432 protein-coding genes, 12 tRNA genes, 3 other RNA genes, 1 pseudogene and 1 riboswitch (2 of these 449 running past the window's edge) are annotated in these 459541 nt (G+C 57.4%); of the genes and pseudogenes, 238 read left to right on the top strand and 210 right to left on the bottom strand.

Annotation, left to right across the window (positions count from 1 at the left end; all coding sequences use genetic code 11):
• On the top strand, nt 1-1371 hold the 3' portion of the coding sequence (locus MCM46_09695; protein ID MCG3112079.1) for a DUF4105 domain-containing protein. Its footprint begins 534 nt before the window's first position; 1371 of the gene's 1905 nt are visible here — the last part of the coding sequence; the start codon falls outside the window, past its left edge; its stop codon occupies nt 1369-1371.
• 20 nt (nt 1372-1391) lie between these two features.
• Here the strand turns inward: MCM46_09695 and MCM46_09690 are convergent, their stop codons facing one another.
• The 3 genes from MCM46_09690 to MCM46_09680 all read right to left on the bottom strand — a co-directional run bounded on the left by MCM46_09690 (nt 1392) and on the right by MCM46_09680 (nt 4786).
• Nucleotides 1392-2009, bottom strand: a complete 618-nt coding sequence (locus tag MCM46_09690; GenBank protein ID MCG3112078.1) for a porin family protein — start codon at nt 2007-2009, stop codon at nt 1392-1394.
• Nucleotides 2010-2146: 137 nt separating this feature from the next.
• On the bottom strand, nt 2147-2746 hold the full coding sequence (locus tag MCM46_09685; protein ID MCG3112077.1) for a porin family protein: 600 nt from the start codon (nt 2744-2746) through the stop codon (nt 2147-2149).
• A gap of 156 nt (nt 2747-2902) precedes the next feature.
• The gene (locus MCM46_09680; protein ID MCG3112076.1) at nt 2903-4786 is read right to left on the bottom strand and encodes a cytochrome ubiquinol oxidase subunit I; all 1884 of its coding nucleotides are present in this window, start codon (nt 4784-4786) and stop codon (nt 2903-2905) included.
• 223 nt (nt 4787-5009) lie between these two features.
• Here MCM46_09680 and MCM46_09675 point away from each other — a divergent pair, with 223 nt between their 5' ends.
• The 3 genes from MCM46_09675 (at nt 5010) to MCM46_09665 (ending at nt 7193) form a co-directional block, all read left to right on the top strand.
• Entirely contained in the window at nt 5010-5498 is a 489-nt protein-coding gene (locus MCM46_09675) for an SRPBCC family protein (protein MCG3112075.1), read from the top strand.
• A gap of 122 nt (nt 5499-5620) precedes the next feature.
• Nucleotides 5621-6241: a hypothetical protein gene (locus MCM46_09670; GenBank protein MCG3112074.1), complete on the top strand. Its 621-nt coding sequence runs from the start codon at nt 5621-5623 to the stop codon at nt 6239-6241.
• A 31-nt stretch (nt 6242-6272) separates the two neighbouring features.
• On the top strand, nt 6273-7193 hold the full coding sequence (locus MCM46_09665) for a hypothetical protein (GenBank protein MCG3112073.1): 921 nt from the start codon (nt 6273-6275) through the stop codon (nt 7191-7193).
• Here the strand turns inward: MCM46_09665 and MCM46_09660 are convergent.
• The gene (locus MCM46_09660) at nt 7190-8596 is read right to left on the bottom strand and encodes an SLBB domain-containing protein (GenBank protein MCG3112072.1); all 1407 of its coding nucleotides are present in this window, start codon (nt 8594-8596) and stop codon (nt 7190-7192) included. The genes MCM46_09665 and MCM46_09660 overlap by 4 nt on opposite strands.
• Nucleotides 8597-9038: 442 nt before the next feature.
• On the opposite strand from MCM46_09660, the gene MCM46_09655 reads away from it, so the two are divergent.
• Nucleotides 9039-9809 (top strand): carbonic anhydrase family protein, encoded by a 771-nt coding sequence (locus tag MCM46_09655; GenBank protein MCG3112071.1) that lies wholly within the window; start codon nt 9039-9041, stop codon nt 9807-9809.
• Between the two features lie 160 nt (nt 9810-9969).
• Here the strand turns inward: MCM46_09655 and MCM46_09650 are convergent, their stop codons facing one another.
• From MCM46_09650 to MCM46_09630, 5 genes are all read right to left on the bottom strand, one after another.
• Nucleotides 9970-10590 carry a precorrin-8X methylmutase gene (locus MCM46_09650; protein ID MCG3112070.1) on the bottom strand — a complete coding sequence of 207 codons (621 nt, stop codon included), beginning with the start codon at nt 10588-10590 and terminating at the stop codon, nt 9970-9972.
• Between the two features lie 52 nt (nt 10591-10642).
• Entirely contained in the window at nt 10643-10969 is a 327-nt protein-coding gene (locus MCM46_09645) for a cupin domain-containing protein (protein ID MCG3112069.1), read from the bottom strand.
• Nucleotides 10970-11031: 62 nt separating this feature from the next.
• Nucleotides 11032-11838 (bottom strand): hypothetical protein, encoded by an 807-nt coding sequence (locus MCM46_09640; GenBank protein MCG3112068.1) that lies wholly within the window; start codon nt 11836-11838, stop codon nt 11032-11034.
• 66 nt (nt 11839-11904) lie between these two features.
• On the bottom strand, nt 11905-12381 hold the full coding sequence (locus MCM46_09635) for a nuclear transport factor 2 family protein (GenBank protein ID MCG3112067.1): 477 nt from the start codon (nt 12379-12381) through the stop codon (nt 11905-11907).
• Nucleotides 12382-13977, bottom strand: coding sequence for a glycerol-3-phosphate dehydrogenase/oxidase (locus MCM46_09630; GenBank protein MCG3112066.1), 1596 nt, complete (start codon nt 13975-13977; stop codon nt 12382-12384).
• A gap of 119 nt (nt 13978-14096) precedes the next feature.
• On the opposite strand from MCM46_09630, the gene MCM46_09625 reads away from it, so the two are divergent.
• The 4 genes from MCM46_09625 (at nt 14097) to MCM46_09610 (ending at nt 17596) form a co-directional block, all read left to right on the top strand.
• Nucleotides 14097-14420: a rhodanese gene (locus MCM46_09625; GenBank protein ID MCG3112065.1), complete on the top strand. Its 324-nt coding sequence runs from the start codon at nt 14097-14099 to the stop codon at nt 14418-14420.
• Between the two features lie 123 nt (nt 14421-14543).
• On the top strand, nt 14544-14921 hold the full coding sequence (locus MCM46_09620) for a hypothetical protein (GenBank protein ID MCG3112064.1): 378 nt from the start codon (nt 14544-14546) through the stop codon (nt 14919-14921).
• Nucleotides 14922-15041: 120 nt separating this feature from the next.
• A complete protein-coding gene (acs, locus tag MCM46_09615; protein ID MCG3112063.1) occupies nt 15042-16994 on the top strand; it encodes an acetate--CoA ligase in 1953 nt (650 codons plus the stop codon).
• Nucleotides 16995-17113: 119 nt separating this feature from the next.
• The gene (locus MCM46_09610; GenBank protein MCG3112062.1) at nt 17114-17596 is read left to right on the top strand and encodes a Slp family lipoprotein; all 483 of its coding nucleotides are present in this window, start codon (nt 17114-17116) and stop codon (nt 17594-17596) included.
• Nucleotides 17597-17614: 18 nt separating this feature from the next.
• Here the strand turns inward: MCM46_09610 and MCM46_09605 are convergent, their stop codons facing one another.
• The 6 genes from MCM46_09605 to MCM46_09580 form a co-directional block, all read right to left on the bottom strand.
• Complete coding sequence (locus tag MCM46_09605) at nt 17615-18049, bottom strand: archease (GenBank protein ID MCG3112061.1); 435 nt, start codon at nt 18047-18049, stop codon at nt 17615-17617.
• Nucleotides 18050-18056: 7 nt separating this feature from the next.
• Nucleotides 18057-18986, bottom strand: coding sequence for a GTP-binding protein (locus tag MCM46_09600; protein MCG3112060.1), 930 nt, complete (start codon nt 18984-18986; stop codon nt 18057-18059).
• 2 nt (nt 18987-18988) lie between these two features.
• The gene (locus MCM46_09595; GenBank protein ID MCG3112059.1) at nt 18989-20446 is read right to left on the bottom strand and encodes an RtcB family protein; all 1458 of its coding nucleotides are present in this window, start codon (nt 20444-20446) and stop codon (nt 18989-18991) included.
• A gap of 124 nt (nt 20447-20570) precedes the next feature.
• Entirely contained in the window at nt 20571-20999 is a 429-nt protein-coding gene (locus MCM46_09590) for an archease (protein ID MCG3112058.1), read from the bottom strand.
• Between the two features lie 38 nt (nt 21000-21037).
• Entirely contained in the window at nt 21038-21562 is a 525-nt protein-coding gene (locus MCM46_09585) for a class I SAM-dependent methyltransferase (protein ID MCG3112057.1), read from the bottom strand.
• A 34-nt stretch (nt 21563-21596) separates the two neighbouring features.
• Nucleotides 21597-22922 (bottom strand): ChaN family lipoprotein, encoded by a 1326-nt coding sequence (locus MCM46_09580; GenBank protein ID MCG3112056.1) that lies wholly within the window; start codon nt 22920-22922, stop codon nt 21597-21599.
• Between the two features lie 458 nt (nt 22923-23380).
• On the opposite strand from MCM46_09580, the gene MCM46_09575 reads away from it, so the two are divergent.
• Genes MCM46_09575 through MCM46_09565 form a run of 3 tightly spaced genes read left to right on the top strand, consistent with a single transcriptional unit; the run spans nt 23381 to nt 25697 of the window.
• Nucleotides 23381-23722 (top strand): cupin domain-containing protein, encoded by a 342-nt coding sequence (locus MCM46_09575; GenBank protein ID MCG3112055.1) that lies wholly within the window; start codon nt 23381-23383, stop codon nt 23720-23722.
• Between the two features lies 1 nt (nt 23723).
• Nucleotides 23724-24248: a methylated-DNA--[protein]-cysteine S-methyltransferase gene (locus MCM46_09570; GenBank protein MCG3112054.1), complete on the top strand. Its 525-nt coding sequence runs from the start codon at nt 23724-23726 to the stop codon at nt 24246-24248.
• Between the two features lie 51 nt (nt 24249-24299).
• A complete protein-coding gene (locus tag MCM46_09565) occupies nt 24300-25697 on the top strand; it encodes an ATP-binding protein (protein ID MCG3112053.1) in 1398 nt (465 codons plus the stop codon).
• Between the two features lie 13 nt (nt 25698-25710).
• Here MCM46_09565 and MCM46_09560 read toward each other — a convergent pair whose 3' ends face one another.
• From MCM46_09560 to smpB, 6 genes are all read right to left on the bottom strand, one after another.
• Complete coding sequence (locus MCM46_09560; GenBank protein ID MCG3112052.1) at nt 25711-26280, bottom strand: deoxynucleoside kinase; 570 nt, start codon at nt 26278-26280, stop codon at nt 25711-25713.
• A gap of 71 nt (nt 26281-26351) precedes the next feature.
• Nucleotides 26352-27389: a hypothetical protein gene (locus MCM46_09555; GenBank protein ID MCG3112051.1), complete on the bottom strand. Its 1038-nt coding sequence runs from the start codon at nt 27387-27389 to the stop codon at nt 26352-26354.
• Nucleotides 27386-28417, bottom strand: a complete 1032-nt coding sequence (locus MCM46_09550) for an adenylosuccinate synthetase (GenBank protein MCG3112050.1) — start codon at nt 28415-28417, stop codon at nt 27386-27388. The genes MCM46_09555 and MCM46_09550 overlap by 4 nt, the downstream gene beginning before the upstream one ends.
• Before the next feature lie 16 nt (nt 28418-28433).
• Nucleotides 28434-30056, bottom strand: a complete 1623-nt coding sequence (locus MCM46_09545; GenBank protein ID MCG3112049.1) for a DUF429 domain-containing protein — start codon at nt 30054-30056, stop codon at nt 28434-28436.
• A 266-nt stretch (nt 30057-30322) separates the two neighbouring features.
• Nucleotides 30323-30669, bottom strand: a transfer-messenger RNA (tmRNA) gene (gene ssrA / locus MCM46_09540).
• A gap of 164 nt (nt 30670-30833) precedes the next feature.
• Nucleotides 30834-31313, bottom strand: a complete 480-nt coding sequence (gene smpB, locus MCM46_09535; protein ID MCG3112048.1) for an SsrA-binding protein SmpB — start codon at nt 31311-31313, stop codon at nt 30834-30836.
• 79 nt (nt 31314-31392) lie between these two features.
• Between smpB and MCM46_09530 the strand changes: the two genes are divergently transcribed.
• Nucleotides 31393-31908 carry a DUF721 domain-containing protein gene (locus MCM46_09530; GenBank protein MCG3112047.1) on the top strand — a complete coding sequence of 172 codons (516 nt, stop codon included), beginning with the start codon at nt 31393-31395 and terminating at the stop codon, nt 31906-31908.
• On the opposite strand, the gene MCM46_09525 is transcribed toward MCM46_09530, so the two are convergent.
• The 5 genes from MCM46_09525 to dnaA form a co-directional block, all read right to left on the bottom strand.
• Entirely contained in the window at nt 31862-32752 is an 891-nt protein-coding gene (locus MCM46_09525; GenBank protein ID MCG3112046.1) for a tetratricopeptide repeat protein, read from the bottom strand. The genes MCM46_09530 and MCM46_09525 overlap by 47 nt on opposite strands.
• Nucleotides 32749-35217: a DNA gyrase subunit A gene (gyrA, locus tag MCM46_09520; GenBank protein MCG3112045.1), complete on the bottom strand. Its 2469-nt coding sequence runs from the start codon at nt 35215-35217 to the stop codon at nt 32749-32751. The genes MCM46_09525 and gyrA overlap by 4 nt, the downstream gene beginning before the upstream one ends.
• A 114-nt stretch (nt 35218-35331) precedes the next feature.
• Nucleotides 35332-37749 carry a DNA topoisomerase (ATP-hydrolyzing) subunit B gene (gyrB, locus tag MCM46_09515; GenBank protein MCG3112044.1) on the bottom strand — a complete coding sequence of 806 codons (2418 nt, stop codon included), beginning with the start codon at nt 37747-37749 and terminating at the stop codon, nt 35332-35334.
• A 55-nt stretch (nt 37750-37804) separates the two neighbouring features.
• Nucleotides 37805-38929: a DNA polymerase III subunit beta gene (dnaN, locus tag MCM46_09510; protein MCG3112043.1), complete on the bottom strand. Its 1125-nt coding sequence runs from the start codon at nt 38927-38929 to the stop codon at nt 37805-37807.
• A gap of 2 nt (nt 38930-38931) precedes the next feature.
• Complete coding sequence (gene dnaA, locus MCM46_09505; protein ID MCG3112042.1) at nt 38932-40239, bottom strand: chromosomal replication initiator protein DnaA; 1308 nt, start codon at nt 40237-40239, stop codon at nt 38932-38934.
• Between the two features lie 381 nt (nt 40240-40620).
• Here dnaA and rpmH point away from each other — a divergent pair, with 381 nt between their 5' ends.
• From rpmH to mnmA, 11 genes are all read left to right on the top strand, one after another.
• Nucleotides 40621-40761 (top strand): 50S ribosomal protein L34, encoded by a 141-nt coding sequence (gene rpmH, locus MCM46_09500; protein MCG3112041.1) that lies wholly within the window; start codon nt 40621-40623, stop codon nt 40759-40761.
• On the top strand, nt 40700-41086 hold the full coding sequence (gene rnpA / locus MCM46_09495; GenBank protein MCG3112040.1) for a ribonuclease P protein component: 387 nt from the start codon (nt 40700-40702) through the stop codon (nt 41084-41086). Before rpmH ends, rnpA begins: the two co-directional genes overlap by 62 nt.
• Nucleotides 41087-41296, top strand: a complete 210-nt coding sequence (gene yidD / locus MCM46_09490; GenBank protein ID MCG3112039.1) for a membrane protein insertion efficiency factor YidD — start codon at nt 41087-41089, stop codon at nt 41294-41296.
• A gap of 97 nt (nt 41297-41393) precedes the next feature.
• Complete coding sequence (gene yidC, locus MCM46_09485) at nt 41394-42947, top strand: membrane protein insertase YidC (GenBank protein ID MCG3112038.1); 1554 nt, start codon at nt 41394-41396, stop codon at nt 42945-42947.
• Nucleotides 42948-42958: 11 nt separating this feature from the next.
• Nucleotides 42959-44344, top strand: coding sequence for a tRNA uridine-5-carboxymethylaminomethyl(34) synthesis GTPase MnmE (gene mnmE / locus MCM46_09480; GenBank protein ID MCG3112037.1), 1386 nt, complete (start codon nt 42959-42961; stop codon nt 44342-44344).
• 36 nt (nt 44345-44380) lie between these two features.
• Complete coding sequence (gene mnmG / locus MCM46_09475; protein ID MCG3112036.1) at nt 44381-46312, top strand: tRNA uridine-5-carboxymethylaminomethyl(34) synthesis enzyme MnmG; 1932 nt, start codon at nt 44381-44383, stop codon at nt 46310-46312.
• A 119-nt stretch (nt 46313-46431) separates the two neighbouring features.
• Entirely contained in the window at nt 46432-46962 is a 531-nt protein-coding gene (rsmG, locus tag MCM46_09470; GenBank protein MCG3112035.1) for a 16S rRNA (guanine(527)-N(7))-methyltransferase RsmG, read from the top strand.
• 80 nt (nt 46963-47042) lie between these two features.
• A complete protein-coding gene (locus tag MCM46_09465) occupies nt 47043-47810 on the top strand; it encodes an AAA family ATPase (GenBank protein ID MCG3112034.1) in 768 nt (255 codons plus the stop codon).
• Nucleotides 47797-48657 (top strand): ParB/RepB/Spo0J family partition protein, encoded by an 861-nt coding sequence (locus MCM46_09460; protein ID MCG3112033.1) that lies wholly within the window; start codon nt 47797-47799, stop codon nt 48655-48657. The genes MCM46_09465 and MCM46_09460 overlap by 14 nt, the downstream gene beginning before the upstream one ends.
• Before the next feature lie 60 nt (nt 48658-48717).
• Entirely contained in the window at nt 48718-49137 is a 420-nt protein-coding gene (locus MCM46_09455) for a polymer-forming cytoskeletal protein (protein ID MCG3112032.1), read from the top strand.
• Between the two features lies 1 nt (nt 49138).
• Nucleotides 49139-50242, top strand: a complete 1104-nt coding sequence (mnmA, locus tag MCM46_09450; GenBank protein ID MCG3112031.1) for a tRNA 2-thiouridine(34) synthase MnmA — start codon at nt 49139-49141, stop codon at nt 50240-50242.
• A gap of 119 nt (nt 50243-50361) precedes the next feature.
• Here mnmA and MCM46_09445 read toward each other — a convergent pair whose 3' ends face one another.
• From MCM46_09445 to MCM46_09430, 4 genes are all read right to left on the bottom strand, one after another.
• Complete coding sequence (locus tag MCM46_09445) at nt 50362-50793, bottom strand: polymer-forming cytoskeletal protein (protein MCG3112030.1); 432 nt, start codon at nt 50791-50793, stop codon at nt 50362-50364.
• Between the two features lie 115 nt (nt 50794-50908).
• Entirely contained in the window at nt 50909-54052 is a 3144-nt protein-coding gene (locus MCM46_09440) for an Ig-like domain repeat protein (protein ID MCG3112029.1), read from the bottom strand.
• Between the two features lie 141 nt (nt 54053-54193).
• A complete protein-coding gene (locus MCM46_09435) occupies nt 54194-55873 on the bottom strand; it encodes a hypothetical protein (protein ID MCG3112028.1) in 1680 nt (559 codons plus the stop codon).
• Nucleotides 55874-56052: 179 nt separating this feature from the next.
• Nucleotides 56053-57309: a DEAD/DEAH box helicase gene (locus MCM46_09430; protein ID MCG3112027.1), complete on the bottom strand. Its 1257-nt coding sequence runs from the start codon at nt 57307-57309 to the stop codon at nt 56053-56055.
• A gap of 93 nt (nt 57310-57402) precedes the next feature.
• On the opposite strand from MCM46_09430, the gene MCM46_09425 reads away from it, so the two are divergent.
• Both MCM46_09425 and MCM46_09420 read left to right on the top strand, forming a co-directional pair.
• Complete coding sequence (locus tag MCM46_09425) at nt 57403-59655, top strand: hypothetical protein (protein ID MCG3112026.1); 2253 nt, start codon at nt 57403-57405, stop codon at nt 59653-59655.
• A 99-nt stretch (nt 59656-59754) separates the two neighbouring features.
• Nucleotides 59755-60948, top strand: a complete 1194-nt coding sequence (locus MCM46_09420) for a PQQ-dependent sugar dehydrogenase (protein ID MCG3112025.1) — start codon at nt 59755-59757, stop codon at nt 60946-60948.
• Nucleotides 60949-60958: 10 nt separating this feature from the next.
• Here the strand turns inward: MCM46_09420 and MCM46_09415 are convergent, their stop codons facing one another.
• The 5 genes from MCM46_09415 to MCM46_09395 all read right to left on the bottom strand — a co-directional run bounded on the left by MCM46_09415 (nt 60959) and on the right by MCM46_09395 (nt 66582).
• Nucleotides 60959-61267, bottom strand: coding sequence for a P-II family nitrogen regulator (locus MCM46_09415; GenBank protein MCG3112024.1), 309 nt, complete (start codon nt 61265-61267; stop codon nt 60959-60961).
• 19 nt (nt 61268-61286) lie between these two features.
• Complete coding sequence (locus MCM46_09410) at nt 61287-64475, bottom strand: FAD-dependent oxidoreductase (GenBank protein ID MCG3112023.1); 3189 nt, start codon at nt 64473-64475, stop codon at nt 61287-61289.
• A gap of 8 nt (nt 64476-64483) precedes the next feature.
• Nucleotides 64484-64816 (bottom strand): P-II family nitrogen regulator, encoded by a 333-nt coding sequence (locus tag MCM46_09405; GenBank protein ID MCG3112022.1) that lies wholly within the window; start codon nt 64814-64816, stop codon nt 64484-64486.
• A gap of 16 nt (nt 64817-64832) precedes the next feature.
• Complete coding sequence (locus tag MCM46_09400; GenBank protein ID MCG3112021.1) at nt 64833-65936, bottom strand: molybdopterin-dependent oxidoreductase; 1104 nt, start codon at nt 65934-65936, stop codon at nt 64833-64835.
• A gap of 232 nt (nt 65937-66168) precedes the next feature.
• The gene (locus MCM46_09395; GenBank protein MCG3112020.1) at nt 66169-66582 is read right to left on the bottom strand and encodes a hypothetical protein; all 414 of its coding nucleotides are present in this window, start codon (nt 66580-66582) and stop codon (nt 66169-66171) included.
• Nucleotides 66583-66646: 64 nt separating this feature from the next.
• On the opposite strand from MCM46_09395, the gene MCM46_09390 reads away from it, so the two are divergent.
• Both MCM46_09390 and MCM46_09385 read left to right on the top strand, forming a co-directional pair.
• Nucleotides 66647-68542, top strand: coding sequence for a YCF48-related protein (locus MCM46_09390; protein MCG3112019.1), 1896 nt, complete (start codon nt 66647-66649; stop codon nt 68540-68542).
• Between the two features lie 11 nt (nt 68543-68553).
• Nucleotides 68554-69267 carry a hypothetical protein gene (locus tag MCM46_09385; protein ID MCG3112018.1) on the top strand — a complete coding sequence of 238 codons (714 nt, stop codon included), beginning with the start codon at nt 68554-68556 and terminating at the stop codon, nt 69265-69267.
• A 111-nt stretch (nt 69268-69378) separates the two neighbouring features.
• Here MCM46_09385 and pyrF read toward each other — a convergent pair whose 3' ends face one another.
• From pyrF to MCM46_09360, 5 genes are all read right to left on the bottom strand, one after another.
• Nucleotides 69379-70140: an orotidine-5'-phosphate decarboxylase gene (pyrF, locus tag MCM46_09380; GenBank protein MCG3112017.1), complete on the bottom strand. Its 762-nt coding sequence runs from the start codon at nt 70138-70140 to the stop codon at nt 69379-69381.
• Between the two features lie 169 nt (nt 70141-70309).
• Nucleotides 70310-71023, bottom strand: a complete 714-nt coding sequence (locus MCM46_09375) for a hypothetical protein (GenBank protein MCG3112016.1) — start codon at nt 71021-71023, stop codon at nt 70310-70312.
• 60 nt (nt 71024-71083) lie between these two features.
• A complete protein-coding gene (locus tag MCM46_09370; GenBank protein ID MCG3112015.1) occupies nt 71084-72601 on the bottom strand; it encodes a caspase family protein in 1518 nt (505 codons plus the stop codon).
• Nucleotides 72602-73206: 605 nt separating this feature from the next.
• Nucleotides 73207-73467, bottom strand: coding sequence for a type II toxin-antitoxin system Phd/YefM family antitoxin (locus tag MCM46_09365; GenBank protein MCG3112014.1), 261 nt, complete (start codon nt 73465-73467; stop codon nt 73207-73209).
• Between the two features lie 166 nt (nt 73468-73633).
• Nucleotides 73634-75622, bottom strand: a complete 1989-nt coding sequence (locus tag MCM46_09360) for a S8 family serine peptidase (protein MCG3112013.1) — start codon at nt 75620-75622, stop codon at nt 73634-73636.
• Nucleotides 75623-75850: 228 nt separating this feature from the next.
• On the opposite strand from MCM46_09360, the gene MCM46_09355 reads away from it, so the two are divergent.
• Nucleotides 75851-76351, top strand: a complete 501-nt coding sequence (locus MCM46_09355; protein ID MCG3112012.1) for a heavy-metal-associated domain-containing protein — start codon at nt 75851-75853, stop codon at nt 76349-76351.
• Nucleotides 76352-76413: 62 nt separating this feature from the next.
• On the opposite strand, the gene MCM46_09350 is transcribed toward MCM46_09355, so the two are convergent.
• The 3 genes from MCM46_09350 to MCM46_09340 form a co-directional block, all read right to left on the bottom strand.
• Complete coding sequence (locus tag MCM46_09350) at nt 76414-77118, bottom strand: class I SAM-dependent methyltransferase (GenBank protein ID MCG3112011.1); 705 nt, start codon at nt 77116-77118, stop codon at nt 76414-76416.
• 3 nt (nt 77119-77121) lie between these two features.
• Nucleotides 77122-77688, bottom strand: a complete 567-nt coding sequence (gene pyrE, locus MCM46_09345; GenBank protein MCG3112010.1) for an orotate phosphoribosyltransferase — start codon at nt 77686-77688, stop codon at nt 77122-77124.
• A gap of 157 nt (nt 77689-77845) precedes the next feature.
• Nucleotides 77846-78331, bottom strand: a complete 486-nt coding sequence (locus MCM46_09340) for a DUF2231 domain-containing protein (GenBank protein ID MCG3112009.1) — start codon at nt 78329-78331, stop codon at nt 77846-77848.
• Nucleotides 78332-78477: 146 nt separating this feature from the next.
• On the opposite strand from MCM46_09340, the gene MCM46_09335 reads away from it, so the two are divergent.
• The 3 genes from MCM46_09335 (at nt 78478) to MCM46_09325 (ending at nt 81827) form a co-directional block, all read left to right on the top strand.
• Complete coding sequence (locus MCM46_09335) at nt 78478-80703, top strand: radical SAM protein (protein ID MCG3112008.1); 2226 nt, start codon at nt 78478-78480, stop codon at nt 80701-80703.
• Between the two features lie 114 nt (nt 80704-80817).
• Nucleotides 80818-81252, top strand: a complete 435-nt coding sequence (locus tag MCM46_09330) for a hemerythrin domain-containing protein (GenBank protein ID MCG3112007.1) — start codon at nt 80818-80820, stop codon at nt 81250-81252.
• A gap of 146 nt (nt 81253-81398) precedes the next feature.
• The gene (locus MCM46_09325; GenBank protein MCG3112006.1) at nt 81399-81827 is read left to right on the top strand and encodes a hemerythrin domain-containing protein; all 429 of its coding nucleotides are present in this window, start codon (nt 81399-81401) and stop codon (nt 81825-81827) included.
• 56 nt (nt 81828-81883) lie between these two features.
• Here MCM46_09325 and MCM46_09320 read toward each other — a convergent pair whose 3' ends face one another.
• The gene (locus MCM46_09320) at nt 81884-82252 is read right to left on the bottom strand and encodes a Spx/MgsR family RNA polymerase-binding regulatory protein (GenBank protein ID MCG3112005.1); all 369 of its coding nucleotides are present in this window, start codon (nt 82250-82252) and stop codon (nt 81884-81886) included.
• A 110-nt stretch (nt 82253-82362) separates the two neighbouring features.
• Here MCM46_09320 and MCM46_09315 point away from each other — a divergent pair, with 110 nt between their 5' ends.
• The 6 genes from MCM46_09315 to MCM46_09290 all read left to right on the top strand — a co-directional run bounded on the left by MCM46_09315 (nt 82363) and on the right by MCM46_09290 (nt 88636).
• Complete coding sequence (locus MCM46_09315; GenBank protein MCG3112004.1) at nt 82363-82911, top strand: C40 family peptidase; 549 nt, start codon at nt 82363-82365, stop codon at nt 82909-82911.
• Nucleotides 82901-83374 carry an EVE domain-containing protein gene (locus MCM46_09310; protein ID MCG3112003.1) on the top strand — a complete coding sequence of 158 codons (474 nt, stop codon included), beginning with the start codon at nt 82901-82903 and terminating at the stop codon, nt 83372-83374. The genes MCM46_09315 and MCM46_09310 overlap by 11 nt, the downstream gene beginning before the upstream one ends.
• A gap of 209 nt (nt 83375-83583) precedes the next feature.
• Nucleotides 83584-84375: a response regulator gene (locus MCM46_09305; GenBank protein ID MCG3112002.1), complete on the top strand. Its 792-nt coding sequence runs from the start codon at nt 83584-83586 to the stop codon at nt 84373-84375.
• Nucleotides 84376-84522: 147 nt separating this feature from the next.
• Nucleotides 84523-87120: an ERAP1-like C-terminal domain-containing protein gene (locus MCM46_09300; GenBank protein MCG3112001.1), complete on the top strand. Its 2598-nt coding sequence runs from the start codon at nt 84523-84525 to the stop codon at nt 87118-87120.
• 303 nt (nt 87121-87423) lie between these two features.
• Nucleotides 87424-87963 carry a hypothetical protein gene (locus MCM46_09295; GenBank protein MCG3112000.1) on the top strand — a complete coding sequence of 180 codons (540 nt, stop codon included), beginning with the start codon at nt 87424-87426 and terminating at the stop codon, nt 87961-87963.
• Between the two features lie 259 nt (nt 87964-88222).
• The gene (locus MCM46_09290) at nt 88223-88636 is read left to right on the top strand and encodes a hypothetical protein (protein MCG3111999.1); all 414 of its coding nucleotides are present in this window, start codon (nt 88223-88225) and stop codon (nt 88634-88636) included.
• A 43-nt stretch (nt 88637-88679) separates the two neighbouring features.
• Here the strand turns inward: MCM46_09290 and MCM46_09285 are convergent, their stop codons facing one another.
• Nucleotides 88680-90230: an ATP-dependent DNA ligase gene (locus tag MCM46_09285; protein ID MCG3111998.1), complete on the bottom strand. Its 1551-nt coding sequence runs from the start codon at nt 90228-90230 to the stop codon at nt 88680-88682.
• Nucleotides 90231-90355: 125 nt separating this feature from the next.
• Here MCM46_09285 and MCM46_09280 point away from each other — a divergent pair, with 125 nt between their 5' ends.
• The gene (locus tag MCM46_09280; GenBank protein ID MCG3111997.1) at nt 90356-91702 is read left to right on the top strand and encodes an erythromycin esterase family protein; all 1347 of its coding nucleotides are present in this window, start codon (nt 90356-90358) and stop codon (nt 91700-91702) included.
• 43 nt (nt 91703-91745) lie between these two features.
• Here MCM46_09280 and MCM46_09275 read toward each other — a convergent pair whose 3' ends face one another.
• The gene (locus tag MCM46_09275) at nt 91746-93416 is read right to left on the bottom strand and encodes an AarF/UbiB family protein (GenBank protein MCG3111996.1); all 1671 of its coding nucleotides are present in this window, start codon (nt 93414-93416) and stop codon (nt 91746-91748) included.
• Between the two features lie 218 nt (nt 93417-93634).
• Between MCM46_09275 and MCM46_09270 the strand changes: the two genes are divergently transcribed.
• Entirely contained in the window at nt 93635-94129 is a 495-nt protein-coding gene (locus MCM46_09270; protein MCG3111995.1) for a hypothetical protein, read from the top strand.
• A gap of 531 nt (nt 94130-94660) precedes the next feature.
• A complete protein-coding gene (locus MCM46_09265; protein MCG3111994.1) occupies nt 94661-94954 on the top strand; it encodes a hypothetical protein in 294 nt (97 codons plus the stop codon).
• Nucleotides 94955-95098: 144 nt separating this feature from the next.
• On the opposite strand, the gene MCM46_09260 is transcribed toward MCM46_09265, so the two are convergent.
• A complete protein-coding gene (locus tag MCM46_09260; protein MCG3111993.1) occupies nt 95099-95599 on the bottom strand; it encodes a response regulator in 501 nt (166 codons plus the stop codon).
• 389 nt (nt 95600-95988) lie between these two features.
• On the opposite strand from MCM46_09260, the gene MCM46_09255 reads away from it, so the two are divergent.
• Both MCM46_09255 and MCM46_09250 read left to right on the top strand, forming a co-directional pair.
• Complete coding sequence (locus MCM46_09255) at nt 95989-97737, top strand: diguanylate cyclase (GenBank protein ID MCG3111992.1); 1749 nt, start codon at nt 95989-95991, stop codon at nt 97735-97737.
• Nucleotides 97738-98004: 267 nt separating this feature from the next.
• Nucleotides 98005-99837, top strand: coding sequence for a diguanylate cyclase (locus tag MCM46_09250; protein ID MCG3111991.1), 1833 nt, complete (start codon nt 98005-98007; stop codon nt 99835-99837).
• A gap of 31 nt (nt 99838-99868) precedes the next feature.
• Here MCM46_09250 and MCM46_09245 read toward each other — a convergent pair whose 3' ends face one another.
• The 7 genes from MCM46_09245 to MCM46_09215 form a co-directional block, all read right to left on the bottom strand.
• A complete protein-coding gene (locus tag MCM46_09245; GenBank protein ID MCG3111990.1) occupies nt 99869-100837 on the bottom strand; it encodes a hypothetical protein in 969 nt (322 codons plus the stop codon).
• 101 nt (nt 100838-100938) lie between these two features.
• Complete coding sequence (locus tag MCM46_09240) at nt 100939-101385, bottom strand: hypothetical protein (protein ID MCG3111989.1); 447 nt, start codon at nt 101383-101385, stop codon at nt 100939-100941.
• A gap of 27 nt (nt 101386-101412) precedes the next feature.
• Nucleotides 101413-102510: a M4 family metallopeptidase gene (locus tag MCM46_09235; protein MCG3111988.1), complete on the bottom strand. Its 1098-nt coding sequence runs from the start codon at nt 102508-102510 to the stop codon at nt 101413-101415.
• A 178-nt stretch (nt 102511-102688) separates the two neighbouring features.
• Nucleotides 102689-102931 (bottom strand): type II toxin-antitoxin system HicA family toxin, encoded by a 243-nt coding sequence (locus MCM46_09230; protein ID MCG3111987.1) that lies wholly within the window; start codon nt 102929-102931, stop codon nt 102689-102691.
• On the bottom strand, nt 102928-103137 hold the full coding sequence (locus MCM46_09225; protein ID MCG3111986.1) for a 2-oxoisovalerate dehydrogenase: 210 nt from the start codon (nt 103135-103137) through the stop codon (nt 102928-102930). Before MCM46_09225 ends, MCM46_09230 begins: the two co-directional genes overlap by 4 nt.
• A gap of 108 nt (nt 103138-103245) precedes the next feature.
• Nucleotides 103246-104232 (bottom strand): peptidoglycan-binding protein, encoded by a 987-nt coding sequence (locus tag MCM46_09220; GenBank protein ID MCG3111985.1) that lies wholly within the window; start codon nt 104230-104232, stop codon nt 103246-103248.
• A 21-nt stretch (nt 104233-104253) separates the two neighbouring features.
• Nucleotides 104254-106494, bottom strand: a complete 2241-nt coding sequence (locus MCM46_09215) for a S8 family peptidase (protein ID MCG3111984.1) — start codon at nt 106492-106494, stop codon at nt 104254-104256.
• Between the two features lie 346 nt (nt 106495-106840).
• Between MCM46_09215 and MCM46_09210 the strand changes: the two genes are divergently transcribed.
• The 19 genes from MCM46_09210 to MCM46_09120 all read left to right on the top strand — a co-directional run bounded on the left by MCM46_09210 (nt 106841) and on the right by MCM46_09120 (nt 126682).
• Nucleotides 106841-107143, top strand: coding sequence for a hypothetical protein (locus MCM46_09210; protein ID MCG3111983.1), 303 nt, complete (start codon nt 106841-106843; stop codon nt 107141-107143).
• Between the two features lie 2 nt (nt 107144-107145).
• Nucleotides 107146-107364 (top strand): hypothetical protein, encoded by a 219-nt coding sequence (locus MCM46_09205; GenBank protein ID MCG3111982.1) that lies wholly within the window; start codon nt 107146-107148, stop codon nt 107362-107364.
• Between the two features lie 67 nt (nt 107365-107431).
• A complete protein-coding gene (locus tag MCM46_09200; protein MCG3111981.1) occupies nt 107432-109309 on the top strand; it encodes a phage tail sheath subtilisin-like domain-containing protein in 1878 nt (625 codons plus the stop codon).
• Nucleotides 109310-109332: 23 nt separating this feature from the next.
• Entirely contained in the window at nt 109333-109833 is a 501-nt protein-coding gene (locus tag MCM46_09195; protein MCG3111980.1) for a phage tail protein, read from the top strand.
• 9 nt (nt 109834-109842) lie between these two features.
• A complete protein-coding gene (locus tag MCM46_09190) occupies nt 109843-110754 on the top strand; it encodes a hypothetical protein (protein ID MCG3111979.1) in 912 nt (303 codons plus the stop codon).
• A complete protein-coding gene (locus tag MCM46_09185) occupies nt 110751-111653 on the top strand; it encodes a hypothetical protein (protein ID MCG3111978.1) in 903 nt (300 codons plus the stop codon). The genes MCM46_09190 and MCM46_09185 overlap by 4 nt, the downstream gene beginning before the upstream one ends.
• 7 nt (nt 111654-111660) lie before the next feature.
• Complete coding sequence (locus MCM46_09180) at nt 111661-112479, top strand: DUF4255 domain-containing protein (protein ID MCG3111977.1); 819 nt, start codon at nt 111661-111663, stop codon at nt 112477-112479.
• Nucleotides 112476-114698 carry an ATP-binding protein gene (locus MCM46_09175; GenBank protein ID MCG3111976.1) on the top strand — a complete coding sequence of 741 codons (2223 nt, stop codon included), beginning with the start codon at nt 112476-112478 and terminating at the stop codon, nt 114696-114698. The genes MCM46_09180 and MCM46_09175 overlap by 4 nt, the downstream gene beginning before the upstream one ends.
• Nucleotides 114695-114946, top strand: a complete 252-nt coding sequence (locus MCM46_09170; protein ID MCG3111975.1) for a hypothetical protein — start codon at nt 114695-114697, stop codon at nt 114944-114946. The genes MCM46_09175 and MCM46_09170 overlap by 4 nt, the downstream gene beginning before the upstream one ends.
• Nucleotides 114947-114955: 9 nt before the next feature.
• The gene (locus tag MCM46_09165; protein ID MCG3111974.1) at nt 114956-115615 is read left to right on the top strand and encodes a hypothetical protein; all 660 of its coding nucleotides are present in this window, start codon (nt 114956-114958) and stop codon (nt 115613-115615) included.
• A gap of 52 nt (nt 115616-115667) precedes the next feature.
• Complete coding sequence (locus MCM46_09160; GenBank protein ID MCG3111973.1) at nt 115668-115952, top strand: hypothetical protein; 285 nt, start codon at nt 115668-115670, stop codon at nt 115950-115952.
• Nucleotides 115952-117157, top strand: a complete 1206-nt coding sequence (locus MCM46_09155; GenBank protein ID MCG3111972.1) for a hypothetical protein — start codon at nt 115952-115954, stop codon at nt 117155-117157. The genes MCM46_09160 and MCM46_09155 overlap by 1 nt, the downstream gene beginning before the upstream one ends.
• Nucleotides 117158-117241: 84 nt before the next feature.
• Nucleotides 117242-119050, top strand: coding sequence for a putative baseplate assembly protein (locus MCM46_09150; protein MCG3111971.1), 1809 nt, complete (start codon nt 117242-117244; stop codon nt 119048-119050).
• Complete coding sequence (locus MCM46_09145; GenBank protein MCG3111970.1) at nt 119047-120963, top strand: hypothetical protein; 1917 nt, start codon at nt 119047-119049, stop codon at nt 120961-120963. Before MCM46_09150 ends, MCM46_09145 begins: the two co-directional genes overlap by 4 nt.
• Nucleotides 120964-121041: 78 nt before the next feature.
• Nucleotides 121042-123885 (top strand): Ig domain-containing protein, encoded by a 2844-nt coding sequence (locus MCM46_09140; protein MCG3111969.1) that lies wholly within the window; start codon nt 121042-121044, stop codon nt 123883-123885.
• Nucleotides 123886-123941: 56 nt separating this feature from the next.
• Nucleotides 123942-124469 (top strand): hypothetical protein, encoded by a 528-nt coding sequence (locus tag MCM46_09135; protein ID MCG3111968.1) that lies wholly within the window; start codon nt 123942-123944, stop codon nt 124467-124469.
• A complete protein-coding gene (locus MCM46_09130; GenBank protein MCG3111967.1) occupies nt 124470-125372 on the top strand; it encodes a GPW/gp25 family protein in 903 nt (300 codons plus the stop codon).
• A gap of 77 nt (nt 125373-125449) precedes the next feature.
• On the top strand, nt 125450-126103 hold the full coding sequence (locus MCM46_09125) for a phage baseplate assembly protein V (GenBank protein MCG3111966.1): 654 nt from the start codon (nt 125450-125452) through the stop codon (nt 126101-126103).
• 3 nt (nt 126104-126106) lie between these two features.
• Entirely contained in the window at nt 126107-126682 is a 576-nt protein-coding gene (locus MCM46_09120; GenBank protein ID MCG3111965.1) for a hypothetical protein, read from the top strand.
• Nucleotides 126683-126784: 102 nt separating this feature from the next.
• On the opposite strand, the gene MCM46_09115 is transcribed toward MCM46_09120, so the two are convergent.
• The 6 genes from MCM46_09115 to MCM46_09090 all read right to left on the bottom strand — a co-directional run bounded on the left by MCM46_09115 (nt 126785) and on the right by MCM46_09090 (nt 133329).
• On the bottom strand, nt 126785-128197 hold the full coding sequence (locus tag MCM46_09115) for a sigma-54 dependent transcriptional regulator (protein MCG3111964.1): 1413 nt from the start codon (nt 128195-128197) through the stop codon (nt 126785-126787).
• A gap of 350 nt (nt 128198-128547) precedes the next feature.
• Nucleotides 128548-129489, bottom strand: a complete 942-nt coding sequence (locus MCM46_09110; GenBank protein MCG3111963.1) for a formylglycine-generating enzyme family protein — start codon at nt 129487-129489, stop codon at nt 128548-128550.
• A gap of 145 nt (nt 129490-129634) precedes the next feature.
• Complete coding sequence (locus MCM46_09105) at nt 129635-130663, bottom strand: LPP20 family lipoprotein (protein ID MCG3111962.1); 1029 nt, start codon at nt 130661-130663, stop codon at nt 129635-129637.
• Nucleotides 130664-130682: 19 nt separating this feature from the next.
• A complete protein-coding gene (locus MCM46_09100) occupies nt 130683-132071 on the bottom strand; it encodes a hypothetical protein (protein ID MCG3111961.1) in 1389 nt (462 codons plus the stop codon).
• Nucleotides 132072-132084: 13 nt separating this feature from the next.
• Complete coding sequence (locus MCM46_09095; protein ID MCG3111960.1) at nt 132085-132690, bottom strand: penicillin-binding protein activator LpoB; 606 nt, start codon at nt 132688-132690, stop codon at nt 132085-132087.
• Between the two features lie 72 nt (nt 132691-132762).
• A complete protein-coding gene (locus tag MCM46_09090; GenBank protein ID MCG3111959.1) occupies nt 132763-133329 on the bottom strand; it encodes an LPP20 family lipoprotein in 567 nt (188 codons plus the stop codon).
• Between the two features lie 535 nt (nt 133330-133864).
• On the opposite strand from MCM46_09090, the gene rho reads away from it, so the two are divergent.
• From rho to MCM46_08955, 27 genes are all read left to right on the top strand, one after another.
• Nucleotides 133865-135112 carry a transcription termination factor Rho gene (rho, locus tag MCM46_09085; GenBank protein MCG3111958.1) on the top strand — a complete coding sequence of 416 codons (1248 nt, stop codon included), beginning with the start codon at nt 133865-133867 and terminating at the stop codon, nt 135110-135112.
• Between the two features lie 81 nt (nt 135113-135193).
• Nucleotides 135194-135394: a 50S ribosomal protein L31 gene (rpmE, locus tag MCM46_09080; GenBank protein ID MCG3111957.1), complete on the top strand. Its 201-nt coding sequence runs from the start codon at nt 135194-135196 to the stop codon at nt 135392-135394.
• A gap of 137 nt (nt 135395-135531) precedes the next feature.
• Nucleotides 135532-136599: a peptide chain release factor 1 gene (gene prfA, locus MCM46_09075; protein ID MCG3111956.1), complete on the top strand. Its 1068-nt coding sequence runs from the start codon at nt 135532-135534 to the stop codon at nt 136597-136599.
• A gap of 64 nt (nt 136600-136663) precedes the next feature.
• The gene (gene prmC, locus MCM46_09070; GenBank protein MCG3111955.1) at nt 136664-137533 is read left to right on the top strand and encodes a peptide chain release factor N(5)-glutamine methyltransferase; all 870 of its coding nucleotides are present in this window, start codon (nt 136664-136666) and stop codon (nt 137531-137533) included.
• The gene (gene murA / locus MCM46_09065; GenBank protein ID MCG3111954.1) at nt 137526-138782 is read left to right on the top strand and encodes a UDP-N-acetylglucosamine 1-carboxyvinyltransferase; all 1257 of its coding nucleotides are present in this window, start codon (nt 137526-137528) and stop codon (nt 138780-138782) included. Before prmC ends, murA begins: the two co-directional genes overlap by 8 nt.
• Nucleotides 138783-139466, top strand: coding sequence for an ATP phosphoribosyltransferase (gene hisG / locus MCM46_09060; GenBank protein ID MCG3111953.1), 684 nt, complete (start codon nt 138783-138785; stop codon nt 139464-139466). It begins immediately after the preceding gene.
• A 24-nt stretch (nt 139467-139490) separates the two neighbouring features.
• A complete protein-coding gene (gene hisD / locus MCM46_09055) occupies nt 139491-140786 on the top strand; it encodes a histidinol dehydrogenase (protein ID MCG3111952.1) in 1296 nt (431 codons plus the stop codon).
• On the top strand, nt 140779-141363 hold the full coding sequence (gene hisB / locus MCM46_09050; GenBank protein MCG3111951.1) for an imidazoleglycerol-phosphate dehydratase HisB: 585 nt from the start codon (nt 140779-140781) through the stop codon (nt 141361-141363). Before hisD ends, hisB begins: the two co-directional genes overlap by 8 nt.
• 11 nt (nt 141364-141374) lie before the next feature.
• Nucleotides 141375-141983: an imidazole glycerol phosphate synthase subunit HisH gene (gene hisH, locus MCM46_09045; GenBank protein ID MCG3111950.1), complete on the top strand. Its 609-nt coding sequence runs from the start codon at nt 141375-141377 to the stop codon at nt 141981-141983.
• Nucleotides 141984-142091: 108 nt separating this feature from the next.
• Entirely contained in the window at nt 142092-142820 is a 729-nt protein-coding gene (hisA, locus tag MCM46_09040; protein ID MCG3111949.1) for a 1-(5-phosphoribosyl)-5-[(5-phosphoribosylamino)methylideneamino]imidazole-4-carboxamide isomerase, read from the top strand.
• Nucleotides 142820-143581: an imidazole glycerol phosphate synthase subunit HisF gene (gene hisF, locus MCM46_09035; GenBank protein ID MCG3111948.1), complete on the top strand. Its 762-nt coding sequence runs from the start codon at nt 142820-142822 to the stop codon at nt 143579-143581. Before hisA ends, hisF begins: the two co-directional genes overlap by 1 nt.
• Nucleotides 143578-144264 carry a bifunctional phosphoribosyl-AMP cyclohydrolase/phosphoribosyl-ATP diphosphatase HisIE gene (gene hisIE / locus MCM46_09030; GenBank protein ID MCG3111947.1) on the top strand — a complete coding sequence of 229 codons (687 nt, stop codon included), beginning with the start codon at nt 143578-143580 and terminating at the stop codon, nt 144262-144264. Before hisF ends, hisIE begins: the two co-directional genes overlap by 4 nt.
• 14 nt (nt 144265-144278) lie before the next feature.
• Nucleotides 144279-144647 (top strand): histidine triad nucleotide-binding protein, encoded by a 369-nt coding sequence (locus tag MCM46_09025; GenBank protein MCG3111946.1) that lies wholly within the window; start codon nt 144279-144281, stop codon nt 144645-144647.
• Between the two features lie 128 nt (nt 144648-144775).
• A complete protein-coding gene (locus MCM46_09020) occupies nt 144776-145231 on the top strand; it encodes a GatB/YqeY domain-containing protein (protein MCG3111945.1) in 456 nt (151 codons plus the stop codon).
• Nucleotides 145232-145290: 59 nt separating this feature from the next.
• Nucleotides 145291-147075, top strand: a complete 1785-nt coding sequence (dnaG, locus tag MCM46_09015; GenBank protein MCG3111944.1) for a DNA primase — start codon at nt 145291-145293, stop codon at nt 147073-147075.
• Nucleotides 147076-147130: 55 nt separating this feature from the next.
• Nucleotides 147131-148924 (top strand): RNA polymerase sigma factor RpoD, encoded by a 1794-nt coding sequence (gene rpoD, locus MCM46_09010; protein MCG3111943.1) that lies wholly within the window; start codon nt 147131-147133, stop codon nt 148922-148924.
• An 86-nt stretch (nt 148925-149010) separates the two neighbouring features.
• Nucleotides 149011-149086, top strand: a tRNA-Ile gene (locus tag MCM46_09005).
• A gap of 32 nt (nt 149087-149118) precedes the next feature.
• Nucleotides 149119-149838: a C4-type zinc ribbon domain-containing protein gene (locus MCM46_09000; GenBank protein ID MCG3111942.1), complete on the top strand. Its 720-nt coding sequence runs from the start codon at nt 149119-149121 to the stop codon at nt 149836-149838.
• A gap of 3 nt (nt 149839-149841) precedes the next feature.
• Entirely contained in the window at nt 149842-150261 is a 420-nt protein-coding gene (locus MCM46_08995; GenBank protein ID MCG3111941.1) for a ribonuclease HI family protein, read from the top strand.
• A gap of 11 nt (nt 150262-150272) precedes the next feature.
• An RNA gene (gene rnpB, locus MCM46_08990) (RNase P RNA component class A) lies at nt 150273-150695 on the top strand.
• Nucleotides 150696-150865: 170 nt separating this feature from the next.
• Nucleotides 150866-151429: a YkgJ family cysteine cluster protein gene (locus MCM46_08985; GenBank protein MCG3111940.1), complete on the top strand. Its 564-nt coding sequence runs from the start codon at nt 150866-150868 to the stop codon at nt 151427-151429.
• Entirely contained in the window at nt 151426-152313 is an 888-nt protein-coding gene (locus MCM46_08980; GenBank protein MCG3111939.1) for a phosphatidylglycerol lysyltransferase domain-containing protein, read from the top strand. The genes MCM46_08985 and MCM46_08980 overlap by 4 nt, the downstream gene beginning before the upstream one ends.
• 14 nt (nt 152314-152327) lie before the next feature.
• Nucleotides 152328-153551 (top strand): MFS transporter, encoded by a 1224-nt coding sequence (locus tag MCM46_08975; protein ID MCG3111938.1) that lies wholly within the window; start codon nt 152328-152330, stop codon nt 153549-153551.
• A gap of 473 nt (nt 153552-154024) precedes the next feature.
• Nucleotides 154025-154111 (top strand) — tRNA-Leu (locus tag MCM46_08970).
• Between the two features lie 212 nt (nt 154112-154323).
• Nucleotides 154324-155631 (top strand): ATP-binding protein, encoded by a 1308-nt coding sequence (locus MCM46_08965; GenBank protein MCG3111937.1) that lies wholly within the window; start codon nt 154324-154326, stop codon nt 155629-155631.
• Between the two features lie 53 nt (nt 155632-155684).
• Complete coding sequence (locus MCM46_08960) at nt 155685-156146, top strand: hypothetical protein (protein ID MCG3111936.1); 462 nt, start codon at nt 155685-155687, stop codon at nt 156144-156146.
• Between the two features lie 246 nt (nt 156147-156392).
• Nucleotides 156393-157070, top strand: coding sequence for a hypothetical protein (locus MCM46_08955; GenBank protein ID MCG3111935.1), 678 nt, complete (start codon nt 156393-156395; stop codon nt 157068-157070).
• Nucleotides 157071-157305: 235 nt separating this feature from the next.
• Here the strand turns inward: MCM46_08955 and MCM46_08950 are convergent, their stop codons facing one another.
• The 4 genes from MCM46_08950 to MCM46_08935 all read right to left on the bottom strand — a co-directional run bounded on the left by MCM46_08950 (nt 157306) and on the right by MCM46_08935 (nt 159143).
• Nucleotides 157306-157968: a hypothetical protein gene (locus MCM46_08950; GenBank protein MCG3111934.1), complete on the bottom strand. Its 663-nt coding sequence runs from the start codon at nt 157966-157968 to the stop codon at nt 157306-157308.
• Nucleotides 157965-158123 (bottom strand): hypothetical protein, encoded by a 159-nt coding sequence (locus MCM46_08945; protein MCG3111933.1) that lies wholly within the window; start codon nt 158121-158123, stop codon nt 157965-157967. The genes MCM46_08950 and MCM46_08945 overlap by 4 nt, the downstream gene beginning before the upstream one ends.
• A 5-nt stretch (nt 158124-158128) precedes the next feature.
• A complete protein-coding gene (locus tag MCM46_08940) occupies nt 158129-158395 on the bottom strand; it encodes a hypothetical protein (GenBank protein MCG3111932.1) in 267 nt (88 codons plus the stop codon).
• A gap of 142 nt (nt 158396-158537) precedes the next feature.
• A complete protein-coding gene (locus MCM46_08935) occupies nt 158538-159143 on the bottom strand; it encodes a hypothetical protein (protein MCG3111931.1) in 606 nt (201 codons plus the stop codon).
• Between the two features lie 457 nt (nt 159144-159600).
• Here MCM46_08935 and MCM46_08930 point away from each other — a divergent pair, with 457 nt between their 5' ends.
• The 4 genes from MCM46_08930 (at nt 159601) to MCM46_08915 (ending at nt 162322) form a co-directional block, all read left to right on the top strand.
• Complete coding sequence (locus MCM46_08930; protein ID MCG3111930.1) at nt 159601-160170, top strand: hypothetical protein; 570 nt, start codon at nt 159601-159603, stop codon at nt 160168-160170.
• A 244-nt stretch (nt 160171-160414) separates the two neighbouring features.
• The gene (locus tag MCM46_08925; protein MCG3111929.1) at nt 160415-160915 is read left to right on the top strand and encodes a hypothetical protein; all 501 of its coding nucleotides are present in this window, start codon (nt 160415-160417) and stop codon (nt 160913-160915) included.
• 101 nt (nt 160916-161016) lie between these two features.
• Nucleotides 161017-161253: a hypothetical protein gene (locus MCM46_08920; protein ID MCG3111928.1), complete on the top strand. Its 237-nt coding sequence runs from the start codon at nt 161017-161019 to the stop codon at nt 161251-161253.
• A 643-nt stretch (nt 161254-161896) separates the two neighbouring features.
• Complete coding sequence (locus MCM46_08915; GenBank protein ID MCG3111927.1) at nt 161897-162322, top strand: FKBP-type peptidyl-prolyl cis-trans isomerase; 426 nt, start codon at nt 161897-161899, stop codon at nt 162320-162322.
• Here MCM46_08915 and MCM46_08910 read toward each other — a convergent pair.
• Nucleotides 162315-162863: an MOSC domain-containing protein gene (locus tag MCM46_08910; protein MCG3111926.1), complete on the bottom strand. Its 549-nt coding sequence runs from the start codon at nt 162861-162863 to the stop codon at nt 162315-162317. The two genes, MCM46_08915 and MCM46_08910, sit on opposite strands and share 8 nt — an antisense overlap.
• Before the next feature lie 78 nt (nt 162864-162941).
• The gene (locus tag MCM46_08905; protein MCG3111925.1) at nt 162942-164186 is read right to left on the bottom strand and encodes a PAS domain-containing sensor histidine kinase; all 1245 of its coding nucleotides are present in this window, start codon (nt 164184-164186) and stop codon (nt 162942-162944) included.
• Nucleotides 164187-164369: 183 nt separating this feature from the next.
• Here MCM46_08905 and MCM46_08900 point away from each other — a divergent pair, with 183 nt between their 5' ends.
• From MCM46_08900 to MCM46_08875, 6 genes are all read left to right on the top strand, one after another.
• Nucleotides 164370-164732, top strand: a complete 363-nt coding sequence (locus MCM46_08900; protein ID MCG3111924.1) for a PDZ domain-containing protein — start codon at nt 164370-164372, stop codon at nt 164730-164732.
• Between the two features lies 1 nt (nt 164733).
• Nucleotides 164734-164982 carry a hypothetical protein gene (locus MCM46_08895; protein MCG3111923.1) on the top strand — a complete coding sequence of 83 codons (249 nt, stop codon included), beginning with the start codon at nt 164734-164736 and terminating at the stop codon, nt 164980-164982.
• Nucleotides 164983-165004: 22 nt separating this feature from the next.
• Entirely contained in the window at nt 165005-165148 is a 144-nt protein-coding gene (locus MCM46_08890; GenBank protein ID MCG3111922.1) for a hypothetical protein, read from the top strand.
• A gap of 57 nt (nt 165149-165205) precedes the next feature.
• A complete protein-coding gene (locus MCM46_08885; protein MCG3111921.1) occupies nt 165206-167704 on the top strand; it encodes a DNA internalization-related competence protein ComEC/Rec2 in 2499 nt (832 codons plus the stop codon).
• A 142-nt stretch (nt 167705-167846) separates the two neighbouring features.
• Nucleotides 167847-168224: an FHA domain-containing protein gene (locus MCM46_08880; GenBank protein MCG3111920.1), complete on the top strand. Its 378-nt coding sequence runs from the start codon at nt 167847-167849 to the stop codon at nt 168222-168224.
• Nucleotides 168225-168423: 199 nt separating this feature from the next.
• Nucleotides 168424-171672 carry a YCF48-related protein gene (locus MCM46_08875; GenBank protein MCG3111919.1) on the top strand — a complete coding sequence of 1083 codons (3249 nt, stop codon included), beginning with the start codon at nt 168424-168426 and terminating at the stop codon, nt 171670-171672.
• Nucleotides 171673-171675: 3 nt separating this feature from the next.
• On the opposite strand, the gene MCM46_08870 is transcribed toward MCM46_08875, so the two are convergent.
• From MCM46_08870 to MCM46_08835, 8 genes are read right to left on the bottom strand one after another with little or no spacing between them, the layout of a single operon-like run.
• The gene (locus MCM46_08870; protein ID MCG3111918.1) at nt 171676-173346 is read right to left on the bottom strand and encodes an FAD-binding protein; all 1671 of its coding nucleotides are present in this window, start codon (nt 173344-173346) and stop codon (nt 171676-171678) included.
• Nucleotides 173347-173385: 39 nt separating this feature from the next.
• Nucleotides 173386-174834 (bottom strand): aminomethyl-transferring glycine dehydrogenase subunit GcvPB, encoded by a 1449-nt coding sequence (gene gcvPB, locus MCM46_08865; GenBank protein ID MCG3111917.1) that lies wholly within the window; start codon nt 174832-174834, stop codon nt 173386-173388.
• Nucleotides 174835-174855: 21 nt separating this feature from the next.
• The gene (locus MCM46_08860; GenBank protein ID MCG3111916.1) at nt 174856-175380 is read right to left on the bottom strand and encodes an NUDIX hydrolase; all 525 of its coding nucleotides are present in this window, start codon (nt 175378-175380) and stop codon (nt 174856-174858) included.
• 16 nt (nt 175381-175396) lie between these two features.
• Nucleotides 175397-176335: a M28 family peptidase gene (locus MCM46_08855; protein MCG3111915.1), complete on the bottom strand. Its 939-nt coding sequence runs from the start codon at nt 176333-176335 to the stop codon at nt 175397-175399.
• A 5-nt stretch (nt 176336-176340) separates the two neighbouring features.
• Nucleotides 176341-177684 carry an aminomethyl-transferring glycine dehydrogenase subunit GcvPA gene (gene gcvPA / locus MCM46_08850; protein MCG3111914.1) on the bottom strand — a complete coding sequence of 448 codons (1344 nt, stop codon included), beginning with the start codon at nt 177682-177684 and terminating at the stop codon, nt 176341-176343.
• Between the two features lie 18 nt (nt 177685-177702).
• Nucleotides 177703-178797 carry a glycine cleavage system aminomethyltransferase GcvT gene (gcvT, locus tag MCM46_08845; GenBank protein ID MCG3111913.1) on the bottom strand — a complete coding sequence of 365 codons (1095 nt, stop codon included), beginning with the start codon at nt 178795-178797 and terminating at the stop codon, nt 177703-177705.
• Between the two features lie 34 nt (nt 178798-178831).
• Nucleotides 178832-179548 (bottom strand): ABC transporter ATP-binding protein, encoded by a 717-nt coding sequence (locus MCM46_08840; protein MCG3111912.1) that lies wholly within the window; start codon nt 179546-179548, stop codon nt 178832-178834.
• A gap of 19 nt (nt 179549-179567) precedes the next feature.
• The gene (locus MCM46_08835; protein MCG3111911.1) at nt 179568-180380 is read right to left on the bottom strand and encodes an ABC transporter ATP-binding protein; all 813 of its coding nucleotides are present in this window, start codon (nt 180378-180380) and stop codon (nt 179568-179570) included.
• Between the two features lie 480 nt (nt 180381-180860).
• Between MCM46_08835 and MCM46_08830 the strand changes: the two genes are divergently transcribed.
• The 11 genes from MCM46_08830 to ureG all read left to right on the top strand — a co-directional run bounded on the left by MCM46_08830 (nt 180861) and on the right by ureG (nt 192950).
• On the top strand, nt 180861-181991 hold the full coding sequence (locus MCM46_08830) for a hypothetical protein (GenBank protein MCG3111910.1): 1131 nt from the start codon (nt 180861-180863) through the stop codon (nt 181989-181991).
• 116 nt (nt 181992-182107) lie between these two features.
• Nucleotides 182108-182926: an urease accessory protein UreD gene (locus MCM46_08825; GenBank protein ID MCG3111909.1), complete on the top strand. Its 819-nt coding sequence runs from the start codon at nt 182108-182110 to the stop codon at nt 182924-182926.
• Between the two features lie 90 nt (nt 182927-183016).
• Complete coding sequence (gene urtA / locus MCM46_08820; protein MCG3111908.1) at nt 183017-184411, top strand: urea ABC transporter substrate-binding protein; 1395 nt, start codon at nt 183017-183019, stop codon at nt 184409-184411.
• Between the two features lie 67 nt (nt 184412-184478).
• Nucleotides 184479-186161 (top strand): urea ABC transporter permease subunit UrtB, encoded by a 1683-nt coding sequence (urtB, locus tag MCM46_08815; protein ID MCG3111907.1) that lies wholly within the window; start codon nt 184479-184481, stop codon nt 186159-186161.
• Entirely contained in the window at nt 186161-188131 is a 1971-nt protein-coding gene (gene urtC, locus MCM46_08810) for an urea ABC transporter permease subunit UrtC (GenBank protein MCG3111906.1), read from the top strand. Before urtB ends, urtC begins: the two co-directional genes overlap by 1 nt.
• A complete protein-coding gene (gene urtE, locus MCM46_08805) occupies nt 188124-188813 on the top strand; it encodes an urea ABC transporter ATP-binding subunit UrtE (GenBank protein MCG3111905.1) in 690 nt (229 codons plus the stop codon). Before urtC ends, urtE begins: the two co-directional genes overlap by 8 nt.
• A 52-nt stretch (nt 188814-188865) precedes the next feature.
• Nucleotides 188866-189168 (top strand): urease subunit gamma, encoded by a 303-nt coding sequence (locus MCM46_08800; protein ID MCG3111904.1) that lies wholly within the window; start codon nt 188866-188868, stop codon nt 189166-189168.
• Between the two features lie 83 nt (nt 189169-189251).
• Nucleotides 189252-189623: an urease subunit beta gene (gene ureB / locus MCM46_08795; GenBank protein MCG3111903.1), complete on the top strand. Its 372-nt coding sequence runs from the start codon at nt 189252-189254 to the stop codon at nt 189621-189623.
• Nucleotides 189624-189669: 46 nt separating this feature from the next.
• The gene (ureC, locus tag MCM46_08790) at nt 189670-191388 is read left to right on the top strand and encodes an urease subunit alpha (protein MCG3111902.1); all 1719 of its coding nucleotides are present in this window, start codon (nt 189670-189672) and stop codon (nt 191386-191388) included.
• Nucleotides 191389-191438: 50 nt separating this feature from the next.
• Complete coding sequence (locus MCM46_08785; protein ID MCG3111901.1) at nt 191439-192140, top strand: hypothetical protein; 702 nt, start codon at nt 191439-191441, stop codon at nt 192138-192140.
• Nucleotides 192141-192260: 120 nt separating this feature from the next.
• Nucleotides 192261-192950, top strand: coding sequence for an urease accessory protein UreG (gene ureG / locus MCM46_08780; GenBank protein MCG3111900.1), 690 nt, complete (start codon nt 192261-192263; stop codon nt 192948-192950).
• 123 nt (nt 192951-193073) lie between these two features.
• On the opposite strand, the gene MCM46_08775 is transcribed toward ureG, so the two are convergent.
• Nucleotides 193074-195767, bottom strand: a complete 2694-nt coding sequence (locus tag MCM46_08775; protein MCG3111899.1) for a hypothetical protein — start codon at nt 195765-195767, stop codon at nt 193074-193076.
• A 152-nt stretch (nt 195768-195919) separates the two neighbouring features.
• Nucleotides 195920-196015, bottom strand: a riboswitch (cyclic di-GMP riboswitch).
• A 110-nt stretch (nt 196016-196125) separates the two neighbouring features.
• Here MCM46_08775 and MCM46_08770 point away from each other — a divergent pair.
• Nucleotides 196126-196581 (top strand): LEA type 2 family protein, encoded by a 456-nt coding sequence (locus MCM46_08770; GenBank protein MCG3111898.1) that lies wholly within the window; start codon nt 196126-196128, stop codon nt 196579-196581.
• Between the two features lie 11 nt (nt 196582-196592).
• Here MCM46_08770 and MCM46_08765 read toward each other — a convergent pair whose 3' ends face one another.
• The 9 genes from MCM46_08765 to MCM46_08725 form a co-directional block, all read right to left on the bottom strand.
• Nucleotides 196593-197744 carry an HRDC domain-containing protein gene (locus MCM46_08765; GenBank protein ID MCG3111897.1) on the bottom strand — a complete coding sequence of 384 codons (1152 nt, stop codon included), beginning with the start codon at nt 197742-197744 and terminating at the stop codon, nt 196593-196595.
• Between the two features lie 23 nt (nt 197745-197767).
• On the bottom strand, nt 197768-198274 hold the full coding sequence (locus MCM46_08760) for a TlpA family protein disulfide reductase (protein MCG3111896.1): 507 nt from the start codon (nt 198272-198274) through the stop codon (nt 197768-197770).
• 76 nt (nt 198275-198350) lie between these two features.
• On the bottom strand, nt 198351-199481 hold the full coding sequence (locus MCM46_08755; protein ID MCG3111895.1) for a hypothetical protein: 1131 nt from the start codon (nt 199479-199481) through the stop codon (nt 198351-198353).
• A 13-nt stretch (nt 199482-199494) separates the two neighbouring features.
• Nucleotides 199495-200397, bottom strand: a complete 903-nt coding sequence (locus MCM46_08750) for a branched-chain amino acid ABC transporter permease (GenBank protein ID MCG3111894.1) — start codon at nt 200395-200397, stop codon at nt 199495-199497.
• Nucleotide 200398: 1 nt separating this feature from the next.
• Nucleotides 200399-201232: a sterol desaturase family protein gene (locus MCM46_08745; protein MCG3111893.1), complete on the bottom strand. Its 834-nt coding sequence runs from the start codon at nt 201230-201232 to the stop codon at nt 200399-200401.
• A gap of 61 nt (nt 201233-201293) precedes the next feature.
• Nucleotides 201294-201701, bottom strand: a complete 408-nt coding sequence (locus MCM46_08740) for a HEPN domain-containing protein (protein ID MCG3111892.1) — start codon at nt 201699-201701, stop codon at nt 201294-201296.
• Nucleotides 201691-201966: a nucleotidyltransferase domain-containing protein gene (locus MCM46_08735; GenBank protein ID MCG3111891.1), complete on the bottom strand. Its 276-nt coding sequence runs from the start codon at nt 201964-201966 to the stop codon at nt 201691-201693. Before MCM46_08735 ends, MCM46_08740 begins: the two co-directional genes overlap by 11 nt.
• Before the next feature lie 57 nt (nt 201967-202023).
• A complete protein-coding gene (locus MCM46_08730; protein ID MCG3111890.1) occupies nt 202024-203166 on the bottom strand; it encodes a branched-chain amino acid ABC transporter substrate-binding protein in 1143 nt (380 codons plus the stop codon).
• On the bottom strand, nt 203142-205445 hold the full coding sequence (locus MCM46_08725) for a PBP1A family penicillin-binding protein (protein ID MCG3111889.1): 2304 nt from the start codon (nt 205443-205445) through the stop codon (nt 203142-203144). Before MCM46_08725 ends, MCM46_08730 begins: the two co-directional genes overlap by 25 nt.
• A gap of 104 nt (nt 205446-205549) precedes the next feature.
• Here MCM46_08725 and MCM46_08720 point away from each other — a divergent pair, with 104 nt between their 5' ends.
• Together MCM46_08720 and hemW are read left to right on the top strand one after the other, a co-directional pair.
• Entirely contained in the window at nt 205550-206260 is a 711-nt protein-coding gene (locus MCM46_08720) for a TIGR04282 family arsenosugar biosynthesis glycosyltransferase (GenBank protein ID MCG3111888.1), read from the top strand.
• Nucleotides 206257-207378, top strand: a complete 1122-nt coding sequence (hemW, locus tag MCM46_08715; protein ID MCG3111887.1) for a radical SAM family heme chaperone HemW — start codon at nt 206257-206259, stop codon at nt 207376-207378. Before MCM46_08720 ends, hemW begins: the two co-directional genes overlap by 4 nt.
• 21 nt (nt 207379-207399) lie before the next feature.
• Here the strand turns inward: hemW and MCM46_08710 are convergent, their stop codons facing one another.
• Together MCM46_08710 and MCM46_08705 are read right to left on the bottom strand one after the other, a co-directional pair.
• Nucleotides 207400-208605, bottom strand: coding sequence for a geranylgeranyl reductase family protein (locus MCM46_08710; GenBank protein ID MCG3111886.1), 1206 nt, complete (start codon nt 208603-208605; stop codon nt 207400-207402).
• A gap of 27 nt (nt 208606-208632) precedes the next feature.
• Nucleotides 208633-210090, bottom strand: coding sequence for a hypothetical protein (locus MCM46_08705; GenBank protein ID MCG3111885.1), 1458 nt, complete (start codon nt 210088-210090; stop codon nt 208633-208635).
• A gap of 746 nt (nt 210091-210836) precedes the next feature.
• Between MCM46_08705 and rimO the strand changes: the two genes are divergently transcribed.
• Nucleotides 210837-212276 (top strand): 30S ribosomal protein S12 methylthiotransferase RimO, encoded by a 1440-nt coding sequence (gene rimO, locus MCM46_08700; GenBank protein ID MCG3111884.1) that lies wholly within the window; start codon nt 210837-210839, stop codon nt 212274-212276.
• A 7-nt stretch (nt 212277-212283) separates the two neighbouring features.
• On the top strand, nt 212284-213525 hold the full coding sequence (locus tag MCM46_08695) for an anion transporter (GenBank protein ID MCG3111883.1): 1242 nt from the start codon (nt 212284-212286) through the stop codon (nt 213523-213525).
• A gap of 57 nt (nt 213526-213582) precedes the next feature.
• Here MCM46_08695 and MCM46_08690 read toward each other — a convergent pair whose 3' ends face one another.
• On the bottom strand, nt 213583-214011 hold the full coding sequence (locus MCM46_08690) for a peptidylprolyl isomerase (GenBank protein MCG3111882.1): 429 nt from the start codon (nt 214009-214011) through the stop codon (nt 213583-213585).
• Between the two features lie 371 nt (nt 214012-214382).
• On the opposite strand from MCM46_08690, the gene MCM46_08685 reads away from it, so the two are divergent.
• A complete protein-coding gene (locus tag MCM46_08685) occupies nt 214383-214997 on the top strand; it encodes a PilZ domain-containing protein (protein ID MCG3111881.1) in 615 nt (204 codons plus the stop codon).
• Between the two features lie 48 nt (nt 214998-215045).
• Here MCM46_08685 and MCM46_08680 read toward each other — a convergent pair.
• Nucleotides 215046-215687, bottom strand: a pseudogene (locus MCM46_08680) (M20/M25/M40 family metallo-hydrolase).
• 581 nt (nt 215688-216268) lie between these two features.
• Between MCM46_08680 and MCM46_08675 the strand changes: the two are divergent.
• The gene (locus MCM46_08675; GenBank protein MCG3111880.1) at nt 216269-217126 is read left to right on the top strand and encodes a metal-dependent hydrolase; all 858 of its coding nucleotides are present in this window, start codon (nt 216269-216271) and stop codon (nt 217124-217126) included.
• Nucleotides 217127-217168: 42 nt separating this feature from the next.
• On the opposite strand, the gene MCM46_08670 is transcribed toward MCM46_08675, so the two are convergent.
• The 6 genes from MCM46_08670 to smc form a co-directional block, all read right to left on the bottom strand.
• Entirely contained in the window at nt 217169-217648 is a 480-nt protein-coding gene (locus MCM46_08670; GenBank protein MCG3111879.1) for a DUF456 domain-containing protein, read from the bottom strand.
• 45 nt (nt 217649-217693) lie between these two features.
• Nucleotides 217694-218131 carry an RsbRD N-terminal domain-containing protein gene (locus tag MCM46_08665; protein MCG3111878.1) on the bottom strand — a complete coding sequence of 146 codons (438 nt, stop codon included), beginning with the start codon at nt 218129-218131 and terminating at the stop codon, nt 217694-217696.
• Entirely contained in the window at nt 218101-218496 is a 396-nt protein-coding gene (locus tag MCM46_08660; GenBank protein MCG3111877.1) for a hypothetical protein, read from the bottom strand. Before MCM46_08660 ends, MCM46_08665 begins: the two co-directional genes overlap by 31 nt.
• A 370-nt stretch (nt 218497-218866) precedes the next feature.
• The gene (locus MCM46_08655) at nt 218867-219262 is read right to left on the bottom strand and encodes a hypothetical protein (GenBank protein MCG3111876.1); all 396 of its coding nucleotides are present in this window, start codon (nt 219260-219262) and stop codon (nt 218867-218869) included.
• 278 nt (nt 219263-219540) lie between these two features.
• The gene (locus MCM46_08650) at nt 219541-219969 is read right to left on the bottom strand and encodes an ester cyclase (GenBank protein ID MCG3111875.1); all 429 of its coding nucleotides are present in this window, start codon (nt 219967-219969) and stop codon (nt 219541-219543) included.
• A 45-nt stretch (nt 219970-220014) separates the two neighbouring features.
• Nucleotides 220015-223620: a chromosome segregation protein SMC gene (smc, locus tag MCM46_08645; GenBank protein ID MCG3111874.1), complete on the bottom strand. Its 3606-nt coding sequence runs from the start codon at nt 223618-223620 to the stop codon at nt 220015-220017.
• A 465-nt stretch (nt 223621-224085) separates the two neighbouring features.
• Between smc and MCM46_08640 the strand changes: the two genes are divergently transcribed.
• A complete protein-coding gene (locus MCM46_08640; protein MCG3111873.1) occupies nt 224086-224679 on the top strand; it encodes a gamma-glutamyl-gamma-aminobutyrate hydrolase family protein in 594 nt (197 codons plus the stop codon).
• 19 nt (nt 224680-224698) lie between these two features.
• On the top strand, nt 224699-225364 hold the full coding sequence (locus MCM46_08635) for an HAD family phosphatase (GenBank protein MCG3111872.1): 666 nt from the start codon (nt 224699-224701) through the stop codon (nt 225362-225364).
• A gap of 180 nt (nt 225365-225544) precedes the next feature.
• On the opposite strand, the gene MCM46_08630 is transcribed toward MCM46_08635, so the two are convergent.
• Both MCM46_08630 and rnr read right to left on the bottom strand, forming a co-directional pair.
• Nucleotides 225545-227497 carry an ATP-binding protein gene (locus MCM46_08630; protein ID MCG3111871.1) on the bottom strand — a complete coding sequence of 651 codons (1953 nt, stop codon included), beginning with the start codon at nt 227495-227497 and terminating at the stop codon, nt 225545-225547.
• Nucleotides 227498-227675: 178 nt separating this feature from the next.
• Nucleotides 227676-229823 (bottom strand): ribonuclease R, encoded by a 2148-nt coding sequence (gene rnr / locus MCM46_08625; protein MCG3111870.1) that lies wholly within the window; start codon nt 229821-229823, stop codon nt 227676-227678.
• Nucleotides 229824-230137: 314 nt separating this feature from the next.
• On the opposite strand from rnr, the gene MCM46_08620 reads away from it, so the two are divergent.
• Both MCM46_08620 and MCM46_08615 read left to right on the top strand, forming a co-directional pair.
• The gene (locus tag MCM46_08620; protein MCG3111869.1) at nt 230138-231094 is read left to right on the top strand and encodes a diguanylate cyclase; all 957 of its coding nucleotides are present in this window, start codon (nt 230138-230140) and stop codon (nt 231092-231094) included.
• A gap of 88 nt (nt 231095-231182) precedes the next feature.
• Nucleotides 231183-231632, top strand: a complete 450-nt coding sequence (locus MCM46_08615; GenBank protein ID MCG3111868.1) for a CBS domain-containing protein — start codon at nt 231183-231185, stop codon at nt 231630-231632.
• Nucleotides 231633-231661: 29 nt separating this feature from the next.
• Here the strand turns inward: MCM46_08615 and gpmI are convergent, their stop codons facing one another.
• Together gpmI and MCM46_08605 are read right to left on the bottom strand one after the other, a co-directional pair.
• Nucleotides 231662-233218, bottom strand: coding sequence for a 2,3-bisphosphoglycerate-independent phosphoglycerate mutase (gene gpmI, locus MCM46_08610; protein MCG3111867.1), 1557 nt, complete (start codon nt 233216-233218; stop codon nt 231662-231664).
• Entirely contained in the window at nt 233219-234586 is a 1368-nt protein-coding gene (locus MCM46_08605) for a tetratricopeptide repeat protein (protein MCG3111866.1), read from the bottom strand.
• A 72-nt stretch (nt 234587-234658) separates the two neighbouring features.
• Between MCM46_08605 and MCM46_08600 the strand changes: the two genes are divergently transcribed.
• Entirely contained in the window at nt 234659-235015 is a 357-nt protein-coding gene (locus MCM46_08600; GenBank protein MCG3111865.1) for a hypothetical protein, read from the top strand.
• 58 nt (nt 235016-235073) lie between these two features.
• Here MCM46_08600 and nadD read toward each other — a convergent pair whose 3' ends face one another.
• The 7 genes from nadD to MCM46_08565 all read right to left on the bottom strand — a co-directional run bounded on the left by nadD (nt 235074) and on the right by MCM46_08565 (nt 240748).
• Nucleotides 235074-235748 carry a nicotinate-nucleotide adenylyltransferase gene (nadD, locus tag MCM46_08595; protein ID MCG3111864.1) on the bottom strand — a complete coding sequence of 225 codons (675 nt, stop codon included), beginning with the start codon at nt 235746-235748 and terminating at the stop codon, nt 235074-235076.
• Between the two features lie 90 nt (nt 235749-235838).
• Nucleotides 235839-237110: a glutamate-5-semialdehyde dehydrogenase gene (locus tag MCM46_08590; protein MCG3111863.1), complete on the bottom strand. Its 1272-nt coding sequence runs from the start codon at nt 237108-237110 to the stop codon at nt 235839-235841.
• Complete coding sequence (gene proB / locus MCM46_08585) at nt 237100-238236, bottom strand: glutamate 5-kinase (GenBank protein ID MCG3111862.1); 1137 nt, start codon at nt 238234-238236, stop codon at nt 237100-237102. Before proB ends, MCM46_08590 begins: the two co-directional genes overlap by 11 nt.
• Before the next feature lie 13 nt (nt 238237-238249).
• Nucleotides 238250-239311, bottom strand: a complete 1062-nt coding sequence (gene obgE, locus MCM46_08580; protein MCG3111861.1) for a GTPase ObgE — start codon at nt 239309-239311, stop codon at nt 238250-238252.
• Between the two features lie 73 nt (nt 239312-239384).
• Nucleotides 239385-239642, bottom strand: a complete 258-nt coding sequence (gene rpmA / locus MCM46_08575) for a 50S ribosomal protein L27 (protein MCG3111860.1) — start codon at nt 239640-239642, stop codon at nt 239385-239387.
• Between the two features lie 127 nt (nt 239643-239769).
• Nucleotides 239770-240081: a 50S ribosomal protein L21 gene (rplU, locus tag MCM46_08570; protein MCG3111859.1), complete on the bottom strand. Its 312-nt coding sequence runs from the start codon at nt 240079-240081 to the stop codon at nt 239770-239772.
• 250 nt (nt 240082-240331) lie between these two features.
• Nucleotides 240332-240748 carry a response regulator transcription factor gene (locus MCM46_08565; GenBank protein MCG3111858.1) on the bottom strand — a complete coding sequence of 139 codons (417 nt, stop codon included), beginning with the start codon at nt 240746-240748 and terminating at the stop codon, nt 240332-240334.
• Between the two features lie 329 nt (nt 240749-241077).
• Here MCM46_08565 and MCM46_08560 point away from each other — a divergent pair, with 329 nt between their 5' ends.
• The 10 genes from MCM46_08560 (at nt 241078) to MCM46_08515 (ending at nt 251471) form a co-directional block, all read left to right on the top strand.
• Nucleotides 241078-241809, top strand: a complete 732-nt coding sequence (locus MCM46_08560) for a GNAT family N-acetyltransferase (GenBank protein ID MCG3111857.1) — start codon at nt 241078-241080, stop codon at nt 241807-241809.
• Nucleotides 241810-243007: 1198 nt separating this feature from the next.
• Nucleotides 243008-243430, top strand: a complete 423-nt coding sequence (locus tag MCM46_08555) for a CBS domain-containing protein (protein MCG3111856.1) — start codon at nt 243008-243010, stop codon at nt 243428-243430.
• Between the two features lie 24 nt (nt 243431-243454).
• Complete coding sequence (locus MCM46_08550) at nt 243455-244732, top strand: ABC transporter substrate-binding protein (GenBank protein MCG3111855.1); 1278 nt, start codon at nt 243455-243457, stop codon at nt 244730-244732.
• Nucleotides 244733-244734: 2 nt separating this feature from the next.
• Nucleotides 244735-245619, top strand: coding sequence for a nitrate ABC transporter permease (gene ntrB / locus MCM46_08545; protein ID MCG3111854.1), 885 nt, complete (start codon nt 244735-244737; stop codon nt 245617-245619).
• Nucleotides 245606-246511, top strand: a complete 906-nt coding sequence (locus MCM46_08540) for a nitrate ABC transporter ATP-binding protein (GenBank protein MCG3111853.1) — start codon at nt 245606-245608, stop codon at nt 246509-246511. The genes ntrB and MCM46_08540 overlap by 14 nt, the downstream gene beginning before the upstream one ends.
• A 37-nt stretch (nt 246512-246548) precedes the next feature.
• Nucleotides 246549-247868 carry an ABC transporter substrate-binding protein gene (locus MCM46_08535; protein MCG3111852.1) on the top strand — a complete coding sequence of 440 codons (1320 nt, stop codon included), beginning with the start codon at nt 246549-246551 and terminating at the stop codon, nt 247866-247868.
• Nucleotides 247869-247953: 85 nt separating this feature from the next.
• Nucleotides 247954-248394 (top strand): cyanase, encoded by a 441-nt coding sequence (gene cynS / locus MCM46_08530; protein MCG3111851.1) that lies wholly within the window; start codon nt 247954-247956, stop codon nt 248392-248394.
• A 247-nt stretch (nt 248395-248641) separates the two neighbouring features.
• Nucleotides 248642-249901, top strand: a complete 1260-nt coding sequence (locus MCM46_08525; protein ID MCG3111850.1) for an alginate export family protein — start codon at nt 248642-248644, stop codon at nt 249899-249901.
• Between the two features lie 108 nt (nt 249902-250009).
• Nucleotides 250010-250690 carry a hypothetical protein gene (locus MCM46_08520; GenBank protein ID MCG3111849.1) on the top strand — a complete coding sequence of 227 codons (681 nt, stop codon included), beginning with the start codon at nt 250010-250012 and terminating at the stop codon, nt 250688-250690.
• Between the two features lie 16 nt (nt 250691-250706).
• Nucleotides 250707-251471, top strand: a complete 765-nt coding sequence (locus tag MCM46_08515) for a hypothetical protein (protein MCG3111848.1) — start codon at nt 250707-250709, stop codon at nt 251469-251471.
• A 32-nt stretch (nt 251472-251503) separates the two neighbouring features.
• Here MCM46_08515 and MCM46_08510 read toward each other — a convergent pair whose 3' ends face one another.
• Entirely contained in the window at nt 251504-253180 is a 1677-nt protein-coding gene (locus MCM46_08510; GenBank protein ID MCG3111847.1) for a hypothetical protein, read from the bottom strand.
• A 145-nt stretch (nt 253181-253325) separates the two neighbouring features.
• On the opposite strand from MCM46_08510, the gene MCM46_08505 reads away from it, so the two are divergent.
• Both MCM46_08505 and MCM46_08500 read left to right on the top strand, forming a co-directional pair.
• The gene (locus MCM46_08505) at nt 253326-253631 is read left to right on the top strand and encodes a non-heme iron oxygenase ferredoxin subunit (protein ID MCG3111846.1); all 306 of its coding nucleotides are present in this window, start codon (nt 253326-253328) and stop codon (nt 253629-253631) included.
• Nucleotides 253632-253653: 22 nt separating this feature from the next.
• Nucleotides 253654-254280, top strand: a complete 627-nt coding sequence (locus MCM46_08500) for a hypothetical protein (protein MCG3111845.1) — start codon at nt 253654-253656, stop codon at nt 254278-254280.
• A 50-nt stretch (nt 254281-254330) separates the two neighbouring features.
• Here the strand turns inward: MCM46_08500 and MCM46_08495 are convergent, their stop codons facing one another.
• From MCM46_08495 to MCM46_08485, 3 genes are all read right to left on the bottom strand, one after another.
• Nucleotides 254331-255359: a zinc-binding dehydrogenase gene (locus tag MCM46_08495; protein MCG3111844.1), complete on the bottom strand. Its 1029-nt coding sequence runs from the start codon at nt 255357-255359 to the stop codon at nt 254331-254333.
• A gap of 134 nt (nt 255360-255493) precedes the next feature.
• The gene (locus tag MCM46_08490; GenBank protein MCG3111843.1) at nt 255494-256483 is read right to left on the bottom strand and encodes an aminoglycoside phosphotransferase family protein; all 990 of its coding nucleotides are present in this window, start codon (nt 256481-256483) and stop codon (nt 255494-255496) included.
• Nucleotides 256480-257211 carry an SDR family NAD(P)-dependent oxidoreductase gene (locus MCM46_08485; protein MCG3111842.1) on the bottom strand — a complete coding sequence of 244 codons (732 nt, stop codon included), beginning with the start codon at nt 257209-257211 and terminating at the stop codon, nt 256480-256482. Before MCM46_08485 ends, MCM46_08490 begins: the two co-directional genes overlap by 4 nt.
• Nucleotides 257212-257375: 164 nt before the next feature.
• On the opposite strand from MCM46_08485, the gene MCM46_08480 reads away from it, so the two are divergent.
• Genes MCM46_08480 through MCM46_08465 form a run of 4 tightly spaced genes read left to right on the top strand, consistent with a single transcriptional unit; the run spans nt 257376 to nt 260006 of the window.
• Nucleotides 257376-258233 (top strand): methyltransferase domain-containing protein, encoded by an 858-nt coding sequence (locus tag MCM46_08480; protein MCG3111841.1) that lies wholly within the window; start codon nt 257376-257378, stop codon nt 258231-258233.
• Nucleotides 258234-258262: 29 nt separating this feature from the next.
• On the top strand, nt 258263-258688 hold the full coding sequence (locus tag MCM46_08475) for a GNAT family N-acetyltransferase (protein MCG3111840.1): 426 nt from the start codon (nt 258263-258265) through the stop codon (nt 258686-258688).
• The gene (locus MCM46_08470) at nt 258685-259122 is read left to right on the top strand and encodes a DUF5069 domain-containing protein (GenBank protein MCG3111839.1); all 438 of its coding nucleotides are present in this window, start codon (nt 258685-258687) and stop codon (nt 259120-259122) included. Before MCM46_08475 ends, MCM46_08470 begins: the two co-directional genes overlap by 4 nt.
• Nucleotides 259119-260006 carry an EamA family transporter gene (locus MCM46_08465; GenBank protein ID MCG3111838.1) on the top strand — a complete coding sequence of 296 codons (888 nt, stop codon included), beginning with the start codon at nt 259119-259121 and terminating at the stop codon, nt 260004-260006. The genes MCM46_08470 and MCM46_08465 overlap by 4 nt, the downstream gene beginning before the upstream one ends.
• Here MCM46_08465 and trxA read toward each other — a convergent pair.
• Nucleotides 260003-260860, bottom strand: coding sequence for a thioredoxin (gene trxA, locus MCM46_08460; protein MCG3111837.1), 858 nt, complete (start codon nt 260858-260860; stop codon nt 260003-260005). The genes MCM46_08465 and trxA overlap by 4 nt on opposite strands.
• 73 nt (nt 260861-260933) lie before the next feature.
• Nucleotides 260934-261764, bottom strand: a complete 831-nt coding sequence (locus MCM46_08455; protein ID MCG3111836.1) for a kinase/pyrophosphorylase — start codon at nt 261762-261764, stop codon at nt 260934-260936.
• Between the two features lie 305 nt (nt 261765-262069).
• On the opposite strand from MCM46_08455, the gene glgP reads away from it, so the two are divergent.
• Both glgP and MCM46_08445 read left to right on the top strand, forming a co-directional pair.
• The gene (gene glgP / locus MCM46_08450) at nt 262070-264211 is read left to right on the top strand and encodes an alpha-glucan family phosphorylase (GenBank protein MCG3111835.1); all 2142 of its coding nucleotides are present in this window, start codon (nt 262070-262072) and stop codon (nt 264209-264211) included.
• Between the two features lie 26 nt (nt 264212-264237).
• A complete protein-coding gene (locus MCM46_08445) occupies nt 264238-264783 on the top strand; it encodes an NUDIX hydrolase (GenBank protein MCG3111834.1) in 546 nt (181 codons plus the stop codon).
• Nucleotides 264784-264788: 5 nt separating this feature from the next.
• Here the strand turns inward: MCM46_08445 and MCM46_08440 are convergent, their stop codons facing one another.
• From MCM46_08440 to metH, 7 genes are all read right to left on the bottom strand, one after another.
• The gene (locus tag MCM46_08440; protein MCG3111833.1) at nt 264789-265157 is read right to left on the bottom strand and encodes a response regulator; all 369 of its coding nucleotides are present in this window, start codon (nt 265155-265157) and stop codon (nt 264789-264791) included.
• Entirely contained in the window at nt 265157-265396 is a 240-nt protein-coding gene (locus MCM46_08435; protein MCG3111832.1) for a response regulator transcription factor, read from the bottom strand. The genes MCM46_08440 and MCM46_08435 overlap by 1 nt, the downstream gene beginning before the upstream one ends.
• Nucleotides 265397-265604: 208 nt before the next feature.
• Entirely contained in the window at nt 265605-266237 is a 633-nt protein-coding gene (locus MCM46_08430; protein ID MCG3111831.1) for a response regulator transcription factor, read from the bottom strand.
• Nucleotides 266234-271684 carry a PAS domain S-box protein gene (locus tag MCM46_08425; protein MCG3111830.1) on the bottom strand — a complete coding sequence of 1817 codons (5451 nt, stop codon included), beginning with the start codon at nt 271682-271684 and terminating at the stop codon, nt 266234-266236. Before MCM46_08425 ends, MCM46_08430 begins: the two co-directional genes overlap by 4 nt.
• Nucleotides 271685-271882: 198 nt before the next feature.
• Nucleotides 271883-272467, bottom strand: a complete 585-nt coding sequence (locus MCM46_08420) for a DnaJ domain-containing protein (protein ID MCG3111829.1) — start codon at nt 272465-272467, stop codon at nt 271883-271885.
• A gap of 24 nt (nt 272468-272491) precedes the next feature.
• A complete protein-coding gene (locus tag MCM46_08415) occupies nt 272492-272803 on the bottom strand; it encodes a pyrimidine/purine nucleoside phosphorylase (protein MCG3111828.1) in 312 nt (103 codons plus the stop codon).
• 88 nt (nt 272804-272891) lie between these two features.
• Nucleotides 272892-276347, bottom strand: coding sequence for a methionine synthase (gene metH / locus MCM46_08410; GenBank protein MCG3111827.1), 3456 nt, complete (start codon nt 276345-276347; stop codon nt 272892-272894).
• Between the two features lie 175 nt (nt 276348-276522).
• Here metH and serS point away from each other — a divergent pair, with 175 nt between their 5' ends.
• The 17 genes from serS to MCM46_08325 all read left to right on the top strand — a co-directional run bounded on the left by serS (nt 276523) and on the right by MCM46_08325 (nt 292229).
• Nucleotides 276523-277806, top strand: coding sequence for a serine--tRNA ligase (serS, locus tag MCM46_08405; GenBank protein MCG3111826.1), 1284 nt, complete (start codon nt 276523-276525; stop codon nt 277804-277806).
• Nucleotides 277807-277948: 142 nt separating this feature from the next.
• Nucleotides 277949-278034 (top strand) — tRNA-Ser (locus tag MCM46_08400).
• Between the two features lie 178 nt (nt 278035-278212).
• Nucleotides 278213-278306: transfer RNA gene (locus MCM46_08395), tRNA-Ser, on the top strand.
• Nucleotides 278307-278353: 47 nt separating this feature from the next.
• Nucleotides 278354-278890 carry a DUF2155 domain-containing protein gene (locus MCM46_08390; GenBank protein MCG3111825.1) on the top strand — a complete coding sequence of 179 codons (537 nt, stop codon included), beginning with the start codon at nt 278354-278356 and terminating at the stop codon, nt 278888-278890.
• A 12-nt stretch (nt 278891-278902) separates the two neighbouring features.
• Nucleotides 278903-278979 (top strand) — tRNA-Arg (locus MCM46_08385).
• 306 nt (nt 278980-279285) lie between these two features.
• Nucleotides 279286-280053 (top strand): ATP-binding protein, encoded by a 768-nt coding sequence (locus tag MCM46_08380; protein MCG3111824.1) that lies wholly within the window; start codon nt 279286-279288, stop codon nt 280051-280053.
• A gap of 11 nt (nt 280054-280064) precedes the next feature.
• A complete protein-coding gene (locus MCM46_08375; protein ID MCG3111823.1) occupies nt 280065-280502 on the top strand; it encodes a response regulator in 438 nt (145 codons plus the stop codon).
• Nucleotides 280503-280544: 42 nt separating this feature from the next.
• On the top strand, nt 280545-282569 hold the full coding sequence (locus MCM46_08370; protein MCG3111822.1) for a diguanylate cyclase: 2025 nt from the start codon (nt 280545-280547) through the stop codon (nt 282567-282569).
• 287 nt (nt 282570-282856) lie between these two features.
• Entirely contained in the window at nt 282857-284851 is a 1995-nt protein-coding gene (locus MCM46_08365) for a TonB-dependent receptor (GenBank protein ID MCG3111821.1), read from the top strand.
• A gap of 15 nt (nt 284852-284866) precedes the next feature.
• A complete protein-coding gene (locus tag MCM46_08360) occupies nt 284867-285757 on the top strand; it encodes a hypothetical protein (GenBank protein MCG3111820.1) in 891 nt (296 codons plus the stop codon).
• On the top strand, nt 285754-287238 hold the full coding sequence (locus tag MCM46_08355) for an ATP-binding protein (protein MCG3111819.1): 1485 nt from the start codon (nt 285754-285756) through the stop codon (nt 287236-287238). The genes MCM46_08360 and MCM46_08355 overlap by 4 nt, the downstream gene beginning before the upstream one ends.
• 265 nt (nt 287239-287503) lie before the next feature.
• Nucleotides 287504-287701 (top strand): 30S ribosomal protein S21, encoded by a 198-nt coding sequence (rpsU, locus tag MCM46_08350; protein ID MCG3111818.1) that lies wholly within the window; start codon nt 287504-287506, stop codon nt 287699-287701.
• 222 nt (nt 287702-287923) lie between these two features.
• Nucleotides 287924-288121 (top strand): hypothetical protein, encoded by a 198-nt coding sequence (locus MCM46_08345; GenBank protein MCG3111817.1) that lies wholly within the window; start codon nt 287924-287926, stop codon nt 288119-288121.
• Entirely contained in the window at nt 288118-288753 is a 636-nt protein-coding gene (locus tag MCM46_08340) for a radical SAM protein (GenBank protein MCG3111816.1), read from the top strand. Before MCM46_08345 ends, MCM46_08340 begins: the two co-directional genes overlap by 4 nt.
• A gap of 13 nt (nt 288754-288766) precedes the next feature.
• Nucleotides 288767-290284, top strand: a complete 1518-nt coding sequence (locus MCM46_08335; protein ID MCG3111815.1) for a leucyl aminopeptidase — start codon at nt 288767-288769, stop codon at nt 290282-290284.
• A gap of 79 nt (nt 290285-290363) precedes the next feature.
• Nucleotides 290364-291470 carry a beta-N-acetylhexosaminidase gene (gene nagZ / locus MCM46_08330; protein ID MCG3111814.1) on the top strand — a complete coding sequence of 369 codons (1107 nt, stop codon included), beginning with the start codon at nt 290364-290366 and terminating at the stop codon, nt 291468-291470.
• 114 nt (nt 291471-291584) lie between these two features.
• Nucleotides 291585-292229, top strand: coding sequence for a DedA family protein (locus tag MCM46_08325; GenBank protein MCG3111813.1), 645 nt, complete (start codon nt 291585-291587; stop codon nt 292227-292229).
• Nucleotides 292230-292239: 10 nt separating this feature from the next.
• Here MCM46_08325 and MCM46_08320 read toward each other — a convergent pair whose 3' ends face one another.
• Nucleotides 292240-293013, bottom strand: coding sequence for a TerC family protein (locus MCM46_08320; protein ID MCG3111812.1), 774 nt, complete (start codon nt 293011-293013; stop codon nt 292240-292242).
• A gap of 154 nt (nt 293014-293167) precedes the next feature.
• On the opposite strand from MCM46_08320, the gene MCM46_08315 reads away from it, so the two are divergent.
• From MCM46_08315 to MCM46_08280, 8 genes are all read left to right on the top strand, one after another.
• Entirely contained in the window at nt 293168-293902 is a 735-nt protein-coding gene (locus MCM46_08315) for an SDR family oxidoreductase (protein MCG3111811.1), read from the top strand.
• Nucleotides 293903-293978: 76 nt separating this feature from the next.
• Nucleotides 293979-294596, top strand: coding sequence for a DUF502 domain-containing protein (locus MCM46_08310; GenBank protein MCG3111810.1), 618 nt, complete (start codon nt 293979-293981; stop codon nt 294594-294596).
• A 68-nt stretch (nt 294597-294664) separates the two neighbouring features.
• The gene (locus MCM46_08305; protein MCG3111809.1) at nt 294665-297109 is read left to right on the top strand and encodes a heavy metal translocating P-type ATPase; all 2445 of its coding nucleotides are present in this window, start codon (nt 294665-294667) and stop codon (nt 297107-297109) included.
• Nucleotides 297110-297219: 110 nt separating this feature from the next.
• Nucleotides 297220-298059, top strand: a complete 840-nt coding sequence (locus MCM46_08300; protein MCG3111808.1) for a hypothetical protein — start codon at nt 297220-297222, stop codon at nt 298057-298059.
• Between the two features lie 58 nt (nt 298060-298117).
• A complete protein-coding gene (locus tag MCM46_08295) occupies nt 298118-299005 on the top strand; it encodes a TraB/GumN family protein (GenBank protein MCG3111807.1) in 888 nt (295 codons plus the stop codon).
• On the top strand, nt 298989-299843 hold the full coding sequence (locus MCM46_08290; GenBank protein MCG3111806.1) for a S1/P1 nuclease: 855 nt from the start codon (nt 298989-298991) through the stop codon (nt 299841-299843). Before MCM46_08295 ends, MCM46_08290 begins: the two co-directional genes overlap by 17 nt.
• A gap of 23 nt (nt 299844-299866) precedes the next feature.
• Nucleotides 299867-300229 carry a hypothetical protein gene (locus MCM46_08285; protein ID MCG3111805.1) on the top strand — a complete coding sequence of 121 codons (363 nt, stop codon included), beginning with the start codon at nt 299867-299869 and terminating at the stop codon, nt 300227-300229.
• A 250-nt stretch (nt 300230-300479) separates the two neighbouring features.
• The gene (locus tag MCM46_08280; GenBank protein MCG3111804.1) at nt 300480-300917 is read left to right on the top strand and encodes a c-type cytochrome; all 438 of its coding nucleotides are present in this window, start codon (nt 300480-300482) and stop codon (nt 300915-300917) included.
• Between the two features lie 4 nt (nt 300918-300921).
• On the opposite strand, the gene MCM46_08275 is transcribed toward MCM46_08280, so the two are convergent.
• Both MCM46_08275 and MCM46_08270 read right to left on the bottom strand, forming a co-directional pair.
• A complete protein-coding gene (locus MCM46_08275; protein ID MCG3111803.1) occupies nt 300922-301971 on the bottom strand; it encodes a rod shape-determining protein in 1050 nt (349 codons plus the stop codon).
• A gap of 141 nt (nt 301972-302112) precedes the next feature.
• Entirely contained in the window at nt 302113-303108 is a 996-nt protein-coding gene (locus MCM46_08270) for an NAD-dependent epimerase/dehydratase family protein (GenBank protein MCG3111802.1), read from the bottom strand.
• 205 nt (nt 303109-303313) lie between these two features.
• On the opposite strand from MCM46_08270, the gene MCM46_08265 reads away from it, so the two are divergent.
• The 4 genes from MCM46_08265 to ettA all read left to right on the top strand — a co-directional run bounded on the left by MCM46_08265 (nt 303314) and on the right by ettA (nt 307627).
• The gene (locus tag MCM46_08265) at nt 303314-303751 is read left to right on the top strand and encodes a VOC family protein (protein MCG3111801.1); all 438 of its coding nucleotides are present in this window, start codon (nt 303314-303316) and stop codon (nt 303749-303751) included.
• A gap of 66 nt (nt 303752-303817) precedes the next feature.
• Nucleotides 303818-304306, top strand: a complete 489-nt coding sequence (locus tag MCM46_08260) for a DUF485 domain-containing protein (GenBank protein MCG3111800.1) — start codon at nt 303818-303820, stop codon at nt 304304-304306.
• Nucleotides 304307-304309: 3 nt separating this feature from the next.
• Nucleotides 304310-305872, top strand: coding sequence for a sodium/solute symporter (locus MCM46_08255; GenBank protein ID MCG3111799.1), 1563 nt, complete (start codon nt 304310-304312; stop codon nt 305870-305872).
• 75 nt (nt 305873-305947) lie between these two features.
• Entirely contained in the window at nt 305948-307627 is a 1680-nt protein-coding gene (gene ettA / locus MCM46_08250) for an energy-dependent translational throttle protein EttA (protein ID MCG3111798.1), read from the top strand.
• A gap of 105 nt (nt 307628-307732) precedes the next feature.
• Here the strand turns inward: ettA and MCM46_08245 are convergent, their stop codons facing one another.
• The gene (locus MCM46_08245; protein MCG3111797.1) at nt 307733-308122 is read right to left on the bottom strand and encodes a DUF6496 domain-containing protein; all 390 of its coding nucleotides are present in this window, start codon (nt 308120-308122) and stop codon (nt 307733-307735) included.
• Between the two features lie 178 nt (nt 308123-308300).
• Between MCM46_08245 and MCM46_08240 the strand changes: the two genes are divergently transcribed.
• Complete coding sequence (locus MCM46_08240; protein ID MCG3111796.1) at nt 308301-309134, top strand: hypothetical protein; 834 nt, start codon at nt 308301-308303, stop codon at nt 309132-309134.
• A 23-nt stretch (nt 309135-309157) separates the two neighbouring features.
• Here MCM46_08240 and MCM46_08235 read toward each other — a convergent pair whose 3' ends face one another.
• From MCM46_08235 to MCM46_08205, 7 genes are all read right to left on the bottom strand, one after another.
• Nucleotides 309158-309913, bottom strand: a complete 756-nt coding sequence (locus tag MCM46_08235; protein ID MCG3111795.1) for a heme-binding protein — start codon at nt 309911-309913, stop codon at nt 309158-309160.
• A gap of 220 nt (nt 309914-310133) precedes the next feature.
• Nucleotides 310134-310880 (bottom strand): gamma-glutamyl-gamma-aminobutyrate hydrolase family protein, encoded by a 747-nt coding sequence (locus tag MCM46_08230; protein ID MCG3111794.1) that lies wholly within the window; start codon nt 310878-310880, stop codon nt 310134-310136.
• On the bottom strand, nt 310877-312394 hold the full coding sequence (locus MCM46_08225; GenBank protein MCG3111793.1) for an ABC transporter substrate-binding protein: 1518 nt from the start codon (nt 312392-312394) through the stop codon (nt 310877-310879). Before MCM46_08225 ends, MCM46_08230 begins: the two co-directional genes overlap by 4 nt.
• A 62-nt stretch (nt 312395-312456) precedes the next feature.
• Nucleotides 312457-313710, bottom strand: a complete 1254-nt coding sequence (gene clpX, locus MCM46_08220) for an ATP-dependent Clp protease ATP-binding subunit ClpX (GenBank protein ID MCG3111792.1) — start codon at nt 313708-313710, stop codon at nt 312457-312459.
• Nucleotides 313711-313764: 54 nt separating this feature from the next.
• Nucleotides 313765-314355, bottom strand: a complete 591-nt coding sequence (gene clpP / locus MCM46_08215) for an ATP-dependent Clp endopeptidase proteolytic subunit ClpP (GenBank protein MCG3111791.1) — start codon at nt 314353-314355, stop codon at nt 313765-313767.
• Nucleotides 314356-314458: 103 nt separating this feature from the next.
• Nucleotides 314459-315730 carry a trigger factor gene (tig, locus tag MCM46_08210; protein MCG3111790.1) on the bottom strand — a complete coding sequence of 424 codons (1272 nt, stop codon included), beginning with the start codon at nt 315728-315730 and terminating at the stop codon, nt 314459-314461.
• Between the two features lie 217 nt (nt 315731-315947).
• Nucleotides 315948-316031, bottom strand: a tRNA-Leu gene (locus MCM46_08205).
• Between the two features lie 223 nt (nt 316032-316254).
• Here MCM46_08205 and MCM46_08200 point away from each other — a divergent pair.
• Nucleotides 316255-317400, top strand: coding sequence for a threonine ammonia-lyase (locus MCM46_08200; protein ID MCG3111789.1), 1146 nt, complete (start codon nt 316255-316257; stop codon nt 317398-317400).
• 20 nt (nt 317401-317420) lie between these two features.
• Here the strand turns inward: MCM46_08200 and MCM46_08195 are convergent, their stop codons facing one another.
• Complete coding sequence (locus tag MCM46_08195; protein ID MCG3111788.1) at nt 317421-318629, bottom strand: ATP-grasp domain-containing protein; 1209 nt, start codon at nt 318627-318629, stop codon at nt 317421-317423.
• A 318-nt stretch (nt 318630-318947) separates the two neighbouring features.
• Here MCM46_08195 and MCM46_08190 point away from each other — a divergent pair, with 318 nt between their 5' ends.
• The gene (locus MCM46_08190; GenBank protein ID MCG3111787.1) at nt 318948-319250 is read left to right on the top strand and encodes a hypothetical protein; all 303 of its coding nucleotides are present in this window, start codon (nt 318948-318950) and stop codon (nt 319248-319250) included.
• Nucleotides 319251-319313: 63 nt separating this feature from the next.
• Here MCM46_08190 and MCM46_08185 read toward each other — a convergent pair whose 3' ends face one another.
• Nucleotides 319314-319985: a response regulator transcription factor gene (locus MCM46_08185; GenBank protein MCG3111786.1), complete on the bottom strand. Its 672-nt coding sequence runs from the start codon at nt 319983-319985 to the stop codon at nt 319314-319316.
• Nucleotides 319982-321019, bottom strand: coding sequence for a histidine kinase (locus tag MCM46_08180; GenBank protein ID MCG3111785.1), 1038 nt, complete (start codon nt 321017-321019; stop codon nt 319982-319984). Before MCM46_08180 ends, MCM46_08185 begins: the two co-directional genes overlap by 4 nt.
• A gap of 187 nt (nt 321020-321206) precedes the next feature.
• Between MCM46_08180 and MCM46_08175 the strand changes: the two genes are divergently transcribed.
• On the top strand, nt 321207-323252 hold the full coding sequence (locus MCM46_08175) for a sodium-translocating pyrophosphatase (GenBank protein MCG3111784.1): 2046 nt from the start codon (nt 321207-321209) through the stop codon (nt 323250-323252).
• 71 nt (nt 323253-323323) lie between these two features.
• Here the strand turns inward: MCM46_08175 and nrdR are convergent, their stop codons facing one another.
• The 8 genes from nrdR to MCM46_08135 form a co-directional block, all read right to left on the bottom strand.
• Entirely contained in the window at nt 323324-323821 is a 498-nt protein-coding gene (gene nrdR / locus MCM46_08170; protein ID MCG3111783.1) for a transcriptional regulator NrdR, read from the bottom strand.
• 41 nt (nt 323822-323862) lie between these two features.
• Nucleotides 323863-325107 carry a serine hydroxymethyltransferase gene (locus MCM46_08165; GenBank protein MCG3111782.1) on the bottom strand — a complete coding sequence of 415 codons (1245 nt, stop codon included), beginning with the start codon at nt 325105-325107 and terminating at the stop codon, nt 323863-323865.
• Between the two features lie 57 nt (nt 325108-325164).
• Nucleotides 325165-325614, bottom strand: a complete 450-nt coding sequence (rpiB, locus tag MCM46_08160; GenBank protein MCG3111781.1) for a ribose 5-phosphate isomerase B — start codon at nt 325612-325614, stop codon at nt 325165-325167.
• A 137-nt stretch (nt 325615-325751) separates the two neighbouring features.
• A complete protein-coding gene (locus MCM46_08155) occupies nt 325752-326405 on the bottom strand; it encodes an NAD-binding protein (GenBank protein MCG3111780.1) in 654 nt (217 codons plus the stop codon).
• A 3-nt stretch (nt 326406-326408) separates the two neighbouring features.
• A complete protein-coding gene (locus MCM46_08150; GenBank protein ID MCG3111779.1) occupies nt 326409-326813 on the bottom strand; it encodes an NAD-binding protein in 405 nt (134 codons plus the stop codon).
• A gap of 114 nt (nt 326814-326927) precedes the next feature.
• Entirely contained in the window at nt 326928-327506 is a 579-nt protein-coding gene (locus tag MCM46_08145) for a universal stress protein (protein MCG3111778.1), read from the bottom strand.
• On the bottom strand, nt 327503-327748 hold the full coding sequence (locus MCM46_08140; protein MCG3111777.1) for a hypothetical protein: 246 nt from the start codon (nt 327746-327748) through the stop codon (nt 327503-327505). The genes MCM46_08145 and MCM46_08140 overlap by 4 nt, the downstream gene beginning before the upstream one ends.
• Nucleotides 327735-329303 carry an APC family permease gene (locus tag MCM46_08135; GenBank protein ID MCG3111776.1) on the bottom strand — a complete coding sequence of 523 codons (1569 nt, stop codon included), beginning with the start codon at nt 329301-329303 and terminating at the stop codon, nt 327735-327737. Before MCM46_08135 ends, MCM46_08140 begins: the two co-directional genes overlap by 14 nt.
• A 375-nt stretch (nt 329304-329678) precedes the next feature.
• Between MCM46_08135 and MCM46_08130 the strand changes: the two genes are divergently transcribed.
• Complete coding sequence (locus MCM46_08130; protein MCG3111775.1) at nt 329679-329927, top strand: DUF2892 domain-containing protein; 249 nt, start codon at nt 329679-329681, stop codon at nt 329925-329927.
• Nucleotides 329928-329976: 49 nt separating this feature from the next.
• Nucleotides 329977-330858 carry a complex I NDUFA9 subunit family protein gene (locus tag MCM46_08125; protein MCG3111774.1) on the top strand — a complete coding sequence of 294 codons (882 nt, stop codon included), beginning with the start codon at nt 329977-329979 and terminating at the stop codon, nt 330856-330858.
• A gap of 21 nt (nt 330859-330879) precedes the next feature.
• Here MCM46_08125 and MCM46_08120 read toward each other — a convergent pair whose 3' ends face one another.
• From MCM46_08120 to MCM46_08105, 4 genes are all read right to left on the bottom strand, one after another.
• Complete coding sequence (locus MCM46_08120; GenBank protein MCG3111773.1) at nt 330880-333108, bottom strand: VTT domain-containing protein; 2229 nt, start codon at nt 333106-333108, stop codon at nt 330880-330882.
• Nucleotides 333050-333889, bottom strand: a complete 840-nt coding sequence (locus MCM46_08115) for an endonuclease/exonuclease/phosphatase family protein (GenBank protein ID MCG3111772.1) — start codon at nt 333887-333889, stop codon at nt 333050-333052. The genes MCM46_08120 and MCM46_08115 overlap by 59 nt, the downstream gene beginning before the upstream one ends.
• Nucleotides 333890-334036: 147 nt before the next feature.
• Nucleotides 334037-334825 carry a 3',5'-cyclic-nucleotide phosphodiesterase gene (locus tag MCM46_08110; GenBank protein MCG3111771.1) on the bottom strand — a complete coding sequence of 263 codons (789 nt, stop codon included), beginning with the start codon at nt 334823-334825 and terminating at the stop codon, nt 334037-334039.
• A 61-nt stretch (nt 334826-334886) separates the two neighbouring features.
• Nucleotides 334887-335909, bottom strand: coding sequence for a cyclic nucleotide-binding domain-containing protein (locus tag MCM46_08105; protein ID MCG3111770.1), 1023 nt, complete (start codon nt 335907-335909; stop codon nt 334887-334889).
• A 286-nt stretch (nt 335910-336195) separates the two neighbouring features.
• Between MCM46_08105 and hutH the strand changes: the two genes are divergently transcribed.
• Nucleotides 336196-337695, top strand: coding sequence for a histidine ammonia-lyase (gene hutH, locus MCM46_08100; protein MCG3111769.1), 1500 nt, complete (start codon nt 336196-336198; stop codon nt 337693-337695).
• 145 nt (nt 337696-337840) lie between these two features.
• On the opposite strand, the gene MCM46_08095 is transcribed toward hutH, so the two are convergent.
• The 4 genes from MCM46_08095 to MCM46_08080 all read right to left on the bottom strand — a co-directional run bounded on the left by MCM46_08095 (nt 337841) and on the right by MCM46_08080 (nt 340534).
• The gene (locus tag MCM46_08095) at nt 337841-338176 is read right to left on the bottom strand and encodes a chaperone modulator CbpM (protein MCG3111768.1); all 336 of its coding nucleotides are present in this window, start codon (nt 338174-338176) and stop codon (nt 337841-337843) included.
• Entirely contained in the window at nt 338176-339207 is a 1032-nt protein-coding gene (locus MCM46_08090) for a J domain-containing protein (GenBank protein ID MCG3111767.1), read from the bottom strand. The genes MCM46_08095 and MCM46_08090 overlap by 1 nt, the downstream gene beginning before the upstream one ends.
• Before the next feature lie 64 nt (nt 339208-339271).
• A complete protein-coding gene (locus tag MCM46_08085; protein MCG3111766.1) occupies nt 339272-339736 on the bottom strand; it encodes a hypothetical protein in 465 nt (154 codons plus the stop codon).
• Between the two features lie 120 nt (nt 339737-339856).
• A complete protein-coding gene (locus tag MCM46_08080; protein MCG3111765.1) occupies nt 339857-340534 on the bottom strand; it encodes a hypothetical protein in 678 nt (225 codons plus the stop codon).
• Between the two features lie 152 nt (nt 340535-340686).
• Between MCM46_08080 and MCM46_08075 the strand changes: the two genes are divergently transcribed.
• The 5 genes from MCM46_08075 (at nt 340687) to MCM46_08055 (ending at nt 347748) form a co-directional block, all read left to right on the top strand.
• Entirely contained in the window at nt 340687-341169 is a 483-nt protein-coding gene (locus MCM46_08075) for an adenosine-specific kinase (GenBank protein MCG3111764.1), read from the top strand.
• A 65-nt stretch (nt 341170-341234) separates the two neighbouring features.
• Nucleotides 341235-342566, top strand: a complete 1332-nt coding sequence (locus tag MCM46_08070) for a nicotinate phosphoribosyltransferase (GenBank protein MCG3111763.1) — start codon at nt 341235-341237, stop codon at nt 342564-342566.
• A 102-nt stretch (nt 342567-342668) separates the two neighbouring features.
• Complete coding sequence (locus tag MCM46_08065; protein ID MCG3111762.1) at nt 342669-344426, top strand: hypothetical protein; 1758 nt, start codon at nt 342669-342671, stop codon at nt 344424-344426.
• A 256-nt stretch (nt 344427-344682) separates the two neighbouring features.
• Nucleotides 344683-345732, top strand: a complete 1050-nt coding sequence (locus tag MCM46_08060; GenBank protein ID MCG3111761.1) for an SDR family oxidoreductase — start codon at nt 344683-344685, stop codon at nt 345730-345732.
• 213 nt (nt 345733-345945) lie between these two features.
• A complete protein-coding gene (locus tag MCM46_08055; GenBank protein ID MCG3111760.1) occupies nt 345946-347748 on the top strand; it encodes an ABC transporter ATP-binding protein/permease in 1803 nt (600 codons plus the stop codon).
• On the opposite strand, the gene MCM46_08050 is transcribed toward MCM46_08055, so the two are convergent.
• Nucleotides 347732-348712 (bottom strand): glycosyl hydrolase, encoded by a 981-nt coding sequence (locus MCM46_08050; GenBank protein ID MCG3111759.1) that lies wholly within the window; start codon nt 348710-348712, stop codon nt 347732-347734. The two genes, MCM46_08055 and MCM46_08050, sit on opposite strands and share 17 nt — an antisense overlap.
• Nucleotides 348713-349203: 491 nt before the next feature.
• On the opposite strand from MCM46_08050, the gene MCM46_08045 reads away from it, so the two are divergent.
• The 15 genes from MCM46_08045 to MCM46_07975 all read left to right on the top strand — a co-directional run bounded on the left by MCM46_08045 (nt 349204) and on the right by MCM46_07975 (nt 364857).
• A complete protein-coding gene (locus tag MCM46_08045; protein ID MCG3111758.1) occupies nt 349204-350322 on the top strand; it encodes an NAD-dependent epimerase/dehydratase family protein in 1119 nt (372 codons plus the stop codon).
• Nucleotides 350319-351437, top strand: coding sequence for an NAD-dependent epimerase/dehydratase family protein (locus MCM46_08040; protein ID MCG3111757.1), 1119 nt, complete (start codon nt 350319-350321; stop codon nt 351435-351437). The genes MCM46_08045 and MCM46_08040 overlap by 4 nt, the downstream gene beginning before the upstream one ends.
• Nucleotides 351332-352747 (top strand): TIGR04295 family B12-binding domain-containing radical SAM protein, encoded by a 1416-nt coding sequence (locus tag MCM46_08035; protein ID MCG3111756.1) that lies wholly within the window; start codon nt 351332-351334, stop codon nt 352745-352747. Before MCM46_08040 ends, MCM46_08035 begins: the two co-directional genes overlap by 106 nt.
• 26 nt (nt 352748-352773) lie before the next feature.
• Nucleotides 352774-353910 carry a glycosyltransferase family 4 protein gene (locus tag MCM46_08030; GenBank protein ID MCG3111755.1) on the top strand — a complete coding sequence of 379 codons (1137 nt, stop codon included), beginning with the start codon at nt 352774-352776 and terminating at the stop codon, nt 353908-353910.
• Nucleotides 353880-354992, top strand: a complete 1113-nt coding sequence (locus MCM46_08025; protein ID MCG3111754.1) for a glycosyltransferase — start codon at nt 353880-353882, stop codon at nt 354990-354992. The genes MCM46_08030 and MCM46_08025 overlap by 31 nt, the downstream gene beginning before the upstream one ends.
• Nucleotides 354989-356092 carry a glycosyltransferase gene (locus MCM46_08020; protein MCG3111753.1) on the top strand — a complete coding sequence of 368 codons (1104 nt, stop codon included), beginning with the start codon at nt 354989-354991 and terminating at the stop codon, nt 356090-356092. Before MCM46_08025 ends, MCM46_08020 begins: the two co-directional genes overlap by 4 nt.
• On the top strand, nt 356089-357213 hold the full coding sequence (locus MCM46_08015) for a glycosyltransferase (protein ID MCG3111752.1): 1125 nt from the start codon (nt 356089-356091) through the stop codon (nt 357211-357213). Before MCM46_08020 ends, MCM46_08015 begins: the two co-directional genes overlap by 4 nt.
• A complete protein-coding gene (locus MCM46_08010) occupies nt 357210-358559 on the top strand; it encodes an inositol-3-phosphate synthase (GenBank protein ID MCG3111751.1) in 1350 nt (449 codons plus the stop codon). Before MCM46_08015 ends, MCM46_08010 begins: the two co-directional genes overlap by 4 nt.
• 49 nt (nt 358560-358608) lie before the next feature.
• Nucleotides 358609-359130, top strand: a complete 522-nt coding sequence (locus MCM46_08005; GenBank protein ID MCG3111750.1) for a dual specificity protein phosphatase family protein — start codon at nt 358609-358611, stop codon at nt 359128-359130.
• Nucleotides 359131-359150: 20 nt separating this feature from the next.
• Nucleotides 359151-360404: a divalent metal cation transporter gene (locus MCM46_08000; protein ID MCG3111749.1), complete on the top strand. Its 1254-nt coding sequence runs from the start codon at nt 359151-359153 to the stop codon at nt 360402-360404.
• A 29-nt stretch (nt 360405-360433) separates the two neighbouring features.
• Nucleotides 360434-361525: a glycosyltransferase gene (locus tag MCM46_07995; protein MCG3111748.1), complete on the top strand. Its 1092-nt coding sequence runs from the start codon at nt 360434-360436 to the stop codon at nt 361523-361525.
• A 17-nt stretch (nt 361526-361542) separates the two neighbouring features.
• Nucleotides 361543-362346 carry a hypothetical protein gene (locus MCM46_07990; GenBank protein MCG3111747.1) on the top strand — a complete coding sequence of 268 codons (804 nt, stop codon included), beginning with the start codon at nt 361543-361545 and terminating at the stop codon, nt 362344-362346.
• 43 nt (nt 362347-362389) lie between these two features.
• Nucleotides 362390-363145 (top strand): TIGR04290 family methyltransferase, encoded by a 756-nt coding sequence (locus tag MCM46_07985; protein MCG3111746.1) that lies wholly within the window; start codon nt 362390-362392, stop codon nt 363143-363145.
• Between the two features lie 300 nt (nt 363146-363445).
• On the top strand, nt 363446-364228 hold the full coding sequence (locus tag MCM46_07980; protein ID MCG3111745.1) for a hypothetical protein: 783 nt from the start codon (nt 363446-363448) through the stop codon (nt 364226-364228).
• Nucleotides 364229-364257: 29 nt separating this feature from the next.
• Nucleotides 364258-364857 carry a hypothetical protein gene (locus MCM46_07975; protein ID MCG3111744.1) on the top strand — a complete coding sequence of 200 codons (600 nt, stop codon included), beginning with the start codon at nt 364258-364260 and terminating at the stop codon, nt 364855-364857.
• Between the two features lie 122 nt (nt 364858-364979).
• Here MCM46_07975 and MCM46_07970 read toward each other — a convergent pair whose 3' ends face one another.
• On the bottom strand, nt 364980-365486 hold the full coding sequence (locus MCM46_07970) for a hypothetical protein (GenBank protein ID MCG3111743.1): 507 nt from the start codon (nt 365484-365486) through the stop codon (nt 364980-364982).
• A gap of 342 nt (nt 365487-365828) precedes the next feature.
• Between MCM46_07970 and MCM46_07965 the strand changes: the two genes are divergently transcribed.
• On the top strand, nt 365829-368360 hold the full coding sequence (locus tag MCM46_07965) for a PAS domain S-box protein (protein MCG3111742.1): 2532 nt from the start codon (nt 365829-365831) through the stop codon (nt 368358-368360).
• A gap of 140 nt (nt 368361-368500) precedes the next feature.
• The gene (locus tag MCM46_07960; GenBank protein MCG3111741.1) at nt 368501-368731 is read left to right on the top strand and encodes a hypothetical protein; all 231 of its coding nucleotides are present in this window, start codon (nt 368501-368503) and stop codon (nt 368729-368731) included.
• 60 nt (nt 368732-368791) lie between these two features.
• Here the strand turns inward: MCM46_07960 and MCM46_07955 are convergent, their stop codons facing one another.
• Together MCM46_07955 and MCM46_07950 are read right to left on the bottom strand one after the other, a co-directional pair.
• Nucleotides 368792-371221: a tetratricopeptide repeat protein gene (locus tag MCM46_07955; protein ID MCG3111740.1), complete on the bottom strand. Its 2430-nt coding sequence runs from the start codon at nt 371219-371221 to the stop codon at nt 368792-368794.
• Between the two features lie 497 nt (nt 371222-371718).
• The gene (locus MCM46_07950; GenBank protein MCG3111739.1) at nt 371719-372081 is read right to left on the bottom strand and encodes a heavy-metal-associated domain-containing protein; all 363 of its coding nucleotides are present in this window, start codon (nt 372079-372081) and stop codon (nt 371719-371721) included.
• Between the two features lie 508 nt (nt 372082-372589).
• Here MCM46_07950 and MCM46_07945 point away from each other — a divergent pair.
• Together MCM46_07945 and MCM46_07940 are read left to right on the top strand one after the other, a co-directional pair.
• A complete protein-coding gene (locus tag MCM46_07945) occupies nt 372590-373309 on the top strand; it encodes a thioredoxin domain-containing protein (protein ID MCG3111738.1) in 720 nt (239 codons plus the stop codon).
• Complete coding sequence (locus MCM46_07940) at nt 373299-373757, top strand: vitamin K epoxide reductase family protein (GenBank protein MCG3111737.1); 459 nt, start codon at nt 373299-373301, stop codon at nt 373755-373757. The genes MCM46_07945 and MCM46_07940 overlap by 11 nt, the downstream gene beginning before the upstream one ends.
• Nucleotides 373758-374453: 696 nt before the next feature.
• Here the strand turns inward: MCM46_07940 and MCM46_07935 are convergent.
• The 3 genes from MCM46_07935 to MCM46_07925 all read right to left on the bottom strand — a co-directional run bounded on the left by MCM46_07935 (nt 374454) and on the right by MCM46_07925 (nt 376180).
• On the bottom strand, nt 374454-375725 hold the full coding sequence (locus MCM46_07935; protein ID MCG3111736.1) for an ankyrin repeat domain-containing protein: 1272 nt from the start codon (nt 375723-375725) through the stop codon (nt 374454-374456).
• Nucleotides 375726-375892: 167 nt separating this feature from the next.
• Nucleotides 375893-375968 (bottom strand) — tRNA-Lys (locus MCM46_07930).
• Nucleotides 375969-376103: 135 nt separating this feature from the next.
• Nucleotides 376104-376180, bottom strand: a tRNA-Arg gene (locus tag MCM46_07925).
• Nucleotides 376181-376377: 197 nt separating this feature from the next.
• On the opposite strand from MCM46_07925, the gene MCM46_07920 reads away from it, so the two are divergent.
• Nucleotides 376378-376713 (top strand): cupredoxin domain-containing protein, encoded by a 336-nt coding sequence (locus MCM46_07920; GenBank protein MCG3111735.1) that lies wholly within the window; start codon nt 376378-376380, stop codon nt 376711-376713.
• A 6-nt stretch (nt 376714-376719) separates the two neighbouring features.
• Here the strand turns inward: MCM46_07920 and MCM46_07915 are convergent.
• The 5 genes from MCM46_07915 to MCM46_07895 form a co-directional block, all read right to left on the bottom strand.
• Nucleotides 376720-376796, bottom strand: a tRNA-Arg gene (locus tag MCM46_07915).
• A 96-nt stretch (nt 376797-376892) separates the two neighbouring features.
• Nucleotides 376893-377468 (bottom strand): DsrE/DsrF/DrsH-like family protein, encoded by a 576-nt coding sequence (locus tag MCM46_07910; GenBank protein ID MCG3111734.1) that lies wholly within the window; start codon nt 377466-377468, stop codon nt 376893-376895.
• 10 nt (nt 377469-377478) lie between these two features.
• A complete protein-coding gene (locus MCM46_07905; protein MCG3111733.1) occupies nt 377479-377721 on the bottom strand; it encodes a sulfurtransferase TusA family protein in 243 nt (80 codons plus the stop codon).
• 26 nt (nt 377722-377747) lie between these two features.
• Entirely contained in the window at nt 377748-378047 is a 300-nt protein-coding gene (locus MCM46_07900) for a hypothetical protein (GenBank protein MCG3111732.1), read from the bottom strand.
• Between the two features lie 100 nt (nt 378048-378147).
• A tRNA-His gene (locus tag MCM46_07895) sits at nt 378148-378222 on the bottom strand.
• A 117-nt stretch (nt 378223-378339) separates the two neighbouring features.
• Between MCM46_07895 and MCM46_07890 the strand changes: the two genes are divergently transcribed.
• From MCM46_07890 to MCM46_07870, 5 genes are all read left to right on the top strand, one after another.
• Entirely contained in the window at nt 378340-379863 is a 1524-nt protein-coding gene (locus MCM46_07890; protein ID MCG3111731.1) for an HD domain-containing protein, read from the top strand.
• Nucleotides 379864-379962: 99 nt separating this feature from the next.
• A complete protein-coding gene (gene ileS, locus MCM46_07885) occupies nt 379963-382851 on the top strand; it encodes an isoleucine--tRNA ligase (protein MCG3111730.1) in 2889 nt (962 codons plus the stop codon).
• On the top strand, nt 382832-383350 hold the full coding sequence (lspA, locus tag MCM46_07880) for a signal peptidase II (GenBank protein MCG3111729.1): 519 nt from the start codon (nt 382832-382834) through the stop codon (nt 383348-383350). The genes ileS and lspA overlap by 20 nt, the downstream gene beginning before the upstream one ends.
• Nucleotides 383351-383502: 152 nt before the next feature.
• The gene (locus MCM46_07875) at nt 383503-384417 is read left to right on the top strand and encodes a tetratricopeptide repeat protein (protein MCG3111728.1); all 915 of its coding nucleotides are present in this window, start codon (nt 383503-383505) and stop codon (nt 384415-384417) included.
• A gap of 43 nt (nt 384418-384460) precedes the next feature.
• The gene (locus MCM46_07870) at nt 384461-385465 is read left to right on the top strand and encodes an RluA family pseudouridine synthase (GenBank protein MCG3111727.1); all 1005 of its coding nucleotides are present in this window, start codon (nt 384461-384463) and stop codon (nt 385463-385465) included.
• Here MCM46_07870 and MCM46_07865 read toward each other — a convergent pair.
• Nucleotides 385413-385811: a hypothetical protein gene (locus MCM46_07865; GenBank protein MCG3111726.1), complete on the bottom strand. Its 399-nt coding sequence runs from the start codon at nt 385809-385811 to the stop codon at nt 385413-385415. The two genes, MCM46_07870 and MCM46_07865, sit on opposite strands and share 53 nt — an antisense overlap.
• A 372-nt stretch (nt 385812-386183) precedes the next feature.
• On the opposite strand from MCM46_07865, the gene MCM46_07860 reads away from it, so the two are divergent.
• The 3 genes from MCM46_07860 to MCM46_07850 all read left to right on the top strand — a co-directional run bounded on the left by MCM46_07860 (nt 386184) and on the right by MCM46_07850 (nt 388589).
• Nucleotides 386184-386867, top strand: a complete 684-nt coding sequence (locus tag MCM46_07860; GenBank protein MCG3111725.1) for an XRE family transcriptional regulator — start codon at nt 386184-386186, stop codon at nt 386865-386867.
• Between the two features lie 217 nt (nt 386868-387084).
• On the top strand, nt 387085-387366 hold the full coding sequence (locus tag MCM46_07855; protein ID MCG3111724.1) for a helix-turn-helix domain-containing protein: 282 nt from the start codon (nt 387085-387087) through the stop codon (nt 387364-387366).
• A 308-nt stretch (nt 387367-387674) separates the two neighbouring features.
• Complete coding sequence (locus MCM46_07850) at nt 387675-388589, top strand: branched-chain amino acid transaminase (protein ID MCG3111723.1); 915 nt, start codon at nt 387675-387677, stop codon at nt 388587-388589.
• Nucleotides 388590-388604: 15 nt separating this feature from the next.
• Here the strand turns inward: MCM46_07850 and MCM46_07845 are convergent, their stop codons facing one another.
• A complete protein-coding gene (locus tag MCM46_07845) occupies nt 388605-388985 on the bottom strand; it encodes a CoA-binding protein (GenBank protein ID MCG3111722.1) in 381 nt (126 codons plus the stop codon).
• A gap of 79 nt (nt 388986-389064) precedes the next feature.
• Between MCM46_07845 and MCM46_07840 the strand changes: the two genes are divergently transcribed.
• A complete protein-coding gene (locus tag MCM46_07840) occupies nt 389065-391407 on the top strand; it encodes a tetratricopeptide repeat protein (protein MCG3111721.1) in 2343 nt (780 codons plus the stop codon).
• Between the two features lie 189 nt (nt 391408-391596).
• Complete coding sequence (locus tag MCM46_07835; GenBank protein MCG3111720.1) at nt 391597-392325, top strand: lytic transglycosylase domain-containing protein; 729 nt, start codon at nt 391597-391599, stop codon at nt 392323-392325.
• A 3-nt stretch (nt 392326-392328) separates the two neighbouring features.
• Here MCM46_07835 and MCM46_07830 read toward each other — a convergent pair whose 3' ends face one another.
• Nucleotides 392329-392505 carry a (2Fe-2S)-binding protein gene (locus MCM46_07830; protein MCG3111719.1) on the bottom strand — a complete coding sequence of 59 codons (177 nt, stop codon included), beginning with the start codon at nt 392503-392505 and terminating at the stop codon, nt 392329-392331.
• A 149-nt stretch (nt 392506-392654) separates the two neighbouring features.
• Nucleotides 392655-393314 (bottom strand): endonuclease III, encoded by a 660-nt coding sequence (locus MCM46_07825; GenBank protein ID MCG3111718.1) that lies wholly within the window; start codon nt 393312-393314, stop codon nt 392655-392657.
• A gap of 144 nt (nt 393315-393458) precedes the next feature.
• On the opposite strand from MCM46_07825, the gene MCM46_07820 reads away from it, so the two are divergent.
• The gene (locus MCM46_07820) at nt 393459-394427 is read left to right on the top strand and encodes a polyprenyl synthetase family protein (protein ID MCG3111717.1); all 969 of its coding nucleotides are present in this window, start codon (nt 393459-393461) and stop codon (nt 394425-394427) included.
• A 39-nt stretch (nt 394428-394466) separates the two neighbouring features.
• Nucleotides 394467-395171 (top strand): TIGR04283 family arsenosugar biosynthesis glycosyltransferase, encoded by a 705-nt coding sequence (locus MCM46_07815; GenBank protein MCG3111716.1) that lies wholly within the window; start codon nt 394467-394469, stop codon nt 395169-395171.
• Between the two features lie 52 nt (nt 395172-395223).
• Here MCM46_07815 and MCM46_07810 read toward each other — a convergent pair whose 3' ends face one another.
• The 6 genes from MCM46_07810 to MCM46_07785 form a co-directional block, all read right to left on the bottom strand.
• A complete protein-coding gene (locus MCM46_07810) occupies nt 395224-395703 on the bottom strand; it encodes a YbaK/EbsC family protein (protein ID MCG3111715.1) in 480 nt (159 codons plus the stop codon).
• A gap of 95 nt (nt 395704-395798) precedes the next feature.
• Nucleotides 395799-397565 carry an ABC transporter ATP-binding protein/permease gene (locus MCM46_07805; protein MCG3111714.1) on the bottom strand — a complete coding sequence of 589 codons (1767 nt, stop codon included), beginning with the start codon at nt 397563-397565 and terminating at the stop codon, nt 395799-395801.
• Nucleotides 397566-397617: 52 nt separating this feature from the next.
• Nucleotides 397618-398019, bottom strand: coding sequence for a hypothetical protein (locus MCM46_07800; protein MCG3111713.1), 402 nt, complete (start codon nt 398017-398019; stop codon nt 397618-397620).
• An 80-nt stretch (nt 398020-398099) separates the two neighbouring features.
• A complete protein-coding gene (locus tag MCM46_07795) occupies nt 398100-398846 on the bottom strand; it encodes a ComF family protein (GenBank protein MCG3111712.1) in 747 nt (248 codons plus the stop codon).
• Nucleotides 398830-399423, bottom strand: coding sequence for a VanZ family protein (locus MCM46_07790; GenBank protein ID MCG3111711.1), 594 nt, complete (start codon nt 399421-399423; stop codon nt 398830-398832). The genes MCM46_07795 and MCM46_07790 overlap by 17 nt, the downstream gene beginning before the upstream one ends.
• Nucleotides 399420-400034 carry a hypothetical protein gene (locus MCM46_07785; GenBank protein MCG3111710.1) on the bottom strand — a complete coding sequence of 205 codons (615 nt, stop codon included), beginning with the start codon at nt 400032-400034 and terminating at the stop codon, nt 399420-399422. The genes MCM46_07790 and MCM46_07785 overlap by 4 nt, the downstream gene beginning before the upstream one ends.
• A 257-nt stretch (nt 400035-400291) precedes the next feature.
• Here MCM46_07785 and tadA point away from each other — a divergent pair, with 257 nt between their 5' ends.
• The 15 genes from tadA to MCM46_07710 all read left to right on the top strand — a co-directional run bounded on the left by tadA (nt 400292) and on the right by MCM46_07710 (nt 409517).
• Complete coding sequence (gene tadA, locus MCM46_07780; protein MCG3111709.1) at nt 400292-400735, top strand: tRNA adenosine(34) deaminase TadA; 444 nt, start codon at nt 400292-400294, stop codon at nt 400733-400735.
• Between the two features lie 71 nt (nt 400736-400806).
• Nucleotides 400807-400898 (top strand) — tRNA-Ser (locus tag MCM46_07775).
• 93 nt (nt 400899-400991) lie between these two features.
• Nucleotides 400992-401084, top strand: a tRNA-Ser gene (locus MCM46_07770).
• Nucleotides 401085-401115: 31 nt separating this feature from the next.
• Nucleotides 401116-401215: signal recognition particle sRNA small type (gene ffs / locus MCM46_07765), an RNA gene on the top strand.
• 100 nt (nt 401216-401315) lie between these two features.
• Nucleotides 401316-402959 (top strand): DNA polymerase III subunit gamma/tau, encoded by a 1644-nt coding sequence (gene dnaX / locus MCM46_07760; GenBank protein MCG3111708.1) that lies wholly within the window; start codon nt 401316-401318, stop codon nt 402957-402959.
• Between the two features lie 12 nt (nt 402960-402971).
• A complete protein-coding gene (locus MCM46_07755) occupies nt 402972-403292 on the top strand; it encodes a YbaB/EbfC family nucleoid-associated protein (protein ID MCG3111707.1) in 321 nt (106 codons plus the stop codon).
• 131 nt (nt 403293-403423) lie between these two features.
• Nucleotides 403424-403981: a recombination mediator RecR gene (gene recR, locus MCM46_07750; protein ID MCG3111706.1), complete on the top strand. Its 558-nt coding sequence runs from the start codon at nt 403424-403426 to the stop codon at nt 403979-403981.
• A 189-nt stretch (nt 403982-404170) separates the two neighbouring features.
• The gene (locus MCM46_07745; GenBank protein ID MCG3111705.1) at nt 404171-404797 is read left to right on the top strand and encodes a carbon monoxide dehydrogenase; all 627 of its coding nucleotides are present in this window, start codon (nt 404171-404173) and stop codon (nt 404795-404797) included.
• Between the two features lie 38 nt (nt 404798-404835).
• Complete coding sequence (locus MCM46_07740; GenBank protein MCG3111704.1) at nt 404836-406035, top strand: ferredoxin oxidoreductase; 1200 nt, start codon at nt 404836-404838, stop codon at nt 406033-406035.
• On the top strand, nt 406028-406918 hold the full coding sequence (locus MCM46_07735) for a thiamine pyrophosphate-dependent enzyme (protein ID MCG3111703.1): 891 nt from the start codon (nt 406028-406030) through the stop codon (nt 406916-406918). The genes MCM46_07740 and MCM46_07735 overlap by 8 nt, the downstream gene beginning before the upstream one ends.
• 10 nt (nt 406919-406928) lie before the next feature.
• Nucleotides 406929-407615 (top strand): 2-oxoacid:acceptor oxidoreductase family protein, encoded by a 687-nt coding sequence (locus MCM46_07730; GenBank protein MCG3111702.1) that lies wholly within the window; start codon nt 406929-406931, stop codon nt 407613-407615.
• 23 nt (nt 407616-407638) lie between these two features.
• Complete coding sequence (locus MCM46_07725) at nt 407639-407851, top strand: pyruvate ferredoxin oxidoreductase (GenBank protein ID MCG3111701.1); 213 nt, start codon at nt 407639-407641, stop codon at nt 407849-407851.
• Between the two features lie 105 nt (nt 407852-407956).
• Nucleotides 407957-408217, top strand: coding sequence for a hypothetical protein (locus MCM46_07720; protein ID MCG3111700.1), 261 nt, complete (start codon nt 407957-407959; stop codon nt 408215-408217).
• A 130-nt stretch (nt 408218-408347) separates the two neighbouring features.
• Entirely contained in the window at nt 408348-408839 is a 492-nt protein-coding gene (locus MCM46_07715; GenBank protein MCG3111699.1) for a roadblock/LC7 domain-containing protein, read from the top strand.
• Between the two features lie 90 nt (nt 408840-408929).
• On the top strand, nt 408930-409517 hold the full coding sequence (locus MCM46_07710) for a GTPase domain-containing protein (protein MCG3111698.1): 588 nt from the start codon (nt 408930-408932) through the stop codon (nt 409515-409517).
• Here MCM46_07710 and meaB read toward each other — a convergent pair.
• The 20 genes from meaB to MCM46_07610 form a co-directional block, all read right to left on the bottom strand.
• Nucleotides 409514-410419 carry a methylmalonyl Co-A mutase-associated GTPase MeaB gene (gene meaB, locus MCM46_07705; GenBank protein MCG3111697.1) on the bottom strand — a complete coding sequence of 302 codons (906 nt, stop codon included), beginning with the start codon at nt 410417-410419 and terminating at the stop codon, nt 409514-409516. The genes MCM46_07710 and meaB overlap by 4 nt on opposite strands.
• A gap of 40 nt (nt 410420-410459) precedes the next feature.
• Entirely contained in the window at nt 410460-411602 is a 1143-nt protein-coding gene (locus MCM46_07700) for an acyl-CoA dehydrogenase family protein (protein ID MCG3111696.1), read from the bottom strand.
• 7 nt (nt 411603-411609) lie between these two features.
• Complete coding sequence (locus tag MCM46_07695; protein MCG3111695.1) at nt 411610-412173, bottom strand: hypothetical protein; 564 nt, start codon at nt 412171-412173, stop codon at nt 411610-411612.
• Nucleotides 412174-412178: 5 nt separating this feature from the next.
• Nucleotides 412179-412667, bottom strand: a complete 489-nt coding sequence (locus MCM46_07690; protein ID MCG3111694.1) for a Zn-ribbon domain-containing OB-fold protein — start codon at nt 412665-412667, stop codon at nt 412179-412181.
• A 110-nt stretch (nt 412668-412777) separates the two neighbouring features.
• On the bottom strand, nt 412778-412972 hold the full coding sequence (locus tag MCM46_07685) for a hypothetical protein (GenBank protein MCG3111693.1): 195 nt from the start codon (nt 412970-412972) through the stop codon (nt 412778-412780).
• Between the two features lie 113 nt (nt 412973-413085).
• Nucleotides 413086-413325: a putative addiction module antidote protein gene (locus MCM46_07680; protein MCG3111692.1), complete on the bottom strand. Its 240-nt coding sequence runs from the start codon at nt 413323-413325 to the stop codon at nt 413086-413088.
• Nucleotides 413326-413394: 69 nt separating this feature from the next.
• The gene (locus MCM46_07675) at nt 413395-413685 is read right to left on the bottom strand and encodes a type II toxin-antitoxin system RelE/ParE family toxin (GenBank protein ID MCG3111691.1); all 291 of its coding nucleotides are present in this window, start codon (nt 413683-413685) and stop codon (nt 413395-413397) included.
• Nucleotides 413686-413931: 246 nt separating this feature from the next.
• Complete coding sequence (locus MCM46_07670; protein ID MCG3111690.1) at nt 413932-414528, bottom strand: DUF2306 domain-containing protein; 597 nt, start codon at nt 414526-414528, stop codon at nt 413932-413934.
• A gap of 124 nt (nt 414529-414652) precedes the next feature.
• Entirely contained in the window at nt 414653-415327 is a 675-nt protein-coding gene (locus MCM46_07665) for a hypothetical protein (protein MCG3111689.1), read from the bottom strand.
• Between the two features lie 379 nt (nt 415328-415706).
• Nucleotides 415707-416057 (bottom strand): hypothetical protein, encoded by a 351-nt coding sequence (locus MCM46_07660; protein MCG3111688.1) that lies wholly within the window; start codon nt 416055-416057, stop codon nt 415707-415709.
• A 539-nt stretch (nt 416058-416596) separates the two neighbouring features.
• Nucleotides 416597-416944, bottom strand: a complete 348-nt coding sequence (locus MCM46_07655) for a hypothetical protein (GenBank protein MCG3111687.1) — start codon at nt 416942-416944, stop codon at nt 416597-416599.
• Between the two features lie 98 nt (nt 416945-417042).
• Nucleotides 417043-417549 carry a hypothetical protein gene (locus tag MCM46_07650; GenBank protein MCG3111686.1) on the bottom strand — a complete coding sequence of 169 codons (507 nt, stop codon included), beginning with the start codon at nt 417547-417549 and terminating at the stop codon, nt 417043-417045.
• Between the two features lie 285 nt (nt 417550-417834).
• Nucleotides 417835-418230, bottom strand: a complete 396-nt coding sequence (locus MCM46_07645) for a GNAT family N-acetyltransferase (protein ID MCG3111685.1) — start codon at nt 418228-418230, stop codon at nt 417835-417837.
• Nucleotides 418227-418994, bottom strand: coding sequence for a methyltransferase domain-containing protein (locus MCM46_07640; protein MCG3111684.1), 768 nt, complete (start codon nt 418992-418994; stop codon nt 418227-418229). The genes MCM46_07645 and MCM46_07640 overlap by 4 nt, the downstream gene beginning before the upstream one ends.
• 10 nt (nt 418995-419004) lie before the next feature.
• On the bottom strand, nt 419005-419889 hold the full coding sequence (locus MCM46_07635; protein ID MCG3111683.1) for an NmrA family NAD(P)-binding protein: 885 nt from the start codon (nt 419887-419889) through the stop codon (nt 419005-419007).
• A gap of 84 nt (nt 419890-419973) precedes the next feature.
• Entirely contained in the window at nt 419974-420792 is an 819-nt protein-coding gene (locus MCM46_07630) for an arsenite methyltransferase (GenBank protein ID MCG3111682.1), read from the bottom strand.
• 17 nt (nt 420793-420809) lie between these two features.
• Nucleotides 420810-421109, bottom strand: coding sequence for a metalloregulator ArsR/SmtB family transcription factor (locus tag MCM46_07625; protein ID MCG3111681.1), 300 nt, complete (start codon nt 421107-421109; stop codon nt 420810-420812).
• Between the two features lie 91 nt (nt 421110-421200).
• Nucleotides 421201-422016, bottom strand: a complete 816-nt coding sequence (locus MCM46_07620) for an SDR family oxidoreductase (protein MCG3111680.1) — start codon at nt 422014-422016, stop codon at nt 421201-421203.
• A gap of 135 nt (nt 422017-422151) precedes the next feature.
• Nucleotides 422152-423327, bottom strand: coding sequence for a formate-dependent phosphoribosylglycinamide formyltransferase (gene purT / locus MCM46_07615; GenBank protein MCG3111679.1), 1176 nt, complete (start codon nt 423325-423327; stop codon nt 422152-422154).
• 111 nt (nt 423328-423438) lie between these two features.
• The gene (locus MCM46_07610; GenBank protein ID MCG3111678.1) at nt 423439-424395 is read right to left on the bottom strand and encodes a DUF523 and DUF1722 domain-containing protein; all 957 of its coding nucleotides are present in this window, start codon (nt 424393-424395) and stop codon (nt 423439-423441) included.
• A gap of 197 nt (nt 424396-424592) precedes the next feature.
• Here MCM46_07610 and MCM46_07605 point away from each other — a divergent pair, with 197 nt between their 5' ends.
• A complete protein-coding gene (locus MCM46_07605; GenBank protein MCG3111677.1) occupies nt 424593-424976 on the top strand; it encodes a hypothetical protein in 384 nt (127 codons plus the stop codon).
• A 66-nt stretch (nt 424977-425042) separates the two neighbouring features.
• Here MCM46_07605 and MCM46_07600 read toward each other — a convergent pair whose 3' ends face one another.
• From MCM46_07600 to MCM46_07555, 10 genes are all read right to left on the bottom strand, one after another.
• Nucleotides 425043-426704, bottom strand: coding sequence for a hypothetical protein (locus MCM46_07600; GenBank protein ID MCG3111676.1), 1662 nt, complete (start codon nt 426702-426704; stop codon nt 425043-425045).
• Between the two features lie 115 nt (nt 426705-426819).
• Nucleotides 426820-427920 (bottom strand): AI-2E family transporter, encoded by a 1101-nt coding sequence (locus MCM46_07595; protein ID MCG3111675.1) that lies wholly within the window; start codon nt 427918-427920, stop codon nt 426820-426822.
• Nucleotides 427921-428246: 326 nt separating this feature from the next.
• Nucleotides 428247-429530, bottom strand: a complete 1284-nt coding sequence (locus MCM46_07590) for a hypothetical protein (protein ID MCG3111674.1) — start codon at nt 429528-429530, stop codon at nt 428247-428249.
• Between the two features lie 129 nt (nt 429531-429659).
• On the bottom strand, nt 429660-430316 hold the full coding sequence (gene phoU, locus MCM46_07585) for a phosphate signaling complex protein PhoU (protein ID MCG3111673.1): 657 nt from the start codon (nt 430314-430316) through the stop codon (nt 429660-429662).
• 9 nt (nt 430317-430325) lie between these two features.
• Complete coding sequence (locus tag MCM46_07580) at nt 430326-430613, bottom strand: DUF1232 domain-containing protein (GenBank protein MCG3111672.1); 288 nt, start codon at nt 430611-430613, stop codon at nt 430326-430328.
• Between the two features lie 49 nt (nt 430614-430662).
• Complete coding sequence (pstB, locus tag MCM46_07575; GenBank protein MCG3111671.1) at nt 430663-431418, bottom strand: phosphate ABC transporter ATP-binding protein PstB; 756 nt, start codon at nt 431416-431418, stop codon at nt 430663-430665.
• A gap of 2 nt (nt 431419-431420) precedes the next feature.
• Nucleotides 431421-432350, bottom strand: coding sequence for a phosphate ABC transporter permease PstA (pstA, locus tag MCM46_07570; GenBank protein ID MCG3111670.1), 930 nt, complete (start codon nt 432348-432350; stop codon nt 431421-431423).
• Entirely contained in the window at nt 432347-433183 is an 837-nt protein-coding gene (gene pstC / locus MCM46_07565) for a phosphate ABC transporter permease subunit PstC (GenBank protein MCG3111669.1), read from the bottom strand. The genes pstA and pstC overlap by 4 nt, the downstream gene beginning before the upstream one ends.
• 62 nt (nt 433184-433245) lie before the next feature.
• Nucleotides 433246-434244 (bottom strand): PstS family phosphate ABC transporter substrate-binding protein, encoded by a 999-nt coding sequence (locus MCM46_07560; GenBank protein ID MCG3111668.1) that lies wholly within the window; start codon nt 434242-434244, stop codon nt 433246-433248.
• Between the two features lie 159 nt (nt 434245-434403).
• Nucleotides 434404-435612, bottom strand: coding sequence for a putative porin (locus MCM46_07555; protein MCG3111667.1), 1209 nt, complete (start codon nt 435610-435612; stop codon nt 434404-434406).
• Between the two features lie 320 nt (nt 435613-435932).
• Between MCM46_07555 and MCM46_07550 the strand changes: the two genes are divergently transcribed.
• The 5 genes from MCM46_07550 (at nt 435933) to MCM46_07530 (ending at nt 440331) form a co-directional block, all read left to right on the top strand.
• Complete coding sequence (locus tag MCM46_07550) at nt 435933-436394, top strand: Rrf2 family transcriptional regulator (GenBank protein MCG3111666.1); 462 nt, start codon at nt 435933-435935, stop codon at nt 436392-436394.
• 92 nt (nt 436395-436486) lie between these two features.
• Nucleotides 436487-437503 carry a sulfate ABC transporter substrate-binding protein gene (locus MCM46_07545; GenBank protein ID MCG3111665.1) on the top strand — a complete coding sequence of 339 codons (1017 nt, stop codon included), beginning with the start codon at nt 436487-436489 and terminating at the stop codon, nt 437501-437503.
• Nucleotides 437504-437516: 13 nt separating this feature from the next.
• Nucleotides 437517-438347 (top strand): sulfate ABC transporter permease subunit CysT, encoded by an 831-nt coding sequence (gene cysT, locus MCM46_07540; protein ID MCG3111664.1) that lies wholly within the window; start codon nt 437517-437519, stop codon nt 438345-438347.
• A 15-nt stretch (nt 438348-438362) separates the two neighbouring features.
• Nucleotides 438363-439238 (top strand): sulfate ABC transporter permease subunit CysW, encoded by an 876-nt coding sequence (gene cysW / locus MCM46_07535; GenBank protein ID MCG3111663.1) that lies wholly within the window; start codon nt 438363-438365, stop codon nt 439236-439238.
• Nucleotides 439239-439266: 28 nt separating this feature from the next.
• Nucleotides 439267-440331 (top strand): sulfate/molybdate ABC transporter ATP-binding protein, encoded by a 1065-nt coding sequence (locus tag MCM46_07530; protein ID MCG3111662.1) that lies wholly within the window; start codon nt 439267-439269, stop codon nt 440329-440331.
• A 15-nt stretch (nt 440332-440346) separates the two neighbouring features.
• On the opposite strand, the gene MCM46_07525 is transcribed toward MCM46_07530, so the two are convergent.
• The 9 genes from MCM46_07525 to MCM46_07485 all read right to left on the bottom strand — a co-directional run bounded on the left by MCM46_07525 (nt 440347) and on the right by MCM46_07485 (nt 452189).
• Nucleotides 440347-441141 (bottom strand): undecaprenyl-diphosphate phosphatase, encoded by a 795-nt coding sequence (locus MCM46_07525; GenBank protein ID MCG3111661.1) that lies wholly within the window; start codon nt 441139-441141, stop codon nt 440347-440349.
• Between the two features lie 108 nt (nt 441142-441249).
• A complete protein-coding gene (locus tag MCM46_07520) occupies nt 441250-442233 on the bottom strand; it encodes a hypothetical protein (GenBank protein MCG3111660.1) in 984 nt (327 codons plus the stop codon).
• Nucleotides 442234-442456: 223 nt separating this feature from the next.
• Nucleotides 442457-443287, bottom strand: coding sequence for a hypothetical protein (locus MCM46_07515; protein ID MCG3111659.1), 831 nt, complete (start codon nt 443285-443287; stop codon nt 442457-442459).
• A 74-nt stretch (nt 443288-443361) separates the two neighbouring features.
• Nucleotides 443362-446568, bottom strand: coding sequence for a CusA/CzcA family heavy metal efflux RND transporter (locus MCM46_07510; protein ID MCG3111658.1), 3207 nt, complete (start codon nt 446566-446568; stop codon nt 443362-443364).
• A gap of 11 nt (nt 446569-446579) precedes the next feature.
• Nucleotides 446580-448124 carry an efflux RND transporter periplasmic adaptor subunit gene (locus MCM46_07505; GenBank protein ID MCG3111657.1) on the bottom strand — a complete coding sequence of 515 codons (1545 nt, stop codon included), beginning with the start codon at nt 448122-448124 and terminating at the stop codon, nt 446580-446582.
• On the bottom strand, nt 448121-449509 hold the full coding sequence (locus tag MCM46_07500) for a TolC family protein (GenBank protein ID MCG3111656.1): 1389 nt from the start codon (nt 449507-449509) through the stop codon (nt 448121-448123). The genes MCM46_07505 and MCM46_07500 overlap by 4 nt, the downstream gene beginning before the upstream one ends.
• 153 nt (nt 449510-449662) lie before the next feature.
• Nucleotides 449663-449998 (bottom strand): hypothetical protein, encoded by a 336-nt coding sequence (locus MCM46_07495; GenBank protein ID MCG3111655.1) that lies wholly within the window; start codon nt 449996-449998, stop codon nt 449663-449665.
• Between the two features lie 69 nt (nt 449999-450067).
• Entirely contained in the window at nt 450068-451516 is a 1449-nt protein-coding gene (gene phoR / locus MCM46_07490) for a phosphate regulon sensor histidine kinase PhoR (protein ID MCG3111654.1), read from the bottom strand.
• The gene (locus tag MCM46_07485; GenBank protein MCG3111653.1) at nt 451506-452189 is read right to left on the bottom strand and encodes a response regulator transcription factor; all 684 of its coding nucleotides are present in this window, start codon (nt 452187-452189) and stop codon (nt 451506-451508) included. The genes phoR and MCM46_07485 overlap by 11 nt, the downstream gene beginning before the upstream one ends.
• 270 nt (nt 452190-452459) lie before the next feature.
• Between MCM46_07485 and MCM46_07480 the strand changes: the two genes are divergently transcribed.
• The 4 genes from MCM46_07480 (at nt 452460) to MCM46_07465 (ending at nt 457982) form a co-directional block, all read left to right on the top strand.
• The gene (locus MCM46_07480) at nt 452460-453833 is read left to right on the top strand and encodes a dienelactone hydrolase family protein (GenBank protein ID MCG3111652.1); all 1374 of its coding nucleotides are present in this window, start codon (nt 452460-452462) and stop codon (nt 453831-453833) included.
• 119 nt (nt 453834-453952) lie between these two features.
• On the top strand, nt 453953-455095 hold the full coding sequence (locus MCM46_07475) for an SRPBCC family protein (protein MCG3111651.1): 1143 nt from the start codon (nt 453953-453955) through the stop codon (nt 455093-455095).
• A gap of 351 nt (nt 455096-455446) precedes the next feature.
• Nucleotides 455447-456961 (top strand): PAS domain S-box protein, encoded by a 1515-nt coding sequence (locus MCM46_07470; GenBank protein ID MCG3111650.1) that lies wholly within the window; start codon nt 455447-455449, stop codon nt 456959-456961.
• Between the two features lie 13 nt (nt 456962-456974).
• Nucleotides 456975-457982 carry a 2-hydroxyacid dehydrogenase gene (locus tag MCM46_07465; GenBank protein MCG3111649.1) on the top strand — a complete coding sequence of 336 codons (1008 nt, stop codon included), beginning with the start codon at nt 456975-456977 and terminating at the stop codon, nt 457980-457982.
• Between the two features lie 3 nt (nt 457983-457985).
• Here MCM46_07465 and MCM46_07460 read toward each other — a convergent pair whose 3' ends face one another.
• Nucleotides 457986-459541, bottom strand: partial view of an EAL domain-containing protein gene (locus MCM46_07460; GenBank protein MCG3111648.1) — the 3' portion only. The gene runs 1081 nt beyond the window's last position; the window shows 1556 of its 2637 coding nt (coding positions 1082-2637); the start codon falls outside the window, past its right edge; its stop codon occupies nt 457986-457988.

Here is a 459541-nt window from a genome sequence, read left to right as displayed (position 1 = left end):
TACGCCGCCACCGTGACGACCGATAACGGTGTTCTCTTTGCGGTGCTTGGAATTACCGGGGGCTTCAAGGGAAATTTTTCGACGATTCCCTATTACCTCCAGGTCCGGAAATACAGCGATATGGAAAACCGAGACATTTGGGAATATCGGTTGAACCTCACCGAGGAGCAGATCCGGCGAATGCTGATGCACGCCTGGGAGCTCGGCAATACCGCCTTCACTTATTACTTCTTCAAGCAGAACTGCTCCTATCAACTGCTTCCCCTGCTGGAGGTCGCCGATCCCGATCTTCACCTGACCGACTCCTTCTGGTTCTGGACGATTCCCGCCGATACCGTTCGCCTGATCGCATCGGTGCCGGGGCTCGTCGGCGAGATCACCTACCGCCCCGCGCGCGGAACCCAGATCCGTCAAAAAAGAGACCATCTTTCATCCGAGGAGCGTCAGCTTTTGACAGAGATCGATCGAGATACCTCGGCAGCGATCGAATCCGAGCCGTTCAATACCCTCCCGATCGACCGGCAGGCATTTCTTCTCGACATCGCTTACGATTACACTCGTTATCAGACGGCGAAGGAAGAGACCGGTCCCGAAGCGATCAAGAAAAAGCAGCGATTATTGCTCGCCCGCCGAAGCGGGCTGCGGGTGCAGAGTCCGGCGGTCCGATTCGAGCCGACGACGGTCCCCCCCGAGCAGGGGCATGAGACGGCGCGCCTCGGCCTCGGCCTCGGCTGGCGGGAGGGAGAACCGTTCGAAGAGCTGTCGATTCGGCCGGCCTACCAAGATCTGCTCGATGATGAAACCGGTTACACACCCGGGGCGCAGATCGAGCTGATGAACGCGCGGCTTCGCCATTACAATCACCAAGACAAGACCGTGCTCCACTCCCTCTCTTTAGCCAACATCATCTCCCTCTTCCCGCTCGATCCCCTCTTTAAGAAACCTTCCTGGAAGGTGAGCGTGGGCCTGGAGACTTTGACGGGGGGGCCTTGCCGCAACTGCCGCTATTTTGCTTTGAACGCCGGCACCGGGAGCGCCCTGGAAGCGCATCTCCTTCAGCGAGAGCTGATTTATTTCTTTATCGAAGTGGATGGAAATTATGGGGGATTCTTCGACCCGAATTACCGGGCCGGCATCGGCGGAACGATCGGAGTGTTGGCCGACCTTGCGTCTCGGTGGAAAGCACACCTCTTTGCAACGTATCTATCCTATCCTCTCGGCGATCGCTCCCACGATTTGAAGATGTCGCTCCAGCAGCGGGTGACCCTGCAAAAAGACTTGGCACTACGCGTGGAGCTCAACCGCCGGCAGGAATTCGATCGACGCGACTTCCTGAATGAGGCGCTTGTCACGGTTCATTTTTATTTTTAGAAGGGAGAGTCCGCACCGGATTAGAAATGATATTTTATACCGGCATTTACGGTGGTCATTGCCCCTTTCACATCCTCAATTAATTCGAAGTCGAGGTAATCGAGTTCGTCATACTCCACAAACCGTTGCGTTATCCCGAACACGACGCTGAATTGCGGCCGAGGATATATCTCTATTCCGATCCCGATGTCGAACCCGTCCCCGGTCAATTCAAGGTCGTCTCGACGGCCGGAGCCGTCTCTGACCCCATCAATGACGAGCGCATATGATCCAATCCCCGCCCGAACAAAGGCTTCCGCCGGCATGCCCGCAAAAGAAAAGGTCAATGGAAAGTAACGGAGATTAATCGCCAAAAACGCAATTCCCGCGTCTTCATCCTCCACCATATGCCCGGAAGCCCCGAATTCAACCTCAAGGGCAAGAGGAATGGGAAAGCGATAACCCAGGTTGAGACGGAATCCGGAACCGGGATCAACCTCGGCAAAGTCGCCGCTGAGGTCTTGCTCAGGGACGTTCACGATCAGATCCGCCCCGATATACACCCCGTCTTCAGGATGAGTGGGATCGTCGGCATCGGCTTGCGTTGCATTCAATGTGAAAAGGACTGCCATGATCATTGCAATTAGGATTCTTGGCATTTGTCTCCCTCCAGTTTATGACCTACATCCCTTATAGAATTGAAAACCCGATAGAAGGGATTGTCCTTCTTAAGCTAAAGGACAAACCGATATAACATAGACTGTTGATACCGATTCGGCGCTTTAATCATTAAGGATCAAAAGTGGGTAGTAAAAGCGACATCCAACGAAGTAGTATCTCCCGAGATCTTCGGATCTAAATCCTCTGTAATCCCTTGAACCTCGACTTCATCATAGTCAACGAATCGCCGATTGATTGCTGCGCCGATTGAGAATGAATCAGAAAGATAATAATCGACCCCTAACCCAAATTCAAAACCGTATCCAGACAAATCAAGGTCCCCGATAATCGGATCCTCGATTGCGAATGAAAAGAAGCCAACCCCCGCTCGAAAGAACGGCCGCACGGGTCGATCGGTGATAAAAGTCTGCTTGAATCCGAAGAGAATCGCGCCATATCCGGCATCGGACACGGGTGTATCGTCAAAGACAGAGGCATCATGGCGGCTGACGTTCAAGTCTACTTGAAGTGCAAAAGAATCGGTAATACCGACACCGAGGACGAGGCCGAATCCGGGTCCGTGATCGGTCTCGGGACCGTTCGTCCCATCAAAGTCCCCGTCAATCATGTTATAAAGAACCTTGCCTCCAAGATAAAAACCTTCTCTTGCGGCAGCGTGATTTTCTGACGCGATCAACACTACAAATAAAACACTTAAGAACAGTCCCTTTTTCATCTCCCCCCTACTCAAGCGTGCTTACCCTATAAGCTGAATCCGGCTTTGGTATCATACCGGGAAGGGAATGTCAATGGAAAATAAGCGCGGGTAGGAACGGAGGTAGACGTTGCTCCGTATCAATCGAAGAGAGGTTTTTATCTTGGAGAAGGGGCTTTAAGACGGCAGCGATTCGTTCGTCTCGGGGAGCTCGCCCGAGCCTTCGATCGCCTTGGAGGGAAGCGCAAGCTTCCGGCCGCTGCCGGCCCAGAAGATCAACACGGCGAGAAACCAGAAAATCGCCACGTTGAGGATGACCATCCCGACCGCGTAGGTGAGGCCGGGGGTCGCGGCCCAGGGGGTGGCATCGTGCATGATCTCGGTGATGTGCCAATCGAGGCGGACCGACGACCGGATGTACCCCATCAGCGCCATCGTCATGGTGATGAAGACGGCCAGGGAAAAAAGCGCGATGGCTCCGCCGACCGGAAGTTTTCCCCATTGGATGGGGCCGAGCGACCGGGACCGCCGGAGCATCAGCCAATTCAGGAGATACCCCCCTCCCAGCGCGATCATCGCCGCCATAAACTGCGGAAAGGCAAACCGAACACGGACATTGGCCGGAACGTAAAAGCCGGAGACCCCGAAGTAGATCACCATCAGCTCCGCCCCCCCGAAGAGGGTGATCAGGGCGGCGTTTCCCCATTTTCTCCAAGCGACTGTGATCTCCTTGTTGCATCTTTTGAAGATGATCATGCAAAGGCCGAAGGCAAGGATCATCGTGTTGATGGCGGTGTTCTTCGCCGCCATCGTCCCGTAATAGCCGACGATCGGGTGCTGCGCCCCTCCCATCTGTTTTACCTCGCTCTGGCTCGCCGGAAGGGTGTGCGGGGTCGTCCAGATGATGAACGAGACGGTCAAGATGATCAGCAGATACTTGACCAGATAGTTATACCGCTCCGAGCCGTTCATCCGGGAAGTTCCCTGCCAAAGGTAATAGGTCACCGTCATGAAAATCAGGCCGATCAGCATCGCCTGAATCACGAACGGCCAGCTCATCTGCCCTCCCATCAACGTGACCCCCATCCGCTGCCGGTAGATGAAAATCATTTTGGCGAACCAGTAGCCGGCAAAGGGGAGAAGAAAGAGGTTCACGATGGCGATCATGATGTTCACATGCCCCATCCAATCGAAGTGGGCGCGCCGCGCGGGGTCGCGCGTGGTGAGCATCTTGTAGGCGGCATACGCCGCGATCACCGCCCCGCTGAACATGATGCTCGCCAGGATCCGATGGACGTTCAGCGGATTCCAGAGGGCGGTGTGCATGATCCGCCAGACATTGCCGAGGTAGCGTCCTTCGGAATCGATTCCGGCCGGGGACATCATAAACGCCATCCAAGCGTTGGCCAGGCAGACGATCACCACGCCGTTGGTGACGGTGAGGGCCCCGATGCTCAGGTGGAGCCACTTCCGATCGCCGCGCCGCCAGCGCTCCCAGGTCAGCGTGTAGCCGTAAAGAAGAATGCTCTCCAGAATAAAACAAAGGGCATAGAGATAGACGACGGGCCGAAAGAGTTGGGCCATATATTGAAAAAATGAATTGTAGAGAAAAAGAAAGGCACCAAGCAGAGCGACCCCGAAGAAGATCGTGATCGGATAGAACGGCATTCCGATCTCCATGATCTCCCGGGCCAGGCTGTCCTGTTTCTCCGACTGCTCCCGATGGCCCCGGCGACGGAGGTGACTGAAGAGCTCGATCATCCAGGCGATCATTGGGACGCCGAGGATAAAGCTCCCCATAAAGAAGTGCTGCTGAATGAAAAACCAGAGGAGCGATCGGCCGTCGATCCCGCCGGTCCGGCCGTAGCTCTCCGGATAAGACATCTTGGGCGCAGGGGGACCGGAGACGGGCCCTCCCCCTTGGTAATAGATGTCTTTTGAAACTTCTCCCGAGATTGCTTCAGAAGGGACCGGCTCCTCTGCAAAAGCCGGCTGAAAGAGGCAGAGGGTGAGAAGAAAAAAAGAGATAAAAAAAGGGGGTGCGAGGAAATTCCTTTTCATGACAAGCCTTTGCTTTTACGAATGAACGGATCATACCGGCCCCGGGGGGCAGGTGTCAAGCTTTTATTCAGGAAGAAGGCTCGCTTCTCGCTGACGGATGATCCAACTGGATTAATCCTTTCGGGAGGGTAGACATCCCCCCTTTCAAGGAGATATTTTTGTTTGGGGAGTCTTGTAGGTCTACCGGAGCCGTTTATCGAGGAATTAAATGTAAGGAGGTCCCATGAGGAGAAAAATAGAAGGAATCAAAGTGGAAAAGAGTGTTCTTATTCGGAAGCGCCCCGAAGTCCTTTATCATTTTTGGAGAAATTTCGGGAACCTGCCGGAGATCATGAATCATCTCAAATCGGTGAAGGTTCTCGATTCACGGCGCTCTCACTGGGTCGCCAAGGCCCCGGCCGGAACAACGGTGGAATGGGATGCCGAAATCATCAAAGATTTGCAGAACGAGCTGATCTCCTGGAAATCGCTCGAAGGGGCCGACGTCGACAACACCGGATCGGTCCATTTCGATCGGGTGCCGGAGGGAACCCAGGTCCGGGTGATGATTCAGTACAACCCGCCCGGCGGGAAGGTCGGCGCGGCCTTTGCGAAGCTCTTCGGGGAGGAGCCTTCTCAACAGGTCGAAGATGATCTCAACCGGTTCAAAGCATTTATGGAAGGAACGGAAACCCCTCCGGCGGAGGAAGCCCTTGAGCCGAAGGTGGCGTAACCGACGGAAATCATCTTTGACCTCACCCAAGGGGGCGCTCTTCGCCCCCTTTTTTATTCCTTGACTCCCTCTGCCGAGACCGTTATTCTCCACCCCAAACCGATAGGAGCAACCCTGCGCCGATGGACCGATCGATCCAATTTACCCCGGCCGAACGAAGCCTCATCCAAGAGACCCATTTCTTCCAGACAAAAGCCATCATCTCGCGGAAGGTCAAGCAGGTTTTGGAGCAGCTTCATGTCGCCCTCAAAGAAGAGTTGTTTACCGTTTCCCTCCTCGCGCCGGAGGGGGTCGATACGACCATCGGCCAGTTCGTAAAAGGGGAACACCTGCACGATTTTCCGTATCAATATCTCGACTTGCCAAAGTACTTTTCTCAGGATGAGAAGTTCACCTTCCGCTCTCTTTTCTGGTGGGGTCACCATTTTGTCTTCGCCCTGATCCTGGAGGGACCCCATCTCGACCGGTACAAGCGGAACCTTCTGAACTCCTATGACCGGCTTGCCGATCAAGGGCTTTATATTCTCATGGCCCCGACCCTCTGGGAGTGGGAAAAGCGGCCCGAGCTGCTCCTGGAGATCCGCAAAGACAATCGGGAGGGGGTTGAAGCGGCCCTGGCGACCCGGCCCTTTTTGAAGATCCATCGATTCATCCCTTTCGAAAGCCCGATATTTGAAAAAGGGGGACTCGTCGCGGAGGGGACAAAGACGTTTCGACTGATGAGCGACATTGTGACTAAATGAACGACCAACCATCACCGATGAGACGTTGATCATGCCGACTTCTTCCTCTTGGCTCACCTTAGCACCGATGAACACCATCCGCTCCCACTGCGGCGCCGCGGCGATGGGTGGAAAGCTCTACGTCTTCGGCGGCGGCGGGCCGGAGTTCAAGAGCCTTCAGACGGTCGAGATCTACGATCCCAAAACGGACCGGTGGACCTTCGGGCCGGAGATGCCGACGCTACGTTCAGGGGTGGTCGCCGTCAATTTGAATGACCAGGCCTACGTCATGGGGGGGGGATTTCGGCGTCCGGACGGCACCTTCAACTTCCTCACCGTCGTCGAGATCTTCGATCCGAAAACCGGCGCCTGGTCGAGAGGGCCCGACCTGCTGCAGCGGCATGATGCGCCGGCGGCGACCGCCTTCAACGATACGATCTATCTCTTCGGCGGGCACCATCCGGAGGCGACCGGCGGGCCGATGACCGATCCGGCGTTTGCATTCTCCGAGCGGCTCGATCGGAAAGAAGGGCCGTGGCGGGAGATCGCTCCGATGCCGACGCCCCGCTTCTCGCTGGGGGCAGTGCCATTTTCAGGAAAGGTTCTTGCGATGGGCGGGGCGGGGTTCCGGGAAGGGGTCTTTCACAATTACGATCTGATCGAGCAGTACGATCCGGCCGAAAATCGGTGGTCGTCCGATTCGCAATTTCACCTGCCGTGGCGCGGAGCGGGGGTCGGGAGCTGTCTCGTTGATGAGACGATTTATCTCTTCGGGGGGCACAGCGGCGATCGAGTCCAGGACCGGGCGGCGGTGCTTAATCCTAAGACAAGAAAATGGATCGAAATGCCGCCGATGCCCGACGCGCGTGTGGCGATGGCAACGGTCTTTTTGGATGGAAGAATCTACCTGATCGGGGGACGGGGGCCGGACGGAAGAACGCCGACCAACCGGGTCACCGCCCTGTCGCTCTAGATGGCCGGCTCGATGATGTACCGCCCCTCCGCAAAGCTTCGATCAAAATAGTGCTCATCGTAAGTGAAGGTGTGGGTCGCCTCGTCGAAATCTTTGATCTTCGGCAGGGGGAGATGGCGATCCTTCAGACAGCCATACTCCAGGTGCTCGACGACATCGTCCGGGAAATTGTAGAAGATACTGCTAATGTCGATCCCCGTTTCGGTCACCAGATAGCAGCGGCCGGAGCCTTTGGTGTGAAGGCAGTCTTCCAAAATCGCGAAGACATCCTGCTCCGTCCCTTTTCCCTCCTCGATCAGCCCCAGCCGGTGAGCGATCCGGCCCGTTCCGGTTTTGCACGAGGCGCACTGCCCGCACGATTCGATCGCCAGGAAACGGGCGAAGTTGAGGCCGGCTTTCAGGATGCAGGCGGTGTCGTCGTAGACGATGAAGCCGCCGGAGCCGATGCCGGAAGGGATCTTCCGCATCGATGCGAAATCGAGCGGGGTATCGAGTTTATCGGCCGGGATCACGGCGTTGGTCGGGCCGGAGAAGACCGCCCGGATATGGCGGTCAAGCTTCGCCCCCCCGCCGTAGACCTCGATTAACGTTCGCAGCGAAGTCCCCATCGGCAGCTCATACATCCCAGGGCGATTGACATCGCCGGTGAGGGTGAAGATCATCGTCCCGGCGGTATCGGCCGTCCCGATCGATTTGAACCAGTCGGCCCCCCGCAGAATAATATAGGGGACGGTCGAGAGGGTTTCGACATTGTTGACGGCGGTCGGCTGACCGAAGAGACCATATTCAACCGGGATCATCCCCTTGGCGCGGGGCCAGGCCGGTTTTCCTTCAAGCACTTCCAACTGGGCCCGGTCTTCTCCCAGAAGATAAGAATCGGGACCGAAGCCGAGTTCAAGAGGGAGGTTCCGCCCCGTCCCCATGACGTTGTCATTGATGTAGCCGGCGTCGGCGCATTCCTTCAGCGCCCGCTGGAGAATGGCGATCTCTTTTTTGAAAATTTCTTTGATACAGATAATCGCCTTGTAGGTGCCGATGGCATACGACGCGATCATCATTCCTTCGATCAGCGAGTAAGGATTCTTTTGAATGAGGTAGCGATCTTTGTAGGTGCCCGGCTCCCCTTCCGAGCCGTTGCAGACGAGGTATTTCGTGGGGATCATGCCGAGGATGTCGGCTTGTTTCTTGTAAACCCCTTCCCATTTGATGCCGGCCGGGAAGCCGGCGCCGCCGCGGCCCCGAAGGCTCGACCGTTTGATCTCGTCGATCACCTGCATCTGCGTCATCCCCAGCGCCTTTTTAAGGGCCTGGAAGCCGCCGCGGGCGAGATAATCGTCGAGCGTTTTGAGCGGTTCATCGTGTTGAAGAAGGATCCTCTGCTCCATCGTTTTCTGATCGGACATGATTCAATTCCCCCAACGAGTTCACCGAATTATAGCCAAACGAAATCGGAAAGGCAACCGGTTTGTGAGCGCGGAAGAAGATCCGATCGGCAGACCAGACGCCCGGCGACAGGAGCTGTTTTTTCTATTCCCTTTGGACATTTCTCTTGACGGAAATGATTTCTGCTTGACATGGAGAGGGAGATTCTGATACCAAAATCGATACCCCTGTCCACAGAAGGGAAGGGGCAAGCGCTCTTTCCCGCTGCCGGGCAGTTGTTATCCTGAAGAGAAACGACTCAAGCGGCGTGTGGAAGCCGGCCCGCTCCTCTTCGATGAGAGGAGCGGACGATCCTTAATAGAAGGTGCATCTACGCAGAGACCCCGCTTGAGACAGGATTTTACTTCCGCCTTGGGCGGAAAAACCGATCCATCCAACAGCGCCATCGAAAGGGAGGTCAGAATGAACAGAACAGCTCGAGTACTCGCCACATGGACCTTTGCTTTATCGCTCTTTGCCCCGATCACCCACGCGGTCGCCGCAGGAGGTCACGGGCCCCACTGGGATTATGACGGGAAAGAGGGGCCGGAGCACTGGGGAGAGCTCGATCCGAAATTTCAGACGTGTAAATCGGGAAAGAACCAATCCCCTATCGATATCACCTCCGGCAAGCCGGAGAAGCTCGGTCCGATTGAATTCAAATATCATCCCTTCCCTCTGACCATTGTCAACAACGGCCACACCATCCAGGTGAACGCGCCGAAGGGGAGCTCCATCACCGTGGGGGGAAAGAAATACGATCTGCTTCAATTCCACTTCCACAGCCCGAGCGAGCACAAAAAGAGCGGTAAAGCCGGCGACATGGAGGTCCACCTCGTTCACAAGAACGACGCGGGAGAGCTGGCGGTCGTTGGGGTCTTTATGAATGCCGGAAAGGAGAATGCGCTGGTCAAAACACTGTGGGAGCATCTCCCCGCCGAGGCCGGCAAAGAGAAGACGGTCGGTCAAGTCGTCATCAACCCGTTTGACTTCCTCCCCGCCAAGAAGACCTTCTCGAACTATCCCGGCTCGTTGACCACCCCCCCTTGTTCCGAAGGGGTCAACTGGATGGTCATGAACGACTCGATCGAGGTCTCGAAGGACCAGGTGGAGAAATTCACCGCGATCTTCCCGATGACGGCCAGACCGGTTCAGCCGCTGCACGAAAGATCGATCAAAGTCGCCGCCGAATAATCTACCCCTTCGGCCGCTGCAAACCGAGAGAAAAATGCGGAGGGCGAACCGTCCGGTTCGCCCTCCGTTGTTTCTCGAACCTCCCTGTCAACAATGCGCTTGGATTTTATCCAACAATCTGCAACAAGAAAAGCGTGGGTCTCTGTAGACGGAAACCGGCCTACGAATGTGTGGCAAGAAGGGAGAGGGCATTGATGATCGCCGCGGCCACGGCGCTTCCCCCTTTTCTCCCCCGACAGGTGATGAAGGGGGTGGAGAGGGAGAGAAGCTCCTCTTTCGCCTCGGCGGCCCCGATAAAGCCGACCGGGACCCCGATAATCAGCGACGGCTTCGCTTTTCCTTCTTTTACGAGGCGGATCAGATGCAGAAGCGCGGCGGGGGCGTTTCCAATCGCGTAGATCGATCCATCGCTCGTTTCTGCCGCCTTCTCCATTGCGACGGCGGTGCGGGGGAGGTTGACCTCTTTTGACTTTAAAATCACATCATCGTCGGAGATAAAGCACCAAACGGTCCCGCCATATTTTCTTAAGCGGTCTTTGGCGATCCCGACATCGACCGTCGGGGTATCGGCGACGATATCGGCGCCGAAACGGATCGCCGCCACCCCCGCTTCGACCGCCGCGGGGTGGAAGACCATCTCGCGGGCAAAATCAAAATCGGCCGTGGCATGGATGACCTGCCGGACCACCGACCACTGGCCGGGATGGAACGAATGCGAGCCGACCTCCTGATCAACGATTTTTAAGCCAGCCTCTTCAACCGCCTGCGGATCTTGCAGCATGGTCTGCTCCCCATTTTGGTTTGAAATCAGCTTTTACTTCCATTTATTATTTCTAATGATGATGCGGCTTCGGCGCCATTAAGACCAAGACCACCAGCCGCTCGGAAGAGCGGTTGGTGACGCCGTGATCGACGCCGGCCGGTGCCAGGACCGCCGAGTGGGCCTTTACCGTCTGCTCTTCCGTTCCGACACGGAAAGATCCCTCTCCTTCTAACACATAATAAACTTTATCCTCTCCTTCGTGGGCATGCGGCTTCTGCGCCTGACCCGGCTCAAAACAATAGAGATCGCAGAAGAGGTTCTTCGTGTCAAAGAGGTTGATCTTCTTCATCTTCTCCGGGGAGAAGCTCTTCATCTTTTCAATAGTCGTGATCTGCATTCACTTCCTCCGCTCCGTCGAATTTTGTTCTTTCCTTCTTTTCCAGCCCCCTGGCATCCTCTTTAGAGAAATCCGACATCGACGAGAAGGAAAAAACGGGAGAAGATCTCGCCGATAATCACCATCATCATCGCGATGTAAAGAAGACCGGTCGCCGACATCGTAGCGCGCTCTTTCACCGTTTGCAAGATCATCGGGGCAATAATCATCGGGCCTCCAATGCCGATCAGCAAACGGATCCAGAGGTAGAGCCCCTCAAACGTATTCAAGAGAAGCGCGTTCCAAAGCCGCTCCGACTCGGAGGTCAGCAGCAGATTCAACAGCGCCAGTCCCCCCTCCACAAAGACGAACCACATAAAGAGCTTCGCCAGGTTTCGAAGGGGAACGATCGAAAGCGACGGGCGCGTCAGATAGCTGTGGCCCAACAACATCGCCAAAACCCCCGCCCCCAGAAGAAGACTGGAGACCAGAAAATAGAGAGAAAGGGAGAGGGCGCGAATCGGTCCCGCCGACGCGGGGAGATAGTAGCCGACGCTCGCGAGGATGGCGACCACCCCCACGCCGGTCGCCCCCCAGAGAAGGGGCCGGCTGTGGTGCGGATGGCGAAACCAGAGACGAAGGTTGTAGATGAAAAGAAGAAGGGCGAAGAGGGAGTAACATAAAAGGATCACGCCGCTCCATTCCAATTCCGCGGAAAATGAAACCGGGAAGAGAAAAAGTCCCAGGAGAAGGGTGAGAAGAAAAACCAGTCCGTTCGTCCTGAAGAACCCAAGCCCAACGGCTTCAAGAGAGGGAAGCGAGAGGAGAAAAGCCCCCCCCACTGCCATCTGTCCGAAGACCAAAAATGCGATTTCCTGAATTCTTCCCATGGTTCCAATAAAAATGCGAAGCGGACTGCTCGATGGCCGCTTTATATTTCTAGGCCATCGGCCGGTTTAAGGGGTCTCTTCGGGCGGGGTTTCTTCGTCGATCATCGGCAGCTCTTCTTCCCCTTCCCCCTCTTCCTCCTCGTGTTCTTCCTCCAGAGAGAGAAGGGGAGAGCCATGATGATGAATCAACAGCCATCGCCCGTCGCGCCGCTCGAAGAGATTGGTGGAGAGGACCCTCCCCTCGACCCATCTTCCCTGATCCTGCGTGGAGATCATCTCAAGACAGACGACCCAGGCCCAATCCGATTTGACAACAATGTCGATCAGGTTGACGGAAAATTTAATCTGATAGGTATGGTTGAAGATCAGCACCCAACTGTCGCGAACTTCCGCCCAACCGCTGCGCACTTCCCACCCGGGATGAATGCATTTGACGTAATCTTCCTTGATCCAGAGGGCGTCCATCTCCTGGATATCGAGTTTTTCAAAGGCCTGGTAGAAGGTCTCATTCGCTTTTCGGACCGCCTCGATGTCGCTCTCCACTTACTCCACCTCCCGCTGGTAGTCGTCGATCTCGCTTTGTATTTGCTCCCGGTTCCAACCGAGTATTTGTCCCATCTGTTCCGCGATCTGAATAATCATGTTTGAATCCCGCTTGTAGGGGCCGAGCGCCAGTGCCGTCCGCCGCCGCATGAAATCGGAGAGATGCTTCGCCATCTCCACCCGGACCGCATAGACCGCCTCCGCCAGGAAGGGATATCCTAGTGGGGTGAGCGGTTTGAGCAATCCTTTTTCTTGTTTTCCCAAAGCAAGGACCGCATGGAACTTCGTTCCATAGGCCCCGATTAGATACCGGATTCCCTCGTTGCTGAGGTGATACTGCTCCCGGGCAGGCGGCGCTTCTTCCTTCAGATACTCGATCAGGGATGGCATCTCCCCGCCATAGAGTGAAGGATCGCTGGGAGGCCGTGGATGGGCCTTCAGGTCGGGCGCCTTCTTTACGACGGCATCAACGGCCTTTTCAGCGGTCGATCGAAAGAGGGTGAACTTTCCGCCGGCCAGGATCAACATCCCTCCCGGCGTCCATTCGATCCTTCCTTCACGAGAGACATCGGAGGCGCTCCCCGCCGGATCATAAATCAACGGCCGGACCCCCGCGTACCGCCCAATGACCGCTTCCGTCCCCAGCCTCTCCTTGGGAAAGAGCCGCGCGGTTTCCCGAAGGAGCCAGGCGACCTCTTCGTCTTCGGCCCGAATGTGATCGAGGTCTCCGGCAAAATCAGTGTCGGTGGTGCCGATGAGACTTTTTCCCTTCCAAGGAATGACGAAGAAGATCCGCCGGTCCTTCTCGCTCGATACCACGACGGCGTGACTTCGCGTCAGGCTCGGAAAAACCAGGTGGATCCCCTTGGTCTGCCGAATCCGGCGGGGTGCTTCCCCCTCCATCCGACAAATCGCGTCGACCCAGGGACCGGCCGCGTTCACGACGATGCGGGCGTAAATATCGTAATTCGCGCCGGTCAGGACCTCCTTCACCCGAACGCCGCAGACGCGCTCTTTCTCCCGGATGAGACCGGTGACGGCGACATAATTAAAAATCGACGCCCCCCACTCCCGCGCAGAGAGCAGGACAGTCAGGCAGAGCCGGGCATCATCCATTCGGCAGTCGTAAAAACGGGCGGCGCCGACCAGCCCTTCCGATTGCAGGCCGGGCTCCTCCGCCAGCGCTTCCGCTGGAGTGAACATCCGGTGGGGTCCGATTCTCTTCGATCCGGCGAGGAGGTCGTACAGGATCATCCCGGCCCGGATCTTCCATTTCCCTCTCCCATCACCGCGATAAACCGGAAAGAGAAAGGGGAGGGGCCGGACAAGGTGCGGGGCAAGCCGGGAGAGAACATAGCGTTCATGCACCGCCTCGTGAACGAGGCGAAGCGCTCCCTGTTCAAGATACCGGATGCCGCCATGGATCAGGTGAGAAGTTCGGCTGGAGGTTCCCCCCGCGAAGTCCCCCTTTTCAAAAAGGGCGACCGACAACCCGCGTAAGGCCGCCTCCCGGGCCATCCCCGCCCCCTGGATACCGCCTCCGATAACAACCAGATCAACGGGGGCCGTCTGTAGCCGGTCCAAACCCGATGCCATCGCCTATTTATATCCTACTTTCCGTGAGAGGTCAAATTGCGGTTGACGATCAAAACAAAGTGAGTTTATGATGAAGATTCCAGAGGAACCGTGTCATTCCGAAAGAAAAGGAGCCGCTCGTGACCTATCAGATTTCACCCCAGGATCTCAAAAAAAAGAAGGACCAGGGAGAGCCGTTTCTCCTGTTGGATGTGCGGGAGCAGGTCGAGTTTGACTTCGCACGGATCCCCGATTCGGTGTTGATCCCACTCAGCCAGCTTCCGTCGCGAATCGGCGAGCTCGACCCCGAGCAGGAGATCGTCACCGTCTGCCACCATGGCGTCCGCAGCCTCACCGCGCTCGGAATTTTGGTTAAAAACGGCTTCACGAATGTGAAGAATTTGACCGGCGGGATCGACGCTTACTCCGTGACGGCCGACCCGAGTATTCCGCGGTACCGCTAGGGCTCCATGTCATTCAACTCCAACCGGGCCTCCTCTGCCACCAACCCCCACCCCTTGACAGATAAATCTCCTTTTCTCGATGATGAAATGAAGGATGCATTCATTCATCCTGAAGGAGGTCCCATGGCACAGAAGACAAAAACTAAAAAGACAGCGGCCCCAAAAAAGGCGACCGCAACACAGACACGGAAAAAAACCGAGGGGAAGCCGGAGGAGATGATTCGCCTCTTGAAAGAGGTCGATGATCATCTCTCTTCCTTAGGAGAATTATACAACGAATATAAAAAAGCGTTCGAGCAGGTGACGCACAGGCTGGATCAGTGGGAAGAGCGGTTCGGCCGATTCAACACCCTCGCCTCCCGGCTGGCGGAGCTGGAATCGGAAATCCACGATCTGACGCGCGGCTATTTAGAGCGGATCGAGGCGCTGGAGAGAAGACAGGCAAATATCGAAGCACTGGAAAGGAGACTCGCGCGAACGACAGAGCAAGAGGCGGCTTAGCGGGAATCCCTTCTCCGCATTTTGTTCATTGACATTTTCTTCGTTCTTTCATTACAATTCGGCATCTGGTACGGTTCGTTTTCGTGAATACTCATCAATGATTTACGCGGGGAGGAAGGGATGGCCCGAGAGAAAGAGATCACCTCCGTTCTAAACGAGCGTCGTCTTTTTAAGCCGAAGAAAGAATTCAGCAAAGCGGCCCATCTTTCGAGCTTGGAAGCTTACAAGGGCCTCTACCGGAAGGCCGAGAAAAATCCGGAGGCCTTCTGGGCGGGGCTGGCCAAGGAGCTCTCCTGGTTCAAGCCGTGGAAAAAGGTCTTGGAGTGGAAGCCCCCCTTCGCCAAGTGGTTTGTCGGCGGCAAGATCAATATCGCCTATAATTGCCTCGACCGTCACCTGGAGGGCTGGCGGAAAAACAAGGCGGCGATCATCTGGGAAGGAGAGCCGGGCGACTCGCGCGTCTTGACCTATCAAGATCTCCATCGGGAGGTTTGCAAGTTCGCCAATGTCCTGAAAGGACAAGGGGTCGTCAAAGGAGATCGCGTGGCGATCTACATGCCGATGATCCCGGAGCTGGCGATCGCCATGCTCGCCTGCGCCCGGATCGGCGCCACCCATTCGATTATTTTCGGCGGCTTTTCGTCCACCGCCTTGCGGGACCGGATCAACGATGCCGAAGCCCGGTTGGTCGTGACGGCCGACGGCGGCTACCGAAAAGGGGAGGTCGTCACCTTGAAAGAAAAGGTCGACGAGGCGCTGAAGGAAACCCCGGGCGTCCAACGGGTCGTTGTCGTCCGGCGGACCAACACCCCGGTCGAGATGCAGGCCGATCGCGATTTTTGGTGGCATGATTTGATGAAAACCGCCTCCGATCAATGCAGCGCCGAGGCGCTCGACTCGGAGCATCCCCTCTTCATTCTCTACACCAGCGGGACGACCGGCAAGCCGAAGGGGATCGTCCATACGACGGCCGGTTATCTTTTGGGGACGACGGTCACCGCCCGATGGATTTTCGACCTCAAAGAGACCGACACTTACTGGTGCACCGCCGACATCGGCTGGGTCACCGGCCACTCGTATGTGATTTACGGCATTCTCTCCAACGGCGTCACGACCGTGATGTACGAGGGGACGCCGACCTATCCGAAGCCCGACCGGATCTGGGAGATCATCGACAAATACAAAGTGAATATCCTCTATACCGCGCCGACCGCCATCCGCGCCCTGATCAAAATGGGGGAGGAGTGGCCGAAGCGGCACGACCTCTCAAGCCTCCGGCTCCTGGGGACGGTCGGGGAGCCGATCAATCCGGAGGCCTGGATGTGGTATCACCAGGTGATCGGCAAGGGGCGATCTCCCATCGTCGATACTTGGTGGCAAACCGAAACCGGCGCTATCATGATCACCCCGCTTCCCGGGGCGATCCCGACGAAACCCGGCTCCGCCACCCTCCCCTTCCCCGGAATCGCCGCGGACGTCGTCAATCGGGAGGGAGAGTCGGTTCCGGCCAACGTCGGGGGCTACCTTGTGATCAAGCGCCCCTGGCCGTCGATGCTTCGAACCGTTTGGAAAGATCCGGACCGCTACAAAAAGCAGTACTGGTCCGATATCCCGGGGGTCTACTTTACCGGCGACGGCGCGCGGCGCGACAAAGACGGCTACTTCTGGGTAATGGGACGGGTCGACGATGTGATCAACGTCGCCGGACATCGCTTGGGAACGATGGAGATCGAATCGGCGTTGGTTTCCCATTCCACCGTCGCCGAGGCGGCGGTCGTCGGCCGGCCCGACGAGCTGAAGGGGACGGCGATCTCCGCCTTCGTCACCCTGGAGATCGGAAACGCCCCGAGCGACCAGCTCAAAGAGGCGCTGCGCGCCCATGTGGTGAAGGAGATCGGCGCGATCGCCCGGCCGGACGACATCCGGTTTACCGAGAATCTTCCCAAGACCCGGAGCGGCAAAATCATGCGGCGGCTCCTCCGGGATATCGCCGCGGGACGGGAAACCCTCGGCGATACGACCACCCTGGAAGACTATACGGTCCTGGCCAAGCTGCGGCAGGAGGAGGAATAAAAGAGGGTCCTCCTGATCCGCTGGGAAATACTGAAGAAAATACGGCAATCACGCGACATTAATTTCTTGACTTTTATACCAACCTTGGTAAAATCTTCGATACCTTTATGGACTATCCCATGAAACAGAAGTGGCCGATCTTTTTAGCCCTCCTCCTCTTTATGTCGACCTCGGCCTGCAACGCCGTCCTCTCCGAGCAGGTTCGGTCGACGGCCAACGAGGAAACCCTCTTCGAAGAGATTTTTGAAGATCCGAAGCAACACGTCGGGAAGATTATTATCCTCGGCGGGGAGGTTCTTCGTCTTCAATATAAAGGACAGCAAACGGAGGTGGAGTTCGCAGAAATTCCCCTCTACCGGACCGGCAAGCCGGCTTTGGGCTTCGATCCGGGAGAGCACTTTTTCGTGATCTTCCCGTACCGGGTCGATGAGACCCTTCTTAAAAAGGGAAAGGTCATCACGGTTGCAGGCCGGGTCATCGGGACCCACAACGTCCGCGGCTTCGACTACCCCCTCTTCGCATACGAAGAAGCCTACGTCTGGGACAAGCTCCGGCAAGATCGTTTCCCTTCGTACGGCGCTTTCCTCGGACAATCGTCCTAACCCTCACTTTTATCCTCATCAGATATCGAGAACGACCGTCGCCTTCCATCCGTTCGCATCGGAGGCCACTTCGAACTTGTGCATCGTGACTGCTTTGACATCGACCCGGAGTTGATGCCGGGAGACGTCGATCGGCTCCCCCCGACCGGTTCCGGTCAAATGATAGTTCCCATCCGCTTTCTGACGAATCGAAAGGTCAAACGATTTAAAGAGGAGCAGATCGACATCCTTCCAGTAGATCAACTCCTGAAGGAAATTAAAAAGAAGCATGTCGATTGCTTTGTTCGTCAGATCAAACGTACGGGATTCCTTCTTTCGAATCGTCCGAAGATCATGCAATTGAGCGGCGGTCACCGCCTGACCCGCCGAGGAGAAAAGCGCCTCCAGCGTCTTGCCGCGCGCCTCAAAGGCGATGTCGGCCACGGTCAACCCCTCAATGAAACGATACGGCATCTGATTCTCAGGATCGGTCTGATGAATGATCAGGGGGAATTGCGCAAGCGGCGATCTGCGCTTCGATCACCGGTTGAAGGGAGAGAACCTTTTCTCCAATGAAGATGATGCCGAGCGCATCCTCCTCCGGAAAAGAGATCAGCTCCGATCGGCCCGCGACGAAGTTAAAAAGAAAGACCCCCTCGGGAAATCGGACAAATCCTTTCGCGCGATAAATCTGCGGCGGAAATTGACCCATCATCTCCTCGAAACAATCCCGCTCAAGGGTTTGATCCGTGCGGAGTTGAAAGGACTCCATTGACGGATGATGCCCCTCCTTATTTCTCTCATGCACCTCTTTCCGGTTGTCTCTCCGGAGCGGCCTTCCAAAGATGAGGGCCGGATCGATCTCACAGCGTGTCGTCTCCAAAATGAGAGCGGCGGGGTTGATCGCCCGGATCATCTCTCGGGCCTTGCGGCGCTGTTCGTCGGTGACCAGATCAATCTTGTTGAGAAGGAGAAGATCGGCCATCTCGATCTGAATCCGGCCGGTGTGGCCGATGGAAGGAAATCGGACCGTCGCATCGGCATCGACCACGGTGACGACAGCATCGATCGGGAAATCGAGGAGGTTTTCTTGGATATCGCCGATCAGGGCATCGGGCTCCGCCAATCCGGTCGTCTCGACGATAATCTCATCCGGCCCGACCGTCTCGACGATCTCTTTCACCGCCGCCTCGAAATCGCCCAGCAGTGAACAGCAGACGCATCCCCCTTCCAGCTCGGCAATCTTGATATTTTTCCCGGCCACCACGCGGGCATCGACCGCCAGTGCGCCGAACTCGTTCATGATAATCGCAAGGCGCTGGTCCGACAGCGCGACCAACCGTCGCAGCAATGTCGTTTTGCCGCTCCCGAGATAACCGGTAAGGATGACGATGGGTGTTTTAGTCGCCACAGCTACCCTTTGACATTTCCGATCGGGGCGAACTTCACCACCCGTCTTGAGATTCCGGCACGCTCGCACGCGTCGACCACTTCGTCGATATCTTTGTAGGTCGGTCCGGCTTCTTCGGCCAGACCGGCGAAGGAAGCGGAACGGACATAGATTCCCCGGGCGCGAAGCTCCTTCTGCAGCCGGTCGCCGCGGAACTGCTTGCGCGCCTGCGTCCGGCTCATCGTCCGGCCGGAGCCGTGGGCGGTGCTTCCGAAGGTCTCCTTCATCGCCCCCTCGGTTCCGATCAAGAGATAACTGCCGGTCTCCATGCTCCCGCCGATGATCACCGGCTGGCCGTACGGTTGATACCGCTCCGGCAGCGCCTCGTGTCCCGGGCCGAAGGCGCGGGTCGCCCCTTTCCGATGAACCAGAAGCTCGCGCGATTTCCCGTCGATCCGGTGGCGCTCCAGCTTGGCGGTATTGTGGGCCACATCATAGATCATCCGCATCCCGAGCGCTTCGGCGCTTTTCCCGAAGATCCGCGCGAAACACTCCCGAATCCGATGGAGAATCGTCTGCCGGTTGGCGAACGACATGTTGAGGCCGCACTTCATCGCCGAGAAATAATCCCGGCCCTCCGGAGAGCGGAACGGCGCGCAGGCAAGCTCCCGGTCGAGGATCTTGATTCCATACTTCGACTCCATCACCTCCAAGAAAACCTGAAGATAATCGGTCGCCACCTGGTGGCCGAAGCCGCGCGACCCGCAGTGGAACATCACCACCACCTGATTCGGGAAGAGTCCCATCGCCTCGGCAATTTTCCGATCGAATATGTTCCCTTCCCGGACCACCTGGACCTCCAGGTAGTGGTTCCCGGAGCCGAGCGTTCCGATCTGGCTCAGGCCGCGGTCGATCGCCTTCTGGCTGACCTTCTCCGGATTCGCCCCCTCGATGCACCCGCTCTCCTCGGTGAGCGCGAGATCCTCCGGCCACGCATAACCGTTCTTCAGACACCACTGAGCCCCTTCGGCAATGACCTCTTTAAACTCGTTCGGCGTCAGCTTCACGAAACCTTTACTTCCGACCCCCGCCGGAACGCGGGTGTAGAGGAGATCGACCAGCTCCGTCAACTTCGGCCCCACCTCTGCCTCGGTCAGGTCGGTTCGGACCAGACGCATCCCGCAATTGATGTCGAACCCGATCCCCCCCGGGCTGATCACCCCCTTCTCGGCATCCATCGCCGCGACACCGCCGATCGGAAAGCCGTAGCCGGAGTGGCCGTCGGGCATACAGTAGGCGGCGCGGACCAGGCCGGGGAGGGTTGCCACATTGGTGATCTGCTCGATCACCGCATCATCCATCTCCCGGATTAGTTTTTCCGTTCCAACGATCCGGGCCGGTACCCGCATCCCTTCTTTATAGGAGGGATCGATCTCCCAGATCGTCTTGCTGACCTGTTTGACTTTATCTCCGAAAACCATCGCTTTGCTCCCGTCCGAACGGCATCCGCTCTTTAAAAAAGCTTCTCTTTATATTTTAGTCAAAGGAGGCAATGAATTGAAGGGGATCGATGCGGTCGATCGTTGAGCCGTCCAAGGAGAGGCCTCAACGGTCGAATAGGATATTCACCTGCCAGGCCTCGCCCCGGCGGACGATCTGAAATGGATTCGATCTGATCGCCGCCACCTCGTTCCGGACCGGGTGGCGGGTCGGATCGATCAGCTCTCCCATGGCGACCCCTTGTATCCGATGCCGGGGGCCGCGTTCGATTTTCACCTCGAAGAAGCTGAAGTAAAGATCCTCCCGATCTCTGAGCTGAATCAATTCCGAGAGCCAATGGAAGAGAAGCCGGTCGATGCTGTCGGCCGAGAGAAGCAGTTCTTTCCCGATCTCCGGGCGGACCTCCTCGGTATCGACCATTGTCTCAAAGAGTCCCTTCGCCGTCGCCCGGAAGAGCCCTTCGAGCGAGTCGCCCCGCGCCGCCAGCGACATCTCTCCGGTGGCGATCTCCTCCGATACTTGAAACTCTTCCAAAGAGATGCCTCGCTTCTACCGACGCCGAACGGATGCCGTTAACCCGGCCGTTCGGCGATCAGTTGGACCATCCAGCGATCCCCTTTGAATCCCTCGAAATAGAAGAGAATCCGAAAATCGAGAAAGAGCCGGAGCAGTTCATTGTGCCCCCAGCAAAACTCCTTCCGCCCCGGCTTGCCGAACCGCTCGTGCTGATCGATCAAGAAAGTCTCATAGACGAGATGCCCCCCCGGGCGAACGGCCCGCTTCATCTCGGGAAGGAGGTTCCGGTCGAGATAGTAGAAGCAGCCCACCAGAGCGTATCCCTCGCCGGGAATCGGGGTCGGCTGCTCCAGATCGACAGCGCGCGCGGTGAACGAGAGGCCGCGCCGGGCCGCTTCGGCGTTGCAGAAGGCCACCGCCTCCGGGTCGCGATCGAGCCCCACGACCTCGAACCCCTGCGAGGCGAGATAAAAGGCGTTTCGGCCGAAGCCGCACGCCACCTCCAATGCTTTCCCTTTTTGGAAGCGTGCAAGGTGTTCGGTCAACAACGCGGACGGTTCTTGGGAGTGATGTTTTTCCATCGATCGATTCGATTTCGTCGGATGTGCGGAACAGTCAGGGGTGCCGGGACGATTTCATCTCGGCCTCGGTCTCGATCATCTTCCCGTCGCGGAGGAGTTTCAGTTTGACCCGATCGCCTGGCGACTTCCGGCCGACGGCGTAGGTGAGATCAAACGGCTCACGCATCTCTTCCCCGTCGAAGGAGACGACGATGTCGCCCTGTTGGATCCCGGCCGCCTCCGCGGTGGAGTTCGGGGAAACATCGGTAATGCGCACCCCGGATTGAAACGGCTCGATCATGACCCCGAGTCGAACTTTTTTCGTTTCGACCTCTTTATAGCCGACCCCCCAGATGAAATCGGCCAGATGCAATGGGAAATCGGGGAGCTTGAGCTCCACCTGGAAGCGCTTCGCCTCCGGGACATCCTGCGTGTTCGGGATGACGATCTGATACGGCTCCGGCAGGCGCCGGAAGGCCCGCCGCGGGATGCCGAAGCCGTAGCCGACGTGGAAGCCCCCCGCAAAGACGACCATCTTTTTATCGGCTCCTTCGGGAGAGGTGAGATACCGAGCGATGCTCTCCGCCATCGTCTCGTCCCAAAGGAGCATCGTGTCGTAGAAAGAGGAGAACCCCCCGCCGTCCTGCCGGCCCATCGGACCATGTCCTTTGAAAATAGCCTGCAACGCCTGGCGGTGATACCGATCGGTCCGATCGATCTGGGGAAGCGCTTTTTGCTCTTCGGGAGAGAGGGCATCGATCCCCTTCATTCCGACTTTCGCCTCCCAATCCTGGGGCGCGTTCAAGGCAACAAGCGGGATTTTATTCTCTTTGATGAAGTTGAGCAGCTCCTGATAATAGCCCATCTCCATCCCCCAATTCTCGATCCAGAGCTTGCGGAAGTCTTTGTCGCTGAGGTTCCCCTCCAGCCACTGGTCGAGCTGGGGCTGGGCGGGCCGCCGGAACATCTCCATTCCGACCGCCACCTTCCCGGGGAATCGCTCGTTCATCGCCTGGAGGATTTCGCGCTGCACCCGATGGTCTTCGAGGTTGTCGTGGACCTCCCCGACGTAAATGATCCGCGCCGGCGTCAGAAAATCGATCAGCCGCTCCTTCGAGACGGCGACGCCGGTGGGAACATGGACGATCTTTCCCTCCTCGATCTCGTCGAGGTGGATATAAGGCGACTCCGCGGCGAGAGACTCCTCCGCAGGGGCGGCTGTCGGGGCGTCGGCGACGGGGGTTGGAGCGGGTCGCGTCGAATGGGGATTTGAAGCGGCCTTCGATTGTTCTTTGGAACGGCCCGGCCCGGCGCAGCCGAGCGCGAGCGATAGGAAGACCACGGTCAAAGAGAAGAGCTGAAGCTGTCGGGAGGGTCGCATGGGTTCATTCTACCGGGAAGGGGAGGGAGGTGTCAAACGGAGAAATTGGCCTGTAGGAGCGACCCGTTGGGTCGCTCAGAAGATCAGTTTGGCACCACCCATTTATCGAAGATTTATTGAAGAGATTTTTGACACCGTTGCTCGAAAACATTATAGTAAAGGCGCTCGCATGGAGAAGTTCAGATGGATACTGCGTATCTGGCCGCGAAAGGTCATCTCATCATTCCCTACCGGATCTGTAAGAAGTATAGCCTTAAATCCGGCACAAGAATCTGCTTTTTTGAACAAGGCGGCGAGATCATTATTCGCCCTATAACGCGGCGATATATTCTGTCAATCTGCGGAATGCTAAAGGGCAGACTTTCAGTAACTGCTGAACTCCTAAAAGATCGGGCATCCGATCGAGTGCGACTCGATCGGAAATTTAAGAATCTGAATAGACGGAAATAGGCTCTCTCATGTCTCACCCTTCTTATCACGAAGCCCTTCCCAAAGGGGTGGAGGTCCTCCGCTGGCCGCACAAACATCCGCTGCCGGAGTCGGAGATCGTCGCCTTCTTCGAAAGCCGCGATCTCGCTCCCAGCCGATGGTCGAACGGACCGGGCGAGGTTTACTCCGTCCACACCCACAACTATCAGAAGACCCTCTTCTGCGTGAAGGGGAGCATCATCTTTTCCCTTCCCGACCTGAACCAGGATATCGCGCTCCGCCCCGGCGACCGTCTGACCCTTCCCCCTGGCACTCGTCACGGAGCGATCGTCGGACCGGACGGGGTCACTTGTATTGAGTCAGGGGATTGAGATGAACCTCTATACCGATATTGATTCGCCGCTGGGGCCGATCCTGTTGGTCTCGGACGGCGCTGTACTCACCGGCTTCTATTTCGTCGGTCAGAAGTATGCCCCGGACGCAACCCCTTGGAAGCGAGATCCGGGACTCCCACTGTTTCGCGACGCCGAGGCCCAGATCGCCGCCTACACCTCGGGAAAACTGAAAACGTTTAATCTGCCGATCCGGTTCAAAGGAACCCCCTTTCAACTCCGGGTCTGGCAGGCAATCGCGGCGATTCCGTTCGGCGCGACGCAAAGCTACTCGGTGCTGGCAGCCCGGATCGGCGCGCCATCGAGCATGCGCGCCGTCGGCGCGGCGACAGGACGCAATCCGATTTCGCTGATCGTCCCCTGCCATCGGGTCGTCGGCCGCGACGGGGCCCTCACCGGATACGCCGGCGGCCTCGATCGGAAACGGGCGCTGCTGGATTTTGAATCGGGTCTTGATAAGGCCCTGTTCCGTCCGATCCGGCACCAGACGACCGCCAGCCTATAGCGGCGATCAGCATTAAGGCGGTAACAAAGTCTAAACCAAAGGAAATTATCGATGCCTAAAAATCTCAGTTTAAATGAGATCCGGTCTCTTTTGGATTCTGGTGATTTTAATAAATTTATTGGAACTGTAGAGGATGCACAACTGGAATGTAAAGACGCACCCTATCAGATTGGACAAGATCATCAGAAACAAGAGTTTGCCAAGGATATATCCGGACTTGCGAACGCCGATGGAGGTTTTGTTCTCTTAGGGGTTAAGACAGAGCGGCATCCTACGCACCTTGGAGATGAAATTACAACGGTCAATCCTTTTATACAGAGCTTAGTGAACCAAGACCAATACCATAAAATCCTCCAGTCTTGGATCTATCCACCTTTGCAGCAGGTTGATATTCGCTGGTTTCCCTCCGGTGCCGATAAAGAGAAGGGAGTCGTTGCTATTCATGTTCCCTCTCAAGCCTCCACCAGACGCCCTTTCTTGATAACCCGAACCATTGATAGCAGGGGCAAGCAAATCGAAATCGTATTTGGTTATGTCGAACGCAGGCGAGACAATATACCGCCGACGTCAGTTCAAGAACTACATTCCTTAATAAGGGATGGTCTCCGGTTTGACTCCCTAGACAAGAAATATAACGAAATTCAAGAAACACTACAGCAGCTTATGGCGGGCCAGTCTCAGAAAGCAAATATTACTCTTCAACAGAATATACAAGAATTATTAGACGATCGAAGAAATGAAGCACTGATTGCAGTAGACCTCCAGACGCAACCAATTTTCATCCTTGCGGCAACACCTATCGAAGCAGTCGATATACCAACGCTCTTTCAGGCAAGTGATGCGGAGATTGTGCGTTTACTTAAAAATCCGCCGGAACTGAGACCAAGCGGATTCGATTTGACTATCGGTGAGACACCAAAGATCGTAAGGGGTCAACTTAGACGAGCGGTAAATCCTAAATATCGAATTCTTGATCTGTGGCGAAATGGAACGCTCATCTTTGCCACCCGAGGAGATGAGGAATTCTTAAGCTGGGGAAGGCCTCGCGGTGCGCTTCGTATTAATCCTCTTGTCCTGGCTGAATCTACATATTTATTTGCTGAACTGAACAGGCAGGTTTCAGCAAACGCTCAGCCGCATCCCCAAAGCATTGAATATCGACTGGAGTTACTTAACATGACACGAGATGGGATGCCTTGTGGGCTTATCCCAGGTCCGATAGGCACATTTGGGTGGGAATTCGGAACGGATATCCGCAACGCTCCGGATTCTCAAGTGACCATTACGAAAAGGAGCACCGACTTAGACCCAGGTATTGTGGCATTTGACCTTATCTCAGAATTGTACGGGTGGTTTGGACTAGAGCAGGATAAAATCCCCTACACTGAACGAAAAAACGGTCGTTTAGTAATTAGCCCTGATCAAATCCGTAGGGCTGGAGCAGGATAACGCAACTGAGTTGTTAACTTATATGTAACTGCTTGATGACTGTATCAACGTAGGTGGGATTAACAGAACTGTCCAGGTCCGGGGCATCAAGAATAATGATCTTCCCCTTATATTCTTTGAGAAAGTAATTGTCGAGGGCTGTCTTTACCGCTTCAAGATAGCTTCGCGTCATAATTTTCTCATAATCCCTTCCGCGTTGTGCTATCCGCTTTGCTAAAAAATCCACTGGCGCCCTAAGATAAATTAGTATATCGGGAATAGGAAGCCGTTTCTTCAAAACATTATATGTGTTTTCGAACAGTTCCCAATCCGCGGGATCTTTTAGGGTAAGGGTTGAAAATATATAATCTCTGTCCATAGCAAAGTCACTCACGACTGTCCCATTGAATAGTCCAGCCCGCTTCTCTCGAAGAATTTGATGGTAGTGCAGCAGAACAAAAGCAATCTCGGTTTCAACTGCATAAGATTCAGGCGCCACATAGAACTCTTTGATGAAAGGATGACGACCGCTCTCTTCAATGAGCGGGCTAGCTAAAATGGCATCCGCTAAATGTTTTGCAAGAGTTGTCTTACCTGAACCCATACAACCTTCAATGGATAGAAATCTATAAGTATTTAGTTTTTCTATGTCTCTAATCATTATGTTTTATTAAGTTACTTCGGACTTTCAGTAGTTGAGGTGTTATCCCGGAGTGGTGGAGAGGATTGCTGGCTTTTTGCTGGTGGAGAAGTTGGCGATGCAACTTGGGTATTAGGCTGAACTGCTGCGGATGAGTTCGTTCGTGCCGCCCCTGCTGCTCCTTCCAGAATTCCAACCGACTTACTTAACGTAACAATGTCATTCTTTAAATTTGAATAAGCATTAAAGAAAAGTCCAGCCATGGCGACAAGTAGGGCAAGGGCACCAATTGAAATTATAATCTCGAACCGACGAACAGTCTCTTTGACCCTCCTGACAGTTTGTTCTAATTCGAACACGGAGCTGCGAACACTCTCTCCAGGCGGCAAGTAATTTTGAAGCGATCTATCTGGACTATTCTTCGTAAAGACTTTGCAAGGAAGGTCGTTTAGCCCGGTAACTGTGATCATACCACGGGGTATTCGCTGAAACATCTCGTTAGTTAATTCCTCATCCTTTTTACCGCTAAAGAAATTTTCGCCAAAAGGGGTAGTTTTCTCAAAATCAATCGTAACGATGGGTTCAAAAAACCTAATAGTTTTTGCCTCATCTGTAAAATTATGAATAGGACAGCCAAGATGCCCTCTAAAGCCGGGCTCCACTTGAGGACCAGTTCCTAAAAGTAGCCCTCGGTAAACTTGTTTAACTCGTAAATTAAATCTCGCAATCATATAGGCTGGTATATTCACATATTCCATAAACCGAATATAGATTAATCCATTTGGAGGTATCTCAATTTCTAATTTACCTTCGTCTAAAATTCCCGATACTCTTTTTTTCCCCTCGGTATAGATTAGATACTCTCCCCCCGCATGAAGCGTATATGATGCAGGCTCGACATAATTGAGATCGAAAGGATGAATCAAATTCACTTTCTCTCGATAAAATATTATTCGATCTGAAAGTAAAAGCCCCGTGGATTTTGGATCTGGATCTACCCAAAAATCCTTCTCTGATACGGTTGGCGCTGGTTGTTTATAACTATCTGGAAGTATATTTCTTGGTTGACTCATAGTGTTAGATCTATAATCTCTTCGTTGGCCGGGCCCGTACCAATAAAACTCACATGTGTCTTAGTCTCTCTCTCCACGAATGCGATAAACTTTTGACTTTCTATGCATAGGTTATCAAGTTCTGTCTTTGATTTGTTTGTATATGATAGGTAATCTGCTCCATGCAGTGCAATTTGGGTCGGCCGATTAACTCTTGCCGCTCTTTTTACTTGTTCTATGTCAAAAAGTCCCACTCGCCGGAGTTTTTTAGTGGTTGTCGTATACTCCTTGATTTCCGTAGGGTAACCGCTTCTTCTCTGAATTTCTTCCCATGTGACCTCCTTGGCCAGAGGTCCTGAATTACCTGCCACGCGGATTGGATAGGTCCGAACTGCCATTATAATATCGGTAACGAGCCGGGGACTAACACCTACTTCACTTAGAAACCCGCTTGCAGTAGTATCGCGACTGGTCGCATAAGGATAATGCGATGAGTGGTACACCGACAGGCCAAAACCCTGTGTACCTTCAATGATAACCTTCCCATCCCTATCTAGCGCGCCGTTCACCTCTTCTGAAACATCTGTTAGGAAACCCTGTAATTCTAGACTGTCCTTCGCCAGCTTAAAATCAGGTTTTCTGAGCGCACGGTTCGCAACGCCGCTTCCGGTTCCGGACAAAGTTGATCCCAGCCGATCTCTCAGAGAGAGTGACCGTTCTTCTTCGCTTTGGAGAGAGGAGATGATCCCTGCGTTTCGATCGACCCCCACCCTTTGAGGATCAATCCCCGCAATTTTTATTTCGGTCAGTAGAATCTCAGGATTGATGAGTGAACCTGCAGCAAGGAGAAGACGGGTTCGTTGATTGATAAACCCGGCTGGCAGGCTTCGAAGCTCGTATCGCTGTCCGCGATAATCGACGGTATGGCCTGAGTTGGGTCCACCACAACGGACTACAATGTCTACATTGTCCCGCAGGGCAAGGTAGGAAACGATCTTCCCCTTGCCTTCGGAACCGAATTGTCCGCCAACTACAACCGTAAGAGGCATGGATTCCTGAACAGAGCTACTGGGATAAAGATCGGTCTAGTTTTGGGATGATCAAGTATTCTTCAGAATCATTTCCAAGCGCCTCGTAGTCTCCTGAGAGGTAGAAGTAGCCGACAACGGCCGATGTAATCGCATCCAACTCATCATGGCTTGCTTCCTTCGAAAGAAAATCCCCTTCGATGCCGAAAGCGCTCAATCCCAACCCTAGATCGCCTAAGCTTAATTTCTTTCTTGGGATCCTCATGATATCCTGGGCTGCCCCCGGATAGCTCTCAATAACATTGTAACCGAGCTTTCTGAATTTTTCAGCAAGACGTATCCCGCGTTCAGTGAGACCCTGCATGCTAGGTAATAGACATGGAAAGACTCTGACTCCTCTTCTCCAGAGTGTCCGCTCGCACTCCCTCAAAATACCTTTTTCTCGGCACTTGCACGAGTCTTTTGTGCAACAACGTCCCGTCGGCAAACTCAGGGGAGAATCAATCGAGATGATATCGGGGTGATAGCGAACTGTCTCGGTAATAATCTGTTCATCTGTTCTAACCAGCTTCGTGTCCGCAGTATTACCATCAAGCAAGGCCCAACCCGTCGGGCGGATTTCGGACGCTCGCAGGTCAATTCCAATCGCTCTGGGCATAAGATTCTTACTACCAGATATCTTCTTCAAAAGATCATTAACGGTGATTAGCGGCTTCTCTATTTTTTTAAATTTTAGAAGGGTCTTTACACGGTCAACCACGATCTGAACACGCGAGCCATTGACCCTTTTTACTTGAATATAGACTTTCTTTGGACGCTGCAAACGCGGTTGGAAGGGTTGGCTACTCGCACCATTTAAAAGACGGGCTGCCAACTGCTTATAGCTAAACCGTAATAGTGTCTGCAAACTCGTAATGTCCGCCGCATTGTAGCGAATGAGGTGTTCTAGCGCTTGGATCTCGCCTCTGACATAACGTGCCCAGAGCACGGTCGCACCAAGACCATCAATTGAAGAAATCTTCTTACTGCGTTGCAGTCCTAGTGTTTCTTCAATTTGTTTTAACCCTCCTGCATATCCTAACCGCTTAAGTATGTAACGAAGATCTAAGTGAATTGGAGGGAGTCTTAGCGACGGAAATTTCGTTTTCAGAAAGGGAAGGTCAAAAAGAGTTCCGTTAAAAGTGACCACAATAGAATAGCGACTCAATATGTCCGAAATCTGATCGAGATTGTGTCCGGACAGGAACACCCGCATCTTATTGGATTCACCGCCATACAAACCCAAAAGCGTAATCTCATCATAGTAGTGGGACAGACCAGTGGTTTCGATATCCAGAAACACTGTTCGTGACTCAAAATGCGGAAACAGCCTCCACCATTCTTCACGCGGAAGGTGGTCTCTGAAAAATTCCGCATCTTCTTTTTTCAGGGCTTCTTCTGATTGCGCGATGAGGTCATACGTCGTGTTTGGAAGGCGAAAAGAAAATTCCATTTGTCTGGAGAGATTAAGATATTGTTGCCAGGAGGTGATCCCGTCTTTCCAGAGAGACTTTTCTTTTATGGGACCAATCCCAGGAACATGGACAAATGTTCGGGGGAGGATAGAATCGAGGGTAGGGAGTGCTCCCTTGGAATGAATTATTTCTTTCTCAACAGCCAAGTTCCCTCTGAGCCAAATTGACTGGAACAGGCTTAATCCAACCGGGTGTTTGTTAAGGGAAGAATAGCGGGATTTTGGCCTTTCTGTCAAACAAAAAATATAACTGTTGGTGATATTATCGGGACACTTTAAACGAGGATCTGAAGGAAGTCAATGACGTCACCACCCACCGATCAGACTGGCCGGAGTTCCGTGATTGAGTCGGGAGGAGGAGCGGGCGGGGCTTCCTAAAAAAGGAAAAGCCCAGTTACCCGGGCTCTTCAAATTGGTGGAGGCGGCGGGAATTGAACCCGCGTCCGAAGATATTCAGAAAAAGAACACTACATGCTTAGTCTCTATTTTGGAGTTCGCGTCCAAGGTCGCCCAGAGACAGGCTCCCTCTTCCGCTAGCCTCGAAAGATCTCACCCAACTCCCCAAGGCGAAGAGTCAGGCCAGCCTGCTATCTGGCATCTTCCCCCCGCACAGGCGACGGAAAGTCGATGTCACTGCGTTTAGGCAGCGAGAGCTAATTGTTCATTAGCAATTATGTTTTTCCCATTTGTTTAACGAGCCCAATGGGACCTCGGCATGCGTTCCTTAACCTCTTTATCCCCGTCGAATCCGATCGCCCCCTATTGTATGTGGGGGCCCGTGCGGTTCCCGCTTCGCGGGAATCCTCCGATGCCCCCACGCCCCGAACGCTTGCACCGGCAAAGCCGGATGCTCGCTTGTTCTATAAATGCTCGGACAGGCCAAGCCTGCTGCTGGTATTTCCGATGACCTCATACACGAAATCATCAGAACTTGTCTTGTTTCTTTCCCCGGACGGCTTTTTCGATTTCACGCTGGGCCGACTTTTTTGATTCGGTTTCGCGCTTGTCGTACAACTTCTTTCCGACCGCCAACCCGATCTCTACTTTGGCCCAACCCCGTTTAAAATAGATCTTCAGCGGCACCAATGTGTATCCCTTCTGCTGGGCCTTCCCGAGGAGCCGTTCGATTTCTCGCCTTTGAAGGAGGAGCTTTCGCGTCCGCGTCGGGTCGTGGTTGGAAATGTTGCCGTGGCTGTAGGGGCTGATGTGGCAATTATATAGCAAGACCTCCCCATTTTCAACCCGGGCGAAGCTGTCTTTCAAGTTGATTCGTCCCTCGCGAAGCGACTTGACCTCGGTCCCGGCGAGGACAATTCCCGCCTCCAGCGTCTCCTCGATAAAATAATCGTGGAAGGCCTTCCGGTTGCTGACCACCAATGAATCGTTCTCTTTTTCGACCGCCATGATCTATTCCGCTCGAACGGGCCCGCGGGCCGATCCTTTCACGTTGACTTCACCTGGGCGCTATTATAACATCGATCCCATGTCGAAGGGATTCTCTCCAACATCGATTTCGCCGATCCTCAAGGGAATCATCAAAGATTTCGGCTTGGAGAAGGGGATTTCCGGCGCATTGTTGCAGATCCGTTGGAGGGAGATCGTCGGCCCCCAAATCGCCTCCCATACCTATCCCGCGGAGATCCGCTTCGACACCCTTCATCTCACGGTCGACAGCGCCGTCTGGATGCATCAGCTCTCTTTTTTAAAGAAAGAGATCATCGAAAAATGCAACCGGCTCTTGGAGAAAGCGTCCATCCGGAAGATTCAGCTTCGGACCGGCCCGCTTCCTCCCCCCCTCGAATCACCCCAAGAGGCCCCTGCTCTGGAAGGAGAGTGCACGGCCGAAGAGGCGGCCTTCATCGAGCAGCAGATCGTATCGATTCCGGATATGGAATTGAAAGAGGCGGTCCGCCGCGCGCTTCGGCGGCATCTTCTCCATAGGCAGGGCGAAATTAAGGGGTCGGCGCGGGCGAGCTCGCCGGATCGGGCGCCGCGCTGATCGGCTCCGCCGCGGTCGTTCCGGCGTTTTTCGGCAACCCCTTCTCGAGCTGCCGGATTTTCGCTTCGAGGAGCTCCTTGTTCGGATAGCGCCCTTCCAACTGGCGATAAAGCTGAAGGGCCTCTTCGGCCCGGTTTCCCTCTTCCAAACAGTTCGCCGTCCGAAACTTCGCGAACGGGCTCATGTCGCTATCGGAATAATCGGCGATAAGACGCCGATAAAATCCGATCGCCTCTTTGCATCTCCCCTCGATAAAGTAGCTGCTTCCCTGGCGATAGAGCGCCGCCGGCGCCCAACGGCTTTTCGGATCGCGCTTGATCAGAAGATCCCATTCGGTCCGGGCCTGCTCGACATTTCCCTGCGCGAAATAAAGCTCGCCGATCTTGAACTGGCTCTCCAAAATCTGATCGGAGTCGTCGCTGAGCTCCATCACCTTCTCGTGCTCGGAGATCGCCTCACGGAGTTTGCCATATTTCTTTTCATAGACTTCGGCGAGGTAGCGGCGGGCGGAGAGGGCATGTGTATTTTTCGGTGTGGAAGCGGCGAGGCGGATCGTCTTTTGGAATGCATCGACCGCCTTCTGAGAATCGTTTAGATAGAGGTGGTAGAGGACGCCGCTCCAAAAAACGGCCTCCGGAATGAATTTGCTTCGGGGGTATTCCTCCGAAATCTTTTCATACTCCCGGACCGCGCCGAGATAATCATCGGCCCGCCATTTCTGCTCGGCCGATTCAAGATACCGCTTGGGAATCCGCTCGGCGCTCGACCAGACACTCCAGACGGTCAGGAAGAGGGCGGCGAGAGCGACCGCCCCCCATAAAACGGCTTTGAATTTCCATCTCACGCGTCATCCCCGGCATCCGCCGATTCTTCGCGTTCCCCCTTTTCCGCCAAGCGGGCCACCCCGCAGACCCGCTCTTCCCCTTCAAGATCGATGAGGCGGACCCCCTGTGTGTTACGGCCGATGACCCGGATGTCTCCCGCTCTAAGACGAAGAATCTTTCCGATTGTCGTGACGAGCATGACCTCTTCTTCGTCTTTCACCTGCAGGGCGGCGATGACGCAGCCGTTGCGGGGACTGGTCTGGATGGTGATGATGCCATGGCCGCCGCGCCCTTGCGTCCGATACTCCGAGAGCTCCGTCCGTTTGCCGTAGCCCTTTTCCGTAATGGTCATGATGCTTGCCTGGGCATTCGGAGCGAGGACCTCGGCGCTGATCACCTCGTCTCCTTCCTCTAGACGAATTCCCCAGACGCCGGTGGCCACCCGGCCGACGGCGCGCGCCTCCTCCTCGTGAAAGCGGATCGAGAGTCCGTGTTTAGTCCCAAGCAGGATCTCGTGATTCCCAGAGGTCAACCGGGCCGCCATCAGCCGATCCCCCTCCTCCAAATTGATCGCCCGGATTCCCCCGGCGCGCGGGTTGCTGTAGGCCGAGAGGGCCGTCTTCTTGATCAATCCCTTCCGCGTCGACATGACGACGAACTTTCCCTCCTGGAATTGATCGACCGAGAGGATCGCGGTGATCTGCTCCGTCTGCGCGATCTGCAACAGATTGACGATCGCCTTTCCCTTCGTCGCGCGGCCCGCTTCGGGGATCTGGTGGACCTTCAACCAGTAAACCCGGCCGGCGTCGGTGAAGAAGAGGAGGTAGTCATGCGTCGAGGCGGCGAAGAGATGTTCGACGAAGTCCTCTTCTTTGAGGCCGGCGCCGATTTTTCCCTTCCCGCCGCGCCGCTGGCTTCGGTAGACCGAGGAGGGGGTCCGCTTGATGTAGCCGGTGTGGGTGACGGTGATGACCATCTCCTCCGGCGCGATCAGATCTTCGATGTGAATTTCGCCCGCCTCGGGGAGGATCTCGGTCCGCCGGTCGTCGGCATACTTCTCTCGAATCTCGGTCAGCTCATCCTGAATCGCTTTTCGGATGAGGGCGTCGCTCGCCAAGAGCGCTTTGAGCTGCTCGATCTTCTGGAGGACCTCCCGATATTCCGCGATGAGTTTGTCGCGCTCCAGCCCGGTCAGCCGCTGCAGCCGCATGTCGAGGATCGCTTGCGCCTGGAGCTCGGAGAGGCCGAACCGCCGCATCAGGCCGCTCTTCGCTTCGTCCGGAGAAGGGGAGCTGCGGATCAGGGCGATGACTTCATCCAGGTGGTCGAGGGCGATCTTGAGCCCTTCCAAAATGTGGGCGCGCGCCTCCGCCTCTCGCAATTCGAAACGGGTCCGGCGAATAATCACTTCCCGCCGGAAGTCGAGGAAGTACTGGAGCATTTGCTTGAGGTTCAAGACCTGCGGCTGGTTGTTCACCAGCGACAACATGATCACCCCGAAGCTCGACTGCATCTGCGTATGCTTATAGAGCTGATTGAGGATGATCGAGGCGATCTCACCTCGTTTCAACTCGATGACGATCCGCATCCCGTCGCGGTCCGACTCGTCGCGCAGGTCGGAGATCCCTTCGATTTTTCGATCCCGGATCAGCTCGGCGATTTTTTCGATCAGCCGCGCTTTGTTGACCTGATAGGGGAGCTCGGTGACGACGATCGTCTCTCTCTCGGTTTTCTCGCTCACCTCGATGACGGCGCGGGCACGAAGCTGAATGGAGCCGCGGCCGGTCAGATAGGCGTCTTGAATCCCCTTGGTGCCATAGATAAAGCCGGCGGTCGGGAAGTCGGGTCCCTTGATCGTCTGCATCAGCGTTTCGATCGAGAGGGCCGGGTCGTTGAGGAGCTGGGTTAGCCCGTCGATCAACTCGCCGAGATTGTGCGGCGGAATGTTGGTGGCCATTCCGACGGCGATGCCCGAGGAGCCGTTCATCAGAAGCTGCGGGATCCGGGTCGGGAGGACGGTCGGCTCCACGACCGATTCGTCGAAGTTCGGGACGAAGTCGACCGTTTCCATGTCGATGTCGGCGAGCATCTCCTCGGCGAGCTTGGTGAGGCGCGCCTCGGTGTAGCGGTAGGCCGCCGGGGGGTCGCCGTCGATCGAGCCGAAGTTCCCCTGGCCGTCGACCATGAGATAGCGCATATTGAACTCTTGCGCCATCCGGACCATCGCATCGTAGACCGCCGCATCGCCGTGAGGGTGGTATTTCTTGATCACCTCGCCGACGACGCCGGCCGATTTGGAATAACGCCGGTTGGAGAGAAGCCCCTCGCGGAACATCGCGTAGAGGATCCGCCGATGGACCGGCTTGAGACCGTCCCGGACGTCGGGAAGGGCGCGGCCGACGATCACGCTCATGGCGTAATTGATGTAGGCCGACTTCATCTCGGTCTCGAGATTGACGGTGTTTCTCTGTTCATCTACTGGCATTGCAACTCCTTGATCAAAAACAGGGGGTAGGGGGGGGATAGGGGGTAGTAAAAAAAGGTCGTTCTGCTTATTTTTCCAAAACTATACCCTACCCCCTATGCCCTACCCCTGTACTTAAATATCGAGGTTCTTTACTTCGGACGCGTGCTGCTGGATGAAGTTCCGGCGCGGTTCGACTTCATCGCCCATCAGGACCGAGAAAACCCGCTCCGCTTCCACCGTGTCTTCAAGCTGAACCTGCAGGAGGATGCGGCTTTCGGGGTTCATCGTCGTCTCCCAGAGCTGGTCGGGGTTCATCTCCCCCAGCCCCTTGTAGCGCTGGATGGAGAGCCCTTTCTTCCCCCGCTCCAGGACATGCTGGATGATCCCGGCGGCGGTCGGATACTCCTTCTCCCCGTCGGAGTCGGTCACCCGATAGGGGGGCTTTCCAAGTCCCAACCGCAACGGCGAGAGATTCTTCAGCTCCCGGAATTCCGGCGATCCGATGAGCGCCTCGTCGATTTTGACCAAATGGGGGGCGCCGTTCTTCTGGATCTGGATCTCGACCCGGTGCGACACATGTTCTTCATCCTGGCCGATCGAGGAGTGAATGACATAGGTCGGATAATACTTGGTCCAGTAACCCTTGGCGGTTTCCAGCAGCGCGTCAAGGCGCTTGCGGTCCCGAAGAAGTTCCGGTTGGAGCTCCTCATGCTGCGTCAAAGCGCGGACGACCTCGGCATCGATCTGCTTGCGCGCGAAGTGATCGATAATCGCTTCATAAGAGGCAAGCTTTTTGAGCAGCCCCTTCACCTTCGCCCCGGAGGCCCACTCCTTCGATCCTTCTTGATAGATCTGGACCTCATCGCCCGCCATTCCGATCAAATACTCGCGGAGCGCCGCTTCGTCCTTGAGGTAACGCTCGGTCTTCCCCCGCTTCACCTTGAAAAGCGGCGGCTGGGCGATGTAGATATACCCCTTCTCGATCATCTGGACCATCTGGCGATAGAAGAAGGTGAGGAGGAGGGTCCGGATGTGCGCCCCGTCGACATCGGCGTCGGTCATGATGATGACCCGATGGTAGCGGGCCTTGGCGATATCGAAATCATCGATTCCGATGCCGGTTCCCAGAGCGGTAATCAACAGCCGGATCTCCTCCGAGGAGATCATCTTATCGAACCGCGCCCGTTCGACGTTGAGGATCTTTCCCTTCAACGGAAGGATCGCCTGGAAACGGCGATCGCGCCCCTGTTTGGCCGAGCCGCCCGCTGAGTCTCCCTCCACCAGGTAGATCTCGCTGAGGGCGGGATCTTTCTGGGAGCAGTCGGCGAGTTTTCCCGGAAGGGAGCCGCCGTCGAGCGCGTTTTTTCTCCGGATCAGCTCCTTCGCCTTCCGTGCCGCCTCGCGGGCCCGCGCGGCGTTCAGCGCTTTGTCGATGATCTTTTTTGCGACGGGCGGGTTCTCTTCAAAGTACTCCCCGAGCGCCTCGTTGACCGCCCCTTCGACGATCCCCTTCACCTCGGAGTTCCCGAGTTTCGTCTTCGTCTGTCCCTCGAACTGCGGGTTCGGCAGCTTCACCGAGATGACGGCGGTCAATCCCTCCCGGACATCATCGCCGCTGACGGTCTCCCCGTTCTTCAACTGGTTATTGGCCGAGCCGTAGCTGTTCACCGTTCGAGTCAACGCCGATTTGAAGCCGACCAGATGGGTTCCCCCTTCTTTCGTATTGATGTTATTGGCGAAGGAGAAGAGATTTTCCGAATAGCTGTCGTTGTACTGGACCGCCAGCTCAAGCATGATGCCGTTCTTCTCCTTCTCGACGAAGATCGGCTTATGCAGCGGGGTCTTGCTTTCGTTGAGCATCTCGACGAACGAGAGGATTCCCCCCTTGTAGCAGAACTCCTGTTTCTTCTCGGTCCGCTCATCTTCCAGCGAGATCAGCAGCCCCTTGTTGAGAAAGGCGAGTTCCCGAAGCCGCGTCGTCAGAACATCATAGGAGTACTCTGTCTGCTCGAAGATCTGCCCGTCGGGCTTGAAGGTGATCTGGGTGCCGCGCTTTTTGGTTTTGCCGGTGGTCTTCAAAGGGGCCTGCGGCTTCCCCCGCTCGTAGCGCTGTTGGAAGACCGATCCGTCCTGCTTGATCTCCAGCTCCAGCCACTCTGAAAGTGCATTGACGACGGAGACCCCGACGCCGTGCAACCCGCCGGAGACCTTATAGGTCTCATTGTCGAACTTGCTCCCCGCGTGCAGGACGGTAAGGGCCACTTCGGCGGCGGAGACCTTTTTGTCGGGATGCATGTTGGTCGGAATCCCGCGACCGTTGTCGATCACGGTGACCGAATTGTCGATGTGGATGATCACTTCGATCTCGGTGCAGTAGCCGGCCATCGCCTCGTCGACCGAGTTGTCGACCACTTCATAGACCAGGTGGTGCAGCCCGTCGGGCCCGGTGCTTCCGATGTACATCGCCGGACGCTTCCGAACCGCTTCGAGGCCCTCGAGGATTTTGATCTTCCCCGCATCATATTGTGACTGCTTGATTTCTTCTGCCATACTCTCTTTCTATTCCTCAGAAACCTGTTTATCTTAATCCGTCCGGAGTGGACGATTACACGCGCATCGGCATCACCACCGCCAGGAACCCTTTCCCTTCCTCTTTGATCAGGCAGGGGGAGAGAGAATCTTTGAATTCCAGCGTCGCCTCTTCCCCCTCCAACACCGACAAGGCATCGAGGAGATACCGCGCATTAAATCCGGTGCTGAAACCCTCGCCCGCAAAGGAGGCGGCAACCTCTTCGTTCGCCTCTCCCATCTCCGGGTTGTTAGAGTTGAGGAGGATCCGGCCGCTCTCGAGGGTAAACTTCACCGCATTGGTCTTCTCCCGGGCGAGAAGAGAGACCCGGCGAAGTCCCCCTTCGAGCCCCCCCCGGCTGACCGAGACCTTCTTGTCGTTTCCGGTCGGAATGACCTGCCGGTAATTCGGGTAGTTCCCTTCCATCAGGCGGGAGGTCAAGACGAAGGCGCCGCGTCGAAAGACCAACTGGTTCTTCCCGATCGCCAACTCCGGCGCTCCATCGTCTCCCCCTTCATCGAGCGCTTTCTTGATCTCCAAGATCGCCTTTTTCGGGACGATAATGTTCTGTTCGGGGAGAGAACCGGCGTCGATGGTGATCGGCGCCTCCGCCAAAGAGAGCCGGTGCCCGTCGGTGGCGACGAAGCGGATCAACTTTTTCTTCCCCCCCGCCTCCTGCAGCTGAACCAAGACGCCGTTGAGGATATACCGGGCGTCGTTCTCCCCGGAGGCATACAAGGTCCGTCGAATCAGGTCGGACAAGGCAGCCGCATCGATCGGGAGCTTGCTCTCCGCGTCCGAAGCCGGCGGGGTCGGAAATTCCTCCGGCGGGAGTCCCACGATCCGGAAATGGCTCTTCCCCGATTGAATGGTGACCCAGTTGTTCGCCTCACCGGTAATTTCCACCTTTCCCTCCGGAAACTCGCGGATGATCTCGAAGAGCTTCCGCGCCGAAAAAGTGAGGCGTCCCGGCTCCAGAATCTCTGCGGGGTAGGCCCCCTGGATCCCGATTTCCAGATCGGTCGCGAAGAGAGCGATCTTCTCACGTTGTGCTTCCATGAGGATATGAGAGAGGATCGGCATCGTATTGCGTTTTTCGACCACCCCTTGCACGCGTTGGATCCCGGTGAGCAGCTCTTTTCGCTCGATCTTGATCTTCATTCTCACTCCTCCTTCAAATTTTGGGTCAAGCTGTCGAGTGTGGTTTTCAAATTGAAGTCTTCTCCCATCCCTTTTTCAATCTGTTTGCAGGCATGGATCACGGTGGAGTGGTCCTTTCCTCCAAAGTGTTTGCCGATCTCCGGAAAAGAGAGGCTGGTCAGCTCCCTGCAAAGAAACATGCAGATTTGCCTGGGAAACACCAGGTTTTTGGTTCGCTTCTTCGATTTGAGCTCGACCAGTTTGATCTGGAACCGTTCCGCCACGGCCCGCTGGATATCCTCGATCGTGACAACCCTTTTCTTTTCCTGGATGGTGTCGCGCAAGACACGCTTGGCCATTTCAACAGTGATCTCCTGCCCCGTCAGCGAGCTGAACGCGCCGAGCCGAATCAGCGCCCCCTCCAATTCTCGAATGTTTGTTTTGATATGGGTCGCAAGGAGGAGCGCGACATCATTCGGCAGGGGGATTCCCTCCACCTCCGCCTTCCGCCGGAGAATCACGATCTTCGTCTCCAGATCGGGGGGCTGGATATCGGCGATCAATCCCATTTCAAACCGAGAACGGAGACGCTCTTCGATGTCGGACATCTCTTTGGCCGAGCGATCGCTCGAGATAACCACCTGCTTATTTGCCTCATAAAGTGTATTGAATGTGTGGAAAAACTCCTCCTGGGTCCGCTCCTTCCCGGAGATAAACTGGATGTCGTCGATCAGGAGGGCGTCGACATTCCGGTACTTGTTTCGAAACTCAATCATCTTGTCATATCGGATCGAGTTGATCACATCGTTCGTAAACTGTTCTGAGGAAAGATAGGCGATACGGAGATGAGGGTCGCGCGTGGAGATGAAATTACCGATGGCGCTCAGAAGATGGGTCTTGCCAAGTCCAACCCCGCCGTAGAGAAAGAGCGGATTGTATGAGGTGCCCGGCCGTTCCGCGACCTTTCGGGAAGCGGCATGGGCGAACTGATTACTCGATCCGACGACGAACGAATCAAAAGTGTAACGCGGGTTGAGGTTTCCTTTTCGTCTCTCGCGTTCAGGAGATCCGGCGGCCTCTCCCTTCTCATCGACCACGAAATGAATACGTAGCCCCTCCTCCGCTAATTCCTTTTCGAGTGCCTCCTGCATCTGGGGGTAGTAATGTTCCTTAATCCACTCCCCGAAGAAACGATTCGGCACAGCAACATGGACATCCTTTCCGGAAATTGAAACCAAGGAGGTCGGTTTCAGCCATGTCTCAAAGCTCTGCCTGTTAATGTGAGGCTCCAGCTGAACAAGGAGTTGCTTCCAGATCTGGTCCAACTGCATCCGACTTTCCTGGAGTTACACACAATCTTATCAACAGTTGTTAATAGTTTGTTTACGAGGTAAATCAGTATCTTGGAAATTACCCTGTGAAGAACCTAACTGCCGAGGAACAGATTCCGACAAAAATGCTGTTCTAATATATCAAATCGCCTAAAATGAATCAAGAGATTAATCGGATGAACCAGCCTGTCCACAACGGTATCCCCGGCTTTTCTTCTTTTAAAAAAAGGGCCTTGTCCTCTTATCAAGGATTTCCCTCCACTTACTACTACTTCTCTCTTTATTTTTCGGTTCCAAAACTTAAAACGAGTTTAGTCTTGACAATAACACCGAAATTTAGGAAGATATACATTTTCGTATTCACAATGTGAAGGAGAATTTATGTCGGTCACCTACCGCCAGCCGAGCAAACTGAGAAGAAGTCGCACACACGGTTTTTTGAAGAGGATGTCGACTGCCAATGGTAGAAGAGTTATTAAAAATCGGCGTGCTAAAGGACGGAAGCGCCTTACAAACGCCTAGCGTCAAGTTAAAGCGCCTGACCCGGAAAGAAGAGGTTCAAAGAGTCTTTGCAGAAGGGAGAAAGTTTATCTCTCCCTCCTTTGTTATTTTTTCTTTGGAAGATCCGTTTCCCGATCTACTCTATGCTATCCATGTTCGTAAGAAGCTCGGATCGGCGGTGGAGCGCAATCGTATCAAACGAGTCTATCGTGAGGCCCTCCGGCGCCAAAAAGTTTCACTCCGCGGTCACAAATTAGTTGTGATTCCCAGGGTCGGATCGAAACTCCTTAATTTAAATCAGGTAGCCGACCAAATCAAAGCTTTTTTTCTGAAACCCCCAGAATAAATGGCCTTAATCTATATTTTTATTGTTCGTTTCTATCAAAGCATTATATCCCCTTTGCTTCCGCCTGCATGTCGGTTTTACCCGACCTGTTCGTCCTATTCCATTGAGGCGGTCAAGCGTCATGGGTTTTTCCGTGGGATCATCCTGACCATTAAACGCCTTATTCGGTGCCACCCCTTCTGCTCGGGCGGTTACGATCCGGTAAAATAATTTTTTTAATTTAGAGGAATTCAGATAAGTGATGGAAAAACGTCTTATTGTTTTTTTAATTTTATCTCTCGCGATCATTTTTGCTTATCCGTTCTTCATGGAACGGATGGTCGGCCCCGCTCCGGAGACTCCTGAGGTAACGCAAGCACCGACGGAAGCGACACCAAAAAGCACCCCATCTTCCCCACCGCAAGAAAGTGTTTCGGTTGGGGGGCCTGTTGTGGAGGAAAAGAACGCAAAAGTAAAAGTGATCGAGAGCGATCTCTACCGTATCGTCCTGTCGAACATCGGGGGGACGATTAAAGAATGGCAACTTAAAAAGTACACCAAAAAATCGGAGACGGGAGAAGCGGTTCCGATCGAGCTCCTTCAAGACGATGTGAAAACCTTTCCCTTGACCGTTTTCACCCAAGAGGAGCCGAATGGATCGAAGCAGCTATACAGCCTCGATGAAAAGACTGTCCAACTCAGCCCGGAGAAGCCGATGGAGGTGGTGACCCTCACTACGGTCGGCCCGGATGGCCGGAAAATCACGAAAGAGCTAACTTTCCACAATGATCACTATTTGGTCGACACCCGGATTGCGACAGAAGGCTATCCAGAAGGCTACAAGATCTCGCTCGGAACGAACTTCGGAATCAATAATTGGGCGGTGGAGTTTGGCGGGAGCATCGGCGCGGCGACCTACGTCAATAGTGAATTGATCAAGGATGCGGAGTCGGATGTAAACGGGACGGTGGCTCACGAAGGGGAGGTTTTATGGACGGGGCTGCAGGATAAATACTTCATCAGTGCCTTGATTCCAAAGGAAGTCGGGCAGACGAGCGCGGTCACAGTGGAAAAGGAAGGGGCGCAGCAGATTCGGGTCGACCTGAAGATTCCGGCAGAGCAGGCCGGTCAAAAACAATTTGGGATCTATGCCGGTCCGAAAGAATACGATCGACTGGCGCAGATCGGCGCCGGTCTACAAGAAAGCATCGACTTTGGCTGGTTTATGATGGGGAGCTGGGCCCCCGTTCGTTTTGTGGCAAAGCCGATCTATTTTATCCTTCGATTCTTCTACCAATTCACCCACAACTACGGGGTGGCCATTATTCTCGTTACAGTCCTCGTGAAGGTCCTCTTCTTCCCCATCACCCGAAAGAGTCTTGCGTCGATGAAAGATATGGCGGCGATCCAGCCAAAAGTAGCGGCCCTTCGGAAGAAGTATGCGGGCGATCGTGAAAAGATGAATCGGGAGCTGATGAACCTTTACAAAGAGCACCAGATCAACCCCTTCGGCGGTTGTCTGCCGATGTTGGCACAAATACCTGTTTTTATTGCCTTATTTAATGTCCTTTATACAACGATTGACCTGCGGCAAGCCCCATTCATGTTCTGGATTCAAGACCTTTCCGATAAAGACCCCTTTTACGTATTGCCTGTGATTATGGGGATCAGCATGTTTTTCCAGCAATGGACGCAGCCGACAACAATGGACCCGATGCAGGCAAAGATCATGCTCTTCCTCCCTGTGATTTACACCTTCTTCTTCCTCAATTTCCCGTCGGGCTTGGTCCTCTATTGGCTCGTCAATAACATCCTGACGATCGGACAGCAATACCTTATGAACCGGGAAGGGCTGGCGATTCCCAAAGCGGGAACGACGTAACAGGAAGACGAATGCGACGGCAAGCGGGGCAGGACGATACCATCTGCGCTATTTCTACCGCGATCGGATTGGCGGGCATTGGTGTCGTGCGGGTGAGCGGCACCAAAGCATTCCAAGTCGTCCAGTCTCTTTTCAAGGGTTCCGGCGAGCTCGCGAAAGTTCAAAGCCACACCGCGCACTACGGTCACGTCATCGATCCAAACAGTCTGGAAATTGTCGACGAAGCTCTCTTCTTGGTCATGAAAGCGCCGCGGACCTATACCGGCGAAGATGTTGTCGAAATCCAGACCCACGGCAGTCCGCTCATCCTTGAAAAAATACTCTCCCTTCTTGTGATGCAGGGTGCAAGGCTGGCCGCCCCTGGAGAATTTACACGCAGGGCATTCTTATTAGGAAGAATTGACCTTGTCCAAGCGGAAGCGGTGATGGAGGTGATCACTGCGGAGAATTGGGACCATCATGGATGGGCGCTCAACCAGTTAAAGGGGAGTTTATCCCGTCAAGTTGAGCTCTTACGAGAACATTTGCTCCAGATTCTCGCTCATATCGAGGCTTCGATTGATTTTTCGGAAGAGGGAATCCGCTTCTGGACCGATTCGGAGATGAGCAAGCAGATCGGGTCTGTTTCAGAAGAGGTGGAGCGCCTCTTGGCAGGGTATACAGAGGGCCGGAAAATCAGGGAGGGATTGACCGCCGTCATCATTGGGCGGCCCAACGTCGGAAAATCGAGCCTGATGAATCTTCTCCTGGAGGAAGATCGGGCGATTGTGACCCCTCTCCCCGGCACGACAAGGGATATTCTTCAGGAGACCGTTCACATCGAAGGCCTTCCCCTTCGAATCACTGATACCGCCGGCTACCGAGCGACAGAGGATCCGATCGAAGCAGAGGGGGTGCGTCGCGGAGAAGAAGCGGTGGAGAAGGCCGATCTAATTCTCTGGATGCTCGATTCGAGCGAACCGCTCCAAATAGAAGACGATGTCTTAGCGCGACGTCTGAAAGGGAAGCGAAAAATCATTCTCCTGAACAAATCCGACTTACCTGCGCGTCTCGATCACTCTCGGATAAGAACGGAGCATCCACAGGAGGTGATCCTCCCGTTTTCGACGGTGACGGGTTCCGGGCTCGGCGATTTAAAAAGAGAGATCAAGCAGCTTCTTCGGAAACAACCTGAGAAAGAGCAACCGCTGGTCGCCCTCCTTCGGCATCGCACCGCCCTGGAGGCGGCGTCCAAAAGTCTTCATCGGGCCATAAAAGCGGTCGAAGAGAACGCTTCATGGGAATTTCTCGCTGCCGACCTGAGAGAAGGAGCCGATTCCTTGGGAGAAGTTATCGGCGAAACGACAACCGATGAAATTCTCGATCAGATCTTCAACAACTTTTGTATCGGCAAGTAAAAAAGTGTTCCACGTGGAACATGAATCGGAGAGGGGATGAACAAAGCGGCGTGTGATGTGATTGTTGTCGGCGCAGGCCATGCCGGCTGCGAAGCGGCGCTTGCTGCTGCTCGAATGGGGGCAAAGACCGTTCTCTTTACGCTGAAGCTCGACAATATCGGACAAATGTCGTGTAATCCCGCGATTGGCGGTATTGCAAAAGGTCACTTGGTTCGTGAGATTGATGCTTTGGGGGGAGAGATGGGCCGGGTGATCGATCAGGCCGGCATTCAATTTAGAATGCTCAATATGCGGAAGGGGCCTGCAGTCCGTGCCCTCCGGGCGCAAGCAGATCGGGACGTCTACCGATCCGTGATGACCGATGTTCTCCTCAAACAGTCCCATCTGACGGTGATTGAAGGGATGGTCGACGAGGTTCTGGTAGAAAACGGCCGTGCGGTGGGGGTTGCGCTTCAAGACGGGACTCGATTTCATAGCGGTGCGGTTATTTTAACGACAGGGACCTTTCTTCGAGGATTGATCCACATCGGCCTGCGTCGATTTTCAGCGGGACGGATCGGTGAAGCACCGGCCGAAAAAGCCTCGCAGAGCCTGATTAATCTCGGCTTCACCTTAGGAAGGCTGAAGACCGGAACCCCTCCCAGGCTCGACGGAAACACCATTGATTATACTCAGCTTCAGCCGCAATATGGAGATCAGCCCCCCCTTCCGTTTTCATATGTCACCGACCGGCTGGAGGTCGACCAGCTTCCCTGCCATCTCACCTATACCGGTGAGAAGACGCACGATGTGATCCGGGCCCACCTGACCGAATCGCCTCTTTACTCCGGGGTGATTACCGGGATCGGGCCGCGTTACTGTCCCTCCATCGAAGATAAGATCGTGAAGTTCTCCGACCATCCGCGCCACCAAGTATTTCTGGAGCCGGAAGGGAGAAAGACAAATGTCATCTACCCTAACGGAGTTTCAACCAGCCTCCCGGAAGAGGTTCAACTGGAATTTATTAGAACCATTCCCGGTCTTGAGAACGTAAAAATGCTCCGACCCGGTTATGCGATCGAGTATGATTATGTTCCGCCGATTCAACTTCATCCAACTTTGGAGACGAAGCCTGTCGCCGGACTCTACCATGCCGGGCAGATCAACGGGACCTCCGGATATGAAGAAGCAGCTGCACAAGGAATCATGGCGGGGATCAATGCCGTTCTAAAACTGCGGGATCAGCCCCCGCTGATCCTCGACCGATCCGATGCATATATCGGTGTTTTAATTGATGATTTAGCCACTCTGGGGACCGAGGAACCATACCGGATGTTCACCTCTCGTGCAGAGTATCGCCTTTTGCTTCGGCACGATAATGCAGATTTACGCTTAATGGAAAAAGGTTATCAGATTGGCCTTCTTCCCGAGCGGCAATATCATGCCTACCTTTCGAAGCGGGAGCGAATCGGACGGGAAAGGGCCTGGCTTGAATCGACATCGATCCGGACGATCCCCCGTTCCGCCGAGATCTTGGCGAATGCCGGCATTCAGGGGATTCTTCCTTCAATGAGCCTCGCGCAACTGATGAAGCGGCCGGAGATCGACTACAACAGCCTCGTCTCCTGGTTCAACCTGGAGAATCAAACCGATCCTTCGATCGCAGACGAGATCGAGATCCAGATCAAATATGACGGGTATATTCAACGCGAACTTGCCCACGTCGCCCGCTTCAAGCAGATGGAGGGAAAGCGAATCCCGGAGACATTTAGTTATGATGCGGTCAGCGGCCTCTCAAGAGAAGTCCTTGAGAAGTTGAAAAAGATCCAGCCCCGCTCTCTCGGCCAAGCCTCTCGAATCTCCGGCGTCACGCCGGCGGCAATCTCGATTCTGATGCTGGCGCTCGAACGTCGAAGGCGAAAAGAGCTCTCCGATCGGCACGATGGGGACGAATCGATTGCCCCGAATGTGATGGAGAGCGGACACTGAATGAAGAACAGAGAAACCTTCTCGCCCGCGGCGCCGGAGAGCTTGGAATCGTACTTTCGTCGGAACAGGTCGACCGTCTCCTCCTTTACCTCTCTGAGCTGATCCGCTGGAACCGTTCGATCAATCTCACCGGCCTTCGAAGCGACCGGGAGATCCTCATCAAACACTTTTTGGATTCGCTCACCCCGCTGACCCTGCTGCAGCCGAGGAAGGGGGAGCGCTGGATCGATGTGGGGACCGGCGCCGGTTTTCCGGGCCTGGTCCTGAAGATTGCGCGCCCCGAGCTGGAGATGACCCTCCTGGAAGCGACCGGAAAGAAGGCCGCCTTCCTCCACCATTTCATCGGCCTGCTCCGATTGGAAGGGGTTTCCGTCCTTCAGGATCGTCTGGAGCATCTGCGCGGGCCGATGTGGGAGGAGCGGTACGATCTCCTGCTGACGCGCGCGGTTTCTCCCGCCGTCATCCTCCAAAACGGGGTCGGATTGGTCCGGCGTGAAGGAAGAATCCTTTTCTTCCAGGGACCGCCCGATGCGTCGCGGTGGGAGAAAGGGTTGAAGGGAAATCGGCGGCTGGTTTTGGAGGGGATCCACCCGGTTGCCCTCCCCTTCACGGACGAACCCCGGTCGCTGGTTCTCCTCAAAGTGGTCTGATGGTTTATCGACTAATGCTTTTTTTCCAAAACGGAATATGCTAGGATAACGCATTTCAGCAAGCGCTAGGTCATGAATTGATGGGAAAAGTCATCGCAATCGCCAATCAGAAGGGGGGGGTCGGAAAGACGACCACGTCGATCAATCTTGCCGCCTCACTCGCGGTCGCCGAAAAGAAGGTGTTGCTGATCGACCTCGATCCCCAGGGAAACGCCACCAGCGGCATCGGGATCTCCCGGGAGGGACTCTCCGGAAGCGTATACGATCTTCTGATCGGACGGAAGGGGCTCTCGGAGTTGGTCGTTCCGCTACAAGTTCCTTGGTTGAGTGTCGTTCCGGCGCATATCGATCTGGTCGGCGCCGAGATCGAACTCGTCGGCATGGACGGCCGGGAGCAGGTCCTGAAAGATCGGTTGAAAGGATCCATCGAACTCTATGACTATGTCTTGATCGACTGTCCCCCGTCGCTCGGACTGCTGACGCTCAACGCACTCACCGCCGCCGACTCTCTCCTCATCCCGATGCAGTGCGAATATTACGCAATGGAGGGATTAGCGCAGCTGATGAACACCTTCGAGCTGGTCCGCCGATCGCTCAACCCGTCACTCCAAGTGGAAGGGGTTTTGTTGACGATGTTCGACGGCCGGAATAATCTCAACAACCAGGTTCAGGCGGAGATCCGATCGCATTTCGGAGACCGGGTGTTCCAGAGCACCATCCCGCGCAACATCACCCTCGCCGAGGCGCCGAGCCACGGCAAGCCGGCGGTTTTTTACGATGCGGTCTCGAAGGGGGCGCAGGCCTACCTCGCCCTGGCCAAGGAGGTCTTGGAGCATGCAGCAGCGTAAGGCGTTAGGAAAAGGTCTCGGACTGACCGCCCTGGTCCCGCCGGCGGAGCCGCCGAAGGGAGATATTCGGGAGATCGAGATCGGGAAGATCATCCCGAACCGATATCAGCCGAGGCAGTATTTCGATCCGGAAGCGCTCGCCTCGCTCGCCGCCTCGCTCAAGAGCCACGGGCTGATTCAGCCGATCACCGTCCGGAAGGAGGAAAACGGGCGGTTCGAGCTGATCGCGGGGGAGCGCCGATGGCGCGCGGCGCAACTCGCCGGCTTGGCGGCCATCCCGGCGATCGTGAAGCCGGTCCAGGATCAGGAGCTGATGGAATGGGCGCTCCTCGAGAATGTCCAGCGGGAAGATCTCAACCCGATCGAGAAGGCGCAAGCCTATCAAAGGCTGATCTCCGAATTCTCCCTGACGCAGGAGGCGATCGCCGCCCGGATGGGGATCGACCGGTCGAGCGTGGCGAATTTCCTCCGCTTACTCCTTCTCCCGGAGTCGTTGTGGGGATCGATTGCCGACGGCGTCTTGACGATGGGACATGCCAAGGCGCTTCTCTCTTTGGAGCGGAAAGAAGACCAGCTTCGCATCGCCGGGGAGATCAAGGCGAAGGGCTGGTCGGTCCGTCAGGTCGAAGCGCTGGTTCAAAAGATGAAACGAGAGGCGCGCCCGGAGCCGTCGAAGGCCCCGCGGAGCGCCGCGCCGGAAGCGGCGGAATTGGAAAGCCGTCTCCGTCTCGCGCTGGGGACAAAGGTTCGTCTGGTGCAGCAGGGAAAAGGGGGAGAGATCCGGATCGAGTATTACTCCTTTGAAGATCTCGACCGGATTCTCGAGAAGCTGACCGGCACGAATTAAGATGAATAACCGTGAGGAGATCCCGAAACGTGATCTCCTCCAGGCCATGTAGGGGGGATCATGTTGCGAAGGGATGAAAAGGAAAAGGGAGCTCAGTCGGATGAGATCATTGCGTTCCTGGGAAAGGGGACTGAATTTAAGGGAATCATCACCTATAGCGGCACCGTCCGGATCGACGGCAAGGTCGAGGGGGAAATCGTCACCCAAGGCAAGCTGGTCGTCGGCGAGACGGCGGTGATCAATGCGGAGATCTCCGCCGGCACGGTGATCTGCGGCGGAAAAATTTCCGGAAATATCCGGGCCTCGGACCGGATCCACCTCCTCTCCAAGGCGGTGATGACCGGCTCCGTGAACACCCCCAATCTGATCATCGAAGAGGGGGTCAGCTTCAACGGCAAGTGCCAGATGGGGCAGGAAGAGGCCGCACCGGCTGAGATCCGGCCGCTGCAGGCGGTCGGCCACGATTCGAACGGGAGTTAGGTTGAACGGCACGCCAAAGGGAAGACGGGTGGTGGTCGGGATGAGCGGCGGGATCGATTCCGCCGTCACCGCCGCCCTGCTGAAAGAGGCCGGGTATGAGGTCATCGGCGTTACCCTGACCCTCTGGAAGGATGAGGGGGAAGACGAAAAGCGCTGGCAGGACCGCTCCTGTTGCAAAGTCGGGCTGGCCCGCCATGTGGCGAAGCTTCTCTCGATCCCGCATCATGTCCTCGACATCCAGGAAGAATTCCGCTCTGAAATCATCGACGATTTCTGCGACGCCTATCTCGTCGGCCAGACGCCGAACCCGTGTGTCCGCTGTAACGAACGGATGAAGTTCGGCCGTCTTCTCACGGTGGCGCGCGACCTGGGGGCCGACCTTCTTGCCACCGGCCATTATGCCCGGATCCGGCATCGACCCGAACGGGGCCGCTATTCCCTGCTGAAGGGGGCCGATCTTCAGAAGGATCAGAGCTACTTCCTCTATCGTCTCAATCAGGAACAACTTGCTGCAACCCTTTTCCCCCTGGGAGAAATGCACAAGGAAGCGGTCTGCAAGAAGGCAGCGGCGCTGGGCCTTCCGTATGAAGAGGTCTTGGAGAGCCAGGAAGTCTGTTTCGTCACGCAAAAAGACTATCGGGCGTTTCTCTCGGAATATCGTCCCGAATCGCAGGCCCCCGGAAAGATCGTCACCGAGTCGGGGGAGGTGGTCGGAGAACATGCCGGCGTCGCCTTCTACACGATCGGCCAGCGCCGGGGTCTCGGCGTCGCAGCGGGGGAGCGGATTTATGTCACGCAGCTCAATCCGGCGCGGCGCGAAGTGGTGGTCGGGTCGGAGGAGTCGCTTTTGAAGAAAGAGGTGCTGGCCGATCGTCTTGTCTGGGGAGGAGAGGGTTGTCCGGAAGTCCCCCTTCGGGTTCAGGCGAAGATCCGCTATCGGTCTCCGGCCGGGGAGGCGACGCTGGTTCCGTTTTCAGAGGGCCGGGTCCGGATTCGGTTCGATGCGCCGCAGCGCGGGGTCACCCCGGGGCAATCGGTCGTCTTCTATCGGGGGGAGGAAGTGATCGGCGGCGGGATGATCCTGGAGGCCGGGCCGGAATCGTGATGCTCCGCTCGCGTCGGGTCGCATCATCGATCTCGGCGGCGAGATAAAAAGAGGAAGATAAAACCATTGCGGCCCTGCTCACTTTCTGATGAGCAGGGCCGCAGTGCATTCAGTGATGATTAGCGAACGGCCATCTCCTCCGTTTTCATCAGCTCCGCTTCATACATCTCTTGGGAGCGATGGTTGCTGGTCATCTTACAGCTTCCATTGAATTGGGCGCCGTCTTCGATGAGGAGCGACGGCGTCATCAGATCTCCGGTGAAGACGGAGGTCCGGAGCAGCTGGATCTTCTGATGGGCGACAATCTTCCCGGTCACCTTTCCCCCGACCACCACGGTGTCTCCCTCGACATCGGAGGTGATCACAGCCCCTTCTCCAAAAATGATGCTTCCCTTTACCGTAATTTTCCCTTCAACTTTTCCGTCGATTCGTCCCGATCCTTCAAAGTTGACGTTCCCCTTGATCTCGACGTTCTTCCCCATATAGATGATGATATCTTCAACCCCTCGCTTGCCGTTCTCTTCTTTTCCATTTCCGAACACCGATCCCATATCGATCCCCTCCTGCGCTGATGATGAACCGTACTTCGGAAAGTATAACCGATGATCGAGATTTGTCTAGGGCGACAAGAGATATTTCGCGGCGCCGGTATTCGGGATGTTGAGATCAGGGCTCGGAGAGGGTGACCTCCCAGCGGACGGTTCCGGTATTCCCGGCGGTATCGGTCGCGGAGAGAACCAGGGTGTTCGCGCCGGGAGAGAGAACGACCGGAAATTTAAACGCGCCTCCTTTCACCGGAACGGGATTTCCGTTGAGGGCGACGGAGCGAAGCGGAGCGGCATCGGTGACGGTTCCCGAGAGAATAATCACCGAAGTGGAAATCGGCGCGCCCGGCGGCGGAGCGTCGATCGTGATCTTCGGGGGACGGGTATCGAGGATCACTTTTCGTGAAAGCGTTTTGGCGTTGCCGGCCGCATCGGTCGCGGTGACCTGGAGGGCATTCTCCCCTTCTTTCAGCCCGACGACCGTTTTGAACCGGCCCTCCTTCAGCGGAACGGAGACATGATCGACTGTGAGCGAAACGGCCGAGCCCCCCCGGTCCGACGCGGTCCCCGTCAACGGAAGGGTCGGCTCGTCGGTATAACGGCCTTCGGCAGGCTGCACGAGCTGAAGATCGGGCGGCACCGTATCCCGGATGACCGTCAGGCTTGCCGAAGCGTGATTGCCGGCCCGATCAGTGGCGATAAAATCAAACCGGTTTTCCCCTTCCATGTTTAAAGGAAAAGGGGTGGCGAAGTCCCCTGTCTCGCTCGGCACAATTCGGGTTCCGTTAATCATGACCCAAGAGATCGAAGAGGTCGGATCGACCACCCGGCCGACGAGGTCGACCGTTTTGGCCGCGATCCGCTGGCCCGGTCTGGGAGAGGTAATCTTCAATTCAGGCGCCGTCGGGTCAAGCAAGATCGTCCGCTGCGCCTCGACCTTGTTTCCCGCCGCATCGGTCGCCGAGAAACGGAGGGTGTTCTCGCCGTCCTGAAGCGGTATCTCGGTGGAGAACCGGTTCTCCTGAAGGGGGATGGGCCGGCCGTTGAGGGAGAAGGTCGTGATCGGCCCGGCATCGACGATCTGCCCGGTGACAGTCGCCGGGGTGGTCGGAACACTCGATCCGGGAAGGGGCTGGATGACCTCGATGACCGGCGGCGCCGTGTCCCTGACCACGGAAAAAAGGGGGTAGACGGTCTGATGGCCCGCCTCGTCGACGGCCGTGATTTCAATCGGGTTCTCCCCCTCTGTCGGCAGGGGAACCTCCACGGAAAAGCGACCTCCCTTTTCGGGGGCCAACGGAATTGCCGCTCCATTGATTTGGAGCGAGACGACCCCGGTCGCAAAATCCCGCACCCTCCCGGAGAGGGTGACCGTCGGCTGCCGGCTGAACGACCCCGGCGGGGGGACCATCTCGCTGAATTCGGGACCGACGGTATCCCGAACCAGGTTGATCTCTTTGATCGCGACATTTCCCGCCTCATCGGCCGCTTCGATCTTTAAGGGATTTACCCCTTCGTTGAGGAGCGGAAAAGGAACCATAAATTCCCCCCCGGTCAAGAGGGAGATCTCGATTTCATTCACCCGGAGGGAGCGGACCGACGTCGTTGCATCGATCACTTTGCCGGCTAAGCGGGCCGCCGTCGCTTTGATCGGCCGGTCCCCCTCGGCTGCGGCGACGGTCAGTTCGGGGGGGGTCGTGTCGATGGTAAACTGGCGCGTCAGCTCGGTCTTGTTCCCGGCCCGGTCTTCGATCGAGGCGATCAGAAGATATTTTCGATCGGCCATCGCAAAGGTCTTCGTCGCCAGGCCCTCCTGCGGCCTGAAGACCGCCGAGAGATCGACCCGGTTTAGGACGACCGTCAAGCGGTCGGGCCGAACCTGCGAAAGGGAATCGCTGAAGGAAAAGGTCAGGGGGACCGCTTTCACGGCGAGTGCGGCCCCTTCCGGAACGGAATCCAAAGAAAGGGTCGGCGGGGTTTTGTCGATCCAGATCGAGGCCGCGATTTTCGTCTCGTTCCCGGCGCGATCGACGGCGGTCCCTTGCGCCGCCTGATTCTCCCCCTCCGTGGTGATCCGCATCGGGGGGGTTGTCGAGGCAAGGCCGGAAAGGGGATCGGCGGCCTCGAAACCGACGGTCACGTCGGTTCGATGCCAGCCGAATTCGTTCGGCGGTGGAGAGAGATGCGCCTTGATCTGCGGGGGGCTCCCGTCGATCTGAAGGGTCCGCTGCTGCACCGCTTCCTGATTTCCGGCCCGGTCGACCGCATAATAAAAGAGGTTGAACTTTCCGTCCGCTTGAAGGGGAGCCGAGAGGGTGCGCCGCTCGGAGAAGAGAAGGTCGGCATCGGGCCGGATGACGACCTCCGGATGGGAATCGATCCGATAACGAAGCTCGGTCAGCCCCGAGCCGCCGTCCGGGTCGGATGCTTCGAGGCGGGAAGCCGGATACCAGCCTGCGCCGCCGGGCGGGTCCGACGGGAGCAGACGGGTTTCGGGCGGGGTTGCATCGAGATGGAAGGTCACCCTCGCCTCGGCGCGGTTTTCCGCGAAATCGCCGATCGATGCCACAAAAGTATACGCATCGTCCGGAAGACGATCGGGGGTATAGGTCCCCTCCGTCTCCCCCAGCTCAAACAGAGACGCAATATCTTTTCCATTCAGAACGGCCCGAAGGCTCTTGCGATCAACGCCGGCGGTAGCGTCTTCATATTTGAGGATAAACGTCGGCCGGGGATCGTTGATGAGAAGCCGCGGCTTCGGCGCGATGATCGACAGCTGGGGCGTGATCCGATCGGTTCCTTCGATCCGCAGCGTCATCTCCCCCCCCGGTTTCCCCTTGAGCTTCACCTGGAGGATATTCTTTTCTTTGAGTGTGACCGGTTTTTTAAAGGAGGTTTCTCTTTGGCTAAACCGAGAGGAGCCGACGATCTGGACCCCGTTCAGCAAAATCTCCGAGGCACCGACCTTTTCATTCGGGGCATCTTTCAGTCCATTGCTTGAGATCCTCAGCAAGTAGGACGCTTCCGGATCGATCACGGTAAATTCGCTCTCAACCAGGATCGGCTCCCCTTCCTCGCGAGAAAAGGTCTTTTCGAACGCGGTAAACGTCCCTGCCCCTTCCGAGGGGGCCGGCCGGAAAAGAAGCCAGAAAAGAAGAACAGGGAACAAAAGAGAGATCGGTGCGGGAAAGGAAGCGATGAGGAATCGGCGTTTCGAAGCGGGAAAGCCTCTCTCCCTGGTATCGGGGGATTCGGCCTCTGTCATTCCAGAAGCCCTTTCACCTTATAAAACATAGAGATATCCTTCAATCACAGAAACGAGCTAAAAGGCTATCATAGCCTTTCTCTAAGGTCAATTGAAAAGGCCGCCGTAGAGAATTCGATCGGTTGAGCCCCCGACAATCGATCAGCGGGGATTCTTCTGAAAGGCGGGCCACTCTGACGGCGTCTCGAAGAGGAGACGAAAAAGGGTGTGGACCCGGCCGGTGTGGGCGCGATAATCGCGCATCAATTGATCTTGCGCAAACGTGGTCGCTTCATCCCGGTAGCCGAGCCGAAGGGCGCAGGCCCGGACCCCCCTTGGATCGATCGGCAGAAGGTGGGTTTGCGAATCGTTCACGACCTGAAGCTTGTTCTCCGCATCCCTTAAGAAGAGATAAGCCTCCTTCAGGTGACAGGCGTTCTCCTTGGAGAGAAATTCGGATCGCGATAACTTCTCGATCGCTTTCAGGGTGTTTCGCTCCCGGATCGCGGGGTGTTTCGCTCCGAAGTAAATCTGCAACGCCTGTATGATAAATTCGATCTCGCGAATCCCTCCCCGGCCGAGCTTGACATGGTTTTCGGTCTGTTTCGAGAGGTCGATCTTTTCGTCGATCCGCGCTTTCAACGCGCCGACCTCCTGCAATCCGGGGAGGCCGAACGGTTTGCCGTAGAGAAAGGGGATCACCCTTTTCAGAAATTCCCGGCCGAGGGAACGATCCCCCCCCGCCGGCCAGGCCTTCAGCAGGGAGAGCCGCTCCCAGGTCTCGCCGCGGGTGGCGTAGTAGCGCCGGTAGCCCTGGAGCGGCTGGACGATCAGCCCCTTTTCCCCTTCGGGGCGAAGCCGTAGATCGACGCGATAGACGTAGCCCTGGCCGGTCGCCGTGTTCAACGCCGCCGTGACCTGCTGGGCGAGCCGCCGGAAGTAGTCGGCGTTCGCGATCCGGCTTGCCGCCTCTCCTCGAACACCGGAGGTCCGGCCGGCGCGGGTCGCGTAAAGATAGAGAAGATCGACGTCGGAGCTGAAGTTCAGCTCGCCGCCGCCCAGCTTTCCCATGGCGATGATGGTGAATCCGATCCGGACCCGCCTCCCCGAGCGGTCCCGGTAGGAAGGAATCCCATACCGCTCGCGCAAGCCCCGGTCGCAAATCTCATACGCCTTCTGGATCAGAACCTCGGCCAGCTCGGAGAGCTCCGTCAGAGTCTCCTCTACGGAAGCCTCCCGCAAGAGGTCGCGCACACCGATCCGGAGGATCTCCTTTCGTTTGAAGGCGCGAAGGAGATCGAGCCGATCTTCCTTTGTTTTAAGGAGCCGCAGCGCCTGCGAGAAGTCCCGCGCGATCTCCCGCCGGCTCCGCCGCCCCTTCAGCACCGCCGGGTCGAAAACCCAATAAAAATATTCCGGATTCCGAATCAGAATTTCGGCCAGAAACGCGCTTCCGCCGAAAATCGTGGCGGCTCTCGATACGGTGGCGGGATCGTCCCGGAGATACGAAAAGAGTTGGGCCTTGCTGATGGCGGCCCGGGTGAATCGCTCGAAGTCGTTCAGCCCCCGATCGGGCTCGGCTGTTTGACCCAGGGCGCTTAAGAAATCCTCCAGAATTTCGGCGAAGAACTGACGTACCCGCGGTTCTTCTGCAATCAGCTGAAGGTTGGTATCGGCCCGCTTGATCTCTGCGAATCCATAGGGGCTGAGCAGAGAAGCGACCTCCTCTCCGCTCAGCTGGGGGGCGAGGAGAAGATCCTTCAGCTGCAACGGCGATTTCGTGGAGGGGGGAGGCTCCTTCCGATGCGGATCGGACTCATTTTTTGGATCGAAAGGGGACACCGTATCTCATTATTTTGCGAAATTCTGTTACAGCGAACGGAATGCATCACCGGCGCGCGTCCATTATACCCCAGAACCGGAAACGATTGTACTCCTGGGGCGCTATCTTAAGCAGATTTTGGATCATCCGAATGGACCATTCTTTCTTATGGAAGATAAACAGGCACTGAGCGGCTCTTTCACTTCTTTTTTTTGGCCTTTTGAGGGATGTGCTTTTTCTTTTTCCTGCCTGCTTCCCAGTCTTTTATTTCTTTGATCAACTCTTCCAGCGTCTGTTCTGTAGGGTATTTGAGGGTATGGGCATACTCTGTTTTCCCGACTTGGATGACTTCGATTTCTTTTTCTAAAAATTGTTGAATTTCCTCAAGGCGGGGTTTCTCCTCCCGGCTACAAAAGGAAAGCGCCTCCCCTTTTTTAAAGCCGCGCCCGGTTCGGCCCACCCGATGCACATAGTTCTCAGCCAACTCCGGCAAATCATAATTCACCACGTAATGCACATCGGGGATATCAATACCGCGCGCGGTGATGTCGGTGGCGATGAGAATGCGGCATTCCCCTGCTTTAAACCGGTTCATGACATCCGAACGCGCCTGCTGGTCTTTTTCGCCGTGAATGGTAAAGGTCTCGATTCCCACGCGTGCCATGGCCTTCGCCACCCGTTCGGCCCGCACCCGTGTCCGGACAAAAACGATGATTCTGCTTTCGGGATGATCCGCGATAAAGCGCTCCAGAAAAAACCGCTTGTCATCCATCTCGACAAACAGGACGTAGTGCGCCACGTTTTTAGAAACGAGGTTTTCCGGAGAAATTTGAATACGGATCGCGCTGTTTTTCACCTGGGAATAGGCCAGTTTTTTTATTACCTTGTTGATGGTGGCGGAGAAAAAAAGGGTTTGGTGTCTTCGGGTGAGTTTCTTTTTAATGGATTGAATATCGCCGATAAAACCCAAATCGAGCATCAAATCGGCCTCATCGAGCACCAGGATCTCGACCGCATTGAGCTGGATATAACCTTGACTGATAAGGTCAAACATTCGGCCGGGCGTCGCGATTAAGATGTCGATGCCGTCCTGAAGTTTTTGAATCTGCGGGTCTTGCGCGACCCCGCCGTACACCGCGTAGGCTTTGACCTTGGTCTGCTTGGCCAGACTCGTGAACACCCCGCAAATCTGTAAAGCCAGTTCATGCGTCGGCACGAGAACAATGCATCGAATCCCGGTGGAACGTTTACTCCTTTTTTCGCTGTCGATTTTGTGCACGATGGGAATGGCAAAAGCGGCGGTTTTGCCTGTCCCGGTCTGCGCGATGGCGAGCACGTCTTCCCCGCTTAGAATCGACGGAATCGCTTTATATTGGATGTCGGTCGTTCGAACAAAACCGAGCTGGTCCAGGTTTTTTTTGATCGCTTCCGAAATCTGAAATTTTTCAAACTTCATAAAATCTCACCGAGCCGAATTATACCCCTCCTTTCTCCTCTCTGCAATTCGTTTTGCAGGCCTGATTTGATGGGGTCTGTCCGATCCTGTATAATGAGCCCGGTCGACGATGCGCGTGAGGAGCGATTGGGCTTCAAAGAATTAGAAAAAAAACTACAGGCGCTTTCCGCGCCGAGAGAGACGGTTCAAGACTTTCTCTCCCGGATGGATCGGGATTATTTCTCCCTCTATTCCGCCACGGAGATCGCCGATCATATCGGAATGGCCTCCCGTCTTGACCGCGATCGTCCCGCCGCCTTGAAAATCGCTTCCGGAGGAGACCGGGACTTTGAGATCACCGTCGTCGCGTTCGATTATTTCTCGGAGTTCTCGATCCTCTGCGGCCTGCTCGCGTCGTTCGGTCTCGATATTCAGGCGGGAAACGTCCATACTTTTTCGGATGAAGAGGCCCCGCCGGAAAGAAGCGGGTTTGGGCGCCCAAAGCGGCCGGCTGCCCGAAAGATCGTCGATGTTTTTCAGACCGCCCTGATTCCGGGAGAGGCGTTCGATGCCGAACGGAGGGAGCGGCTCGAAGAAGCGCTCGTCGCGCTCGTCCGTCTTCTCGACCAAGACAAGTTCAACGAGGCGAGGGATCAGGTCAATCGCCATCTGATCGCTTATCTCTCTAAAGCGAAGGTTCCGGAGGGGGGGCTTCTGCAGCCGCTGAAGGTCCGGTTCGACAACCGGAGCTCGGGACGGTGGACGATTCTCGATATTCAGGGTAAGGATACCCCCGGCTTTCTCTACGCCTTCTCCAACGCCCTCTCGCTGCGCGGCATCTATATTCATAAGGTCCAGATCAAAAATGCCGGGGCCGAGATCCAAGACCGGTTCTACATCTCCGACCGACGGGGAAAGAAGATCGCCGGAGAGCGGGAGAAAAAAGCGCTTCGGATCTCGGCCGCCCTCATCAAGCAGTTCACTCATTTCCTGGTCCGCTCTCCCGATCCGACGAAGGCGATCGCCCACTTCGATCAACTGCTCGACAAGATCATCGAAGAAGAAAAGTCGAGTTCCATGATCTCCTTTCTGAAGAAGGGGGAAACGCTTCATCTCCTCGCCCGCCTCTTCGGCACCTCCGATTTCTTGTGGGAAGATTTTCTCCGGATCCAGTTCGAGAACCTCCTCCCCCTCCTCGATCAGTACAAAGGAAAGAAGCTTCGGATCGGGAAAGAGGCGCTTCGCCGGGGCCTGCGCCGGGAGCTTCGGAAAGGAACCGGCCTGGAAGAGCAAAAACGGATCTTGAATGAATACAAAGACCGGGAGCTCTTCCGGATCGATATCAAGCATCTTCTCGAGCCTTCCCTGACGTTGACCGATTTCTCTCAGGCGCTGACCGATCTCGCGGAGGTGGTCATTGAAGAGACCGATCTTCTCTGCCGGGCCGATCTGGTGAAGCGATACGGCGCGCCCCGCCTTGAAAACCGACGCCCCGCTTCCTTCGCCATCTGCGGACTGGGAAAACTCGGCGGGGCCGAGCTGGGGTATGCCTCCGATATCGAGCTCCTCTTTGTCTACGAAGGAGCCGGCCAGACCGATGGCCGGGAGCCGATCGATAACCGATTCTTCTTTGAGAAGCTGGCGCAACAGATTACCCATTTCATTACGGCAAAGCAGGAGGGGATCTTTCATATCGATACGCGGTTGCGGCCGCATGGAAACGCCGGGGTTTTGGCGAACCCGCTCTCTCAGCTGACCGCCTATTACGCGCCGGCCGGCGAGGCCGCCCCCTTCGAGCGCCAGGCGCTGATCAAATTAAGGTCGGTCGCCGGCGACGAAGCATTGGGCAGGAAGGTCGAGGCCCATCGCGACCGGTTCGTCTACGGGGGGACGCCGTGGGATTTAAAGACCGCGCTGGCGTTAAGAGAGCGTCAGCGGAACGAACTGGTTCCGGAGGGGAAGATCAACGTGAAGTACAGCGCCGGGGGGCTCCTCGACATCGAGTATGCCGTCCAATATCTCCAGATCGTGCACGGCCATCGGCATCCGGCCCTGCGGACCCCGCATACCCTCGCGGCGCTCGAAGGGCTCCGCCGGCTGAAGATCCTTCCGAAAGAAATCTGGATCGATTTTCAGGCCGGATATCTTTTTCTGAGGAGCCTGATCGACGCGCTCCGGATAGTCCGGGGTCACGCGAAGGATCTGATTCTTCCCGACGTTCGGACCGAGGAGTTCACCTTCCTGGCGCGGAGAATGGGGTATGGACAGCGGGATTGGGAGCGGGGAAGAAAAGAGCTTGAAGAAGAGATCCAACATCACATGCGCAGGGTCCAGGTCGATTTTGTCCGGCTGTTCGAGGGGAAGTAGAAGCCGTTCCGATTCGGGTTGGCCTCGGCGCCGCGCTCTATTGACAACGCCCCCTCGCCTCCCCTACGCTGGAGATCACACACCGGGAGGGTCTTGCTCATGATCTCTTTAGGAAGGGGCTTCTCTTTTTTGATCTTCGGTCTTTGGCTCGTCTTCCCCGCCTCCTGCAATTCCTCTTCTTCTAAAAGTACCTCGTCTACGATCGGAGGAGGGACCTCCGGCGCGCCGGCGATTCGGCTCGAATCGATCGCGACCGGGCTCAGCGAGCCGATCGGGCTCTTTCACGCCGGCGACGGGAGCGGGCGGCTCTTTATTATCGAGCAGGCGGGGACGATTCGAATTTTGCAAAACGGAACGGTCGGCCAGACCCCCTTTCTCGATATTCGAGATCGCGTCAGCGCGGGGGGGGAAAGAGGGCTGCTCGGGTTGGCCTTTCACCCCAAGTTTGAAGAGAACGGCCGCTTCTTCGTCAATTACACCTCCCCCACCGGGGGACTGCACACGGTGATCTCCGAGTTCAAGGTCGGGGGAGGGGCGGCTGATCCGGGGAGCGAGCGGATTCTCCTCACGATTCCCCAGCCGTTTGGCAACCACAATGGAGGGAATATCGTCTTCGGCCCCGACGGGTTTCTTTATATCGGAATGGGGGACGGCGGATCGGGAAACGATCCGCAGGGGAATGGCCAGAATCTCGGCACCCTCCTCGGAAAGATGCTCCGGATCGATGTCGATCAAAAGGCCGGTGGAAAGGAGTATGCGATTCCCCCCGACAATCCTTTCCTCGGAACGGCCGGCGCCGCGCCGGAGAACTGGGCCTACGGCCTTCGGAATCCCTGGCGTTTCTCCTTCGATTCTCAAACCGGTCTCCTCTATGCCGGCGACGTCGGCCAGAGCGCGCGCGAGGAGATACATGTCATCCGAAAAGGGGGGAACAACGGCTGGAATCCGATGGAGGGGACGATCTGCACGCCGGGGGTGAATCCCGACTGCGATAAAAGCGGCTACGATCTTCCGATCATCGATTATCCCCGCTCGGAAGGGACCACGGTCGTCGGCGGATATGTCTATCGCGGAAGCGCGATCCCCAACCTGCCGGGGGCCTACCTCTACGGCGATTTCGGAAGCGGCCGGCTCTGGATGCTTCGATACGATGGAAGCGTGGTCTCCGACCAGCGGCTGCTGCTGGAAACCGGAAAGAGCATCAGCTCCTTCGGCGAAGATGAGCAGCGGGAACTTTATCTGACCGACTATGGCGGGGAAATTTTCAGGATCGTTTCCGGACAGGCGACTTGATTGGTTTGAGTCAGGTGGACGGATGTATCGAGCGGGCCTCGGCCAAGGTGGAGACAAAAATCTTCCCGTCGCCCGGATTTCCGGTCCGGGCCGCGATTTTAATCGTATCGACGACCCGATCGACCTCCTCCGCTTCCACCACGAGCATCAGCCAAACTTTGGGAAGCTCTTCATAACGAACGGGGCCGACCTGAATGCCGCGCTGCCGTCCCCGGCCGAAAACCGCCTGTCGCGTCAGGGAGATGAAGCCGGCCTTCTCCAGCCCGGCGATCACCTCCCCTTCTTTCTCCGGACGGACCATCGCTTGAACCATCTTCATCGAAAGACTCCTTCCTCTTTTATCGTGCTTCGATCAAATCGGGAATCATCGTGATCGCATCCGACAATTCGGGCGCCAAGGGGCCGATCTCTTTTTCGAGAAGTGATGCGACCTGGTCGGCGCCGAGCCGCAGGACGGTCTCCTGAAACGATTCGCCCGCAAGACGATCGGTCGCGACGATTCCGAGCAGCGCGTCGACGGTCGGCACGACCATCTCTTCGGTAATCCCTTTTCGGACCATCGCCCCCAAGCGAACCCCCCCCTCGACCTGGCCGCCGAGGAAGAGCTGATAAGAAAACCGCCGCAGCTCGCCGACCGGCGTCATCGTTCCGGCGAGGCCGATGTCGGCGACCTGATGTTTGGCGCAGCTGTTGGGGCAGCCGGAGAGGTGAATCGAGATCGATTGAAAGAGGGCCGCCTTCTCCGGCGCTTCCGGACGGAAGCGCAATAGATCGCGCGCCGCCCCCTGCGAATTGGTCACGGCGAGGGTGCAGAACTCGGTGCCGGGACAGGCCAGCAGCGCGGGGCCGCTCTCTTTTCCTTTGAGCGACAAGCCGGCCGCTTTCAAGGCCTGAACGGCCCGGCCGATCTTCCGGACCGGAATCCAGTGGAAGGCGAGATTTTGGTCTTTCGTGAAGTGGACGATCCCGTTTCCATGCCGCCGCGCAATCCGGCTGACGGCTCGGAGCTGCTCCGCGCGCAGCTCGCCGAGCGGAACGGCGACGGTCAGACGGAGATAGCCCGGCTGCCGCTGCGGCGCGATGCCGGGAGAGGCCGGGATCGAAACCGGATTGAGGCGGTTTCCGATTCGCTTCCAGAGAGGGGGTCGCCGTCCCGGGTCGGCCAAAGAAGGGAGGGGGACCTCCCGGTTCTCGGGAAGATTCTGTTTCTCCAGGAAGACCTTCTCGAACATCTCGATAAATTTCTCCCGGCCCCACTGCTCGATCAGATATTTCAGCCGCGACTTCGCTTTGTTTCGGTTGCCGAACTTGGTGTGAATCGCGAAGATCGCCTGACAGGCGGTCAGCGCATCGGGCGGGGAGAGAAACTCCTTCAGCTTGAATCCGAGCATCGGATGGGCCCCCAAGCTTCCTCCAACCCAGAGCTCGAAACCGAGATGCCGATCCCCTCCCTCGGTTCTACGCTCGACCGCGACGAACCCGATGTCGTTGATCGCGGCATCGGAGGCGCACGCCCGGCATCCGGCAAAATAGACATTCAGGCGGTTCGGCATCGTCGGGTTGATCAGGTCCGACCGCTTCACGAAATAATCGGTGATCCGCTGCGCCCAGGGCTGGACATCGAAGAGGCCGTCGGACGCCACCCCCCCGTGCGGGCAGGCCATGACGTTCCGCAACGTGTGGCCGCAGGCGGAGCGGGTCGAAAGACCGATCGTCTCCAGTTTCTCGAAGATCTCCAACGAATCTTCCACGCGGATCCAATGCAGCTCCATGCTCTGGCGGACGGTGAGGTGTCCCCATCCCCGGCCGTGGACCTCGGCGAGGTCGGCCAGTCCCATCAGCTGCGTATGCGTGACCGTCCCTCCCGGGATGCGGATCCGGAGCATGAAGTAGCCGGGATGTTTCTGGCTGCAGATGCCGTAGGTCTTCAGACGGTAGTAGTCTTCAGGCGCCAACGCGCGGGTCCCCTCCTCCCGCAGCCGGTCAAAATCGATCCCCAACCCCTCTTGTTTGATCTTCTCCAGGTCGAGCGTCTTGAGCGCCCCCGGTCCTGTTTTTGTGGGGGACTTCTCCGCAACGATCGCCGTTGCAGGCGTCTTGGCCGGCGCCTTTGTCGCTTCGCCGAGAAGATCTTCCACCAATTGACTGCAACTTCCGCAGCCGGTCGTCGCCTGTGTGCAGGCGGCCACTTCGTCACGTGTCTTCAGCCCCTTCTCCCGGATGGCGGCGAGGATCGTCCCCTTGGTGACGCTGTTGCAGTTGCAGACCAGGTCGGTCTCCCGCAGCGCCGCCACGCCGCTCGCGGCCCCCGCTCCCCCTTCGACCGAGACATTTCCGAGGAGCGACGATTTGATCTCGCCGATGTCTTCCCCCTTCTGGATCAGGTTAAAGAGCCGGGGACTGTCTTTGTTGTCGCCGAGGAGGATCATCCCCGCCAGCCGGTTCTGGCGGATCACACATTTTTTGTAGATCGCCTTTTCCGTGTCGACGAAGATCAGCTCCTCCGCCCCCCGTCCTCCGATAAAATCGCCGGCGGAGGTGAGATGAATCCCGGCGACCTTCAGGGTCGTGGCACAGAGGGTCCCGCCATAACGCCGCTGATCTTTCCCGGTCAAAACATCGGCGAGGACCTCCCCCTGTTCTTTCAACGGCGCGATCAGCCCATAGGTTTTCTCCCGATGCTCGATGACATCCCCGACGGCGAAGATCCCGGGGAGGCTCGTCTCCATTCGATCGTCGACGAGAATTCCCCTATTCGTCCTCAATCCGATCTGCCGGGCGAGGGTCAGGTTCGGCCGGATGCCGGTGCAGATCAGCGCCATCCCGGCGGGGAGATCCTCTCCGGAGGTGAGGCGAACGCCGGCGACCTGCTCTTCTCCAAGAATCGCCTCCGCGGTGGTTTTGAGCAGGACCCGGATGCCCATCCGTTCGAGCTCCCTTTTCAAGAGAGAGGCCCCGGCCGGGTCGAGCTGCTGCTCCATCAGCCGGTCGCCGAGATGGGCGACGGTGACCGACACCCCGTAGTTGATCAGCCCCCGCGCCGCCTCCAAGCCGAGCAGCCCCCCGCCGATCACGACGGCGCGCCGGCTCGACCGGGCCGCGGCGACGATCCGCTCCGTCTCTTCCAGCGTTCGAAAAAGAATGACCCCCTTCTTCTCCCGGCCCGGAATCGGCGGGACGAAAGGGACCCCGCCGACGGCGAGGATGAGCGCGTCGTAAGGGGTGGCGCCGCCGTCCGCATTCGTCACATACTTGGCCGCCGGGTCGACGGCGGAGATCGCAAGGCCGAGTTGGGCATGAATCCCCCGCTCGGCATACCAGTTTCGCGGCCGGGTGAAGATCCGCTCCGCCTCGGTTTTTCCGGCGAGGAGATCGGAGAGGAGAATCCGATTGTAGTGGGTCTGCGGCTCATCGCCGAAGAGGGTGATCGAAAGGGGGGTGCCGGTTTTCAGGAGCGCCTCCACCGCGGCGATCCCCGCCATCCCGTTTCCGATCACCACCACCCGCAGTTTAGATTGATTTGTCATCGATTCCTTCACTCCGACACCGACTCCGTCTCTTTTGTCCCTGTCCGGATGGTGTAGCTCTCCGAGACCTTCTGGACGAAGATCTTCCCGTCGCCCGGGTGCCCCGTCTCGGCCCCCTGCTCGATGGCGGCGATCGCCCGGGGATACTCCTCCTCGCTGACGATGAGCAGGAGCATCGACTTGGAGAGGATGTCGTAATGAACCGGCCCCACCTGGATTCCCCGTTGCTTCCCGCGCCCGAGCACCGGCATCTTCGTGACGGCAAAAAGTCCGGCCGCCTCCAGACGGCCCAGGACCGCCTCTTCCCGCTCGGGGCGGATGATCGCGCGAATCAGCTTCATTTTCTTTCACTCTCCATCAGATCGCCTCTCCCCCCCGCTCGTCGGTGCTGATCCGGATGGCGTCGTCGATGTCGACGATGAAGATCTTGCCGTCGCCGTAGGCCCCCTTTCCGGTCCGGTTCGCTTTCATTAAGGCGGCGATCACCGCCGGAACGCGGCCGGCGTCGATCATGATCGAGAAATATTGTTTCGGCATAAACTTGATTGCGACCGGCTCCCCTTTTTCCGACTGAAATCGAAGGCCCCGCTGGCGGCTCCGGCCGAGGACCGTCGCGGTCGTATACGAATAGATGCCGGCCGCTTCCAGCGCCTGGCGGGTCGCCAGCTGCTTGCCGGGGCGAACCAGGGCGACGACCTCTTTTAATGTCGCCTGCCGCGGCGGCTGTTTCTTTTTGGGGACCGAATCGACCTGGCCGTGCACCGGGGGTTCCGGAGTCGAGATCGCAGCCGGGGGGGTGGAGAGTGGCGCGATCTCGCTCCGTACCGGAGGGGGATCTCCGGATTTTCCCGCCGGGGGGACAATCTGAAATTGCCCTCGCCATTTGTCGTTCAATTGGCCGGTCGGGCTCTGGGCGAGAAGCCGCTTGATTCCGACCGGATCGTGCCGGAAGGCATGGATCGTATGGACCCACTTGACACTCTTATAACCTTGAAGAAAGGGAACGACCAATCGGAGCGGCCCGCCGTGGACCTCGGGGAGGGGCGACCCGTTTAATCCATATGCCAGCAGAACGCGCGGATCGCGGGCTTCATCGCGTGAGAGCCCTTCGAAGAAGACCCGGTCGCGGGAGTAAAAAGCGAAGTAGCCGTCGGGGTGGGTGTCGATCTTGAAGGAGTCGAGCAGATCGACGAGGCGGATTCCCTCCCACTCGACCTCCTCGACCCAGTTGAAGATCTGGCAGATGAACGGCACCTTCAGCTTCACGCGGGGAAGCTCGTGCAGCATCGGCCAGGAGACCAGCCGGGGATGCTGCTCGAGCCCGGCGAGATCGAGCGTCACCTCCTCCAGCGCGAGGGAAGGGGGGATCGGATAGAGGGAGAGGATCGGAAGCGGCATTGCATCAAAATCGATCCGGAAAAATTTGTCGGCAAATTTCGGTGGAAGGATTCCTTCCCGCATGAAAAACCCCTTTAAAAACGGAAAGGCGCCTGGAGAGATTCATCCAGGCGCCCTTGCCCGCAGACGTCGTTATCGTTGAACGAATATAGAGCAACAACCATGCCGGGGGGAGGGACCGGTCGGATCGATTGATTTTTCGTGTGATTTAGGTCGGCTTGGAATCGAATGGAAAGAAACAGCGGCCGGCCGGCCGACATTTTTGTATCGCTTCCGACGAGAAGGGCCGGTCGGTCTACTTCAATGATTGGATCTGCTGGCGCAACTGCTTGGCGCGGAAGGAGGCCTTGCGGGAGGCGTCGAGGGCGGGATCGGTTTTCTCCGCCTCCCCCAGCCGGACCGCTTCTTTCGCCTTATTCAGGGTTGCCTTGATCGAGGCGAGGAGCGTTTCTTTTTTTTCTTTGATCTTCGGAGAGGGGCTCGACTCCACCTCCTGGATCAACGCTTCGCTCCGCCGGATCATCTCCTGGCCGTAACTGACGATCTCATGGTGGTGCCCTTCGCTGCCGTGGGTGATCATATCGAGAGAGAGGCGATAAATCTCGTTGGTGAGCTGGCGGACCGACCGAAGCGATTCCTCCTCGGCCCGCGCGGGAATGTCGATCAGAAGCAAAATCAATAGAATGGGAATTAGAAGGCGGCTTTGCATTTCTCTCCCGAATGTTGTAAATAAATAACACGAAAAAAGAAGGAGGGTCAAGATTCTGTACCGGATGATCAAGAAAAGTCTATTCTTTTACACGGTTTTGGCCGGTTTTCTCCTCCCGATTTTCGCCGGGACGGTCGCGGCGGCGGAGGGGGGGTGGTCGGTTCAGCAGGGGGAGGTGACGTCGAACGGCCTCTGGGCGGTCCATTTCGTCTCGGCGAGCGAGGGATGGGCCGGGGGGGGAGATGGAACGATCCTCCACACCGCCGACGGCGGCGCGAGCTGGCGGGCGCAATACAAAGAGAAAGGGGAGCGGTTCTTCTCGCTTCATTTTTCCGATCGACGCCACGGCTGGGCGATCAGCTGGACCGGCAAGATCCTCCATACGGCCGACGGCGGCGGAAGCTGGGAGGAGCAGCGGAATCCGGAACAGGTCTGGCTCTGGGATGTTTACTTCACCGATCGATCAAACGGCTGGATCGTCGGCGACAAAGGGGTGATTCTCCATACCGCGGACGGCGGCCGGCGTTGGGAGGTTCAAAAAAGCGGGCAGACCGGTCCGATTCTGGAGGTCTTCTTCATCGATCCGCAACGGGGATGGGCTGCCGGGTGGAACGGGATGATCCTTCAGACGCAGGACGGGGGCGAAAAGTGGACGGCGCAGAGGAGCGGGACGACCGCCGCGCTGGAGGCGATCTTCTTCATCGATCCGCTCCGGGGCTGGGCGGTCGGCCGGGAGGGAACGATCCTCCGGACGACCGACGGCGGCAAACGCTGGCAGCCGCAGCAAAGCGGTACGGAACATCTTCTCATCGGCGTGCAATTCGCCTCTCCGCAAATCGGCTGGGCCGCCGGCGGATCGGGAACGATGCTGAAAACCGAAAACGGCGGGGCGACCTGGGAGAAGGTCGACGCCGCGGTGAACAAAACGTTCGAAGGGCTCTCGTTCGGCGACGACCGCCACGGGTGGGCGGTCGGATGGGGGGGGGTGATCGTCCATACGCGCGACGGCGGCAAACGCTGGGAGACGCAGAACAACGGCTTCACCGACCGTTTCTTTCGGGTCCACTTCGTCGATGAGCGGCACGGTTGGATTACCGGGGAGACCGGCACCATCCTCCACAGCAACGACGGCGGCCGGAGCTGGATGCCTCAAGAGAGCGGCACGGAGGAGTGGGTCCTGTCGGTCCATTTCACCTCGCCGCGAGAGGGATGGGCGGTCGGCGGCAATGGGCTTCTCCTCCACACGGTCGATGGGGGAAAACGCTGGGAGCGCCGGCAGAAGTTGACCGAGGCGAGCCTCGAAGGGATTTTTTTTCTGACCCCCAAGATCGGATGGGTCGTCGGCGAGACGGGGTTGATCTTTCGGACGGATGACGGCGGAAAGCGGTGGGACTTTCAACTCAGCGATACCACCGCCGGTCTCTCCGACATCGTTTTCCTCAACGAGCGGAAAGGGTGGATCGTCGGCACCGGGGGGACCCTGCTTCAGACGGAAGACGGCGGCGTGACATGGACCCCGTTCCGGCTTCCGACGAAGGCAACCTTCACGCGAATCCTCTTTCGTCCGCCGAACCGGGGGTGGGTGGTCGGGTCGGAGGGGACCCTCTTGATGACCGAGGACGGCGGAAAGAGCTGGGCGCCGATCGACACCGGAACGAAGATGCCGTTTTGGGACCTCTCGATGCAGGGGCAGGAGGGATGGATGGTCGGCGATCTCGGAACGATCCTCTATACGAAAGATGGCGGAAAGTCGTGGGCGGAGCGCGACAGCGGGGTGACGCAGCGGCTGAACAGCATCTACTTTACCTCTCCCGCCCGGGGGTGGGCCGTCGGCAAGGGGGGGCTGATTCTCCAATACGGCGGTCCGGCGACCCCGCCGATGCAACAGGCGCCGGCCCAAGCTCCCTCCCGGACGAGCGATCGAACTTCCGAACCGATACCGAGTAAGCGACCCCACTAACCGAGGATGGCATGGACCCGGCTCCCGATCGTCGAACCGAATGGTTTGTTCCCCAGTTCGGTCCTCTAAAGTTCAGGCTTTGGATCGGACTGCTCTTTCTCCCCTATACCGGAATGGTCCTCGCTTTTACGGTCATCGGCGGGATGCTGGCCGAGACGGTTTTCTGGGATCGGGTCGCTGCGATCGTCCTCGTGTACTTCCTCGGCCTCGGCATCGCGGCGCATGCGGTCGATGCGATCGGGAGCAAAGGGCCGAAGCCGTGGGGGGAGCATTTCTCCAAGCGCCAGCTCTGGACGCTTGCCGTCGGCGCCCTCATTCTCGCCTACGGCATTGCCATCTACTACGCTGTTCTCGAGACGCCGCAATTGTTGGTGATCGCCGTCATCGAAGGTTTTTTCCTCTTCGCCTACAATCTGGAGCTCTTTGACGGAAAATTTCACACGGACGGCTGGTTCGCCTTTTCCTGGGGGGTCTTGCCGGTCCTCGCCGGTTACGTCGTTCAGACCAACCAACTCTCCCCTCCCGCCCTGATCGTGGCCGGCGCGATGGGGCTCTTGAGCCTGGTGGAGATCAACGCCTCCCGCCCTTACAAAGAGCTCAAGCGATCGGGCCGCCTCGATCCGCACCTGCATCAGGTCCGCTACGAAGCGATTCTTAAATGTGTGAGCCTGGGGGTGATGTTGCTGGCCGCCGGGATGGTGACTTGGCGGCTGGGCGGCGGATAAATAAAACGAGTGATTCAGAAGGAAGAAGGAGAGAATTCAAAAGCGGTTCCTCCGTTGGGGAGCGCGTTTCGGCGGACCCTCTGCGCGGGATGGGAGGAGTGATTGAAATCTTTAAAGGGCGGTCATTTCTCTTCGCGCGACGGCGATCTCTTCGGCGATCTTCTCGGCCCTGCTCGCTGCTTCGGCGGGGTCTTTTGCAGTGGAAATCGGTCTGCCGACCACAATATAATCCGCTCCATTTCTAATTGCATTTCCCGGAGTCACGATTCTTTTTTGATCGTCTTTCTTGATCTCGGCCCATACAGGGCGGATGCCCGGCGTGACAACAATAAAATCCCGGCCCATTTTTTCTTTGACTGCTCCGGCTTCATGTCCGGAGCAAACGACCCCGTCGCAACCGGCCTTTTTTGCGATTTGAGCCAACTCCAATACTCTTTGTTGGGGTGTGATATTGGAACTTTCTTGGTTCACGCTCGTCAACACCGTCACGCCGAGGATCTTCGTTCCTTTTGTCTTGAATTTTTTAACCGCCTCTCCCACAAGGGCTTCGCCTTCGTACGTGTGGACGGTGATAAATTCGACCCCTCTCGTTTTAGACGTGATGACGGAAGCCATGCCGCCGACTTGCTGCGGGATATCTTCGACCGACCGGCTCGAATATTTGATGTCCAAAAAAAACTTGGCGGAGACCCCTTCGATCCCTTCTATTTTGGCCAAGACATTCAGGCCCTCGCTTAAAAGCAGCGTCCACCCGATCTTAAATAAACCGATCTTATCTTTTAAGGCTTCTATAAAGGGACGCGCTTCTTCGAAGGAGGGGTAGTCCAGCGCGAAAATAATTCTTTGGTGGGGCAGGAGCGTGCTCTCTTTCAACCTAAACTCGCATAAGCCGGATTCAGTTTTAGGGCCATATTATATAGACGCGTTCTATCAAGTCAATATGTATTTAGAAGATGCGCAGAGGGATAGCTCGAGTTTTTATAGAGGCTCTGGCGGCAAGAAAGAGATTGCAACAATTCTATTTTCTTTTACGCGTCATCCTCTATCGTTCTTCTACAATATTGAGGCTCGGAACCGGTGAGGGGTCCGCTTTTTCGGAGTTCCGCCAAAGCCATCCGCAGGCGGTGACCACCAGGAGGTCGAGGACGATGTAGAGAACGGTGACCCCCGCGGGCGGGTTCGCCGAGCTGATGGAAAGATACGGCACCTCCGGCAACCAATACCAGTTGCCGATGGCGGTGCCGACCCACTCCAACAGGATCGTGTAGACGGCGCAGGCTGAGAGAAGCAGCGGGTTCTCCGATTTCAGGAAGAGGACGAACGCCACCCCCCACCAGAGCATCCCCCACGTGTCGTTGAAGAAGAGAAAGCTGGCGGCGGCGTAAACCGTTCCCAAAAGGAGGACGGTCCGGGTGATGGCGGCGGCGTGTTTTTGGAGGCTTTGCTCGCGGGCGGTCACCACCGCCAACGCGTAGAAGACGGCATGGCCCGGCGGGACGTAGAGCGGGATGAGGGTGTGTTTGTAGTCGTAGAGGCCCCACCCGATCGAAAGGACCACCTCGCCGGTCGTGGCGATGGCGATGGTGGTGAGGATCTGGCGCGGATCGAGCTCGGCCCATCGCACGAAGAACCAGAGGAAGGTTGCCGTCGCCAGGCCCAGGCCGACCTGCGCGACCACGCCGGGGCGTTCGAGCAGGAGCACCGCCGTCATGAAGGCGAGGGCAGTTGAGACGAGAAGGAGCCAGCGGGATTTCATGGATGTCGCCATAAGGCTTCAGGGCAGAATATCAAACCAAGTAACAATTTTAGTTGAAAGTTACGCCTTTTGCTGGTGAGGTGAAGTCTTTTGATCATTCGTGGATACTTTCGCCTGCGAATCTTCTTTTTTTGGAATTAACCCTTCTAGGTAAGCCTTAATAGTATCCTGGCTCCGGTCAAGTACCTCCTGCCAGAGTAACTTCGGTTGCGACACCACATCTTTCCAAGGGAAACTTTGGTACTTCCACTGAACGTCGGACAGTTGGGGAGACCTTTCGGACCACCCTATTTGTATAAATTGTACGATAGCAGAAAGGACCATTACTTCCGTTAATGAGTGAACTATCCCAATATATAAAGAAAAAGCTTTGAGAGCGGGGTGCTTTTTTGCTTCAAAAACGACTTCTGCAACTTCAAACGGAAGCGTCTGCGTAGATTCAAGGCGACCGGGACGAGAGCGAGTTTGGAGCACATAATCTTCGTCTCCTAAGTTGGATGCCAGATGGGTGCTCAAAATACCTGCTCCCCAAACCTTAAATGGTTCTTTCGGTACTCTTTCACGATACTGTTCTTGAATGACTCTCACAAAATACTTCTTGGCCCATCCTTGTTCTGCGGCAAAATTGGCTACAGCCCGTATGCGAGGAAGGGTTACGAGTTTGCCATCTTGAGATATCCGCTTTTCATAAAAATGTGAAACGAGCGGGTCACTAATTGGTTCAGAGGCAAGATCTTGACCTGCTTGCTCGATAGCACGACACGCTTCCTCCAATGAGACATAAGCATTGTCAAGGCGAGCGACTTCTGCTGAGATCACATCTACAACCGTATCTTGAGGTGTTGCCACCGTCGAAGATTTGGAGCGTTCCGTTACGATCTTCCGCATTTCTTCAGTGACTGCAGCGAAGATCTCTAATCCAGTTCCTTGGGTGACGAAAAAGGGGGTTTGATCAGGGTTATTAACAAAAGCATCGGCGAGCACAGCCTGAATATCTCGATACAGTACGGTCCCACTCTGCTTATCGAGTGCTGCATCGATCCACTTGGCTGTGAACGCGCTAGCATTGACACTAGCATAGGATGACTGGTCCTGTCTGCTAGAGGCCATGCAAATGAATGAACTAAGACGACTTGTCCGCAAAGCTTTTTCAAAGCCTGCACTAGCATCTTTAATGTAGGGTGAACCGGATTGGCATGCATCAATAACTTTGACAGCTACGATGGGTTTGACACTACGCAGTAAGTCGTCGAGTTCCTCGTTGCTAATTGACGTTGTAGCGGGACGATTCGGGTCAAAGTCAGAACAGCAGAACAATGCATCAGCATGATAAACACCGTGACCAGAAAAATATATTAAGGCTTCACCAATTTCAGCACCCGATTGGTACTTAGCGAAAAAGCCTCGGAGTGCTTCTTTTAGCGGACCAGAACTGGTTTGTGCTGTTAAGCAACAAATGTCATCATATTTATTCGTCGCCGTAAGCAATCGGCGCATTTGCTCCACATCTGCTGCGCAGGCCGGAAGAGGCGCAGCCACCTTGTACTGGGACACACCAATTAGAATCGCGATATTCATTGCTACTTAACATTCAGAATGAGTTAATAGATACCGACGAGATGTTATCGAATGCCATAATGATAGTCAACCAGAAAAGGAACCGAGGTTGGCACTCTAGCCCTGGAATTCCGGGGACACCATACTTAATTCAGGATTATTTAATACTACCGGGCTATTTACCACCTGCTTTTAAAGGAAACCGTTCTGGATGTTCGATCATCTCGGGAGAGGGATACAAATTCTAAATTTCCCCGAAAATAGGCGTGTCCGGGATTTCCCGGCTTTAATGGGAAATGGCGAACCGGCATCGTGGTGACACTATGTTTATTTTTCTCTGCTTAAGATTCGGAAGGTCTCTTCGTAAATTCGCTCTCGAGGACCGATCGCAATGATGTCCACCACCTTTTTATCCGAAATCCTGTAAATAATCCTGAAGCGACTCACTCGAAAACTTCTTAATCCCTCCAACGGCTCTTTCAGCGCCTTTCCGGAAAGAGGATCGGACAGGATCGTCTGTAGGGATCTCCGGATCTTTTTTTTAAGATGCGGATGCATTCCCCGAATCAATTTGACGACATCATTCGGAATTCGAAGCTGATACAAGAGACGCCCGCCGCAAACGATTATCCGACCAATTCATCCAGAGTATAGATCTTGGCCCTTTTTTCCTTTAATGCCCGAAGCCCTTTCTTGATCTCATCCATCAGGGCCGAGTCGGAACGGACCGCCATTGTCTCTTTCCAACTCTCATATTCGTCCGCGCTGACCAGCACGGCGGCCGCGCGGCCGTTCTTGGTGATGACGATCTCCTCGTCGGTGGCGCTGATTTTTTCGATCAGGCCGCTCAACTTCATCTTCGCCTCCGAGAGCGACAAGGTTTTCATAAAGATGATCTCCAATTTAGGTTGACTAGAATTAAGACCACATTAACACGGTCTGTCCCCCTTGTCAAAACGCCGCTATGCCTCATGAATTAAGATGAAGATCAGCAGACATGAAGAAGGAATCAACAAATGTCATTCTTGCCGTGGGACGGCACACTTCACCCCATCAAAGCGTCATTTCAAGCGTAAAGCTCCGGATCTTCCCGGTGTCCAGACGGGCCTTGTCTTCCACAACGAGCGTCCAGGTGCCCTTCGGGCTTTTTCCTTTCAGCGCAACCAGGCCGGGCGCATTGATCTCATCATAGGTCTTCTTGAGGTTGTCGGTTGCGCCCCCCTCCCGGTTGTGAAGCCGGATGGCGGAGACGCCGGTCGCCGTCGGCGGTTTGATGCTGACGATCAGATCGCCGATGTAAGTGTGCTCGATGTCGACCGTCACTTTGATCTTTTTCAGCGATCCGGTGTCGGCGACCGGCAGGTCGAGCCGGGCGGTCTGCAGATCCCGGATCGGGACGTCGCGCACCACCGTCCGGATGGCGACCGTGTCGGGCTGCGCCGGCATCGCCAGCTCCACCGCCTTTTTGGCGTTGACCCGCCCGTAGCCGTAGAGATGGCTGTGGCCGTTGGCGTCGTACTTCCCGCCGGAAGTGTCGATCCGATCACACGAGCGCTTGATCACATCCTTCACCTCATCCCAGCGGAGATTCGGGTTGCGCGCCAGGATCAGCGCGGCCACGCCGGCCACCCCCGGACAAGAGCTGGAGGTCCCGCCGAAGTCGTCGGTATAATGGCCCGCGGCGTCGCCGAGACTGGTGCTGCCATGATTGTAGCCGAGGGGGCCGGAGCGGTCGGTCGTCCAGATGCCGGGGGTGAGCGACGGGAAGACATTGCTGCTCGGAAAGGCGCACCAGACGGTGGGACCGAAATCGCTGTAAGGGGCTTTCTTTCCCTTGTCGTTGCAGGCGGCGACGGCGATTACTTTTTCGTAGCTGGCGTAGCCGTCGTTGTTGACGCTCTCGTTGCCGTTGCCGGCGGCGAAGCAGATCACGCACCCCTTTCCGTTTCGGCCGTTCTTGATTGCGAAATCCATCGCCAGGCGGGTGCTGTCGGGGAGCGGCACGACCTGATGGTGGTCCGGATCGTTCGGATTGGTGAAATCGCCGTCGGGCGGCCCCCAGCTGCACGAGATCACATCGGCGCTGTTCTGCGCCGCCCAGACGAAGGCGTCGGCCTCCGCCTGCGAGCCGAGATTGGAGGCGAAGCGGATCGGCATCAGCCGCGCCCTTGGCGCGACCCCCGAGGCGCCGAAGTTTCCATCGGCGCACGCCACCCCGGCGCAGGCGGTCCCGTGATTGTCGCCATTGCCCGGCCGCGGGTCGTTCGTCTTGCGGGTCACGTCGCGGGGGGCGACGATCTTGGCCGAGGAGCGGAACTCCTGATGATCGAGATCGACGCCGTCATCGATGACGGCGATGATCGTTCCGGTCCCGTCGCTCAACGGCCAGGCCGCTTCGACGTGGGCGTGTTGGTCGATCGTCTGGCCGCCGACGCTCGTCTTCTTCAAGTGCCACTGCGGCGCAAAGGCGGCGCGCTGGCGCGCCTCGCGGATCAATTCGGGATGGCAGAATTGGACGGATGATTCTTGTAACAGCGCCTCGGCGATGTCGAAGATCTTCAGTCCGGTCCCTTCGGGGGCGGCGACGAAATAGGCGTTGCGGGCATATTCGAGGACCCGCTTGATCTCCAGGCGGTGTTTTTTAATGATCTTCCGGCAGGCGGTGGCGCTTTCGTCGCCGTCGAACTTGACGAAGAAGTTTTCGGTATAAATGACCGGCCGGCCCGCCTTCGGATCGACGAGGACCCGCCCGGCAAATTCGATTTGCGGCTCGCGCTTCAACACCGCGCGGGCCCGGTCGCGCAGGCTCTTGGCGCGGCGCGTCGGCTTCGCGCGAAGAACATCGACCCCCGCCTCGCGAAAGCGGGCCGCCAGGTCGAAGTTGCCGAGAAGGGCGCGGGCCTCCGGTGAAACCGGTGCCACCTCGAAGGGCCGGGCGGCGAGCACCGGGGCGCGGTTGGTCGTGCGGACCACGAGATGCTCGTTGCTGGTCGTGAGAGAATATCGTTTGCCGGTCTTGCCACCATATCGGAACGAGTACATCGATCGACCTCCTTGTCGTCTGGGTTGTCTTTTGATTGCGCGGCGCGTATCCTCTATACTAAACCGATCAGGCCTCCAAATTCAAAAAGTAGGCGTTGGTAGTGACCCAATTCGATTCCTTTTAGGTGTCATTCCCGCGGAGGCGGGAATCCAGTGACCTAAATCTCTGGATCCCCGCTTTCGCGGGGATGACGTACTGTCGTATTCCTCTCCGTTGCAGGTGTCGAGATGGCGTCCGAGAAAAATCCCCTTTCCAAATTCCCCCAAGAGGTTCGAAGCGGCATACAACCGTCCTCTCCGGTCTATACCCGCTTGCCCGACCGCTACGCCGTCCACGGCCCCCGGCCGCCTTCCAAAGACGCCCTCCTCTCGATGGGCGAAGGAGAAGACCGCGTCGAGATATTCCGGGGTGAAGCGGAGCAGCAGAAAAATGCCCCCGGCCAGGTCGGGCCGGTCTATACCCTGCCACCGGGCGGCGCGCCCGCCGTTCCGACGGGGCGCGTCTTCATCCGCTTCAAAGAAGGAGCGCCGGTCGAAGATCGTCTCCAGGCAATCGAGCAGGCCGGTTACGAGGTCGTGCAGCGCCTAGAATACGCGCCACACGCGGCCTGGCTGCGGGCGCGTTCGGGAGAGATCGCCGACGCCCTGACCCGCATCCCTGCCTTGGAGCAGATCGCCGATGTTGAAAACGTCGAGCCGCAGATGTTGATGCAACGGGCCAACCGCTAGATATTATCGGAATACATTAAGGAGGGTCAACTAGAAAGAGGTGTTCGGATGAGTGAAGGGGTTTATCGTTTCTTCTTTGCGGTGACGAGTGCCGATCCCTGCATTGTCAACGATTCAACTTGAATCTCTTCGAAGCCTTCCCGCCGCATCGCTTTGGTCAGCTCCTCGATCCATCGCGTTTTTCGGATGACGACCGGCAGCTCATAGAGGGTCTCTTTCCACTCCGGCCAGCGCCAGCCGCCGATCGGGGGGAGGAGTTTGAAGTAGGCTTCGAAGGTCCATTGCAGGAAGCGATTCGTTGGGTAGGTGAAGTCATGAAAAACGAGGACGCCGCCGGGGGCGATCATTCGGGAGAGATTTGAAATCAGAAGATCGAGGTCGGCGTATTTGGGAAGGTATGATGTCACGCAGGCGTCGAACCGATCGTCGGAGACGAACGCTTCGGCGGGGCTATGGACGAAGGTGACATCGGCGCGGTTCGCTTCGGCTTTCTTCCGGGCGATGTCGAGATAACCCTTCGTCAGATCGACCCCGACGATCTGCGCGTTTGGAAATTTTTGGGCGATGGCGAAGCTGAGGATGCCGGTGCCGCAGGCGAGATCGAGGATCTTTCGGGAGGAGGGAGGGATTTTGGAGATGATTTTTTTCTTCCAGAGCCGGTCGATCCGGAAGGTCGTATGATCGACCACCTGATCGTAACTCGCCCCGGTCTTTTCGAAGAACTGTTCCGCCCAGGCGCGCTTTTCTTCCAGGCTCGGCGTGGCCAACGGTTAGCCCTTTAAGAGATCTTCCACGGTGTAGAGCGCTTCCACCTCAAAACCGAGACGCTCCAGATGCTCGCGTCCCCCCTCTTTCCGGTCGACCAGCGCGATCACCTTCACCACGTCGCATCCGGCCTCTTGAAGAATCCGGATCGTCCGCTCGGTCGCCCGCCCGCTGGTGAGGACGTCGTCGACCACGACCACTTTGGTCTCCCGGCCGACCCTTCCCTCGATGAAACCCTGGTTCCCGTACCCTTTCGACTCTTTCCGGATGATGAAGGCCGAGATGGGGGCGCCGCTTTCATAGCTGAGGACCGCGACGGCGGTGGCGATCGGATCGGCGCCGAGGGTCATCCCGCCGATGGCGTCGATCTCCAGATCGGCGATCCGGTCGAGAATCATCAGCCCGACCCAGGTCGCCCCTTCGGCGTCGAGCGTCACCTTCTTGCAATCGATATAGAAGTGACTCTTCCTTCCGGAGGAGAGGACGAACGTCGGCTCGGCGCTGTAGACGAAAGAGTCCCGAAGTTTTTTAAGAAGTTGCTGCCGTAAGGCGGCCCGTTCACGGTCATTCATTGTTTTCCATCATACAGACAAGCCGGTCTGAAAGCAACTTGCTTTTGGGATCGGAGGGGATCTAAAAGGAGGGAGGCGGGGATTTTCACAGAGGGAACAAAGAACCGTCCGAAAGCAACCGGCCGGAGAAGGACCGCTCCTTCCCGGCCGGTTGACCTCACGCCACCCTTCGGAATCGCTCTTCGCCGGTGCGTCCCTTTTCTTCCACGCCGACGCCATGTTTATAGACCAGCTCTCCTCCCAGCCATCCCTGCAAGCCGATCAAGAGAACGCCGACCAGATTCAAGATCACCACCCCCCAGGGCTGCTGATTCGCCGCGATGACTCCCCAATCACGAAGGAGAAGGTTGGCGAAATAAAGAATCGCCAGGGTGACTCCGATTCCCATATGGTATGTCGCGATCTGGCGGGCCTCGGTCTTGGGCGGCAGGGTGAGGTAGTCGAGAAAACCGGGGATGGCGGCGGCGACATTCCCGACCAATCCCCCCAGCATCGTCCAGTAGGCCATTCGAAACCAAAAGGGATCGCCGATCGACAAATAAACCAGGTCGAAAACGAACGAAATGATGTAAAGGCCGATCGGAAAGACGACCAGCATCGGGTGAATCGGATGGCCCATGATTTTTGCGCGAGCCGGCTGCATAAGCGCCTCCTGAACAAAGGGTTACTCTTTATAACGTAGCATCTGCGGCGGCGTAGCTTCAATGACCCGAAGAGGGGATGCGGCTACTCCTTTGGGATGATTCGCCCGATTTGACATCGTTCCGCTACGGTGACAGAATAGCCGAAATGATTTCCTCTAAAAATGTCCTCTCCAACCGAAACCGCCGACTTCTCCTCCTGACCCCCCCCTTTACCCAGCTGAACACCCCCTACCCGGCGACCGCCTATTTAACCGGGTTTCTCCGGTCGCGGGGGTATCCCGTCTTTCAGGCCGACCTCGGCATCGAGACGATCCTCGCCCTCTTTTCCCGGGCGGGGCTGACCCGCCTCTTCGAGGAGATCCGAGCAGTGGAAGAGCCTCACCCCGCGGTTGTCCGGAGCCTTCTTTTGAAAGAGCGTTATCTCGATACGATCGAGCCGGTCATTCAATTCCTTCAGGGAAATCAGCCCTCGCTGGCGACGCAGATTTGCAAGCGGCGGTTTCTTCCGGAGGGGCCCCGGTTCGCCGCGCTGGAGGAAGATCAATGGGCCTTCGGAAGCCTTGGAATCACCGACCGGGCGAAGCACCTCGCAAGCCTCTACCTCGACGATTTGGCCGATCTGATCCAGGGAACGGTGGCGCCCCACTTCGGCCTCAGCCGGTATGCAGAGCGGATCGCCACCTCGGCCGCCTCGTACGACCCGATCCACCAAGCGCTCAACGCGCCACCGGGACTGATCGATCAGATGCTCGAAGAGGTCCTCCTGCCCCATCTGGAGGAAGACCGGCCCGACCTCGTCGGGATCACGATCCCCTTTCCCGGAAATCTCTACGGCGCGCTTCGGGCGGCGGCCGCCGTCCGGAAATGGAATCCGCGGGTGAAGATCGCCCTCGGCGGCGGCTACGTCAATACCGAGCTGCGCGATCTGGCCGAGCCGCGCCTCTTCGACACGGTCGATTATGTCGCGCTCGACGCCGGCGAGCGTCCCCTCCTCTCTCTTCTGGAGTTTTTAGATCGCCGCCGGACGCCGGAGCGGCTCTGCCGGACGTTTCTTCGGATCGACGGGAAGGTCCGTTTTTTCAACGGCGCCCCGGAGGGGGATCTCCCCTTTGAGGAGATCGGCACCCCGACCTATGACGGCCTCCCGCTTCGCCGGTATATCTCGCTCGTCGAAATGCTCAACCCGATGCACCGCCTCTGGTCGGACGGACGCTGGAACAAGTTGACGGTGGCCCACGGCTGCTACTGGCGGAAGTGCTCTTTCTGCGATATCGGCCTCGACTACATCCGCCGCTACGAGCCGGCCCCGGCGACGCTGTTGGCCGATCGAATCGATGCCCTTCTAAAAGAAACCGGCGAGAGCGGGTTTCATTTTGTCGATGAAGCGGCCCCGCCGTCGCGCCTCGCCGATCTGGCGCTGGCGCTGCTCGATCGGGGACGGTCGATCTCCTGGTGGGGAAACATCCGGTTCGAAGAGGCCTTCACCCCCGATCTCTGCCGGCTGCTCGCCGCCTCCGGCTGCATCGCCGTGACCGGCGGGATGGAGGTCGCCTCCGACCGCCTCCTCGCCTTGATGGAAAAGGGGATCACCGTCGCTCAGGTGGCCCGCGTCGCCCATGCCTTCACCGAGGCCGGAATCCTCGTCCATGCTTATTTGATGTACGGCTTTCCGACCGAGACCGCCAAGGAGACGGTCGAGAGCCTGGAACGGGTGCGGCAGCTTTTTGCGGCGGGGGTCATTCAGTCGGCCTTCTGGCATCGGTTTACCGCCACGCGCCACAGCCCGGTGGGACTGAATCCGGACGCGTACGGCATCACGATCGCCGGACCGGCGCCCGGGCCTTTCGCCAACAATGATTTGATCCATCTCGATCCGGCCGGCTGCGATCCCGCCCCCTTCGGTCCGGGGCTGGCAAAGGCGATCTACAATTATATGCACGGCGTCGGATTGGAGACCGGTGTCCGGCGCTGGTTCGACTTTCCCACACCGAAGCCGAACGTTCCCGCCGATCTGATCGCGCAGGCGCTCGCCTCCCCTCCGTCCACCCGAGAAGATCTGGAGCGGCGGCTGGTTTGGCTCGGGGGGACACCGCTCTTCCGGCCGCTCCGGACCCAGAAAAGGGCCGGGCAGGTTTCCCTGATCTTTCCCGGATGGGAAGAAGACGCGGAGATTCGGCTTGATCCGCCGGTTGCCGGATGGTGCCGTGATCTCCTCGATCAATCCCGGCCCCGCGGAAGAAAGGGAGCCCCCTTCATCCGGCTTTCGGAGGCGGGGGAGCGGTATCCCGCTTCAGCTGGCCAATCCTTCTCAAAATTTCTGCAAAGCCGTCCCTGGCGGACCCTCCGCGCCGCCGGGCTCCTTCTCATTTAAGATCAGTTCTCCTTCTTCCGGATCATTAGACCCACCTCTTTAGGGTGATTGTTCCGGCCGGTTTCTTTTCATACGATGAAGGGATGATCCGGAATTGCATGAGGAGAAGAGATAATGAAGGCGACGGAACTGCTTCAGGAAGATCACGAGAAGATGCGAAACCTGCTTGAGAGGCTCCGATCGGCGCGGGACAAAGAAGAGCTTCTCCCGAAGGTGGAGAAGGAACTCAGGATTCACGCTCAGTTGGAGGAAGCGCTTTTCTACCCGGCCGTCAGGGAGGTGGACGGCGCCTGGGTTGATTCGGCGCTGGACGCGCACCAGCAGGTCGATGAATTGCTGGAGGATTTGATCGATGCCGTCGAAGAAGAAGAGGAATTTGAACAGAAGCTGAACGAATTGGAAGAGCATCTCAATGCGCATATCGACGAAGAAGAGGTCAGAATATTTCCCCAGATGGAAGAGCGATTGGAAGAGCAACTGAACGAACTCGGCTCCCAAATCGGCCAAATGCGGAGCGATCTCGAAGAGGAGTGGAGAGAAGCGGCCTGAGCGGGAAAATGATTATCGCCAGTCGCTTCTAGGGGAAAACCGCCTCGCTCTTTTGAATGGATCCTCGTCTCCAATCGGGTGATTGTTTTCCCTGTGCCCCTTTTCGTACGATGAGAACGGGCTTCAGAAATGAAAGGAGAGATCTTATGAAAGCAACGGAACTGCTCATCGAAGATCACAAAACCGTGAAAGACTTAATTCAGGAATTGAAATCCGCTAAAGACAAGGGAGATCTTCTCGTCAGGCTCGAGAATGAGATCCAATTGCATACCCAATCGGAGGAGCAGATTTTTTATCCTGCGATGAGGGAGTATGATAACGAACTGGTGGAGCACTCCATCGAGGAGCACCAGCAGGTCGATCAAATATTGACCGATCTGGTCGGCCTGACCGGGAAAGATTTCAAGAAGAAACTTTCCGAGCTGGAGAAGGCCCTCGATGATCATATCGAAGAAGAGGAGGGAAAGCTCTTTCCCGAGGCGGAGGAAAATCTCGGGGATCAGCTGAATCAACTCGGGGAGCAGATTGAGAATTTAAAGAGAGATCTCAGCGCCGGCGGAAGAATGGCCGCTTAAATCGGCTGAGAAATCGATAAAACGGCCGGAATCGCGCCGCGCGGTTCGGCCGTTTTTCATTTAACCGACGCGGAGGACCAGACGGCATCGAACTCCCCCCCGTCGAAGCCGACGGTGACCCGCTTTCCGTCGGTGACGATCGGCCGCTTGATCAATCTTCCATTCGACGCCAACATCCGGACGATCTCCCCCTCGGAAAACTGCTTAACCTTTTCCTTCATGTTCATTTCCCTGTATAATACCCCGCTCCGGTTGAGAAAATCGGTGTACGGACGCCCGCTCTTTTTGATCAGGTCGGCCAATTCTTTCGCCGACGGAGGATCGGTGGTGAGATCGATCTCCTTTAAGAGATGCCCCTGCGCCGTGAGATGTTTTTTGGCCTTGATACAGGTGCTGCATTTGGCGTAGTGATAAAAGGTCAGCATGATTCTCTCCTTCTGATCGGGGATGAGGAAGAGGACTATACCATAACGTTCCGGCAAAACCAAAGCGATTTGCTTGACTTCTGTTTTGAATCCGAGTTATTTTTACCTTCATGCGGTGGGGACTCTTCGGAATTCTTTTTTTCTTCATGCTGACCGGCTGCGCCGGGGTTCAAAAAGCAGATCGGGTCGATCCGGTAATCAGCCGGAAAGTCCCCGCGCGCCAACGGGTGGTGAAGACCGCCCATCATTTTCTGGGAACACCGTATCGCTTCGGCGGCGCGACCCCGGCGGAGGGGTTTGATTGCAGCGGGTATGTCGCCTATGTCTTCTCCCGGTCGGTCGGCCTGAGCCTTCCGCGCGTCACCGGCGCGCAAATTAAAAAAGGCCGGCCGGTCCCCGGCGGCCAGCTCCTGCCGGCCGATCTGGTCTTCTTCAGAATCAGCAGATGGCAGCCGCTTCATGTCGGGATTTATATAGGCGGGAACAAATTCATTCATGCTCCCAGCCGAGGCGGAGAGGTGAGGGTGGAGCGCCTCGATCATCCCTACTGGAAGCCGCGTTATCGGACGGCGCGCCGCCTCCTTCCCCCCTTTCCTGAAAAGGCGCAGGCGCGCCCGGCGACCTACTCCTTCGTGGATGGAGTATTCAGTGGCCCCTGAAAAACAATATTGGTTGATGAAGTCGGAGCCGAACACCTACTCCATCGATGATTTGAAGTGCGATCGGACGACCTACTGGTCGGGGGTTCGGAATTATCAGGCGCGAAATTTCATGCGGGATAAGATGCGGGTCGGCGACGGCGTCTTCTTCTATCACAGCAATGTCGAACCGGTCGGCATCGCCGGAATCGCCGAAGTCATTAAGACCGGTTATCCCGATCATACCGCCTGGGATCCGAAAAATAAATATTACGACCCCCAAAGTCTGTCGAGTCAGCCGGTTTGGTTCATGGTCGATCTTCGATTTAAAAAAGCATGCCGGGAGGTGATTACCCTAAAAAGGTTGAAGGAGATCCCGGCGTTGAAATCGATGATGGTTCTTCGAAAAGGAAACCGGCTCTCCATTACACCGGTGACTCCCGAAGAATGGGAGATCATCACGAGGCTGCCAGAATGGTCTTAGTGACGAGAATTAAAGGGGATTTTCCTCCCGCATCCTTCGGTATTTCTCCCCTTCGACTTGTTCCGACCTACTTTTTTCTTAGATAACTTTACCTCTTTCCTCCCCTTCTCGATTTTCTTTTTCAGTCGAGAAGGGGGAATTTGGCTTCCCCACGTTTGGATTCATCGGGTATAATAAAGCTTGAAATCATCCTGTATAGGAATAAACCTATGGCCCTGACAGACTTAGAAGCAAAAGAGATCGCCACCCTCGGACCCGATCCCCACAAGAAAACCATCTTGGCGGTGGATGACGATGCATCGGTCCTGCAGTCGTTGGAGATCATCCTCCAAGACAAATATCAGCTGATCAAGAAAGAGAAAGCAGACGATGCCCTTCGCATTGTCCAGGAAAGAAGGGATCTCGATCTGATCATCCTCGATTATCGCCTGGGAGAGACCGACGGCGTGACCCTCTACCGAAGGATCCGCCAGATCGACCGGGTGGTCCCGATCCTCTTTACCAGCGCATACGGCACCAAAGAGCTGCTGACGCAGTTGTTGGATGTGCGCGCCAACGGCTTTATCGACAAGCCGTGGAATCTCGATCAACTAGAACAAAAAATCGCCCGCCTCCTCAGCTCCGATCCCTTCGAGCGGGTGCACCGGAATCTGAAAATCGACTTCGATCATCTCTCGCTGAAAATGCGCCGCGCGGTGCAATACATCGATCGGCACTACAGCTCGCCGGAGCTTTCGCTGGAGGAGATCGGTCAAGCGGTTTCGCTTCATCCGAAATATCTTTCGGCCTCGTTTAAAAAAGAGTGCGGCGTCGGCTTTCACGATTACCTCACCGCCATCCGGATCGACCGCGCGATTCAGCTCCTCAAAGATCCGCATCGAACGATCAAAGAGATCAGTTGCGAGGTCGGTTTCTCAGAGCAAGGTTATTTCAGCAAAGTCTTTCTGAGCAAGATGGGGAAATCCCCCTCCGACTACCGCACACAATTCCAAACCAAATAGATCGCCTTCCGGCTTGCCCTCGGCACCGGTCTGTCTTATAATGACGAAACATGTGAGGCGTTAGGAGTAAGATTTAACTCTTTTGACTTGACCCCTAACGCCTCACCCTTTACGCCTCACGTCATTTTATCTTTAGACAGGAGATCTATGAGCCCATTGATCGAAGGACGCCTGCCGGGGCGGGTCCGGCCTGAGCTGTACCATCTTCGACTCACCGTTGTTCCCGAGGAGCGTCGGTTCGAAGGGGAGGTGACGATTGAAATTCAGGTGGCGGAGCCGACCGATGCCGTCACCCTCCATGCCTTGGAGCTGGAGGTTTCTCAGGCGACGGGGGGAAGAAGCGGCGCGTCTCTTCCGGCCCGCGTCTCCGCCGATTCTCCTTCCGAAACGATCACCCTCCATTTCCCCGAAGCGATCCCGGCCGGACCGGCCGCGTTGCAGCTTCGGTTTTCGGGCAAACTGAACCGGCAGCTTCGCGGCCTCTATGAAGCGCAGGCCGGCGGCGAGACCTACGCCTTCACGCAGTTCGAGGCGACCGACGCCCGCCGGATGTTTCCCTCTTTCGATGAGCCGGGGTTGAAGGCTCGGTTTCGCCTCACCGTCACGATTCCCGTACATCTGACCGCCCTCTCGAACATGCCGGTGGTTGATCAGAAGGCCGATGGAAAAATGAAGACGGTCGCCTTCGATGAAACGCCGGTCATGTCGACCTACCTTCTCGCCTTGGCGGTCGCGCGCCTGGAATCGAAGGAGATCGAGGTGGCCGGGACCCGCGTCGCCCTCTGGACGGTGCCAGGCCAGCTTCACCTCGGCGACTTTGCTCTGAAAGTGACCTCGGCGGTCCTTCCCCTCCTGAACGATTATTTCGATCTCCCCTACCCCTATCCCAAACTCGATCTCGTCAGCGTTCCCGACTTCGCCATGGGGGCGATGGAGAACTGGGGGGCGATCTTCTTCCGCGACTCCCGCCTTTTGCTCGATGAAACGCTCGCCTCGACCGGGACCCAGCGGGGGGTCGCCAATGTCATCACCCACGAAATCGTCCACCAATGGTTCGGCAACCTGGTGACGATGGAGTGGTGGGACGATCTCTGGCTGAATGAAGCGTTCGCCACCTGGCTGGCGGTGAAGATCGTCGATCAGTGGCGGCCGGAGTGGAACTCCTGGGTGGAGTTTCAGCAGGAGAAGCAGATTCCCCTCGGTGTCGACGCGTTGCAGAGCACCCGGCCGATTCAGGCGAAGGTGACCAGCGCGGCGCAAATCGAAGAGATGTTCGACGCGTTGACCTACGAGAAGGGGGCCGCCTGTCTTCGGATGATCGAGCAGTTCTTGGGAGAAGAGGCCTTCAGAAAAGGGATTCGCGACTATATGAAGGCGCACCAGTACAAAAACACCGTCTCGTCCGATCTTTGGACCGCCTTGGAAGCGGCCTCCGGCCAGCCGGTTTCGGCGATCGCCAAAGATTGGTTTACCCAACCGGGCTTCCCCCTTATTTCCCTGGAGGCCTCCGAGAGCCAGTTCCGGAATCTTACGGTCGAGCAGCGGCGGTTCTTCGCGGCCGGCCGCGCCGTCGGCGAGGCTTCCCCGCTCCTCTGGTCGGTCCCTTTTACGTTGAAATACGAAGATGACACCGGTCTTCAGACCCACCGGGTGCTTCTCAAGAACCGGGTCACCCCGGTCCCCCTTCCCGGAAATGGGGCGGTCCGCTGGGTCTACGGGAATGCAGAGGAGAGGGGCTTTTTCCGGACCGAATACAACCGTCCCCTCCGAGACGCCCTTCAGCCGATCGCGACGACGGCCCTCTCCGCCCCGGAGCGGATTGGATTTTTGAATCATCTCTGGGCCCTGAGCGTCAGCGGCGATCTCTCGATCGTGACCTTCATGGAGATGCTCGTCCGGTTCAAGGGGGATGCAACCCGTGTCGTGGTCGAGGCGGCGGCGGGATACTTCGAGACCCTTTCGAATCAGCTGGTGATGCCGAAGGATCGGCCGAAGTTTCAGGCGCTCGTGAAGGAGTTCTTCGAGCCGGTCTGGAAAGAGGTCGGCTGGGACCCGGCGCCCGGGGAGGATGATGAGCGGCGGCTCACCCGCGCCGCCGCCCTCTGGGCGATGGGGGCGCTGGCGCAGGATGAAGAGATCCTCTCGGAGCTCCCCCGGCGGTGGACACGGTATCAGGCGAAGCCGACCTCGATCGATCCGACCCTGACCACGCCGCTTGTTCGTCTGACCGCCCGGACCGACGGCGGCTCCGGATTCGACCGCTTCGTCCAGAAATTCAAAACCGCCGCGACCCCCGAAGATCGCGACCGGTACCTCTTGGCGCTGGCCGATTTTGCCAAGCCCGATCTGGCCCGGAAGCTCTTGGAGTTTTCTCTCTCGGAAGAGGTCCGCTCGCAGGACGTCTGGAAGCCGGTTCGGTATCTGCTCGCCAACCCGACGGCGCAGGAGGAGGCGTGGAATTTCATCAAAGCCCGCTGGCAGCCGCTGCGCCAGAAGGGGGGGAGCGTCGGCGCCATGCGGATTATCCAGGGAACCCGCGCCTTGTGGCGTGACGCGTGGTACCAGGAGATCCACGCTTTCTTCAGCGACCCGGCCAACCGGGTCGCCGCCGCCGAACGGGCGCTGGCGCAGACGCTGGAGTTCATGCAGATCGGCATCCGCTTCAAAGAGCGCCAGCTAATCCCCCTCTCCCGCTGGCTTCAGGAGCGTGGGAGTGGGACCAAGCCGCTGATCCGGCAGTTTTAATGGCTGAAAATCTTGCAGACCTCTTTCAGCGGTGATTTTGTCTACGCCACTGTATGTGCTTTGAACAATGTCGTTGCTTCGCTTCCACTCAGAAGCAAAAGGTGGCTTCCCTTCGATGCACAACACCCCTCCATCGGGCGATTCTTCTCTACTCCTTTTGGAAGAATTGCCAACCCCCGAATAAAATGTCTAAGCTGAGTTATAGATGGACCTTATTGCAGCGGTCGCTTTCGGCTGAGTTAGACCTTGTCTCTCTGCCGGAGCATGAGAGGCCATCTAATAGACATACACATGGAGGAGATCATGATTCAAAATCAAAATCGTTACCTTAATCCGTTGAAGTGGATAGGGGGTTTCTTCTCTCTTTTCCTGTTGGCGGCATGCGCTACCGAGAATGTCCGGGTCGAAGAAGTTGCCGAGAAACCGGGAGATCACATTGGAGAACAGGTAAAGCTCCAGGGGGAGATTGAAGAGTCCTATGGAAATAGGGCGTTTACGATTGAAGATAATGGAGGAGAATCAATTTTCGTGATTGCGGAGCATCCCCTTTCAGTGACACAAGATCTGAAAGGAAAAAACGTGGAGGTGACCGGGACGGTCCGGCGATTCGACCGCAGCGAGATTGAGCGGGATCTTGAGACCGAATTCGATTCGGAGGTGACAGAAAACATTGAAGAAGGAGACCCGGTGATTGTCGCCAGAGAGGTGATCGGGGATGAAGAGGAATTCGAAGGAATGGGCGGAGGCCGCAATCTTGTCGACGAACCGGGTTTGGACAATGAGTTCATGGACCCAAAGAATGAACTCTTTGTGCCGAACACCGATGAAGAACCGAGTCGGTAGATCCGTTTGTAAATGACGTCTTATCCGCAGGCATCAGTCAGTGCCCGCCGGCGGCCGTCCGATATTGTAGGGCGAACCGCCGGCGGGCAAAGGTTTTTTCAATGGGTTAACGATCTATCCCAGGTGATTCTGATCGGAGAGCCCTGTTTTTTACCGACGTATTTACACTTCGAGCGCACCCCCAGTCCCCTCATTGTTTAAGGTGGCATTTTCCCTCAAAAAGGAGTAAAATGAACCAAACTTTTTGAGAAAGGGTGCAATGAGTACAACGAAAAAATATCAGGTTGGAGAAGAGATCACTTCGGTTTGCACGAAGTGTAAGCTTCCCCTCGACCATACAATTGCAGCGATGGTGGGAGAGCGGGTTGCCAAGGTGCAGTGTAAGACGTGCGGCGGGCTCCATCGGTATGTCAATCCTGCGGCGGGAGAGTCCCCCGCCCGAAAGGCCGCAAAACAGACCAAGCTGGAGCATGCTTGGGAACAGTTGGTCCAGTCATCCTCATCAAAAAAGAAGCAGCCGTATACCTTTGCCGGTCCCTTCAAGCAGAATGATTTAATCGATCATGCCCAGTTTGGCCTTGGGGTGGTGACCCAGCGTCTTTCGTGGGACAAGATTCAGGTTACCTTTAAGGAAGGGGAGAAAATTCTCCTTTCAAAGCGAAAGGTGCAATAGAATCGCGAAAATTTGGAAGGCGACTTGCCCCTTCCCGCTCTTGTTATCTCATGTCTAATCGCGTTTCTCGCCTGAAGATCTCCATCACCGTTTGTATTGTATCGGCTTCGTCGGCCGGCTTGTCCGGCCGATAACGCTTGACCCGCGCAAAACGGAGGGCCATCCCGGCCGGATAACGGGGCGACGCCTGTACATCGGAAAAGGCAACCTCCACCACCAGTTCGGGCCGGAGATAAACCGTCCAAGCATCCCGTGCCGTCTCCATCGCGAGAAACTTCTCCGTCTGCCATTGAAGCATTTCGTCCGTGAGTCCTTTAAAGGTCTTTCCCAACATAATGAATTGACCGCTCTCCGGATCCCGCGCCCCCAAATGAAGATTGGAGAGCCATCCCGACCGGCGGCCGTTTCCCCACTCCGCCGCCAGGACCACCAAGTCAAGGGTCTTGGCCGTCTTCAACTTCAGCCAATACGATCCGCGCTGTCCGGCGGTGTAGGGGGCCGCAAGCCCCTTCGCCATCAATCCTTCATGACCCGCCTCCAGCGCTCGCCGCTGAAACCGCGCGGCCTCCTCTCGATCGGCTGTGATGATTTGCGGAATCAGCGCGTCAGGCGGGATGACTTCAGAGAGGTTCTCGAATCGCTTCCGATAAGGAAGAGATAAAAGCGAGCGTCCTTCCCGGTAGAGACAATCAAAAAAGAAGGAGGTCAGCGGGATCTCCCGCCGCATCGCCTCGATATTCTTCATCCGGCCGAACCGCCGCATCGTCGTCTGAAACGGCTGAGGCGTTCCGTCGGGCCGAAGTGCGATCGCCTCCCCCTCCAGAATGATCTCCGCCACCGGTAAGGCTCGGGTCCACTCCACAATCTCCGGGAGGCGGTCGGTCACCTCCTGAAGCTGGCGGGTGAAGATCTTAACCGCCTCGCCCCCTTTGTGAACCTGAATCCGCGCCCCATCCAGTTTGAACTCAAACCCCGCTTCACTCAATCGTTCGATCGCCTCATCGACCGTGTCGGCGGTCTGGGCGAGCATCGGAGCCACCGGGGAAAAGAGGCGAAGTGAGAATCGCCCCAATCCGACACCCCCCTCTTCCAGGGCAACCCGCGCCACCTCGCCGATGTTCCCGGAAAACATCATCGCCTGTCGGACCTCGGGGGCCGGAAGAGCGGCCGCTTTGGCGATCGCTTCCAAGACCAGTCCTTCAAGCGCCCCCTGGCGAAGTTCTCCCATCAACAGCTGCGCCAGAAAGCGGCGCTCGTCGGGATCGGCTTGTTGAAGAAGTCGTTGGAGCGCGGCCATCTTCCGTCCGGCCGAACCGGCGCCGCGCTCTTCAGCCATCTTCTGGAAGCAAGCGTCCACCTCCTGAAGTGTCAGAGACGAATGCGGCACGCTCTCGATAGAGAGCGTTGTCCCAATCAACCGTCCGCCGATTCCAATCTTTCCTTGAGGAAGGGTGCCGGTGAGATAGGATGCGCAGAGGGCCGTTTCCGGTCCCGCCGTCCGTTTAAAAAAATCGGCGATCAGGGTGATCTTCTCGTTCTTACGCGTCGTTTCCCGAACCCGGGCGGTCAACTGAACCAGATCGTGAAGATGCATCCGGCCATTATACAACGGAACCGGATCGGGACAAAAGAAACGGTTCTACTTCTTTTCGGGGAATTGCCCTCACCCTGCTCGAGCGGCTAACCTAAAAATTAAACCGATAGATAAAAGAGCGCGCCATGGAAAAGAACCCGAACCAACGGTCGCGTCGTCCGCCGGAAAAGGAGAAAAAATGGAGGGCGCTTCAGGAAATCGCCCAGCCGCTCGGCGGGCCGGAGCGCCTTGATCCCCTCCTGGATCGGATCGGAGAGGCCAAGTACGTCCTGCTTGGAGAGGCTTCGCATGGCACCTCCGAGTATTACACCTGGCGGGATCAGATCAGCGAGCGGCTGATCCGGGAAAAGGGATTCTCCTTCATTGCGGTGGAGGGAGACTGGCCCGACTGCTACGAGGTCAATCGATATGTGAAAGGGAGGCCGAACGCGGGAGAGAGCGCGGAAGAGGTACTGAAGAAATTCAATCGCTGGCCGACCTGGATGTGGGCCAACGAAGAGGTCGAGGCATTTGCCGAATGGCTCCATCGATTCAATCAAGCCCTTTCGGAAGAAAACCGGGTTGGTTTTTACGGTCTGGATGTCTACAGCCTCTGGGATTCGATGCATGCTGTGGTCGAGTACTTGAGCCGGATCGATCCGGAAGCGGCCCGGGCGGCCAAGCAAGCGTATCGTTGTTTTGAGCCGTACGGGGGAGATGCACAAGAGTATGCCCGGGCGACCGCATTCGTCCCCGCTTCGTGCGAAACCGAGGTGATTCAGATCTTGACGATGCTCCGGCGGAAAATACGGGAGTTCCCGAACGACCGGGAAGCGCTGTTCAGCGCAGAGCAGAATGCGCTTATCGTCCGGAATGCGGAGCGTTACTACCGGACGATGGTGCGCGGCGGGGCGGCTTCCTGGAACATCCGAGATTGTCACATGACCGACACGCTCGATCGTCTGATGCAGTTTCACGGGCCTTCGGCGAAGGCGATCGTCTGGGAACACAACACCCATATCGGGGATGCCCGCGCGACCAATATGGCCGAGGCGGGAATGATCAATGTCGGCCAGCTCGTGCGCGAGCGGCACGGGGAAGAGAATGCCGTTCTGGTCGGCTTCGGGTCGTACCGGGGGAGTGTCGTCGCCGCGGTGGAGTGGGAGGCGCCGATGGAGATCATGCCGGTGCCGCCGGCGCGCCAGGGGAGCTGGGAAGAGAGGCTTCATCGGGATTCGACGGAGGACCGGATTTTCATTTTCAATCAGCTCGATCAACGACCCGACCAGGAGCGATATCGGCCCGTGGACCATCGCGCGATTGGTGTCGTCTACCATCCCGATCTGGAGCGGTATGGAAATTATGTGCCGTCGATGATGCTGCGCCGCTACGATGCTTTTATCTATCTCGATGAAACGGGGGCGCTCCATCCGTACTACATCGAGCCAAGGGAGCAGCGGGAGCCGCCGGAGACTTATCCGTCGGCTGCGTAGCAAGGAGTTAGGCAAACAGGTTTTGGCTCACGAGGGTTAAGGATCACCGCCGCCGCGCCTTGTCCCGATGGTCTTGGATGAAGATATTGATCAGCAGCCAGGACCCCCCTCCGGCGGCCGCCAAAAAACAGAGCATCGCCAGGCCGGGATACCCCAAGATGCGGAAAGAGGTCTCCACCCGCATCAGCAGGGCCGCGCCGACGATCAAGGCGGCCAGGATCAAACCGGCTGTAATCCGGTTGGCCACCTTCTGGAAGCCGGCCAGGTAGAGCTCGGTTTCCATCGGCCGGATTTTCACCTCCAGCTCGGAATGCACCAGGGCATCCAGGATGCGGTTTAGCCTTGTCGGCAGGTTTCCGACGAAATCTTTCATCTCCAGGAGGGAACCCCACATCTGTCCGGGGGAGAGGCTCTTCCATCCCCGCTGCTCCATGATCCCGCTGACATGGCGGCGGACCGCGTCGGTCGGATTGAAGGAGGGTTGCAGCGTCCTTCCAACTTGGTCGAGTTGAAGCAGCGTTTTTCCAAGCAAGGTCAGATCGGGGGGGACTTTCAGCCCATGCTCCACCGCATGGCGGACCAAGCCTAAGATCGCCTTCCCGACGTCGATCTCCTGAAGGGGAGCGTCCTTCTGCTCGATGATCAACTCGGAAATCTTCCGTCGAAATTCCATCTCCTGGAAAGAGTCCCGTTTTTCACTGATCCGGATGAGGATATCCGCCGCGCTTTCCGTCTCCCCTTCGCTGATCGCAAGGAGCAGCTTCAGCAGATGCTCCTGTGTGGAGGAGGCAACGCGCCCGACCATCCCAAGATCGAGCAAAGCGATCCGCCGATCATCGGTGACGTAGATGTTCCCTGGGTGCGGATCGGCATGGAAGAGACCGTCGACTAGAATCTGCTTCAGGTACGCATGAAAAAGATCATCGGCCAGTTTCGCTCCATCGACCTCCAGGCTGACCAACGGTCCGAGTGACGTGATCTTTTTCCCGGAGACATATTCCATCGTCAAAACCCGCGAGGTTGTATAATCGTCGATCGGAAGGGGGACCTGAATCTGTACAAATTCACGCAGGTTGTTTGCCAGCGCTGCGAGCTGTGCCGCCTCCTTCCGATAGTCGAGCTCACGCAGAAGGCTCTTTCTCATCTCATCGAAGAGTTTCACAAATTGATAACGCTTTCCCACCTCGGTATGGGCCTCAAGAAAGGCGGCGATCTCCTCCAGCACCTCCATGTCTTCCAGAATCTGAGAACGGATGCCGGGACGCTGTACTTTTACGACGACCGGTCGTCCTTCACGAAGGGCGGCGAGGTGGACCTGACCGAGTGAGGCGGCCGCAAGCGGCTCCGGGTTGAAGTAAGAAAATCCCTTTGAGAGCCGCACGCCGAGCTCTTCCTGGATAATCTTTTCCACCTCTTCGTAGGAGAACGGCTTGACCTCTTCGTGCAGACGGGAGAGAGCTTGAAGGTAAGGTAGCGGCAGAAGATCGGCCCGGCTGGCAAGGAGCTGGCCCAGCTTCACAAAGGTCGGTCCCATCCGCTCCAGGTCGTCGGTGAGCCGCTCCGGCTCGTTTCCGACGGCCAACAGCGGTTCCTCCTCGGAGAGGATCTCGTCAAACTCGGTATTCTTGAATAAGTGGCTGTTTCCGTACCTGAAGAAGAGAAGAGCGATATCTTTGTAACGCTTGAGATGTTGGGGCTTGAGTGAGAGCTTCATGGGTTTTTTCCTCGTTAAACGGTGGAAGATTCGCATCGATTGATCGCGCATCCGCCATGACTCTAAGATCCTGATCTATTATAGACCGTTTGGGTGCTCCGTTGGAACGGTCGAGATTGTGCCGGAACGGGAGATTATGAGGAATAATCCTTTTGAAGCATTGAAAGCGGCAAGGCGAACAGCTACGATCGACTCAAGAAGAGAAGACAGGAGGAAACATGAGGACTCGAGTGCTGATCGATTTAACGCATGTCTATGATGAAGAGGGAGGGGTTGAAGAGATCGGTGCCGATCCGAATGTTTATTCGGATGAGGCGCCGCCGTCCGGAGAGCCGCCTCCCTTTCCGACCTTCTTACCAGGGTATGCGGTGGAGATTCCGGAAAAAATGAGGAGAGACGCCGTCGAATTCGAGCCGGCGGTCCGGGATGACGACGCCGCGCCGGATGGGAATGCGCGGCTCACCGATCGGATCCCGGCCAATCGGGAATTCTTGCGGTTTCTTTTGGAGCAGGACGCAGAGATCTATGCCGATGGATTTGAGGTCGACTACTTGGAAACCGCCGAGACAGTCGGGTTTGAACCGAAGGGGCCCTGGACCGGATACAAATCTCGCAATCTCGCCTTCTTCCTAAATGAGAAAGACGCCCGCGGATATGAAGAGGCGCTCCGGCGCTACCAAGCGCCGGAGCCGGAAACAGGAAAAGCTGCATAGCCGGATCGATTAAGAAAGCTTTGATTTACGCCGCCGGACCTTGATATGATTTTCTTCGAGGCGGGATCGATCATGTCGGCAGACGAGGAAGCTTATCTCGATGAACTCTTGGGCCGTACGCGTTGCGCGCGCTGCGGTCAAATTTTGCGTGGAGAGGTCGAGTGCCCCTTCTGTAGCCTTTTTCCGGAACCGGTCCGAGCGCAGCGGACTCCCAAATGGGTTTATCTGACCGCTTGCTTCCTGACTTCCCCCGTAAGCCTCCCCTTCTTGTACGCCACTCGCCGGTTGACCCCCAAGGAGAAACTCGTGGCCGGATCGGGTGCATTCCTTTGGCCTTTTCTATTTTGGATCCTGTAGAGAACGTGAGTTACAAAAGTGAACAGAATGGTCGTTTCATTATGGAACAATTTGTCTCTTTCGGAGCAGGATGTATTTCATAATATGTTGATATAATTAAATTTTTAATAATGGCACCCCATTTGCTCTATAAGAGGGCAGGTTAGATATTAAAGGTTCTCAAAGGAGGGCGCCATGTTTCAAGAATACATCGTTTATGGACTCGAGGGACTTGCCGGTTTCGCATTGATCAACATGCTTTTGCTTGGGATCTACACCGCTTTGCACCTACCCTGGGCCAATGATTTCAAGACGATTACGGTGGAATGGATCAATTTCGTCCGCCGAGGGGTGCCTGTCCCGGCCGATTCACCCAAGTTTGAAAAGCGGCTACCGGGTGAGGAAATGATTGCTCCTCTAAGATTTCTTCCAGAAGCGTCTACTTTTGAAACGGAAACATATGTAGGCTCGTCCTTTGTTCGGTCTTAAGGGACGATCGCCCACCGAACGGGTCAGCCGACCCCCCTTGACCCCGCCCCGAGGTCTCCTCGCGGTCGGGGTTTTCTTTTTGGAAGATGCTGGATCATCCAAGCGTCTGATCCGTTTGAACGGTTCTCTCTTATTCTCCTCGCATCAAAAAGGAAAGCGGTTTATCGCCGGCCTCTTTTGAAGCGAACGCAAGCGGATCCATAGCCCGAGCTGCACAAGACGGCTGTAGAGACCCACCACCAGAAAAGCGAGTGAAAAAATGTCCGGGGGTTTTGGCGTCGAAAGATGGTATTGAACCTTTTCAAGGATTTCCTGCGGTGTGAAGGGTTTGATGATGTACTCTCTTACCCGCAGAGTAATCGCTTGTGTTTTGGAGGAGGTATCGCCTTTCGCGCTGAGGAAAAAAATAATCGTATCCCGCAATGCCGGATCGTCCCGAATGCGCCGGCAGACCTCGAATCCATCCATTTTCGGCAACATTAAATCCAAGAGAATCAAGGCGGGACGCTTCTCGGTGGCCATATGAAGGGCTTCTACCCCGTCTCTCGCAACTGAAACGGCATATCCCCCTTTTTTTAAGATCGCCGTGAGAATCGTAACCGCATCGGAATTGTCATCGACAATAAGGATCTTCTCTCCTGCCATCGCTTGTTCTCCTTTCACATTGCTGGTATCGATGTGATCTGATTATAGGCGGCCGCCATACAGGGATGCAATTCACCAAATCGGATTAATACCCGAAGGTCCGGTAGCGTCGGATCCGTTCGCCATCGTCCGGATAGGTCCCTCGTCTCCCTCTTACTGGAAAAACTCCCATTTTTCTTAATCGCTATTTAACCAAACTTGTTTTAAACTATCGTTTCCGACCCTGCGAATTCTTTCTCTCCTATCCGCGCGATCCGAGTGTTTTTCGCCCCTTTCTTTAGCGATGGAGATCCGCGATGAAAAATCGTCCAACCAAATCATCCGATAAGCGGTCCCAAGAAAAACTTCAAGGTAAAAACAAAACATCAAAACGATCGACTCCGGATAAAATGGCGCGTTTACTCCAGGAGCTGCAGGCCCACCACATTGAACTGGAGATGCAGAACGAGGCGCTTCTGGAAGCCCAGGCGATGCTGGAGGAGTCTCGAAATCGATATTCGGATCTTTATGACTTCGCTCCCCTCGGCTACTTTACATTCGACTGCAACGGTCTCATCCTCGGAGTCAATTTGACCGGCGCGGACCAGTTGGGAATGGAGCGGCAGCAGATCGTTGAAAAACCTTTTACCCTTTACGTTGCGCAAGAAGATCAACCCCATTTTCGGGATCATCTCGCCGCGGTTTTCCACGGCGGCGGCCGACGGCACTGTGAAATAAAAATGAACGGGAGGAACACTTCGTATTACGTCCAACTGGAAAGCCTTCTTGTCGAAGAGGAGGGGGGCGACCGGCGCTGCCGGACGGCGATGACCGATATCACCCCTCGGAAAAGGGCCGAAGAAGAGACGAAAAAAATAAATGAGTTGCTGGAGAGCCGGATTCTCCAACGGACCATTGAGCTGAAAACCGCCAATCAGGTACTTCAAAATGAAGTCATCGAACGGAAGAAGGCCGAACAGGCGCTGGCGCGGCAGGCGAATCTCGATGCGTTGACGGGACTCTACAACCGCCGTTATTTTGATCTTCGCGCAGACGAGGAGATCGCGCGGGCTGATCGGAAGGGGAGTTGTCTCGCGATTCTCCTTTGCGATTTGGATCATTTTAAATCGATCAACGACACCCTCGGCCATCAGACCGGAGATCGGGTCTTAAAGTCGGTGGCGCAGAGCATTCAGGAGTGCATCCGAGAGATCGATCTGGTCTTTCGGTGGGGGGGGGATGAGATCGCCGTCCTCCTGATCGACACCTCTCGGGAAGGGGTCCTCATTACTGCGGAGCGGATTCGGAGCGCGGTGAAAAAACTAGGTGAAGAGGCTCAGCTTCCCCTCGATATCAGCGTCGGGGTGGCCTTTTACCCGGAACACGGCGTCACGATCGATGGGTTGATCAGCCTGGCGGACCGATCGCTCTATATCGCCAAACAAGGGGACGATAAGATTCACATCGGGGCGGAGGAGTATCTCCTTGATGAGCGGAGTATCAAGGTGGTCTTTCAGCCGGTCGTCGATCTTCGCTCAGGCCGGTCGATCGGATACGAAGCGCTGACGCGGGATCCGCAAGGAAAGCTGACGGCCCCGGAGCTCTTTCAGCGATATCAGGCGATCGGTCAGCTAAACGAATTGAAGCGGCTCTGCTTCTCCTCCCAGCTGAACGAGGCGCAGCGGCTCGGCTTGCAGGGAGCGAGGCTCTTCCTGAATGTCGATTTCCATCTTTTGCATCAGATCGAATTAATGCAAAAACCGGAAGGAATCGATGTGATTTTGGAAATTTCGGAGACGGAGGCGCTGCATAGCCATCATGTCGAGAGTTACCTCGCGCTCGCCGAAAAATGGCGCGCGCAGGGGTTCCAACTCGCCATCGACGATTTCGGGGCGGGGTTCGTCTCCTTCCCCTTCATCGCACAGTTGGTTCCGGAGTATATCAAGATCGATCGCTCGACCCTGCTTCAGGCGGTCTCCTCCCTGAAATTCCGAAAGTTTTTAAAGGACCTGGTCTTCGCACTGCAAAATTATACGACCCGGGGGATTGTTGCGGAAGGGATCGAGACCGAACAAGAGCTGGCGGTCGTCCGGGAGATCGGGGTCGATCTCGGCCAGGGATTTCTGTTCGGCCGGCCGGAGCTGTTGATACCCGCCTGAAAATTCAAATCGATCCGCCGGACAGGGGTCTCATCCGACCGCTTTAGAATGTCTCCCTAACGTGGCGGTCCTCTTCTCCTTTCCGATTCGACCTGGAAAAACTCCCCATTTTCTTAATCGCTATTTGGGATAATTCGTTTTAAAGTATCGGTTTCAACCCCATGAATCCTCTCTCCGCTTCTCCCATTCGATCTGATCACGTTCTCATCTAAATTGTATACCGGGATATGCTGGAAAAGTTTTTGTCTCTTTAACCTGGAGATAATAATGAACAGGCGTCAAACCAAATTGCCCGCCCATGAAAAGTTAAACGGAAAAAACAAAATGCTGAAACGATTGGCTCAGGGAAAAATGGCACGTCTGCTTGAAGAGTTAAAGACGCAACAGGCCAAACTGGAAATGCAAAATGAGGAGCTACGGGAAACCCAGGCCAGGCTTGAAAAATTCGGCAACCGGTATTCGAATCTTTATCACGGCGCCCCGGTCGGCGATTTTATCTTCGATTGCGACGGCGCCATTCTGGAGGTCAATCCCGCCGGCGCGGAACAGTTGGGGGGGGAGCGGCATCAGATCATTGATCAGCCCTTTACCCGCTATCTTTCTCAAGAAGACCAAATCCGCTTTCGCACCCATCTTGCGGCGGTTTTTCAAGACGGCCGCCGCCGTCGCTGTGAAATCAAAATAAAAAGAGGGGACCGCCTCTTCGATGCCCAGATGGAGAGTCTCTTGGTCGAAGGGGAGCGGGGCACACGACACTGTCGGACGGTGATGATCGATATCACCTCACGAAAGAAAGCCGAGGAAGAGATCAAGAGATTGAATAAATCTCTGGAGAGTCAAATTCTGCTTCAAACGGCCGAGCTGAGAGCAACGAATCAAGCGCTTGAAAACGAAATCATGGAGCGGATGAAGGCAGAGCAGACAGTGGCGCTGAAGGGAAATGTAGACGCGACGACCGGACTTTACAGCCGCCGCTACTTTGATCTTCGTGCGGACGAAGAAATCGCGCGGGTCGACCGAAAGGGGGGGTGTTTTGCAATCCTCCTCTGCGATTTGAACTATTTTAAAGCGGTCACCCACACACTCGGCCATCAAACCGGGGACCGGGTCTTAAAGGCGTTGGCTCGGAAAATCGTGGAGAGCACGCGAGAGAGCGATCTTGTCTTTCGCTGGAGGGGAGATCAAATCGCCGTCCTCCTGACGGAGACCTCCCGGGAAGGGGTCGTCCTCGCCGCGGAGCGGATTCGGAGAGCGGTGGCAAACGTCAGTGAAGAGACGCAGGTTCTCCTGCATATCCATATCGGAGCGGCGCTCTACCCCGAGCACGGTTTTACGATTGATGCGTTGATCGACCTGGCGAACCGCTCCCTCTCCCTCGCCAAACAGGGGAGAGAAAAGATTCACATCGGCAATGGGAAACATCGACTCAATGAGCGGGATATCGGAATGGTTTTTCAGCCGGTGATCGATCTTCGCTCCAGCCGGCCGATCGGTTACGAGGCGCTCACGCGGGATCCTTTGGGGAAGCTGACCGTGCCGCAGCTCTTTAAGCGTTACGAAGTGATCGGCCAACTCGGTGAGTTAAAGCGGCTCTGCTTCCGCTCCCAGCTCAATGAGGCGCAAAAGCCCGCCTTCCAGGGAGGACGGCTTTTTCTGAACGTCGATTTCCAGCTTCTCGATCAGATCGAATTGATCCGGAAGCCGGAAGGGATCGACGTGGTTTTGGAGATCTCGGAGGCGGAAGCATGCCGTCACCGGCATATCGAGCGGTATCTTACGCTCGTCGAAAAGTGGCGCGAACAGGGGTTCCAGGTCGCCATCGATGATTTCGGAGCGGGCGCGGGCTCTTTCCCCTTTGTCGGGAAGTTGATTCCGGATTATATCAAGATCGACCGCTCCACCCTGCTCCAGGCGGTCTCTTCTCCGAAGCTCCGCGATTTTTTAAACGATCTGGTTTTTATCTTGCGCAATTACACCACGCGGGGGATGATTGCGGAGGGGATTGAGACCGAACAGGAATTGACCCTCGTCCGGGAGATGGGGATCGATCTCGGCCAGGGCTTTTTATTCGGCCGCCCGGAGGCGCTGATGTCGGCCTGAAACGTTTAAGTCGTTGTCACGCCGGGAAGGGCTACTGGGTCCGAACGACGATGAGCTGATCGGTTCCCGACTCCGCCCCCCAGATCTCGCCGGGCCGGCCGAGCATCTGCCGGACCGCGGCGCCGGCGCTCGGAATGGGGATCACTTCAAACGTCTCCTTCGCCGGATCGAAGCGCATGAACGCGTTCGCGCTGAAATCGCTCACCCAGACCTGATCTTTCTCATCGACGAAGATCGAATAAATTTTCGGACTCTCGCCGGGGGCGTGCCACTCCTTCCATTGATTTTTCGCCGGATCGTACATTCCCACCTTCCCGGCGTTCCATTCGCTGATCCAGAGCCGCCCGAGGGAGTCGGACCAGACCCGCCGCGCTCCCTGATCGGGCGTCGGCGGCGCAATCACCGTCGCCTTCCCGGTTTTCGGATCGATCTTCGCGAGATAACTCCCGGCGAGCGAGACGTAGTAGACGCTGCCGTCGGGCGCGGTCGCAATGCCGTACGGTCCCCGTCCCTTCGGCGCGTCGAAAACTTCCATCCGCCCCGACGTCGGCTCAAGACATCCGTAAATGCCGTTCTGGCCGGTGAACCAGAGGATCCCCTGGCGGTCGAACGTCGCGGTGTTGAGATTGGCGTTGCTTCTCCCCGGCGGGAGGGGAAAGCTCTTAACGGCGTGGGTGGCCGGATCGACCCGAACAATGGCATTCAGGCCGCTGTCGGTGATCCAGGGAGCGCCGTCGGGGCCGACGATCACCCCGTGCGGGCGCGACCCCTCGCCGAGCGGGATGTGGACCGTCTTCCCCGTGGCCGGATCGAGACGGCCTAACTCGCCGGAACCCTGTGCCGTGTACCAGACCGCGCCGTCCGGTGCCGGGGCGACATCGTGCGGCCGCGACCCGCGCGGCACCGGGTACTCTTGAACAAGCGGGGCGGCTGCTGCAGAGTCGATGGCGCCGGAAAGGGCCAAGACCCAAACCAGCATATAGATTAATTCCCTCTTCATCTCTCTATTTTCCTTACGTAAGCTGAAGCGTGATCAAGCGCTTCTCGGACGAGAATCATCAAGCGCCCTTTTAATCACGGTACCACAACCGAAGCGGCTCCTCAACCGGTGCGCGCCGTCTCCCTTTTTGCGGCTTCGTTGAGCCACTCGATCAGCGGTCTTAATTGCTCCGGAGCGGCGGTCTCGGTGGTGCGGACGCGGTGTTGCTTGCCGTCGATCTCGACGGTGATGCTGTAGCGGAATTCGTCGGGCCGGGCCGGGCCGGGAATCTCCTCCGGAAGGCCGAAGAAGCCGGCGCGGTCGATCAAATCGCGAAGGCGCTTTTCTTCCTCTTCCGGGAGCGATTCCGAATCGAAGGCGGCGGCCGTCCTCATCCCGGCCAGCCCGCCGGAGCGCACGAAGCGGACCTGCACGTCGCGCTCCTTCCGGAAGAATCCTTCCCCTTCAGGGCCGAGGCTTTTTCCGCAGCCTTGAAGGGCGATCAGAAGGGAGAGGAGCAGAGCGGGGAAAAGCGGTCGGATGGAAGCTTTCGGCCGATAGTTGTCCATGTTCCTCGCGCCTCCGGTCTGCGGGATTCAGGCCGCGGCCTTCTTCAGCTTTACCTCGATATTAATCCCAACCTGAGACCAGCCGTTTTTCACCGCTTGCTGTTCCTTGCTCCCCGGACCGAAGAGCTCCCCGGCTACTTGGAAGGTATGATTCGCAGCGCTCTGAAACCCCGAGTTCCATCGAATTCGATCCCGCAGGGCGACATACCAGATCATCCCCGCTTTTTCCCAGGCGTGGCCGCCAAGCTCCGTTGCCACTCGGTAGAAGGCATGGTTCGGGATCCCCGAGTTAATGTGAACGCCGCCGTTATCCTCCCAGAAGGCGAGCTTCTTGTAATCCTTCATGTGGGCCGGTTGCGGATCTTTTCCGAGGACGGGATCATCGTAGGCGCTCCCCGGCGCCTTCATCGACCGGATTGCGGTTGCATTCACGTTTGACGTGAAGAGACCTTCTCCGATCAGCCAGTCGGCCCGGTCGGCGGTTTGGTTTTGGGTCCGCTGCTTGACGAGCGAGCCGAAGACATCGGACATCGATTCATTCAGCGCTCCCGACTGAAACCGGTAGGCGAGGTTCGCCTCGAATTGCGTCACGCCGTGGGTCAGCTCGTGCCCGATCACATCGATCGAGGAGGTAAACCGGTTCCAGAGGCGGTCTTGCTCCGGCATGTCTTCGTCGCCGTCGCCGTAGACCATCTGCTGGCCGTTCCAAAAGGCGTTGTCGTAGCCTTTGAGGAAGTGGACGGTCGAGATCAACCGCATTCCGCGGTCGTCGATTGAATTTCGCTCGAAGATTTCCATGTAGAGATCATAGGTCGCCCCCGCGCCGTCGTAGGCTTCATCGACGGCGGGATCGCCGGTCGGGAGGTCCCCCTCGTTTCGGACCAGCTTCCCGGGGAGCTCGTCTTCGTGCTGCGCATCGTAAACCGATCTTCCTTTGGCGCCGATGAGGGGGGTCATCAAAAGCGGGGCGATCGGCGCGAGCGCTTGGCGATGTCCGCGGATCTGGTCTGAAATGGATAACGCGCGCCAGGCCGAGGCCTTCTGATTCGAATTGCCTCGCTCCGCCACGTTCCGCAGAATATGGGGTGGAATGATACAGTAAAGCGGGTTGCATCGATGGGTCATCGCAGTCCCTCCTTCTGTTTAGGTTTGATGGCCGCTCCGCGCCAGGACCTTCCCTTGCTTCTAAAGAAAGAATCCGGACGGAGGGGTGGGAAAAACGGCGGAATCGGCACCCGCCGGTGGGTCGCTAAATGGAAAGTCTACGCTTCTGAAAAGAGTAAATGCAAGGGGGGAGAGTGATTTATCCGAAGAGTTCTTTTAAGAGTTCTTCTTTTGATTTTTTGAGATGGACGGCGACGTCGGAGAGGATCGCATTGAGTGTGCCGACCCGGAGGAAGTCATGGGCGGGAATCGTCACATGATGTTCTCCTCCTTCCGTTGTTGTCAATCGAAGGTGACTTCCTGTTTGGCGCGTGACCGAGTAACCATAGCGTTCCAAGCGTTTTGAAAGTGTCTCCGCGCTGAGATCACGAGGAAGTTTCATAGGGCGAGGACTTCATCCTTCACCAAATGCAGCCGTATCAGTTTAGGGGCTCCGGACCGATCGGTGTAATGGCAGGCTACGGCATCAAGAATATTTTGCCTTAACGTATCCCAGTCATCCGCCTCTGTGAAAATACTCTCACCGAGGGCCCGGGCGTTGTATCCTCCCTCCGGCGCTTCTTCGATTAGAAAAACCAACTCACTCATCTTTTCTCCTTATCACCAAGGAAGGCTGCTTTCCATCAGCATCCGTTATTCTAACTCTAACTCAAATTGATATCAATGACATTGTACCATGAGGGTGCAGCCGGCCTTTTACCGAATCCCGTCCCGCTCCTTCATCGAGGCCTCCCGCAGGCCGATTCCGTATTGGCCCTCCAGATCGATCTCGGTGCCGTGGACGCGGCCGGCTCCGCGGGCGCAACAAAGTTTGCGGACGCGGACATCCTCCACCCATCGCGGGTTGGCCGCCTCGGCGCGGCGGTTGGCGATGATCGTCATCCGGGCCACCTCGGTTTCCTCTTCATCCAAGTTGGGATCGATCTTCTCGCAGTCGTGAAGAATCTGGGCGCGAACGATGTTGGAGATGCTCCCGTTCTGAACGACGATGTCGAACATCAGCGCCACCGCCCGCTCCGACCAGAGCTTGTAGGCGCGGCAGAGCTTTTGGGCCGATTGAAAAATGGTCTCGGCATGGGCTGCCTCGATCTCCTGAAATTCGGGCATCCGGCCCAAGCCTTTGAGGAGCCCGCGCCACGGTTCGAAGATCGTGTGCCGGATCGGATCTTGGACCGATCGCGCCCAGGCGATCTGCTCGGCCCGGTCGGCCTTGAGGAAGGTGACGAACAAAGGATAGTTGTTATGGAGGAGTTCGCGAAGGCGCTTGGCATGTTTCCGATTCATCTCCGCCAAGAGCGGCTGCAAGCTTCCCTGGCCGAGATTCCACTGAAGGACGCCGAAGCTGATCCCTTGCCCGTCGAAATCGCCCGACAGGCCGGCGAAGCAGTCGGGGACGGGGGCGTTGGTTTCGAACGAGCCGGTCAGCGCCAGGCAACGATACGCGAGAGACTTCTGAAGGATGGCGGGGGTCGGAATCTCCTCGGCGAAGAGAAGCGTCCAGGTCTCCTCCCCGACAACGCCGTCGATCTCAAGCCGCTTCGCTTTTTGGAATGATTTAACCGCGCTCTCGCTCCCGCCGCCGAAGTCGCCGTCGACGGGGCCGCGGTAATAACCGAGCTCTTTTAACCGCGCCTGAATTCGCTCGATCTCAGGACCTTTAGAACCACGACGATAGAAAGGCATTCTGACTTACTCCTGGTTTTCTTACGTTCCCGCCAGCATCCTCACTAAATTCGGCATGCCGGCGCCTTGGTGGTAGCGGTCTCGTTTCAGATCGGTGCAGTGCGACAGCAGAAACGCTTTCACCTGATCGGGCCGGCCGATGAACTCGCGGCGGGAGGAGAGAAAGGCGGCGATGATCCCGGAGACGTGCGGGCAGGCCATGCTCGTCCCGCTCATCGGCACATAGTGGGTCGCCGGTCTTTTTGCGGCGAACCGGGCGTTGCAGGAGACGATTCGCTCGCCCGGCGCCACCAGATCGGGCTTCGCCCGGCCGTCGGCGGTCGGGCCGCGCGAAGAGAAATAGGAGATCCCATAGAGGTGCGGCTGCTCCTTGTGGACCGATCCGACGGCGATCCCTTCGTCCAGGTTCGCCGGGTCGCCGATCGAGAGATCGAGGTTCAACTCCTGCTGCCCCTCGAAGGTCTCGATAATCAGCCTCCCCTCGTTCCCCGCCGCGATGCAGACGACCACCCCCATCCGCCAGAGCCGCCGCAGCTCCCGGCAAAGGGGGGAGAAGCCGGTGCCGTAGACGGTCGGATCGAACGGACCGCCGAGACTGAGGTTCACCCCGTGGATCACCAGGCTGGGCGAGGCCTCGTTAATGCTGGCGATGTGGTCGAGCGCCTTGATCACCCACGAGTCGCTCCCCCGGCCGTCGTCGTCGAGGACTTTGTAGATGTGAAGCTTCGCCTCCGGCGCCATCCCCCGATAGAGGGCGTTCTCGCCGGTCCCCGCCCCGGCGATGATCCCGGCGACATGGGTGCCGTGCCCGCTCTCGTCGGTGACCGCCCCCTCTTTCGGGGCGCCGATCCCGGTGCAGTCCCATTGGGCGGCGATGTTGTTGTAGGTCTTGAAATGCGGGTGGCTTGCAACAATGCCGGTATCCAACACCGCCCAGGTGATCCCGCGTCCGGTGGCGCCGTAGCCGAGCTGGGCGGTGTAGGCCTGGACGACATGGGTCGATTTGTCGAGCAGCGCCCGCTTCTCGCTGTTCTTCCAGATTTTGGCGATCTCCAATTGCGGATGGCGGACCGCCAGGGTGTCGATCTCGATCGAGGTCAATTCCGCCGCGACAAAACGGCGCAACGGATCAATCCGGGCATCGCGCTCGCCGCTTGTCAGCCGCGTCAGCTCCTCCATCAAATTCTTTCGTTTCTCTTCGAGCGTTTTTCCGATCATCTCTTCCTTCAGTTCGATGAGAACCGGGAACCGCTCGGTCGGGTCGGCCATCTCGGCCGCGAGGTCGCGCGCCACGATAAACGGCGAGAGCGGCTCTGCGAAGGAGGAGCCGAGAATTTTCCTGACCCGCGTCTGGACATTCTTCGTGGCGAGGTAGCCGGTCGCCGAGTGGGGATTAAAGCCGCTGAGCCGAAGGGAGTCGCGGTTGATCACGATGTCGTCGCCGATCTTCCCGGTCGGGGAGAATTCGTCGGAGAGGGATTTGTCGAAGGCGACCGGATCGAGCAGGTCTGCGAAGTTGTCCCAGCTTTTCACCGGCGCCGGAATGCGGAGCGGCTTGGGGAGATTGTCTTGGACCTCGTCGATTCCAAGCGGCGAGCCGAGGGTGATGTAGTAGGGGGCCTGGGCGCCGCCGCCGGCGGTGAGCTCCCGCATGATGTCGTAGGAGATGACCGTTCCGAGGCTGTGGGCGATCACAAAGTAGGGACCTCCCTCCGGGTTCAAGAGAGACCGAAACCGTTCCTGAATCGCCTTGCGTTGTTCCTGATCATAAAAGTAGGCGGCGACATCCTTGACGAACTGCTTGGTGATCCACTCGGTGGCCGAGCGCCGGATCCAGGGGGGGAGGATCTTCGCCTGAACGTCTTTTGCTTTGATCTGATCCTTTTTTGCTTGATCGAGCATCCGCTTGGCGAGCTTCTGGGCGAACGCCTCCGCGTCTTTACCATAGGGAGCGAGCTGCTTGCTTTCGTCGATGATCTCCTCGTCGGAGCGGGGATGGTAACTCTCCGAGAGGATCATCGCCTTGGCCTCCGTCATCGTGGAGGGGAGCGGCTGCGGATAGCGGATGTCGGCCCAATAGGCCATCCGGGTGCGCGATCCCATATCGACTCCGAAGAGGGCCATGTCCCACTGGCGCTTCAAGACCGCCGGGGCCGGTTTGTTCGCAATCCCATGAATGTAAATGATGCTGAGGTTCGGTTGATCTGCAGCGGCTTCTTTCGCCGTCACTCCGTTTTTCTTCGTCGATGGTCTCTTTGCCATGCAAGCCCCCTGTCTGCGTGTAATGAGAACGTCGCCGGAACAGGCCTCCCCCGCGGTCTCGTATTCACATCGAAATAGCAACTTTGGTGCCGATGGGATCGGATCTGAACACCGCCAAATGACCGATAGATTGACGCAACCTCGATGCACGAGGTGGGGTTTTTTTGTCCCAGTGGGCGGGACAGAGAGGCGCCACTTTTAATTCATTTTTAATCGAGAAGCGGCGGCGAGCCGTGAGCACTTTCCTTCTCCATCATCTGATTATTCCAGGTGAGGATCGATCTCGTTCGGTCTGTTGCGGGGAGCGGCCTGCCTTTTGCTAAATCTTCTCTCTTCGAGAGGGACGATGCTGGACCGCGACTTGACACGGAAAGAGGAAGAGACCGCTCGACGACTCCTCAGCTACCTCCTAAGACATCCGGAGGCGAGGGATACCCTTGAAGGAATGACGCGGTGGTGGCTGTTGGAGGAGGAGATTCATGAGCGACTGGTGGAAATCTCACAAGGGCTCTCATCGCTCGTCAAGCAGGGACTGATCCTGGAGGAGCATCGCGGGGCATCGCTCCCTCTCTATCGTTTGAATCCGGATAAGAAGGACGAGGTCAAGGCGCTCGTGGAGCGTCTTTTCCCCCTTCGAAGGGAGGTTTAGAAATGCCGATGAATATTACAAACCGATCCAAACAGTTGCTCGTTATCCCCCTCAACAGCGGCGCCACCCTCCATCTGGCCCCCGGAGAAGAGGCGGGGGGGATCGATCCGATCGAAACCAAAAACAATTCAACCCTTGAGAAAATGGCGCAGCGGGGATGGGTGTCGGTGGCCGAAACGGACGAAGTCCCCAGGGCGAAGCGGGGAAGGGGTCGAGGATAGATCACTTGGCGCAATTCATTTGAATCGGGGATTCCCGCGGGCCGGGATTTCTCACAGGGAGGGCTAAATGGAAAGACTGCATCCGGGTGTCTACATTGAGGAGGTCCCGAGCGGGGTTCGTCCGATCGAGGGGGTCAGCACCTCCACGGCGGCGTTTATCGGAAAGACCGAGAAGGGGCCGCTCGACAGGGCCCTCATGGTGACGAGCTTCATCGAGTTTCAGGCGACCTACGGTACATTTCAGAACGACAGCTACCTCGCCCACGCGGCGCTCCAATTCTTCAACAACGGAGGAAAGCGGCTCTACATTGTCCGGGTCGCGAACGGGGCGGTGGCTGCCGATGTGGCGATCGCCGATCGAAAGGGGACCCCCGCAAAGACCCTCACGATCTTTGCCAACAGCCCCGGCGCCTGGGGGAACGCGCTCGACATCGATGTCGCCAACGGGGCGCAGGATTCGGGGAACGAATTCAAGATCACCGTCAAGCTCAATGGAACCCCTCTTGAAATCCACGACAACCTCAGCATGAATCCCGACGCGACGAACTTCGTCGAAAATGTCGTGACGGCCAACTCCAAGCTGATTAAAGCGGTGGTCGATCCGGCCAACGACACGACCAACCGGGGAACCAGCGTCAGCGGCGCCTCCCCGGCGACCACCCTCCCCGCCGGCAACCGGAAGATGGTGGTGAACATCAACGGCGACGGGCCGCAGACGATCACCCTGGCCAATCCGCTCACCACCGGGGGGGAGATCGCCACCGCCATCGAGACTGCGGTTCAGGCGCTGGTCCCGCTCCGGGGATCGACGCCGACCGCCGCTTTCACCGCCTTCACTGCCGGGTTTGCAACAGGGGTCTACACCCTCACCTCTGGCGCCGGCGGAAAGCGCTCTTCGGTCCAGGTGACCAATGCCCCGTCGGAGAACGGGGCGACCCTTCTCAAGCTGGGGAGAAACAACGGCGGAGTCGAACAGGCCGGCGCCGCCATCCTCCGCCCGGCCGTCGGAACCAACTACCATGTCGGCGATGCCGCCGTGGCCGGCAACGTGATCAGCGCCACCCTCGGGAGCGACGGGGTCACGCCGCAGGAGATCGACTATCAGAACGGCTTCGCCCTCCTCGACGTCCGGCGGGATGTGAACATCGTCGCCGTGCCGGGGATCGGCTCGAAGACGATGGTCGACTTCGGCGGCAACTACTGCCGCAACCGCCAGGACTGCTTCTTCGTGGGGGACATGGGGCCGGCCGACGATACCAAAGAGGAAGCGCAGGCCTTCGTGACCGGTCTCACCGTGAAGAGCTCGTATGCCGCGGTTTATTTTCCCTGGCTCAAAGCGATCGACCCGACCGGGGTTTCGCCGGAGCCGATTCTCCTCCCCCCTTCCGGCTATGTCTCCGGGATGTACGCGCGGATCGACGCCAAGCGGGGGGTCTGGAAAGCCCCGGCGGGGACGGAGGCGAACATCGGCGGCGCCGTCGGACTGACGAAAGAGATCACCGACGCCGAGCAGGACACGTTGAACCCGATCGGGGTGAATGTCATTCGGGTCTTTCCCGCGTCCGGCATCGTCATCTGGGGGGCGCGGACCGTCGCGACACAGGCCGATCCGGAGTATCGCTACGTTCCGGTCCGGCGGACCGCCATCTTCATCGAGCAGAGCATCTACAACGGCATCCAGTGGGCGGTCTTCGAGCCGAACGACGAAGACCTCTGGGCAAGCCTGCGCCTGAACATCGGCGCCTTTATGATGACCCTCTTCCGGGCCGGCGCGTTCCAGGGGGCGACCCCGTCGCAGGCCTTCTTCGTGAAGGCCGACAGCCAGACGACGACACAGGCCGACATCGACGCCGGGGTGGTCAACGTGATGGTCGGCTTTGCGCCGCTGAAGCCGGCGGAGTTCGTGGTGATTAAGATCAGTCAGAAGGCCGGGGAGTCGGCGTAATCATCTGAAGGAGGAATACATTCATGGCCAAGTTCACGGTCAATACGCATCGGTTCGATCCGTATCGCAATTTTAAGTTCAAAGTCAAAGTGGATAATCAATATGTCGCCGGCTTGAGCAAGTGCAGCTCGCTCAAGCGGACGACCGAAGTCACCCCTTGGCGGGAGGGGGGCGATCCCTCCACCACCCGCCAGCTTCCCGGGAAGACGAAATACGAGGCAATCACGTTGGAGGCCGGCGTCACCCATGACACCACCTTTGAGGATTGGGCCAATCTGGTCCACAACTTCCAGGGAGATGCGGCGGGGTCGCTGAAGAACTTCCGGAAGGACATCGCGATCGACGTCTTCAACGAGGCGGGCCAAAAGGTTTTCTCTTACAACGTTTTCCGTTGTTGGGTCTCGGATTACCAGGCCCTTCCCGACCTGGATGCCGGCGCCAACGCGGTCGCCATCCAAACGATCAAGCTCGAGAACGAAGGATGGGAGCGGGATAAGTCGGTGACCGAGCCGACCGAGAAGTAATCGAATCAGATGTCAGACCCGATTGAACGTCCTGAAGAAGGGCTCTTCCTTCTCCCCGGAGGATATCTCGATCGTGATGGAACGCTGCATCGGGAGGTGAAGCTTCGCCCCCTGACCGGTCGAGAGGAGGAGTGGATCGCCGATCCGGCGCGGGAGTGGACCGAAGCCGCGCTGGTGACGGCGCTGCTGCGCCGCTGCGTCGAGCGGATCGGCCCGGAGCGGCCGACCGAAGAGACGATCCGCTCGCTCACTGTCGGCGATCGCGACTATCTGATGTTGCGCCTTCGGCAGATCACCTTCGGGAAGGGGGTGGAACTCACATTGATCTGTCCCCGATCCGAATGCGCCAAGAAGATGGACATCGATCTGGCGCTCGACCAGATCCCGATCGAGCCGAAGCCGGTCGCACCCCGCTATGCGATCTTCCTCTCGGAAGAAGGTGGCCCGCCGCGGGAAGTTGTCTTCCGGATTCCGAATGGCGCGGACCAGGAAGCGGCGCGCGGGTGGTCCAATCTCAACGAGCGGGAACGGGTCAACCATCTCCTTGCCCGCTCCCTTCTGAAAATCGGCGAGGTCGATGCGGTCACCCTCGACACCGTGTCGCGGCTGTCGGACGAAACAGTGGAAGAGATCACGGCGGCGATGGAACGCGCCTCCCCTCTGGTGGATGCCGAAATGGAAGCGCGCTGCCCGGAGTGTGGTCATCTCTTCACACACCGATTCGAGATTGTTTCGTTCTTCCTGAGCGAGCTTCTTCGGGGGAGGACGCAGCTGGAGCGGGAGGTTCACCTGTTGGGATTCTACTATCACTGGCCGTTGCGGGAGATCCTGGGAATGACCCGGCGGAAACGGCATCGGTATCTTCGGCTTCTCACCGACGAGCTCGATCGGAGAGGCCGTCCCGCCGTGGAGGTCGGATGAACCCCTTCTTGAACCGGGTTTTGGCGCCGGGGTTGCGCCGGGTCGGATCGGGGCTTGCGTACCCTCGAAAGGGGGCGCCTCCGATCGTCGCGCCTGAGAACATGGAATCGACTATCGAAGAGAGCGTCGAAGGGGAGCGTTTTGAAGTCGCGGCGATCGAGGAGAGAGCGTTTCTCCCGCCGTCCCCCTCGTCCCCCCTATTCGATAACCCGGACGAGATGCACGCAGGTGAACGGGCCGCTGCGCCGGAGCCCTTGTCTCCACCGCGGGACCTGGAAAAGGGGCCGTTCTTAGAAGAGATGGCTCCGATTCGACCCGCTTCATTCGCTCTTCCTCCGATCACGGAGGAGCGGCCGAAGCCGATCATGGAGAGTCTCTCTTTTGAGCCGGTCGAATTTAACCGGGCCGTTCATCCGTCGCAACGGCGGTTTCAGCCGACCGGAGAAAAGCGGAGCGCCGGCGAGGGATCGGCTCAACCGGAACAAGGTCGCGGTCTCGATCGGCCGACAAGAGAGATCGTCTGGGAGGTTGTTCCGGCAGACCGGAAGCGTTCCGCTCCCAAGGAAAAGGTTCAGCAAGCGTTCCCCTCAGGAAATCAACCATCCAAAGCGCGACCCTCTGACCCGGTGCACCCCTCTCCGGCGGAACGTACCGAGAAGGACGAAAGAACCGTCGATCTCTCTCCGAAGGCGCCGTTTATTCCACCGCGGGAAGCCATCCTTCCGCGACCCGCGGCAAGAGCGAAAGAGGAGAAGGGGGACTTGATCATCGAGCAGCTGGAAGTTCGGGTGGTGGCCGAGCCGGAGCGGAAACCGGAGCCTCCGAGAGCACGGCCGGAGGCGCCGAAGCGCTCGGGCGCCTGGGAGACGGCGGCCCGGTATTATCTCGGAAAGGTGTGAGACGGCGATGAGCACCACCATCGGAAAAGTGACCGAGTCGTTGAAGAATCTTCTCGTCGGCGAGATGGTTCCGGCGACGAATGTGTCGCTGATCTCTCCCGGCGACACGAGCGGGCAGAACAAGCGGATCAATCTTTTTCTCTACCGGGTCATCGAGAACCCCCACCTGAACAACCGGGACTGGCTGCCGAAGCGGGGAACGACCAACCAGCTCGTCGCTCCGCCGCTGGCGCTGAACCTATTTTATCTCATGACCCCGTTTGCCCCCCTCGATCCGCAGACCGGCCTGGCCGACGCCCACGGACTGTTGGGGGAGGCGATGCGGGTCCTCTACGAAAATGCCATCATCCCTCAGACCTACCTCGAAACCGGCCTGCAGGAGGGGGAGGTGAAGGTGACCCTCCTTCCGCTCGATCTTGAGCAGCTCAGCAAGATCTGGACGGCGCTGAACAAAGATTTCCGTCTCTCGGTCGCTTACGAAGTCTCTTATGTCGAGATTCCGGCGGAGCAAGAGCGTCCGCTGCCGAAGCGGGTCACGCAAGTCGAGCTCGATGTCCGCGCGCCGTATCGGCCGCCGGTGCTTCAGGGGATGTCCCCTCTTTCCGGTCCGGTCGGGACGACCCTCCAGTTCGCCGGGACTTTCCTGCGGGGATGGAAAGCGACGGTCCGAGTCGGCGGTCGGATCGCGGTGGAAGATCAGATGCTCTTCGAGGATCAGCTGTTTGTGGCGCCGGTCCCGGCGGGACTGACGCCGGGGGTCTATGAGGTCGAAGTGAACGTAGCGAACCTCTCCCGGCTACGGGGGGTGTTTGAGGTGGTTCCATGAGAGCGACCAAGGCCGCGCCGTTCCGCGACAGCCGGGAGTACCTCGCCGCCGAGCTCGACTGGCTCGATCGGGCGTTATCGCTCCTGCTTCATCTCTTCCATCGACGCGAGGCAAAAACGGAAGGGCAGGGGCTTTTCCTTTCGCAGAAGGAGGCCGAGCGGCTTCTCTCTCAAAACCCTCCGGCGGACGAACCCGACGCCGAAGCGCTCCGCGCCGCGCTCGATCGGTCGCGAAGAGAGATCGTCTCCGGAAGAAAGGCGAGTCTGGAAGAAGGGGTCTATCTTTCCCTTCCCCACCTCGCGCATCTTTTCCATCTCTCGCTGGTCGAGGAGACCGCCCTTCTTGTCTCCCTTGCGCCGGAGCTCGATCCGAAATATGCCAAGCTCTACGCCTATCTTCAGGACGATCTGACACGGAAGTTCCCCAGCGTCGAGCTGATTCTGACGATCGCCCGGCTGCAAGGAGCGGTCGGCCCGCAGGGGCGTTTTCTCTTCTCCGCGCAGGCGCCGCTGCTTCGCTGGCACCTTCTCCACCCGGCCGGGGAGGCGGGGCTCCCGATTCCTCGGTTGAATCAAGGGCTCGTTCTTGACGAACGGATCGTCGCCTTTCTCCTGGAGATCGCGCAGTTCGATGCAAAGGTCCTCCCTTATGTTCAGCCGCTTCGCCGGAAAGAGCGGGCCCTTCCGTCGCCCGCCGCGGAGGTGGTCTCCCAGCTGCAAGGCCTGATCACGTCACAGTTCCAGCAACAGAATGCCCCCCGGCGAAAAGTCCTCGCCTACTTCTACGGGCCCGGCGCCCCCGATGGGCGGGGGATCGCCGAGCAGCTCTGCGAAACATTGAAGATCCATTTGATTGAGGTCGATCTGGCCGCGCTGCATCAGGCCGGGCTGGCCGGCGCCCTCCCCTTCGTGGAGGGGCTTCGCCGGATTGTCCGCGAGGCGTTGCTGCAGCCGGCGGCGCTTTATCTCTCCGGCTTCGAGAAGTGGCGGGAGGAGGGAAAAGGGGATATCTCCGTGATGGAATCTCTTTTGCGGGAAGCTTCCTGGCTCACCTTCATCGAGGGGACGGAGCCGCGGGTGCCGGGGGCGATCTCCGAAGAGAGCCTTTTTCTCCCCTTCGCCCTCTCCCTCCCCGACGCTCACCGCCGGATCGAGGGGTGGAGAGGATTGATCGACCGGGCGCCGGCGACGATCGGGAAAGAGGAGATCGAATCGCTCTCGCTCCGGTATCGGCTGACCCTGCGGGAGATGGAGGAGGCGATGTGCCTTGCCCGGGATCGGGCGACCCTCCGCTCCCCCGCGCAGCCGGAGGTGAAGTGCGACGATCTTCTTTGGGCCTGCCGCGAGCGATCGCAGATTCACTTCGGCGGCCTGGCGCGGTCGATGACCCCCCGCGCTTCCTGGGAAGATCTCGTCTTGCCCGACGCGCTTCTCCAACAGCTCCGGGAGATCGTCTCCCAGGTCCGGCACCGGCCGCAGGTTTTGCACGACTGGGGTTTTGAGAAGAAGCTCCTCCTCGGAAAGGGGATCTACATCCTCTTCATGGGGCCGAGCGGGACCGGAAAGACCCTGGCGGCCGAGGTCTTGGCGCAGATGTTGGGACGGGATCTTTTGAAGGTCGATCTCTCGGCGGTCGTCAGCAAATATATCGGCGAAACCGAGAAGAATCTCCAGCGGATCTTCTCGGGGGCCGAGCGGTCGGACGCGATCCTCTTGTTCGACGAGGCCGACGCCCTTTTCGGAAAGCGCTCCGAGGTAAAAGATGCCCACGACCGCTACGCCAATATCGAGGTCAACTATCTTTTGCAGCGATTGGAGGAGTACGAGGGAATCGTCATCCTGGCGACCAACTTCGCGCAAAACATCGACGACGCCTTCTCCCGGCGGATCCAGATGAGCATCGAGTTCCCCTTTCCGAACGAAGCGTCGCGCCTGGAGATCTGGAAGAAACATCTTCCGAAGGAGGCGCCGCTGGCGGAGGGGGTCGATCTTGAATATCTGGCGGGTCAATTCAAGATCGCCGGCGGGAATATCCGGAACATTGTTTTAAATGCGGCGTTCCTGGCGGCGGAGGCGGGGGGGCCGATTCAGATGGCGCATCTCCTTCAAGCGATCCGAAGAGAATATGAAAAGATGGGGAAACTCTTCTCCGAGTCGGAATTCACCCTTCCCCCGGCCCTTGCAACCGGGCGGGTTGCCCCCAAGAGGAGCGCCAGATGATCCGGATCAAACGAATCAAGATCACTTACGATCGCGTTCCGCTCGACCCGCGGCAGGCGGCGATGCTTTCCAAACAGCTCCTTTCCCAGGTTCAGAAGCAGCTTCAAGGGGCCCCTGCCGGGAGAATCGAGCGGCTCTCCCCGCCGGCGGTCCGAATTTCATCGGAGAGCACCGGCAAACCGGAAATCGTCCGGCGCGCCGCGGGGGCGATCCGCGAAGAGGTCGCCCACCGGCTCAAAAGAAAATAGGAGAGAACGATGGCAAGCGGATTTTCCAATCAACCGAAGGTCTTGAAGGGGGCCTTTGTCGATTCCAATCTGCTCGCCTTCCCGCCGCTGATCGTCCCTTTCCAGTTCAACCCGGAGACGATCACCCGGCGCAAGGGGATCAGTGTGACGACCCCTCCTTCCCGACGGGGGAGAGAAGAGGAAGCCTCCGAAAGCGAGAGCCTCGGGGAGGCGCAGACGGTCCATACCAATCCGGAGAGCTTGTCGTTGGACATCCGACTCGATGCGACCGACGCCTTGGAAAACGGCGATCCGATCGCCGGGGAATTCGGCGTGCTCCCGGCCCTTTCGGCCCTGGAGATGATGGTGATCCCCCGGTCGGAGTCGGTCTTTGCGGGATTGTTGGGGCTCTCGGCCGATTTCGGTTTTGGAGACCGCCAAAGCCCGCCGGTCGTCATCTTCATCTGGGGCCGGCAGCGGATCAATGCCGTCCGGATCACCGATCTGAATATCCAGGAGACCGAGTACAATCCGAACCTCAACCCCGTTCGGGTGACGGTGGGGGTCAGCCTCCAGGTGATCGGCGGGCGGAACCCATTCAACGTCTTCACGCAGGCGCAGCGGGAGCTGCTGGCGGCGCTGAATTTGGCGAATGCGCCCGATTTAGCGAAGTCGATCATTAATATCTGATAGGTTGTAGGGGCGTATTGCATACGCCCCTACCGGGATAGAGGGATGATTTATGATCTACAAAGGCTCGCGCTACACCCGAACCGAAGTCATCGCCCCCGAAAACGCCGAGGGGAAAACGCCGCGAGTGCTGGAGATCCGGGAGATTCCGAAAACCCCGGGCGTCTTCGAGCACATCGTCAGCGAGGGAGAACGATTGGATCATCTGGCGCATCGGTTCTATACCGATCCGAAGAAATATTGGCTGATCTTGGACGCAAATACGGATGAGTTAAATCCGTTTCATCTCCTCAAGCCGGGCCGGCGGATCCGTGTCCCGCAGAATCGGATCGTGTAATGGAAATCAAAGAAGTCGTCACCCTCTCGATCAACGGGGAAAAGCAGGACGATCTCATCCCCGATCTGATCCGGATCGAGGTGGAAGAGGATGTCGACGCCGCCAGTGTCTTCCGGGTCGAGATCGCCCTCAACGTCGAGCGCGACGGAAGCTGGCGATACATCGACGAGAAGGAGCTCTTTCGGGTCTGGAACCGGGTTTCGATCGAGGCCGGCTATCCGGAGAGCGGCGTCGAGACGCTGATCGACGGCTACATTACCCACATGAACGTGAACCTCTCCGGCGATCCGCAGGAGTCGACGCTGGAGATCTCCGGGATGGACGCGAGCGCCTTGATGGACCTGGAGGAGAAGCAGCTCGCCTGGTCGAACAAAAAAGACAGCGAAATCGCCCAGCAGATTTTCGGCGACTATGGATTGAGCTATGAGGTGGAGGACACGGTGGCCCGGCTGGAGGAGACGGTCTCAACCACCCTTCAAACCGAAAGTGACATCCGGTTTCTCCGGCGGCTGGCGGCGCGGAACGGGTTCGAGTGCTTCGTCCAGGGGAGCAAGGGGTACTTCAGAAGCCCGACGCTGGAGCGGCCGCCGCAGAAACTTCTGGCGATCCAGTTCGGCGAGGAGACGAACCTTGTGAATCTCCGCTTTCGCGTCGACGGCACCGCCCCGACCCATCTTGAAATCCGCCGAATCGATCCGTTCGAGAAGGAGGAGGCGCGGGAAGAGATGACGGAGAGCCCCCGGCGCAAGCTCGGCGAGACCGGCTTGGCGGATCTCCAGTCGGGGGCGCGCGACGGGCGCCTCCTGCTGAAAAACCAGATCGCCGCGTCGTCTCAGGAGATGCGGGGGCGGTTGCGCGAAGGGTACCGGGGAGGTGATCGGTTTGTTCATGTCGAGGGGGAGATCGACGCGCGGATCTACGGCGCGGTGTTGCGGTCGAAGCGGCTGGTGACGATCAAAGGGGCCGGCGAGCAGTTCAGCGGACTTTATTATGTGACCCGTGTCCGTCATGCGTTCACTCTCGACGGCTACACACAAAACTTCGAAGGGGGACGGAACGGCGCGGGATTGACCGGCGACGAGGTTTTCGCCGCAGCGGCCCTCCCGATCGCGATCGCGCTCCCCGGCCTCGGCGGCGCCTCGGTCGAATCGGGCAACCGCGTTCTTCCGGCGCAACAAGAAGGATCGACGATCCCAGGAATTTGATTTTTGTAGGGGCGACCCACCGGGTCGCCCTGTCCAAGGCGGGGCGAATACGAGATTCGCCCCTACAGTATTGATGGAGACAACATGTCCGGACCCCAGCCCCCCAAAATCACCACCCTTCGCCGCCGTCCCGTCATCGATTACGTGACGAAGGATTATGAAGGATTCCGGCAGGGGATGCTCAATCAAATTCCCCTGCTGCTGCCGAATTGGACCGACCGGAGCGAGAGCGACTTCGGCGTCGCCCTGATCGAGCTTTATGCCTACGTCGCCGACATTCTCAGCTATTATCAAGACCGGATCGCGAACGAAGCGTATCTTCCGTCGGCGACCCAGCGGCGCTCGGTGGTGGAGCTGCTCCGTCTGATCGACTATCGGATCGACCCGGGGCTGGCGGCGTCGGTCTGGATCCATTTCGACTGCTCGGCGGACGTGACCGTCGGCGGGACGGCGCTCCCCTATCGGCTCAAGACCGCCGGGGTGCCGGGGGAGCCCGACCGGAACTTCGAGGTCACGCAGGAATTTTCCTTGAAGCAGCTGAACAGCGGGATCGATCTGGCGATCTCGGCGGTCGGCCTGACGGCGCTGGCGGCGGAGACCCAATCGATCGATCTTCGGCGGACCGATCATGCGCTTGCCGAGGGGATGGCGCTCTACTTCGAAGAAAAACGCCAGCAGCCCGACGGCGCATTTAAAATCCGGCGCTCGCCGATGCTCGAAATGATCAAAATCGAGCCGGCGGGGGTCGATGTCGATCGGATCACCTGGCTTCCCCCCCTTCCGGAGCCGTTCGATCCGGCGAAGACGACGCTGAAGGGGAACAACATCGTCGCCACGCATGGCGAGTCGGTTTTCGACGAGCCGCTCTTTATCGGCGACGGCGCCCCCGGACAACGGATGACCCTCTCGCGCAAACCGGTGACCCATTTGGTGAAAATGGGGCCGTTCACCCGGCGGCGGTCGCGGCCCGAGCTGGAGGTCCGCGTCGACGGCGTCCTCTGGGACGAGGTCGAGACCTTCTTTCAGAGCACGCCGTCCGATCTGCACTATGTCACCTTCATCGATGAGAACGACACCCTCACGATCACCTTCGGGACCGGCCAGCGGGGGAGCGTCGTTCCCGCCGGGGCGGAGGTGAAGGGGGTCTACCGGATCGGGCTGGGAAGCGAGGGGAATGTCGGCTCCGACACCTTGACGGTCGCCCTCTCCGCCGTTCCCCAGATCACCAAGATCACCAACCCTTTCAACGCCGAGGGGGGGGCCGACCGGGAAACGACCGAAGAGGCGAAGATCTCCGGACCGGGATCGATCATCGCGCAGGAGCGCGCCGTCACGCTCCACGATTATGAGCTGCTGGCGAACGCGTTTCCCGGCGTCGGAAAAGCGAAGGCGCGGGTGGGGCTTCGCGGCGGCTACAAGGTGGTCCAGGTCTACATCGCGCCGGAGAATCCGACCGTGATCCCGCCGCCGTTCGCAAGCGGCGCATTGAAGGAAGCGCTCAAGGGGCATCTTGAAGCGCGCCAGCCGGTGAATCGAATGGCGGGGGTCGATGTCCTCGATCCGATTTATGTTCCGGTCGATATCTCGGTCGATGTCTACCTCAAGGCCGATGCAGGGCAGGAGGCGGTGCGAAAAGCGGTCTTGGCGATTCTCCACGATCTGCTGAGTTTCGCCCGGCTGGCGTTCGGCCAGCCGATTCGGGTCGGAGAGGTCTTTGCGGCGCTCCATCCGGTCGAAGGGGTCGCCTATGTTCTCTTGAAGCGGCTGGCGCGAAGCGGCCTGCCGCCGGTCACCCACCATGAGGGGTGTGACTTCGCCGATGTCCCGATCGGAGAGAACGAATTGGCGTACGAAGGGCTTCTCACCGTGAACCTCTTTGGAGGCATTCGATGAGCGATCCCGTTCTCTCCCCCAGCGTCGATTTCCCGAAGCTTCTCTATCAACTCCTTCCGGGGATCTACCGCGACAAAGACGCCAAGGGAGAGCTGCGGCGTTTCCTGGAGATCGCCTCCCTCCCGCTCGACGCGCTGGAGGTGAGCGTGGCGCAGCTTTATGAAGATCTCTTCATCGACAACAGCCGTGAGCCCTTCATCGGTTTGATCGGGGCGCTGATCGGCGTGGAGATCGATCCGACCCTTCCGGAGCGGGCGCAGCGGACCGAGGTGGAGGAGGCCTTCGCCTTCTACCGGTCGAAGGGGCTGCACGATCCGATCGCCCTCTTTGCGGAGCGGGTGACGGCGTGGCGGACCGCCGTCATTGATTTTTCCCAAAAGGTCGCTCAAGTCCCGTTTGTTCCCGATCTCAACCCCGTGATCCCTTATCGGGACCAGCCGGTCGGGGGAGCGCCGCCGGGGAGCGGGAACTTTTTCTTCCGGGCCGATCAGCAACGCCAGCCTCTCTTCGACCGGATCACCGGCCGGCCGATCACGCGGAACGCGCTCTTCGGGCAGGAGGCGGAATATGCCGGGATCGAGGGGCGCTTTGCGATTCGGGATCGGGGCGCCGATCTCTTCCTTCCCGATCCGGCGCCCCTTTTCACCGCGGTGGCGGCCGATCTGATCGACTTTGCCAATCCCAAAATGCCGAGCGGCATCGCCCTCACGATCCTGCCGAATCAGATTGCGATCGATCCGGAGCTGGGGCGATTCAAGATCGTCTCGCCGATTCCCTTGGCGGGAAATCTGAGGGTCGATTTTCAAGTGCTGGTTCCCGCCTCGGTCGCGGTCCAGACGTTCGATCTTCGCGATCCGAAACAGATCGCGCGGCTGAACCGGAGCGACGATTCGGCCCCCCACACCCTCGACATCCGCCGCCCGCGGCGGCCCACGGATCGGTTCGGCCGACACCACTTCGACAACTTGGGTTTCTTTTTTACCTTCGGACGGCGCATGCAGAATCAACGGCCGAATATCTTGCCCCCCGATTCGGAGAGCGGGAATTTCACCTTCGACGGACGCCTCCTGGGGATCGGGGACACCGCCGGGGCCGCGCTGCAATTGCAAGACGGGATCGACGGCGCCCCCCTCACCCGGCGGAAGCTGGAAGCGGCGGCGGCAGAATATTGCGGGACGACCCGCGGGTTTACGATCCGGGTGGACGGCATCGACCTTTGCAGCGCCGATTTCCAGCCGGCGGTCACGCTGCGCGCCGCCGACCTCTCCGACTTCGCCAACCCAATGACGCCGGCGGGTGCCGTCATGACACTCGGGTCGACCGATGTAGCAGTAGACCCGCAGTTGGGGCGGTTCAAGCTCGATTTGGCCGGCCTCGGAATCGCCGCCGAGGAGATCCGTGTCGATTATCTTCTGGCGCCGGTGCAAAATCATCGCGGCCGGGCGCCGGCGGCCCTCTCGGAGACGGTGCATGCGCTCTTCGGATTCGATCCGCAAGGGGAAATGATCATTCTGCGAGACGGGGAGGATGGAATGCCGATCTCAGTCAAACGACGGCTTGGGGCGGCCCTGGTCGATTTTCACGGCATGGCGCGCGGTTGGAGGGTCTACCGGAACGGGATCGATGTGAGCGGGAGCCTTTCGGCCGAGGAGAAGGATCTCGGCGATCCGGCCACCCCGGTGACGCCGGGCCGCCTGGCGGTGGATGTCGACCGGGGGCGGTTCAAATTCCCGGCGGGATTTTTCTCGCCGACCGATCTGATCACCGTCGACTACAGCGATGAAGAGACGGAAGCAGAAGCGCAGCTGCTGACGAGCTTCCTGCAGCGCTCGCCCCGGTTGCTGCCGGCGGGGGTGGTCCCGGTCCCGATCGACACACGGGTCCCGAAGGTCGATCCGGCGGTGTTGACGTAAATCGATGTTGATTTGTAATCCGTATGGAGGGGCGGCGCATGCGTCGCCCCTACCGAACCACGATGTATTGGAGAACGCATGACCCAATCGATTTCGCGCGACAGCTTCAACGAGCTTAAAAATTACCTGGGGGTCTACCTCCAGCAGGGGCGGGTGATCCTCGACGCCGACTGGAACGAGAACCAGGATATCTTCGTCTCGTTCCTTCGGCGGATGAGCCGCGAGGCGATCGGCGACGGGAGTCCCAACCGGGGGTTTGCCGTCGATCCGATCTTCCCCCTCCCGATCGAAACGCTGGTTGAGAAAGCGACCCCGCCGGGGGGCGGCAGTCCTGATCTAGAGCAGTGCGCCGGCGAGGTCTGCAGCGCGATCATGGTTGAAGCGATCCGGCTCATCTTCAGCATGATCTTCGGCCCGCTTCTTTTCTTCCTCAACTTTCCCGGCAAGAAGTTCGATGATATGGAGTCGCTCGAAGGTTTTATCCTCTCCTCCCCGCAAGGGACCCTGCGGATCGGAAAAGACGGCCCTTACGAGGGAAAAGGTTTCTTGAGGCTTTCCGGCCATGCCGGGGCGGTCACGATCACCAAGACCTTCACCAATCTGAAAGACCTCTCGGCGGATGAAGTCCTCACCTTCCGTTACCGGTTGAACCAGCAGTCGGCCGGGACGATCAAGTTTTTCCTCGAAGATGACGACGGCAACCGGACCGTCTGGTTGACCCAGAACAGCGGGGCGGCCAAAGAGGTCTGGGTGGCCGGGTTCGCGGCCCCCCTCGATGTCAGCTTCCACATCACCACCGATGATCTTCCCGACGCCGGTCGGAATCAAAGCTACAGCGGGGGGACGATCTTCAGCTTCGGCGGGGCGATCCCGATCACCTGGTCGGTTTTATCGGGGAGCCTGCCGGCGGGTTTGACCTTGGCGCCGTCGGGCAGCGGCGACAACTCAAAGAGCGCGAAGATCAGCGGCACCCCGACCACCGCCGGCAGCGCCACTTTTACCGTCCAGGCGGTCGACAATAACGGGGTGGTCGCGACGAAGCTCTTCACATTGCAAGTGCTCGATCCCGCGCCGGCCCAGCCCCCCATTCCGCCGATCAATCCGGCTGACCTGATCGCCGCGCTCGTCAAATTCGAGCTTCCGACAGGCACCCCGGCCGATCTGACGCAGATCCGGAAATACGGCTTCGAGGTCTACCAAGACGGGACAAACCCATTGGTGTGGGACTTCGACGATCTTCGAATCGCCGGCGAAAATCTCCTGGAGACGATCGGGGTCAACAACTTCATTATCCGGGGCTCGGAGTTTTCCGAGTTCCTCGGGATCTTCTCCCTCTTCGGGATGTTCGGCGCGCTGAGCGAGGAAGAAGAGGGGGGCGGCGGAGGAGGTGGCGGCGGAGAGGACGAAGGGCTGGCCAATCTTCTGGAGCTGATGAACACCCAGTTCGAGTTTACCCATCCCAGCATTGAAAACGCCGGACGGATGTATGTCGCCGGGTTTCCCTGCGTTCTGGTCAGGGACACCCTCTACTCCGAGCAGGCCGATCCGAACGATCCGTCGCTGACGCCTCCCCCCGCCGGGGAGGTTCGGAAGGACATGGTCTACCTCGACGTCTGGCAGGAGCCGGTGACCTATGTGGAAGATCCCGAGATCCGCGAGATCGCCCTGGGCGGCCCCGACACGACGACCCGCCTTCGCGTGAAATACCGGGTCCGGGTGAATCAGGGAGGGGGGCTTCCGGAGGGGCAGGGGATCGGGAAGGGGACCCTTGCGACGGAAGGCGTTTACACCGGCGAGGCGAACCGCCTTTATCGGATCGAGATCGATACGGCCGGCAACATCGGCACGGCGACCTTCCGCTGGTCGGAGGAGAACGCCGCGACGATCCAGCGGGTGATCGCGCCGATCCCGGCGGGATCAAAGGAGGTCGTCGTCGAGGATGCGTCGGCGTTTCATCCGGGCGAGCTGATCCTGATCTCGAAAGAGTTCGGAAGCGAGATGCACCAGATCCAATCGGTCTTCGGAAATGTGATCACGCTGAACGATCCGGTCGGCGGACAGCTCTCGCTCCTGCCGGCGGCGTCGAAGGTGCTCAACTTCACCGGCTTCTCGATGGAAGACCGGCCGAAGATCGCGCGGTGGAACGCCTTTAAAGTTCCGATCCCCGCCGACCCGGCCGATTCGACGGTTTCCGCGGCGATCCCGTTGAACGACGGGGTGGCGATCCGGTTCGGCGGCAACCAGATGCGCCGGGGCGATGACTGGATCTTCAAGACCCGCTTCCTCGCCGGGGATGAGCCGTCGGGGATCAACCCGGAGACCCGGATCGAGCCGTTGAGCTTCGTGCTGCCTCACGGCGTCCGGCACTACTATGCGCCGCTCGCGATCCTGACCCGCGACGGCGATGCGCCCGAGCCGGACAAGATCCTCGATTTCCAAGACAAACGGCAGCGGGCGGGGAATGCCTCCACCGTCGATAAGCCGATCGCGGATCTTTCCGCCTTTACCGGTGAGAATACCGATCACTTCCTGGGGGGAATCGTCCTTCCTCCGGCCTCGAAGGGGAGCAAGTTTTTGGTCTTCTGGTCGGGGGAGCTCTTTCTTACGGGGGCGGTGCCGCTCAACTCGCACCTGGAGATCCGGGCCGCTTTTTACAACGACGAGATGACCGATCCGACGACCGAACCGGACAAGGGGAAGATCCAGGACAAGACGATGAAGATCCCGCTCCGGCGGAAGCAGACCGGCGTGGAGATCCCGATCCAGATGCTCTTCGTCAACAGCGACGCCGGTTTCCTCTTTGTCCCGAACAGCTTTATCCCGACGTCGGTCCAGCTTTTCGCCCGGGTGGACCAGAACGGCTTCAGCGTGGAGCTGGTGAACATGCGGTTGACGGTGTTAGAGTTGAAGAAGAGCTTTTAACTCGGGCTGCCTCCCTAACGCGTATGATCTAAGAAGTAGAATTTCAGGAGGAGACAATGGCAGGACGTTACATTTTTACAAAAAAAGATCTGGCGCCGCTTCGCCCCTTTATCGATCATCCGGTCGGTCAGCAACTGATCCAAGGGGTCGTGCCGATCAAGAAGGTGGCGGGACCGGCGCGGCATGTCGAGCTGGCGGAGGTTGAGCTGCCGGTGGCGGTGGAGAGCCGCGAGAATCCCGAAGGGGTGCCGCTGAGCGAGGTCTTGAAAGCGGTTCAGGAGAAGGTTCCCGAGGTGAAAGGATTAGCGGTCCGCCAGGGGCGGGTCTCAATTACCTTTGAAGGGGAGCCTTCGCGGGCCGACCGGACGAAGATCGAAAAGCTCCTCTCGAACCGGAAGGGCCTGGAGGATCTGAAACGGCCGGCCCCCGGTCCGATCGGCCTGAGGGGGATGGCCGCGGAGGGTCCGGCGGCGCTGGAGCGGGTGTTGAAGAGTTCGGAAACACCCGATGCCGAGTGGCTCCGGGCCTTTCGGGCCTACGCCGTCCAAAATCTCATCGGGACCAAACGGAGCGAGAAGAAGTAGATGGCCCCTTATCTCGGCAATCTGAAGAGCAACGAGTTTCACGATCTGGCGAACCAGAAAGGGCAGTGTCAGATTTCGGAAATTTTGACGCAGAAGTTCTTCACCCCGGATACGGTGGAGCAGGCGGTCGCCGAGGGATTTGAGCCGTGCTTTTTCTGCATCGGGACGTTCGCCGACCTGGGGTTGTCCCCCTTGGGCGCGCCGATCACATCCCCTTCCGATCTGACCGGCCAAGACGAGGGGGCCGGGATGGTCTTGCTGGAATGGACTTATGCCGACGACATCGAAGCGCAAAAAATCGCGTTTGACATCTTCTCCAGCCCCGACCCGCTCGATCCCTTCCGGACGCTTCGCGCCGGGAATCTTAAGGTCACCTCGGCGTTGATCCCCGGCTTTGCAGAGGGGGGGCATTATTACTTCACGGTGATCGCCAAGCGGGGGGGGGCTTACAGCCTTCCTTCGAAAACGATTCCTCTTTTCGTTCAGCCGGTCCAGGCGCCGATCTTCACCTCCCCCGGAGGGGGCGGGCCGCCGTCGGTTCCGAGCGGGCTCGGCTTTCCGTTTCAGATTGATGGGACCGGGGGGGTCTACGCGCAAGGGGGCGATCCGCTGTTGCGGGGGAAGATCCTCCAGCTGCTTCTGACGTCGCCGGGGGAGCGGGTGAACCTGCCGGAGTACGGAACCCGCCTGCGCGATCTGGTCTTCGATCCGAACAACGACATCCTGGCGGCGACGACCGAGTTCATGGTCAACCGGGCGCTCCAGCGTTACCTGGGAGACGAATTGCAGGTCGATCAGGTCGCCGTCAAAAACGAAGAGAGCACGCTGCAGGTCGAAATCGTCTACGTCCGGAAAGCCGATCTGCGGATGGAGCGGCTGCGGATCGGGCTGCCGATTCCGTAGAATAGCGAGGAGAATAAAATGATTATTTTCCATTTGCCATTTTCCATTTACCATTTTCCAATGGGAAGAGGTTAGCGATGGACGAAAGAATGGCCCGGTATGTCGAGCGGGCCGAAGGGAAATATTGGGGAAAATATCGCGGGTTCGTTCAGGATAATAACGATCCGGAACAGCTCGGACGGCTGAAGGTGACCGTGCCGAGTCTTCTTGCGGACGCCGTGAGCGGCTGGGCCTGGCCCGCCGTCCCGTATGCCGGCGCGGGAATCGGCTTCTTTTTCATGCCGCAGGTCGGCGATCTGGTCTGGGTTGAATTTATCGAAGGAGAGCTCGACCATCCGCTCTGGACCGGCTGCAGTTGGGGGAAGCCGGGGGGGCAGAGCGAACTCCCCGAGGAGGCGCTTCAATCGTACCCGCAGCAGCAGGTCATCAAGACGCCGTCGGGAAATGTGATCATCATCAACGACAGCTCGGGAAGCGAGTCGATCACGGTTCGAACGAAGGAGGGGACCGAGATTGTCATCGATCGAAGCGGCCAGAAGATCACGATCCAGGCCGATTCGGTGATCGCGCAGGGATCGTCCGAGATGCCGGAGGAATTGGCGACAAAAACCTTCGTCCAGACGATATTCGATACGCATACCCATCCGAGCGGCGTCGGGCCGACCGGGCCGCCGCTGGTTCTTTCCACCACCAATCCAAAATCGATCACGCGGGTTCTCAAGGCAGAATAGCCGATGCCGCTCAACAAAACCCTCCTTTCGGACGGCTTTAAAGATCTTTTTGAAGGGAAAGATCCTTCCGCTCCCGGGGAGATAATTTTTCCTCCCAACCCGACGGAAGCGGGAAAGAAGTGGGCCGCGGTTTATAAGAAGTATGCCGAGGGGGCGTTGGCGGGGACGACGAAGCCGATCGCCGTCTCGCTCACCGCAGCCGAGAGCGCCTTGGCCGGCGCTTTGGCGGCCGGATTCTCGGCGGCGAAAGCGGCTCCCCCCCCGGCGGCGGTCGCGGGGCTCGCCGCGGCGATGGACCTCGCCTTCGTCGCCTTCTGGCTGACCCCGCCGGTGGTCTTTGCGACCCCGCCCCCGCCGGCGCCGCCGACGATGGCCGGGGTCGTTTCCCTCGCTTCTCCCGGCATCCTTTTGGCCTCTCTGATCGCGCTTTTTACATCGGGGGCGGCCGATAAGAAGACGGCGGCCCAACAGGCCGACGCAATGGCGACCCTCCTGGACAGTTGGACCAAAACAGTGATGGTCCTCAACACGCCGGTCACCCCGCCGGGACCTCCATTACCCCCCGTCCCCTTGGCGTAGCATCTCTCTGTAGGGGCGCCATTTATTGCGCCCTCCTTGTCATGATCCAAAAGAAAGGGCGTGATGAATCACGCCCCTACATAAACCATATTTCTCCGTCTATTAAATAACCTGAGCGTCGCCTTGTCCCGCATTGATGAAATGTTGCCGGACCAAACCATGTTTTTCCATCAGCCGCCGGAAGGCCCTCCGATCTTTCCCGGCCTCTTTTGCGGCGCGGGAGATGTTCCCCCGATGGGTCATCAAGAGCTGGCAGAGGTAGGACTTCTCGAAAGTGTCGATCGTTCGCCGCTTCAGCGCTTGGAAAGGAGGGTCCCGTTTGGACGGCATCTGAACGGCGGTCGGAAGGTCGATCTCTTCGGCCTGGATCAAGGAGACCGGGGAGTGGACAATCGCACGCTGGATCACCGCTTCCAGCTCTCTGACATTGCCGGGCCACGCGTAGGAGGAGAGCTTCATCAGGGCCGCCGGTGAGAGGATTTTATAATCGCTCCGAAAGCGCCGGCAATATTTTTTTAAAAAGTACTTGGCGAGCAGCGGAATATCTTCCGGCCGCTCCCGGAGGGGGGGCAAAGAGAGCGAGAGGATATACAGGCGAAAGTAGAGGTCTTCACGGAAGGTCCCCGCCTTGACCTTCTCAATCAGGTTTGCATTTGTCGCCGCCACGATCCGGACATCGGCCTGGAGCGCTTGTCGTCCCCCCAGCGGCCGATACTCCCCTTCCTGGAGAAAACGGAGGATTTTGGCTTGAGCGGTCAGGCTCAATCCGTCGATTTCATCGAGGAGCAAGGTGCCCGACTCCGCCTCTGCGATCAGGCCCCGCTGCGGGAGCGAGGCGTCAGTATAGGCCCCCTTGGTATGCCCGAAGAGCTCATTTTCCAGGAGGGTTTCGGGAAGCGCGGAGCAGTTCACCGGAATAAACGGCCCCCCTGCGCGGGCGCTCAGGTAATGAATCGCACGGGCGGCGAGCTCTTTCCCGGTTCCCGTCTCCCCGGAGAGGAGGACGGTCGCGTCACATCGGGCCAGCAGGCTGATCTGGCGGAGCACTTTTATAAATGGAGCGCTCTCGCCGATGAGAGAACCCATTCCAAGATCGATTTTCAACCGCTCGGCGGCGCTCCGGTCTTCGAGCTGAAGCCACTTTTGTATGCGGGCGATCAAATCGCCCGGCTGAAAGGGGCAGAAGAGAAAATCGTCCGCGACCTGAAGGACTTGATTCAAGGGTGCAAGGTTAATCAACGGACCCTGGCAGGAGAGCCAGAGGACAGGCACAAAGTAGCCGAGCCGCCGAAAAGAGAAGACCGCTTCTGCAGCGATCTCTTCCGAAGAAGATTGAAGTAAAATCAGGTGGGGCGCCTGAATCGACAAGGCCTCCGCTGAAGGGAGGGCCGATGCGCCGATCAGTTGAACCCGTTCCCCGGGGAGGTGGTCTGTGATGATCTGCTTCAGGTTAGAGCAAGGATCAGGATGTGCGCAGTTGTCTCTGAGATCAATCTGCAAAATGGTTTTTGTCATTCCCGGTCCACAGGGCCCGTCTTTATATACGATATACGCGGCATCGGTTTAGAGAAGAGAATTTTTGATGTTAGTGACTATAGATGGTTTTGGGTGTTCGCGAGGATGAGCGTTGCGCTTAATCTGAATCAAACATCCATGCCGCTCGGGCGTTCCCAGATCAAGTCCCGTCGGGGTTAGACGGGGATGGTATCACTCAGCCACCCTGTACACTAACCAATCCGCCGTCGACGAGTCAAGCAGAATCCGACCCTACAAGATACTAAGTATATTTAGCGTATCTATTCCGGGACAGGAAAATTTCGCCGAGACGATCGATCCATCTCCGGGTCTAGCTTGCAGAAGCGGGATTAATTCTTCTTAAGAGAGGTTTCTTTCGAGGTGGTTGCGACTGGAGAGGGGGGGGCGTTCGGGGCGTCCATGGCGCAGCGAAAACCGATGGTCGCCTCTTTTCGGTACGGGGCGACGGCATACCGTTTGGTGGTCCGGACGTCGCTTCCGACATTGTCCCAAGAGCCCCCCCGCACCGCTTTGGCCATGCCGACCTCGGGCCCTTTCGGATGGGTCACTTGCCCGTCTTTATAATAAAATTCATCATACCAATCGAAGACCCACTCGAGGACGTTTCCGGACATATCGTAAAGGCCGAACGGGCTCCGGCCGGCTTCGAAGGTTCCGACCGGGGCGGTATAAGCAAAGCCGTCGTCTTCGCCGCGCGCATTCGCATAACCGTCGGCATAATCCCCTCCCCAAGGCCAAGGGTGTTCTTCCTCGCCGCGGGCGGCATGTTCCCACTCCACCTCGGTGGGGAGTCGCTTTCCGTTCCAGGCGCAAAAGGCGTCGGCATCAAACCAGGAGACGCCGACGGCGGGGAGATCCGGTTGAAATAAGACGGAGACATCGTCAAAAAAAACCATCACCTCCTGCCGGTGGCGGTTGGTCTTCTCGACGAATTGCTGATACTGGGCGTTGGTGACTTCATAGAGATCGATGAAGTAAGAGTTGATCGTCACTTCGCGCGCCGGCTTTTCATCGAATTCTCCCTCTTCTTTGGCCCCTCTCCAGAGAGTCCCTCCCTGGATGAAGACCATCGGCGCGCCGTCTCTCCCGAGCTTGGCAATTCTCAAATGGCTGAACCGGACGGGATCGGGGGCGGGAATCGTCACTCGCGGGGCTTGGCGTTCACGCATGGCCTTGGCTTCGGAGCGGATCGTATTCATGCGCGAAATAGAAACGAGGACCAGCACGAGGAAGAAAATGCCCATCCCGATGAGAATACCAACGACCTTCATCGCGCTTTTCCTTTTGAGACAAGAGAGGTGGTGTAAATCAGTGGGGATAAGAACTTTTATTACTTTAACATGATCTTTGATTGCGATTCAATTTGATGTCGAGGTCCAACGTGTTGAACGCCGGCGGCACCGTTCCTGGACGGATTTATTCTCCGTAGATGAGTTTTAAGACATTGTCGCCGACTGTTTCGGAGAGCTCCCTTTGGAGGGCGGACAGCGCCTTCCGCTCCGCTTCTTTGGGGGTGAGATGGCCTTCTTTCCCTGACCTTTGAATGCGGCCAAACTCTTTCTGACCCTCCTTTTGGGTGAGTGTCAGATCGGCGGACCACCGAATATAGTGCCATTTCGGATCTTTCAGATCGGCTTCTTCCAGTCCGACATTTCCCTTGATGAGCAGATCGCCCTCCCCCCCGCCGATGAACCCTTTATCGTGAAGTCCGGCGAGGATGGCATCGCGAACGGCCGTCGCTTGCGGACCGTCGATCTGGACATTCACTTTAAAGGAGCGGTTTAAAAGGGCCTTCAGTTGGTCATCGAGGGCGGCGGCGCTGACCTTGAGGCCGTCCCCCCGCCCGGTCGGCTGGATGATCCGAAGATCCGATTCATATAACTCGGTCAGCCGGGCGGCCAGCAGCGCTTTGTGGAGGGCCCGCGCCTGCTCAAGCGGGTCGGCCGATTTTTTCGCCCGCGCTTCCCATTCTTTCGCTTCCATTTCGGCGTCGAGCGATTTTTGGCGGAGCGCCGAAGCGCTCTTCGCCCGGTCCAACACCGCCAAGGCATAGTGGACTTTAGAGACGGAGTCGGTCCACCGCTCCGCGATCCGGACCTGCTCGAGCACTTTCTGGGTGGAGACCTCGGTCTGGTTTCGCAGATCAATCGTCCGATCGATCTCGATCCGCTTTCCCTTTTCGGTCTGCCGGAAATCCTCCCGCTCGTGGGTGGCCGAGCGGATTTCGGCCCGGAAGATGCGGGCCAGCGCGGCATAGGCGCTCTCTTCCGCCCGTTGCCGGGTATCGCCGGAGCCGACGCCGATCAAGAAAGATGCCTCGGGATAATTTTCGCTGGGTCCGTCGACCCAATCGGGTTTCTCGGCAGCGAGACCGATTGCCGTCATGTCGAAGAGAGGGAGTACCACACTGCCCAAGAGCAGAATAAACCGGGTGAAGCGTTTCATATGTCCTCCTCAATCGGCGTTACTGTAGGAGATGATCGATCAAAAACTGGGGCTTCCCTTTTTCAATCTTTAAAGGCGGAATCGGGCGCTCCTCAATCAGATGTCCCTGGTTCGAGTAGTAGGCGATCCGGACCTCCCATTCCCCCGGAGGAAGAGAAATGCGCGCCAGACGGATTTTGGCGGGGAGGGTCCGCCAGCTCCGCTTGTCCGACTGCTCGGTGGCGAGCGAATAGACGTTGGTCAGGAAGTCGGTGAGGATCTCGGCCCCTTCCCCTCCCCTTTTCTTCGCCTGATGCTTCGCGGTCCGGGCCGCGGCATATTTGGCCGTCGCGCGCGCGATCGCCTTGGAAGAGATTCGGGCGATCCGGTCCTCAAGGTTCTTTTTTGCGAGGGCGGTGATATCCTCCATCACGTCGGCGCTCTGTTTAAGGAGGGTCTCTCCCTGCCGGAAGGTCACCTCCACCGAGCCGACTTGGGAGGGGCGGGGGACAAATCGAGGAAGCGCCACCCGAACGAGGTAGAGGCCCCCCCCTCCATCGGGGACCGGGGCATCGATGAAGTAATCTTCTTTCACGGGCGACCGCCCCTCATAGGTGACCACCACCATCTCGCCCCCTTGCTCCGAAGGCTTTCCGGAAGAGACTGCGACCGCCTCAGGAAAAAGCCGCTGATATTCCTCTTGTTCCTCCGAGAGATGAAGGGTGTTTGTGATCCGGATCAGATCGAGCCCCAGCCGGGAAGGAACCGGCGTGTTGTAATTTTTTTTGTAGCCTTGGAAGGCTTCATAGGCCTTTCGATAAGAGATGAAGGCGTCATTGGACTCTCCCCGTGTTTCATAAAGAATCCCGGAGAGGTAACGCGCGAAGGCGTCTTCCTTATAGACGTTCTTCTGCGTGTGCCGATCGTTCAACAGGTTCAAGCGGGCATCGACCTGTCTTGCCTCCACCAGCGCGTCGTCCCATCGGCCGAGGGCCGCATAGTTGAGCGCCGAGAAGAGATGGATGAGGACGGTTTCGAAGTCTTCTCCTTCGTAAGGGAGAAGGTTATCGTTGGTCAGCATCGCGCCGGCATGGGTGGAGAGGCTTTGCGTGTAGAGCCGGTCGATCTCGGCAGCGGCCTGTTCAAAAAAACGGTTGCTCTCCTCGTAGCGCCCGGAGAGGTGAAGGAGAAAAGCCCGATCGAGATAATAAAGAAGACGATTGCGATCGCCGTAGTCGTTCTTGTTTTTCTCAACAACGGCGTCGGCATCGGCATACCGATGAGAGCGAAGATGCTGCTCCACCAGTTGCTGGTGGCGAAGCGAAGGGCCGCAGGCGGTCAAAAGCAAAAGTGAGAAGAGGGTCCCGAGCTTAAAGAGTCGCGCCGTGAGCGTCCGGCATTTTGACGAAGATAGGGGGGAAGGATGCATGAGACATCGATCCCTAGAACTTGATCCGGCTTTTTTCGATGAGCTTCTTGATTTTCTTCTGGCCGAGCCACACTTTTTTGTTGTTGGCCATATCGACCATCTCGAGATCGACCTGATAAAAAACCGCCTTGGTTCCGTCGGCTTCATCAAGGATGGTGTTGATCGTCCCGATCATCATATAATCGGCGCCGAGCTCTTTCCCGGGGCCCTTCGCCGTTTCGTCCGACGAATTCTGAGCCTGGTCGAGCCGTTCGGTCCGGATCTCCTCGCGCTCTCCCTGGCCGGCGACGAAGAAGACCCGTCCGGAGTTTGTCAGCTCCCGCTGCAGGTCTTTAACGAAGGTCTGAACATTGATGTGCTCGTGGCTGCGGTTCACCACCGTCCCGACGATGACGGTCGGCTCCGTTCCGCGCTTCTTCATAAAATTGTCGACCCAAGGCCGGTTCAGCGAATCCTTCACCATCTCTTCGGCGACCAGGCGGGAATCGGTGTCGTTCCAGCGGCCCGAAAGGTCTGTAACCGTATCGGTCTCGACGCGGGAAACGGTTTTTCCCCCGCAAGAGATCATCCCGGTGAGTGCCGTGGCCGTGAGGATTAAAAAGAGTGCTCTTTTGATCATGGTTCTTTCCTTTCTAATGGAGGATTGCAGCAGGATACAATCCGGATCGGAAAATGGATCGGCCCGAAGAGATTACCGACGTTTTTCTTCTTCCTTGTCGAGGGCCTCGAAGGCTTTTTCCGCATTTTCTCGGACGTAATCGCGGACCGCGGCATTCAGCTCCCGGGCCTGTTGAATGTTGTCTTTGAATTTATCGAGGTCCAGCCGCGCAAGGGAGTAGAGCGTTCCATCGGCGGGATCGGTCCAGTGATCGATAATGATCACGCCGGAGAGGGTCGTGGCCGAGAAGGTCTTGATCGTCTGCTCGATGTTCTGTTCCTCGCTGGTCTTCTTGAAATCGCCGGCCGTGGTGGAGGCGGCATAATCGCGCATCAGGGAGGCGGAGTAGGTTTCGAATACTTTTGCAACTTCGGCTCTGGCCCGGTTGTCGGCGGCCGTTTTTGCCAACGGCTTGTTCTGCACCCCCGTGACGGCGCCCACCCCATAGAAGGCCTTTTGATCGTTATCGAGAAAAGCGCCATTTCCTTTTTGAACCCAGTCCGGTTCTTCATGCTTGGCCTTGTGACCGGCGCAACTCGCCAGCAACAAGATCGTGACCCCAGCAATGATCCCCTCGACAAAGAACCGCCGTTGCCTCATCGATTTCCCTCCATCAATTTGGAAAACGGAATCAATATACCATCCTCCCATGAAATGTCAAATCACTAGGAAGAAAGAGGGGAAAGCGATAAAGCCGAGCCTTGACGGAAAATAGCGTTTGACAAAAACAAACGAGTTGACTATAATACGACTTAGCCTATAGTGAATGTCGTTGGGACTTCTTTCCGACTCGGCTCTTCATCAACATCTCCTCCTACAACATTATTCGTTGGCCGGTCCAAAACGAAAGATCCGTCTCAGGTGGTTCACAAAATTTCTTCCATATCTGCTCAGAGCATTTCATTAAAAAAAACCATAAAAGGAATGATGGCCATAAGCTAATTGCCTACTCGTCTTACGATCCCTTCCTCGTTCAATTCTTATAATTAATGATGATGCGATCTAAACATATATCGATGAAGGTCATATTCGGATAAATCCTATCTGACATGCTCTCCCTTTTTTACACTTTTAAACCATTTAATCAATGCCTGAATAGAAACTGACTGTAAGATTTAATATCAAGGAGAAAAAGATGAATCTTGCCGAACTGAAAGAGAAAAGCATTGCGGACCTGACTGAGGTGGCCAGGGAGCTGAAGATCGAGGGTGCCAGCAACCTGAGGAAACAAGAGCTCATCTTTGCGATTCTGCAAGCCCAGTCCGAGAAAAACGGAACAATCTATGGCGAAGGGGTTCTGGAAACCCTCCCGGACGGCTTCGGATTTCTCCGATCCCCCGACTACAATTACCTCCCCGGACCCGACGATATTTATGTCTCTCCCTCGCAGATCCGACGGTTTAATCTCCGAACAGGCGATATCGTTTCCGGCCAGATCCGGCCTCCCAAGGAGAGCGAGCGCTACTTTGCGCTCCTTAAGGTCGAAAAGATCAACTACGAAGAGCCGGAGGTCGCGCGGGATAAGATCCTCTTCGACAACCTCACCCCGCTTTATCCGTTGGAGCGGATCAAGCTGGAGTACAGCCAGGAAGATTACTCCACCCGGGTGATGGATTTGATCACCCCGATCGGAAAGGGACAGCGTGGATTGATCGTCGCCTCGCCTCGAACCGGTAAAACGATGCTGTTGCAGGCGATTGCAAAAGCGATCATGAAGAATCATCCGGAGATCATCCTGATTGTTCTTCTCATCGATGAGCGCCCTGAAGAGGTCACCGACATGCAGCGCCAGGTGAAGGGGGAGGTCGTCAGCTCCACCTTCGATGAGCCGGCACAGCGGCACGTCCAGGTGGCCGAGATGGTCCTGGAAAAAGCGAAACGTCTGGTCGAGCACAAGCGGGACGTCGTCATCCTGCTCGATTCGATCACCCGGTTGGCCCGCGCTTTCAACGCCGTGGTTCCGCCGAGCGGAAAGGTTCTTTCCGGCGGTCTGGATGCCAACGCCCTGCAACGGCCGAAGCGGTTCTTCGGATCGGCCCGAAACATCGAAAACGGCGGCAGCTTAACGATCATCGCCACGGCCCTGATCGATACCGGAAGCCGGATGGATGACGTCATCTTTGAAGAGTTCAAGGGAACGGGTAACATGGAGCTCCACCTCGACCGGAAATTGGCCGACCGCCGCATCTTCCCGTCGATCGACATGACCCTTTCCGGAACACGTAAAGAAGAGTTGCTGGTCGATAAAGAAGACCTCAACAAGATGTGGATCCTCCGAAAGGTGTTAAGCCCGCTTTCGACAATTGAATCGATGGAATTCTTATTCGACAAAATCAGGGGGACCAAAACGAATAAAGAATTCTTGGAATCGATGAACAAGTAAAAAGGGCTTGAAAGTAAACGTGATTTAAGCTATAATCTCACGCTCGATCTATGCCCATTTATGAAATAAAAGGAGATTGCAATGAAACCAGCCATTCACCCCGAATATAAAGAGGTGGAGATCACCTGTGCGTGCGGGGCGGTGCTCAAATCGAAGTCGACCCGAGGCGAAATCCGCCTTGAGATTTGCGCCTCCTGCCATCCTTTCTTCACCGGGACCCAGAAGATCATCGATACCGAGGGCCGCGTCGAACGGTTCAAGAAGAAATACGCGAAGAAATAGCCCCCGACTTCCTCTTCCAGAGCCTGCCCGCCGGGCAGGTTTTTTATTTTCTCCTCTCTAAGTGGTCCAGGGTAAGCCTGGTATCTGAACTTAACAAACGGTACGTGAAAGAAATGGTTCTCTCTAAAGAAGATTTCTTGACAGATAAGCTGGAAGGAATCTTTAAAAAATACGAAGTGCTCGGCGCTCAGCTGTCCGACCCGAAGGTGCTGGCGAATCCGAAGGAGCAAATTCGTCTCGCGAAAGAACGGTCTGAATACGTGGAAACGATCCAGCAATACGAGACCTACAAGTCGCTTCTCAAAGAAATCGCGGAGGCCGATGAAGTCCGGCGGGATCTGACGGCGGAGGCGGAATTGCGCGAAATGGCGGAGTCTGAGTGGAATACGCTTCAGCAGAAGAAAGAGGCGCAGGAAGCCATTCTCAGAAGACTCCTTATTCCGAAAAATCCGCTGGATGATCGGAATCTCTTTCTCGAGATCCGCGCCGGGACGGGAGGCAACGAGGCGGGCCTCTTCGCGTCGGACCTTCTCCGAATGTACATGAAATATGCCGAGAAGAGAGGCTGGAAGGTGGAGATGATGGACTCCAGCGAAACCGGAATCGGCGGCCTCAAGGAAGTGGTTCTCTCGGTCGCCGGGAAGGGGGCGTATCGTCATTTTCAATACGAAAGCGGCGTTCATCGCGTTCAGCGGGTACCGGAGACGGAAGCGAGCGGGCGGATTCATACCTCCACCGTGACGGTCGCGGTCATCCCAGAAGCGGAAGAGGTCGATATTCATATCGACCAGAAAGACCTGAGGATCGATACCTTCTGCTCTTCCGGACCGGGCGGCCAGAGCGTCAATACGACCTATTCCGCCGTCCGGATCACCCATCTTCCGACCAACCTCGTCGTTTCCTGCCAGGATGAGCGATCCCAATTAAAAAACCGAACCAAGGCGATGCGGATCCTCCGATCCCGCCTGCTGGAAGTCGAGCGGGCGAAGCAAGAGGCGGAGATTGCAAAAAACAGGAAATCCCAGGTCGGGACCGGAGAGCGAAGCGAGAAAATTCGCACCTACAATTTTAAGGAAAACAGGGTGACCGATCATCGGATCAACCTCTCCCTCTACCAACTCGATCAGGTTCTTCAGGGAGAGCTGGACTCCCTTGTTCAGCCTCTCATCGCCGATGATGAGGCAAAGCAATTGGCCGAATCGTAATTCTTCCTGAATGGGATTGGAGACGAGCAACCCCGCTTCCTCCTCAATGAAGATGCCGATCACCATGACAAAAGAAAAAACGATCTCCGAACTTCTCGGCCAAGGAACCGCTTTCCTCGAAGCGCACGGAATCGCCTTGCCCCGGCGGGAGGCCGAGCTGCTCCTCTGCGCACTTCTCTCCTGCCGTCGAATCGATCTATATGTAGAACCTGCGCGGCCGATCGAGACCGATCAAGAGGGCCTCTTTCAATCCTATTTAACGCGGCGCGCCCGGCGCGAGCCGATCCAATACATTATCGGTCAGGTCGATTTTTGCGGGCTCTCCCTTTCGGTCCGCCCCGGGGTTTTTATTCCCCGGCCCGAAACCGAGCTGATCGTCGAGAGGGCGCGCACGATCTCGCCTGCTCCCTGTCGTATTCTCGATCTTTGCACCGGGAGCGGGGCGCTGGCGATTGCGCTGGCAAAAGAATTTCCCCACGCTCACGTTGTTGCAACCGATATCGATGAAACACCGCTCGACATTGCCCGGGCCAATGCGGAAGGCCATTCCTGTCTCTCACAGATTCGTTTTATCCAGGGAGACCTCCTCGCGCCGTTGCGAATGGGGGATAACCGTTTTGATCTCATCGTCTGCAATCCCCCTTATATTCCGGAGCATGACCGCGCTGCCCTTCCAGCCGAAGTACGGGATCATGAACCGTCACGGGCGCTCTTTGCGCCGGAGGAGGGAACCGCCTTTTATCGGCGTATTCTGAGGGAAGCCCCTTCTTTTCTCACGCAAGAAGGATCTCTCCTCTTTGAACTGGGTGCGAGGCAGGCGGCCTGGTTCCAAGCATATGCCGCGCAGGAGACGATGTTTAGCGCAACCTTCCTCCAAGATCTGGCCGGGATCGATCGGATCGCCTTCTGCCGGAGACGAGGCGCCGATGGATAAGATTGTCATCCAGGGGGGGGCTCCTCTCACCGGCGAGATTGAGGTCAGCGGGGCGAAAAACGCGGCGCTCCCCATCTTAGCGGCGACCCTTCTCTCCTCCGAACCGCAGACCCTGCTCGGCATTCCGAAGTTGATGGATGTTGCCACGACCAAGAAGCTGCTACAGCGAATGGGAGCGGAGATCAGCGAGCAGGAGGGGGTCCATTCGATTCAGGTCAAGACGATCAAGAGTTGCGAGGCCCCTTATGATCTCGTCAAGACGATGCGGGCCTCGATCCTGGTTTTAGGTCCGCTGGTGGCCCGCTGCGGCGAGGCGCATGTCTCTCTTCCCGGCGGCTGCGCCATCGGCGCGCGTCCCATTCAACTCCACCTCACCGCGCTGGAGAAGATGGGGGCCGAGATCAAGATCGAGCATGGGATGATCCATGCCAAGGCGGGCAAACTCAAGGGGGCCAAGATCTATTTTGATCTCCCGACCGTGACCGGCACGGAAAATTTGATGATGGCGGCGACCCTGGCGGAGGGAACGACGACGTTGGAGAATGCCGCCTGCGAGCCGGAGATCACCGATCTCGCCCAGTTTCTCAACGCCTGCGGCGCGCGGATCGAGGGGGCGGGGACCGACCGGATCACCATCCAAGGGGTTGCCGCGCTGAAGCGTGCCTCTTACCGGGTGATGCCCGATCGGATCGAAGCGGGGACCTTCATGATCGGCGCGGCGATCACAAAAGGAGACCTGGCGATTCGACACGGCCGTCCGGAACATTTGGCCAGCGTCATCGAGAAGCTCCGGGCGGTGGGGGCGACCGTGACGGAGGAGAAAGATCTCCTTCGGGTCAAAGGGGGCGCCGTTCATGCGGTCGATGTGAAGACCCTTCCCTATCCCGGATTTCCGACCGACATGCAGGCGCAGATGATGGCGCTGATGTCGATTTCGGACGGCCTCTCCGTCGTCACCGAAACGATCTTCGAGAACCGCTTCAACCATGTCGCCGAGCTTCGCCGGATGGGGGCGGAGATTCGGCTGGAGGGAAATCACGCTGTGATCAAAGGGGTGCAGAAGCTGTCGGGGGCGCCGGTGATGGCGTCGGATCTTCGGGCGAGCGCCTCGTTGATCTTGGCCGGCCTGGTAGCGCAAGGAGAGACCGAGGTGCTCCGGATTTATCATCTCGATCGGGGATACGAGCGGATCGAGGAGAAGCTCTCGAAAGTCGGGGCTTCGATCCGCCGGGTGAAAGGAGCGGCCTAGGTGGAGAAGCCGACCCTCACGATCGCGCTTTCAAAGGGGAGACTCCTTGGGCTGACGATCCCCTTTCTCGGTCAACTCGGAATTATTCCGGCGGAACTGACCGAAGAGAGCCGCCGCCTCACCTTCGACGTCCCGGAGAAAAAAATCAAAATCATCCTCGTCCGCGCCACCGATGTTCCGACCTATGTCGAATACGGCGCCGCCGACGTCGGGATCGTCGGAAAAGATCTTCTGCTGGAGCAGACGCGGGACGTTTATGAGCCGGTCGATTTAGGATACGGCTTCTGCCGGATCGTTCTGGCGGGTCCGAGCGGCAATGGGACCGGGGAGCGGCCGAACGGGCACTCCAAGCTCCGGGTCGCGACGAAGTATCCGAACATCACCGAGCGCTATTTCCTGGAGAAGGGAATCCCGATCGAGATCATCAAGCTCTACGGCTCGATCGAGCTGGCGCCGCTGGTCGGATTGGCCGATCAGATCGTCGATCTCACCTCCAGCGGGGAAACGCTCCGGACGCATCATCTCGGCGTGGTCGATGAAATCGCCCAATGCACCGCCCGGCTGATCGTCAATCGCGCCAGCCTGAAGATCAAATATCCGGCCGTGCAGAAGTTGATCGAAGCGGTGAAGAAGGAGTTAAAAAAGAGCGGCAGTCGGGAATCGAAGGTCAAGGTTCACCGGTAGAAAAAAGGGATACGAGGTCGGACAATGATGAAGAGGGTTCATGTCGAAGATCGGCGGTTTAAGGCGGTTTATCGGAAGGTGCTCCATCGATTGGATGTCGGGGACCGGACAATCGAAAAGACCGTTCGAAAGATCCTCGACGACGTTCGAGAAAAAGGGGATAAAGCGGTTCTTCGGTATACCGAGAAATTCGATCGGCTGAAACTCACCCCCGCTCAGATACAGGTCGATGCAGATCAGACTCGGCGGGCCTATGAGAAGGCCGATCCCGCGGTCGTCGAGAGCCTCCAATATGCCGCCGATCGGATTACCGCTTTCCATGAAAAACAGAAGAAAGAAGGGTTCTCCATTCAGAACGACGGGATCTATCTTGCCCAGCGGGTCCACCCGATCGAGCGGGTGGGGCTGTATGTGCCCGGCGGCAAGGCGGCTTATCCCTCCTCCGTGTTGATGAATGCCATCCCGGCCCGGGTCGCGGGGGTTCCCCGGACGGTGATCGTTTCCCCCTCTCCGGATGGGGTCCTCAACCCCTATATGCTGATCGCCGCCGATATTGCGGGGGTGACGGAGATTTACCGGATCGGCGGGGTGCAAGCGGTCGGCGCCTTGGCGTATGGAACCGAGACGGTTCCCAGGGTCGATAAAATCGTCGGGCCGGGGAATCAGTATGTCGCCGCCGCCAAGCGGTTGGTATATGGCTTGGTCGATATCGATATGATCGCCGGCCCCAGCGAACTTCTGATCATTGCCGATGATCAAGCCAATCCGACCTATGTCGCCTCGGATCTTCTCTCGCAAGCGGAGCATGATGAAGAGGCGGTCGTGATTTTCCTGGCGACCTCCAAAACGCTCGTCGAGAAGGTGGAGCGGGAGATGAAAAATCAGCTCGCCCGGCTCCCCCGGAAGAAGATCGCTGCGACGTCGCTGCGGCATCACGGCGTCACCTTCATCGTTCCTGATCTGAAGCAGGCGATCGCGATGTCGAACGAGATCGCGCCGGAGCATCTCTCCCTCTTCGTGGCCGAGCCGTTCGCTTACCTCGACGGCATCATCCATGCCGGCTCGGTCTTCCTCGGCGAGCAGACGCCGCAGGCGCTGGGGGATTATATCGCGGGGCCGAACCATGTCCTCCCGACCGGCGGGACGGCGCGGTTTTTCTCGCCGCTCTGCGTCGATGACTTCGTGAAGCGCAGCAGCGTGATTTCGTACAGCCGGGAAGCGCTGGAGAAAAGCGGCCAACACCTCGTCCGGATCGCCGAGGTGGAAGGATTGGAGGCGCACGCCAACATGGTCCGAATTCGGGTGAGCAAAAATGCGTAACGGCGCCGTCAGACGGGAGACGAAAGAGACGCAAATCACCATCCAGATCGACCTGGACGGGTCGGGGAAGTATCAGGTCGAGACCCCCTTTCCGTTTCTGAATCACATGCTCTCCGCTTTTGCGAAGCATGGCTACTTCGATTTGACGGTGAAGGCGAAGGGAGATGTCGAGATCGACGATCATCACACGGTCGAAGATATCGGGATCGTTCTCGGCGAGACGCTCGCCAAGGCCTGGGGGGAGAAGCGGGGGATTCGGCGGTTCGGCCATGCCTCGATCCCGCTCGATGAGGCGCTGGCCGAGGTGACGGTCGATCTTTCGGGCCGTCCCTATCTGGTCTACCAGGTGCAGATGCCGAAGAAGAAGATCAAGGAGTTCGATACCGATTTGGTCGAGCACTTCTTCCGCGCCGTCGTCGACCAATGTAAGATCAATCTCCACATCAACCTTCACTACGGGAAAGATCCGCACCACATCCTGGAGGCGATCTTCAAAGGCTTCGGCCGGGCATTGGATGCGGCGACGCAGATCGATCCGAGGTTGAAGGGGGTCGCTTCGACGAAGGGAAAGCTCTAAAATTCTCACGTATGAAAATCGTCATTGTCGATTATGGGTCGGGGAATCTTCGGAGCGTTCAGAAGGGGTTTGAGCGGGCGGGGTATGCCGCCGTGATCACCTCTGATCCGAAGGTTGTTTCGGACGCGAGCCATCTGGTGGTGCCGGGGGTGGGGGCCTTTCCGGAGTGTATGAAGAACCTCGGCGCGCTTCGTCTTCTCAAGCCGATCACCGAGTCGATCCGGGCGGGGAAACCGTACCTTGGCATCTGTCTCGGACTGCAGATCCTCTTCACCGAGGGGATGGAGTTCGGGTCCCATCCGGGGCTCGATCTGGTTCCGGGGCAGGTGGTTCGATTCCCGGAGAGAGATTTGAAAGTTCCCCACATGGGATGGAATCAGATCCGGATCGATAAGAAAAGTCCCGTTTTGGAGGGAATTCCGGACGGCGCCTATTTCTATTTCGTCCACTCCTACTACGGGGCGCCGAAAAAAAATAATTGGGTGGCGACGACCACCGACTACGGCGTCCGTTTTCCCTCGGCGATCGCGCATGAAAATGTTTTTGCCTGCCAGTTCCATCCGGAGAAGAGCCAACGGATGGGGCTTCAGATGCTTGCGAATTTCGCAAAGATGAAATAAAAACTGTAGGGCGATCCTTGTGATCGCCCTCTGATTGGGCGAATACACGATGGAACAGTGCAGGCGAGATTCGCCCCTACAAAAACAACAATTCGGGAATATATAAAGATGATTTTAATCCCCGCGATCGATATCAAAGACGGACGCTGCGTCCGGCTGATACAAGGGGCGATGGATTCCGAGACGGTCTTCTCCGAAGATCCGGTCGCCATGGCGCAACAGTGGGAGTCCCAGGGGGCCGAACGGCTTCACCTGGTCGATCTCGACGGCGCGGTGAGCGGCGCAACGGTCCATTATGACTTGATCGAGCGGATCATCAAAGCGGTGAAGATTCCGGTTCAGGTCGGCGGTGGGATTCGCAGCCTCAATCGGATCGAGCATTATCTCTCGGCCGGGGCGGCGGCCGTGATCCTGGGGACGGCGGCGCTGCAGAACGAACCGCTGGTGAAAGAAGCGACGCGGAAATTTCCGCGTCGGATCATCGCCGGGATCGATTCAAAAAAGGGGCAGGTCGCCGTCCGGGGATGGACGGAGGTTCATCCGGAAGAGGTGGGAACCCTGGCGGTTCGGATGGAGGAGGCGGGGGTCGCGGCGCTGATCCTGACCGATATCGAAAAAGACGGGATGCTCGCCGGTCCCAACATCGGGCTTTTCCGGGAGATCGGCATGCAGGTGGAGATCCCGATCATCGCATCGGGGGGGGTCACCACCCTTCCGCAGATTCAGCAGCTCGCCGAGATCCCGGGGGTCGAGGGGGCGATCGTCGGAAAGGCCCTCTATACCGGGGCCCTCTCGCTTCCGAAAACCTTGGCGGCGCTCCGGGGAGAAGAAGCCTGATGCTCGCGAAGCGGATCATTCCGTGCCTCGACGTAAAGGGGGGGCGGGTCGTCAAAGGGGTCGGCTTCGTCAATCTCAAAGACGCCGGCGATCCGGTGGAGATCGCCAAGCTCTATGAGGCGCAGGGGGCCGATGAGCTCTGTTTCCTCGACATCACCGCCTCTTCCGATGAGCGGGAGATTCTGCTCGATATCGTCCGGCGAACCGCCGAGGAGGTCTCGATGCCGCTGACGGTCGGCGGCGGGGTCCGGACCCTCGAAGATGTCCGAACGCTTCTCGCCGCGGGGGCCGATAAGGTCTCGATCAACACCGCCGCCGTGCAGAACCCGGCGTTCGTCCGGGAGGCGGCGCTTCAGTTCGGCAGCTCCACGATTGTCGTCGCCATCGATGCGAAGCGCAGGGATGAAACCGGCTGGGAAGTGTTCACCCACGGCGGACGGAAGGCGACCGGAATCGACGCCGTCGAGTGGGCCAAGCGGATGGAGACGGCCGGCTGCGGGGAGATCCTCCTCACCAGCATGGACCGGGATGGAACGACGCAGGGATACGATCTGGCGCTGACCCGCGCGGTGGCCGAAGCGGTCCATGTTCCGATCATCGCCTCCGGGGGGGTGGGGACTTTGGATCACCTCTATGAAGGGATCGCCGTCGGAAAAGCCGACGCCGTGCTGGCGGCCTCGATCTTTCACTATCAGACCTATTCCGTTCCGCAGGCGAAAGCCTATCTCTCGAAGAAGGGGGTGCCGGTCCGGCTCGTATGAAAAAGAAAGCCGATCCGCTTAAATTCTCGCGCGGTCTCATCCCCGCCGTCATCGTCGATCATCGGAAGAAAGATGTTTTGATGGTCGCCTACATGAGCCCCGCCTCGCTTCAGAAAACGCTCCAAACGGGGGAAACCCACTTCTGGAGCCGCTCCCGAAAAAAATTATGGCGAAAAGGGGAGACTTCGGGCCATGTCCAGAGGGTGAAGGCCATTTACACCGATTGTGATCAAGACACCCTCTTGATTGAAGTCGAACAGGTCGGTGTCGCCTGCCACACCGGGAGCCGCTCCTGCTTTTTTGAAAAGATCACTCCCAACGGCGCAAAGCCGATTGCTCCATCGAAACCGGACCTTCCTGTTTTCGAGGCGCTTTATCAGACGATCTCGGATCGGAAACGGCGCCCCTCTCCGAAGTCATACACCACCACCCTTTTCGAGGGGGGAATCGATCGGATCTTGAAGAAGGTGGGGGAGGAGGCGGGCGAGTTTATGATCAGCGCGAAGAATCGAGACAAAAAAGCGGTGGTCCACGAAACGGCCGATCTCCTTTATCATCTCTGGGTCGCGCTGAACCATCATCAAATCCCGCTCAAAGCGATCGAGGAGGAGCTTCGCCGGCGATCTTCCCAATCGGGGTTGGCCGAAAAAAAATCGAGATCGCGGGTTAGAAAAAGAACATAGCTGAGGACAGAATAATGGCGAATCCGCCCAATTCCACGAAGAACGATTGCCTCTTCTGCAAAATTACCGAGAAGAAAATTCCTAGCAAAATCGCCTATGAAGATGAAAAGATGGTCGCCTTCGAAGATATCAATCCGCAGGCCCCGGTCCATCTTCTGCTCATTCCCCGGAAACATATCTCCGGGTTGCTCGATCTGACGCCGGACGATCGCGAAGCGATCAGCCATCTCTTTCTGACCCTCCCGAAGCTGGCGCGAGAAAAGGGAATTGCCGAGCGAGGTTTCCGTACGGTGGTCAATTCAGGGCAAGATGCCGGCCAAACCGTTTTTCACCTCCATATTCATTTACTTGGGGGGCGTTCCCTGCAGTGGCCTCCCGGATAATGTACCGGGTGGAAAAAGGAAATAAAAACAATTAGTTGACAAGCAACAACCGGTTTGCTATAGTAAAAATTTACTGTACCGATCATTCTGGCAATCTCGTCCATTGAAATGAGGTTCCTCCCCCCATCATGGCGCTGCAGCAAAGACTCGTTGATGAAATGAAAGAGGCGATGCGGACCGGCGACACCGACCGGGTTTCCGTCATCCGTCTGCTCCGCTCGGCCATCAAAAATAAAGAGATCGATAAGGGCAAAGGACAGCAGCTGACCGACGAGGAGATCCTTCAGGTGATCAGCTCCGCCGTGAAGCAGCGGAAGGAGTCGATCGAGCAGTTCGAAAAAGGGGGACGTCAGGACCTCGTCGATAAAGAAACAAAAGAGCTCGCCATTCTCCACTCTTTTCTTCCTCAGCAGATTTCCGATGAGGAGCTCCGGATCAAGATCAAAGAGGCGATTGCCCAGTCCGAGGCGGCCGACGTAAAGGATATGGGGAAAGTGATGAAGCTCCTCGTCCCGCAGCTTGTGGGACGGGCGGAAGGAAGCAAGATCAGCCAGATGGTCCGAGAATGCCTTGGGCAGAAATAAACCGAAGGTAAGCCGCGATTTCTAGGCTTGATCTTAATTGTCAGGGAAGGTCTCTCTCTTTGAATGGAAGAAGGGTTTCCGATCAACTCGTCGAAACCATTCGGGACAGAAGCGATCTTGTCTCCGTTGTCTCCGAATACCTCACCCTCAAGAAGGCGGGACAGAATTTCACCGGCCTCTGTCCTTTCCACACCGAAAAAACGCCCTCCTTCAGCGTCAACCCCTCGAAGCAGTTCTTTCACTGTTTCGGCTGCGGGGTCGGGGGAGATGTTTTTCAATTCGTGATGAAGGTCGAAGGGGTTGCGTTTCCCGAAGCGCTCCGAAGGCTAGCCGGCAAGGCGGGGGTGGCGCTTCCCGAGGCGGGACCGGATGAGCGGGAAAGTCCGGCCCGGCGTGAAGCGGCGCAAATTTATGAATTGAACGAAGCGGCGGCCGCCTTTTTTCACCGGAATCTGATCGAACGGCCCGAAGGGGCTTTTTGCAGAGATTATTTGAAGGGAAGGGGGATCACGGCCGAAACGATCAAAGCCTTCTCCGTCGGATTTGCGCTGCCGCGGCGGGATGATCTTCTCAAACAGCTCGGCAAGCAGTTTTCCCGTTCTCTTTTGGAAAAGGCCGGATTGACCTCCAGGAGAGAGGGGGCGCAGGGAGAAGAAGGACTTTTCGATCGATTTCGAAATCGTGTTCTCTTCCCCATCCGGAACCTGCAAGGGCGGGTGGTCGGGTTCGGCGGGCGGGTCCTCGACGATGCGCAGCCGAAATATCTCAATACCCCCGAGACCCCCGTCTTCACCAAAGGGAAGCACCTGTTCGCTTTGGATCGGGCCAAAGGGGCCGGCATCAACGCGCTGATTATCGTCGAGGGTTATTTCGACGTGATTGCCGCCCACCAGGCCGGAATTCCCAATGCCGTCGGGACGATGGGGACCGCCCTGACGCAGGACCATCTGCGGCTCATTCGGAGAATTTCGGAAAAGGTCCTTCTGATTTTCGATCCGGATGAGGCGGGCGCCCGGGCGGCGCTTCGGACGGCCCCCCTTCTGATCGAAGAGGGGATCTTGGCCAAGGTGATCTCTCTCCCTTCCGGGGAAGACCCCGATCTGTTTATTCGAAAGGAGGGGAAGGCCGGATTTCTTAAGAAACTGGAGGAGGGAAAAACGCCGATCGATTTCGCCATTTTTAAGATGACGGAGGCTTCCGCTCTCAAGTCCGTTGATGATAAAATAAAAGTAACCGAAGAAATCTTCCCCCTCATCGAGAGATTAAAGAACAAGGTCGAACAAAGCCACTACCTCAAGCGGCTGTCCGATGTACTTCGGATTGAAGAGCGAGACCTCCGGGCCGAATTTTCCTCCCGGACCCGGAAGAATAAAAAAGAGGTTTCTCCGAGCCGGCCGGCGCCGGTCGCGGCGTCGAAGCTTCCTCACGATGAGGAAACGATTGCCTCTCTTCTTCTCCAGAGTCAAATCGATCCTTCGGCGCTTGCCGATCAGCTCGATCTGGAAGATTTTACAGACCCGCAGATTCGGGAGATACTCTCTCATTTTTGGAATCGGGAGGAGGGCCGGTGGTTTTCGCCGAGCCGCTTGAACGAGATCGAAGCGCCCCTCCTCACATTGTACAGCCGTCTGTCCGTTCGTGAAAACCGTTACGAGAATGTGCAGCAAACGGCGCGCGACTATATTCTCTCCCTCCGGGCGAAGCGGCTCCGAAGAGAGAGCAGCGAGATTGAAAGTAAGATCAAATTGGCGGAGCGGGGAGGAGATCTCTCTTTGATGAAGTCTCTTCAGCAGCACTTTCTAAAACTTCGGAAAGAGCTCAGCCATTTGACCTTGTCGCATTAAAAATTGGTTGGTCCTTTAGAAATCTATTGGAGGCTCCATGTCCAAAGAAGAAAAGATGGAAGAAGTCAAACAGCTGATCTCTTTAGGCAAAGAGAAAGGCTTCCTCACGTATGAGGAATTGAACAACGCCCTTCCGGCCGATGTCCTCTCCTCCGATCAGCTCGACCATATCATGATGATGTTCGGCGAGATGGATATCGAAGTGATCGACCCCGAGGAGGCCGGCCGGTTCCAGCGGATGGCGGTCGAATCGGACGAAGAGGTCGAAGAGGTCGAGGAGATCGAGGAAGTCGACGAAGAGATCGTCGGCGAGGAGAGGGAAAAGGAGATCGATTTGACCCCCGGCGCGGTCAGCCGGACCGACGATCCGGTCCGCCTTTATCTCCGCGAGATCGGCTCGGTGCCGCTTCTTTCCCGGGAGGGGGAGATCGAGATCGCGAAGCGGATCGAGGAGGGGAAGAAAGAGATCTCCAACATCGTCTTCGGGCTTCCGATCGCCATCCAAAAGGTGTTGACGTTCGGAGAAGAGCTCAAGACCGATCAGCTTCCGATCGGCGACGTCGTCTCCATGCCGGAGGAAGAATTCGAGGTCGTCGAGCAGGACGAAAAAGAGCTCAAAACCAAAACGCTCGAATTGATGAATCAGCTCAAGAACCGCCAGCGCGATTACGTCCGGTTGGTGGAGCGGACGAAACGCTCCGCCCGAAGCGAAAAAGCGAAGAAGCTCGCCCAGGAGACCCTCAAAGAGGGGCGGGGAAAGGTGATCGAAAAGATCGAGGCGATGAACCTGCACCCCCGCGTGATCGAGGGGCTGATCGAAGAGCTTCGCTCCCTGGCCGATAAGATTATCCATGCGGAACGGGAGGTGACCCTTTGCAAGCGGAAGATGGGGGTCGCAAGCGAGGAGCTGAACGCCCTCTTCAAAAAAGCGAAGCAGGGGCGAAGAGAGATGCGCGCCGTCGAGAAAAAGGTCAACCTCTCGGAGGAGCAGATCCTGGAGATCGAGAAGATCTATCGGAACGCCCGTAAGCGGGTCCGCGAGGTAGAGGAAGCGGCGTTGGTCTCGGCCGATGAGCTGAAAGATTCGATTCGCCAGCTCTCTCAAGCGGAGCAGAAAATGAAGCTCGCGAAGAGCGAGCTGGTGGAAGCCAACCTCCGTCTGGTCGTCAGCATCGCGAAAAAATATACCAACCGCGGCCTCCAGTTCCTCGATCTGATTCAGGAGGGAAACATCGGCCTGATGAAGGCGGTCGATAAATTCGAGTACAAGCGCGGCTATAAATTCTCGACCTATGCCACCTGGTGGATCCGGCAGGCGATCACACGGGCCATCGCCGACCAGGCGCGGACCATCCGCATTCCGGTCCATATGATCGAGACGATCAACAAGTTGATCCGGACCTCCCGGCAGCTGGTGCAGGAGCTCGGAAGGGAGCCCTCTCCGGAAGAGATCGCGGAGAAGATGGACCTCCCCCTCGAGAAGGTGAGAAAAATCCTCAAGATCGCCAAGGAGCCGATCTCCCTGGAGACGCCGATCGGAGAAGAAGAAGATTCGCATCTGGGCGATTTCATCGAGGACAAGAAAGTCATCTCCCCGCTCGATGCGGCGATCCGGTACGACCTGCAGCGGCAGATCAACAGCGTCCTTCAGACGTTGACCCCCCGGGAGGAGAAGGTCTTGAGAAAACGCTTCGGAATCGGCGAGTCGACCGACCACACCCTGGAAGAGGTCGGCCAGGATTTCGAGGTCACGCGAGAGAGAATCCGGCAGATCGAAGCGAAGGCGCTGCGCAAGCTCCGCCATCCGAGCCGAAGCAAACGGCTGAAGAGTTTCGTCGAAAGCCTGTGAAGTGAACGTTCATCGTTCATCGGTATTCGTTACTCGGAAATTTTTTCTTCACGCTTAACGATTAACGTATAACGAGTAACGAAACCGGGCCCATAGCTCAGCGGTTAGAGCTGCCGGCTCATAACCGGTTGGTCCCAGGTTCGAATCCTGGTGGGCCCACCATATCCGGAGTTCTTGCTCTGGGAGAAAGGTCGTTGGGAGAGATCGTGAAAGAGCCGCTTGCACTGTTGATGGGGCTTCAAGAGTTGGACCGCCAGTTGAACCAGTACCACGAAGAGGAGAAAATGCTTCCGGAGCGGCTCCAGATCGTCCAGCAGCCGTTGGAGCAGGCGAAGGAGATGCTGGCCAAATTAAAAAGCGCGCTCGATCAGGTGACCAAGGAGCGGAAGGAGAAAGAGCAGGCCCTCCAGTCGGCGGAGGAGAAGATCACCAAGCTCAAGGGACGGCTCACCGAGCTGAAGACCAACAAAGAATATCAGACCCATCTGCACGAGATTGAATCGGCCAATGTGGAGAAGGGAAAGATCGAGGAAGAGCTTCTGGTCGCGATGGACCGGGCCGACGCCGTGAAAAAAGAGGCGGCGGCTCAAGAAAAGGTGGTGGCCGAGGAGGAGAAGAAGTTCCGCGCCGAAAAAGAGGGGTTGGAAAATGCGCTCAAGAGCAAGTCGGAGTCGATGAAGGGGCTTGAGCAAGAGCGGAACGCCCTGAGCGAGAAGGTCGGAAAGAATCTCCTGCAGGAATACAAGCGGCTGGCCGCGACGAAAAGAGGGCTGGCCGTGGTGGCCCTGAAAGGAAACATCTGCAGCGGTTGTCATTTCAGCCTACCCCCCCAATTGGTGGCCGAGGTGAGGAAAGGGGAGAAAATCCTCGCCTGCACCTACTGCCATCGCATTTTGTTCCCTGCACCGACCTAACCCATGGCGAAATTATCGATCTACACTGACGGCGCCTCCCGCAACAATCCGGGGGAGGCGAGCATCGGCGTGGTGATTAAAAATGAGCGGGCCGAGACGATTGAAACCCTCTCGGAATATCTCGGCATCGCCACGAACAATGTGGCGGAGTATACGGCGCTGATTCGCGCGTTGGAGGAGGCCCGGAAACATCGGCCGCAGGAGATCGACTTCTACCTCGATTCCCAATTGGTCGTCCGCCAGATGACGGGAGAATACAAGGTGAAACATCCGGGGATCATTCCGCTGGTCCAGAAAGCGCAGCAGCTGCGCCGGCAGTGGCCGGAGGGGGCGGTCCGGTTCCATTATATCCCGAGGAGGGAGAACAGCGAGGCCGATGCCCTGGCCAACGAGGCTATCGACAAGAAAACGAAAAGAGTGTAAGATCGGTTGGCGAAGTGGCTCAGATGATCGCTCTCCGCAGGGTCTCACGATCCTGGCGCGGGGGAGGAAAGTCCGAGCTCCAAAGGGCAGGGTGGTCGCTAACGGCGACTGGGGGCGACCCTAAGGAAAGTGCCACAGAAAATAAACCGCCTGGCATCTTAACGGATGCCCGGTAAGGGTGAAACGGCGAGGTAAGAGCTCACCGCTTCGATGGCGACATCGAAGGCATGGTAAACCCCACCCGGAGCAAGACCAAATAGGAGAGCACACATTTGTAGGGGCGTATTGCATACGCCACTACCGGTGTTAAGGGCGGCCCGCCCGAGCTCTCGGGTAAGGTCGCTAGAACCGGCTGGCAACAGACGGTCCAGAGAAATGATCATCACCTCGACGCAGGTCGGGGAACAGAACTCGGCTTATGAGCAACTTCGACTTGAACAGGGGGAGGTGAAAGCCTCCCCCTTTCTTTATTCAACAGACGTAATAAATCGTGTTTCTTTGTAGGGGCGCAATTCATTGCGCCCTCCGGTTGGGCGTGATAAATCACGCCCCTACATAAATCCCGTCGGAAATATTGGATGCGTCTTATTAATTGGATTTATCCGTGAAACAAGATTCCGAAAAATATCGTCCCCTCAAGCAGATCGTCCCCTCCTCCCTCTGTCTCACTTGCGACGTCTGCTGCCGCTTTCCGGAGGAGACGAGCTTTCTCGCCCCCTTCTTCACACGGGAAGAAATCGCGCGGCTGGGGCCCGAGCAGGCGCGCTTCTTTCACTCCCCCGCGACCGGCTCCAAGATCAAGCTTCAGCACCACGGCGAGGGGTGCATCTGTCCTTACTTCGATCCTCAGACTCAATATTGCAAAATTTACGGCGAGCGGCCGCTCGATTGCCGGATCTATCCTTTTGCCATTATGCGCGATCCGGAAGGGGCGGTGGTGCTGGGGATCGACACCAAATGCCCCTTCATCCAGATGCATGCGGCCGATCCCGAAATGAAGGGCGATGCCGAAGCGGTGGCGGCCTTCCTGGAGTCGGCGTCGATCCTGCCGATCCTCGCGACCCATCCGGCGCTGATCGGCCCCTATCAGGACGATGTCATCATCGTCCGGCCGCTTGAACGGGTCACCGAGGCGGTCGGCCGGGATCATTCTTCCATCCAACCATGATCGACCTAAAGCCGCTTCAACGCGACACCCGGCCCCTCTTCGAAAGTTATCTCGAACAGACCGGCGCCCCCCTTTCGGCCTACGCTTTTCCGGCCCACTTCCTCTGGCGGGATCACTTTTCGTTTTACTGGACCGTTCATCGGGACCACTTTCTCCTCTTTGCCGAATACGACCGCTGTCTCTATATGCCGCTCCCGCCGCTCGGCCCCCCCGATCGGACGGTGATCCTCGACTGTTTCGACCGGATGGACCGGAAGAATCCCGACCGGGCGATCTCCCGGATCGAAAACATCGCCGAGACCGAGATCGATTTTTATCAGGCGTGCGGCCTCGCGACCGAATGGAAAGCGCCGGAGTATCTCTACCGGCGCGCCGCGCTGGCCGCGCTGAAGGGGGATCGATACAAGGCGCAGCGGGCCGCCTGTAATGCTTTCGAGAAGCATCACCCGATCGGCCGCGCCTATCATCCTTCCGATGAAGCGGCGGCGCGGGGGCTTTTGGAAAGCTGGGTCAAAGATCGAATCGCGCGGCATCCCGATCCGATCTATCGCCAGATGATCCAAGATTCGGAATCGGTCCACCGGCATGCTCTCTCGGAGGCGGAGACCCTCGGTCTGACGGGGTGGGTGGTCGAAGTCTCGGGCGCGTTGGCCGGGTATACCTTCGGCTTCCCGCAAGACCGCGAGACCTTCTGTATTCTCTTAGAAGTCGCCGATCTGAAATGGAAGGGGGCCGCCGCCTTTCTCTTCCGGTCGTTCTGCCGGAGCCTGACTGCATTTCAATGGATCAATGCGATGGACGATTCGGGAATTCCTTCTCTTCGTCAAACGAAGGAATCGTATCGGCCCGAGCGAAAAATCGGCTGCGCCCTGGCCAGGCGCTGATTCGGGGGAGAGGGATGTTCCTTCATTGGTTGGGCCGGGATGGAACGCTGCTGATCGCCGCGCGGATGCTCCGCGCCTTCGCGTACGGCTTCGTCAGCTTTGTCCTGGCGATTTATTTAAAGCAGCGCGGCCTCTCCGAGATCGCGATCGGCGCGGTGATGACCCTCAGCATTCTGGGGGGGACCGTTTTTACGGTCCTGACCGCCTTCTATGCCGACCGGCTCGGGCGCCGGCGGATCTTGATTCTCTTCAGCCTGCTGATGGCGGCCTCCGGGCTCCTCTTTGCTTTTTCGGACCGGCCGCTCTTTTTCCTCATCGCCGCCTTTATCGGCGTGATCAATGCCACCGGCTATGAGATCGGGCCGTTTCTTTCGATCGAGCAGGCGGTCCTGGCGCAGGTCGGGCCGGAGGGAAAGCGGAATCAGCTCTTCGCTTTTTACAACATGGCGGGGCTGCTTGCCACCGCCACCGGCACGCTGGTTGGGGGGCTCCCCGGATGGCTGGAGAGAGCCGGGTTTTCTCCCGTCGCGAGTTTTCAGCCGCTTTTTCTTCTCTATACTTTCCTCGGATTGGTCTCGGCCTGGATGGCGTGGAGGCTGACCGGGCAGGTGGAGGGGGAGACGGCGCCCCTTTCGTCGCAGCGCCTCAGCCCCACCTCGCGGAAGCGGGTCACGCGCTTGTCGCTTCTCTTTTCTCTCGATGCCTTCGCCGGCGGCTTCGTCCTTCAGAGTCTGGTCGCCTATTGGTTTTATACCCGGTTCGATGTTTCGCTGCAGACCCTCTCGACCCTCTTCTTTGTCGCCGGCCTCTTGACGTCGCTCTCCTTCCTTGTTGCGGCCCGTCTGGCCGACCGGATCGGTCTTTTGGAGACGATGGTCTCGACCCATCTTCTCTCGCATCTGCTCCTCATTTTGGTGCCGCTGTCGCCCAATTTCGAAATCGCGGTCGGGTTTTATCTGGCGCGGATGGCCCTCTCCCAGATGGACGTCCCGACCCGGCAGGCGTATACGGTCGCTTTGGTGGCCCCATCGGAGCGGACGGCGGCGGCCTCCATCACGCTCCTTTCGCGAAACCTCACCCAGGCGGTCGCTCCCTCGGTCACCGGCGTGCTGATCCAATCGGTATCGGCCGCGGCGCCGTTCTTCCTGGCGGCCGGGTTGAAGGGGGTGTATGATCTGCTTCTTTATTTTCAGTTTCGGAAGGAGAATGTTTTGGTTGATCCGGCGACGCGGGAGTAAGAGCATTGGAATGGGGCGTTGCCCCAAGCCCCGCCTGCGAGGATCAAAGTCGTGGGGCTGCTCGCCCCACCCCCCCGCCGCGGGGGGTGCGTGCCCACCCCCCTTCGGATTCCCAGGGCAGCGGAGGGGGCAAGCCCCCCCCTGCTCCCCCCACGGTCACAACTCGCACAACGCACGGAAGAGCACCGTGGATTGTGCTTCAAACAATGGTGACCTGATTTGGTCGATGAAACGTCTGGACAGAAGAACGCAGGAGAATGGGGGGCACAGAACGCCCACGACGCGCAGTCTCATTGCTCTCGGATTTCTAATTCCTAATTCCTAATTTTCAGATTCCTAATTATCTAACCCCCGTGGTGGGGCTTGGGGCGAAGAGCCCCATTCCAAATTCCGCAATTGATTGACTCTCTCCCCCGAATTTGTTATAAGAATGCGGGGATCGGAGACCTCCTCCGATCCCTCCCGTCTAAAAAGCCGAAGTGGTGGAATTGGTAGACACGCTAGGTTCAGGGTCTAGTGGGGGTGACCCCGTGGGGGTTCGAGTCCCCCCTTCGGCACCAGGTTCTTATAAGATCAATTTCCTTGAACAGGCAACATATGTTGCTTTTGATTACCCTCTGTGGTATACCAAAGCTTAATCATTCCTAATTAAAATCCCCCGATGACAAGCAACCTGCTCCTAGCTTCATTTAGACTAGCAATGTTGAAGTTATATAATTCTTCGCCATCACAAAATGTGTGACAAAGTACCCAAAAAACTCGGGGAAAAACAATGAGCGTTTTGTTCGTTGACAACTTCAGAGGGTTTAGCAACACATACATCCCGATTCATGATGTCAACTTTCTGGTAGGTGAAAATAGTACCGGTAAGACATCAATACTTGGACTCATGAAACTTTTAGCGCACCCGGCGTTTTGGTTTAAACATGAATTTAACACTGATGATGTTAATTTCGGCCACTTTGATGATATTGTCAGTGTCAGCGCTAAAGATCGGCGTTATTTCAGCATAGGATTAATCAATAGTATTGATAAAAAAGCGGATAAAGAGGTCGACGGGTTCTTACTAACGTTCTCTAAATTTCAGGGAATTCCACGTCCTTCACTTTATGCATATAGCTTCGGTGGGAATGAAATTAGAATAGATATGACATCAAAGAAGATTAGATACAAGGAACGATCGACATTACCTTATAAAGACATTAAGACTTTTGTACGTGAAATATTTAGTAATTGGGTGACAGCGCATGCAGAGGAAAAAACCGATTACGTGAAATTGCCCCGAAGGCGCAAACACTTTTCTGAGTCTCCTATTTTTATTGCATCAGAAATTGAACAGTTAACGAAGAAAAAAACCAGCCGTTTCTCTGGAGGATATAGTGCGACAATCCCGACCTTTTTAGACGAGATGGTGTGGCTTGCACCTATCCGAACAAAGCCACGTCGCACTTACGATGAATATAAGCTTGAGTTTTCTTCACAAGGAGATCACACACCGTATTTGGTAAAAAGAACTTTAGAAAAAAGATCGACATCTAAAACCTTTAAGAAATTTTTAGATCGTGTAGGTCGAGATAGTGGTCTATTCGAGACTATTCAAACAAAAAATTATGGTCCTGGTCCGACTGCCCCATTTGAATTAGACGTAATGATCAATGGTAAAGCAATAAGCATCAGCAATGTGGGTTATGGAGTTTCTCAGGCATTACCTGTGATTGTTGAAGTATTTACCGGCCGGAAGAACACATGGTTTGCAATACAACAGCCAGAGGTGCATTTACATCCAAGGGCTCAAGCCGCACTTGGTGACGTGTTTTTTGAACTTGCAGTTAAGGAAAAGAAGAAATTCATAATTGAGACACATAGTGACTACACTATTGATAGATTTCGTCTTAATTATAAGATGAAGAAAAGTATCGCGAAAGCTCCGCGTGCTCAAATCTTGTATTTTGAGCGTAGGTCTCAAGGAAATAAAGTTTATCAGCTTGAAATTCAGAATAATGGTGAGCTCCCGCATGATCAACCCAGAGGTTATAGAGATTTTTTTATCAAAGAAGACATGCGATTATTGGGGCTATAATAATGTGTATAATCTTAGACTCTTGTACTTTCTCTTCAGTATTCGACTCCAAGGTGGCCGACCATTCTCTTTTCCAGCCTGTTCTCAGATGGCTAATCAAAGGCAAAGGCAAAGCTGTTTATGGAGGAACGCGCTACAAAAGAGAACTTAAAACAGCTGGGCGTTATTTGGGATTATTTTCAGAGTTAAGGAAAGCAGGAAAGATAGTAGAGGTTGATGGTTCGAAAGTAGATAAATATCAAAAACAGATAGAAGAAAAAGTTAGGAAATCGAAGTTTAATGATGCTCATCTCATCGGAATAGTTGTGGTATCCGGGTGCTTACTTGTGTGCACAAACGACAAGGAAGCAATTCCTTATTTAAAACGGAATAGCCTTTACCCAAAAGGTGTTAACAAACCCAAGATATATACAAGTAATAGCAATAAAAATTTACTATGCGATGCAAATATTGCTGCAGTTTGTAAACCTACTTGCAAAGTAACGTATGATCTACAAGTAGCTTTTGGTATATAGATGTATCCTACATCACTCGGGCGCTTGCCGGAGCTCCGTCAATTTTTCTTCGATCTCCTCCACCTTCGACCCGATGATCCGCACCAACTCCTTCTGATCCTTTGGGCTTAAATCTTTCATCACAGGGTGAAAAGGGGACGGATTTATTTTCCCAGAATTGGAAAACCAATGCAGAAAAGCCTTATTCTCCTTGTTCTTTTTCTTGTCGCCGGCTGCGCGAGCGTTCCCAAGACCACTCCTGAATCGATGAGCCGCCTTCAATATGGAATGCCTTCTTCAGAGGTCCATGAGGCGTTGAATCATGAGGGTGCGCTCCTCTTCAGAGGAAAGCGCGGCGGAAATCATTATTTTGGAATTTATTATGAGGTAGAGGATACCTTCAGAAAATATTGCCTTATTTTCGAGGACGACCGTCTTGCAGCTGTAACCCCGCTTGAGAAGCTTATGGAGAGTTGGACGGCTTCAGCCGGCGATCAATTGCCATATGAACATGGCTTCGATGCATTGCATCGGGCGCTGGTTCCAAACATCATCAAGTTGGATCAGGTGAGTTTCAGCGATGTCGATATGGCCGCGCGTGCGGAATCGAAGCGCTCAACCCTTGCCGGGATCAATGAAGCGCTTGCCTGGTCTTGGATTGCGATTCCCTTATCTCCGGTTCTGATTCCTGTCATTATTGCTGATTCAAACCGCTTGAAGCGATTTAATGACGCATGGGCAAAACTCCCCCTTGACCTTTCCAGAGAATCAGTCATCGCACGGCTCGGTAATCCTCGGGTGGCGCGAACAAATTTAAATTCCGATTATGAAGTCATGATTTTTGAAGCCTCCGGTTCTCAGTGGGACAAGGCAGCGATCGGTCTCCGTCATGGGAAAATAGAATGGATGAATCGCAACGGCTACAGCATTTATGAGAAGCTGTAATAAAAGGTGAAAAGGGGACGGATTTATTTTCCCACGAATGAACAACTGCTTACCCAAAGATCGCCTCAAACAAATTGCGTTGTCACTGTCCACCTTTTTAAAAGGCTCATAACCTAAATGGGCTTCCTGTTCCGCTTTTAATGTCCGTTCCACCGTGCTCTTGATGATTTCATGAACCACGCCATTCGCTCCGGTCAGATCAAACAACGACTTTACATTCTTTTTTATTAGTTTATTATTGGCCGTCTATTTTAAAGAGCTGTCTCCATTTTTCATTTACCTTTTCTTCCGATAAAAATTTCATAGATTGGAAAATTCTAGTTACACTCTCTTGTCCATTTGGAGGATTATCTAAATCCTGGAATGAAATAGAGATTAAACGCCGATTTTTACTTGCAGAGATGAAGAATGTTTGCTTATCTGGCCCCTCTACTAACCACAAGATATTTGGAGTAATTAACCCGTCAATATTTACTGCAATAATTTTACTTTTTTGTTTAGCATTCTTTGAAATTAGATGTTCGGACTCTATCCGATAGTATTCTTCAAGGGCTTGCTTTCCCGTAAAGCCAATTTTGTGAAATTTACGTTTCAAAAAACTATCCTCAAATTCAAAAATATTAATAATCTTTCGAGGACCTTTTATAGTTTCAAAAACGGTAAAAGTGGGTTTTTGTACTACGTTCCAATGGCCACCAGGAATATATAACTGGATTGCAGGCTCAATTACTTTTGAGATGTAGTGTATGCTGTCAGAATCAAGATGATCCTTATACATGAATCTATGAATTTGAGAAATTGGTCGTGCGGCACATCCAGACGCGACTAAATTTAAAACGATTAAAACCCCTAAAGAGGTATGGAACTTTCGAAATCCTGTTGACCACTTTTGCTTCATAACGCACGCTTTAATTCATTGAACTCATTGAATAGGAATTCTTCTGCGAATTCTGGAGACACCATATTTAAAAAAGCCGCGTCGGCGATGACCTCGAACAAGAAGCCATCGCCGACGCGCGGCAGGAATGCAAACGCGGAAAGGGTTCGGGCCACCGGCGTTACTCGGGCGCTTGCCGGAGCTCCGTCAGTTTATCTTCGATCTCCTCCACCTTCGACCCGATGATCCGCACCAACTCCTTCTGATCCTTCGGGCTTAAATCTTTCATCACATGTTCGTACTTCGAAATAAAACCGGCCACCAATCCTTTGACCTTCTCGACGTCTTCAGAGACCATCGCCTCATCGGCCGCGAGCGAAATTTTGTTATCGACCTCCGGTGCGGCGGCCTTGAGCTGATCGACCTCTTGCTGCTTTTGGGGATCCATCGACGCCTCCTCAGTATGTTTCACTTCTACTTTAACGGAATGCGCAAGCACGGGTCAATCATCGTCCTGTCCCTTTCCTTCATCCGGCACACCCCATGAACGAAAAGAACGTTGCGAAAATGTCGACGGATGAAGGACCCGCCTACCCAAAAATCGCCCCAAACAAATTCGCAATCGCCGTCGCCACCTGCTGAAGGAACCCCGGCTTCACCGGCGGGTTCTGCGCTTTCTCCTCGATCTCACGTGCCGCCTCTTTCGCCTTGCGCTCCCCCGAGCCGTCCTGCCGCTCGATCTCCTCGCCGACCCCTTCCAGCGCCTTCGTCGACGACTCGAACATCTCCCGCGTCCACAACATATTGTCGACGACCCGCCGCTCTTTTTCCGGAAGCGGAATCCCCTTGAGCAGGTCGGGCAAACCGGATCGCTCCTGCGCCCAGACCGTCGGGCCGGGGCCGCCGCTGCCGGTCAATGTCATCAATCGATTCGAGACATCGAGGACCGGGCCGAGCCGTTCTGCAGACGCCGGATCGATCTTCCCGGCGGCGGCGCCGAACGAGCGCACGGCACTCATCGCTTCGCAGTCGGGGAGCAGGGGAAGTCCGTCGATCAGCGTCCGAAGGAGCGTCTGCCCTTCGCCCCGCAGCGCCGCAATATCTTTTTGGGGAACGGCCTTGATCCGCCCTGCCTGTTCGGCAAGCCGGGTCGCGAATTTCCGCGTCGATGCGATCCATTCATCGGTGAGGCTCATCGGCATCCTCCTGTTAAATTTTTAAAAGCGTAAGTGGGTAGGGATCAAAGGTCTAGCAGGTGATGATTCGTTCCGAATCATAACGAATTACATTGCAAAGCGCAATTCCGTGAAGCAGTAGATTCAGTGTGTGAAAGGATTGAATAAATGGCCCAAGACAATTTTAGCCTTCAAACATAACCAGGGAAAAAAAGTCAAGGAGGGGATAGCCGTTTCCGACGAATAATCCTTTGGTATTATCCTCCCCCGGGCTCCATTTCTTGACAGCCAAGATTGCATCTTGCTACGATATTTTTATGGGATTTTTAGGCCGGCGGAGGCCGGGGATGCATTTCCCTGCTCACTGTAGCGAAGACAAAGTGCCAAGCCCACTGTATTGAACGCCTCATGAGCGGTCCTGTAGCAGTCGACCGCGCAGCTAAAAATCCGAATCTAAAACCGAATTGGGAGAGAATAGATGATGAGCCAAAATACCATGACACGCATCGGCGCGCCGAAAGAGTCGACGCGGCGGTTTATTGCCCTTTCGTTAACGGTTCTCTTTCTCGTCTCCTCCATTCCGTCGATCCTGTTGGCCGAATCGGAGATTGAGATAAGAAAGGAGGAAAACATGGAGCGGGGAACGGAGGTTCCGCCCCCGGCCGTCGAAGAGACCGACCGGAGCGAGGAGAGGGAGCGCCGGGAGGTCCGCGTTGAGCGCCGTATTGGAAATCCGATGGCGGAGCTTTTTAAAAATACCTTTTTCGGAGCGCTCACCGGTGTATTGGTCGGCGGAATCTTGGTCGCGATCGATAACGAGGATGCCAGTCGGAAGCTTTCCACGTCGGCGGCGGTCGGGGCGGGGGTCGGTCTGCTTTATGGTGCTTACGTCATTACTTCTCTGGAGCAACAGACGGCCGCTCTGGAATGGGAGAACGAGCGGTTCGCGTTCAATGTCCCCGATGTAAATGTTCGTGTTCTTTCCACCGAAAAACCCGAGACCCAGGAGATCGCGGTCGGAACCTCGTTGTTAAAGATTCGTTTTTAGCGGATCGGGCTGAAACGCGGCGCGTCGACGGACCCGCACCTCGGGAGGGTCAGGTCTTGCAACCCAATATGAATGTCGGTCAGAGTGCCTCTGTTAACGCAAGACCTGACCCTCCGTTCGCTTCGGTATCTTTAAGAAAAGCGCTGACTAATCCAATCGGGTGATTGATCCGCCAAATTTTTTTATCGTACGATGGAAGTATTCGGCACAACCTGATCATCCGCATGATAAAGGAGAGTAAACGATGATGAAGCAGATCGGAATGGGACTTCTGGCCGGCGTCGCCGGGACGGCGGCGTTGACCGCCGTTGTGCAGTTGGAAAAGAGGGCGTTGCCCTGGGGGCAAAAACACAATGCCCTCTTTCCGCACAAGGTGGTGAAGAAAGCCGAAAACTTTTTCGGGATTCAGGGGCGGCTGAGCGGGAACGCGGAGACGGCCGCCGTTCAGGGATCGAACTTCGCGTATGGGACCCTCATGGGAGCGCTTTACGGCTGGTCGGCCCCCAAGCTGAATGTCTCTCCTTGGGTTTCGGGGCCGCTCTTCGGGTTGGCCCTCTGGGCGATCGGGCTTTCGGGATGGGTTCCCGGAATCGGGGCGGAGCGTCCCCCCTGGAAAAAAGCGCCGATGCAGGCGGCCATGCCGATTCTCTCGCATCTGGCCTATGGGTTGGCGGCCGCGGCGGTGCTTCAAAGCTACGAAAAAAAGCAGGGATTCTTCAAGAAAAGACGGCTCCTCTCCGTGTAACCTTCTCCCTCTTGCCTTGAGATAACGATCGGAAAGCGGATCTCTCTCCTCCTGATTTTCGGGTATACTTTGAAGGAATTGAACAGAAGGAGGAAGAGATCATGGAACGGATACTGACTGCAATTCTTTCAACGATTTTACCCGGGGCCGGCCAACTGCTTCAACACCGATGGGTCAAGGGGGCCGTGTTCCTGGTAATCGCAATGGTGATCAGCGGGGTCGTCCGGCGTCAGGCGATGGGAGAGGGAAATATTTCGCTTTCTTTGCAGATGATCCTCGTGGCGATGGCGGTTTGGAGCGCCGTCGACGCGTATATGCTGGCGCCGGCGAAGAAATAGAGCGGTAAAGATTGAATGGGGCGTTGCCCCAAGCCCCACCGTGGGGCTGTCTTGCCACAGCCCCTCCGGCTTCCCCAGGCAGCGGGGGGAAAGAACCCCCCCTGCTCCCCCCGTCTACGGTCAGAACTCGCACCCCCACGGGAGTACACCGTGGATGGTGCTTCAGACAGCTGACCTAATTTGGTAGGTGGAACGTTTTGATTTGTAGTGGGCCTCTGCATCCTCGCTCCACCCATCCCCCAGTGGGTCCCTTGCGCTGCGGGCGCAGAGGCCCACAGAACATCACCCTTAAATAAAAAATAAGAGAGTAAGGAGACTGCGCGTCATGGGCGTCCTGTGCCCCCTATTCTCCTGCGTTTCTTCTGTCAGACGTATTATCGACCGCTTCAGGTCAGCATGTTTGAAGCACAATCCACGGTGCTCTTCCGTGCGTTGTGCGAGTTCTGACCGTGGGGGGTGCTGGGGGGCGGTAGCCCCCGCTGCCCTGGGAATCCGAAGGGGGGTGGGCACGCACCCCCCGCGGCGGGGGTGTGGGGCGAGCAGCCCCGCTACAGTAATTTCCCTTGATTCTCTTTTTATTTCAGATTAAACTCAGCCCGAATTGATCCGGTCCATCGGGGACCGAAACAGCACTGGAGAATCGATGCGACTGCTTGTCATTCTTTTTACAATTTTAACGTTGGCCGTGGTCTCTCCGCTCGGAGCTGCCGGCGATGTAAAAAAGGAGAATGTGGTGAAGACGGCCTCTGGTTTAGAATACGTTGATTTGGTAGAGGGAAAAGGGGCCAGCCCCACAAAGGGACAGACGGTGATCGTCCACTACACCGGCTGGCTGACCGATGGGAAAAAATTCGACAGCTCGGTCGACCGAAATGAGCCGTTCGCCTTTCAAATCGGCGTCGGGCAGGTGATTCGAGGATGGGACGAAGGGGTCTCCACGATGAAGGTCGGCGGGAAGCGGAAACTGACCATCCCGCCCGATCTCGGCTACGGCAAGCGGGGCGCCGGCGGGGTCATCCCCCCGAATGCGACCCTCGTCTTTGACGTGGAACTGATAGACATCAAGTAACGCCGTTGTTGTTTCCGGCCGCTGAAGGGGATCGCCCCCTTGAGCGGCCGATTTTTATTGCCACCGCGTCGCCCGGGCGAAGGGTTCCCCCTTTCTTGACGACGCCGACAATGCCGCGTTTCCCCATCACTTCATAAAGAACGCGCTTGTGCCAGACGTTTAGATTGGCGCACGGCTCGTTCTGCTCGGTCACTTCCACAACGGCCCCGCTTTCAAAAGAGAGCTGATCTCCCTCGGAGAGATTCGAGAGGTCTCCGATTCCCTCCACGAGAATATTCTCTCCGAAGCCTCCGTGCGGAATGGCGATCCCGAGCCGGCGCTGGAGATCATCGATCACCTCTTTGGCCACGACGCTGATTTGGCGGTCATTTCGCTTTATCAGACCGGTCCGGCGGCTCCGCCGCTTCGGACCGGCATGAGCGTCTCCCTCCACGCCGTATCGGCCGATGAGGATCTGATCCTCCGGTTGTTTGAGCAGTCCCGCGGTCGGGCTTCGGCAGACGGCGACGACCCGTCCGGTTTCTTTTTTCTGTTTTTTCATCAATCGTAAGCGTTGGCGTAAGGCATTGGCGTAAGGCGTTGGGGCGAGGCGGCGCCTCGCCCCGCCTCGCTTTCTTTTTCAGGCCGCTTCCCGTTGCCCCAGCAATGTTTCGCTTTCTTGAGGAGGGTGGTAAGGGAGCGTGATGGTAAATGCGGGGTGTCCCCTCGCCCGCCGATTCATCTCAATCTTGCCGCCGATTTGATCGAGCAACTCCTTCACCACGGCAACACCGAGGCCGGTGCTCTCTCCCTGGCGATGCGCCGCGACGCGGAAAAAATCTTCAAACACATCGGAGAGGGGTTCCAATCGTTTCCCGCTTCCGGTCAAGGTGACCGCGACGCTCCTTTTCTCCGGCAGATCTCTCACGCTGATGGTTAATGTCGCATGATGAATAAACTTGATGAGATTGCTTGCGAGGTTAAAAAAGATCCTCCGGAGCCGGATCGGGTCGCTCACGATGTTCGGCGGCGCCGTTCCATCCTTCCACTTCAGACGGACCCGTCTCTGGCGAAGGAGGGGACGGATCGAGGCAAAAAGGCTCTCTAAAAGCTGGGGAAGAGAGACCTCCGTCGTCAGAACCGGCATCGGGCGGCTTTGTGCTCGGGAGAGATCGAGCAGACGGTCGACCAGTTTCGACAGCGACCGGGTGTAAGCGACGATCCGCTGGGCCACGTCGCGCTGGGCCGGGGTGACCTTCCCGAACTTTTCATCCTGGAGGAGCTGGCCGTAGCCGAGGATGATGTTGAGCGGCGTTCGAATTTCATGGGAGAGGTCGGTCAGGAGGTGGTTTTTATATTGATTTGCCTGCTCAAGCTCGAGATGTTGCGCCGCGAGGTCGAGGTGGGACTGGTCCAAAAGGGACATGATTCGCTCCCGCTCCCGAACGTCCATCTGAAGCCGTTCCCGTTCCTCCTCCAGCTCAGCGAGGGTCTCTTCCAGCCGGGTTTGAATCGCAACCTCTTGGGCCAGATCGGTCATTGAGATCATCCAGCCGGCGGTCATTCCTTTTGAATCCCGGATCGGCCAGAGCGTTGCATTCCAGAAATGATCGCGATGACCCGGCTCACCGGGGAGAGAGGGAGTCAGATCGTTCAATTCGACCGCCTCTCCGGCGGAGGCGGCCTGATGGAGGCCGTGCTCGATCCGATCTTTCATTTCAGGAAAAAATTCGTAAAGAGAACGGCCGACCAACTCCTTCGGCTCTCTCCTGAAGAGCTCGGCATAAGAAGGGGTGACAAAGCGGTAGGTTTGTTTTGAATCAATCCATGCGCTGCTGGCGGGGAGATGTAAAAATAGATCGGAAATTTCACTTTTCAACGTCATTTTTCTTTACTCCTTTCATCCTTATCATCGTAGCGCCCGCTTTCGGCGAATGCAACCCCTCGTGTTTGAAGTACGTAATGATCGGGTCATCCTCTGCCATGCCAACTTGACATCCATTTTCACGTTTGAAATAATCATAACCAATTCATTATTCGTAGATCGATCATTTGGACGTTTCGAAAAATGCGAAGACTTTTCGTTCTATTTCTGATAGGATGGCTCGCCGTTGAAGCCCCTCCGGCCGGTTGGCTGGGGTTGACGGTCCAGGAGTTGACCCCCCAGATCGCGATGCGGCTTGGCCTCCGGGTTCGGGAGGGGGTTTTTGTGGCGGCGGTTCAGTCGGGGAGCCCCGCCGACCGCGGGGGAATCCGGGCGGGCGACGTCCTTCTCTCCCTCGACGGAAAAAAGATCGCCAGTCCCGAGGCGCTTCGCCAGGAAGTTTCCAAGATCTCCCCCGGCACATCGATTGCGGTGCGCCTCTACCGCGATCAGCAAGAGAGAACGGTTCAGATCTCGGTCGGCGCTCCGCCGAGGGAAGCGGCTTGAAATGAGCACTCAGCAGAGAAAAGGGCAACAAAAGGAAATGCTCCGTTTGGTCACGGCGCTCCGCGAGCTCCTTCCCGATCTTCTTTTGACGTTCGGGGCGGTCGAACGGCTCCATCCCCCGCCCGATCTGCTGGCGCGCATCGCGGCCCTTCGGACGAAGCTCGAAGGGGTTGCCGAGGAGGCCCGACGGCTCGAAGAGGAGACCGACTGCATGCCGGCCGCGGAGAGAGGACGGCAGCAACGCCTGTGACTGCCGAGGAGCCGGTTCATCCTTGATCAAACGAAAAAACACCAAGACGGCGCTGGCGAAAGACGTTCAGCAGACCAACCGATGGGGCTGCGGCTGCGTTGTCCTTTTTCTGGTCGGAATCGTTGTGGCGATGATCGTCGCCGGCTACCTCCAAACCCAACAGTAGTCCCATCCGGGATCTCGACGGGGCGGCGGCTTCGCGGGGCGATCAGGAGCGTGATCGTTGGGGAAAAGACCCTTCATCGCGATCACCGTTTCGTTCATCACCGGCCTGGCGCTCGGAGAACTCTTCTCGTATTTCCCGCTCACCCTGATCTTTTTTCTTTTCTGCTTTCTGTTATTCGACCGGCGATTTAAGCAGGGAGCGCTTCTCCCCATCGCGCTCCTCTTCTGCGCCGGCGCCGGATTGCTTCTCCAGCAACTCGTCTCGACCCCCTTTCGCGCGGGAGACCTGAGGCGGTATATCGACCGGGGGGAGATCGATCTTGTGGCCCGGGTCGATCGGCCCCCGCAGCATTTCGCGAAACAGGTCCTTCTTCAGATGGAGGGGATCGAGATCCATGGCGATTCCATCCAACCGGTCCACGGCGCCTTTCGGCTCACGATTTATCAACCCGATGCCCCCTTCGAATACGGCGATCGGCTCCGGATGCGGATTCACCTGCGCCGTCCCCAACAATTCGGCACGCCGGGGGCCTTCCCCTACGCCGACTACCGTGAGCGGGAAGGTTGGAGCGGGTCGGCGGGCCTCTCCGATCTCGGCCGGATTCAAAAAATCGGAGAGGAAGGAAATCCGGTCCTCAAGTCGATCTACCGGGGGCGTGAGCGGATTCGGCGGAAGATCCTCGCCTCGCTGGAAGGGGCGCCGGCGGCCCTCCTGCTGGCGCTGATCATCGGCGAGACCGGTTATTTGACCGATCCGATCCGGGAGCGCTTCTCGGCCTCGGGGACCACCCACATTCTCTCCATTTCCGGCTCGCATCTGGCGCTGGTCTCGGTCTTGATTTTCGGCGCCGCGCGGTGGCTTCTCCTTCATCTTCCCGCCCCCCTTTTGCTTCGGCTCTCTCTCTGGAAGATCCCCTCCCAGTGGGCCGCCCTGGCGACGGCGGGGCCGGTCGCCCTCTACGCCCTCTTGGCCGGGGGAGAGGTCGCGACGATCCGCTCGCTGGTGATGATTTCGGTTTACCTTTTTTCGATCTGGATCGGCCGAAGCGGCGAGGTGAAAACGACCCTCTCCCTGGCGGCGCTTCTGATCGTCGGCGTTCATCCGCAAGCCGTTTTCAACCTCTCGTTCCAGCTCTCTTTCCTTTCGGTCCTGATGATCGCGTTGACCTTTTCCTGGTGGAAGGGGGTTTTCCCAACCGTCCCGGCGGAAAAAGAGCGATCGCGCTATCGGACTTATTTGATCGAGCCGGGGCGGCTGATGCTCCTCTCGACCCTGGGGGCGACATTGGGAACCGCGCCGCTGACCCTTTTCTATTTCCATCAATTCAGCTGGATCGGACTGTTGGCCAATCTTCTTCTGATCCCCCTCGCCGGTTGGATCATCGTTCCCTTGGGTCTTCTCTCCGCCCTCCTCTCCCTTTTCGGAGGAGAGGGGTTTCCCTTGGCCGGAGGGCATCAACTCCTCGGATCGTTTTATTATCGCCTCACCGGATTTTTTGCCGAGTTCCCGGGCGCCGATTTCCACGCCGCCGCGCCTCCGCTCTGGATCATCGTCCTTTTTTACGGGGTGACGATCTGGATGCTCGCCCGCGGGGTCTCCTGGAAATGGATGGCGCCGTCCGTCGCCACTTTCTTCATTTTTTTTCTCGGGGTGGGGAGCGTTCGATTTCCTCCGGAGCGGCTGCGGGTCAGCTTCATCGACGTGGCCCAGGGGGATGCGACGCTGATTGAGTTCCCCCGTGGGAAGACGATGTTGGTCGACGGGGGGGCAGGGGGCGGGTTCAACGTCGGAAGGATCGCCGTCGCCCCCTACCTTTGGGAGCGGGGAATTCGAACGATCGACTATCTGGTCGGGACCCACCCGCAGATGGATCATATCGGCGGGCTCTCCTACATCATTCGGAAATTCGATGTCAAAGAGGCCTGGACCAACGGCCGGCCGCGCGATCTTCCGTTCTATCAGGCCTTCTCCGAGGCGCTTGAAGCGAAGGGGCTTCGACCGAAGGTGATCTCCTCCGAAGCGCCGCCGATGGAGATCGACGGCTGCCGGCTTTTCTTCCTCAATCCTCCCGCAATCGATCCCTTCGAGGAAGAGGAGCTCAATGATCAGTCGATCGTTCTCCGGCTCGTTTGTCCCGATCTGGGCGGAAAGGGATTCTCTCTTCTCCTCACCGGGGATATCGAACGGGGCGGGGAGCGACGCCTGCTGGAAAGCGGGACAGATCTGAAGAGCACCGTCCTGAAAGTTCCTCACCATGGGAGCATCAGCTCCTTGGATCTTTTGTTTCTCTCCGCCGTCTCGCCCGAGGCGGCGCTCTTTTCGGTCGGCCGAAACAATCCATACCGGCATCCGCATCCCGATGTGCTTGCCGCCTACCAGGCCCTTCCCGCCGAGATTTATCGGACCGATCGAGACGGCGCCGTCGTGATCGAGACCGACTCGGCGGGATGGCGATTGAAGCGTTATCGAGAGAGCCGGATACAAAAAATCCGCTGGCGTTCTTCCCTTCCGACTCAAGAGTGGGAGAATTTAAAAAGGGCGTTCTCACGGTTCTAGGAGAGACGCGTCGATCCGCGCGCACGAAGGCGACGCATTTGACAATTTACTATTTTATTATAAACTTGGTTAGGTAATTGGCTTATCCTCTTTTGGGATAGCCATCCGAACTCAATAGAAAGATTGTGAAAAGGGGTCCAGCATGGATAATGAGGATACGATTCATCCCGAGGCATCTCCGGTGACCGATCCTCGAAAGTGCCTTCCCTGCCTGGTTGTCATCTCGGGTAAAACACTTGGGAAGAAATATATGCTAGACCAGAAACAGATCGTGGTCGGCCGGGGGGATCAGGCCCAGATCTCGATCGATGAGAAGACCGTCTCGCGAAATCACGCCGAGTTTTATCGGAAGAATAATCAAACGATGGTCAAGGATCTCCACAGCAAGAACGGAATTTATGTCAACGATATCAGGGTCATCGGTTCCGCGTTGAAAGACGGCGATCTCATCCGGATCGGAACCACCGTCTTCAAATTCGTCGGCGGAGGGAATCTCGAAGGGCAGTATTATCAGGCGTAATCAGATACAAAGACCATCCGTCCCAAGTTTACCAACCGCTTATTTCCCCCTCTCGTGGTTCCATAAGACACTTCCAGTTTCTTCTTTTCCCTGACGATTTGACAAGATTGGCGATTGTACGGGGTTTCTATCTTTGACCCGCCTTCCTCTTCTCCGCGCGCAGACAAGATAGGGATGCTGGGCTATACTTTGAAAGGATATGAAGAAACTTACCCTTTTGATCTTCTTAATTTATTTGGCTGGCTGTAACGACGGCAGCGGCCAAAAGGATTGGACATTCCCGTCTCCGACCCCTTTTTCTCCGTTCATTCAACTGAGCGCGGCGGAGCTGGCCTTCACCGGCGCCGGCTGCGGATCGAATCCGGCCAGCCAGACGTTTGAGGTTACCAATGCCGGAAAGGGAACATTCACCTGGTCGACTTCCAATGTTCCTTCCTGGTTGATGCTGACCCCTTCCGGCGGGACGGTTCCCACGACGGTGACGGCGCAGATCGACACGACCGGTCTTTCTTGCGGCGAGGACTATTCGCAAACGGTTCATATTGAAGCCCCTGACGCCGGCAACACACCGGTCTCTTTGACGGTGACCTTGACGATCCCGGCGCCGACGACACCGCCTCCGGCGATTATCACGGACACACCGAAGGTGACTTTCACCGCCTCTTCCTGCGGCGGGATCGCGACCAGCGGATCGCCGTCATTTACAATCACCAGCGATGGAAACGGAAGCTTCCATTGGAGCGCAACGGCAAGCCAGCCCTGGATTCAGTTCGCCCCGACGAACGGGACCGACGGAGCGACGGTCACCGTGGCGGATATCGACACCGCCACCCTCCCTTGCGGAGCGACTTCATCGGGAACGATCACCATCAGCTCGACGGCGACAGGCGTTTCTCCGCAGAGCGTCACCGTGGAAGTCATCGTTCCGCCCCGTCCGGCGATCATCACAGATAAACTGAAAGTGACCTTTACCGCTTCTTCCTGCGGCGGGGTCGCAACCAGCGGATCGCCTTCGTTTATGATCACCAGCGACGGAAACGGCGGCTTCAGTTGGAGCGGCGCGGGGAGCGCCGCTTGGATTCAATTTGCTCCCACAAGCGGGACCGACGGAGCGACGGTGACGGTGGCGAATGTCGACACGGCCGATCTTCCCTGCGGAGCGACCTCTTCGGGAACGATCACCCTCACCTCGGCCGAGGCGGGAAATTCTCCCCAGAGCGTCACCGTGGAAGTGGTGGTCCCTTCGGCGGCGAATATCACGCCGAGTGCCTCTGCCCTCGGTTTCTTTGCGACCGCTTGCAAGGGGAGCCCCGACCCGCAACCATTTACCATTCAGAACAACGGCGGAAGCTCCCTCGGTTGGAGCGCGGCGGTGACCTATGCGGGCGCGGAGACAGGATGGGTCACCCTCGATATCACCGGCGGGACGGTGGCGGCCGGCGCCACCTCGACCGATATCACCGTGACCGTGGATGCATCGACGCTGACCTGCGGACAGGCCCATTCGGCCACCCTCACGCTGACGGCGACCTCCGGCGGAAGCGCGCTCTCTCCGGTGCAGTCGAAGACGATCGAAGTCGGCCTGAGCAATCCGGTCGCATGGAAGCATCAAAATCCGAAGCCGACCAGCTATCCGATCAACGATGTGACCTTCTCTGAAGAAGGGGTGGCCTGGGCGGTCGCCGATAGCGGGACGATTCTCCGCTCCCCTCCCGACTCCCCCGATTACGGGAACAATTGGATTCCGGTGGTCAGCGGTACGGGGGAAGATCTTCGCGCGATTCGATTCGTCAATCCGTTGGAAGGATGGATCGTCGGCGACGGCGGCACCATCCTTCACAGCAGCAACGGCGGGGCGATTTGGGAGACGGAGAGCAGTTCGACCACCCAACCGCTTCAGTCGGTTTATTTTCTCGACGCGTCTCATGGATGGGCGGTGGGAGACGCGGGAACCATTCTTTATCGGGATGGAGGGGGATCTTGGGCGCCGATCGCTTCCGGAAGGACCGACCAATTGACCCATGTCTTCATGAACGATGCAACGCACGGGTGGATTACCACGAACAATGCGAACGATTCGATCTTATGGACGGACGATAACTGGGCCGGCATTCTCCCGCAGGATCGGAAGTCCGCCAGACAACTCTACTCTCTCTTTTTTCTTCCCAAAGATCCGAACTCCCCCTTTCCCGATCGGTTGGAAGGATGGGCGGTCGGCGCCCCCGATTTGGGCGGGAACGGATCGATTCTTCACATCTATTCGGATACCGGTGCGGAACCCTGGACAACGGAGATGGTCGCCAGCGGTACCACTTCGACGCTTCTGGATGTTTTTATGTCTACTCCCAGTCTCGGTTGGGCCATCGGGGGAGACGATAACACGGGGGCCGGAACCATTCTCCAATGGAATGGAGCGGCGTGGCTCCCTGTGACCTTTAACGCCGGTGATCCGTCGCTTCCTTCCGCCAAATATTTTAGGGGGGTTGCTTCCAATAATGGAAACGGGGTTGCCGCCGGTCTTTCCGGGATGGTCTTTACCAGTTTTAACGGGACCGCCTGGGATAATGTCTCCGGACCCTCCATGAATCATTTAAAGTCTGTTGGTTTCGCTCTGGACGGGGTCAACGGTTGGGCGGTGGGTGACGCCGGGACCGTTTTGACGACATCGACTGGGGGATCCAGCTGGATAAAACAGTCTGCGGGCGCCAGCGACTTTAACAGCCTCTCCGTGGTTTCCGCAACCGACGCCTGGGCCGTCACCAGTAACCGGCAGATTTATCATTACAGCAGCGGCGCTTGGGGGCTCAACACCACCCTGACCAGTTCCGGAAGCCTGAAAGGGGTTCACTTCGCCAATGCGACGAATGGCTGGGCGGTCGGTCGGGTCGTCAACGGGGCCACGACGAGGCAGGTTTATTATTACAACGGGACGACCTGGTCGCCGCAAGCGAGTGCCTGTATTCCCGCGGCGGCGACGATGAACGGCATTTATTTCCTTGATGCCAGCAGGGGCTGGATGGTCGGAACCAGTGGGTGGACCGCCCGCACCACCGATGGGGGAGCAAGCTGGGCCTGCACCCAGGCCACTCCGACGACCACCACCTGGAATGCGGTTCACTTTATTAGCGCATCGACCGGCTGGGCCGTTGGTAACTCTGGGAGGATTTATCGGACCACCGATGGAGGGGTTACCTGGTCACCTCAGACATCGACAACAACATCGGCTCTTTTTGCCGTCCGTTTCTCGGATGCCAATAATGGATGGGTGGTCGGGGCGGCGGGAATGGTTTTGTATACACAGAACGGCGGGTCCACCTGGACACGGCAATCACAGGTCGGAACAAATCAGAATCTGAATGGTCTGTACTTTGCTCCGGGCGGCTTGGAAGGATGGGCGGTCGGAAATAACGGGGTTCTCCTTCACACCGGTTCCGGCGGGGTGAACTAAGTTTTAGTATTTGCGCTCCCCCAGCGGCACCCGCGTGATCGTCACCGGGCGGTAATCGAGCCGGGGGCCGGCCTCTGATCGATACGCCAGCGTATGTTTCAGCCAATTCACATCGTCCCGTTTGGGGAAGTCGGGGCGGGCGTGGGCGCCGCGCGATTCTTCCCGAACGGCCGCTCCTTCGGCAATGCACTCCGCCAGATCCATAATCGAGAAAATCTGCAGCGCATCGATCAATTCGAGATTGAAGGTTTTTCCCCGGTCGTGGAGGGCGATCTTTTCCAGCCTCGGCCGGATCTCCGCCAGCTTCCGTTTCCCCTCCTCCATCCGCTCGCGTGTTCTCAGAATGCCGAAATGGTCCGCCATGATCTTTCCGATCTCTTCCCGGAGCAACCCGGCCCGCTCCCCCTCTTTCCGGGAGAGGATTGCTCCGATCCGCTCACGCTCCTGCTGAAACACCCGGCCTGAAGAGGGTGTCGGTTGCGTCTGCTCCGCGTATTCGGCGGCGCGGGTCCCGGCCCGCCGGCCGTAGACGATCGTCTCCATCAGCGCATTTCCGCCGAGCCGGTTGGCGCCATGGACCGAGACGGAGGCGCATTCCCCGGCGGCAAAGAGACCCCGAATCGGTGTTGCGCCGTGGATGTCGGTTAAGATCCCTCCCATCGAATAGTGAACCCCGGGGGTCACCGGAATGGGGGCTTCGATCGGATCGACCCCGACATAGGTGATCGAAAGCTCCCAGATCTGGGGGAGCTTCTCCATGATCTTCGCCTTGCCGAGATGCCGCAGATCGAGCATCACGCAGCCGTCGACGCCGCGGCCTTCCAGGATTTCCTGGTACTCGGCCCGGGAGACGACATCCCGGCTCGCCAGCTCCATCATCTTCGGCGCATACTTTTCCATGAACCGCTCGCCGCGGGCGTTGAAGAGATAGCCTCCCTCGCCGCGCGCCCCTTCGGTGATCAGAATGCCGGTCTCTTTCAACGTCGTCGGATGGAACTGAACGAATTCCATATCCTGCAGGGGGACCCCGGCGCGATAAGCGAGGGCCATGCCGTCGCCGGTGTTGATCAGCCCGTTGGTGGAGATCAGATAGACCCGCCCATACCCTCCGGTCGCCAGGAGCACCGCCTTGGCGCGAATCTCGGTCAACTCGCCGTTGAAGATATTCAGCGCGACGACGCCGCGGCAGACCCCCTCCTCCACAATGAGCGAGGTGACGTACCACTCTTCATAAACCTGCGCAGCCCGTTTGACGAGCTGTTCATAAAGAAGATGGACCAGGGCATGTCCGGTCCGGTCGGCGACGTAGCAGGTGCGGGGAAAGCCGAGGCCGCCGAAGTTCCGCTGGTCGATCCGCCCCTGCGGGTCGCGCGAGAAGAGGGCCCCCATCCGCTCCAGCTCCATGATGTCGCTCGGCGCTTCCCGGCAGAGGATTTCGATGGCATCTTGATCGCCGAGCCAATCGCTCCCTTTCACCGTGTCGTACATGTGCGATTCCCAAGAATCCTCCGGACGGATCGCCGCGTTGATCCCCCCCTCCGCCGCCACCGAGTGGCTCCGGACCGGATGGACCTTCGAGATCACGCCGACGTTGAGATGCGCGGGAACGGCGATCGCCGCACGCATCCCCGCGAGGCCGGCGCCGACGATGAGAACATCATGCTCCAATGGCATTGCTTTCTCCTAAAGACGATTGCCTCTCTGCCATACAGTCTACTTCTTTTGGTAATTCACATCGAGCCGCTTCGCCGCCTGGACCTCGTCCATTCTGCCGACCGGACGGGTATGCGGCGCGCCGGTCAAGCGGGTCGGATCGTCGTCGATCTCTTTTCGGATCGACTTCATCGCTTCCGCGAAGGCATCCAGGACCTCGCGCGGCTCGCTCTCCGGGGTCTCGATCATCAAGGCCTCTTCGATGACGAGCGGGAAGTTCACGGTCGGCGGGTAGAAACCGTAATCGATCAGCCGTTTTGCGATATCCCAGGCATGGACTCCTTTCTCCCGAAACTTCTTGGCCGAGAGGACGAACTCGTGCATGCAGGGACGGTTGAACGGAACCGGATACGATCCTTCCAGCTGCTTTCGAAGATAGTTGGCGTTGATGATGGCGTTTCGACTAATTGCAGAGAGACCCGAGGCGCCGAGCCGGCTGATGTAGGTGTAGGCGCGGACCAAGATCCCGAAGTTGCCGTGAAAACCATGAATCCGCCCGATCGATTGGGGGTGACGTTCATCGAGAAAATATTCTTCCCCCTTCTTTTCAATCGTCGGCGAAGGGAGATAGGGGACCAACCGCTCCGCGACACCGACCGGCCCGGCCCCCGGCCCGCCCCCCCCGTGGGGAGTGGAGAAGGTCTTGTGGAGGTTGAAGTGGACGATATCGAACCCCATGTCGCCGGGACGGGTCAGCCCCAAAAGGGCGTTGAGGTTGGCGCCGTCGAGATACATCAAGGCCCCCGCGTCATGAACGATCCGGACGATCTTTTCGATCTCCCGTTCAAACAGGCCGAGCGTGTTCGGATTCGTCAGCATGAAGGCGGCGGTCTCTTCGTCGACCACCTTGGCAAGATCGTCCACGTCGATCAGCCCGTCGGCGTTGGAATGAACCGTCTGGATCGTGTAGCCGGCGAGGGCGGCGCTGGCGGGATTGGTCCCGTGCGCCGAATCGGGAATGACCACCTTCTTCCGCTGCCGTCCCTGTTGTTGATGGTAGGCGCGGGTGATCAACATGCCGACCAGCTCTCCCTGCGCCCCCGCCACCGGCTGAAGGGACACCCGCGCCATCCCGGCGATCTCCGCGAGGATTTTTTCGAGCCCATACAGCAGCTGCAGCGCGCCTTGAACGGTTTCGATCGGCTGGAGGGGATGAATCTGCGCAAAGCCGGGGAAGCGGGCGACATCTTCGTTGATCTTCGGGTTGTACTTCATCGTGCAGGAGCCGAGCGGGTAGAAGCCGGTGTCGACGCCGTAGTTCTCGTGCGAGAGACGGGTGTAGTGGCGCATCAGCTCGTTTTCGCTCACCTCCGGCAGCGGCAGCGGGATCTGGCGCTGATGTTTCTTCGGCAGCACCTGGTCGATCGAAAACCCCTGTAGCGCCTCGGTCGGGAAGGTCGCTCCCCGACGTCCCGCGACACTTTTTTCAAAAATTAATTTCTCTGGCACCTATTCCTCCTTCATTATCTTTTAAATCCAGCCCCGCTTTTTCGCCCGGCGGTACGCCAATTCCAACGCCACAATGCTTTTGGCGTCGCGGATCGTCTGGTCTTCAATCCGATTCATCGCCTCTTCAAACGGCATCTCGATCACCTGCAGCACTTCATCTTCCCCCAGCTGCTGGCCGCTGAAGACGAGCTCCGTTCCGAGAAAGAGATGGATCTGCTCGTCGCAGAAGCCGGGGGCGGTGAAGATCGTCGTCAGCTTCTCCAGCTTGCCGATTTTGTAGCCGACCTCCTCCTCGACCTCCCGTTCCGCGCACGACTCGGGGGCCTCTCCCGGCGAGAGTTTTCCGGCCGGAACCTCGTAGATAAACCCTCCGGCGGCATGGCGGTATTGGTAGATCAGAACGACTTTGCCGTCTTCTTTCAGAGGAACAACCGCCGAAGCTCCCGGATGCCGGACCACTTCCAGCTCAAAGGTCTTGCCGTTCGGCAAGTCGGCCGACTCGACGAAGAGATGGACAATTTTCCCTCGATAAATTTCGCGCGTCATCGTCCGATTTTCCGCCTCATGATTTTGCTTCTACTAGATTGAGCTCGGCAAGATCGATGACGGCGGCCGCCAGCGACCGCGCGACGCGGGTCATAAAGGCAAGATCGAGCGTCTTCAATTGATCGCTCTTTTTGTGGTAATTCGGATTCCGGAAATCGGCGGTGTCGGTCAGCATCACCGCGCGGTATCCGCGGTCCCAGAACGGCACATGGTCCGAGCGCCGGGAGTCGGGAAGGGCTTCTCCTTTGCCAGGGACCAACAGGCTGACGCAGGGAAGCTCGGGGCAGTAGGTCGCGACGGCCGCTTCGTACGCCTTCTGAATCGGCTCCGCGGCGGCATTGCCGACCAAGCCGATGAAATCGCCTTGGCTCGGCAGCTTGATCGGCAGGCCGGCGGGCGCCGTCTGCGAGCCGGGACGCGCATCGGTGTAGCCGACGCATTCGAGAATCATCGCCCCCCAGAGGGGGACCTTGTTCCGGCGAACCTGCCGCGCATAATGATCGCTTCCCAAGAAGCCTTCCTCCTCCAAGGAGAAGGCGACGAATTGCGGCGTCAGCTTCCCGCGCAACGGCGCGAGAATCCGGGCCACTTCCAACATCACCGCCAAGCCGCTGGCGTTGTCATCGGCGCCGGGCGACTCCGCGACGGTGTCGTAATGGGCTCCGATCACCAGAATTTTCTTCCCGGAACGGCCCCCGCTTTCCCGTCCGATTAAATTGACGAACCGCTCGTTGTGCTCCCCCTCGATCGCTTCTTCGAGGAGGTCGAGGCCGAACGATTTCATCTGCCCCGCGATATACGCTCCGCCGGCCCGCAGCCCTTCCGGGGCGGTCACGGGGTGCCGGACGCCGACCAACGATTCGAGGTGGCCGAGAAGCCGCTCCTCGCTGATCTGAGCGATGTGGGAGGCGATGAATGCCTTCCGATCTGAAGGGACAGGGGTGCGCTCCAACATCGTTATCACACGTTAAAAGATTTAAACTGCGCGATCAAACGCTCAATATCTTCCGGGTGGTGCTTCTCCGTGGCGCAGATCAAGAGATGATTCTTCAGCTCGCGATAATAGGCGCCGAGGTCGATGCCGGCCAGAATGCCGGCGCGGCGCGCTTTCTTGAGAAGCCGCGAGGCCGGAACCGGAAGTTTGACCACAAATTCCTTGAAGAAAGGGGCGGGGAAGGGAACGCTGAACCCCGGAACCGCGGCGATCTTCTCTTGGGCCGCGTGCGATTTGGCCAGACAGAGCATCGCCACATCACGGAGCCCTTCCTTCCCGACGGTGGCGAGATAAACCGCCGTTGCCAGCGCGTTGAGGGCCTGATTGGTGCAGATATTCGACGTGGCCCGCTCCCGGCGAATATGCTGCTCGCGGGTCTGGAGGGTGAGACAGAATCCGGGCCGCCCCTGTCCATCGGTGGTGGCGCCGACCACCCGTCCCGGCATTTGCCGGATGAAATCGCGCCGGGTGGCGAAGAAGCCGACATAGGGGCCGCCGTAGCTGATGGCATTTCCCATCGATTGTCCTTCGCCGACGGCGATATCGGCATTGAATTCACCGGGAGACTTCAGAATGCCGAGAGAGATCGGATCGACCGCCATCACCAGAAGCGCGCCGCGCGCATGGGCGAGCCGTTCGATCTCTTCGACCTCTTCCAACTGTCCGAAGAAATTCGGGTATTGAATCAGGACGGCGGCGGTCTGATCGTCGATCAGCTCGCCGAGCCGTTCGATCGATGTCGATCCGGCATGAAAGGGGGCTTCCTTGATCCGGGCCGCCGGAAGGCCGGAGAGGTAAGTCTTCACGACCTGCCGATAGTGGGGATGAACGGTCCGAGCGAGGATGACCTTGCTCCGCTTGGTGACCCGCATCGCCATCAAGGCCCCCTCGGCCAGCGCCGAGGCGCCGTCATAAACCGACGCGTTGGAGACCTCCATGCCGGTCAGCTGGCAGATCATCGTCTGGTATTCATAGATCGTTTGGAGAAGTCCCTGGCTCATTTCAGCCTGATAGGGGGTGTAAGAGGTGTAGAACTCCGATTTGGAGAGAACATGCCCCACGGTGCTCGGAACGAAGTGATCGTAACTCCCCCCGCCGAGAAAAGAGAGGGCGGTGGTCGTATCAAGGTTTTTTCGGCTGATCTCCCAGAGCTCCCGCCGCAGCTCCATCTGCGAGAGGGGAGGGGGAAGCGCGAGGGGCCGGTTCAGCCGCAGGCCGGCGGGAATCTCCAAGAGTTGTTCGAAGGAGGAGACGCCGATCGCCTCCAGCATCGCCGTTTCTTCTGCCGCCGTTTTCGGAATATATTCCATGAAACCTCCGTCCGTCTTTTATTTCTTCTTTTTATAAAAAGGCCGTTTGACAATGATTGCCGGGGTGGCGTTTCCGCGGATGTCGATCAGGATCTCGCTCCCGATCTCGCTGTAGCGGGGATCGACATAACCCATGCCGATTCCCTTTCGCAGCGAGGGGGAGAAATTCCCCGAGGCGACTTTGCCGATGATCTTCTGATCGGAATAGATCGTATGGCCCTCCCGGGGGACCCCCCCGGTGAGAAGTTCAAAGCCGATCAGCTTTCGTTGAGCGCCCTTCTCCCGTTGACCGATCAAAGCCTCTTTTCCGATAAAATCTTTCTCAAAATCGATGAAACGCTCCAGATCGGCCTCAATGGGGCTTGTCTTCTCATCCATGTCGTGCCCGTAGAGGGGATAGCCCATCTCAAGCCGCAAGGTATCCCGCGCGCCGAGCCCGACCGGTTTGATCCGCTCCGCTTTGCCGGCCTCCAGCAGGGCATTCCAGACCGTTTCGGCGGCCTCCGCCGGGACGACCAGCTCATATCCCTTTTCCCCGGTGTAGCCGGTCCGGGCGATGATTCCTTTGGCGCCGCGCGCCGGGACCAGCTCGGTTTCAATGAAGTTTCGAAGGGCGATCTCGGTTTTACCGAAAGGAATGATCTGAACCAGCACCTCCCACGATTTAGGGCCCTGTAAGGCCAGCAGCGCCGTCTCCCCGCTGACATCCTTCAGATCGACCCCGGCGGGAAGATGGCTCGTCATCCACTTGAAATCTTTGTCCAGATTGGCCGCATTGACGATCACAAAAAACTTATCGACCCCCCGCTTATAGAGGTAGATGTCATCGAGGATGCCGCCGGTCTCGTTCAAGAGCATCGAATATTGGGCGCTTCCCCGCTGCATTTTGTGGACGGGGCCGGGGGTCAGCCGTTCCAGATAGGCTTCGGCCCCTTTGCCGGAGAGCTCGAAACGTCCCATATGGCTGATGTCGAAGAGCCCCGCCGCCGTCCGAACCGACTGATGCTCATCCGTGACGCCCGTATAAGAAAGGGGCATCTGCCACCCGGCAAAGGGGACGATCTTCGCGCCTGACTTTACATGTCTCTCATAGAGAGGAGTTCTCTTCATCATCCACCTCGAACGGTTCGGTTGTGTGTGGCGCTCTTTAGAGGGAAGATCCCGATCCCAAGTAGGTGGACTGAACTCGCGGGTTCAGCAAGAGCTTCGACGCCGGATCGGATAAGACGATCTGGCCGGTCTCCATCACATAGCCGCGGTCGGCCAATGTCAGCGCCGCGTGCGCGTTCTGCTCTACCAGAAGGATCGTCTTCCCCTGCCGACGAATCTCCCTAATCATCTCAAAAATCTTCTCGGCCATCAAGGGGGAGAGGCCGAGAGAGGGCTCATCCAGAAGGAGGAGTTTGGGCCGCGACATCAGCGCCCGGCCGATCGCCAGCATCTGCTGCTCCCCCCCGCTGAGGGTTCCTCCCCGCTGAAATCGACGCTCTTTTAAAATCGGAAAGAAGGTGAAGATCTGCTCGAGATCTTCCTCGGCCTGCTTGGGGCCGGTTTGAAGGTAGCCTCCCATCTCCAGGTTTTCTAAGACCGAAAGCCTTGGAAAAATCCGCCGCCCTTCCGGGACATGGCAGATTCCCTTCTCAACAATCCGATGGGGGGGAAGACCCAAGATCTCCTCCCCGCAAAAAAGAATGCTTCCTGAGCGGTTCGGTAGGATTCCCGAGATCGTCATCAGGGTGGTCGTCTTTCCGGCGCCGTTCGCGCCGATGAGCGCGACGACCTCGCCCGATGCGACCTCCAGGGAGATCCCATTCAAAACCGTCACCGCGCCGTAGGAAGCGCGCAGATCATTTATTGCGAGCATTTAAAAAAGGAGCGCGGGGTCAGGGAAGTTTCGACTGCTCCTCACCTCCCGTCTCCGCCTTCCCCAGGTAGGCCTCGATGACCTTGGTATTGCCTTGAATCTCCTGCGCCGTTCCTTCGGCAATTTTCACCCCATGGTCGAGGACGAAGATCCGGTCGGAGATCTTCATCACCATTTTCATGTTGTGCTCAATCAGAAACGGGGTAATTCCCTGATCGCGGATCCGGCCGATCAGGACCATGAGGGCCTCGGTCTCCCGGGGGTTCATTCCGGCCGCCGGCTCGTCCAAGAGGATCAGGCCCGGCTCCGACGCCAGCGCCCGGGCGATCTCGAGGCGCCGCTGGTCGCCGTAACAGAGATGGCGCGCCGTGAGGTCGTGCCGGTCGGCCAGGCCGACAAATTCCAACGATTGAAGCCCATCCTCGCGGAGCCGCCGTTCTTTCCCTCGAAAGTGCCGGTTCTGCAAAAGCGCGCCGATAAAAGTGCCGATCAGCGGGGGAGCGCTTCGCGGATACCGGCCGACCATGACATTTTCAAGAACCGTCATCTCCGAAAAAAGCCGGATGTTCTGGAAGGTCCGCGCCACCCCGCGACGGGTGATCTCGTGCGGCGGGAGAGAACCGATCGGCTCCCCTCGAAACCGAATCAGGCCGGCGGTCGGCGGGATCAGGCCGGTAATACAGTTGAAAAAGGTCGTTTTCCCCGCGCCGTTCGGCCCGATGAGGCTGGTCACCTTCCCCGCTTCGATCGAGAGCGCAACCCCTTCGAGCGCCTTCAGCCCGTCGAAGGTTTTGGTCAGCCCCTCTATTTCCAAAAAAGCCTGTTGAGACATGATTCCCGCTCTTTTGGATAACACATTTGAGGGAGGAAGTCAAAACGCGAGCACCTTATCACAGCGGCCGATGAAGGGTCAAGAAGAAGAACATTTTCCGAGTCGAATTCGGGCGACACAGTGGAGACAAAAAAAACAGATTTGTTCGTTTCGCGACAAAATCGTTCGGCCTGGTTACTTTTCGGGATTGCATTTTTGATGGCCTATTTCTATCCCCGCTGTCAAATAAATGACACGCGGTTGTAGGGGGTTCGAGCCTTTTGGGGAAAGTAAGCGCGCTTACAGATTTGATCGGTATAGCAATTGCACCAAGAGAATTATGTACGACAAGCGGTCGATTACGAGGATGTAATCTCCGTGCAGGCAAGGTGCCTCATCCCAGCGTGGTGCGTGTGGGTGATGCACTTTTTTTTTGCCCAAAAATGAAAGACGACCGACCCAACCGATCACCACAACCGACACATGGAGGAAAAAAAGCAAATGATACGATATCGCCTTGGGCGCATCTTCGTTTTCCTGGGACTTCTCGGAATTCTTCTCTCCTCATTGGCAACAGGGCCTTCGACGGCCCACGCGGGGGGAACGATCAAAATCGACGACGTGCGCTCCGTCAGCGTCGGGATGGGGCTCCGGACCAGCTTCAACATGATCGAAGATGCCGCCCCGAGCGGAGAGGATTGGTCCAAGGATTTTAACCTCGACAGCTTCCGGTTCTACCTGGCCGGACAACTCCACTCCATCATCGGTTTTGAATTCAATACCGATTACGACACCGCGCCGGCCGGAACGGAGGATATTCGCGTTCTCGACGCCGTGATTAAATTCGGATTCAGCGATTACGTCAACATCTGGGTCGGCCGCTTTCTTCCTCCGAGCGACCGCTCGAATCTCAGCGGTCCCTACTATCTCAACTCCTGGGATTTTCCATTCGTTCAAATGTATCCGGCGATTTTTGCAGGCCGGGACAATGGGGCGGCGGTTTGGGGGCAGATCGGCGACGGGCGGTTTAAATATCAGGTCGGCGCCTTTGAAGGGCTGGGCGATGCAGCGGGGGGTCCCAATCAGGATGATAACTTTCTCTACGCCGGACGTCTTACCCTCAATCTCTGGGATCCGGAGGCCGGCTACTACAACAGCAGTACCTACTACGGATCGATGAATGTTCTGGCGATCGGCGTTGCGGCGATGACACAGAAGAATGCGGTCGGGGACGCGACGACGCCAGGCGACTTTACCGGATGGAACGTCGATTTTCTGGCCGAGCGGAATCTCGGTTCAGCGGGGGTCGCGACCCTTGAAGGGGCCTACTACGACTACGATAACGAAGGGTTCGCTACGGAAGGGGACGGCTACTTTGCGCTCGTCAGTTATCTCCTCCCTGCGAAAATCGGCGGGGAAAAGATGCAGGGGCAACTGCAACCGCTGATTCGCTATCAGAGTTTTGAGAGCGAAGGGCCGGCCGGCGCCGAACATACCCGGCTCGACGTGGCATTGAGCTACATCATCAGCGGGCACAACGCCCGAATCACCCTCGTCTATTCCCAGGATGATCCGGGAGGCGCCGCGGAAGAATTCGACATCATCAAACTAGGGCTCCAGTTTCAGATATAGCGAAACCTGTGGGTAGGGGCAGACCTGTGTGTCTGCCCCTGCCTGAGGGCGCACACATTGGTGCGCCCCTACATAACCAATATGCATTTACCGCACGTTTTTATTTTGGAAGGCCCATGCACGGAATTCTAGACATTACTTTTGATTGTTGTGGAGAGAAGACGGTGGCGCGGGAGATCCGCCAGCAGGCGCCGCTTCGGGTGATTCGGCCCTTTTATCCCGAAGGGGAGGGGCCGGCCCATCTCTATCTTCTCAACGCCACGGCGGGAATTCTGGAGGGGGACCAACTCGAGATCTCCCTCCGTCTGGAGAAGGGGACCCACGCCGTCGTGACGACACCGGCGGCGACGCGGGTCCATCCGACGCCGTCGGGGGAGGCCCGCCAGCGGACCACCCTCTCCGTCGGTCCCGGCGCCACCCTGGAATATCTGGCCGAGCCGGTTCTCCCCTATGCCGGATCGGCTTTTCATCAAGAGACCGATATTTTTCTGGAGGAGCAGGCCACCCTTTTTTACGCCGACCTCCTCGGTCCGGGAAGGCTCGGACGGGGGGAATCGTTTGCCTACCGGCTTTATGAGAATCAATTGCGGATTGTCGATCCGGAAGGGGTTCTGGTTCAAGAGCGATTTCGGCTGGTTCCTTCCGAACGCCCGTTGGAGGAGAGCGGGGTGATGGAAGGCTTCAGTCATCTCGGCACCCTTTATCTCTTCTGCCCGGAGTCGGCCCGGATGAGGCTTCTTACGGCTTTCCGATCGGTCGAACGGGTCGATCTCTTCTGGGGGGCGACACTCCTTTCCCGCCGGGGTCTGGCGGTCCGGGCGCTGGCCCACGACACCCCGGCCCTTCACGGTTTTTTTTTAACCTCTGGGACCTTTTTCGAAAGGAGGTGCTGGGGAGATCCCTCCCCCCCGTTCGAAAATATTGACCATTCTTAAGCGAATCGATCGACACATGTGATTGATGGGGGCATCGTTTGTCGCCCTGAAGTAAGTCAAGGGAAGATCACTATCAGAAGGAGAGGAGAGATGGTGGGAGAAAAAAAATCAACGGAAGGGGTCAAAACAAAACGGCGTTATCTGAAGCCGACATTATTCGGTCTTCTGGTTCTCTTGGCGGTGGGGGTCGTCGGGACCTTCGCTGCAAGGCAGGTGGCAAACGCGGCGGGCGAGGAGAAAGGGCCGATCAAGATCGGCATTCTCCATTCGCTCAGCGGAACGATGGCGATCAGCGAGCAGTCGATCAAAGACATCATGATGATGGGGATCGAGGAGATCAATGCCAAAGGGGGGGTGCTCGGACGGAAGATCGAGCCGATCGTGGAAGATCCCGCCTCCAACTGGGACCTCTTCGCCGAGAAGGCAAAGAAGCTTCTGGTTCAGGACAAGGTTCCGGTGATCTTCGGCTGCTGGACCTCGGTCAGCCGGAAGTCGGTGTTGCCGGTGGTCGAGAAAAACAACGGCCTTCTCTTCTATCCGGTGCAGTATGAAGGGGAAGAGTGCTCCCGGAACATCATCTACACCGGCGCGTCGGTCAACCAGCAGGCCGTTCCCGCCGTGGAATATTTCCTGAGCAAAGAGGGCGGAGAGAAGAAAAAATTCTACCTGCTCGGCACCGACTACGTTTATCCGCGGACCACGAACAAGATCCTCCGGGCGATGCTCCTGAAGAAAGGAATCTCCGAGAAGGACATCATGGAAGAGTACACCCCGTTCCATCACCAGGACTATCAAACGATCGTCGCCAAGATCAAACGGTTCTGCGCCGGCGGGAAAGCGGCGGTGATCAACACCGTCAACGGCGACTCCAACGTTCCCCTCTTTAAAGAGCTGGCGAACACCGGGGTAAAAGCGGACGAGTGTCCGGTCATGTCGTTCAGCGTGGCGGAAGATGAGCTGCGCGGCCTCGACACCAAACCATTGGTCGGCCATCTGGCGGCGTGGAACTATTTCCAAACGGTCAACACGCCGCAGAATAAGGAGCTGGTCAAGAAGTTCAAAGACTTCGCCAAAAAGAACAACCTCCCCGGCGGGGCGAGCCGTGTGGTGGATGATCCGATGTTCTGGGGGTATAACGGCCTCTATCTTTGGAAGGCGGCGGTCGAAAAGGCGGGAAGCACCGATGTCGATGCGGTGCTGAAGGCCTATCCCGGACTGGAGGTCCAAACGGCGGCGGGAAAAATCGTGGCCGATACGCGGAACCATCACACCGCGAAGCCGGTTTATATCGGTCGGATCTTGGCCAACGGCCAATTCGAGATCATCTGGCAGTCGAAAGGGCTCGTGACGCCGGAACCGTGGAGCGAGTATACCTATCCCGATCGCCAATGTGATTGGAGCAAGGGGGGCAAAGGGTCGTTCGACATGAAGGGGGGCCAGAAGGTCTTCCTCGATCCTGCGGCGATGCCGATCGAGCCGATGTAGTTTAAAGCAGGTGTCGGGGGCCGGGGGGCGGAAACGTCTCCCGGCCCCCGTGTGGTCTGGCGAAAAGATGAGATTACAAATAATCGTTCTGGTCTTCATTTTTCTTTTTGGGCCGCTTCAGTCTGCTTGGTCGGAGGCGTCCCCTCCCGCCGGTGGAGATAAGGCGCTGCTCCTTCAGCAGATCGCCGGGGATGATCCGGAGGTTCAGGCGGCGGTGCTGAAGGAATTGGCCGAGGGGGGGGATCCGGCGATTCTTCCCCTTCTCACGGCGCTGCACGAGGGGAGCCTCTATCGATGGACGACCGCAGAAGGGGTCCGGGTGGTCCTTGTCGAGATGATCGAGTCGCCGGAGGGGGAGCGGAAAGGGGTTCTGGTCGATCCGCTCACCGGGCAGCGGGTCGGCGAGGGAGACGGAACCGACGAGGGATTTGAGATGATCTCGGTCGGATCGCCCGAGGGGCGGCGTTGGCTTTCGGCGGCGCTCGACCGGATCAAGCTTTCCGATCCCTCCCCGGAAGTACGGCGGTCGGCGGCGACCAAAATCGGAAACGGGTCGGATCTCTCCGCGATCGACACGCTGACCCGTGTCTTGGCCGGGGAGAGCGATCGATGGGCAAAACATGCGATGGAGGAAGCGATCGGACAGCTTCAGCTCTCCGATCCCGATCCGAAAGTCCGAAGCGAGGCGGCAATGAGGCTGGGGGAGATCCACAGCCAGCAGGGGCTCCCGAAATTGAAAGCGCTCCTTTCGGAAGCGCCGGCCGAAGCCGACCCCGCCGTGCGGGGGGCGATGCAGGCGGCGGTCACACAGATCGAGCGGTATCAGGCCCGAGAGCAATTTCTGGGAACGCTCTTCAGCGGGATCAGCCTCGGATCGATCCTGTTGTTGATGGGGCTTGGCCTGGCGATCACCTTTGGGCTGATGGGGGTGATCAACATGGCCCACGGCGAGATGATGATGGTGGGAGCTTATACGACCTTCGTCCTGCAGGAGATTTTCAGAACGCGCTTTCCGGCGGGGTATCACGATCTCTATTTTATCGCGGCGCTCCCGCTCTCTTTTCTTGTGGCCGCCGTGGTCGGGTGGCTTTTGGAGAAGGGGGTGATTCGGTTTCTCTACGGAAAGCCGCTCGAGACGCTGCTGGCGACCTGGGGGATCAGCATGATTCTGCAGCAGGCGGCGCGGTGGTATTTCGGCGATCTGACGAGTGTGAACGCGCCGACCTGGATTCGCGGCGGCGTTCAGGCGACGGTCGGTCTGGTTTTACCTTACAATCGGATCTTTATCATCCTCTTGAGCATCGCAGGGCTGGTCGGTATTTCTCTTCTCCTCTCGCGGACCCGCTGGGGGCTGAAGATCCGGGCGGTCACGCAAAACCGCGACATGAGCGCGTGCCTGGGGATCTCGACCCGCCGTGTCGATGGATGGACCTTTGCTTTGGGAGCGGGGCTGGCGGGGCTGGCAGGATGCGCCTTGAGCCTGGTGGGGAATGTCGATCCGGAGATGGGGAAAACCTATATCGTCGATTCGTTCATGGTGGTGGTCGTCGGCGGGGTCGGCAAGCTCGCCGGGACGGTGGTTTCGGCCATGGGACTCGGGATGTTGAATAAAATTCTGGAGCCGATGATCGGCGGAACCGGCGGGGCGATTTATGCCAAGATCTTTCTCCTCGCGGCCATCATCCTCTTTCTTCAACGAAAGCCCTCCGGTCTCTTCCCGGCCAAAGGCCGCGCGGCGGAGTCGGCATAATGTCGATCGATCTGAAGAAAGGAGAGATCGGGCTGCTTGCAACGGCCCTCGTCCTGGGGGTGATCTTTCCGATCCTCAACCTGTTTCCGGCCGGCTCCGCGCTCCATCTTCCCGACTTTTATCTAACCCTTCTTGGGAAATATCTCTCGCTGGCGATCCTGGCGATCGGCATGGACCTGCTCTGGGGTTATGCCGGGATCTTAAGCCTCTGCCAGGCGGTCTTTTTTGGCCTCGGCGGATATGCCATCGGGATGTATCTGATGCTGGAGATCGGGTCGGAGCAGAGTAAATACGGCGAGGCGATTCCCGATTTCATGGTCTGGAACCAGGTGGCGGAGCTCCCCTGGTTCTGGAAGCCGTTCGAGCATTTCGGATTCGCGATGATCGGAGTGATCTTGATCCCGGCCCTCTTCGGGGGGATCTTCGGCTATCTCACCTTCCGCAGCCGGATCAAAGGGGTCTATGTCTCCATCCTGACGCAGGCGCTTGCTTTCGCCGCCTGGCTCCTCTTCAATCGAAACGAAATGAACCTCGGCGGAACGAACGGCCTCACCGATTTCAAGACCCTCCTCGGGTTTTCCCTCCACGATCCGGCGACGCAGCGGGGACTCTACATCGCAACGGTCGTTTTCCTCATCGGGGCCTATCTTCTCTGCCGGTCGATCGTCGACTCCAAGCTGGGGAAGGTCCTTCGTGCGATCCGGGACAACGAGCGCCGCCTTCATTTTTGCGGCTTCTCCACGACCGGATTCAAGGTTTTCGTCTTTTCCGTCTCGGCCGTTTTGGCGGGGGTGGCCGGCGCTTTGTATGTGCCGCAAGTCGGGATCATCACCCCCAGCCAGATGGGGGTTCTCCCCTCGCTGGAGGTGGTCGTCTGGGTCGCGCTCGGAGGGCGCGGGACGTTGATCGGCGCGGCCCTCGGCGCCGTCGTCGTCAACGGCCTGCGGACCTATCTGACGACCAAAGTCCCGCAGCTCTGGCCCTTTCTCCTCGGCGGGCTTTTTGTCGCAGGGGTCCTCTTTTTTCCGAACGGATTGGTCGGATTGCCGGCTCAGATCCAACAGTGGGTAAAACGAAGGTTCGGAAGAGTGAAATCTGCAAGCGGGATGGGGGAGGGACTTTCCTCGAACGGCCAGCCAAAAGAAATTGATCGAAGCAGGAAAGATGTTCCGGTCGATGTCGCCGTCATTGAAGAAAAAGCAACGGCTTCTCCGAGGGAGACGATCATCTATCTGGAGGCGGTGACGGTCAGCTTCGAGGGGTTCTTGGCGCTGCGCGATCTAAATTTTATGATGGAGCGGGGAGAGCTCCGGTTCGTCATCGGTCCGAACGGGGCCGGGAAGACGACCCTGCTGGACGTGATCTCCGGGAAGGTCAAGCCGGCGAAGGGCCGGGTCATCTTCGAAGCGGGGACCGATCTTCTCCCGTTGAGAGAGCACCAGATCGCCAACCGGGGGATCGGCCGAAAATTTCAAACCCCGACCGCGTTCCCGCACCATACCGTCTTCGATAATCTCGCCCTCGCGCTGAGGGGGAAGAAGGGGGTGATCCCGTCTCTCTTCGGACGGCGGGGACGGGAGGAGCGCGAGCGGATCGAGGCGATCCTCCAATGGATCGGGCTGGCGGAGCATGCCGAGCGGTTCGCCGGCACCCTCGCCCACGGCCAGCGGCAGTGGCTGGAGATCGGGATGGTGATGGCGCAGGAGCCGGAGCTTCTTTTAATCGATGAGCCGGTGGCGGGGATGACCGGAAAAGAGCGGGAGGAGACCGGCTTGCTTTTAGAGGGAATTGCCCGGGAGCATTCGGTGTTGGTGATCGAACATGACATGGAGTTCGTCCGCCATTTCGCGAAAAAGGTGACTGTCCTCCATGAAGGAACGGTCCTCTGCGAGGGGCCGATGTTGCAGGTCCAGAACGATCCGCGGGTGGTCGAGGTTTATCTCGGACGGGAGCAGGAGGCCCATGCTTGAGGTGCAGGGGCTCAACGTCTCTTACGGAGACAGCCAGGTGCTTCGGGGGGTTCATCTGAACATCCCGGCGGGGAAGGTTGTCTGTCTGATGGGTCGGAATGGAGTCGGGAAGACGACCTTGATGAAAACCATCATCGGCCTCCTCGCCCCCAAGGGGGGAAGAATCACGCTGGCTGGGGAGGAGATCACGAAGGCGCCCCCCTATTTGCGCGCCCGGCGCGGAATCGGTTATGTTCCCCAGGGCCGGGAGATCATTCCGAGCCTGACGGTCGAAGAAAATCTGTTGATCGGTCTGGAGGCGTCGGGCGGGAAAACGATCCCGGCGGAGGTTTTCGACCTCTTCCCCGTTCTGAAGACGATGCTCGGCCGGCGCGGCGGAGACCTCAGCGGCGGACAGCAGCAGCAACTCGCCATTGGCCGCGCGCTCGTCTCCGGCCCGCGGTTGCTTTTGCTCGACGAGCCGACCGAGGGGATTCAGCCGTCGATCATCAAGGAGATCGTGGCGGTGATCCGCCGGATCAAGGGGGATGGAAAGATGGCGATTCTTTTGGTCGAACAGTACCTCTCGTTGGTTCGTGAGGTGGCCGATTCATTTTACGTGATGGAGAAGGGGGCGATTGCGGCGGAAGGGCCGGTTGAAAAATTAACCGACGAGGTGGTCCGCCGGCATTTGACGGTGTAATGATTCGGATGGGTAGGGGCGTATTGCAATACGCCCCTACAGAGGAGATTAAATGCATTTAACACCCCGGGAGCAGGAGAAGCTCCTGATCTACCTGGCGGCCCAATTGGCAAAGGAGCGGAAGGGACGCGGCCTCAAGCTCAATTACCCGGAGGCAGTGGCACTCATCACCTCGGCGGTGATGGAGGGGATTCGCGACGGAAAGCGCGTTTCGGAGCTGATGGAGATGGGGAGGAAGATTCTCTCGCGCGAGGACGTCATGGAAGGGGTGCCGGAAATGATCAAGGAGATCCAGGTGGAGGGGACCTTCCCCGACGGAACCAAGCTGGTGACGATTCACGATCCGATCCCGTGAAATGGGGTTGCAGGGTGTCGTCCTCTGTATGGTAGAGACGTCCCGCCGGGACGTCTCTACAGAGACCTAATGAGGAAAACATAATGATCCCGGGAGAATATTTCATCGCCGATGGCGAGATTGAGGCGAACGCAGGCCGGCGGACGATCGAGCTGATCGTCACGAACACCGGCGACCGGCCGGTCCAGGTCGGCTCCCACTTTCACTTCTTTGAAGCGAACCGATCGCTCTCTTTTGATCGGGAGGCCGCATTCGGGATGCGGTTAAATATCCCCTCCGGCGGCGCGGTCCGGTTCGAGCCGGGGGAGAAGAAGCGAATTGTCCTGGTAGAGCTCGGCGGAACCCGGACCGTCCGGGGTTTAAATGGCCTCACCGATGGACCGGCGGGATCGGCGCAGAAGAGCGCGGCGTTGAAGCGGCTTCGGGAAAAAGGATTTCAGGAGGGGAGAACGTAGGGGCGACGCATGCGTCGCCCCTACAATTCATGATGGAGAAGAGACAATGGCGTTAAAGATCCCGCGGCGGGTCTATGCCGAGATGTTCGGGCCGACGGCCGGAGACCGGGTTCGCCTGGCCGACACCGATTTAATTATCCGCGTCGAACGGGACCTGACCGTTTATGGGGATGAGTGCAAGTTCGGCGGGGGGAAAGTCCTCCGCGACGGGATGGGCCAGTCATCGGGAGCGACGTCGGACCAGGGGGCGCTCGATCTGATCATCACGAATGCGTTGATCCTCGATTACTGGGGGATCGTGAAGGCCGATATCGGGATCAAAGGGGGCCGGATCGTCGGGATCGGAAAAGGGGGGAATCCGGAGATCATGGACGGCGTGACCGCCGGGATGGTGGTCGGCGCCGCCACCGAAGTGATCGCCGGCGAGGGGATGATCGTCACCGCCGGCGGGATCGACTCCCACATTCACTTCATCTGCCCGCAGCAGATCGACGAAGCCATCACCTCCGGGATCACGACCATGATCGGCGGCGGAACCGGTCCGGCCACCGGGACCAACGCGACCACCTGCACCCCCGGGCCCTGGAATCTGGCCCGGATGCTCCAGGCGGCCGACGGCTTTCCGATCAACCTCGGTTTTCTCGGAAAGGGGAACGCGTCGTCGACGGCGCCGCTGGAGGAGCAGATCCTCGCCGGGGCGATCGGGTTGAAGCTCCATGAAGATTGGGGGAGCACCCCGCGCGCCATCGACACCGCGCTGACGGTCGCCGATCGATATGATGTCCAGGTGGCGATTCATACCGATACGTTGAACGAAGCCGGCTTCGTGGAGGCGACGATCGAAGCGATCGCCGGGCGAACGATCCATGCCTATCACACCGAAGGGGCCGGCGGCGGCCATGCCCCCGATATTATCCGCCTCTGCGGGGAGCCGAACATCCTGCCCGGATCGACCAATCCAACCCGGCCGTTCACCGTCAATACGATCGACGAACATCTCGACATGCTGATGGTCTGCCATCACCTCGATCCTTCGCTCCCGGAAGATGTCGCTTTTGCCGACTCCCGGATTCGCCCCGAGACGATCATGGCGGAGGATATTCTTCACGACCTCGGCGCCTTTTCGATTATGGCCTCCGACTCCCAGGCGATGGGCCGGGTGGGGGAGGTGATCCTCCGGACCTGGCAGACGGCGAGCAAGATGAAGGGACAGCGCGGCCCGCTGCCGGAGGAGGGGGAGGGGAGCGACAACCTCCGCGCGCGGCGGTACATCGCCAAATACACGATCAACCCGGCGATTGCGCATGGGATCTCCGAAGAGGTCGGATCGCTCGAAGTGGGAAAGTTGGCCGATCTGGTCCTCTGGCGGCCGGCTTTCTTCGGGGTGAAACCGGAGCGGGTGGTCAAGGGGGGGATGATTCTCCGGGCGGCGATGGGCGATCCGAACGCCTCGATCCCCACCCCGCAGCCGGTTCTCTATCGTCCGATGTTCGGCGCCTTCGGCGGGGCGCCCTATGAAAACAGCATCACCTTTCTCTCCAAGGCGGCGGCGGAGAGCGACCTTGCGGCGAGCCTGGAACTGAGAAAGAGGACCGTTGCGGTGCAGGGCTGCCGGCGGATCGGAAAGCGGGAGATGTGGCTGAACGATGCGCTCCCGCGGATCGAGGTGAACCCGGAAACCTATGAGGTCCGGGCTGATGGGGTCCTCCTCCGTTGCGAGCCGGCGGAGAAACTCCCGATGGCCCAGCGGTATTTTTTGTTTTAAACGGTGTAGGGGCGTATGCAATACGCCCCTACTACATGCATGGATTGGAAATGAACCTTTCTCCAAAAGATCTCCTCGGTCTCCTTCAATGGTGCGATTCTCTCTTCCCGGCAGGGGGCTATGCCCACTCCTTCGGTCTCGAAGAAGCGGTCCGGGAGGGAGCGGTCCGGGATGGGGAAGGGCTTTTCCGGTCGATTCGGGCGAAGATGGCCCATTCCGTCTTTCCAGGGGAGTGCGTCCTCATCAGGAAAGCGTATGCGGCAGCCGTGCAGGCGGACTTGAAGACGCTCTCCGCTTTGGATGAAGAGGGAATGGCGATGCGGCTGCCGATGGAATTTCGGGAGGGGAGCCGGGCCATCGGGCGGCGATGGATTCAGATGACGGCCGATCTTTATCCCTCTTCGTGGACGAGAGGATGTCTGGAAGCATTGAAGGAGGGACAACTTCGGGGCGATCCGGCCGTGGCTTTTGCGCTGGCGGGCGTGGCCTCTGAACGGGCGCTTGTTCCGACGCTGATCGGTTACGTTTATGGAATGGCGTCAGGGCAGGTCTCGGCGGGGCTGCGGCTTTTGCCGATCGGCCAGGGGGAGGGGCAACGGATTCTCGCTCGGATTTGGAAAGAGGTTTGCGAGGGGGGAGCGCTGGAGCACGTTCTCTCGGAACGGGATGCGGCCCCCGCTTCGTTCCAGCCCGCTTTGGAGATTCGCAGCATGCGGCATGAAATGGCCGAGATGAGACTGTTTCAATCGTGATGTAGGGGCGAATCTTGCCTGCACTGTATCATCGTGTATTCGCCCAATATTGATATGGGAACAAAGGGCGATCACAAGGATCGCCCCTACGAAAACCGATCAATTTTAGAAAGGGACGTCATGGGAGGATTTCATCATCATGAACCAGTCGCTCCGACGCCGCGGCAGCTCCGTCTGCCGGTCCGTATCGGGATCGGCGGTCCGGTCGGTTCCGGGAAAACCGCCCTCACTGAACGGCTCTGCATGCGGCTGCGGGATCGGTATCAGCTGGCGGTCGTGACCAATGACATCTACACCCGGGAGGATGCCGAGTTTCTGATCCGGGCGGGGGCTTTGGAAAAAGAGCGGATCATCGGCGTCGAGACCGGCGGCTGTCCACACACGGCGATCCGGGAGGATGCCTCGGGAAACCTTCATGCCATCGATCAGCTGGTTCATCGGTTTCCCGATTTGGAATTAATCTTCGTCGAGAGCGGCGGGGATAACCTCGCCGCCACCTTCAGCCCGGAGTTGGCCGATCGGGCGATTTATGTGATCGATGTCTCGGCCGGGGATAAAATTCCGAGAAAGGGGGGACCGGGGATCACCCGATCCGACCTGCTCGTCATCAACAAAATCGATCTCGCCCCATATGTCGGAGCCGACATCGGTGTCATGGACCGGGATACGAAAAGAATGCGCGCCGATCGTCCCTACATCTTCACCAATCTCAAAAAGCTGGAAGGCCTGGATGAGGTCTGCCGGTGGGTCGAAGAAATTCTTGCCGAGGCGCTATCGGTAGAGAAGAAAGCGGTTCTTCCTCGTCCATAAATAGAGAAGAGGGGGCGCCTTTCGGCGTCCCCTCTTCGCGCGGGCACAGGAGGGTGTATCATCCCACGACGTTGCCCGACGCCGTGGATCCCCCGCCCTGGCGGGCGGGGTACTCCGTTGAATCTATTCCTCTACTAAAACACCTTCCGAGTACTTCACGCCGGTGGTCTCCGGCATGGCACCCATATTGTGCTCGACAAACACGGGAACCGTGTTCAGGTCGATGGCATCGGCGACGCTGATGTCGAGGGTGCCCGGATCGGAAACGACATCCAGGAACTGACTGACTTCGAGCGGTTTGACCAGGTAGCTCTTAGCCGCGTCATCGGCATCGGTGACCTCGGTACCGGCCGGGATATTGATGATCTTGTCCGAAATATCATCAGTCATCACGTGGCCGTTCTTGAAGAGTTCATGGAAGAGATCCGGCAACCCATGCATCCAGCCGTCATACTGAAGCGCGAGAGACTTCTCCTCTCCCGCATTGCTGGTCAGTGTCACCGGAACGAGACGAATCGGATCGCTCAGCAGGACGTAGTTGCTGCTCGCGTCGAGTAAGAACTGCTGTGCGCCCCAACCGGTCCCTTCTTGAGCATATTCCCAGTTGAACTGCACCGGCCGAATGGTCGGATCCGTGGGAATGCCCCATTGATCGACGGTTACCGGCGTGCCATCCGCTTGAAGCGGTGTGTCGTCGGTAAAGTCGTTTGGCGTGCCGTTTGTGTCATAGGCCTGCAGACCCCATTCGCCGTTGGTGACGACGGTCGGCACGGCGCTTTCATCCACATCCGGGGTATTTGGATCATCCGAGAGATACTGTAAGAGGAGGAAGTTCGTACCGGCGCTTGTAATGAAGGTGTAACGCACATCTTGCCGCCACGGAGAGCGGAGATAATCAGCCCCCGAAGGAAGCATCGATGCAACGTTGGTCGGATTGGCGGCGCTCTGCAGCTCAATCATCACGTCATAAGCGTTTGCATCCATGACGCTGTTGTTTTTACGGCGCACGATGAAGTTGGCTCCGTGGCTGTTGATGTAATACTCACGTCCCGGATCCGGGGTAAAGGCCGCATCTCCGGTGCCGAACTCCGGCGTCCAGGTGCTCTCATCGAAACCGGTCAACTCTTTCTGCACCCAGCCGGTCGTGGTGGTCGGCCCGCCGAATTCTCCTGTGTAGGAGATGTAAATGGAGCCGCCGATATCGACAAAAAGGTCGGTGCCGTCGGTTTCAGCAAGCTTTACAGCGGGGCTGACCGGTGTCATGCCTCCCGGGGTGCCGGGCTCGGGGAACTGAGCCTTATAGAAACCGACGCCGTTATAGCCGCTCAAGCCGGGATCGGCGTTGAGATAGACGTAATTCTCCGGCATATTATTAACATTATCCCAGCGGCCGATATTGACGAACTTGCGGTCGCCTTCGCTCACCACCAGTATGTCGAAATCAGCGAAAGTAGAAAATGATCCGCTGGTGCAGATCGGGTTGTTTGGATCGAAGCGGTCGATCCATCCGTCGCAGGCCTGCCACGTCGACCCATTATGCAGAAGGTTAAAGTGTTTATTGATCCAGGTCTCGACGGCGATCCCTCTGATGTCGTTCAGGGCGCCCGGCACCAGCGTTCGCTTGGTGAAGGTTCCGTCAAGCTGCGTCGCGACGGTGTAGGTCTCCGCGGTATCCTGATTGCCCCGGTCTTGACGTTTGACGGTGGTTCCGGCGGGGACCGCTCCGTTGCCGGCCCAGAGCTGATGGCGCCCTTGCCAAGCCCCGTAGTAGGCGAACTGGCGGTGTCCCTCGGTGTCGGTGAACTCCACCGGGAAACCGAACGACTTGCTCTTCATGACATCCTGTCCGGTCTCGCTATCGAACATTCCATACCGATGAGTCATCTCGGTGATGGAGGTCCGGTCTTTATACTGGACGGCACCCGCCCCTTTTTGAATGGCGAGATGGGCCGTGTTGTAGGCATATTTCGCTTCCACCGGGTCCGGCGTGCAGTTGGGCTGAGTGCAGCTCTCGAAGTCGGGGAACATCACCTTCCCGAAGCCGTCTGTCTCCGAGCGGTTCATGACCGCCTTCATCTGATGGCTGCCACCTGGGCCGCCCGGGCTGCTCTCATTGATCTTAATGACCGCACGGCCGTCTGCGTCGATGTCGGCGGATGCTGCGAAGAAGTCGGAAGCCGAGTCGCCGAACCGGACATTCAACGTCCAGACGCCGTAGTCACTGTAAGAGCCATCGTCTCGACGTGTGGCCGATTGAAAGATCTTAAATTCGCCTTTGACCACCATGGTCACCCCGTCCCGCGACTCCTCGATCCAGAGTCGGACGCGATTGACATCTTGGCCGTCCTCCTCGATCATCGCCGAGTCAACCACCCACGGCTCGAGCGATTTCGTCTCAATGCCGTTCTGTTCGTCCTGGAAGGCGACCATCGCTTTATAAGGACCTTGATTCACGTTGGCCTCGTCGGCGTAGTTCGTCTGGGCCAGCGCCGAGAGGACCTGTTCGATGATGTCGAACTGTTCCAAGGTGTGCTCATTCACGAACTTTACCGTCTGCGCTTTGCTGTAGTCGGTATTCGGGTCGGTCGCGGCCTGTTTCAACGCGGAAAGCTTCGATCTGAGGCCGGGCTTGGTGACCCCTCCGACGCTTCCGGAAAGGTTGGTCGGGACTGCGGATATTTCGGTCGGCACCTCGAAACCGGCCGACTGAGAACCTCCGCCCCCCGATGAACTGCTTCCTCCGCCCCCGCCGCCGCAGGCAGCCAGGCTGAGGCTCAAGATCAATGAAGCCGAAGCCACTGCAAGTAACCTATTCATGTGTTGTCTCCTGTTTGTGTTTCGATGTGTTCTCTCGGACGACCTGAAACGGGCAGCATCTCGTTTGCATCCTTGCAAAATAAAAAAGCCCATTTCCAAACTCTAGAAATGGGCTGCGCATATAAATAAGGATAGAGCGATTCTTATTTATCCAGGGCAGCCCAACTAGCATGCCGGCGATTCCTTTCGCCCGGCGAAGCCTTGAAGCTTTGCGCCCCAACCTTTCGGTTGGTTTGCCTTTATCTTGGATTCAGACTTTGTTCGTGGTAAAAGATACCAAAAAGTAATATTTTGTCAAGGGCGGAAGAGGAAAAAAGAGACCTTTGACAAAGATTGTTCAATGCCGTAGTCTCAACGGATGCAGAAACGGTTTGTATCCTCCTCCCTTTTTGTCTTTTTTTTCCTCCAGGCGTTCTTCGGCTGCTCGCCGGCCCGGTTTCTTTCCAAGCCGGAATGGCGCCTGCAGGGAATTCGGATCGACCGGATCGATCTTTCGGGGGCCTCGGTGGGTCTGGCTCTACGCATTATCAATCCGAACCCCGTCGGCGTGACCGTCCGGCATCTGACGTATCAGTTTTATTTACATGAAGTGAAAATTGCGGAGGGAGAGATAACATCTCCCTTCGAGCTGCCGAGGCACGAATCGATCGATGTTGTCCTGCCGGTGCAGATGAGCTTCAAAGAGGCGCGTGAGCTGGCGCCGCTATTGAGACAAAAAACGGAGGAGATCGACTATCGATTAGAGGGGGAGATCACCTTGCAGGCAATGGGGACGGAGAAGCGTTTTCAGCTTCATCATGCTGGAAAGAGGTAATCCGGAGGGGGTCACTCTTTACGGGCCTTGGGCGGGGTGGAGATTTCCTTGATGAGGAGTTCTCCGTAGCGGTGGATCTGCCACTCCCGAAGGGATGCGACTTCCCGGAGCGCCTCGATCGATTTCGGCGTCCGCTTGGCGATATCGCGCAGCACGCCGCTGGTGACCACCATCGCCGGCTCCACCCCTTCTTGCTCCGCTTGTTTGTTTCGCCACTCTTTCAAGCGGGTCAACAATCGTTCTTGTTCGGGAGTAAGCGGGGCGCTGCCGTTTCGCTCGACTTTCGGGAGCGGATCGGTCGTTGTCAGTCCCTTTGCCACGGCATTCAGCCAGAGGGCCGGATTTCGAAAGACCGGCGCCGTTTCCCTGGGGAAAAGCCGCTTCAAATCCTCCTCGGATTGGGGCGATTCTTTGGCCATCTTAATGAGATCATCATTAGAGATGATTTTAAACGGCGGGCGGTTTCTCTTTTTAGCCAGCTGGTTGCGCACTACGGCGAGCTCCCGCAAAACTTTTTGAGAAGCGGCGGGAAGGACGCGCGCCCCTTTGATGCGCAGGTAATCATCCGGCTCGAAGGTTTTCCCGCTCCAAGTGATCGCTTCCAGCAGCCGGCATTCCTCTTCGATTTGGTCCATCCTCCCTTTTTCCTCGATTTCCTTTTTCAGAAGCTCGTAGAGCGGAACCAAGTAGGCGGTGTCTTGGGCGGCGTAATCCAATTGATCCTTCGGAAGGGGACGGATCGACCAGTTCGATTTTTGATGGGTCTTCGAAAGGTTTAATTGGAAATAACGCGCAATCAGATTCTGAAGGGAGAATTCTCGAACCCCCAACGCGCGCGCCGCCAAGGCGGTGTCGAAGATCGGGCCGATGTTGAACCCGAAGTCGCGCTTCAACGACACCAGATCATAGTCGGCGCCGTGAAAAATTTTTAAGATCGATCGTTCTTCGAGAAGCGCGCCGAGCGGTTCCACCGTTTCAAGAAGGAGCGGATCGAAGATGAAGTGCCGCTCCGCTCCGGAGATCTGAATAAGACTGACCCTCTCCTGATAGCTGTAGAGAGAGTCCCCCTCCGTATCGACGCCGATGATAGGGGCGCCGCGCAAGGCATCAATCGCTTCGCGGAAGGCGTCCGGTGTGGTGATGTAGTCGTAATGAAAATCCATTTCAGTCTGACAGTCCAGTTTGGTTAGGCCTCTTTTAAGAGTTGTTGCAATGCTTCCTGGAATTCCCGGCGTTCGAAGAAGCCTCCGCTAAAATGATGCAGGACCAGCTCCCCCTTTTTATTCAATAGAAAGAGGGTGGGGGTGAACTGCGCTCCGAATCGGGTGGAGATCCGATCGTTCGGATCGTAGAGGACGGGAAAATTGAAAACATCGGGGTGTGATTTTACATAGCCCCGGATGTTCGCCTCCGAATCTTTAAACCCGATGGCAATGACCTGAAACGGCTTCCCCTTCATCTTTTCTGTGAGGTCACGGACCTTCGGCAGCTCATGCTGGCAGGTCCCGCACCAAGAGGCCCAGAAGATAAGCAGGGTCGGCTTATCGAGCAGGTCTTTGTCGGTGTATTTTTTCCCGTCGAGGGAAAGAAGCTCAAACGGCGGGACTTTGGGGCCGCCGGCATCCGCGTGGACCCCTCCCATCAAGAAAAGGGAGAAGAGAAGCACCATCACGAAGGAAAGGCTCTTTCTCATCTGATTTTCTCCTTTATTTCGGTCTTACTCGTTTTTATCACAGCCCCCGCCCTTTCGCAAGCTGCCTTACGTAGATCTAATGACGCTTTCCGAGGAGACCCTGAGGACGGAAGATCATCATGACCACCAGCGCCGCGCCGAAAATCAGCATCCGATAACTCGCCAGGCCCCGGAGAAGCTCCGGCAAGACGGTCAGGAGGAAAGCGCCGAGGATCGCGCCGGGAAGACTCCCCATCCCCCCCAATACGACCATCGAGAGGACCCGGACCGATTCGAGAAAGGTAAAGCTCTCCGGCGAGACAAACGTATACTTGGCCGCAAAGAAGACCCCCGCCACCCCGGCGATCCCGGCCCCCAATGCGAAGGCGAGGACTTTCATCTGGGTGGTGTTGATCCCCATCGCCGAGGCGGCGAGCTCATCCTCCCGGATCGCGATCCAGGCCCGGCCGATTTGAGAATGGGTCAATCGGTAGATGGCCAGGACCGTGACGAGGAGGAGCGCGAGAACGAGGTAATAAAAATGAATCGGCTGACGGAGGACGAATCCGGGCAGCTCCGGCCGCCCGATACTCAAGATTCCATTTGGGCCGCTCGTGACCGAGTCCCAGTTATTGAAGACCAGGTAGATGATCTGGACGAATCCGAGGGTCACGATCGCCAGATAATCCCCCCGGAGGCGCAGCGTGATCATCCCGAGGATCACGCCGAACGCGGCGGCAATCGCCCCGCCGAGCGGAAGACCGAGCCAGAAAGAGAGGCCGATGCCGGTGGAGAGGAGGGCATAAACATAGGCCCCGATCCCATAGAAGGCGGCGTAACCGAGATCGAGAAGACCGGCGTAACCGACCGTAATGTTCAGCCCGACCGCCAGCAATGCGTAGAGTCCCGCCAGGCTCAGGATGTCGATATAGTAGTTGTTCAGAAAAAGAGGAAGGACGAGGAAGAGGGCACCCCCTCCGGCGAAGAGCGCCGCCCGATTCACCCGGGCGATCGTCTCTCCAATTTCCCTCACCCGCCTTCGAAAGAGGGTCATTCCGGTATGGAGAGGCTCGCTCCTCCCCCAGATCATCATCCCCTGCCAGAAGATCCCGCCGGCCGCCAGGATCAAGGCGAGTTTCCCCGCCTCTTGCCACCCCATGAAGGGAAGCGTGAGCAGCCCCATCCAGAGGCCGATCAATAGCGAATTCTTTAACACGGAGATCGACAAATTATTCCTTTGATCACGCCCGTTCCGGTACCTTTTCGCCGAGCAGGCCCGAGGGACGGAAGATGAGGACGAAGATTAAAATCAAAAAGGCGAAGCCGTCTTTAAATTCGCTGGAGATGTAGGCGGCGCCGAGGCTTTCGACCAGTCCCAGCAGCAGCCCGCCGACCATGGCGCCCGGGATGTTTCCGATCCCGCCGAGGACCGCCGCGGTAAAGGCTTTGATGCCGGCGACGTAGCCGATAAAAAAATGGACCACCCCGTAATACATCGCCACCATCACCCCGGCGACGGCGGCGAGAATCGACCCGATCGCAAAGGTCACCATGATCACCCGGTCGATCGGGATGCCGCAGAGCGACGCCATCGTTTTATCCTGCGCCGTCGCCCGCATCGCCTTCCCTAAGCGGGTCTTTCGAATAAAGAATTGCAGCGCCCCCATCAGGACGACCGAAGCGAGGAGGATGAAGATCTGAATCCCGCTGATCGGAAGGCCCGTTTCGGCGATCGGACCGGTCGGAAGAATGTGGGGAAAAACCTTGTCGCCCGATCCCTGCGTCAACATCACATAATTTTGAAGAAAGATCGACATCCCGATCGCCGAGATCAGCGGCGCGAGCCGGTGAGCGTGCCGAAGCGGCCGGTAGGCGATCCGTTCCAACGTCATCCCATATCCGGCGCAGGTCACCGCCGAGAGGAGAAAGGTCAGAATGAGCGAGAGGAAAAGATGCGATTCGGTCAGGCCGGCGACGGTGAAGAGGCCGAGGAAAATGATCCCGAGATAGGCGCCGATCATGTAGATCTCGCCGTGGGCGAAGTTAATCAGCCCCAAAATGCCGTAGACCATCGTGTAGCCGAGCGCCACCAGCGCATACACCGCGCCGAGGGTAAGGCCGTTGATCAATTGTTGTAAAAACATGCTAGGTCCGTATCTCTTTCGGGGTACTTTCGGCGATGGCGCTGCTACAGCCTCGGCCGAACGGCATCACCATCAGCTTCAAAAAAGTGCGGTCTTCCGGATTCGGGTATTCCTTCAAGCCGATGTTCAACCGCTCCTGCGGCGCCATCCGGTAGGTTCCGATCGACCGGTCCCAAAACGAGAAGATCGTCGAGTAATTCGAATGGGTCTCCGCCGGAACATCCGAGTGGTGAACCCGGTGCATGTCGGGGGTGACGAAAACCCAACGCACGGCCGACTCCAACGGCTCCGGAATTTTGAAGTTGCTGTGTTGGAACTGCGCGGCCAGAAGGAGCGCTCCTTCGAAGATCACCACGGAGATCCAAGGCGGCCCTAAAAGGGCGATTGCCCCCAACCGCAGAAGAATCGATACGCCGATCTCCGCCAGGTGAAACCGAGAGGCCGACGTGACATCGAGGTCCCGGTCGGTGTGGTGGACCCGGTGGAGTCGCCAGAAGAGCGGCACCCGATGATACGCCATGTGCCACAAATAGGTGACGAAGTCAAGGTAGAGCAGGGAAAGAAAAATATTCCAGCCGAGCCCTGCCGGAAAGAGATGGAGCAGCCCGATCCCGCGCGTCTCCAAAAACCGGGCGTAAGCGACGACCGCCCCGCCGAAGGCGATGCCGAGGAAGAGCGTGTTCCCCCCCGCGATCAGCAGATTCAGACCGTAGTGGCGAAAAATCGGATCGACCCGTTTTCGAAAAGGGAAGAGGTTCTCGATCGCCATGAACAGAAAGAGACCGGCGAAGCCGGCCAGGCTGCGCAGACCGGTGGGGGTTAAGAGAATATCCATCGTTCTCTAGTAGATTCACGGGTATTCAAGTCAACCTCTTTTCCAGAATGGGCAGAGTAAGTCATCTATCTCTTTCATCAAGTTTCGTTAAGGTTCTGATTTGATCGATGATCTTTTTAGCGATCTGCAATGATTCTTTTATTTCTTCTGGAGAGAATCTCGATTCCATAAAGGAGGGGTAGCGCTCTTCAACGTAGTATTGAGTAATCTTTTGGCAAGGGTCGATATACGTGCTGAACGAAGGTCCATGAACAATGACTTCGTTGAGCAATAGAATGAGGTTATGGGTCTTTCGGAGTTTCCAGCCTCTGGAGAGAAGATATCCTTTGAGATATTTTTCGAGTGCTTGCTGGATATTAAAACCTGCACCTTCGAGATCGCCCGCATTGAGAAGAATTTCAACCCGCTTGATTTCTTTATCACCAATTCGAAACCAGTCTTTTGGATTAACCGAATCTTCACGCTGCATAGAGTGTACGGCCTCTTGTCAGGATCTCTCTGAAGAAAGGATCTTTCATGCCTTGTTGGTTTATTTCTTCTGGAGTGATAACAATCGGCTCAATGGAGACGCGCAATTTGGGGTCATAGATGATTTTTGATACAGCCACCCGCCGGTCAATCGGACGCTCTTGCGTATCCTTGATGATGAGAAGGTCGATATCGCTGTCTTGATCCGGGGTCCCATAAGCGTAGGAGCCGAAGAGGATGATCTTTTCGGGCCGGTATTCCTTCACGATCTTTCCGATAATCTCGTCAATTAAATTTCGGAAACCTGTATCGTTGACCATCATCTATCCCTGCGGTTTCCAAAACTCCTCGAACTTGCCGTTTTTGGTGATCCAGACGATGTAGGGGGACTTCTTGACGTCTCCCTTTTCGTCGAACTCGATGTGGCCGAGCGCCCCGTCATAGTTCACATTCCGCATGATCTCGGCGACCCGCTTCCCATCTTTGATCTTTCCCTCCTTCTCGGCTTCCGCGAGCGCAGTCAGAAGGATGTTTGCGGCGTCATAGGAGTAGATGGCGTAGGGGGCGAGCTCGTTTCCATGTTTGGCCTTGTATTTTTCCAAAAATCCTTTTGCCTCCGGCATGTTTTCGGGATCGGGGGTGAAGGTGAGATAGGTCCCTTCCGCCGCCGCTCCGGCGATCTCGATAAACTTCGGATCGATGACCCCGTCGCCGCTGAGCATCGGGGCGGTGAGGCCGACCTCTTTCGCCTGCTTGGCGAGCTGTCCCCCCTCCGGAAAGACCCCGCCGAAGAAAAAAAGCTCCGGATTCTTCCCTTTGATCGAGGTAAGGATGCCCCTGAAATCTTTGTCCCCCTGAGTGACCCCGTCAAAGGAGACGACCTCGCTCTCCGGATGGGCGGCAAGACTTTTTCGGAACTCCTCGGCCAGCCCCTGGCCGTAGGTCGTCTTGTCGTGGAGGATGGCCACTCTCTTTAACTTGAGTTGTCCTCCGACGAAGTCGGCAGCCACCTTTCCCTGCTGATCGTCCCGGCCGCAGACGCGGAAGACGTTCCAAAATCCCTGGTCGGTCAGTTTCGGGTTGGTCGATCCGGGGGTGATCATCGGGACCCCGGACGAATGATAGACAGCCGAGGCGGGGATCGACGCGCTCGAATTAAAATGTCCGACCATCCCGACGATGCCGGAATTCACCAGCTTGTTCGCCACAGAGACGGCCTGCTTGGGGTCGTGCTGATCGTCGCCGACCTCCAAGCGGATCTTCTTCCCGTTGATCCCGCCGCGCGCGTTCCACTCCTCCACCGCCAGGCGGGCGCCCCGTTCGATATCCCCCCCGAGCTTGCTCTGATCGCCGGTCATCGGACCGGCGACGCCGATGACAATCTCGGAAGGACCCGCCGCTTCCTTCTGACAGCCGGCGAGGACGCTTGCGAAAATTGCGATTAAAAGAAAAGCTGCTCGAACCATTTAAAAACTCCCCCTCGGCATGATTGCGTCGGCTCCGTTCCCTCGATGAAGGCCTCTTCTTTCCCATCGAGACAGGTCTTTCCATTTTCGTTCACGCGTTCGAAGACGATCCCGGCCGGCGGGGAAAAGTCGGTCGGCGATGTCGCCGCGACCGCTTCTTTCATAAAAGCGGTCCAAATCGGCAATGCCGCCGTGGCTCCCGTCAACTCCACCGGGTCGTTCTGATCGAACCCGACCCAAACGACCGTCACCAGATCGGGGGTATAGCCGGCAAACCAGGCGTCCCGCTCATCGCTGGTGGTTCCGGTTTTCCCGGCAGCCGGACGATCGAAACCGAGCCTCCGAACCCCTTGCCCGGTGCCCGATTCGATCACCCCCTTCATCAAATGGGTGACGAGAAAGGCCGCCTGCGGCGAGATCACTTCCGGGAAAAGAACTTCTTCCGAATCGGGGGAGTCGAGGCGGAGATTGGCCGGATCGATGACCCCCTCCACAAAGAGGGGATCCCGCTTGATTCCCTGACTCGCCAATGTCGCATAGGCGACCGCCATCTCCAGAGGCGAAACCTCCGAGGTCCCGAGCGCCAGGGAAGGGAGGTCTTTCAAAGGGCTGGTCACCCCCAACGCGCGGGCAACGTTGCTGATCTTCTCGATCCCCACCTCTTGCGACAGACGAACGGTCGCGGTGTTGAGCGACTGCTCGAGCGCGGCCCGCAGCGTCACCGGCCCGAGATAATTCCGATCGTAATTCTGCGGCGACCAGTCGCGGCCCCCCGCCTGCAGGGTGATCGGGGCATCCTCCACTTGACTGATCGGCGTATACGGCCCTCTTCCATTGGCCGCCTCCTCGAAGGCGGCCAGATAGACGAACGGCTTGAAGAGCGATCCCGGCTGGCGGCGCGCCTGCGTCACCCGGTTGAATTGGCTGGTGCCGTAGTCGCGTCCCCCGACCAGCGCCCGAACCTCCCCGGTCCTGGGATCGATCGCCACCAAGGCCCCTTGAATCTGCCGACCCGGTTCGGCCCGCTTCAGGTGGGAATATTGCCGCTCCAGCATCTGAAGCCCGTTGCGGAGCTTTTCCTCGGCGATCCGCTGAAGCTCCACATCGAGCGCGGTGAAGATCCGAAGCCCGCCGGAGTTCAAAAGATCACCGGGGTAGGCCGCCGCCAGACGCTGCCGAACCTCATCGACGAAATAGGGGGCGGCATTCAACCGCTCTTTCACCTTGCGGCCGGAAACGGTCTCGGCGCGGGCGTTGATGTATTGAGGAAGGGTAATCTTCTCTCCCGCGAAGAGGGTTTCCAGGACCAGGTTGCGGCGCTGAATCGCCTTCTTCAGATTTTTCTGAGGGGAGAGGGTATTCGGAGAGCGAATGATCCCGGCCAGGAGCGCCGACTCTCCCATCGTCATCTCGCCCGGCGGCTTGCCGAAGTAGAACCACGACCCCTGGCCGATCCCATAGATTCCCATGATCCCGTTTTGGCCGAGATAAATTTCGTTCAGATAAGTTTCGAGGATCTCTTCCTTGTTGTAGTGCCGCTCCAGGAGGAGCGCCATGATCGCCTCATTGAGTTTTCGGTTCCAGGTCCGCTCGCTGTCGAGATAAAAATTTTTGACCAGCTGCTGCGTGAGGGTGCTTCCTCCCTGGACGATCCCGCCTGCGCGAAGATTGGCCCAAGCGGCGCGCAAGATCCCGCGCGGGTCGATTCCTCCATGTTCGTAGAAGCGGCGATCTTCCATGGCGAGGATGGCGTCGATCAAAATCGGCGGGGCTTCCGACAGCCCGATTAAGCTTCGCTCTTCCCAGGTCCCTTCATAAAATCCCCCGATCACTTCCGGCTCGATCGGAACCCGGTCGAGATCCTCCGCCAGAGAAAGATCGACGATCCGATCGATCTGCTTTCCCGAAGAGAACGAGAGGCTGACGGGGATTCCCTGCTGGAGACGGTCGGGGTAGGCGAAGTCGTGGAGGAAGATCTCCAACCCGCTTTGAGAGAGGTAGTATTCCCCTGACCTTTTGACCGGCCGTTTTACAGAATGGTAGTTCAATCGTTTGAGGCGGGAGATCACGTGGCTCTTATCAATATCGAGGCCGGGAGAGAGGACAAGCGGTGCCGAGTAGATTTTGGAAGGGAGCTTCCACCGTTGGCCCTCGAACTTTTTCACCACCTGATAATCGAGGTAGGCGATGTAGACCGCAGTGAAAGAGAGAATCAGGAGAAAGAATCCCAGGAAAATGCGGAGAGGTCGGCTTTTTCGTTTTTTCTTCATTAGAAGCATTTATACCATCTTTTCCTTGTAAATTCAATGGAAAAGGCTGTTTCCGTTGACAGGCGCGGTGAATCATGATAATCCTCGACCGAAGAATCTTGTAGGAACCCTCCATGACCGAGACGCAAAAAAAGGCGATCATCATCATCTTCGCCAAAGCTCCCGAACCGGGATCGGTGAAGAGCCGTCTTCAATCGATTCTTCATCCGGAGGAACGGGCCCGGCTGCAAGCCGCCATGATCCTCGATACCCTTGCCCTGACCGATTCTCTCCCGGTTCAACGGGCGTTGGCGTCGGCCCCGCCGGCCAGTCACCCTTTCCTGGTCCGGTGCGGACGGGAGCGGTCGATTCCGCTGATTTCACAGGAAGGAGAAACCCTGGGAGAGCGAATGAAGAACGCCTTCGATTGGGGGTTCGGGGAGGGGTTTCAGCGGGTGGTCCTCATCGGGTGTGATGCGCCGACTCTGCCGGCCGATCTGATCCGGCAGGCGGTCGATCGCCTCGAACAGTCGCCGCTCGTGATCGGGCCGAGTCTCGATGGCGGCTACTATCTGATCGGCGCGCGGCCGCCGCTCCCCGATCTCTTCAGCGGGATTCAATGGGGGAGCGATCAGGTCTTGATTTCGACCCTGCGAAGGATCAATGCCGAGAAGCGCGGCTGCGCGCTGCTTCCCTTCTGGTATGACATTGACCGGCCGGGCGATTTGATCTTTCTTAAAGAGACGCTCGCCCTCCACGAGCGGCAAGGAGCCCCGCTTCCGAAGGAGACGCACCAGTTCCTTCGCTCCCTTTCATGGGAAGGCCGAGAAGGGGGAGGGGGATGAAGCCGATCGGACTCTATATCGATTTCCCTTTTTGTCTTTCCCGTTGCTCGTTCTGCGCCTTCAATATTCAGGGATACCGGGAGGGGTTTGCATCGCGGTATGCCGACGCCCTTCAAAAGGAGATCGCCGCGTATGCCGACGCGCCGCTCTGGCGGGATCGGGTCATCGCCACTATTTATTTAGGAGGCGGGACGCCGAGTCTCTACGCGCCGGAGGTCCTTGCCGGTCTTGTGGCGCTCTGTCGGAAACGGTTTCCTGTCGCCCCCGATGCCGAGGTGACGTTGGAGGCGCATCCGGCGACGATCCATCCCGGGAATCTCTTGCCGCTTCGGGAGGGAGGAATCAATCGCCTCTCGATGGGGGTGCAGTCATTCTCCGATGCGCACCTCGAAGCGCTCGGCCGGCGCCACACGGCGGAGGCCGCGCGCGCCGCTTTCGCCGCGGCCCGGGCAGCCGGTTTTGCTAACATCGGGATCGATCTGATCTATGCGCTCCCGGATCAATCCTGTTCAGCCTGGGAGGCCACCCTCCGGGCGGCGATCGACCTTGCCCCGGAGCATCTTTCTTTGTATGGGCTTTCGATCGAAGAGGGAACCCTCTTTGATAAGAAAGCCCGCACCGGGCTTCTCTCTCTTCCCACCGAGGAGGAGGCGATCATGCAGTATCAAACCGCGCAAGCGCGCCTGGGGGCCGCCGGTTATCGGCACTATGAAATATCCAACTTCGCCCGGCCCGGTTACGAATGCCGCCACAATCTTCTCTACTGGGATCGGAGCGAGGTCCTCGGCGTCGGCCTCTCGGCCCACACCTACCTCGATCGGGAACACCGCGCGAACACCGACTCGCTCCAGGCCTATTTGGAGAAAATCGCGTCGGGGCATCTTCCGGTCGATCGCACCGAAAAGGTGAGCCCGGAGATGTTGCGGAAAGACCGGATCATCTTCGGGTTGAGAAAGACGGAAGGAATTCCGCTCGAATTCCTGGAGGAAGACCCCTCCCTCCGAAGGACCGCCGACCGACTCATCTTGGAGGGGCTTCTTTTGATCGATCAACAAGAGATCCGGCTGACCCCTAAAGGGCTGCTTTTGGCGGATGAGGTCGCCGTCGCTTTCCTCTGATCCCGATCATTCATGTGAGCCCTACCGCTGGAACGTCTCAAAGATTTTCGAGGCGAACGGAAACGCCGTGGGCCGGAGCACCAGATCGAGAATCGACCAAAGCGGTCGCAAGTCTCTCCGTATATCCCTATAACGATCTTCCCCTTGGGTCAACCGGCAGAAGCGGGTCCAGCCGATGAGCCGGCTGAGAGGCCCGATCGATCGGCGCCAGAGCAGATTGGCTGCAACGGCGGGAGCGAGGTGGAAGAGAGACCACATCTGGAAGGCGATCTGAAGCTCGGGGATCAACTCCCGTTCCACCTCCTGCCGGTAGCCTTCCAGATCGGAGACCTTCCCATCCAAGTGTGCGGCAAGATGTTTGGCCGCCGCCCGGCCGCTCCAGATCGCGCCGTAGATCCCCTCTCCGGTCAGCAAATCGACCAGGCCGGCGGCATCGCCGACCAGAAGGAGGTTGCCATGGATCAGCGGCGTATCGGGACGGCGTATCGGGAGGGGGGCGGCCCGGACCCCCCAGAGCGTGGCCGGGTCGAAACCGTAACCGCGGACCGCCTCCTCGAACTTCCGGCGCAGGGCCGATCCAACCGACGGCAACCCCCCGATCCCGATGTTGAGATGGTTCCCCTTCGGAAAGAGCCAGTGATATCCGCCGGGGACGGCGCCGAGATCGATCCCGACGCGGGTTTGCCACCGCTCCGGGAAGCGGCCGTCCGGGGTGATGTTCCCTTCCAGGGCGAGGATGCGCCAACGGGGCACGGTGAGTCCGGCGCGCTTGGCGGTCTCCCCATTCGCGCCGTCGGCCGCCACCAAGGTCCGGCCCTCGAATGTTTCGCCGCCTGTTCGGACGATCACCCGGGAGCGCTCCCGCTCGATCTCGCGGAGCGGGGTCCGCTCCCGTAGAGTCGCGCCGGCCTTGACCGCCTGTTCGACTAAGAAATGATCGAACCGGTTCCGCTGGACGAGATGGAAAAGCGGCTGCGCTGCATCGCGGGCAAAGCCGCCGCGGCCGGAGAAGGTCAGGTCGAGCCCGCAAATCGAGCGTTCGACGACCGGGGCAAGATCAAACGGCAAAAGACGCGCGGCGCGGAGGGTGATTCCGCCGCCGCACGGTTTGTCGCGCGGGAAGGTCGCCTTATCGAGGAGCAGAACCGACATTCCCCGCGCCGCACACTCCCGCGCCGCGGTGCTTCCGGCCGGACCGCTCCCCACCACAATCACATCGTAGCGCATTGCAAACCTGAGATGAGGGATGTCAAACTACTTTCTCGTGTATCGATGTTTTATCCCGACCGGAAAATAATCGGGATCGCCGGACGGCTTCAACGTCACCTCCGGCCGTTGGCGCGCGGCGGGAACGTAGTGGGCGAACTCGCTGTTCAGCCGCAGCAGCTCCCGCTGAATCGATGCGGCGATCGCCTGCCGTTTCTCCTCGTCGCCGGTGATCCCCGGCAGGAGCTCGACGGCCACACTGAAGCGCTTGTCTTTCGTTTCGGTCTCTTGCACCTGAAGGACGAACTTCCCGGTAACCCACTGTTTGATCGGCTCTTGCTCCAGGGCGACGGTGACATTCTCCGGGTAGACGTTCGCGCCGTAGTAGGAGACGGTGAAGTCGGCCCGGCCGAAGAGATAAACGAAGGGGAGGGGATAGACGCCGCGCAGGTCGGTCAACGGATCTCCGCCGTTCTCCTTCACGAACCGGAGCATTGTTTCGTAAGGAACGACCCCCCCTTTGTCGGCGATATGATAACGGATGAGCGGCACGCCGTTGTCGCCGGTGATGATCAAGGTTCCCTCCGGCGTGACCTCGAAGAAGCGGCTCAACGGATCGTATTGGACGAGCGTCGGGAGGCGGGATTCTCCGAACCGCTTCCGCGCTGCGTCGGGGTGGGTGGCGAAAAATCGTCGGAGGGTGATGGAAATCGGTGTCTCATTTCCCAGCACCCCGGCATCGGCGGTTCCGTAGAGGGAGGCGGTGTCATGGACCGGATCGCTCGATCCAACCCGCTCGCAGACCAGCGTTCGCCACTCTTCGCTGAAGACCTCGCCGGCGAAGACCATTCTGATCCGATACCGTTTCCAGTCGATCCCCTGCGCAATCCCATGATCGATTACCTCTTTGATAAACGGCGGATAGCCGGCGAGGACCACCTGCTCGAAGTGCGGACCCAGGGTCTCAATCACTCGGAAGATCTCGCTCTTGTTGTTCCCCGGCGTGACGAGGGTGATCGGGTAACCCTTCTGGGCAAGATACCGGCAACAGGCGGCGGTGTACATCCCGCCGACCCAGGTGCCGAGAGCGAAGCAGATCACCGCCAGCGTGGGGCGGCGGTCGGCTTGGAAAGCATCCCTGAAAATCTGCTCGAAACGAAAGGAGATGTCGAGCTCATGTTTCAGAGAGCGGGGCCAGAAGAGGGGTGTTCCGGTCGATCCGGAGGAGACGGCGATCATCTCGCAGTTGTGCAGCTTTTCCCCGCGGCAGCGCTGCGGGAGCGGGTAGACGGTCATGTAATTTTGTTTCGTGAGAAGGGGGAGGGTTTGAAAGTCGGCAGACGTTTGAATCCGGTTTGGATCGATCTCTTCGCGTTTTAGGAAGTCGCGGTAGGCGGGAACCTCGGCGACGACCGAGTGAAAGAGAGTGAGGGCGGCCTGCCCGGGCGATTCGGTCAGATGGCGTGCGAGTCTGGTTTCCAGGGGGGTCGAGAAAAAAGCATCCATCGTGGGGCTCCGCTCATCAGCAAATGTCGGGGTCAGACCATTATACTGAATCGGGACGGAGCGATTCCACAATCAAAACGAAAATGGACGATTTCAGACAAGATGGATGATTCTGCGCGGTTCCGCAGCGTTCCGACGCTAACCCCTCGCTCTGGAACGACGGGACCGTGCCCTCATCTCGTGCGCCAAGATCACCGGGTCCTCGATCCGCCCGCAGCAGAGACACCGCGAGCCGACATAGTCCCAAGGACGCGATTCGATCGATGTGAATAAGAATTTCTCCGCCACCATCAGTCCGCCACATTTTCTGCAATTCATTTTATCCCCCCTGGATGTTTGATTGTTGGTATGACGATCATAGATTAAAGCAAGCAATGTGCCGTGACGCGGGGAGAAGGAAAGAGTGAGAAAAAAAGCCGTTTGACGATCCGAAGGGACCAAAATCGGGATCGGTGGGAAGGTTTCTCTTCCGGAATTCGGAAGCCTTCCGGAAGGAAGAATGTCTTTCCGCAAGAATATCCCTGCCCTGCTGTATGATTTCGATGCTTTGCTGTATCTCTCCTCGTTCCCTGAAAATCAGGCGGATCGGATCTGGTAAACTACTCAGAGAGGGAAGAACGGTTAAATGAAAAAGAGGATCCATCCAATCCAAAGGAGAGGATCTGGAGGGGAGAGGCTGGTTCGCGAAACGCTTGTTTTTCGGGGGAAGTTGGCATACAATAGCCGTTCTTTGCGGAGAGGTCGGTTTGAAGTATTCAAATGAAAAGAAAAAAGTCGGGCTGGTCAGCCTCGGCTGTCCCAAGAATCAGGTCGATTCCGAGGTGATGCTCGGATCGCTCCTTCAGGCGGGGTATGAATTGACCGCCGAAGCGGGAGAGGCCGATATCGTGATCGTCAACACCTGCGGATTCATCGATCAGGCCAAAGAGGAGTCGATCGACACTCTCATCGAAATGGGAGAGCTGAAAAAGAGCGGCCGCTGCCAAGCGCTCATCGCTACCGGATGTCTGACGCAGCGTTATTCGGGCGATCTCCTCGATCAGCTTCCGGAGATCGACGCCGTCGTCGGGACCGGCGACTTCCCGAAGATCGCCTCCCTCTGCGACGCGCTGCTGAATCCGAAGAGAACGGATCATCGCCCGAGCCTCACCGAGACGCCGACCTATCTCTATCAGCCGGAGACCCCGCGCCTGCGGCTCGGACCGAAACACTGGGCCTATATCAAGGTTTCGGAGGGGTGTAACTACCGGTGCTCGTTCTGCAGCATTCCCTCTTTTCGGGGGGATCTTCAGAGCCGGACGATCGATTCGGTCGTCCGCGAGGCGCAGGCGCTGGCGGACGAAGGGGTGGTCGAGATCAACCTCATCGCGCAGAGCCTCACCAGCTTCGGTTGGGACCGCCGGAAAAAGGGGGAGCTGGTCACCCTTCTGAAAGCGTTGGTCCGGATTGACGGCCTTCGTTGGATCCGCCTTTTCTATACCTACCCGACCGATTTCACCGACGCGTTGATCGATCTGATCGCCGAGGAGGAGAAGATCTGCCGCTACATCGACCTCCCGCTTCAGCATATTGATGATACCATTCTCAAGAAGATGAACCGAAAGGGGAAGCGGCGCGACATCGAGCGGCTGATCCAAAAACTTCGCGACCGGATCCCCGGCGTCACCCTCCGAAGTACTTTCATCGTCGGTTTCCCGGGGGAGACGGAGAAGGAATTCCGGACCCTTTCGGAGTTCATCCGGGAGACCGAATTCGACCGGCTCGGCATCTTCACTTACTCGCTGGAGGAGGGGACCTCCGCCCATCCGCTCGGCGATCCGATTGCGGAAGGGGTCAAAATCAAACGTCAGAAAACGCTCTTGGAAATGCAGCGGAAGATTTCACGGCGAAAACACCGGAAGATGATCGGGACGGTCCAGACAGTCTTGGTCGACGGGCTCTCGAAGGAGAGCGATCTTCTTCTCGAAGGGAGATTGGAGGGACAAGCCCCCGACGTGGACGGCGTCATCCTGATCAACGACACCGGCGGGGAGGTGGTGAACCCGGGCCGGTTCGTCTCCGTTCGAATCACCGCGGCGCACGATTACGATCTGGTCGGGGAGATCGCGGAGGAAAAAGACAATCCCGCCCCGCCTCAAAAAGAGGAGGCGCTCCTTCCGATGATCTCGCCGTCAATACATCGGTGAGGGGGCCGTGACCGCCTCTCTCCTGATCTTTCTCTTTACCTATACCTTTATCGCCGTTCGGAACATCCCGGGCGTTCCGCTCGATATGCCGGCCGGCGCGCTGGTCGGCGCCGTCCTGATGGTGGCGACCGGCGTCCTCTCCCTCCAAGAAGCCTACATCGCCATCGACTGGGACACCCTCCTCCTCCTGCTGGGGATGATGCTCGTCGTTGCCTATCTTGCCATGGGTGGGCTCTTTCACTGGATCGCGTCATGTTTGGCCCGCCGCTTCCTCTCCCCTTTTCGCCTCCTGGTCTGGGTGGTCCTGTTGAGTGGATTTCTCTCCGCCATTTTCGTGAACGACACGATCTGTCTTCTTTTCACCCCGATTCTGCTCCTGCTCCTCCGGTCGCTTCGCCTGAACCCGATTCCTTATCTGATTGCGCTGGCGACGGCGTCGAACATCGGCGGCCAGATGTCGATCATGGGAAATCCGCAGAACATGTTCATCGGGAATCATTCGGAGATTTCATTCGCCCGATTCTTCCTCCTGCTCTCGCCGATCACCCTGATCGGGTTGGCCCTGAACGTGGCCGTGATCGCCTGGATCTATCGAAAGGAGCTGGCGCCTCCCGCCTCCCCGGTCGAGATCGGGCCGAACGACCTCCTGCCCGAAACCGATCGCCCCCTTTTAATCAAAAGCCTGGCGGTCGTGGCGGGGATGCTGGCGCTCTTCTTCGCCGAGCAGCCCTATCCGCTTGTTGCGATCGGGGGGGCGGCGGTCCTCTTTCTGATCGGCAACCGAAAGCCGGAGCTCGCCTTCCGAAAGGTCGATTGGACGCTGCTGGTCTTCTTCGCCTCCCTCTTCGTGGTGATGCGGGGGCTGGAGCGTTCGGGGTGGGTCCGGTTGGTGCTGGAGGGAAGCGCGCCGCTGCTTCAAGGAAGCCCGGCGCAGGTGGTGGCGGTGCTCAGCGGGGTGACGCTGGTTCTCTCGAATCTCGTCAGCAACGTTCCGGCGGTCGTCTTGCTGGAGCCGTTTGTGGAGGCGCTTCCCAACCCCGATCTGGGGTGGCTCACCCTGGCGATGAGCAGCACGCTTGCCGGGAATCTGACGCTGGTCGGCTCGGTCGCCAATCTGATTGTCGTCTCATTGGCGCGCCCGGAGGTGGAGATCTCCTTTTGGGAGTACTTCAAGGTCGGCGCGATCTTAACGCTGTTGACGATCGGCGTGGGGATAGGGGTCCTCATCTTAGAGGCGAGGTTTTTGTAGCTTGCATCCGGCCGGCGATCGCCGGCCGGACCTTTTCCCCTCGGATCGGTCGGGTAATCAGGCCACTTCAAGCAGCTCAATTTCGAACGTCAGCTCGCGTCCCGCCAAAGGATGATTGCCGTCCAGTGTAACGCTCGAATCGGAGGCGTCGGTCACGGTGACGACGATCGATTGGCCGTCGGATTGGGGAATTTGATATTGCTGTCCTACCTGCGGATCGACCCCTTCGGGGAGGTTCTGTCGATCGACCACCAGGACCATCTCTTCGTGGCGCGGGCCATAGGCGTTTTCCGCCGGGATGACGACCTTCTTCGACTCTCCCGGATTCATTCCGACCACCGCTTCTTCAAAACCGGGGATGACTTCTCCTTCGCCGATCGTGAAAGGGAGCGGTTCCCGTTCTCTGGAGGTGTCGAATACCGTCCCATCCTCGAATTTTCCGACGTAGTGAACTTTTACGGCATTCCCGCGTTTTGCTTGAGCCATGATTCTCTCCTTTCGGTAAATGGCAATGGGTGGCGTAAGATGAGGGGTCGTCCTTCTGGAAAAAGATTGGATGTAGATCGCGTCTTCATCGATCCGATCGGGGACGGGAAACATCCAGGGTGATTCTAATCATAAAACATCACGCCCGATCATTGCAATCGGGAAACCATTTTCCGAGATGTCGAGCCGCTGACCGCAGGAACACGGCGCCGAAATCGAGATTCCCGCGGATAGATAAAAACAATGACCCGCGCTTGCGTGTTTTAACGGAAGGCTTTATTTCCATTGAAAATTGTTTCAAATTTGGTACAATTAATCCGTTTCGGATCTCCAATCCCATCTTAAGATATCCCGGATAGGAGAATTAAGCCATGTCGGTTTCAGCCTACGAAAGACGCAAGTTCGTTCGCGTGGACGTCAACTTCGAAGCGCGGATTAATCGCAACATCCGCGCGGCGATCAAAAAACTGAGTCTCGGCGGATGTCTTGTCGAGTGCAACAAGCCCCTGGCCGATGCCGACCCGCTCGAAGTGAGGTTCTCCGCCTTCGGCGAAACGTTTCATCTGCGCGGCCGGGTCATTCACGTGATCGGCGCGAACCAATACGGAATCCGATTCGAGTCCCACAACGACGATCAGCTTCTGCGCCTTGTCGATGCCATTAAGAAAATACAGGATGCCTCCATCGCGAGACGTTCGACCCGTTTGAAGGTTCAGCAGGAGGCCCTTCTGGATAAAGAGCCGTCATTGCTGGTGGACCTGAGTGAAGGGGGCTGTTTTGTGCGGACGGCCCATCGCTTCAATCTCGGAGACATTATCGAGGTCCAGTTTTTATTGAATGATGAAGAGATTCATCTCGCCGGTCAAATTCGATGGACCGGTTCGGAGGGGGTCGGCGTCGAGTTCCTCTCTCCCGATCCGACCCAAATCGGCGACATCGCCCGCTTCCTGGTGAAGAAACATCCCCCCGACGCTCCCCCCGCTTAACGGCCCCGCCGGAATTCTATCTTTCAGCGCATGGCTCGGCTTCCCTCTTTACTTCTGCGCCAAACTTCGGGCGACATCGGCCAGGCCGTGAACCACCCGCGCCAGGCGAACCTGATCGACCGTCTCCGGCCTGTCGGTGGGGAGATGGTAGTGTGGGTTTCGAAAGGGGACCGTGTCGGTGATCATCATCGCCGGGTAGCCCTCCTTCCAAAACGAGTCGTGATCGGACCAAAAGACGCCGGGGATCCAGGCGGGGGCGGCGACCCCCTCCGAGGGGAAGGGGGTTCTCCTTCGAAAGGCGGCGATGCTTTGTTTCACCAGTCGCCTGTACCGGATGTTTCCGACAAAGGCGATAAAGTCGCCGCGATCCGGATAAAAGAAGCTGAACGGGAAGGGATACCGCTGGCTGCCGGGCTCCGAGGCGTAATAACCGATCGACTCGATCGAAACCATCGCCGTGATTTTATCCCCCCGCCGTCTTGCTTCACGGGCGTAGGCCCGGCTTCCCATCTGGCCGGTCAGAAAAATAGGGGGCTCCTCGTTGGTGAAGGCGACGAACCGAATGGTCCGGTCGAATCGTTCCCCCTTCAATAACGCGGCCAGCTCCAGGAGCGCCGCCACCCCGGTGGCATTGTCGTCCGCTCCCGGCGAGCCGAAGACCGAGTCGTAATGCGCGCCGAAAAGAACAACCTCTTCCGTCCCGTCTTGGCCCGGGAGGGTCGCCTCCAGATTCCGGAACGTTTGGCCGTTGTGAGTGTACTCCTGTGAGACGATTCCGTAACCGATTTGCCGAAGGGTCGATTCGATATAACTCGCCGCCGCTTCAAGCGGCGCCGGTTTTTGAAGGTTCCGCTCGCCGATCCGACCGGCGAGAACAGAGAGGTGGGATTGAAGCCGCGCGCGGCTTGTTTCTTCCGCGGGGGTGAGGGGCGGGAGGGGTCCGCGGAAAGAGGCCGCGGGCATTCGGATCATGACACTCCAGAGGAAGAAAAGTCCAATCAGCCCGACACCGAGCAGGGTCAGCAGCAGGATCGTTCCTGAATGAAGCCGAAGGGTCATCGGTGATTTCTCCCGGCGTCCTGTAGACAAATCCTCCTCGCGGATACGCCGTTTGTTTTTGATTCTATCGGAATCGGAGGCGCGGCCACAAGAAGAGGGTGGAGGGTTGACGAGGGAGGATGAATTCGGTTACAACGGAGCGGATCATCTCAGTGGAAAGATCGGGCCGGCTGCGTGGTGTAATCCTATCAACGGAGAGGGAGGATGATGCGATGAATCGGAAGGGAAATCTGTTCAGGCTGGCGCTTCTTTTATCGGCGATTTTCTTGATGCCGGTTGTTTCCGCGTGGGGAGCGGAAACCCGGCTGACCTGGCATGGCCATGCGGCGTTTGAGATTGTGACCCCCGGCGGAGCGGTGCTGGTGATCGATCCCTGGCTGAAGAACCCGGTCAATCCGAATGCGCAGGAAGAGAAAGATCCGCTCGCCCTATTTCAAAAAGCCGATTATCTCCTGATTACACACGGTCACATGGACCACGTCGGCGATTCAGTCGCCTTGGCGAAAAAAACAGGGGCCCGGCTTGTCACGAATGCCGAGCTGGGGGGCAATATGGTGAAGCTCCTCGGGTTTCCCAAAGAGCAGGTCGGGTTCGACACTTTCCTGAACATTGGGGGAGAGATCGAGATTGCCAAGGGAGAAGTGACCGTCGTGATGACGCCGGCCGTCCACTCCAGCGGCCTCGGCAATCCGAACGCGGGACCCCAGGAGGCCGACATCGTCTATGGGGGCAATCCGGGCGGGTTCATCGTGATCATCAAGAACGGTCCGACGATCTATCACACCGGCGACACCGCCTACTTCGGCGATATGGCGTTGATCGGCCAGCATGCCCCCGACGTCGCCCTGATCAACATCGGCGGCCACTTTGGAATGTCCCCGGCGATGGCGGCCAAGGCCGCCGCGACGGTCAAAGCGAAGCTGGCCATCCCGCATCACTTCGGAACGATGCCGATTCTGACGCAAGACCCGAAGCCCTTCGTCGATGCACTCGGCAAAGAAAAGATTCCCGCCCGGGTGATGAAGCCGGGACAGACGGTGGTATTCGAGGGGAAGAAGCTCAAGAAGTAGACAATGGAACGGGCGGGTCTTCGCGTCATCCGACATCCTGCTCTATACAAACCGCGCGACGAGGAAGACTCCCAGCATGGTAAACCCGAGCGCGAGCTTGGCCGCCGCGCCGATTGCCAATCCGAGGGAGGCGCCCACACCCGCCCGTCCTGCCGCCGCAAGATCGCGACGGAGGGTGAGCTCGCCGATGACCGCCCCGATAAAAGGACCCAATAAGACCCCCGGCAATCCCAAAAACAGGCCGGCCAGCCCGCCCAATGCTGCCCCGGCCATCGCACGTCTGGAGGCGCCGAAGCGCTTTGCTCCGAACGCCGTTGCTGCGAAGTCGACCAGATAGGTCAGCACCGCCATCCCCCCCAGCGCCGCCAGCGTCCATCCCCCCACATAGACGAAATCTTCCGCCCAGGCTGCCAGGAGCAAGCCGACGAAAAGGAGCGGCGCGCCGGGAAGGGCGGGCAACACCAGCCCGGCGAGGCCGAGCACGATCAAAACGACGGCGAGAACCGAGAGAAGGGCGATCATCGGGGGTTCAAGCGGCGCGTGGCCGACCGCCGGCGGCTTAGCGGACTAGGCGGCTTCACTATAAGCCGAAATGGCATTAATCAGGATTTCGTCCATATAAAGATTGACGATGCGCGCCGCAGGATAATAGACTTTCAGAGCCGCGTTCATCAACGGATCGGCGCAGCGATCCGCCAGGAAATCGAGCAATGCTGTCCTCAACAAAGAGACTTCCCTTGCAAGCTCTCGTCCGCGATAACCTTGTTGAAAGCGCAGGTAGACTTTGACGCGCCCTTCCAATGTGTTGGTGGGGGACGGTGTTTCATCGGCTCGAAGTAATTCGCAGATTTCTTCGATAATCGCAGGAACATGGTCGCGTAATTCAAGGCGCGACAGCGCGGCGTCCGAATCGATCCGTGCGTCGCTCCGCACGGCCTGCATCCACATTTCGGTGAGATGTTCGATATTTGCTTCTACGAAGGCACTGAGCTTCTCATTCGCCATGGCTGATCTCCGGGCTCACGTTTACACAGGTTGTACACACTCTCTTTCAAACACTCTTCGAACTCTTTTCCTTGTGTTTCTTTTACGAATTCAAGAAAGCCGTAGATGTTTCTGATCTCCTCGTCGTTAAATCCCATGGTCCTCAAGAGATCGTCGTTCGCGCGAAAGGACAACGGATAGGGAAGAATTCGAAATAGAAATTTCCCCGATGCTTGAAATTTGACAATGGCGTTATGGAGATCCTTCAGCATCATAAAGGACGAGATAAGGCATTCATAACTTTGTTGGCTGGCCCGTATCAGGAGATAAATAAAATCTTCATTGTAGTTTTTGATCAGTTGCTCGAAATCATCCTGTGTAAACATGCGTCTCTCTTCCTTTTAATTATATTGTTCACAAAACGCTACGGGCAATGACTCATTGCCGCCCCCACCTTGACAAGGTGAGAAAGAATAAGGGCACCGGTTGATACAGTCGCTTTACGAAGCGAATGGTGTGTACCTATTTGAAGCGCCGAGAGAAAGGGTTACCGAAAGTATAGCCAGGGCATTCTTCTCGGTTCAAGAAGGGAAATTCATTCCGTTACAACGCTTAGAAATCGGCAAAAAGAGGGGGGAACCCGAAGGAAAATGGCGCCGTTTTTTAAGGAGAGCTGCCCAGATGGAGGTGAGATGTATTGATCCCTGTGCCGTTCCGCCCGCTTCCATCTACGTAGCCTCCTGTTTGAAGGTCCTGCTACGAAGGCAATGCGCTTTTCATTTTCCAAGCTTGATCATCCGGCAGACGTTTACACAAATTGTAGACGCTTCCTTCTAAACATTCCTCAAACTCTTTCCCTTGTGTTTGCTTCACGAATTCAAGAAAGTGATAGATGTTTCTGATTTCTTCGTCGTCGAACCCCATGCTCTTGAGAAGATCGTCGTTGGCGCGAAAAGACAAAGGATAAGGGAGGGTTCGAAATTGGAAATCTCCAGAGGCCTGGAACTTGACGATTACGTGATAGAGATCCTTCAGCACCATAAACGAGGAGATGAGGCACTCATAACTCCGGTGGCTCGCCCGTATTAATAGATAAAGATAGTCGTCATTGTAATGCTTGATCAGTTGCTCGAAATCCTCTTGTGTGAACATGCGGCGCTCTTTCCCGATCCGTGATCTGTTTAGGTGGTTGTTTCTATCCGTGCGGTGGAAACGATGCTGCGCGCCTCGTCGCAATCAAAATGAAAAGGGGCCATCTTCTCTTTAAGGATGATGTCGGCCCAACACCCTACCTTGAAGAAAAGGAGGACCCCTCATGCGTTACACTGATCTTGAGTATCATGAAAAAGTATAACGAAATTAATTGTTCTCAATCAAGCGGGAAAGTTCACAAAAATGAGACCGGTCGGATGAAAATAATCTACGTCCGGTTAGGGGAGCTTTTCCAGCTGCCGCAGCATTGTGGCGGCATCGAAATAGAGGCGGGCGAGGGAGATTTTTCCGTTTTTGAGTTTGAAGATCTCGCAGAACGAGAGATCGATCGACTTGCCGGTCGGCGGGATCGATCCTTTGGGGCCGATGAGCGGGCCCGATTGATGGGTTCCTTTCCCGGTGAACTCGACGGTGACCCAATCACCCGAGGCGATCAAATTCGTGATCTCGATCCGCGCATCCGAGAAGGCGGTGGTCCACATCTTTAAAAACGCTTTATACCCTTCCGGCCCCTCGTAGGTGGTCGCAAAGGGGATATTGGTCCATCGCACCTTTGGATCGACCAGGGTTGCCCCGTACCCGAAATCACGTTTATTGAAGGCGCTGTAATGTTCCCGAACGATGTTGGCATTCTCTTCCGCGGACATCTTCTCCTCCTCCATCATCGTGGGTGGGTCGATCGACCAAACAAATTAAATTGAATCGGATGTCACCGGCGCTCCGACCGGATGTCCATTGCCGTTCGTTCGCTCCTTCTCGTTCAAGTCGACCGAGATGAGGCGGGAGAGACCGGTCTCTTCCATCGTGACCCCGTAAAGGACATCGGCAATCTCCATCGTCCGCTTGTTGTGGGTGATGACGATAAATTGCGTCTGCTGCGACATGTCGTCGATCGCCTTGGTGAACCGGCGCGTGTTCTCTTCATCGAGCGGGGCGTCGATCTCATCGAGCAGACAGAAGGGGCTCGGATGGATCAGGAACGTTGCAAACAAGAGGGAGATCGCCGTCAGCGCCTTCTCCCCGCCGGAGAGAAGGGTGATGCTGCGCGGTTTCTTCCCCGGAGGCTGCGCCACCATCTCGATCCCCGATTCGAGCGGATGGGCCTCGTCCAGCAGGATCAACTCCGCATTGCCGCCGCCGAAGAAGGAGACGAAGACCTGTTTGAATTTCTCATTCAGGAGGTGGAACGTATCGGTGAAGAGACTCTGCGTGGTTTTGTTGATCTTGGCGATCGCCTGCCGGAGACTCTCCATCGAAGTGGTTAAATCGGTCTCCTGCGATGTGAGGAACTGGTAGCGGGTCTCCAGCTCGCGGTACTCTTCGATGGCGCCGATGTTTACCGGCCCCATCTCATCGAGCGCGCGCCGGAGCGTTGCCGCGCGATCTCGCGCCTGGTCCATCGTCCACGCTCCTTCTTCGGAAGAAGGGGGGGGAGGGGGAGTCGTCTCGGCGATCTCGATTTGATAATTCATGAAGATCGTCTCCCGGATCTTTTCCTGCGTCATCTGGGCTTCAATCTTGCGAAGGGCGCGCTCCTGGAGCGATTTCTGGGTCTGGTCCAGCTGCGAGCGAACCTGGTGGATCTCCTCCTCTATCTGTTGTAATTGCGCCAGAACGGCGGCGTGGACCTCGGTCTTCTCACGGATCTGGGAGACCTTTTCCTCCCGTTCGGACATGGCCTGCGAAATGGCCGTGGTTGTTTCAGCCTCTTCTGTTTCAGCCGCCCGCCACTTCTCCTTGAGCGAGGCGAGAAGACGCTCTTTCTCTTGGAATCGCTGCCCGAGCTCTTCCTGGGCCCGGCGGACCCGGTCCCGCTTCTCCAGGAGGTGACGATGCCGCTCTTTGAGGGAGGCCGTTTCCATCTTTAACCGGACAACCTCTTCTTTCATTCCCCCCAAGCTCTGCCGAAATGCCTCGACCTGCTCCTGCTGGCGGACAATTTCTGCCTCTTTTTCTCCCTTGAGGCGCTGCGCTTCGGCGATCCGGTTCCGCTCTCCTTCTTCCTGCTGCAAGAGTTCCCGTTCTTCCTTCGTTCCTTCCTCTTGCTCGAAGAGAACCGTTTGAAGCGCATTCTGGAGGCGATCAATTTCGACGAGGGAGGTGCTGTGGTCTTTCTGCTCGTGCAGTTGCTGCATCTCGAGCGACCGGATCTCCGCCGTCAGCGTTTCGATCTCCTGCCGCGTGGTCTGGAGGGTCCCCTGCGTTTCAGTGATTTCCCCTTCCAACCGGCGGATCTCTTCATGAAGATGGTCCATCTGGTCGGATAACGATTTGATCTCCCGCTTTTGTTCAAGAAGACCGGTCTCACCCCGCTCTCCCCCGGTCACCCCCCCGGAGGGATCCAAGACCTCTCCACGCAAGGTGACCCAGACGGTCGGGGCCGATGCGCTCTCCCAGAGCCGAAGGGCGACGTCGAGGTCTCGAACCAGAACCACCTCTCCGAGGAGGGCGTTCGCCAGGGCGTCATACCCTTCGCGGCTGGTCACCAGATCGAGGGCGCGGCCGATGACCCCGTCTTGGCCCGCTTCGAGGGGGGGAGCTCCCTCCTTCCGAACGCGGGGCTGGCGGGGGAAGAACGTTCCCCGCCCCATCTGAGATTGCCGGAGGTGATCGATTCCCTGCTTGATCTCGGCCGGTCCTTCCACGATAATGCCCCGCAGACGGCTCTCGAGCACCGCTTCAATCGCTTTTTCGTAGGGGGCCGGCACGTCGATAAAGTCGGCGACCATCCCGTGAGTTCCCTGGAGCTGGACCAGCAAGCTCTCCGTTCCCGAGCCGAGAAGCCCCCTGTAAAAACCTTCGCGGGAGGCGACCTGAGCGGCCAGGGCGGCCCACTCTTCCTTCGCCTGCGAGAGCCGGGCCGACTGAGCTTTGAGGTCGGCTTCCGTTTCTTTTAAACGGGCGGCGGCGGCGGTCTGCGCGGCGCTCTTTTCCGAGAGACGCTGCCGTGTTTGCTCCAATGCCCCTTTCAACTGGCCGGCGGCCTCTTCGATCGTTTGTTTTTTCCCTTGGACCGCTTCGAGTTCCTGGGCGCCGCGCCCTTTACGTCTAAAGAGATCCTCTTTACGCCGCTCAATGTGGAGGAGGTTATTGTTCGCTTGGGTGAGCCGCGAGGCGAGCTCGAAGAGAACGACCTTCTCCTGCTCCAGGCGGGCAATCTCACGGTTGAGCTCTTCTTCGCGCCGGCTCGACTCTTCCTGCCGTTCGGCGAGGAGCCGCTCCCGCTCCGGTTGTTCCCGCTCGATCTCTTCCCGCTCTTTCTCAAGGAGTTCTTCTTCCGCTTTCAGGCTCGCTTCGGCCTGACGGATCTCTCCGATCTCCTGCTGATTGCGCGCTTCGGTCTCGCTCCACTCTTTCCGCTGGGCGCGGATCGTCTCAATCCGCCCTTCCAGCCGCTGGATCTTCCCTTCAATCTCGAAGACCTGCGTCTTAATCTGCCCCAGCGCCTGCTCCTGCTCCGTCAAGGCGAGCTTGATCTCGGCCTGCTTCAGATCAAGCCCGGCGAGACGGTTCTCTTCCGAAGACGCCGTCTCCTGCAGCCCCCTCTCTTCCTGCTCCAAAAGCTCGCGTGTTCCGCACCACTGATCCCACTCGGCGCGGGCGACCCACAGCTCCAGCGCGCGGAGCTCCTCCCGCAGTTTCTGATATTTTTCCGCCTTTCGTGCCTGGCGGTCGAGGGAATTGATCTGCCGCTTGATCTCGCCGATGATATCGCGGACGCGCGTGAGGTTCTGTTCGGTCGCTTCCAGTTTGCGGAGGGCTTCCGCTTTCCGGAGGCGGTACTTGGCGATTCCGGCCGCTTCTTCGACGAGCTCCCGCCGCTGCATCGGGGAGGCGGAGATCAGATCATCGACCTTCCCCTGCTCGATGATGGTATGGGCGCGGTATCCGGCCCCGGTATCGATCAATAGATCCCGGATATCTTTCAACCGGCAGGTCGTCTTGTTGATGAGATATTCGCTCTCGCCCGAGCGGAAGAGCCGCCGGCTGACGGTAATCTCGGCGTAAGGGGAGTAGGGAGGGGGGAGTTCATTGTCGATGTCGCCGAAGGTCAAAGACACCTCCGCCATCCCGAGCGCTTTGCGCTGCTCCGTTCCGTTGAAGATCACATCTTCCATTTTTTCCCCGCGGAGGTTTTTGGCGCTCTGCTCTCCCAGCACCCAGAGGATGGCATCGGCCAGATTGCTCTTCCCGCAGCCGTTCGGCCCGACGATGGCATTGATGCCGGGTTGAAAGGTAACCACGGTTTTGTCGAAGAACGATTTAAATCCGAAGACCTCTAATTTTTTAAGACGCATCTTTACATCCTCAAATATTCGATGGGTAAATTGGAGAGAAAAGGAATTAAGCAAACCGGGGCGGGGAAGAAAATTCCCGGCGTCGTGGGGGATCGATCCTGAATGTCGAATCGGTCCATCAAGATAAGCAGAAAGACCTCCAAAACAACAAGAAACTTGTTTCTTCATAACACAGGTTTGGGCTAAAGTAAAGAAAAAATAGCCTATATAGGGGTGTCTATAATAGAAGGGCCCAGCGGGTGGCGGTCAGTGGTTGCAGCTTTTGCACAGAAGTGCTAAAGATTGCCATCCGACTCATCCAGACGGGATATACTGAACCAATGAAAGGTTTTAAGGCTTTTTGGAGGAAAATCGATTCCAAACGTTCTTGTACTCCAACACATTGGCTGTGAGACGCCGGGAACCATTGCCGATTCCCTGGGGACGGAGAAGCTCTCGCTGGAATACATCCGGCCTTTCGTAGGGATGCCTGTTCCGAAGACGATGGGAGATGCCGCCGGACTCATCGTAATGGGCGGACCGATGGGGGTGTATGATCATCCTCGGTATCCCTTCCTTTCGGACGAGATGCGATTAATCGAGCAGGCCCTCAAAGAAGAAAAGCCGATCTTGGGGGTTTGCCTCGGGAGCCAGCTCTTGGCGGCCGCATTGGGGGGGGCGGTCGCGCCGGGGAAGAGAAAAGAGATCGGATGGCATCCGGTGCAGCTGACGCAAGAGGCGCAGACCGATCGACTCTGGAAAGGAATCGAACCGGTTTTCACGGCCTATCATTGGCATGGGGATCTCTTTCAACTCCCCGAAGGGGCGGTCCCGTTGGCCCGATCGGAGCAGACAGAGCACCAAGCCTTTCGTTATGGACCCCACGCCTACGGATTTCTGTTCCATATGGAAGTGACTCAGAAGATCATTGGGGAGATGGTGGAGACTTTTTCCGAGGAACTCAAGGAATGCCGGATTGATCGGCGGGAAATTGTCGACAAGGTGGATGATCACCTTCCCCGGCTACAAAAGATCGGGGGCGTCGTTTTCGAGCGGTGGACGAAATTCATTCCGAAATGAATTTGATGGCGGAGGGTTAATGAGTCGGTCTATTCAGAACATTGTTTTCGACCTCGGCGGTGTTTTGCTGGAGTGGAAGCCCGACCAAATCTTAGCGCGGCTTTATCCGGAGGCCCCGAAGACGCAGGCCCTCATCAAGAAGGAGGTATTTCAACATCCCGATTGGCTTGCCCTGGATAAAGGGACCCTCGACGAGGAAGCGGCGATTCTGTTATTCCAGCGGCGATCGGGGCGGCCTCTCTCGGAGATGAAGAAATTGATGGACACTGTAAGAGAGACCCTCATCCCCATTCAGCCGACATTCGCGCTTTTAGAAGAGCTGTCGAAGGAAGGGATGCATCTTTATTGTGTGTCGAACATGCAGGTGAATGTCTTTGCCTATCTTCAGAGGCGATATGATTTTTGGGGGAAGTTCAAGGGGCTGGTGATCTCGGCGCACATTCGAATGATCAAGCCGGACGCCGAGATTTTTCACCATCTCTTCTCCCGGTACGGATTGGTTCCCGCTACCTGTGTCTTCATCGACGACCATCTTCCCAATGTGGAGAGCGCACGACGGCTCGGGATGGAGTCGATTTTATTTCAGGGGGCCGACGACTGCCGGCGCCAGCTACAACACATTTATGGTCTACTTCATACTAAAAGAAACGACCAACCTTCTTCCATTAATTCCTTGAATGCCTAGTGGTCAGCCGCATCAGGTCGGTTTTTTCCTAGAAACGTGTTCACTATCGTTTTACGATAAAAGGTGAGCCGAACATTCCGTTAGAAAGTAATCAGGGACACATCCCATAATTAATTTTTCATATTCGGAAATAGGATGTGTCCCTGATCTTCAAATAATCGACTACACCATCCAAGAACGTTAGATCTTAGTTTCTTTATTTAGAGCTCTATCTTCCGTTTTTGCTGAACTCGATTCGAGTAATTTATCAAGTTGATATTGGTACTGTTTTATACCTTGCAAGCGCAACATCCGATTAAAGTATAGCTCGCCCCATTCTTCAATAAAGTCAGTGCCTTTCGTTTTGGAATAAAACTCCGCGATGGCTGCAAGAGAAATATCCACGAGATACTGCTTGAGTTTCTTCTGGGCCTGTCCTGACATAGGACCTATCCCACGTAGTTCAATATATCGGGGACTTTTGAGGTTCACGCGGACGATCGGCATATCGACCTCTTCCGCGGCTTTCTCGAATTGGAACACTGCAGGAAGTTTTGGATCGCCTAATTCCTCGATACGGATGTCACAGTCCGCAATACGGGGCTGATTTTTAGAAAGACTGATCTCTTTTGAGCCACAACCGTCACTCGGCCCACTGCTGGCACTCGTCTGAGCGCATACGCGTGGTGTGAAGCCAGCATCGGCAAGCCATCGTTTCCCGCATACACCGCACTCCCATCGGTGACGCCTCGTTGGCATGTGCTGCTTGCCATTTTTTGTTTTACCCGTACCGCCTGGGATGTCACCATCTTTGAATGGAGATTTATTTACTCCTTTTAAGGCACAATTTACCTCTTCCGCTGCCTCACGGAGAGCATCGGATGTCGCCTCATCGATCGAAGTTCTTGTTGCGTTATACCATGCCCGATGTAGATGCCCCAAGACATTTTCGAGATACTGCCGTAATGCTTCGACAGATTCAGTCCCGGGACCAGATGCCAGTGTTGTCTTATTGTTGCGGAGAGCCTCTTTTAAAGGCATTGTGTTTATGCGAGCATAGCCGCATATCGTATTGCAAAAGGCTCCGATGGAGCTGGCATGTTCAAGCCCGACAAATGTGAGAAGAGGCAACGTACGACTACTGAGTGTCCCTTCTATATTGGGAGCGTAGGGAAGGGCACCAGCGATTTCTAGCAAAAGCGCTGGTTGTTCCAAGGTTTGCATCTGCCCATTAGGGCCTCGGCCTACTACGCGAAAATCCATCTCAAGAACGCCGGGGAGGTCTTCTGGTTGAAGAACATCTTGAGATTCTTTGGTTGTCGGATCATAGATCGTTATTATTTTATCCGATCGACCCTGGGCTTGTGTGAGCCAATTCTTAACAGGGTGTTCCCAGGGGCGTACCACAAGGCGGCGTCCCTTTAGGGAATCAGGTGCGTTTCCGGTAAGAGATACTGTCAAACGGTGAGCTGCATGACTGAGCCATTCTCGACAGTACGAAAGCCGCTCGATCAAGGTCTCATAGCAGATCTCAACGCCGCGAAAAAGATCGACTAATTCTACGATAGTACCCATTTCATGTGCATCGGCCTTTGTCCATTCCGCCGTTATAGCACTGCGATTATGTAGCTTGAACTCGTATTTGCGCCAAACAGTATCAGGCTCACCATCATGTGGCAGACTAAAGCCTGCTGGGATCTGGTCCTTGAGAACTTCACGGTGCTCGTCGAGACCTTCTGTCTGTCGTCCTGTCGTTGTGGTGACCAAGACCTTACCTGCAATAGAAAGGTACGTCTTGGTACCAACGCCATTACGTCCTGCGCGATCAGTTTCGTGGTGACTTTCAGAGTCAGCAAAGGCGGCGCAAAAGCGGTTAAGGAATTCGGCATGTGTTAATCCGGAGCCATTGTCTTGGCAGATAATTCGTTTGGGTACTAGGTAGTGTCTCCCCTTTTCTAGGCGGTTTTTCTCGACGTCGATAATAAGGGTGATTTCAGTGGCATTATCTCTCGCGTTTTCGGTCAGCTCTAAAATGACAGCCAATATCCCCGGGCTTGATTCCATTGCATACTGACGTGCCTGCATAGGATTGACTGGATTTTGACCGAGGGGAACGATACGAGGCAGATCTGTAGCGGGGGAAGTTGTAGACATTGGATTCTCCTTTGCCTAGGTCCCGGATATTCCAGGCCTTCAGCTCTTCGCCGGTTTTGCCTACGTGATACCGGTCAGGCACCATGCCCGCCTAGCATCGAGAGGCAATCGCAGCAGGTTAGTTACGGTGCGATTTTATATTGATAAGCTTGTGGATGTCAAGTTCAAGCTAGGAGGGTTATCTCGATCGGCGCTTCCTCTGTGGTTTTTCCTCTTCCATCAAACCGAAATCAATCTGCCAATTCTCCAGATCGACCCGATCGACGCGGACTTGGATCGGGTCACCCAGCCGGAAGGTGCGCCGATGATGCTCACCGATCAGCGCGTGCTGCTTCTCGTCGTAGATGTAATAATCGTCGTGTAGATTGCTGACGTGAATCAATCCCTCGACAAAATAGGTGCCCAGTTCGACAAAGAGGCCGTAGGCGGCGACGCCGGAGATGAAGCCGCTGTAGATTACGCCGACCTTGTCCGACATGAATTTGACCTTCTTCCGTTGAATCACCTCCCGCTCCGCCTCCATAGAGGCCCGCTCCCGCTCCGAGGTATGCTTGCCGATTTCAGGGAGGCGACGGGCCCATTCTTCCTGCTCGTCTTGCGACATCCGTTGATGGAGGGCCTTTTTTAAAAGACGGTGAACCACCAGATCGGGATAGCGCCGGATCGGCGAGGTGAAGTGGGTATATTCCTCGGAAGCGAGTCCGAAATGACCGTGATTCTCGGCGGAATACTTCGCCTGTTTCAGAGAGCGAAGGAGAATTTGGTTGATGAGGCGCTCCTCCGGGCGCCCTTTCACTACTTCCAAGACATCGGAGAGCGACTTGGGGCGGATTTTTTCCAGATCGCGAAGGACGAGGCCGAACGATTTGAGCAGCTCATTAAATTCGAAAATCCGGGTCGGCGTCGGGGGGTCGTGAATCCGGTAAAGAAAAGGAACTTCTAAAGCGGTCATATGTTCAGCGACCGTCTCATTGGCGGCGAGCATAAACTCTTCGATAATTTGATGGGCGACATTCCGTTCCTCTCGGATGATGTCGATCGTCTCCCCGGTGAGGCTGAGGACGATCGAAGGCTCGGGAAGATCGAAATCGAGGCTCCCCCGCTCCAGCCGGTTCTTTCGAAGCTGCATCGCGAGCCGCTCCATCAATTCGAATTGAGGAAGCAGCGCGGCATACCGCTCCCGCACCTTCTCGTCGCGGTCAACCAGGATCTGCCGGACGGCGGTGTAGGTCATCCGCTCGTCGCTTTGAATCACGCTGTTATAGAGCTTGTAGCCGACCCGCCGGCCGTCGGCGTCGAAGGTCATCTCCGCCGTCATCGCCAGCCGGTCTTCTTTCGGATTGAGGCTGCAGATGCCGTTGGAGAGCTTCTCCGGAAACATCGGGATGACGGCATCGGGGAAATAGACCGACGTCGCCCGCTCGTATGCTTCTCGATCGAGCGCCGACCCTTGCGGAACATAATGGGAGACATCGGCAATGTGGACCCGGAGGAGATAGCCTTTTCGGGTCTTCTCAATCGAGATGGCGTCGTCGAAATCGCGCGCCTTCTCTCCATCGATCGTCACGGTCGGAAGATCCCGGAGGTCTTCTCTCCCCCTGCGCATCTGGGCGGTGACCGACTCTTTGATCTTGCCGGCCTCCTGCATCGCTTCCTGCGGAAAATCGCGCGGGAGGCCGTACGACTCCACGACCATCATCGTATCGATTCGGGGATCATCCGCCTTCCCCAGTACTTTGATGATCTTTCCTTCGGGGTTTCGGGTTTTGGTCGGGTAGGAGAGAATCTCGGCGAGAACGATTTCTCCGGGTTCGGCCGAGAGGCTGTTTTCGGGGGTGACATAGAGATCGCTGGTGATTCGTTTGTCGGCGGGGATGACGAATCCGACCGTTCGTCCTTTTTCATACCGGCCGACAATCTGTTTGCGGGCCCGCTCCAAAACCCGAATGACCCTTCCTTCCCGCCGCCCGTCGGGCTTGGTCGCTTCGATCCGGGCGACGACGCGGTCGCCGTGCATCGCCTCTTCCATTTTCTTGGCGGCGATGAAAATGTCGGGTTCTCCCTCCGCTTCGGGGATAACAAACCCGTATCCGTCGCGGTGCCCTTTCAAACGGCCGATCACCAGGTTCATCTTCTGCGGCAGGCCGTAGCGGTTGCCGCGGGTCTTGATGATCTCCCCCTCCTGGATCATTTTACGGAGAAGTTTCTTGATCTCTCTTCGCGCATCCTTCGGAACTTTGAGGGCCCGCATCAGCTCCTTCAGGAGCATGGGGTGGTCGGATTTCTTCTCCAGTTCTCGAAGAACCGCTTCTTTTTCAATGCGCATGGTGATTCACTCCTGGGATGATTATACAGAAGCCCCGTCGAAGTTGGAAGTCCCCCCATGGGGCAATCCGGTTGTATTTCACAGGTCAATGATTGTGATCTTTCTCACTCATCGGAGCTTGCCCTAGAGGGGCTCATTTTCTTGACAGGTCAAGGAGATGTGGTATCTTTGGCTCAGATTGACGCTCCCGCCAAGCCTCGGGAGAGCGTCGGCCCGAGAGAAAAGACACCGCCGCTTCGTATGCCTCCCCCAAATGACTGCGGGGAAGGCATACATACGTGTTCAGATTCAGTTCCCGTCGCGAGGAGCAAGGAATGGCCAAGATCCTGGTCGTTGACGATAGCCCGTTTGAGGCCAAACACTCTAAGGTTCTGCTTGAAAGAGAGGGCCATGAGGTCCTGGTCGCCGAAAATGGGATGCAGGGGATGAAGTTGATCAAACTTGAGCGGCCCGATTTGATTCTCCTCGATTTGGTGCTTCCCGATATCTCCGGTCGGGAGGTCTGCCGGTGGGCAAAGTTGAATGCCGAGACGCAATCGATCCCGATTATTATCTTGACTGCCCGGACCGATGTCAAGGAGCGGGTGGCCGGACTGGAAGACGGGGCGAACGATTATGTCACCAAACCGTGCGATGATTCGGAGCTGAAGGCGCGGATCGACGCCGTCCTCCGCGAGAAGACCCTCCGTGATCAGCTTGAGAAGAAGAACACGGAGTATGAGGAGCTGATGCGGAAATTCGAGCGGATGGCGATTACCGATCCGGTGACCGGTCTTTTCAACCGAAGGCGGTTCGAGGAGATGCTGGCCCAGGAGTTCGAGCGCTACCGCCGCTATGGGACGCCATTTACCTGCCTCATGATCGATGTCGATCATTTCAAAAGAATCAATGACACTTACGGCCATGATGTCGGCGATCTGGTTTTAAAGGAGACGGCACAGACGATCCAGGCGCAGATCCGGGGGGTTGATATGGTTTCCCGGTATGGAGGGGATGAATTCGCGGTGCTTCTCTCCCAGCAGAAAGGAGAGGAGGCGGTGAAGGCGGCGGGGCGGATCCTCAGACATGTCAAGCAGCTTCGCTTCAAAGAGATGAAAAAGGGGGAAAAAATTACGTTGAGCATCGGAATCGCAGCGCTGCCAGACCCCGACTTGAAGGAGATGGATCAGATGATGCAATGCGCCGATTATGCCCTCTACAAAGCCAAAAAAAACGGAAGAGACTGTGCGGAATCGGCCACGGTCCGTGAATCCAATCAAGATCCCCAGTAAGCTTCTTTCCGCTCCCTGATCGAATCGGGGGCTTCAATTCAACCTGATAAGTTGATACAATAAATATCGTTCACACGGAGGGACCGTTATGAGACGCGTCGACTATATGCTGGGGGGAGAGGATTTCAAGAAGATGTCGGCCGCCCACTTCATGCAGACCGATGTTTATTATTACCCGAAGAATGCAACCGGAGACAAGCTTGCGACCGCAATCACGATGGGTGGATTCGGGAGTGTGCCGATTGTCGATAAAGGAAAGAGATTGGTCGGGATTATCAGCGAATTTGATCTGCTCAAGGCGATCACAAGCGGAAAAGAGCTGGAAAAGGTGACGGCGGAAGAGATCATGACGGTGAGCCCAATCTGTGTAACCGAAGAGACCCTATCGGAAGAGATCATTCAATTGCTTCAGGAGAAACATCTGATCCGGGTGCCGGTCGTCGATAAGAATGGCACCCTGGTGGGGGTGGTTGCAAGGAGGGATATCTTACAGGGTTATCTGAAATCGAAGGAAAGCCCGCCCCCCTGGTGGTTTTGACTTCACCTGAGGTCCATTCGCTTCCCCGCTTAGCTCCTCACGATCAACGAGTCGTGGTCCATCTGCGGAGGCTTCGGGATCTGCATCAGATCGAGAATGGTCGGCGCGATATCGGCGTGGATGCCGGGCCGAAGCCGGACCTTTTCCGGAGAGACCAGAATAAAGGGGACCGGCAGCGTCGTATGGGCGGTATGCGGCTCCCCCGTCTGGTAATCGACCATCTGCTCCAAGTTGCCGTGATCGGCGGTGATCAGAACCGTCCCCCCTGCCGCAAGGGTTTTGTCGACGATTCGTTCAAGGCATCGATCGATCACCTCGACCGCTTGCATCGCCGCTTTCAACACGCCGGAATGCCCCACCATATCGGGATTGGCGAAGTTCAACACAATCAGGTCGAAGCGGCCGCGCTCGATCTGGCGGACCACCTCATCGGTCACTTCAAAGGCGCTCATCTGCGGTTTCTGATCATACGTCGCCACCTCTTTGGGAGAGGGGATTAAGATCCGCTCTTCCCCTTCGAATGGGACCTCACGGCCGCCGTTGAAGAAGTAGGTGACATGGGCATATTTTTCGGTTTCGGCGATCCGAAGCTGATGGAGCCCCCGCCGGCTGATCACTTCCGCCAGGATCTGGTCGAGCGAAACCGGCCCGAAGGCGGCGGGCAGATCGAGGGTCTCATCATAACGGGTCATCGTGACGAACGCGGCGAGTTGTGGGAAGAGCTCTCGTGGAAAGCCGGTGAACTCTTTCTGTGTCATGGCGCGGGTCAGCTGCCGGGCGCGGTCGGCCCTGAAGTTAAAGAAGAGGACGCTGTCCCCGTCTAGGACTTTTCCGACCGGCTTTCCCTCCTCAACGAGGACAACCGGTTTTACAAATTCGTCGGTGATCTGCGCAGTGTAGCTCTTCTCTACGGCCACTCTTGCAGAGATCTCCTCGATTCCTTTCCCTTCGACGATCGCTCGATAGGCCTTCTCGGTTCGATCCCAGCGCTTATCTCGATCCATCGCATAATAGCGCCCGATCACTGTCGCGATCTTCCAATCGGCACCCGCCGGACGTTTTTCCTGAAGGACCTGCTCGAGCTGGTCGAGATAGCGAAGCGCGCTCTGCGGCGGGGTGTCCCGCCCATCCAAGAAGGGATGAATTCGGACTAATTGGAGTTGTTTCTTGCGGGCCATTTCCAGCAGAGCAATCAGATGGTCGATATGGCTGTGAACCCCCCCATCGGAGAGCAGCCCCATTAAATGAAGGGTGCTGTTTCTCTTCTTGGCTGCATCGAGCCCCGCATTCAGGGCCGGGTTGTTGAAGAAGGTTCCCTCGGTGATCGCCTTATTGATCCGGGTAAAATCTTGATAGACGATCCGGCCCGCGCCGATGTTCAGATGTCCCACCTCCGAATTCCCCATCTGCTGATCGGGGAGCCCCACCGCCTCGCCGGAGGCCTCGATATAGGTGTTCGGATAATGCTCCAGGAGTGACCGGTAAAAAGGGGGATCGACCAGCGCGATGGCGTTGGCATCGGTCCGGGGATTGATTCCCCAGCCGTCCAGGATGATCAGGACGACAGGTTTCGGTCTCTGCGTCATTTAGATGATCTCCCGGGGATGTGGGGTGGAATAGGGGGTTTCGGTGAGGGCTTTCTTGTGGGCTTTGTCGACCAGGATTGGATTGGCCTGATAGGTATTCCACCGGCCACACCGGTGGCATCGCCCCGACCATTCGATGGTGTGATAGTCGCATTGGGCGCAGTAGTAGGGGACCAAGACCCGTTTCTTCAGCTTGAGACCTTTTTTGAACGCTTCCACGGCCGACTCGGGCTCTCCCCGCCGCATGTAAATGTTTCCGAGAATCTTGTGTAGATCGGGGAAATATTCGACATGGGCGTCGATCTCGGCCAAGGTCTCGAAGGCGTCATCGATCATTTCAAGACGGTAGTAGAGCTTTCCGAGATAAAATTTGAGAACCGTGTTGTGGCGGTCTTTATTGATCGCCTTCCGGTAGACCTGCAGAATCTTCTCCGGCTCCCCCATCTCGAGATAGAGATCTTCCAGGCGATGAAGCAAGATGAGATGGTCCGTCATCTCATAGGCTTTTTCGAGCAGGGCCGCGGCGAGTTCCGTTTTTCCTTCTTTCAGATGGACCTCGCCGATGCCGATGTAGGCCGGCAAAAATCCCTTTTCAAGTTTGATGGCCCCTTTGAAGTAGCGCCGGGCGATTTCTTTCTGGTCCCGCTGCAGGAAGAGCCGCCCGATTTCGTATTTGATTCCGAGGAAAATGACCCGCTCTTTTTGGCTTGCCTCGGAGGAGAGCGGCAGCTTCAGGATCTTCTCTTGGATCGGATGGGCCTCTTCCCAATGCTGAAGCCGAATATGGAGGTCTCGAAGACGGGTGAGCGCCGCGACGTTGGTTTCATCGAGGTGCAGAATTTCCTTCAAATGCTGAATCGCTTCCTCGAATCGCTGCGCCTCTTCGAGATCGCGCGAGAGGGCGAGGAGGACCTCGATGTTTTGCTCGTCGAGACTCCGTGCCTTCCGATGGAGCCGAATCGCCTCATTGAAATTCTTCTCAATTCGCTGGATTTTTCCGAGCCGCAGGAGGGTGCTGACATGATTCGGGTTCAGCGCCAACACCTTCTGGAAAAGGAGGGTGGCGTCCCGATACCGCTTCCCGAGAAAGGCGTTGACCGCCTCGGTATAGTAGGTCTCGATCTGGGCTTCTTTCTTTTGCAGCCGGGTGTATTTCCAGTTGAGAAAAAGGTTTCTGGTTTCGCGGATGCCGGCGGAGAGGATGACCAGGAGGCCGCCGAAGGCGGTGGAGAAGAGAATCAGCGCGGTGACCGGCATTTCAAAGGAGGTCTCGCGTGTGATGAAAAAGGTGACCTTTTCCGGATTCAGTTGGGCGAGATAACCGACAATCCCGATGAAGGCGAAGAAAATAAGAATTAAGAGAGGCATGGACTATCTGACCCTCCCTCGCTCTTTCTTTTTTCTTGGAGGTTCTTCCAGCTCTGAAGAAGGGAAAGGAAGTTGCGGGGCATCTCCCCAGAGTCGGTCGAGATTGTAAAACTCCCTCGCTTCCTTTTTAAAGATATGAAGGATCACGTCATTGTAATCGACGAGAACCCAAAGGCTCGCCTCGCGGCCTTCGACCCCAAGCGCCTTCGAGCCCTTTTTAGCGAGAGAGTCGTGAACCGCATCGACGATGGCCCGAATCTGAGGCTCCGATTCCGCAGAGCAGATGACAAAAAAGTCGGCGAGGGAGGTCAGGTCGCCGACTTGGTAAACGGTAATTTCCTCAGCGTGCTTCGTTTGGGCGGCCGTCGCAATGAGAAGGGCTTTCGCCTTGGCATCCCAGACCGGTTTCTTTGTGCGGACTTTCTTTGAATCCTTAGGAATCGTTATCCTCTTTATACTTATCTAATCAGTGCGCTTAATCTCTGCCTTATGAAGCCCCATAGAGTTTGTTTTTAATTATATATGAGGCCACCGGTTCAGGCAAGAGATTTTTCGTCTCCGCTCCGGCCGCCAGCCTCTTTCGGATCTCGCTTGCTGAGATCGGGCTGGGAAGAATCGAAAGAAAGTGGATCGATGTCCCTGATGTTAATGGAATTGTCACACTTCCCTTGCCCAGGTGGTCGAGTTCCAGGAGCTGGCTCGAATCGATCTTTTGGATCTTTTGTAGCGGTCCGATATCGGGAAATTGCGAGAATGGATGGCCTGGGCGGGTCACAATGACAAAATCGCAGAGCGAGAGGAGGCGTTCGGGCTCCCTCCAGGTCGGGAGATCAACGAAGGCGTCCGTGCCGATGATGAAAAAGAGCCTGTCGTGGGGGTGGAGACGTTTCAGCTCCGAGAGGGTTTCTACGGAATACGACTTGCCCGGTCGTTTGACTTCAATTTCACAGAGCTCGAAATCGGGATGGCCCAATAGGGCCAACCGGGTCATTTCGAGGCGATGTTTTGCCGGAGGGATCGTTTTTTCCTTTTTGTGGGGTGGCGTTCCGGAAGGGATAAAAAGAATCCGATCAAGATGAAGTTTTTTCCGGACCTCCTCGGCGATATAGAGATGTCCGTTATGGATCGGGTTGAAGGTGCCGCCTAGAAGGCCGATGCGCATAGTTCATAAGAGGACGTGAATCGTTAAACGTGAATCGTTATTCGTGCAATCCGTTCTTACGTTTAACATTGAACGAATAGCGAATCACGATTACTTTCGAATTTGTCCATCCCCGAAGATGATGAATTTCATGCAGGTCAGCGCTTCGAGACCCATCGGGCCGCGGGCATGGATGCGGCTGGTGGAGATCCCCATTTCAGCGCCGAGGCCGAGCTGATAACCGTCGTTCAAGCGGGTCGAGGCGTTGACGAAGACGGCGGAGGCATCGACCTCGTTCAAGAATCGCATGGCGTGCGCATAATCTTGCGTGATGATCGCTTCCGAGTGCTGGGATCCATGGGTGGCGATATGCGCCATCGCCGATTCGATCGAGTCGACGACCTTGACCGAGAGAATTAAATCGAGATATTCGGTTTTCCAGTCGATCTCACTGGCCGGAACGATTTTGGATCCGCTCCCTCCCTCCAGGAGTTTTATTGTCGCCGGACAGCCTCTGATCTCCACACCGGCCTCTTGCAGTCGCTTTGCGATTTTGGGGAGGAACGACGGCGCGATTTTCCGATGGACTAAGAGGCTCTCCATCGCATTACAGGTGGCGGGGCGCTGGACTTTCGCATTCAGAGAGATCTCTTCAGCCATTTGAAGGTCGGCCGATTCGTCAACGAAGGTATGGCAGATTCCCTTGTCATGTTTCATCACGGGGATCTTGGAGTGTTCCACAACGGTGCGGATCAAACCTTCTCCGCCGCGGGGGATGATCAGGTCGATGAGGTCATCAAAGGTGAGAAGATCGAAGATCGCTTGGCGAGCGGTCGTTTCCACCAGCGTGACAGCATGCGGGGGAAGTCCGGCCGCGCGGCCTGCCTCGTCCAAATGGCGCGCAATGGCGATGTTGGAGTGAATCGCCTCCGATCCGCCCCGGAGAATCACCCCATTCCCAGACTTAATGCAGAGGCCTGCCGCATCGGCGGTGACGTTCGGGCGAGACTCGTAGATGATGCCGATCACGCCGATCGGAACCCGCATCTGGCCGACCTGAATGCCGTTGGGCCGCCGCGTCATCTTGAGGACCTCGCCGACCGGATCGGGAAGGGATGCCACTTCCTGCAGCCCGGCCGCCATTTCCGTTATTCGCTTCGGCGTGAGGGTCAGCCGTTCCAGAAGGGGTCCGGCGAGCCCCTTTTCTTTCCCCGCTTCGAGGTCTTTCATGTTTTCGGTCAGAAGAGAAGCGGTTTCGCGCTCCAGGCGCTCGGCCATGGCGAGAAGGGCGCGATTCTTCACTTCGGACGAGCACTTTGCCAGGCTTCGCGCCGCCGCTTTTGTCCGTTGCGCCTGTTCTCTGAGGGTTTCTTTAAGCCCCATTGAGGATCACCAAATTATCCCGATGAATCACCTCATCGGTCGACTTGTAACCGAGCTTTTTCTCGATCTGAGAAGAATGAATTCCTTTGATCAATATCATCTCAGACGCACTGTAGTTCGTCAAGCCTTTTGCAATCTCTTTCCCGTCGGAAGTGAGGCATCGGATGGCGTCGCCGACCTCGAATTTTCCGGTAATCTCGCGGATGCCGGAGGCGAGGAGCGACTTCCCCTTTTTCAAGATCGCCTCCACCGCGCCGGCATCGAGAACGACCTCTCCTTTCACCTTCAGGGAGTGGGCGATCCAATGCTTCTTGGAGGTGAGGCGGACCGGTTTCGGTAGGAAGAGGGTCCCGATCGATTCTCCCTGAAAGGCCCGCTGCATCAACCCGGGAGCGGTTCCATTGACGATCAGGGTCGTCACCCCGTAGGCGGCGACGCTTTTGGCCGCCTGGACTTTGGTTGCCATGCCGCCGGTGCCGCTGATGGCCCCCGGCTCGCCGGCGATTCCCTCGATCTCCGGCGTGATCTCCTCGATGAGCGGAATCAAGGTGGCTTCCGGGTTTTTTCTCGGATCGGCGGTGAAGAGGCCGTCGACATCGGAGAGAATCACCAACAAAGAAGCATCGACGAGATGAGTAATTTGCGCGGCGAGGTGATCGTTATCGCCCAGCTTGATCTCATCGACCGTAACGGTGTCGTTCTCATTGATGATCGGCAAGATGCCGTGTTCCAGAAGGGTCATCAGGGTGTTTCGGGCGTTGATGAAGCGTTTTCGATCGGCAATGTCTTCCCGCGTCAGGAGAACCTGGGCGACGTTGATTTGAAACTTCTCGAAATGTTTTTCATAGGCCCACATCAGCCGGCTTTGCCCGACAGCCGCGGCGGCCTGTTTGAGGGGGATCGTCTTCGGCCGGCGTGTCAGACCCAGCTTTTCCATCCCGCAGAGGATGGCGCCGGAGGAGACCAAGAAGATCTCGTGTCCTTCGGACCGGAGGATAGACACCTCTTCGGCAATCTCCGCCATCCGCTCTTCGCGAAGGCCCTTCTCATGCGAAGCGATGATGCTGCTGCCGATTTTGATGACAATCCGTTTGTTTTTATGGAGGCGCTGTCGCGGCGAAGACATCCCGGTCTCCGAGTTAAGGAATGGATTCGCCGTCGGCGGCGACCGGCGGGGTGGTTCTCGTTTTTCGGAGGAGCTCGACCTGATTCCCGAGCGTGCGAATGAGCGGTTTGATCCCTTTTCCTGTGGCGGCGGAGATTTCAAAGAAGGGGATTTTTTTCTGTTTGCAGTAGCGGCGCAGGCGCTCTTTTTTCTCCCCCTCACCGGCGACATCGATTTTGGTGGCCGCTACGATGAACGGCTTCTCGGCCAACGTTTGATGATACGAAGACAATTCTGCCCGGACCACTTCAAAATCGTGCAGCGGATCTTCCGTTCCCATCTCCGAGACGTCTACCAAATGGAGGAGAAGCAATGTCCGCTCGATGTGTTTTAGGAATTGAATCCCCAGCCCCTTCCCCTCATGGGCTCCTTCGATCAGTCCCGGAATGTCGGCTACGGTGAAGTGATATTCCTGGTCGCGCGTCCCGCCCCAGGTCACGACCCCCAGATTCGGCTCCAAGGTCGTGAACGGATAGTCGGCGATCTTCGGACGGGCGGCTGAAATCACGGAGATGAGGGTCGATTTTCCGGCGTTGGGAAGGCCGACCAGGCCGACATCGGCCAGGAGCTTCAGCTCCAGCTGCAGCCAGCGTTCTTCTCCTTTTTGCCCCGGCTCCGCAATGCGGGGGGCTTGTCGGGTAGGGGATTTGAAATGGGAATTACCCCGTCCCCCGCGGCCTCCCCGGACGATTAACGCCCGCTGGCCCACCTCGGTCAGATCGGCAATCGGTTCATCGGTTTGCGCATCGCGAACCGTCGTTCCGACGGGAACGGGAATGATCAGATCGGGGCTGTTTTTCCCGCTGCGGTTTTGCCCGCTTCCGTTTTCGGCCCGCTTGACCATGTAGTGTTGCTGGTAACGGAGATCGATGAGGGTCGAGAGTTCAGGGGAAGCTTCGAGAAAAACATCCCCCCCCTGACCCCCGTCCCCCCCGTCGGGGCCGCCGCGCGGGACATATTTTTCCCGCCGGAAGCTGACGCACCCGTCCCCCCCGTCGCCGGCCTTGACGTAGATTTTAACCTGATCGATAAACACAGCGATTCCAATCGGAATGTGAGCGCCCTAAAGGCGCTTTCTAAAATGAGGGAGAGGAGGGTGGAAAGGAGCGTTACGAGGAGGGATAGATGCTGACCCGCTTTTTATCTCTTCCAACCCGCTCGAACGTAACAACGCCGGAGATCTTGGCGAAGAGCGTATCGTCGCTTCCGATTCCGACATTCAAGCCGGGATGGATGCGGGTCCCCCTCTGCCGGACCAAGATATTACCGGCCAAAACCTGCTCGCCACCGAACCGCTTGACTCCCAACCGTTGAGAGTGGCTGTCGCGGCCATTTCGGGAGGAGCCAACCCCTTTTTTATGTGCCATTTCTCTAACTCCTTAAGTCTATTAGATGTGAGGGCCTGTGCGGTGGAGAGGCGCGAACGGAGCGCCACTCCATCCTCCAATGCCCCCACGCCCCGCGCTCGCGCCGGGAACCCGGCCGCTCGCTTATTTATGAAACAATTTCGACGATTTTCAGACGGGTGAATGCCTGCCGGTGGCCCTGCGTTCTCCGATAGTTCTTTCGTCTCTTTTTCTTGAAGACAACCACCTTGCGATTCCGGCCTTGCTGGAGAATCTCACCGACCACCTTGGCGGTTTTGATCTGTTCGGGATCGACGGTGACTCCCTGATCATCCTGCAGGAGCAAAAGGGATCGAATCTCAACCTTATCGCCGACCTGACCGATACATTTTTCCACTTGAACGACATCACCGGTGGTCACCCGATACTGTTTTCCACCTGTTTCCATCACTGCGTGCATTTCCAATCTCCCTTTTTCTGGTCCTTCAAAAAAAGTTATTAAACACGATTTCACCCTTTTTGTCAAGAAGTTTCCGGCATATAGAAGGATAGGGAAAGGAAGTCGATCACTCGGATGGGGAATAGGCCGAACGATAACGGATTTTAGGGAACAGAAATTGAACGATAAAAATCAATAGGTCGTTACGGCAAAACATAACGTCTAGAGGTAGAGGGCTGGCTCCGGAAGGGCTGGGCTGGTATCGACCGGACTACTTATTTTCTACTTCAATATGAATGAGCCCGTTCTGAACGGCATAACGTATCAACTGTGCAAGATTCTGAAGGGCAAGCTTGTTCATAATGTTTACCCGATGAGTTTCAACTGTCTTGACGCTGATTCCGAGTGTTTTTGCGACGTCCTTATTTCTCAATCCGCCCGAAATCAAGCGAACGATTTCCGCTTCCCGTTTCGTAAGGGGCCTCTTGTGAGGCATTTGTCGCTTCGTTTTCGTCTTCGGTTTTTCGACGATTTCCGTCGTCTTTTCGTTTTCTTTGCCGCTGTGGGGAGACATTAAATAAGGTGTTCCCGTGATTTTGTTTTTTTCTATTTCTTGACCCTGCGCAAATTTTGCAAGACTTTCCTGATGGTTTTTAAGCCCATCCTTAATGTTATCTGACGACATCATCGTTTCCCTCTCGGTATGTTGTTCGTCGGTTCTACCACTTCTATAAATAAGGCAGGTTTACACCCATCACGGTTCCACGCGCTTCTCGTCAAGAGACAAAAAGAAAAGAGATCCCGGTTTCAAGAAATCTACTCGATGTTCTTTCCAGTCCTTCGCGATAAGAAAGTTCCTATTTCAATGAATGTTCTTCTCAGTTTATTTCAATGTGCATTCTATCGGGCTCGCCTAAAAAGTCACCTGTCAGTTCTAACAGGTCGGCAGATTCGTCGTCTTCAGGTAGCCTTGGCTTGTATCCCCGTCATTTCACCCTTTCACAAATGGAGGAAAAAATGGATTATCGAACGATTCAGTTTTATGAAGATGGATGTTGGATCAGATCGATTGAATCGGAAGAAGAGTATTTGCAGGCTTACCGGCTGCGGTATGAGATTTTTTGCGAGACTCTCGGCTGGGTTCCAGCCAATTCGACCGGATTGGAGATCGACCGGTACGATTCGTTTGCAACATTGCTGGGACTGTTCTCGGAAGAGAATACGCTTCTGGGAATGATCCGTCTCCTCCCTCCGAACCAACCCTTCATGTTGGAGACCGATTTTTCCGATTTGGTTGCCCCCGGATACCAGATCCGCAAAGAGATCGATACCGCCGAAATTTCCAGGCTCGCGATAACCCCCTCCGCAAAAGAACAAGGACTCTCTTCCCGCTATCTGAACATCCTTCTCAAAGGGCTCTATCAGTGGACCCTCGTCAACAACGTCCGGTATTCCTATCTCGAAGTCGAGAAGCGTTTTTGGAGAATCCTTCAATTCCTGGGGTTTATTTCGACGCCGATTGGTCCGGTGAAATGTCTCCCTCCGGCGGGCGCAAACTCAATGGCCGCTATTCTGGATTGGGAGGCATTTCGATCCCACAATCGGAGTCGCCAGCCTGAATTTCTAGAATGGATGGCTACGGTCCGATCAGCCCCTGTTGTAGCGCAAGGGCAATGGCGTGTCCACGGGTCGAAGCCTGAAGTTTTGAAAGAATATTTTGGACATGAAAATTCACTGTCCGTTCACTGATGTGAAGGATGTGGGAAATTTCCCAGCTCGTTTTCCCTTCCTTCATCCAATCCAGAACCTCTCGCTCACGATGTGAGAGATCCGGATTTTGGGTGGAGGAGGGGGAGAGGGTTCGCATCAGTGCGACATGAAGGTGGGGCACAAGATATTCGAGTATCGTGGCGTGACGGGTATGATCCGACATCGATTGGCCCGCGAAGGAGAAGATGCTCCCGACCCCGCTTCGATGGCAAGCGACACCGAGCGTAATCCCTTCCGATAAGCCGAATGTGTCCGCATCTCTAATAAATTTTAACTCGCCTGGGGAGGAGGCTTGTCGATAAGTTTCCGACCAGATCTGGGTCTTAAATCGACCGTAATGAGATTGAAGAATGGGATCTACTTCCGCATAATCCTCTTTCGTGTATAGACTGATCCAGTCGAGGGGGTAGCTAATGTTGATCATTTTCATGAAGCTTTGAAAACGGGTTTCGGCGTCGATTTTTCCAAGGCAAATGATCGTATGTGTAGAGGGAATGAGTGCTTCGACGCGGGAGAGAAGGAATTTAAATTCTTCCTCGCCGTTGACACTTAGCGAGGCATGAATCAACTCTAGAATGGTAACCAGTTCATGTTTAGTTAAATCGGAAGGGATGCGAGTCATCACTATCCACTCCCTTACAGTTTAAACACAAAGCTGGATTGCGGCAGGATAGAAAGGATCTTATGAAGAAATAAAAATGTCTCGCCCGCGGGCAATATACAGAAATAAATGAGAGCAGTCAAGTAATTAATATAATTAGCCATCTGCTCGCCTCGCCTTGAGGAGGGTGCAAGGAGGATCATCTGACCTGCACGGATTGACTCAGCTCTCTTAGCCGATGACCGATACAAGCACTCGCGTGCCGGTCGGATGGGGGGCTTGTTTAAGAGAGAACTTATTTTTTTCGATCACCCCCCTTGTCAGAAACCAGACAATTCCGTCGCGGAGACCTCCTTCGGTCGATCATGCCGATTTCTGAATAAAATTAGAAATCGTATGTGAAATCAGCTCTTTGTGTGGTTGCCATGCCCGGCGCATGAGTTGGCATTCGATTTGCTCTTTAGACGGGCAGGATACAGCGTTGTATTCCGAAAGCAGCGAAGGCGCTCTCTTCCATGATGAAGTGAAGTTTCTCTCATGGAGGCGGGCGTTTTTTTTGTTTGAGGAGGAATCCAGATGAAGCCGCACTATGCAACCGTGGGAGAGATCAAAAAGACGAATACATTATCGGCCCGGGAGGAGACGTCGGCATTCGATATCGCCCTGGCTCTCTTAGAGTCGGGCTTTCACGGAATGCCGATCGTCAATTCGAAAGACCAAGTGGTCGGAAAGGTAAGCGAGATCGATCTGATCAACGCGCTGATGGAGGGGAAAGATCTCAAGGAAACAACGGCAGGCAAGGTCATGAAGATCTGCCCCGTTGTGATCGATGAGGCGACTCCCCTCGAAGAGGTGGCCCATTACATGATGGAGCTTCACCTTTTTCGGATCCCGGTGGTCGATCGAGAGAACCATTTGGTTGGAACGGTGACCCGGCACGATGTCCTGCGAGGATGGATGGGGGCTTTAGGGTTGACACAAGAAGGTTTTTGGGGCTGACGCTGACCGATGAAAGGGGAAGAGATGCCAGAATCATCAAATAAGAAGAACGAGATCACCCGACGGCGGTTTCTCGGCGCCGCCGGACTTTCGGCGCTCGGGGTGCTTCTTTCGGGACTGCCGCCCTTGGCGGGAGGGCTCTTTGCGGGGACGGGCGATACGCCGGAGACGGCCAAGTTGAAAGTCGGATTCATTCCCTTGACCGATTGCGCCTCGGTCGTCATGGCGTATGAGTTAGGACTTTATAAAAAATACGGCCTGGAAGTGATCGTCTCGAAGGAGGCCTCGTGGGCGGGGGTTCGGGACAAGTTGACGATCGGCGAGCTTCAAGCCTCTCATATCCTTTATGGGATGCCGTATGCCTCCACCCTCGGGATCACCGGGGCCGAGGGGCAGAAAAAAGAAATGATCATCCCGATGGCGATCAATCACAACGGCCAGGCGATCACGTTGAGCGCCGATTTAAAGAAAAAAGGGGTGAACACGCTCGCCGATCTGAAGAAGCAGATCGACGCCGATAAGGGAAAGCGGACCTACACCTTCGCGATGACCTTCCCGCCCGGAACCCACGCGATGTGGATGCGCTACTGGCTTGCCGCGGGGGGGATCGACCCGGACAATGATATCAAGCTGATCACCATCCCCCCGCCCCAAATGGTCGCCAACATGCGGATCGGAAACATGGACGGCTTCTGCGTCGGGGAGCCGTGGGGAGCGCGGGCGATCTTCGACGGCATCGGCTGGACCGCCATCACGACACAGCAGCTCTGGAAAAATCATCCCGAGAAGGTGCTGGGGATGACGAAGGAGTTTGCGGAGAAAAATCCGAAGACGGTCCAGGCGCTGCTGATGGCGATCATCGAGGCCTCTCAACACCTCGACAAGATGGAGAACCGTGCCAAGGTTGCGGAGATCATCAGCCGCAAGGAATATGTCAACGCGCCGACCGAGGTCTTCTTGGGGCGGATCCGGGGGAAGATCGACTACGGCGACGGCAAGACGGTCGACGATCCCGACTATATGAAGTTCTACCGCGGCGGGGAGGTCACTTTCCCCTGCAAATCGCACGGCCTCTGGTTTCTGACGCAGCATCGGCGCTGGGGATTTATCGACAAGCCGATCGACTATAAGAAAGTGGTCGATCAGGTCAACCGGACCGATCTCTACCGGGACGCGGCCAAGTCGCTCGGCATCCCGGTTCCGAAGGAAGAGTACAAGAAGGAGACCCTTTTCGACGGGATCGAGTTCGACCCGTCCGACCCGGAGGGATATGTCCAAAAGTTTAAGATTCGGAGGAGTTGAGGATGGAGAAGGTGGAGATGGAGGTGGTGTTCCAAGCGACAGAAGAGGCGATCCGCGGGGCGGAGGAGAAACCGGCGCCGGGTCCGGAGATCACGGCGCCGAAGCGCCGGTTCCGTTTTCCGCGCCTCGATCGGCTGATCCTGCCGCTGCTTGTTTTCGCAATTGTGTTCGGAATTTGGGAGGCAATCAGCCGAACGGTCGCGCCGATGCTTCCCGGGCCGATCAAAACGTTCACGCACAGCTGGGATCTGATCCGCGACCCCTTCTTTGATCGCGGCCCCAACGATATGGGACTCGGCTGGCAGTTGCTCTACAGCTTAGGGCGGGTGGCGGTCGGATTCGGCTTGGCCGCCGCAGTCGGTATCCCGGTCGGGTTCCTCGTCGGCGCGGTGCCGGCGTTTCACCGGGCGGTCAACCCCCTGATCCAGATTTTGAGACCGGTTTCGCCCCTCGCCTGGCTTCCGATCGGACTGGCTACCTTCAAAGCGGCCAACCCGGCCGCCTTTTTCGTCATCTTCATCACCGCCATCTGGCCGATCGTCTTGAACACCGCTTTCGGAGTTCAGAAGATCCCAGCCGATTATATTTCGGTGGCGCGCATTCTGAAGCTCTCCCCCTGGCGGCGGTTCACGAAGATTCTCCTGCCGGCGACCCTTCCCTATACCTTCACCGGCCTTAAGATCTCGGTCGGGATCGCCTGGCTTGTGATTGTGGCGGCGGAAATGCTGACCGGCGGAATCGGGATCGGCTTCTTCGTCTGGGATGAATGGAACAACCTCAGCCTGGAACACATTATCCTGGCGATCTTTGTCATCGGCATCGTCGGCCTGATCTTGGATAACGCCATGGGCTGGCTTGGAAGGAGGTTTGATTATGAAGTGCGATGAAGCAACCGGTCAGGATTTGATTAAACGAATCGAGACGAATTATCTGGAGATCAGCCGGATCGGCAAGACCTTCGAGGGGGCCAATGGCGTTTATCCCGCGGTCCAGGGGATCGACCTCAAGATCCGCAAGGGGGAGTTCGTCACCCTGATCGGCCACTCCGGCTGCGGAAAGAGCACCCTCTTGTCGATGGTGGCCGGCCTGATTACACCGAGCGAAGGGGTCATTGTCCTGGAGGGGAAGGAGATCGACGGGCCGGGACCCGATCGGGGGGTGGTTTTCCAGAGCCATGCCTTGCTTCCGTGGCTGACTTGCGCCGAGAACATTGCGCTCGCCGTCGAAGCGGTTTTTCCTCAAATGAGCCGTAAAGAGCAGAAGGACCGGGTCGGCCATTTCCTTGACATGGTCGGTCTGACCGAGGCGGCGCAGAAGCGGCCGGCCGAGCTCTCGGGCGGAATGCGACAACGGGTCGGGATCGCCCGGGCCCTCGCCATCCGGCCGAAAGTGCTCCTCCTTGACGAGCCGTTCGGCGCGCTCGACGCGCTGACCCGCGGGCATCTTCAAGACGAGCTGCTCCGGATCTGGGAAAAATTCGGAACGACCGTCTTGATGGTGACGCACGACGTCGACGAGGCGCTGTTGCTCTCCGACCGGGTCGTGATGATGACCCGGGGGCCCGCCGCGACGATCGGACGGATCGTGCCGATTCCTTTCCGCCGTCCCCGGTCGCGGATGGAGCTGGTCCGCCAGTCGGGCTATCAGCATTGGAAGGGAGAGATCCTTGAGTTTCTCTACGGCGAAGGGGACGCCAAGCGACGATCGGACGGAGGCGATTCTCATCAGATCGATGCATCGGCGGAAGGCGCTGCGCTCGTTTCAACGACGGATAAATAAACGATACGAAAAAACAATCAAAGAAAGGGGGGATGTAATGAAAAAGGAGAAACATTTCCATCTGCAAAACCCTCACAATCATGACCCGTCTCCGGCCGGACCTGAGGAGGTGCTCGACCGCGCCGTCGAGGGGGCCGTCGTCCGGGCGGTGCTCCGCCACACGCCGCTCAGCCGCCGGCGGTTCATCGGCATGCTCGGCCAGGGGACGATCGCCGCGCTGATCGCGCAATTTCTCCCGCTGGCGGCGGTGAAGGCGGCCGCCCAGGAGAAGAGCGGTCCCTTGGAGAAGACCGCGCTGAAAATCGGCTTTGTGCCGATCACCTGCGCCACCCCGATTATCATGGCCGGGCCGATGGGTTTCTACAAACGTTACGGCCTCGATGTCGCGCTGATCAAAACCGCCGGCTGGGCCGTCATGCGGGACAAAGCGATCGCCAAGGAGTACGAGGCGGAGCATATGTTGACCCCGATGCCGCTGGCGATCACTTTGGGGGCCGGCTCCCCCGCCGTTCCGTTCGTCATGCCGGCGGTGGAGAACATCAACGGCCAGGCAATTACCCTTCACATCAAACATAAAGATAAAAGAGACCCAAAGCAGTGGAAAGGATTTAAGTTCGCCGTTCCGTTCGACTACTCGATGCACAACTTCCTCCTCCGCTACTATCTCGCGGAGCATGGCCTTGACCCCGACAAAGATGTGGAGATCCGGGTGCTGCCGCCGCCGGAGATGGTCGCCAACCTACGGATCGAAAATCTCGACGGTTACCTCTCTCCCGACCCGTTCAACCAGCGGGCTGTTTTCGACAAGGTCGGATTTATTCATCTGCTGACCAAGGAGATCTGGGACGGGCACCCCTGCTGCGCCTTTGCGGCGAGCCGGGAGTTTGTGACCGCCAACCCGAACACCTTCGGCGCGCTGCTGAAAGCGATCGTCGATGCCACCCACTTTTCGTCGAAGCATGAAAATCGCAAAGAGATCGCCGCCGCCATCGCGCCGAAGGCGTATCTCAATCAGCCGCTGCCGGTGGTGGAGCAGGTGTTGACCGGGAAGTATGAGGACGGCCTCGGCAAGGAGCATCATGTTCCCGGCCGGATCGACTTTAATCCCTTCCCCTGGCATTCGATGGGGGTCTGGATTCTGACCCAGATGAAGCGGTGGGGGTATATCAAAGGAGACGTCGATTACAAAGCGGTGGCGGAGCGGGTCTATCTCGCCTCGGAGTGCGGCGAGAAGATGAAAGAGATCGGTTACCCCCCGCCGGGCAGCACCTACCAGAACCACACGATCATGAACAAGGTCTTCGATCCCCACAAACCGGAAGAGTATATCAAGAGCTTTAGCATTAAGAGAACATAGGGCGCGGGGCAAGGCGCACCGGGTGTGACTATCTGGGATCAACCGGCTTCTTCCAGCGCAGGCCCCACATAAAATGGAGATAAAAATGACAAAAGTCGAAGCCGCTGAGGCGATCGTCTTGGCAAAAAGCGACAAAAAACTAACCTGGGAGCAAATCGCCGCGGAGGTCGGCATGTCTCCCGTCTGGACCACGTCGGCCTGTTTGGGGCAGAACAGCATGCCGAAGGAGTATGCCGACAAGCTCTGCAAATTCCTGAACCTCGGTCCCGAAGTCTCCGCCGCGCTGCAGGCGTTTCCTTACAAGGGCTCGGAGACGGTGGTGCCGACCGACCCGCTCATCTACCGCCTTTACGAAATCGTTCAGGTCTACGGACCGACGCTGAAGGAGCTGATCCATGAAAAGTTCGGCGATGGGATCATGAGCGCCATCGATTTTACCATGCACGTTGAAAAGGTGCCGGACCCGAAGGGGGACCGCGTCAAGCTGACGATGAACGGAAAGTTCCTTCCCTACAAGATGTGGTAAGGAAGAAACCACACCGAGGACCGTTTCACTCACAATCGGATTCAGACGAGGGGTCTGATTGATCCAGTGGAGTGGTCTGTCATGAAGCGGAGCATCGTCGTCCGCGGTTCTAATAATGCAGAGAAGGTTAACGAGAAACGAACAAACACAGGGGGGAACGGGATACATGAAGTCAACTCGGAGGGGCGCTGCGCTCTTTTTATCTGTTTATTTTTTGTTATCAAATCTGGTTTATGCCGAAGAGGTGATGGAACTGCCTCCAATCAAAACCGCCGCCAAACAGATCACTATCGGCGGCCAAGGACGCATCCGGTATCAATCATTTCCCGCGCCTCCGAGGGAAGAGCTCGACTTTTTCACCAACTACCGCTTCCGGCTCAATGTCGATGTCGCCCTGACGGATGGGGTCTCTTTCTTCATCCAGCCGCAAAAGGTCGGCGTTTTCGGGAATGGGGAAACGGGGGCCGGCACCGATGTGTCTCTCTCATCGGTGAACACGACCACCAATACCGCCACCGGGAACATGACACTCCACCAGGGTTATCTCGACTTTAAGGAGATCGGGGGGATGCCGCTTAATCTCCGACTCGGCCGATTTGAATATATCGTCGGCGGGCACCGGTTGATTGGGAACTTCGACTGGAGCCAGCGGGGCCGCTCCTTTGACGGAGGCCTTTTAAGCTATGCCATTCCGACCGCCGGGACCCTCTCCCTTTTTACCTTCCGGCTGACCGGCGAGACGGAGGCCGGCCCTTTACCGGCGGGAGATCGGGACCTCGACACCGATCTGCTGGGGGCTCACTTCAATACCGCCTTGATTCCGATGAGCCAGACCGAATTGACCTTTGTCAACGATCGGAAGCTGGCCGGGCTTCCCGACTCGAAGCGCTTTACCGCCGGAATCAAGATCGAGCAGACACCGAATCTCCCGCCGCTGGCGTTCGTCTCCCCACTCACCGGACCGATCTGGCGGGCGGAATATTACAAGCAGTGGGGGGACCGGACCGAGACACAGGAGATCGACGCCTTTCTGTATGCCCTCCGGCTCGGATACCGATTCGATCTTCCCCTCAAGCCGATGGTGATGGCCGGTTATGAAGTTCTCTCCGGAGACGACAGTCTGACCGACGACGATTATGGGGTCTTTGACACGCTGTATGCGACCAATCACATCTACTACGGCTACATGGATTATTTCCTCGCCATTCCGGCCGACACGCAGGGCCGCGGATTAAAAGACGCCTTTGTCCGGCTCCACCTGAGCCCTTTGGAAAAAGGAGGTCTTGCGATCGATCTTCACCAATTCTCCTTGGAAGAGGATTTTGCAGGCGAGGACGCGTTGGGAACGGAGATCGATCTCACCTTCTTCGCCCAGGTGAACAAGGTCACCTCCATCCTGGTCGGCGTTTCCAAGTTCCTCGCGGATGAAGGGATGGAACTGCTTGGCCGGATCGCGGAAGGTGAAGATCCGACCTTTGCCTTTGCCATGGTCAATGTCCTTTTTTGAGGTCGGAAGAACCGTTCCGGAAGCTGTTTTAACAAGGGATTAACGTCGTTGTGATTTTTCTGTAATCAGAGACGGCTTTAATCATTGACTCTGAAGCGAGGAGAAGCAATGCAGATGACGGCTGTTTCTACAACCTGGGTCCACTTCATGCCGATGGTGGAGGTTCCGATCGGCTTCACGCCCGGCGAAACAAACCGGCTCGATCGATATCTGATTCGCGAGGTGCACTCGGTTCGGGGAGAGGCCCCGGCCGTTCTGCGGCGTGGAACCGGCATGGCCCGGGTTGAGAGTGAATCGCCGATTCAGTTCTCCGGCGGTTATAGAGAGCCTTCGGAGGGCTTTCCCCTCCGCGGCATCGTTCAACACCTGCACTATACCAGCCGAAACGAGCAGACGGAGCTCAAAACGATCTCACGACCCGAGTTGGCTGCCTCCGCAGAGACCCTGGCCGTCTTGATTCCGATTGGCAAGTCGGACGGCTGGTGGGCGATGAGCCAGGATGAGCGGCAGATCCTTTTTAAGAGGACCGATCGGCATGAGGGACATCATGGGATCGGGCGGCGGTATGCAGACCGAATTTTTCGAAGGCTCTATCATACCCGGTATGTCGATCCGTCGGCGCCCTATGATTTTCTCACCTATTTCGAGTTTCATGAATCGGATGCTCCCGAGTTCAGAAAGATGCTGACGGAGTTGCGGGATGTAAAGAAGAGTCCGGAATGGCTCTATGTCGATTTCGAATATGAAGTCTGGATGACCAAACTTTCGTTATCCACAGATCCGGTCTAAATGAGGAGGGAAGAAGATGTCGTCTACCATGACAACGGTCCCGGTCCATTCAAATGTTCGGCTTTTCTTTCAATTGAGAAAGATGATCACCAATCACATCGACCTTCTCAATGCCTCATCAAGACTGGGGGTCACCCCCTCCACCCTCCGAAAAATCCTGGCAGGGGCCCCGATTTCACGATTCATTCAGAGGAAAATCGGCCGGGTCCTCGATGGGAGAGGGAGCGCGTTGCCGGGGAGTCCAAGGCGATCGAGGGTCGAACGGCTCCTGGAGGTCTACCATCTCTACCAGGAACATGGGACGCTTCAGCGGGTGGCGGACGAGATCGGCCTCAGCCGCGAGCGGGTGCGGCAGCTCTTGGTCAAAGGATCGGAGTGCGGGCTCTTCGAGTATAAGCCTTCGTGGGAGGTGGGACTCCCGCGGGAGAAGATCCTCGAAGATTACCGCCGGGTTCTGACTCTCAAGGGGGTCGCGCAGGTGAACCAGATGTCGCTCTGCCGCCTTCATCGGCTTCTGAAGGTGCATGGGATTACCGAACCCGAGCTGGAGGAGATCTGGTTTAAAGAAAAGAAGGCGATTTGTATTGAACGATATCATAAAGTGGTTCTGGAAATGGGGCATCATCCGACCACCACCGAGATGCAGCGGATCTCATCGAACCGGTATCTCACGACGCAAATCCGGCGCCTCTGGGGAGCGATCGAGTCCTTTCGGAAAGAGCAAGGAATCCCCCCTCCGCCGAAACGTCTGTTTCACTTGAAGGTGCTCACGCATTCGTAAGTGGGCGGGGATGGGAGAGGATCGGCCTGCCGCTACCGGGCCGAAGAGGGGACCGGCTTCCCCGCCGATTTGTGCCGGGCGACCGTTTGATAGGCTTCGATAAGGAGAAGGAGGGTGATCGCAATCAAGATCAGCGCCACGATCGGAATGGCGTCGAGCTGAAATTGTCCCGCCGTCCACCCCTGGAGCCAAGGGGCGACGAATAACCCGAGAGACCAGAGGGTCATCGTGAGAACAAAAAGCATCGGGAGGAGGGCATAAAGGGGGTTTTTCCCGCTCTTGATCAGCCAGACCGAAATCCCCAAGAGGCTGAGGGCGGCCAAGAGCTGGTTGCTCGCCCCGAAGATCGGCCAGAACTTTAAATAGGCCGCTTCCTGCGTCGTCATCAAAAAGAAAAGGGGAAGGGCGAGGGTCGCCAGCGTCGCGCCGATCCGGCCGGCCGAACCTTCCCATCCGGTCAATTCCTGTAGGATATACCGTCCCAGCCGCGTCGCCACATCCAAGGTGTCATACACAAAGGTCGCGAAGGCGAGCAGACCGAAGCTCATGGCGACCTTGATCGGAATCCCGAGAAGAGCGGCAAATCGAGCCAGGCCCCCCGCGTAAATCTCTGTCGGTCCTTTCGCAAGCTGCGGGTCGCCCGCCGGAAACATCATCACGGTCGCCAGTGCGATCACGGCGACCAGTCCCTCCAACAGCATCCCGCCATACCCCACCGGTCCGGCATCTTCTTCTTTCGCCAGCTGCTTTGATGTCGTCCCGCTGCAGACCAAACCGTGAAAGCCGGAGCAGGCGCCGCACGCGACCGTAATGAACAGGATCGGGAAGAGCGGCGCCCCTTTGGCATTATGAAAGCCGATGAAAGCCGGATATTCCGCGGTGTAGCCCCCGAAGAAAAGTCCGATCATACCGACCGCTAAGGCGGCATAGAGGAAGTAGCCGCCGAGATACCCTCGCGGCTGGAGAAGGACCCAGAGGGGAAGGATCGAAGCGAAGAAGCAGTAGACGAGGATAATGATATCCCACCCCTTGGCGGGGTTTGGAAAAATCGACGCCGGAAGAGAGAGGGGAATTGCCTGGCCTCCCCAGATGATCAGGAGGAGCAGCGGCAGCGCCACCGCGGTCGCCCGCCCCAGCGGCCACTGCCACCGGGTGAGGGCCAGCCCCAAGAAGATCGAAAGGAGAAGATATAAAAAAGACGAGCTGGCGACGCCGGCCCCATACTCGGCGGAGACAAATGTCGAGGCGGTCAGATCGGTGAAGGCGACGATGACATAAACCAAAGAGAGCCAGATGAAGAGGAGGAAGAGAAGATAGGCCCGCTGGCTCATATTTTCTTTGACGACCTCTGCGATGGAGCGGGCCTTATGGCGCAGGGAGGCGGTGAGGTTGGCGAAGTCGTGCATCGCCCCGATGAAGATATTGCCGAAGATAATCCAGAGAAGCGCCGGGAGCCAGCCGAACCAGAGGCCGGCCAGAATCGGTCCGACGATCGGACCGGCGGCGGCGATCGAAGAGAAATGTTGGGCGAGAAGGATGGGGAGGCGCGTTGGAACGTAATCGACCCCGTCATTGACGATACTGGCGGGGGTCGGCTGTCGGTTGTCGAGCTTAAATTCCTGTCTGAGGAAGCGGCCGTACAATCGGTAAGCGATCGAAAATAAAGCGATGACGATTAGAGCAATGGTCAGAATACTCATCGGCGCCATTATATCGGAGGCCCCGGGGCTTGTCAAAAAAAAGCCTTACGAGGCGACGTGTTGACGCCGAAAGCCGTCCGGGGATCATTTGACGCTCTTTCCTTTTTTTGTTATATAAGGAACGCCTCACGTCACTTTCATTTATGGAGAGAAGATGTCATTCGTACCGGTTGCAAAAGCCAGTGAAATTCCGCCGGGATCGGCTATACTGTTAGAGATCAACAATCTCGAGATCGCCCTTTTTCGATTGGGCGATGAGTTTTACGCCACCTCAAACCTCTGCATCCATCAGGGGGGGCCGCTCGCGGAGGGGAGGATTGACGGGGAGCAGGTGATCTGTCCCTGGCATCACTGGCGTTTTAATATTAAGGATGGCACTTCCCCCCTCAGCCCAAAGCTGAAATTGAGGACCTTTCCGGTCAAGAGGGAAGAAGATCAAATTCTGATTGACCTTCCCTAAAACTGCTAGAAAAGGATTGTGCATGAAGAAACGGTTCCGATTTGATCGCCTTCGGTTCATCCCCATCGGGATTCGCGGAGGGGGCCTTCTCCTACTGATCGCCTTCCTTCTTGGGGGGTGCTCTTCGTTTCGGGGGCGTTCTTCCGTGCCGGGGGTCAGTCCCGAGGCGGCCCGGCAGGTGTATGACATCCGCCTGGCGACGGAGAAGTACCGGGATATCGAGAAGGCGCAGGCCGACGGCTATTTCCGATTTACCGGGTATATCCCAAACATGGGTTATCAGTTTGCGAACCCGAAGCTCTTTTCCGGATTTGATCTGAAGCGTCCCCCGATTCTCACCTATGATGAACGGGATGGGCGTTATGAATTAACCGGCGTGGTCTTTATCGCCCCAATCAATAAAAGCCCCGGGAGCGTTCTTCCTTTCAAAGAGGCTGAATTCATGAAACACCCGATGATGTGCCACTACCAGGACGGGACCAACCTGAATCTAGATAAAGAGGAGCAATGTCCTCAGGAGCATCCCCTGACCCAGTCGGCGCTTGTTTTCTGGCATCCTGAGCTCTGGATGATGTCGGCCTGGGTCTGGTACCCCAACCCGAACGGCCTCTTCTCCCTCTACAATCCGCTGCTGAATTTCGCAAGATAATAAAAGGGCGAACACAAGGTTCGCCCCTGCCGATTCCTGGCCCTCGTTTTTCAGGGTGTGAGGACCACCTTCCCGAAAAGATCCCGCGACTGCATCTTCTCCTGCGCTTCTCTTGCCTTGGAGAGGGGATAAACCGAATCGACAATCGGTTTCAGTTTTCGCTCGCCGACGAGGCGGGCGACCGTCTCCATCTCGGCCCGGGTTCCGGTCCGCGCCCCTAAAATCGAGAGATCTTTCCAGAAGACGTGGCGAAGATCGAGCTCGGTCGTCGGTCCGGTCGTCGCGCCGCAGGTGACGAGAGTCCCGTTCTTTGCAAGGGAGACGATGCTTTTCCCGAAGGTGGCGGGGCCGACATGCTCGAAGACGACATCGACGCCGCGCCCTTTTGTCATCTTGAACACTTCCCTCGAGAAGTCGCGCTCCGCATAGTTGATCAATAGATCGGCCCCCAGCTGGCGGGCCTGGTCGAGCTTCTTCTGGGTGCTGGCCGTCGCAATCACCCGCGCCCCGGCGAGCTTGCCGATCTGAACGGCGGCGCTCCCGACCCCGCTTCCCCCCGCGAGAACCAAGAGATCCTGTCCCGGTTTTAAGGCGGCGCGGGTGATCAACATGTGCCAGGCGGTGACAAAGGTGATCGGAAAGGCGGCGGCCGCTTCAAAAGAAATCCCATCGGGAATGGGGATGAGATTTGCCGCCGGCGCTTTCGTAAGCTCGGCGTAGCCGCCGTCGGTTCCCGCTCCGAAGATTCGGTATTGATCGCAAAGATTGTCCCGTCCCGAGAGGCAGTAAGCGCAGCGAAAGCAGGAGAGGCCCGGCGCGATGACCACCCGCTGCCCGACGGAGATTCCCTCCACCCCGGGGCCGACCTCCGCCACGATCCCGGCGACATCGGAGCCGGGGATATGCGGAAGCTGGATCTTATACGCCGGAACGCCTTGGCGGATCCAGAGATCGAGATAATTCAAGGCGCAGGCCTTGACCTGCACGACCACCTCTCCCGGTCCCGCCTTCGGTGTGGGGACCTCTTCATAAACCAGGGTGTCGATCTCTCCGAACCGGTGGAAACGGACGGCTTTCATCTGGCGGGTCTCCTTTTATGGATTAGCCCGTCATTCCCGCGAAAGCGGGAATCCAGAAGTGGTCAGTTTAAATGCGCTGGATTCCCGATTAAACATTCGGGAATGACGAATTAAGAGTTTTTAAACCTTATCGATCAAAACGGTTCCATCGGATTTTTCCCTTCGGCCAACAAACGAAGGCGCTCCTGGTGTCGGGCGATGAGATCCCAATTCGGCTCCGGCGCCATTTCATAACCGACGGCGAGAACCTGGAGCGAATGGAGTGTCCGATAGACCTTCAACGACTCGGCCGGCCATTCGACTTTCTCATAACCCGACAGAAACGGAGCGCGATCTTGCGGGTAGAAGAAAAACGCTTCTTCCAGATGAAGCAGATCGGCCGCCGCGTCCCCCCACCAGGCCCATTCAAGATCGAAGACCCCTGAGATCCGCGGCGCGCCGGAGTCGCTCTCCATAAAGAGAAGATTATCATAATGGAAGTCGCCGTGGAGGAAGACCGGCTCGATCTGCTCAGGGAGCGCTTGCAGCCCCTCGGTAAAGTGGCGCGTGAGCGCTTCTTTCCAGGTGGGGGGACCGCCGAGGTCTTTCTCGCAACGGGAAAGCTCCCGGGCGAATCGCCCCCGCAAGTAGTCATGCCAGGAAGCCTCTTTCGGAAAGACGCGCGGGTCATCAAGCCGATTGCCGAAGAAGGGGACCCGAATTCGATGGAATCGCCGCAGCAGCCGGCCGATCTCTTCCAAGAGAGCATTCCGTTTCGGTTTCGGAAGCGATTCGATCGCTTCGCCGACGCCGCGCCCTTCCAGAAAAGGGATCAGCGCGTAGTCGAACGGCAGCAATTCTTTGGAACAGTCGGGGAGATAATCGAGGGCGAGCGGGAGGTCGGGGGCGACCTGGTGGAGCCAGCGATAATTCTTCGCCTCCCGGCCGATCTTGTCGAGCTCCCGATCGTGGACATTGATCCGGCAGACCCATCGCCGGCCGTTATCCATCAAAAAAAGAGAACTCTCATTCACCGCGCCCCCCATTGGCTCCGAGACCCAAACCGGACGGCCGATCCGGTGCCGGCGGCAGATCTCCTGCGCCAGCGGAAGATCGATCCGGGGGGGCGCTTGGGGCGGGGTCATTTTGCCTCGTTGGGAAGATCGGCCATGTCAAGCGACTTCCCGTGGAGATTCGGGTCGGCGTCGGCCGTCATGGCAAGGAAGAGAAGGGCCTTTGCGACCCGGGCCGGATCCTGAACCCGGGTCGGATCTTCCTTCGGGTAGGCGGCGGCGCGCATCTTCGTCCGCGTGCCGCCGGGATTCAGCGTCACGACGCGGAGATTGAATGGAGCGACCTCCTCGGCGAGCGTCTGCATCATCCCTTCGAGCGCGAACTTCGAAACGGAATAAGCCCCCCAGGTGGCCCGCCCGATTCTTCCGACGCTGGAGGTGACCGAGAGGATCGTTCCGGCCCGGCGCGGAATCATCGTCCGGACGACCGCCTGCGTGACATAGAAGGTGCCATTGACGTTGACCCGAATCACCTCTTCCCAAGCCTCGGGGGGATAGGTGGCGATCGGCTCCGAGGGGCCGAGGACCGAGGCGTTGTTGATCAGGAAATCGATCGCCCTCCAATCGGAAACGGTCTGGGCCACCATCCGCTGGACATCCCTGCGAACCGAAATATCGAGCCGGAAGGGCCGGACCAGGCCGCCGGCCTCTTCGATCACCTTCGCTGTTCCGAAGAGCTCCCCCTCGCTTCGAGCGCAGATCGCGATCTTGCACCCTTCGGCGGCGAATCGCTCCGCCGCCGCCCGTCCGATGCCGCGGCCTCCCCCGGTGATCAGGACGACCTTGTCTTTCAATTGCATATTGAACCTCCGGAAATTAGGATAATGGAAACGACCGATCAATATCAATGGCAAACCCGGATCGGTCGCTCTGTTCATTGATTTGAACGCCGTTGCTGTGGTAGATTGCCCCAACGATTTATTTTTTCGTATAGAGAATGAATTTTCAAAGGAAAGGAATTTCGATGGCGCAGATGAGTCCCGAAGAGATCATTGAGCAGCAACGGCAAGATTGGAGCCGGGTTGCCCCGGCGTGGGAGAAGTGGGATGCGCTGCTTCACCGAAACCTCTCCTTTCTCAATTACCGGCTTGTCGGCGATGCCCGGATTCGGCCGGGGCAGCGGGTGTTGGATCTCGGCTCCGGGACCGGCTATCCGGCGATTGTCGCCGCCGATGCGGTCGGGAACGAAGGAGAGGTGCTCGGTCTCGATCTTTCCGAGGAGATGCTCGACCGGGCCAAGCGCAAGGCATACGGCTTGGGACTCTTTCAGCTCGACTTCCGCGTTGCGGATATCACGCAGCTACCGGAGGAAGATCACTCCTTCGACGCGGTCATCAGTCGATTCTGCCTGATGTTCCTTCCCGACGTTCCGAAGGCGGTCGGCGAAATCGCGCGGGTGATTAAGCCGGGAGGTTATTTTGCGGCGGCGGTCTGGTCGGGACCGGACCAAAACCCCTTCGTCAAAATTCCGGTTGATGTTCTCAGGCGGTTTATCGATATTCCGACCCCTTCTCCCGATCAGCCGGGGATTTTCCGGTTGGCGAAACCGGGAGATCTCTCGGGGATGGCCGAGAAGGCGGGACTTCGTAAATTGACAGACGAAGAGATTCAAGCAGAATCGTTTTACGATTCGCCGGAGACCTATTGGACCAACCTCATCGATATGGCCGCCCCGCTGCAACCGCTTTTCGCCAAACTCTCAGCAAAGGATCGGGGAGAGGCGGAGCGACAGATCAAAGAAGCGGTGGAGCCGTATCGAAGGGGAGAAGAAATCTCCCTGCCGATGGCGATCCGGGTTGTCGTTGCGCGCAAGCCGTCTTAATCTTGCCGATGGAAAGAGATCACGCCGAAATGAAAACGCCGCTCCGATTCAGCGACAGCCGAGAGATCGATCCGAAAGAGGTCTTGGCGCTCTACCGTTATGCCGATTGGTCCAAAGATCGGACGCTGGAGGAGACGCAACAGGTTCTCTCACAGTCGAGTCTGGTCTTTTCCCTCTGGGAGGGGCCGCGCCTGGTCGCCTTTGGGCGGGTGTTGACCGATTTCATTTTTCGCGCGGCGGTTTATGACGTCATCGTCCACCCCGATGTGCAGAAACAGGGGATCGGGCGCGCGCTGATCTATAAAATCCTGACCCATCCTTCTTTAAAGAAGGTTCCGGTCTTTTATCTGCTGACCAGGGACAAGCGTCCCTTCTATGAAAAACTCGGCTTTGTGACGACGGAAGAGGAAGGATACAGCTCGATGATCTTTGTTCGAAAGGAGACGAAGCAATGACGTCCGCGCTCCGATCCCCCCGTGCGCGGCTCGGCGGCTATCTCCTCCTCCCCCGGCTGATCGACAAGGTCCGGCTGCACGCGCAGGGGACTCTTCCGCCGGAGTATGTCGGCAATCTTCTCAAGCCGACGGGATCGACCCTCGACAGCCGATTTCTCTCGTTCACCGGGCTTGATGCGGAGAAATTAAGAGAGGCGATTCTAACGGCAAAGAATGACGACGCGGTTCTCTCCTGGGTCGAACGACACGCCATTTCCCACAACCTTTCGGAAAAGGAGGCCTGGGCCGACGAGATTGCGACCTACCGCCCCACGCCGGAGATGGCGGAACATCGTAAGAAGATTTATCCGGAGCTGGCGGGCAAGGTCGATCTGGCCTCGATCAGCGTTCTCGACATGATCGATCTGGATGAGGGGCGGATTCCGACGAGATGAAACCGGTCTCGCAGCGCACCGCTTCGCTTCTATTGATGCTCGCCGCCTTTCTTTGGGGCGGGTCGGTGATCGCTCAAAAATGGGGGGTGACCCACTTCCCGCCGCTTCGTCTCGCCCTCCTGCGCGGGGCCGGGGCGACCCTTTGCCTCCTGCCGTTCTGGTGGGGGTCCAATGATCGGCGGCGGCCCTTCAAACGCGGGGAGCTTCCGCTTCTCTTCTTGCTTGCCTTCCTATCGATGATCGGAAATCAACTTGCCAATTATTATGGTCTTCGGACGATCACCGCTTCGGAGGCCGGAATCATCATGGGATCGACGCCGGTCTTGACCGTCCTCCTCTCCTCGCTCTTCTTTCGAGAACCGCTGACCCGGCGGCGGACGGTCGGATGCCTTCTTTCTTTCATCGGGGTAATGTTAGTCGTGGCGCGGGTTCCTCAAGGGGCGGTCGTCGCTTCCTGGAAAGGGGATCTTCTCGTCTGTCTCGGCGTTTTCTCCTGGGTTTTGTACACCCTCTTTGCGCGATCCATTCTGAAGGAGCACTCTTCGCTCGCCCTCACGATGGCGACCTTTTCCATCGGCACGGTGCTGGTCGTTCCCCTGGCGATCTGGGAGGCGGCGCCGCTGCAATCGGTTCCGCCGTCGGCCTGGGGGGCGCTGACCTATCTGATCCTCTTTGCTTCCGTCATTGCCTTCTTTGCCTGGAACATCGGTCTTCAGGCGGTCGGCCCGACGCGGGCGTCTATCTTCAGCAACCTGATCCCGGTGACGGCGCTGGTATTGGGCGTGGTTCTCCTTTCGGAAACGATCTCGATCAAACAATTGGCGGGGATGGGGTTGATTTTGGTCAGCGTCTGGATGGTGAATCGGCGGGAAGGGAAGGGTTAGAAAAGAATCTGCGCCAGCTTCTCCCGATATTTTTCCGCCAGGGGAGAACGCAGACCGATCACCTCGAAGAGTTGGAGCATCGCCTTGCGGGCGGCATCGTCTTTGAAACGGCGATCTTTCCGGACGATTGTAAGGTAGGCTTCCAGCGCCTCTTCATATTTCCCGTCGGCGGCAAGCCGATGGGCCAGATCAAACGAATGTTGCAGATTCTCCGGCTCGCGCGCCGCACGGTCTTGCAACTCGGCCAGCGACGGGCCGCTCTTTTGGGAAAGGGCGAGATCGAGCCGAATCTGAAGGCGGCGGGTCTCCTCATGAAATTGAAGCGCGGCGGGAAGATGATTGAAGAACAGGCGGGCTTCCTCAACCCGTCCGAGCGCCAGGAGGAGCCGGAGCTTTCCGAGCAGGGAAGCCGCATGTTGCGGCTCTTGCTTGAGCGCTTCTTCGTAGAGACCGAGCGCTTCGAGCGGCTGTTTTTCTTCCATGGGGCGCGCTTTCTGCGCGATGAGGTCGGCCTCGGAGGGGACGAGGTTATCGACGAACTCCCGAATCTGCCTCTCTGGAAGAACACCGACGAATTCGTCGATCAGGTGACCGTCGACGAAGGCTTTCACGGCAGGGATTCCCTGAATGCGATACCGCCCCGCGAGGCTCGGATTTTCGTCGGTGTTCACCTTGACCAGTTGGACCTTTCCCTGAAAGGCGTCCACCACCCGCTCCAGAATCGGGGCGAGCATCCGGCAGGGGCCGCACCACTCCGCCCAGAAATCGACCAGCACCGGCGTTGTCTTCGATGCGGCGATCACCTTCTCTTCGAAATCGGCTTCAGTCGCTTCTTTGATCCAGGCAGAATCCATCGGAACAATCCTCTCGCTACTCATTTTAGCACAGGGATCAAACATGCGGGAAAGGCGGCCTTCAGGGGGCTTTCTATCGGAGGGGGTCAGCGCGACGGATCCACCCCATGATGTCGGTTGCGACCTCTTCTACGGCGCGCCCCGTCACATCGATGATTCCCCACTGCGGATTCTGGCGGTAGAGCTCGCGGCAGTAGTTGAGCTCCTGGATGATCGGCTCCATGTCGGCATACCCGGCGACCCGCCGGTTCAGCTTCATCAGCCGCGCCTCGCGGATTTCCATGAGGCGTTGGGGGTCGATGATCAGGGCGACGACCTTCGCCGGATCGACCCGCTGCAGCTCTTTCGGTAGGGGAATATTCAAGATGATTGGGATATTCGCCACCTTGTAGCCGAACTGCGCCAAGTAGATGGAGAGAGGGGTCTTCGCCGTTCGGGAGGGGCCGACCAGAACGATATCGGCTTGAACGACCCCCTGAATGCTCTGGCCGTCGTCGTGCTTCACTGTAAACTGCACCGCTTCGACGCGGCTGAAATAGTCGGTATCGATCCGGTGAAGGCGTCCCGGCTCGGAGCGGGGCCGGCTATTGAGAAAGTGGCTCATCGCCGTCAACAGCGGCCCCAGCAGATCGACCGCGAGCAGCCCCGATTGGAGCGCCTCTTCGCGCATCTTGAGCCGAAGCGACTCGGAGACGAAGGTGAAAATAATCAGCCCCTGGCGCGACTTTGCTTCCTGGAGCACCTCTTGAATTTGGGCTTCTGAGCGGATATAGTGCCGGCGGGCCAAGATGGTCTTATCTTGAGAGAACTGAGAGAGCGCCGCCTGGCAGATTTTTTCCGCAGTCTCTCCCGTGGCGTCGGAGACGACGAAGATGGGACGAACCTCGGCGGGACGTTCGGGCATGGCGACATGATAACCGATTTTTTAGGAAAAACCAAACACCAAAACCGAAAGGGCACAAAAGATTAGAATGAGACGGAAAGAACATTAAAAAAATAGTGGTTTTTATCTTCTGACACAGACATCGTGTCTGATGGTTATTTTATGTCTTTCGTTGATCTTTAGAGCCGATTTTGTTAAGCTGGCACAAATACATACAATCTTATTTTTGGGCCGGACAAAGGTGTCCTGAAGCAGATGCTTTTTGAAAACGACACCTCAATCTTGGATGGGTCTCTTGCATACATGTGAAGAAAGGATTTAATTTGATGACGCAGCAGCTACAAATTCCTCAACGGATCAATCGGTTGGAAGAGCTTGCTTACAATCTTTGGTGGAGCTGGCACCCGGAGGCGCGCTCCCTCTTTGAGGCCCTCGATCGCCCCCTCTGGAAGCAGACCAATCACAATCCGGTGAAGGTATTACAAGGACTGGCGCAGGAGCGATTCAAGGAAGTGGCGGAAGACCCGACCTTCCTCCGTCGTTATGATGCGGTGCTCAAGGCGCTCGACACCGATCTCGGTTCTCGCCCGACCTGGTTTGGCGAGAGATTCCCGGATCTTTCTTCCGCGTCGATCGCCTACTTCTCGGCGGAGTTTGGACTGCATAACTCGCTGCCGATCTACTCCGGCGGGTTAGGCCTCTTGGCCGGAGACCACTGTAAAGAGGCGGGGGATCTCGGGATCCCTCTCATCGGCGTCGGCTTTCTTTATCCGCAAGGTTATTTCCATCAGAAGATCCAGGCGGACGGATGGCAGGAGCCGATCTACCGACCGCTCGACCTCAACACCGTGGCGATTCGACCCGCCCAGTTCCCCTCCGGTCAGGTGCTCGTGGAGGTTCCTGTCGGACCGAGGAGCATCTATATCAAAGTCTGGGAGGTTCAGGTCGGCCGGGTCCGGCTCTATTTGATGGATACCGATGTTCCGGAAAATGCTCCCTGGGATCGAGAGCTTTCCGCCCGTCTTTACGGTGGGGATCAAGAGCTGCGGATTCGCCAAGAAATCGTCCTCGGAATCGGGGGGGTTCGCCTCCTGCGCGCCCTCGGCATCCGTCCCACCGTCTGGCACTGCAACGAAGGACATACCTCGTTCCAGATGCTGGAGCGAATCCGCGAAGGGGTGGCGGCCGGGAAGCGCTTTGACGAGGCGGCAGAGACGGTCCGAAAGAGCAGCATCTTTACCACCCATACGCCGGTTCCGGCCGGGCATGATGCTTTTCCCGCCGCGCTGATCGAAAAATATTTTTCAAATTATTGGCCGATGTTGGGACTCGATCAGGCCCGTTTTTGGGAGCTGGGCCGCCATCCGGAACCGTGGGGCGAGGCGTTCAACATGACCGTTCTTGCCTTTCATCTCACGCAGGGACGAAACGGGGTCAGCCAGCTCCATGGAGAGGTTTCGCGAAAGATGTGGCAGCATCTTTGGCCGAATACCGACGTCGAGAAGGTCCCCATTCTTTCGATTACCAACGGAATCCATACGCCGACCTGGGTCGCGCCGGAAATGGACGAGCTCTATAAAAAGTATCTCTCTCCCGATTGGGTCCATCATCATGACGAGCCGACCCTCTGGCAACGGGTGATGGATGTCCCGGACGATCTTCTCTGGGAGACCCGTCAGCAGCTGAAACGAAAGTTGCTCGGGTTCATCCGGGAGCGGGCCCGCACCTCTTGGACGGAAGATCGGGCCGATCCGATTCAACTTCTGGCGGCCGGCACCCTCCTCGATCCGGAGGCGTTGACCATCGGCTTTGCCAGACGATTCACCGCCTACAAACGGGCGACGATGATCTTTCAGAATCTGGAGCGGCTCAAGAAAATCTTGGGAAACCGATGGCGGCCGGTTCAAATCGTCTTCGCCGGTAAGGCCCATCCGGCCGATGAGGTCGGCAAGCGCTACATCCAGCAGATCTACAATCTCGCCAAAGATTCGGGGCTGGCCGGGCATATTGCCTTCGTTGAGAACTACGACATGCACGTCGCCCACTTTTTTATACAGGGGGTCGATATCTGGATGAATACTCCCCGGGCGCCGCTGGAGGCGAGCGGCACGAGCGGGATGAAGGCTTCCCTCAACGGTGTCCCCCAGCTGAGTATCTTCGATGGGTGGTGGCCGGAGGGATACAACGGCTCGAATGGATGGACCTTTGGGGTGAAGCCGGGTCCCTCCCTTCAGAATCTTTCTCCCGAGATGCAGGATACCTCCGATGCGGAGGGCCTCTACGCGATCCTGGAGAACGAGGTGATTCCCCTCTACTACCGGAGGGACGCGGACGGTGTCCCGCGCGGTTGGATTCAAACGGTCAAAGAGGCGATTCGCACCGTGGCCCCTTTTTTCTGCGCCAGGCGGATGGTCAAAGAGTACGCCGATAAACTCTATGCACCGGCGGCAAGAGGGGCGAAAGAGTAAGACCGAATTGATCCGGTGGGGTGTTCTTGGATCTGGAAGAAAAGTTAATTCGGAAAACGGTGGTTTATCAGGGAAAGTATATCCGGACCGAGGAGCAAATTGTCCGGCTTCCCGATGGAACGGAGGCGCTTCGGGAGATTGTCTCCCCGCCGGACGCGGTCGGTATTCTTCCGATCGACTCGGAAGGGAATGTCTATCTGGTCCGGCAATATCGGCCGGCGATCGGCCAGGTCACGCTGGAGATTCCCGCCGGGATCTTAGAAATGGGGGAGCGCTCGGCCGAAACGGCGCGGCGGGAGTGCGAAGAAGAGGTGGGGATGCGGCCGGAGCGGCTTGATTTCCTCTTCGGTTATTACCATTCGGTCGGGTTTTCAACCGGCAAGATCGAAGTCTTTCTCGGCCGTGATCTCCGTCCCAACCCCCATGCGCATACCGATCCCGGGGAGTTCATCGAGGTGGTGCTCCTTCCGTTCGAAGAGGTCTATCAGCAGGGGCTTTCAGGAAAGATCATCGACAGCAAGACGCTTTTGGCGCTTCTCTGGTATCGACAGATCGTTCTAAAAGCGGTTTAGAAATTTTAAACCGACTGAAAAAGCTGGTCGAGGACCGCCTTGAATTCCTTTATCGTGAACGGTTTGTGAAGATGGAGATTGCCGGTCTCCTGAATGAATTCGGTCGTCGACTGGTTTGCGATATCGCCCGTTAAGAAAATGATCCGCTTTGCCATCTCTGGAAAGTGGGCCTGAACCTTCTCATAGAATCCCTTCCCATCCATAAATGGCATCTTCATATCAAGGAAGATGGCATCATATCCTTTTTCCTTTAATTTCCCTGCGGCTTCCCGGCAATCGATCGCTTGATCGACGTGATAACCGATCTTGGAAAGAAGATGTGATACAAGGTCAAGGAGGAGTTGTTCGTCGTCGACGACGAGAATTCGCTTCATCAGCGGATCGATTCCTCAAAAGCCTCTTGATCGATTTTAACCAATCCTTTTTGAATGGCATACCGGATCAACTGGGCCACGTTTCGGAGGGCAAGTTTATTCATGATGTTGGCCCGGTGCGTTTCTACCGTCTTAACCCGGATCCCGAGTTTTTCCGCGACCTCTCGATTCTTAAATCCTTCTGCAACCAAACGGATCACTTCTTGTTCTCGCTTGGTCAACGCCCTTGCTTCCGGCATCTCTCATCCCTCCTAGTTGATTTATTGACAATGGGCGGCGTCCGACCTCGGACAATACCCCCATTGATATAGCTAGTCAGAAATATAGAAGGGAAGGCTTGAAATGAGTATCGGATTCGGTCTGTTTATTTTGTGGGACGCCGACTGGTATGTTCGTAGGTGTTTGTCCTACAAAGTCTACAGGTGTTGAGGATTAGGGAGGTCCGCGTTATTCAACGAGCTTTTGTTGGATGGCGTAGTGGGTCATCTCCGCATTGTTTTTCATCTTCATCTTCTCAAGAATGCGGGTTCGATAAGTGCTGATGGTCTTTACGCTGAGTGAGAGCTCCTCGCCGATTTCTTTGACCGTTTTTCCGGAGGCGATGAGGCGGAGGACTTGAAATTCACGGTCGGAGAGCGCTTCGTGAAGCGGCCGCTCGGAAATGGACTCCAGGTTGAAGGCAAGCCGCTCCGCCAGATGCGGGCTGATATATTTCCCTCCTCGGGCGACTTTCCGGATCGCCTCGACGAGGTGATCCGGGGCGCTCTCCTTCGTCAAATAGCCGGACGCCCCCGCCCGGAGCACGCGGACGGCGTATTGATCTTCCGGGTGAATGGTCAGCATGAGAACGGGGAGCTTCGGCCGCTCGCTCTTCAACTGCTTCAAGATATCGAGGCCTCCGCGGCCCGGCATCGAAATATCCAGAACGATCACGTCCCACTGATCGCTCCTCATTTTTTCGAGCAGCTCCTGACCGTTGTGCGCTTCCCCGGCAACGACCATGTCGGCTGTTTCTGTTAGGATCTGCTTCAACCCTCTTCGGACGATCGCGTGGTCGTCCGCGATGAGAATTTTAATCATGATTTCATTCCGGCGTCGGTCGGTTGATGAAGTGGAATCTGGACGGTAATGATGGTTCCTTTTCCGGGAACGCCGTTGATCTGGACCGTCCCTCCCCAGAGGAGGGCCCTTTCACGTATTCCCAAGAGTCCAAGTGACTTTGAATTCGTAATCTGGCTTTGCGTGATCCCTCTTCCGTTGTCTTTGACCTCCAAAATCAGGTTCTCCTCGGTTTTTTCCAGAAGGATCGCGACTTCATCGGCGTTGGCATGGCGGACGATGTTGGTGAGCGTCTCCTGGAAGATTCGAAAAACCGCAGTCGACCGATCGGGATCGAGCAGAATTTCCTCCGGACGAACGGTAAAGTGGCAGCGCATCCCCGTTCGACTTTGGAATTCCTGAACCTGCCATTCAATGGCGGCGGTGAGCCCGAGGTCATCCAAAACGCCCGGCCTCAATTCCGTTGAAATCTTCCGGAGGGTCTGGACGGTGGTGTCGACCAGCTTCGCCATCGATTTCGTCCGGTCTCGCAACAACGCCTCTTTTTTCGGCAGTCGTTTTTTCAGCCATGATAGTTCCATTTTCAAAATTGTCAATAGCTGCCCCAATTCGTCGTGAATTTCCCTTGAGATGCGGGTCCGCTCCTCTTCCACCATGGAGTGAAGCCGGCTTGAGAGATTGCGCAACTGCTCTTGGGATCGTCTTAATTCCTTCTCGACACTCTTCTGCTGATTTTCCAGGGCGATCTCTCTTTCCCGCCGCCGGTAATTATCATACAGAATCCCTGTCGCATGGGAGAGGATTTCAAGCCCCGCCTGCTCCGTTCCGCTGTATCCTTTGGGGCAATTCGCAATCCCGATCATTCCCACCACCTTGTTTTCCCGGATGATCGGAACACCGAGGAAATTGCGCATGGAAGGATGTCCGGGCGGAATTCCCCCCGACCGGGGATCGGTGGCGGCGTCATTGGAGAGGACGACCTTTCCGCTTTGGATCACCTTTCCGAACAGATTATCGAACTGGTGTAACTCAAGATATTCCTGTTCTCCATCCATCCGGAGAGCCTCCGTGTAGAACGGACGACTCTTGATCGGTCCCACATCAATCCCCTCGGTGGCGAGAATCCGGAAGGCCGGCCCCTCAACGACCACGCCGATAAAGCCGTACTCGCTTTCTGTTTGATGGAGGGCCGACCGGAGGAGAAGGGAGCTGGTCTCGCCCCAATCCCGATTATCGAGGTAGGCGGTCATCGCATCGGTGACCGCCGCCAGCTGGTCCGTCTTGATTCGGAGCGCTTCCTCCGCGTGATTTCTCTCGGTGATGTCCATCATCGCCCCGATCATCCGGACCGGCGCCCCCGCCGCGTCCCGTACGATATAGCCGCGGTCGAGAACGGTCGCATAACTTCCATCGCCTCGCCGGAAACGATACTCCCCCGACCAGAGCTGATCACCAGCAACGATTGCAGTGTGAATCCCCGAGAGGACCCGCTCTTTGTCTTCCGGATGGAGCCGACTTGTCCAAGACTCGACCCCCGGCTCGATCTCCTCCGGCCTGTAGCCGAAGAGGGTTTGAAGGTTCTCATTCCACCAAAGCGAGTTCGTGATCAGATCCCAATCCCAGACGGCGTCGTTGGTGGCGCGTGTGGCGAGATGAAAACGCTCTTCGCTCTTCCGGAGCGCCTCCTCCGTTTTTTTGCGATCCGAAATATCGGCCACGACGGCGACAATACCGGTCATCATCGGCTCCGAGCCGGGGAGGGGAGCCACGGAGATGCTGATATCGACCGACGATCCGTCCTTTCGGGAATGGCACGTCTCCAATCCGGTAAACCCTTTCCCTTCGCAGACCAGTTTTTGAAGAAGATCCAGCTCTTCCTCTTGATCCACGGGGAGGATCGGGAATCGCTGATTGAAAATTTCATACTCTCTCCAGCCGAAGAGCCGCTCCGCCGCCGGGTTCCACATCTTTACCTTTCCTTCCGAGTCGAGGGCGAAGATCGCCAAGGGAGAGGCATGAATCAAAGCGCGAAGTGTCTCATTCGTTTCACGCAAGGCCTGTTCGGCTTGGCGACGCTCGGTAATGTCTTCGGCCACCCCGGCCACGCGGTAGACCTTTCCCGATTCGTCTTTGATCGGAAAGCCCCGATCCCGAATCCAGCGAACGGAGCCGTCGGTCCGAATGATACGATATTCGGTGTCGGTCGGCTCTCCCCGGCCTTGTTGCTCCATGGCGTCGAGAACACGGACCCGGTCTTCGGGATAAACCGCATCCAGAAATGATTTCGGCTGATCATAAAGGCTCTGACAGGCGCGTCCCCAGATCTGCTCGTAGGCGGGACTGATGTAAAGCATTCGGAAAGGGGAGAATTCCACGATCCAGAAGATCTCATGGATGTTCTCCGCCAGCTGTCGAAACCGGCGCTCTGAATCTTGCAGTTCCCGTTCGGTTTTTCTCGATTCGGTGACATCCTCGGCCAGAACCAGCCGGGCCTCCTTTCCCCGAAAGAGGATCAGATTCCAGGTGATCTCGGCCTCGATGAGGCTTCCATCTTTTTTTCGATGTGTCCAGACCCCGCCCATAACCGGGTCCGAAGATGTTTCCCGATGCGCAGCCTCTTGGAGATAGCCGAGCAAGAGCGGAACTTCTTCCGGCGGGCGGATGTCGCAAATCGTCATCCGAAGGAACGCTTCTCTTGAATAACCATAATGACGAATCGCCGCTTCATTGACCGCCAAGAAAGCATGCGTTGGAGGATCGACGACCCACATCGGGTGGGGATTTCGATCAAATAGGAGCCGGTACTGTTCCTCGCTCTGTCGGAGCGCTTCTTCCGCGCGGAGGCGCTCGGTCACATCGTTGGCCAGGACAAGTTTGGCCTTCCTTCCGGAGAAGGAGATCAGATCCGCGGTGATCTCCACGTCGATCACCGTCCTGTCTTTTTTTCTGTTTCGCCAGATCCCCCCCGGGCCGACCCGGGTGTTGATCTCCGGAAGACTCTTGAGGAGAAGAGGTATATCTTCGGTGGGGCAGAGATCTGTGATCGTCATCGAGAGAAACTCCTCCCGATGATAGCCGTAGCGGGATACGGTCGCTTCGTTGACCGCCAGAAAAGCGAGCGTCTCCAGATCGAACACCCACATCGGGTACGGATTGTTCTCGAACAAAAGCCGATATTTTTCTTCGCTTTCCCGCAGCCGTTCGTCGGCCCGTTTGCGGTCGGTGATATCGACGACAAAACCGACCGTCTTCTCCTGAGAGCCTTCAAGGAAGGCGGCGCCGATCATCACAGGCACCCTGCTTCCGTCTTTGCGGATAAATTCTTTCTCAAAAGGAGCGCAGACCCCGGTGGCGGTCATCTCATCGAGGCCTTTCATGTCCAGAGGATGATATTCGGAGGGGGTCATCTCTTTCCAGCTGATTTCCCCCGAGCGAAGCTCCTCGCGGGTATATCCAACCATTTGAAGAAAAGCGTCATTGGCCTCCGTGATATTTCCGTTGACGTCCGAGAAGACAATGCCGATCATGTTGGAATCAATGACCCGTCTGAAGCGACTTTCACTATTCCGCAGCGCTTCCTCCGCCCGCTTCTGCACCGTCATGTCGGCCAGAATTCCGACGATCCCTCGGATATGACCTTGCCCGTCCCGCAACGGTGCGGTGGATAAGCTGACATCGACCCGGGAGCCGTTCTTTCTTTGACGGTTGACTTCGAGATTGGAAAAAACTTTTCCTTGCAGAAGCGCCTTTACCAATCCTTTAAACTCATTCTCTTTTTCTTTGGGGACGATGGGATTGAAGCGGCCGATGACCTCTTCCGGACTCCATCCGAAAATCTGTTGGGCGGCGGAATTCCAGCTTTTGACCGTACCATCCAGATCGAGGGTGATAATGGCCAGGGGGGAGGCCTCAATGAGGGCTTGAAGGGTGTGGTTGGTCTCGCGCAGCGCTTCTTCCATCTGTTTCCGCTCGGTGATGTCGTCCACGACTGCAACAAAATACTTCGGCTTTCCCGAGGGGTCGTTGATCTGAGAGACCGTGATATCGCCCCAAACGATCCGACCGTCTTTGCGGATATAGCGTTTTTCAAATCGATGTTTATCAGCCTTTCCGGCCGCCAGCTCCTCTTTCACCGTCATGCTCGCCGTCAGGTCGTCCGGATGGGTCATCTCTTGGAACGTCCGTCCCGGCAGCTCTTCCCGCGTATAGCCGAGGAAGGCGGCATAACTCTGATTCACCTGAATAAAACGTCCTTCCAGATCGACCACGCCGATTCCGGAAGGGGCCCGATCGAAAATCGCCCGAAAGCGCTCTTCGCTATCCCGAAGATCGACGGTCATGCTCTCCGCGAGGTCGATGGCGCGCCGGCGCGCGGTCGTCGTCGACCAGGTAATGTACGAGAGCAACAGGGAGAACGTCGCCCCGCCGAAAAGAATAAGGAAAGGAAGGGTTTCTTCTATTTCCGATAGGAAGGAGGCATGGGTGGAAAAGTAGATGTACCAATGGCGACCTGCGATATCCAAAGAGGCGATTTGTGTGTATCGGGGGGGATTGTTGCCGGTGTTGGCGCCCAGAATGTCATTGCTGTCGTAAAGCAGTCTCTCTTTCGTTAGGAGGGGAAGGGGATTGGTTGTCTTCTCCATTCCACCGTCGAAAATCTCAAATTGAAAGTCGAGCATGGAATTGCCGCCGAGGACCTCCTCCATGAGATTCTTCGTGGTGAACGCGGAGGCGACGAATCCGATCAGGGCGCGGCGTTTCTCCTCCACTGTGGTCTGAGGCAGCCCATTGCGGTAGACCGGGACCCGAATGGAAAATCCGACCTCCTCGGTCCCGACCAGGATAATCCGTCCGGTCGAGGCGGGATGACCTGTATCGCGCGCTTGTTCGAGGGCTTGCCGTCGGACCGGCTCGCTTCCGATATCGAAGCCGAACTGTACCGGAATGGGTGAGAACGGCTCTGTAAATTCAACGGGGAAGTACTCGGGGCGATCTCCTTCGGGATGAATCGAAAAATCGGGATAACCTTTTGGATCGATGCTCGTATCGTTGCGCACCTGTCTTTCGAATTCAGCCCGTTCCGATTTAGGTACGTATCTGACAAAGATCAGATCGTAAATGCCGGGATAACGTTTTTGTAACTGGAGCGATTCGATATATCTTCTCCAGTCGGCCCGGGTGATATTTTGGTTTACCGCAAAGAGACCGCGCATGGACAGAAGGGTATCGATGTAGGTCTGAATGCGTTCCTCAATTGCCCTGGATGCTCTTACGACACGTCTATCAAAACGGGCGTGTGCGTTATTTTCAATACTCCGCTGTGTAAAATACCAGGCGATCCCGGTGAGAGTCAGGGTCAGTGAGAGGACAATAACGGCGGAAGGGGCAAGGAAAAGAGAATGGATGAATTTCTGCAGAGGGTGAATGGATGCTCCTGGTGTCCTCTTCTGAAGAGGGGCTGCCTTCAAGAGCGTGTGTACTCCTTATGTCAGATTCCGATTTCGATGGCATTAGAGCCACCTTGCCAAGGCGGCTGGGTGCTCTATCGTACCATCCTGGCCAGTAAAATCAAGTACATTTTGGCCGATGCTCGAGGGGAACGGCCGAGCGGAAAGAGGGGAGATGAAGATCTTCTTCCGGATCCTCCTTATTCATCGATGCGCCACTTAATCGGCCAGGTGCTGTTTGATCATTTGATACGCTTCGACGACCCTTCGAAGCTCGGCTTCCGTGCTTCGATCCCCTCCGCGGGCGTCGGGGTGATACTCCTTTGCGTAGCGGCGAAATGCGGCGGTCACTTCAGTCATGCCGGTTCCCTCCTCCACCCCCAAGATTTGGTAGGCCTGTGTCAGAGAGGAAATCTCTCCATGGGAAGCGGTTTCCGAGCCATTTTGGCTGAACTGACTGAAAAAATCGGCGAGGTTGAACGGCCGCCGGCGTTTCCTTCGGGGCCGGTTATAGAGCTGGCTTTCCAACTCGTCGAGGCGATCTTCCACGTAGGAGACGCGGCCTGCGGTCCGGTCGAGGTCGGCGAGGGTCGTCGCTTCATCGACCTGTTCTAAAATCTTTTGGAAGAGCATTTGAAAGTCTTGAAGCCGTTCCTCCAGGGTGAAGAAGGAGTGACCCCGGGCATCGTCGTATCGATCGACCGCGAAGGCGAGATCGATTTCGATCGTTTCATTCAGCTCGATCAGGCGACGCTTGAGGCGGCCTTTTCGGTCACTGAGCTTTTTAAGGAAATCTTCATCCATGGCATGCGATCATTTTCGAGAAGATTACGCCTTGACGAAGCTGCAGCAATAATCGGTCAGGCTGTGGACCTTTAGCTTAAATGTGGTTCGGGCGGGGATGGTAAACTGCTCTCCCCCTTTGATCCGCTTCCATCCCTTCTCTCCCTCCAGAAACACTTCCAGATCGCCGGAGAGAATCTCCATGATCTCTTGATCGCCGATTTTAAATTCGAACTCGCCCGGCTGCATGATGCCGAGGGTCTTGCGGCTGCCGTCCGGGAAAAGAACCGTCCGGCTGGTGACCTTTCCGTCGAAGAAGACATTGGCCGCTTTTTTTACCGTGACGTTTTTAAACATGGATGGCGCCCCATTTTATCTGTCGGGTTTTGGTTTGGCAGAGGTTCAATATGTTGAGCCCCTGCCAAACCCCTTGGAAATGCCTGGATTACGTGTCGGTCCGGAAGTATTTTGCCTCGGGGTGGTGGAAGACGAGGGCGGAGACCGACGCCTCCGGGTCCATCATGTCGCCGTCGGTCAGCTCCACGCCGATCTTGGCGGTGGCGTCGAGCAGCCGGAAGAGCTTTCGCTGGTCGGCGAGATTCGGACAGGCGGGGTAGCCGAAGCTGACCCGGATGCCGCGGTATCGGTTCTTCAAGACATCTTGAATTGTCATCTCCGGAGAATCGGGAATGCCCCAGTCGTTCCGAATTTTTTGGTGCACCCACTCGGCGAAGCCTTCGGCTCCCTCGATGGCGATCGCCTGAAGCAGGTGCGAGCGGAGATACTCTCCCGCCTCCTTCAGCTGCGTGGAGAGGGCGCGAACCCCTTTTCCCATCGTTACGACGAAGAGGGCGACCGAGTCGATCTCGCCCGAGTCCACATCGCGGCAGTAGTCGGAAAGGCAGAGCCGCTCTCCCCCCGGCTGCCGGGGAAAGGTGAATGTTTCGAGCAGACGTGCCGGATCGGCGGGATCGTAGATCAGCAGATCCTCTCCCCGCGCCTGGCAGGGAAGATAGCGATAGACCCCCTGAGCGGTGAGGGTTCGCTTTGCGAGAACTTCTTCCTGCATGGCCACCACGGAGGCATGAAGCTTTTCCGCCCGCTCGTCGTGGTCGGCGAGGAGCCGTTCGAGATTTCCTTTCAGCCCCAAGTGCTTTCCGTAAAGCATCGACGGGTTGATGTACGCGAAGATCTCCCGGAGCGGCCCCTCGTCGATTGCGTGAAAATTAAAATCAGGGGCCTTCGGTAGGAGGACATCGCGCCGCACGTTCGATCGGGCGCGGGCCTGCGCCGCCGGCTGCGGCTTCTTCTCCATCCCCTCGGCGATCTTCACCATCGCGCTCCGCTCCGTCTCGGTCTTCTTCAGAAGCCCGGGGCGCTGCGTTTCATCGACCCATTGATTGGCCAGGTCGAGCCCGTTCATGGCATCCTTGGCGTAGAAGACCGGTCCCGGATATTCCGCAGCGATTTTGGTGTCGGTAAAGCGCTTGGTGAGGGCCGCTCCGCCGACCAGGATCGGCACGGTGACGCCGGCGGTCTTGAAGTCCTGGGCGGTGATCACCATCTGTTGGGCTGATTTCACCAGCAGCCCGGAGAGGCCGACCATATCGGGCCGCTCCTTCCGGATCGCCTCGATCAGCGTCTCCGGCGGGACCTTGATCCCGAGATTGACCACCTTGTAGCCGTTGTTGCTCAGGATGATCTCGACGAGGTTCTTCCCGATGTCGTGGACATCCCCTTTCACCGTCGCCAGGAGAATCGTCCCGCGCGCAGCGGTATCGCTCTTCTCCATGAATTGCTCCAGGTGCCTTACCGCCGCCTTCATCGCTTCGGCCGACTGCAGCACCTCCGCCACGATCAGCTCGTTATTATTGAAGAGCCGTCCGACCTCATCCATGCCGGTCATCAAGGGGCCATTGATAATTTCAAGCGGCGTCGCTTCCTTCCGCTTCAGCTCCAAATCGTCAATAAGACCCTCTTTGGAGCCTTCGACGATGTAGCGGGCGAGCCGCCCATCGAGGGGAAGGTCGGCGCGGACCTTCTTGGCGATTCCCTTCTTGTCCTTGAAGTGGGCCGCAAAGGCGGCGACCGGGTCCGCTCCCCGCCAGAAGATTAAGTCTTCGGCGAGACGGCGCTCCTCCTCCGGGATGGAGGGATAACGCTCCAGCTTCTCGGCGTTGACGATGGCATAGTCGAGTCCCGCTTTGACGGTATGGTAGAGAAAAACGGAGTTGAGGATTTCGCGGCCGGCGGTCGGAAGACCGAAGGAGACATTGCTGACCCCCAGGATCGTTTTGGATTCCGGGAAGGTCTCCTTGATCAGTCGGATCCCTTCAATCGTCTCCGGGGCGGAGCCGATGTAGTTGGCGTCGCCGGTTCCGACCGGAAAGACCAGGGCGTCGAAGATCAGATCCCGCGGGGCCAGGCCGTATTTGTTCACGAGCAGGTCGTAGGAGCGTTTTGCGATCTCGATCTTCCGCTGGCGGGTGACCCCCATCCCCTGGACGGGGTCTTCATCGATGCAACCGACCACCACGGCGCCGCCGTATTTCTTCAAGAGCGGGACGACCAGCTCGAAGCGCTCCTCGCCGTCTTCCAGATTGATCGAGTTGACGATGCACTTTCCCTGACAGAGCTTGAGCGCCGCTTCAAGCACCCGATGATCGGTCGAGTCGATCATGATCGGCGCTTTCACCTTCTTATTCAGGATCTGGAGAAAGGCCTCCACGTCGGCCAATTCATTCCGGTCCGGGTTGGCCATGCAGACGTCGATCACCTGCGCGCCGTTTCGGACCTGCGCCCGGCCGATCTCGGCCCCCTCTTCGATTTTCCCGTCGATGATCAGCTCTTTGAATTTCCGGCTTCCGATCACGTTGGTCCGCTCGCCGACGATCACCGGACGGTTCTCTTCCTCGATCAGAAGAAAGTCGATCCCGGAGACGGCCGGTTTCAGCGCGCCCTTCGGGGTGCGCGGTTTTCTCCCTTCGACCATTTTTGAGATCGCCGTGATATGCGCCGGGGTGGTCCCGCAGCAGCCGCCGATCAGATTGATCCACCCCTCGTCGACGAACCGGGAAAGCTTGGCGGCGAGCGATTCGGGGGTTTCTTCGTACTTTCCTTCTTCATTCGGAAGGCCCGCGTTGGGGTAGACCGAGACGAGGCAGGTCGCCATGTTGGCGAGCGAGCGAATGTGGTCTGTCATAAACTCCGGACCGGTGGCGCAATTCAGGCCGATCGAAAGAAGGGGGAGATGCTCCAGCGAGGCGTAGAGGGCTTCCACCCCTTGACCGGCGAGCATGGTTCCGGTCCGTTCAATGGTGGCCGAGATCATGATCGGGACCTCGATCCCCATCTCTTTCTGGGCCTGGAGGATGCCGATCCCGGCCGCCTTCAGATTGATCGTGTCCTGGGCCGTTTCCAACAAGAGAAGATCGACCCCTCCCTCGATCAATCCACGGGTCTGCAGCGCGAAGGCCTCGACCAATTGATCGAAAGTGACCCCGCCGGTGACGGTGATCGCCTTGGTCGTCGGCCCCATCGAGGCGGCGACGAACCGGGGCTTGGCAGGGGTGGAATATTTCTTTGCGGCAGCTTTCGCGACCTGCGCCCCCGCGCGGTTGATCTCTAGGACCTGATCCTGAAGGCCGTACTCCGCCAGAACGATTCCGGTCCCGCCGAAAGTGTTGGTCTCGACGATATCGGCTCCCGCGGCATAATAGGCCTCATGGATCGATTGGATGACGTCCGGGCGGGTGAGATTCAGGTTCTCGTTGCATCCTTCCAACTCCGGCCCGCCGAAATCGGCGGCGGTCAAATTTCTGGCCTGGATCATCGTCCCCATCGCCCCGTCCAGGACCAAGATTCGCTCGCGCAGGCGTGCTTTTATCTGATCGCTTCCCAAGTAAGTAATCCCTCCGTGAAAAATGAATTTTAATTCTAACAGAAAGAGAGGTCCACCTCCATCTTTTTTTATGATTTTCTATGCAAAAGCGGGGGTGTTCCCTCGTTCTTCCGATTGACTCTCTCCCATCAACATGTTAGATTGAGCAAATATTTTTAGGGTTGAAATCGATCCAATGCTCGACGTCAAGCTGCTCAGAGAGAATCTTGCGGAGGTGAAAAAGCGGCTGGCCGATCGCCAGCTCGACATTTCCTTTGACGCCTGGGCGGAATCGGATCAGAGGCAGCGGGCGCTGAAGGCGCAGATCGAGGGCCTCAAGGCGAAAAAGAACCAGGCCAGCGAGGAGATCGCCCGCTCCAAGCGGGAAAAAAAGCCGATCGATCCGATCCTGCAAGAGATGAAAGAGGTGGCTCAGCAGATCGAGCAGCTCGAAGGGGAGCTGAAAAAGACCGAAGAAGAGATCGGCCCCTTTTTGCTGCGGCTTCCGAACCTTCCCCATTCGTCAGTTCCCGTCGGAAAAGATGAACGGGATAATCAGGAGATCCGCCGGTGGGGTGCGCCGCCGCCGTTTTCATTCAAGCCGAAGCCGCACTGGGAAAGCGGCGAGGCGCTCGGCATTCTCGATTTCGAACGGGGGGCCAAGATCACCGGGGCGCGCTTCACCCTCTACAAGGGGGCCGGGGCGAGGCTGGAGCGGGCGTTGATCAATTTTATGCTCGATCTTCACACCCGGGAACATGGCTATCAGGAGGTCCTGCCCCCGTTTATCGCCAATCGGGAAAGCATGACCGGGACGGGACAGCTCCCGAAGTTTGAGGAGGACCTCTTCCGGTTGAAGGATGAAGATTATTATCTCATCCCGACCGCGGAAGTTCCGGTAACCAATATCTACCGCGGCGAGATTTTAGCCGAGGCGCAGCTTCCGATTTCGCATGTCGCGTACACCCCCTGTTTTCGGAGGGAGGCCGGCTCGTACGGCAAAGACACGCGCGGCTTGATCCGGCAGCATCAGTTCAATAAGGTGGAACTGGTCAAGTTTGCCAAGCCCGAAGCGTCGTACGATCATCTGGAACGGCTTTTAAACAATGCCGAAACGGTTTTGCAGCGGCTGACGCTTCCCTACCGGGTGATGGCGCTTTCCACCGGCGACATGGGATTCGCGGCGGCCAAGACGTACGATATCGAAGTTTGGCTTCCCTCGCAGCAGATGTTTCGGGAGATCTCCTCCTGCAGCAACTTCGAGACGTTTCAGGCGCGCCGCGCGGAAATCCGCTATCGAACCGCGGGCGGCAAGGTCCAGTACGTTCATACCCTCAACGGTTCGGGCCTGGCGGTCGGGCGAACGTTGGTGGCGATCCTCGAAAATTATCAGCAGGAAGACGGATCGGTCGTGATCCCAGAAGCGCTGCGCCCCTACATGGACGGAGTGGAGAAGATTGGGAAGGGGAAAGCGGACTGACGAGGCAACGGATGTGGGCCAAGGTTCACCTGGTGAGAAGATCTGAGATCAGAAGACTCGATTGTAGCGTGTGGGGCATCGCGCATCTGGTGTGAAGATCTGGAATCAACAGGCAGCACTTAGCGCGGGCCCCACATATAATGGAGGGGTGGCCGAGTGGCCTAAGGCGGCGGTCTTGAAAACCGTTACCCGAAAGGGTCGTGGGTTCGAATCCTACCCCCTCCGCCAATCTTAAAACTTGAAATGCGCCTCGCGCGCGATTAGAATAAGCGACTGGCTTTACCCGTCGCGAAACGCGGGGCTCAGAAAATAAAGGCGAGGAACAGGCTTAGCCTGTCCGAGCCGCGGGTGTGGGGCATCGGAGGACCGTTCTTTTTCCGTTGCCGCACGGGCCCTACATATAAATGGAGAGGTGGCCGAGCGGCTGAAGGCAACGGTTTGCTAAACCGTCATAGGGGCTTAAACCTCTATCCAGGGTTCAAATCCCTGCCTCTCCGCCAAATTCCCCAGGCGCGTTTTTGGGGATGTTGATGAATGAAGGAGTATTATGAAACAGAAAGAGACCGCCCTGCTTCTCGTCATCTTCCTTCTTTTTGCTGCATGCGATAAGAAGGAAGCGAATTACATGGAGGAGGTTTCCGCGCCGCCGCCGGCTCCGCAGGCGCAGCAGGTTCAAAGAAGTGAGCACCCTCCGACGAATCGGCCTTCCGATGTCCCTGATCTGAGCAATGCCGAGATCGTCATCCCGGATATGGTGAAGGGGAAATGGAAGGCGGTGAAATTGATGGTCGAAGACAAACAGACCCATCAGATCACCGAGCACACCATCAATTTGGGGGAGGAGTATACCCTTCCCGATTCGGCGGTGAAGGTGAAGGTCGGCGAGTTTCTCCCCGATTTGATTATTCAAGGGACGGTGTTTACCTCGGTGAGCAACGAGCTGAAGAATCCCGCCGTCCGCGTCATCATTTCGGAGAACGGCAAAGAGCTGTTCAAGGGATGGCTCTTCTCTCTCTTCCCAACGATGCACCCCTTCCAGCATCCCCGTTTTGCCGTTACCCTCAAGGATGTGGTTTCCGCTTAAGATCGTTCCATCGCGCCCATAGCTCAGCTGGATAGAGCACTTGACTACGAATCAAGGGGTCGGGAGTTCAAATCTCTCTGGGCGCACCATCCTTTTCCTCTTTTACGACTGCACGCACCCGGGTTCCACCCAAAGGAATAATCCGCACCAACTCCTTTAAGAGTCCACTGTAGACGCTTCGACCTTCCTTACCTTGCATCCGTTTTGCCGTTCGTTGACAAGAAGACAATCTATGTTACATTTTCTCTTGGATGTCTTCCTGCTATATCCCAATGAGGTAGGGCACTCCCGGAGGAGAGGTGTCCGAGAAAGAATATAATCCTCCGTAGGTCGATCACGGCCCGCGGTGCCTCGCGTAATCACGATTTTTTCTTCCTGCAAACGAGAAGGTGAGGATGACCCCTATCCCGAACGGCCAGGCCTGTCCGAAATGTGCTCCTCTGCAGACGGAATGCGAGGCGTTGCGTCAAAAGCTCGATCGAAACAGGGCGGAGCTCGACACCTTCGTTTATCGGGTATCGCACGACTTGAAGGCTCCGGTCGTTTCCCTTTACGGGATGGCATCGATCATTTCTGAAGATTACGGCGAAAAGCTTGGCGAGCAGGGGAAGCACTACCTGAGCCGGCTGATGGCGAACGCGGGGATGATCGAGCGCCTTTTGGCCGATCTGCTTGCCTACTCCAGAGTCGGAAGAAAAGAGGCAAACCCGGAGCGGCTTCAAGCCGATGCCGTCGTCCGGGATGTCTTGGGGAAGTTTTCGAAGGAGATCACGCAAAGAAAGATCCGTGTGGAAATCCGCTCGCCGTTGCCGGAGATTCTTTTCGCTCGGACGCCGTTGGAGCAGCTCTTCTCGAATCTGATCGGCAACGCCGTTCGGTTTATGGGCGATCAGCCCGATCCGGTGATCGAGATCGGCGCCGTTGCGGCCGATGCAGGCATTACCTTCTACGTCCGGGACAACGGCATCGGAATCGATCCGCCGTATCATCAGATCATTTTCGGCGTCTTCGAACGTCTTAAAGAGATTGAGACGGATGGGACGGGGATGGGACTTGCGCTTGTCCGGAAGATCCTGGATCTGGCAGGCGGCAATATATGGATCGAGTCAAACAAAGGAGAAGGGGCCGTTTTTTACTTCACTCTGCCCGTCGGTCGATGTTAGGAGAATGGGAAATGGAGCCGATCGAAATTCTATTGGTGGAAGATAATCCCGACCATGCCGAATTGACCCGCCGTTCACTGGAGAGCGGAAGCGTGGCGAACAGAGTGGCTTGGGTCAAAGACGGCCAAGAGGCGCTGGATTATCTCTTTAAAAAAGAGCCTTATGCGAACGCCCCCCGGCCCGGGCTGATCCTCCTCGACATCAATCTTCCCAAGGTCAACGGCCTTGAGGTCCTAAAAAAAATAAAAGAGACCGAAGATCTCCGTGTCATTCCGGTTATCATGTTGACGACGTCGGATCGAGATGAAGAAGCGCTCAAATGTTACAGTTTCGGCGCCAACAGCTTCATCACCAAGCCGGTGAAATTTACTGAATTTTCTGAGAAGGTCAAATCGCTGAAGCTCTATTGGCTGCTGGTCAATCGGCCGCCGAAGTCGGACGCGTCGTAAAAAACGGAATAATGGAAGGGTCGTTTTTAGATGGAGAACGGCATGGCGAATGAGCCGGTCAAGATTTTACTTGTGGAAGATAATGTCGATCAGAGGGAGTTGACCCTGCGCGCGTTTCAGAAAAAGGATCCCGACATCCGCATTACCCCCGTTGAAACCGGTCCGGCCTGCCTGGAGGCGCTGGGGAAAGGGCGTTTCGATGCGGTCATTCTCGATTACAGCCTTCCGATGATGAACGGAATCGAAGTCTTGAGCGAAATTCAGACGAAGGGCTATACCGTTCCGGTGATCATGGTGACCGGACAAGGGGATGAGAAGATTGCGGTAGAGGCGATGAAGCGGGGAGCGTGCGACTACATCATTAAGAGCCAGAACTATCACCAGACCCTCCCCCCCGTGACCCGGAAGGTCATCGACCAAGCCAGGCTGAAACGCCGTCTGGAGAAGAACGCGCAACGGGTTCACCGTCTGTATGAACTTTCCCTCTCTTTGGCGACCGAGCGAAAAACGATGGTTTTAAGCGATACCTTGGTCGAAGGGGCAAAAGAGCTGATGGAGGCGGAAGGAGCGCTTCTCTTTCTCATCGATGCGGAACAAGGGCATATTTCCCAGACCGCCTTTGCCGGCGTGTCGTTCGAGGGGGGGATTCCTCAAGGGCCCCTTTCGAAGCTCGGTCTCTTCGGTTTGGCGTGCCAGGAAAAGCGACCCGTCCTGATCGAAAATCCGGGGGAGCATCCCTTGAAGGGGACGACGCCCTCTCTCCAAACTCCGCTTCGCCAAGTTTTTTCGATCCCGCTCGTTCGCGAGGCTCGAACTTTAGGGGTATTGAACCTGATCAATCAGAAGGAGGGGAGGTTCTCTTCCGAGGACCAAGATTTCCTGTCGACCCTCTGCGTCAATGCCGCCGTGGCCCTGGACAATGCCCGCTTTCTGGAGGAGGTCGAAAAAAGGGCGGCCACCGACAGCCTCACCGGCCTCTACAACCATCGGGAGTTTCAGAAGCGATTGGGTGAGGAGACGGAGCGGGCGAGCCGATATGGGAAAGGGTTTTCGCTGCTGATGCTCGACATTGATCATTTTAAAGTTTTTAACGACACCCATGGGCATCCGATCGGGGACGCAATCCTGAAGGAGATCGTCAAGGTGATCCAAAAGTGCATCCGTAACGTCGACTTTCCGGCCCGGTATGGAGGAGAGGAGTTTTCGGTCATTCTCCCCGAGACGATCGGCATTCATGCCGCGAAGGTCGCAGAGAGAATCCGAAAAGCAATCGACGACGGCCCCTTCATCACGCCGACAGGGCATCGGGTTCACCTTTCCATCAGCATCGGGGTTGCTTCTTTCCCGGAAGACGGAAGGCGTCGAGAGGAGTTGATCCTTTCCGCCGATCAGGCCCTCTACTTCGCAAAAAAAGACGGCCGCAACCGGGTCTGTCGCTACTGCGATACGCTCAAGGCGGCGATCGAAAAGGATCAGAACAAATTGACCGAGCTCCTGCGTAATCCGGAGATAAAAACCATCCGAGATCTGGCCGCCGTGATCGATGCGAAGAGCCCCTACACGCGGGGTCATTCCGAAGGGGTGATCGAATATGCCCTTCTTCTTGCCGATGCGTTGAACCTCGGCGAGCAGGAGAAGCAAAGTTTGCAGCTCGCGAGCCTCCTCCACAACATCGGCATTGTGAGCATCCCCGACAGCATTCTAAATAAACCGGGCCCCCTCTCGACCGAGGAGCGAAAAATCATTCAAGCCCATCCCGGCCTGGCGCAGATGCTGATCAAAGAATCACACAATCTGGAGTCTGTTCTTCCGGCCATTCTCTACCATCACGAACGCTACGACGGCAAAGGTTATCCGAACGGGTTAAAAGGAGAGGAGATTCCTTTTCTCGCCCGCGTCCTCGGCGTGGTCGAGGCGTATCATGCGATGATCTCGGTTCGACCCTACCGACCGAAGATGTCGCATGAGGAGGCGGTCCAAGAGCTCCGGAAGAACGCCGGCACCCAATTTGATCCGGGAGTGGTGAAAACCTTCCTCGAAATCTTGGATAAAAGAAAGCCGGCCTGATTTTCGCCCGATGAAAGGGCCGATCGTCTACAAAAAGAAAACGGGTTTGTTTTTAGCCGTCCATGGCGGAAAACGTTTCGGCGGTCACGGGTGAACGTCGCCGCTCTTTCCCGACCGGGAGGTCATCTTGCGAGCGAAGCGCGTTCCATTGACAAGATGCAGTTCTGTGTTACATTTTTTCTATCCTTTATAGGGATGATCCGCCGCCATCCCGTTTAGATTCCAATAAGGTATTTCAGATGATTGATCCATTCATTGCGTCAGGCCGACTCTGCAGAGGAACGAAGATGCGTCTGTTTTTTGGTAAAAAGAAACGATGGAGAAACGGTTGCAGTAAAATCATCGGAGCGTGTTTGCTCTTCAGTGCGGCGGCCTCGGTCTCGGCGGCCGAAGAGGGGCGTTCGGAGTTGGAGTTCTTTGCGCACGAAGCGCAGACGGTCACGGCTTCCCGGCGCTTGCAGCCGGTGCGGGAAGCCCCGGTGGCGGTGGAGGTGATCACCGGTGAAGAAATCCGGACCTCGGGGGCGACGAACCTCTGGGATCTTCTGCGGTTTCGCGTCGGGGTGGATGTCCTTGACGGGCGGTCGGTCGACGGGAATCGGGCGATCGTCTCGGTGAGAGGATTTCCGGAAGAGTTCGTCGACAGCCTCCAGGTCCTCGTCGATGGCCGCAGTGTTTACAACGCCTATTCCGGGGGCGTCTATTGGGAGCAGCTTCCGGTCCAGCTTCAGGACATCGAGCGGATTGAGATCGTCCGGGGTCCGAACGCCGCCCTCTACGGCTCGAATGCGGCGCTGGGGGTCATTCACATTATTACGAAAAAGCCGTCGTCGGAGCGGTCCGCTTCCGCATACCTTCTTCGGGGCAATATTGATCTTTTTCAATCGGGAGCGGCGTATGAGTCGGCCGGGGATCGGTTCGGTTATCGCTTGAGCTACGGTTTCTGGAATGAGGATGGCTTCCACAACGCGCCCTCCGATCCGAATCCCTTTTTCACCATCCCTCCGGCGGAAGATTTCCTGACCTCTCATAAAACCAATCTGAGGGGCTTCTGGAATCCGACCGACCGTTTCGGCTTGGAATTCTTCGCGGGGAGCTCCTGGGATGAAATGGGGATGGCCTTCGAGCGGGAGGGAAAATTCCGGAACGCCTTCGGAATGTTGAAGGGCTCCCTGCCGCTCGGCGCCGATTCGACGCTGGAGCTGATGGCTTCTTACAACAAATTCACCCAGAAATCGGAGCCCGATTTTGAAGGGACTTTTGAAGTCGATTACACGCAGAGCGATGTCGAGGCGGTTCATCATATCAATTGGGGAGAGGGCCGGCTGAAGACCACCTGGGGAGGAAGTTATCGTCTTTCGGTCGCGGAATCCGACGAGGCTTTCCGATCGGAGCCGGAACAGGAAAATGCCCTCGTCCGCGGTTTTGTTCAACAGTCGATCGTTGTGATCGAAGCGTTGACCGTTGTGGTGGCCGCCTCACTCGAGCGGTCGGACACCGGAGGAACGGAGCCGGCCTATCAGATTGCAACCCTCTATGCACTGGGAACCGACCATGCTTTACGTGCGTCGTATTCAGCGGCACCGACGGTCCCTTCTATGTGGGAAGCCCGGGTCGACCGGCAGTCGGACTTCACCGTGATCATGGAAGGGAACCCCGATTTGAAGCCGTCAAAACTTCACTCCTATGAGATCGGCTATCACGGCGCCTATCTCGACCGGCGTCTCCAGGCCGAAGGGAGCCTCTTTTATATGCAATTCGACGATCTCACCGCAAGCTTCGTGAAGCAGCAAGGTTCTTTCTTCCCTTTCCCAACCCCCACGACCTTCTCATTCGATAACAGCCGGGAGGCGACTGCAAAAGGGGCTGAGCTGAAGTTGGCCTACCGCTTCGCTCCGGCGCGATCGGTCTATGTCAACTATACCTATGAAACAATCGATGACGATGGATCGACCTTCACCGAGGCCGACCGGGTCTTGATCGAAGAAGCGACACCGAAGCACAAGGTCAACCTCGGCGGGATCTTCCGGATCGCCGTCGGTCTTTCCGCCAGCGTCAACGCCGGATACAAAAGCAGCTACGCGATCACCAATTCACGGCAATCCGAGATTGTTGAGGTGGCTCCCTACTGGCGCGTCGATGCCCGGCTTGCCTACAATCCGATCAAAGATGTCGAGTTTTTCATCGGGGGGAAAAATCTTGCGAGTCCGAATCATCGCGAGTTTCCCGACTTCCTCGAAATCCCGAAGACGTATTACGGCGGCGTCTCGGTCATCTATTGAGTCATGAGTCGATGAATGAGGCAAACCTCGGGAAAATGGATTCAAATCACCTGTCTGATTGGTTTTTTCCTTACCGCCCCTGAAATAGCGTCCGCACAAGAGGTCGTCGCGATCCTCAGCGCCGAATGGGGTCCCTATCGCGAGGCGTTTGAGGGATTTCAAGAAGCGTTCGGCCGTCCCGTCCCCTCCATTCCCATCATGGAAGGTCCTCCGCGGATCTCTCTGGAGACCCGCGTCGTCGTCGCCTTCGGGGGGAAGGCGGCACAATGGGATTATCCCGACAGGGTCGTCCTGATCTACGGCATGGCCCCCGGGACGAAGCTGGGATTGCGGGATCGGAAAGGGCTCTCCATCGAAGTAAATATCCTTCCGAGGGCCGCGACCGTTCTCGCGAGGGTCAAGGAAATGCAGCCGGGCCTCAAGCGGCTTGCGGTTCTCTGGTCTTCAAAATCGGTTGAGGCGTACCTCCAGGAGATTCGAAAGGCATCGGAGTCGATCGGAATCGACATTTTGTCGGAACGGTTGAACGACCCGGGTGATCTTCCCGATCGCCTTCGAAACCTTTTTAGGAAGGCCGATGCCATTTGGCTCCTTCCAGACCCCGTCCTCGTCAGCGCTCAGAATCTCTCCATTTTGAAAGAGTATTCCTGGTCCAACCGGATCCCCTTTTACGCCCCTACGGCGGGATTCGTTCAGCAGGGGGCCACCGCATCGGTATCGAGCAGCTTTCGCGAGGTGGGCCGCGCAGCCGGCCTTGCGGCCCAAAGGGTGCTCTCGGGGGAGTGGACGCTCGAAACGATTTACCCTGAAAAGGCAGAAGTAACGATCAATGTAAAGGCGGCTGAAAAAGCAGGGCTGGAGATTCCGAAAGAAGCCCTTCAGAGGGCCGATAAAGTGCTTCCGTGACGCTTCGAACGAAGTTTCTGATTTTTATCATCTCCATCGCGCTCCTTTCCGGGGGCGCCAGTATCCTCCTTTCGAAAAGAGGGGTGCATTCCATTCTCGTGGGAGAGGTGGCCAAGCGGGGGATTTTAAAGACCACCGGCCTGCGGGGTGAGCCGGGTGAGATTGTCTCGGCCTTCGAAGAGGAGGATGAAGATCTGCTTTTAGCCTTTTTGCAAGAGGCGATGGAGCGAACGGAAGCGCTCTATGCCGTTGCACTCGATGAAAGGGGGCGTGTCTTGGCCCACACCAATGTAGTCGAGAAGGGAAAGGTCTACCAAGATCCTGTGACGCAGGAAGCCCTCCGATTGACCCAGCCGGGGTACCGCGAGATCGGGATGGCCGATCAAAGGGTGGTCGATGTCTCACTCCCGGTCTGGTCGGTTCAAGCAGCCTCCACGGAAGAAGAGTTTCTTTTGTTCGGCGGAAAAGAGCTGAAGGAGACGACCCGCCTGGGGACGTTGAGATTGGGTTTGTCGATGGCGGAGATGATGGAGACCGAGAAACGAATTACCCTGCAGATGTCCTGGATTCTTGCGGTGACCGGCTTGATCGCCCTCGGAATTTCCTTGGTGTCGATGAGGAAAGTTCTCCGGCGGGTTCGGATTCTGGTCGAAGGGACGGAGAAGATCGGCCGCGGGGAATATGGCGCGATGGTGCAGGCCTTTTCCAACGATGAATTGGGTGTTCTGGCGCGCAGTTTCAATCAGATGAGTGAGGAGTTGGACCGGGCGCATACCCATTTGGAAAAAGAGGTCAAGCTACGGACGCAAGAGCTGGAATCGGTCATTTATACCATCTCTCATGACCTGAAGTCGCCGGTGGTCTCCATGCAGGGAATGGCTTCGATTCTCATGGAGGATTATGCCGATCGGTTCGATGAGAAAGGAAAGCACTACCTGCGGCGGGTCATCGACAATGCCGATTATATGGAACTGATGATTATGGATCTGCTGGCGCTCTCTCGCGTGGGCGCGCAGAAGGGGGCGGAGCCGGTCGAGGTACGGTCGGTCGTTGAGAGAGTTCTCGAAATCCATCAAGAGCGTTTTGCCCGAAAGGGAATTGAAATCGTCATCCATCCGACATTTCCAAACTTCCTCTTCGACCGCACACAGATCATGGAGTTGTTTCAGAATCTGATTACCAATGCGGCAAAGTTTATGGGAGATCAGCCCTGTCCGCGAATTGAAATCGGCGGGAGAGAGAGTGGAGAGTGGGTGGAATTTTATGTGAAGGACAACGGTATCGGAATTGATCCAGATTACCACGACAGGATTTTTGGCGTCTTTCAACGATTGAAGGATCTGGATGTGGAGGGGACGGGGGTTGGGCTGACGATTGTAAAGAAGGTCGTCGACTTGGCTCACGGAAAGGTCTGGATCGAATCGAGAAAGGGTGAAGGAAGCACATTTTTTGTTCGATTTCCGAAACTGGAAGAGACTTAAGGGGAGTACAATATTTCATGTAACATTGGGAATGGATCCCGTTATCAATGAAGTCATGATCGCTTATCCCCGGCGCAGGTTCGATCGATCGTCCTTTTTTGGCATCATTTTTCTTGACAATCATCAAAAACTAGGTAATAATTGCGTTCACTCTTCGCCATCAGCTCTGCCCCCAGAGAGCTCCTCACGTTCTGGGGGTTTTTTAATTTAACACTGTTTAGCATTGATCCGTCGGGGATTCCATCCGGTCGGAAAGGAGAACTGTTTGATCAAAGTCTACGAGAACCAGATCGAGAAAGCATTAAAAGCCCTGAAGCGGCAATTGGCCAAAGAGGGTCTTTTAAAAGAACTCAAACGCAGAAGCTTCTACGAAAAACCCTCCGTCAAAAGAAAGAGAAAGCAGAAAGAGGCGAGGAAAAAACGTCTGAAGGCGCAACGTATCTCCACCACAATGAATCCGTAAGACCTCTCTTTCTCTTTGCTTTAAAAAGGGAACGGTCCGGTCTTATCCCTTCCAGAGAATGATCATTCGAAGAGAACATGCGGCTGTCTTAGACGGCAGTCCGGTCCCTCCCCGTCGTTCATCGCTTTCTTAAGGTACGCTCAGAACCGTCCTCCAGGCGCCATCTTCCAACTTGACCTCCATGAGACGACCTGTTAAAATCTCAACGGTTTGGAGGCAGGCGTGGAGCGACGAAATCAAGAGCGGCGGCAGATGACGCGCGGCTATGGCCCCGATCGTCGGACACAGATTCTTCCCGTCGCCGGTTTGGATCGCCGTCACGATCAGCGGCGGATCAAAGATCGGCGCCAGGTCGAGCGCCGGAGAGCAGACCTTCCTACCCTTTATTCCCTCGACGAAAGCATCTTCAATAATTTATGAAAGTAAATGAAATCTTCAAGAGCATTCAGGGAGAGTCCACCTATGCCGGACTTACCTGTGTGTTCGTACGAACCGCCTTTTGCAATCTTCGGTGCGGCTGGTGCGATACGACCTATGCTTTCTATGAAGGATCGGATCGCTCCGTTGAATCGGTTATCCAAGAAGTCCGCGGTCACGGGTGCCGCCTGGTCGAAGTCACCGGAGGCGAGCCGCTGCTTCAAGAAGAGGTCTATCCCCTCGTGACCCGGCTGCTCGATGAAGGGTACGTTGTCTTAATCGAGACCAGCGGAAGCATTCCGATCGATCGGGTCGATCCTCGCGCCGTGATCATTATGGATATCAAGTGCCCCGGCAGCAAGATGAGCCATGCCGTCCATTGGGAGAACCTCGGCCGATTAAAAAAAGGGGATGAAGTCAAATTCGTCATTGCCGATCGGGCCGATTATGATTGGGCCAAGGAGGTCTTGTCGCAACATCCGCGCTTGCTCGATCACCCGGTTCTTTTTTCTCCCGTTTTTAATCAGATGGATTCGCGGCAGCTGGCCGAGTGGATCTTGGAAGAGAAGCTTCCGGTCCGATTTCAATTGCAATTACACAAATACATCTGGGACCCGGCGATGCGGGGGGTCTAAATAGGGAGTGTGAATGGAATTTAAGGTTCAAAGGGGACCGCTCACGAAGCAAACCACGGAGATCCTTGTCCTCGGTCATTATGAAGGAGAGGGGCTCCTGCCCGAGGTGATGTCGATTGATAAGGCGATCGGCGGAAAGATCCAAGAGGTCCTCTCCACAGAGGAGTTCGGCGGAAAATTTCTTCAGACGCTCCTGGTCCGGACCGATCGAAAGATCGCATCGCCGCGGCTTCTTCTGTTGGGGCTCGGCAAGCGGGCCGAGGCGACCCTTGATCGGATCCGTCAAGCGATGGGACGGGCGGCCACGCAGATTCGTGAGATGGGCTTCCGCCAGTTCGCGACCCAGATTCACGGCAAGGGACTTCCCAGAACGTCGGTCCAGGATATGGCGCAGGCGATGGTGGAGGGGGTGGTATTGGGGCTGTATCAGTTCCAGGTTTACAAAACCGACCGGCAGACCCCGCCGAAGGAGGTCCGGGAATGCGCCCTGATCGAGCCGGACGACAAAAAGGTCGTCGAGATCCAGATGGGGGCCCTCCGGGGGAAGTTGATTGCCGAGGCGGCCAATTACGTTCGGGATCTCTGCAACACCCCTTCGAATGTGGTCACGCCGAGCCGCCTGGCGGAGGAGGCGAAGAAGATCGCCTCCGATTACCACCTTCGCCTGGAGGTGCTCGAGCGCGCCGACATGGAACGGCTCGGAATGGGGGCTCTCCTCGGCGTCGCCCGTGGAACGGTGGAGCCGCCGAAGTTCATCGTTTTGGAGTATGACGGCGCCAAGAAAAAAGGACGCCCGGTCGCCCTCATCGGCAAGTCGGTCACATTCGACTCAGGCGGCATTTCGCTGAAGCCGGCGGAGAACATGGAGCAGATGAAATACGATATGAGCGGCGGCGCGACGGTTTTGGGGACGATGCGGGTCGCCGCCCAGTTGAAGCTCCCCCTCAATATCATCGGCGTTCTCCCGGCCACCGACAATATGCCGAGCGGGACCGCCATGCATCCGGGCGACGTCCTCACGACCCTCGCCGGAAAGACGGTGGAGGTGATCAATACCGATGCCGAAGGGCGTCTCTGCCTGGCCGATGCGCTCGCTTATGCCAAGCGCTACGAGCCGGCGGCGATGATCGATCTGGCTACCCTGACCGGCGCCTGCGTCGTCGCCCTCGGCCATCATGCAATGGCCCTTTTCGGAAACGATCCAAAGCTGACCGCCCAAATTCAGAAAGCAAGCGACGAGACCGGAGAGCGGGTCTGGGAGATGCCGCTCTGGGAAGAGTATCACGATCAGATCAAGAGCGAGATCGCCGACCTGAAAAATACCGGCGGCCGTCCCGGCGGAAGCATCACCGCCGCCCTCTTCCTGAAGCAGTTCGTCGGGGAGACGCCGTGGGTTCATCTCGATATCGCCGGAACCTCGTGGAACGGGGAGAAACCGCGTCCCTATATTCCCAAAGGATCGACCGGAACCGGCCTTCGCCTTTTGGTCCAGTATCTGGCGAATCTCGCCAAGCAGCAGAAAAAGAAGTAGAGGCGCAATTTAATTGTGCCTCAGGGTGGGCGGGATCAATCACGCCCCTTACACCAGTTACCAGCGGGGGAGGATTCATATGAAAGTGACCCATAAGATCGGCCAACTCCTGATGGTGGGGTTTGATGGAACCGCCCCTTCCGAGGGGGTGGAGGAATTGATTCGAAAACACCACATCGGCGGCGTCATTCTCTTCTCTCGGAACATCAAAGATCCGGCCCAATGTGCCAAGCTGACCGAATCGTTACAGAAGGCGGCGCCCGATGCGCCCCTCTTCATCGCTGTCGATCAAGAAGGAGGCCGGGTTTCGCGCCTCGCCCCCCCCTTCACCCAGTTTCCGCCGGCGCGGACGCTCGGCCACTGCGACTCGGTCGATCTCACCTACAGTTGCGCGGAAGCGATGGCGAAGGAGCTGGCGGCGGTCGGTATCAATATGAATTTCGCTCCGGTGCTTGATGTCGACACCAATCCGAAGAACCCGATCATCGGAGACCGCGCCTTCGGGGCCAGCCCGACCCTTGTCTCGAAACATGGGCTTGCGACGATTGCCGCCCTGCACGATCAGCGGGTGATCGCCTGCGGCAAACACTTCCCCGGTCATGGGGATACCGCCGCCGACTCGCACAAGACCCTGCCGCGCGTCGACCATTCTCTCCACCGGATGGCCGATTTGGAGCTGAAGCCGTTTATCCATGCGGTCGAAAACCGTCTCCATGCCATCATGACGGCCCACGTCCTCTACACGAAGCTTGACGAAAAATACCCCGCTTCCCTTTCTAAAAAGATCATCTCTCAACTGCTCCGCAAAACGATTCAGTTCGAAGGGCTCGTGGTGACCGACGATCTGGAGATGAAGGGGATCACCGACGGTTTCACCGTCCCCGAAGCGGCGGTGAGGGCGGTCCAGGCGGGATCGGATTTGATTTTGGTCTGTCATTCGCTCGATCAGCAGAAAGCGGTCCTCGAGGCATTGATTCACGCTGTGGAGAAGGGAACGATTACTCAGGAGCGCCTCAACGAGTCGCTGAGTCGAATCCTCAGCCTGAAAGAGCGGTTCCTTCTTCCCCATCAGGCGCCGCAGCCGAAAAAGATCAAGCAGGTCGTGGGCTGCGAGGCGCATCGATCCTTGGTCGAGGAGATCGAGAAGAGAAGCGAAACGATGCCGGTCCGCGGAGTGAAGAGATAAGCTTATTCTTTGCCTGTCCGCTTTTAGGATGTCTTCCGTTTCCATCCAATCGGATCATGCTGCTTTGGAACGGAAACCTAAGCCCGCAATGTTGAACCCCCCCAATGGATTGTTGTGGAACTGATTCAGACTTTCATCGATCTCTTCCTCCACCTTGATCAACATCTTACCTGGGTCTTCGAGAACTACGGCCTCTGGACCTATCTCATTCTCTTTTTGATTATTTTTTGCGAGACCGGTTTGGTGGTCACCCCCTTTCTTCCGGGGGACTCCCTCCTCTTCGGGGTCGGCGCCCTCGCCGCCGGGAGTTCGCTGAATGTCGGGTGGCTCTTTATCCTTCTGAGTATTGCGGCGATTGTCGGGGATGCGGTGAACTACTGGATCGGCTACAAGATCGGCTCTAAGCTCCTTCAGAGAGAAGACAGCCGATTCATCAAAAAGGAATATATCGATCGAACACACCGGTTTTATGAGAAATACGGCGGCAAGACGATTATTTTTGCCCGATTCGTCCCGATCATCCGGACCTTCGCCCCCTTCGTTGCGGGAATTGGCCGGATGAGCTACTGGCACTTCGCCGTATACAACGTCGTCGGCGGGCTGGTTTGGATCAGCTCATTTTTATATGCGGGGTACTTCTTCGGAAACATTCCAGTGGTGAAGAAGAACTTCACCCTGGTGATTCTCGGCATCATCGTGGTATCGATTTTACCCGGGGTCATCGAGTTGGTTCGGGCGCGGCGCGCTCGGGCGGTCTAGGTTTATCCCCTCAATCCGGTCCCGGCACGACCCCTTTGCCTTCTCCCTCAATATAAGGCTCCCGAAGCTTGACCGGCGCCGCGGCGCGTCCCCGCATCTTTAAGTTCAGCATCTCGACAAAAACGGAGAAAGCCATGGCGAAATAAATGTACCCTTTGGGGAAGTGTTGATCGAGCCCTTCGGCGACCAGCGTCACCCCGATCAAGAGAAGAAAGCTTAAGGCGAGCATCTTCACGGTCGGATGGCGGTGGACGAAATCGCTGATCGCGCCCGCGAAGAAGATCATGAAAACGACGGCGATCATCACCGCGACGATCATAATCGAGATCCGATCGACCATCCCGACCGCCGTGATCACCGAGTCGAGCGAGAAGACGATGTCGAGCAAAAGAATTTGAACAATCACGCTGGCGAATGAGGCGGCTGCTTTGGCCGAAGCGCGCCCCTCCTCCCCCTCCAGCTTCTCATGAATTTCGTGCGTGCTCTTGGCGAGAAGGAAGAGGCCGCCGGCCAGCAGGATGACATCGCGTCCCGAAATCTCGTTGGAAAAGATCGTCACGATCGGAGCGGTCAGGCGCATGATCCAGGAGAGGGAGAAAAGGAGCCCGATCCGGGTGATCATCGCCAGCATCAGGCCGATGGTGCGGGCTTTCGGCTGTTCGCTCTCTGGGAGCTTTCCGGCGAGGATGGAGATAAAGATGATGTTGTCGATCCCGAGAACGATCTCCAGCGCCGTAAGGGTCGTTAACGCAATCCACGCCTGAGGATCAGCGAGCCAGTCCACAGATGAGCCTCCATAATAAAAAGTGGTTCGATAGAGTTGTTTTCTAAGCCATGAATTTATAATATGAAACCGAGCGTAAGTCAATCGTCCGGTGTTGACTGAAATCGGAAATGAGACTATACAGAGAACGGTTGTCGGACGGGAGGGAGCGATCATGTCGGAGCGGGTTGCGGTAATCGCGGGGGGGGCGAAAGGGATCGGTCGCGCCGTCGGGCTCGATCTCGCCGAGCGGGGATGGTCGGTGGCGCTCTGTCATCGGACGAGCGAGAAGGAGGGGAGCGAGACGGCGGAGGCGATCCGGAAGAAGGGGGCGCGGGCCCTTTCGGTCCGGGCCGATGTTTCCGATCCGAAAGCGGCCGAGGCCTTTGTAAAACAGGTCGAACGGGAGTGGGGGCGGATCGACGCCCTCATCAACGCGGCGGGCCCCTACCATCGGGTGAATCTCCTGGAGGAGACGATCGAGGGATGGCATGCCATGTTCGATCACAATCTTCATCCTCTCTTTTATCTCAGCCGGCTGGTCGCCCCCGGGATGAAGGAACGCCGGTGGGGACGGATCGTCAGCTTCAGCATGGCCAACGCCGACCAGATGATCGGCCAGCCGCAGATCACGGCGCACTACATCGCCAAGGTCGGCGTTTTGATACTGACCCGATCTCTTGCGAAGCTTTTGGCGCCACATGGAATCACCGTCAACGCGATCTCCCCCGGCTTCATCCGATCGGGGAGCGCCCCGGAGTCGGAGATGGCCGGGATGATCAAAAATATTCCGGCCGGTTACGTCGGGGAGCTCTCCGACGCGGTGTCGGTTGCCCGTTTCCTCCTCTCCGACGAGGCCCGCTATGTGACCGGGGGGAACATCCATCTAAGCGGGGGATGGGGAGTTTAAGAAAAGTGCAGCGTGCGGAATTCGGATTCCGGAGTTAAAATATACAACGACTCCTTATAATTCCTGGAGAAAAAGAATGATGAAGCAACTGCGCAATACCATGTTGACGGGGCTGCTCGCCCTGCTGCCCCTTTACCTCACCGTGACCCTGCTGATCTGGCTCTTCCATGCGATCGACAGCGTCGCCCAACCGTGGCTCCGCCGCGTCATCGGGGTCGAGGTTTGGGGGCTCGGGGTCCTTGCGACAGTGGCGATCATTTTGATCGCCGGCCTGATCGTTCCCAGCGTGAGCGGCGCGCTGTTCATCGGTTGGATCGATCGGTTCCTGGATCGCCTTCCGATCGTGAAGGGACTCTACCGCGGCATCAAACAAATCGTCGACAGCTTCAACCCCAACAATCCCTCCGGTTTCAAAGAGTTTGTTTTGATCAAGAAGATGAATGGGGAGGGTTTCGACGCCGGATTCCTCACCAGCGAGTTCAGTCTGCTGCAGGAAGACGGAACACGGCGAAATCTCGTTTCCGTTTTCATTCCAAGCAATCACCTCTATCTCGGCGCAATCCATATCGTCGATCGGGCGCGGATCGTCCGGACCGCGATGACGCTGCAAGAAGGGGCCACCTTTGCCCTCTCCGCCGGAGCATCGGTCAAAGGGGAGGTTCGCCAAATCGGCCCTTCGAAAATCTTCTCCTAAGGGTAGATTTGACGCCCGACCTGTCATAAAATGATCTTTGTAAGGATAATTTTCTCGAAGGAATCGGTATGTCTTCCGAAGCACAAGGTGAAAAGAAGAAGAAAACATTTACCGACCCGATCTGTCTGATGGAGATCACGCCGGAAGAGTCGGTGGGAACGTTTGACTATCAGGGAGAGACCTATTATTTCTGCTCTCAGTTTTGTCTCGACCGGTTCCGGGAATCGCCCGCCCGGTTTTTGGAGGGAGCGCCGCCGGCGTCCGAGCCCTCCCCCCCTCCCCCTCCTGGAACCGAATATATCTGCCCGATGGACCCGGAGGTCCGGCAGCTTGGTCCGGGAGCCTGCCCGAAGTGCGGCATGGCCCTGGAGCCGGCGGTGATCGCCCCTCCGGCGACAAAAACCGAGTATGTCTGCCCGATGCATCCGGAGATCGTCCGCGATGCGCCGGGATCGTGCCCGATCTGCGGGATGGCGCTGGGGCCGAGAACGGTCACGGTCGAAGAGGAGGCCAACCCCGAGCTGGTCGATATGACCCGCCGTTTCCGGATCAGCGCTGTTCTAACCCTCCCGCTGGTGCTGCTGTCGATGTCGGAGATGATTCCGGGAAATCCGCTCGGGGGAATCGCGTCACCTCGGATCCTTGCCTGGATTCAGTTTATCCTTGCGACCCCGGTTGTTCTTTGGGGGGGAGGGCCCTTCTTTCAGCGGGGGTGGAACTCCATCGTCAACCGCTCGCTCAATATGTTCACCCTCATCGCCATCGGAACTGGGATTGCCTACCTCTACAGTGTCGCGGCGGTCCTTTTCCCGGAGCTCTTTCCGGAAACGCTCCGTGGACACCATGGTCAGGTTCCGGTTTATTTCGAGGTTTCCGCGGCGATTATCGTTCTGGTTCAGCTCGGCCAGGTATTGGAGCTGCGCGCCCGAAGCCAAACGAGCAGCGCCATCCGCGCGCTCCTCGGCTTGACCCCCAAGACCGCACGGCGGCTTCGGGATCAAACGGAGGAGGATGTTTCGCTGGATGCGGTTCGGCCGGGAGATCTTCTCCGGGTCCGGCCGGGGGAGCGGATTCCGGTCGACGGGGTGATTGTGGAAGGAAGCAGCTCCGTCGATGAGTCGATGATCACCGGCGAGCCGATCCCGGTCGAAAAGGGGCCGGGGGGCCGGGTGACCGGTGGAACGGTCAACGGGAACGGGAGCTTCATCATGCGGGCCGAGCGGGTCGGCGCCGACACGCTGCTCGCCCAGATCGTCCGGATGGTGAGCGAAGCGCAGCGGAGCCGCGCCCCGATACAGCGGTTGGCAGACGTCGTTTCGGCCTACTTCGTTCCGATCGTGGTCGCCGTCGCCGCGGTGACATTCGTCGTCTGGTGGGCGATCGGGCCCGAGCCGCGATTGGCCTACGCGATCGTCAACGCCGTCGCCGTTTTGATCATCGCCTGCCCCTGCGCGTTGGGGCTGGCGACGCCGATGTCGATCATGGTCGCCACCGGGCGTGGCGCGACCGCCGGGGTCCTCTTCAAGAATGCCGAAGCGCTCGAGGTTTTGGAGAAGGTTGATACCCTCGTCTGCGACAAAACCGGGACCCTCACTGAAGGGCGTCCCCGTTTGATGGCTGTCTTTCCGGAAAAGGGATGGGACGAGGCCGATCTCCTCCGGCTCGCCGCCAGTCTGGAGCGGGGGAGTGAGCACCCGCTTGCAAGTGCCATTGTCGCGGGAGCGACGGAAAAGGGTTTGCCTCTGGCAGAAGCCAAGGACTTTCGGTCGATCACCGGAAAAGGAGTGGTGGCCGCCATCGACGGCCGGAAGGTGGCGCTCGGCAACCGGGCGCTCTTCGAAGAATTGAAGGTGCCGTTCGATCATCTGATCGAGCAAGCCGAAACGCTCCGCCGCGACGGCCAGACGGTGGTCTTCGTCGCCGTCGATGACAAACCGGCGGGGCTGCTGGGGCTGGCCGATCCGATCAAGGAATCGACCCCCGAGGCGATCGCCGGGTTGAAGGGAGAGGGAATTCGAACGGTGATGCTCACCGGAGACAGCCGGACGACGGCCGAAGCGGTTGCCCGGAAGCTTGGGATCGACGAAGTGATCGCCGAGGTTCTCCCGGATCAGAAACGGGAGAGGATCAAACGTCTTCAAGCAGAGGGGCATCGCGTGGCGATGGCCGGCGACGGGATCAACGATGCTCCTGCATTGGCGCAAGCCGACGTCGGGATCGCGATGGGAACAGGGACCGACGTGGCGATCGAGAGCGCCGATGTGACCCTGGTGAAGGGGGACCTTCGCGGGGTGGTCCGCGCCTTCAGGCTCAGCCGTGCGACGATGCGGAACATCCGGCAGAATTTGGTCTTCGCCTTCGTTTATAATGTCCTGGGGGTTCCGATCGCCGCCGGGGTCCTCTATCCTTTCTTCGGCATCCTCCTCAGCCCGATGCTCGCCGCCGCAGCGATGAGCTTGAGCTCGGTCTCCGTCATCGGCAATGCGCTGCGGCTGCGGAAGATCTCTCTCTAGACGGGAGAAAAGATTTTCCCTTTCCTTTCATTTTACGAATCCTTATAATCAATTCACCTCTGTTCTATTCACGTCACGGGGCCATTTTTATGACAGGAGAAAAACCAAAGATGAATTTATTGCGACAGGTCGTGGCATGGAGCTTTGCCGTGGCGGCGCTCGCGCTGACGGCTCAACCGCTTGTTGTGCACGCAAAGGGCACGCCGGGAGAGAACACGGTGACCTTTGATGCGTTTGATTTCGGCTTCAAGGGGCCTGACAGCATTCAAGGAGGGGTGGTCAAATTCCAGATCAACAATGAGGGGAAGGATATCCACCATGCCCAACTGATTCGGCTCCTGGATGGGAAAACGGCGGACGATTTCGTCGCCGGAATGAAACAGAATCCGAATGGTCCGATGCCGGGATGGGTTAAGTTTGTCGGGGGGCCGAACGCGGTTATCCCCGGCGGCCGGGCGACCGCGATCATGGATCTGGAGCCGGGTCATTATTTGATCACTTGTCTGATCCCCGATCCAAAAGGGGTCTTGCATCTCACCCACGGGATGACCCAGCCGCTGACGGTCACGGCCCCTCCGGCCAAGGTCCCGGAGCCGAAGGCCGATTTCACCGTGACCCTGAATGATTTCAATTTCTCCCTTTCCAAGCCGATCACGGCCGGAAAGCATACCGTCAAAGTTATCAACAACGGAACGATGCCGCATGAGCTGGTTTTGCTGCATGTCGCCCCCGGAAAGAAGGCGGCCGATTTCGGAAATTTCGATCCGGCCGCGGGGGGGCTGCCTCCCGGCAAGTTCATCGGCGGGGTGGTCGGGATTGAAAAGGGGATGGATGTCTATTTTGAGGCGAATTTTATCCCGGGCCATTATGGGCTGATCTGTTTCTTCCCGGACGAGAAGGGGGAGTTTCACTTCAAGCGGGGGATGACGCTCGATTTTGTCGTGAAATAAGTTTTCTGCAGCGGCCGATCAGAGGGCTTACAGAAAGAGGATCACTGTGAAGATCATCATGAAGCGCGCTGTTTTTTTACTCTTCTGTTTCTTTCAATTCTCCTGCGCCTCCGCGCCGAAAGAGGCCCCCTCCGCTCAGAAGAGCTTTCTCTGGTCGGTCCGGTCGGAGACCGCCGCGGTTTACCTCCTCGGCTCCATCCATGTCGCCAAGCCGGAGCTCTATCCGCTCCACCCTTCCATCGAAGCGGCTTTCGACCAATCCGACACGCTGGTGGTCGAAGTGGACCCCGACGAATTCGATATGAGCCGGCTTCAGTCCCTTTTTATGCAGTATGGGTCGTATCCTCCGCCGGAAACGCTCGACCGGAAGATTTCAACGGAGACCTACGCGCTGGTGGAGAAGAAGTTTCAAGAGGCCGGCATGCCGATGGAGCCGTTCAAGCGGTTCAAGCCGTGGGTCCTGGCGGTCATGCTTCAATCGGTCGAGCTGCAGCGTCTGGGGTTCGACAAAAAATATGGGATCGATGACCATTTTCTCACCCGGGCCAAGGGGAAAAAGCAGATCACGGCGTTCGAAACGGTGGAATATCAGGTGAGCCTCTTCGATAGCTTCTCCGATCGCCTCCAGGAGCTTTTTCTCCGCTACACCCTCTCCGATATGGACCTGCTTGCCGAGCAGATGGATTCGATCATGAAGGGATGGCAAGCGGGGGATGGGAGTGCGATCGAGGCGTTGATCTTCCAGAGCATGACCGACGAGCCGGAATTAACGCCGGTTTACGATAAGCTGATCTATGAGCGGAACGCTCAGATGTCCTCCCGGATTGAGGAGTTCCTCAAAGCAAAAAACAGAACTTTCGTGGTCGTCGGTGCCGGGCATCTCGTCGGCAAAGGGAGCATCATCGATCTTCTTCGGAAGAAGGGCTACGTTGTCGAGCAGATGTAAACCGCAGGCTGGCTCGCGGGGGCATCGAAGCCGACCGATTCTCTTTTTCCTCTCCTTTCTTTTTCTCCTTTTTCCCCATGCTCTTTATGCCTGGGGCGAGACGGGGCATCGGATCGTCGCCGATGTGGCGGAGCGCTTACTGGGGGAGCAGGCGCGCAGAGAGATCCGGGTGTTGATCGGAGAGGCCTCCCTTGCATCGGTCTCAGACTGGGCCGACCGGATTCGGGGGGACCGCCCCGAGACCGCCCCCTGGCATTTCGTCGATATCCCATTCAAAGCATCGGGCTATGATCCGAAGCGGGACTGCGCCGGGGGAGAATGTGTGATCGGCGCCGTCGAGCGGTTCCGGCGGATTCTTTCCGATCGGGATCGTCCTGCGGAAGAGCGGGCCGAAGCGTTAAAATTTCTCGTCCACTTCATCGCCGATCTCCACCAGCCGCTCCACGCGGCCGACCGGGGAGACCGCGGCGGGAACGATGTGCAGGTCATCTTTTTCGGAGAGAAAATTTATCCTTTCAGTGAGAGGCCGTGGAACCTCCACACGGTTTGGGATTCGGGTCTGATCGATCAAACCGGCTTGCGCGAGGCGGCCTACGTCGCGCATCTTCAGGTGTGGCTGAAGAAACGGTCCATCGTGGATCTCCGAAAAGGGACGGTGGTCGATTGGGCGCTGGAGGCCCATCGCGCCGCGGTCGACGTGGCGTATCGCCTCCCGAAGAATCGAAGACTTTCCAAGAACTATCTTGAAAAGAGTCGTCCGGTGATGGACGCGCTTCTCGCCAAGGCCGGCGTTCGGCTGGCGCGGGTGTTGAACGAGGCGTTCCAAACCGGAAAATAAAAGGAAAATAAAAAGGAGCGGTGATGACCGAAGATCGACAGGAGATGGGGCTGAAAGCGGCGATGCAGATCGGAATGTATTACGCTTATCTCGCGCAGGCGCTCCGGACGGTGATCAACCCGGAGGGGCCGGTCGAATTGCCGGAAGATCTTCTCAACCGGCAGCTCGATCAGCTCCGAGATCATTTGGCGGTTCCCCTCGCGAAGAACCACGTCGTGAAACAAAACATAGAGCAGATCGAAAAAGAGGTCTCGCGGATTCGCCAGGAGGCCGGCCATCCGGAAACCTGGGGCGCCGCGGTGAAAGACGCAAAGCGGATGCTCCCGGAGCTGGAAATACGCGCCAAAACGGTGAGCGATCTGGTGGCGCTGCTGCGCGGCGGGTGAGGGTGTAGGGGCCGACCCAGGCCGAGGCAGCGCCGCGCCCCTGCAGCCGGACTCCTTCCCTTGATCCCCTCCAGCCCAATCCGCTAAAATATTCTTAGCATCGTTTCATTCAAAATTTCCCACAAAGAAAACCGAGATATCCCTGAGATCCTCCCTCGCCGCTCCGTCGGTCAAACATTGGTCCGACGGAAGCGGGTCGAGATTGCCAAGCGCCACTGATTCATCCCACTTGTTGTAAGGAGGAAACCCAATGCGACATCTGACCGCAACATTTATTTTCATCACTCTCCTGGCCGTAACGACCGAGTTCACCGACGCCGCCGAGAAAGATCCCTGCGCCCCGCGGGCGCCGGCGGGCGAGCTGCCGCAGTTTAAGGGGATGAAGCCTCCGGTTCCCGAAACGCCGGAGACGATTCAAAAAGGAAAAGAGATCTACAATGGGAAAGGGGCCTGCGCCGGCTGCCATGGGCCGGCGGGGAAAGGAGATGGACCGTTGGCGGCCTCCTTGAACCCTTCGCCCCGGAATTTTACCAATCCGCAATTCAAGCAATGCAAGTCGGCGGGGGAGATGTTCTGGGCGGTGAAGAATGGAATTCCCGGCACCGGAATGATCGCCGCCGTTAACACCGGCCTGATCAGCGAAGAAGAGGCCTGGCAGGCGGTTCTCTACGAGAGGAGCTTGAAGTAGGCGCTCAGCTGTTGGAGATCGCTTCGAGCAGCTCCGGATCCTCGATCGCTTTGCCGCCCCCGAGGGCGACGCTTAGCAGGGCGTCCTTGTCGATGAGGATCGGGAGCCCTGTTTCGCGCTGAAGACGAATATCCATGTTTCGGATGAGGGCGCCGCCGCCGGTCATGATGATTCCCCGCTCGACGATGTCGCCCGCCAGCGCGGGGGGGGTGTTTGCGAGGGCCGTTTTAATCGCATTGACGACGGCGCGCAGGGGGACGGCGATCGCCTCCGCGATCTCTTCCGAGGTGACCTCCACGATTTTCGGAAGGCCGGAGACCGAATCGCGCCCCTTGATGCGCGCCCGGTAGACGGTGCCGTCGGAGCAGGCGCTCCCGAGGGCGATCTTGACCTTCTCCGCGGTCTGCTCGCCGATATAGAGGCGATGCTTCCGCTTCACCATCTCGATGATCTTCTCATCCATCGCGTCCCCGCCGACCCGAACCGAATGGCAGTAGACGATGCCGGCGAGGGAGAGGACCGCCACCTCCGTCGTCCCGCCGCCGATGTCGACGAGCATGTTCCCGATCGGTTCCAGCACCGGAAGACCGGCGCCGATCGCCGCCGCGATCGGCTCTTTAATCAGAAGGATCCTTTTTGCGCCGATCGAATAACCGGCCTCTTCGACGGCCCGCTTCTCGATTTCGGTCACGCCGTGAGGAAGGGTGACGACAATAGAGGGCTTCGCGAGTTGCCACGGCCGCCGGGACCGGCGGATGAAATGCTCCAACATCTCCTTGGCAAGATCGTAATCGGCGATCACCCCCTCTTTGATCGGGCGGATGGTGGTGATCGAATGAGGCGTTTTCCCGACGAGCGCTTTCGCCTCCAGTCCGACGGCGACGACCTCTTGTTTTCCGCCGGCGACCTCTCGGACCGCCACCACCGACGGCTCATTGAGGACAATCCCGCGCCCCCGAATGTAAACGAGGGTGTTCGCCGTTCCCAAATCGATCGAGATGTCCGCCGCGCCATATGGGCGCGACCAGGGAGCCCGTCTGTTAAAACGCGTCATGTTTTTCCTCTCTCAAAAACGTTCCGGGAATCCGGAACAGGTCATTATAGCTGCAAGCACAGATCGGACAAAGTGAGGAATGAGACATTCCGGCTTTCTAGGTGTGATTTCAGCCCGAATTAAGGTTATCCCCTCGTCCGGTCAAATCTTCTTGGATCGGACTCCCAAGAGTCTCATTTCATGAAGGAGTGTCTCGCAAAGCCCCTCCTCCAGCGGCCGCGCCGCGAAGCCAAGCTCCCGTTGGGCCTTTTTGCTGCTTCCGATATAGGTCACCCCGGCGATGGCGCGAATGCTCTCGGACCGATAAAATTCGGGAAGAGGAAGGATCGGTTCGAGCCAGCGTACGATTTGAGAAAGACCGCGCAGGAGCGCCGGCGAGGGGTGAAGCCGCGGGGCTTTGATACCGGTAATTTGTTCGGCAATCGCCAAGGCTCCTTGCAAGGTGTGTATCGGCCCGGCGAGAATGTAGCTCTCCCCGGGCCGTCCCTTCTCCATGGCGAGGAGATGGCCTTTGGCGATATCTTCGATGTGTCCCCAAGCGTAAGCCGTTTTCTGAGGCGAGATCGGGAGCTGTCCTTTCAAATATTGGATGAGGAGATTCCGGACGGAGCTGGTGTCGCCCGGACCGTAAACCAGGCCGGGGAGCGTAATCATCAACGGCAACCCTTCTTTCATCATCGGCTCGGCGATTTGAGTGTGGGCTATCCACTTGGTTCGCTCATATTCCGAAAGCCATGGACCTTCATAATGGGTCGCCTCATCCACGAGCTTTTCCCGGGTATCCGAGAAGACGAGCAGGGTGCTGGTGTAGACCCCTCTCGGAATACGGAGCTCCCTCATTAACTCGAGGACATTTCGCGTTCCATCGACATTGATTTTCTTTCCCAAGACGGGTGTTTTGGAGCCGATCTTGTACCACCCGGCCACATGAAAGATCCCGTCGGCGCCGGTCATCGGGGCGCGCATGCTCTCTTTGTCGGTGATGTCCCCGGGATGGAGCGCGATGCCGAGGCGGGCGAGGTCGTGCGCTTGGGCGGGGCGGCGGACAAGCGCTGTGACCTGGTGTCCCGCCGCCGCCAGTTGACGCGCGATCGCGCCGCCGACAAAGCCGGTTGCGCCGGTGATGAAGTACCGCATCGATGCTCCCGAGGGGAATGGGTGCTCGATGATAACAAGGGAAATCGAAAGGATCAAGCAAATGTGATTTGAATCACCTTATTTTTATTATGTTTTTTCGGTCTGAAAGCGGGGAACAATCGGTTTTCTTAAACGTGCTTGACGCCGGTCCCTCCGAATCGCTATCCTGCTGCTAACGAACGAGATTGAAGAAGGGGGCTGATCGATGGAGGGGGTGATCTTTCATCTCGCCTTTCCGGTTTCCGATCTGGAAGAGGCGAAGCGGTTTTATGTCGACGGCCTCGGCTGTGCCCTGGGGCGGGAGTCGTCCAGGGCGATCACGCTGGAGTTGGCGGGGCATCAACTGGTCGGCCATTTTGCGCCGGCGGCCGAGGGGCAAAAGGGGATCTACCCGCGGCATTTCGGCCTGATCTTCAAGGAGGAAAGCGCCTGGCAGGCGCTGGTTGACCGGGCGAAGGCGAAAGGGCTTCGGTTTTATCAAGCGCCTCGCCGCCGGTTCGAAGGGACCCGGCTGGAGCATGCCACCGTTTTTCTGGAAGACCCCTCGCACAATCTTCTGGAATTTAAATGGTACCGGCACGAATCGGCGATCTTCGGCGAGCGGGAATTCAGCGAGGTCGGCGATACGGGCGGCGAGCCATAACATAAAACGGTGTTTCTTCTTGAAAAACAAATCCCTTGACGCCGGAGAAGAGGGCCGGTATTCTGCTTGAAGTTGACCGGAATCGATTGTCTACGAATCGTCCAAAGGAACAGCAAGGTGGCGGGAAAGAAGAAGAAATCCGCTTCAAAAGATCTGACGCCCAAGGTCGGCGCCGCGACCGATATTGCCCCGGTCGGGCGGGGCAACATCAAGCCGCCCCATGAGCGGACGGCGGATGAAGAGGCCGATGTCGTCGATTGGGAGAAGGTCGCAGCGATGGCGGAGTTCAAAGCGCTGCTCGCCGCCAAGCGGAAGTTTATTCTTCCCACCACGATTTTCTTCGTCGTTTACTACTTCGCCCTCCCGATCCTGGTCGGCTATGCGCCGGGGTTGATGAAGACCAAAGTCATCGGCGCGGTGAACCTCGCCTATCTCTTTGCCCTCTCCCAGTTTTTCATGGCCTGGATCGTCGCCGCGCTTTACATGCGGGCGGCGGGGCGGTTCGATGGGATGATCGGGATGATCCTGGCCAAATTGAAGAAGCGGCGGAGGTAGACCATGTCGACCGCGCTTTTTCTCTTTTTGATCTTCATCGCAATTACGCTGGCGATCACCTATTGGGCGGCCAAGCGGTCGAGCGGGGCGTCGGCTTTTTTTACGGCGAATCGCCAGATCACCGGCTGGCAGAACGGGCTTGCCGTCGCTGGCGATTACATGAGCGCCGCTTCCTTCCTCGGAATCGCCGGGATGATTGCGTTTCAGGGATACGACGGCTTCATGTATTCGGTCGGGTTTTTAGTCGCCTACCTCACCGTCCTGTTGATTGTGGCGGAGCCGCTCCGGAACGCGGGGAAATATACGATGGCCGACGTCCTCGCCTATCGCCTCAGCCCGCGCCCGGTCCGGGCGATGGCGTCGCTCTCCACCCTGACCGTCAGCACTTTTTATATGATCGCGCAGATGGTCGGCGCCGGGGCGCTGGTGAGCCTCTTGTTGAAAGACTCCGGGCTCAGCTATCAGACCGCCGTCATCGGGGTCGGGGTGTTGATGATTATTTATGTCGTTTTCGGCGGGATGCTCGCGACGACCTGGGTGCAGATCATCAAGGCGGTGCTGCTGATGGGGGGGACGCTTCTCTTGAGCTTTTTCGTCCTCGCCCATTTCGATTTCAGCTTTGGCCGCTTTTTCGACGCCATCTCTCATGTGACCTATCATGACAAAAACGGGGTGGCGGTGACGCAAGACTTTCTTCAGCCGGGGTTGAAATTCAAGCCGCCCTACGGGGCGCTCGACCTGATCTCGCTCGGGATGGCGCTTCTTTTCGGCACGGCCGGGCTGCCGCACATCCTGGTCCGTTTTTATACCGTCCCCGACGCCAAGACGGCCCGCGTCAGCGTCGTCTGGGCGATGGGGATCATCGGCGCTTTTTATATCCTGACGACCTTTCTCGGCTTCGGCGCGGCGACGATCGTCGGGCCGGATCGGATCGCGGTGAACGGCGGCACCAACATGAGCGCGCCGATCCTCGCGCAGGTGCTCGGCGGTGAGATCTTCTTCGCCTTCATCTCGGCGATCGCCTTTGCGACGATCTTGGCCGTCGTCGCCGGTCTGACGATCAGCGCGTCAACCTCGTTCGCCCACGATTTTTATACCAACGTCCTGCACCACGGGAAGGAACGTCGCCACGGCGAAGAGGTCCGTGTCGCGCGGATCACGACCTTTGTGGTCGGGGCCGTTTCGATTGCCATTGCGATCTTGCTCGGCCCCACCGCCAACGTCGCTTTTCTGGTCGGGCTTGCCTTTGCGGTGGCCGCCTCGGCGAACCTGCCGGTGATCGTCCTGTCGCTTTTCTGGAAGCGGTTCAATACAATGGGGGCGGTGATCGGACTGGCGACGGGCCTGATCGCCTCCATCGGTCTGATCCTGATCTCCCCCAGCGTGATGAAAATCGACCCGATCTTCCCGCTGGATAATCCCGGCATTCTGAGCATCCCGCTTGGTTTTCTCGGTGCGGTGATCGGAACATGGATGAGCCGGGAGCCGCAGGCGGAGGCGAAGTTTGCGGAATTGATCGTGAGAGCGAATACGGGGATTGGGGCGGAGAAGGCGGGCGGGCACTAGTCTGAGGCTTCGCCCTGGCTGGACCGAAGCGATTATGTTACCATAACGGAAATCTAAAAAGAGGGAAGGAATGTAATGCCATCATACCAATACATCTACACGATGCATAAAGTCACAAAGATCGTTCCGCCGAAGCGGAAGATTCTGGAGGATATTTCCCTGTCGTTTTATCTCGGGGCGAAGATCGGGGTGTTGGGGCTCAACGGCTCCGGTAAATCGAGCCTGCTCCGGATTATGTCGGGAGTCGACCCCGACTTTTTGGGAGAGGCGAAACCGGCGAAGGGGGTGAAGATCGGATTCCTCCCGCAGGAGCCGAAGCTCGATCTGACTAAAGATGTCCGCGGCAATGTGGAAGAGGGGGTCGCCGAGACCAAGGCGCTGCTCGATGAGTTCAACGCGGTCAGCGCGAAGTTCGCCGAGCCGATGTCCGACGATGCGATGGCGGCGCTGATCGACAAACAAGGAAAGCTTCAAGAGCGGATCGACGCGGTGAACGCCTGGGAGCTCGATCGCCAATTGGAGGTTGCCGCCGACGCCCTGCGGCTTCCGCCGTGGGAGGCCGATGTCACCAAGCTCTCCGGCGGTGAAAAGCGGCGGGTGGCCCTCTGCCGGCTGCTGTTGTCCGCGCCCGATATGCTTCTTCTCGATGAGCCGACGAACCATCTGGATGCCGAATCGGTGGCCTGGCTGGAGCAATTTCTCACGAAGTTTCCGGGGACCGTAGTGGCGGTGACGCATGATCGGTATTTCCTCGACAACGCCGCCGGGTGGATCTTGGAGCTCGACCGGGGCCGCGGGATTCCCTGGGAGGGGAACTATTCTTCCTGGCTCGAACAGAAATCGCAGCGACTCGCGGTGGAAGAGAAGCAGGAGAGCGCCCGCCAGCGGGCGTTGAAGCATGAGTTGGAATGGGTCCGGACCGCGCCGAAGGGGCGTCACGCCAAGAGCAAGGCGCGCCTCAAAGCCTATGAAGAATTGGCGTCGGTTGAAACGCAGGCCCGAAACGAGACGAAAGACATTGTGATCCCCCCCGGCCCGCGCTTGGGGGATTTGGTCGTCGAAGCGGTCGATCTGAAGAAGGGGTTCGGCGATCGGCTTTTGATCGACGGCTTGAGTTTCAACCTCCCGCGCGGCGGGATCGTCGGAATCATCGGGCCGAACGGCGCCGGAAAGACGACCCTCTTCAACATGATCGCCGGATTGGACAAACCGGACAGCGGTACCCTTCGGGTCGGTGAGACCGTCAAAATCGCCTACGTCGATCAGTCGCGCGATACCCTCAACGACAACAAAAATGTGTGGGAAGAGATCTCCGGCGGGAATGATGTAATCCAGGTCGGCAAAAGAGAACTCCCCTCGCGCGCATATGTCGGCGGGTTTAACTTCAAGAATACCGATCAACAAAAGCTGATCAAAGAACTCTCCGGCGGGGAGCGCAATCGGGTCCATCTTGCGAAGCTGCTCAAAAGCGGCGGGAATGTCTTGATGCTCGACGAGCCGAGCAACGATCTCGACGTGGAGACGCTGCGCGCGGTGGAAGAAGCGCTGCTCGATTTCGCCGGCTGCGTCCTCGTCATCAGCCACGACCGCTGGTTCCTCGACCGGATCGCGACGCACATCCTCGCATTCGAGGGAGACAGCAAGGTGGTCTGGTTTGAGGGGAACTATCAAGAGTACGAGGAAGACCGCCACAAGCGGCTGGGGGCCGAGGCCGATCAGCCCCACCGGATCAAATACCGACCGCTGACCCGGTAAGAACGTTTTTATAATTTATTGTAGGGGCAGGCCTCTGTGCCTGCCCTGTTTTTCATTGGAAATCGTTCAATGCGGGCGGCCACAGGGGGCCGCCCTTGCCACATGTTACGCCGTCTTCTTCCTTCGCGCTGTCTGCTTCGCCTGTCGGGAGAGCGCTTTGTGGGAGGCGGCCTGCCGTCCTTCCCGCTTCAGCGCCCGTGTTGCTGCTTGAGCGCGCTTTGCGGAGGGCTTCCGCTTTCGGCTGCTTTGACTGCTTGTTGATTTCTTCGCGGTTGCTTTTGAGGCCGCGGTTTTTCCCTTCTTCGGGATCGCGACCCCGGAGCGGCGGGCCTTCGAGAGGCCGATGGCGATCGCCTGCTTGGTCGATCGCGCGCCATGTTTTCCCTTGCGAACATGCTTGATTTCTTCACGAACAAATTCGCCCGCCTGCGTACTCGGTTTCTTCCCTTGGCTTTTTGCTCTGCGGGCCCGCTGGACTGTTTTCTTCTCAGGCATGGTTCTCATCCTTTCGCTAAAGATGTTCCCCCTGTGAAAAGAATACCATGAGCGGCGCCTCCGTTTGAAGGGGGTCGTCTTGCAACACCACTAATCCCGTTGCGAACTCCCCTTCGCTCAGGATATTCTTGTTGAGAATAGGCAGATCCATTATGATGCGGTTTAGGAGGACGCGGACATGCCCGAAATTCCCGATCTGGACGCCATCGTATCGTATCTTCGCACTCAGATCATCGAGGCGACGATCATCTCTTTCACCATCGAGCGTCCCTGGATGCTCCGCTCCGCCCCCGCCATCACGCCGGAGTCGGTCCTGCCGGGGGAGAAGATCGAGGCGATCGACCGCCGCGGAAAACATGTCCTCTTCAGCCTGAAAGAAGCGAGCCTCGTCATCCACCCGATGCTGGTCGGCCGATTTTATTATGTCGCCCCGGAGGAGAAACCGCCGCGGGAGATGGTCTTTGAGTTTGTCCTCTCGACCGGCAAGGTGCTTCGTTATGCCGATGAGAAGCAGATGGGGCGGCTCTATCTGGTGCCGGGGCGGGACTATTCATCCATTCCAGGATTTCTCGATCAGGGCCCTGACCCGCTGGCGGCCGATTTTACCTTCGAGCGATTTCTGGAGCAGTTGAAGGGGCGGCGGGGAGAGATGAAGGGGCTACTGACGAATGCCAAGGTGATCTCGGGGATCGGGAATGCCTACGTCGACGAAATTTTATTTGAGGCGGGGATCTATCCGTTTCGGAAGAAGACCGATCTTTCGGAGGAAGAGCTGAAAAAAGTCTACGACGCCATTCCGACGGTGTTGAATCGGGCCAAGCAGATCGTCGCCGAGCGAATGGGCGCCCGGACCGATCTGAAGATCCGCGATTTTCTCCTGGTCCATGGCAAAGGGGGAAAGCCCTGTCCGAAATGCGAGCAGAAGATCGCCACCGTTGGAACCTGGCAGCGCGCGACCAATTTCTGCCGGCGCTGCCAGCCGGGATTAATGACCGATCCTTCGAAGAAATAGACCCCTTGTGAACGCCGATTCCCTTACGGCGCTTCCTCTCCTACGAAATCACCGTTTCGCACCGTGTTGATGCAGAGGGAGTGAGAGAGGAGATGAGGAGGATCGGCGCCGATGTATTTGATGTCATCGACCAAAGGGCCGCCCGTTGGATTCAGCTGCGCCAGATCCCGGACGCGCTTTGCAATTTCATGGTCGGCGCAGGCGGTATCCCCGCTCACGCCGAGCCCGCCGATGATCCGGCCCTCCGCGTTGTAAAGCGGGACCCCTCCTCCGAAGCTGATAATCCCACCCGCGACTTTCCCCCGTCCTCCTCCTTGTCCTCCGGGGGGCGCCAGGAATTGGGGATCAAACGGATTCGATTGATTGAGACCATAAAGAGAATGGCCCGGCTGCGTCAGAAGGTAGAGGTTTGCGGTGGAGAGGGGGAGAATGTCGTTGCTGAAGGCATTGGCGGTAAAAGCTTTTGCCTTTGAAATCTGCTGGCTGCCCGGCCATGTCTGCGCGGGGTCTGCCGTGGAGGTGGTGTAGGCGCAGATTTCTCCGTCCCGATTCACTACCGCGCCCCACATCCGCGCCCCGTTGAAGAGCCCCCCGACCCCTTCGCCGGGGCCCAATTCGGGGCTGATCCCGGCCCCCGCGGAGGCGTTTTGTAAAAAGCCCTTCAACTGCGCGGCGGTGGGAAGTCCGCCACAAGGTCCCGCCGCTCCCGCCGGGACGGTTAGGATGATCATTGAGAGAATCGCCAATAAAGCGAGCAACGCTTGTCTTCTCCGGTTCATTTTGCTCCTCCTCTGTGATATCGGTTTAATTCGTCGGCACCTACCTGAATCGACGAAATCTGATTTTTGGATTGACTATGGAGCCACCGTAGGATATCAAGGGGGCATGTGAGGAGTCAACAAATCGAAGCGTTACTTGCCTCCGCTTCGTTCCTGTCTTAAAACAGGCGGATCGCTCGGTTCATGCATGGGAATGAATGACGACTAAGAAGAGAGGGTGTTATCGCCGGATGCCATTTTTGCCGTGCCGGGCGGCCATCTTGAGGAAGGCTTTAAAGAGGGTCGCGCTCTGATCATCGGCGTTAAGAAATTCCGGATGCCACTGCACGCCGAGGACGAACGGATAGCCGACCGCCTCGATCCCTTCGATCACGCCATCGTCGGCTTCCGCGTTGACGACATATCCCGGCGCGACCTGCTTCACCCCCTGATGATGGGCGCTGTTGACGCGGATCTGGTCTCCCTTCAGGATTTTGGAAAGGAGCGTTCCCTTTTTCACCTCAATCATGTGGGCCGGCTTCCCGCCGCGCTGGTGCTGCATCGCTTTCGGGATTTGCCCTTTGATATCTTGATAGAGGCTCCCGCCTGCCGCCACGTTCATCAACTGCATCCCGCCGCAGATTCCCAAGATCGGCATCCCTTTTTTCTTCGCTTGTCGAACGAGCTCCCGCTCCAGTAAGAACCGCTTCGGGTGCACCGTCTTGAATGGGAATCGCCGGTGCTCGCCGTAGCTCTCTGGGTCGATGTCGGGTCCGCTTCCGGTCAGGAGAAGACCGTCGATTCGCTCCAAGATCGACCGCGCCGATGTGGAAGGAGACCCGAGCGGCGGGAGGATCAGCGGAATCCCGCCGGTGACTTCGATCGCTCGCACATACCGGTCGCGCAGAAAACAGGTCGGGATCTTCCCGCCGAACTCGGGGCGGTCGCCGCTGTTGTAATCGCTGGTGATGCCGATGATCGGTCTCATCGATTTCGTCGCGCCTCCTTCAGTCCGTAAAAATCGCCGTCGGGATAGAGTCTAAATCCTTCGACCTCGTTCTTCATCACCGCCACGTTCATCGTGTGCCAGAGGCTGAAATAGGGGAGATCCTCGGCGATGATTTGTTGGATTTCAGTATAGACCGCTTTTCGTTTTTCTGGGTCCAGGGTGATCCTTCCCGCTTCGAGCAGCGTGTCGATTTTTGGGTTGCGATACTGGACGCGGTTCGCCCCGTTCGGCGGGACGCTCTCCGAGTGAAAGAGGTTGTGGTAAATGTCAGGATCGTCCACACCGACCCAGGAGAGGGTAAAGATCTGGAAGTTCCCCGATTTGATGTCGCCGTAGAAGGTTCCCCACTCGTAATTCCGAATCGTCACGGCGATGCCGATTTCCGAGAGCTGGCGTTGGATCACTTCGACCACCCTTCGGGCCAGGTCGTTTTGCGAGGTCTTATGGACGAGATGAAAGCGCGGCGCCGGTCCGGGAGGATCGGGAAAGCCGGCCTCGTCAAGCCGTTCCTTCGCCTGCTCCGGATCGTATCGATACACTTTGACCGAATCGGCATAAGCCCAGTGGGAGGGGGAGAGGAGACCGGCGGCGGGGCGGGCGAGCCCCTCGAAGAGGTGCTCGGTGATCGCATCGCGGTCGATCGCCAGGGCGATCGCTTCTCGAACCGGTTTTTTTTGTAGGATCGGATCGTTGAGATTAAACCCGAGGTAGCTGTAAGTGGTGCTCGGGGCCTGAATGATCTTCAGCCGCGGGTTCTGCTGAAGACGGGGAAGGGCGTCGGGAGGGAAGGCATTCTGGAGGAGATCGATGTTCCCCTTCTCCAATTCGAGCAGGCGGACCGAATCTTCCGGGATGATTCGAAAGAGAAGCCGCGGGATCGCCGGCGCCCCGTCGAAATAATCGGAGAAGGCGGCCAGCTCGACGGCCTCATCCGGATCATACCGGACGAATCGAAAGGGTCCCGATCCGATCGGATGGGAGGCGAGCGTGCCGGGGCCCCCTTTCTCCGCCAGATGTTTCGGGACAATTCCTTTTGTCATCTCGGTGAGAAAAGGGGCGTGGGGTTTCTTTAAAATGAAGCGGACCGTCGCGGCGTCGGGGGTCTCGATCCGGGAGACCATCTCGAAACTTTTTCGATGGGGCGATGCGAATGCAGGATCGAGGATGCTCTCGAAGGTATAGCGGACATCTTCGGAGGTGAGCGGACGGCCGTCGTGAAACCGGACATTCTTCCTCAGATGAAAAGTGTAGATGGTTTCTCCCGCCACTTCCCAGCGCTCCGCCAGATCGGGAACCTTTTGACCGGCGGCGTCGGACCGAAGGAGGCGGCTGAAGAGGAGCTGGCCGATCCGTTCTGAATAAGCGTCGGTCGCGAGGCGCGGATCGAACTGCGTCGGAGCCGCTTCGATGGCGACGACGAAGGGGGGATCGGCCGGGGGGGAGGAAGTGCACCCGGCGAAAAAGAAGAAGAGGATAAAAAGAAAAGGAGTCATGAAATACAAAGAGGGGCACGGTTTGCCGTGCCCCTCTTTTATCATCCGTTTATTGGGGTGGATTACGCCGATTTGATTCCCTTCTCGCGTTCGTAGAGGAGGACCGGCTGGCCGGTTCCGTTGATCACCTCTTCGGTAATGACGCACTCCTTCACGTTCTTGAGCGAGGGGAGTTCGTACATCAGCTCGAGCATCACCTCTTCCAAGATCGATCGAAGCCCGCGGGCGCCGGTTTTCTGCGCGAACGATTTCTTCGCGACGGCGGCAAGGGCGCTGTCGGTAAATTTCAGCTTCACTTTTTCGAGAGAGAAGAGCTTCTCATACTGTTTGATGAGCGCGCTCTTCGGCTCGGTGAGGATGCGCATCAACGCGGTCTCTTCCAGATCTTCCAGGGTGGCGGTGACCGGAAGCCGTCCGACGAACTCGGGGATTAGTCCGAATTTGATCATGTCTTCCGACTGAGACATCCTCAAGAGATCTCCGAGGCGGCGCTCTGTCTTGCCCTTTACATCGGCGCCGAATCCCATCGATTTTTTGTGAATCCGCTGCTCGATGATCTGTTCCAGACCGACGAACGCTCCCCCGCAGATGAAGAGGATGTTGGTGGTATCGACCTGGATGAATTCCTGATGCGGATGTTTCCGTCCCCCCTGCGGCGGAACGTTCGCGACGGTTCCCTCGATCAATTTCAAAAGGGCCTGCTGAACCCCTTCGCCCGAGACGTCGCGGGTGATGGAGGGAGACTCGCTCTTTCGCGAGATCTTGTCGATCTCGTCGATGTAGACGATCCCCTTCTCGGCTTTCTCGACGTCATAATCGGCCGCCTGCAATAATTTCAGAATGATGTTCTCGACATCCTCGCCGACGTAGCCGGCTTCGGTCAGGGTCGTCGCATCGGCGATCGTGAAGGGAACGTCAAGAATGCGCGCCATCGTCTGCGCCAGGAGGGTCTTCCCGGTCCCGGTGGGACCGATCATCAGAATATTCCCCTTCTGCAGCTCGATCTCGTCGCTCTGCGCGTTGGTGGCGACCCGCTTATAGTGGTTGTGGACCGCCACGGAGAGGATTTTCTTGGCGCGTTCCTGGCCGATCACGAATTGGTCGAGAATTTTCTTGATCTCAACAGGTTTGGGGAGGGTCGATGAAGTCTCTTCCTTTTCTTCTTCCCACTCTTCGGCAATAATGTCGTTGCAAAGGTCAACACACTCGTCGCAAATGTAGACGGTCGGTCCTGCGATCAGCTTCTTGACCTCATCCCGGCTCTTTCCACAAAAAGAGCAGCGAAGAAGCGAATCGGTTTTTTCCTGTTTTGCCATGCGTTCCTCCCCATATCTAATGGAGTTAAGATTAAAGATGATGCGTGGTGATGGTTACTTCCGTACCGGCGCGCGTTCAATGACCTCATCGATGATGCCGTAGGTCTTCGCTTCCTCGCCCGACATGAAATAATCCCGCTCCGTGTCGGTGCGGATCTTTTCGATCGGTTGGCCGGTGTGTTTCGCCAAGATTTCATTCAGGCGTTCCCGCATCTTTAAGATCTCACGGGCGTGGATATCAATGTCGGTCGCCTGTCCTTGAAAGCCGCCCATCGGCTGGTGAATCATAACCCGCGCGTTGGGAAGGGCATATCGTTTTCCCTTTGTTCCGGCTGAGAGAAGGAGGGCTCCCATGCTTGCCGCTTGTCCGATGCAAATGGTCGAGACGGATGATTTGATATATTGTATTGTATCATAAATCGCAAGACCCGCCGTGACCAAGCCCCCCGGAGAGTTGACATAAAGATTGATATCTTTCTCCGGGTCTTCCGCTTCCAGGAAGAGCAACTGCGCAATGATCAAATTCGAGATGTTGTCGTCCACCGCCGTCCCTAAGAAGATAATCCTGTCTTTGAGAAGACGGGAGTAGATATCGTAGGCCCGCTCGCCGCGGGTCGTCTGTTCGATGACCATGGGTACCAGCATTACGCCATTTCTCCTTTGTCTTCGGCCAAGAGTCGTGTGACCGGAGGGTCTCTATTGGGTTTGCGTTTTGTTTTCGACGAAGGGGACGGCGGCCTGACGGCCGCTATGCCGTCTCCCCTTTGTCTTCGAATTGGGCTAGAGAATAAACCCGGTTGAGGGTTTTTTCCTCTCTGATCCTTGCTTTCAACCCTTCCAACGATCCTTGTTGCTGATGGATGGCGCGCTTTGCTTCTTGCGGCGACACCTTGGCGCGTTGCGCGAGGCGGTTGATTTCCTCATCGATCTCTTGTTCGGACACCTCAATTTTTTCCGCGTCGGCAATTTCGTTCAAGAGGAATGTTCCCTTCACCCGTTCTTTGGCGGTCGATTCGTATTCTTTGTGAAGCGACTCGTGATCGAGCGGTTGCTGAACGCGCTCCTGAAGTCGATCAATCATGGTGTGCAGCTCACGGTCCACCATCGACTCGGGAACGTCAAACGAATGCATTTCGACCAGCTTCTTCATGAGCAGGTTCTTCTGGTCGTGCTCCTGTTGAGCGGTCCGTTGTTCCAGCAGCGTATTTTTGATTTTGCCTCTTAATTCCTCAAGAGAGGAGAGACCGATGTCCTTCGCAAGCTCGTCGTCCAATGGAGGAAGGACCTTGTTCTTAATTTCCTTCACATGGATTTTGAATCGGACGCTCTTCCCCGCAATTTCCTTGTTCGGATAGTCGGCCGGGTAGGGAACATCGATTTCCATCTGATCTCCCTTCTTCTTGCCGAGGAGGGAAGATTCAAATTCGGAGGGAAAAGTGTTTGAGCCGATTTGTAAAGTGTACCCCTCTGCCTTGCCCTGATCAACCGGTTTTCCGTCGATCGATCCTTCGAAATCGATTATAGCATAATCGTTTGATTCTATTGCACGCTCCTCGGGAGAAGCCTCCAGTCGCCCCTGATCATCCTGAAGCCGTTTCAGCGTCTGTTCGACCTCTTCATCGGTCACCTTGATCTCTTTGCGCGGGACCGGAATTCCCGAATAGTTCGAAAGCTGAATCGTCGGTTTGATCTCGACGGTGGCCGTAAAGAGAAGCGGCGCTCCCTTCTTTAACTCGATCTTCTCAATTGAAGGAAATTCCACGGGGGAGAGTCCGGCCTCCTTAATCGCTTTTTGGTAATACTCCGGGACCAGCTTCCGGACGATATCTTCTTCGACGGAAGGGCCGAATTTCTTTTCAAGAAGGGAGAGAGGCGCCTTTCCCGGACGAAAGCCGGGGACCTTCGCCTTTTTTTTCAAATCGGAATAAGCGACTTCGAATTCGCTGGAGACGACTTCTTGCGGGATTTCGATCTTAAGGGATTTCTTGACAGGTGTGATCTCTTCAACCTGAACTTTCATACGCTCCTTCCGAAAAACGTTTCCATTCTATCTCTGCTCAGTGTGATTGTCAATTGTTTACCCTGACGCCGCTTCGACTTACGTATCAACTGATTCTCATCCGGTCTCGCTGGGGGATCGCCATACTTCTTCCTTACCCCCTATGCGATAGACGGCCTCCGACATGGAAGATCGGTGGAACGCTTCGTCTATCGATCGTGTATTGTGGATCGAGAGTTGGTGCGAGAGGGGGGACTTGAACCCCCACGGGGTGACCCACCAGATCCTAAGTCTGGCGCGTCTGCCATTCCGCCACTCTCGCACACGTTGTACCGAAGGAAGGTCCCTTCTAGAATCGGAAAAGAGGAACGGATTATATCATGGAAGAGACCAATCTGCAATCATTCCGCAAGAGAAGGCGCCGGGTCAGGCCGGCAGCGTTTCTGGTAGGATTCAACATGTTGAACCCCACCTTTTTTGAAATAAAGATCTGTGATACATTGGGCGTCAGTTTTTCAACCTTGACACTGCGCGAAAGGAGGGGGATGTCCATCGGACTCAAAGAGATCCGGTCTGCCCGAGAGGCGATCGCCTCCTCTGTCGATCGAACGCCGCTGGTGACATCCCGCTCGCTCAGTCTACGGGCCGGGCTTCCCGTTTACCTAAAGCTGGAGAACCTCCAAAAGACCGGATCGTTTAAAATTCGGGGTGCGGCCAATCGGCTCTCCCTTCTGACGGCGGCGGAGCGGCGCCGGGGGGTGATCGCCGCGTCGGCGGGAAATCATGCCCAGGGGGTCGCCCTCGCCGCGCGGACCCTGCATGTCGCGTCCACGATTGTCATGCCGGAAGGGGCTTCCCTCGCCAAACAGGAGGCGACCCGTTCCTATGGCGCAAGGATAATTATTAAGGGGAAGAGTTTTGATGAAGCGATGAAGGAAGCGCGGCGGATCGCGGAAGCGGAAGGGAAAGTCCTGATCCATGCGTTTGATGATGACGCGATCGTCGCGGGACAGGGGACCCTGGGGCTGGAGATCGTCGAAGAATATCCGGAGGTCGCGACAATCCTTGTTCCGATCGGCGGCGGGGGACTCGCCGGCGGGGTGGGGACGGCGGTGAAGGGGATCAACCCGAAGATCCGGGTGATCGGGGTGACGGCGCCCGCCCGTCCGACCCTCGCCGATGGCATTGCGGTGAAACATCCGGGGCGCCGGACCCGGCCGCTCCTGGAGCGTCATCTCGATCAGATCATCTCGGTCCGCGAAGAAGAAATTGCCGAAGCGGTCCTTCTTCTCATGGAGCACAAGCGGATCATCGCAGAGGGGGCGGGGGCGGTTCCCCTGGCGGCCCTCCTGAACCACGGCCGGGGCATCCGCGGCCCGGTCTGCCTGATCATCAGCGGCGGGAACATCGATGTCACCCTTCTGGAGCGGATTATCGAGCGGGGCCTGGTCCGGACCGGCCGGCTGCTGCGGCTCTCCGTCGTGATCCCCGATCGCCCGGGTGCCTTGGCCGGACTGACCCATGCCGTCGGTCACCTCGGCGCCAATATCGTCCACATCGTTCACGACCGCCTGTCACTGAACCTTCCCCTTTCGGAGACCCGCGTGGAGCTTTCGCTCGAAACGCGCGGTCCCGACCACAATCGGGAGATCCTCGCCGGCCTGGAACACCTCGGTTATCTCCTCCTTTGAAGGATTCGTTTCATCGACGTTCAGGATGTTTTCGCGGGGGGGGCTCCGATCCATCTTTGGACCTGCCGCTTTAGAAACCGCCGGGTGGCGGTCAGCGCCGGGCCGGGATCGCGCGCGCTCCAGATTCGGAACATCTTGGGGCCGTCAAATGACTGTGCCCAACGGGAAAGGGTCCACTCCTCGGTTTTCCGGTAGCATTGAAGGGCTTTCAGGTCGCTCTTCGTATCGATCCATTTGATTCCGGGGCGGTAATCCTCCTTGAAATGAAGCGATCGTCCAAGCTGTGCCAGATAGGCCCGCATCGGAAGATTGACCCCGGCCCGCGCGCCGAGGTCGATCGCCAGACCGAACCGGGGATTGATCTCAAGGAGCCGGGGGGAGCCGTCGCGGCTGTCCCGTTTGAAGTCGAGATGAGCGGCCCCGCGGTATTCGATCGACTGGAGGACGCGCAGCGCCGCTTTCGCAATGGCCGGATCATTCACCGTGACGGCGAGGGTGCTGATTCCGCAATGAATCGGATAGGTCCGGATCCGGCGGGCGATAAAGTAGCCGAGCGGCTCCGAGCGGGCGTTGAAGTAGGTATCAAAAAAATAGAGCTGATCGTCGCCGCCGGGGATATATTCCTGAATCAACACCCCCGGATGATGCGACCAGATATCACGGTAAAGGCTACGGAGAGTCTCCGCATCTTTTGCCTGAATCGCCTTGATCCCGACGCCGTATTGCTTCTGGAATGCGGCGCTCTTCCAGAAGACCTGCTGCATCGGTTTGAGGATGCAGGGGAAGGGGATCTCGGAAATCATCTTTTCGAGCTCGCCCGGGTCGTTTGGCTGCCAGGTTCTTGGGATTGGAAATCCATATTCGGCCCCCATCTTGTAAAAGAGCCCTTTATCTACCAAGAGATCGGCCTGCTTTTCCGAGGGGAGATCGATCAGAAAATAGCGAGAGAGGAGGTCGCGGTTCTTCGAGACGAAGAGAAAATCAGGCTCTCCGTTGCAGAAGAGAACCGACTTTCCCAGTCTTCTCCCGATCATCAGAAGGAGCTCCAGCGTCTCGCGGCAGTCCGGGTCGAAACTCGGCACCACCACCGATTCGATGCAATAGCGTGATGCAAAGGCCAGGTGGTCTTTGTTGCAGGCGACCACCACGCAAGGAACTCCCCATTCCCCGAGACAACGTACCAGGCCTATCTCACCCAGCACCACGGCCGGCATCGGCTTGGGTGACAAATGTCTCCTCCCTACAGAAAGTTCGATTGACGTATCAGAGATAATGTAAGATAAATTTCCATAACCAAGCTCGATAGATGCAAGGAGCGCACCATCACAGAGGGATCGTTATCGTCGCGGTTTGTAGCGTGCATTACGTGGTAAGGCATTAATACTTTGCGAAGGAGACGCATTTTCTTTCTGGGATGTGAATTCTTTTTCATGAAAAGGGAAAGTTCTTCCTCAGCCATTTCTTATTAAGAACATTTCGGGCCTGAAAAACCGTTGACTCGACGATTCGAAAAGGATACGATTTGAAAAAAACAAAGGAGGTGAGAGATGCGTCAGAAAGGGTGGATGTTGGTAGCGCTGGCATTAACCGTTTCGATTTCGGCGGCGACGGCCGGAATGAGTTGGGCCTGCTCTTCGATGGGACCCGATAAACACATGGGGGTCGTGAAGGCGATCGGGACCTCAGAGGGGGCCTTCACCATCGTTGATGCCGAAACGGGGAAACCGATCCAATTTGTTGCGTCGGCTAAACTGCTGGAAGGGGTGAAGGTCAACGACAAGGCGGTGGTAACGTTCAAAATGGACGGGGAACGGCTTCTGGCAGAAAAGATTGAAGTCAGAAAATCATAGGTCCTATAAGTCGTATACGACCTAATTAAGCCCGATGAGAAAGTAGGGGCAGGGTTTCTGCCCCTACTTTCTCTGCTCCAAATCAATAATTCCTTCCTGAACCCCTTTCATCGCCGCCTCCGTCCGGTCGTAAACCCCCATCTTGTGAAAGATGTTCCGGACGTGGTTTTTGATGGTCTTCTCGCTGAGGTGCAGCTCGCTGGCGATTTCTTTGTTGGTTTTCCCTTTGGCCACCCGCCGCAAGACGTCTACTTCTCTCCCGCTTAGATTGTACATTTGGCGGGGGGCCTTCTTGACCTGTTCGGGTTCGAGTTGTGAAAATTCGCCCAGAATCTTCCGGGCGATCGAAGGGTGAATGATCGACTCTCCCTTGTAGATCGATTGGATCGCCTTGACGATCTCAGAAGAGTCGGCATCCTTCAGAAGATAGCCGTGAACCCCGGTCCGAACCAGCTCGAAGATCGTTGCATCGTCATCGTGCATCGTCAGGACGACGATTCCGATCTCGGGAGAGATTTTCCGGACCGCCCGGGTTGCTTCCACGCCGTTCATCTGCGGCATGGAGATATCCATCAAGATTACATCGGGTTTCAGCGCTTTGGTTTTCTCGATCACCTCGAAGCCGTTGATCGCTTCGCCCACCACATCCATATCGCTTCGACTCTTGAGAATCGCGACGAGCCCTTCCCGAACCACCCGGTGATCATCGGCAATTAAAATCCGGATCTTGGTCATCCCCTTTTCTCCTTCGAAAGGGGAACCTCGATCCGGACCTGGGTCCCTTGCCCCTTGCGGCTGAGGATTTCCGCTTTCCCCCCCAAGAGGCGCGCCCGTTCCATAATCGACTTGAGGCCGAAGGAGTTTGAGTCGGTCCGATCGACTTCGTTGGGCCTGAAATCAAATCCGACCCCGTCGTCGATGATGGCGGCGGTCAACCGCCTCGGTTGAATGTCGAGCTTGATCCAGACCTGTTTTGCCCGAGCGTGCCGTTGAATGTTGGCCAGCGCCTCTTGAACGATCCGGAAAATAAAAATCTTCGCCTGCAAGGGGACCGTCCCTTCATTCCCGGCGTTTTCCAAATGGGTCTCGATCTGGTATTGCCGTTCGTAGGTTTTGAGGTATTTTTTCACCGAGGGGAGAAGCCCGGCGCGGTCGAGGTAAATCGGACGGAGATTGAAGATGACCTCCCTTGCTTCGGAGATCGCCTCTTTGAGAAGCGCCTTGGTCTCCTGGATCGATTGAAGGGTCAGGGCGGGGTTTTTATTGAGCTGGTCGGCGCAATAATCGAGGCGGTAGTTCAGCCCGACGAGGGTCTGAACGAGACCATCGTGGATATCGCATGCGATCCGCGTCCGCTCTTCTGCAATCGCAAGCTCCACCTCTTTGACATAGAGCCGATAAAGCGATTGGTACTCCAGCAGGTGTCGTTCGATCTCTTCTTTGCTTTTGATCCGCTCCTCGATCAGCTGCCACATGAACATCGCCGAGGGCCCGCCGATGACCGCCACCCCCGGCCGGCGCGAGGTGAGAAGGATCTCCTCGACGGCTTTATCTCCGGTGACATCGATGACCAGGTCGACCTTTTTTGACTTGAGGAGTTTTTGATAATCGAGCGTGACAGGGATTTTCAACTTCCGGGCGAGGCGAATCCCGGGGGCGTTTTTGTCAATATCGGCCACCCCGACGATTCGAACCAGCGGATCGTTGTAGAAGATTTCAATCAGAGAGGTCCCGCCGCGTCCTCCGCCGATGATCGCCACATTCGTCACGCTTCTCCCCCCTGTTGAATACGATCGATCTCGATCCCGATCCCGGAACGGCCTCATTCTATCCGAATTCGTTTTGACTGACAAGGTAGAGGAGAATATGCCTTGACAAACAATGAGATCTCTCCGTAAAATGTGGGGTTTTGACGCCCGGAATCTCATGACTATATAGATAGGAGAACAGATCACAATGGAGAACACATCGTTCGTCATACTCTTCTCGCTCATCTGCGCCGGCGTGGGGATTGCCTACGCCCTCTACCTTTCCTTCTGGGTGATGAGACTCGATGCGGGAACCGCTGAGATGAGAAAAATTCAGGCCGCGATCCACGAAGGGGCCCAGGCGTATATGATCCGGCAATTTAAAACGATCTCCATTGTCGCGGCGGTCCTTTTTGTTCTTCTCTGGGTTTCCGGGATTTGGTCGGAGCATTTCGGCCTGCTGACCGCCACCGGTTTTCTGATCGGCGGGGTCGCCTCCGGGATCTCCGGTTACGTCGGGATGATGGTCGCGGTGCGGGCCAATGCACGGACGGCCCAGGCGGCCCATCAGGGAATGAATGCCGCGCTGCAGGTCGCTTTCAAAGGGGGAGCGGTCACCGGGCTCCTCCTGATCAGTTTGGGTCTTCTGGCCGTGACCGGATTCTACGCCGTCGCCTCCGCGATCGCCGGGGAAGAGAAAACCATTCCGGCCCTTCTCTCGTTGGGATTGGGGGGGAGCTTAATCTCCCTCTTTGCCCGGGTCGGTGGGGGAATCTATACGAAAGCGGCCGATGTCGGGGCCGATCTCGTCGGAAAGGTAGAGGCGGGGATTCCGGAAGACGATCCGCGCAACCCGGCGGTGATCGCCGATAACGTCGGCGACAATGTCGGCGACTGCGCCGGCATGGCGGCCGATCTCTTCGAGACCTATGCCGTGACGACGGTCGCGACGATGGCGCTCGCCCACCTTCTCTACCCCGAAGCGAAGAATGCCCTTCTCTTCCCGCTGGTCCTCGGCGGGGTGGCGATTTTGATGACGATCATCGGAAGCTGGTTTGTGAAGCTGGGCCCGGGGGGGGGCATTATGCCGGCTCTTTACAAAGGATTCGCCGCGACCGGCATCCTCTCTGCGATCGCCTTCTACCCGGTGACCGCTTGGCTCATGGACGGGGTCGGCGGCATCCCGGTGATCAACTATTATTTGACGGCGCTGGTCGGATTGGGGGTGACCCTTGCCCTGGTGGTGATCACCGATTATTACACCGCCAAAAAGTTCAGCCCGGTTCAAGAGATCGCGCGGGCGTCGGTGACCGGCCACGGCACCAATATCATCGCCGGGCTGGCGGTCTCTCTCCAGTCGACCGCCCTTCCGGTGCTCGTGATCGCCGGAGCGATTCTCGCCAGCTATTCGCTGGCCGGCCTCTTCGGCGTGGCGATCGCGGCGGAAGCGATGTTGACGATGGCGGGGATCGTCGTGGCGATCGACTCCTTCGGCCCGATCACCGACAACGCCGGGGGGATCGCCGAGATGGCGAACATGGGGAAAGAGGTTCGCGATGTGACCGACCCGCTCGACGCTGTCGGCAACACCACCAAGGCGGTGACGAAAGGGTATGCCATCGGATCGGCCGGATTGGCCGCGATCGTTCTTTTCTCCGAATATACCCGCTCGGTTTCCAAGGGGGGGACGGCGATGGTTTTTGATCTCTCCGACCCGCTGGTCCTGGTCGGCCTCTTTATCGGCGGGATGCTCCCGTTTCTCTTTGCCGCTTATTTGATGAAGGCGGTCGGAGAGGCGGCCGGTTCGATCGTCGAAGAGGTTCGCCGACAGTTTAGGGAGATCAAGGGGATTATGGAGGGGACCGGCAAGCCCGATTACGGCCGGTGCGTCGATATCGTGACGATCGCTGCGCTTCAAAAGATGATGGTCCCGTCGCTGATTCCGGTGCTGGCCCCCTTGATCGTCGGTGTGATCCTCGGTCCGAAGGCGCTCGGCGGGGTCTTGGTCGGGAGCATTGTCACCGGTCTTTTCGTCGCCATCTCGATGACCTCGGGCGGGGCGGCGTGGGACAACGCAAAGAAATATATCGAAGAGGGCCACCACGGCGGGAAGAAAAGTCCGGCCCATCAGGCAGCGGTCACCGGCGATACAGTCGGCGATCCATACAAAGACACGGCCGGCCCGGCGATCAACCCGATGATCAAGGTAATCAACCTCGTGGCCGTTCTGATCGGCGTGTTGCTGTTTGCTTAAAAGACGAGAATCAAGAGAAACAAAAAAGGGATGGAGTTCTCTCCATCCCTTTTTTGTTTTGTTTTCACCGGTTACTTCTTGTTTTTGATCTCCCCGTTGGCCGCCTTTTCCTGGCTCTGCTCTCCGAGAAGCGCCTTCAACTCCGACATAAACTGATTGACATCCTTGAACTCCCGGTAGACCGAAGCGAAGCGGACATAGGCGACCTGGTCGATCGCGTGCAATTGCCTCATGACCTCCTCGCCGACGACCCGGCTTTCGATTTCGGTCTCTCCCATCTCCTGGATTTTTTTTTCGATCCGGGTGACGACCGCTTCGAGGAGATCGACGCTGACCGGCCGCTTCTCGCAAGCCTTCTTGAGTCCTGAAAAAATTTTATGGCGATCGAACGGCTCGCGCCGGCCGTCCTTTTTGATCACCATCGGAAAGATCTCCTCCACCCGTTCGTAGGTGGTGAAGCGCCGCTGGCAATGGAGGCATTCCCGGCGCCGGCGGATGACCTCTCCCTCTTTGCTGAGGCGGGAGTCGACCACCTTATCTTCCAGATGGCTGCAAAATGGACATTGCACGATGAGAGCCTTATTGAAGTCCAGTATGTATGGATCGCTGTTTAGTGCGGGAATCGCTTACAGACGGCTTGAACTTGTCGTCGAACCTCTTCCAGGACCCGCTCGTCCTTCCGATGGCGAACGACGGTATCGATGAAGGAGGCGATTTCATCCATCTCTTTCTCTTTCATCCCGCGGTTGGTGACGTTCGGCGTTCCCAATCGGATGCCGCTTGTCTGGGCCGGAGGGCGCTCATCAAAGGGGACGGCATTCTTGTTTACGGTGATCCCCGCCGCTTCCAGCGCATCTTCCGCCTCTTTTCCGGTAATTCCCTGCTTGGTTAAATCGACAAGCATCAGGTGATTGTCGGTTCCCCCCGAGACGATCTGATAGCCGCGGGAGATCAATCCATTTGCAAGGGCGGCGGCATTGGCGACGATCTGCTTTTGATAAGTGACGAACTCCGGACGGAGCGCTTCTTTCAGTGCGACCGCCTTGGCCGCGATGACATGCATCAGCGGCCCCCCCTGGATGCCGGGGAAAATCGTTTTGTCGATGATCTTGGCGTGTTTCTGAAGAGAGAGAATCATCCCGCCGCGCGGGCCGCGCAGGGTCTTATGGGTGGTGGTCGTCACGAAATCGGCATAGGGAACCGGCGAGGGGTGGACCTTCGCCGCCACCAGACCGGCGATGTGGGCCATGTCGACCATCAGATAGGCCCCGATTCGGTCGGCGATCTCTTTGAATTTCGGAAAATCCAAGATGCGGGAATAGGCCGACGCGCCGACAACGATCATCTTGGGACGTTCCCGCTCGGCGGTCGCCGCAACTTCATCATAATCGATCCGGCCGGTCTCTTTCCGAACGCCATAGGAGACCACTTTATAGAGCATCCCGGAGAAATTGACCGGGCTTCCGTGGGTGAGGTGTCCCCCGTGGGCCAGGTTCATCCCGAGAATCGTATCGCCCGGTTTGAGGACGGAGAAGTAGACCGCCATGTTAGCCTGCGAGCCGGAGTGGGGCTGGACGTTGACATGTTCGGCCCCGAAGATCTGCTTGGCCCGCTCGATCGCGAGCGATTCGACCACATCGACATATTGGCAGCCGCCGTAATAGCGCCGTCCGGGGTAGCCCTCGGCATATTTGTTGGTCATGATCGATCCCTGCGCTTCCAGGACCGCGCGGCTGACGTAATTCTCGGAGGCGATGAGGATAAGCTTCTCCTCCTCGCGCTTTTCCTCCTGGCGGATCGCCTGTTCCACCTCCGGGTCGATCGCTTTTAAGCTGAAATCTTTTTGATCACTCATCTCGAAATCCTCAACGCTATTTTCTATTGTGGATGAACCGTTTCCTTCTTGGGCCGATCAATCGGGATGGGCCTTTTCGATGGCGCGAATTTTATCTAGTCGTCGTTGATGGCGTCCCGCTTCGAAATCGGTTTCGAGCCAGATCCGGACGATTTGGACCGCCGTCTCCTCGTCGAGCACCCGCTCTCCCAGAACAAGGACGTTTGCATCGTTGTGACGCCGGCTCGCCTCTGCGGTGACGGCGTTATGGCAGAGTGCCGCGCGGACGCCGGGAAACTTGTTGGCCGTAATCGACATGCCGATGCCGGTTCCGCAGATGAGAATGCCGCGGTCGAGCGTCCCCTTCGAAACCGATTCGGCCACCTGGATGGCATAATCGGGGTAGTCGACCGAATCGCGACCGTCGGCGCCGAAATCGACGGCGTCCACTTTTTTTTCGGACAGGTACCGGAGGATCCGATTTTTCAGCCCGAAACCGGCATGATCTGAGGCGATCGCAAGCTTCATTATAGGTCTCTATCAAGTCCTGGGATGGTAGCGAATCCCTCCTCCTCCTGTCAAGGAGAATCGGGCCGTGAAAAAAGCGGAAGAGCAAAAGGGGTGCATGGAGGAGAAGCGGGCGGAACCGAATGGAGAAACGGGCGTCAGAGCATCTCTCGGAGCGCCTGCTCCGCCTCTTTCCTGACGAGCGCGACCACTTTGTCGCCGGGAATAAGCTCGGTGTCTCCTTTCGGAATGACGACTTCGTCCCCCCGGAGAATTGAAATGAAGATCGCCCCCTCGGGGAGGTGGATCTCTCGGATCTTCTTCCCCATCATTCCGGAGGAGCGGGAGAGGTCGACCTCGATGATCTCGACATTCCCCGCGCGGAGGGTTACCAGCGGGATCACCATATCCTCCGCCTTCACCTGTTCTTCAATCAACGCATCGATCAGGCGGGTCGAGCTGACGGTGGCATCGATCCCCAGTGTGGAAAAAAGCGATTCGTTCCCCGGGTCGTTCACGCGGGCGATGGTGCGCGGGCATTTAAAAACCGCCTTGGCGACCTGGCAGATGACGAGGTTATCCTCATCGGTCCCGGTGACCGCCACGAGAACGTCGGCGCGATTGGCCCCCGCTTCTCGAAGAATGCTGACGCGGGAGCCGTTTCCCTCCATCAACGACTCCCCGAACTCTCTCGCCAGGCCGGCGGTTTTCGTCTTGTCTTTTTCGATCAGCAGGACCTCATGTTCTTCCGCCAGGAGCAGCTTCGTTAGGTTATATCCGACCTTTCCCCCGCCGACGATAATGATGTACACCGGTTAGACCCCCTTCTCCAACATCTTCAACATTTCTTGTAGGGCGAAATTTGTGGGGCAGACCGTCTCAAGGCCGAGATCGCGATAGACCGAAGAGAGGGTCGGATCGAAGACCCGGATGAGGACCTTTGGGATCTTATACTTCTTCTGCATCGCTTGAGAGACCATCAAATTGATATTATCACTTCCGGTCACGGCGATGAAGACGTCGACCGGTTCCGCGAAGACCAGGTCGGCCGTTTCTTCATTAAAAATATTCCCGCCGACCCGCTGGATGTTTTCATGTTCTTCGAGGTTTTTGAATTTTGTCTCTTCCGCATCGACAATGGTGATTTTATGCCCTTTTTGAACCAGGGCATTCGCCAGACGCGACCCGAGCCTTCCGGAGCCAAGAATCACAATATGCATCGTTTCCCCAAGGGTCAATTTGTCTACAGTATAATCGTTTGGCCCGGGAAGTTCAAAGGGGAGTCCCCGATCACGACCCGGCCTCATCATGTGATCGGTGCGTTATGTGCGCCGCTACTCTTGCGCCCCCTTCGGCAACTTATCAATGAGCACCTCGCAGGGAGAATGCCGAAGGATGATGTCCGATGTTCTCCCCAAGATGGCGTCCCGTAAGCCCGGCTCGGACCGGATTCCCAAGATGATCAGATCGACATCCCGATCCCGCGCAATCCGGGCGATCTCCTCCCCCGCCAGACGGGCCCGCTGGAGAATCTTCTGGGAGGGAAGCCCATGGAGCTTGACGATGGAGCAGGCCCGCTCCAACGCTTCGTTTCCCTCCTGCTCCGCGTCGGGGAGGGGGATCCCGAGCGGCATCGTGCGGGGGACTTCCACCACATAGGTCAAGAGGATCTCCGCCCCCTGTTCGGAGCCGAGTCGGCAGGCCAATTCGACCCCCCGTTCCGCATAGGGGAGACCGACGGTCGGGACCAAGATCTTTTTGATGGCAAAAACCGAGTGGCGCGCTTTTGCGGCGGCCGCCGGGATGTAATCCGGAGGATGAAGCATCCACCAGAGGATCGAGATGAGCGAAACAACAAAGAAAAGGGCGATTACCCCTCCCAGGGGGTTGATCTGATCGATCAGCTCGATCATCTCTCCGCAACCTCCCCTCCCCCTTTCGACAATGCTTTATAGATGAGATAAAAACGATAACTCCCGATCAGCAGAAAAAGAGATCCGATCAAATAGGCCGGCCAGGAGGCGTGACGGAAGAAGGCGCGGTAGAGGATTGCGCCGCCGACGGCGAAGTAGAGGAACATATTAATCATCAGGACCTTGTCTCGAAGAGACAACGATCGAAGGGTCGTCATGATGTGCTCTTTATTGTGAAGCATGTTTGGCCTCTTTCTTATTCCGTTCCGCCAAGGCATGCTTGTATTGCTCCAGGAGATCGAATTCCTCCGCAGAGGTCAGAATCGCGATCTGCTCCTTCTCCCAGTCGCGTGGAATGTTGGAAAAGAGGGGGTGCCTGTTCTTCCACCGATACCAGAGATAAACCGCAAGCCAGAGGAGGACCCAACCGGGACCGGCGACCCGTCCGAGGGCATGCGTCCAGAGCACCACCCCCATCATCGCCAGGGTCGCAAAGGCGCCGACGATGCCGAGGATCGGAATATAGATCCCTTTGAACTTAATATTAAACGGCATTCGATAGGGCCGCGGGGTATAGGGGTCTTTGATCCGGAGCGCGATCAGGGCGATGAAGCTCAGAAAATAGGCGAGCGTCGCGCCGAAGGCATACATATTGACCATCGTATCCATGGCGTGGGGGCCGGTGAGAAAGCTGAAGATCACCTGAGCCGCCGCCACAACCGAGAAGAAGACGACCGCCCGCACGGGGGTCCGGAATTTCGGATGGACCGCGCTGAACCAAGGGCTCAAGAGGTGGCTCTCGCTCATGCTGTAGCTCAGTCGGGAGGCCCCCATCACCCCCGTGTTGGCCGAAATGAGGACGATCGTGGCACCGAGGACCGCGGCGGCATGACCGGCCAGAAAACCGACATAGGGAATAGCGCTGGCCAAGACCGCCACCGGGTCGGACTCCCGCTCGGCCAGGGCCTGCCAGGGAAGGACCCCCAGGGCCAGGATCGGAAAGGCCATCGCGAAGAGGAGGACGACACAGATTAATGAGACCGATGTTCTCGGAATAATCGTCGCGGGACGGCGGGTCTCCTGCGCCGCCTGCGAGACCGATTCCAATCCGACGTAAGAGATAATGGCGACCGAGACGGCGTAAAAGAATTGCTCCGTCGAAGGGAATTCAGTTTTGAATTGAAAGACGACCATCTCCGGTTTCCAGGCAAAGAGAAAACCGAAAACGATAATGATCGTTTCCAGGACCATATCCAGGCCGCCGATGAGCGAATTGAAGAGAGAAGATTCTCGAATCCCCCGGATATTGAGAATCATCAGAAGGACGATCAGGAAGAGCGATTCGGCCGCCCAGATCAGATTGATTCCTTGGAAAGGGCCGATATCGATTGCGAATTCGCGGATGGCCGGGAAGAAGAAGTTGATATACCCGGCGGAAGCGGTTGCGAAGAGCGAAATGCAGATGGTGTAATCGAGCAGCAGCGCGGCGCCGGCGATCAACCCCCAGATATCGCCCAGCCCCCGCGTCGTGTAGTATTGGCCTCCCCCCGCCACCGGATAGGCGGAGGCAAGTTCGGTATAGGCGAAGCCGATTAAGATGTAAACGAAACCGGCGGCGGCGAAGGCAAGCGGCGTCGCCCCATGGGCGGCGCCCATGACCAGACCGAGCGCCACATAAACATCGGCGCCGACGTCGGCGTAGCCCCAGGTGAATGAGCCCCAGATGGAAACATCCCTTCGAAGCTCAACAGGGGTTCCGGGCAGCGCGGCGGACGGCGCTCGAACTTCAGATGCCATCGTCTATTCTCTAATCGCCGGAGAAACGGCCGCGGCCGCTCTCTTGATTGGGTCTGTCTCTTTATCCATAAGGAAAACGCGACATTCTGCTTGGGCGATTTGGTTCCCGCGATCCAAAGAAGCGACCCGGCTTCCCCGTATAAAGGACGATAGTATAGGCCAGCATACGGGGGAAGTCAACAATTGCGGCCTCGGGTCAAAGATAAGTATACCCGAATTCAGAGATGACGCGTGAGCCCCTCGAACCCCTCTCCAAAAGGGGAATAGGGGTCTCCTCCAAAAAGGGGATTGTATCGACGGAAAGAGAGACGGTATGATGGAGTAAATTCTGTGAGATAACCCGGATTGTTGTAACCCTTACCATGGAGGATCATCATGAGAGCGTATAAAGGTTATAAGACGTATAACGTGGGTGGTTGGGATCGCGGGGTTCGGTATACAATTGGTCTTCTCTTCCCTGTCCTCGCCCTCTTTTCGGGGAAGAGCCGTTGGGCGCGGACGGCAATGTGGATGATCGGACTCGATGGGCTTCTCACCGCTTTCTTCCGGTTCAGCCCGCTGAATCATCTGTTGGGGGTCTCGACCTACCCGAAGTGGAAAAGGCTTCTCCCATTTGCGAGATGATCCGTCGACCCATTGAAGCAGGCTCGCAGAGCGGGCTCGGAGAAACCGTATGGTTCTAGTGACCGGCGGGACCGGCTTTGTCGGCCGGAGCATCGTCCGCCGCCTCCTTTCTCAGGGAGAGCGGGTCCGGGTGCTTTATCGGAGCGAGCGGCGCCGCTTCATCCCGGATGAAAAAATCGAATGGATCCCCGGAGAGATCGGCTCGCGGGAGAGTCTGCTCCGCGGGGCGAAGGGGGTCGATGCGGTCATCCATCTCGTCGGCATTCTGGTCGAGCCGGGCGGAGAGACATTCGAGAAACTGCATGTCGATGGAACGCGAAATGTGGTGGAGGCGATGAGGCAGGCCGGGGTGCGCCGCCTTCTCCACATGAGCGCCCTCGGAACCGGTCCGAAGGCGACGAGCCGTTATCACCGGACCAAGTGGCAGGCGGAAGAACTCGTCCGCGCCGAACCGCTTGATGCGACCGTTTTCAGACCCTCGTTGGTCTTCGGCCGGGAAGACCGGTCGATCAATCTTCTTGCGAAGATCGCTTCCTACTCGCCGGTGGTCCCGGTCGTCGGGCCTGGAGAAAATCGATTTCAGCCGGTCTGGGTGGAGGATGTGGCCGAGGCTTTCGTCCAATCGCTCCATAACCAGATTGCTTACGGAAAGCGCTACGAGCTCTGCGGTCCGCGTGTTTACACTCTCAATGACCTTATCGGTCTGATCCTCCGGATCAAGAAAATCTCCCGCCCGAAAGTCCATCTTCCGATCTGGGCGCTCAAAGGTCCCGCCGCCCTCGCCGAGCGGATCTTCCCCCGCCCCCCGCTCACCCGCGATCAACTGACGATGCTTCAGGAAGACAACGTTTGCAGTGAGAGTGCCGCCGCGAAGGAGCTGGGCCTCTCGTTTCAGGGGCTGGAAGAGATCTTGCCGACCTACCTCAGATAACGTTTCTTCCGCATCGATCGATTAGGAAAGGGCTTCCTGCCGGCGCAGCCACCATCTCTTCATGAAGGCGGAGCCGAGCCAGAGAAGGAGAACGAACGAGAGGCCCCAGAGGAGCTGGGAGCTTTTCGTTTTAAAGTCGACGGTCCCTTGCAGAATGGCGTCGGAGAAGTAGGAGATCAGAAAGGTTCCCGGAAGCATCCCCAGCGCTGTGGCGAGAAGATAATTGGAGAGACGGATCTTGCTGGCGCCGGCGATAAAATTGACGACGGTAAATGGAAAAACGCCGATGACCCGGAGGATCAAGATCGCCCAGAATCCCTTCTGTTTGATCCAGTCGGCCGCCGCGGGGGCCCGCTTCTGGCCGAAGCGAAAGAGCGGCCTCCCGAGGTAGAGGCCGAGGAAGTAGGAGACGGTGGCGCCGGCGAGGGCCGCCGTCCAATTCAGCAGCGTCCCCCAATACGCCCCGAACAAGATCCCCCCCAGGACTAAAAAGAAAGTGATCGGAAAGGAGATCACACTTGCGATCACGGTTCCGATCATAAAGAGGGGAATGGTCCAGTGAGAGGCCCGTGCTTCGTCGAGGGTGGTCACCCAGGAGCGAAGATCAATTCCTTTCTTTTCCAAAAAAAAGTAGAGGATAATGCCGATCAGGGGGAGGAGAAACAACGGAATTCCCTTTAGAAAAGTCCTCTTTTTGGAACCTTCCGGATGCGCCTCCGGCTTCTGAGGCTCTCCCTGCTCTTTTTCTTCCAGGGCTTCCTCTTCTTGAACGGATGGGATCGGCGGGAAAAAGAGTTTCTCAAAGAGATCTTCCGAACTGAGCGGCGATTCCGGATCAAAGCAGATCCCCTCGGGCAGAACCTGGTCGATCCAGGTTTCAGGAAACGTATCGTTGAGCTTGTGGAGCCGCCCGCTCTGTCCGGAGAGGGCATCCAGGGCGGTCACCCACCCCCGTTTTTGTTGAATGAATGATTCCACTGCCTCCGCCGGCTGTTCGAGATGCTCCCCCAACAGGGTATAACAGACCATCGCGATTTCCCGGCGTCGTTGATTCCCGTCGGCTTCAATATTGATGTTGCACTCGGTGTCGAGCCCCAAACTCCGGTTGCTGGTATTGGCCGATCCGATCGAGAGGATCCGGTCGTCGATCACCAGCACCTTGCTGTGAACGTAAATCGGCGTCGGCGGAAGGGGAGGGTTCCCGGTTTTAATCGGGGTATAGATTCCGAGCGGGCAATGATTGGCCTTTGCGGCCGTCTCTAGTCGTTGAAGCATGCGCCGTTGCTCGAATCCGATCGCCAGCTCTTCCTTCCAGTTTTGTGCGGCCTGGGGCAAGATCACAACCACCTCGATGCCGGGGCGGCTTGTGTCGGAGATCCGCTTATGGAGGGCATCGAAAACGCGGCGCGAAGTGAAGTATTGGTTTTCGATCAAGATCAAGCGCTCGGCGGAAGCGATCGCGTCATCGTAGAGCTGAGCGATCTCTTGCACCGGCGTTTCCCGGCCGCAGGTTCCCGCCGGAACGGTTCTTGAGATTGAGGCCGGCCCGCCGGAGAGGCGCAAGGTATGGGAAAGATCGAACCGGCGTATGCGATCGGGCCGGACGGGAGCGAGGCGCTCTCCGGTGGCGGCTGCCCATCGGTCGAGAAAGATCTCTTCCAAGACCGGGACCGCTTCTCCCTGAACGGCGATCTGAACGTCATGAAAAAGGCTGTACGGGGTGCCGTCCTCGTTTTTCCGAAGGGGATCCTGGCGGCGATGCTGCGGAGTGTCCCATCGATCGCCGCAGATATCGAGCCCGCCGCAGAAGCCGGCGACCCCGTCTACCAGAACGATTTTTTGGTGGTGGCTTCCTCCCGCAGGATGGAAATGGTCGAAGACAAAATGGATCTGATCTCCCGTCCCTTGTTGAAACCGGTACGACTGAAACCATTCCCGTTCGGGGGAGAAGACAATGGAGTGATCCCAGGCCAAGATGTAGACCTGGAGATGGGGGCGCTCTTCGGTGATTTTTTGCAGAAGAGGAAGGAACTGAACCGGATAACGGGCCCGGTCGGCCTCCTTTCCGCGAAGGAGGGAGACACGGCTGTCGAATTGCCATCCTAAGAAAACAAGGCGCTCTTGCGCCTGGAGAATCGCGTGGTAAAGAGCCCTGTAATAAGCGGCGGCGTCGACCAGGAGATCGACCCGGTCAGCTTGGGCGATGCGATAACAGTTCCGCCCCGGTCTGATGGTTTTTTCGGCGTTCATCTCGATCCTTCCACAAAAATTGCGCAATCAGCGGAAAGTGGTCGGAAGCGGCCGAAGCGGTCTGTGTCCGGAGGACATGGGCCTTTACCGGAAGAAGGTGATCGGAGGCGTAAATGTAATCGAGCCGGAGGGGAATGCCGATTTTTCGAAAGGTCGATCGGGGTCCGACCCCCGCTTCTTCGAAGACATCGGTATACGAAGCGCGAAATCGGCGCGCAATCGACGAGAAAGAGAAGGTATTGAAATCCCCCATGATCAAGATCGGCTCATCCGTGTAGAGCATTTTCAATTGATCCAAGATCGTCAAGGACTGCCGTTTTCTCTCCGCCATTCCAAGGCCCAGGTGCACCGATGCAACCAAAAGGAGGGAGGCGCCGTAATGCACTTCGGTTAAAAGACAGCCCCTCGGCTCCCGCCCCGGAACGCTCAAATCGAGGTTCCCCACAATGGTGACCGGCCATCGGGAGAGAAAGACATTGCCATACGCCCCTTCTCCCAGATACCAGTTGTGTCCGGCCACATGATTCATCTCGAGCAGGTCGGCCAACTCCCGGCCCTGATCGAGCCGCTCGCTCCTTGTCATCCCCAGATCGACCTCTTGGAGGGCGACGAGATCGGGTTTTCCTTCTTGGATGACGGTGCAGATCCGCTTCAGATCAACCCGGCCGTCCCGTCCCCTTCCGTGATGGATATTATAGGTCATCACCGTTAAGAACCGATCGATTGAAGAGAGGACGGTCTCTTCCGAGCGATTTTCCTCAGTTGCTGATTGTACTTCCATCTTAGCAGAGTCCATTCGGCCGGGTCAAAAAAGGTCTTGGGGTCATCAAAAGAGGACCGATGCGGGTGTCTGAACAGTTCATTCGATTGAGGGAAATTCTAACATAGTAGGGGAGGTGAAACAAGGAGAGGTCAAAGGGCCGGCCGGCTAGAAGTGTAACACCTGGCCGTCCCGCAAAAGGTGGACCGTTTTGCTTCGGAGTTCTTTGACCTGCCGGCGGATCTCATCCAGATAAGGCGGTTTCATATGGTAAATGTAGAGGGGGAGATCGGGCCGGTGAACCTTGTTGAATTCTTGGAAGGTCAACTGCGGCGTCAGATGCCCCGAGATCATCGCGAGCTCGGAGAGTTGATCGGGAAAGGACGACTCGACGAAGATCGCCTTGAGATGATCGATCTGAGCGGCCACCTTCCAGAGCTCATCGGTTTTCCATGTGTCGCCGCTGTAAACGATCGCCGACCGGTCCTCCTCGACGATGAACCCGACCGCCGGGACGATGTGGCTGACCTGAATGGCGGTGATCTTGAGCCCTTCCACCTCGACCGGTTTTCCGACCGGGATCACCTGATAGGAGAGGATCCGGTTCTCCGGGGTCGGCAGACGGGTAAAGTCGGGCCAGAGGTGGCCGTTGAAGAAATGTTTCCGGAGGACCTCGATCACCTCGGCGATGCTCACGATCACGACCGGGTTTTGAATTTTTCCGAAGAGAATTTCAGCCATGAAGGGGAGGCTTTGGATATGGTCGAGGTGGGCGTGCGAGATGAAGACATACCGGACTTTGCTCAGCTCCGAGAGGGTCAGCGCGCCGCAGAGGGTCCCTGCGTCGAGGGCGACCGACTGATTGATCAAAAAACCGGAGGGATTATAGCGTATCGCCTTTCCATTTTTCTTTTCGTAGAAATCAGCCCCGTAGCAACCGAGCACCTTCACTCTCACCGCTCTCTCCTCCACGGCCGTCGATAGGTGATCTCTTTCTCAGCGATGCAATGTAACCTTTTCACAACGCCCCCTTCGCGCTTTTCATCGCATCGATCGTGATCTGCATCCGTTTGATGTACAAGCTCTCGAGAACGGCGCGAATGTGAGGATACTGCGCCAGAAGCGCATTGACCGATTCCCCCGGAAGCTCCAAGAGGTCGGTCTCGTGCGCCGTCACGACATCGGCCGTCCTCGGCCGCCCGGTCAGGAAGGCGACCTCTCCAAAAAAATCGCTCTCATTCAGGAGGCCGAGAACGATTTCCTGACCGCCGACCTTGGTCACCGCTTTGGCCTGTCCCTTCACAATAATATAGATGGAATTCCCCTTCTCCCCTTCACGAACAATGAAGGCGCCGGGGGGGTAGCTTCGCGGCGTTGTTCCCTCGATCACTTTTGCGAATTCTTCCGGGGTTAAATTGGCAAAAAGCGGGATGGCATCGCCGGCGAACTTCTTTGCGGCGGGGAACGGAGCCGCCTCCGGCCCCTCCGTCTCTTCCCCCGGAGTCGACGCTCCGACGACGAGGTCCTCTGCGAAAGTCTCCCGGGACCCGACCGGCTCGGTCTCTTCCGACAGAGAGGTCCGCTCAATCTCGAACGGCGGCGCCTCCTTCGGTTGGGACGGAATCGACTCGGGCGGGGAGGCTTCGACGGCCGCCGAAGCGGACGGCGCCGCGGGGGCGGTCTCCAGGATCATCATCGGATCGGTTTGTCCCCGCGCCTCTGAATGGACGCTTTGGAGCCGTTTCCGCGCCTCGGGATGGTTCGGCTCCAAATTGAGGATCATCTTGTAAGCCGCGATCGCCTTCACAAGGAAGCCGTTCTTCGAAAAGGTATCTCCCGCGCTCAGGTAGGCGGTCACCGCTTCTTTTTTCGCGCCGATTTTGGCGGAGTAGTCCCCCACCCGAAGAAGGTACATCGTGTTCGTCGGCTCCAGCCTCATCAGCTTCTTGAGGATCTCGATCGCCTCCGACCACTGGCTTTTTTTGATGCAAAGATGAAGGGCTTCGTTCAGGGAGTCTCGGGACTCTTTTTGAGCCGGCATAATCCTTTAACCTTCATTCAAGGGGCGGGAAATCGCTTACAGCCTAACATATTCTTTACAAAATGCAATCGAGATATTCCTAGTTGGTACCCTTGAGGATAAAAAGACGCTGGTGCCTGGGTTCCCCCATTTCTATGTAGGCGTGTCCCGTCGCATAATCTGCGCTATTTTAACCGATTTGTATCTTTCAGGAAAGAGGTGAGATCAGATCGATCAGAATTTTTTGTAACACCATCCCTTCTTTGAATCGTTGCACTCATCGGGTGATTCCAATATAATGCTCGAAATGCGCCCCCTACATCTTACCGGTCATGATTTAAAACCTTCCGATTTTTATGAGGCCGTCCTGGGGCGAAGAACGGTTCGCCTGGCCCGGGAAGCGATCGCGAAGATGCGCCGCTCCCGCGGCGTGGTCGAGAAGATGCTCTCGGAGCATCGCGTCGTCTATGGGATCACCACCGGCTTCGGGAAACTCGCCGATCAGAAAATTTCGGAGGGGGAGATTCGCCAGCTTCAAGCCAACCTCGTCCGAAGCCACGCCTGCGGCGTCGGCCCTCCTCTTTCCGAGGCGCAGACCCGCGGCATCATCCTTTTGCGGGCCAACGTCCTGGCCGCCGGTCATTCGGGGGTCCGTCCGGTGGTGGTCGAGCGGCTGATCGAGATGCTCAACCGCGCGGTCCATCCGGTGATCCCGAGCCGGGGATCGGTCGGGGCGAGCGGCGACCTGATCCCCCTCGCCCATCTGGCCCAGTTGCTGATCGGGGAGGGAGAGGCTTTCGTAAATGGGAAGCGCCTTCCGGGCCGCCGCGCGCTACGGCAAGCCGGCATCGCGCCGATCATTCTGGAGGCGAAAGAAGGGCTGGCCCTGGTCAATGGGACCCAGGCGGCTCTATCGCTGGGACTTCTCTCGTTGCAGGGGGCGGAGCGGCTGGCGGAGAGCGCCGATGTGGCCGGGGCGATGTCGCTCGAAGCGCTGATGGGAACGCCGACCGCCTTCGACGAGCGGATTCAGCGCCTGCGCCCCTACCCCGGTCAAAAAAATGTCGCCCGAAAGATCCGCGCGCTGCTCGCGCGAAGCGAAATCCGCGCCTCCCACATTGCTTGCAGCCGCGTCCAGGATCCCTACTCTCTTCGCTGTATGCCGCAGGTCCACGGCGCCGTCCGGGACGCGATCGATCATGTCCGGGGGGTGCTGACGATCGAGACCAACAGCATCACCGATAACCCGCTTGTCTTTCCGGAATCGGAATCGATCTTGGCGGGGGGGAATTTTCATGGTCACCCGATCGCCCTGGTCCTCGATCTGCTTGCCATCGCCCTGACCCATTTGGGGGTGATCTCGGAGCGGCGGATCGCGCAGCTCGTCGATCCCGATCTGATCGACCTCCCCCGTTTTCTCACCCGGCGCCCGGGCCTCCACTCCGGATTGATGATGCCGCAGGTCGCCGCCGCGGCGCTCGCTTCCGAGTGCAAACTGCTGGCGCATCCCGCCTCGGTCGATTCCATCCCGACCTCGGCGAATCAGGAGGATTATGTCAGCATGGCGATGGGATCGGCCTTAAAGCTCGACCAGATTGTTTCGAACGTGGAAGCAATCCTTGCGATCGAATTAATTGCGGCGGCGCAGGGAATCGACTTTCATGCGCCGTTGAAGCCGGGGGAAGGGGTGGCAGAAGCGCTTAAACGACTTCGGACAAAGGTTCCACCGCTGGAGGAAGACCGCTCCCTTCAAAAAGAGATCGAAACGGTGGGCCGGATGATCCGGGACGGGGTTTTTTGTCTTTGATCGTAGGGGCGTATTGCAATACGCCCTTATCCCGCCCCTGCAAAAAAACGGCGAAGAAAAAAGAAATTGACGAGGATCAGCGCGACAAAAAGGACGAGGGAAAAAACGAAGTAATATTTCATCCGGTAGCGCCGCCAGAGCTTTTTCACCGCCGCGCCTCCCGCCGCAAGGTGGCGATCTCCCGCTCCATCTCCTCCATCCGTTCCATCAGACCGAGAATAATGTCGATTCCGCCGAGATCGATCTGAAGTTGGGCGCGAAGCCGCTCGATCTTGGCGATGCGGCGAAGGGTCTCCTGCGGAAACAACCGCTCCTCGCCCCGAATCGGCGCAATCAAACCTTCTTCCTGCATCCGGCGGACCGATGTCATCGGAACATGGGTCAACCGCGCGAGCCCCTCGAGCGTGACGTAGCAGATCTCTTCACCCGAATCATCCTTCCGGTAGGTGATCCATTTTTGGATCGATCCCATTCTCCGCATCACGACCGCTTCTCCTTTGCCAGACGCGCGAGTTCCTCGTAAAGGCGCCGTTCTTCCGGCGTCACCTGCGGGGGGACATTGATCTCAAGTTGAACGTAAAGATCCCCCCGTCCTTTCCCTCGAATGGGAAGCCCTTTCCCGCGAAGCCGGAACCGCTTCCCCCTGCGACTTCCCGCCGGGATTTTCAGGTTTCCTTCGCCGTCGAGGGTCTGAATCCGAACCTCGGTTCCCAGAACGGCCTCCCACGGCATCACTTCAATTTCCGTCTCGAGATCATTTTCATTCACAATTTTAAAGCGAGGATGGGGGAGAAGCCGGATGCGGATGAAGAGGTCTCCCGGAGGGGCGCCGTTTTCTCCCGGCTCTCCCTGCCCGGCGAGGCGGACCCGATCCCCGTCCCGCGCCCCGGGGGGGATGTTAACCGTCAGCTCCCTTTCTTCGACGACCCGGCCGGTCCCGCCGCAGCGGGGGCAGGTCTGTTGTCCGACCACCCCGCGGCCGTTGCAGACGGGACAGAGGGCCTGTCCCTGAAGGCGGACCCGCCGCTTCGCCCCGTGGATCGCCTCTTCCAGGGTGAGCTCCATCTCCGATTCGACGTCGCTGCCGCGCCTCGGGCGGGGGGCGCCGGCGCGGCCGAATCCTCTCCCTCTCCGGCGGGCCCCCATCGTGTCGCCGAAGAGCGATTCGAAGAAATCGGAAAAACCGCCGAACTCCTCGAATCCTTCGAATCCCCCCTCGTACCGGAAGGTCCCCTCTCGGGGGCCCGCCCCGGGCGGCGGGGTAAAGTCCATCCCTTCCTGCCACTGCGGTCCGAGGCGGTCGTATTTCTCCCGCTTCTTCGGATCGCCGAGCACCTCGTTGGCCTCATTGAGCTCTTTGAATTTCCGCTCGGCCTCTTCCTTGCCTGGACCGGTCTGGAGGTCGGGATGATATTTCCGCGCGAGCTTTCGATAGGCCTTCTTGATCTCCTCCGCGGAAGCGGTCCGGGGAACGCCCAGGACTTCATAGTAGTCTCGATATTTTACCGCCATCGCAATACCCGATGTTCATTTCTCTTCAAGGAGATTTTAACATCATCGCGAGACGGAAAAAAGGCTATTTTTCTGCGGAATCTTTCGAAAGGGCGCCGGTCAGAGGGATCGGAGCGGGAGAGGCGATCTGCGCCGCCTTCTTCCGAAGGGCGCGGCTGGTCCTCAATCCGAAGAGCATGACCAGGGCGCCCATCACCATATAGATGAAGGCCAGGTAGAAGTGGGCCTTCAGGTCGAGCGGGGAGCGGACGGTTTTGAGGACCAGATAGAGCCGGTAACTCCAGATCATCAGCAGGATCGACCCGGATCGGATCAACGACAAGGCGCCGCGCGGGGTGATCTCCGTTTTGCGCAAGCCGACCCGGAGAATCGACGTGGCGATCCAGAGGGAGAGGAGCGTCACCAAAAGGTGGGGGGCGAAGAAAGGATCTTCGGAACGGGCGGTGAAGAGGGTATAGATCCGGCCAATCCCCACCGCCAAAAGGATGAGACCTGATCCGACCAAGAATTGTTGCACGCGGTTTGACATCGCTCAATCTCTGATTGGGAGGCAGATCATAACACGACTCCCTCCCCGCAGGCAAGCAGATCTGTCCTGAAATGTCGAATGAAAGGGGCGACGCATGTGTCGCCTGGGTGGGGCCGTCTCTTACCGGAAGTGATAACTGATCAGGATTGAAAAGATCGACTGTCTGATTTTGAAGAGGTCTTCCCGTGTCGTCCGGGTGGCTGTCACGCCGAGTTCCGGCGTCTCGCTGACCACCCGTTCAAGGGGCTCTGCCCTGCGATAGGTATAATGAAGGCCGACGCCGAAACCCGACCGGAAGACCTTCTCGATCCCGGCGCCGAACCGATAAGCGACCGAACTCTCCTTGATCGTTGTTTTCCGGCAGGGGGTGGGGCCGATCCCGGGGTCGACAATGCAGATATCGTTCTCACCGGTATTCACGGAAGGATCCAATTCATAGTGAAGGCCAAAGAGCCGATCGGCTCCGATTTCGACAAAGGTCACGAACGATTCGAAGAGGGGCGGGGAGAGCCGGAGGGTGAAGCCGACCGGGGTCATCTCGAGATCGCTTCCGATCGCCAGATTTCGATGATTCGCCGGGACGTTGATCTGTCCGACCCCGATTCCGGCGGCGAGATAGAGGGAGGGGAAGTGGAGGAGGTAGCGCAGATCGACGGCGGGACCTCCGTCCGATGCCGAATCGGGCGCCGTGTACCCCGGCAGAAGTTCAATCGACTGGGGGGGGAAAGCATGGGAGGTTGCAGTGAACGTAAAGAAAAGGATAAATAAAAGGAGAGCGGCCGTTTTTTTTAAGTCCATCAAGAACCCCTACACTTGCAAAAGATGCTGATCATGAATACCATGAAGTCGATCCAAAATATACCATACGAGGTGCGAATCCGCCACGGAACCGGCGGCGACGGCCGATCGTTGATATTCCGAAACAGGTGGCTGCAACGGAGGAGGAGAGGATGGAATTTAAATCGATCAAGATCGACAAACCGGAAGAGATTAATCTGATTCTCGGACAGGCGCACTTCATCAAAACCGTGGACGACCTTCACGAGGCGTTGGCGACGGCGGTGCCGGGGATCCAGTTCGGCCTCGCGTTCTGCGAGGCTTCCGGCCCCTGCCTGATTCGGACGAGCGGGACCGACCCCTCTCTGATCGATCTGGCAACGAAGAATGCCTTTACCCTTTCCGCGGGACATGTTTTCCTCATCCTGCTGCGCGGGGTCTATCCGATTAATGTCTTAAATGCGGTCAAGTCGGTTCAAGAGGTCTGCACGATTTACTGCGCCAGTTCAAACCCAGTGGAGGTGATCGTGGCCGAAACCGAGCAAGGGAGGGGGGTGATGGGGGTGATCGACGGATTTCGGCCGAGAGGGGTCGAGACCGATGCCGATCTGCGGTCCCGCAAAGAATTGCTCCGCCGTGTCGGATACAAGGTGTGAGGCATTCTCACTGTTGTTGTCGTTGAACCCTTACGGCCACCGTCTTCAATGAGGAGTGATATCCAATGCCGTCGAGCGTTCTGTTAACCGATCTTTATCAGCTCACCATGCTCCAAGGGTATTTTGAGGAGGGGATGGCGGAGACGGCGGTCTTCGAATTTTTTGTTCGAAAAAAACCGCCGGAGCGCAACTTTTTCATCGCCGCCGGTCTGGAGCCGCTGCTCCGCTACCTGGAGTCGCTTCAATTCAGCCCGGAAGAATTGGCGTGGCTCGCAAAGACCGGCCGGTTCAGCAATCGGTTCATCGATGATTTGTCCCAGCTTCGGTTTGCCGGGGATGTCGATGCCATGCCGGAGGGGACAGTCTTCTTTCCGAACGAGCCGATCGTCCGGGTGACCGCGCCGCTTCCGCAGGCGCAGCTGATCGAGACCCGCCTGATCAATCTGCTTCACCTTCAAATCCTGATCGCCTCGAAAGCGGCCCGATCGGTCCTGATCGCGCCGGGAAAGCTGTTGATCGATTTCGGACTGCGCCGGGCGCACGGGGCGGAGGCCGGCTTGACGGCGGCGCGCGCCTCTTATCTGGCCGGCTTCGCCGGCTCGTCCAACGTCTTGGCCGAATTTGCCGATGGGGTCCCCTCCTACGGAACGATGGCCCACTCTTTCATTCAAGCCCATGAGGAGGAGACGGAGGCCTTCCTCCGGTTCGCCCAAGGGCAACCGGACAATGTCCTCCTCCTGATCGATACCTATGACACGGAGGCCGCCGCGAAGAAGGTCGTCTCGATCGCGCCGCGGCTGAAGTCGAAGGGAATCGAGATCAAAGGGGTCCGAATTGACAGCGGCGATCTCGCCGATCATGCGAAAAAGGTGCGGCGGATCTTGGACGAGGGGGGATTGCCGACGGCGAAGATCTGGGCCAGCGGCAATCTCGATGAACAGGTCGTGCGCGACCTGCTGGCGTCGGGGGCCCCGATCGACGGCTTCGGCATCGGCTCCCGCCTCGACACCTCGGCCGACGTCCCCTACCTCGACTGCGCCTACAAGCTTCAGGAATATGCGGGGCGGGCGCGCCGGAAGCGGTCGGAGGGAAAAGCCACCTGGCCGGGACGGAAACAGGTCTATCGCCGGAGCGGCCCGGACGGACGAATCGCCGAGGATCTTCTCACGCTGGAGGGTGACCCGCAGGAAGGGGAAGGGCTCCTCCAGCCGATGATGCGCGCGGGCCGGCGTCTCGCCCCGTCTCCCTCCCTTGCCGAAGCGCGCCGGCGCGCCGCCGCCGAACTGGCCCGCCTTCCGGAGCCGCTGCGTCGGCTGGAAGAAGCCCCCCCGTATCGGGTGAAGATTTCCGAGGGGCTCCAGCGGCTGGCCGCCGAAGTCGATGCCCGAAGCGGATAAGGGGGGGCGGTGTCCGCTCTGTCAAGCGGCTTTGCAATGGGAACCGTTCCATCGTCCGCCGAGATCATTGTAGAATGATCCCCAAGGGAGGCGGGGATCGAGATGATCGTCTACGGCGGACAAGAAGAGGTGGTGGATGCCTCCGAACAACTTGCTCAACTTCAAGCGCTTTTCTTCTCTTTGGAAAAAGAAGGATTCCGCGATCATGATCGGATCGTGGAGCTTTTGATCGAGTGGGGGGTCTTCGAGTCGGCCGTCGCCGACGCCCTCTCTCCCGATTTCGATTCGGAGGGTCCCCTTTTACGGCGGCTTCGGCAGGCGAGCCGATTGATCGGACGTCTTTTCTATCGAAGCGCGCGAAGCGCCCGGAGCGCGCAATTTCAGACCGATGACATACCGTCCCGGCTCGGCCGCGCGCTTAAAGACCCGCTTTTCTCCACTCTTCCTCCAAAAATCGCCCAGCGTGTTCCGGAAGGATATGCCTATTACGGCCTCTATCCAGAAACCTATCTGGAGTCGGCGCTTCGATTGGTTCAAGAAGTCGGTCCGCAGCCGGCGGTCTGCATCGGCATCCGGAGCATTGGCACCAGCCTCTCCGCGGTGGTGGCCGCCCCCCTTGAAGCCCACGGTTTTTCGATCTGCTCTTACACGGTCCGGCCGCGCGGGCATCCGTTCGACCGATTCCTCCGCCTCTCTTCCTCTTTTGAAAAAGAGCTTGTTCAGAAGAAGGGGTCTTATTTTCTCATCATCGATGAAGGGCCCGGCCTGAGCGGTTCTTCGATGACCTCCGTCGCGGGAAAGCTTTCCGAACTCGGTGTGGCCGACGACCGAATTTTCTTCTTTCCGAGTTGGGAGCCGGACGGAAGCCGCTTCCGCTCCGAGGCGGCGCGGGGGCGCTGGCCGAGACACCGGAAGATCGCCACTTCCTTCGAGGAGATTTTTCTGAATCGAGAGAAATATTTCTCCTCCCTGCCGCAAGGCCCGTTTGTTGATTTTTCCGGCGGCCGATGGCGCTCTCACGTTTATCAAAATGAATTGAGCTATCCTCCGGTTCAGCCTCAACATGAGCGGCGGAAGTATCTGTCGCTCGAATCAAAAGAGAAACCGCGCCTGCTCAAGTTCGCCGGCCTCGGACGTTATGGCCGATCGAAACGCGAACGCGCGGAGCGATTGGCCGGCGCCGGATGGGGCCCGCCGGTGGTCGGTCTCGCGCACGGCTTTCTCGTGATGGAGTATGTAGAAGGCGCTCCGGTTTCCGGAGGGGAAGCCGATTCCTCGTTGATCGAGACGATGGCGCGTTATCTCGCGTTTCTTAGGGAGACGTTCCCGGCCTCCCGCCGCCGGTCTTTCGATGAGATGATCGAAATGATGCGGATCAATCTCAGCGAAGGGCTGGGAAAAGGATGGGAGGGGGCGTTGGATCGGCTCGGGCGATTTCGAGCCCTCTTTGAAAAGGAGCGGCCGGCGGCGATCGACGGAAGGATGTTCCCACACGAGTGGCTTCAAACTTCCGCGGGATACTTGAAAACCGACGGCGTGGATCATCATGACGATCATTTTTTCCCAGGCGGTCAGGAGATCGCCTGGGATCTCGCCGGCTGTTGTGTCGAGTTCGGCTTCAGTTTCCGCGACGAGGAACGATTTCTCGGCCGGTATCAGGCGCTCGCAAACGACCCGCGTCTCCTCGACCGGCTGCACTTTTATAAAGTGGCCTACCTGGCCTATCGCCTCGGGTACGCGACTCTGGCCGCGGAGGCGCTCGGTCCCGCCCCGGATGCAGCGCGGTTCGAATCTCTCTCTCAGCGTTACAGGGCCGCCCTTCATGGCGAACTCGGTTCCGTTTCCTTGCAAACATTGTGACGGGGAATACCTTTGTGTTGCTCTCTTTCTGATCGGCATCTCTTTTGCTTCTTTAGTGCCTGCATGATCGTCGCCTTGGACGGTGGCGATCAACAAGGGGGCGTCTTCCCTTCATAAAATAATCGAAAAACAGGAGTTCATGAAGAGTGGCAGTGTTCATGCAGTTGCAAACCGACCGATCCCGATGGAAAGGGGCTGCACTTTTTCTGCACTGCCGTGATGAAGAACCGGATGAGAACGAGTAGAGGAGAGTCGTATGCATTCAAGCTTTGATCCAGAGCGAAAGAAAATTTTGGTCACGGGCGGCGCCGGTTTTCTCGGCTCGCATCTTTGCGGGCGGCTCCTCGCGCAGGGGCATCAGATCCTCTGCCTGGACAATTACTTCACAGGGTCAAAGGAGAACATCCGTTCTTTCCTGGATCATCCCCGGTTTGAAGCGATCCGGCACGACATCGTTCATCCGATCGATCTGGAGGTCGATCGGATTTACAATCTTGCCTGCCCCGCTTCGCCGGTCCATTATCAGTTCGACCCGGTCCGCACCGTTCAGGCGAATGTGCTCGGCGTCACCCATATGCTGGAATTGGCGCGACGGACCAAAGCCCGCATCCTCCAAGCCTCCACCTCGGAGGTTTATGGAGACCCCGAAGTCCACCCCCAGCCGGAGTCTTATTGGGGAAACGTCAACCCGATCGGTCCTCGAAGCTGTTATGACGAGGGAAAGCGGGTGGCAGAGACCCTGATGATGGATTACCACCGCCAGTACCGGATCGATATCCGGATCGTCCGGATCTTCAACACCTACGGACCCGCCATGGCCCCCAATGACGGACGGGTGGTGAGCAACTTCATCCTTCAAGCGCTTCAAGGAAATGAGATCACGGTCTACGGAGACGGCGACCAGACCCGCTCCTTCTGCTACGTCGATGATCTGATCGAAGGGATCATCCGGATGATGGAGACGCCGGGGGTGACCGGGCCGGTGAATCTGGGAAATCCGGAGGAGTTTACCGTGCTGGCGCTGGCCGAGAAGGTCATCTCCCTCACCGGGTCCCGCTCCAAGATCGTTCATAAGCCCCTCCCTCAGGATGATCCGACACAGCGCCGCCCCGACATAACCTTGGCGGGGAAACTGCTTTCTTGGGAGCCGAAGATCCCGCTCGAAGAAGGACTCAAGAAGACAATCGCCTATTTTGAAGAATATGTCTTTTCGAAAAAGACCCTTCCGATTCGAGCGGCCGGAACGAAACAAAACGGCCATGCGGCCTCACGCCTGCCGACCGGCGCGCTGCGCCGGGCCGGCTAAGCACCGCCTGATCTCCTCCCTCGCCAAAGACATCTAACCCCTCACATCCGGTGACCTTTGCATCGCCCTTCGGGTGCAAAGGTCCCTTTTTATCTCCTTTTCCCCGCCGAAACTAAGGCCGATTCCCAATTGCAGCCGCCGGTCGATCTGGTAGCCTATTCCCTTTGAACTTCCGGGAGACGGATGATTTTAAGGGAGTAGAGGATCGATTTCATGAGAGATCAAACAACAAATCCGGAGTGGCTTTCGCAAGGACGGCGGGCGCTGATCTTTATCCGCCCTTTCCGCGGCGTCGTATTCGTGATCCTCGGATTGACGCTGGGAGGGGCGGCGCTGAGCGCGGTGGAGCCGCTGGTTCTCAAATATCTCTTCGACGAGCTCGGCGGCGGGGGGACCTTCCAGACGGTGGGGCTCGCCGTCGGCGGGCTGCTGGCGCTGGGGCTCGGCCATGAAGCGATCCTCGCCCTCTCCAGCTGGCTCACCTGGCGCGTCCGGCTCGGGGTCCACTACGGGCTGCTGGAAGCGACGGTCGACCGCCTCCATTCGCTCCCCCTGGCCTTCCACAAAGAAGAAAGCGTCGGCGGGATCATGACCAAGCTCGACCGGGGAATCCAGGGGTTTCTCCAAGCGCTCAGCGAAATCGCTTTTAATGTCCTGCCGGCGCTGGTCTATCTCGCCCTTTCTTTTGTTCTGATGCTCCGGCTCGACGGGCGACTTTCGTGGGTCGTGCTCGCCTTCACCCCGCTCCCGGCGTTGATCGGCGCCTGGGCGGCCGAGCCGCAGACCCGGCGGGAGCGGACGCTGCTCGACCGCTGGGCCAAGATCTACTCGCGCTTCAATGAAGTCCTCTCCGGCATCATGACCGTGAAGAGCTTTGCGATGGAAGATGAGGAGAAGCGACGTTTCCTGAGCGGCGTCCGTGAAGCGAACGCGGTGGTGGCGCGCGGGGTCGGTTTTGATTCCGGCGTCGGCGCGGCGAAGAACGGGATCGTCATGCTGGCCCGGATCGCGGCGATCGCCTTCGGCGGCGTTCTGATTCTCCGGGGCGAAATGACCCTCGGTACACTCGTCGCCTTTCTCGGCTACGTCGGCGGCCTCTTCGGACCGGTCCAGGGTCTCACCGGGATTTACCAAACCCTCCGGCGCGCTTCGGTCTCTCTCCAGACGATCTACGCGATTCTCGACGCGCAGGACCGGCTGGCCGATCCGCCGAACGCGCGGGAAGTCGAATCGCTCCGCGGGGAGGTCCTCTTCTCCGGTGTCGGCTTTGCCTACAATGAAAAAAAACCGATCGTTCGCCGGATCGACCTCTATGTCCGGCCGGGCGAGATGGTCGCCCTCGTCGGCCCGAGCGGCGCCGGCAAGACGACCCTCATGGCGCTGCTCCAGCGGCTCTACGACCCGACCGCCGGCGCGATCCTCGTCGACGGGGCCGATCTGCGGACCCTCAAGCAGCGATCGCTCCGGCGGCAGATCGGCGTGGTCCTTCAGGAGGCGCTGCTCTTCAACGATTCGGTCCGAAACAACATCGCCTACGGCAAACCGGGCGCCTCGCAGCGCGAGATCATCGAAGCGGCCCAGGCGGCCTATGCCCACGAATTCATCGCGCGTCTTCCGGAAGGATATGAGACCCTGGTGGGGGAGCGGGGAGGCCGGTTCTCGGCGGGAGAGCGGCAGCGGATCGCGATCGCGCGCGCGCTGCTGAAGAATCCTCCGATCCTCATTTTGGATGAAGCGACCTCGGCGCTCGATGCGGAGTCGGAGGCGCTGGTTCAAGAAGCGCTGGCGCGGCTGGTCAAAGGACGGACCACCTTCGTCATCGCCCACCGCCTCTCTACCGTTGTCGGCGCCGATCGAATCTTGGTGCTCAAGGAGGGGGAGATCATCGAGAGCGGCGATCACGAAGCCCTGATGAAGGCTGACGGCTATTACGCCTCTCTCGTCCGGCGGCAGACGCAGGGGCTTCTCGCAAGCGCCTCTTCCACCCCGCTGGCCTCTCTCAACGATCCGATCTGACCGGGGCGATGCCGTCCCCCTCGGGCTTCATCGGATCGAGAATCCGCCGCGGCATGTCGGTCTCCTTTTTCTCACCGAGGACATACCGCCGCACCACCCACTCGGCGAATCCGGCAAACTCCTCCGGCACCAAGGGAGGACTCGTGTAATGCGGGAGGCGCCCCCGCGAGGGGGGGGTGAAGCAGAGGGTAAGGGTCAGGTCGAATTCGGCGAGTTGCGCCATTTGATGATCGAACCAGTCGACGGCGCCGGGCCGGTGCCAATCGGCCCAGCTCAACCCGGTCCGGAGTTTTTTCACCCCCATCCGCCGCAGCCAGGCGACCGCCGATTCAAGGCGGTGATCCTGAAAGTGAAACCACTGGCAGATCCCCATCTCGGGGTTGAAACAATCGAGCGCCGGTTTCGGCGTGCCGTCGTCCCGAACCAATCCCATATAGAAATGCCGGTAATATGAACTTCCCTCGCTCTCTTTGTGGCGGGTCGTCGCCTCCCAGGCCGGGGGGAGATCGAGAAGGCTGTACCAGAAGAGCCGCTCGACCCGCCCCAATAAAAGCGCCGTCGTCCGCTGCAATCCAAAGCGTTGAACTTCATCCGCCCCGAAGGTGGAGACCCCCACCTCGGTGACCCAAACCGGAAGGTCGGTCACCTTCTCGATCGCTTCGATCTTCTTCGGCCACTCTTCGAGTTGCCAGTGATTCCAGTCGAGCGGAAAGCCGTGGACCGCCACCACGTCGACCGATGCCAGCAAGCCGTGCCGGCCGAGAAGGGCGATGAAGCTCGGATCGATCGGCGAGATCCCTCCCAGCACCCGGCGTAAGGAAGGGCAGAGGGCGCGCACCCGCTCCGCCGCCGACCGGGTCATCCGCACGTACTCTTTCCACTCCGGATCGATCGTAAAATCCCAATGAGAAAGATTGTTCGGCTCATTCCAGAACTTGATCGCTTCGATCATCGGTACGCTCACGCCTGTCCTGCTGCGGTAGAGAATGCAAATCCGACGCCGCTCCTCTTCCATCCGGAAGGAGCACTATTTTTCCGCTGAAAGAATTTTTCCGAGGTGAAGGGTCTGTTGAACTCTCTGCAAATCTTTTTCGAATGTTGTGGCAATGTAAGCGGGATTGCAGAGACGGTGGAAGCGGGGCGGCGATACATGACCTCGCGCCATGACAAAATAAATTGTGAGGAGAGCCATTCGATTCTCGGTAGAGGAAGAGGCGTTTTGAACTTCATCTCTGATTACGGAGGGATCGATTTCGTGTTGCGGCGCTTCTTCGTGTAGTGCGCCTCACATCCTTCTTGTGGACATCCTGTTAATCTTTCTGTTGATAACCTTTCGGTCTTTCTCTGTTCCATGCCGTGGTGTCGGCGTGAAGGTTCGGGGCATATCTCTTGCTTTTAGTTTTGCGCAACTCGCAAGTTGGATGAACCCATTTTTAAGAAGGTAAGGAGTCCTACATGAAGAAGCAGATTCTCATCAGCGGCGGCGCGGGTTTCATCGGCTCTCATCTGGCCGATGAACTCCTCGCGCACGGCTATCGCGTCCGCGCCCTCGACAATCTTTCGGAGCAGGTCCACGGCCCCCGCGCGGGGCGGCCCGATTATCTACATCCCGATGTGGAATTGATCGTGGGAGACGTTCGCGACCGGACGGCGGTCCGGCGCGCCTTGGAAGGGGTCGATGCCGTCTACCATTTTGCGGCGGCGGTCGGCGTCGGCCAAAGCATGTACGAGATCGCGCGTTACACCGAGGTGAACAACCTCGGCACCGCCGTCCTCCTGGAAGCGTTGATTGAGCGGCCGGTGGAGCGGCTGATCGTGGCATCGAGCATGAGCTTGTACGGCGAGGGGCTCTACCGGGCGGCCGACGGTCGCCTGATGCCCGAGTCGGAACGGAGTCTGCTGCAACTCAAGGCCTCCGAATGGGAGGTCCGGAATGCCGAAGGAGAAATCCTCGATCCGATCCCCACGCCGGAGACGAAGCCGCCTTGTCTCTCTTCGGTTTATGCCCTCTCCAAATACGATCAAGAGCGGATCTGTCTGATGATCGGGCGCGCCTATCATTTCCCGGCGGTCGCGCTCCGCTTCTTCAATGTCTTCGGGACCCGGCAGGCCCTCTCCAATCCTTATACCGGCGTCTTGGCGATTTTCGCCAGCCGTTTGCTGAACGGCAATCGGCCGTTGATTTTTGAGGACGGCCTCCAGCGGCGCGATTTCGTCAGCGTCTATGATGTGGCGCGCGCCTGCCGGCTGGCCTTGGAAGTGCCGGAGGCGGCCGGGGAGGCGTTGAACATCGGAAGCGGCCGCTCTTATACGATTCGGGAGGTGGCCGACCGGATGGCGGCGGCGCTCGGAAAAGAGGGGATTCAGCCTGAGATCACCGGACAATACCGGGCCGGTGATATCCGGCACTGCTTCGCCGATATCACCCGCGCCCGAAAGGTCCTCGGGTACGAGCCTCGCGTCACATTGGAGGAAGGGTTGGTCGAGTTGGCGTCATGGTTGAAGGGGCAGGTGGCGATCGATCGTGTGTCGGATGCCCGCGCGGAACTCGCTGCCCGGGGATTGACGCGATGATCAACGGAAAAAAGGAACGACCCGTATTGATTACGGGAGGGGCCGGCTTCATCGGGACGAACCTCGCGCACCGCCTTCTTCAGGCGGGACGCCCGGTTTTGATTTTCGACAATCTCTCGCGCGCCGGGGTGGAGCAGAACCTGCGTTGGCTGCGCGAGCGGCACGGAAGCCGCCTGCAGGTGACGGTGGCCGACGTGCGCAACGTATTTGCGCTGCAGCGGGCCGTCCGGCAGGCCGCCTCCGTTTTTCATTTCGCCGCGCAGGTGGCGGTCACGACGAGCCTTACCGAGCCGATCGACGATTTCGAGGTCAACGCGCGCGGGACGCTGAATCTGCTCGAAGCGATCCGCGTCTTGGAGACCCCTCCCCCCCTCCTCTTCACCTCGACAAATAAAGTCTACGGCGAGTTGGAGAATCTCCCCCTTCGGCAGGGGATCAAACGTTACGAGCCGGAAGCGCCGGAGATCCGGACCTACGGCATCGGCGAATCCCGGCCGCTCGAATTTCACAGCCCTTACGGCTGCTCGAAAGGGGCAGCCGATCAATACGTCCTCGACTACGCGCGCACGTACGGCATCCCCGCGGCGGTCTTCCGGATGAGCTGTATCTACGGTCCGCATCAGTTCGGGACCGAAGATCAGGGATGGGTCGCCCATTTCATGATCCGCGCGATGGAGAGCCGGCCGATCACCCTCTTCGGCGACGGCCGGCAGGTTCGAGACGTTCTTTATGTCGAAGATCTGATCGATGCGTTCCTCCTCGCCCAAGGGCGGATCGACTCCCTCTCGGGAAAGGCGTTTAATATCGGCGGCGGGCCGTCGAACACGACCAGTCTCTTGGAGTTGATCCATCTGATCGAAACCATCGGAGAGGGGCCGCTGACGACGCATTTCGAGCCGTGGCGGCTCGCCGATCAGCGCTACTATGTTTCGGACACCCGCCGATTTCAAGCGGCGACCGACTGGTCGCCCCGGGTCGGCGTTGAGAAAGGGGTTCGGTTGCTCTACGAATGGCTGCGGGAGGCCCGCTCCGAAAAGCCGGCGCTTCGCGGGGCCCGCGCGCGCAGCGCGTCGCAGGTACGGAGCGGACGCGCCGCCGGAAAGGGGGCGGCATGAAGGTCGCGCTGGTCAATCCCCATTGGACCTTCGACGGAAGCATCTACTTCGGCTGCCGCGAGGTCCATCTCCCGTTGGAATACGGCTACGCCAAGGCCTTGCTGGAGGAAGAGGGCGCGGAGGTCCTCCTCATCGACGGCTTGGCGGAGGGGCTTTCGCGGGAAGAGATCCGCGCCCGCGTGGCGGCCTTCGCCCCTGATTTTTCCGTGATCACCACCGCGCCGAGCTATCTCTTCTGGCGCTGCGCGCCGCCGGAGCTGCGGATCCCGCTCGAAACGGTTTCCGATCTGCGGCCGGCCGGCGGAACATTAATCGCCGTCGGCCCGCACGGCTCGACAACCCCGACCATCACCTTGAAGAAGCTCGGGGTCGACGCCGTGATCCTCGGCGAAGCGGAGGAGATCTTGCCGATTCTCATCCGGAAACCGATCGGGGCGTGGGACGAGGTCCCGTCGGTCTGCTACCGCGCGGGAGACCAGATCCGCGTCCAGGGGGGGCCGCATGCCTGCGACATGGCCGCCCTGCCGCCGCTCCGCTGGTCGCGCGAGAGCCTCGCCCGGCATCCGCACCATCACCATCGGTTCGAGGCCCCCCCCGACGGCCCCGGCGCCGAGATGGAGACCTCGCGCGGCTGCCCCTATCACTGCACCTTCTGCGCGAAGGAGAACTTCCGGGACGACTATCGCAAGCGCCCCCTGCCGGTCATCTTGGAAGAACTCGACGGCCTCATCGACGCGGGGGCGACCTATCTCTACTTCATCGACGAGATCTTCCTCCCGAGCAAGCCGCTTCTGGAGGGGATCGCGGAGCGGGGGATTCGCTTCGGCGTCCAGACCCGGATCGATCTCTGGAGCCCGCCGATGCTGGCGCTCCTCGGCCGGGCCGGCTGCGTGTCGATCGAAGCGGGGGTCGAAAGCATCAGCCCGGAGGGGAGAAAGTGGCTCGATAAACCGAGCCGGCTCTCCACCGACGAAATCGTCGCGCGTCTGATCGATGCCAAGCGGCAGGTCCCCTTTGTCCAGGCGAACCTCCTCGAAGCCCACATGGACGATCCGGCGGCGATCGAAGCGTGGCGGGAGCGTCTGGCGAAAGAGGGGGTCTGGGCGAACAAGCCGGTTCCGCTCTTTCCCTACCCCGGCTCCCCCGACTACGTCCGCAAATGGGGCCTCCCAGACGAGCAAGCGTGGGAGCGGGCGCACGCGCACTATCTTCGAGAGTACGAAGCATTCAGCGATATTCAGGAACAACGGCCCATTCCGTTACAGATGCTGGAATCGAATACAGGAGAACGCGGAAGACGGTCGGCTTGACTCCCCCCTTCCGTCTTTTGATCTTTATGGCGATTCATCATGAAAAAGCGCCCCGCCGCATTTTGATGACGGCCGACACCGTCGGCGGGGTCTGGACCTATGCGCTGGAGCTGGCTCGCGCCCTCGGCCGGCACGGCGTGGCGGTATCCCTTGCGACGATGGGGGCGCCGATTCGACCGGAGCAGCGGGCCGAAGCCGAAGCGATGCCGAATCTCACGCTTTATCCGAGCGCGTTCAAGCTGGAGTGGATGGAGTCGCCGTGGGAGGAGGTCGCCCGGGCGGGCGAATGGCTGCTCGATTTGGAGGGGCAAATTCATCCCGATCTGATCCATCTCAACGGCTACGCGCACGGGGCGCTTCCTTGGAAAGCGCCGGTCCTGGTCGCCGGGCATTCCTGTGTCCTCTCCTGGTGGCGGAGTGTGAAGGGAGAGGAGGCGCCCGCCGCCTGGGACCGCTACCGTGAAGCGGTTTCACGAGGGCTGCAGAAGGCCGATTGTGTCGTTGCGCCGACCGGGGCGATGCTCGCCGAGCTCCGGAAATATTACGGTCCGCTGCAGAGAGACCGGGTGATCCCCAACGGACGAGAGGCCTCGTTCTTTACGGCGCATCCGAAGGAGCCTTTGATCTTCACCGCGGGGCGGCTCTGGGATGAGGCGAAGAATGTCGCCCTGCTCGACCGGATCGCACACGATCTCTCTTGGCCGGTTTTTGTCGCGGGAGAGTCGCGTTATCCCGATGGGAAGGAAGTCGCGTTCAACGCCCTCCGACCGCTCGGCCGGCTCTCCGCGGCCGCACTCGCCGGCTGGCTTTCGCGGGCGGCAATTTATGTCCTCCCGGCCCGGTATGAACCGTTCGGTCTCGCCCCCCTCGAAGCGGCATTATCGGGCTGCGCGCTCGTTCTCGGCGATCCGCCGAGTCTTCGGGAGGTCTGGGGAGAGGCGGCGCTGTTCGTCCCTCCCGATGATCCGGAGGCGCTCCGGGCCGTCCTCCAGCGATTGATCGACGATCCTCTTCTGCGGGAGTCGATCGCCTGCCGGGCCCGCGCCCAGGCCGACTGCTATACGTCCGACCGGATGGCGGCGGGGTATCTCATGCTGTATCAAAAGATGATAAACGAACAGGAGGCATTTACGTGCGGATCGTCCTCTTCTATCACTCATTGATCTCGGATTGGAACCACGGTAACGCCCATTTCTTGCGCGGGGTGGCGAGCGAGCTGATCGCGCGCGGCCACGAACTTCGCATCTTCGAGCCGCGCGACGGGTGGAGCCTCCGCAGCCTCCTCGCGGAGCAGGGGCCCGCGGCGATCGACCGCTTTCAGCGGGCCTACCCGGGGCTGCGAAGCACTTTTTACGATCCGGCCGCAATCGATCTCGATGAAGCGCTCGACGGGGCCGACCTCGTCGTGGTCCACGAATGGAATCCCCCCGATCTGGTCGGGCGGATCGGACAACATCGCGCCCGCAGCAGAGGCTACCGGCTTCTCTTCCACGACACCCATCATCGAAGCGTCACCGCGCCGGAAGAGATGGCCCGGTACGATCTTGCCCATTACGACGGCGTCCTCGCCTACGGGCGGGTGATCCGCGATCTCTATCTTTCCCGCGGCTGGGCGGCTGCCGCCTGGACCTGGCATGAGGCGGCCGACACCCGCCTCTTTCGCCCAATCGAAGGGAAGCGGGAGGGGGATCTTGTCTGGATCGGCAACTGGGGAGACAACGAGCGGACCGAGGAGCTACACACCTTCCTTTTGGAGCCGGTCAAAGCGCTCGGTCTCAATGCGCGTGTCCACGGGGTCCGCTACCCCGAAGAAGGCCGCCGCGCCCTCGTCGAGGCCGGGATCGGCTATGCCGGATGGCTTCCGAACGATGAAGTGCCGGAGGTCTTCGCCCGCTTCCGGGTGACGGTCCATATCCCGCGGCGGCCGTATGTTCGGGCTCTTCCCGGCATCCCGACCATCCGCCCCTTCGAGGCGCTCGCCTGCGGCATCCCGATGATCTCGACCCCCTGGGACGACCGGGAGGTGCTGTTCGCCCCCGGCGCCGACTTCCTCGTCGCCCGGACGGGGGAGGAGATGAAGCGGCATTTGAAAATGCTCCTCAACGATCGGTCCTCTGCGGAAGCGCTGGCCGCCCACGGCCGTGTAACGATCCTGGCACGGCATACCTGCGCCCATCGAGTCGATCAGCTCCTCACGATTTTTGCGAGTCTGAATCTACCCGAAGAAAAGGAGGTTCCCGCATGAACCGGCGGCCCCGGATCGCCTTTTTCGGATCGAGCCTTGTCTCCGCTTATTGGAACGGGGCGGCGACCTACTATCGCGGCATCATCCGCGCCCTGCACCGGCGGGGCTACCAGATCACTTTTTATGAGCCGGACGCCTACGGCCGGCAGGCGCATCGGGACATCCCCGATCCACCGTGGGCCGAGGTGGTCGTCTATCCCAACCAGGAGGCGGCCGTGGCGAAGGCGCTGGCGCAGGCGCGCGGCGCCGATCTGATCGTCAAAGCGAGCGGCGTCGGGGTCTTCGATGAACTTCTGGAGTCGGCCGTGCTTGAAATGCGCGGGCCCGGGACAGAAGTGATCTTCTGGGACGTCGATGCCGCCGCCACCCTCGATCGGGTCGGGAAAGATCCCGCCGATCCATTCCGATCGCTCATCCCCCATTATGATCTGATCTTGACCTACGGCGGCGGCGATCCGGTGGTGCGGGCCTATCGGTCGCTCGGGGCGCGGGCCTGTGTGCCGGTCTACAATGCGCTCGATCCGGAGACGCATCATCCGGTCCCTCCCGATCCGAGGTTCGAAGGGGAGCTCGCCTTTCTCGGAAACCGCCTTCCCGACCGGGAGGCGCGGGTCGAAGCGTTTTTCCTCAAAGCGGCCGAGGCCCTCCCCGCCGCCCGGTTTCTCCTGGCGGGGAGCGGATGGGGGGACAAGGGAATGCCGCCGAATGTTCACGCCGTCGGCCATCTCTACACGCGGGATCACAACGCTTTTAACTGCACCCCGCGGGCGGTCCTGAACATCACCCGGGAGAGCATGGCGCGCAACGGTTTCTCTCCGGCGACCCGGGTCTTCGAGGCGGCGGGGGCGGCGGCCTGTCTGATCACCGACGCCTGGGAAGGGATTGAACTTTTCCTCAATCCGGGAGAGGAAGTTCTCGTCGCGCGGGATGGGTTGGAGGTAGCCGAGCAGCTTCGAGCGCTCACCGCCGAGCGCGCCCGCGGCATCGGAGAAGCGGCGCGGCGGCGAATTTTGGCGGAGCATACCTACGCCCATCGGGCGGCGCAGCTGGAGGCGCTGCTCGAAGGGAGGGAAACGGTCCAGACGGGGGGGATGTCATGAGCGGATCAAGGATGTCGATCGTGATCTTCGGCCTGTCGATTACCTCCTCCTGGGGGAACGGACATGCCACCACTTACCGGAGTCTGGTCCGGGGGCTCCGCGCGCGGGGCCATGATTTCACTTTCTTCGAACGAAATGTCCCCTGGTATGCCGAAAACCGCGATCTCCCGCGTCCGCGCCATGGGAGGTTCGAACTGTATGAGAATCTGGAGGAGCTGAAAGAGCGTTTCACCGAACAGGTCGAAGAGGCCGATCTGGTGATCGTCGGATCGTACGTTCCGCAGGGGATTGCGATCGGGGAGTGGGTGACCTCCACCGCGCGGGGGGTGACGGCGTTTTACGATATCGACACCCCGGTGACCCTCGCGAAGCTCGATCGCGGCGAAATCGACTACCTCTCCAAGGCGCTGATCCCGCGGTATCACCTCTATCTTTCCTTCACCGGCGGTCCGATTTTAAAACGTCTGGAGCGGGAGTACCGATCGCCGATGGCCCGGCCGTTGTACTGCTCGGTCGATCCCGATCTTTACTACCCGGAGGAGGCCGAGCCGACCTGGTCGCTCGGCTACATGGGGACCTACAGCCTCGACCGGCAGGAGACGCTCGATCGTCTATTGATCGAGCCGGCGCGGCGATGGGGCGAGGGATCGTTCGTCGTCGCCGGCTCCAAATATCCCGAAAGCCTCTCCTGGCCTTCTAATGTCGACCGGATCGAGCATCTGCCGCCGTCGCGCCACCGCGTCTTTTACAATGCGCAGCGATTTACACTGAATGTGACCCGGGCCGACATGATCCGGGCCGGCTATTCGCCGAGCGTCCGTCTCTTCGAGGCGGCCGCTTGCGCGACGCCGATCATCAGCGATCACTGGCCGGGGCTGGAGACTTTTTTCAAGCCGGGGGAGGAGATTCTTCTCTCCCGCTCCCCCGAAGAGACCCTCCGCACTCTGCGCGAGATCCCCGAAGAGGCGCGGCGCGCCATTGGCCTGCGGGCCTGCGACCGGGTGCTGGCGGAGCATACCGCCGTTCAACGGGCGGCGGAATTGGAACGGTATGCCTGCGAGATTTTAAATCGCCGCCGGCCGGAGCCGGAGGCGACCACTTTGGGTAGGGTTGCATCATGAAGCGTGTGAAACGGGAAGAAAAAGGAGGGGGTCGCGCCATCGCCCCCGCCTCCGGAAAACTCGGTGTTTTGATTCCGGGGGTCGGCGGCGCGGTCTCGACGACGCTGATCGCGGGGGTCCACCTGATCAACAAAGGGCTGGCGAAACCGGTCGGCTCGCTGACGCAGATGGAGCGGGTCCGGCTGGGGAAGCGCTCCCGGCCCCGCTGGAAAGGGATCAAGGAGCTCGTCCCGCTCGCCCCCCTGACCGATCTGGTCTTCGGCGGATGGGATATCTTCCCCGACGACGGCCATGAAGCGGCGATCAAGGCGGGGGTCCTCCCGGCGGAGCAGTTGAATGCGGTGCGGGAAGAGCTCCGGTCGGTCCGGCCCCTTCCCGCCGTCTTCGATCCGAAGTTCCTCCGGAATTTGCGCGGCCCCCATGTCAAACAGGGGCGGCGGAAAATCGATCTTGCCGAGGCGTTGATGAAAGAGATGGAGGAGTTCAAGACGGCGAACGACCTCTCCCGTCTCGTCATGGTCTGGTGCGGATCGACCGAGATTTATCAGGAACAGAAAGAAGTTCACCGGACGATCGAAGCGTTTGAGAAGGGATTGAAAGAGAACGATCCCGACATCTCCCCCTCGATGATCTATGCCTATGCGGCGATCCGGCTCGGCATCCCTTATGTGAACGGGGCGCCGAATACCTCGGTGGAAATTCCGGCGCTCGCCGAGACGGCCCGGGCGCGGATGGTCCCGATCGCGGGGAAAGATTTCAAGACCGGCCAAACCTTGATGAAGACGATCCTGGCGCCGGGCCTGCGGGCGCGGATGCTCGGGGTGCGCGGGTGGTTTTCGACGAACATCCTCGGCAACCGGGACGGCGAGGTCCTCGACGATCCCGGCTCTTTCCATGCCAAGGAGGTGACGAAATCGTCGGTCTTGAGCTCCATCCTCGATTCCGGCCTCTACCCCGAGCTCTACAACGCGCTCTACCACAAGGTGCGGATCGAATATTATCCCCCGCGCGGCGACGCCAAAGAGGGATGGGACAACATCGACATCTTCGGCTGGATGGGGCAGCCGATGCAGATCAAGATCAACTTCCTCTGCCGCGATTCGATCCTGGCGGCGCCGGTGGTCCTCGATCTGATTCTTTTCATGGATCTCGCCCGGCGGGCGAAGCTCAAAGGGACGCAGGAGTGGCTCTCGTTTTATTTCAAAGCGCCGATGGCGCGGCCCGATCTCGCCCCGATGCATGACCTCTTCGTCCAGCATCTCAAGCTGACCAACACGCTGCGGATTCTGGCCGGCGAAGAGGTGCTGCATCATTCGGGGCTCGATTATTATGAGGAAGCGGCTTGAGGGCAATTAGGAATGAGGAATTACGAATTACGAATGGAAGGCAAGAAGAATGGAATTTCAATTCTGTTGGGTCGATGATGAGAAGACGTTGGCGCTGGGGTGTTATCCGACCGATGCCGATCTTCGGGTGTTGTTCCGGGAGGGGATCAATGCCGTCCTCAGCCTTCAGGAACACCTGATTGAAGGGGAGCCGGCCATGATGTGCCTTCAAGGGGTGCGCCGCCTCGCCTGGGCGAACGTCCCGATTCAGGATGGCGGGGAGGGGGGGTGGGACGGGGTTCCGACCGTCGAGGGATTAGCGGCGGCGGTGGAACAGATCGGGCGCTGGCATCAAGAGGGACGCCGCGTCTATCTGCATTGCCGGCAGGGGATCGGCCGGGCGCCGACGGTCGCGATCGCCTATCTGATCCTGGCGCGGGGATTTCACATCGCTCCCGCCGTCGCGCGGGTCGTCGAGCGACATCCGGGAAGCGATCCGAGCGTTTATCAGTTCGGTGTTCTGACCGAATACGTGCGGCAACGTTATGAGGCGGGCCGGCCGGTCCCGATCAGATCGAACCGATCTCTTTGACCTTCGCGCCGGGAAAGAAGATGCTCAGGGATCTCTTCAGAAAATTGGGACCGGGTCTCATCGCCGGAGCCTCGGACGACGACCCGACCGCGATCGCCACCTACTCGCAGGCCGGCGCGCAGCTCGGGTTCGGGATGCTCTGGGCCGCGCTCTTCGCTTATCCTTTGATGGTGACGGCCCAGCAGATCAGCGCGCAGATCGGACGGGTCACCGGACACGGCCTTGCCTGGAATATGAGGCACCATTTTCCGAAGCGGCTGGTTTATCCGTTGGTCGGCGCTCTCTTCACCGCCAATACGATCGGGCTGGGGGCCGACTTAAACGCCATGGGAGAAGTGATGAAACTCCTCATCGGCGGACCCGCCCTTGTTTACTCGACGGCGTTTGCTCTGCTCTCGCTTGCTCTCGAAGTCTTTGTTCCCTATTCCCGGTATGTCCCTTACCTCAAGGGGCTGACCCTGGCCCTCCTTGCCTATGCGGCGACCGCTTTCGTGATGGAAATTCCGTGGCGGGAGGTCGTCGGGGCGACGCTCTTCCCCTCCCTCCGGTTCGATCGCGCCTACCTGACGATCTTTGTCGCGCTGCTCGGCGCCATGCTCAGCCCCTACATCTTTTTCTGGCAGGCGACCGGGGAGGCCGAGGAGCAGAAGAACCATCATCGAGAGGCCCCGCTGAAGGAGGCGCCGGAGCAGGCGCCGGAACAGTTCGAGCGGATGAAAATCGACACGACGACTGGAATGGCGTTCGCGAGCCTGATCGCTTACTTCATCATTCTGACCTGCGCCATGACCCTGCATACGCAAGGAATTCATCAGATTCAGAGCACCGCCCAGGCGGCGGAAGCGCTCCGCCCCGTGTCGGGCCGGTTTGCCTCCGTTCTCTTTTCGATGGGGATGATCGGGACCGGCCTGCTGGCGATTCCGGTTCTGGCCGGATCGGCGGCCTACGCGATCGGAGAGACGATGCAGTGGCGGGTGGGGCTGGAGCAGAAGCCGCGCCGGGCGAAGCGCTTTTATGCGACCCTCGCCGCGGCGATGTTGTTGGGGTTGGCCTTCAATTTTTTGAGGATCAATCCGATTCAGGCCCTCTTTTGGGCGGCCCTTATTTACGGGGTGGTCGCCGCCCCGGTGATGGGGATGATGGTTATCCTCGCTTCGAGCCCGAAGGTGATGGGACGCTTCACCCTTTCTCGATGGTTGAAGGGGTTCGGATGGGTGACCACGCTGGTTCTGTCGGCGACCGCGCTCGGACTCTTTGCCGCGACACTCCTTTAGGGGAGAATTGAAGGGAGGAGATCAGATCAATGAAGCTGGTGATCTTCGGATTGACGATCAGCTCCTCTTGGGGAAACGGGCACGCCACCTTCTGGCGCGCGCTCGGCCGCGCCTTGGCGCGGCGGGGAGAGCGGATTCTCTTCTTCGAGCGGGATGTTCCTTATTATGCCGCGCATCGCGATTTTACCGGCTCGCCCGGCATCGATCTCGTTCTCTATTCCCATTGGGAAGAAGCCTGGCGGCGGGCGCAGACGGCGTTGAGCGACGCCGATGTGGCGATGGTGACCTCCTACTGTCCCGATGCGGTCGCCGCGTCGGACCTGGTTCTCTCCTCGCCGGCGCGGCTCCGCGTCTTTTACGATCTCGACACCCCGGTGACGCTGGAGCGGATCCGGGCGGGCGAGCGGGTCGTCTACATCCCCTCCCAAGGGCTCGGCGATTTCGATCTGGTTTTAAGTTACGCCGGGGGGGCCGCCCTCACCGAGCTTCAAAAGCGGCTGGGGGCGCGGCAGGTGGCGCCGCTTTACGGCTGCGTCGATCTTTCGTCGCATCGTCCTGTTCCGCCGGCCGAAGCCTATCGGGCCGATCTCTCCTATCTTGGCACCTATGCCGCCGACCGGCAGGAGGCGCTCGAGCAGTTGTTCCTCGCGCCGGCGCGGCGGCTTCCGCACCGGCGGTTTGTTTTGGGGGGGTCGCAATATCCGAACGATTTTCCCTGGACCCCCAATCTTTTCTATGTTCGGCATATCCCCCCGCCCGATCATCCGGTTTTTTACTGCTCGTCGCGGTTGTCGCTCAATGTGACCCGCCGGCCGATGGTGGAGAGCGGCTATTGCCCCTCGGGACGCCTCTTTGAAGCGGCCGCCTGCGGCGTCCCGCTCTTAAGCGACCTCTGGGAAGGGCTCGACCAGTTTTTCGAGCCGGGCACGGAGATCTTGATCGCCCGAAGCGCCGAGGAGGCGATCGCGGCGATCGAATCGCCGGAGGAGTGCCTCTCGAAGATCGCCCGATCGGCCCGCGAGCGGGCGCTGTCGGCGCATACCGGGGAGCGCCGCGCCGACGATCTGCATCGGGCGCTGGAAGGGGCGTGCCGTCCCTCGGTCCAAGATGTGACGTTATAGGGAAGGAGGGGAGACCGATGTGGGGAATCATCCCGGCGGCGGGGGTCGGAAGCCGCATTCAACCGCTGGCGTTTTCAAAAGAGCTCCTTCCGGTCGGGAGCCGGCTCGACGGCGAGGTCGAGCGGCCCCGCGCGGTGAGCGAGTATCTGATCGAGCGGATGATCCTGGCCGGGGCCGACAAGATCTGTCTGATCGTCTCTCCCGGCAAATCCGACATTCTTGAATACTACGGCGGCCGTGTCTCCTCGGCGCATCTTTGCTACACCGTTCAGCCCCGCCCCGCCGGTCTTTGCGACGCGATCTTCTCGGCGCTCCCGCTGATCCACCCGGACGAGCCGGTGCTCGTCGGTCTTCCCGACACCATCTGGTTTCCGGAGACGGGGCTGGCGCGGCTGCCGGCGGAGGGGCTCTCGTTTCTCCTCTTCCCGGTGGCGCGGCCCGAGTTCTTCGACGCGGTGGTGACCGACGCGGCGGGAGCGGTTTTGAAGATCGAGGTCAAGCAGCCGAAGCCGTCGACCCACTGGATCTGGGGGGCGTTCCGGCTTCCCGGCGGGGTGCTGCGCGATCTCTTCGAGCTTTGGTGCGCGCGGGACCGCCGGGACGAATATCTTGGAACCCTCGTCAATGCCTATATCGCGCAAGGGGGGGCGGTCCGCGCGCTGGCGGCGGGAGAGGCGTATGTCGACGTCGGAACGATCCACGGCTACCGCGAGGCGATCAAGCTCCTCAGCGCGCGGGGCGCGGAGCGGAGGCGGCCCGGTCTTCGGCAGCGGCCGCAAAAGAGCGATCCGACAGAGACCGATTCGCGGCGGGTCGCTTGAAGGTTCTCTTTTTAGGTTCTCTTTGTTGAGGTGAGAAAGCGCAATGAGTCATTCCCGTTTGACGCTCGGCGGAAATTTCAGCCCCGATCAGATCCGGCAGCGGGTCCGCGATCTCGGTGAGTGGTTTCATAATCTTAACCTGCAGGGGGTCCAGACCGCCCCCGGTCATTTCCTCGGCGATTATCCGATGATCAAGTGGCGCCGGTTCGCCCATGCGATCCCCGCCGATCTTACCGGACGGTCGGTCCTCGACATCGGCTGCAACGCCGGTTTTTACGCCATCGAGATGAAGCGGCGGGGGGCCGACCTCGTCGTGGGGATCGACAGCGATGAGGCTTATCTGTCGCAGGCGCGCTTCGCGGCCGAGGTCTGCGGCGTTGACATTGATTTCAGACGGCTCTCGGTTTATGATGTCCCGGCGCTCGGGAGGCGGTTCGATCTGGTCCTTTTCATGGGGGTGCTCTATCATCTCCGGCATCCGCTCCTGGCGCTCGATCTTCTTTACGAACATGTCGTCGGGGATCTCCTCGTTTTTCAGACGATGTGCCGCGGCAGCGCGGAGAATGGGCCGCTTGAAGAAGATTACCCCTTCAGCGAGGAGGGGATCTTCGACGATCCGGCTTTCCCGCGGATGTATTTTATCGAAAAACGATACGCGAACGATCCGACGAATTGGTGGATTCCGAACCGCGCCTGTGCGGAGGCGATGCTTCGGAGCGCCGGGTTTCGGATCATCGATCATCCCGAGGCGGAGGTCTTCATTTGCCGTCGAGGGACCCCGCCGACAATCAGTGGATAAAAACCTTCTTACCGGACAGGACGGCGAGAAAAATAGATAATTTTATTGACAGATCGACCGGTGTAGGGGTATTTTCTTTATGCCCTGGTTCATCCGTGTTTCTCATCCGCTGAGGTGTGGAAAGAGCGGTGGGGATTCTGATCGGTCGGCGCCCCCTTTCTTCGCTTATCGCGAACGTTCGGGCAGGGATTGAAGCTGTCCGTCCGCTTTCACATCTCCCCCAAGGAATCGGAAACAGAATCCCTCATCGGCAGGCCCCGCCTGCTCGGCTGAATGTTGAATGTAAGAAGGAAGACCCTCTTGAAAATAAAAGATCAAATCGAAAAAAGAGAGACCATTTTCACCTGGGGCGCGCTCCTCCTCGGTCTCTTCCTCTTTTCAATGGCTCCTTCCGTTTCCGCCCAGCTGATCGATGTCGTGGCGCCGCGTCTCGATTACACCCCCCCTTTTCCCATCATGGCGCTTCAGGAAATTGAAATGTCGGCGGTCGTCGCCGATGAAGCGGGGGTCCGATCGGTGCGCCTCTTCTATCGGAAAAAAGGAGAGGAAGCGTATCAGAGCCTTTCCTTTGAAAAACTGAGGGGAGATGAAAAGAAGGGGGTCTATCGGCTTTCGATCCCCCGGCGGGAGGTCGGTCCGGAAGGGCTGGAATATTATCTGGTCGCCGAAAACGTGTCGGGGAATCGGACGGTGAAAGGAGAGGCGCTCCGTCCCCTTTTCATGCAGGCGATTCTTCCGAAGCCGACCCTGAAGGAAGCGCAGCGGCGCTTCGAATGGCTGAAGGAGGCGTGGGAGGAGAAAGATCTTGACGAGATGCGGGCGCTCTCCGAGATGCCGGCGCCGCGGGAGGAGTTCTTTCGGCTCCTGTTCGAAAACTACCGGAGCGTTCAGCTGGAAATGACGTTGGAAGAGGCCGATCGGGACGGGGACGACCGGGTCGCGGCGGCCCGCTTCATGATCAAAGGCTTGGTCGATGCGCAGGGAAACCGCGTGGTTCCCGGCGCGACCTGGGCGACGGCGCGGGTCCGTCTTCCCTTTCCGGGCAATGAGAATGAAACATGGGGAAAAATCATTTGGGAATAATAAAGGAAAAAGATCGGCGTTGTCGGAGCGTGGCTCCGCTCCTCCTCGTCTCGGCGGCGTTTTATGGGTTTTTGCTCCACCCCTTCCTTTTGCTCGCGCAGGAGGCGCCGGAAATCGATCTGGTCGCCCCGAAGATCCTGCATGCACGGCCCCTCGGCCTTTTCCGCGGCGGGGAGGAGATTGAAATTGTTGCGACGGTCACCGATCCGGAATCGGGGGTGGACGACGTCCGCCTCTTTTTCCGGTCGAAGGGGGAGCGGAACTACCGGACGCTCGAAATGATCCCCGACGCGAATGATCGTTATCGGGCGACGATTCCGGGCGAGGAGGCGCAGGATCCCGGCATCGAATATTATCTGGAAGCGGCGGACCGGGCGGGGAATCGGGTCCAAACCCTCCGGCCGCCCGATCTCTCTCCCACCTTCGTTGCGATCGACAGCCCCTCCATGTGGGAGCGGTTTCAAGGGGACGACCGGCCGTGGTACAAGAAACCGTGGGTCTGGACCGTCGCCGGCGCCGTGGTTCTCGGCGCCGCCGCTTCGATGGGCGGCGGCGGAGGGGGTGGCGGCGGAGGAGGAGCCGGGGGGCCGACCACCGGCACGATCACCGTGGACGGCCCGGTCCCTTAGTAATGATTTAAAGCCGATTCATCAAGACGATTGTCTGCATTACACGAAAACCCCTTGAATCAGGTTCGCCTGGTTTACAAGGGGTTTTCTGTTTAGAGCGTCCGCCGGTTTGGAAGCGGGTCTTAATAAAGAATCGTGAACATGAAGGCGATCGGGGCGGCGTCGACGCGGACTTCCCGGTCGAAGAGGCGCTCGTTTTCGTAGGCGACGATCTCTTCCTGGAAACGGACCGTGTCGAGAAGGGAGGAGGCAAACGGCTCCGGCAGATAAGAGGCGGCGAAGACGGAGAGGGCGAAAACCAAAAAGTAGCTGTTGATCTTGGTTTGGGAGGGGCGGCGGCCGAGGAGCGGATTGTTTTCCTCAAACCCCCGCCGATCCAGTTGCAGCGTTTGCGACCGGTCTTTCAAAAGCGGCGGCAGAAGCGCAAGGTACTTTGCCAGCTTGACCTGATCCGAAGGGTCGGCCAGGTATTTCTCAAAGAGAGAAGGATCTTTTAAGGAAGCGTCCGTTGAAAAGGAGAGGGGCGAAAAAGAGATCGGCTCTTCGGCGGCGACGGCCTGAGCCGGCGTCCAGACCGCCCCGGTCATCAATGCCAGGATCATGTATCTGTATAGGAGTTTGATTCTCATCGACAATAGCCTGTATACCACAAATCTCCAGACCGTCAATCAGTGATCCGACGAGAAAAGCCTCATCGAATTCCTCAATTCCTCGCTGTTTTATCTCAATCGAGTGAGGATTCGTTCGCGCTCCCCGGTTTTCAATGAAGCGGGCTTGATCTCTCTTTCCCGTTCATCCTCAAGCAAAATACGCCTGCATATTCCCATTGAATCTTTTTTCTGATTGTGGTAGGGTTCCCTCAGCAGAATACCCTAATATGTGTTTGGGTAGGGTATGGAGGAAGCCGATCCGGTTCGATGGGTCGGTGATCGAATATTTCGTATCGGATACTTATTCTTCGGAGAAGGAAAATGCTCTCTGAGCGCGGGCCGTCCGAAGCCGGTCGGCTCGTTGACATCATCAAGAAGGTTCTTCCTAAAGGGCGCGTTCTCCCGGAGGAGGAGTGGAGGGTTCGACATAGAGCGATCCTGCTTTTAACATGGCTTCACGCGGCGGGGCTTCCCCTTTTCGGGATCTATCAGGGGTTCGGGATCGTTCAAAGTGTTGCCGAGGGGGGGGTGATCGCCGCCGTCGCGCTTGCAGCGACCTGGGGCAAGATCAGCCGCAGCGCCCGATCGGCGGCAGCCAGCCTGGCCCTCATCACCTCTTCCGCCATCCTTGTTCAGTTCTCGGGGGGCTACATCGAGGCCCACTTCCACTTCTTCGTCATGCTCGCCGTCATTTCACTCTATCAAGATTGGGTTCCCTACCTTCTTGCGATCCTCTTCGTGGTCGTCGAACATGGGCTCACCGGTCAGTTCGTCCCCACGATGGTATACAATCATCCCGACGCATTCGTTCATCCCTGGAAATGGGCCGTCATCCATGCCGGCTTTGTCTTGAGCGGAAGTGTCGTCCTCCTCGTCAACTGGCGGATCATCGAACAGGCGCGGGCCCGCGTCGATCTGGTGCTCAACTCCGCGGGCGAAGCGATCATCGGATTGGATTTCAAAGGGACGATCACTTTTGCAAATCCGGCCGCGGCGAAGATGACCGGCTATTCTCTGGAAACGCTTGTCGGGCAGCCGATCGAGCGCATTCTGCAGGACGCGCCGGACCTCCTTAATCGCGGGGGGGCGGGTTCCCGCATGGAGAAGGTGGTTTTGCGCCGGGACGGCGCACATGTATGGGTCGACTGCGCGAGCAACCCGATCCTGGAGCAGGATCAGATCGTCGGCGCCGTCGTCACCCTCAAAGACGAAACCGACCGCAGACGCGCCGAAGAAAAGCTGAAGAAGACCTTCTCCCTGCTCAGCGCGACGTTGGAGTCGACGGCCGACGGCATTCTTGTCGTCGATCAAGAGGGAAAAATCGAACGATTCAACCAAAAGTTTATCCAGATGTGGAACATTCCGCGCGGCATTGTCGCCCTCCGAGAGGACGATCAGGCGCTGGCCCATCTGCTCGATCAGCTGAAAGACCCCGAAGGATTCTTGAAAAAAGTGCGGGAGCTCTCCCAGCAATCGGACAAGGAGAGCGACGACCTGCTGGAATTCAAAGATGGAAGGGTCTTCGAGCGATATTCGAAACCGCAGCGGATCGGAGGGGAAAATGTCGGAAGGGTCTGGAGCTTTCGGGACGTCACCGAGCGGAAGCAACTTGAAGCGCAGCTCCGACATGTCCACAAGCTGGAGGCGGTCGGCCAGCTTACCGGCGGGGTCGCCCACGAATTCAACAACCTGCTGACGGCGATCACCGTCAGCCTGGAGCTGGCGCGCGAGCAGGTTCCTCCCGAGAGCGAAGCATACAGCCTGCTCGACACGGCCCATGCGGCCGGCTGGCGGGCCGCCGGGCTGACGCAGCAGCTCCTCTCGTTCAGCCGGCGGAGTCCGATCGACCGGCAGCCGCTGCATTTGGGGGAGGAGGTGGAGAAGGTCGCCCGCCTTTTCCGGCAAGCGATCGATCGCCGGATTCAGATGGAGACCGGGGTGGACGACGATTTCTGGTCCGTATTGGCCGATGCGGGACAGATGAACCAGCTGATCATGAATCTCTGCGTAAACGCGCGCGACGCCCTGCTGGAGCGGATGGAGAAAAACAACGGCTCCCCGTCGCCGGCCGACTGGGAGCCGCGCATTTCGATCCATGTCGGGAATGTTGAGGTCGATGGGGCGCACCGCCAAGTCCACCCGAACGCCCGGACGGGGAAACATGTCTGTCTTCGCGTCGCCGACAACGGCATCGGAATCGATGAGGAGATTCGCCACCGGATCTTCGAGCCCTTCTTTACCACCAAGAAGGTCGGGCGGGGGACCGGGTTGGGGCTGTCGGCGGTCTACGGAATCGTCGCCGCGCATCAAGGCTGGATCGAGATGCAGAGCGTCAAGGGAGAAGGGACCACCTTCTCGGTTTATTTCCCCCGGACCGAGAAAGGAGTCCGTTCGATCCCCGCTTCCTCCCTTGCCGAGAAGCCTCCCGCGGACGAAGGGAAAACCATTCTTGTCGTCGACGATGAGGAGGCGATTCGAACACTCGGACGCGCCGTTCTGGAACACGAAGGGTATCGGGTTCTGACGGCGGAAGACGGCCGGGAAGCGGTCGAGCTGTTCGTTCGAAAAAAGCAAGAGATCGATCTGGTGATCCTCGACCTGACCATGCCCTACCTCTCGGGGGGAGAGGTGCTGCACCAACTTCGCCAAATCGAACCGAATCTGAAAGTCATTATCTCCAGCGGCCATCGCGCCGATCACTCCTTGGATTTCACCGATGTCTCCTTTCTTCAGAAACCCTACCGACCGGCCGATCTCCTCCAAAAGGTGATCGACGCTTTGCGGCAGGCCGTTCAGGAGAGACCTCCCGCGGCCTCCTCCGATTTCCCGTCCTCTTTTCGTTCCAACGGTTGATCTTCCGCCTCTACGGTTTAACCGAAAATTGATCTGAATTTGATCCCGTAGTTGCCTGGAGATGGGATGCTGAGGGTGGCGAATCGATTCGCCCTCTCCCGGAGGGAGAGATCGGCCACTTTAAGAAAAGGGAGGAAAAGATGAATCAGGGATTTCTGGAATATGGGCTTCCGACGTTGATTGCCCTGGTCTTTGTGAATTTCGTCTGGGCCTGGATTGTGTCGGCGGCGAAGCCGCCTGGGGGCTCGGAGGACGAACCTCTTTCGGGTGAGGGTCATCCGGATTGGAAGTATCTGGAGGATGCGGGGCCGGAGGGGGTTCGAAAGAGCCTCTCCGAAGAGATCCGGCCGAAGACCAAGGTGCCCGGGTGAGATGGAACTCAGGAGCGGTAGATCAAGCCGCAATTAAAGCGGCTTGGTCTCTCCTTGCCGTTATTCGATGCGCCGCTCCTGCGCGTTTGCCAATCCGAACGTCTGGACCTTCCGGAACGCGTCGACCGCTTCCCTAAAGCGGCCGAGTCTTTGAAGGGTATGGCCTTTGTATTGCCAGGCTTTTTGAAAATCGGGCTTCAGGGAGAGGGCCTTCTCATAGGCCTTTAACGCCGCCTCGTCCCGGCCGAGATCTTCCAGGGAGATTCCGATGCTGACCCAGGGTTCCGCGTTTTCGGGATAAAGCGCGACGGCCTTCTCGTACGCCGCCAGCGCCGCTTCATGACGGCCTAATCTGGCAAGAACAAGGCCTCTCTGATACCACGGGCCCGGAAGGTTCCGATTGAGGGAGGCGGCCCGATCGTATGCGGCGAGCGCCTCTTCATCTCTTTTTAAACGCTCCAGGAGAAGCCCTTTTCTAAACCAGGGATTGGGATCATTGGACGCAAAGGAGATCATCTTTTCGTACGCTTCCAGCGCCGGTTGGAAGCGTCCTAATCTTTCGAGGACAATCCCTTTGTTGTACCAGGCTTCGTGAAAGTCGGGTCTCAGCGTGATCGCTTTCTCGTTCGCTTTCAACGCCTCTTCCAGCCGGCCGAGCCGCTCCAGCGCAATCCCTTTCAACCGCCAGACCTCCGGCGCCTCCGGTTTGACCGAGGCGATCTTCTCGGTCCATTTCAGCGCCTCTTCAATCCGCCCCAATCGCATCAGGGCGATCCCTTTCTCTTGCCAGAGCTCCGTTTCATTCGGATTGCGCTGGAGGAACGTTTCGAAGGAGGCCACGCTCTCCCGGTGACGGCCGAGCCGCTCCAGGAGGGCCCCTTGGTCGTACCAGAGCTCCGGCCGGCCGGCGTTTCGTTCGAGCGCTTGTTCGTAGGCCTTCAGCGCCTCCTCGAAGAGATTTATTTTCTCGAGGAGGCGCCCCTTCCGATGCCAGGCTTCCGCGGATTCACTTTTGAGCCGAATCGCCTCATCAAAAGCGGCCAGCGCTTCCGGGTCCCGGCCGGATCGTTCCAGCGCAACCCCTTTGCCGAGCCACGCTTCGGGATGATCGGGTTTGAGCGCGATCGCCTTCTCGAAGTCGGCCAGCGCTTCTTTCGCTTGATCCAAGTTAACGATGGAAAGGCCCTTTGCATACCATCCCTCGTAGAAATCCGGTTTGAATCGGACGGCATTGCCGTAAGCGGCCCGCGCTTCTTCGTGCCGGTGTAATCTCGCGAGCGCATTCCCTTTGCTGAACCAGGCTTCTGCGTGTTCGGGATGGAGTTGGAGGGTCTTTTCAAGCGCGGCCAGCGCTTCCGGGTCCCGGCCTAATTGACCCAGCATCACTCCTTTATGATGCCAGGCCAATCCATGGTGAGGATTTCGTTTGATCGCTTCCTCCGCGGCGGCCAGCGCCGCCTCATGCCGGCCCAACCGTCCGAGGGAGATCCCTTTGCCGAACCAGGCTTCCGAATGGGCCGGATTGAGTTGAAGCGCCTGCTCGAACGCGTCGAGCGCCGCTTGGTCCCGGCCCGATCGACTGAGCGATCCTCCTTTCCCGAACCAGGCCCGGTCGAGCCGCGGATGGAGAGTGATCGCTTGATTGAACGCCGCCAGCGCTTCTTCCTCCCGGCCCATGTGGGCGAGGGTGTTTCCTTTTTCGAGCCACGCTTCGGGATGATCGGGCTTCAGCGCGAGGGTCTCTTCAAACGCTGCCAGCGCCTCTTGATTCCGGCCGAGACCGGCCAAGGAGAGGGCTTTGTAATACCGGGCGTCTGTATTAAACATATTGACGATGAGCGCCTGCTCATGGGCGACGAGCGCTTCGCCGTGACGGCGCAACTTGTTCAGGGCGATGCCTTTGTACAGCAATGCTTCGGTATAAAACGGTTTGAGCGCGAGCGCCTGCTCAAACGCGCTCAAGGCCGCTTCATTTCGTTCCAAGCGGATCAATGAGAGGCCTTGATGGTACCAAGCTTCCGGCGATTCGGGGGCGAGGCCGGCGGCCCGTTCAAACGATGCGGCCGCTTCCTCGTTTCTACCGAGCTGATGGAGCGAAAAGCCGCTGCTGTACCACGCTTCGATGAAAGAAGGTCTTATTTCGATCGCCTGCTGAAACGCTTCCAGCGCTTTTCGCTCATCGCCCAATTTATGAAGGGAAACCCCTTTGCCGAACCACGCTTCCGGATAATCGTGTTTATAGCGAATGGCCCGATCGAATGCTCCGAGCGCTTCTTCATTCCGGCCATTATTTCCGAGGACGATTCCTTTCGCGAGCCACTCGTAGGCGTCGCGGGAATGATCGGCCAGGGGGCGGCATGGATTTGAAAGGTCGGCGAGGTTGCAGGGGGTCGCGCAGCCGGGTAGGGTGGTTGCCGCGGAGAGGCCGAGGAGGATCAGCGTGATCGCCAGCGGGATGGTTTTGCGGTGTTTTGTTTTCTCTGGGGTCATTTTGGTCTTCGATAAAGAATTGAGTTCCTAAGGGTAGCGGTTTTTTAAAATCGATTCAACGAAAATGTGGATGCTGAATCGGGGCGCTGCCCCGAACCCCGCCGCGGGGGTTGCGTGCCCACCCAGTTTATCTGATGTGGAGCCGGCGCTGGGAGAAGACGGTTGGTTTCCGATCTTCACACCAGGTGCGCCTTGCCCCACACCCAAGGATTCCCAGGGCAGCGGAGGGGGCAAGCCCCCCCCTTGCTCCCCCCACGGTCAGAACTTGCCCAACACACGGAAGAGAGCCGTGGATTGTGCTTTAAACATGCTGACCTGATTTGGTCGATGAAACGTCTGACAGAAGAAACGCGGGACCATCAGGGGCACAGAACGCCCACGACGCGCGGGCTTTTTGTTCTTGGATTTCAAATTCCCAAAAACATCAAGGCCCCGTGAAGGGTTTTACCCTGGCACGGGGCCTTGAAATAAGATGGATCGTCGCGGCGTGAGACCGGTTATAGGGTCATAAACCCGGCTTGTTCAATCGCGCTTTTTAGGGAGGACACCGGGACCGCTCCTTTTTCTACGGTCACCGCCGCCAGAAGCTGGTCTGGATCGACCGAGGCTTCCACCACGCCGGGGACGGAGAGGAGGACTTGAAGGACTTTTTTCGACGCGGCCTTGGGGCAGTCGCCGTCTTCTTTCATGAACTGGACGGAGACCTTCTCGATGGCAGCCGTCCGGGCCATCGCCGGATTGCTCCCCGAGTAAGCCATCTGCATCGCGTTGTCCGCGGCGGAGTTGAATAAACAACTCATTCCGATCCCGCCTGCGACAAGAATGCCCGCTCCGAGTGACATCAGAACTACTTTTTTCATCGCTTGTTCCTCCAATGAGAAGTGATGGAACACCGGCTTTGTTGAAGAATGAGAACAATGGGAATTAAGGACAGGGTAGTCTTTTTTGTTTTTCTTTGTCAATGAAATTTTATCGGCCGCATGACTTCCCACTAAAAGTGATAGCCGTACCCAAGCGAAATACTCCAGTCGCGTCCAAGGGAACGGGTCGCAATTTGCGACCCGTTCGGAACTCCCCGTCGTGAACCTGCACATTTTGAACTTGAGGTCGCAGATTGTGACCTCAAGTTGTAAAACTCGGTTGCGTCTCTTGCCTAAAACAAAAAGGGGATATGTCTCACCGATGAGACATTGGCGGTTCAGGAATTCCGCCCGCCCCATTACCCCCCCCCACCCTTTAAGAATGAAAAAAGCTGGGGTATACTGGATCGATAAATCAATTAGGAATCGTTCAATTAGGAATTAGGAATGTGGAAAGACAATTAAGAATCAGGCATGAAGAATGAGGAATTGAAATAAAGGGGGAGTGATGGCAAATAAGAAACAAAAAGAAAAAGCACGGGTGTCTAAAGAAGAGCGCAAGGCGCAACGGGCCCGCTCCCGTATGGCGCTCTGGACATCGGTGATCGCCGGCGTGATGGCGGTGGTGATCGGCGTCGTCTGGGTCGCGGCGCCGCCGTCGGGCGAGGTGACGGGCCGCCCCGATGCGAGCCTTACCGAAATTTCACAAGACGAGTGGATCAAAGGGAATCCGAATGCCCCGGTGACGCTGGTCGAATACAGCGACTTTCAGTGCCCTTCCTGCGGGACCTACTTCCCCCTCCTCAAGGAACTGAACAGCGAATTCGACGACCGGCTCCGGATCGTCTATCGCCACTATCCATTGGGCTTCCACGCCCATGCGGAATTGGCCGCCCAGGCGGCGGAGGCGGCCGGGAAGCAGGGAAAGTTCTGGCAGATGCACGACCTGATTTTCAGACAGCAGAAGGATTGGTCGGAGAAAGTCGGAAGCGCCCGGGCGCTCTTCATCGGCTACGCGCGGGATCTCGGGCTCGATATGGCGCGCTTTGAAGCCGACCTCGATTCGAAAGAGGTCCGGCAGGCGGTCGACGCCGACCGCCGCTCCGGGGACCGGCTGGGGGTCGATTCGACCCCGACTTTTTTTCTCAACGGGGTAAAAATCCAAAACCCGCGCGGCTACGATCCATTCAAGAATCTGATCGAGAAAGCGATGGCCGATGCCTCCTAAGCGGATCATCGTCGCCCTGCTGCTAGCGGCGAGCCTGATCGGCTTTATCGATGCCGCGTATCTGACCGCCAAGCATTATCTCGGCGCGCCGCCCCCCTGCGGGCGCTTCGGGGGATGTGAAACGGTGACCACCAGCGAATACGCCACGATCGCCGGGGTGCCGATCGCGTTGCTGGGGGCGGTCTACTATCTCGCCGTTTTTCTCTCGGTCATCGCCTACCTCGACACACGCCGCCCCGGAATCCTCCGGATGACCGCCGGCTTTACCGCCGTCGGTTTTCTCGCGTCGCTCTGGTTCGTCTACCTCCAGCTCTTCGTCATCAAAGCAATCTGCCCCTACTGCATGCTTTCGGCCTTCGCCTCGACGGTATTGTTCATCGTGGGGATGATCGTGCTCCGGGGGCAACGCGAGCTTGATTCGTCTCCGGCCGACGCTCGTTCCCGCTGATTCATCTTTACTAACAAAAGAATGTTGGAATGGGGTTTCACCCCAAGCCCCACCGTGGGGCTGTCTTGCCACAGCCCCTCCGGCTTCCCCAGGCAGCGGGGGGAAAGAACCCCCCTGCTCCCCCCGCTTACGGTTAGAACTCGCACACCCACAGAAGGACACTGTGGATTGTGCTTCAGACAGCTGACCTTATAGGGTAGGTGAAACGTTTTGATTTGTAGTGGGCCACTGCGTCCTCGCTCCACCCATCCCCCAGTGGGTCCCTTACGCTGCGGGCGCAGAGGCCCACAGAACATCACCCCGAATTCTCAGAATTAAATCAAAACCCAAAAGCAAAGAGCGTGCGCGTCGAGGGCGTCCTGTGCCCCCCATTCTCCTGCGTTCCTTCTGTCAGACGTTTCATCGACCAATTCAGGTCAGCATGTCGAAGCACAATCCACGGTGTTCTTCCGTGCGTTGTGCGAGTTGTGACCGTGGGGGGTGCTGGGGGGCGGCAGCCCCCGCTGCCCTGGGAATCCGAAGGGGGGTGGGCACGCACCCCCCGCGGCGGGGGTGTGGGGCAAGCAGCCCCACGACTTTGATTTCTCGCTGTGGGGGCTTAGGGCGAAGAGCCCCATTCCAATTTTAAGAATTTAGGGAAGAAGGTTCTGTTTTGGTGAGGGCGTTACAGCGTCCATCCCGTCAAACGGGAACCGGTTATTTTTTCTTTGCGCCGGCCGGCTTCTTCTCCGCCTCCATCAGCATCCGTACCACCTCCGCAAAGCCCCGCTCTTTCGCATAGACGAGGGCGGTCCTTCCCATCTGGTCTTTGGCGCGGACATCGGCTCCCCCTTCAACAAGGGCCCGGGCAATCTCCAATTGCCCGCTGATCGCCGCCCACATCAGCGCGGTGCGCCCGTCTCTTCCCCGGACGTCGCGGTTCGCCCCCCCTTTGAGGAGCAGCCGGACCGTCTCCGCCTCGCTCGATTGCGCGGCAAGAAGGAGCGGCGGCTCCACGAAGCCGACGCCGGCATTTAAATCGGCCCCCCGTTCGATCAACAACGGCAGCGTGTTTGTTTTTCTTCCGGCGATCGCGGCGATCAACGGCGTCTTATCGGCGTCGACGGCGTTCACATCGACCCCTTTATCCAACAACAACCGGGCGATCTCCAGATGCCCTCCTTGGGCCGCCGACCGAAGGGCCGTCGCCGTCGGCGTGGCCCCGCGCTCTAGCAGCAGCTTGGCGGTTTGCAGATGGCCCCCGCCCGCGGCGGCGCCGAGCGGGGTGCCGTAGACCGGGACCGGACCGTTGGGATCGGCGCCGCGATCCAGAAAAAATTTCACGATCTCCGTGTGGCCCCGGAAGGCGGCGCTTCCGACCGGATTGAATTCGGGCGCCGTCTTCGCATCGGCGGCGACCCCGTGGTGGAGCAGCAGGTGAATGACGTCGAGATGGCCGTTGGCGGCGGCCCGCTCCAACGCGGAGGTCTTCTCTTCCTCGGTGACGTCGGCGGTTTCCTCCAGAAATAACTCGACCGTATCGACGTAGCCGTTCTGCGCGGCGGCCACCACCGAGGTCATCCGTGTTTTATCTTGCTCGCACGCCCGCGCCCCCGCGCCGAGCAACGCCGCGGCGGCCTCCCGCCGGCCGTTGGCGGCCGCCCAGAGCAAAGGGGACTGCGAGCCGCCGCCGCAAAGATCGGCCTTGTTTTGAAGCAGCAGCTTCACAATCGCCGCGTGTCCGTTTCCCGCCGCCCAAACCAGCGCCGACCGGCCGTTCGAATCAAGGACGTTCGGACCCATCCCCCCTTCCAGAAACAAGGAGACCGTTTCGGCATTTCCTTTCCGGATTTCTTCGAGGAACGCTTCCTCGGAAAAGGGGATCTTGAGCGCTTCCAGGCGCGAGCGGATCGACGCCTCCTCCTGACCGTGCGCCGTCAGGGGAAAAGAGATCAGCGTGAGCAGGGCGAAGAACCATCTAAAAACCATCCTTACCTCCAAAAAACCAGAGCGATTCGAACGTCTCTCTTTTCCCATTGATGTTTCTCCCGGTCAATGTTCGCTCCAGTGGTCCGAAACAGGGAGGAAACGGCCGGATCATAAAATCGCCGGGCACCCTCTATATGTAAGGATGCCCGGCGAAGTAGTTTAAAATCTGGTGAGCCGTGAAGGACTTGAACCTTCGACCCGCTGATTAAGAGTCAGCTGCTCTACCAACTGAGCTAACGGCCCTATTTATAGGTGGGGGCCTGTGCGGCAAGGAAGGGAAAAGGTCCTCCATTGCCCCCACGCCCCGCGGCTCGGACAAGCTCAGCTTGATCCTCGCCTTTATTCTATTTCGAACGCTCGTATCTGCTTCAAATTGGATGGTGCGCCTGAAGGGATTTGAACCCCTAACCTACGGCTCCGGAGGCCGACGCTCTATCCAATTGAGCTACAGGCGCAGGGAAACCGGAATCCTACCACAAAAGTAAATCGATATCAATCATCTCCTTCTTTCGAGCTATTGTCCAATATTGAGATCGGGCTTATATTTACACTGTAAGCGTGGTTACCATAAGCTCGCTTACAGAAGGAGGTTCATTTGCGCCGTTTTGTTTTTTTATTCGCTCTTATATCTTTAATCGGAACAACCACTTTGGTGGAGGCAACGATCAATAAAAAGCTTCGTGCTCCCAAATATCCGAAGCTGGTCGATCAACGTCCCGAAGCGCCCAAGCTCATCGCGCGGGATGATTATTATTCTCCCAGATTTTTGCAGGTCAAAGTCGTTGCCGGAAACGAGATCTCCTTGGAGAACAAGGGGATCAATATCCACGGTCTCGTCATTCCGGCCTTATCACAGATCAACGTGATCCGGCCGGGGGAGTCGAAAATGATTCCGGTCGAAGAAGAGGCAAAGCCGGGGATGTATGACTTCTTCTGCCATCTTCATCCCAGGATGCGGGGAACGATCGAGATCCTGCCGAAAACCTAGCGGAGTTGGTGCGCCCAGAGAGATTCGAACTCCCGACCCCTTGGTTCGAAGCCAAGTGCTCTATCCAGCTGAGCTATGGGCGCGAAGGATATCTATTTACCAGATGTGAGGGGAGAGAAGCAAGGGCTTTCCTCGGGGGGTGATGTTCATGTAGGGGCGACCTGTGGGTCGCCCCTTTTTTATATGAATAGGGTGATATCGGCGTCGGCGGCATAGCTCAGAAAGGTCGCGGCGCCGACCGGCTCCGCCAATCCGTCGATCAATCCTTTCCGCTCGATTCCCATCATGTCCATTGTCATCTGACAGGGCCAGAGCTTCACGCCGCTCTCCCGCGCAAGATCAAGCAACTCCGGAATCGAAACGATCTGTTTATTGGCAATGGTCTGCTTCATCATGATTGTCGCGAGCGCCGTCATGCCGGGAAGGGCCGAGATGATATTCGGCATCGGGGTCGCCGGGTTTCCCAGGGGGACGAACCGAAGCGACTCGGCGGCCCCCTTCTTTAAAATATGCAAGCCGAAGAAGGTGAAGAAGAGGGCCGCCTCCATGTCGAGGGCGATCGCCGTGGTCGCCAGGATCAGCGGCGGATAGGCCGCCTCCAGCGTCCCTTTCGAAACGATCACCGCCAGCTTTTTCTTCCGCGCGGGTTGCTTCTCAAGGATCGACCCCAGTTTTGCCTCGATCCGCTCGTCAATCAACGATCGAAGCCGTTCTTCCAGCGCCGGGTCGATCCCTTCTTTTAGCTTCTGTTCCATCGGTTCTTTTTTATTTTGTTTTCCGGATGTAATAGGTATAGATCCCGTCGCTCTCTTTCATCGAGATCAACGTGTGGCCTGTCTGCTGGGCGAAGGCGGCCATATCGGGCTTCGATCCTTTATCGGTGGCGATCATTTCCAAGACCTGTCCCACCTGGAGCGTTTCCATCGCCAATTTGGTTTTTAAAACCGGCATGGGGCACTTCATCCCTTTGCAATCGAGCACCTTGTCTGCCTTGATTTCAGCCGTCATCGATTATTAACTTCCATCACAAACCATTATGCCGCCCAGCGGCGATCGTTTCTCCGCCGGTCCGTTGAAGTGGGGAGCTGCTCGCGCCGGCGGTCTCCCCGCCGCCGCTCTCCTCCGTTATAGCCGAGGACGAGGTCTTGAAAGGTCTTCAGCTCGTCCCGGTTCAAAAGACGCTCCGGTTGTTCCGCGGAGAGGATCTTTTCGATCTGATTGAAGGTTTGATAGATATAATTTTCGATCCGGTAAACGTCGGGCTGATTTTCAATCATCATTGCTTCCAATGCGAGAAGCGCCGTCACCTTGGGATGGATGGTTTCTGTCTGCATTATGATCTCCTCCTTATCTGAATCGGACGCATCCTGGAGAGTTGCTGCTATCTTGGGGCTTGAATAAAGCGGGGAATATATCGATAAATGCAGTTTTGGTTGGGGTGGATGAGGGGTTTCGAACCCCCAACCCCTGGATCCACAATCCAGTGCTCTACCCTTGAGCTACACCCACCACTCACCATGAAAAACGATCGGATTATAACATAGAGATTCGGTGAAATAAAAGAGTTTAATTCCAAGAGACGAAATCAGCTTGCGCAAAAAAGAAGAGGCCTCTATAGTGAAAGGCATGGCGCTTTTCGTCGATCATCTGTGGCATAAAATCGATCAGAGCCGGGCGGCGTTTCCCTTCCTGGCCGCGTTGGAAACGCGCTTTCCGGAAGGGGAAATCTACCTCGTCGGGGGGGCGGTCCGGGACCTTCTCCTGGGGCGCGAGACGAAAGATTTCGACTTTTTGATCCGGGGGATTCCCGCTGAGAAGCTGAGAGATTTTTTGAAGCTGCACGGCAAGGTCAACTGGGTCGGAAAGAATTTCGGGGTCTACAAATTCGCGCCGCACGGGGCGGTCCTGGAAGAGCAGATCGACATCGCCCTTCCCAGAACGGAGCGCGCTTTCTTGAAGGGGGGAGGAGGGCGCCGCGACTTTGAAGTGCAAAGCGATGCCGCCCTTCCTGTCGAGGAAGACCTGCGCCGGCGCGACTTTACCGTCAACGCCATCGCCGCCGATCTAAGGAAAAAGTCGCTGGTCGACCCCTTCGGCGGGGGGAACGATCTCAAAGCGGGCCTGCTCCGGGCGGTCGGCGATCCGGCGCAACGGTTTGCCGAAGATTCATCGAGACTCTTACGCGCCCTGCGCTTTGCCTGTCAGTTTCAATTTCGATTCGAGGAGAAAACCTGGACGGCGCTGCGCGCCGCCATCGGCGCGCTCAATGCCAAACGGGAGGATGGGACCGAGATCGTCCCACGCGAGATCATCGCGAAGGAGTTCATCAAGGCGATCGTCTCCGATCCGGTCCGGGCGTTCGACCTCTGGGACGAGAGCGGCGCCTTCGCCGAGCTGATTCCCGAGCTGCTCCGGATGAAGGGATGTCCCCAGCCGGAGATCTATCACACCGAAGGAGATGTCTGGACCCACACCCGTTTGGCCCTCTCCGTTCTTGCCTCGCCCGTTTTCCAGGCGGAGTTTCAGGAGCCGTACGATGCGGAGACGGCGCTGGCGGTCCTCTTCCACGACATCGGAAAGCCGTACACCCTCCAAACCCCGGAGCGGGACGGGGTCGATCGGATCCGCTTCAACGGGCATGATCTGGCCGGGGCCCGACTGGTCCGCGAGATTGCGGCGCGTTTGAAGTTCTCGACCTTCACGAAGGGGAGCCGCTATCATGTGAACGAGGAGGCGCTCGCCTGGCTGATCGAGAAACATCTGATCCTGGTCCAGGGGGAGGTCGATCAGATGCGGGCCGCCACGATCGAGAAACACTTTCTCAATCCGCAGCGGCCCGGACACAAACTTCTGCAACTGATCTTCTGCGACGGGAGCGCCACGGTTCCGCCCTCCGGGAGCCCGCAATTGGTTTCGTATCGCCGGCTTCGAGAGCGGATCACCGGGATGGAGGCGATGGCCGCGTCGCGCGCGCGCATTCCGGCGCCGCTTCTCTCCGGAGAAGAGGTGATGGCGCTTTTGGGGATCCCCCCGGGGCCGGAGGTGGGAAGCGTTCTCGCTCTGGTTCGGGAAGAACAACTCTCCGGTCGGTTGACCGATCGAGAGGGGGCGATCACATTTCTGAAGAAGCAGCGAACCGGTCCGGCATGAGGGCCGGAGGCCCTGAAATTCCTGCGGAATGCCCCGTCTTTCCGGGAGAACAATCGTTGACATCCGAAAAGTCGAATGTTACTATCGATCATCTTTCTTATGGAAAATAAAGCCGATTATAAGCAGACCCTGAATCTTCCGAAGACCGATTTCCCGATGCGGGCCAACCTCACCCAGCGTGAAGTGGAACAGCTGGCGCGATGGGAAGAGAGCGGACTCTACCAGAAAGTGCTGCATGAGCGTGGGGACCGGGAGAAGTACATCCTTCATGATGGGCCGCCGTACGCAAACGGTCATATCCACATCGGGCATGCCCTCAATAAAATCCTGAAAGACTTCGTCGTCAAGTCAAGATCGATGAGCGGCCATGCCGCCCCCTACGTCCCCGGCTGGGACTGTCACGGTCTTCCGATCGAGCATCAGGTGTTGAAGGACCTGGGTCCGAAGAAGCAGGGGATGAGCAAGGGGGAGATCCGAAAGCGCTGCCGAGAATACGCCGACAAGTTCGTCAACATCCAGCGCGACGAGTTCAAGCGGCTCGGGGTTCTCGGCGATTGGGAGCATCCGTATCTGACGATGACCCCCGACTACGAGGCGGCGATCGTCCGGGAGTTCGGGAAGGTCGTTGCGACGGGGGACGTCTATAAAGGAAAGAAGCCGGTTCTCTGGTGTCCGGTCGATGAGACGGCGCTCGCTGAGGCGGAGGTCGAATATGCCGACCACACCTCGCCGTCGATCTACGTCAAATTCCCGGTCAAAGATCCGAAGGAAAAGTTTTCCGTCCGCCCGGATGGACAGACGTCTATTGCGATCTGGACGACGACCCCCTGGACCCTCGTCGCCAACCAGGCGATTGCGGTCCATCCGCATTTTCACTATCGCCTTGTGAAGACACCCGCCGGGGATCTGATTTTGGCGCAGAATCTGATCGAAGCTTGTATGAAGGCGTTCGGTTTCGCCCCCGGTTCCTATGAAGTGGCCCCCGGGGGCTGGACTGGAAGCGAGCTCGAAGGAATCGTCTGCCGCCATCCGTGGCTCGATCGCGACGCGCCGATCATTCTCGGCGAGCATGTCACCCTCGAGCAGGGGACCGGCTGCGTTCACACCGCCCCCGGTCACGGACAGGAAGACTACGAGGTCGGTCTCCGCTACGGACTGCCGGTCTATGCGCCGGTCGATCATCGGGGCCGCTTCACGAATGAGGCCGGGGAATTTGCCGGACAAAAAGTCTTCGAGGCCAACGAGGCGATCATCGCCCTTCTGAATCAGCGCGGGATGCTCCTGAAGAAGGAGACGATCAGCCACTCCTATCCGCACTGCTGGCGTTGCAAGAATCCGGTGATCTTCCGCGCCACCGAGCAGTGGTTCATCTCGATGGAGAAGCACCATCTGCGCGAGCGGGCGATCAAGGCGATCGAGCAGGAGGTCCAGTGGATTCCGAAGTGGGGAAAAGACCGGATCTTGGGGATGATGCAGAGCCGTCCCGATTGGTGCATCTCGCGCCAGCGGGTCTGGGGGGTGCCGATCGTCGCCTTCGCCTGCCTCGACTGCAACGAGATTTTGGTCTCGAAGGAGATCGCCGACCATGTCGCCGATCTGATGGAGAAAGAGGGGGGGAGCGACGTCTGGTTTTCCAAGGCGGCCGCCGAACTCCTTCCGAAGGAGACCGCCTGCAAAAAATGCGGCGGGAGCCGCTTCCAGCAAGAGAACGATATTCTCGATGTCTGGTTCGAGTCGGGGGTGAGCCACGCCGCCGTTTTGAAAAATACGAGAAGGTGGCCGCAGCTGACCTGGCCGGCCGATCTTTATCTCGAAGGCTCCGACCAGCACCGCGGCTGGTTTCATAGCAGTCTGCTCGCGGCGCTCGAAACCGACGGCTGTCCCCCCTATAAAGCGGTCTTGACCCATGGGTTCGTCGTCGACGGCGCTGGAAAGAAGATGTCGAAGTCGGCGGGGAACGTCGTCGCGCCGCAAGAGGTCATCAACAAATACGGCGCGGAGATCTTGCGCCTTTGGGTCTCGGCGACCGACTTCAGGGAAGATGTCCGGATCTCGCAGGATATCCTCGTTCAGCTGGTCGAAGCGTATCGAAAGATCCGGAACACCTGCCGGTTCCTTCTCAGCAATCTCTATGATTTTCATCCCTCCGACGGACCGGTGGGCGAAGCCGATCTGCAGGAGATCGATCGATGGGCGCTCTACCGCCTTCAGATCCTCAATGAGAAAGTGCAGCGGGCCTATCGCGAGGCGGAGTTCCACACGATCTTCCATGCGCTGAATAATTTTTGCGCCGTCGATCTCTCCTCTTTTTATCTCGATATCTTGAAGGATCGGCTCTATGCCTCTGCGGCCAAATCGCCCGAGCGGCGCGCGGCCCAATCGGTGCTGCTGGAAACGCTCACGACGCTGGTTCGTTTGATGGCGCCGGTTCTGTCGTTTACGGCGGAGGAGATTTGGGGGTATATGCCGGCCGATTTGAAAGAGAAGGAGAGTGTTCTTCTGACGACCTTCCCGATGGCCTCAAAAATGGGGCGCCCGCTGGAACAAAAATTTTCTGAAAAAGAGGAAAGTAATAAGACATTTTTAGAAACATGGGGTAAACTTATCGAAGTTAGAGAAGAAGTATCCCGTCTCCTGGAACAACAACGCAGAGAAAAGAAAATCGGAAGTTCGCTTGAAGCCAGCGTCACCCTCTTCGCAAAAGAGGATGAACCGCTCTATCCGCTTCTCCAGGAGAAGAAAGCGTTTCTCTCAACCCTGTTTATCGTCTCGCAGGTCGATCTTCTCCCGTGGGAGAGAAAGCCGGAAGGTGTATCAACCGTTCAAATGAAGGAAGCGTCCCTTGCAACTCAGGTTCAACCGGCTCGGGGAACCAAGTGTGAACGCTGTTGGATCTATCGAGAGGACGTCGGGGCCGATGCCGGTTATCCGACCCTCTGCGGGCGATGTGCGGGGGTGGTGGGTGCCGATGCTGCTGGGCCAAATTAAGCTTATTTTCTTGACATTGATCGGGGGCGGGACTATCATTCTGGATCAAATTACTAAGCTTCTTATTCAAAATGTCTTTCGTCTTCATGAATCCGTGGTTGTGATTCAAGATTTTTTTTCTCTGACCTACATCCGAAATCCGGGAGCCGCCTTCGGTTTATTTGCGGATCAGAGCGCCGGCTTCCGATCGATCTTCTTCCTTGTCGTTTCTATTGTGGCCCTTTCCATTCTCCTTTATTTTCTCGCGCAGACCCCCAAAGAAGATAAATCGAGCTTGGTTGCAATCTCCCTTTTGTTCGGCGGGGCGATTGGAAACCTGATCGATCGCGTTCGGATGGGAGAGGTAGTCGACTTTCTCGATTTTTATGTCGGCCAATTCCACTGGCCTGCGTTTAATGTCGCCGATTCGGCGATTACAATCGGAATCTCACTGCTGATGTTCAATCTCTTTTGGCTTAAGAAAGAGGTCCCGACGGCCAATCTCAGAGGTTGTGAATGAAGGACGGACCGGCGGCCTCACCGGTCGGAAACAGAGAAGAGAAGCGATAGGGTCAGATCGATCGAAAAGAAAGATGCCGCCCAGATTCCTCGAAGCGAGGGGGCCGATCGAATGAATAAGCGCCAGGAGGTTTTCGAGGGAGTTCGATCCGTATGCGGAAAGAATCAGAGAAGTTCGTAAATAAGGCGGTCATGGCGTTGGACCGGGGAAACTGGCTGTTGGCCGTGCAATTCCTCAAGAAGGTCCTCGCCGCCGATCCAAACCACCTCCCGGCCTATCACGAGCTGGCCGATATCTATCTCCACCTCGGTCACTTTGACGCCGCGCTGGAAGTGATTCAAAGAGCGGTTCAAGTCTTCCCGCAAGACTATCAAAGCAGCTTTATTCTCGCCAACATTCTCCTCGTGCAGAACAAGCCGGATCAAGCGCTCGGCATCTATCGGCGGCTGGAGAAGCTCCGGTGTGACGAGCAGGAGGTGACCGATCTTTTCTTCAACATCGCCTTAGCGTATCATGCGAAGAACCAAATGGCCCGGGCCCTTCGATATCTTCGACAGGCGCTTGATGAAGATACCGCCTATACGGAAGCGTATGAGCTGATGGGAAAGATCCTCTTTGAGAGAAAGGATCTGCCCGGCGCCAAACAGGCGTTCGAGAAGATCATCGATATCGAGCCGGGGCATCTGAATGCGCACCACATGCTCGGCATCATCTATTCAAAAGAATTGAAATGGGACGATGCGATCGGCGAGTGGAAGACGGTCCTCAATTTGGCGCCCGAAACGGACGAGGCGATGCGCGAGCTCGGCTGGGCGTTCAACATGATCGGCCAGGAGGAAGAGGCGGTCAGCTTCCTTCGGAAAGCGCTTGAAGTCAACCCGCAGAATATTCAGGCCCGGATCGATCTCGGCGCCGTCTTCATGGGGCAGATGCAATTTAAAGAGGCGATTGCCGAGTGGGAGTGGGTTCGCCAATATGATCCGAACAATAAACTCATCCACAAGTTTTTGTCCCAAGCCCGCCTTTACGAAAAAAAAATGAAACAGGAGAAAAAAGGAGAACGGTGATTCCCCAAAGCACCTTTTGAGGAGCCGTTTGGAGTCGCACTGCATGTCCTTTTCCCCTCCCCCCTCTTTGGTGGTCTCATCCCAGACCCCCCCCGAACGGATCGATCTCTATCTGATCAGAAGGGGTATTTCTCTTTCCCGATCCCGGATTCAAAAGCTGATCGAGGAGGGTCAGATTCTTGTCAACGGCCATCCGATCCGGGCCAGCTATCGGGTTCGCGAAGGGGACCGGATCGATTTACAGATTCCCCCCCCCGCTCCGTTGGAGCTGATTCCGGAAGAAGTTCCGCTCGATGTTCTCTATGAGGATGACGTGCTCCTCGTCGTTAATAAAGAAGCGGGGATGGTAGTTCATCCCGCCCCCGGTCACGATCGGGGAACGCTGGTTCATGCCCTCCTCCATCACTGTCGGGTCCTTCCGGGAATCGGCGGGCGTGAGCGGCCTGGAATCGTTCACCGGCTCGATAAAGAGACCTCCGGCGTGTTGGTCGTCGCAAAGACTGACCAAGCGCACCAACGCCTCTCGAAACAATTCAAGCAGCATACGATCGATCGGCGTTATTTGACGATTGTTTCCGGGAAAGTGGCGAAGAATTCCGGCAAGATTCAGCTTTCGATCGGCCGGGATCGGATCGATCGAAAAAAGATCTCCGCCCGAACCGCCCGCCCGCGCGAGGCGGAGACGCACTACGTCGTTCGGGAGCGCTTCCGAATCGCCACGCTGTTGGAGGTCTATCCTCAGACGGGGCGGACGCATCAGATTCGGGTCCACATGGCCCATCTCGGACATCCTGTGGTGGGGGATAAGATTTACGGCGGCCGAACGGCGCGGATGTTCGAGATCAACGTGGAGCGGCAGATGCTCCATGCGGAGCGGCTCGGTTTTGTTCATCCCACGACCGGCGAGCCGATGATCTTCACCGCATCGATGCCGGCCGACATGCAGGCCCTCCTCTTAGCGCTTCGCGTAGAGAAGGAGAGTCCAGGGGCCTCTTCTATTGGGATGGGCGGGGCGGGCGGGAAGGGTCTTCGCGGCGCCGGAGGGTGAGATCGATCTGTCGCGCGATGTAAACCGGATCGAGCGGCGGAAGGATGAGTCGCTCCGCCTTTAATTCATAGCAGTAACTCCGGGTCACCTGCACCGGGAGCGGATGATCACAGAACAGAAAGACGGGGACCGATCCAATCCGACGATCCTCCCGCAACTGTCTGCATACCTCATAGCCGCTTGGCTCTCCCGGAATCAACAGATCGATCAGAATCAAGTTGATCGGAAACCAAGCGACCGCAAAGTGCACCTCCGCCGGCGTCCGGCATTCGAAAATCAGAAAGCCGCTCTTCCGAAGCTCCCCCTTGATCGGGAGGAGATTCGGCGACGATTCGAAAAACAGCAACGATCTCTCGTGACGTTTAATCCGGGGTCCATCCATAAAAGGGATTGTCTTTTCTACAGAGCTATGCTAATGATAAAAATGTTTCGCGCGATCGCGCCAAATTTCAGTCACCTCTTTCTGAAGAATAGATGCAATGAAGTTCCGAATCCGTTTAGAGCGGGCACGATTAAAAATAATCTGGTGCACGGCCGATTGGGTGACGCCGAGCGAGCGGGCAATACGTGTCTGTGTCCACCCCCGCCGTTTCAGCTCAAAACAGATCTTCAGGCCGCGGTCTCTCTTTTTTTGAGAAAAGGACTTATGAATATTAGTGTTCTCCCAATTGAGAGTGTAAAGCCATCTTCAGTTTAATTCGTTAAGGCGACATTGTCAATGAGAAAATTCGCTAAGGCGACAGAAATCAACAAGCGAGTGAAGCAGGTCCGAGAGCGGGTCGGGCTGACTCAAAAGGAGTTCGCGGCGCAAATCGGGGTTTCTCGCAGCTTTCTCTCGGAAATCGAGGCGGGAAAGGTCAAACCGTCCGTCGAGACACTGATCGGGGTCGTGACCCGCTTTCAGATCGATCCGCATTGGCTCCTGATCGGCGCGGCCGGGGAGCGGCCGGTCGATCTTGTCGCGGCGGAATCCGCTTCCGGATACGCTTCTTCCGCGGAGAAGCAGAGCGCCTATCCCACTGTCCCGCTCCTCGATGATCGCGCCGTATCGGGTTCTCCCCACCCGATCTCCGAGAACGACGTTGCCGCTTATCTTCCGGTGTGGGGGGCGATCTTTCAGAAGGAGATGTTCTGTTTCTACCTTCGCGACGACGCCATGTCGCCGCTTCTCCGCCAGGGAGCTCTGGTCGGCGCGATTCCAATCCCGATGCCGTCGAAAAAATGGGAGGGGAAGCTGGTTGTCCTCTGGCCGGCGAAGGGGGGGATGATGGTCCGACGGTTTCGAATCGACCAAAAATATTTTATTTTCGAAGCGGAGAACAAAAATTATTCGGTGATTTATCTGGAGCGATCAGCGCGACCGGTTCTTTTCAGCGTCGACTGGTGGTGGCAGAGTCAATAAAGTATCCGCCGGAGGTGGGAGCGTACGCCCCAATGTCATCTACCAGACATATATATCTCCATCGGAAGTTTTTCATCGCAAGGTGCTTGACTTTTAAATTTTAACTCACGTATACTTTTAGAAAATAGAAAAGTGGTATCCCGCCTCTGGATGTAGAACCATCCATAGTATTTATTCAACCATAAAGAGATCATCGATCATGAGAAGGGGGTCAACAATGGAAAAAGTATCTCCGCAAAAAGTCGGCGAGCGGATCAGAGCGGTGCGCGGCAACAGAACTCAAACCGAGTTTGCAAAGGCGCTCGGGGTGAAGAAACAAAACTACATCAGTCGATATGAACGAGGACGCATTCCCTCTCCGGATCTTTTGGTCCGTATTGCCGAGATGGGAAGGGTGAGCATCGACTGGCTGCTCACCGGAAAGAAGGGCGCGGGGCGCGCGACGCCTCCTCAAGCGGTTCGAGGAGCCCGGAGCCTGCGTCAGGCAAAGAGAAAGTAGCTCTTCTTCCGCTCAACTTCTGTCGGCCTGCTTACGGTCGATCTGCCTTGGTCGTTTTCTCTGAGGCAGATCGACCTTGCGTTTGAGCGACCAACGACGGTTCGGACGCTTCTCCCCGATCCCAGGATAATCTTCCTCTGCCTCGGCAGAAGGTCATCCGTTCGCCGCGATGACCGGTCGGTTCTTTTCAAAAAACCCAGTATAAACCAACGGATGATGAACGACTTGTCGATGACAAAGACATTGACAGGCCCGGATTTTGTTCTATATACTCCATCAAAAGATCCGATTTGATGAAAGGAGAAGGTGTGCTGAAAGAGACCCCCTTTATTTGGATGGATGGAAAACTGGTTCCCTGGAAAGAGGCGACCGTCCATGTGCTGACCCACAGCCTTCATTACGGTCTGGCTGTTTTTGAAGGGATCCGTTGTTACAAGGGGAACTCCGGCACGGCCGTGTTCCGGCTGGGAGACCATGTCGAGCGTCTTTTCGGATCGGCTCACATCGTTCGGATGAAGATCCCTTTTGCCCAAAAGGAGATTGAGCAGGCGATTGTCGAAACCGTTCGTGTCAATCGTTTGGAAGAAGGCTATATCCGTCCGCTGGCCTATATCGGCTACGGGGAGATGGGGCTTTATGTGAAGGAAAATCCCATTCGTCTCTCGATCGCCGCCTGGCCCTGGGGGACGTATCTTGGGGAAGAGGGGATCCGGCGCGGCATTCGGGTCGCCGTCTCTTCCTTTGCAAGGCATCATGTCAACATCAGCATGACCCGCGCGAAGGTCGCCGGTTATTACGTCAATTCTCAGCTGGCAAAACGAGAAGCGAAGGAAGCCGGTTATGACGAAGCGGTTCTTCTCGACACCGAAGGGTTCGTTGCAGAGGGGCCGGGGGAGAATATCTTCATCGTTCGAAAAGGGGTTTTGAAGACGACGCCGCTGACTTCGATCCTTGAGGGAATCACGCGGGACACGATCATGCAATTGGCCCATGAACGGAAGATCAAAGTCGTTCAAGAGCGGTTCACGCGCGACGACCTCTACTTGGCCGACGAAGCATTTTTTACGGGAACGGCCGCCGAGGTGACGCCGATCCGTGAAGTGGACGGTCGAACGATCGGCAAGGGGGAGCCGGGACCGGTGACGCTTGAACTTCAAAAGGCCTTCTTTGATATCGTCCGCGGCAAAGAGAAGGCCCATCCGGAATGGCTGACCTTCGTATAACCACCACCCGACCGCCTAATACCTGCTTGGATCGGCTCCAATCGCGACGATGCTGCAGGTGTCCCGAATTTCAAGTCCTAGAGCGCGTCCTTTCCGAATCAATTCCTCGCTTTCAGAGCCGGGATTCAGATAAACAATTCGCATTCCCTTTTTTTGCGCCACCTCTTCGATGACCTTCAGCCCGATCGATGAGGGAATATAAAAGCTGGCAAGCGCAACCTGGTCGGGAATCTCTAGAACCGATCGATAGACCGGTCGTCCTTCGATCTCTTTTTCGGAAGGATGGACCGGGAAGACGTGATATCCCTTCTCCATAAAGGCCCGAACCGCCTTATTCCCGAATTTTGCGCGGTTGCGGGAGGCTCCTACAATTGCAATTTTCTTTTCCTCTTCCATGTTTTCCTTTATTTCCTCTTCCTTGACAAGTAACCAGAGTTGGGGTATCCCTAAATTACATGACGTAGGGAACACTAGCATGGCACGGCATCTCACACTCTCTCTCCCGACATTTTCCGGTTTTGTTTTTAGACGGTGGCTTCTTTGGCTGCTTCCCGTTTTTACCTTCCTGATTTATTCAAACACATGGAATGCGAGTTTTCATCTGGATGATGATATCAACATCGTCGAGAACCGGGCCATCCGGATCAAAAGCCTCGATCTTTCAAGCTTAATCCAGGCGGGATTCCAAAGTCCTTTGCCGAACCGATTTGTCGCGAACATGTCGTTTGCATTGAACTATTATTTTGGGGGACTTCACGTTTTCGGATACCACTGGATCAACACGCTGATCCATCTCGGCACGGCTTTGCTGCTCTATTTTTTCCTTTATCAGACCTTTTTACTTCAACGGCTGCGCCGATCGATCTCCTTTCCCGGCGAGGCGGCGGCCGTCGCCGCCCTTCTTTGGGCGATCCATCCCATTCAAACTCAGTCGGTAACGTATATTGTACAACGGATGACCAGCCTCTCCGCGTTTTTTTACCTGCTTGCCTTTGTCCTCTATCTACAAGGTAGAAAGGGGATGGAAGAGAAGCGGCTTTCCGGTTCCCAATCGCGGTTCGGTTATTGGTATCTCGGCTCCGGACTGGCCGCCTTAATGAGTTTCGGGAGCAAAGAGACGGCGATTACCCTTCCGATGATGATCGTCCTTTATGATTTTCTTTTTTTCACCGGCGAAGATCGGAAGAGGGTTAAAAAGGCCGTTCCAATTTATCTGGCGCTGTTGATTGGAACGGGTCTGATCGCACTCCTTTATCTTTGGGGGGCGACAGGCGCGTTCGGCGCGCTTCAAGAAGGGATCTCGAAGCAGTATGGTGTCGATTATATCCCTTGGGATCTTCGGTTAATGACCGGCGCGCGGGTTCTGGTCTATTATCTTTCCCTGCTTCTTTTCCCGCATCCGTCTCGCCTGAATTTGGACTATGATTTTCCGCTCTCCTATTCACTCTTGAATCCGCCGACCACCCTCCTTTCGGCCGTTGCATTGATCGGGCTCCTCTTCTTCGCCGCTGTTTCCTGGAAGAAAAAGCCGCTTCTCGCCTTTTTCGTTTTTTGGTATATTGGAAATCTTCTGCTCGAATCGACTGTTTTACAGCTCGATTTGGTGTTCGAGCACCGTCTTTATCTTCCTTCCGTCGCTTTTTTTGTCTGCATCACCCTCGGATTACTCCGATGGGCATCGGCTCCCGCTCCGGAATGGGCCTCCGCTTTTATTTCCCTTCTCCTGGCCGGTCTCATTTCCGTTCAGGCATTCTGGACGTTTGAACGGAACCAGGTCTGGAGAGAGGAGATCACCCTCTGGCAAGATACCATATCGAAATCTCCCCGGAAAGCCCGCCCCTATGAGGCGCTCGGAGCGGCCTTCGCCGAACAGGGGCGGTTCGATGAGGCCATTCAGGTTTTCCTGACGGCGTTGCGGTTGAATGAAAAGGATGCCAAGGTCCATACCAATTTGGGGGTCGCTTATTACAAGAAGGGAAAAATAGAACAGGCGATTTCCGAATTAAAAAGGGCGATTGAAATCGACAAACGGGACGCACTGGCCTATTACAATTTGGCCAATATTTTTACCGACCGGGAAAGATGGGAGGATGCGATCGAGACTTATGAAAAAGCGATCGAGATCCTTCCAGATGAGACGATGATTCGACATAATCTCGCGTATGCGTTGAATCGAAAGGGGATGCGTCAGGAGGCCATTCACGAATATTTGGAAGCGATCCGACAAGAAAATGATCTGGTTGAAAGCCACAAGAACCTTGCGGCGCTTTATCTCCAGGAAGAGCAGATCGACGAGGCGCTGCACCATTATCAGGAGGCCGCCCGGATCCGACCGGAGGACCCTGCCATCCATCGCGTAATGGGCTCCCTCTATAAAAAACAGAAACTGTTCGATCTGGCACTGCGGGAGTTTGAAAAAGCGGCCCAGCTTGCCCCGAGCCCGACGACCTACTATCAACTCGGGACGGTTTTGGATCAGAAAAAAGAGTGGAGAGAGGCCATTCGGGTCTATCAAAAGGCCATTGAGCTTAATCCCAAAATGGTGGAGGCGTACATCAACCTCGGGGTCGATTATCAGAAGGAGAATCAGCTCGAATTCTCTATGAAGGCCTTTCTCGAAGCGATGCGGCTTCAGCCGGAATTGGCCGAGGCCCATAATAACCTCGGCTATCTTTATCAGCAGAAAGGTCTTGTTGATCTCGCCCGCCTTGAATACCAGCTGGCATTACGGTTCCGTCCTCAATGGGATCTTCCCCGGATCAACCTGATGCAGCTGCAGGGTCCCGTCCAAAACATCGCACTCCAGTCTGAACAATAATATCTGATCCAAAAAAGAATCTTTTGTGCAATCGTTTGCAGTCGGTTTGCATCGTTTCGTGGAATATCCCATCTGAAACTCTCTCGTTATCTCCTAAAGGAGTCATTTGGATTACCCTTTTAGAACGGCCTTGGATTTGCAAAAAACACGTTCCGTTACGATGCATTATCGGAATGGGGGGCGGATCCGATGCCGGCGAGACAGAAGTATAGACGATATTGGGTATTAACCGGAACACTCAGCCTCTTTATTTTTCATCCTTTTTCCTCTGATTTATCCCTGTCCGATTCTCGCGGCGTCCCCCTGCATCAGCCGCCGGGGGAGTCTTCCTCGCACGAAGTTTCCGCAAAACACCCATCCCCCTCTTATCAGGGGGGGGCTTCCCGGAAAGAGAAGAAAATATTAGAGATTCTCTCCGGATTCAAAACCGGACTCGATAAAAATCAGGAGAAGAAGCTGGCGAGTTTCATCCATCAGGAGAGCCGCCGCTACGGATTTGATCCGGAATTGATCGTCGCCGTGATCTCAACGGAGAGTTCGTTTTACAACTGGGCTATTTCTCCGAAGGGAGCCGTTGGATTAATGCAAATTATTCCAACAACCGGGAAGCAGGTGGCGGAGATGAACAACATCGTCTGGCATGGAAAGGATCCTCTATTTGATCCGTTCCTGAATATTCGCCTCGGGATCCACTATTTATGGATGCTCTATTTGAAATTCGGAGATATCCATCTCGCGCTGACGGCGTATAACCACGGTCCCGGAAAGGTGATTCGTTGGCTCAAGGCGGGTGAGGAGATACCGACCCGTTATTCCGAAAAAGTGCTTTCTTACTATGAGCAGTTTCTGGGGATTGACGGGGGTGGAAAAGGGGCCCCGAAGAAGGGGGAGTCGGTTCAGATGGCGAGCCGCTCCTAACGCCTACGGTTTTTTATAAAACTGCGTCGGCATTTCGGTCACGATCATTCCATCTTGCGCCGGCGTTCTGCAGGCCCGTTCAGTGATTTCTTCTCCCCCCGGGCCGACCTTGAAAGTCACGACGCAATTCTTGCATTCCCCGTTCCAGCAGAATTTATTGGAAAAGCGAATCAGTCCCATCTCCTGAAAGATCCAGATGAGGTTGTCCTCCTGTACGTGGCAAACCTTTCCTTGAAGGGTTATCTGTAGTGTTACGGGGCCGCTTTGAGGGGAGGGGGTCGGTTCCATACGGTCTTTGAGTCTAGCATATAATGCAAGAAAGTAAAGACTCACCGCTTCTTCTCGACGCCTATTTGCTTGCAATAGGGGGAGATTTCGCATCGGCTGCAGATCGGCGAGATCGGTTTGCAGATGAACTGCCCATAGGGGACGAGGAGATCGTTATAAATCATCCAGTAACGCTTGGGAAGTTTCTCCCGGAGGGCCGTTTCGCTCTCTTCAGGGCTCTTCGTCCGGATATAGCCGATCCGGTTTGAGATCCGATGAACATGCGTGTCGACGCAGATTCCCGGCTTCCGAAAGGCCACCGTCACCACCAGATTGGCCGTTTTTCTCCCGACGCCGGGGAGGGTCAGCAGGACATCGATGGAATCGGGAACATGGCCGTCGAATTTCTCCATCAGGTCGCGACAAATCCCGAGGATTTGTCGGGCCTTGTTCCTGTAAAAAGAGACGGGATAGATCGCCGACTCAATCTGATCGGCCCGCAGGCCGAGCATCCGGCTCGGTGTTGCGGCCAATTGGAAGAGACGGGCCGAGGCGGCCTCGGTCGTTTCATCGCGCGTTCGGAGGCTCAGGAGACAGGAGATTAAGACCCGAAAGGGATCTTGGGTCTGCTGCGCGATCAGGCCGACGGCCGGCACTTTCAACCGGCGCACCTCTTTTTTCAGGATTGCCATGATCGGATGAATGGAGTCGGCCGTGATCATGAATTGAAAATAACATAAGCTTTCTTGAGATGCAATTCTCCCGGTTCCGGATCTAAAATCGTTTTTAGCTTGACTTAGGTAGTGGCTTAGCCTACTATTTTTTTACGCTCAACTTTATTCCTCTTTAGGTCAGATGCGGTGGAAATGGATCAGGTCTGGTCCAACTACAAAGAAGCCCTCGATGAGGTCGAAGAGCAGATCAAAAAAGGCCTCGATTCCGAGGTCACGCTCATCAACAAAGTCGCTTACCATATCTTAAGCAGCGGCGGCAAGCGGATTCGCCCCCTCCTCTTAATCATCAGCGCCCAGCTCTGCCAATCGGTTGATAAACGCCATATCCACCTGGCCGGGATGGTCGAGTTCATCCATACCGCCACCCTTTTACACGACGATGTTTTGGACAATGCGGAGGTCCGCCGCGGTATTCCCGCCGCCCGCCTTCTCTGGGGAAACCAAGCGAGCATTCTGGTCGGAGATTACCTCTATACCCTGGCCGTCTGCCAAGCGGTGAAGATGGAGAATTTTGAGATCAACTATCTTCTCTCCACCACCTGCCGGAGGATGTCCGAGGGAGAAACGCTTCAATTGGTTCACAGCCGAGATCTTGATTTGACCGAAGCGACTTATCTCCAGATCATCGAATACAAAACGGCGGCCCTCCTTTCCGCCTCTTGCAAATTGGGAGCGATTATCGGGAATGAATCGGATGAGAAAAAGGAAGCCCTCTCCCGATATGGCCGGAATTTGGGGATCGCCTTTCAAGTGGCGGATGATACCCTCGATTATGTCGCCGATCGGGCGCGCCTCGGAAAATCTCCGGGGAAGGATATCAAAGAGGGCAAGGTGACCCTCCCGCTCCTTCATCTGCTTCAGCATTGTTCTTCAAAAGACAAAAGAGAGCTCAAGAAGGTCATCAAGAAAGGCGCCCTTCTCAAGAGAGATCTCTCTTTCGTGACCGGGTTGATGGAGCAATACGGCTCCATCGCGTATGCCCAGCAAAAGGCGCAAGATTATGCCAACCGCGCGAAGAGCGATCTTTCCGTTTTTAGCGACTCCCTCCATCGCCAAGCCCTCTGCACCGTCGCCGACTACGTCGTCCGAAGAGATCACTGATCCCTTCTCGATCATCTTTTTCCTTTCGTATCTCCTTCAATGAAAAAAACGACCATCGTCATCCCGGTGCTCAACGAAGAAGAGGCGCTCCGCCGGACGCTCGATCGATTGGAGCAATTCCCAGAGGTCGAGATGATCGTCGTCGATGGAGGGAGCACCGATGAAACCGTCCCTCTCCTTCAATCCTGGTCAGACCGGCATTCCGATCAAACGCGGATTGTCCTTTATGGTGAACGAGGCCGGGCGCGGCAGATGAACGCCGGGGCGAAGCGGGCTACGGGAGAGATCCTCCTTTTTCTTCATGCCGACTCCCTCCTTCCTGCAGGAGCGATCGATGCGGTTGCGGGAGCGGTCCGCTCGCCTGCCGTGGCCGGCGGCGCTTTTCGATTGAAGATCGATTCCAACCGTTTCTTTTTAAGAGTCGTCGGGAAACTGGCGAATCTGAGGTCTCGGCTTTTCACCCTTCCTTATGGCGATCAGGGATTTTTTGTTCGAAGGGATCTCTTTGAACGTTTGGGGGGATATGCAGAGTTGCCTCTCATGGAAGATGTCGATTTCATCCGCCGTTTGAAGAGGGAGGGGGAAGTCGTCCTGCTTGCGGAGGAGATCACGACCTCTCCTCGGCGGTGGCTTCGGGAAGGGATTTATTACACCACTCTTCGCAATCTGGTTTTGCTGGCTCTCTATTTCGGAGGCGTTTCCCCCAGAAGGTTGGCGCGATGGTATCCTTCCGGAAAGAAGTAAGCCCCCCTGGTCCGGTCAGCAGTCCCCTTGCCGCAGATCTCTACGAAGCGACCTAGGCCGCCTTGGGTCTCGAGAATTTCCCGAACAGGGCGACCTTGGGGGAAACCAGCCGGCGGTAGTCGTCCATCGACATCGTGACGATCTCGGTGTGGCTTCCTGCCTCGAAATAGAATTTGTCGTACTGGGCAAGCCGCTCATCGAGGTAGACAGGGACGTTGTAGAGATTGCCGAAGGGGGGCATGGCGCCGACCTCGCAATCGGAACAGAGCGCTTTAAACTCTTCCTCGGTCGCTAAACGGACCGGTTTGCTTCCGAGGATCTGTTCCAACCGGCCGATATCGATCAGCTCATGCGCCGGCAAGACGCACATCACCAATTGATCTCCCGCCTTCACCATGACGACCTTGGCCAATCGTTTTCCGGTTTTATGGAGGGTCGCCGCGACCTCTTGAGAGGTGTACGCTTCCGGATGGGAGGTCACTTCGTAGGAAACTTGATTCTGATCCAGATAATTTTTTAATGTTGGGCTCATCACATTACCTCTCTATTATTGTAGCGAATTCGTTTCAGACGATTCAAGATGCCACAGAGGCAATAGGGATCTAAAAAAGAGGGATAGTGATCCAGCTAGAAAGTCTCTCGTTCCGGCGTGGCGGTTTCGGCCCCGACCATTTTAAGTGTGTAGAGGTGATAGTAGAGCCCCTGCTGCTTCATCAATTCCGGGTGGGTTCCCTGTTCCACCAGGGATCCCTTGTTTAAGACCAAGATCCGGTCGGCCTTTTGGATGGTCGTCAGCCGGTGGGCGATTACGAAGGTTGTTTTTCCCGCCATCAGTCTTTCCAATGCCTCTTGAACGAACAACTCCGATTCATTATCGAGATAGGCGGTCGCCTCGTCCAAGATCAGCAGCCGGGGATTTTTCAGAAAAGCGCGTGCAATTGCGATCCGCTGGCGTTGGCCTCCCGAGAGGGTCAAGCCTTTCTCCCCGACCTGAGTCTCGTATCCTTGGGGAAACGCGGTGATGAAATCATGTGCGTGCGCGGCCCGGGAAGCGGCAAGCAGCTCCGCCTCGGTCGCATCCGGTTTTCCATAGAGGATATTCTCGCGCAGCGTCCCCCCGAAGAGGATGACCTCCTGCGGAACGAAGGCGATCTGGTCGTAATAACTTTTGATTGTGACCTCTTTCAGCGGACGGCCGTCCACCTCGATTAATCCGGAGACCGGATCGTAGAAGCGGTGGAGGAGGTGGATCAGGGTGCTCTTTCCGGCGCCGCTGGGGCCGATGAGGGCGACTTTTTCTCCCGGTTGGACCGAGAAAGAGATTCCTTGAAGCACCGGTTGGTCCGGAAGATAGTGGAAGGAGACCTCCCTGAACCGGACCTCCCCCCGAATCGGCGGGAGCGACCGGGCGTTCGGGGCATTGGTCACCAGCGGTTTGGTATCGAGAATTTCGAAGACCCGTTGGCTCGATCCCAATCCTTCTTGCAGCTGTGAGAAGAGGCGGGCAAAACTCCCGATCGGCCCGGTGATGATCATTGCATAGATAATAAAGGCGATGATTTCCCCCGGCGTGATTTTTCCAAGAAGAATCTCCCGCGCGCCGTACCAGAGGATCCCGGTCGCCGCACTGAACCCCAAAAAAATCATCACCGGGCCGAAGGCCGCCGAGATCCGGAGCCGCGCCAGGGTGACGGCCAGTGTTTTCTCGATCTGCCGTGAAAATCGGATCTGCTCATATGACTCTCGGCCGAATGATTTGATCGTCCTGATCCCCGAGATCATCTCCTCCATCAGGGTGGTTGTATCGGCCAGATGGTCCTGCACCGAGATTGAAAATTTCTTCAGCCGCTTCCCCATCCATCGGGCGATCGCGACCACGATCGGGATCAGAAGGAGAACGAGAAAGGTAAGCTGCCAGTTCATGTAGAGAAGAATGGCGACGCCGCCGATCAAGGTCAATGTCTGCCGGGTGAGGTTCACCGGCAGCTCCGTCGAGAGGGTCTGAATGACCGCCAGATCATTGGTCAGCCGGGAGAGGAGTTCTCCCGTCCTCCGTTGGGTGAAGAAAGAGAGAGAGAGGGTTTGAAGGTGCGAGAAGAGGGAGGTTCGAAGCTCCGCCAAGACCCGTTGGCCGACCGCTCCGAGAAGATAGTTATGGCCGAACGAAAAGAAGGCTTGAATCAGAAAGAGGGTGATCAGGCCGAGCAAGAGGGTCAGGGTCACCATTTGGCGGTCGACCAAGATCGAATCGACCTGTCGGCGAACGATCCAGGGAAGTCCCAGGCTGATGAGTGAGGATAAGAGGAGAAAGAAGGTCGCCAGCGTCATCGTCCCCCAATGCGGGCGGGTAAAACCGAGGATGCGGCGGAGAGAAGGATCGCTTTGAATCTTCACGGCGCGGGCCTTTATTCGAATCGGATCAACGGCGGGCTAGAGGATTCGGTTCTTATTCCCTCTCTTTTGCTTGTTGGATACTCTTTCGGGTCAGACTTCCGATGATAATGATGGGGGCGGCGGGGAAGAGAAGAACCCGGACGAGGTCGATGAAAAAGATCTCGTAGCCGGCACGGAGGCGAACTAATTTGGCCATGCTCGGATGGTATTCGATTCTCCCCTCGTTGAGGGCATCGGTGACGATTTTGTTCTGGCTGTTTTCAACCTGGGCTTCGGTCGGATCGATGCTGCTGCTGACGATGGCTTCATACCGGGGCGGGTTCCAGGCATATCCGGCGAGGGCAAGAATCAGAGAGAGAACGACTCCAACCGCCCAGAGGGCGCCCAGATCCTTTTTGTCGACCACCGCTTCCCGGGTTGGGACTTGAATCTGTTGCTCCACGTGTTGTTGCATAGTGACTTTCCTGGGTTATTAAGTGAATGTGGAAGAGTATCATAACGGGGTCGGGAGAAAAAAACAAGGGGCTGTCTCATCTATATCATCCGTGTCACCGCGGCGACGATCACCTCTTTTGCTCCGCCCTTCAGGAGGATTTTTGATCCTTCCCGTAGAGTGGCGCCGGTGGTGTAGACGTCATCCACCAGCAGGATCCGCTTTTCTTTGATCGGCGTTGGATCCGATAGGTGAAAGGCCCGCCGGACGTTCTGCGCCCGCTCTTTCCGCGAAAGACCGACCTGGGGGAGGGTGTCCCGGGAGCGGTTCAACGCATCGATCAGGAGCGGAACTTGGGTGAAACGGGCGATTCTCTGCGCCAGCAGGAGCGATTGGTTGAACTCCCGCGTTCGAAGGCGGGTGGGATGAAGCGGGACGGCCGCCACCAGATCAAACTGAACGGTTGTCAGCTTTTCCATGATCAGACCTGCCAATGGAGCGGCCAGGGAGGTCTGCTTTTGGTATTTGAAGCGTTGTATCGCATCGGCGAGGATTCCTTCGTAGGGATAGGGGGTGAAGGCGCGTGAGAAGGCTGGAATATCCTCGCGGCACTCCGCGCAGTGGTGATCGGGGCTGTGCGAGAGGGCCGATGGGGAGGGGAAGGGGGTCGCGCAGATGGAGCATTGGGGTCCGGTCAACGGCCGGATCGTTTCCCAGCAGCCGCGGCAATAAGGAAGGTCCGACGTTTCATCTGTAATCGAGCGGTCGCAATGGACGCAGGTGCGGGGATAAATTAAATCGAGGAGCTTCTTCAAAAAGCGGGGCCGACGGTCAGCGATGCCGGACATAATAAATGACCCCCGCGGCGCCGGAGAGGACGCCGGTGCTTAGAATGATCAGCAGCATCTTCCAAAAAGAGAGAGTTCCTCCCTGTAAGACGATCAGCACCATGATCGCTGAGAAGATCCCCCACGCGAACCACCACCCGAAGAACTTCGCCTGAATGGTTGAAATGTCGCCGCGAAAAATACTCCAGAGAGTCGTTCCCAGGACGGCGCCGAAGGTATCGATGCCGACATCTTGAATGTTGCCGGTGCGGGAGAGGACAAATCCCTGGTGAAACTCGTCGATCCCGGCATAAACGATGCAAATGCCGACGGCGCCGAGAGCCGCCCGCCATGACCAGCCCTGTTTGCCTTGTTTGAGGGCATAAAGCCATAAGACCGAGAGGATGGCATATTCCACCACATGCGCCAGCTTCCGGATGGCGATCAACGTGATGACCAGGTTTCTTCGGGAGATCTCGGGAGCAAAAATTTTAATGAGGGGAGCGATAAAGGCGTTGGTGTTGTCCATCGAGCCGACGTCGGTGGAGAAGAGGAACATCAATCCCATCCAGAGCATCGGGCCGAGGTAGTATTTCATGGCGACTGGGGGGCGGCCTCAATCGGTTCATCGAAGAGGACCAGCCGGATGAGTTTTCGTGAAATATCGGTGATGATCATCGTTTGCTGAGAGATCGTGAAAGAAAAAGAAAGATCGAGTGTCTGCATGATCTCCGCGATGTCGTTGCCGAACTTGAATGCGGGTGCCAATCGCGGATCCTCGAAGTTGGGATTGCGATAGGTGAGATAGTCGATGAAGCTGTCTTTGGAAGGAAGGGATCGGTAGATCTCGTAATGAACGGCATCGGTGAGCGCCGATGGAATGGGGGAATCGGGATATTGCTCGGAAAGCTCATTAAAGAAGGTGACGAGCATGAGGCCGGTCAGTTTGCGTAAGATCGCCGATTTCTTTGAGTCGTCGATCTGCTCCACGACCCGGCTTCCAAAACGGGTATCATAATGACGGATCTGCTCCTGAAGGACTTTCATAAAGAGGTAATCGGCTCCTTGGCGGACCGTCTCCCCCATCTTGGGAAGAAGGGTGATAATCTCTTCGATTTTGGGGTCGAGTGTTCCTTGGTTTCGACGGAGTGATTTTACGGCGGGATTGGCGGTCGGTTTACGCTGGAATAAAGCATCAAGCCAGCCCAAGGTTTTCTCCCATCGTTAGATAATTCGCCCGTACTATACAGGAATCATCGAAATCGGGCAAGTCTTTGAGCCGGATCGGGCGGGAGATCATCGTGAACGTTCAGCGATTCAGCGCGCATCCGATCGAAGCCCGCGGCAGAGTAAAAATGGAAGGGAGTTCACCTTGACAATTCAGGTCGAATTCCCTAGAATCCACCGGATGGTCCTCACAATTCAACCTCACTTGCATGCGCCCCACTGATCAGGATGAGCAGTACATGCGGCTGGCCCTGAAGGCTGCGGAAGCGGCCTTTGACGAAGGGGAAGTCCCGGTCGGTGCCGTCCTGGTCTGCAAGGATGCAACCATTACCGCTTACAACCTGAAAGAGCGCCAGCATGATCCGACGGCACATGCCGAGATGCTGGTCCTCCGGAAGGGGGGAGAGATGTTGGGGCGTTGGCGGTTGGGCGGGACCCTTTATGTGACGTTGGAGCCCTGCGCCATGTGTGCCGGGGCCTTGATCCAGGCCCGGATCGATCGCCTGGTCTACGGCGCGGCCGATCCCAAGGCCGGCGCCTGCGGGTCGGTGATCGAAGTGGCGCGGGAGCCTCGGTTCAATCATCGGATGGAGGTGCTCGGCGGGGTTCTCTCGGGTGAGTCGGAACAGCTGCTCCAGCGCTTTTTCGATCGTCTGCGGGGCCGAGAGATCGTTAAACGTTAGTCGTTATTCGTTAAACGGGTCAGTGACAGAACCGCGATTAACGAATAACGATTCATGGTTAACGAAATAACGGAGAGATGGCCGAGTTCGGTTGAAGGCGTCTGACTCGAAATCAGATGTGGGGGTAACTCCACCGGGGGTTCGAATCCCTCTCTCTCCGCCAAGTCTAGACAAGCTGTCAGCGTTCAGCCGTCAGCGATCAGTTTAAGACAAAAGATTTACCTGAAGCTGATTGCTGAAGGGCTTTAATATACACGGAGAGATGTCCGAGCGGCTGAAGGAGCACGACTGGAAATCGTGTAGGCGGCCAAAAGTCGCCTCGGGGGTTCAAATCCCCCTCTCTCCGCCAATTTATTTTCTAAAGATGTGCTTGATGGAGGGACCGGGCCCTGTGCAATAGGAACCTATGAACCCCGCCAGGTCCGGAAGGAAGCAACGGTAAATAGGCCCTCCTATGTGCCGCAGGTTCACCTGGTCTCTCCATCAAACGCATCTTTACGGCAGAGATTCATCAAATTGGTAGGGGTGTATTGCAATACGCCCCTACCAACGTCCAGATCGTCGGGGGATCATCGGTCACATGGCGAGCGATTACCAAGTATCGGCAAGAAAGTGGAGACCGCAGACCTTTGAAGAAGTCATCGGTCAGCGTCATGTGGCGACCACCCTGATTAATGCCGTTTCTCGGGGGAAGGTCGCGCAGGCCTATCTCTTCTCCGGAATCAGAGGGGTCGGCAAAACAACCATGGCGCGGCTTCTTGCCAAGGCGTTGAACTGCGCCACCCCGCAGGGGGCGAGCCCTTGCAATCAGTGCGATTCGTGTCGGGAGATCACCGAGGGGCGTTCGGTCGATGTGGTTGAGATCGACGGCGCGTCGAACACCGGGGTGGATGATGTCCGCGAACTACGCGAGAAGGTGAAGTACCTTCCGCTTCGCGGGAAATTGAAAATTTACATCATCGATGAAGTGCATATGCTCTCGAACGCCGCCTTTAATGCGCTGCTAAAAACGCTCGAAGAGCCGCCGCTCCATTTGGTATTTATTTTCGCCACGACCGAATCCCACAAAATCCCTGCGACGATTCTCTCCCGCTGTCAGCATTTTGTTTTCCGCCGGATCTCTCGCCAGGAGATCATTGCACAGCTCCAGCGTGTGGCGGATGAGCGAAAAGTCCGCTTCGCCGAGCGGGGCTTGGTGCTGATTGCCAAGGCCGCCGAGGGGAGCATGCGGGACGCATTGAGCCTTCTTGATCAGGCGATCTCTTATGGCGGTCAAGAGATCAGTGAAGAGGACCTCTTCACCCTCCTCGGACGGATGGGGGAGGCACGGTTTCACTCTTTGGTTCGGGCGATCCATGACCGGAATGCCCCCGCGGCGCTGGAGTTGGCGAGAGAGATTGCCGATCAGGGATATGACCTCCGGCAGTTCCTGGCCGATTGGCTGGAGCATCTGCGGCACCTGATTGTCGCGCGCAATGTAGAAGGGGCCGAGGCCTGGATCGATCTTCCAAAGGAGGAGATTGATGAGATCCGCGCGGAAGCGGCCCTCTTTACCGATGAAGAGCTGCAACGCCTCTTTTCCCTCTTTGCCCGCCTCCAGAGCGAGATTCGGACCGCGCCGCATCCGCATCTTCTTTTCGAGGTCGCCTTGATGAAGGGGATTTCACTGGCCCATCTTCAGCCGGTTGAAAAAATTCTGGAGCGGCTGGACGTGTTGGGAGGGGGAGGTTCTTCTGCCCCTTCGGTGAGCGTGCTTCCGTCGAAAATGCCAGAAAAAGGAGTTCCTGCGCCGCCGTCTTCCATTCAAAGGGCTCGGGAGATTCCAAAACCGACCCCTTCCTCCATTTCCACCGATAAAAAGAAGGTATGGCTGCAGGTGATCTCGGAAATTAAGGAAAAGCGGCCGAGTCTCGGATCGTTTTTAGAGCAGGGAACCCTCTTGGAAATCACAGAGCAAAGGGTTAAGATAGGCTATTCGGAGTCGTTTTTAATCCCGCTGATTCAAAAAGAAGAGAATCAGAAATTATTGAGCGCTTTGTTCAAGACCCATTTCCAAAGGGAAATGGCCTTGGAGCTGGTTGATTTGCATGGGGCGGCGATCTCCTCCCCTCCTTCCGGGAAGGACACCACGCAGCATTTACTGACACCGCATCCCTTCGTCCAAGAGGCGCTGCGGGTGCTGGGGGGAGAGGTGATCGAGACCAAGCAAGGGAAGATATTCTGATGAGGAGTGATCATGTCGAATAAAAAAATGCTCGGGGATATCATGAAGCAGGCGCAGGCGCTCCAGGAGCGGATGGCGAAGCTTCAGGAAGAGGCGGCGAAGAAGACGGTCGAAGCCTCTTCCGGAGGGGGGATGGTGACAGTGAAGGTGAGCGGGAGACAACAGGTTCTGTCGGTCGCGATCGACCCCGAGATCATCAAATCAGGGGATGTCGAGATGCTTCAAGACCTCATCATGGCCGCCGTCAACGAAGGGCTTCGAAAAAGCCAAGAACTCATGGCAGAAGAGATGAAAGGAATGACCGGGGGTCTAAATATCCCGGGATTATTTTAGAGAAGAGAGGGGGTGGGGCATCGCGCATCTGGTGTGAAGAGCTGGAATCAACAGAGTTCCTCCGGGCGCGGGCCCACATAAATATATAGATGGATCAAAAGGGAAGATTCGCATATTTAATTGAACAGCTGATGGAACTCCCCGGCGTCGGGAGGAAGTCGGCGCAGCGGATGGCTTTTTACATCTTAAAGATGCCGGCCGAATCGGCAAAAAAAATCGGCCAGGCCATTATCGACGTCAAAGACATGCTCTCTTTTTGTAAGATCTGCAATAATATTTCAGAGGGGGAAATCTGTACCATTTGCGCCAGCCCCAACCGGGACAGCCAAAGGGTGGTTGTTGTGGAAGAGCCGAGCACCCTTTATGCGATCGAGAGAACGGGAGAATATAAAGGGCTCTACCACGTCTTGCTGGGTGCCCTTTCTCCTTTATCGGAGACGAACGGTACGGAGCTCACCATCAAAAATCTCATCGAACGGCTTGAAAAGGGAGGGGTTTTGGAGGTCATTATCGCCACCAATCCCAATATCGAAGGGGAAGCGACCGCCATTTACCTGACCCGCCTCATCAAGCCGCTCCACATCAAGGTCACCCGGATTGCCTGCGGTATTCCGGTCGGTGTCGATCTGGAATATGCCGACGAAGTGACCCTCGCCAAATCGCTCGAAGGCCGGCGCGAGATCGGATAAAATTCCCTTGACGAGTTAAATAGGGGTATGTTATCTTTTAAAAATACCTTCTGGCGTTATTATTTGTATTTTCAGAAGTTTTTAGGATTTTGAAGAGGCCTGCAGTTTTCTGCAGGCCTCTTCGGCCCGAATGGGCAAATAGGCTCTTTCTATTCGCCGGTTTATCAGATCTCAAAGGGAGTTTTACTGATGGCAAAATATCGCGTCTTACCGGGTCCGGAAGCTTTCTTGCCCCCTTCAGCTGCCTGCGCGGGTGTCGTCCTTCCCGACCCGGGCCAGGGCCACATTCATGGAGAGATTGTCCACGAAGATATTGCAATGGAGGAAGCCGCAAAACAACTCTTGACGGCGAAGGTGCCGACGATCTTTCCCGGTCCGCTGGTTCTTTGGAACTGGAATGAGAAGGCGGCCAAAAAAGCGACCGCGATCAAGGCCCTCTATGATGAACTCAAATCTCATAACGCCGGGGCGTTGCTGATTCCGATGCCCGACTACCGGCCGAAATACCCCAAGATTAATCCTGAAGTCGAAATTAACCCCAACCATCCAAATCTGACCATCTGGCATAATAAAATCGATGCATGCATGTTTGTCGGCGTCCACTGTCACCAGGCAAATCTTTCCCTGAAGATTATCCGGGGGGGAACCAATTGTTATACGATTGCGATGTGCGCCCAAGCAGGCCACGAAGATGCAATGCTCTCCTTCCGTGATGCGACGCCCGATAAAATCTGGAAGTTGGTGGAGGTGGTTCGGAAGGCGAAGGCATCCGGTGTTTACGCAAGCCGGGGCGGGGTGGCCGTTTCAAAAGCTTAAAAGTGGTAAGACCCTAAATCCTATAAGGAGGGGACCCAATGGAAGCGAATACGATCATCGGTACCGTAAATAAGAAGGGCCAGAAAATTGTTGAGCCGGAGTACCTCTTTTTTGAAGCTCCTCGGCAGCAGTATTTCATGACAGGGAGCGAGGTTGTTCGAGAGGCGATCCGTCGGGCAAGTGTCGATATCTCTGTGGCCTATCCGATCACCCCTCAGAGCGAGGCGGCGGCGATGGTCGGCGATCTCTATGTGGAAGGTTATGTCGGGGATTATTTCCGAGGAGAGAGCGAATTCGCCGTGATGTCGCAGTGCGCCGGCGCCTCCTTCGGTGGAGCGCGCGTCTTTACGACGACCTCGGGACCGGGAACCCTCCGTGCTTATGAGAATTTCCCGATGTGGGCCGGCTCCCGTCTCCCGATCCTGATCAACGTGATGGTCCGCGGGATCAACTCCCCGCTGAATATTCAGCCCGATACCCTCGAACTCGGAATGATCCTGGATACCGGGATGCTCATCTGGCATGCAGAAACCGCTCAAGAGCTTTTGGACTATCTCCTCAAAGGTTATATTGTCGCCGAAGAGCCTGATGTCCATCTCCCGATTGCCATCGTCATCGACGGATTCTTCGTCAGCCACACCAAAGATATGGTGATGATTCCCTCCGCCGACTTGGCCCTTCCTCCCTACAACCCATACCGCTCCCCGGTGCCTTGTATGGATATGGAAGTTCCGCCGGTCCGGATGATGCGGGATCCCTTCGTGATGAAGAGCAACTACATCAGCTATGCAACGCATGCAAGCTGGCAGCAGGAGATCCGCGCCGCCATCGAACGGTCCAGGAAGCACACCATCCGTCTGATCGGGGGATTGATCGAGGAAGAAAACGGCGATGCGGAGATTTTGATTGTTTCGTCGGGAACCGCCGTAGCGCAAGGGCGGGAGGCGATTCGTCTTCTGGCGGAAGAAGGAATCCGGGTCGGTATTGTGAAGATCAAGACCCTGCGTCCGTTCCCCCATGAAGAGATTCGCCAGGCGACAAAGAATGCCAAATTGATTTTTGTGCCGGAGTTCAACGTGGTCGGGTGGATGGCGCGCGAGATCAAAGCGGTTATCCCGGATAACCACCGCGTCATCGATGGGCCGCATGTGGCCGGCGGCATGACGCTCCCTCCCGAAGTGATCGTGGAAGAGATTAAAAAGGTGCTGGCCGGTAAAAAGGAGGTGGTCCGTGGGTAAAGAGAAGATTAAGATTTGCGAAGAATTTTATGACATCATGCCTCCCGAATATCGCGAGCTGGTCGACAGCGCGACCTATGGGAAAGAGGGACGCGGCTGGAAAGATGTCGGGGTCGCCAAAGAGCTGATCGAAGAGCATTCGCTCTGCGCCGGATGCCCCGAGTCGATCGCCTTCCGGTATGTTTTGGCCTGCCTCCCGAATCCGGAAGACACCGTCATGGTCGGTTCGACCGGGTGCACCAGCTTGGTCTTCCCTCACGTCGCCGTCCACAATATCCACTCCCTGTTTGGGAACCAAAATGCCGTCGCATCGGGTCTGAAGCGCGCCCTCGCTCACCGCTTCCCCGGGAAGGTGAAAGATGTGGTCGTTCTGGCCGGAGACGGCGCGACGGTTGATATTGGTCTGGACATGACCCTCCAATCGTGGTTTCGTCAGGAGAAGTTCCTGACGATCTGCTTCGATAATGAACTTTATGCCAATACCGGCGGTCAGGAAAGCGGATTGATGCAGAAGGGATTTGTCTCCAAGATGGCCCCTGCCGGAAAGAAGTTCGACAAAGTCCGCCTTCCGGAGATTGCCCAGGAGTCGGGATGTCACTATGTGGCTACCCTCACGGTCAGCAAACCGAATCGGGTAGAAAAGGCGATTCGCCAGGGCGTCCTCATCGCCCGCGAGGTCGGCCCCACCTATATTCAGCTTTACACACCGTGCATTCTCGAGATCGGAAAGCAGGCGATGGAAGGACTCCAGGAGATGAGAGATTCCGAGGGTCCGAATGAGCGGTTTGCCTTCAAAGAGTATATGTCCGAGGAAGCGAAGGCCTACTTGGCGAGCTTGGAGAAGGAAAAGAAACCCGCGGCGATCTCGTCGACCCAAGCATAAGGAGTCAGCCATGAGAAAGCGCGTTAATATTCGGATGTCCGGTTTGGGGGGTCAGGGAGTGGTGACCTCCGCCCATGTGTTGGCGACGGCCGCCTCCAAAGAGGGGAAGCATGCGATTTCAAATCCCTTCTTTGGCGCTGAAAAGAGAATGGCCCCGGCCGAAAGTTATGTCCGGATTGCCGGTGAGCGGATCTATGATCGAGGCGAGTTGGTCTATCCCGATGTCATCATGGTCTTCCATCCTCAGGTGATCACCCTTGGGAAGTGCTATACGATGCCTTTCTACTCGGGAATCAAGGCGGGCGGTATTTTGATGATCAACTCGGATGAGCCGATTCCTCTGTCCGATGATGATCTCGCCTTCTTGGAACAACAGAATGTTCCCATTTTCACCGTTCCGGCGACGACCTTGGCGGTCGAAATCGCGGGGACGGAGCTTGCCACAAATATGGGAATGCTCGGTGCGTTGATGGGAGCAACCCGGATCGTCGCAATGGATGCGATGGAAGCGGCGCTGCAAGATCGGTTCGGTAAGAAGTATGTCGCATCCGGCGGAACGGCGACGTTGGATGAGGCGATCAAGAAAAAATTCGCCAAGAAAGAGCAGCTTTTGGCGAAGAATATGGAAACGATCCGAAAGGGTTTTGATCTGGGTGTCGCCTGGGCTGAAACAATCAAGACCCCCATGTTGGTCTAAGGTACAACGGAGGAAGTGACTCGATGTATGCAGTTGCCGAAGTAGTTGACGAAGCGTGTGTTGCCCACAAGGGATGCCGGTTGTGTATTATGTACTGCCCGGAAGCCGATACGATTCTCTTTGATAAAACAAAAAAAGTCGCGGTGGTTATCGAGCAGCGCTGCAAGGGGTGTGAGCTCTGCGTGGTCGTCTGTTCTGCGGCAAAACACAATGCCATCCGACTTGTTCATCGATAACGCTTGACCTCGTTTTAAAAACCCCATCGTTTCTCGGCGATGGGGTTTTTTGTTACATTTTGTTATAATGCGCCTTTCAGCTTTTTAAACGAATCAGGAGGAACTATGTCGAGCAAAGTCAAGGAATCATTGGCCAATGTAATCGGGGCGATGGAGCTTTTGAATAAAAATTTCGAGGATCAAATAGAAACGCTTCGGCAGAATGGTAAAGATGAGGAAGAGCTGCAGAAGCTCGTCAAAGGCGCCATGGCGATGAAAGATGCGAGCGGTATTTACCTCTCCTGGGCCAACCATTTTATCGAGCGGCTTGTCCAAACGGAGGGACTGGAGCCGGAAGACGAGGAATCGATCATCGTCGAGGAATAAACTTTCCTTAAGGAATTTGGTCCGCCTTCCCTCTTTCCCATCAAAAATCGCCTGTCAACATTGCGCAAAAGTGGACTCCGTGGTATAAAATAATGTGTTCGGAGAAGTGCACCCCGCCCAGGATAGGTCGATGCCCGATTCCGGTTTGGTCATGTACGAGGAAGAGTTTAAGCTGGTTGATGCGGAGCTCTCAAAGCTGCATCAGCTGGCGAACGCCAAAGTCACCTTCCTTGTCGATAAAAATGGACAACTCATCGCAAGCGTCGGAGAGACCCAAAATCTCGATACGACGTCGCTTGCCTCCCTCACGGCGGGAAATATCGCCGCGACGGGGGGAATGGCGAAGCTCCTCGGCGAGAAAGAATTCTCCATCCTCTTCCATGAAGGGGAGAGAGATAATGTCCATATCTCCCTGATCGGCGATCGGGTGATTCTGGTGGTTGTCTTCGATCAACGTTCCTCATTGGGTCTGGTTCGTTTGCGGGTGAAGAAGAGTTCCGAAGTCTTCACGCAAATCTTCTCGAAAATTATCGATAAAGTAGAGAAAGAAAAAGAAACCAAAAACAGCAGATCTCCCTTTGCGGAAATTACGGAAGATGACATTGACCGGTTGTTCGGGTGATTTTTCCCGTGAGCACCGTCGGCTCCTCGCGCTGTGTCATCGATCTTCCAACGCGCTGCATCATGACTGATCATTCGTTAAGGACTCGGCATGTCGTTTATTAATTACTCGGCCCGTGAGATCAACTGCAAGATCGTCTACTACGGCCCCGGTCTGTGCGGAAAGACCACCAATTTGATTTACATCTACAAAAAGACGAATCCCGACAGCAAAGGAAAGATGATCTCGCTTGCCACCGAAACCGAGCGGACCCTCTTCTTCGATTTTCTCCCGTTGGCGCTGGGAAACATTAAAGGCTTCAAGGTCCGGTTCCACCTCTATACCGTTCCCGGGCAGGTCTTTTACGATGCAAGCCGAAAGCTGATCCTGCGGGGGGTCGATGGGGTCATCTTCGTCGCCGATTCTCAGGTGGAACGGATGGAAGCAAACATCGAGAGCCTGGAAAATCTTCGGAAGAATCTAAAAGACCAGGGGCTGAATCTGGATGCCATGCCCTTTATCATCCAATACAATAAACGCGATCTCCCGAATGTAGTCCCCATGGAGGAGCTCAACCGCGTTCTCAATCCCCGGAACGTTCCCTCCTACGAAGCGGTCGCCGCGACCGGAAAGGGCGTTTTCGACACGCTCAAAGAGCTTGCCAAGCTGGTCATCATGGAATTGAAGAAGAAGTCCTAGATTTTTCCTTTTTTCATCCAAGATCGAATCAATCCGTACGGATCCCGCTTTCGAAGAAGAATCGCTTCCACCTCCTTCTCGTCGAAAGAAACCTGTAGAACCGATTTTCCGATCGTCTCCCTCAGAAGGGTCCGAAGCTCCTCGATAATAAAACGCTTCCGCCGCTCGTGTTTTGGCCCGGCGTCGGTCAGCGCGCTTCCGATCTTGGAGAGAAGAAGCGGGAGGCCTTCCCCCTTCTCCGCAGCGACTTTCACGATCGGCCGATCGGGGATCATCTCCTGAAGCTGGTAAAAGAGTCGGCGCGACTCTTTCAAATCTCCCTTGTTCACCACCACCACGTCGCCGATTTCGAGAAGACCCGCCTTCATCAGCTGCACCTCGTCCCCCATGCCGGGGGAGAGGACCAGGACCACCACATCGGCCAGGTCGGCGATCTCCACCTCGTCTTGGCCGACGCCGACCGTTTCGATGAGGATCGTTTCTTTCCCCATCGCATCGAGGATGTGAATCGCATTGAAGAGAGCGGGGCTGATGCCGCCCCAGGCGCCGCGTGTCGCGAGGCTCCGGATAAACACTTCCCGGTCGAGAAAGTGGGGGTGCATCCGAAGCCGGTCGCCCAGGATCGCTCCTCCGGAGAGGGGGCTGGTCGGATCGATCGCCAAGACGCCGACCGATCGCTTCTCTTTACGGAGCGCGGTAATCAATCGGTTGATCAGGGTGCTCTTTCCGGCCCCGGCCGGACCGGTGATCCCGATGAGGGTGGCGTTTCCGGTATGACGGAAGAGGGTCTTCAAAAGGGGAATCGCGGTGGGATCTTGATTTTCAACGAGGGTGAGGAGACGGGAGGCCGATCGGACATCCCCCTCTAAGATCTTCCGGACCCAGGCCTCTCGATTTTTCACTAGAACTCCGGGGTCCCCAAGGACCAGGCTCCTTGGGGTGTCACTGGAGGAGGGTTTTTGCAATGACCCTCCTCTGGATCTCAGAGGTTCCTTCGCCGATCTCGCAGAGCTTCGCGTCGCGGAAGTAGCGCTCCACCGGGTAATCTTTCAGATAGCCGGAGCCGCCGTGGATCTGGATCGCCTCGGTCGTCGCCCGCATGGCGACCTCGGACGCGAAGAGCTTCGCCTCCGAGGCGGCCTGCTTGTGCTCTTCCCCCGCGTCTTTGAGAAGCGCGGCCCGATAGACGAGGAGCCGCGCCGCGTCGATCTCGGTCGCCATGTCGGAGAGCTTCCACTGGATCGATTGGAAGTCGCCGATCGGTTTTCCGAATTGGTTTCGCTCTTTGGCATATTTGATCGAATCTTCCAGCGCGGCGCGCGCCAGGCCGACCGACAAGGCGCCGATGCCGATCCGGCCCCCATCTAAAATCTGAATGACGTCTTGGAAGCCGTGATGAAGCGTTCCGATGAGATTCTCTTTCGGAATTTTGAGCTGATCGAAATGAAGCGCCGCTGTGTCGGAGGCCCGAACGCCGAGCTTCTTTTCAACTTTTCCAACGACCAGGCCGGGCGTTCCCCTCTCAACGACGAAGGCGGAGATTCCCTCCGCCCCCTTGCCTGGATCGGTCGAGGCCATGATCACATAAACACCCGCGACCGACCCCTGTGTGATAAAAAGCTTGCTTCCGTTAAGGACCCAGTGATCTCCCTCCAGGGTCGCCCTTGTCTGCATCGCCGCCGCGTCGGAGCCCGATCCCGGCTCGGTCAGGGCCCAGGCGCCGAGTTTCTCCCCTTTGGCCAGCGGGACGACGTATCGCCGCCGCTGCGCCTCATTCCCGAAGCGATAGAGGTGCATCGTGCAGAGGGAGTTGTGCGAGGCGACGATCAGCGCCGTCGCCCCATCGATGCGAGCGATCTCTTCCAGAATGATCGCCACCTCCATGGCGCCGAGGCCCGCGCCGCCGTACTCTTCCGGGATGGCGATTCCGAGGAGCTTCAGCGCCGCCATCTTGGGGATCAGCGCGTGCGGGAACGCGCACGATTCATCTCGCTCCGCCGCGCCCGGGGCAATTTCGGCGGCGGCGAATTCCCGGATCGTCTGCTGGAGGAGTTTTTGCTCTTCGGTCAGGTCAAAATCAATCATCGATCCGTTATCCCGCTAGTTTGTTGGTGATGAGCTCCCGAATTTTTTCGGGAACAATCCGGGAGTAGGTCTGATAGAGATTGGCTTTCTTCGTAAAGTACTCACCCTCCGATAAGAGGCCGGCCTCTTTGGTCTTCTCAAGCAGATCGATCTTCGCCTGCAGGGTGGCTTGGATTCCCTTTCCCAACTGCGCCACGAGCACTTTGTTTCGCTCCATCTCTTTTTCGCGGAAATATTTCAGCAGCTTCTGAACCGAATACGCGGTGGTTCCGGCCGCGATGAGGGGGAGAAAGACCGATAAGAATCGATAGGTGCTTCCGCTGACGACGCGGGTTCCCCCCTTCATCAGCCCCCAGGAGGCGAGGGTCGCCGTGATCGGGGAGGTGGTGAAGGTGGAGGCGATCCAGCCGCCGACCAGGAGGGCCGCGACGGCACTGGCGCCGGGGATCTGATTGAAAAGTTGTTTGGCGAGATAGCGGCCGACCTCTTTTCGTTCTTGTGCCAGCTTTTTTTTATCCCATCTCTTCAGACGGCGGACGATATCGGTCAGGATCTCGGCAATCTTATCCATCGATGTTAATCTTCTTCCTTCGGGACAAAGTAGACGTCGGTCGCCTTAAATTTGCTGTTCCGAAGAAACTGCGCCTGCACCGGCATGCCGATCCGCGCCTGATCGGGCTCCACGCCGACCAGCCGGGAGAGGAAGAGGGTGTCGATTCCGCGAAACTCCACCAGGATTAATGTAAACGGCGTCTCCTTCAAAAAGGCCTCGCCGCCGAAGTAGCAGGTGGTGTGGGTGTGGACTTTCCCTTCAAGCGGCAGCGCAATCCAATCGGTCTTGGCCCCGCACTCCATGCAGTGGGCGCGCGGGGTGGCGTATTTGGTTTTGCATTTCTTGCAGGCGCTTCCGAGGAGTTTTCCCTTGGAGAGCCCGTCGAAGAAAGGGGAGTCTTGGGCGTAGGAGTGGATGTAGTCGATCTCGTAGTGCCACTTCATGATAATCGGATCGGTCTTGTAGAGGATGGTCCCTTCGTCTGTCTCCGGAAGCCGGACTTTTTTGGCCATGGGGTCTCTCCAAAAGCGGGGCGGTTGAAGTGATCGATAGGAAATAGTTTACTTTGGATTCAATCTTTGTGCAAGGCGGGAGTGAAATGAGGCAGTTGATTGTTGCACGATTAAATCTGGCTCAGGATCTTCTCACATTCTTCAGGAGTAAAGTCTTGTCCATAAAAGCGAAGGAAGAGTTGTTTCCGAATTTCTTTTGGGTCGGCATTTGGATTTTGGTTGAGGATGGAGGCGAGGACCTGTTTGCGAGCCATGTCGAACATCGAAAAGCCCATCCGCAGCCGTTCCTCTCCGGTTTTTTTCATCATTAATTCGTTGAAAAAAATTCTACTTCTGGAGAGGTATCGTTCATGAGTCTTTCCTGTAGGAAAAAATGGATTCTGACCCCCATTCTACAAGCGATCGGTTGGACGAGCAATCAGGGATGATTGGCTTCAGCGTGCAACTTCAACCCTAATGCCGCGACTACTTTGAGGATGGTGTCGAAGCCGGGGCTGCGCTCGCCGGAGAGCGCCTTGTAAAGACTTTCTCTGGAGAGGCCCGCATCGCGCGCCACCTGCGCCATCCCCTTCGCACGCGCAATGTCCCCCAGCGCCTTGGCAATCAAGGCTGCGTCGCCGTTGGCTTCTTCCATGCAAGCCTCAAGGTAGGCGGCCATTTCCTCTGGGGTTCGGAGGTGTTCGGCGACATCGTAGCGACTGGTCGTGGTTTTTTTCATCGTATACTCCTATAGATTGCGGGCGAGGCGCAAAGCGGCTTTGATATCGCGGGCTTGAGTGCTCTTGTCACCTCCCGCCAGAAGAATAATCACCTCGCGCCCTCGCTTGGTAAAGTACACCCGGTATCCCGGTCCGTAATCGATCCGCAACTCTGAGACGCCTTCTCCAACGGGTTTGACATCTCCCGCGTTTCCCGCCGCCAGGCGCTCGATCCTGACCAGAACCCGTGCCCTTGCGCGAATGTCGTGCAAGCCATCGAGCCACTGAGCGAAAACATCGGTCTTGCGAATTTCGATCACGATAAGAGTGTAGCCTATAGGCTACATGTTGTCAATGTTAAGAGTCTTTCCCCTTCATCCGGCGCGGCGACCCTGATGAATGCGTATGCTTATACTCATCCATTCCGCCTTCTCCGCGAAGAACTCCGCCCAGCCCGGTACGTCCTGCGTGACGAACGCCCGCTTGAACGCGGAAATCGAACTGTTTGGGAGACTCTTGGCTTATTTGTTCACTCCTCAAGAAAATGGGATGTGGCCCTCATCTTTTTACATTCTGCCGGTATTGAGCCACTCGGCCAGGATGATATTCGGCACCCAACATAACCATGCGATGAACGGATAGGCAACGGCGAAGTCGATCCCCGCGACAACGGCTGCCGGAATGTAGAGACGCAGCGTGACCGCCGCAAACGCGAGGGCGAAATTGCGCACCATCCACCTGCGGTGCGCTTCGATCTCGCCCCGGCGAACGGCAAGGAGTGCGCACGCGCCGGAGAAGAGCCAGCAGACCGCCAGCATGCCAAAACCCAGCTTAGCGACAAGCCCGCCAAAGGCGAACTGGGAAATGTACAGTCCGGATAAACCTCCCACCAGGACCCCCATTCCCAAATAGACCCGGCCCAACCAACGATGGACCCTGATGCGTCTCTCTCTCAAACGAGCAGAAAACTGAAACGGCCCCAGCGCCAAGGCGGCTGCCGCTGCAAAGACATGTGTGTAAATGCCGGCGGTGTGCGCAACGAAGTCCGCCTTCATGTCCGGGTGCACGGCCGAGCCGAGCGGGAAGACAGCATAGGCGAACACCGCATAGGCGGCCACGGCGAACGCCAGGAAAAAGAGGAGGGCTCTACCGGTTGCGCACATTACGCCACCCATCCGCCGTGGGGGGGAGAAAGGCCGAAAAGACGACAGGCTAGTTTTCTCTCAGTCATTCTTAAGCTTCACCGCCAGTGATTTCAGAAAAATCAGCCTGTCCCCTTTTCCCCATTTATGTGCCCTTTACCATGTCTAACAATGACGCATAATCACTTTCATAGAAATCAACATCTGGTTTGCTATTTTGGAGTAAAGGTGCCCTACCATTTACATATGTATCAAATAAAGTTTGTTTTAGATCATGTAAAAACCAGATTATTCCTTCTAACTGATCAATATTGGTTTCAGCCCACAACTGATCGGCCTTGCCTATAAATTCCTTATCTTTGTGGGCGAAAAGCTTGTGCCGAATCGGCTGATAAATTTGTTTGAACACCTTACGATGTTTAGTAAGCTCACCTCTCAATTTTTGAAAGTCTGTTGGGGTAGGTACATATGCATCAGCTATGTACCCTTCAAGCCAAGCTGGTTTATTCCCGCTTTGGTCTTTAATTTTTCTATTACTTAGGCTTTCCTTGCTAAATGTGTCGATCTCTTCAATACAACATGTCAGTAGATCATCGACAGAGAATGCGTCATCGTCTCCATCGAATATTCTTCCCAGCGTCATAAATAAAGTAACCTGTAATGCATGTTGTATAATTATCCAGCTTGTTGGCGTATTATTGAGGGCAGATAGTAACTCAGGTTCAGATGCAGCCCTATTATGTATCATCTTCCAGAAAAGGTAACTACCCAAAGTTTTATGAACTTCGTTACAATATTCCTGATAGTACTTTTCGTACATTCTGCATCAGCTCCTTAAATCACCGCCTGCGCGGAATGCGCCAGGCGTTCTCCGCCTTCTCAAACCTGAGATGAAGATAATAACTCTCGGCCTCCGGGGCCGAGAGAAGAAGGATCATCACCTCTTCGCTCATACTTTTGCGTCAGGGGTCGCATCTTTACTTTTGACTTCCAAGGAATCGCTTCACCTTTCTTGTGGTTTCTTTGATCTTCGGCTGTCCTTGCAGTGTTGCTTCTGCTCGTTGCACTTCAGCTCACATGGTAAAGGTATTCGGATAATTGATCCTCGATATCCGCGCCATTCTCCTGGGCTCAATTAATCAACACTAAAGGTCAAAAGTAAAGATACGACCACACGACTCATTCAGTTGGAATTGATGTCAGGCGCCGCGACTCGCAAGATAAACACCAGGCGCTGCAAACAGAGCATACATTGCTGCGGAAATGATGGCTCCGAGAGGACCGTATGTTATGAATGCCAGATATCCCCCGATCAATGGGCAAAGAAACAAGCCCGCCAGCACGAAGCGTCTCGGAGGAATTCGGTTCGCGACGCTGGCACCCAGGCAAAGGGAAAGAAAGAGCAGGAAGCCCATTTGCGGCGCGATCTCCAGGAGAGTTGTGGGTGGCGGCTCAGAGTCCAGCATTGCCGGCTCGAGAATGTTGAGCACAGCAAACGCGAAAAACACAGCTGCGAATAGTGATGCCAGCATCTTCGCTGCGAGGACCATAGGGTCGCCTAACGCTCCAAGCTAAGCGGCGGCCAAGCAGTTGTGGCCGTCCGCTTGAGCGCTGAGTTAGGCGACCTATTTGTTATCCACACAATGAAACTGTATTTCTCTTTGCCAAAGATATTGGCCGGGGAGTTGTTCATTCTTAGTATCAATAACCTCAAACTTTAAGGGATGACAGTATGCCTCCATCTCAGAAATAGGATCTAATGCAGAGATAAGCGGACCGAATTCATAGCGCATGAGAGAAGCTGAATCATTGTAACGCTCAATGCGCATACGAGGCCCGCACCAGAGCCGATAAAAATCAGAACCGCAATAAAGAACACATGTCGTGTCATGAACCAATACCCAGTTCCGGAGGACACCATACTTAATTCGATGCCTTTTGCTTTGGTCCTGGTCTTCGACGATGAAGAATTCGGCCCAATGATTTTTCGAACAAGGAGAGTCAATAATTAAGTATGGTGTCCCCGGAATTCCTCCTAACGTTTGAGCTAAGCGGTGCCGCGCTTTGCGGCGTCCGCTTGAGTGAAGAGTTAGGTGCGGGACGCATAACGGAGCTCGATTCCTGACTCGGTGATATCTGCCTCAATGGACGTACCAGACGTGAAGTACATCTCAGAACTAGCTAGTTCCCTGCCGTTTAGAAACTTTGCCTTGAACGAGATTGCCGCCTCAGCATTCACCTTAAATTTCTGACCCGGTGCAACAGTTCCCAGATTCTTACTTTCATTTCGCCAGTACGCCATCACCTGGACCGGCTCACGAGAACTATTGATAGCGCTAAACACTGGCGTTGCCACATACGGTGCCGCCAGATAAGCGAGTACCCCGAGGCCGACCAACACCATCCCAACTGCACCAATGAGGGCTTTCTTTTTCACTCGTTACTCCTAACGTTGCGCTTCAGCCGCACGAAGCATTGCGAGCGTCGACTGCAAGCGCTTGTTGGGCAGGTTCTTGGTTGCATCACGCATGTCAGCTAACGAAAGGTGATTACCGGGTAACTGAACTCAGTATCCGGAAAGCCGCAGTCTCGTCGCATGGCATTGAGACACGCTCGATATGCGTTCTTGAATTCGTCGTTGGTCACGCTACCAGGCTGATTCGCGCTTCGAGTACTGTACTCAAGAAAGTTAGCCAACGCCTTCGCTACGGCTTCAGAAGCCCAAAGCGCTGCCACATCGAACGCTGCCAGGAAGTCCTTTTTCTCTTGATCCGAAGCCGGCCTCCCCGAGACTAGAAACACGCGCATCGAAGTGGCGAGCTGCGCATATATGTCTCGCTTGCGAGTGAGAGCATCTCGTCGCTCTTCGGCAAGTTGCTGGAGCTGGTTTCTGTAGCCCTCGAGCTCTCTTGAGAACCTCGCTCGTTCCGCTTCAGCAATGCGCGTAGCCCAGACTTTGCCTAACCAAGACGAGAACGCGAAGACGAGAACCGCCCCGCCACCCAATGAGGCGATCACTGCTGCAGCTGTGCTCCAGATCATGGTTGCGCTACTCACGTCGATTACTCACTGCCAAACATATAAATAGGCAGAAATATTTCTGCCTTATTTTACGGAATTTTTTCTCTATCTCTTGGGAGTTATTCATAAGATCTTGAAACATAAAGCAGTCGAGACCGCGTCCCGGAGATAGACAGAAAATTTTAGGATTTGAAATTCTGGACGGATTCGGTATACCACAGGAGGGACTTTAAAAGCAACATCGTAGGGAGAGTTCTGCCTCGGTTCGAACTCCTCAACGAGACGGTTCGGTAATCCGAGAAAGAATCATCGCTTGCGCGGAATGCGCCAAGCGTTCTCCGCCTTCTCGAAGCCAAGATGGGGATAATAGCTCTCTGCTTCCGGAGCCGAAAGAAGAAGAATCATCACCTCATCTCCAACAATCTCTTTCACCCGATCGACCAGCCCTTTTCCGATCCCCTGCTTTTGATAGGCGCGGTCGACAGCGAGATCGGAGAGGTAACAGCAGTAGCTGAAGTCGGTGAGGGCGCGCGCAATCCCGACTATTTTCTCTCCATCCCAGGCACAGAGGATCAGATTGGCATGATGAATCATCCGGCCGATCCGATCGAGATCGTCCACCGGCCGGTGGATGCCGGACCGTCGGAACAGATCGGCGACCGCTGCAGGATCGATCTCCCGTTCGACTTGATACGAAATCATACCGGCTCTCCCTCCTTGATCGCCTTCAGACGAAGCCGCTTGTAATCGGCTTGCCAAACCCCGTTTTGGAACAGGGCGGGACGAAGGATCTCTTCAGCTTTTTGAATGACGGCGGGCCGCCGATCGGGAGGAACCTGTTGGAGAAGACTTGCGGCAAAGGTCTCGATCCAGTCGCGCAGACCGGCTTCTCCCCCTTCGAGCGGGGTCGGGCGGTCGAAGAGAGAGGCTTCGGTGACCTCAAGACCGTTTCTTTCCAGCAAGGCGGCATATTCGCCGATGCTCGGAAAGTACCATGGAATCACGTCTTCTTTCAAAGGAAAACCGATGGCCTTACAGGCCTCTCTGATCGCGCCGACGATCCGCGCGATATTTCCCTTTCCGCCGAATTCCGCCACAAAGCGCCCGCCCGGTTTCAACGCCCTTTCAGTGCTGGAGATCACCTGCTCGGGTTCTTTAACCCAATGAAGGGCAGCGTTGGAGAAGACGGCGTCGAAGGGGAGATCGAATCGGAACTCTCTGGCGTCTTGGATTTCAAACCGGAGATCGGGATAATTTTTTCGGGCCTGGGTGATCATCTCTGAAGAGGCGTCGAGCCCGACCGCCTCCGCTCCCAGCGCAGCGATCCGGCCGGTGAGATGCCCCGTCCCGCAGCCGAGGTCGAGAATCCGCTCTCCCGGCTTCGGCAAGAGAAGATCGATCAGGTCGGCGGCAAGATTCCAGACGTAGGCGTGCTTCTCATCGTATCGGGAGGGGTTCCACGTCATCTGAGTAGGATCATTGTTTGTAGATCGCCGCGAACTCCTCCGCAAACGCTTCGAACGAAGTCGGCGTTGTGTTTTTTGCGGAACGTTTCTCGGTCGGTTTCATGATCCCTTCGTTGAAGGCCCGATACATCTCGATGTAACCGCGCGCCACGTCGGGAGAGAGCCCCATCCCGGTCATCGCCTTTTCGGCATCTTCATACGGAAATTGGATATAGGGGAGAGACGGTTTGCCGATCGCACGTCCCAAGATCGCCGTCACTTCGGTCATCGTCAGCTCGCGCGGCCCCAGCAGCTCCTTCACCGATTTTCCTTTGAAGTCGAGGCGGAGAAGCCGTTCGGCCGCTTCGGCGGCGATGTCCTTCGTGGCGATCAACGGAACGGCGATATCGGGCTTCATCGGGGTGCCGTGGATCCCCATGTTCTTGATCATCTGAATGTTCATGAGAAGATTTTCCATAAAGAAGGTCGGCCGAAGATGGAGGACGTTCGTCCCCTCCAACCGGTTGAACCGCTGCTCCACGTCGTGGAGCCCTTTTACCGGTCCGACCTTTTCGGAGAGGTGGGCGCCGACGCTGCTGAGATTCACGACGTACGGAACGCGGGCCTTGGCGATCGCCGCGGCGAGCGCCTCGCCGACCCGGTTCTGGGAGGCCCGGACGTCCGGCGCGGTGAGGGGGGTCGGGACCAGCGTATAGACCGCCTCGGCGCCGGAGAAGGCCCGGGCCATCGCATCCGCATCTTCCAATGAACCGACGAACGGCTCGGCCCCCTTCGCCGCCAGCGGCTTCAGATGCTCGGCGCTGCGCGCGACCGCCCGGACCGGTTTCCCTTCGGCAAGCAGCTTCTCGGCAATCGCTCTTCCGGTATGTCCTGTGGCTCCTGTAATCACGTACATGGCGCCTTCCTCTCTACGGTTGACTGGATCGATCGGACTCGGGTGAATCGATTTTAAACCGATTCACCCGAGAGGCGCAAGGCGTTACCTGTTCGGCTTTCTTGCGCGGACAAAGGCGCTCATGAATTTCCCACCCGTCGCCGCGGCGATCGATTCAATCGCTTCCGGCGTGACGCACGAGTCGACCAATAGCTCCCGGGCCTCCTTCATCGTGTAGATCCGGGTCGGAACGATTTCGATCGCTTCGAATCCGACCTTTTTCAAGATCGAACGATACCGCTCTTCTTCCAGCGCCCCCGCCACACAGCCGATCCAAAGCTCCACGTTGCGGCGGATCTCGTCGGGAACCGTTCCCCGGACGACGATGTCCGAGACGGCGAAGCGGCCGCCCGGTTTCAAGACGCGGAAGGCCTCCGCGAGGGTCTGCTCCTTGTCGGCGGAGAGATTGATGACGCAGTTGGAGATGATGACATCGACCGACCGGTCGGGGAGGGGGATCTGTTCGATCTCCCCCTTCAGGAAGGTGACATTTTCAGCCCCCGCTTTTTTCTGATTCTCCCGCGCCAGGGCGAGCATCTCGTCGGTCATATCGAGGCCGTAGGCGTGGCCGGTCGGGCCGACCCGCCGGGCCGAGAGGAGGACGTCGATCCCGCCGCCGGAGCCCAAATCGAGGACCTTCTCGCCGGGGTGAAGCTCGGCGAGCGCCGTCGGGTTGCCGCAGCCGAGCGAGGCGAGGAGCGCTTCGGTCGGAAGTTCGGCGGTTTCCTGATCGCCGTAAAGGTTCGACGTGATCGGGTTCCACTCGGCGGCGCCGCCGCAGCAGGAGCTCTTGCCGCTTCCCGCCTGCAACGCGGCCTGGCCATATTTTTCTTTCACGATTTTTTTGATGTCGGTGTCGGTCATGTCGTCCTCCTTGGATTTCAGCAGCAGGCGGTCAGAAGCCGGATCAGCTCCGAGACCATCTCCCGCTGGATGGAATAATAAATGAACCGCGCTTCCCGCCGGCTTTGAATGAGGCCGGCCCGGCGGAGCAGGTTCAGATGATGCGACAGGGTCGGCCCCGGCAGGTCGAGCCCCTTCTGAATCTCCCCGGCGGAGACCTCTCCGCCGGCTTGAACCAGAAAAAAGAAAAGACGAAGGCGATCGAGGTGGGCCAAGGCCTTGAGCGCTTCGACGTGGACCTGTTCGGCTTGCAAGGAATGTTTGTTCTTCGATTTCATATTTCCAAATATATAGAAATAAGAAAATATTGTCAAGCCCTTTTTTGAGCGGTTGTTTCGAGGGATCTGCCTGAAGGAAAGAGGCCGGGGGTCAGGAAGGGGCCGAACGGCCGATCAGCCGCTTCAGGCCGTACGTCATCGCCCGGAAGATAAATTTCCGCTTCGTCATGACCTGGAAGAGTTTTCCGGTGACCCCTTCGTTTTCGGGGGAGACCATTTTCACCGCCAACGCCGCCGGCACCTCGGCCGGGTTGGCCAACATGTCGATGAACCAGCCGACCTTTTCCCGGTGGGGGCGCCCTTCGTCGGTGGCTTCGCCGCTCATCAGCAGATCGGTCCTCACCATCCCGGGGGAGAAGATATTGGCGGTGATCCCGGTCCCTTTGTATTCTCGGGCGAGGGAGCGGGTGAAGGCGACGATCGCCGCCTTCGTCGCGCCGTAGGCGGTGACGCGCGGGGAGGGGAAATCGGCGCCGTATCCTTTCAGGTTGAAGATTTTCCCCTTTCCTTGTTTCATCATGTGGGGAATGACGGCGTGGCAGCAGTTGAAGGTGCCGACCAGGTTGACGGCGATGACGTAGGCCCATCGCTTCGGGTCGATGTCGCCGACACGGCCGAAGGTCATGCTGATTCCGGCGTTGTTGATGAGGATGTCGATCCGGCCGAAGCGGGCGATGACCCGCTCGACCATGGCATCGACCTGGTCGAGATCCGAAACATCGCAATGCACCGCCATCGCCTCGCCGAGAGGGGCCAGATCGGTCTCCGCCTTCTTCAACTGCGCTTCATCCCGCCCGCAGATAATGACCTTGGCCCCTTCGCGGAGATAAGCTTCGGCCACGGCATAGCCGATCCCCCGGCTTGCGCCGGTGATCAGGGCGACTTGATTTTCAAGAAGGCCGCTCATCGAGACTCCAGCTTGTTAATACAAATGCAATAATCGTGTTTGTCGTTGTAGGGGCGCCATTGATGGCGCCCTCCGGCTGGGCGTGATCAATCACGCCCCTACATAAACCAGGTCACAAATATTTCTGCGTTTGTATTAATCCCCGTAATTTACTTTCACCTGCGACGCCGCTTTTACGGCGCGGTCGCGGGCTTCGAACGGGTCTTTCGCGGCGGCGAGGACCACCCCCATCCGCCGGTTCTTCCGGCAGTCGGGTTTTCCGAAAAGGCGGATCTGGATCTCCGGCTCCGACAGCGCCGGGCCGATCTCGAATGTCGGAGCGATCGCCTCTTTTTCGGCCAGAATCACGGCGGAAGCGCCCGGGGTGCGGAGGACGGGGGGATGGACCGGAAAACCGAGGATCGCCCGGACATGGAGGGCGAACTCGGAGAGATCTTGGCTGATCAGCGTGACCAATCCGGTGTCGTGAGGCCGGGGAGAGACTTCGGAAAAATAAACTTCCTCCCCCTTCACAAAAAGCTCCACGCCGAAGATGCCCCGCCCGCCGAGATTCTCCGTCACCGCCGCCGCGATCTCCTTGGAGCGTTTGAGAGCGGTCTCCGACATCGGATGCGGCTGCCACGACTGGCGGTAGTCGCCGTCGATCTGGATGTGTCCGATGGGGGGACAGAAGAAGGTGCCGTTGACGGCGCGAACTGTGAGGAGGGTGATTTCATAGTCAAACGCGATGAACGATTCGAGAATGACACGGCCTCCCTTCGCCCGAGCGGCCGTCATGGCGTACTCCCATGCTTTCAGAAGATCCGCTTCGGAGCGGACGACCGACTGCCCCTTTCCGGACGACGACATAATCGGCTTCATCACGCAGGGGTATCCGACGGCGCCGGCCGCCTCTTTCAACTGCTCGGGCCGGTCGATGAACCGGAATTGACTCGTCGGAAGTTTCAATTCCTCCGCCGCCAGCCGCCGGATCCCCTCCCGGTTCATCGTCAGCCGCGCGGCGCGGGCGGTCGGGATGACGGTAAAATGTTTTTCCGCCTCGACCAAATAATCGGTGGCGATCGCTTCGATCTCTGGAACGATCAGATCGGGCCGCTCCCGGTGAACCACCTGATCGATGGCGCGCGGATCGAGCATGTCGATGACGTAATTTCGATGGGCCACCTGCATGGCGGGGGCGTTCGGATAGCGGTCGACGGCGATCACCTCGACCCCGAGCCGCTGGGCTTCGATGGCGACCTCTTTACCCAGCTCGCCCGAGCCGAGGAGCATCAGCCGAAAAGCATTCTTCGAAAGCGGGGTGCCGAGCATACGGACCTCCGAAGGAAGGAGAAAGGTTTATCGGCGTGAGGATAACCGTTTCAGAAAACCGGGTCAAGGGGGATTTTTCCCTTCTTCATCAGGGGTCGACATGTTGAACCCCTACTTCCTTTCCGTTCGATCTCTTCCCTCTGTTTCAATCAGCGATTCCGGATAGGGTTCGAAGAAGGTTTGCTCTTCGAGATACCCGTTTCGGAACCGGACGACCCAGGCTTTGAGGATGCTCAAGGCCGCGCTCCGCGGGAGGTATCCTTTCCGGTAGCTCTCCAAGGTCCGGAGAAAAAGGGCCTTTTCCTTTTTGGAGAGATCGTCGGAAAAATAACCAAGGGCGTGCATCAGAACGTTGATGTTGGAAGCGGATCGGGGAGGGCGGGAGAGCGCTTGCGATAGGTACGGTTCATATTCTTTAAAAAGGTCAGCAGCCGGCCGTTTTTCAGAATTGCCGACGATACGGCCAAGGAGGCGCATCAGCTTTTGGTTGTAGGCCATGAGGAGGAGCTTGTGGGTGGCGTGGAATCGGACCAACGCTTCCAACCGGCTTGTCTTCTTTGCCCCTCGAAAGCGGGTCAAGGTGAAGAGCTTCGTCAGAAAGTGGTCCCGGATCTTGGGATGATTCAGCCGTCCCTCATCTTCGATCGCGAGACCGGGAAAACGTTCGAGGACCTCCCCCGCAAAGAACCCGGCCCCTTTGCCGGCGGGAGCCTCGGCTTCTATTTTCGGGAAGCGCTTCACATCCTTGATGCCGCAGGAAGGGGAGCGGTTCTTCAGAATGAACCCGTCCACCTCGTTCAAAGAGGTCAAAAACGAATTCGAGAAGCGCCGCATCTTCTCCGAGAGATCTTTGCCGGTGGCCGGCTGGAGGAGATGCAGCTCCCCGTCCTCCGAAACGAGCCGGATCGGATCGCGGGGAACGCCCAATCCGATCTCGACCTCCGGGCAGATCGGCAAAAAGGTCACATGCGGCTCCAACCGCTTCACGAAGCGATCGGGAATCATCGCGCCGTTATATCGGCAGGGTGCAAACTCAAGACATTTGCTGAGGACGACAACCGGTTTCATGCAAAGACATTCCTTGTAAAGGAGAAGGGTTTTTCTAATGTCGCCCTTGGCGGGGAGTGTTGTCAAGGGGCTGTTTCCAGTTCGCGACGCCGCGCGGCGGGTCATGCGCCACTTGGTTGCATTCTGCGGCGGTCTGGTGTAACATCGCCCCGTTTTGACGGTTGATCGATTGGAATTCCTAATCCAGAGGAGGGTCAATGAAAAGAGCGATTGGAACCGTTCTTCTGCTGCTCATGCTGGTCTCTCTTGTTCCGGGGGTGGCCCATGCGAGGAGAGACAACGCGATGGAGGAGGTCCTCATCGACGGTTTCTACGGCGGGCTGGCGGGGGCGCTCGTGGGGGCGGCCTTTATGGCCTTTAAAGAGAATCCGGGGGATCATCTGGACGACATTGCCATCGGGGCGGGGATCGGGGTGATCGCCGGAACGCTCTACGGCATCGGGAGGGCGGCGCGCGCCTTCGCCGAGATTGAAGACGGCAGGCTCACCGTCCAGATGCCGACCCTCCGCTTCGATTTAGAACCGGCCGGCAAGGTGGTGCAACCGCGCTGGTCGGCCGATCTGATTCGCGTCGATTTCTGAGGGTCGGTTCCGACCTCTTGTTTCAACCCCCGGCCAAAGGGGAATCTTTCCAGTCCGGTATTATTTTTAATCTCCGTTTTGACGGGCGAAGTGTTTGCCCTCGTCCGGCGTCGCGATCCCCTCCGCTTCCTTATGAAATCCCTTCTCTCGATAAGCCTTCGCAAAGCGTTTTCGGATCTCGGCGCGGTGGCGCGCTTCTTCTTCAGGGACAATGGAGAGGGCGCGTTCGTGCCAGTGCGCCGCCTTCTGGAGGGCTTCCTCCATCTCTTTTTCTTTTCCGGAATCACGCGCGTCGGCCGCGATGGCGATGTAGAGCATTCCCAGCTCATTGGTTCCGTTGATATAGCGGGAATCGAGGCGGACCGCCTGCTCGAACGCCACCAGCGCGGCGGAATAGTTGTTCTGGCGCTTGTAGATCTCGCCGAGATTGGCATAAGAAAACTTATTATGGGGGTCGAGCGCCAACGCATGTTTAAAGAGAACCTCGGCCTCCTTGAGGTCGTTGAACTCAGTCATCGCGATGTACGCCCGGTTGTTCTCGGCGGAAGATTTCAAACGGAGCTCCTCAGGAGAGTCGCCGGGAAGGGCCATGACGCGCCAATAAGCTTCAATCGCCTCACGGGGCTTTCCAAGAAACTGAAGGGCAAATCCGTGCGCCAGCCAGGTCTCTTCGAGGTCGGGTCCCAGTTGAACCGCCATGGCGCTCGCCTCTTCGGCCCACGCCATCCAAGGCATCTTCTCGTGTCCGTAGCGGTGAACCTGCTGACAGTAGGCGCGTGAGAGGACACCGAGGGAGAGCGCCTTGAGGGTCGCCTCACTCGCTTCGGCCGCTTTGCGCAGGTGTTCGATGGCCCGATCATTGTCGGTCGCGGTGAACCGGTTGTAGAGCAGGGTTCCCAGATTGTAGTGGGCAAGGGCGTAACCGGGCTCAATCGTGACCGACTGCCGGTACTTGTCGATCGACGCTTCCCGCTCGGCGGTGTTTCCGGTCCGGATATAACGGATATGGTGGGTGTACCCCTCCATGAAGGCCCGATACCCGCGCCAGGTCTTCGCTTCACTCACCAGTCCCCAGCGGCGCTTGACGATTTCAAAGGCCATGTCGTCGATCAACTCCAAGAGCTGATCGGGCCGCTCGATCGACCGGACCAGAACCATCGTGGTCGGCCCCCCCCGGTCGGTTGTCAGCGTGGTAGAGAGCCGGACGGTGTCGCCGACCTGATCGATCCCCCCCCGGATGGTCCGGCGCGCCAAGAGGGTTCGCGTTTTATAAGAGAGGGAAAAGAGGCTATCGGGCGAGAAGCTGAAGGAGCCGAAGCCGATGGCGCCGATCGCCTGTCCCTCCATCGGGTCGGAGAGGATCAACAGCTCCTGCTGGGAGTCAAGAAAGGCGTCGGGCTCGCTCCGGCCGAGATCGACCAGCATCGCCATGTTCCCCGCCTTGGCTGCCGCCTGCGACTCCCGGACCTGCCGGCTCAGCCCCTGCCAGGCCGTTTCGATTTCGCCGAGCTGTTGGGCCAGGATCTCGTTCAGGCAAAGGCCCGCCTTATCGGCCCCGCGGAAGGGAAGCACCAAGGTGGCTTTGCCCCAGACGGCACGCCCGACCGACCGCAATATTACGGCGGCGAGAAGGACGACGGCCAGGAGCGCCAGGGCGGCGCCGATGACTTCCAGAAGACCGATGAGAATCCCGGCAAGGTTCCCGATCGCATTCCGTAGCGCCTGCATGGTCTTCCTCCGCATAGATGGCTCTCCGAGATTTTATGGAGAGACAGGTGGAATATATCAAAAAGGGGTGAATCGGACAAGGGAAATGGTCGATTGGCCGAGACAGTGACGGCGATCACACTTGTTCCGCCGAATCCCCCAGCGCATCCTCGACGTAAAGCATTTTGATGATCACCATGAAGCTGGCGGTGAGAGGGGAGGCAAGCATCATGCCGAGGGCGCCGATGAGAATGCCGAGAAGGAGTTGGATGGTGACCGTGAGCGCCGGGGGCAGAAGCACCGCTCGCTTCTCTACGACGGGGGTGACGAAGTAGTTATCGATCCATTGGACCACCATGTAGAGAAGGGCGACATAGAGAAGTTTCTCCGGTCCTTGACCGAGCGCAATCAGCAGGGGGGGAAATACAGAGAGAAATGGGCCGATGTAAGGGATGAAGTTGAGGACCCCCGCCAGAAACCCCAATGCCAGCGCCGGTTGAACGTCGAGGAAGAGGAGCCCGAACGTGCTGAGGAGACCGATGACGATCATGGCGATCACCCGGGCGATCAGCCACCACCTTAACGACTCCCCGACCTGATCGAGCACCTCTCGGATCCGCTCGCGCCGGTTGAATGGAAAGAGCCGGATCACGCCGTTTCGATAAGAGGCCGGGTCGATCGCCATGTGGATCCCGATGAAGAGGACGATCACGAGGCTGGCCAGAATCCCGAGCGTCGTCGAGAAGAGGCCGGCAAGCCGGGAGACCAGGCCGGAGGGCCTCATCATCTGTTCGGCCGCCTCCGGTGTTCTTGCAAGGAGCCGCTCTCCCCATTCGAATCGTGCAAGACGCTGGTTGAACTGGTTGATCATTTGGGGAAGATTTTGAATCAACTGGTCGACCTGTCTGGAAATTTCAGGGGCGAGAGACCAACCGATCAGTCCGACCACTCCGATTAAAAGAAAGATAACCGCCGCCAGCGACCACCCGTCCGAAAGGGGGGTGTACAATTTGACCCACTGGCTTAAGCTTCGGAGGAGGACCGCGACGAGAATGCCGGCGAAGACAAGAAGCGGAACATCGGGGGCGGCGGCGATCAATAGAAAGAGAAGCACAACCGCCGATGTGATGCCGACGACAATGAGGGTCTGTTTTGCGAAAGCGCCGGCATCAAATTTCGGCGTGGGAGGCATCGGCCGAAATCTTTTGACCGCTTTGGCCTGCGGTTCTCCTCTCATCCGTTCGTTCCTCTTTAAGATGCGGGAGCATTCCCGGATACTACTATCATATCTGAAAGAGAGGGTCCAATGCGACCCGTTCGGAGGAGAGGAGACGAGTTGAGACGATTGCGTTAAAGAGACAAAATGAGGACGACGAGGATGATCATGATCGCGACCATTGCGGCGATAAAGGCGCCGGGACGAATGCCGCTCAAATCTGGTTCTTCAGGCAACATAGGAAGAAGGGGGTTAAGTTGATTTAATACGCCCATTATAAAAGAAGAAAAATAGAAAAGGCAATCATTTCTTTCACGCGCTGCATCTGTTCGACTTGGAACCGCTCCTTAGGTTCGCTCCAGGATGCTGACGGTGATGTAGGTGCCGGTGCCGGCGTGGCTGTGGATCAATCCCCGTTTGGGGTTTTTAATTTGGAGCCTTCCGCTTCCAAGGTGTTTCTTGATCGTCCCCTGCAACTGCCAGAAGGCGAAAACCGCCTGCATCAGGCCGGTGGCGCCGACCGGATGGCCGCAGGCGAGCAGGCCGCCGCTGGGATTGACGGGGATTCGTCCTTGTTTCGGGAGGTTCAGGCCGTAGTCGATTCCCGGCATGAAGGGGTTTCCCTCTTCGGTGAATCGGCCCCCCTCGCCGTATTTGCAAAGGCCGAGATCTTCATAGGTCTGGACTTCCGAAGAGGTGTAGGCGTCGTGGAGCTCGATGAAATCGAAATCGTCGATCGGCTTCCGAACCCCCGCCATCTCATACGCTTGCTTCGCCGCCGCGCGCCCTCCCCGGAAGGAGTGGACACCGGGATATTTTAGATTCCGGTAGTCGCTCGCTTTTTCGTGCGGGAGGAGCAAGACCTTTCCGTGCGGCCGGTCGGCCATCCGCATCGAATCGCTCCCCGAACCGACCCCGGTGATCTTCACTGGATTCGGGGAGAGTTTGTGGGCCGCCTCTTCCGAGGCGAGGACGCAGACCGCGGCGCCGTCGGACATGGTGCAGATATCGAGCATCGTCAGCGGGGTGGCGACCATCTGGGAACTCCGGACGTCGGCGATGGTCAGCTTTCCGGGACGTTGGGCGTACGGATTGTAGAGGGCATTGGCGTGATTCTTGATCGAAACCATCGCCAGCTGTTCCGGGGTCGTGCCGAACTCGTGCATGTGGCGCTGAACCATCATGGCGTAGTAGCCGGTGTAGAAGCCGCCGACGGGGAAATCAAAATTGGTGTCCGAGGCAAGCGCGATGAATTCATTTCCCTTCCAGGTGTTGACCCGCGACATCGTCTCAAATCCGAAGGCGAGGCAGATGTTCATCCGGCCCGAAGAGACCGCCTCCCAGGCGCTCTGGAAGCAGAGGCCGCCGGTGGCCCCTCCCCCCTCGATCCGCTTCGACGGCTTGGGACAGAGACCGAGATAGTCTTGGACCATGCTGGCGGCCTTGAGTTGCCGGGTGAAGTGGTCGGAGAAGTAGGAGCCGACAGCGCCGTCGATCATTTCCAGCTTTAATTTCGGAAGATCGCCGAGGGCGTAGTCGAACGCCTCTTTGACCATGTAGCGAAAATCTTTTTCGGGGTTGGCTTTTTTGAATTTGGTGATTCCGCCGGTGATCATGTAGACAGGACGCATGGGGCGTGACCTCGCTGATGGGTTTGGAAGGAACTGGGATTAATCGTAGCGGAGGATAGGGGAGCTGTCAAGAGTTGGAGTGGACCGACCTGGTTAGTAAGGGCACAGCATGCTGTGCCCTTACTAAAGTTACACCTTCGTATGTCGTATAATCTTTCCTTCCACCAGATAGACCACCATCTCGGCGATATTGGTCGCGTGGTCGCCGATTCGTTCGATGTATTTGGCGATGAAGCTGACCCGGACGGAGCGGGTAATGGTCGTGGGGTCTTCGACCATGAAGGAGAGGAGCTCTCGGAAGATCTGGTGGGTGAGGTCATCGATGAATTGATCCTCGGAGCAGACCTTCCGGGCGAGCTTGGCGTCTTTGTTGACGAAGGCGTCGAGCGCTTCGCGGACCATCTTCTGCGCCGCGTCGGCCATGCGCGGGATGTCGATATACGGTTTGAGGAGCGGTTCTTCCGCCAGCTCGATCGACCGCTCGCAGATATCTTCGGCGAGATCGCTCATCCGCTCCAGGTCGGTCGTGATCTTCATGGCGGTGGTGATGAAGCGAAGGTCGCGGGCCGCTGGCTGATAGAGAGCGAGCAGGCGGATACATTCTTCGTCGATCTCGACATCCATCGCGTTGACAAGATGGTCGTTCTGAATCGTCTGTTTGGCCAGCGGACCATCCCGTTCGACAAGGGCTTTGATGGAGGCGGCGATCTGTGTTTCGACCAACGCTCCCATCTTCAGGATCTTTTCTTTTAACCGGGTGAGCTCTTCTTCAAAATGGCGGTGCATGGTTCTCCTTTAAGGGGTGACGTCAATCTCAGTGGCCTGTCTGCGATATTGATCAAAAATGTCTTTGGGGATCAACCGCAAGGCCGACATCAGTAAAGAGAGGACGATGAGGAGATCATCCATCTGCCCGATTCCCAGCAGAAAATCGGGAATAAGATCGAAGGGGAGCAAGAGGTAGCCGAGCGCCAGGGTCAGAAACAACTTGGCTCGAAGGGGGATTCGCGCGTTCTTCAGCGCGAGCCGATAAATCTTCACCACTTGTTTTACATACCTTCCGATATGACTGAGTCTCATCATGATACCTTCCTTTCTTTATCTTCTACTACTTATAAGAGAATAGCGGACATTATCCGAATCTTCCCGTGATGTAATCTTCCGTCCGGGAATCTTTCGGGTTGGTGAAAATCCGGGAGGTAGAATCGAATTCCACCAGCTCTCCGAGCAGGAAGAACCCGGTCTTATCCGAAATCCGGGCCGCCTGCTGCATGTTGTGCGTTACAATCGCAATGGTATAACTTTCTTTCAATTCCCGCAATAACTCCTCGATCCGTCCGGTGGCGATCGGGTCGATGGCCGAGGTCGGCTCGTCGAGCAGGAGCACATCGGGCGCCACGGCGAGGGCCCGCGCGATGCAGAGCCGCTGCTGCTGGCCGCCCGAGAGGGAAAGGGCCGATTGCGGGAGGCGATCTTTGACCTCTTCCCAAATCGCCGCTTTCTTCAGGCTTTCCTCTACAATGGCATCGATCTTTGTCTTATCCTTAATCCCTTGGATCCGCAACCCGTAGGCGATATTTTCATAGATGCTCTTGGGGAAGGGGTTCGGTTTTTGAAAGACCATCCCGATCTTTCTTCGAACATCGATCACGTCCATCCCTCTGGAATAGATGTCCTTGCCCTGGTAGAGAACGGTCCCCTCCGCTCGGAATCCTGGGACCAGGTCGTTCATCCGATTCAGGCAGCGGATAAAAGTGCTCTTGCCGCAGCCGGAAGGACCGATCAGCGCCGTGACCCCTTTATAAGGGATCTCCATGTTGACGTCCCGCAGCGCCTGTTTTTTTCCGTAAAAGACATTCAGTTTTTGAACGTGAATCGCGGCATCCATGATTACCACCTGATCTGTTTTTGATAGCGGTGTCTTAAATAAACGGCAATCCCGTTCATGACAAAGGTGATGAACAACAGAACCAAAATCCCCGCCGCCGCATTGATCGAGAAGCCCCTTTGGGGGCGGGAAACCCAGTTGAAAATCTGAATCGGCAAGGCGGTGAAAGGATCGAAAAGACCCTGCGGGTTGATGAAAGGAGGCTCCGGCGAGATCGGCAGGGTCGGAACGAAGGCGACATAGGTCAACGCCCCGATTGTGATCAGCGGGGCGGTCTCCCCGATCGCCCGCGACATGGCGAGAATAGTCCCGGTGAGAATTCCCGGCATCGCCGCCGGCAAAACCTGATGACGGATCGTCTGCCACTTGCTCGCTCCGAGGGCGTAAGAGGCTTCTCGAATCGAGGCGGGGATTGCCCGGATCGACTCACGCGCGGAGAGGATGACGATCGGGAGGACCAGAATCGCCAACGTCATCGCACCCGCCAGGACGCTTCGGTCGAGATTCATCCAGCGGACAAAGAGCCCCAGCCCCAAGAGGCCGTAAATGATCGAGGGGACGCCGGCGAGATTCGCGATGTTGATCTCGATGAAGCCGGTGAGCCAGCTCTTCCGGCTGTATTCTTCCAGGTAAGTGGCGGAGGCGACCCCGAGCGGAAAGGTGATCAGCGCCGTCAACACCATCAGCCAGGCGGTCCCGACCCAGGGGGAGAGGATGCCGGCCCGCTCCGGTTTTCGCGACGGATAGCTCGTCAGGAAATCCCAGCCGAGCCTTGGGAAACCGTCGATCAAAACGTCGATCAGTAAGACCAGGAGAACGAGCAGGCCGATGGACGTTGCAAAGAGACCGAGGATCGAAAAAGCTTGATCGGCGAGTCGGCCGATCTGTTTTCGATCGCTGATTTCAATTCGCACTGTTTCCGGCACGTTCATTCGTAGACTTCCCTAAAACGTTTTCGGAGCGAATAGCTGATCATGTTTAAAACGAAGGTCACGACAAAAAGGCTCATCCCCGCGGCGAAGATGGTCCGATATTCGATGGTCCCGTAGGGGGTGTCGCCCATGCTGACCTGGACGATGTAGGCGGTGACCGTCTCGATCGGAACGAAGGGGTTGAGGGTCAGCCTCGGCTGGAGTCCTGCGGCGACCGCCACGATCATCGTCTCCCCCACCGCGCGCGAAATGCCGAGGATGAACGACGCGGCGACCCCGGAGAAGGCGGCGGGGAGCACCACGCGAAGCGCGACCTGGAGTCGGGTGGAGCCGAGGGCGTATCCCCCCTCCCGCAGCCCGAGCGGGACGGCGTGCATCGCATCCTCGCTCAGCGACGAGATAATCGGGATAATCATAATTCCCATGACGATTCCGGGGCTCAAGGCATTAAAGCCGGAGAGCTCCGGGAAAAATTTTTGGAGCATCGGCGTGACGAAGAGAAGAGCGAAATAACCATACACGACGGTCGGAACCGCCGCCAGGATTTCTAAAAAAGGCTTGATCGTTGTCCGGACCCGATCGGAGGCATACTCGCTTAAATAAATGGCGCTGATCAAGCCGATCGGAAGGGAGACGGCCATCGCAATCGCCGTTGTTAAAAAAGTGCCGGCAAAAAGGGGAAGGATGCCGAAGTGCTTTTCGGCGAAGAGAGGGGTCCACTGCGTGTCGGTGAGGAAATCGATGATTGAGACCTCGCCGAAAAAAGAGAGGGTCTCGAAGAGAAGAACCCCGATGATCCCGAGGGTGATGAAAACGGACAAGAGGGCGCTCAAGAGGAGTCCCCCCTCAATGAGGCTTTCACTCGCTTTTTGAAGACGTCTTGTGTTTAGCGTTTTTACTTTCCTTCTTTTTGCAGAAGCGCTTCGATGCTGACGCCGACCTGTGATTTTCCTTCAAAGACGGAACCGGCGACCCGCTTCTGGAATCGGACGGCGCCAAGCTCATAGGCCCGATCCGGAAGGGCGATGTAGCCGACTTCCTTGGTCAGGGCGGTTCCATTCTTTAAATAGAAATCGACGAAGCGCTGGACTTCCGGCCTGTTCGCCGACTTGATGCTGACATAGATGAAAATCGGCCGGGCGAGCGGCTGATAGGTTCCCTTGACGACATTGTCATACTCCGGGAGAACCGGCCCCTTGCCGTTGGCGTCATTTTCATCGTCAATTGGAACCAGTTTGAGGCGGTCTTTGTTCTCCTGGTAGTAAGCCACCCCGAAGAAGCCGAGCGCATATTGATCGGAGGAGATTCCCTGAACGAGAACGTTATCATCTTCGCTGGCGGTGAAGTCGCCCCGGCTGGAATGTTCTTTTCCCACAATCGCCTCGGTGAAATAGTCATACGTTCCGGAGTCGGCCCCCGCGCCGAAGAGATGGATCTCCTTATCGGGCCAGTTCGGCCGGATCTGGTTCCATTTCTTGATCTTGCCTTGCGCTTCCGGCGCCCATATTTTTTTTAATTCTTTCACCGTAAGATGATCGACCCAGTTATTCTTGGGGTTGACCATGATGGCAATGCCGTCATACGCGACCGGCAGCTCGATATAGTCGATTTTATTGGCGGCGCACTGTTTGACTTCAGTCTCTTTGATCGGCCGGGAGGCATTGGAGATGTCGGTCTCGCCGCTGCAGAATTTTTTAAAGCCGCCGCCGGTCCCGGAGATGCCGACGGTGACCCTTTCTCCCCGGTGGGCTGCCTGAAATTCCTCGGCCACCGCTTCGGTGATCGGGAAAACGGTACTGGAGCCGTCGATCTTGATGAGGGTCGATTTGGCCCAAGCTGTCTGGGCAGAAGCAATTCCGATCCCCAGAAGGCCCACGAAAATCCATTTCTTCATATGAATTTCTCCTTACCTATTAATGAAGGAGTCACGTTTCGCCGGTGTTAATATGATGTTAAATTTTTGTTACAAACTTCCCGCAAGACGCGAGCGCCCCCTCTCATTGCTCAAACTCGACAACGGAGGGGGCGCTCTTTGTGTTTCTTTGGAAATTGCTTAGAACTTCACAACCACGTCCAAGAAAAGCCGTTTGGTGTCATCCTCTCCCGGTGGGAGGGTTTCGTCCTCGACCTCGGTCACCACGTATTTGGCTTTCAGCTGGAGTGCCTTCGTCGGGCTATAACCGATCCAGATGACATGTCCTCTGTGGTTTGTTCCGCCGTTGGGGCCAAAGTCCGAATCGGCGATATCGGCAACAGTGGCATCCGTTTCGGTGATCCTGTAGAAGTAAGCCACTTCCCATGTCCGAGGATTAGAGGCCTTGCCGATCTGGAGACCGGCTTGATAACCCGTATCCTGATCGGTGGTCGTATCAGCGAGGTTTTTGATGTAATCTCCATAGAGGACCAGGGGAAGGTCGGCCACCTTGATGCCGAACTCGGCTGTAATATTGAGGACCCGGTAGTTATTCACCAGGGCGGTCGGGGTTCCGGTGGCGACGGGGACCCGGGTGTTTCCGTCTTGAGGAGCGACCACCTGCCCAAAGCTTCCCTCCGTCGCATTTTTGAAATTGTAAAATGCGCCGGCCAGAGTCACCGAGGTGTCTTTGCCAAGGCCGATCCGGGTTCCCACCTGCTCGGCGAAGAGCCACTGGTCGTTATTGTCGGTCGCATCCTCATCGAGGACCAACTGCCCCGCGTTAATGAAGAGAGCGATCATGTCTGTGACCTGAAAGGTGACGTTCTGGGCAAATCCTTCCGGGGCCAAGTCATCGTCCCAAACCAGTTCCGTTACCCGGAAAAAGGGGTTCGGCATTTTTCCGCCGGTCAGCGCCAACCACGGAGCTGCTTTCCATTGCAGATAAGCCTGTCTGATCCAGATCGGCTTTTGGCTAAAGAGATTATCGAAGCTTTGATTGTTTGACGTTTGACTTCCGTCTCCGGATGCGAGCTGGATGCCGACGAGAAAATTATCGATCTTAAGCGTACTTCCCAGCCGCAGGCGAAGTCGTTGACGATGCCGGTCGCGGTTGGGAGCTTCTCTAATGGTTGAGTCGTGCCGGAGGCGAAGATCTCCTGCAAAGCTTAATCGATCAACCCACTTTGCAAGTTTGGTCTCCTGAACGGAGGCGGCCTCCTCTTTTGTAATCGTTCCTTTTTCAATCAAGAGTTCCTCAAGTGTTTTGGGCTCTTCCGCGAAAAGCAGGTTGTTCGATGCGCTCAGAATTCCGAACGCGATGAACCCAATTACGATGAATCGTCGCATCTGTTTTTGTCTCCTTTCGCATGTTTTCTGGCCGCTGTTGAATGTGGATGAATAGAAGATCCCACGTCTGTAAAGTAACCGGGATCGTACGTTTGAAAACACAGTGTTACGAGATTGTTGACTTGATGTTGCGCCGGAATGGCCGGCGCAAGATGTGGCAGGCAGAAGATAGACATTTTGGTCGGTTTTTGCAAGATCAAAATGGTATTTGAATAAACGATCGGCGCGGTGATCGCCCGAGACACCGAAGAAAAGCAAAGTTCAAAAAATGCTTGACAGTGAAATATCATTACTCTATAAGATTTATAGGGTAATCAGAAATGCTTTCAAAAAAGACAAAATATGCTCTGAAGGCGCTGCTCGTGATGTCCACGGAGTACGGGCGGGGGCCCCTTCTTATTTCCGACTTGGCGGAACGGGAAAGCATCCCGAAGAAGTTTCTAGAGCTCATTCTTCTGACGCTCAAGAATAAGGGGCTTCTCCAGAGCAAGAAAGGAAAGGGAGGGGGTTATTACCTCGGCAAGCCGCCCGATACGATCACGCTGGGAGAAATTATCCGTATCTTGGATGGTCCGGTCGCCCCCATCTCTTGCGTCAGCCAAACGGCCTATCAGAAATGTGAAGAGTGTGCGGACGAGATGACCTGCGGGATTCGCGTCGTCATGAAAGAGGTGCGTGATCAGACCGCCAAAATTCTAGATGGGACGACCTTGGCCGATCTTCTCAGAAATACGGAACGACTGACGAGTCGCCGTCGCGACACCCTCCTTTATCACATTTAAAAAATTTTTAAATACATAATCTACTATCATGATAGGGTAAATAGAATATTCGGGGATTCTGACCTTCTCAGTGGCATCCAAGGAGACCAATCATGTTTCAGAAAATCTGGATCGTACGCTTTTTCCTCCTCCTCTTCGTATTTGGCTTTTCTCAGAAAAGCCATGGAGCGGATCTCACCCTCCTCAATGCCTCCTATGATCCGACGCGGGAGCTTTATCAAGACTTCAATGCGGCTTTTGCGAAAAAATGGAAGGAGAAGAGCGGACAGAACGTCAGCGTCAAGCAATCCCACGGCGGATCGGGGAAACAGGCGCGCGCCGTCATCGACGGCCTCGAAGCGGATATCGTCACATTAGCGCTCGCCTATGATATCGATGCCATTGCGGAGAGAGGAAATCTTCTGCCGAAGAACTGGCAATCGCGTCTTCCGAACAACAGCGCCCCCTACACCTCGACGATCGTCTTTTTGGTGCGGAAGGGAAATCCGAAGTCAATTAAAGATTGGGAAGATCTTTCCAAGCCGGGTGTCGCCGTCATCACCCCCAACCCGAAGACCTCCGGCGGGGCGCGTTGGAATTATCTGGCCGCCTGGGGATATGCGCTGAAGAAAAACGGCGGCGATGAGGGAAAGGCCAAAGATCTCGTCTCCCGAATCTATAAAAATGTTCCGGTGCTTGATTCAGGCGCGCGGGGTGCGACGACCACGTTCGTGGAGCGGGGAATCGGTGACGTGCTCCTTGCTTGGGAAAATGAGGCGCTCCTTGCCATCAATGAATTGGGCAAGGGGAAGTTTGAGATCGTCATCCCGTCGGTCAGCATCCTGGCCGAGCCGCCGGTGGCGGTGATCGATAAAGTGGTCGATCGGCGCAAAACCCGCGAGGTGGCGCAGGCCTATCTCGAACATCTCTACTCGGAAGAGGGGCAGGAGATCGCCGCCAAACATTACTACCGCCCCCGGCTGGAGTCGGTCGCTTCCAAACATGCCGCGCAATTTCCGAAGGTGGCGTTGTTCACGATCGATGAACTCTTCGGCGGCTGGCAGAAAGCGCAGAAGACCCACTTTGCGGATGGCGGCGTGTTCGATCAGATTTATCAGCCGGGCCGGTAGGTAAGGGAGTCACATGGTTCTTAAACAAAAAAGCATCCTTCCCGGTTTTGGTCTGGCGCTGGGATTCACCCTCTTTTACCTCGGCTTCATTGTCCTGATCCCTCTGTCTACCCTTTTTCTCAAGACGGCGACGCTGGACTGGAGCGCGTTTTGGGAGATCATCACCGCCCCGCGGGCGCTCGCCTCTTACCGGTTGAGCCTGGGGGCGTCGCTGATTGCGGCGCTGCTCAATGTGGTCTTCGGTCTGCTCGTCGCCTGGGTGTTGGTCCGGTATTCCTTTCCGGGCAAGCGGATCGTCGACGGGCTGGTCGATCTTCCCTTCGCCCTTCCGACGGCGGTGGGAGGGATTGCGCTGACCACCATCTACTCCGGCAAGGGTTGGATTGGACAATACCTTGAGCCGCTTGGGATCAAGGTGGCGTATGCGCCGTTGGGAATCATCGTGGCGCTCACCTTCATCGGATTGCCCTTCGTGGTCCGAACGGTTCAGCCGGTTCTGGAGGATTTTCATCCGGAGTTCGAGGAAGCGGCGACCACGTTGGGCGCGAACCGGCTGCAAATTTTTCTGCGGGTGATCTTCCCGACCTTAATGCCGGCGCTCCTGACCGGCTTTGCGATGGCGTTCGCGCGGGCGTTGGGGGAGTATGGCTCGGTCGTCTTCATCTCCGGCAACATGCCGATGCGGACGGAGATCACCCCGTTGCTGATCATGACGAAGCTGGAGCAGTTCGACTATGCCGGGGCGACAGCGTTGGCGGTCGTAATGCTGACGGTGTCGTTCCTCCTTCTGCTGGCGATTAATCTTTTGCAATGGTGGAGCCGCCGGCGCCTCGCAGCGCTGTAACGGAGAGAGATTCCGATGTTTGCACCGAGCGGATTAAAGACGGCAGAGAGCATTCCCCTGAATCGCGCGCGAACGGAACCGAGGGCGGTCCGCTGGCTGCTGATCGGGACGGCGCTTTTATTTCTTGCGTTCTTTTTATTGACTCCATTGGTCGTCATTTTTGCGGAGGCGCTTCAGAAAGGCTTCGGCCTCTATCTCGAATCGTTCAAAGATCCGGAGGCCTGGGCGGCGATCCGGCTGACCCTCCTCACCGCGGCGATTGCCGTTCCGCTGAATCTCGTCTTCGGCATCGCGGCGGCCTGGACCATCGCGAAGTTCAATTTCGTCGGGAAAAATGTCCTGACGACCCTGATCGATCTTCCGTTTGCCGTCTCGCCGGTGATCTCGGGGATGATCTTTGTGCTTCTCTTCGGCATGCAGGGGTGGCTCGGGCCGTGGCTCCAGGAGCATGAGATCAAAATCATCTTCGCGGTCCCGGGGATCGTTCTGGCGACGGTCTTCGTCACCTTCCCCTTCGTCGCCCGCGAGCTGATCCCGCTGATGCAGGCGCAGGGGACCGAAGAGGAAGAGGCGGCGATTGTTCTGGGGGCGAGCGGCTGGCAGACCTTCTTCCGGATCACGGTTCCGAATATCAAGTGGGGATTGCTCTACGGCGTGATCCTTTGCAACGCCCGGGCGATGGGGGAGTTCGGGGCGGTTTCGGTCGTCTCCGGGCATATCCGTGGGCTGACCAACACCATGCCGCTGCATGTGGAGATCCTCTATAACGAGTACAACTTCGTCGCGGCCTTTGCGGTCGCCTCCCTCCTCGCCCTTTTGGCGCTGGTGACGCTGGCGGCGAAGCGATTTGTGGAATGGAAATCTCATCAACCCTCCGCCGGGGCCCGATGATCGCCGGGCGGAATAAGGAGTCGGATTCATGAGCATCGAAATTCGTCGCGTGACGAAACAGTTCGGTGATTTCACGGCGTTGAAGGAGATCGATCTGACGATCAACACCGGAGAGCTGGTCGCCCTTCTCGGCCCTTCCGGCTCCGGCAAGACGACGCTGTTGCGGATCATGGCGGGATTGGAGCGTCCCGACAAAGGGGAGATCCTTTTTTACGGAGAGAATGCCACCGACCGAAATGTCCGGGACCGTCATGTCGGTTTTGTCTTCCAGCATTATGCGCTTTTCAAACACATGACCGTTTTCGAGAATGTCGCCTTCGGCTTGCGGGTCCGCCCCCGCAATAATCGGCCTTCGAACGAAGAGATCCGCGCGAAGGTTCATTCCTTGTTGCAGCTGGTCCAGCTCGATCGGATGGAATCGAACTATCCTTCTCAGCTCTCCGGAGGACAGCGGCAGCGGGTCGCGCTCGCCCGCGCGCTGGCGGTCGAGCCGAAGATGCTCCTCCTCGATGAGCCGTTCGGCGCGCTCGACGCCAAGATCCGGCAGGAGCTCCGTCTCTGGCTGCGGCGGCTGCACGATGAATTGCATATCACCAGTGTTTTTGTGACCCACGATCAGGAGGAAGCCCTGGAAGTGGCCGACCGGATCGTCGTGATGAACGAGGGACGGATCGAGCAGGTGGGGACCCCGGAGGAGGTCTACGATCATCCGGCGAACCCCTTCGTCTACAACTTTCTCGGCAACGTGAATCTTTTTCATAGCCGCGTGGGGGAGGGACGGGTGAAGATCGGTCCGCTGGAGATCGACGCCCCGGAGCATGCGGCCCAAGAGACCCCGGCGGTCGCTTATGTCCGCCCGCATGACATCGAGATCGAGCGGCACAAAAACGGCCAGCCGGCCATCGCGGCGAAGATCGAACATATTCAGTCGGTCGGTCCGGTGGTCCGTCTACAATTAAAACGACAGGATACCGGCCAGATGATCGAGGCGGAACTGAGTAAAGAGCGCTATCGGGAGCTGGGCTTAAAGTCGGGTGAGGTGGTCTTCATCAAGCCGAGGCATTGGACGGTCTATCAAGGGGAAGGAATCTGACCTCTTTTCCGGTCTTCACCCCAAAATCAGCAATAACAAAATCGCCGCCCCAATGCGATACCACCCGAAGGGGCTCAGGGTGTAACGGGAGAGGAGCTGAATAAAGGTTTTTACGGAGAGCCAAGCGGCGATGAAGGAGACGACGAAACCCAGGGCAAAAAAGGGAATATCGGCGGCCTCAAGGAAGGAGCGGCTTTTGAGAAGGTCGTAGCCGGTGGCGGCGAACATCACCGGGACGGCGGCGAGGAAGGAATATTCGGCCGCCGCTTTTCGTTCGGTCCCGATGATCATTCCTCCCAGGATCGTCGCGCCGGCGCGGGAGACGCCGGGCCAGAGGGCGAGGCACTGGAAGAGGCCGATCAGCAGCGCGTCTTTGGGCCGAAGAGAATCGAGGCCGTGTTTATCCGCCTTCGGGAGAAAGCGCTCCGCGAGGAGAATCGCAACGCCGCCGATTCCCAGCCCGATCGCCACCGTGGTGGTGTTGAAGAGATGTTCTTTGATAAAGCCATGGGCGAGGAAGCCGAAGATCAACGCCGGAACGGTCGTCAGCCCCAGAAGGAGCATCCCGTTGAATCCGGCGAAGCCGCGGGTCCGGGAGAAATCGAAGAGGTGGAAGAAGCGTTCTTTGTAGAGGACGACGACGGCGAGGATCGCGCCGAGTTGGATGAAGACTTCAAATGTCGAGGCTTTGTCTCCCACGAAGCCGAGGAGGTGTCCGGCGATGATCAGATGACCGGTCGAAGAGACCGGTAGAAATTCGGTCACCCCCTCCACGATGCCGAGAATGACCGCGTTGAGCAGATCTATCATGCCGAGAACAAAACCTCCCGGTTCGATTGTACTTGCAACCTGCCCGATTCGTCAAATGGAGATTGCATCGGGAGGTTTGACCCAACCGGCTTTGATCGTCCCGGGAGATTACCGACTCTGACCGACCAGCAATGATTCGTCCGCTTCCATCGACAGCAGCGGGCTGATCTGGCCCATTTTTCGAAGATCGCTCACCACCCGGTGGACCGATCCCCAATCGCTCCAGTAGACCCCCCGAACCGGGAGGACGGCGAGGGAGGCGGGGTTCTGGAGCGGAAACCGCTCCAGAAGGTCCTTCGAAAAATTTATGGATGGAATATTTTGATAAATCGCTTGGGCGGCTTCTACCTCTTCGGGTGTCCCGATGGCGTCTAAAAGCGTATCGAAAGAACCGAGAAGCTCGGGGGCAACCGCTCTCGCCAACTCCAAAAGCCGTTTCGTCTTGACCACCATGACCATGGTGTTCCAAAGTCCGCCCCGCCGAACCAGTTCCGATGCGGCCCGCGCCTCCGGTTTTTCGATAAAACGAATCGCCTCCAGCACCCCCGACGGGCTCAGATGGCCGATCTCCCCTCCCGGCAAGATGTAACCATATTCGGGGTCGGGGCCGGTCGGCTGCATTCCGAGCAGGATCAGGCGAGAGGGGTCTTCCGCGACGAGACGGCAGGCCAGGTCGACATGATCGATGAAGAGATTCTCCTGGCGGATAAAGTGGTCCGATGGAAAGATGACGACGGTGGAATTCGGGTGGTATTTATAGACCCGCATCAGCGGCAAGAGAACCCCCGGTCCGGTCTCTTTGTTTTCGGGTTGGAGGATGACGGTTCCACGGGGGCGGTTTTCGATCTGGCGCCAGACTTCGGCGTACCCCAAGTGCTTCCGGTCCACAATGGTAAAAAGACGGTCGGAAGGGATCAGCCGCCGGGCGCGGTCGATCGTTTGCTGCAACAGGGAGCGGCTCTCCGTAAATTGAACATACTGTTTGGGGAGGTCATCTCCCCGCCATCGGCGGACCAGCGGCTGAAGGCGTTTTCCCTCGCCGGCGGCAAGAACGATTCCGCAGAGATCGGACGGCTGAAATCGGTTGGTCATGCTCTTTTCTCCTCATCAACTATAAAGATCAACTGTTTTAGTCTACCCGATTAATTGAAACAGAACGGTGTTGCGGGGAAATAAAAGTGATGTAAAAATTCTGTTAACGATTTTGTTCTAGGGAGATACCGCTTTTGGGTTTCGAGTCAATGACCGGCGGATGGAGAGAAGTTCTCCGGGTGAGAGCCGAAACCGAGGAGGGGGATAAGGGAGGGTTTCTAAACTAACGAACGCTCTGAGATTTGGGGGTGACGTCGTCTGCCGGAATTCCCTGGATCTCCTGCTTGATTCGGTCCATCTCTTCCCTGGAGATCCGCCGGGCCGGGACGCCTCCCCAGGTTTCTCCCTCGCCGACACGGGAGCCGGGGAGGAGGACCGAGTGGGCCAGGATCGTCGCGCCGACGCCAACCTGCACATCTCCCATGACCGTTGCGTTCAAGCCGATGGTCGCTTTGTTGCCGATGAAGGTTGGTGCAATCACGAGTTTTCCCCCGCCGCCGTAGTGGGCGAAAATTCGAACGCTTCCCCCCAAAACGACGTCGTCCCCGATGGTGAGCATGCAGGGATCGGAGATCAGATAGGTATTGATAAAGGCCCGCTCGCCGATCTTCATCCCCATCGCTTTCAGAAACCAGAGGCCGGGCGGGGTGAGGGTCACGTATTGGAGAAAGGTATATCGAACAAGGTAGAAGAGGCCGTTGTGAAGAAACCAGGGAAGGGCCGCCAGGGTGAAGTAGGTCCCCTTGAAGGGCTTGATCCGGGTCGGCAGCAACCGGTAAATCGGAATCACGATCAGAAGGGTGAAGCCGGAGAGAAAGAAGGAGAGCCCCAAGCCGGTGCCGAGGAGCGGCCAGCGGAGCCAACCGGGGAAAGAAGCGGTCCAGGGAATCCAGCGGCTCAGAAACCAGAGGGAAGGGGCGAGCGCCAGGCCGATGGCGGTCGAAGCGATTGTATAGAGGGTCATCAGCGCAATGAAATAGGCCGGATATCGAAAATGCCGGATGAACCGGTCAAGCCGATTGCGCGGCGGCGGATTTTTGGATTCATCAAACATCGGATCGTCTCGGTTTTCTCAATATCGACCTAATGATACCATGTTTGGGTTGATCTCATCCAAACCGAAGCACATTACACCCGCTCGGGCACTTCGGTCCCGCCAGTCCCCTTCGTTTTATCTGCGGCCTCTTCCGCCGTTTCCTTTGCATGAAAGATCCGATAAAGCACCGGAAGGACCAGCAGCGTCAGCGCGGTGGAGGAGAGAATTCCCCCGATGACAACGGTTGCCAGCGGACGTTGGACCTCCGCCCCCCGTCCGATCGCCAGCGCCATCGGAACGAATCCCAACGACGCGACCAGAGCGGTCATCAAGACCGGCCGGAGCCGTGTGATCGCGCCGTGAAAGATCGCTTCATCTAACGCTTCCCCCTCGGAGCGGAGCTTATTGATGAACGTAATCATCACCAGCCCATTGAGAACCGCGACGCCGGAAAGGGCGATAAATCCGACCCCCGCCGAGATCGACAGCGGGATCCCTCTTAACCAGAGGGCCCCGATTCCGCCGGTCAGAGCCAGCGGGACGCCGGTGAAGACCAGGAGGGAGTCTTTCAGATTTCCGAAGGTGACGAGCAGAAGGAGAAAAACCAGAAGGAGCGCGACTGGAACGACCCTCTTCAGCCGGTTGGCGGCGGAGATCATCTGCTCGAATTGTCCGCCCCAAGTGGTCCAGTAACCCGCCGGAATCTTGACCCGCTCTTTGAGGGTCCGCTCCGCCTCTTCTACAAACGATCCGATATCCCGGCCCCGGACATTCGCCGTCACAACGACCCGCCGCTTGCCGTTCTCCCGGCTGATCTGATTGGGTCCGGGGGCGATGTTGAATTCGGCGACGGCGGCAAGGGGGAGAAAATGGGTCCGCGACTCGGCCCGAACGGCCCGGGTGTTTGGTTCAGCCGGGGGAAGGGGAATCGGGATGCGCTTGATCGCTTGAAGGTTGCCTCGAATCTCCTCGGGGAGGCGCACAATTAATTCGAACCGCCGATCCCCCTCAAAAATCTGGCCCGCGCTTTTTCCCCCGACGGCGATTTCGATCGCTTCCTGAACATCGGAGACGTTGAGGCCGTATCGCGCGATCTCTTTCCGGTTGATTTGAATCGTCAGCACCGGAAGGCCGGTCACCTGCTCCACTTTCACATCCGACGCGCCGGGAATCTTCTCCATCACCTCCGAGATTTTTTCGCCGGTCTCAAAGAGAACGTCCATGTCGTCGCCGAAGACCTTGACCGCCACGTCGCTTCTCACCCCGGCGATCAGCTCGTTGAAGCGCATCTGGATCGGCTGGGTAAACTCATAGTTGTTTCCGGGAATTTTCCGGACCGCTGCTTCAATCGCATGAACCAAGTCGGCTTTGGGGCGCTTGGGGTCGGGCCACTCCGATCTCGGCTTGAGCATCACGAAATTGTCGGCGACGCTGGGGGGCATCGGGTCGGTGGCGATCTCCGCCGTTCCAAGCTTGGCAAAGACCGTCTCCACCTCCGGAAATGCTTTGATCCTGTTTTCCAGCAGGTGCTGCATTTCAATCGCCTGGGTGAGGCTGGTCCCCGGAATACGAAGGGCGTGCATGGCGATGTCCCCCTCGTCGAGGCTTGGAATGAACTCGCTTCCCATCCGGGTGACGAGCAGCCCGCTCAAGATCACGAGAACCGTGGCCGCGACGACCACCGGAACCCTGTTCGCGAGGGCGTGATTCAGCAAGGGGATATACATTTTCTTGGCCCATCGGACGAGAAAAATCTCTTTCTCGGAGATCGGTCCGGAAAGAAGGAGCGCCACCGCCGCGGGAACAAACGTCACAGAGAGGATCATTGCGCCGAGCAGCGCGGCGATGACGGTGAACGCCATCGGGATGAACATCTTTCCTTCGACACCGCTCAGTGTCAGGATCGGGAGGTAGACGATCATGATGATCAGCTCCCCGAACATCGTCGCCCGCCGGACCTCTTTCGAGGCGTCGAAAACCGTTTCGAAGCGTTCGGCGCGGGTGAGAAGCCTTCCTGCGCGATGTTGTTCTTCAGCCAGTCTGCGGATGCAGTTCTCGACGATGATCACGGCGCCGTCGACGATCAGCCCGAAATCGAGCGCGCCGAGGCTCATCAAGTTTGCGCTGACTTTGTTTTGAACCATCCCGGTGATGGTGAAGAGCATCGACAGGGGAATGACCAGCGCGGTAATCAGGGCGGCTTTGATGTTTCCGAGAAAAAGAAAGAGGGTCGCAATGACCAGAAGGGCCCCTTCCATCAGGTTCTTCTGAACCGTTTCAATCGTTGCATCGACGAGCGTGGTTCGATCATAAACTGTCTTCGCGACGACCCCCTCCGGAAGGGTCCGGTTGATCTCGACCAGTTGATCGGCGACTTTTCGGGAAACCACGCGGCTGTTCTCTCCCATCAACATGAAGACGGTGCCGAGAACAACTTCATTGCCGTTTTCCGTGGCCGCGCCGGTCCGCAGCTCTTTCCCCAGGAGAACTTCCGCCACATCTTTGATGTAAACCGAAACGCCGTGATGATTTCCCACCGCGATCTGCCCGATCTCTTCCGGGTCGGCCACCTGCCCGGGGGCCCGAATCAGGTATTGCTCTCCCCGGTGCTCGATATAGCCTGCGCCGATATTGTTGTTGTTCCGGGCGAGCGCCTCCAGAATGTCCTGGAAGGTGAGTCCGTAGGCGATCAGTTTTTCCGGATGGGGGGTGACATGAAACTGCTTCTCATAGCCGCCGATGGTGTTGACCTCGGTCACCCCCTTCACGTTCCGGAGCTGCGGTTTGACGACCCAGTCCTGGATCGTTCTCAAGTCGGTCGGCGTATAGGCGCCGCCGTCGGGTTTTTTTGCCCCTTCCTCCGCTTCGACGGTCCACATGTAAATCTCGCCGAGGCCGGTGGCGATCGGCCCCATCGCCGGTTCGATTCCCGGAGGCAACTTTCCCTTCGCTTCCTGAATCCGCTCGTTCACCAGTTGCCGGGCGAAATAGATGTCGGTGCCGTCTTCGAAAATAACGGTCACCTGGGAGAGTCCATATCGGGAGAGGGAGCGGGTCTCTTTCAGATGGGGGAGCCCCGCCATGACCGTTTCGACCGGGAAGGTGATCCGCTGCTCGGCTTCCAGCGGGGAGAAGCCGGGGGCCTCGGTGTTGATCTGAACCTGGACGTTGGTGATGTCGGGGACGGCGTCGATCGGGAGCTGCTGATAATGATAGACGCCGAGGGCGGCGACGGCCAGGGTGGCTGTCAGAACGGCCCACCGCCGGCGGATGGAAAATTTTAAGATTCCTTCAAGCATGTTCCATCTCCTTAATGATCGTGGGACGCCCCCGTCTTACCGAGCTCGGCCTTCAGGACAAAGCTGTTCTTCGCGGCATATTTCTCCCCCGGAGAGAGGCCCGAGATCACTTCCACCCAATTCCCGTCGCTTCGCCCCAGTTCCAGAGGCCGCGCTTCGAACTGATCGCCATACTGTATGAAGACAACGTTCCCGTCCCGAAAGGTCTGGATTGCCTCGGATGAGACCGCAACCGGAACAGGCGCCTCTTCTTGAACCAGCTCGACCATCACGAAAAGTCCGGGCCGCCAGAGTCCGTTCGGATTCGGGATATCGACATGGGCCTTCGCCGTTCGGGTCTCTTCTCCGACCAGGGGGCCAAGAAATGAAATTTTTCCATCCGCCGCCAGTCCTATTTCTTTTGATCGCACCGTCACCTTTTGGCCTACCCGGACGGCGCGCAGATCCTTCGGATAGATCGTCATCTCTCCCCAAACGATCGAGAGATCGGCGATGACGAAGAGTTCGGCATCCCCTTTCACGGCCTCACCGGTTGAAATTCGTTTTTCGATGATCATCCCGTCGAGCGGCGATTTGACTTCATAGCGTGTCAGCGCTTTCGAAACGAAGGGGGCCCGGACCTCCCGCTCCACCACCGCTCCTTCCGGCTCAATCGCCAATGACGTGAGGTCCGCATGCGAAAGTCCCAAGGCCAACAGTTTCTGCTCCGAGGATTGCCTGGCGATTTCGGCCTCTTCCAGGGCGTGACGGCTGGCGAGATAATCCTGTTCGGGCGAGATTTTCTTTTTCCAGAGACTTTCCTCCCGCACAAAAGCGGCCTGCGCAAATTCCAAGCGGTGCACCGATTCGATATACTCCGTTTTTGCCTCCGCCAATTCCCGGCTGTCGAGTGTTGCGATGACCTCCCCCTTCTTGACGTTCTCTCCCAGGTTTTTACGGACCTCCGTGACAACCCCGGAGAGCCGTGGAACAACATGAGCCACCTTGTTTTGGTTGAGCCCGATCTCACCGGGAAGTTCGAGAATCGTCTTCATCCGGACCGGGCCGGCGGTCCCGATTTCGATTCCGGCGGCCTTCGCGGTCTCCGGGGCCATCTCCACCCGCCCTTCGACCTGGGAATATTCCCAGCGATGGGTCCGGCCGTGGTACTCCGCGGCGACCTTTACATCGAACGAGTGCGGCTCTTCGATGGTTTTATCGCCGCGAAGGAAGTTCCCCTCCTTTTGGAAGCCGATCTCCTCCACCCGTCCCCCGAGCCGGTGCAGCGCCGCCGTCAGATGGACTTCGCTCGGATCGATCTGCTTTCCCTTTTCATAGGCATAGGCCCGAAATTGCGGCGGCACACCGCGCTCATAGAGGGTCAGCTCGATCTGAAAATCGCCGTCCAACAAAAGCCTCCCTCCGTGAGGCCCTTTCATCCCCTCATCGGGATCCCCCTTTTCCTCTTCATGGGATTCGCTCCCCTGTGACTTTTTCTCCGTTCGCACGATCGTCAACCCCAGGACGATTCCCACCAGGAGAATGATGCCGACGGCGATGATGTTTTTCACTTTCATTTGATGACTCCGTTGTTTTGACCGGTCTCTTTTTGAAGGGGTCTGTTTTCGACGCTATCCAGCGGCTCCCCGATCAACCGTTCGACTTCGGCCGCAGCCTGGTGATAGTCGGCCAGCGCGCGCAGATGTTGCGCGCGGGCGCTGAAGAAGGTCCGCTGCGCATCGAGCACATCCAGCAGGCCGAACTTGCCGAGCCGATATCCTTCGTTCACCGCCTCGAAGGCGCTCTCTGCGCCGGGAAGCAGATGATCCCGAAGGGCCTGCGCCTCGCTGTGCGCACGAGAGAGGGCCCCGTAGGCTTCGCTCAATGCGGTGGCGACACGGACTTCGGCGGCCCGGCGCTCCTGCTTCGCCCGCTGCAGTCGATGTTGCGCTTCCTGAATGGCGCCTTGATTTCGATCGAAGATCGGCAGCGGGATCGTTACACCGACGACAAACGCGGTCTCCTCTATTTCGTCGAATCGCCGAACGCCGCCGCTGAGGGTCATGTCCGGAAGCGTTCGGGACCTTTCCAGATCGATGACCGCCCGACGCTGAGAAATTTCCGTCGCCCAACGGGCGAGGTCCGGGTTTTGGGAGAGGCGTTGAGTCAGTTGCTCCACCGGAGGAATCGCAGGGAGAGAACCGAGGTTCCCCGCCACCTTTTCAAATCGAGGGATCGTGCTTCCCCAGGCGGCGGCCAGGCGCTTACGTGAGAGATCCAGACTTCGTCCGGCCCGCTCCAGCTCGATTTTGGCGGAAGAAAGCCCGACATTCGCCCGGGTCTCTTCAATCGGGGAGACCTTCCCCGCGCGCACCTTTTCCGAAACCACCCGCGCTACCTCTTCCGCAAGGCGCCCGCGCTCTTCGGCGAGGGTGATGTTTTGCTGGGCGCTCAACACTTCGATAAAGGTCTGGGACACCCGCGTCAAAACATCGATCCGTTTGGTTTCATAATCCCACCCCGCCAGGTCGCGATTCAGGGAGGCCACCTCGATTCTTGCAGCGCGTTTTCCACCCGTTTCAATCAGCTGGCTGAGTCGGAGGGTTGTTTCGGTTCCAACGCCGATGTCTTCCATATCGGCCCCGAGATGTGGATTGGGGAGCCGCCCCGCCTGAAGGGCGGCCGCCTCCCGCGCGCGGATCTCCGAGGAGAAGGCCGACAGCTCCGGATTTTTCATCAGGGCCAGCGCGAGGGCCTGCCGCAGGGTCAACGTATCGGCCGGTTCCTCATCCTCAATGGCCGATGGTTCCGGTCCCGTCGTCGACTCGGTGTGGGCGCTGAATGTGGGAAGGTCGCTTCCAAGGGGACGAGGCGCCGGAAAGGTCCGATCCGGACGGGAAGCGGCGCACCCGACCAGTCCGAACACCAGCATCCCCCAAAAGAGGGCCGTCTTTCGGTTCATGAAATTTCTCCGCAAATAGTCGGCCCGGCGCAGGAGCATCGCAAAGAAATGTCGTTGCATTGCCACGCATCGGGGCGTTTATAGGGGCGTATTGCAATATGCCCTTATAGGGTAAAAAAATGAAAAAAAGCGATTATTCTATCCGAATGGATTCTAAAGAAGGGAGATGGGAGGGCGGAGGATGCCGTCGATCGGCGGTGTTTTGAGGAATTCCGTCGGCGTGGAAACAAAAGGCTGGTGGAGCGGAGCGCCTCCCACGCCGGCGTCATTTTCCGGCTGGAAGGAAAAGTGACAAAGACAGTGGCAGTCGGCCGTCTCCACATCGGAGGAACGGGATGCCGCAGAATCTCCCGAGAGGGAGAGGGGGTCGGAATGCGAGACGCTTTCCAGCCGCCACTCTTCAGCGCAAGGATCGTAGACCGTCCCGATCGAGAAGATGATCAGGAGGAGGGTTGTTAAAAGAATGAGATGTTTTCCTTGGCGGCGCATGTTTGCTCTCAAGAAGGCTGACAGGGCTTATATACCACAGCCGCCCGGAAATGACAATCGTCGAGGCCGTTAGAGACCGGCCCCGATCGCGCCGGCCGGGGTCTGGTTTGGGAGGAACAAGATGAACCGCGACCCCTTTCCGACTTCACTTTCGACCGTGATTTTCCCGCCGTGGGCTTCTATGATATGTTTCACGATCGACAATCCCAGACCGGTCCCGCCGAGCTCCCGCGAGCGGGTTCGATCGACCCGATAGAAGCGCTCGAAGATCCGGCCGAGATCTTCCCGCGGGATGCCGATCCCGCTGTCCCGGATCTCAATCGCGACCCCCTCGCCGGTCCCGGAAGCGGTCACGGCAATCGTCCCCTTCTCCGGCGTATATTTGATCGCATTGTCCAACAGGTTGATGAAGACCTGGTTTAATTTTTCGGGATCGGCCGAAAGCGAGAGCCCCGGTTCGATAGAGACGGCGAGCGTCTGCCCTTTCTTCTCCGCAAGCGGCTTGAGCAGCAAAAGATTTTTATCGACCGCCTCGCGAAGATCGATCCGGGCCGGCCGGATCGGATCGAGTCCCGATTCGATCCGGGAGAGCTGGAGCAGATCGCGGACGATATTGGCCATCCGGTCGGTATTCTTCTGGAGGATGGCGAGGAATTCCCTCGCTTCCTCCCGATTTTCCAACCCGCCGTCGGCCAGGGTTTCCAGATAGCCTTTGATCGCCGCCAGCGGGGTGCGCAGCTCGTGCGAGACGTTGGCGACGAAATCCTTCCGCATCCGCTCCAGGTGCTTGATCTCGGTGATATCGTGAAAGACGAGAACGACCGACCGGGGCGTCTGCTCCGTCACGGAGGCTTGAACCTGTAGATGGGGCCGGTGAGCCGTTTCGAGCCGGACTTCCTGCGAGAGGGGTTTGCCGGTCTGGATGACTTCCTTGATGAGAGCGTTGAGGGGATGATGGCGCAGGCGTTCATAGTGATACCGGCCGATCCACGGATCGCCTGAGAGACCGAACATTCTCTCGAAGGAGGTGTTGGTCAGCACGATCCTTCCTTTATCGTCCAAAACGAGAACCCCCTCCGCCATGCCGGAGAGGATGGCCAGGGTTTTGGCGCGGTCATCGGAGAGATCTTGAATTTGCCTTTGGAGGTCCTCCGCCATCCGGTTCAGCGCGTCGGCGAGCGCTTCCATTTCGTCGCCCGATCGGATCCGAACGCGATGGCGAAAATTCCCGCGGGCGATCTTCTGGGCGGCTTCGGTCATTTGTAAAAGTGGAACCACGAGGCGCTTTGAGAGAAGATAGCTCAGGAAGACCGTCCCGAAGAGCGCAATCCCGAAGGCGATGAAGAGAAAGTGCCGTATTTGAGCCGTTTTGAAAATCAGGCCGCCGATGAGAAGGAGGACAAGAATGGTGGGAAAGAGAATGGCCGCGATCCACTTCCATTGAATCGGGAGCGGGCGCGAGATAATGCCGAATCGGAGTGCTCGGGAATCTTTCTGGATGGGTGTGTTATTCTTCATCGGTGAGTTTATACCCTAGAGAGGGGACGGTCTCAATGGCCTCTTCGAGCAGCGGGATCTTCTCCCGCAGCCTGCGGATGTGCACATCGACCGTGCGGGTGGTCCCGAAATAGTCATACCCCCAGACGGTGTTGAGCAGATGATCGCGCGTGAGGACGATCCCTCTGCTCTTGAGAAGATGCTCGAGGAGGGAGAATTCCTTCGCCGTAAGGGGAATCTTCTTTTCCGAGAGCCTCACCTCATGGCGGGTGACATCCAATACCAGCTCCCGATACGCGTAGCTTGAGGCGCTCTCCTTGCGCTCGGTTCTCCGGAGCAGCGCTTTCACCCGCGCCATCAGCTCTTTGGGGGAAAAGGGCTTGGTGACATAATCGTCGGCTCCGAGCTCCAGCCCCACGATCTTGTCACTCTCCTCATCTTTGGCGGTGAGGAAGAGGATCGGAATCGAGGCGGTCTCCTCCTTGGCGCGAAGCTTCCGGCAGACTTGCAGGCCGTCTTCTCCCGGCATCATCACATCGAGGATCACCAGCGCCACCGGCTGTTTGGCGATGATCTTCAGCGCCTCGGCGCCGTTCGCGACACACAGCGGCTCGAATCCTTCTTTCTGCAGATGATGCGCCACCAGTTTGCTCAAATCGGCTTCATCATCCACCACTAGGATTTTCTGCGGCATTTTGCTCCTCGGAAATAAAACACACTATTGTAACATAAGGCATTACGTGAAGGGTAGGGGCGTATCGCAATACGCTACATACGGAAGACGAGATAAAACATCGGTTTTTCTCTCGGTTGAAGAGATCGTAGTCCTTTTAGGTTACCCGGTCTAAACATTTTGGAGGATTGATCTGCGCGAAGATAAAGTCCTATCCTGGGTAGGAAAGGGGGCCTGACCGTTGCGCAGGCGCGGCTGTGCCGCGACGCCTTAGAGAAGTAAGGGTGGAGAATGGTGTTCAAAGACAGAGCGGCCGCCGGCCGCCGACTGGCCGAGTCTCTTCAAGAATTCCGAAATGAAAATCCGATTGTTCTGGCGCTTCCGCGGGGAGGGGTTCCTGTCGGATACGAAGTGGCGCGCGCCCTGAATGCCCCGCTCGACGTCATGATCGCGCGCAAGCTCGGCGCGCCCGGCCAGCCGGAGCTGGGGATCGGCGCGATTGCGCCGGGCGGGGTGCGGGTTCTCAACGAAGAGGCGATCGACATGCTCGGCATTCGTGAGGCGGAGATCGAAGCGATCGCCGCCGAAGAGGAGCGGGAGTTGGCGCGCCGTCTGCGCCGCTTTCGAGGAGACCGTCCCCCGCCCGCGCTCCGGGGGCGGACCGTCATTCTGGTGGATGACGGCCTGGCGACCGGGGTGACGGCAAAGGCGGCGATCGGGGCGATCCGGAAGGAGGACCCGCGGCGAATCATCTTTGCCGTCCCGGTCTGTGCATCCGATACCGCCCGGTCGCTCTCGGAGGAAGTCGACGCGCTCATCTGCCTCGAAGCCCCCCCTTCTTTCGGCGCCGTCGGCCTCTGGTACCAGAACTTCGAGCAGACTTCGGATGAAGAAGTCTTGGAATGGTTGGAGCGGGGGCGGGAGGAGACGGCGGAAGTGGAGGGAAGAGAGGCGCCGGCGACGGGATCGAATTCGCCGGCCGGAGGGCCGAATCCGGATGACCCCCGTTCCGTGACCGTCACTGCCGGACGCATCCGGCTTCAGGGAGATCTCCGAATCCCGGCGGGGGCGCGGGGGATTGTTCTCTTCGCGCACGGAAGCGGCAGCAGCCGCTTCAGCCCCCGAAACCGGTTCGTCGCCGACGTGCTCCATCGCGCGGGTCTCGCGACCTTCTTGCTCGACCTGCTCACCGCCAAGGAGGAGTCGATCGATCGGGTGACGGCGGCGTTACGATTCAACATCGGCCTCCTTGCGGAGCGGCTCGTCGAGGCGACCGATTGGGTCGCCCGACAGCCCGAGACCGGTTTGTTTCGGGTCGGCTATTTCGGCTCCAGCACCGGGGCCGCGGCGGCGTTGATCGCCGCCGCCCGACGGCCCGACCGGGTCGGCGCGATCGTCTCCCGCGGCGGGCGTCCCGACCTCGCCGGGCCGGCGCTTTCGGAGGTCCGGGCGCCGACCTTGCTGATCGTGGGGGGAGAAGATCGTCAGGTGATCGAGCTCAACGAAGGGGCGATGGCGCGGATGCGGGCCCCTGCGGAGTTGAAAATAATTCCCGGCGCGACACACCTTTTCGAGGAGCCCGGCGCGTTGGAGCAGGTGGCGCGGATGGCATCGGATTGGTTTGTTCGACATCTGGACGCCGCCGGGCAGACCAAGGCGGCATAGAAAGTCGTACGTCATTTCCGGAAAACAGCGCTAAATTCCTATTTCAAGAGAACCGACACGGTTTCTGAGTCGAAGAAGCGTTCTTTACTGAAGCGGTTGTGATTTAAGGAGGTGGAAAAATGAACAAAGGATTATCGATGATCGGCGGCGTCGGTCTGGGTGCCGCGTTGGCTTATTTGTATGATCCCGAGATGGGGAACCGGCGCCGCGCCATGATCCGCGATAAAGCGGTGAGAGCGTTGAACAAAACGGGAGAGGCCGTTGAAACGACGGCCCGGGATGTCCAGCACCGGCTGATCGGAACGGTCTCGGAGCTTCGGTCGCGGGTGGAGGAGGCGGGCGAGGAGGTGGGTGACGAGCTGCTCGAGGCGCGGGTCCGGGCGAAGCTCGGGATGGTCAGCGCACATCCGGGCGCGATCGAGGTCCGGGTCAACGACGGGAAAGTGACCCTCAGCGGACCGATCCTGGCCGAAGAGGTTGATCAGGTTCTCTCCGCGGTCTCCTCTGTCCGGGGGGTCAACGAAGTGGAGAATCAATTGGAGGTCCACCAGACCCCCGACAATGTCCCGAGCCTGCAGGGAGGGACGCCGCGTAAGCCGCCGCAGTTCGAGTTGATGCAGGAGCATTGGTCGCCGACGGCGAGGACGTTGATGGGCATTACAGGAACCCTGCTGACCCTCTATGGTTGGAGGCGGGATGGATTTTTTAGGACGATCGTCGGCACGATCGGCTTGGGGGCCCTTGCGCGAAGCGTCACGAATATGCCAATGAAGCGGATTGTCGGCGTCGGCGCGGAGCATCGCGCGGTCGATGTCCAGAAAACGATCCATATCGCGGTCCCCGTCGAAAAGGTTTTTGAGTTCTGGAGTCATTTCCAAAACTTCCCCAAATTCATGTCGAACGTCCGTGAGGTCCAACTCAAGGGAGAGAACCAGTCCCACTGGGTGGTGTCCGGTCCGGCGGGGGTTCCGGTAGAGTGGGACGCGGAGATTACCGAACGGATTCCCAACAAAACCATCGCTTGGAAGACCGTTCCCGGCGCGACGGTGGAGCATGCCGGGATCGTCCGGTTTGATCCAAACCCCGACGGGACCACCCGGGTCGAGATTCGAATGTCGTATAATCCCCCGGCCGGCGCCATCGGCCATGTCGTCGCCTCGCTGTTCGGCGCCGATCCGAAGAGTGAAATGGATGCCGATCTGGCCCGAATGAAGACCCTCATCGAAACCGGCATCCGCCCGCACGATGCGGCGGCGGCGTAGTTCCCTTGTCGATGGATCCGATCTGTGGCCGGGTCCGATGTTGAAGATCCCCGGACGAAGCCGCCGGTTGTCCCGGCGGCTTCGCTTTCATTCTCCTCTGTTGTTTATCCATAAAATAATAAAATAAAATAATTGACTGAATTTTTCCTCTCGTTTTCTTTTCAGGAATTCCCTGATTGTGCGGTAAAGAGACCTCCCTTCAGCGCCCTCCTTTCGGAAAAGAGCACGGATCGATTGATTCCTGTGCTTTTTGGCGACCGACTCAACCGCATGCAGGATCGATCAGGTTCTTGTGCGGACCTCAAGAGGGTGATAACATGGGGTGAATCGATCAAAGAGGAGAGATTCGCGATGGAAAGCAAAGAGAAGACGAGACTCCTCACGGAGATTAAAAATCTGGAAGGCCGTCTGGAGCTGACGTTGCGGGAGTCCCAGCGGCTTTTCCAATCGGCTTTTGATGCCTTGTCGGCCCATATCGCCATTCTGGATGAACAGGGGGGGATGATTGCGGTGAATGCGCCGTGGCGTCGATTCGCGACGGCGAATTATCTGATGATGGCGGCCGAGGGGGTGGGGTGGAACTATCTCCGTCTCTGCGAAACGGCGGTCGGAGAAGGGGCGGAAGCGGCGCGCGCGTTGGCCGCCGGCATCAAACAGGTGATTTCGAAAGAGCAAGACGAGTTTACCCTGGAGTATCCCTGCCACAGTCCCACCGCGCAGCGCTGGTTCATCGTCCGGGTCACCCGCTTCGAGGGGGAAGAGGAGGGCTCGGTCCGCGTTGTCGTCGCGCATGAAGATATTTCCGATCAAAAGCGGGCGGAGGAGGCGCATCAGCGGCTGGCGTCGATCGTCGAGTCTTCCAATGACGCCATCATCGGAATGAACCTCGACGGCACCGTCGTCACCTGGAATCCCGGCGCGGCGCAGATTTACGGCTACTCCGCCGATGAAATTCTCGAGGCCTCCGTCTCCATTCTTGTCCCGCCCGATCATCCCGACCGGGTCGATGAGATCCTGGAGCGGATCGGCCGGGGGGAGCGGATCGATCCGTATGAAACGGTTCGAATGAAAAAAGACGGCACGCGGATCGACGTCTCCGTCACGACCTCCCCGATTCGGGACGCCGAAGGGAAAATCGTCGGCGCCTCCAGCATCACCCGCGACATCAGCCGGCGCCGGGCGGCGGAGCGGGAGCGCCGGAAGCTGTCGAGCGTCATCGAGCAGACCGATGACGTCGTCGTCATCACCGACCGGGACGGGGTGATCGAGTATGTCAACCCCGCCTTCGAGTGGAAGACCGGCTATACCCGAGAAGAAGCGGTCGGAAAAACCCCCCGGATCGTCAAATCGGGGAAACATGGGCCGGAGTTCTACAACCGGCTGTGGGAGACGATTCTTCGGGGCGAGGTCTTCCGGGGCGAGCTGGTCAACAAGAAGAAAGACGGGGCTCTCTACCACGAGGAGAAGACGATCACGCCGATTAAAAATCGAAAGGGAGAGATCACCCACTACGTCTCGACAGGAAAAGACATGACGCCGCGAAAGGAGATGGAGGCGGCGTTGGAGAAGGCCCGGGCCGCCACGATCGAAAAAGAGCGGCTGGAGTCGATCCGGGCCCTTTCAATGACCTATGCCCACAATATCCTCAATGCCATCACGCCGATCAGAAGTTACGCGGAGCTGATGGTCAAGCGGATGGAGCTTTCCGACCCGAAGGTGAAGTGGGCGCAAGCGATCATCGACGGAACGGGGGAGGTGGTCCGGATTATCCGAAAGCTGGAGGAGATCGACCGCTACCAAACGACCGAGCAGAGCGGGATCAAGCTCTTTGATGTCGATCCGATTAAAGAAAAACGAGAGAAATAAAACGGGGATTCGGATGCGGGCCGCGCTCTTCAGCACCAAACCGTACGATCAGAGCTTCTTTCAGGCGGCGAACGAGGCCAGCCGTCATGATCTGGCTTTCTTCGAGCCTCATTTGGATTTGAAGACGGTCATGCTGGCGGCCGGCTTTCCGGCGGTCTGTCCCTTCGTCAACGACCGGCTCGACCGGCCGGTCCTGGAGAGGCTGGCTCAACAGGGGACCCGTCTGGTCGCATTGCGCTCCGCCGGATTCAACCATGTCGATCTGATCGCCGCGCGAGACCTGGGACTGACCGTCGTTCGGGTGCCGGCCTATTCTCCTTATGCGGTGGCCGAACATACGGCGGCATTGATCCTTTCCTTGAATCGGAAGATTCACCGCGCCTACGCCCGGGTCCGGGAAGGGAACTTTGCTCTGGAGGGATTGCTCGGCTTCGACCTGAACGGCCGGACGGCGGGGATCATCGGCACCGGAAAAATCGGAACCGTGATGGCGCGGATCATGAACGGTTTCGGATGCCGTCTGCTCGCGCACGATCCCTTTCCGAATGAGGCGTGCAAGGAACTGGGGGTCGAGTACACCGCGCTTTCCGATCTTTATGCGGCCTCCCGCATCATCACCCTGCACTGTCCGCTGACCCCGGAGACCCATCATCTGATCGACGACAACGCGTTGAAGCAGATGCAGAATGGCGTGATGCTGATCAATACGGGACGGGGGGCGCTGATCGACACGCAGGCGGTCATTGCCGCCTTGAAATCGGGAAAGATCGGCGCCCTCGGCCTCGATGTTTACGAAGAGGAGGCCGATCTCTTCTTCGAAGATTTGTCGGGCCGCGTGATTCAAGACGACGTTTTCGCGCGGCTGCTCACCTTTCCGAACGTCCTGATTACCGGCCACCAAGGCTTCTTCACCCAAGAAGCGATGGCGCGGATTGCCGAGACGACCCTCGGCAATCTCTCCGACTTCGAGCAGGGCCGAAAGTTAAACAATGCGGTCCGCGCCGAGCAGGTTCTGCGATAAAAATTAAAGCCGCTTCTTCTGAACCAGCAGCCGGGTCGCCTCTTCGACGGGGAGGGGACGGCTGAAGAGATAGCCCTGCATCTGATCACAGCCGATCGAACGAAGGTAGGCAAGCTGCGCCTCGGTCTCGACCCCCTCCGCCAGCGCCTTCAGCCGAAGCGAGTGGGCCATGCCGACCACGGTTCTTGTAATCACGGCGTCGTTTGGATCGGTCGTGAGATTCCGGACAAAAATCTGATCGACCTTCAGCTTGACGATCGGGAATCGCCTCAGGTAGGCAAGCGAAGAGTAGCCGGTACCGAAATCGTCGATCGAAAGCTGAATGCCCATGTCGGTCAGCTTGCGAAGCATCAGAAGGATGCTCATCTCCTTCCCCATCAGGACGCTCTCGGTAATTTCCAACTCCAAATATTGCGGCGCCAGGCCGCTCTCCTGTAACGCGCGGGTGACCGTGTCGACGAGGTTTTCCCGGTGAAATTGACGGACGGAGAGGTTGACCGCGATCCGCGTCGGCGGGAAGCCGGCCCGCTGCCAGGCGACATTCTGGGCGCACGCGCTCCGCAGCACCCACTCCCCGATCGGTAGGATCAGCCCGGTCTCTTCCGCCAACGGGATAAACTCCGCCGGAGAAATCATCCCGATCTCCGGCCGCTGCCATCGGATCAAGGCTTCGAACCCGATGATCTCCCCGCCGTTCAGATCGACCTGAGGTTGGAAGTAGAGGAGAAACTCCTCCCGCTTCAGCGCCTCCCGGAGGCTGCTCTCCATGGAAAGGCGCTCGAACGCGCGGGAGTTCATCGCCGGCGAGAAATAGCGCAATGTGTTTCTCCCCTGCTCTTTCGCGCGATAGAGGGCGATGTCGGCATGCTGTAAAAGGGTTCGTCCGTCGACCCCGGCATGAGGATAAACGGCAGCCCCGATGCTGGCGGTGACATAAAGGTCGCGCCCCTCCAAATGAAACGGTTCTCGAAGGGAAGAGGCGATCCGATCGGCGATCTGAAGGGCGATCTCATCGTTGTTTAAGTTCGGAAGAAGAACGGCGAATTCATCCCCGCCCATCCGGGCGATGGTATCCCCCTCCCGGACCGATCGGATGAAGCGGGCGGCCGCCCCCCGCAGCAACTCGTCCCCGGCAGGGTGCCCCAGGGTGTCGTTGATCACTTTGAATCGGTCCAGATCGATCAAAAGGACGGCCAGAATCTCTCCGCTCCGATGGGCCTGTGCCACGGCGACCGAGAGACGATCTTCCAGCAGAAGCCGATTCGGAAGGCCGGTGAGGGCATCGTGGTAGGCCTGGTGCTCGATCCGCTCCTCCGCTTTTTTCCGGTCGATCGCCATGGCGAGGACGTTGGCGATCGATTGAAGAAAGTGGACATCCTCTTTGTTGAAGGCGCGCCGCCGCCGGGTGTGCGCCCCGAGAACCCCGTGCGGAAAATCTTGACCCGGGATCAGAACACTCATCCCGCTGACCACGCCATGATCGCGCAGCAGCGCCGGCCCGCTAAAACGGGTCTCGGCCGCCAGATCTTCCACCACCACCGGTTCGTTGCAGGCGACGG

It is taken from the genome of Candidatus Manganitrophus morganii, from assembly GCA_021651055.1.
Taxonomy (GTDB): domain Bacteria; phylum Nitrospirota; class Nitrospiria; order SBBL01; family Manganitrophaceae; genus Manganitrophus; species Manganitrophus morganii.
Note: the sequence above shows the minus strand (reverse complement) of the source record. Positions and strands in the feature narration are given on the sequence as shown.

Bases quoted from the DNA above. Each gene is read 5' to 3' on its own strand.
- MCM46_09690 (MCG3112078.1), bottom strand. From the start codon at position 2,009: ATGCCAAGAATCCTAATTGCAATGATCATGGCAGTCCTTTTCACATTG.
- MCM46_09685 (MCG3112077.1), bottom strand. From the start codon at position 2,746: ATGAAAAAGGGACTGTTCTTAAGTGTTTTATTTGTAGTGTTGATCGCG.
- MCM46_09680 (MCG3112076.1), bottom strand. From the start codon at position 4,786: ATGAAAAGGAATTTCCTCGCACCCCCTTTTTTTATCTCTTTTTTTCTT.
- MCM46_09675 (MCG3112075.1), top strand. From the start codon at position 5,010: ATGAGGAGAAAAATAGAAGGAATCAAAGTGGAAAAGAGTGTTCTTATT.
- MCM46_09670 (MCG3112074.1), top strand. From the start codon at position 5,621: ATGGACCGATCGATCCAATTTACCCCGGCCGAACGAAGCCTCATCCAA.
- MCM46_09665 (MCG3112073.1), top strand. From the start codon at position 6,273: ATGCCGACTTCTTCCTCTTGGCTCACCTTAGCACCGATGAACACCATC.
- MCM46_09660 (MCG3112072.1), bottom strand. From the start codon at position 8,596: ATGTCCGATCAGAAAACGATGGAGCAGAGGATCCTTCTTCAACACGAT.
- MCM46_09655 (MCG3112071.1), top strand. From the start codon at position 9,039: ATGAACAGAACAGCTCGAGTACTCGCCACATGGACCTTTGCTTTATCG.
- MCM46_09650 (MCG3112070.1), bottom strand. From the start codon at position 10,590: ATGCTGCAAGATCCGCAGGCGGTTGAAGAGGCTGGCTTAAAAATCGTT.
- MCM46_09645 (MCG3112069.1), bottom strand. From the start codon at position 10,969: ATGCAGATCACGACTATTGAAAAGATGAAGAGCTTCTCCCCGGAGAAG.
- MCM46_09640 (MCG3112068.1), bottom strand. From the start codon at position 11,838: ATGGGAAGAATTCAGGAAATCGCATTTTTGGTCTTCGGACAGATGGCA.
- MCM46_09630 (MCG3112066.1), bottom strand. From the start codon at position 13,977: ATGGCATCGGGTTTGGACCGGCTACAGACGGCCCCCGTTGATCTGGTT.
- MCM46_09620 (MCG3112064.1), top strand. From the start codon at position 14,544: ATGGCACAGAAGACAAAAACTAAAAAGACAGCGGCCCCAAAAAAGGCG.
- acs (MCG3112063.1), top strand. From the start codon at position 15,042: ATGGCCCGAGAGAAAGAGATCACCTCCGTTCTAAACGAGCGTCGTCTT.
- MCM46_09610 (MCG3112062.1), top strand. From the start codon at position 17,114: ATGAAACAGAAGTGGCCGATCTTTTTAGCCCTCCTCCTCTTTATGTCG.
- MCM46_09605 (MCG3112061.1), bottom strand. From the start codon at position 18,049: ATGCCGTATCGTTTCATTGAGGGGTTGACCGTGGCCGACATCGCCTTT.
- MCM46_09595 (MCG3112059.1), bottom strand. From the start codon at position 20,446: ATGGTTTTCGGAGATAAAGTCAAACAGGTCAGCAAGACGATCTGGGAG.
- MCM46_09585 (MCG3112057.1), bottom strand. From the start codon at position 21,562: ATGGAAAAACATCACTCCCAAGAACCGTCCGCGTTGTTGACCGAACAC.
- MCM46_09580 (MCG3112056.1), bottom strand. From the start codon at position 22,922: ATGCGACCCTCCCGACAGCTTCAGCTCTTCTCTTTGACCGTGGTCTTC.
- MCM46_09575 (MCG3112055.1), top strand. From the start codon at position 23,381: ATGTCTCACCCTTCTTATCACGAAGCCCTTCCCAAAGGGGTGGAGGTC.
- MCM46_09570 (MCG3112054.1), top strand. From the start codon at position 23,724: ATGAACCTCTATACCGATATTGATTCGCCGCTGGGGCCGATCCTGTTG.
- MCM46_09565 (MCG3112053.1), top strand. From the start codon at position 24,300: ATGCCTAAAAATCTCAGTTTAAATGAGATCCGGTCTCTTTTGGATTCT.
- MCM46_09560 (MCG3112052.1), bottom strand. From the start codon at position 26,280: ATGGGTTCAGGTAAGACAACTCTTGCAAAACATTTAGCGGATGCCATT.
- MCM46_09555 (MCG3112051.1), bottom strand. From the start codon at position 27,389: ATGAGTCAACCAAGAAATATACTTCCAGATAGTTATAAACAACCAGCG.
- MCM46_09550 (MCG3112050.1), bottom strand. From the start codon at position 28,417: ATGCCTCTTACGGTTGTAGTTGGCGGACAATTCGGTTCCGAAGGCAAG.
- smpB (MCG3112048.1), bottom strand. From the start codon at position 31,313: ATGGCGGTCGAAAAAGAGAACGATTCATTGGTGGTCAGCAACCGGAAG.
- MCM46_09530 (MCG3112047.1), top strand. From the start codon at position 31,393: ATGTCGAAGGGATTCTCTCCAACATCGATTTCGCCGATCCTCAAGGGA.
- gyrA (MCG3112045.1), bottom strand. From the start codon at position 35,217: ATGCCAGTAGATGAACAGAGAAACACCGTCAATCTCGAGACCGAGATG.
- gyrB (MCG3112044.1), bottom strand. From the start codon at position 37,749: ATGGCAGAAGAAATCAAGCAGTCACAATATGATGCGGGGAAGATCAAA.
- dnaN (MCG3112043.1), bottom strand. From the start codon at position 38,929: ATGAAGATCAAGATCGAGCGAAAAGAGCTGCTCACCGGGATCCAACGC.
- dnaA (MCG3112042.1), bottom strand. From the start codon at position 40,239: ATGCAGTTGGACCAGATCTGGAAGCAACTCCTTGTTCAGCTGGAGCCT.
- rpmH (MCG3112041.1), top strand. From the start codon at position 40,621: ATGTCGGTCACCTACCGCCAGCCGAGCAAACTGAGAAGAAGTCGCACA.
- rnpA (MCG3112040.1), top strand. From the start codon at position 40,700: ATGGTAGAAGAGTTATTAAAAATCGGCGTGCTAAAGGACGGAAGCGCC.
- yidD (MCG3112039.1), top strand. From the start codon at position 41,087: ATGGCCTTAATCTATATTTTTATTGTTCGTTTCTATCAAAGCATTATA.
- yidC (MCG3112038.1), top strand. From the start codon at position 41,394: ATGGAACGGATGGTCGGCCCCGCTCCGGAGACTCCTGAGGTAACGCAA.
- mnmE (MCG3112037.1), top strand. From the start codon at position 42,959: ATGCGACGGCAAGCGGGGCAGGACGATACCATCTGCGCTATTTCTACC.
- mnmG (MCG3112036.1), top strand. From the start codon at position 44,381: ATGAACAAAGCGGCGTGTGATGTGATTGTTGTCGGCGCAGGCCATGCC.
- MCM46_09465 (MCG3112034.1), top strand. From the start codon at position 47,043: ATGGGAAAAGTCATCGCAATCGCCAATCAGAAGGGGGGGGTCGGAAAG.
- MCM46_09460 (MCG3112033.1), top strand. From the start codon at position 47,797: ATGCAGCAGCGTAAGGCGTTAGGAAAAGGTCTCGGACTGACCGCCCTG.
- MCM46_09455 (MCG3112032.1), top strand. From the start codon at position 48,718: ATGTTGCGAAGGGATGAAAAGGAAAAGGGAGCTCAGTCGGATGAGATC.
- MCM46_09445 (MCG3112030.1), bottom strand. From the start codon at position 50,793: ATGGGATCGGTGTTCGGAAATGGAAAAGAAGAGAACGGCAAGCGAGGG.
- MCM46_09440 (MCG3112029.1), bottom strand. From the start codon at position 54,052: ATGACAGAGGCCGAATCCCCCGATACCAGGGAGAGAGGCTTTCCCGCT.
- MCM46_09430 (MCG3112027.1), bottom strand. From the start codon at position 57,309: ATGAAGTTTGAAAAATTTCAGATTTCGGAAGCGATCAAAAAAAACCTG.
- MCM46_09425 (MCG3112026.1), top strand. From the start codon at position 57,403: ATGAGCCCGGTCGACGATGCGCGTGAGGAGCGATTGGGCTTCAAAGAA.
- MCM46_09420 (MCG3112025.1), top strand. From the start codon at position 59,755: ATGATCTCTTTAGGAAGGGGCTTCTCTTTTTTGATCTTCGGTCTTTGG.
- MCM46_09415 (MCG3112024.1), bottom strand. From the start codon at position 61,267: ATGAAGATGGTTCAAGCGATGGTCCGTCCGGAGAAAGAAGGGGAGGTG.
- MCM46_09410 (MCG3112023.1), bottom strand. From the start codon at position 64,475: ATGACAAATCAATCTAAACTGCGGGTGGTGGTGATCGGAAACGGGATG.
- MCM46_09405 (MCG3112022.1), bottom strand. From the start codon at position 64,816: ATGAAGCTGATTCGCGCGATCATCCGCCCCGAGCGGGAAGAGGCGGTC.
- MCM46_09400 (MCG3112021.1), bottom strand. From the start codon at position 65,936: ATGCGGGAAGGAATCCTTCCACCGAAATTTGCCGACAAATTTTTCCGG.
- MCM46_09395 (MCG3112020.1), bottom strand. From the start codon at position 66,582: ATGCAAAGCCGCCTTCTAATTCCCATTCTATTGATTTTGCTTCTGATC.
- MCM46_09390 (MCG3112019.1), top strand. From the start codon at position 66,647: ATGATCAAGAAAAGTCTATTCTTTTACACGGTTTTGGCCGGTTTTCTC.
- MCM46_09385 (MCG3112018.1), top strand. From the start codon at position 68,554: ATGGACCCGGCTCCCGATCGTCGAACCGAATGGTTTGTTCCCCAGTTC.
- MCM46_09375 (MCG3112016.1), bottom strand. From the start codon at position 71,023: ATGAAATCCCGCTGGCTCCTTCTCGTCTCAACTGCCCTCGCCTTCATG.
- MCM46_09370 (MCG3112015.1), bottom strand. From the start codon at position 72,601: ATGAATATCGCGATTCTAATTGGTGTGTCCCAGTACAAGGTGGCTGCG.
- MCM46_09365 (MCG3112014.1), bottom strand. From the start codon at position 73,467: ATGAAAACCTTGTCGCTCTCGGAGGCGAAGATGAAGTTGAGCGGCCTG.
- MCM46_09360 (MCG3112013.1), bottom strand. From the start codon at position 75,622: ATGTACTCGTTCCGATATGGTGGCAAGACCGGCAAACGATATTCTCTC.
- MCM46_09355 (MCG3112012.1), top strand. From the start codon at position 75,851: ATGGCGTCCGAGAAAAATCCCCTTTCCAAATTCCCCCAAGAGGTTCGA.
- pyrE (MCG3112010.1), bottom strand. From the start codon at position 77,688: ATGAATGACCGTGAACGGGCCGCCTTACGGCAGCAACTTCTTAAAAAA.
- MCM46_09340 (MCG3112009.1), bottom strand. From the start codon at position 78,331: ATGCAGCCGGCTCGCGCAAAAATCATGGGCCATCCGATTCACCCGATG.
- MCM46_09335 (MCG3112008.1), top strand. From the start codon at position 78,478: ATGATTTCCTCTAAAAATGTCCTCTCCAACCGAAACCGCCGACTTCTC.
- MCM46_09330 (MCG3112007.1), top strand. From the start codon at position 80,818: ATGAAGGCGACGGAACTGCTTCAGGAAGATCACGAGAAGATGCGAAAC.
- MCM46_09325 (MCG3112006.1), top strand. From the start codon at position 81,399: ATGAAAGCAACGGAACTGCTCATCGAAGATCACAAAACCGTGAAAGAC.
- MCM46_09320 (MCG3112005.1), bottom strand. From the start codon at position 82,252: ATGCTGACCTTTTATCACTACGCCAAATGCAGCACCTGTATCAAGGCC.
- MCM46_09315 (MCG3112004.1), top strand. From the start codon at position 82,363: ATGCGGTGGGGACTCTTCGGAATTCTTTTTTTCTTCATGCTGACCGGC.
- MCM46_09305 (MCG3112002.1), top strand. From the start codon at position 83,584: ATGGCCCTGACAGACTTAGAAGCAAAAGAGATCGCCACCCTCGGACCC.
- MCM46_09300 (MCG3112001.1), top strand. From the start codon at position 84,523: ATGAGCCCATTGATCGAAGGACGCCTGCCGGGGCGGGTCCGGCCTGAG.
- MCM46_09295 (MCG3112000.1), top strand. From the start codon at position 87,424: ATGATTCAAAATCAAAATCGTTACCTTAATCCGTTGAAGTGGATAGGG.
- MCM46_09290 (MCG3111999.1), top strand. From the start codon at position 88,223: ATGAGTACAACGAAAAAATATCAGGTTGGAGAAGAGATCACTTCGGTT.
- MCM46_09285 (MCG3111998.1), bottom strand. From the start codon at position 90,230: ATGCATCTTCACGATCTGGTTCAGTTGACCGCCCGGGTTCGGGAAACG.
- MCM46_09280 (MCG3111997.1), top strand. From the start codon at position 90,356: ATGGAAAAGAACCCGAACCAACGGTCGCGTCGTCCGCCGGAAAAGGAG.
- MCM46_09275 (MCG3111996.1), bottom strand. From the start codon at position 93,416: ATGAAGCTCTCACTCAAGCCCCAACATCTCAAGCGTTACAAAGATATC.
- MCM46_09270 (MCG3111995.1), top strand. From the start codon at position 93,635: ATGAGGACTCGAGTGCTGATCGATTTAACGCATGTCTATGATGAAGAG.
- MCM46_09265 (MCG3111994.1), top strand. From the start codon at position 94,661: ATGTTTCAAGAATACATCGTTTATGGACTCGAGGGACTTGCCGGTTTC.
- MCM46_09260 (MCG3111993.1), bottom strand. From the start codon at position 95,599: ATGGCAGGAGAGAAGATCCTTATTGTCGATGACAATTCCGATGCGGTT.
- MCM46_09255 (MCG3111992.1), top strand. From the start codon at position 95,989: ATGGCGCGTTTACTCCAGGAGCTGCAGGCCCACCACATTGAACTGGAG.
- MCM46_09250 (MCG3111991.1), top strand. From the start codon at position 98,005: ATGAACAGGCGTCAAACCAAATTGCCCGCCCATGAAAAGTTAAACGGA.
- MCM46_09245 (MCG3111990.1), bottom strand. From the start codon at position 100,837: ATGAAGAGGGAATTAATCTATATGCTGGTTTGGGTCTTGGCCCTTTCC.
- MCM46_09240 (MCG3111989.1), bottom strand. From the start codon at position 101,385: ATGGACAACTATCGGCCGAAAGCTTCCATCCGACCGCTTTTCCCCGCT.
- MCM46_09235 (MCG3111988.1), bottom strand. From the start codon at position 102,510: ATGACCCATCGATGCAACCCGCTTTACTGTATCATTCCACCCCATATT.
- MCM46_09230 (MCG3111987.1), bottom strand. From the start codon at position 102,931: ATGAAACTTCCTCGTGATCTCAGCGCGGAGACACTTTCAAAACGCTTG.
- MCM46_09225 (MCG3111986.1), bottom strand. From the start codon at position 103,137: ATGAGTGAGTTGGTTTTTCTAATCGAAGAAGCGCCGGAGGGAGGATAC.
- MCM46_09220 (MCG3111985.1), bottom strand. From the start codon at position 104,232: ATGCCTTTCTATCGTCGTGGTTCTAAAGGTCCTGAGATCGAGCGAATT.
- MCM46_09215 (MCG3111984.1), bottom strand. From the start codon at position 106,494: ATGGCAAAGAGACCATCGACGAAGAAAAACGGAGTGACGGCGAAAGAA.
- MCM46_09210 (MCG3111983.1), top strand. From the start codon at position 106,841: ATGCTGGACCGCGACTTGACACGGAAAGAGGAAGAGACCGCTCGACGA.
- MCM46_09205 (MCG3111982.1), top strand. From the start codon at position 107,146: ATGCCGATGAATATTACAAACCGATCCAAACAGTTGCTCGTTATCCCC.
- MCM46_09200 (MCG3111981.1), top strand. From the start codon at position 107,432: ATGGAAAGACTGCATCCGGGTGTCTACATTGAGGAGGTCCCGAGCGGG.
- MCM46_09195 (MCG3111980.1), top strand. From the start codon at position 109,333: ATGGCCAAGTTCACGGTCAATACGCATCGGTTCGATCCGTATCGCAAT.
- MCM46_09190 (MCG3111979.1), top strand. From the start codon at position 109,843: ATGTCAGACCCGATTGAACGTCCTGAAGAAGGGCTCTTCCTTCTCCCC.
- MCM46_09185 (MCG3111978.1), top strand. From the start codon at position 110,751: ATGAACCCCTTCTTGAACCGGGTTTTGGCGCCGGGGTTGCGCCGGGTC.
- MCM46_09180 (MCG3111977.1), top strand. From the start codon at position 111,661: ATGAGCACCACCATCGGAAAAGTGACCGAGTCGTTGAAGAATCTTCTC.
- MCM46_09175 (MCG3111976.1), top strand. From the start codon at position 112,476: ATGAGAGCGACCAAGGCCGCGCCGTTCCGCGACAGCCGGGAGTACCTC.
- MCM46_09170 (MCG3111975.1), top strand. From the start codon at position 114,695: ATGATCCGGATCAAACGAATCAAGATCACTTACGATCGCGTTCCGCTC.
- MCM46_09165 (MCG3111974.1), top strand. From the start codon at position 114,956: ATGGCAAGCGGATTTTCCAATCAACCGAAGGTCTTGAAGGGGGCCTTT.
- MCM46_09160 (MCG3111973.1), top strand. From the start codon at position 115,668: ATGATCTACAAAGGCTCGCGCTACACCCGAACCGAAGTCATCGCCCCC.
- MCM46_09155 (MCG3111972.1), top strand. From the start codon at position 115,952: ATGGAAATCAAAGAAGTCGTCACCCTCTCGATCAACGGGGAAAAGCAG.
- MCM46_09150 (MCG3111971.1), top strand. From the start codon at position 117,242: ATGTCCGGACCCCAGCCCCCCAAAATCACCACCCTTCGCCGCCGTCCC.
- MCM46_09145 (MCG3111970.1), top strand. From the start codon at position 119,047: ATGAGCGATCCCGTTCTCTCCCCCAGCGTCGATTTCCCGAAGCTTCTC.
- MCM46_09140 (MCG3111969.1), top strand. From the start codon at position 121,042: ATGACCCAATCGATTTCGCGCGACAGCTTCAACGAGCTTAAAAATTAC.
- MCM46_09135 (MCG3111968.1), top strand. From the start codon at position 123,942: ATGGCAGGACGTTACATTTTTACAAAAAAAGATCTGGCGCCGCTTCGC.
- MCM46_09130 (MCG3111967.1), top strand. From the start codon at position 124,470: ATGGCCCCTTATCTCGGCAATCTGAAGAGCAACGAGTTTCACGATCTG.
- MCM46_09125 (MCG3111966.1), top strand. From the start codon at position 125,450: ATGGACGAAAGAATGGCCCGGTATGTCGAGCGGGCCGAAGGGAAATAT.
- MCM46_09120 (MCG3111965.1), top strand. From the start codon at position 126,107: ATGCCGCTCAACAAAACCCTCCTTTCGGACGGCTTTAAAGATCTTTTT.
- MCM46_09115 (MCG3111964.1), bottom strand. From the start codon at position 128,197: ATGACAAAAACCATTTTGCAGATTGATCTCAGAGACAACTGCGCACAT.
- MCM46_09110 (MCG3111963.1), bottom strand. From the start codon at position 129,489: ATGAAGGTCGTTGGTATTCTCATCGGGATGGGCATTTTCTTCCTCGTG.
- MCM46_09105 (MCG3111962.1), bottom strand. From the start codon at position 130,663: ATGAAACGCTTCACCCGGTTTATTCTGCTCTTGGGCAGTGTGGTACTC.
- MCM46_09100 (MCG3111961.1), bottom strand. From the start codon at position 132,071: ATGCATCCTTCCCCCCTATCTTCGTCAAAATGCCGGACGCTCACGGCG.
- MCM46_09095 (MCG3111960.1), bottom strand. From the start codon at position 132,690: ATGATCAAAAGAGCACTCTTTTTAATCCTCACGGCCACGGCACTCACC.
- MCM46_09090 (MCG3111959.1), bottom strand. From the start codon at position 133,329: ATGAGGCAACGGCGGTTCTTTGTCGAGGGGATCATTGCTGGGGTCACG.
- rho (MCG3111958.1), top strand. From the start codon at position 133,865: ATGAATCTTGCCGAACTGAAAGAGAAAAGCATTGCGGACCTGACTGAG.
- rpmE (MCG3111957.1), top strand. From the start codon at position 135,194: ATGAAACCAGCCATTCACCCCGAATATAAAGAGGTGGAGATCACCTGT.
- prmC (MCG3111955.1), top strand. From the start codon at position 136,664: ATGACAAAAGAAAAAACGATCTCCGAACTTCTCGGCCAAGGAACCGCT.
- murA (MCG3111954.1), top strand. From the start codon at position 137,526: ATGGATAAGATTGTCATCCAGGGGGGGGCTCCTCTCACCGGCGAGATT.
- hisD (MCG3111952.1), top strand. From the start codon at position 139,491: ATGATGAAGAGGGTTCATGTCGAAGATCGGCGGTTTAAGGCGGTTTAT.
- hisB (MCG3111951.1), top strand. From the start codon at position 140,779: ATGCGTAACGGCGCCGTCAGACGGGAGACGAAAGAGACGCAAATCACC.
- hisH (MCG3111950.1), top strand. From the start codon at position 141,375: ATGAAAATCGTCATTGTCGATTATGGGTCGGGGAATCTTCGGAGCGTT.
- hisA (MCG3111949.1), top strand. From the start codon at position 142,092: ATGATTTTAATCCCCGCGATCGATATCAAAGACGGACGCTGCGTCCGG.
- hisF (MCG3111948.1), top strand. From the start codon at position 142,820: ATGCTCGCGAAGCGGATCATTCCGTGCCTCGACGTAAAGGGGGGGCGG.
- hisIE (MCG3111947.1), top strand. From the start codon at position 143,578: ATGAAAAAGAAAGCCGATCCGCTTAAATTCTCGCGCGGTCTCATCCCC.
- MCM46_09025 (MCG3111946.1), top strand. From the start codon at position 144,279: ATGGCGAATCCGCCCAATTCCACGAAGAACGATTGCCTCTTCTGCAAA.
- MCM46_09020 (MCG3111945.1), top strand. From the start codon at position 144,776: ATGGCGCTGCAGCAAAGACTCGTTGATGAAATGAAAGAGGCGATGCGG.
- rpoD (MCG3111943.1), top strand. From the start codon at position 147,131: ATGGAAGAAGTCAAACAGCTGATCTCTTTAGGCAAAGAGAAAGGCTTC.
- MCM46_08995 (MCG3111941.1), top strand. From the start codon at position 149,842: ATGGCGAAATTATCGATCTACACTGACGGCGCCTCCCGCAACAATCCG.
- MCM46_08980 (MCG3111939.1), top strand. From the start codon at position 151,426: ATGATCGACCTAAAGCCGCTTCAACGCGACACCCGGCCCCTCTTCGAA.
- MCM46_08975 (MCG3111938.1), top strand. From the start codon at position 152,328: ATGTTCCTTCATTGGTTGGGCCGGGATGGAACGCTGCTGATCGCCGCG.
- MCM46_08965 (MCG3111937.1), top strand. From the start codon at position 154,324: ATGAGCGTTTTGTTCGTTGACAACTTCAGAGGGTTTAGCAACACATAC.
- MCM46_08955 (MCG3111935.1), top strand. From the start codon at position 156,393: ATGAGCCGCCTTCAATATGGAATGCCTTCTTCAGAGGTCCATGAGGCG.
- MCM46_08950 (MCG3111934.1), bottom strand. From the start codon at position 157,968: ATGAAGCAAAAGTGGTCAACAGGATTTCGAAAGTTCCATACCTCTTTA.
- MCM46_08940 (MCG3111932.1), bottom strand. From the start codon at position 158,395: ATGGATCCCCAAAAGCAGCAAGAGGTCGATCAGCTCAAGGCCGCCGCA.
- MCM46_08935 (MCG3111931.1), bottom strand. From the start codon at position 159,143: ATGAGCCTCACCGATGAATGGATCGCATCGACGCGGAAATTCGCGACC.
- MCM46_08930 (MCG3111930.1), top strand. From the start codon at position 159,601: ATGATGAGCCAAAATACCATGACACGCATCGGCGCGCCGAAAGAGTCG.
- MCM46_08925 (MCG3111929.1), top strand. From the start codon at position 160,415: ATGATGAAGCAGATCGGAATGGGACTTCTGGCCGGCGTCGCCGGGACG.
- MCM46_08920 (MCG3111928.1), top strand. From the start codon at position 161,017: ATGGAACGGATACTGACTGCAATTCTTTCAACGATTTTACCCGGGGCC.
- MCM46_08915 (MCG3111927.1), top strand. From the start codon at position 161,897: ATGCGACTGCTTGTCATTCTTTTTACAATTTTAACGTTGGCCGTGGTC.
- MCM46_08910 (MCG3111926.1), bottom strand. From the start codon at position 162,863: ATGAAAAAACAGAAAAAAGAAACCGGACGGGTCGTCGCCGTCTGCCGA.
- MCM46_08905 (MCG3111925.1), bottom strand. From the start codon at position 164,186: ATGACGTTGAAAAGTGAAATTTCCGATCTATTTTTACATCTCCCCGCC.
- MCM46_08900 (MCG3111924.1), top strand. From the start codon at position 164,370: ATGCGAAGACTTTTCGTTCTATTTCTGATAGGATGGCTCGCCGTTGAA.
- MCM46_08895 (MCG3111923.1), top strand. From the start codon at position 164,734: ATGAGCACTCAGCAGAGAAAAGGGCAACAAAAGGAAATGCTCCGTTTG.
- MCM46_08880 (MCG3111920.1), top strand. From the start codon at position 167,847: ATGGATAATGAGGATACGATTCATCCCGAGGCATCTCCGGTGACCGAT.
- MCM46_08875 (MCG3111919.1), top strand. From the start codon at position 168,424: ATGAAGAAACTTACCCTTTTGATCTTCTTAATTTATTTGGCTGGCTGT.
- MCM46_08870 (MCG3111918.1), bottom strand. From the start codon at position 173,346: ATGCCATTGGAGCATGATGTTCTCATCGTCGGCGCCGGCCTCGCGGGG.
- MCM46_08860 (MCG3111916.1), bottom strand. From the start codon at position 175,380: ATGACGCGCGAAATTTATCGAGGGAAAATTGTCCATCTCTTCGTCGAG.
- MCM46_08855 (MCG3111915.1), bottom strand. From the start codon at position 176,335: ATGTTGGAGCGCACCCCTGTCCCTTCAGATCGGAAGGCATTCATCGCC.
- gcvPA (MCG3111914.1), bottom strand. From the start codon at position 177,684: ATGGAATATATTCCGAAAACGGCGGCAGAAGAAACGGCGATGCTGGAG.
- gcvT (MCG3111913.1), bottom strand. From the start codon at position 178,797: ATGATGAAGAGAACTCCTCTCTATGAGAGACATGTAAAGTCAGGCGCG.
- MCM46_08840 (MCG3111912.1), bottom strand. From the start codon at position 179,548: ATGCTCGCAATAAATGATCTGCGCGCTTCCTACGGCGCGGTGACGGTT.
- MCM46_08835 (MCG3111911.1), bottom strand. From the start codon at position 180,380: ATGTCTCAACAGGCTTTTTTGGAAATAGAGGGGCTGACCAAAACCTTC.
- MCM46_08830 (MCG3111910.1), top strand. From the start codon at position 180,861: ATGATACGATATCGCCTTGGGCGCATCTTCGTTTTCCTGGGACTTCTC.
- MCM46_08825 (MCG3111909.1), top strand. From the start codon at position 182,108: ATGCACGGAATTCTAGACATTACTTTTGATTGTTGTGGAGAGAAGACG.
- urtA (MCG3111908.1), top strand. From the start codon at position 183,017: ATGGTGGGAGAAAAAAAATCAACGGAAGGGGTCAAAACAAAACGGCGT.
- urtB (MCG3111907.1), top strand. From the start codon at position 184,479: ATGAGATTACAAATAATCGTTCTGGTCTTCATTTTTCTTTTTGGGCCG.
- urtC (MCG3111906.1), top strand. From the start codon at position 186,161: ATGTCGATCGATCTGAAGAAAGGAGAGATCGGGCTGCTTGCAACGGCC.
- urtE (MCG3111905.1), top strand. From the start codon at position 188,124: ATGCTTGAGGTGCAGGGGCTCAACGTCTCTTACGGAGACAGCCAGGTG.
- MCM46_08800 (MCG3111904.1), top strand. From the start codon at position 188,866: ATGCATTTAACACCCCGGGAGCAGGAGAAGCTCCTGATCTACCTGGCG.
- ureB (MCG3111903.1), top strand. From the start codon at position 189,252: ATGATCCCGGGAGAATATTTCATCGCCGATGGCGAGATTGAGGCGAAC.
- ureC (MCG3111902.1), top strand. From the start codon at position 189,670: ATGGCGTTAAAGATCCCGCGGCGGGTCTATGCCGAGATGTTCGGGCCG.
- MCM46_08785 (MCG3111901.1), top strand. From the start codon at position 191,439: ATGAACCTTTCTCCAAAAGATCTCCTCGGTCTCCTTCAATGGTGCGAT.
- ureG (MCG3111900.1), top strand. From the start codon at position 192,261: ATGGGAGGATTTCATCATCATGAACCAGTCGCTCCGACGCCGCGGCAG.
- MCM46_08775 (MCG3111899.1), bottom strand. From the start codon at position 195,767: ATGAATAGGTTACTTGCAGTGGCTTCGGCTTCATTGATCTTGAGCCTC.
- MCM46_08770 (MCG3111898.1), top strand. From the start codon at position 196,126: ATGCAGAAACGGTTTGTATCCTCCTCCCTTTTTGTCTTTTTTTTCCTC.
- MCM46_08765 (MCG3111897.1), bottom strand. From the start codon at position 197,744: ATGGATTTTCATTACGACTACATCACCACACCGGACGCCTTCCGCGAA.
- MCM46_08760 (MCG3111896.1), bottom strand. From the start codon at position 198,274: ATGAGAAAGAGCCTTTCCTTCGTGATGGTGCTTCTCTTCTCCCTTTTC.
- MCM46_08750 (MCG3111894.1), bottom strand. From the start codon at position 200,397: ATGTTTTTACAACAATTGATCAACGGCCTTACCCTCGGCGCGGTGTAT.
- MCM46_08745 (MCG3111893.1), bottom strand. From the start codon at position 201,232: ATGGATATTCTCTTAACCCCCACCGGTCTGCGCAGCCTGGCCGGCTTC.
- MCM46_08740 (MCG3111892.1), bottom strand. From the start codon at position 201,701: ATGCAGCGTGAAGATTCGGTTAATCCAAAAGACTGGTTTCGAATTGGT.
- MCM46_08730 (MCG3111890.1), bottom strand. From the start codon at position 203,166: ATGGTTCGAGCAGCTTTTCTTTTAATCGCAATTTTCGCAAGCGTCCTC.
- MCM46_08725 (MCG3111889.1), bottom strand. From the start codon at position 205,445: ATGCTTCTAATGAAGAAAAAACGAAAAAGCCGACCTCTCCGCATTTTC.
- MCM46_08720 (MCG3111888.1), top strand. From the start codon at position 205,550: ATGACCGAGACGCAAAAAAAGGCGATCATCATCATCTTCGCCAAAGCT.
- hemW (MCG3111887.1), top strand. From the start codon at position 206,257: ATGAAGCCGATCGGACTCTATATCGATTTCCCTTTTTGTCTTTCCCGT.
- MCM46_08710 (MCG3111886.1), bottom strand. From the start codon at position 208,605: ATGCGCTACGATGTGATTGTGGTGGGGAGCGGTCCGGCCGGAAGCACC.
- MCM46_08705 (MCG3111885.1), bottom strand. From the start codon at position 210,090: ATGGATGCTTTTTTCTCGACCCCCCTGGAAACCAGACTCGCACGCCAT.
- MCM46_08690 (MCG3111882.1), bottom strand. From the start codon at position 214,011: ATGGCTCAAGCAAAACGCGGGAATGCCGTAAAAGTTCACTACGTCGGA.
- MCM46_08685 (MCG3111881.1), top strand. From the start codon at position 214,383: ATGTCGGTTTCAGCCTACGAAAGACGCAAGTTCGTTCGCGTGGACGTC.
- MCM46_08675 (MCG3111880.1), top strand. From the start codon at position 216,269: ATGAATCGGAAGGGAAATCTGTTCAGGCTGGCGCTTCTTTTATCGGCG.
- MCM46_08670 (MCG3111879.1), bottom strand. From the start codon at position 217,648: ATGATCGCCCTTCTCTCGGTTCTCGCCGTCGTTTTGATCGTGCTCGGC.
- MCM46_08665 (MCG3111878.1), bottom strand. From the start codon at position 218,131: ATGGCGAATGAGAAGCTCAGTGCCTTCGTAGAAGCAAATATCGAACAT.
- MCM46_08660 (MCG3111877.1), bottom strand. From the start codon at position 218,496: ATGTTTACACAGGATGATTTCGAGCAACTGATCAAAAACTACAATGAA.
- MCM46_08655 (MCG3111876.1), bottom strand. From the start codon at position 219,262: ATGTTCACACAAGAGGATTTCGAGCAACTGATCAAGCATTACAATGAC.
- MCM46_08650 (MCG3111875.1), bottom strand. From the start codon at position 219,969: ATGTCCGCGGAAGAGAATGCCAACATCGTTCGGGAACATTACAGCGCC.
- smc (MCG3111874.1), bottom strand. From the start codon at position 223,620: ATGCGTCTTAAAAAATTAGAGGTCTTCGGATTTAAATCGTTCTTCGAC.
- MCM46_08640 (MCG3111873.1), top strand. From the start codon at position 224,086: ATGCCTGTTCCGAAGACGATGGGAGATGCCGCCGGACTCATCGTAATG.
- MCM46_08635 (MCG3111872.1), top strand. From the start codon at position 224,699: ATGAGTCGGTCTATTCAGAACATTGTTTTCGACCTCGGCGGTGTTTTG.
- MCM46_08630 (MCG3111871.1), bottom strand. From the start codon at position 227,497: ATGTCTACAACTTCCCCCGCTACAGATCTGCCTCGTATCGTTCCCCTC.
- rnr (MCG3111870.1), bottom strand. From the start codon at position 229,823: ATGCGCATTGAAAAAGAAGCGGTTCTTCGAGAACTGGAGAAGAAATCC.
- MCM46_08620 (MCG3111869.1), top strand. From the start codon at position 230,138: ATGGCCAAGATCCTGGTCGTTGACGATAGCCCGTTTGAGGCCAAACAC.
- MCM46_08615 (MCG3111868.1), top strand. From the start codon at position 231,183: ATGAGACGCGTCGACTATATGCTGGGGGGAGAGGATTTCAAGAAGATG.
- gpmI (MCG3111867.1), bottom strand. From the start codon at position 233,218: ATGACGCAGAGACCGAAACCTGTCGTCCTGATCATCCTGGACGGCTGG.
- MCM46_08605 (MCG3111866.1), bottom strand. From the start codon at position 234,586: ATGCCTCTCTTAATTCTTATTTTCTTCGCCTTCATCGGGATTGTCGGT.
- nadD (MCG3111864.1), bottom strand. From the start codon at position 235,748: ATGCGCATCGGCCTTCTAGGCGGCACCTTCAACCCGATCCATAACGGA.
- MCM46_08590 (MCG3111863.1), bottom strand. From the start codon at position 237,110: ATGGGGCTTAAAGAAACCCTCAGAGAACAGGCGCAACGGACAAAAGCG.
- proB (MCG3111862.1), bottom strand. From the start codon at position 238,236: ATGTCTTCGCCGCGACAGCGCCTCCATAAAAACAAACGGATTGTCATC.
- rpmA (MCG3111860.1), bottom strand. From the start codon at position 239,642: ATGGCACATAAAAAAGGGGTTGGCTCCTCCCGAAATGGCCGCGACAGC.
- rplU (MCG3111859.1), bottom strand. From the start codon at position 240,081: ATGCACGCAGTGATGGAAACAGGTGGAAAACAGTATCGGGTGACCACC.
- MCM46_08565 (MCG3111858.1), bottom strand. From the start codon at position 240,748: ATGATGTCGTCAGATAACATTAAGGATGGGCTTAAAAACCATCAGGAA.
- MCM46_08560 (MCG3111857.1), top strand. From the start codon at position 241,078: ATGGATTATCGAACGATTCAGTTTTATGAAGATGGATGTTGGATCAGA.
- MCM46_08555 (MCG3111856.1), top strand. From the start codon at position 243,008: ATGAAGCCGCACTATGCAACCGTGGGAGAGATCAAAAAGACGAATACA.
- MCM46_08550 (MCG3111855.1), top strand. From the start codon at position 243,455: ATGCCAGAATCATCAAATAAGAAGAACGAGATCACCCGACGGCGGTTT.
- ntrB (MCG3111854.1), top strand. From the start codon at position 244,735: ATGGAGAAGGTGGAGATGGAGGTGGTGTTCCAAGCGACAGAAGAGGCG.
- MCM46_08540 (MCG3111853.1), top strand. From the start codon at position 245,606: ATGAAGTGCGATGAAGCAACCGGTCAGGATTTGATTAAACGAATCGAG.
- MCM46_08535 (MCG3111852.1), top strand. From the start codon at position 246,549: ATGAAAAAGGAGAAACATTTCCATCTGCAAAACCCTCACAATCATGAC.
- cynS (MCG3111851.1), top strand. From the start codon at position 247,954: ATGACAAAAGTCGAAGCCGCTGAGGCGATCGTCTTGGCAAAAAGCGAC.
- MCM46_08525 (MCG3111850.1), top strand. From the start codon at position 248,642: ATGGAACTGCCTCCAATCAAAACCGCCGCCAAACAGATCACTATCGGC.
- MCM46_08520 (MCG3111849.1), top strand. From the start codon at position 250,010: ATGCAGATGACGGCTGTTTCTACAACCTGGGTCCACTTCATGCCGATG.
- MCM46_08515 (MCG3111848.1), top strand. From the start codon at position 250,707: ATGTCGTCTACCATGACAACGGTCCCGGTCCATTCAAATGTTCGGCTT.
- MCM46_08510 (MCG3111847.1), bottom strand. From the start codon at position 253,180: ATGGCGCCGATGAGTATTCTGACCATTGCTCTAATCGTCATCGCTTTA.
- MCM46_08505 (MCG3111846.1), top strand. From the start codon at position 253,326: ATGTCATTCGTACCGGTTGCAAAAGCCAGTGAAATTCCGCCGGGATCG.
- MCM46_08500 (MCG3111845.1), top strand. From the start codon at position 253,654: ATGAAGAAACGGTTCCGATTTGATCGCCTTCGGTTCATCCCCATCGGG.
- MCM46_08495 (MCG3111844.1), bottom strand. From the start codon at position 255,359: ATGAAAGCCGTCCGTTTCCACCGGTTCGGAGAGATCGACACCCTGGTT.
- MCM46_08490 (MCG3111843.1), bottom strand. From the start codon at position 256,483: ATGACCCCGCCCCAAGCGCCCCCCCGGATCGATCTTCCGCTGGCGCAG.
- MCM46_08485 (MCG3111842.1), bottom strand. From the start codon at position 257,211: ATGCAATTGAAAGACAAGGTCGTCCTGATCACCGGGGGAGGCCGCGGC.
- MCM46_08480 (MCG3111841.1), top strand. From the start codon at position 257,376: ATGGCGCAGATGAGTCCCGAAGAGATCATTGAGCAGCAACGGCAAGAT.
- MCM46_08475 (MCG3111840.1), top strand. From the start codon at position 258,263: ATGAAAACGCCGCTCCGATTCAGCGACAGCCGAGAGATCGATCCGAAA.
- MCM46_08470 (MCG3111839.1), top strand. From the start codon at position 258,685: ATGACGTCCGCGCTCCGATCCCCCCGTGCGCGGCTCGGCGGCTATCTC.
- MCM46_08465 (MCG3111838.1), top strand. From the start codon at position 259,119: ATGAAACCGGTCTCGCAGCGCACCGCTTCGCTTCTATTGATGCTCGCC.
- trxA (MCG3111837.1), bottom strand. From the start codon at position 260,860: ATGGATTCTGCCTGGATCAAAGAAGCGACTGAAGCCGATTTCGAAGAG.
- MCM46_08455 (MCG3111836.1), bottom strand. From the start codon at position 261,764: ATGCCCGAACGTCCCGCCGAGGTTCGTCCCATCTTCGTCGTCTCCGAC.
- glgP (MCG3111835.1), top strand. From the start codon at position 262,070: ATGACGCAGCAGCTACAAATTCCTCAACGGATCAATCGGTTGGAAGAG.
- MCM46_08440 (MCG3111833.1), bottom strand. From the start codon at position 265,157: ATGAAGCGAATTCTCGTCGTCGACGACGAACAACTCCTCCTTGACCTT.
- MCM46_08435 (MCG3111832.1), bottom strand. From the start codon at position 265,396: ATGCCGGAAGCAAGGGCGTTGACCAAGCGAGAACAAGAAGTGATCCGT.
- MCM46_08430 (MCG3111831.1), bottom strand. From the start codon at position 266,237: ATGATTAAAATTCTCATCGCGGACGACCACGCGATCGTCCGAAGAGGG.
- MCM46_08420 (MCG3111829.1), bottom strand. From the start codon at position 272,467: ATGGATGAAGATTTCCTTAAAAAGCTCAGTGACCGAAAAGGCCGCCTC.
- MCM46_08415 (MCG3111828.1), bottom strand. From the start codon at position 272,803: ATGTTTAAAAACGTCACGGTAAAAAAAGCGGCCAATGTCTTCTTCGAC.
- serS (MCG3111826.1), top strand. From the start codon at position 276,523: ATGCTCGACGTCAAGCTGCTCAGAGAGAATCTTGCGGAGGTGAAAAAG.
- MCM46_08390 (MCG3111825.1), top strand. From the start codon at position 278,354: ATGAAACAGAAAGAGACCGCCCTGCTTCTCGTCATCTTCCTTCTTTTT.
- MCM46_08380 (MCG3111824.1), top strand. From the start codon at position 279,286: ATGACCCCTATCCCGAACGGCCAGGCCTGTCCGAAATGTGCTCCTCTG.
- MCM46_08375 (MCG3111823.1), top strand. From the start codon at position 280,065: ATGGAGCCGATCGAAATTCTATTGGTGGAAGATAATCCCGACCATGCC.
- MCM46_08370 (MCG3111822.1), top strand. From the start codon at position 280,545: ATGGCGAATGAGCCGGTCAAGATTTTACTTGTGGAAGATAATGTCGAT.
- MCM46_08365 (MCG3111821.1), top strand. From the start codon at position 282,857: ATGCGTCTGTTTTTTGGTAAAAAGAAACGATGGAGAAACGGTTGCAGT.
- MCM46_08360 (MCG3111820.1), top strand. From the start codon at position 284,867: ATGAGGCAAACCTCGGGAAAATGGATTCAAATCACCTGTCTGATTGGT.
- MCM46_08340 (MCG3111816.1), top strand. From the start codon at position 288,118: ATGAAAGTAAATGAAATCTTCAAGAGCATTCAGGGAGAGTCCACCTAT.
- MCM46_08335 (MCG3111815.1), top strand. From the start codon at position 288,767: ATGGAATTTAAGGTTCAAAGGGGACCGCTCACGAAGCAAACCACGGAG.
- nagZ (MCG3111814.1), top strand. From the start codon at position 290,364: ATGAAAGTGACCCATAAGATCGGCCAACTCCTGATGGTGGGGTTTGAT.
- MCM46_08315 (MCG3111811.1), top strand. From the start codon at position 293,168: ATGTCGGAGCGGGTTGCGGTAATCGCGGGGGGGGCGAAAGGGATCGGT.
- MCM46_08310 (MCG3111810.1), top strand. From the start codon at position 293,979: ATGATGAAGCAACTGCGCAATACCATGTTGACGGGGCTGCTCGCCCTG.
- MCM46_08305 (MCG3111809.1), top strand. From the start codon at position 294,665: ATGTCTTCCGAAGCACAAGGTGAAAAGAAGAAGAAAACATTTACCGAC.
- MCM46_08300 (MCG3111808.1), top strand. From the start codon at position 297,220: ATGAATTTATTGCGACAGGTCGTGGCATGGAGCTTTGCCGTGGCGGCG.
- MCM46_08295 (MCG3111807.1), top strand. From the start codon at position 298,118: ATGAAGCGCGCTGTTTTTTTACTCTTCTGTTTCTTTCAATTCTCCTGC.
- MCM46_08285 (MCG3111805.1), top strand. From the start codon at position 299,867: ATGACCGAAGATCGACAGGAGATGGGGCTGAAAGCGGCGATGCAGATC.
- MCM46_08280 (MCG3111804.1), top strand. From the start codon at position 300,480: ATGCGACATCTGACCGCAACATTTATTTTCATCACTCTCCTGGCCGTA.
- MCM46_08275 (MCG3111803.1), bottom strand. From the start codon at position 301,971: ATGACGCGTTTTAACAGACGGGCTCCCTGGTCGCGCCCATATGGCGCG.
- MCM46_08270 (MCG3111802.1), bottom strand. From the start codon at position 303,108: ATGCGGTACTTCATCACCGGCGCAACCGGCTTTGTCGGCGGCGCGATC.
- MCM46_08265 (MCG3111801.1), top strand. From the start codon at position 303,314: ATGGAGGGGGTGATCTTTCATCTCGCCTTTCCGGTTTCCGATCTGGAA.
- MCM46_08255 (MCG3111799.1), top strand. From the start codon at position 304,310: ATGTCGACCGCGCTTTTTCTCTTTTTGATCTTCATCGCAATTACGCTG.
- ettA (MCG3111798.1), top strand. From the start codon at position 305,948: ATGCCATCATACCAATACATCTACACGATGCATAAAGTCACAAAGATC.
- MCM46_08245 (MCG3111797.1), bottom strand. From the start codon at position 308,122: ATGCCTGAGAAGAAAACAGTCCAGCGGGCCCGCAGAGCAAAAAGCCAA.
- MCM46_08240 (MCG3111796.1), top strand. From the start codon at position 308,301: ATGCCCGAAATTCCCGATCTGGACGCCATCGTATCGTATCTTCGCACT.
- MCM46_08235 (MCG3111795.1), bottom strand. From the start codon at position 309,913: ATGAACCGGAGAAGACAAGCGTTGCTCGCTTTATTGGCGATTCTCTCA.
- MCM46_08230 (MCG3111794.1), bottom strand. From the start codon at position 310,880: ATGAGACCGATCATCGGCATCACCAGCGATTACAACAGCGGCGACCGC.
- MCM46_08225 (MCG3111793.1), bottom strand. From the start codon at position 312,394: ATGACTCCTTTTCTTTTTATCCTCTTCTTCTTTTTCGCCGGGTGCACT.
- clpX (MCG3111792.1), bottom strand. From the start codon at position 313,710: ATGGCAAAACAGGAAAAAACCGATTCGCTTCTTCGCTGCTCTTTTTGT.
- clpP (MCG3111791.1), bottom strand. From the start codon at position 314,355: ATGCTGGTACCCATGGTCATCGAACAGACGACCCGCGGCGAGCGGGCC.
- tig (MCG3111790.1), bottom strand. From the start codon at position 315,730: ATGAAAGTTCAGGTTGAAGAGATCACACCTGTCAAGAAATCCCTTAAG.
- MCM46_08200 (MCG3111789.1), top strand. From the start codon at position 316,255: ATGTCCATCGGACTCAAAGAGATCCGGTCTGCCCGAGAGGCGATCGCC.
- MCM46_08190 (MCG3111787.1), top strand. From the start codon at position 318,948: ATGCGTCAGAAAGGGTGGATGTTGGTAGCGCTGGCATTAACCGTTTCG.
- MCM46_08185 (MCG3111786.1), bottom strand. From the start codon at position 319,985: ATGACCAAGATCCGGATTTTAATTGCCGATGATCACCGGGTGGTTCGG.
- MCM46_08175 (MCG3111784.1), top strand. From the start codon at position 321,207: ATGGAGAACACATCGTTCGTCATACTCTTCTCGCTCATCTGCGCCGGC.
- MCM46_08165 (MCG3111782.1), bottom strand. From the start codon at position 325,107: ATGAGTGATCAAAAAGATTTCAGCTTAAAAGCGATCGACCCGGAGGTG.
- rpiB (MCG3111781.1), bottom strand. From the start codon at position 325,614: ATGAAGCTTGCGATCGCCTCAGATCATGCCGGTTTCGGGCTGAAAAAT.
- MCM46_08150 (MCG3111779.1), bottom strand. From the start codon at position 326,813: ATGCATATTGTGATTCTTGGCTCCGGAAGGCTCGGGTCGCGTCTGGCG.
- MCM46_08145 (MCG3111778.1), bottom strand. From the start codon at position 327,506: ATGATCGAGCTGATCGATCAGATCAACCCCCTGGGAGGGGTAATCGCC.
- MCM46_08140 (MCG3111777.1), bottom strand. From the start codon at position 327,748: ATGCTTCACAATAAAGAGCACATCATGACGACCCTTCGATCGTTGTCT.
- MCM46_08135 (MCG3111776.1), bottom strand. From the start codon at position 329,303: ATGGCATCTGAAGTTCGAGCGCCGTCCGCCGCGCTGCCCGGAACCCCT.
- MCM46_08130 (MCG3111775.1), top strand. From the start codon at position 329,679: ATGAGAGCGTATAAAGGTTATAAGACGTATAACGTGGGTGGTTGGGAT.
- MCM46_08125 (MCG3111774.1), top strand. From the start codon at position 329,977: ATGGTTCTAGTGACCGGCGGGACCGGCTTTGTCGGCCGGAGCATCGTC.
- MCM46_08120 (MCG3111773.1), bottom strand. From the start codon at position 333,108: ATGAACGCCGAAAAAACCATCAGACCGGGGCGGAACTGTTATCGCATC.
- MCM46_08115 (MCG3111772.1), bottom strand. From the start codon at position 333,889: ATGGAAGTACAATCAGCAACTGAGGAAAATCGCTCGGAAGAGACCGTC.
- MCM46_08105 (MCG3111770.1), bottom strand. From the start codon at position 335,909: ATGCCGGCTCAAAAAGAGTCCCGAGACTCCCTGAACGAAGCCCTTCAT.
- hutH (MCG3111769.1), top strand. From the start codon at position 336,196: ATGCGCCCCCTACATCTTACCGGTCATGATTTAAAACCTTCCGATTTT.
- MCM46_08095 (MCG3111768.1), bottom strand. From the start codon at position 338,176: ATGCGGAGAATGGGATCGATCCAAAAATGGATCACCTACCGGAAGGAT.
- MCM46_08090 (MCG3111767.1), bottom strand. From the start codon at position 339,207: ATGGCGGTAAAATATCGAGACTACTATGAAGTCCTGGGCGTTCCCCGG.
- MCM46_08085 (MCG3111766.1), bottom strand. From the start codon at position 339,736: ATGTCAAACCGCGTGCAACAATTCTTGGTCGGATCAGGTCTCATCCTT.
- MCM46_08080 (MCG3111765.1), bottom strand. From the start codon at position 340,534: ATGGACTTAAAAAAAACGGCCGCTCTCCTTTTATTTATCCTTTTCTTT.
- MCM46_08075 (MCG3111764.1), top strand. From the start codon at position 340,687: ATGGAATTTAAATCGATCAAGATCGACAAACCGGAAGAGATTAATCTG.
- MCM46_08070 (MCG3111763.1), top strand. From the start codon at position 341,235: ATGCCGTCGAGCGTTCTGTTAACCGATCTTTATCAGCTCACCATGCTC.
- MCM46_08065 (MCG3111762.1), top strand. From the start codon at position 342,669: ATGATCGTCTACGGCGGACAAGAAGAGGTGGTGGATGCCTCCGAACAA.
- MCM46_08060 (MCG3111761.1), top strand. From the start codon at position 344,683: ATGCATTCAAGCTTTGATCCAGAGCGAAAGAAAATTTTGGTCACGGGC.
- MCM46_08055 (MCG3111760.1), top strand. From the start codon at position 345,946: ATGAGAGATCAAACAACAAATCCGGAGTGGCTTTCGCAAGGACGGCGG.
- MCM46_08045 (MCG3111758.1), top strand. From the start codon at position 349,204: ATGAAGAAGCAGATTCTCATCAGCGGCGGCGCGGGTTTCATCGGCTCT.
- MCM46_08040 (MCG3111757.1), top strand. From the start codon at position 350,319: ATGATCAACGGAAAAAAGGAACGACCCGTATTGATTACGGGAGGGGCC.
- MCM46_08035 (MCG3111756.1), top strand. From the start codon at position 351,332: ATGGCTGCGGGAGGCCCGCTCCGAAAAGCCGGCGCTTCGCGGGGCCCG.
- MCM46_08030 (MCG3111755.1), top strand. From the start codon at position 352,774: ATGGCGATTCATCATGAAAAAGCGCCCCGCCGCATTTTGATGACGGCC.
- MCM46_08020 (MCG3111753.1), top strand. From the start codon at position 354,989: ATGAACCGGCGGCCCCGGATCGCCTTTTTCGGATCGAGCCTTGTCTCC.
- MCM46_08015 (MCG3111752.1), top strand. From the start codon at position 356,089: ATGAGCGGATCAAGGATGTCGATCGTGATCTTCGGCCTGTCGATTACC.
- MCM46_08010 (MCG3111751.1), top strand. From the start codon at position 357,210: ATGAAGCGTGTGAAACGGGAAGAAAAAGGAGGGGGTCGCGCCATCGCC.
- MCM46_08005 (MCG3111750.1), top strand. From the start codon at position 358,609: ATGGAATTTCAATTCTGTTGGGTCGATGATGAGAAGACGTTGGCGCTG.
- MCM46_08000 (MCG3111749.1), top strand. From the start codon at position 359,151: ATGCTCAGGGATCTCTTCAGAAAATTGGGACCGGGTCTCATCGCCGGA.
- MCM46_07995 (MCG3111748.1), top strand. From the start codon at position 360,434: ATGAAGCTGGTGATCTTCGGATTGACGATCAGCTCCTCTTGGGGAAAC.
- MCM46_07990 (MCG3111747.1), top strand. From the start codon at position 361,543: ATGTGGGGAATCATCCCGGCGGCGGGGGTCGGAAGCCGCATTCAACCG.
- MCM46_07985 (MCG3111746.1), top strand. From the start codon at position 362,390: ATGAGTCATTCCCGTTTGACGCTCGGCGGAAATTTCAGCCCCGATCAG.
- MCM46_07970 (MCG3111743.1), bottom strand. From the start codon at position 365,486: ATGAGAATCAAACTCCTATACAGATACATGATCCTGGCATTGATGACC.
- MCM46_07965 (MCG3111742.1), top strand. From the start codon at position 365,829: ATGCTCTCTGAGCGCGGGCCGTCCGAAGCCGGTCGGCTCGTTGACATC.
- MCM46_07960 (MCG3111741.1), top strand. From the start codon at position 368,501: ATGAATCAGGGATTTCTGGAATATGGGCTTCCGACGTTGATTGCCCTG.
- MCM46_07955 (MCG3111740.1), bottom strand. From the start codon at position 371,221: ATGACCCCAGAGAAAACAAAACACCGCAAAACCATCCCGCTGGCGATC.
- MCM46_07950 (MCG3111739.1), bottom strand. From the start codon at position 372,081: ATGAAAAAAGTAGTTCTGATGTCACTCGGAGCGGGCATTCTTGTCGCA.
- MCM46_07945 (MCG3111738.1), top strand. From the start codon at position 372,590: ATGGCAAATAAGAAACAAAAAGAAAAAGCACGGGTGTCTAAAGAAGAG.
- MCM46_07940 (MCG3111737.1), top strand. From the start codon at position 373,299: ATGCCTCCTAAGCGGATCATCGTCGCCCTGCTGCTAGCGGCGAGCCTG.
- MCM46_07935 (MCG3111736.1), bottom strand. From the start codon at position 375,725: ATGGTTTTTAGATGGTTCTTCGCCCTGCTCACGCTGATCTCTTTTCCC.
- MCM46_07910 (MCG3111734.1), bottom strand. From the start codon at position 377,468: ATGGAACAGAAGCTAAAAGAAGGGATCGACCCGGCGCTGGAAGAACGG.
- MCM46_07905 (MCG3111733.1), bottom strand. From the start codon at position 377,721: ATGACGGCTGAAATCAAGGCAGACAAGGTGCTCGATTGCAAAGGGATG.
- MCM46_07900 (MCG3111732.1), bottom strand. From the start codon at position 378,047: ATGCAGACAGAAACCATCCATCCCAAGGTGACGGCGCTTCTCGCATTG.
- MCM46_07890 (MCG3111731.1), top strand. From the start codon at position 378,340: ATGGCGCTTTTCGTCGATCATCTGTGGCATAAAATCGATCAGAGCCGG.
- ileS (MCG3111730.1), top strand. From the start codon at position 379,963: ATGGAAAATAAAGCCGATTATAAGCAGACCCTGAATCTTCCGAAGACC.
- lspA (MCG3111729.1), top strand. From the start codon at position 382,832: ATGCTGCTGGGCCAAATTAAGCTTATTTTCTTGACATTGATCGGGGGC.
- MCM46_07875 (MCG3111728.1), top strand. From the start codon at position 383,503: ATGCGGAAAGAATCAGAGAAGTTCGTAAATAAGGCGGTCATGGCGTTG.
- MCM46_07870 (MCG3111727.1), top strand. From the start codon at position 384,461: ATGTCCTTTTCCCCTCCCCCCTCTTTGGTGGTCTCATCCCAGACCCCC.
- MCM46_07860 (MCG3111725.1), top strand. From the start codon at position 386,184: ATGAGAAAATTCGCTAAGGCGACAGAAATCAACAAGCGAGTGAAGCAG.
- MCM46_07855 (MCG3111724.1), top strand. From the start codon at position 387,085: ATGGAAAAAGTATCTCCGCAAAAAGTCGGCGAGCGGATCAGAGCGGTG.
- MCM46_07845 (MCG3111722.1), bottom strand. From the start codon at position 388,985: ATGGAAGAGGAAAAGAAAATTGCAATTGTAGGAGCCTCCCGCAACCGC.
- MCM46_07840 (MCG3111721.1), top strand. From the start codon at position 389,065: ATGGCACGGCATCTCACACTCTCTCTCCCGACATTTTCCGGTTTTGTT.
- MCM46_07835 (MCG3111720.1), top strand. From the start codon at position 391,597: ATGCCGGCGAGACAGAAGTATAGACGATATTGGGTATTAACCGGAACA.
- MCM46_07830 (MCG3111719.1), bottom strand. From the start codon at position 392,505: ATGGGACTGATTCGCTTTTCCAATAAATTCTGCTGGAACGGGGAATGC.
- MCM46_07825 (MCG3111718.1), bottom strand. From the start codon at position 393,314: ATGATCACGGCCGACTCCATTCATCCGATCATGGCAATCCTGAAAAAA.
- MCM46_07820 (MCG3111717.1), top strand. From the start codon at position 393,459: ATGGATCAGGTCTGGTCCAACTACAAAGAAGCCCTCGATGAGGTCGAA.
- MCM46_07815 (MCG3111716.1), top strand. From the start codon at position 394,467: ATGAAAAAAACGACCATCGTCATCCCGGTGCTCAACGAAGAAGAGGCG.
- MCM46_07810 (MCG3111715.1), bottom strand. From the start codon at position 395,703: ATGAGCCCAACATTAAAAAATTATCTGGATCAGAATCAAGTTTCCTAC.
- MCM46_07800 (MCG3111713.1), bottom strand. From the start codon at position 398,019: ATGCAACAACACGTGGAGCAACAGATTCAAGTCCCAACCCGGGAAGCG.
- MCM46_07795 (MCG3111712.1), bottom strand. From the start codon at position 398,846: ATGTCCGGCATCGCTGACCGTCGGCCCCGCTTTTTGAAGAAGCTCCTC.
- MCM46_07790 (MCG3111711.1), bottom strand. From the start codon at position 399,423: ATGAAATACTACCTCGGCCCGATGCTCTGGATGGGATTGATGTTCCTC.
- tadA (MCG3111709.1), top strand. From the start codon at position 400,292: ATGCGGCTGGCCCTGAAGGCTGCGGAAGCGGCCTTTGACGAAGGGGAA.
- dnaX (MCG3111708.1), top strand. From the start codon at position 401,316: ATGGCGAGCGATTACCAAGTATCGGCAAGAAAGTGGAGACCGCAGACC.
- MCM46_07755 (MCG3111707.1), top strand. From the start codon at position 402,972: ATGTCGAATAAAAAAATGCTCGGGGATATCATGAAGCAGGCGCAGGCG.
- recR (MCG3111706.1), top strand. From the start codon at position 403,424: ATGGAACTCCCCGGCGTCGGGAGGAAGTCGGCGCAGCGGATGGCTTTT.
- MCM46_07745 (MCG3111705.1), top strand. From the start codon at position 404,171: ATGGCAAAATATCGCGTCTTACCGGGTCCGGAAGCTTTCTTGCCCCCT.
- MCM46_07740 (MCG3111704.1), top strand. From the start codon at position 404,836: ATGGAAGCGAATACGATCATCGGTACCGTAAATAAGAAGGGCCAGAAA.
- MCM46_07730 (MCG3111702.1), top strand. From the start codon at position 406,929: ATGAGAAAGCGCGTTAATATTCGGATGTCCGGTTTGGGGGGTCAGGGA.
- MCM46_07725 (MCG3111701.1), top strand. From the start codon at position 407,639: ATGTATGCAGTTGCCGAAGTAGTTGACGAAGCGTGTGTTGCCCACAAG.
- MCM46_07720 (MCG3111700.1), top strand. From the start codon at position 407,957: ATGTCGAGCAAAGTCAAGGAATCATTGGCCAATGTAATCGGGGCGATG.
- MCM46_07715 (MCG3111699.1), top strand. From the start codon at position 408,348: ATGCCCGATTCCGGTTTGGTCATGTACGAGGAAGAGTTTAAGCTGGTT.
- MCM46_07710 (MCG3111698.1), top strand. From the start codon at position 408,930: ATGTCGTTTATTAATTACTCGGCCCGTGAGATCAACTGCAAGATCGTC.
- MCM46_07700 (MCG3111696.1), bottom strand. From the start codon at position 411,602: ATGATTGATTTTGACCTGACCGAAGAGCAAAAACTCCTCCAGCAGACG.
- MCM46_07695 (MCG3111695.1), bottom strand. From the start codon at position 412,173: ATGGATAAGATTGCCGAGATCCTGACCGATATCGTCCGCCGTCTGAAG.
- MCM46_07690 (MCG3111694.1), bottom strand. From the start codon at position 412,667: ATGGCCAAAAAAGTCCGGCTTCCGGAGACAGACGAAGGGACCATCCTC.
- MCM46_07685 (MCG3111693.1), bottom strand. From the start codon at position 412,972: ATGAAAAAAACCGGAGAGGAACGGCTGCGGATGGGCTTTTCGATGTTC.
- MCM46_07680 (MCG3111692.1), bottom strand. From the start codon at position 413,325: ATGGCCGCCTACCTTGAGGCTTGCATGGAAGAAGCCAACGGCGACGCA.
- MCM46_07670 (MCG3111690.1), bottom strand. From the start codon at position 414,528: ATGTGCGCAACCGGTAGAGCCCTCCTCTTTTTCCTGGCGTTCGCCGTG.
- MCM46_07665 (MCG3111689.1), bottom strand. From the start codon at position 415,327: ATGTACGAAAAGTACTATCAGGAATATTGTAACGAAGTTCATAAAACT.
- MCM46_07660 (MCG3111688.1), bottom strand. From the start codon at position 416,057: ATGGTCCTCGCAGCGAAGATGCTGGCATCACTATTCGCAGCTGTGTTT.
- MCM46_07650 (MCG3111686.1), bottom strand. From the start codon at position 417,549: ATGATCTGGAGCACAGCTGCAGCAGTGATCGCCTCATTGGGTGGCGGG.
- MCM46_07645 (MCG3111685.1), bottom strand. From the start codon at position 418,230: ATGATTTCGTATCAAGTCGAACGGGAGATCGATCCTGCAGCGGTCGCC.
- MCM46_07640 (MCG3111684.1), bottom strand. From the start codon at position 418,994: ATGACGTGGAACCCCTCCCGATACGATGAGAAGCACGCCTACGTCTGG.
- MCM46_07635 (MCG3111683.1), bottom strand. From the start codon at position 419,889: ATGTACGTGATTACAGGAGCCACAGGACATACCGGAAGAGCGATTGCC.
- MCM46_07630 (MCG3111682.1), bottom strand. From the start codon at position 420,792: ATGACCGACACCGACATCAAAAAAATCGTGAAAGAAAAATATGGCCAG.
- MCM46_07625 (MCG3111681.1), bottom strand. From the start codon at position 421,109: ATGAAATCGAAGAACAAACATTCCTTGCAAGCCGAACAGGTCCACGTC.
- MCM46_07620 (MCG3111680.1), bottom strand. From the start codon at position 422,016: ATGAGCGGCCTTCTTGAAAATCAAGTCGCCCTGATCACCGGCGCAAGC.
- purT (MCG3111679.1), bottom strand. From the start codon at position 423,327: ATGCTCGGCACCCCGCTTTCGAAGAATGCTTTTCGGCTGATGCTCCTC.
- MCM46_07610 (MCG3111678.1), bottom strand. From the start codon at position 424,395: ATGAAACCGGTTGTCGTCCTCAGCAAATGTCTTGAGTTTGCACCCTGC.
- MCM46_07605 (MCG3111677.1), top strand. From the start codon at position 424,593: ATGAAAAGAGCGATTGGAACCGTTCTTCTGCTGCTCATGCTGGTCTCT.
- MCM46_07600 (MCG3111676.1), bottom strand. From the start codon at position 426,704: ATGCAGGCGCTACGGAATGCGATCGGGAACCTTGCCGGGATTCTCATC.
- MCM46_07595 (MCG3111675.1), bottom strand. From the start codon at position 427,920: ATGAGAGGAGAACCGCAGGCCAAAGCGGTCAAAAGATTTCGGCCGATG.
- MCM46_07590 (MCG3111674.1), bottom strand. From the start codon at position 429,530: ATGCGTCCTGTCTACATGATCACCGGCGGAATCACCAAATTCAAAAAA.
- phoU (MCG3111673.1), bottom strand. From the start codon at position 430,316: ATGCACCGCCATTTTGAAGAAGAGCTCACCCGGTTAAAAGAAAAGATC.
- MCM46_07580 (MCG3111672.1), bottom strand. From the start codon at position 430,613: ATGATGAGACTCAGTCATATCGGAAGGTATGTAAAACAAGTGGTGAAG.
- pstB (MCG3111671.1), bottom strand. From the start codon at position 431,418: ATGGATGCCGCGATTCACGTTCAAAAACTGAATGTCTTTTACGGAAAA.
- pstA (MCG3111670.1), bottom strand. From the start codon at position 432,350: ATGAACGTGCCGGAAACAGTGCGAATTGAAATCAGCGATCGAAAACAG.
- MCM46_07560 (MCG3111668.1), bottom strand. From the start codon at position 434,244: ATGAAGAAATGGATTTTCGTGGGCCTTCTGGGGATCGGAATTGCTTCT.
- MCM46_07555 (MCG3111667.1), bottom strand. From the start codon at position 435,612: ATGCGACGATTCATCGTAATTGGGTTCATCGCGTTCGGAATTCTGAGC.
- MCM46_07550 (MCG3111666.1), top strand. From the start codon at position 435,933: ATGCTTTCAAAAAAGACAAAATATGCTCTGAAGGCGCTGCTCGTGATG.
- MCM46_07545 (MCG3111665.1), top strand. From the start codon at position 436,487: ATGTTTCAGAAAATCTGGATCGTACGCTTTTTCCTCCTCCTCTTCGTA.
- cysT (MCG3111664.1), top strand. From the start codon at position 437,517: ATGGTTCTTAAACAAAAAAGCATCCTTCCCGGTTTTGGTCTGGCGCTG.
- cysW (MCG3111663.1), top strand. From the start codon at position 438,363: ATGTTTGCACCGAGCGGATTAAAGACGGCAGAGAGCATTCCCCTGAAT.
- MCM46_07530 (MCG3111662.1), top strand. From the start codon at position 439,267: ATGAGCATCGAAATTCGTCGCGTGACGAAACAGTTCGGTGATTTCACG.
- MCM46_07525 (MCG3111661.1), bottom strand. From the start codon at position 441,141: ATGATAGATCTGCTCAACGCGGTCATTCTCGGCATCGTGGAGGGGGTG.
- MCM46_07520 (MCG3111660.1), bottom strand. From the start codon at position 442,233: ATGACCAACCGATTTCAGCCGTCCGATCTCTGCGGAATCGTTCTTGCC.
- MCM46_07515 (MCG3111659.1), bottom strand. From the start codon at position 443,287: ATGTTTGATGAATCCAAAAATCCGCCGCCGCGCAATCGGCTTGACCGG.
- MCM46_07510 (MCG3111658.1), bottom strand. From the start codon at position 446,568: ATGCTTGAAGGAATCTTAAAATTTTCCATCCGCCGGCGGTGGGCCGTT.
- MCM46_07505 (MCG3111657.1), bottom strand. From the start codon at position 448,124: ATGAAAGTGAAAAACATCATCGCCGTCGGCATCATTCTCCTGGTGGGA.
- MCM46_07500 (MCG3111656.1), bottom strand. From the start codon at position 449,509: ATGAACCGAAAGACGGCCCTCTTTTGGGGGATGCTGGTGTTCGGACTG.
- MCM46_07495 (MCG3111655.1), bottom strand. From the start codon at position 449,998: ATGCGCCGCCAAGGAAAACATCTCATTCTTTTAACAACCCTCCTCCTG.
- phoR (MCG3111654.1), bottom strand. From the start codon at position 451,516: ATGAAGAATAACACACCCATCCAGAAAGATTCCCGAGCACTCCGATTC.
- MCM46_07485 (MCG3111653.1), bottom strand. From the start codon at position 452,189: ATGCCGCAGAAAATCCTAGTGGTGGATGATGAAGCCGATTTGAGCAAA.
- MCM46_07480 (MCG3111652.1), top strand. From the start codon at position 452,460: ATGGTGTTCAAAGACAGAGCGGCCGCCGGCCGCCGACTGGCCGAGTCT.
- MCM46_07475 (MCG3111651.1), top strand. From the start codon at position 453,953: ATGAACAAAGGATTATCGATGATCGGCGGCGTCGGTCTGGGTGCCGCG.
- MCM46_07470 (MCG3111650.1), top strand. From the start codon at position 455,447: ATGGAAAGCAAAGAGAAGACGAGACTCCTCACGGAGATTAAAAATCTG.
- MCM46_07465 (MCG3111649.1), top strand. From the start codon at position 456,975: ATGCGGGCCGCGCTCTTCAGCACCAAACCGTACGATCAGAGCTTCTTT.